The sequence below is a fragment of the Streptomyces sp. NPDC001668 genome (assembly GCF_042893155.1).
Lineage (GTDB): Bacteria > Actinomycetota > Actinomycetes > Streptomycetales > Streptomycetaceae > Streptomyces.
The window spans coordinates 227118-681035 of record NZ_JBIAUQ010000004.1 but is presented as its reverse complement, the minus strand read 5'-3'; the positions used below and the strand labels follow the sequence as shown (position 1 = coordinate 681035).

General features: G+C 71.3%; 386 protein-coding genes, 12 pseudogenes and 1 riboswitch (1 of these 399 cut by a window edge). Of the genes and pseudogenes, 192 read left to right on the top strand and 206 right to left on the bottom strand.

Annotation, left to right across the window (positions count from 1 at the left end; all coding sequences use genetic code 11):
- Positions 1–114 precede the first annotated feature (114 nt).
- From ACFYZ8_RS16400 to ACFYZ8_RS16390, 3 genes are all read left to right on the top strand, one after another.
- A complete protein-coding gene (locus ACFYZ8_RS16400) occupies positions 115–477 on the top strand; it encodes a nuclear transport factor 2 family protein (RefSeq protein WP_359029234.1) in 363 nt (120 codons plus the stop codon).
- 124 nt (positions 478–601) lie between these two features.
- Positions 602–684: riboswitch (ZMP/ZTP riboswitch) on the top strand.
- Between the two features lie 21 nt (positions 685–705).
- A complete protein-coding gene (locus ACFYZ8_RS16395; RefSeq protein ID WP_388533146.1) occupies positions 706–1566 on the top strand; it encodes a bifunctional 5,10-methylenetetrahydrofolate dehydrogenase/5,10-methenyltetrahydrofolate cyclohydrolase in 861 nt (286 codons plus the stop codon).
- Positions 1567–1660: 94 nt separating this feature from the next.
- Complete coding sequence (locus tag ACFYZ8_RS16390) at positions 1661–2890, top strand: glycosyltransferase (RefSeq protein WP_388533144.1); 1230 nt, start codon at positions 1661–1663, stop codon at positions 2888–2890.
- Positions 2891–2911: 21 nt separating this feature from the next.
- Here the strand turns inward: ACFYZ8_RS16390 and ACFYZ8_RS16385 are convergent, their stop codons facing one another.
- Complete coding sequence (locus tag ACFYZ8_RS16385; protein ID WP_359029237.1) at positions 2912–3574, bottom strand: TetR/AcrR family transcriptional regulator; 663 nt, start codon at positions 3572–3574, stop codon at positions 2912–2914.
- Between the two features lie 184 nt (positions 3575–3758).
- Here ACFYZ8_RS16385 and ACFYZ8_RS16380 point away from each other — a divergent pair, with 184 nt between their 5' ends.
- Entirely contained in the window at positions 3759–5003 is a 1245-nt protein-coding gene (locus tag ACFYZ8_RS16380) for a YncE family protein (protein ID WP_359029238.1), read from the top strand.
- A gap of 93 nt (positions 5004–5096) precedes the next feature.
- On the opposite strand, the gene ACFYZ8_RS16375 is transcribed toward ACFYZ8_RS16380, so the two are convergent.
- Together ACFYZ8_RS16375 and ACFYZ8_RS16370 are read right to left on the bottom strand one after the other, a co-directional pair.
- A complete protein-coding gene (locus tag ACFYZ8_RS16375; protein ID WP_388533141.1) occupies positions 5097–6950 on the bottom strand; it encodes an endoglycosylceramidase in 1854 nt (617 codons plus the stop codon).
- Positions 6951–7009: 59 nt separating this feature from the next.
- Positions 7010–8926, bottom strand: a complete 1917-nt coding sequence (locus ACFYZ8_RS16370) for a GTP-binding protein (protein ID WP_388533139.1) — start codon at positions 8924–8926, stop codon at positions 7010–7012.
- 211 nt (positions 8927–9137) lie between these two features.
- Here ACFYZ8_RS16370 and ACFYZ8_RS16365 point away from each other — a divergent pair.
- Positions 9138–9756: pseudogene (locus ACFYZ8_RS16365) on the top strand (VWA domain-containing protein).
- Positions 9749–10849 carry an XdhC family protein gene (locus ACFYZ8_RS16360; protein WP_388533136.1) on the top strand — a complete coding sequence of 367 codons (1101 nt, stop codon included), beginning with the start codon at positions 9749–9751 and terminating at the stop codon, positions 10847–10849. The pseudogene ACFYZ8_RS16365 and the gene ACFYZ8_RS16360 overlap by 8 nt, the downstream one beginning before the upstream one ends.
- Before the next feature lie 25 nt (positions 10850–10874).
- On the opposite strand, the gene ACFYZ8_RS16355 is transcribed toward ACFYZ8_RS16360, so the two are convergent.
- From ACFYZ8_RS16355 to ACFYZ8_RS16345, 3 genes are read right to left on the bottom strand one after another with little or no spacing between them, the layout of a single operon-like run.
- Positions 10875–12017: an MFS transporter gene (locus ACFYZ8_RS16355; RefSeq protein ID WP_388533135.1), complete on the bottom strand. Its 1143-nt coding sequence runs from the start codon at positions 12015–12017 to the stop codon at positions 10875–10877.
- Between the two features lie 31 nt (positions 12018–12048).
- The gene (locus ACFYZ8_RS16350; protein ID WP_359029244.1) at positions 12049–12561 is read right to left on the bottom strand and encodes a metallophosphoesterase; all 513 of its coding nucleotides are present in this window, start codon (positions 12559–12561) and stop codon (positions 12049–12051) included.
- Between the two features lie 9 nt (positions 12562–12570).
- Entirely contained in the window at positions 12571–13383 is an 813-nt protein-coding gene (locus tag ACFYZ8_RS16345; RefSeq protein ID WP_388533132.1) for an SAM-dependent methyltransferase, read from the bottom strand.
- 204 nt (positions 13384–13587) lie between these two features.
- Between ACFYZ8_RS16345 and ACFYZ8_RS16340 the strand changes: the two genes are divergently transcribed.
- Positions 13588–15540, top strand: a complete 1953-nt coding sequence (locus ACFYZ8_RS16340) for a glycosyltransferase (protein WP_388533129.1) — start codon at positions 13588–13590, stop codon at positions 15538–15540.
- Between the two features lie 54 nt (positions 15541–15594).
- Here ACFYZ8_RS16340 and ACFYZ8_RS16335 read toward each other — a convergent pair whose 3' ends face one another.
- The 4 genes from ACFYZ8_RS16335 to ACFYZ8_RS16320 form a co-directional block, all read right to left on the bottom strand.
- Complete coding sequence (locus tag ACFYZ8_RS16335; RefSeq protein ID WP_359029247.1) at positions 15595–16398, bottom strand: class I SAM-dependent methyltransferase; 804 nt, start codon at positions 16396–16398, stop codon at positions 15595–15597.
- A 774-nt stretch (positions 16399–17172) separates the two neighbouring features.
- The gene (locus ACFYZ8_RS16330; RefSeq protein ID WP_388533127.1) at positions 17173–17349 is read right to left on the bottom strand and encodes a hypothetical protein; all 177 of its coding nucleotides are present in this window, start codon (positions 17347–17349) and stop codon (positions 17173–17175) included.
- 149 nt (positions 17350–17498) lie between these two features.
- Positions 17499–17918: a CBS domain-containing protein gene (locus ACFYZ8_RS16325; protein ID WP_388533125.1), complete on the bottom strand. Its 420-nt coding sequence runs from the start codon at positions 17916–17918 to the stop codon at positions 17499–17501.
- A gap of 46 nt (positions 17919–17964) precedes the next feature.
- Complete coding sequence (locus ACFYZ8_RS16320; protein ID WP_388533776.1) at positions 17965–20412, bottom strand: SpoIIE family protein phosphatase; 2448 nt, start codon at positions 20410–20412, stop codon at positions 17965–17967.
- A 195-nt stretch (positions 20413–20607) separates the two neighbouring features.
- Between ACFYZ8_RS16320 and lanKC the strand changes: the two genes are divergently transcribed.
- The 4 genes from lanKC (at position 20608) to ACFYZ8_RS16300 (ending at position 27599) form a co-directional block, all read left to right on the top strand.
- Complete coding sequence (lanKC, locus tag ACFYZ8_RS16315) at positions 20608–23232, top strand: class III lanthionine synthetase LanKC (protein WP_388533122.1); 2625 nt, start codon at positions 20608–20610, stop codon at positions 23230–23232.
- Between the two features lie 59 nt (positions 23233–23291).
- Positions 23292–23405: a SapB/AmfS family lanthipeptide gene (locus tag ACFYZ8_RS16310; RefSeq protein WP_057612996.1), complete on the top strand. Its 114-nt coding sequence runs from the start codon at positions 23292–23294 to the stop codon at positions 23403–23405.
- 88 nt (positions 23406–23493) lie between these two features.
- Complete coding sequence (locus ACFYZ8_RS16305; RefSeq protein ID WP_388533119.1) at positions 23494–25239, top strand: ABC transporter ATP-binding protein; 1746 nt, start codon at positions 23494–23496, stop codon at positions 25237–25239.
- Entirely contained in the window at positions 25236–27599 is a 2364-nt protein-coding gene (locus ACFYZ8_RS16300) for an ATP-binding cassette domain-containing protein (RefSeq protein WP_388533117.1), read from the top strand. The genes ACFYZ8_RS16305 and ACFYZ8_RS16300 overlap by 4 nt, the downstream gene beginning before the upstream one ends.
- Here the strand turns inward: ACFYZ8_RS16300 and ACFYZ8_RS16295 are convergent.
- A pseudogene (locus ACFYZ8_RS16295) lies at positions 27522–27806 on the bottom strand (LuxR C-terminal-related transcriptional regulator); the annotation flags it as partial. The gene ACFYZ8_RS16300 and the pseudogene ACFYZ8_RS16295 overlap by 78 nt on opposite strands.
- Before the next feature lie 578 nt (positions 27807–28384).
- Here ACFYZ8_RS16295 and ACFYZ8_RS16290 point away from each other — a divergent pair.
- Positions 28385–30532: a SpoIIE family protein phosphatase gene (locus ACFYZ8_RS16290; RefSeq protein WP_359029253.1), complete on the top strand. Its 2148-nt coding sequence runs from the start codon at positions 28385–28387 to the stop codon at positions 30530–30532.
- Between the two features lie 234 nt (positions 30533–30766).
- Here the strand turns inward: ACFYZ8_RS16290 and ACFYZ8_RS16285 are convergent, their stop codons facing one another.
- Positions 30767–32185 (bottom strand): S1 family peptidase, encoded by a 1419-nt coding sequence (locus tag ACFYZ8_RS16285; protein WP_388533115.1) that lies wholly within the window; start codon positions 32183–32185, stop codon positions 30767–30769.
- A gap of 204 nt (positions 32186–32389) precedes the next feature.
- Here ACFYZ8_RS16285 and ACFYZ8_RS16280 point away from each other — a divergent pair, with 204 nt between their 5' ends.
- From ACFYZ8_RS16280 to ACFYZ8_RS16225, 12 genes are all read left to right on the top strand, one after another.
- Complete coding sequence (locus ACFYZ8_RS16280) at positions 32390–32803, top strand: PaaI family thioesterase (RefSeq protein ID WP_388533114.1); 414 nt, start codon at positions 32390–32392, stop codon at positions 32801–32803.
- Positions 32804–33253: 450 nt separating this feature from the next.
- Positions 33254–33469, top strand: a complete 216-nt coding sequence (locus ACFYZ8_RS16275) for a type A2 lantipeptide (protein ID WP_359029256.1) — start codon at positions 33254–33256, stop codon at positions 33467–33469.
- A gap of 116 nt (positions 33470–33585) precedes the next feature.
- Positions 33586–34392 carry an HlyD family efflux transporter periplasmic adaptor subunit gene (locus ACFYZ8_RS16270; protein WP_388533112.1) on the top strand — a complete coding sequence of 269 codons (807 nt, stop codon included), beginning with the start codon at positions 33586–33588 and terminating at the stop codon, positions 34390–34392.
- Complete coding sequence (locus tag ACFYZ8_RS16265; protein WP_359029258.1) at positions 34389–36611, top strand: NHLP family bacteriocin export ABC transporter peptidase/permease/ATPase subunit; 2223 nt, start codon at positions 34389–34391, stop codon at positions 36609–36611. The genes ACFYZ8_RS16270 and ACFYZ8_RS16265 overlap by 4 nt, the downstream gene beginning before the upstream one ends.
- Before the next feature lies 1 nt (position 36612).
- Positions 36613–39426: an NHLP bacteriocin export ABC transporter permease/ATPase subunit gene (locus tag ACFYZ8_RS16260; RefSeq protein WP_359029259.1), complete on the top strand. Its 2814-nt coding sequence runs from the start codon at positions 36613–36615 to the stop codon at positions 39424–39426.
- Positions 39427–39620: 194 nt separating this feature from the next.
- Positions 39621–41123: an MFS transporter gene (locus tag ACFYZ8_RS16255; protein ID WP_359029260.1), complete on the top strand. Its 1503-nt coding sequence runs from the start codon at positions 39621–39623 to the stop codon at positions 41121–41123.
- 175 nt (positions 41124–41298) lie between these two features.
- Positions 41299–42309, top strand: a complete 1011-nt coding sequence (locus ACFYZ8_RS16250; RefSeq protein WP_359029261.1) for a Ppx/GppA family phosphatase — start codon at positions 41299–41301, stop codon at positions 42307–42309.
- A 23-nt stretch (positions 42310–42332) separates the two neighbouring features.
- A complete protein-coding gene (locus tag ACFYZ8_RS16245) occupies positions 42333–42503 on the top strand; it encodes a hypothetical protein (RefSeq protein WP_388533110.1) in 171 nt (56 codons plus the stop codon).
- Positions 42504–42559: 56 nt separating this feature from the next.
- Positions 42560–43573 (top strand): iron-containing redox enzyme family protein, encoded by a 1014-nt coding sequence (locus tag ACFYZ8_RS16240; RefSeq protein WP_388533107.1) that lies wholly within the window; start codon positions 42560–42562, stop codon positions 43571–43573.
- Entirely contained in the window at positions 43574–44260 is a 687-nt protein-coding gene (locus ACFYZ8_RS16235) for a HemK2/MTQ2 family protein methyltransferase (RefSeq protein ID WP_388533105.1), read from the top strand. It abuts the gene before it with no gap.
- The gene (locus tag ACFYZ8_RS16230; protein ID WP_359029265.1) at positions 44241–44450 is read left to right on the top strand and encodes a CDGSH iron-sulfur domain-containing protein; all 210 of its coding nucleotides are present in this window, start codon (positions 44241–44243) and stop codon (positions 44448–44450) included. The genes ACFYZ8_RS16235 and ACFYZ8_RS16230 overlap by 20 nt, the downstream gene beginning before the upstream one ends.
- A gap of 137 nt (positions 44451–44587) precedes the next feature.
- Entirely contained in the window at positions 44588–44968 is a 381-nt protein-coding gene (locus ACFYZ8_RS16225; RefSeq protein ID WP_388533102.1) for an STAS domain-containing protein, read from the top strand.
- 134 nt (positions 44969–45102) lie between these two features.
- Here the strand turns inward: ACFYZ8_RS16225 and ACFYZ8_RS16220 are convergent, their stop codons facing one another.
- Positions 45103–45531 (bottom strand): protease inhibitor, encoded by a 429-nt coding sequence (locus ACFYZ8_RS16220; protein ID WP_388533099.1) that lies wholly within the window; start codon positions 45529–45531, stop codon positions 45103–45105.
- A gap of 322 nt (positions 45532–45853) precedes the next feature.
- Between ACFYZ8_RS16220 and ACFYZ8_RS16215 the strand changes: the two genes are divergently transcribed.
- From ACFYZ8_RS16215 to ACFYZ8_RS16205, 3 genes are all read left to right on the top strand, one after another.
- Positions 45854–46417 carry a hypothetical protein gene (locus ACFYZ8_RS16215; protein WP_359029268.1) on the top strand — a complete coding sequence of 188 codons (564 nt, stop codon included), beginning with the start codon at positions 45854–45856 and terminating at the stop codon, positions 46415–46417.
- 189 nt (positions 46418–46606) lie between these two features.
- On the top strand, positions 46607–47314 hold the full coding sequence (locus tag ACFYZ8_RS16210; RefSeq protein WP_388533098.1) for an alpha/beta fold hydrolase: 708 nt from the start codon (positions 46607–46609) through the stop codon (positions 47312–47314).
- Between the two features lie 58 nt (positions 47315–47372).
- Complete coding sequence (locus ACFYZ8_RS16205; RefSeq protein WP_388533095.1) at positions 47373–48578, top strand: lactate 2-monooxygenase; 1206 nt, start codon at positions 47373–47375, stop codon at positions 48576–48578.
- Here the strand turns inward: ACFYZ8_RS16205 and ACFYZ8_RS16200 are convergent.
- The 3 genes from ACFYZ8_RS16200 to ACFYZ8_RS16190 all read right to left on the bottom strand — a co-directional run bounded on the left by ACFYZ8_RS16200 (position 48575) and on the right by ACFYZ8_RS16190 (position 51426).
- A complete protein-coding gene (locus tag ACFYZ8_RS16200) occupies positions 48575–50191 on the bottom strand; it encodes an RICIN domain-containing protein (RefSeq protein WP_359029271.1) in 1617 nt (538 codons plus the stop codon). The two genes, ACFYZ8_RS16205 and ACFYZ8_RS16200, sit on opposite strands and share 4 nt — an antisense overlap.
- A gap of 605 nt (positions 50192–50796) precedes the next feature.
- Entirely contained in the window at positions 50797–51174 is a 378-nt protein-coding gene (locus ACFYZ8_RS16195; protein ID WP_359029272.1) for a toxin Doc, read from the bottom strand.
- Between the two features lie 3 nt (positions 51175–51177).
- Complete coding sequence (locus tag ACFYZ8_RS16190) at positions 51178–51426, bottom strand: hypothetical protein (RefSeq protein ID WP_359029273.1); 249 nt, start codon at positions 51424–51426, stop codon at positions 51178–51180.
- 218 nt (positions 51427–51644) lie between these two features.
- On the opposite strand from ACFYZ8_RS16190, the gene sigJ reads away from it, so the two are divergent.
- Both sigJ and ACFYZ8_RS16180 read left to right on the top strand, forming a co-directional pair.
- Positions 51645–52553, top strand: a complete 909-nt coding sequence (gene sigJ / locus ACFYZ8_RS16185) for an RNA polymerase sigma factor SigJ (protein WP_388533091.1) — start codon at positions 51645–51647, stop codon at positions 52551–52553.
- On the top strand, positions 52550–54079 hold the full coding sequence (locus ACFYZ8_RS16180; RefSeq protein ID WP_388533090.1) for a cytochrome bc complex cytochrome b subunit: 1530 nt from the start codon (positions 52550–52552) through the stop codon (positions 54077–54079). The genes sigJ and ACFYZ8_RS16180 overlap by 4 nt, the downstream gene beginning before the upstream one ends.
- On the opposite strand, the gene ACFYZ8_RS16175 is transcribed toward ACFYZ8_RS16180, so the two are convergent.
- Positions 54024–56267, bottom strand: a complete 2244-nt coding sequence (locus ACFYZ8_RS16175) for a glycoside hydrolase family 9 protein (RefSeq protein ID WP_388533087.1) — start codon at positions 56265–56267, stop codon at positions 54024–54026. The genes ACFYZ8_RS16180 and ACFYZ8_RS16175 overlap by 56 nt on opposite strands.
- A 163-nt stretch (positions 56268–56430) precedes the next feature.
- Positions 56431–59529: a glycoside hydrolase family 2 TIM barrel-domain containing protein gene (locus ACFYZ8_RS16170; protein ID WP_388533085.1), complete on the bottom strand. Its 3099-nt coding sequence runs from the start codon at positions 59527–59529 to the stop codon at positions 56431–56433.
- Positions 59530–59797: 268 nt separating this feature from the next.
- On the opposite strand from ACFYZ8_RS16170, the gene ACFYZ8_RS16165 reads away from it, so the two are divergent.
- The 3 genes from ACFYZ8_RS16165 to ACFYZ8_RS16155 all read left to right on the top strand — a co-directional run bounded on the left by ACFYZ8_RS16165 (position 59798) and on the right by ACFYZ8_RS16155 (position 64361).
- On the top strand, positions 59798–62179 hold the full coding sequence (locus tag ACFYZ8_RS16165) for a SpoIIE family protein phosphatase (RefSeq protein ID WP_388533082.1): 2382 nt from the start codon (positions 59798–59800) through the stop codon (positions 62177–62179).
- Between the two features lie 128 nt (positions 62180–62307).
- Positions 62308–62985: a DUF4232 domain-containing protein gene (locus tag ACFYZ8_RS16160; protein ID WP_388533079.1), complete on the top strand. Its 678-nt coding sequence runs from the start codon at positions 62308–62310 to the stop codon at positions 62983–62985.
- A 119-nt stretch (positions 62986–63104) separates the two neighbouring features.
- On the top strand, positions 63105–64361 hold the full coding sequence (locus ACFYZ8_RS16155) for an SLC13 family permease (protein ID WP_388533773.1): 1257 nt from the start codon (positions 63105–63107) through the stop codon (positions 64359–64361).
- A 41-nt stretch (positions 64362–64402) separates the two neighbouring features.
- Here ACFYZ8_RS16155 and ACFYZ8_RS16150 read toward each other — a convergent pair whose 3' ends face one another.
- Positions 64403–66337, bottom strand: coding sequence for an RICIN domain-containing protein (locus ACFYZ8_RS16150; RefSeq protein WP_388533076.1), 1935 nt, complete (start codon positions 66335–66337; stop codon positions 64403–64405).
- A 369-nt stretch (positions 66338–66706) separates the two neighbouring features.
- A complete protein-coding gene (locus tag ACFYZ8_RS16145; protein ID WP_388533074.1) occupies positions 66707–67639 on the bottom strand; it encodes a helix-turn-helix domain-containing protein in 933 nt (310 codons plus the stop codon).
- Positions 67640–67713: 74 nt separating this feature from the next.
- Between ACFYZ8_RS16145 and ACFYZ8_RS16140 the strand changes: the two genes are divergently transcribed.
- The gene (locus ACFYZ8_RS16140; RefSeq protein WP_388533071.1) at positions 67714–68514 is read left to right on the top strand and encodes a phytanoyl-CoA dioxygenase family protein; all 801 of its coding nucleotides are present in this window, start codon (positions 67714–67716) and stop codon (positions 68512–68514) included.
- Here ACFYZ8_RS16140 and ACFYZ8_RS16135 read toward each other — a convergent pair whose 3' ends face one another.
- The 3 genes from ACFYZ8_RS16135 to ACFYZ8_RS16125 form a co-directional block, all read right to left on the bottom strand.
- Positions 68515–69486, bottom strand: a complete 972-nt coding sequence (locus ACFYZ8_RS16135; RefSeq protein ID WP_359029283.1) for an aldo/keto reductase — start codon at positions 69484–69486, stop codon at positions 68515–68517. It abuts the gene before it with no gap.
- 112 nt (positions 69487–69598) lie between these two features.
- Entirely contained in the window at positions 69599–70123 is a 525-nt protein-coding gene (locus ACFYZ8_RS16130) for a flavoprotein (protein ID WP_359029284.1), read from the bottom strand.
- A gap of 9 nt (positions 70124–70132) precedes the next feature.
- Complete coding sequence (locus ACFYZ8_RS16125; RefSeq protein ID WP_359029285.1) at positions 70133–70591, bottom strand: nuclear transport factor 2 family protein; 459 nt, start codon at positions 70589–70591, stop codon at positions 70133–70135.
- A 95-nt stretch (positions 70592–70686) separates the two neighbouring features.
- On the opposite strand from ACFYZ8_RS16125, the gene ACFYZ8_RS16120 reads away from it, so the two are divergent.
- Complete coding sequence (locus tag ACFYZ8_RS16120) at positions 70687–71238, top strand: TetR/AcrR family transcriptional regulator (RefSeq protein ID WP_388533067.1); 552 nt, start codon at positions 70687–70689, stop codon at positions 71236–71238.
- Between the two features lie 399 nt (positions 71239–71637).
- Here the strand turns inward: ACFYZ8_RS16120 and ACFYZ8_RS16115 are convergent, their stop codons facing one another.
- Together ACFYZ8_RS16115 and ACFYZ8_RS16110 are read right to left on the bottom strand one after the other, a co-directional pair.
- Complete coding sequence (locus ACFYZ8_RS16115; protein WP_359029387.1) at positions 71638–71838, bottom strand: ferredoxin; 201 nt, start codon at positions 71836–71838, stop codon at positions 71638–71640.
- A 28-nt stretch (positions 71839–71866) separates the two neighbouring features.
- On the bottom strand, positions 71867–73066 hold the full coding sequence (locus tag ACFYZ8_RS16110; RefSeq protein ID WP_389049833.1) for a cytochrome P450: 1200 nt from the start codon (positions 73064–73066) through the stop codon (positions 71867–71869).
- Between the two features lie 397 nt (positions 73067–73463).
- Between ACFYZ8_RS16110 and ACFYZ8_RS16105 the strand changes: the two genes are divergently transcribed.
- Positions 73464–73913, top strand: coding sequence for a nitroreductase family deazaflavin-dependent oxidoreductase (locus ACFYZ8_RS16105; RefSeq protein WP_359029288.1), 450 nt, complete (start codon positions 73464–73466; stop codon positions 73911–73913).
- Between the two features lie 63 nt (positions 73914–73976).
- On the opposite strand, the gene ACFYZ8_RS16100 is transcribed toward ACFYZ8_RS16105, so the two are convergent.
- Positions 73977–74951 (bottom strand): cation diffusion facilitator family transporter, encoded by a 975-nt coding sequence (locus ACFYZ8_RS16100; RefSeq protein WP_388533062.1) that lies wholly within the window; start codon positions 74949–74951, stop codon positions 73977–73979.
- Positions 74952–75043: 92 nt separating this feature from the next.
- On the opposite strand from ACFYZ8_RS16100, the gene ACFYZ8_RS16095 reads away from it, so the two are divergent.
- Together ACFYZ8_RS16095 and ACFYZ8_RS16090 are read left to right on the top strand one after the other, a co-directional pair.
- On the top strand, positions 75044–76081 hold the full coding sequence (locus ACFYZ8_RS16095) for a glutathione S-transferase C-terminal domain-containing protein (RefSeq protein WP_359029290.1): 1038 nt from the start codon (positions 75044–75046) through the stop codon (positions 76079–76081).
- A 2-nt stretch (positions 76082–76083) separates the two neighbouring features.
- Positions 76084–76380 (top strand): DUF4235 domain-containing protein, encoded by a 297-nt coding sequence (locus ACFYZ8_RS16090; RefSeq protein WP_356596027.1) that lies wholly within the window; start codon positions 76084–76086, stop codon positions 76378–76380.
- Between the two features lies 1 nt (position 76381).
- Here ACFYZ8_RS16090 and ACFYZ8_RS16085 read toward each other — a convergent pair whose 3' ends face one another.
- Both ACFYZ8_RS16085 and ACFYZ8_RS16080 read right to left on the bottom strand, forming a co-directional pair.
- Positions 76382–76774 (bottom strand): VOC family protein, encoded by a 393-nt coding sequence (locus tag ACFYZ8_RS16085; RefSeq protein ID WP_359029291.1) that lies wholly within the window; start codon positions 76772–76774, stop codon positions 76382–76384.
- A gap of 78 nt (positions 76775–76852) precedes the next feature.
- Entirely contained in the window at positions 76853–77326 is a 474-nt protein-coding gene (locus tag ACFYZ8_RS16080) for a pyridoxamine 5'-phosphate oxidase family protein (protein ID WP_388533057.1), read from the bottom strand.
- A gap of 166 nt (positions 77327–77492) precedes the next feature.
- Here ACFYZ8_RS16080 and ACFYZ8_RS16075 point away from each other — a divergent pair, with 166 nt between their 5' ends.
- Together ACFYZ8_RS16075 and ACFYZ8_RS16070 are read left to right on the top strand one after the other, a co-directional pair.
- Positions 77493–77855, top strand: a complete 363-nt coding sequence (locus tag ACFYZ8_RS16075) for a DUF1304 domain-containing protein (RefSeq protein WP_359029293.1) — start codon at positions 77493–77495, stop codon at positions 77853–77855.
- Positions 77852–78415, top strand: coding sequence for a TetR/AcrR family transcriptional regulator (locus ACFYZ8_RS16070; RefSeq protein ID WP_388533055.1), 564 nt, complete (start codon positions 77852–77854; stop codon positions 78413–78415). Before ACFYZ8_RS16075 ends, ACFYZ8_RS16070 begins: the two co-directional genes overlap by 4 nt.
- 7 nt (positions 78416–78422) lie before the next feature.
- Here the strand turns inward: ACFYZ8_RS16070 and ACFYZ8_RS16065 are convergent, their stop codons facing one another.
- Complete coding sequence (locus ACFYZ8_RS16065; protein ID WP_388533053.1) at positions 78423–79259, bottom strand: hypothetical protein; 837 nt, start codon at positions 79257–79259, stop codon at positions 78423–78425.
- 61 nt (positions 79260–79320) lie between these two features.
- The gene (locus ACFYZ8_RS16060) at positions 79321–80289 is read right to left on the bottom strand and encodes a GlxA family transcriptional regulator (protein ID WP_388533051.1); all 969 of its coding nucleotides are present in this window, start codon (positions 80287–80289) and stop codon (positions 79321–79323) included.
- Positions 80290–80360: 71 nt separating this feature from the next.
- On the opposite strand from ACFYZ8_RS16060, the gene ACFYZ8_RS16055 reads away from it, so the two are divergent.
- Positions 80361–81311 (top strand): NADP-dependent oxidoreductase, encoded by a 951-nt coding sequence (locus ACFYZ8_RS16055; RefSeq protein WP_388533049.1) that lies wholly within the window; start codon positions 80361–80363, stop codon positions 81309–81311.
- Between the two features lie 4 nt (positions 81312–81315).
- Here the strand turns inward: ACFYZ8_RS16055 and ACFYZ8_RS16050 are convergent, their stop codons facing one another.
- Together ACFYZ8_RS16050 and ACFYZ8_RS16045 are read right to left on the bottom strand one after the other, a co-directional pair.
- Positions 81316–82422, bottom strand: a complete 1107-nt coding sequence (locus ACFYZ8_RS16050) for an NAD(P)-dependent alcohol dehydrogenase (RefSeq protein WP_359029298.1) — start codon at positions 82420–82422, stop codon at positions 81316–81318.
- A gap of 23 nt (positions 82423–82445) precedes the next feature.
- Positions 82446–83900, bottom strand: coding sequence for an aldehyde dehydrogenase family protein (locus ACFYZ8_RS16045; protein ID WP_388533046.1), 1455 nt, complete (start codon positions 83898–83900; stop codon positions 82446–82448).
- A gap of 103 nt (positions 83901–84003) precedes the next feature.
- Here ACFYZ8_RS16045 and ACFYZ8_RS16040 point away from each other — a divergent pair, with 103 nt between their 5' ends.
- Entirely contained in the window at positions 84004–84441 is a 438-nt protein-coding gene (locus tag ACFYZ8_RS16040) for a MarR family winged helix-turn-helix transcriptional regulator (RefSeq protein WP_388533043.1), read from the top strand.
- A gap of 169 nt (positions 84442–84610) precedes the next feature.
- Complete coding sequence (locus ACFYZ8_RS16035) at positions 84611–84991, top strand: anti-sigma factor antagonist (protein WP_359029301.1); 381 nt, start codon at positions 84611–84613, stop codon at positions 84989–84991.
- On the opposite strand, the gene ACFYZ8_RS16030 is transcribed toward ACFYZ8_RS16035, so the two are convergent.
- A complete protein-coding gene (locus ACFYZ8_RS16030; RefSeq protein ID WP_388533041.1) occupies positions 84986–85945 on the bottom strand; it encodes a ribose-phosphate diphosphokinase in 960 nt (319 codons plus the stop codon). The genes ACFYZ8_RS16035 and ACFYZ8_RS16030 overlap by 6 nt on opposite strands.
- 219 nt (positions 85946–86164) lie before the next feature.
- Here ACFYZ8_RS16030 and otr(A) point away from each other — a divergent pair, with 219 nt between their 5' ends.
- Positions 86165–88009, top strand: a complete 1845-nt coding sequence (gene otr(A), locus ACFYZ8_RS16025; RefSeq protein ID WP_388533039.1) for a tetracycline resistance ribosomal protection protein Otr(A) — start codon at positions 86165–86167, stop codon at positions 88007–88009.
- Between the two features lie 6 nt (positions 88010–88015).
- On the opposite strand, the gene ACFYZ8_RS16020 is transcribed toward otr(A), so the two are convergent.
- Positions 88016–89209 (bottom strand): cytochrome P450, encoded by a 1194-nt coding sequence (locus tag ACFYZ8_RS16020; RefSeq protein WP_388533036.1) that lies wholly within the window; start codon positions 89207–89209, stop codon positions 88016–88018.
- Between the two features lie 152 nt (positions 89210–89361).
- On the opposite strand from ACFYZ8_RS16020, the gene ACFYZ8_RS16015 reads away from it, so the two are divergent.
- Positions 89362–90024 carry a DUF4230 domain-containing protein gene (locus ACFYZ8_RS16015; RefSeq protein WP_388533034.1) on the top strand — a complete coding sequence of 221 codons (663 nt, stop codon included), beginning with the start codon at positions 89362–89364 and terminating at the stop codon, positions 90022–90024.
- Here the strand turns inward: ACFYZ8_RS16015 and ACFYZ8_RS16010 are convergent, their stop codons facing one another.
- Genes ACFYZ8_RS16010 through ACFYZ8_RS15985 form a run of 6 tightly spaced genes read right to left on the bottom strand, consistent with a single transcriptional unit; the run spans position 90025 to position 93753 of the window.
- The gene (locus tag ACFYZ8_RS16010; RefSeq protein WP_388533031.1) at positions 90025–91785 is read right to left on the bottom strand and encodes a complex I subunit 5 family protein; all 1761 of its coding nucleotides are present in this window, start codon (positions 91783–91785) and stop codon (positions 90025–90027) included.
- Positions 91785–92132 carry a sodium:proton antiporter gene (locus tag ACFYZ8_RS16005; RefSeq protein WP_359029388.1) on the bottom strand — a complete coding sequence of 116 codons (348 nt, stop codon included), beginning with the start codon at positions 92130–92132 and terminating at the stop codon, positions 91785–91787. Before ACFYZ8_RS16005 ends, ACFYZ8_RS16010 begins: the two co-directional genes overlap by 1 nt.
- Positions 92132–92872, bottom strand: a complete 741-nt coding sequence (locus ACFYZ8_RS16000) for an MnhB domain-containing protein (protein ID WP_388533028.1) — start codon at positions 92870–92872, stop codon at positions 92132–92134. The genes ACFYZ8_RS16005 and ACFYZ8_RS16000 overlap by 1 nt, the downstream gene beginning before the upstream one ends.
- On the bottom strand, positions 92869–93129 hold the full coding sequence (locus ACFYZ8_RS15995) for a hydrogenase subunit MbhD domain-containing protein (protein ID WP_359029308.1): 261 nt from the start codon (positions 93127–93129) through the stop codon (positions 92869–92871). Before ACFYZ8_RS15995 ends, ACFYZ8_RS16000 begins: the two co-directional genes overlap by 4 nt.
- Positions 93122–93574, bottom strand: a complete 453-nt coding sequence (locus ACFYZ8_RS15990; RefSeq protein ID WP_388533025.1) for a monovalent cation/H+ antiporter complex subunit F — start codon at positions 93572–93574, stop codon at positions 93122–93124. The genes ACFYZ8_RS15995 and ACFYZ8_RS15990 overlap by 8 nt, the downstream gene beginning before the upstream one ends.
- A complete protein-coding gene (locus tag ACFYZ8_RS15985) occupies positions 93571–93753 on the bottom strand; it encodes a hypothetical protein (protein ID WP_359029310.1) in 183 nt (60 codons plus the stop codon). Before ACFYZ8_RS15985 ends, ACFYZ8_RS15990 begins: the two co-directional genes overlap by 4 nt.
- Before the next feature lie 217 nt (positions 93754–93970).
- Here ACFYZ8_RS15985 and ACFYZ8_RS15980 point away from each other — a divergent pair, with 217 nt between their 5' ends.
- Both ACFYZ8_RS15980 and ACFYZ8_RS15975 read left to right on the top strand, forming a co-directional pair.
- The gene (locus ACFYZ8_RS15980) at positions 93971–94519 is read left to right on the top strand and encodes a VanZ family protein (protein ID WP_359029311.1); all 549 of its coding nucleotides are present in this window, start codon (positions 93971–93973) and stop codon (positions 94517–94519) included.
- 53 nt (positions 94520–94572) lie between these two features.
- A pseudogene (locus ACFYZ8_RS15975) lies at positions 94573–95022 on the top strand (ricin-type beta-trefoil lectin domain protein); the annotation flags it as partial.
- Here ACFYZ8_RS15975 and ACFYZ8_RS15970 read toward each other — a convergent pair.
- Positions 95003–95239 carry a hypothetical protein gene (locus ACFYZ8_RS15970; protein WP_030323045.1) on the bottom strand — a complete coding sequence of 79 codons (237 nt, stop codon included), beginning with the start codon at positions 95237–95239 and terminating at the stop codon, positions 95003–95005. The pseudogene ACFYZ8_RS15975 and the gene ACFYZ8_RS15970 sit on opposite strands and share 20 nt — an antisense overlap.
- A 76-nt stretch (positions 95240–95315) precedes the next feature.
- Positions 95316–96125 (bottom strand): SDR family oxidoreductase, encoded by an 810-nt coding sequence (locus ACFYZ8_RS15965; RefSeq protein ID WP_359029312.1) that lies wholly within the window; start codon positions 96123–96125, stop codon positions 95316–95318.
- Positions 96126–96290: 165 nt separating this feature from the next.
- Between ACFYZ8_RS15965 and ACFYZ8_RS15960 the strand changes: the two genes are divergently transcribed.
- The 4 genes from ACFYZ8_RS15960 to ACFYZ8_RS15945 all read left to right on the top strand — a co-directional run bounded on the left by ACFYZ8_RS15960 (position 96291) and on the right by ACFYZ8_RS15945 (position 100477).
- Positions 96291–97328, top strand: coding sequence for a PHP domain-containing protein (locus ACFYZ8_RS15960; RefSeq protein WP_388533022.1), 1038 nt, complete (start codon positions 96291–96293; stop codon positions 97326–97328).
- A 38-nt stretch (positions 97329–97366) separates the two neighbouring features.
- The gene (locus ACFYZ8_RS15955; RefSeq protein WP_388533020.1) at positions 97367–98023 is read left to right on the top strand and encodes an HAD family hydrolase; all 657 of its coding nucleotides are present in this window, start codon (positions 97367–97369) and stop codon (positions 98021–98023) included.
- 29 nt (positions 98024–98052) lie between these two features.
- Positions 98053–99222, top strand: coding sequence for an aromatic acid exporter family protein (locus ACFYZ8_RS15950; protein WP_388533768.1), 1170 nt, complete (start codon positions 98053–98055; stop codon positions 99220–99222).
- Between the two features lie 295 nt (positions 99223–99517).
- Positions 99518–100477, top strand: a complete 960-nt coding sequence (locus tag ACFYZ8_RS15945; protein WP_388533017.1) for an SDR family NAD(P)-dependent oxidoreductase — start codon at positions 99518–99520, stop codon at positions 100475–100477.
- Here ACFYZ8_RS15945 and ACFYZ8_RS15940 read toward each other — a convergent pair.
- Positions 100392–101090, bottom strand: a complete 699-nt coding sequence (locus tag ACFYZ8_RS15940; RefSeq protein WP_388533765.1) for a M15 family metallopeptidase — start codon at positions 101088–101090, stop codon at positions 100392–100394. The two genes, ACFYZ8_RS15945 and ACFYZ8_RS15940, sit on opposite strands and share 86 nt — an antisense overlap.
- Positions 101091–101109: 19 nt before the next feature.
- Here ACFYZ8_RS15940 and ACFYZ8_RS15935 point away from each other — a divergent pair, with 19 nt between their 5' ends.
- A complete protein-coding gene (locus tag ACFYZ8_RS15935) occupies positions 101110–102138 on the top strand; it encodes an SDR family oxidoreductase (RefSeq protein ID WP_388533014.1) in 1029 nt (342 codons plus the stop codon).
- A 19-nt stretch (positions 102139–102157) separates the two neighbouring features.
- On the opposite strand, the gene ACFYZ8_RS15930 is transcribed toward ACFYZ8_RS15935, so the two are convergent.
- The 5 genes from ACFYZ8_RS15930 to ACFYZ8_RS15910 form a co-directional block, all read right to left on the bottom strand.
- A complete protein-coding gene (locus ACFYZ8_RS15930; RefSeq protein WP_359029317.1) occupies positions 102158–102400 on the bottom strand; it encodes a hypothetical protein in 243 nt (80 codons plus the stop codon).
- A 61-nt stretch (positions 102401–102461) separates the two neighbouring features.
- Positions 102462–103742 carry an ROK family protein gene (locus tag ACFYZ8_RS15925; protein ID WP_388533011.1) on the bottom strand — a complete coding sequence of 427 codons (1281 nt, stop codon included), beginning with the start codon at positions 103740–103742 and terminating at the stop codon, positions 102462–102464.
- 6 nt (positions 103743–103748) lie between these two features.
- Positions 103749–104741: a phosphotransferase family protein gene (locus ACFYZ8_RS15920; RefSeq protein WP_388533008.1), complete on the bottom strand. Its 993-nt coding sequence runs from the start codon at positions 104739–104741 to the stop codon at positions 103749–103751.
- Positions 104742–104896: 155 nt separating this feature from the next.
- Complete coding sequence (locus ACFYZ8_RS15915) at positions 104897–105778, bottom strand: DUF3626 domain-containing protein (RefSeq protein WP_388533006.1); 882 nt, start codon at positions 105776–105778, stop codon at positions 104897–104899.
- Positions 105779–105869: 91 nt separating this feature from the next.
- A complete protein-coding gene (locus ACFYZ8_RS15910; RefSeq protein ID WP_388533003.1) occupies positions 105870–106877 on the bottom strand; it encodes a zinc-binding alcohol dehydrogenase family protein in 1008 nt (335 codons plus the stop codon).
- Between the two features lie 139 nt (positions 106878–107016).
- Here ACFYZ8_RS15910 and ACFYZ8_RS15905 point away from each other — a divergent pair, with 139 nt between their 5' ends.
- From ACFYZ8_RS15905 to ACFYZ8_RS15890, 4 genes are all read left to right on the top strand, one after another.
- Entirely contained in the window at positions 107017–107604 is a 588-nt protein-coding gene (locus ACFYZ8_RS15905; RefSeq protein ID WP_388533001.1) for a CGNR zinc finger domain-containing protein, read from the top strand.
- Positions 107605–107773: 169 nt separating this feature from the next.
- Complete coding sequence (locus ACFYZ8_RS15900) at positions 107774–109051, top strand: aromatic acid exporter family protein (RefSeq protein ID WP_359029323.1); 1278 nt, start codon at positions 107774–107776, stop codon at positions 109049–109051.
- A gap of 35 nt (positions 109052–109086) precedes the next feature.
- The gene (locus tag ACFYZ8_RS15895; RefSeq protein WP_388532998.1) at positions 109087–110109 is read left to right on the top strand and encodes a hypothetical protein; all 1023 of its coding nucleotides are present in this window, start codon (positions 109087–109089) and stop codon (positions 110107–110109) included.
- A 93-nt stretch (positions 110110–110202) separates the two neighbouring features.
- On the top strand, positions 110203–111429 hold the full coding sequence (locus ACFYZ8_RS15890; RefSeq protein ID WP_388532996.1) for a lactonase family protein: 1227 nt from the start codon (positions 110203–110205) through the stop codon (positions 111427–111429).
- Here the strand turns inward: ACFYZ8_RS15890 and ACFYZ8_RS15885 are convergent.
- On the bottom strand, positions 111397–112122 hold the full coding sequence (locus ACFYZ8_RS15885) for a DUF2470 domain-containing protein (RefSeq protein WP_388532994.1): 726 nt from the start codon (positions 112120–112122) through the stop codon (positions 111397–111399). The two genes, ACFYZ8_RS15890 and ACFYZ8_RS15885, sit on opposite strands and share 33 nt — an antisense overlap.
- An 88-nt stretch (positions 112123–112210) precedes the next feature.
- Positions 112211–112816, bottom strand: coding sequence for a TetR/AcrR family transcriptional regulator (locus ACFYZ8_RS15880; protein ID WP_388532992.1), 606 nt, complete (start codon positions 112814–112816; stop codon positions 112211–112213).
- Positions 112817–112923: 107 nt separating this feature from the next.
- Between ACFYZ8_RS15880 and ACFYZ8_RS15875 the strand changes: the two genes are divergently transcribed.
- Positions 112924–114441, top strand: a complete 1518-nt coding sequence (locus ACFYZ8_RS15875) for a cytochrome P450 (protein ID WP_388532990.1) — start codon at positions 112924–112926, stop codon at positions 114439–114441.
- On the opposite strand, the gene ACFYZ8_RS15870 is transcribed toward ACFYZ8_RS15875, so the two are convergent.
- Positions 114409–115218, bottom strand: a complete 810-nt coding sequence (locus tag ACFYZ8_RS15870; RefSeq protein WP_388533762.1) for a pentapeptide repeat-containing protein — start codon at positions 115216–115218, stop codon at positions 114409–114411. The genes ACFYZ8_RS15875 and ACFYZ8_RS15870 overlap by 33 nt on opposite strands.
- Before the next feature lie 171 nt (positions 115219–115389).
- Here ACFYZ8_RS15870 and ACFYZ8_RS15865 point away from each other — a divergent pair, with 171 nt between their 5' ends.
- Positions 115390–115590 carry a DUF5999 family protein gene (locus ACFYZ8_RS15865; RefSeq protein ID WP_359029330.1) on the top strand — a complete coding sequence of 67 codons (201 nt, stop codon included), beginning with the start codon at positions 115390–115392 and terminating at the stop codon, positions 115588–115590.
- A 57-nt stretch (positions 115591–115647) separates the two neighbouring features.
- Here the strand turns inward: ACFYZ8_RS15865 and ACFYZ8_RS15860 are convergent, their stop codons facing one another.
- From ACFYZ8_RS15860 to ACFYZ8_RS15820, 9 genes are all read right to left on the bottom strand, one after another.
- Positions 115648–116256 carry an FxLYD domain-containing protein gene (locus tag ACFYZ8_RS15860; RefSeq protein ID WP_388532988.1) on the bottom strand — a complete coding sequence of 203 codons (609 nt, stop codon included), beginning with the start codon at positions 116254–116256 and terminating at the stop codon, positions 115648–115650.
- Positions 116257–116385: 129 nt separating this feature from the next.
- Positions 116386–117687: an alpha/beta fold hydrolase gene (locus tag ACFYZ8_RS15855; RefSeq protein ID WP_388532986.1), complete on the bottom strand. Its 1302-nt coding sequence runs from the start codon at positions 117685–117687 to the stop codon at positions 116386–116388.
- Between the two features lie 103 nt (positions 117688–117790).
- Positions 117791–118816 (bottom strand): LacI family DNA-binding transcriptional regulator, encoded by a 1026-nt coding sequence (locus tag ACFYZ8_RS15850; RefSeq protein WP_388532984.1) that lies wholly within the window; start codon positions 118814–118816, stop codon positions 117791–117793.
- A 79-nt stretch (positions 118817–118895) separates the two neighbouring features.
- Positions 118896–120320, bottom strand: a complete 1425-nt coding sequence (locus ACFYZ8_RS15845) for a BNR repeat-containing protein (RefSeq protein ID WP_388532982.1) — start codon at positions 120318–120320, stop codon at positions 118896–118898.
- Between the two features lie 42 nt (positions 120321–120362).
- The gene (locus ACFYZ8_RS15840; RefSeq protein WP_359029335.1) at positions 120363–120683 is read right to left on the bottom strand and encodes an L-rhamnose mutarotase; all 321 of its coding nucleotides are present in this window, start codon (positions 120681–120683) and stop codon (positions 120363–120365) included.
- Between the two features lie 25 nt (positions 120684–120708).
- Positions 120709–121788 carry a rhamnose ABC transporter substrate-binding protein gene (gene rhaS, locus ACFYZ8_RS15835; protein ID WP_359029336.1) on the bottom strand — a complete coding sequence of 360 codons (1080 nt, stop codon included), beginning with the start codon at positions 121786–121788 and terminating at the stop codon, positions 120709–120711.
- Positions 121789–121843: 55 nt separating this feature from the next.
- Positions 121844–122854, bottom strand: a complete 1011-nt coding sequence (locus tag ACFYZ8_RS15830) for an ABC transporter permease (protein WP_388532978.1) — start codon at positions 122852–122854, stop codon at positions 121844–121846.
- The gene (locus ACFYZ8_RS15825) at positions 122847–123887 is read right to left on the bottom strand and encodes an ABC transporter permease (RefSeq protein WP_359029338.1); all 1041 of its coding nucleotides are present in this window, start codon (positions 123885–123887) and stop codon (positions 122847–122849) included. The genes ACFYZ8_RS15830 and ACFYZ8_RS15825 overlap by 8 nt, the downstream gene beginning before the upstream one ends.
- Complete coding sequence (locus tag ACFYZ8_RS15820; protein WP_359029339.1) at positions 123884–125401, bottom strand: sugar ABC transporter ATP-binding protein; 1518 nt, start codon at positions 125399–125401, stop codon at positions 123884–123886. The genes ACFYZ8_RS15825 and ACFYZ8_RS15820 overlap by 4 nt, the downstream gene beginning before the upstream one ends.
- 273 nt (positions 125402–125674) lie before the next feature.
- Between ACFYZ8_RS15820 and rhaI the strand changes: the two genes are divergently transcribed.
- The 6 genes from rhaI to ACFYZ8_RS15790 all read left to right on the top strand — a co-directional run bounded on the left by rhaI (position 125675) and on the right by ACFYZ8_RS15790 (position 133403).
- On the top strand, positions 125675–126835 hold the full coding sequence (rhaI, locus tag ACFYZ8_RS15815; protein ID WP_359029340.1) for an L-rhamnose isomerase: 1161 nt from the start codon (positions 125675–125677) through the stop codon (positions 126833–126835).
- 140 nt (positions 126836–126975) lie between these two features.
- Positions 126976–129015, top strand: coding sequence for a bifunctional aldolase/short-chain dehydrogenase (locus tag ACFYZ8_RS15810; protein ID WP_388532975.1), 2040 nt, complete (start codon positions 126976–126978; stop codon positions 129013–129015).
- On the top strand, positions 129012–130448 hold the full coding sequence (locus ACFYZ8_RS15805) for a rhamnulokinase family protein (protein WP_388532972.1): 1437 nt from the start codon (positions 129012–129014) through the stop codon (positions 130446–130448). The genes ACFYZ8_RS15810 and ACFYZ8_RS15805 overlap by 4 nt, the downstream gene beginning before the upstream one ends.
- A gap of 71 nt (positions 130449–130519) precedes the next feature.
- A complete protein-coding gene (locus ACFYZ8_RS15800; RefSeq protein ID WP_359029343.1) occupies positions 130520–131275 on the top strand; it encodes a (Fe-S)-binding protein in 756 nt (251 codons plus the stop codon).
- Entirely contained in the window at positions 131272–132750 is a 1479-nt protein-coding gene (locus tag ACFYZ8_RS15795) for a LutB/LldF family L-lactate oxidation iron-sulfur protein (RefSeq protein WP_359029344.1), read from the top strand. The genes ACFYZ8_RS15800 and ACFYZ8_RS15795 overlap by 4 nt, the downstream gene beginning before the upstream one ends.
- On the top strand, positions 132747–133403 hold the full coding sequence (locus ACFYZ8_RS15790) for an LUD domain-containing protein (protein ID WP_359029345.1): 657 nt from the start codon (positions 132747–132749) through the stop codon (positions 133401–133403). Before ACFYZ8_RS15795 ends, ACFYZ8_RS15790 begins: the two co-directional genes overlap by 4 nt.
- On the opposite strand, the gene ACFYZ8_RS15785 is transcribed toward ACFYZ8_RS15790, so the two are convergent.
- The 3 genes from ACFYZ8_RS15785 to ACFYZ8_RS15775 form a co-directional block, all read right to left on the bottom strand.
- On the bottom strand, positions 133376–136366 hold the full coding sequence (locus tag ACFYZ8_RS15785) for a family 78 glycoside hydrolase catalytic domain (RefSeq protein WP_388532967.1): 2991 nt from the start codon (positions 136364–136366) through the stop codon (positions 133376–133378). The genes ACFYZ8_RS15790 and ACFYZ8_RS15785 overlap by 28 nt on opposite strands.
- A 141-nt stretch (positions 136367–136507) precedes the next feature.
- Positions 136508–137125 carry a hypothetical protein gene (locus ACFYZ8_RS15780; RefSeq protein WP_388532964.1) on the bottom strand — a complete coding sequence of 206 codons (618 nt, stop codon included), beginning with the start codon at positions 137123–137125 and terminating at the stop codon, positions 136508–136510.
- A gap of 59 nt (positions 137126–137184) precedes the next feature.
- Entirely contained in the window at positions 137185–137829 is a 645-nt protein-coding gene (locus tag ACFYZ8_RS15775) for a hypothetical protein (RefSeq protein ID WP_359029348.1), read from the bottom strand.
- 141 nt (positions 137830–137970) lie between these two features.
- On the opposite strand from ACFYZ8_RS15775, the gene ACFYZ8_RS15770 reads away from it, so the two are divergent.
- The 4 genes from ACFYZ8_RS15770 to ACFYZ8_RS15755 all read left to right on the top strand — a co-directional run bounded on the left by ACFYZ8_RS15770 (position 137971) and on the right by ACFYZ8_RS15755 (position 142413).
- Complete coding sequence (locus tag ACFYZ8_RS15770; RefSeq protein ID WP_359029349.1) at positions 137971–138756, top strand: ABC transporter ATP-binding protein; 786 nt, start codon at positions 137971–137973, stop codon at positions 138754–138756.
- 3 nt (positions 138757–138759) lie between these two features.
- Positions 138760–140070, top strand: a complete 1311-nt coding sequence (locus tag ACFYZ8_RS15765) for an FtsX-like permease family protein (protein WP_388532961.1) — start codon at positions 138760–138762, stop codon at positions 140068–140070.
- Between the two features lie 142 nt (positions 140071–140212).
- Positions 140213–141070: an AAA family ATPase gene (locus tag ACFYZ8_RS15760; RefSeq protein WP_388533759.1), complete on the top strand. Its 858-nt coding sequence runs from the start codon at positions 140213–140215 to the stop codon at positions 141068–141070.
- Positions 141067–142413: a VWA domain-containing protein gene (locus tag ACFYZ8_RS15755; protein ID WP_388532958.1), complete on the top strand. Its 1347-nt coding sequence runs from the start codon at positions 141067–141069 to the stop codon at positions 142411–142413. The genes ACFYZ8_RS15760 and ACFYZ8_RS15755 overlap by 4 nt, the downstream gene beginning before the upstream one ends.
- Positions 142414–142553: 140 nt before the next feature.
- On the opposite strand, the gene ACFYZ8_RS15750 is transcribed toward ACFYZ8_RS15755, so the two are convergent.
- From ACFYZ8_RS15750 to ACFYZ8_RS15740, 3 genes are all read right to left on the bottom strand, one after another.
- Positions 142554–143450 (bottom strand): RNA polymerase sigma-70 factor, encoded by an 897-nt coding sequence (locus tag ACFYZ8_RS15750; protein WP_388532956.1) that lies wholly within the window; start codon positions 143448–143450, stop codon positions 142554–142556.
- A gap of 146 nt (positions 143451–143596) precedes the next feature.
- The gene (locus tag ACFYZ8_RS15745; RefSeq protein WP_388532954.1) at positions 143597–144784 is read right to left on the bottom strand and encodes an NAD(P)/FAD-dependent oxidoreductase; all 1188 of its coding nucleotides are present in this window, start codon (positions 144782–144784) and stop codon (positions 143597–143599) included.
- Between the two features lie 518 nt (positions 144785–145302).
- Complete coding sequence (locus ACFYZ8_RS15740; protein WP_388532951.1) at positions 145303–146004, bottom strand: SDR family oxidoreductase; 702 nt, start codon at positions 146002–146004, stop codon at positions 145303–145305.
- Positions 146005–146126: 122 nt separating this feature from the next.
- Here ACFYZ8_RS15740 and ACFYZ8_RS15735 point away from each other — a divergent pair, with 122 nt between their 5' ends.
- Positions 146127–147101 (top strand): NAD(P)-dependent alcohol dehydrogenase, encoded by a 975-nt coding sequence (locus ACFYZ8_RS15735; RefSeq protein WP_388532949.1) that lies wholly within the window; start codon positions 146127–146129, stop codon positions 147099–147101.
- A gap of 29 nt (positions 147102–147130) precedes the next feature.
- Here the strand turns inward: ACFYZ8_RS15735 and ACFYZ8_RS15730 are convergent, their stop codons facing one another.
- From ACFYZ8_RS15730 to ACFYZ8_RS15720, 3 genes are all read right to left on the bottom strand, one after another.
- Positions 147131–147490: a cupin domain-containing protein gene (locus ACFYZ8_RS15730; protein WP_359029356.1), complete on the bottom strand. Its 360-nt coding sequence runs from the start codon at positions 147488–147490 to the stop codon at positions 147131–147133.
- Positions 147491–147665: 175 nt separating this feature from the next.
- Positions 147666–148643, bottom strand: coding sequence for a threo-3-hydroxy-L-aspartate ammonia-lyase (locus ACFYZ8_RS15725; RefSeq protein WP_388532946.1), 978 nt, complete (start codon positions 148641–148643; stop codon positions 147666–147668).
- Entirely contained in the window at positions 148640–149293 is a 654-nt protein-coding gene (locus ACFYZ8_RS15720) for a transcriptional regulator (RefSeq protein ID WP_388532944.1), read from the bottom strand. The genes ACFYZ8_RS15725 and ACFYZ8_RS15720 overlap by 4 nt, the downstream gene beginning before the upstream one ends.
- 136 nt (positions 149294–149429) lie before the next feature.
- Here ACFYZ8_RS15720 and ACFYZ8_RS15715 point away from each other — a divergent pair, with 136 nt between their 5' ends.
- From ACFYZ8_RS15715 to ACFYZ8_RS15700, 4 genes are all read left to right on the top strand, one after another.
- Positions 149430–150596 (top strand): MFS transporter, encoded by a 1167-nt coding sequence (locus ACFYZ8_RS15715; protein WP_388532941.1) that lies wholly within the window; start codon positions 149430–149432, stop codon positions 150594–150596.
- A 37-nt stretch (positions 150597–150633) separates the two neighbouring features.
- A complete protein-coding gene (locus ACFYZ8_RS15710) occupies positions 150634–152391 on the top strand; it encodes a beta-galactosidase (RefSeq protein WP_388532938.1) in 1758 nt (585 codons plus the stop codon).
- Positions 152391–154820, top strand: a complete 2430-nt coding sequence (locus ACFYZ8_RS15705) for a beta-galactosidase (protein WP_388532935.1) — start codon at positions 152391–152393, stop codon at positions 154818–154820. The genes ACFYZ8_RS15710 and ACFYZ8_RS15705 overlap by 1 nt, the downstream gene beginning before the upstream one ends.
- 118 nt (positions 154821–154938) lie before the next feature.
- Positions 154939–156006: a LacI family DNA-binding transcriptional regulator gene (locus tag ACFYZ8_RS15700; protein ID WP_359029362.1), complete on the top strand. Its 1068-nt coding sequence runs from the start codon at positions 154939–154941 to the stop codon at positions 156004–156006.
- A 268-nt stretch (positions 156007–156274) separates the two neighbouring features.
- Here ACFYZ8_RS15700 and ACFYZ8_RS15695 read toward each other — a convergent pair whose 3' ends face one another.
- Both ACFYZ8_RS15695 and ACFYZ8_RS15690 read right to left on the bottom strand, forming a co-directional pair.
- Positions 156275–156520 carry a hypothetical protein gene (locus ACFYZ8_RS15695; protein ID WP_388532932.1) on the bottom strand — a complete coding sequence of 82 codons (246 nt, stop codon included), beginning with the start codon at positions 156518–156520 and terminating at the stop codon, positions 156275–156277.
- 241 nt (positions 156521–156761) lie between these two features.
- Entirely contained in the window at positions 156762–157127 is a 366-nt protein-coding gene (locus ACFYZ8_RS15690) for a hypothetical protein (protein WP_388532930.1), read from the bottom strand.
- A gap of 129 nt (positions 157128–157256) precedes the next feature.
- On the opposite strand from ACFYZ8_RS15690, the gene ACFYZ8_RS15685 reads away from it, so the two are divergent.
- Entirely contained in the window at positions 157257–157955 is a 699-nt protein-coding gene (locus tag ACFYZ8_RS15685) for an SDR family oxidoreductase (RefSeq protein ID WP_388532928.1), read from the top strand.
- Between the two features lie 468 nt (positions 157956–158423).
- A complete protein-coding gene (locus tag ACFYZ8_RS15680; RefSeq protein WP_388532926.1) occupies positions 158424–159254 on the top strand; it encodes an enoyl-CoA hydratase/isomerase family protein in 831 nt (276 codons plus the stop codon).
- Between the two features lie 418 nt (positions 159255–159672).
- Here the strand turns inward: ACFYZ8_RS15680 and ACFYZ8_RS15675 are convergent, their stop codons facing one another.
- Positions 159673–160287, bottom strand: coding sequence for a TetR/AcrR family transcriptional regulator (locus ACFYZ8_RS15675; RefSeq protein WP_388532923.1), 615 nt, complete (start codon positions 160285–160287; stop codon positions 159673–159675).
- 131 nt (positions 160288–160418) lie between these two features.
- Between ACFYZ8_RS15675 and ACFYZ8_RS15670 the strand changes: the two genes are divergently transcribed.
- Positions 160419–161258, top strand: a complete 840-nt coding sequence (locus ACFYZ8_RS15670; protein ID WP_388532920.1) for an alpha/beta fold hydrolase — start codon at positions 160419–160421, stop codon at positions 161256–161258.
- Between the two features lie 194 nt (positions 161259–161452).
- On the top strand, positions 161453–162520 hold the full coding sequence (locus ACFYZ8_RS15665) for an alkene reductase (protein ID WP_388532917.1): 1068 nt from the start codon (positions 161453–161455) through the stop codon (positions 162518–162520).
- A 598-nt stretch (positions 162521–163118) separates the two neighbouring features.
- Here ACFYZ8_RS15665 and ACFYZ8_RS15660 read toward each other — a convergent pair.
- The gene (locus tag ACFYZ8_RS15660; RefSeq protein WP_388532914.1) at positions 163119–164684 is read right to left on the bottom strand and encodes a long-chain fatty acid--CoA ligase; all 1566 of its coding nucleotides are present in this window, start codon (positions 164682–164684) and stop codon (positions 163119–163121) included.
- Positions 164685–164850: 166 nt separating this feature from the next.
- On the opposite strand from ACFYZ8_RS15660, the gene ACFYZ8_RS15655 reads away from it, so the two are divergent.
- On the top strand, positions 164851–165444 hold the full coding sequence (locus ACFYZ8_RS15655; protein ID WP_359029375.1) for a TetR/AcrR family transcriptional regulator: 594 nt from the start codon (positions 164851–164853) through the stop codon (positions 165442–165444).
- A gap of 370 nt (positions 165445–165814) precedes the next feature.
- Here ACFYZ8_RS15655 and ACFYZ8_RS15650 read toward each other — a convergent pair whose 3' ends face one another.
- Entirely contained in the window at positions 165815–166681 is an 867-nt protein-coding gene (locus ACFYZ8_RS15650) for an alpha/beta fold hydrolase (protein WP_388532911.1), read from the bottom strand.
- A 240-nt stretch (positions 166682–166921) separates the two neighbouring features.
- Between ACFYZ8_RS15650 and ACFYZ8_RS15645 the strand changes: the two genes are divergently transcribed.
- Positions 166922–167626: a family 78 glycoside hydrolase catalytic domain gene (locus ACFYZ8_RS15645; RefSeq protein WP_388532908.1), complete on the top strand. Its 705-nt coding sequence runs from the start codon at positions 166922–166924 to the stop codon at positions 167624–167626.
- Positions 167604–168188 carry a glycoside hydrolase family 3 C-terminal domain-containing protein gene (locus ACFYZ8_RS15640; RefSeq protein ID WP_388533757.1) on the top strand — a complete coding sequence of 195 codons (585 nt, stop codon included), beginning with the start codon at positions 167604–167606 and terminating at the stop codon, positions 168186–168188. The genes ACFYZ8_RS15645 and ACFYZ8_RS15640 overlap by 23 nt, the downstream gene beginning before the upstream one ends.
- Here ACFYZ8_RS15640 and ACFYZ8_RS15635 read toward each other — a convergent pair.
- Positions 168154–169005, bottom strand: a complete 852-nt coding sequence (locus ACFYZ8_RS15635) for an alpha/beta hydrolase (RefSeq protein ID WP_359031277.1) — start codon at positions 169003–169005, stop codon at positions 168154–168156. The two genes, ACFYZ8_RS15640 and ACFYZ8_RS15635, sit on opposite strands and share 35 nt — an antisense overlap.
- A gap of 503 nt (positions 169006–169508) precedes the next feature.
- Here ACFYZ8_RS15635 and ACFYZ8_RS15630 point away from each other — a divergent pair.
- On the top strand, positions 169509–170117 hold the full coding sequence (locus tag ACFYZ8_RS15630; RefSeq protein WP_388532906.1) for a TetR/AcrR family transcriptional regulator: 609 nt from the start codon (positions 169509–169511) through the stop codon (positions 170115–170117).
- A gap of 362 nt (positions 170118–170479) precedes the next feature.
- On the opposite strand, the gene ACFYZ8_RS15625 is transcribed toward ACFYZ8_RS15630, so the two are convergent.
- Positions 170480–171514 carry a LacI family DNA-binding transcriptional regulator gene (locus ACFYZ8_RS15625; RefSeq protein ID WP_388532904.1) on the bottom strand — a complete coding sequence of 345 codons (1035 nt, stop codon included), beginning with the start codon at positions 171512–171514 and terminating at the stop codon, positions 170480–170482.
- 181 nt (positions 171515–171695) lie between these two features.
- Here ACFYZ8_RS15625 and ACFYZ8_RS15620 point away from each other — a divergent pair, with 181 nt between their 5' ends.
- From ACFYZ8_RS15620 to ACFYZ8_RS15605, 4 genes are all read left to right on the top strand, one after another.
- Positions 171696–172478: a TIM barrel protein gene (locus tag ACFYZ8_RS15620; RefSeq protein ID WP_388532901.1), complete on the top strand. Its 783-nt coding sequence runs from the start codon at positions 171696–171698 to the stop codon at positions 172476–172478.
- Between the two features lie 135 nt (positions 172479–172613).
- Positions 172614–173636 carry a sugar ABC transporter substrate-binding protein gene (locus ACFYZ8_RS15615; RefSeq protein WP_388532898.1) on the top strand — a complete coding sequence of 341 codons (1023 nt, stop codon included), beginning with the start codon at positions 172614–172616 and terminating at the stop codon, positions 173634–173636.
- 101 nt (positions 173637–173737) lie between these two features.
- Positions 173738–174757, top strand: a complete 1020-nt coding sequence (locus ACFYZ8_RS15610; protein ID WP_388532897.1) for a Gfo/Idh/MocA family protein — start codon at positions 173738–173740, stop codon at positions 174755–174757.
- A 75-nt stretch (positions 174758–174832) separates the two neighbouring features.
- On the top strand, positions 174833–175795 hold the full coding sequence (locus ACFYZ8_RS15605) for a sugar phosphate isomerase/epimerase family protein (RefSeq protein WP_388532895.1): 963 nt from the start codon (positions 174833–174835) through the stop codon (positions 175793–175795).
- 179 nt (positions 175796–175974) lie between these two features.
- Here the strand turns inward: ACFYZ8_RS15605 and ACFYZ8_RS15600 are convergent, their stop codons facing one another.
- The 12 genes from ACFYZ8_RS15600 to ACFYZ8_RS15545 form a co-directional block, all read right to left on the bottom strand.
- On the bottom strand, positions 175975–179736 hold the full coding sequence (locus tag ACFYZ8_RS15600; RefSeq protein ID WP_388533754.1) for a helix-turn-helix domain-containing protein: 3762 nt from the start codon (positions 179734–179736) through the stop codon (positions 175975–175977).
- 283 nt (positions 179737–180019) lie between these two features.
- The gene (locus tag ACFYZ8_RS15595) at positions 180020–180397 is read right to left on the bottom strand and encodes a hypothetical protein (protein ID WP_359031269.1); all 378 of its coding nucleotides are present in this window, start codon (positions 180395–180397) and stop codon (positions 180020–180022) included.
- Positions 180398–180653: 256 nt separating this feature from the next.
- Positions 180654–183557, bottom strand: coding sequence for an aminotransferase (locus tag ACFYZ8_RS15590; RefSeq protein ID WP_388532893.1), 2904 nt, complete (start codon positions 183555–183557; stop codon positions 180654–180656).
- Positions 183558–183915: 358 nt separating this feature from the next.
- Positions 183916–184464: a phosphatase PAP2 family protein gene (locus tag ACFYZ8_RS15585; protein ID WP_388532890.1), complete on the bottom strand. Its 549-nt coding sequence runs from the start codon at positions 184462–184464 to the stop codon at positions 183916–183918.
- A 55-nt stretch (positions 184465–184519) separates the two neighbouring features.
- Entirely contained in the window at positions 184520–185623 is a 1104-nt protein-coding gene (locus ACFYZ8_RS15580; RefSeq protein WP_388532888.1) for a YihY/virulence factor BrkB family protein, read from the bottom strand.
- A 54-nt stretch (positions 185624–185677) separates the two neighbouring features.
- The gene (locus ACFYZ8_RS15575; RefSeq protein ID WP_388532885.1) at positions 185678–185971 is read right to left on the bottom strand and encodes a Dabb family protein; all 294 of its coding nucleotides are present in this window, start codon (positions 185969–185971) and stop codon (positions 185678–185680) included.
- Positions 185968–186270 carry a chorismate mutase gene (locus ACFYZ8_RS15570; RefSeq protein ID WP_388532882.1) on the bottom strand — a complete coding sequence of 101 codons (303 nt, stop codon included), beginning with the start codon at positions 186268–186270 and terminating at the stop codon, positions 185968–185970. Before ACFYZ8_RS15570 ends, ACFYZ8_RS15575 begins: the two co-directional genes overlap by 4 nt.
- Complete coding sequence (locus tag ACFYZ8_RS15565) at positions 186267–187538, bottom strand: aminotransferase class I/II-fold pyridoxal phosphate-dependent enzyme (protein ID WP_388532880.1); 1272 nt, start codon at positions 187536–187538, stop codon at positions 186267–186269. The genes ACFYZ8_RS15570 and ACFYZ8_RS15565 overlap by 4 nt, the downstream gene beginning before the upstream one ends.
- A complete protein-coding gene (locus ACFYZ8_RS15560) occupies positions 187535–188818 on the bottom strand; it encodes an MFS transporter (RefSeq protein ID WP_388532877.1) in 1284 nt (427 codons plus the stop codon). The genes ACFYZ8_RS15565 and ACFYZ8_RS15560 overlap by 4 nt, the downstream gene beginning before the upstream one ends.
- A gap of 56 nt (positions 188819–188874) precedes the next feature.
- Complete coding sequence (locus tag ACFYZ8_RS15555) at positions 188875–189624, bottom strand: SDR family oxidoreductase (protein ID WP_388533751.1); 750 nt, start codon at positions 189622–189624, stop codon at positions 188875–188877.
- Positions 189625–189659: 35 nt separating this feature from the next.
- The gene (locus ACFYZ8_RS15550; protein WP_388532875.1) at positions 189660–190391 is read right to left on the bottom strand and encodes a cupin domain-containing protein; all 732 of its coding nucleotides are present in this window, start codon (positions 190389–190391) and stop codon (positions 189660–189662) included.
- A 1-nt stretch (position 190392) separates the two neighbouring features.
- A complete protein-coding gene (locus ACFYZ8_RS15545) occupies positions 190393–190884 on the bottom strand; it encodes a hypothetical protein (RefSeq protein ID WP_388532873.1) in 492 nt (163 codons plus the stop codon).
- A 639-nt stretch (positions 190885–191523) separates the two neighbouring features.
- Between ACFYZ8_RS15545 and ACFYZ8_RS15540 the strand changes: the two genes are divergently transcribed.
- Complete coding sequence (locus tag ACFYZ8_RS15540) at positions 191524–192285, top strand: SDR family oxidoreductase (RefSeq protein ID WP_359031259.1); 762 nt, start codon at positions 191524–191526, stop codon at positions 192283–192285.
- Positions 192286–192325: 40 nt separating this feature from the next.
- Positions 192326–193006 carry a TetR/AcrR family transcriptional regulator gene (locus tag ACFYZ8_RS15535; RefSeq protein ID WP_388532870.1) on the top strand — a complete coding sequence of 227 codons (681 nt, stop codon included), beginning with the start codon at positions 192326–192328 and terminating at the stop codon, positions 193004–193006.
- A 23-nt stretch (positions 193007–193029) separates the two neighbouring features.
- Here the strand turns inward: ACFYZ8_RS15535 and ACFYZ8_RS15530 are convergent, their stop codons facing one another.
- Positions 193030–194094 (bottom strand): prolyl oligopeptidase family serine peptidase, encoded by a 1065-nt coding sequence (locus ACFYZ8_RS15530; RefSeq protein ID WP_388532867.1) that lies wholly within the window; start codon positions 194092–194094, stop codon positions 193030–193032.
- Positions 194095–194172: 78 nt separating this feature from the next.
- The gene (locus ACFYZ8_RS15525) at positions 194173–195537 is read right to left on the bottom strand and encodes an MFS transporter (protein WP_388532865.1); all 1365 of its coding nucleotides are present in this window, start codon (positions 195535–195537) and stop codon (positions 194173–194175) included.
- 246 nt (positions 195538–195783) lie between these two features.
- Between ACFYZ8_RS15525 and ACFYZ8_RS15520 the strand changes: the two genes are divergently transcribed.
- The gene (locus tag ACFYZ8_RS15520; protein ID WP_388532863.1) at positions 195784–197304 is read left to right on the top strand and encodes a carboxylesterase/lipase family protein; all 1521 of its coding nucleotides are present in this window, start codon (positions 195784–195786) and stop codon (positions 197302–197304) included.
- Positions 197305–197335: 31 nt separating this feature from the next.
- On the opposite strand, the gene ACFYZ8_RS15515 is transcribed toward ACFYZ8_RS15520, so the two are convergent.
- Complete coding sequence (locus ACFYZ8_RS15515) at positions 197336–198301, bottom strand: pirin family protein (RefSeq protein WP_359031254.1); 966 nt, start codon at positions 198299–198301, stop codon at positions 197336–197338.
- A gap of 135 nt (positions 198302–198436) precedes the next feature.
- Between ACFYZ8_RS15515 and ACFYZ8_RS15510 the strand changes: the two genes are divergently transcribed.
- From ACFYZ8_RS15510 to ACFYZ8_RS15500, 3 genes are all read left to right on the top strand, one after another.
- A complete protein-coding gene (locus ACFYZ8_RS15510) occupies positions 198437–198919 on the top strand; it encodes a MarR family winged helix-turn-helix transcriptional regulator (protein WP_388532861.1) in 483 nt (160 codons plus the stop codon).
- Positions 198916–199398 (top strand): MarR family transcriptional regulator, encoded by a 483-nt coding sequence (locus ACFYZ8_RS15505; RefSeq protein WP_388532860.1) that lies wholly within the window; start codon positions 198916–198918, stop codon positions 199396–199398. The genes ACFYZ8_RS15510 and ACFYZ8_RS15505 overlap by 4 nt, the downstream gene beginning before the upstream one ends.
- An 87-nt stretch (positions 199399–199485) precedes the next feature.
- Entirely contained in the window at positions 199486–199827 is a 342-nt protein-coding gene (locus tag ACFYZ8_RS15500) for a tetratricopeptide repeat protein (protein WP_123993704.1), read from the top strand.
- A gap of 55 nt (positions 199828–199882) precedes the next feature.
- Here the strand turns inward: ACFYZ8_RS15500 and ACFYZ8_RS15495 are convergent, their stop codons facing one another.
- A complete protein-coding gene (locus ACFYZ8_RS15495; RefSeq protein WP_359031251.1) occupies positions 199883–201280 on the bottom strand; it encodes a PepSY domain-containing protein in 1398 nt (465 codons plus the stop codon).
- A gap of 121 nt (positions 201281–201401) precedes the next feature.
- Here ACFYZ8_RS15495 and ACFYZ8_RS15490 point away from each other — a divergent pair, with 121 nt between their 5' ends.
- On the top strand, positions 201402–202049 hold the full coding sequence (locus ACFYZ8_RS15490; RefSeq protein ID WP_388532856.1) for a peptide deformylase: 648 nt from the start codon (positions 201402–201404) through the stop codon (positions 202047–202049).
- Here ACFYZ8_RS15490 and ACFYZ8_RS15485 read toward each other — a convergent pair.
- Complete coding sequence (locus ACFYZ8_RS15485; RefSeq protein ID WP_359031249.1) at positions 202046–203485, bottom strand: NAD(P)/FAD-dependent oxidoreductase; 1440 nt, start codon at positions 203483–203485, stop codon at positions 202046–202048. The two genes, ACFYZ8_RS15490 and ACFYZ8_RS15485, sit on opposite strands and share 4 nt — an antisense overlap.
- Positions 203486–203629: 144 nt before the next feature.
- Here ACFYZ8_RS15485 and trxA point away from each other — a divergent pair, with 144 nt between their 5' ends.
- On the top strand, positions 203630–204016 hold the full coding sequence (trxA, locus tag ACFYZ8_RS15480; protein WP_053847702.1) for a thioredoxin: 387 nt from the start codon (positions 203630–203632) through the stop codon (positions 204014–204016).
- Between the two features lie 3 nt (positions 204017–204019).
- On the opposite strand, the gene ACFYZ8_RS15475 is transcribed toward trxA, so the two are convergent.
- The 4 genes from ACFYZ8_RS15475 to ACFYZ8_RS15460 are packed head-to-tail and all read right to left on the bottom strand — an operon-like array spanning position 204020 to position 208438.
- Positions 204020–205456, bottom strand: a complete 1437-nt coding sequence (locus ACFYZ8_RS15475; RefSeq protein ID WP_388532853.1) for a benzaldehyde dehydrogenase — start codon at positions 205454–205456, stop codon at positions 204020–204022.
- A gap of 30 nt (positions 205457–205486) precedes the next feature.
- Positions 205487–206665, bottom strand: a complete 1179-nt coding sequence (locus ACFYZ8_RS15470; RefSeq protein ID WP_388532851.1) for a 4-hydroxybenzoate 3-monooxygenase — start codon at positions 206663–206665, stop codon at positions 205487–205489.
- Positions 206666–206681: 16 nt separating this feature from the next.
- Positions 206682–207716 (bottom strand): LacI family DNA-binding transcriptional regulator, encoded by a 1035-nt coding sequence (locus ACFYZ8_RS15465; RefSeq protein ID WP_389049830.1) that lies wholly within the window; start codon positions 207714–207716, stop codon positions 206682–206684.
- 59 nt (positions 207717–207775) lie between these two features.
- A complete protein-coding gene (locus ACFYZ8_RS15460) occupies positions 207776–208438 on the bottom strand; it encodes a helix-turn-helix domain-containing protein (protein ID WP_359031245.1) in 663 nt (220 codons plus the stop codon).
- A 119-nt stretch (positions 208439–208557) separates the two neighbouring features.
- Here ACFYZ8_RS15460 and ACFYZ8_RS15455 point away from each other — a divergent pair, with 119 nt between their 5' ends.
- Positions 208558–209121 (top strand): NADPH-dependent FMN reductase, encoded by a 564-nt coding sequence (locus tag ACFYZ8_RS15455; protein ID WP_359031244.1) that lies wholly within the window; start codon positions 208558–208560, stop codon positions 209119–209121.
- Positions 209122–209214: 93 nt separating this feature from the next.
- Here the strand turns inward: ACFYZ8_RS15455 and ACFYZ8_RS15450 are convergent, their stop codons facing one another.
- Positions 209215–210120 carry a LysR family transcriptional regulator gene (locus ACFYZ8_RS15450; protein ID WP_388532846.1) on the bottom strand — a complete coding sequence of 302 codons (906 nt, stop codon included), beginning with the start codon at positions 210118–210120 and terminating at the stop codon, positions 209215–209217.
- A gap of 119 nt (positions 210121–210239) precedes the next feature.
- On the opposite strand from ACFYZ8_RS15450, the gene ACFYZ8_RS15445 reads away from it, so the two are divergent.
- The 3 genes from ACFYZ8_RS15445 (at position 210240) to ACFYZ8_RS15435 (ending at position 212562) form a co-directional block, all read left to right on the top strand.
- On the top strand, positions 210240–210446 hold the full coding sequence (locus ACFYZ8_RS15445) for a hypothetical protein (RefSeq protein WP_388532845.1): 207 nt from the start codon (positions 210240–210242) through the stop codon (positions 210444–210446).
- Positions 210447–211210: 764 nt separating this feature from the next.
- Positions 211211–211645 (top strand): hypothetical protein, encoded by a 435-nt coding sequence (locus ACFYZ8_RS15440; RefSeq protein WP_359031241.1) that lies wholly within the window; start codon positions 211211–211213, stop codon positions 211643–211645.
- Between the two features lie 5 nt (positions 211646–211650).
- Positions 211651–212562 (top strand): hypothetical protein, encoded by a 912-nt coding sequence (locus tag ACFYZ8_RS15435; RefSeq protein WP_388532842.1) that lies wholly within the window; start codon positions 211651–211653, stop codon positions 212560–212562.
- 11 nt (positions 212563–212573) lie between these two features.
- On the opposite strand, the gene ACFYZ8_RS15430 is transcribed toward ACFYZ8_RS15435, so the two are convergent.
- The gene (locus ACFYZ8_RS15430) at positions 212574–213446 is read right to left on the bottom strand and encodes an LLM class F420-dependent oxidoreductase (protein WP_388532840.1); all 873 of its coding nucleotides are present in this window, start codon (positions 213444–213446) and stop codon (positions 212574–212576) included.
- A gap of 903 nt (positions 213447–214349) precedes the next feature.
- Positions 214350–215317 (bottom strand): annotated as a pseudogene (locus ACFYZ8_RS15425) (TerC family protein).
- Positions 215318–215563: 246 nt separating this feature from the next.
- On the opposite strand from ACFYZ8_RS15425, the gene ACFYZ8_RS15420 reads away from it, so the two are divergent.
- Positions 215564–216541 carry an alpha/beta hydrolase gene (locus tag ACFYZ8_RS15420; RefSeq protein ID WP_388532835.1) on the top strand — a complete coding sequence of 326 codons (978 nt, stop codon included), beginning with the start codon at positions 215564–215566 and terminating at the stop codon, positions 216539–216541.
- Positions 216542–216683: 142 nt separating this feature from the next.
- Positions 216684–217673 (top strand): helix-turn-helix domain-containing protein, encoded by a 990-nt coding sequence (locus ACFYZ8_RS15415; protein ID WP_388532834.1) that lies wholly within the window; start codon positions 216684–216686, stop codon positions 217671–217673.
- A gap of 15 nt (positions 217674–217688) precedes the next feature.
- Here the strand turns inward: ACFYZ8_RS15415 and ACFYZ8_RS15410 are convergent, their stop codons facing one another.
- Complete coding sequence (locus ACFYZ8_RS15410) at positions 217689–218042, bottom strand: hypothetical protein (protein WP_359031235.1); 354 nt, start codon at positions 218040–218042, stop codon at positions 217689–217691.
- Between the two features lie 135 nt (positions 218043–218177).
- Here ACFYZ8_RS15410 and ACFYZ8_RS15405 point away from each other — a divergent pair, with 135 nt between their 5' ends.
- From ACFYZ8_RS15405 to ACFYZ8_RS15395, 3 genes are all read left to right on the top strand, one after another.
- Positions 218178–218636 carry a MarR family winged helix-turn-helix transcriptional regulator gene (locus ACFYZ8_RS15405; RefSeq protein ID WP_388532832.1) on the top strand — a complete coding sequence of 153 codons (459 nt, stop codon included), beginning with the start codon at positions 218178–218180 and terminating at the stop codon, positions 218634–218636.
- Between the two features lie 99 nt (positions 218637–218735).
- Positions 218736–219002 (top strand): hypothetical protein, encoded by a 267-nt coding sequence (locus ACFYZ8_RS15400; RefSeq protein WP_359031233.1) that lies wholly within the window; start codon positions 218736–218738, stop codon positions 219000–219002.
- A 136-nt stretch (positions 219003–219138) separates the two neighbouring features.
- Entirely contained in the window at positions 219139–220332 is a 1194-nt protein-coding gene (locus ACFYZ8_RS15395; protein WP_388532831.1) for a CaiB/BaiF CoA transferase family protein, read from the top strand.
- 66 nt (positions 220333–220398) lie between these two features.
- Here ACFYZ8_RS15395 and ACFYZ8_RS15390 read toward each other — a convergent pair whose 3' ends face one another.
- Positions 220399–221106, bottom strand: coding sequence for an SDR family NAD(P)-dependent oxidoreductase (locus tag ACFYZ8_RS15390; protein WP_388532830.1), 708 nt, complete (start codon positions 221104–221106; stop codon positions 220399–220401).
- A 103-nt stretch (positions 221107–221209) separates the two neighbouring features.
- Between ACFYZ8_RS15390 and ACFYZ8_RS15385 the strand changes: the two genes are divergently transcribed.
- Positions 221210–222055 (top strand): helix-turn-helix transcriptional regulator, encoded by an 846-nt coding sequence (locus ACFYZ8_RS15385; RefSeq protein ID WP_359031230.1) that lies wholly within the window; start codon positions 221210–221212, stop codon positions 222053–222055.
- 51 nt (positions 222056–222106) lie between these two features.
- Here ACFYZ8_RS15385 and ACFYZ8_RS15380 read toward each other — a convergent pair whose 3' ends face one another.
- Positions 222107–222958, bottom strand: coding sequence for a hypothetical protein (locus tag ACFYZ8_RS15380; protein ID WP_388532829.1), 852 nt, complete (start codon positions 222956–222958; stop codon positions 222107–222109).
- Between the two features lie 223 nt (positions 222959–223181).
- On the opposite strand from ACFYZ8_RS15380, the gene ACFYZ8_RS15375 reads away from it, so the two are divergent.
- Positions 223182–223859: a LuxR C-terminal-related transcriptional regulator gene (locus ACFYZ8_RS15375; protein ID WP_388532827.1), complete on the top strand. Its 678-nt coding sequence runs from the start codon at positions 223182–223184 to the stop codon at positions 223857–223859.
- 48 nt (positions 223860–223907) lie between these two features.
- On the opposite strand, the gene ACFYZ8_RS15370 is transcribed toward ACFYZ8_RS15375, so the two are convergent.
- From ACFYZ8_RS15370 to ACFYZ8_RS15355, 4 genes are all read right to left on the bottom strand, one after another.
- The gene (locus tag ACFYZ8_RS15370; RefSeq protein ID WP_359031227.1) at positions 223908–225014 is read right to left on the bottom strand and encodes an FAD-dependent oxidoreductase; all 1107 of its coding nucleotides are present in this window, start codon (positions 225012–225014) and stop codon (positions 223908–223910) included.
- Between the two features lie 220 nt (positions 225015–225234).
- On the bottom strand, positions 225235–225642 hold the full coding sequence (locus ACFYZ8_RS15365) for a DUF3224 domain-containing protein (RefSeq protein WP_359031226.1): 408 nt from the start codon (positions 225640–225642) through the stop codon (positions 225235–225237).
- Between the two features lie 52 nt (positions 225643–225694).
- Positions 225695–226762 carry a maleylacetate reductase gene (locus ACFYZ8_RS15360; RefSeq protein ID WP_388532825.1) on the bottom strand — a complete coding sequence of 356 codons (1068 nt, stop codon included), beginning with the start codon at positions 226760–226762 and terminating at the stop codon, positions 225695–225697.
- Positions 226759–227628: an intradiol ring-cleavage dioxygenase gene (locus ACFYZ8_RS15355; protein ID WP_388532823.1), complete on the bottom strand. Its 870-nt coding sequence runs from the start codon at positions 227626–227628 to the stop codon at positions 226759–226761. Before ACFYZ8_RS15355 ends, ACFYZ8_RS15360 begins: the two co-directional genes overlap by 4 nt.
- 221 nt (positions 227629–227849) lie before the next feature.
- Between ACFYZ8_RS15355 and ACFYZ8_RS15350 the strand changes: the two genes are divergently transcribed.
- Together ACFYZ8_RS15350 and ACFYZ8_RS15345 are read left to right on the top strand one after the other, a co-directional pair.
- On the top strand, positions 227850–228971 hold the full coding sequence (locus ACFYZ8_RS15350; protein ID WP_389049828.1) for a PP2C family protein-serine/threonine phosphatase: 1122 nt from the start codon (positions 227850–227852) through the stop codon (positions 228969–228971).
- Positions 228972–229017: 46 nt separating this feature from the next.
- Entirely contained in the window at positions 229018–229947 is a 930-nt protein-coding gene (locus ACFYZ8_RS15345; protein WP_388532819.1) for an RNA polymerase sigma-70 factor, read from the top strand.
- A gap of 279 nt (positions 229948–230226) precedes the next feature.
- Here the strand turns inward: ACFYZ8_RS15345 and ACFYZ8_RS15340 are convergent, their stop codons facing one another.
- The gene (locus ACFYZ8_RS15340; RefSeq protein WP_388532817.1) at positions 230227–230967 is read right to left on the bottom strand and encodes an SDR family oxidoreductase; all 741 of its coding nucleotides are present in this window, start codon (positions 230965–230967) and stop codon (positions 230227–230229) included.
- Positions 230968–231239: 272 nt separating this feature from the next.
- Here ACFYZ8_RS15340 and ACFYZ8_RS15335 point away from each other — a divergent pair, with 272 nt between their 5' ends.
- The 8 genes from ACFYZ8_RS15335 (at position 231240) to ACFYZ8_RS15300 (ending at position 238451) form a co-directional block, all read left to right on the top strand.
- Complete coding sequence (locus ACFYZ8_RS15335; protein ID WP_388532815.1) at positions 231240–233348, top strand: nitrate- and nitrite sensing domain-containing protein; 2109 nt, start codon at positions 231240–231242, stop codon at positions 233346–233348.
- A 90-nt stretch (positions 233349–233438) separates the two neighbouring features.
- Complete coding sequence (locus ACFYZ8_RS15330) at positions 233439–234551, top strand: MFS transporter (protein WP_388532813.1); 1113 nt, start codon at positions 233439–233441, stop codon at positions 234549–234551.
- Between the two features lie 80 nt (positions 234552–234631).
- Complete coding sequence (locus tag ACFYZ8_RS15325; RefSeq protein WP_359031217.1) at positions 234632–235435, top strand: MBL fold metallo-hydrolase; 804 nt, start codon at positions 234632–234634, stop codon at positions 235433–235435.
- Between the two features lie 80 nt (positions 235436–235515).
- Positions 235516–236019: a MarR family transcriptional regulator gene (locus ACFYZ8_RS15320; RefSeq protein ID WP_359031215.1), complete on the top strand. Its 504-nt coding sequence runs from the start codon at positions 235516–235518 to the stop codon at positions 236017–236019.
- Between the two features lie 123 nt (positions 236020–236142).
- A complete protein-coding gene (locus tag ACFYZ8_RS15315) occupies positions 236143–236754 on the top strand; it encodes a DsbA family protein (RefSeq protein WP_388532810.1) in 612 nt (203 codons plus the stop codon).
- A 35-nt stretch (positions 236755–236789) separates the two neighbouring features.
- Entirely contained in the window at positions 236790–237599 is an 810-nt protein-coding gene (locus ACFYZ8_RS15310) for an MBL fold metallo-hydrolase (RefSeq protein ID WP_359031213.1), read from the top strand.
- A gap of 2 nt (positions 237600–237601) precedes the next feature.
- Entirely contained in the window at positions 237602–238012 is a 411-nt protein-coding gene (locus ACFYZ8_RS15305) for a nuclear transport factor 2 family protein (RefSeq protein ID WP_388532808.1), read from the top strand.
- A gap of 85 nt (positions 238013–238097) precedes the next feature.
- Entirely contained in the window at positions 238098–238451 is a 354-nt protein-coding gene (locus ACFYZ8_RS15300) for a VOC family protein (protein ID WP_359031211.1), read from the top strand.
- 19 nt (positions 238452–238470) lie between these two features.
- Here the strand turns inward: ACFYZ8_RS15300 and ACFYZ8_RS15295 are convergent.
- A pseudogene (locus tag ACFYZ8_RS15295) lies at positions 238471–239356 on the bottom strand (ABC transporter substrate-binding protein).
- Between the two features lie 82 nt (positions 239357–239438).
- On the bottom strand, positions 239439–240872 hold the full coding sequence (locus tag ACFYZ8_RS15290) for a GH1 family beta-glucosidase (protein WP_388532806.1): 1434 nt from the start codon (positions 240870–240872) through the stop codon (positions 239439–239441).
- 183 nt (positions 240873–241055) lie between these two features.
- Between ACFYZ8_RS15290 and ACFYZ8_RS15285 the strand changes: the two genes are divergently transcribed.
- On the top strand, positions 241056–242618 hold the full coding sequence (locus tag ACFYZ8_RS15285) for a glycoside hydrolase family 43 protein (RefSeq protein WP_388532804.1): 1563 nt from the start codon (positions 241056–241058) through the stop codon (positions 242616–242618).
- On the opposite strand, the gene ACFYZ8_RS15280 is transcribed toward ACFYZ8_RS15285, so the two are convergent.
- The 5 genes from ACFYZ8_RS15280 to ACFYZ8_RS15260 form a co-directional block, all read right to left on the bottom strand.
- Positions 242609–243580 (bottom strand): aldo/keto reductase, encoded by a 972-nt coding sequence (locus ACFYZ8_RS15280; RefSeq protein ID WP_359031208.1) that lies wholly within the window; start codon positions 243578–243580, stop codon positions 242609–242611. The two genes, ACFYZ8_RS15285 and ACFYZ8_RS15280, sit on opposite strands and share 10 nt — an antisense overlap.
- A 69-nt stretch (positions 243581–243649) precedes the next feature.
- Positions 243650–244666 carry a LacI family DNA-binding transcriptional regulator gene (locus tag ACFYZ8_RS15275; RefSeq protein WP_388532802.1) on the bottom strand — a complete coding sequence of 339 codons (1017 nt, stop codon included), beginning with the start codon at positions 244664–244666 and terminating at the stop codon, positions 243650–243652.
- Between the two features lie 131 nt (positions 244667–244797).
- Entirely contained in the window at positions 244798–246456 is a 1659-nt protein-coding gene (locus tag ACFYZ8_RS15270; RefSeq protein WP_388532800.1) for an NAD-dependent malic enzyme, read from the bottom strand.
- Between the two features lie 116 nt (positions 246457–246572).
- Positions 246573–248225: an amidohydrolase gene (locus ACFYZ8_RS15265; RefSeq protein ID WP_388532797.1), complete on the bottom strand. Its 1653-nt coding sequence runs from the start codon at positions 248223–248225 to the stop codon at positions 246573–246575.
- Between the two features lie 22 nt (positions 248226–248247).
- On the bottom strand, positions 248248–249756 hold the full coding sequence (locus tag ACFYZ8_RS15260; protein ID WP_388532795.1) for an APC family permease: 1509 nt from the start codon (positions 249754–249756) through the stop codon (positions 248248–248250).
- A 142-nt stretch (positions 249757–249898) separates the two neighbouring features.
- Here ACFYZ8_RS15260 and ACFYZ8_RS15255 point away from each other — a divergent pair, with 142 nt between their 5' ends.
- Positions 249899–250603: a TetR/AcrR family transcriptional regulator gene (locus tag ACFYZ8_RS15255; protein WP_388532792.1), complete on the top strand. Its 705-nt coding sequence runs from the start codon at positions 249899–249901 to the stop codon at positions 250601–250603.
- 343 nt (positions 250604–250946) lie between these two features.
- Entirely contained in the window at positions 250947–251873 is a 927-nt protein-coding gene (locus tag ACFYZ8_RS15250) for a hypothetical protein (RefSeq protein WP_359031202.1), read from the top strand.
- A gap of 22 nt (positions 251874–251895) precedes the next feature.
- Here ACFYZ8_RS15250 and ACFYZ8_RS15245 read toward each other — a convergent pair whose 3' ends face one another.
- From ACFYZ8_RS15245 to ACFYZ8_RS15225, 5 genes are all read right to left on the bottom strand, one after another.
- Entirely contained in the window at positions 251896–253020 is a 1125-nt protein-coding gene (locus tag ACFYZ8_RS15245; RefSeq protein WP_388532790.1) for an SGNH/GDSL hydrolase family protein, read from the bottom strand.
- A 317-nt stretch (positions 253021–253337) separates the two neighbouring features.
- On the bottom strand, positions 253338–253778 hold the full coding sequence (locus ACFYZ8_RS15240) for a VOC family protein (protein ID WP_359031200.1): 441 nt from the start codon (positions 253776–253778) through the stop codon (positions 253338–253340).
- 30 nt (positions 253779–253808) lie between these two features.
- A complete protein-coding gene (locus tag ACFYZ8_RS15235; RefSeq protein ID WP_388532788.1) occupies positions 253809–254708 on the bottom strand; it encodes an amidohydrolase family protein in 900 nt (299 codons plus the stop codon).
- Between the two features lie 143 nt (positions 254709–254851).
- A complete protein-coding gene (gene pgm, locus ACFYZ8_RS15230; protein ID WP_388532786.1) occupies positions 254852–256492 on the bottom strand; it encodes a phosphoglucomutase (alpha-D-glucose-1,6-bisphosphate-dependent) in 1641 nt (546 codons plus the stop codon).
- A gap of 196 nt (positions 256493–256688) precedes the next feature.
- Positions 256689–257999: a glucuronoxylanase gene (locus ACFYZ8_RS15225; RefSeq protein WP_389049825.1), complete on the bottom strand. Its 1311-nt coding sequence runs from the start codon at positions 257997–257999 to the stop codon at positions 256689–256691.
- Between the two features lie 473 nt (positions 258000–258472).
- Here ACFYZ8_RS15225 and ACFYZ8_RS15220 point away from each other — a divergent pair.
- Positions 258473–258601, top strand: a pseudogene (locus ACFYZ8_RS15220) (TetR/AcrR family transcriptional regulator); the annotation flags it as partial.
- Between the two features lie 281 nt (positions 258602–258882).
- Here ACFYZ8_RS15220 and ACFYZ8_RS15215 read toward each other — a convergent pair.
- From ACFYZ8_RS15215 to ACFYZ8_RS15195, 5 genes and pseudogenes are all read right to left on the bottom strand, one after another.
- A pseudogene (locus ACFYZ8_RS15215) lies at positions 258883–259203 on the bottom strand (LLM class flavin-dependent oxidoreductase); the annotation flags it as partial.
- Positions 259182–259361: an LLM class flavin-dependent oxidoreductase gene (locus ACFYZ8_RS15210; protein ID WP_388532779.1), complete on the bottom strand. Its 180-nt coding sequence runs from the start codon at positions 259359–259361 to the stop codon at positions 259182–259184. The pseudogene ACFYZ8_RS15215 and the gene ACFYZ8_RS15210, both read right to left, overlap by 22 nt.
- Before the next feature lie 31 nt (positions 259362–259392).
- Positions 259393–259917: a MerR family transcriptional regulator gene (locus ACFYZ8_RS15205; RefSeq protein ID WP_388532776.1), complete on the bottom strand. Its 525-nt coding sequence runs from the start codon at positions 259915–259917 to the stop codon at positions 259393–259395.
- A gap of 31 nt (positions 259918–259948) precedes the next feature.
- Positions 259949–260974 carry an MDR family NADP-dependent oxidoreductase gene (locus tag ACFYZ8_RS15200; protein ID WP_388532774.1) on the bottom strand — a complete coding sequence of 342 codons (1026 nt, stop codon included), beginning with the start codon at positions 260972–260974 and terminating at the stop codon, positions 259949–259951.
- A 145-nt stretch (positions 260975–261119) separates the two neighbouring features.
- The gene (locus tag ACFYZ8_RS15195; RefSeq protein ID WP_388532771.1) at positions 261120–262772 is read right to left on the bottom strand and encodes a rhamnogalacturonan lyase B N-terminal domain-containing protein; all 1653 of its coding nucleotides are present in this window, start codon (positions 262770–262772) and stop codon (positions 261120–261122) included.
- A gap of 423 nt (positions 262773–263195) precedes the next feature.
- Between ACFYZ8_RS15195 and ACFYZ8_RS15190 the strand changes: the two genes are divergently transcribed.
- Positions 263196–265151, top strand: a complete 1956-nt coding sequence (locus tag ACFYZ8_RS15190; protein ID WP_388533748.1) for an amino acid transporter — start codon at positions 263196–263198, stop codon at positions 265149–265151.
- 163 nt (positions 265152–265314) lie between these two features.
- Here the strand turns inward: ACFYZ8_RS15190 and ACFYZ8_RS15185 are convergent, their stop codons facing one another.
- The 5 genes from ACFYZ8_RS15185 to ACFYZ8_RS15165 all read right to left on the bottom strand — a co-directional run bounded on the left by ACFYZ8_RS15185 (position 265315) and on the right by ACFYZ8_RS15165 (position 273489).
- Entirely contained in the window at positions 265315–265932 is a 618-nt protein-coding gene (locus ACFYZ8_RS15185; RefSeq protein WP_388532768.1) for a TetR family transcriptional regulator, read from the bottom strand.
- A gap of 121 nt (positions 265933–266053) precedes the next feature.
- On the bottom strand, positions 266054–268351 hold the full coding sequence (locus ACFYZ8_RS15180; protein ID WP_388532765.1) for a LamG domain-containing protein: 2298 nt from the start codon (positions 268349–268351) through the stop codon (positions 266054–266056).
- A gap of 101 nt (positions 268352–268452) precedes the next feature.
- A complete protein-coding gene (locus tag ACFYZ8_RS15175; RefSeq protein WP_388532763.1) occupies positions 268453–269388 on the bottom strand; it encodes a hypothetical protein in 936 nt (311 codons plus the stop codon).
- Between the two features lie 202 nt (positions 269389–269590).
- Positions 269591–271870 (bottom strand): ATP-binding protein, encoded by a 2280-nt coding sequence (locus ACFYZ8_RS15170; RefSeq protein ID WP_388532761.1) that lies wholly within the window; start codon positions 271868–271870, stop codon positions 269591–269593.
- Positions 271871–272100: 230 nt separating this feature from the next.
- The gene (locus tag ACFYZ8_RS15165; RefSeq protein WP_388532758.1) at positions 272101–273489 is read right to left on the bottom strand and encodes a glycoside hydrolase family 43 protein; all 1389 of its coding nucleotides are present in this window, start codon (positions 273487–273489) and stop codon (positions 272101–272103) included.
- Positions 273490–273753: 264 nt separating this feature from the next.
- Between ACFYZ8_RS15165 and ACFYZ8_RS15160 the strand changes: the two genes are divergently transcribed.
- From ACFYZ8_RS15160 to ACFYZ8_RS15150, 3 genes are all read left to right on the top strand, one after another.
- Positions 273754–275178 (top strand): amidase, encoded by a 1425-nt coding sequence (locus ACFYZ8_RS15160; RefSeq protein WP_388532756.1) that lies wholly within the window; start codon positions 273754–273756, stop codon positions 275176–275178.
- A gap of 26 nt (positions 275179–275204) precedes the next feature.
- On the top strand, positions 275205–275423 hold the full coding sequence (locus ACFYZ8_RS15155; RefSeq protein ID WP_359031185.1) for a hypothetical protein: 219 nt from the start codon (positions 275205–275207) through the stop codon (positions 275421–275423).
- Between the two features lie 133 nt (positions 275424–275556).
- Positions 275557–277032: a flotillin family protein gene (locus ACFYZ8_RS15150; protein ID WP_388532752.1), complete on the top strand. Its 1476-nt coding sequence runs from the start codon at positions 275557–275559 to the stop codon at positions 277030–277032.
- 51 nt (positions 277033–277083) lie between these two features.
- On the opposite strand, the gene ACFYZ8_RS15145 is transcribed toward ACFYZ8_RS15150, so the two are convergent.
- The gene (locus tag ACFYZ8_RS15145; RefSeq protein ID WP_359031183.1) at positions 277084–277512 is read right to left on the bottom strand and encodes a hypothetical protein; all 429 of its coding nucleotides are present in this window, start codon (positions 277510–277512) and stop codon (positions 277084–277086) included.
- Between the two features lie 50 nt (positions 277513–277562).
- Between ACFYZ8_RS15145 and ACFYZ8_RS15140 the strand changes: the two genes are divergently transcribed.
- Positions 277563–278018: a type II toxin-antitoxin system PemK/MazF family toxin gene (locus tag ACFYZ8_RS15140; protein ID WP_359031182.1), complete on the top strand. Its 456-nt coding sequence runs from the start codon at positions 277563–277565 to the stop codon at positions 278016–278018.
- Between the two features lie 187 nt (positions 278019–278205).
- Here the strand turns inward: ACFYZ8_RS15140 and ACFYZ8_RS15135 are convergent, their stop codons facing one another.
- Positions 278206–279039: a TIGR02452 family protein gene (locus ACFYZ8_RS15135; protein ID WP_388532748.1), complete on the bottom strand. Its 834-nt coding sequence runs from the start codon at positions 279037–279039 to the stop codon at positions 278206–278208.
- Between the two features lie 289 nt (positions 279040–279328).
- Here ACFYZ8_RS15135 and egtA point away from each other — a divergent pair, with 289 nt between their 5' ends.
- From egtA to egtD, 4 genes are read left to right on the top strand one after another with little or no spacing between them, the layout of a single operon-like run.
- A complete protein-coding gene (gene egtA, locus ACFYZ8_RS15130) occupies positions 279329–280618 on the top strand; it encodes an ergothioneine biosynthesis glutamate--cysteine ligase EgtA (protein ID WP_388532746.1) in 1290 nt (429 codons plus the stop codon).
- Positions 280615–281958: an ergothioneine biosynthesis protein EgtB gene (gene egtB, locus ACFYZ8_RS15125; RefSeq protein ID WP_388532743.1), complete on the top strand. Its 1344-nt coding sequence runs from the start codon at positions 280615–280617 to the stop codon at positions 281956–281958. Before egtA ends, egtB begins: the two co-directional genes overlap by 4 nt.
- On the top strand, positions 281958–282731 hold the full coding sequence (egtC, locus tag ACFYZ8_RS15120; RefSeq protein ID WP_388532740.1) for an ergothioneine biosynthesis protein EgtC: 774 nt from the start codon (positions 281958–281960) through the stop codon (positions 282729–282731). Before egtB ends, egtC begins: the two co-directional genes overlap by 1 nt.
- Positions 282728–283690, top strand: a complete 963-nt coding sequence (gene egtD, locus ACFYZ8_RS15115) for an L-histidine N(alpha)-methyltransferase (protein WP_388532738.1) — start codon at positions 282728–282730, stop codon at positions 283688–283690. Before egtC ends, egtD begins: the two co-directional genes overlap by 4 nt.
- Positions 283691–283723: 33 nt before the next feature.
- Here egtD and ACFYZ8_RS15110 read toward each other — a convergent pair whose 3' ends face one another.
- A complete protein-coding gene (locus ACFYZ8_RS15110) occupies positions 283724–284914 on the bottom strand; it encodes a MalY/PatB family protein (protein WP_389049823.1) in 1191 nt (396 codons plus the stop codon).
- Positions 284915–284996: 82 nt separating this feature from the next.
- Between ACFYZ8_RS15110 and ACFYZ8_RS15105 the strand changes: the two genes are divergently transcribed.
- Positions 284997–285212: a dodecin gene (locus ACFYZ8_RS15105; RefSeq protein ID WP_355733603.1), complete on the top strand. Its 216-nt coding sequence runs from the start codon at positions 284997–284999 to the stop codon at positions 285210–285212.
- A 43-nt stretch (positions 285213–285255) separates the two neighbouring features.
- Here the strand turns inward: ACFYZ8_RS15105 and ACFYZ8_RS15100 are convergent, their stop codons facing one another.
- A complete protein-coding gene (locus ACFYZ8_RS15100; RefSeq protein WP_388532734.1) occupies positions 285256–285747 on the bottom strand; it encodes an HAD family acid phosphatase in 492 nt (163 codons plus the stop codon).
- Positions 285748–285831: 84 nt separating this feature from the next.
- Between ACFYZ8_RS15100 and ACFYZ8_RS15095 the strand changes: the two genes are divergently transcribed.
- The 4 genes from ACFYZ8_RS15095 to ACFYZ8_RS15080 all read left to right on the top strand — a co-directional run bounded on the left by ACFYZ8_RS15095 (position 285832) and on the right by ACFYZ8_RS15080 (position 288932).
- A complete protein-coding gene (locus tag ACFYZ8_RS15095; protein ID WP_359031175.1) occupies positions 285832–287031 on the top strand; it encodes a right-handed parallel beta-helix repeat-containing protein in 1200 nt (399 codons plus the stop codon).
- A gap of 55 nt (positions 287032–287086) precedes the next feature.
- Positions 287087–287497, top strand: coding sequence for a (2Fe-2S) ferredoxin domain-containing protein (locus ACFYZ8_RS15090; RefSeq protein WP_388532732.1), 411 nt, complete (start codon positions 287087–287089; stop codon positions 287495–287497).
- 67 nt (positions 287498–287564) lie between these two features.
- A complete protein-coding gene (gene rpmF, locus ACFYZ8_RS15085) occupies positions 287565–287735 on the top strand; it encodes a 50S ribosomal protein L32 (RefSeq protein ID WP_388532730.1) in 171 nt (56 codons plus the stop codon).
- A gap of 12 nt (positions 287736–287747) precedes the next feature.
- Positions 287748–288932 (top strand): GTP-binding protein, encoded by a 1185-nt coding sequence (locus tag ACFYZ8_RS15080; protein ID WP_388532728.1) that lies wholly within the window; start codon positions 287748–287750, stop codon positions 288930–288932.
- Here ACFYZ8_RS15080 and ACFYZ8_RS15075 read toward each other — a convergent pair.
- Positions 288914–289621, bottom strand: a complete 708-nt coding sequence (locus ACFYZ8_RS15075; RefSeq protein WP_388532726.1) for a DNA polymerase beta superfamily protein — start codon at positions 289619–289621, stop codon at positions 288914–288916. The two genes, ACFYZ8_RS15080 and ACFYZ8_RS15075, sit on opposite strands and share 19 nt — an antisense overlap.
- 49 nt (positions 289622–289670) lie before the next feature.
- On the opposite strand from ACFYZ8_RS15075, the gene ACFYZ8_RS15070 reads away from it, so the two are divergent.
- A complete protein-coding gene (locus ACFYZ8_RS15070) occupies positions 289671–290669 on the top strand; it encodes an LLM class flavin-dependent oxidoreductase (RefSeq protein WP_388532724.1) in 999 nt (332 codons plus the stop codon).
- A gap of 10 nt (positions 290670–290679) precedes the next feature.
- Complete coding sequence (locus ACFYZ8_RS15065) at positions 290680–293028, top strand: ATP-binding cassette domain-containing protein (RefSeq protein WP_388532722.1); 2349 nt, start codon at positions 290680–290682, stop codon at positions 293026–293028.
- 14 nt (positions 293029–293042) lie between these two features.
- Here ACFYZ8_RS15065 and ACFYZ8_RS15060 read toward each other — a convergent pair whose 3' ends face one another.
- The 5 genes from ACFYZ8_RS15060 to ACFYZ8_RS15040 form a co-directional block, all read right to left on the bottom strand.
- Positions 293043–293846 carry a lysophospholipid acyltransferase family protein gene (locus ACFYZ8_RS15060; RefSeq protein ID WP_388532720.1) on the bottom strand — a complete coding sequence of 268 codons (804 nt, stop codon included), beginning with the start codon at positions 293844–293846 and terminating at the stop codon, positions 293043–293045.
- On the bottom strand, positions 293846–294616 hold the full coding sequence (locus ACFYZ8_RS15055) for a GNAT family N-acetyltransferase (protein ID WP_388532718.1): 771 nt from the start codon (positions 294614–294616) through the stop codon (positions 293846–293848). Before ACFYZ8_RS15055 ends, ACFYZ8_RS15060 begins: the two co-directional genes overlap by 1 nt.
- Positions 294617–294873: 257 nt before the next feature.
- Complete coding sequence (locus tag ACFYZ8_RS15050; RefSeq protein ID WP_359031166.1) at positions 294874–295623, bottom strand: succinate dehydrogenase/fumarate reductase iron-sulfur subunit; 750 nt, start codon at positions 295621–295623, stop codon at positions 294874–294876.
- Positions 295620–297566 (bottom strand): fumarate reductase/succinate dehydrogenase flavoprotein subunit, encoded by a 1947-nt coding sequence (locus tag ACFYZ8_RS15045; protein ID WP_359031165.1) that lies wholly within the window; start codon positions 297564–297566, stop codon positions 295620–295622. Before ACFYZ8_RS15045 ends, ACFYZ8_RS15050 begins: the two co-directional genes overlap by 4 nt.
- Positions 297567–297568: 2 nt before the next feature.
- Entirely contained in the window at positions 297569–298240 is a 672-nt protein-coding gene (locus ACFYZ8_RS15040) for a succinate dehydrogenase (protein WP_359031164.1), read from the bottom strand.
- Between the two features lie 120 nt (positions 298241–298360).
- Here ACFYZ8_RS15040 and ACFYZ8_RS15035 point away from each other — a divergent pair, with 120 nt between their 5' ends.
- Positions 298361–299248, top strand: coding sequence for a LysR substrate-binding domain-containing protein (locus tag ACFYZ8_RS15035; protein WP_359031163.1), 888 nt, complete (start codon positions 298361–298363; stop codon positions 299246–299248).
- A gap of 103 nt (positions 299249–299351) precedes the next feature.
- Positions 299352–300575, top strand: a complete 1224-nt coding sequence (locus ACFYZ8_RS15030; protein ID WP_388532714.1) for a PQQ-binding-like beta-propeller repeat protein — start codon at positions 299352–299354, stop codon at positions 300573–300575.
- A 14-nt stretch (positions 300576–300589) separates the two neighbouring features.
- Here ACFYZ8_RS15030 and ACFYZ8_RS15025 read toward each other — a convergent pair whose 3' ends face one another.
- The 3 genes from ACFYZ8_RS15025 to ACFYZ8_RS15015 all read right to left on the bottom strand — a co-directional run bounded on the left by ACFYZ8_RS15025 (position 300590) and on the right by ACFYZ8_RS15015 (position 304804).
- Positions 300590–302734, bottom strand: coding sequence for an EAL domain-containing protein (locus ACFYZ8_RS15025; protein WP_359031161.1), 2145 nt, complete (start codon positions 302732–302734; stop codon positions 300590–300592).
- Complete coding sequence (locus tag ACFYZ8_RS15020; RefSeq protein WP_359031160.1) at positions 302731–303552, bottom strand: SAM-dependent methyltransferase; 822 nt, start codon at positions 303550–303552, stop codon at positions 302731–302733. The genes ACFYZ8_RS15025 and ACFYZ8_RS15020 overlap by 4 nt, the downstream gene beginning before the upstream one ends.
- 283 nt (positions 303553–303835) lie before the next feature.
- Entirely contained in the window at positions 303836–304804 is a 969-nt protein-coding gene (locus ACFYZ8_RS15015; RefSeq protein ID WP_359031159.1) for an SCO0930 family lipoprotein, read from the bottom strand.
- Between the two features lie 798 nt (positions 304805–305602).
- On the opposite strand from ACFYZ8_RS15015, the gene ACFYZ8_RS15010 reads away from it, so the two are divergent.
- The 3 genes from ACFYZ8_RS15010 to ACFYZ8_RS15000 all read left to right on the top strand — a co-directional run bounded on the left by ACFYZ8_RS15010 (position 305603) and on the right by ACFYZ8_RS15000 (position 307257).
- Complete coding sequence (locus ACFYZ8_RS15010) at positions 305603–305734, top strand: hypothetical protein (RefSeq protein ID WP_359031158.1); 132 nt, start codon at positions 305603–305605, stop codon at positions 305732–305734.
- 21 nt (positions 305735–305755) lie between these two features.
- Entirely contained in the window at positions 305756–306520 is a 765-nt protein-coding gene (locus ACFYZ8_RS15005) for a DUF4239 domain-containing protein (RefSeq protein WP_359031157.1), read from the top strand.
- 206 nt (positions 306521–306726) lie between these two features.
- Positions 306727–307257, top strand: coding sequence for a hypothetical protein (locus ACFYZ8_RS15000; protein ID WP_388532711.1), 531 nt, complete (start codon positions 306727–306729; stop codon positions 307255–307257).
- Positions 307258–307354: 97 nt separating this feature from the next.
- On the opposite strand, the gene ACFYZ8_RS14995 is transcribed toward ACFYZ8_RS15000, so the two are convergent.
- Positions 307355–307846 carry a hypothetical protein gene (locus ACFYZ8_RS14995; RefSeq protein ID WP_388532709.1) on the bottom strand — a complete coding sequence of 164 codons (492 nt, stop codon included), beginning with the start codon at positions 307844–307846 and terminating at the stop codon, positions 307355–307357.
- 333 nt (positions 307847–308179) lie between these two features.
- On the opposite strand from ACFYZ8_RS14995, the gene ACFYZ8_RS14990 reads away from it, so the two are divergent.
- Positions 308180–308851 (top strand): class F sortase, encoded by a 672-nt coding sequence (locus tag ACFYZ8_RS14990; RefSeq protein ID WP_388532707.1) that lies wholly within the window; start codon positions 308180–308182, stop codon positions 308849–308851.
- Between the two features lie 30 nt (positions 308852–308881).
- Here the strand turns inward: ACFYZ8_RS14990 and ACFYZ8_RS14985 are convergent, their stop codons facing one another.
- A complete protein-coding gene (locus ACFYZ8_RS14985) occupies positions 308882–309751 on the bottom strand; it encodes a polysaccharide deacetylase family protein (RefSeq protein WP_359031153.1) in 870 nt (289 codons plus the stop codon).
- A gap of 381 nt (positions 309752–310132) precedes the next feature.
- On the opposite strand from ACFYZ8_RS14985, the gene ACFYZ8_RS14980 reads away from it, so the two are divergent.
- The gene (locus tag ACFYZ8_RS14980) at positions 310133–310594 is read left to right on the top strand and encodes a universal stress protein (protein ID WP_359031152.1); all 462 of its coding nucleotides are present in this window, start codon (positions 310133–310135) and stop codon (positions 310592–310594) included.
- 160 nt (positions 310595–310754) lie between these two features.
- Positions 310755–311762, top strand: a pseudogene (locus tag ACFYZ8_RS14975) (amino acid permease); the annotation flags it as partial.
- Here the strand turns inward: ACFYZ8_RS14975 and ACFYZ8_RS14970 are convergent.
- Positions 311726–312583: an alpha/beta fold hydrolase gene (locus ACFYZ8_RS14970; RefSeq protein ID WP_388532705.1), complete on the bottom strand. Its 858-nt coding sequence runs from the start codon at positions 312581–312583 to the stop codon at positions 311726–311728. The pseudogene ACFYZ8_RS14975 and the gene ACFYZ8_RS14970 overlap by 37 nt on opposite strands.
- A gap of 72 nt (positions 312584–312655) precedes the next feature.
- Here ACFYZ8_RS14970 and ACFYZ8_RS14965 point away from each other — a divergent pair, with 72 nt between their 5' ends.
- A complete protein-coding gene (locus ACFYZ8_RS14965) occupies positions 312656–313132 on the top strand; it encodes a MarR family transcriptional regulator (RefSeq protein ID WP_359031149.1) in 477 nt (158 codons plus the stop codon).
- Between the two features lies 1 nt (position 313133).
- Here ACFYZ8_RS14965 and ACFYZ8_RS14960 read toward each other — a convergent pair whose 3' ends face one another.
- Positions 313134–314279 carry a CapA family protein gene (locus ACFYZ8_RS14960; protein ID WP_359031148.1) on the bottom strand — a complete coding sequence of 382 codons (1146 nt, stop codon included), beginning with the start codon at positions 314277–314279 and terminating at the stop codon, positions 313134–313136.
- A gap of 222 nt (positions 314280–314501) precedes the next feature.
- On the opposite strand from ACFYZ8_RS14960, the gene ACFYZ8_RS14955 reads away from it, so the two are divergent.
- The 3 genes from ACFYZ8_RS14955 (at position 314502) to ACFYZ8_RS14945 (ending at position 316507) form a co-directional block, all read left to right on the top strand.
- A complete protein-coding gene (locus ACFYZ8_RS14955; RefSeq protein ID WP_028807581.1) occupies positions 314502–315047 on the top strand; it encodes a sigma-70 family RNA polymerase sigma factor in 546 nt (181 codons plus the stop codon).
- 142 nt (positions 315048–315189) lie between these two features.
- Positions 315190–315705, top strand: a complete 516-nt coding sequence (locus ACFYZ8_RS14950) for a hypothetical protein (RefSeq protein ID WP_359031145.1) — start codon at positions 315190–315192, stop codon at positions 315703–315705.
- Between the two features lie 151 nt (positions 315706–315856).
- Positions 315857–316507: a zf-HC2 domain-containing protein gene (locus ACFYZ8_RS14945; RefSeq protein WP_359031144.1), complete on the top strand. Its 651-nt coding sequence runs from the start codon at positions 315857–315859 to the stop codon at positions 316505–316507.
- Between the two features lie 10 nt (positions 316508–316517).
- Here ACFYZ8_RS14945 and ACFYZ8_RS14940 read toward each other — a convergent pair whose 3' ends face one another.
- Both ACFYZ8_RS14940 and ACFYZ8_RS14935 read right to left on the bottom strand, forming a co-directional pair.
- Complete coding sequence (locus ACFYZ8_RS14940) at positions 316518–317381, bottom strand: Fpg/Nei family DNA glycosylase (RefSeq protein WP_388532702.1); 864 nt, start codon at positions 317379–317381, stop codon at positions 316518–316520.
- A gap of 51 nt (positions 317382–317432) precedes the next feature.
- Positions 317433–319520: a SpoIIE family protein phosphatase gene (locus ACFYZ8_RS14935; protein ID WP_359031141.1), complete on the bottom strand. Its 2088-nt coding sequence runs from the start codon at positions 319518–319520 to the stop codon at positions 317433–317435.
- Between the two features lie 231 nt (positions 319521–319751).
- On the opposite strand from ACFYZ8_RS14935, the gene ACFYZ8_RS14930 reads away from it, so the two are divergent.
- On the top strand, positions 319752–321170 hold the full coding sequence (locus tag ACFYZ8_RS14930; protein WP_388532700.1) for a lipase maturation factor family protein: 1419 nt from the start codon (positions 319752–319754) through the stop codon (positions 321168–321170).
- Here the strand turns inward: ACFYZ8_RS14930 and ACFYZ8_RS14925 are convergent.
- The 9 genes from ACFYZ8_RS14925 to ACFYZ8_RS14885 form a co-directional block, all read right to left on the bottom strand.
- Positions 321167–322216 carry a hypothetical protein gene (locus ACFYZ8_RS14925; protein ID WP_388533746.1) on the bottom strand — a complete coding sequence of 350 codons (1050 nt, stop codon included), beginning with the start codon at positions 322214–322216 and terminating at the stop codon, positions 321167–321169. The genes ACFYZ8_RS14930 and ACFYZ8_RS14925 overlap by 4 nt on opposite strands.
- A gap of 79 nt (positions 322217–322295) precedes the next feature.
- Complete coding sequence (locus tag ACFYZ8_RS14920; protein ID WP_388532698.1) at positions 322296–323138, bottom strand: amidohydrolase family protein; 843 nt, start codon at positions 323136–323138, stop codon at positions 322296–322298.
- Positions 323135–323449, bottom strand: coding sequence for an L-rhamnose mutarotase (locus tag ACFYZ8_RS14915; protein WP_359031137.1), 315 nt, complete (start codon positions 323447–323449; stop codon positions 323135–323137). The genes ACFYZ8_RS14920 and ACFYZ8_RS14915 overlap by 4 nt, the downstream gene beginning before the upstream one ends.
- A complete protein-coding gene (locus tag ACFYZ8_RS14910) occupies positions 323446–324414 on the bottom strand; it encodes an aldo/keto reductase (protein WP_388532696.1) in 969 nt (322 codons plus the stop codon). The genes ACFYZ8_RS14915 and ACFYZ8_RS14910 overlap by 4 nt, the downstream gene beginning before the upstream one ends.
- Positions 324411–325166, bottom strand: coding sequence for an SDR family oxidoreductase (locus tag ACFYZ8_RS14905; RefSeq protein ID WP_359031135.1), 756 nt, complete (start codon positions 325164–325166; stop codon positions 324411–324413). The genes ACFYZ8_RS14910 and ACFYZ8_RS14905 overlap by 4 nt, the downstream gene beginning before the upstream one ends.
- Positions 325163–326512, bottom strand: a complete 1350-nt coding sequence (locus ACFYZ8_RS14900; RefSeq protein WP_388532694.1) for an L-fuconate dehydratase — start codon at positions 326510–326512, stop codon at positions 325163–325165. The genes ACFYZ8_RS14905 and ACFYZ8_RS14900 overlap by 4 nt, the downstream gene beginning before the upstream one ends.
- A gap of 35 nt (positions 326513–326547) precedes the next feature.
- Positions 326548–327573 (bottom strand): ABC transporter permease, encoded by a 1026-nt coding sequence (locus ACFYZ8_RS14895; protein ID WP_388532692.1) that lies wholly within the window; start codon positions 327571–327573, stop codon positions 326548–326550.
- Positions 327566–329059, bottom strand: coding sequence for a sugar ABC transporter ATP-binding protein (locus ACFYZ8_RS14890; RefSeq protein ID WP_388532690.1), 1494 nt, complete (start codon positions 329057–329059; stop codon positions 327566–327568). The genes ACFYZ8_RS14895 and ACFYZ8_RS14890 overlap by 8 nt, the downstream gene beginning before the upstream one ends.
- Positions 329056–330129 (bottom strand): sugar ABC transporter substrate-binding protein, encoded by a 1074-nt coding sequence (locus tag ACFYZ8_RS14885; RefSeq protein WP_388532688.1) that lies wholly within the window; start codon positions 330127–330129, stop codon positions 329056–329058. Before ACFYZ8_RS14885 ends, ACFYZ8_RS14890 begins: the two co-directional genes overlap by 4 nt.
- Before the next feature lie 203 nt (positions 330130–330332).
- On the opposite strand from ACFYZ8_RS14885, the gene ACFYZ8_RS14880 reads away from it, so the two are divergent.
- Positions 330333–331034, top strand: a complete 702-nt coding sequence (locus ACFYZ8_RS14880; protein ID WP_388532686.1) for a FadR/GntR family transcriptional regulator — start codon at positions 330333–330335, stop codon at positions 331032–331034.
- A gap of 87 nt (positions 331035–331121) precedes the next feature.
- Here the strand turns inward: ACFYZ8_RS14880 and ACFYZ8_RS14875 are convergent, their stop codons facing one another.
- Entirely contained in the window at positions 331122–332654 is a 1533-nt protein-coding gene (locus tag ACFYZ8_RS14875) for an alpha-L-fucosidase (protein WP_388532684.1), read from the bottom strand.
- 9 nt (positions 332655–332663) lie between these two features.
- Entirely contained in the window at positions 332664–334484 is a 1821-nt protein-coding gene (locus ACFYZ8_RS14870) for a family 20 glycosylhydrolase (protein WP_388532682.1), read from the bottom strand.
- Positions 334485–334733: 249 nt separating this feature from the next.
- Between ACFYZ8_RS14870 and ACFYZ8_RS14865 the strand changes: the two genes are divergently transcribed.
- A complete protein-coding gene (locus ACFYZ8_RS14865) occupies positions 334734–336077 on the top strand; it encodes an amidase (RefSeq protein WP_388532680.1) in 1344 nt (447 codons plus the stop codon).
- Positions 336078–336087: 10 nt separating this feature from the next.
- On the opposite strand, the gene ACFYZ8_RS14860 is transcribed toward ACFYZ8_RS14865, so the two are convergent.
- Together ACFYZ8_RS14860 and ACFYZ8_RS14855 are read right to left on the bottom strand one after the other, a co-directional pair.
- Positions 336088–336570, bottom strand: a complete 483-nt coding sequence (locus ACFYZ8_RS14860; protein ID WP_388532678.1) for a GNAT family N-acetyltransferase — start codon at positions 336568–336570, stop codon at positions 336088–336090.
- Between the two features lie 51 nt (positions 336571–336621).
- Complete coding sequence (locus tag ACFYZ8_RS14855; protein ID WP_388533806.1) at positions 336622–336822, bottom strand: hypothetical protein; 201 nt, start codon at positions 336820–336822, stop codon at positions 336622–336624.
- A gap of 440 nt (positions 336823–337262) precedes the next feature.
- Here ACFYZ8_RS14855 and ACFYZ8_RS14850 point away from each other — a divergent pair, with 440 nt between their 5' ends.
- Both ACFYZ8_RS14850 and ACFYZ8_RS14845 read left to right on the top strand, forming a co-directional pair.
- A complete protein-coding gene (locus ACFYZ8_RS14850) occupies positions 337263–337613 on the top strand; it encodes a hypothetical protein (RefSeq protein WP_388532676.1) in 351 nt (116 codons plus the stop codon).
- A gap of 25 nt (positions 337614–337638) precedes the next feature.
- Positions 337639–338315, top strand: a pseudogene (locus ACFYZ8_RS14845) (SDR family oxidoreductase).
- A gap of 5 nt (positions 338316–338320) precedes the next feature.
- On the opposite strand, the gene ACFYZ8_RS14840 reads toward ACFYZ8_RS14845, so the two are convergent.
- The 4 genes from ACFYZ8_RS14840 to ACFYZ8_RS14825 form a co-directional block, all read right to left on the bottom strand.
- Positions 338321–338551: a hypothetical protein gene (locus ACFYZ8_RS14840; protein WP_359031124.1), complete on the bottom strand. Its 231-nt coding sequence runs from the start codon at positions 338549–338551 to the stop codon at positions 338321–338323.
- A gap of 97 nt (positions 338552–338648) precedes the next feature.
- A complete protein-coding gene (locus ACFYZ8_RS14835; protein WP_388532674.1) occupies positions 338649–340169 on the bottom strand; it encodes an SDR family NAD(P)-dependent oxidoreductase in 1521 nt (506 codons plus the stop codon).
- A gap of 103 nt (positions 340170–340272) precedes the next feature.
- Complete coding sequence (locus ACFYZ8_RS14830; RefSeq protein WP_359031122.1) at positions 340273–341601, bottom strand: wax ester/triacylglycerol synthase family O-acyltransferase; 1329 nt, start codon at positions 341599–341601, stop codon at positions 340273–340275.
- A 167-nt stretch (positions 341602–341768) separates the two neighbouring features.
- Entirely contained in the window at positions 341769–344387 is a 2619-nt protein-coding gene (locus tag ACFYZ8_RS14825; RefSeq protein WP_388532671.1) for a PA14 domain-containing protein, read from the bottom strand.
- A gap of 177 nt (positions 344388–344564) precedes the next feature.
- Between ACFYZ8_RS14825 and ACFYZ8_RS14820 the strand changes: the two genes are divergently transcribed.
- Entirely contained in the window at positions 344565–344957 is a 393-nt protein-coding gene (locus ACFYZ8_RS14820) for a hypothetical protein (protein WP_359031120.1), read from the top strand.
- On the opposite strand, the gene glgC is transcribed toward ACFYZ8_RS14820, so the two are convergent.
- From glgC to ACFYZ8_RS14805, 3 genes are read right to left on the bottom strand one after another with little or no spacing between them, the layout of a single operon-like run.
- Positions 344954–346174 (bottom strand): glucose-1-phosphate adenylyltransferase, encoded by a 1221-nt coding sequence (gene glgC / locus ACFYZ8_RS14815; protein WP_359031119.1) that lies wholly within the window; start codon positions 346172–346174, stop codon positions 344954–344956. The genes ACFYZ8_RS14820 and glgC overlap by 4 nt on opposite strands.
- Before the next feature lie 54 nt (positions 346175–346228).
- The gene (gene glgA / locus ACFYZ8_RS14810) at positions 346229–347380 is read right to left on the bottom strand and encodes a glycogen synthase (RefSeq protein ID WP_388532669.1); all 1152 of its coding nucleotides are present in this window, start codon (positions 347378–347380) and stop codon (positions 346229–346231) included.
- Positions 347381–347418: 38 nt separating this feature from the next.
- On the bottom strand, positions 347419–348147 hold the full coding sequence (locus ACFYZ8_RS14805; RefSeq protein ID WP_388532668.1) for a (2Fe-2S)-binding protein: 729 nt from the start codon (positions 348145–348147) through the stop codon (positions 347419–347421).
- A gap of 210 nt (positions 348148–348357) precedes the next feature.
- On the opposite strand from ACFYZ8_RS14805, the gene ACFYZ8_RS14800 reads away from it, so the two are divergent.
- A complete protein-coding gene (locus ACFYZ8_RS14800; protein WP_388532666.1) occupies positions 348358–349533 on the top strand; it encodes a DMT family transporter in 1176 nt (391 codons plus the stop codon).
- Here ACFYZ8_RS14800 and ACFYZ8_RS14795 read toward each other — a convergent pair.
- Positions 349523–350692 (bottom strand): transglycosylase family protein, encoded by a 1170-nt coding sequence (locus tag ACFYZ8_RS14795; RefSeq protein ID WP_388532664.1) that lies wholly within the window; start codon positions 350690–350692, stop codon positions 349523–349525. The genes ACFYZ8_RS14800 and ACFYZ8_RS14795 overlap by 11 nt on opposite strands.
- 268 nt (positions 350693–350960) lie before the next feature.
- Here ACFYZ8_RS14795 and gndA point away from each other — a divergent pair, with 268 nt between their 5' ends.
- On the top strand, positions 350961–352400 hold the full coding sequence (gndA, locus tag ACFYZ8_RS14790; RefSeq protein WP_388532662.1) for an NADP-dependent phosphogluconate dehydrogenase: 1440 nt from the start codon (positions 350961–350963) through the stop codon (positions 352398–352400).
- Positions 352401–352878: 478 nt separating this feature from the next.
- Here the strand turns inward: gndA and ACFYZ8_RS14785 are convergent, their stop codons facing one another.
- From ACFYZ8_RS14785 to ACFYZ8_RS14760, 6 genes are all read right to left on the bottom strand, one after another.
- Positions 352879–353229 carry a GNAT family N-acetyltransferase gene (locus ACFYZ8_RS14785; protein WP_359031111.1) on the bottom strand — a complete coding sequence of 117 codons (351 nt, stop codon included), beginning with the start codon at positions 353227–353229 and terminating at the stop codon, positions 352879–352881.
- A gap of 38 nt (positions 353230–353267) precedes the next feature.
- Positions 353268–353687, bottom strand: coding sequence for an aspartate 1-decarboxylase (gene panD, locus ACFYZ8_RS14780; protein ID WP_388532660.1), 420 nt, complete (start codon positions 353685–353687; stop codon positions 353268–353270).
- Positions 353688–354111: 424 nt separating this feature from the next.
- On the bottom strand, positions 354112–355203 hold the full coding sequence (locus ACFYZ8_RS14775; RefSeq protein ID WP_388532658.1) for a DNA helicase: 1092 nt from the start codon (positions 355201–355203) through the stop codon (positions 354112–354114).
- A complete protein-coding gene (drmB, locus tag ACFYZ8_RS14770; RefSeq protein WP_388532656.1) occupies positions 355200–357053 on the bottom strand; it encodes a DrmB family protein in 1854 nt (617 codons plus the stop codon). Before drmB ends, ACFYZ8_RS14775 begins: the two co-directional genes overlap by 4 nt.
- Complete coding sequence (locus tag ACFYZ8_RS14765; protein WP_388532654.1) at positions 357050–360196, bottom strand: helicase-related protein; 3147 nt, start codon at positions 360194–360196, stop codon at positions 357050–357052. The genes drmB and ACFYZ8_RS14765 overlap by 4 nt, the downstream gene beginning before the upstream one ends.
- Positions 360197–360266: 70 nt before the next feature.
- Entirely contained in the window at positions 360267–363806 is a 3540-nt protein-coding gene (locus ACFYZ8_RS14760) for a sigma-70 family RNA polymerase sigma factor (RefSeq protein ID WP_389049819.1), read from the bottom strand.
- A gap of 601 nt (positions 363807–364407) precedes the next feature.
- Between ACFYZ8_RS14760 and ACFYZ8_RS14755 the strand changes: the two genes are divergently transcribed.
- The 6 genes from ACFYZ8_RS14755 (at position 364408) to ACFYZ8_RS14730 (ending at position 381959) form a co-directional block, all read left to right on the top strand.
- Positions 364408–370737 (top strand): protein kinase, encoded by a 6330-nt coding sequence (locus ACFYZ8_RS14755; protein ID WP_388532650.1) that lies wholly within the window; start codon positions 364408–364410, stop codon positions 370735–370737.
- Positions 370738–370766: 29 nt separating this feature from the next.
- The gene (locus ACFYZ8_RS14750) at positions 370767–373724 is read left to right on the top strand and encodes a helicase-related protein (RefSeq protein ID WP_388532648.1); all 2958 of its coding nucleotides are present in this window, start codon (positions 370767–370769) and stop codon (positions 373722–373724) included.
- Complete coding sequence (locus ACFYZ8_RS14745; protein WP_388532646.1) at positions 373724–377800, top strand: Eco57I restriction-modification methylase domain-containing protein; 4077 nt, start codon at positions 373724–373726, stop codon at positions 377798–377800. The genes ACFYZ8_RS14750 and ACFYZ8_RS14745 overlap by 1 nt, the downstream gene beginning before the upstream one ends.
- 35 nt (positions 377801–377835) lie before the next feature.
- A complete protein-coding gene (locus ACFYZ8_RS14740; protein WP_388532644.1) occupies positions 377836–378957 on the top strand; it encodes an EcsC family protein in 1122 nt (373 codons plus the stop codon).
- A gap of 249 nt (positions 378958–379206) precedes the next feature.
- On the top strand, positions 379207–381543 hold the full coding sequence (locus ACFYZ8_RS14735; protein ID WP_388532642.1) for a competence protein CoiA family protein: 2337 nt from the start codon (positions 379207–379209) through the stop codon (positions 381541–381543).
- On the top strand, positions 381540–381959 hold the full coding sequence (locus tag ACFYZ8_RS14730; RefSeq protein WP_388532640.1) for a hypothetical protein: 420 nt from the start codon (positions 381540–381542) through the stop codon (positions 381957–381959). Before ACFYZ8_RS14735 ends, ACFYZ8_RS14730 begins: the two co-directional genes overlap by 4 nt.
- Positions 381960–381983: 24 nt before the next feature.
- Here ACFYZ8_RS14730 and ACFYZ8_RS14725 read toward each other — a convergent pair whose 3' ends face one another.
- Both ACFYZ8_RS14725 and ACFYZ8_RS14720 read right to left on the bottom strand, forming a co-directional pair.
- Entirely contained in the window at positions 381984–382169 is a 186-nt protein-coding gene (locus ACFYZ8_RS14725) for a DUF397 domain-containing protein (RefSeq protein ID WP_388532638.1), read from the bottom strand.
- Positions 382166–383017, bottom strand: a complete 852-nt coding sequence (locus tag ACFYZ8_RS14720; protein ID WP_388532636.1) for a Scr1 family TA system antitoxin-like transcriptional regulator — start codon at positions 383015–383017, stop codon at positions 382166–382168. Before ACFYZ8_RS14720 ends, ACFYZ8_RS14725 begins: the two co-directional genes overlap by 4 nt.
- A 167-nt stretch (positions 383018–383184) precedes the next feature.
- On the opposite strand from ACFYZ8_RS14720, the gene ACFYZ8_RS14715 reads away from it, so the two are divergent.
- Positions 383185–383646, top strand: coding sequence for an ATP-binding protein (locus ACFYZ8_RS14715; protein WP_388532634.1), 462 nt, complete (start codon positions 383185–383187; stop codon positions 383644–383646).
- Positions 383647–383655: 9 nt separating this feature from the next.
- On the opposite strand, the gene ACFYZ8_RS14710 is transcribed toward ACFYZ8_RS14715, so the two are convergent.
- Together ACFYZ8_RS14710 and ACFYZ8_RS14705 are read right to left on the bottom strand one after the other, a co-directional pair.
- On the bottom strand, positions 383656–384711 hold the full coding sequence (locus ACFYZ8_RS14710) for an ADP-ribosylglycohydrolase family protein (protein WP_389049816.1): 1056 nt from the start codon (positions 384709–384711) through the stop codon (positions 383656–383658).
- Positions 384712–384795: 84 nt separating this feature from the next.
- Entirely contained in the window at positions 384796–386637 is a 1842-nt protein-coding gene (locus ACFYZ8_RS14705) for a DUF262 domain-containing protein (RefSeq protein WP_388532630.1), read from the bottom strand.
- Positions 386638–387444: 807 nt separating this feature from the next.
- On the opposite strand from ACFYZ8_RS14705, the gene ACFYZ8_RS14700 reads away from it, so the two are divergent.
- The 5 genes from ACFYZ8_RS14700 (at position 387445) to ACFYZ8_RS14680 (ending at position 391444) form a co-directional block, all read left to right on the top strand.
- On the top strand, positions 387445–387933 hold the full coding sequence (locus ACFYZ8_RS14700; protein WP_389049814.1) for an AAA family ATPase: 489 nt from the start codon (positions 387445–387447) through the stop codon (positions 387931–387933).
- A gap of 24 nt (positions 387934–387957) precedes the next feature.
- Positions 387958–389850: a chromosome segregation protein SMC gene (locus ACFYZ8_RS14695; protein ID WP_389049812.1), complete on the top strand. Its 1893-nt coding sequence runs from the start codon at positions 387958–387960 to the stop codon at positions 389848–389850.
- Positions 389847–390245, top strand: a complete 399-nt coding sequence (locus ACFYZ8_RS14690) for a hypothetical protein (protein ID WP_388532626.1) — start codon at positions 389847–389849, stop codon at positions 390243–390245. Before ACFYZ8_RS14695 ends, ACFYZ8_RS14690 begins: the two co-directional genes overlap by 4 nt.
- A gap of 466 nt (positions 390246–390711) precedes the next feature.
- Entirely contained in the window at positions 390712–390999 is a 288-nt protein-coding gene (locus ACFYZ8_RS14685; protein ID WP_388532624.1) for a type II toxin-antitoxin system Phd/YefM family antitoxin, read from the top strand.
- A complete protein-coding gene (locus tag ACFYZ8_RS14680; RefSeq protein ID WP_388532622.1) occupies positions 390992–391444 on the top strand; it encodes a PIN domain-containing protein in 453 nt (150 codons plus the stop codon). Before ACFYZ8_RS14685 ends, ACFYZ8_RS14680 begins: the two co-directional genes overlap by 8 nt.
- An 87-nt stretch (positions 391445–391531) precedes the next feature.
- Here the strand turns inward: ACFYZ8_RS14680 and ACFYZ8_RS14675 are convergent, their stop codons facing one another.
- Positions 391532–393820, bottom strand: coding sequence for a DUF2786 domain-containing protein (locus ACFYZ8_RS14675; protein WP_388532620.1), 2289 nt, complete (start codon positions 393818–393820; stop codon positions 391532–391534).
- 124 nt (positions 393821–393944) lie between these two features.
- Between ACFYZ8_RS14675 and ACFYZ8_RS14670 the strand changes: the two genes are divergently transcribed.
- The 3 genes from ACFYZ8_RS14670 to ACFYZ8_RS14660 are packed head-to-tail and all read left to right on the top strand — an operon-like array spanning position 393945 to position 399161.
- On the top strand, positions 393945–395747 hold the full coding sequence (locus ACFYZ8_RS14670) for a DUF4357 domain-containing protein (protein WP_388532618.1): 1803 nt from the start codon (positions 393945–393947) through the stop codon (positions 395745–395747).
- The gene (locus ACFYZ8_RS14665; RefSeq protein WP_388532616.1) at positions 395744–396994 is read left to right on the top strand and encodes an McrC family protein; all 1251 of its coding nucleotides are present in this window, start codon (positions 395744–395746) and stop codon (positions 396992–396994) included. The genes ACFYZ8_RS14670 and ACFYZ8_RS14665 overlap by 4 nt, the downstream gene beginning before the upstream one ends.
- A 40-nt stretch (positions 396995–397034) precedes the next feature.
- Positions 397035–399161, top strand: a complete 2127-nt coding sequence (locus ACFYZ8_RS14660; protein ID WP_388532614.1) for a UvrD-helicase domain-containing protein — start codon at positions 397035–397037, stop codon at positions 399159–399161.
- Between the two features lie 41 nt (positions 399162–399202).
- Here the strand turns inward: ACFYZ8_RS14660 and ACFYZ8_RS14655 are convergent, their stop codons facing one another.
- The 3 genes and pseudogenes from ACFYZ8_RS14655 to ACFYZ8_RS14645 form a co-directional block, all read right to left on the bottom strand.
- Positions 399203–400855, bottom strand: a complete 1653-nt coding sequence (locus ACFYZ8_RS14655) for an N-6 DNA methylase (protein ID WP_388532612.1) — start codon at positions 400853–400855, stop codon at positions 399203–399205.
- A 123-nt stretch (positions 400856–400978) separates the two neighbouring features.
- Positions 400979–401164, bottom strand: a complete 186-nt coding sequence (locus ACFYZ8_RS14650) for a DUF2399 domain-containing protein (protein WP_388532610.1) — start codon at positions 401162–401164, stop codon at positions 400979–400981.
- Positions 401165–401249: 85 nt separating this feature from the next.
- Positions 401250–401498, bottom strand: a pseudogene (locus tag ACFYZ8_RS14645) (hypothetical protein); the annotation flags it as partial.
- Positions 401499–401857: 359 nt separating this feature from the next.
- Between ACFYZ8_RS14645 and ACFYZ8_RS14640 the strand changes: the two are divergent.
- On the top strand, positions 401858–402847 hold the full coding sequence (locus tag ACFYZ8_RS14640; protein WP_388532608.1) for an SDR family oxidoreductase: 990 nt from the start codon (positions 401858–401860) through the stop codon (positions 402845–402847).
- 85 nt (positions 402848–402932) lie between these two features.
- Here the strand turns inward: ACFYZ8_RS14640 and ACFYZ8_RS14635 are convergent, their stop codons facing one another.
- Positions 402933–404183 carry a cytochrome P450 gene (locus ACFYZ8_RS14635; protein ID WP_388532606.1) on the bottom strand — a complete coding sequence of 417 codons (1251 nt, stop codon included), beginning with the start codon at positions 404181–404183 and terminating at the stop codon, positions 402933–402935.
- 127 nt (positions 404184–404310) lie between these two features.
- Between ACFYZ8_RS14635 and ACFYZ8_RS14630 the strand changes: the two genes are divergently transcribed.
- From ACFYZ8_RS14630 to ACFYZ8_RS14615, 4 genes and pseudogenes are all read left to right on the top strand, one after another.
- Positions 404311–405021, top strand: a complete 711-nt coding sequence (locus ACFYZ8_RS14630; protein WP_388533744.1) for a YqjF family protein — start codon at positions 404311–404313, stop codon at positions 405019–405021.
- Positions 405018–405644: a hypothetical protein gene (locus ACFYZ8_RS14625; RefSeq protein ID WP_388532605.1), complete on the top strand. Its 627-nt coding sequence runs from the start codon at positions 405018–405020 to the stop codon at positions 405642–405644. The genes ACFYZ8_RS14630 and ACFYZ8_RS14625 overlap by 4 nt, the downstream gene beginning before the upstream one ends.
- Before the next feature lie 316 nt (positions 405645–405960).
- Complete coding sequence (locus ACFYZ8_RS14620; protein ID WP_388532604.1) at positions 405961–406527, top strand: hypothetical protein; 567 nt, start codon at positions 405961–405963, stop codon at positions 406525–406527.
- A gap of 178 nt (positions 406528–406705) precedes the next feature.
- Positions 406706–407160 (top strand): annotated as a pseudogene (locus ACFYZ8_RS14615) (PP2C family protein-serine/threonine phosphatase); the annotation flags it as partial.
- A 20-nt stretch (positions 407161–407180) separates the two neighbouring features.
- On the opposite strand, the gene ACFYZ8_RS14610 reads toward ACFYZ8_RS14615, so the two are convergent.
- Positions 407181–409067 (bottom strand): ABC transporter ATP-binding protein, encoded by a 1887-nt coding sequence (locus ACFYZ8_RS14610; protein ID WP_388533742.1) that lies wholly within the window; start codon positions 409065–409067, stop codon positions 407181–407183.
- Positions 409068–409217: 150 nt separating this feature from the next.
- On the opposite strand from ACFYZ8_RS14610, the gene ACFYZ8_RS14605 reads away from it, so the two are divergent.
- Both ACFYZ8_RS14605 and ACFYZ8_RS14600 read left to right on the top strand, forming a co-directional pair.
- The gene (locus tag ACFYZ8_RS14605; RefSeq protein WP_388532602.1) at positions 409218–410192 is read left to right on the top strand and encodes a YbhN family protein; all 975 of its coding nucleotides are present in this window, start codon (positions 409218–409220) and stop codon (positions 410190–410192) included.
- 182 nt (positions 410193–410374) lie between these two features.
- Positions 410375–411460, top strand: coding sequence for a mechanosensitive ion channel family protein (locus ACFYZ8_RS14600; RefSeq protein WP_388533740.1), 1086 nt, complete (start codon positions 410375–410377; stop codon positions 411458–411460).
- Between the two features lie 765 nt (positions 411461–412225).
- Here ACFYZ8_RS14600 and ACFYZ8_RS14595 read toward each other — a convergent pair.
- Complete coding sequence (locus ACFYZ8_RS14595; protein WP_388532601.1) at positions 412226–413791, bottom strand: M1 family metallopeptidase; 1566 nt, start codon at positions 413789–413791, stop codon at positions 412226–412228.
- A 206-nt stretch (positions 413792–413997) separates the two neighbouring features.
- On the opposite strand from ACFYZ8_RS14595, the gene ACFYZ8_RS14590 reads away from it, so the two are divergent.
- Both ACFYZ8_RS14590 and ACFYZ8_RS14585 read left to right on the top strand, forming a co-directional pair.
- Positions 413998–416217 carry an NADP-dependent isocitrate dehydrogenase gene (locus ACFYZ8_RS14590; protein ID WP_388532599.1) on the top strand — a complete coding sequence of 740 codons (2220 nt, stop codon included), beginning with the start codon at positions 413998–414000 and terminating at the stop codon, positions 416215–416217.
- Positions 416218–416406: 189 nt separating this feature from the next.
- Entirely contained in the window at positions 416407–417183 is a 777-nt protein-coding gene (locus ACFYZ8_RS14585; protein ID WP_359031102.1) for an N-formylglutamate amidohydrolase, read from the top strand.
- Positions 417184–417225: 42 nt separating this feature from the next.
- On the opposite strand, the gene ACFYZ8_RS14580 is transcribed toward ACFYZ8_RS14585, so the two are convergent.
- From ACFYZ8_RS14580 to ACFYZ8_RS14570, 3 genes are read right to left on the bottom strand one after another with little or no spacing between them, the layout of a single operon-like run.
- Positions 417226–417720, bottom strand: coding sequence for a hypothetical protein (locus ACFYZ8_RS14580; protein WP_388533739.1), 495 nt, complete (start codon positions 417718–417720; stop codon positions 417226–417228).
- 5 nt (positions 417721–417725) lie between these two features.
- Positions 417726–418301 carry a sigma-70 family RNA polymerase sigma factor gene (locus tag ACFYZ8_RS14575; RefSeq protein ID WP_359031101.1) on the bottom strand — a complete coding sequence of 192 codons (576 nt, stop codon included), beginning with the start codon at positions 418299–418301 and terminating at the stop codon, positions 417726–417728.
- Positions 418302–418360: 59 nt separating this feature from the next.
- Entirely contained in the window at positions 418361–419788 is a 1428-nt protein-coding gene (locus tag ACFYZ8_RS14570; protein WP_388532597.1) for a S8/S53 family peptidase, read from the bottom strand.
- Between the two features lie 148 nt (positions 419789–419936).
- Between ACFYZ8_RS14570 and ACFYZ8_RS14565 the strand changes: the two genes are divergently transcribed.
- On the top strand, positions 419937–422504 hold the full coding sequence (locus ACFYZ8_RS14565) for a CHAT domain-containing protein (protein ID WP_388533737.1): 2568 nt from the start codon (positions 419937–419939) through the stop codon (positions 422502–422504).
- A gap of 92 nt (positions 422505–422596) precedes the next feature.
- Here the strand turns inward: ACFYZ8_RS14565 and ACFYZ8_RS14560 are convergent, their stop codons facing one another.
- Complete coding sequence (locus ACFYZ8_RS14560) at positions 422597–424387, bottom strand: LuxR C-terminal-related transcriptional regulator (protein ID WP_388532595.1); 1791 nt, start codon at positions 424385–424387, stop codon at positions 422597–422599.
- A gap of 99 nt (positions 424388–424486) precedes the next feature.
- Between ACFYZ8_RS14560 and ACFYZ8_RS14555 the strand changes: the two genes are divergently transcribed.
- The 3 genes and pseudogenes from ACFYZ8_RS14555 (at position 424487) to ACFYZ8_RS14545 (ending at position 426589) form a co-directional block, all read left to right on the top strand.
- Positions 424487–425572: a M12 family metallopeptidase gene (locus tag ACFYZ8_RS14555; protein ID WP_388532593.1), complete on the top strand. Its 1086-nt coding sequence runs from the start codon at positions 424487–424489 to the stop codon at positions 425570–425572.
- A gap of 143 nt (positions 425573–425715) precedes the next feature.
- Positions 425716–426122 (top strand): annotated as a pseudogene (locus tag ACFYZ8_RS14550) (AAA family ATPase).
- A gap of 98 nt (positions 426123–426220) precedes the next feature.
- The gene (locus tag ACFYZ8_RS14545) at positions 426221–426589 is read left to right on the top strand and encodes a hypothetical protein (protein WP_388532591.1); all 369 of its coding nucleotides are present in this window, start codon (positions 426221–426223) and stop codon (positions 426587–426589) included.
- Between the two features lie 16 nt (positions 426590–426605).
- On the opposite strand, the gene ACFYZ8_RS14540 is transcribed toward ACFYZ8_RS14545, so the two are convergent.
- The 11 genes from ACFYZ8_RS14540 to ACFYZ8_RS14490 all read right to left on the bottom strand — a co-directional run bounded on the left by ACFYZ8_RS14540 (position 426606) and on the right by ACFYZ8_RS14490 (position 436463).
- Entirely contained in the window at positions 426606–427982 is a 1377-nt protein-coding gene (locus ACFYZ8_RS14540; protein WP_359031096.1) for an NtaA/DmoA family FMN-dependent monooxygenase, read from the bottom strand.
- A 25-nt stretch (positions 427983–428007) separates the two neighbouring features.
- Complete coding sequence (locus ACFYZ8_RS14535) at positions 428008–429216, bottom strand: LLM class flavin-dependent oxidoreductase (protein WP_388532589.1); 1209 nt, start codon at positions 429214–429216, stop codon at positions 428008–428010.
- 80 nt (positions 429217–429296) lie between these two features.
- Positions 429297–429383: a putative leader peptide gene (locus ACFYZ8_RS14530; RefSeq protein WP_342364948.1), complete on the bottom strand. Its 87-nt coding sequence runs from the start codon at positions 429381–429383 to the stop codon at positions 429297–429299.
- A gap of 56 nt (positions 429384–429439) precedes the next feature.
- Positions 429440–430237 carry a GNAT family N-acetyltransferase gene (locus ACFYZ8_RS14525; protein ID WP_388532588.1) on the bottom strand — a complete coding sequence of 266 codons (798 nt, stop codon included), beginning with the start codon at positions 430235–430237 and terminating at the stop codon, positions 429440–429442.
- Positions 430238–430295: 58 nt separating this feature from the next.
- Positions 430296–431318 (bottom strand): transporter substrate-binding domain-containing protein, encoded by a 1023-nt coding sequence (locus ACFYZ8_RS14520; protein ID WP_388532586.1) that lies wholly within the window; start codon positions 431316–431318, stop codon positions 430296–430298.
- 46 nt (positions 431319–431364) lie between these two features.
- Positions 431365–432129, bottom strand: coding sequence for an amino acid ABC transporter ATP-binding protein (locus ACFYZ8_RS14515; RefSeq protein WP_359031093.1), 765 nt, complete (start codon positions 432127–432129; stop codon positions 431365–431367).
- Positions 432126–433112, bottom strand: coding sequence for an amino acid ABC transporter permease (locus ACFYZ8_RS14510; protein ID WP_359031092.1), 987 nt, complete (start codon positions 433110–433112; stop codon positions 432126–432128). Before ACFYZ8_RS14510 ends, ACFYZ8_RS14515 begins: the two co-directional genes overlap by 4 nt.
- A gap of 157 nt (positions 433113–433269) precedes the next feature.
- A complete protein-coding gene (locus ACFYZ8_RS14505; protein WP_280848005.1) occupies positions 433270–433419 on the bottom strand; it encodes a hypothetical protein in 150 nt (49 codons plus the stop codon).
- 106 nt (positions 433420–433525) lie between these two features.
- Positions 433526–434392 carry a glutathione S-transferase C-terminal domain-containing protein gene (locus ACFYZ8_RS14500; RefSeq protein ID WP_359031091.1) on the bottom strand — a complete coding sequence of 289 codons (867 nt, stop codon included), beginning with the start codon at positions 434390–434392 and terminating at the stop codon, positions 433526–433528.
- A gap of 95 nt (positions 434393–434487) precedes the next feature.
- Positions 434488–434634, bottom strand: coding sequence for a putative leader peptide (locus ACFYZ8_RS14495; protein ID WP_359031090.1), 147 nt, complete (start codon positions 434632–434634; stop codon positions 434488–434490).
- Between the two features lie 116 nt (positions 434635–434750).
- Positions 434751–436463 (bottom strand): IlvD/Edd family dehydratase, encoded by a 1713-nt coding sequence (locus ACFYZ8_RS14490; protein WP_388532582.1) that lies wholly within the window; start codon positions 436461–436463, stop codon positions 434751–434753.
- Between the two features lie 316 nt (positions 436464–436779).
- Here ACFYZ8_RS14490 and ACFYZ8_RS14485 point away from each other — a divergent pair, with 316 nt between their 5' ends.
- From ACFYZ8_RS14485 to ACFYZ8_RS14440, 10 genes are all read left to right on the top strand, one after another.
- Complete coding sequence (locus tag ACFYZ8_RS14485; RefSeq protein ID WP_388533735.1) at positions 436780–437856, top strand: zinc-binding dehydrogenase; 1077 nt, start codon at positions 436780–436782, stop codon at positions 437854–437856.
- Positions 437857–437932: 76 nt separating this feature from the next.
- Entirely contained in the window at positions 437933–438532 is a 600-nt protein-coding gene (locus ACFYZ8_RS14480; protein WP_359031088.1) for an acyltransferase, read from the top strand.
- 254 nt (positions 438533–438786) lie between these two features.
- Entirely contained in the window at positions 438787–439947 is a 1161-nt protein-coding gene (locus ACFYZ8_RS14475) for a hypothetical protein (RefSeq protein WP_388532580.1), read from the top strand.
- Positions 439944–440714: a WecB/TagA/CpsF family glycosyltransferase gene (locus tag ACFYZ8_RS14470; protein WP_359031086.1), complete on the top strand. Its 771-nt coding sequence runs from the start codon at positions 439944–439946 to the stop codon at positions 440712–440714. Before ACFYZ8_RS14475 ends, ACFYZ8_RS14470 begins: the two co-directional genes overlap by 4 nt.
- The gene (locus tag ACFYZ8_RS14465; protein WP_388532579.1) at positions 440714–441973 is read left to right on the top strand and encodes a nucleotide sugar dehydrogenase; all 1260 of its coding nucleotides are present in this window, start codon (positions 440714–440716) and stop codon (positions 441971–441973) included. Before ACFYZ8_RS14470 ends, ACFYZ8_RS14465 begins: the two co-directional genes overlap by 1 nt.
- Before the next feature lie 3 nt (positions 441974–441976).
- Positions 441977–443092 (top strand): non-hydrolyzing UDP-N-acetylglucosamine 2-epimerase, encoded by a 1116-nt coding sequence (wecB, locus tag ACFYZ8_RS14460; RefSeq protein WP_359031084.1) that lies wholly within the window; start codon positions 441977–441979, stop codon positions 443090–443092.
- A gap of 51 nt (positions 443093–443143) precedes the next feature.
- On the top strand, positions 443144–443995 hold the full coding sequence (locus ACFYZ8_RS14455; RefSeq protein WP_388532578.1) for a Wzz/FepE/Etk N-terminal domain-containing protein: 852 nt from the start codon (positions 443144–443146) through the stop codon (positions 443993–443995).
- A complete protein-coding gene (locus tag ACFYZ8_RS14450; RefSeq protein WP_388532577.1) occupies positions 443958–445454 on the top strand; it encodes an oligosaccharide flippase family protein in 1497 nt (498 codons plus the stop codon). Before ACFYZ8_RS14455 ends, ACFYZ8_RS14450 begins: the two co-directional genes overlap by 38 nt.
- 374 nt (positions 445455–445828) lie before the next feature.
- Positions 445829–446884 (top strand): hypothetical protein, encoded by a 1056-nt coding sequence (locus tag ACFYZ8_RS14445; protein WP_388532576.1) that lies wholly within the window; start codon positions 445829–445831, stop codon positions 446882–446884.
- Between the two features lie 11 nt (positions 446885–446895).
- On the top strand, positions 446896–447687 hold the full coding sequence (locus ACFYZ8_RS14440; RefSeq protein ID WP_359031080.1) for a glycosyltransferase family 2 protein: 792 nt from the start codon (positions 446896–446898) through the stop codon (positions 447685–447687).
- On the opposite strand, the gene ACFYZ8_RS14435 is transcribed toward ACFYZ8_RS14440, so the two are convergent.
- Both ACFYZ8_RS14435 and ACFYZ8_RS14430 read right to left on the bottom strand, forming a co-directional pair.
- Complete coding sequence (locus ACFYZ8_RS14435) at positions 447680–448564, bottom strand: glycosyltransferase family 2 protein (RefSeq protein ID WP_359031079.1); 885 nt, start codon at positions 448562–448564, stop codon at positions 447680–447682. The genes ACFYZ8_RS14440 and ACFYZ8_RS14435 overlap by 8 nt on opposite strands.
- 30 nt (positions 448565–448594) lie before the next feature.
- Complete coding sequence (locus ACFYZ8_RS14430; RefSeq protein WP_388532573.1) at positions 448595–450532, bottom strand: O-antigen ligase family protein; 1938 nt, start codon at positions 450530–450532, stop codon at positions 448595–448597.
- 119 nt (positions 450533–450651) lie between these two features.
- Between ACFYZ8_RS14430 and ACFYZ8_RS14425 the strand changes: the two genes are divergently transcribed.
- Entirely contained in the window at positions 450652–451314 is a 663-nt protein-coding gene (locus ACFYZ8_RS14425; RefSeq protein WP_359031077.1) for a hypothetical protein, read from the top strand.
- A 17-nt stretch (positions 451315–451331) separates the two neighbouring features.
- Here ACFYZ8_RS14425 and ACFYZ8_RS14420 read toward each other — a convergent pair whose 3' ends face one another.
- Positions 451332–452378, bottom strand: coding sequence for a glycosyltransferase family 2 protein (locus ACFYZ8_RS14420; RefSeq protein ID WP_388532571.1), 1047 nt, complete (start codon positions 452376–452378; stop codon positions 451332–451334).
- A 74-nt stretch (positions 452379–452452) separates the two neighbouring features.
- Positions 452453–453918: the final stretch of a DUF4082 domain-containing protein gene (locus ACFYZ8_RS14415; protein ID WP_388532569.1), read on the bottom strand. 2137 nt of this gene lie beyond the right edge of the window; 1466 of the gene's 3603 nt are visible here — the last part of the coding sequence; the start codon falls outside the window, past its right edge; the stop codon is at positions 452453–452455.

Genomic DNA, 453918 nt, shown 5'->3' with positions numbered 1-453918 from the left:
AGGCGGAGCGCGCGGCCTGCGCTTGCCGTGGCCGCCGGGTCGGAGGAGTCTCGAAGAAACAGGCCCTGCGCGGCCCGCTCCCCCTCGGGCCGCGCGCCCTCGAAGGAGGTCACCATGGGCACCATGGCAAGCTCCGGCTTCCCCACCGATACCCTCCGCAGCGGCATCGAAGGAAACTCCGCGGCTCTTCTGTCGCTCTACGCGGACGACGCCGAGATACGCGTCGTGGACCGCAACACCCAGCCCAGCCACCCCATGGTGCTGCACGGCAGGGACGAGATCAGCGCGATGCTCGAGGACGTCTACAGCCGCGACATGACGCACAAGCTGGAACAGTGCGTCGTCGACGGCGACCACGCCGCCTTCAGCGAGTCCTGCCTGTACTCCGACGGGGTACGCGTCCTCTCCGAGTCGATGCTGACGCTCCGGGACGGCAAGATCGTCGAACAGACCATCATCCAGGCCTGGGACGAGTAGCGGGAAGAGAGCCGAAGGTCCAGATCACGCCGCGGCCGACCTGGACCTTTCCGGCGCGGGCGCCGACACGGTGAGCGCCGGGAGCCGGCCGGCGCAGAGCGCCGTAACGGGTCGGTTAGTCTGATGTCCGGACCGTGACTGGCGCTGAGGTGGAGCACCACCGGGGAGCGGTCCGCGGACTCGATGCCGTGCGCCTGGGCGATTTCCCGATCGGCTCAGGAGTGGATCATGTCTCAGGCACGGCTCATGGACGGCACCGCGCTCGCGCAGCGCATCGTCGAGAAGACCGCCGAGCGGGCCGCCGGCCTCACCGCGCGCACCGGACGGGCGCCCTGTCTCGCGACGGTCCTGGTCGGCGCGGACCCCGCCTCCGTCACCTACGTCCGGATGAAGCGCAACCGCTGCCGCAGGGCCGGCATCGAGTCGCGGCACGTGGAGCTGCCCGCGGCCACGACCACCGAGGAACTCGTCGGCACCCTGCGGGAGTTGTCGGCCGACCCCACCGTGCACGGCATCCTGCTCCAGCACCCGACGGGCCCGCACATCGACGAGCGGGCGGCGTTCGAGGCGATCGCGCCGGAGAAGGACGTCGACGGGGTCACCTTCGCCTCCTTCGCGACGATGAGTTTCGGCCTGCCGGGCTTCGTGTCGTGCACGCCCGGCGGGATCATGCGGCTGCTCGACGCGTACGACGTGGACCCGGCCGGAAAGCGGGCCGTGGTCGTGGGCCGCAGCGCGATCCTCGGCAAGCCGGCCGGCATGCTGCTGCTCGCCCGGGACGCCACGGTGACCTACTGCCACTCCCGTACGGCGGATCTGTCGGCGGCGGTACGGGAGGCGGACATCGTGGTCGCAGCGGTGGGCCGGCCCCGCCTCGTCCGGGGCCAGGACATCAAGCCCGGCGCGGTCGTGATCGACGCCGGGTACAACGAGGGCAACGTCGGTGACGTCGACTTCGACTCCGCGGTGGAGCGGGCCGCGCTGATCACGCCGGTGCCGGGCGGGGTGGGTCCGATGACCATCGCGACGCTGCTGGAGCAGACGGTGACGGCGGCCGCCCGGCAGATTGGGTCCGGCGTCCCCTCCTGATCGGATCTGCCGGGCGGAACTGGCCGATGTCAGCGGTTCGTTCGCGTGGGACGGGGCGTCCGGCGCCATACTGTCGGTCGTGCGGGTGGCGATCATGACAGCGGGTTCCCGAGGCGACGTGGCCCCGTTCACGGGACTGGGCCACGGTCTGGCGCGGGCCGGACACGAGGTCACCCTGGTGACCCACGGCCGTTTCGAGCCGCTCGCGGCGCGGGCCGGCCTCGGCTTCCACGCCCTGCCGGTCGACCCCCGGGCCGAGCTGGAGTCCTCGCGCGGACGGGCCCTGCACCGCAGCACGACCGGCGTGGGCAAGCTGGCGCGGGTGGTCGCGATGGCGCGGGCGCTGGCCGTGGAGATGGCCGACGACCTGGTGGCCGCCGCCCGGGTGAGCGACGCGTTGCTCCTGTCCGGGTCGGTGGCCCCGCTGGGTCACGCCATCGCCGAGGGGCTGCGCCTGCCCAGCCTGGGTCTCAACCTGCAACCCCTCGCGGCCACAAGGGAGTTCGCCCCGCCCATGCTGGGCGTCGGTTCCTGGGGCCCGCTGGGCAACCGGGTCGCCGGGCTCGGCCTGAATCTGGCGGTGGAGCAGGTCTTCGCCGCGGCCCTGCCGGCGGTCCGGTCCCGGCTGGGCCTGCCCCGGACGGGCTCGGCCGCGGCACTGCGCACCCGCGAACGGCAGGGCTGGCCGGTGCTGCACGGCTTCAGCCCACGGGTGGTCGCCCGGCCCCGCGACTGGCGGCGCGGGCTCGATGTGGCGGGCTACTGGTGGCCGTACGACGGCGGCACACCGCTCCCCGAGGAGCTGCGGGCGTTCATCGAGGCCGGCCCCGCTCCGGTCTTCGTGGGCCTGGGCAGTGCGACCGTGCCCGATCCCGCGCGGATCAGCGCCGAGATCGTACGGGCCCTGCGCCGGGCCGGGCTGCGCGGTGTGATCCAGCGCGGCTGGGCGGGCCTGGCGGCGACCGGTGACGACATGCTGACCGTCGACGAGGTGCCGCACTCCGCGCTCTTCCCCCGGATGGCGGCGGTGGTCCACCACGCGGGCGCGGGGACGACCGCGGCGGGCCTGCGGGCGGGGGTGCCGGCGGTCCCGGTGCCGATCCAGTTCGACGAGGGCTTCTGGGCGGCGAGGCTGGTGGCACTGGGCGTGGCACCGGGCGCACTGCCCCTGCGGCGGCTGACCGCCGACACCCTGGGGGCGGCACTGGTCCGGGTCACGCGGGATGCCGGGCACCGGGAGCGGGCGCGGGCGCTGGGGGCGCGTATCCGTGCGGAGGACGGTGTGACGCCGGTGCTGGCGGCGGTGGACCGGATGCGGGGGTGAGGGACACGCCCGCCGAGCCGCTCATGCTCCGGCCGGCTCCCAGCCGGGCGGCTGCAGGATCCCCACCAACTGGCGGACCAGTTCCTCCACCACCTCGTCGAGCGTGGCGTCCACCCAGCCCGCGTTCCAGTCGTGCAGCAGGCCGTTGACACAGCCGATGAACGCCGTCGCCGCGATCCGGAAGTCGCGGGGGGCGGCTTCTCCCCGGGCCACCGCGCGCTCCGCCTCGGCGCACACGAGGTCGACCCAGTGCGCCCGACGGGCCAGCCGCTGCTCCTCCAGCCGCGGGCTCACGCCGATGATCTCCACGAACGTGATCCGCACCCGGCGCGGATCGGAGGTGACGTTCGCCGCGTAGGCGCGGAAGATCGCCGCCGCGCGCTCGGCGAGCGGCAGGTGGTCGGTGTCGGCCACCGCGGTGACCACGGCCGCCGTCGCCCAGTCGTTGACCTCCAGGTGGAGTGCGGCGAGGACGTCCTCGAGGGTGCGGAACTCCTCGTAGAACTGGCGGGTGGACAGGCCCGCGGCCTCGCTGAGGGCCGCGACGGTCGTGGCGCGGTAGCCGGGAGCGTCCCCGAACAGCTGGAGTGCCGCGTCCAGGAAACGGCGGCGCCGCTCGGCCTGCCGCTCCGCGGCCGTCTTGCCGCCGTAACGACCGGTCGGGGCCCTGAGCCTGCCCGTCACCGCACCTCCCACCCGGGCCGGAACGTCCGGCCTCCCGTATGAGCGCCAATTTTGTCGTGCACGCAGTCTTGTGGAGAAGGGCGCCCCTTCCTTACTTTGCAGTAAGTTCACTCTGAAAGCACGCATCTTCAGTTTTGCCGCATTGGCATGCCCCCGTCATGAGCCGCCCTGAGGGAGACCCGTCATGCCTGTTCGAGGAACCAGACACCTGTGGGCCATGGCCGCCGCCGTCGTCCTGACCGTCACCGCCCCCGCCACCACCGCCTCCGCCGCGGACACCGCCGCCCTGCGCGAGGTGCTGTTCGTGGGCAACAACTGGGACGGCACCGCCGACGTCCTCAAGTCCTCCGGCGACCTGGCGAAGATCGGCCGGATCAACGTCATCCCCGACAAGGACGCGCGGATGGCGGAGATCAACGCCAACCCGATCAAGTGGATCTACTTCATGGCGATCCGCAACAGCGTCGGCGAGGGCCACGACCAGTTCGCCGACGACATGTACTCCACGCCGGACGGCAAGTCGGTGGTCGTCTCCCGGCCCAGCTTCGCGGACGTGGTGTCGATCGACCTGGCCACCGGGAAGATCAACTGGCGTTTCCCGGTGTCGGGCTACCGCGCGGACCACATGGCGGTCTCCCCCGACGGCACCCGGGTCGCGGTCTCCGCCTCGACCGCGAACACCGTGCACGTGCTGAACATCAACACCGGTCAGCAGCTGGGTTCGTTCGCCACCGGCGACAAGCCGCACGAGAACATCTTCACCAAGGACGGCAAGTACATCTGGAACATGGCGATCGGTGACGTGAACACCGACTCCGACGCCCCCTGGCAGGACTTCACCAAGGGCGACCGGCACATCACGGTGGTCGATGCGACGACCTACAAGCAGGTCAAGATCATCGACATGCGGGACAAGCTGAACGCGATCGGCCTCACGGACTACTCCGACGCCGTCCGGCCCGCCGTGTTCTCGCCGGACGAGTCCAAGCTGTACTTCCAGGTGTCGTTCTTCAACGGCTTCTTCGAGTACGACGTCGCCACCGACAAGATCACCCGCACCAAGACCCTGCCGAAGAACCCGGCGACCAGCGACGACCGCACCACCATGGTCAACGACTCGCGCCACCATGGCCTCTCGATGAGCCCCGACGGCAGCAAGCTGTGCGTCGCCGGCACGATGGACGACTACGCGACCGTCGTGAACCGCGCCACCCTCCAGGAGGGCCCGCTGGTCCCCGCCTCGAAGCCCTACTGGGCGACCGTCAGCGGCGACGGCAAGAGCTGTGTGGTCTCCGAGAGCGGTGCCGACCAGGTCACCGCGATCGACTTCGCGACCGGGCAGAAGACGGTGTCCGTGCCGGTGGGCGACCACCCGCAGCGGGTGCGCCTCGGACATGTGGCCGCCGACTGGACGAGCCCTTCCTCGTAACGGGCCGGCCGGCTCGGGCGGATGCCACAGCCGGGCCGGTACCACCCCCTCCTGAGGGGTGGTACCGGCCCGGCTTTCCGCTGTACCCAGGGGTCAGCCGAACTTCTGCGCCGTCCAGGCCGCGAGCTCGGACCTGGCCGCGCTCAGCACGGACCCGGAGGGCGCGGAGGCCCCGTTGGTCACCAGCGCGTAGTGCAGGACGCCGGAGTCGGAGTCGCCGAGCAGCAGCCGCCGGCTGCCCGTGCCGCCCGGTTCGGCAGCCGCGCCGACCGGGGTGGACGAGGTGTACGACGGCGGGCCGTACACCGTGGCCAGGTCGGAGACGACGGTGGTGGTCGCGGTCGGGAAGGAGGCGGGCAGGTGCAGTTCGGTGGGCGCCGAGCCGCTCGACGAGCGCCACACCAGCACCGCGTACTGGCCGGACCCGACCAGCGACGCCACGTTCGGGAGGCTGCTCGGCACCGGGTTCCAGGTCAGGGTCGTGGAGCCGTCGCGAGAGCGGTCCTCGTAGGTGAAGGCGACGGTCGTACCGGAGGTGGCGCTCGGGTAGATCCGGTCCAGGAGCCGGGCGTCCTGGCGGAGTACCGCGGTGCCCGAGTCGTCGAGCCTGACCGCGGAGAGGTCCTCGTCGTTCCAGGCGTCGCCGGAGGTCTGCACCTTGTCGGGGTTGTCGTTCATCAGCTCGTGGTGGCGGCCGTTGTAGATGTCCCACTGCCACTGCGTTCCGGACAGGACCGGTCCCGAACCCGCGGGCGCGGCCCACCAGTTGGCGCCCTTCACTCGGGAGTCCAGGGCCTGGTACATGGCCTTGAGGACGGTCGGCGCCTTGCCCGCGGTCGAGCCGTTCAGCGGGTGCCCGAACTCGCTGACGACGGCCGTGGTGCCGAGCGCCGAGGCCCGGTCGCGGACCGTGCCGAAGTCGCCCACGTACTGGCCGTCGGAGGCGTTGCCCCACATCAGAATGCCGGAGATGGCCTTCTGGTCGTAGAAGTGGGTGTTGAAGACGTACCGGGAGCCGATCGTGCCCGCGTCGAGGAGACCGCCCTCCTCCTTGCTGACGTTGCCGTTCCAGAAGAGGTTCGGCTCGACCATGGCGGGCTTGTCGGTCCAGCCCGCCGCGTCCATCCGGGCCCGGAACTTCACATAGAAGGGCCACAGCACGTCGCGTTCCCAAGTGCGGCTGTTCTGGCCGGAGTCGTAGGTGCCGGCGTAGGGCTCGTTGTAGGGGTCGAAGCCGGCAACGCCGGCGAACTCCTCGGCGCTGAGGTTCGCCTTGAGGTACGCCATGGTCTTCTGGGCGGTGGCCAGGAAGTAGTCCTGGAGACCGTAGTTGTTGTGCCAGAAGTCGTACTGGCCGGCCTTCACCGCACCGTTCGAGGTGATGTTCTGGCCCCACATGAGGCAGATCCCGCAGGACTCCGCGAGGTAGTTGCCGAGCGCGACCGCCCAGGCGGGGGCGCCGTCGCCGGTGTACCAGCTGCCCGAGTTGAACAGCCAGCGGGAGTACAGGTCCTGGTGGAAGTCCGGGTAGACCCGGATGCCCGCGTCGAGGAAGGCGCGCAGCTGCGCGGTGGCGTTCGCCAGGTAGGCGGTGTCGACCTGACCCTTCACCGGTTCCGCGTAGGCCCACGAGAGCAGGAAGCGGACGGAGTTGCCGCCGCCGAGTGCTCTCAGGGCGGTCGCCGACTTCTTGGCGTCGGCGACCGAGGCGAAGGGCAGGCCCTTGTTCTCGGCGAGCTTGGTCTCGCCGGAGACGTTGTAGCCGCGCAGCACGACCTCGCGGCCGTTGCCGTCGACGAAGCGGCCGTTCGCCACGGTGAGGGCGGTGCCGTCGAAGGGCAGGGAGTCGGCGATGGTGGCGGCGGAGGCGGACGGGGTACCCGCCACCGTCAGGAATCCACAGAGGACAACCAGAACAACGAGCAGACGCGCGCGCATATTCGGCATGTCCCTTACAGTCCGACTCATCCGGCACACCGTCAACACTTATGACTGATGAGTAAGTTTCAGCTTTTCCGGGTAGGGGCCGGGCGAATCGGGACATCGCCGTGGGTGATCCGCGCGTAGTGGTCGAAGGTGCTCTCCAGTTCGCCCTCGCCCCTGGTGAGTCCTGGCAGCCGTTGCTCCAGTTCGTGGAGCCGGGCCGCCGGTACGGTGCCCTCCACCGTGCCGGTCTCTCCCCGGGTCCCGGTGGTCTCCGGAACGGCTCGCAGCGCGGTCAGCGCCGGCAGCAGGGCGCCGAGGGTGTCGGCCGGGGCCTCCGCGCGGAACCGGTGCACGGGCTCGTAGACCCGGGTGCCCGCCCGGCGCAGGGCCTCGACCAGGACCGGCGGGGTCACGCCACGGAAGTCGGCGCCCGTGCTGGACATGCTCTTGTTGAACCGCTGATGGGCGTGGCTCTGGCGGGGCGAGTAGCCGCAGTGGGTCAGGGTTACCGTGCAGTCGGTGACCCGCCAGCCGTACAGGCCCTGGCCGAGGGTCTCGTGCACGGTGTCCTCGACGGCCTTGAAGAAGGCGTAGGGCATGGCGCCCAGCTCCACCTCCCGCCGGAACTCGACGCCCGAGCCGGTGGGTCCCGGGTCGACCCGCAGACCGACGGTGGCGAGGAACGGGTTGCCGTCCTTCTTGTTGAACCGCACGGCCGCACCCGTGCCGGCGGGCCGTTCGACGCACAGCGGCGTGCTCTCCCGGAAGGTGACGTCGAGCCCGAACTCCTCGGCGAGCGTGGCCTGGACGACCTCCTTCTGGACCTCGCCGTAGAGGGAGACGGAGGTCTCCTGGCGCGCCTCGTCGTGGCGCAGGCCGATCAGCGGGTCCTGCTCGGCGAGCCGGGTCAGGGCGAGGTGCAGGGCCGTGCTGTCGGTGCCGGGGCCCGGGACGACGACGGTTTCGAGGGAGGGCGGGGCGAAGAAGCGGCCGGGGGCCTTGCGGGGTTCGCCGAGGGTGTCGCCGACGCGGATGCCGGTCAGGCCCCAGAGCCTGGCGATCCGGCCCGCCGCGACCGCGTCCCGGCGGCTCTCGGTGCCGCCGTCGAAGACGCTGATCGCGGTGACACGGCCCTCGGCGCCCGCCTCGCCGCACGGCACCCGGTCGCGGATGCCGAGGGTGCCGGAGAACAGGCGGGCGTAAGCGACCTTCTCCCCGGCCGGACCCCGCTCGACCTTGAACACCGTGCCGGAGACGGGCCCTTCCGGGTCGCCGTCGGCCGCGGGCAGCAACTCCCTGATCCCGGTGATCAGTTCGGGCACTCCCGCGCCCGTGACGGCCGAGCCGAAGTACACCGGGTGCACCAGGGCCCGCCGTGTCTGCGCGACCAGTGCCCCACGCAGCAGGTCCTCGCCGGCCCGTCCCTCGACGACGGCGGACAGCAGGTCGTCGTCGTGGTCCGCGAGGACGTCGTAGGCAGGGATCCCCGGGGTGAAACGGGCCTGACGGGTGCCGAGTCCGGCGACCGTGCCCATCGGTACGGCCGCCTCGGTCAGGCGCTCGGCGACGGCCCTCAAGACCCCGTCGTACCGGGCACCCCGCCGGTCGATCTTGTTGACGAAGAGGAGGGTCGGGATGCGCAGCCGCTGGAGAGTGCGCATCAGGACCCGGGTCTGGGCCTGGACGCCCTCGACGGCGGAGACGACCAGTACGACGCCGTCGAGCACGCCGAGGACCCGCTCCACCTCCGCGATGAAGTCCGGGTGGCCGGGGGTGTCGATGAGGTTGACGGTCACGTCGTCGACCGCGAAGGAGACGACGGCGGACTTGATGGTGATACCGCGACGCCGCTCGAGGGCGAGGGTGTCGGTCTGTGTGCTGCCGGCGTCGACGCTGCCGAGCTCGTCGATGACTCCGACGGAGTGCAGCAGCCGCTCGGTCAGGCTGGTCTTACCGGCGTCGACGTGGGCGAGGATCCCGAGGTTGAGCACGTGCACGAAGCGTCATGTCCTTTGGAGAGAGGGAGATTCCTTCCGGGATGGACATGGACGCAGTGCGCATGACGGCTCCTGGATCGCGCGACGGCAAGGACACCCCAAGTGCAGCAGGTGCCCGCCGACGACGGCAACGGATTAACGCTCAACCAGTCGGGTCCGGTCTGGACCCCGCCGCACGCGCGGCCCTGCGCCGCCGCTCGCGGCGTTCGCGCTGCACGGCCAGGCACGGCGTACGGCCCGTCGCCGGCCGGCGGGACGCGGCACGGCCGATCCCCGCCGGGCCGTGCGGGAGCTGTTGCGGCAGGGGTTGCGGCAGGCCGGGGAACCGACCCGGCTGCGGCACCGCACCCGGTCCGAGCGACCCCGCCGGGTGGTGCTGCTCGTGGACGTCAGCGGCTCGATGGCGCCGTACGCCGGCGCGCTGCCGCGCTTCGCCCACGCGGCGGCCCATGGCGGCCGCGGCACCCGCACCGAGGTGTTCACGATCGCCGCCAGGCCGGCCCGTGTCACCCGCGAGCTCTCGCACCGCGACCCGGACCTGTCGACGGCCGCGCTCGCCGCCGCCGTGCCCGACTGGCGCGGGGGTACCCGGCTCGGTGAGCTGCTGGGAGCGTGGCGATCCGGAGCTGCTCGCGGCCCAGATGCGACGCTTGCACCGGCTGGCGCACCGGGTGATCTGGGCCAATCCGCGCGAGGCGCGCCCCGGTTACGCGCCCCTCGCCGCCGGGATGGCGGCCGCGCTGCCGAGCGCGGACGCGTTCGTCGAGGGGCACAGCCTGGCCGCGCCGGAGCGTCTGGCGGCGGTGGTGAAAGGAGCCGACGATGCGTGACATCCTCCCGGTGCTGAACGGCTGGTACACGGCAGGAGTGCCGTTCGGCCTGGCCACGGTCGTCTCGACGAGCCGCAGCGCGCCGCGGGATCCGGGTGCCGCGATGGCGGTCGGGCCGGACGACGAGGTCGTCGGCAGTGTGTCCGGCGGCTGCGTCGAGGGGGCGGTGTTCGAGCTGGCCCAGGAGGTCGTGGCGAGCGGCGAGGCCCGTCTGGAGACGTTCGGGTACAGCGACGAGGACGCGTTCGCGGTGGGCCTCACCTGCGGCGGTGAGATCACCCTTCTCGTACGGCCCGTGACGGCCGTCCTCGACCCCGCGTTCGGCGAGCTCGCGGAGTCGGTCGCCGCGGGCCGCCCGGTGACCGTGGCGACCGTGACCGACGGCCCCGCACCCCGTGGTGCCACGCTCGCCGTGTGGCCGGACCGGGTCGCGGGCACCCTCGGCACCACCGGCCTTGACGTCGCGGTCACCGCCGACGCGCGCGGCGAACTCGCCCTGGGTGCCACGGGGTTGAGGCACTACGGCCCGCACGGCGAGCGGCGCGAGGACGCGGTCGGCGTCTTCCTGCACTCCTTCGCCCCACCGCCCCGCATGCTGGTGTTCGGCGCGATCGACTACGCGGCCGCGGTCGCCCGGATCGGTGACTTCCTCGGCTACCGGGTCACCGTCTGCGACGCCCGCCCGGTCTTCGCCACACCGAAGCGCTTCCCCGAGGGCGTGGAGGTCGTCGTGGACTGGCCGCACCGCTACCTCGGCGGCACCGGCACCGACGAGCGCACCGTGATCTGCGTCCTGACCCACGACCCGAAGTTCGACGTACCCCTGCTGGAGGAGGCGCTGCGCCGGCCGGCCGCGTACATCGGGGCGATGGGCAGCCGCCGCACCCACGACGACCGGATGAAGCGGCTCGCCGAATCGGGGCTGACCGAGGCCGAGCTGTCCCGGCTGCGCTCGCCGGTCGGACTCGACCTCGGGGCCCGTACGCCGGAGGAGGTCGCCGTGTCCGTGGCCGCCGAGATCGTCGCGCTGCGCTGGGGCGGCACCGGCACCCCGCTGACGGCGACGGCCGGGGCGATCCACCCGTCCTCCTGAAGCCCGTCTGGAGGGAGACATGGAACTACAGGGGGACCGCAGTCTTCGAGGAGCGGGACGAGACCGCGCACCGCATGGTGCTGATCGCCGGCGGCCGGGAGATGCGCGGCCAGGGCACACCGCGCGGGCCGCGGTGACCGGCACGCTCACCGGGCAGGACGGCGGTGCGGCCGTGTCGGTGCGGACGGATGTGGCGGTGACCGGGCGGCCCGCTCAGTTCGGGCGGGGTGTGCCGGCCGAGGTGGGCGACCGGCTGACCGGCCAGTTCGCCCGGTGTCCGGCTGAGCGGCTGAGCGGCTGAGCGGCTGAGCGGCTGAGCGGCTGAGCGGCTGAGCGAGAACGAGGAGACCCCCGGGGCGACCGGGACGACCGGAGATGCCGGGGCGAGCGGGGAGGCCGGAGATGCCGGGGCGAGCGGGGAGGCCGACGACGAGCCGCTCGACCCAGTGCGCGCGATCGGCGTCCCGGGGCCAAGCGGGCCGCCGTCGTGGTGCTCGCGCTCACGCGGATACGACGGCGGCGGAATCGACGGGTGTGAGACGCGCCCCAAGGGGTACGCGCCGACGTATGGAGAGGGCGTCCGAGCCCTCGCCTCACCTCCGAAAGGGAAGGAGGTCCGTGAACAGCGCATACTCGCAGCATCCGGGCCGCTCCCCTGTACGCGGAGCGGCCCGGACCTCATGAGTGCCGCGGGGGCCACGTAGAAGCAGGGCGAGCCGAGCGCGACGGCATGGAAACCCCGTAGGAAACGTGCCTGGTCGCCGGGCCCTCCCACGACGGCACCCGCCACCGCGATGCCGATCGCGCCGCCCGTCTGCCGCGCCGTGTTCGGCCTCCCGAACGCCACGACCGGCACGTTGATCAGGAAGACGGACCGTCGGCCGAGTCCGTCGACCAGCGCGCCGCCCAGCAGGGGCCCGGCGGGCAGGGCGAGACTTCCGATGCCCGCCCACACGCCGATCGCCCGGGCCCGGGCCGCCTCGTCGGGGAAGGCCCGGCCGATGAGGGCGAGCGTGCCCAGCAGCAGGGCCGGGCCCACGCCCTGGACCACCCGCGCCGCCACCAGCACGCCGACATTCTGGACGAGACCGCAGGCGGGGGATCCGGCACCGAAGACCCCGAGGCTCGAGCCGATCGCGGGCAGGGCGACGGTGACGTCGAGCAGCACCAGAAGGCATTCGTCCCGGTGCCCGTGGCCCCTAGGGCGAGACGGTCCGTGGCGGCAGGCGGTGCAGCTCCACGTCCGTGAGGCGGCCGTCGGCGACGGTCGCCGTCATGTAGGTGCAGTGGGGCCGGCGGCGGCGGTCGGTCGGCGAGCCCGGGTTGAGCAGCCGCAGTCCGCCGGGGGCGGTGGTGTCCCAGGGGATGTGGCTGTGGCCGAAGACCAGGACGTCGGTGTCGGGGTAGCGGGCGGCGCAGCGGGCCTCGCGGCCCTGGGCGGCGCCGGTCTCGTGGACGACGGCGAAGCGCAGGCCGCCCAGTTCGGCGTACGCCACCTCGGGCAGCCTGGCGCGCAGCTCGGGCCCGTCGTTGTTGCCGTACACCCCGATGAGCCGTGCGCTGCGGCTCTCCAGGAGGTCCAGTGTGGCGGTGTCCACCCAGTCGCCGGCGTGGAACACCACGTCGGCACGCGGGAGTTCGTCGAGCAGCGGGGCCGGGAGCTGCTTGGCGCGCTTGGGGAGGTGGGTGTCGGACATGAGGAGCAGGCGCACGGGATCACCCTAGAGGGGCTTGCGGCCGACCCCGCACCACATGGGCAGCGCGCCGGGGTCGGAGTCGTCCTCGGGGCGCCACGCGGGGAGCTGGACGACGCCGGGGTCGAGGAGTTCGGTGCCGTCGAAGAAGCGAATGACGTCGGCGTGGGTGCGGGGTGTGGCGCCCGCGTGTCCGGCGGCGCGGTCGTTGTAGACGCGCATGGAGGCGGCGACCTCCTCGGCCCCGATGTCGGCGGCCGGGTGGGAGAGCACGAGGTGGCTGCCGGGGGCGAGGGCGTCGAGGAGGCGGTGGGTGATGCCGTGGGGGTCGTCGGCGTCCGGGACGTACTGGAGCACCGCGACCAGCATGAGGCCGACGGGCCGGGACAGGTCCAGGGTCTCCTGGGCGGCCGTGAGGATGCGGTCGGTCTCGCGCAGGTCGGCCTGGAGATAGTCGGTGGCGCCCTCGGGGGTGCTGATCAGCAGTGCCCTGGCGTGGGCGAGGACGATCGGGTCGTTGTCGACGTAGACGACCCGGGCACCGGGATCGACCCCCTGGGCGACCTCGTGGGTGTTGGCGGCGGTCGGGATGCCGGTGCCGATGTCGAGGAACTGGCGGATGCCCGCCTTCCCTGCCAGTTCGCGCACGGCCCGCCCGAGGAAGGCCCGGTTGGCCCGGACGGCGGGGACGATCCGCGGGTTGGCCGCGACGGCCAGTTCGGCGGCCTCCTGGTCGGCGGGGTAGTTGTCGCGGCCGCCCAGCCAGGCGTTGTAGACGCGCGCGGGGTGGGCCACCGAGGAGTTGACCGCCGCCATCCCGCCCGTCGGGTGCTCCTGCATCGACCACCGCTCCCCTCGCCGCCGTCCGTCCGCCGAGGAGCCCACGCTATGCCCGAACGCCCGCGTTATCAGCGGGAAATCCGGCCGGGAGCCGCTCGCCAAGACGGCCTGCCGACACGGCACTTACCGAACGGCGTTAACATCGGCCGACAAAGCGTCGATCCGTGACGCAAGCCACAAGCCACCCAAGGAGTCCGGACACCGATGCCGGTCAAGGTCAGCGTCGTCATCCCCGTCTACAACCCGGGGACCTACATCGAGGACTGCATCGCCTCGCTGCGCAGGCAGTCCCTGCCCCCGGAGGAGTTCGAGGCGATCTTCGTCGACGACGGTTCGACCGACGACACCCCGGCGCGGCTGGACGCGGTGGCCGCCGAGACGGCGAACTTCAAGGTCATCCACCAGGAGGCCTCCGGCTGGTCGGGCAAGCCGCGCAACGTCGGGATCGCCGCCTCCGAGGGCGAGTTCGTCATGTTCGTCGACAACGACGACTACCTCGGCGACGAGGCCCTGGAGCGGATGTACGACAACGCGGTCGCCAACGGCGCCGACGTGGTCGTGGGCAAGATGGCCGGCAAGGGGCGCGGCGTCCCGGTGGAGCTGTTCCGCCGCAACCACCCCCGCGCGACCGTCGACAACGCCCCGCTGATCGACAGCCTGACGCCGCACAAGATGTTCCGGCGGGCCTTCCTCGACCGGATCGGCCTGCGCTTCCCCGAGGGCAGGCGACGGCTGGAGGACCACGTCTTCGTCACGGAGGCGTATCTGCGCGCGGACAACGTCTCCGTGCTCAGCGACTACGTCTGCTACTACCACCTCAAGCGCGACGACGCCTCCAACGCGGGTTTCCAGCGCTTCGACCCGGTGGGCTACTTCGCGAACCTGCGCGAGGCGCTCGACGTCGTCGAGAAGTACACCGAGCCGGGGCCCACCCGCGACCGGCTGTTCCGTCGCTGGCTGCGCAACGAGATGGTCGAGCGGATGCGCGGGAAGCGTCTGCTCGCCGCGCCGGAGGACTACCGCAAGGAGCTCTTCACCGAGATCCGCGGGGTGGTCGTCGAGCGCTTCGGGCCGGGCGTCTCGGCCGGTCTGCAGCCCACCCAGCAGGTCGTCGCCGCGCTGATCGCCGACGGCCGGCTCGACGACCTGGTCGCGTTCGCCGAGTGGGAGGTCTCCGTCACCTCCAAGGTCGAGCCGGACGGTGTCGAGTGGGAGGGCGGTGTGCTGCGGATCGGGCTGTCCGCCGAGCTCGCGTCCGACGGCACGCCGATGACGTTCCCCGCCGAGGGCAGCAAGGAGCCGCTGGCCGGACCGCCGGCCTCCGTGCGGGAGGCGGTGGACTGGGTCGGCGCCCACAGCGTCGCCGGCTTCGGCCGGGCCACCGTCGAAGTGCTGCTGACCGAACGCACCAGCTCCGCCCAGTTCTTCCAGCCGGTGGAGTTCACCCGCGAGACCGTCCCGGCGGAGGGGGACGGCCGGGTGCGGCTCGTGCTGCGGGGCACGGCGACCGTGGACCCGGCCACCGCTGCGGACGGCGGTCCGCTCGACGCCGGGCGGTACGACGTGTTCGTGCGCGTCAAGCTCGGTGGCTGGACCAAGCAGAGCCGCCTGGGTCCGGTCACCCTCAAGGGCCGTACCGCCGCGGACGCCGGGGTCGCCGACGGCCGGGTGGCGCTGCCGTACTGGACCGCGAAGCAGGGCACCCTCGCCCTGGACGTGGACACCGCGACCAAGCTTCTGGAGCTCGGCCGTCTGACACCGGGCGAGGTCACCGTCTCCGGTGACCGGGTCGAGGTGCCGGTGCCGTTCCACGTGCCCGGCGACACGCCGGTGCTGCTGGAGCTCACCCGTGGCGCAGGCGCACCGTCCAAGAAGGTCCCGGGCACGCTGCGTCCGAAGGGCTCCGCGGCCCTCCTGGAGGCGGTGCTGCCGGTCGGCGACCTGGCCGGAGCCGCCTGGCGGGTCGCGCTGAGCCCGGCGCCGGACGCCGATCAGCCGCGCTTTCATCCGCTGCCGTTCGCGCTGCGGGTGAAGGGGGGCCGGGTCGAGGTCGTAGCCGTGCGCGCGCCCCGGCCCGCCGTGGGCCGGCCGCTGGTGCGCAGGGCGCGACGGCTGGCCGGGAAGCTGGTCCGCCGGCTCAGGGCACGCGGCAGGTAGGAACAGAACCGGGGAGGACGCCGACGCGTCCTCCCCGGTTTCACCGCGCGGGGCTCAGCCCGCGTCGCTGAGCTGCTTCAGGCTGGTGCGCAGGTGCTCCCAGCTGCGGGACCGCTTGCTGCCCCGGTTGCGGGCGTTGACCAGCGCCTTCCAGAAGGGGGCCTCGATCAGCGTCTCCGGCTTGATCGCCACGGTCCGGTCCAGGACCGTCTCGGGCACCTTCTGCGGGTCGGGGACCACGTACTCCGCGATGATCTCGTCGTACTTGTCCTTGAGCACCGTGTTGGTCGGGTCCGCGCCGAAGACCACGAGCTGCCCGGTGGGCTCGGTGTCGACCAGGACCGTCACCAGGTCGGGCCGGTAGCGGTTGAGGACCTCGATCACCTTGTAGACGTCACCGGTCCAGGCGTTGGTGTGGCGGTCGCGGGCCGCCTCGTCCACGTTGCGCGGGAGCATGTCGTCGAAGACGATCACGCTGGCCCAGTCCGAGTACTTCTCCACGTTGATGAAGTCGCGCAGCGCGTACTCGAAGAGGTGCATGCCGTCGATGAACGACAGGTCGAGCGTGACGTCCTGCCAGTAGCCGAAGGGGCTGCGGTTGCGGACGATGTTGCGCAGCGGGTGGCGGCCGCCCTTGAGGTGCTGCAGCGGGTTGTCGCGCGCGAAGAAGTCGTCGCTGGTGGCCTTCGCCAGATGGACGTCGCAGCGGATCTCCGAGACCACCTTGAACGCCGGGTCGATCGCGATGCTCGGAACCCGGGAGAACGTCAGGCTGCGGCCGTCGTTGACGCCGATCTCCAGGTAGTTGCGGTTCGCGCTGGCTTTGTGGAGCCCCCGCAGGAACTCGTGACGTTTCACTGGGAAATCTCCTTGCGGATGTGTGGCAGTGCTTCGTGCAGGGCGGGCCGCCGGTCCCGGTGCGAGGCCGGCGCGACCTCCGTCCACCGGTCGTGCCCGAGGGCGCTGTGGGCGGGACGTGGTGCGGGCCCGTGGAAGGCCCGGCTGCTGGTGGGGCCGACCCGGCCGGGGTCGACCGAGGTGCCGGAACGCTCCCGGCACCGGTCCGTACCGGCTGCCCGGGTCGGAACCGGTTCCGTGGAACATACCTGCTGTGAGCTCCCCATGACAGGACTTCGCGCCGAGGAGCATGATCCTGAGGGAAAAGGCGTGCAAAGTGCGGAAAGACGGAGGGTGGCGCTCCGGGTGCGGGTCGCGTGCCCGGTTCGTCGGCACGGGCGCGCTGGGCGGCGCGGAGACCTGAGGGCGAGCCGGCTCCCGCGCGGCAGGCCGATCACCCGGCCGTCCGGGCCGGGTTCGGCGATCACGAGGGGACGCGGGACCGGCACGCGGCTGAACGCGCGAGGGGCGCCGGGACGGCGGCCGCGGAACGCGGCGAAGAAGTCGGTCCGCACCACGAGCGCGGACCCGAACCGGCGTTCATCGCGGATGCGCGGGACGGTCTTGCCGACGACGGGCACCGGATGTCCGGCCGAGACGCGCGTGCTCGGCCGCGACCGGGTACCGGCCCCGCCGGGCAGCACGAGAGCCTTCATCTGCGTCACCATAGCCCGGAACCGGAGGAACCGGCCAAGGCAGGGGGGTGACTTGGGGGTTACCCGACGTGGACGACGCTCAGTCCTCGCCGCGGAAGATGTTGCCCTCCCCCGTGCCTGCCGTGGTGCTCACGCCCCGGTCCTCTACCGCGGGCAGGCACGTCCGCAGGTCTCCCTTGCCGTGCAGGCGGCGGGCCCTGGACCAGCCCGTCTCGGGCCGGCGTATGAGGGGTTTCGCAACGGTCTGCGGGGTCACGGCGGTTCACCGTCCTTCCATGCTGGGCTCCGGGTCCCCAGGCGGGCGGGGGGCAAACGGACCGCCCGGCCCGTCAGCCCGCCGCCACGCACACACTTTCACCGAGGCTCCGGCACACCGGAGGTTGACGGCCGACCGGCATACGCGGCTCAGGTGTTGGGCCGTGCCACGCTGATGTCGCCCAGGGCCGATCCCGGGTCGCGTTCCATGGCCGTGTCGCCGAGGGAGACGATGCCGACGGCGTGGCCGTGGTCGACGACCGGGATCCGGCGCACGGCGTGCTCGCGCATGAGCTCGATCGCGTGGTCCAGGTCGTCCTCGGGCGTGACGGTCACCAGGTCGTCGCTGCACGCGCCGGCCACGGTGGTCTGCTCGGGGTCGCCGCCCTCGGCGAGGGAGCGCACGACGAGGTCCCGGTCGGTGACCAGGCCGCGCAGTTCGTCGCCGTCGGTGACCAGGACGGCGCCGAGGTCCTGGTCGCGCATGATCCTCGCGACGGCCGTCACGGAGGTCTGCGGCTCCACGGTGACCGGGGCGCTGGTCATGATGTCGCTGACGTGCTGAGTCATGACGTACCTCTCTGCTGCGGGGATGGTCCGCTCCGGGTACCCCTCCTCAGGCGTCCAGTGCGATTTCGCTCCACACCTGTTTGCCGCCGCTGACGGGCACGCTGCCCCAGGCCGCCGACACGGCCTCGACGAGGAGGATGCCGCGGCCCCCGGTGGCCTCCCAGCCGATGCTGGTGGGTTTGGCGGGGGTGCGGGGCGAGACGTCGGCGACGGAGACGCGCAGCCGCCTGCCGAGAAGGGTGAGATCGAGGCGGACCTGGCCGCCGGTGTGCACGAGGGCGTTGGTGACCAGCTCGGAGACCACGAGCAGGGCGGTGTCCATGGCGTCCTCGGGGACGCCCCACAGGCGCAGGGTGCGCCGGGTGAAGCGGCGGGCGTGCCGGGCGGCCTCGGGGACCCGCCAGACGGTCCAGCCCTCCCGGAGCGGCTGGGTGGCCATGCCGTCGTAGCGCAGCAGGAGCAGGGCGACGTCGTCGCTGCGGCGGGCACCGCCGAGCAGGACATCGGCGACGAGGCCGAGGTGGGAGGGGTCGGAGCGGGCAAGGCCGTGGGCGAGGCGGTCCATGCCCGCGTCGATGTCGGCCTCGGTGGACTCGACGAGGCCGTCGGTGGTCAGGGCGACCAGGGTGCCGGGCCGCAGCCGGAGCGGGGTCATCGGGAAGTCGGCCTGGGCCACCACGCCGAGCGGGGGCCCGCCGTCGCTCTCGACGATCTCCGTGGTGGCGTCGGGGTGGCGCAGCACCGGTGGCAGATGCCCGGCGCGCACGCACCAGGCGGTGCCCTCCTCCATGTCGAGGTCCACATAGGTACAGGTGACGAAGAGGTCGGTCTCCAGGTCCATGAGGAGGCGGTTGGCGTGGGCGACGACGACGTCCGGGGGGTGGCCCTCGACGGCGTAGGCGCGCAGGGCGGTGCGCATCTGGCCCATGAGGGTGGCGGCGGCGGCGCTGTGGCCCTGGACGTCGCCGATGACCAGGGCGACGTGGTTGTCGGGCAGCGGGATCACGTCGTACCAGTCGCCGCCGAGTTCCAGGCCCGCGGTGCTGGGCAGATAGCGGGCCACCGCGACGGCGCCGGGGAGCTTGGGCAGGCGGCGGGGCAGGAGCTGGCGCTGGAGCATGCCGACGAGTTCGTGTTCGGCGTCGAGGGCGTGGGCGCGCATCAGGGCCTGCCCAGCGAGTCCCGCGGAGGCGGTGAGCAGGGCGCGTTCGTCGGGGTCGAAGTGGTGGGGGGCGTCCCAGCCGATGAGGCAGGCGCCGGCCATGCGGCCCGCGGCGGGCAGCGGCAGGACGGCGAGGCCGCCGGGGCCGACGTCGGCGAGGGCGGGTTCGAGGACGGTGCCGGCGGGCCAGATCTGGGCGCGGCCCTCGCGCAGGGCGGTGGCCAGGGTCGGCATCGCCCGCACGGGTGCCTCGGGCCACTCGCTGCGCCACTCCAGGCGCCACAGCTCGGGCCAGGACTCCGGCTCGGGCGGGTCGAGGACGGTGACGACGAGCCGGTCGTTCTCCAGTTCGGCGAGGGCGATGCGGTCGGCCCTGAGCGGGACGCGGAGGGCGGAGACGACGGCCTGGCTGACGTCGCGGACGGTGCCGGCCATGGCGAGGGCGGCGGCCAGGCGCTGGACGCGGGCCACGTCGGTGACGTCGGAGCGCAGGGTGGAGGCGTCGGCGACGGTGCCCACGAGCCGGGCGGGCCGGCCCTCACCGCCCGCCAGCATGCGGCCGCGCAGCCTGAGCCACTTGGGCGGGCCCGAGGGCTGGAGGATGCGGAACTCCAGCTCACGGTCGCCGATGGACATGTGACCGGCCTCGAACAGCGACATCAGCGAGGGCAGGTCCTCGGGGACGGTCAGGCCGAGCAGGGTCTCGATCTTGCCGTCGAAGGCGGCCCGGCTCATGCCGAACAGCTCCAGGATCTTGTCGCCGACCTCGACATGGCCGGTGTCGATGGCGAGGCTGAACGCGTTGGCGCGCGGTTCCGCGCCGTCCGGGGGCATCGCGGGGACGGGGCAGACGATCGCGTCGGCGATCAGTTCGAGGCACTTGCGGTTCTCGTCGTCGAAGCCGTGCGGGCCCTCGCTGACGGCGACCAGACAGGCCCGCGCGTCCTCGCCGTGCGCGGGCAGCACGGCCAGGTGGAAGTCCCTTCGGGCCACCCTGCGGGTCTCGGCGCAGGCGGCGAGTTCCTCCGGGCCGAGGAAGACCGGCCGGCCCGAGCGCTGCGCCTCGGCGGGCAGGGAGCCGCCGGCGGCCGGATAGCTGTCGCGCAGCCCGTACACCGTCCGGGGGACGCCCACCGACTCGACGAGGCACAGCACGTCCCCGTCCTCACCGGGTGTGTACACGGCCGCGAGGGCCGCCCCGGCGAAGACGAGCGCCTGTTCGAGGACTCGGCGCAGTCTGTCCTGCGATGCGGGACCGTCCGTGAGCGAGGTCAGAGCGCTTTCCGCACGCAGCGTTCTCGCTCCGCGTCCCGCAGCGCCCTCACTCACCACGTTCGCCATTACAGCGCTAATACGGCACGTGCGCAGCCCCTGTGTGCGTTCCGTGGAGCAACCGCGGTGGCCGCGCTCGAAACCCGTCGAACAATTCTTGACGCATGCGTTTCGCACGGTGCTCTCATGACAGCCGTGACTGTCCGTGGCCGCCGCCCCGCTGGAAGGGTCTGTGGTGGGCCAAGGAGGGGACGCATGGACAAGCGCTACGAGGTGTACGCGCTCGCCGACAGACACTTCTACGAGACGCCCGACCGGATCTCCGCCGGCGAGGCGCCCGTCTACGAGACGGCGCGCCGCGCGGTGCCGGACGGCTGGGACGCGGCACGCATCGGCGACTGGCTGACGCTGACGCCGCTCGGCGAGGACGGGAGGCCGGCGCCGGGCCCGTCGCAGGGCTGGAAGATCCATGCCTCGGCCACCCGGGAGAACGCGGAGCGGATCGCCGCGATCGTGTGGGACTACTGCGTGCCCCGGCGGATCTCGTTCAAGTTCGTGCCGGGTCCGCATCTGCTGCACCTGCGCAACACCAAGTACGCGGCCCGTGACACCAGCGGCAAGTTCGTCACGATCTACCCGGCGGACGAGGAGCAGCTGCACGAGGTGCTCCGGGAGCTGGGCAAGCTCCTGGAGGGCTTCGAGGGGCCGTACATCCTCACCGATCTGCGCTGGTACGAGGGCCCGCTCTACGTCCGCTACGGCGCGTTCGCGCGCACCTTCGTCGTGGACGAGCGGGGCTCGCTGGTGCCGGCGGTGCGGGACGGCGAGGGCAAGCTGGTGCCGGACCGGCGGGCGCCGTCCTTCCAGGTGCCGGACTGGGTGACGCTCCCGGAGTTCCTGGAGCCGCATCTGGAGGCGCGCAACACCACGACGGTCGGTGAGCTGCCGTACAAGATCGAGAAGGCGCTGCACTTCTCCAACGGCGGCGGGGTCTACACGGGCACCGACACCCGCGACGGCCGCAAGGTCGTGCTCAAGGAAGGCCGGCCGTACGCGGGACTCGCCGCCGACGGGGCGGACGCCATCACCCGCCTGGAGCGGGAGAAGGACGCCCTGGAGCGGGTGGCCGGCACGGGTGTGGTGCCCGAGGTGCGGGACTGGTTCACGCTCGGCGACCACCGCTTCCTCGTCATGGACTTCCTGGAAGGGCGCCCGCTGAACTCGTTCTTCGCCGAGCGGCACCCGCTGCTCGGTCCGGACCCCGATCCGCGGGCCGTGGCCGACTACACGGCCTGGGCGGTGCGCATCCACGGCGCGGTGGAGCGGGCGGTCGAGGCGGTGCACGCGCGCGGGATCGTCTTCAACGACCTGCACGTCTTCAACATCATGGTCGGCCCCGACGAGGAGTCGGTGTCCCTGCTCGACTTCGAGGCGGCGGCGCCGGTCGAGGAGAACGGCCGCCAGGTGGTCGCCCACCCCGGCTTCTTCGCGCCCCCGGACCGCAAGGGCGTCGACGTCGACCGCTACGCCCTGGCCTGTCTGCGGATCGCCCTGTTCCTGCCGGTGACCACGCTGTTCGTGGTGGACCGGGGGAAGGCGGCCCATCTGGCCGAGGTGATCCTGCGTCAGTTCCCGGACGTGCCGAAGGAGTTCCTGGAGGAGGCGGTCGCGGAGATCACCCGGGACATCGCCACGGACACCGGCGGCGGACGCGCGGTCCCGAAGCCGGCGCCGTCCTTCGTCGAACCCGGCGACTGGCCCTACAGCCGCGACTCCATGGTCAAGGCGCTCCTCGCCTCGGCGACTCCGGAGCGCGAGGACCGGCTCTTCCCCGGTGACATCACGCAGTTCAACGACGGCGGCGGCCTCGGGATCGCGCACGGCGCGGCCGGGGTGCTGTACGCGCTGGACGCGGTCGGCGCGGAGCGCTACGAGGAGGGCGAGCGCTGGCTCCTGGCCCGCACCGCACCGCCGCCCACGGGCACACCGCTCGGCCTCTACGACGGTCTCGCGGGCGTCGCCCACGTCCTGGACCGGCTCGGTCACCGGCAGCGCGCCCTCGACCTGGTGGAGCGGGTCCTCGCCGAACGCTGGCAGAACCTCTCCTCCGACCTGCACGGCGGCCTGGCCGGACTCGGCCTGGTCCTCGGTGAACTGGCCCGCACGACCGGCGAGCCGGAGCTGCGGGAGCGTGCCGCCGAGGCCGCCGACGTCCTCGTACGACGGCTCGCGCAGCCCCCCGCGGACACCAAGCGGCGCCGGGCAGGGCTGCTGAAGGGGTGGACCGGGCCCGCGCTGTTCCTGCTGCGGCAGTACGAACACACCGGTGAGCCCCTGCTGTTGAGGGCGGCCGAGGTGGCGTTGCGCAGGGATCTGGAGTGCTGCGTGACGCATCCGAGCGGCTCGCTGGAGGTCGACGAGGGCTGGCGGACGCTGCCCTACCTCGGGGAGGGAAGCGCCGGCATCGGGATGGTCCTGGACGACTATCTGGCCCAAGGCGCCGACACGGAAGGCGAGTTCGAGCGGGCGCGCGCCGGGGTGCTGACCGCCGCCACCAGCCGCTTCTACGTCCAGCCCGGTCTCTTCCAGGGCCGTGCCGGGATGATCCTGCACCTCGCGCGCACCGACACGCCCGGCGCGACCCGCGAGCGGCTCGCCGAACAGATCGACGGGCTCGGCTGGTTCTCGATGGACTACCAGGGCCAACTGGCCTTCCCCGGCCACCAGATGATGCGGCTGTCGATGGACCTGGGCACCGGAACGGCAGGGTGCCTGCTCGCGCTCGGCGCGGCCCACGCGGCCCCCGGCGACCCGGCCACCGCGCACCTGCCGTTCCTGCCGCCGCTCCGGCGGCCCCCCATACGCGGTTCCGCGATCTGACGGAGCCGTGACCCAACCCCGTCCCCACGGGTGGACGACACCGAGGAAAGGAAACCGAGATGGCACTTCTCGACCTGCAGACGATGGAGTCCGACGAGCACACCGGCGGCGGCAACAGCACCCTGAGCCTGCTGTCGTGCGTCAGCGCCGCGAGCGTCACGCTCTGTCTCTGACAGGCACCGTGCGCCCATGACTCCGGGCGGTCCACTCCCGCGAGGGAGGGACCGCCCGGGGTTCTGCACACCTCGGGAAGGCCGCCGTATGACGACTCGCACCTCGCCGCCGGCCACGCACGGCCTCCTGGGCCCGGCCCCCGCCCGCTGTCTGGCCCTGTGCCTGGTGAGCACGGCGGCGACCGGCGCCGGACTGCTGCTGCCCGCGGCCCTCGGCCGCACCCTGGACCTGCTGCTCGCGCAGGCACCAGCGGCCCGCTGGGTCCTGTACTGCGCCGCCCTGGTCCTGCTGATCGCCCTGCTCGACGCTGCCGAGACCATCCTCGGCGGCACCGTCGACGCCCGCACCACCGCCTGGCTGCGCCGCCGCCTCACCCGGCACCTCCTGGCCGTCGGCCCGCGCGCCACCGCCCGCTTCGGGCCCGGCGACCTCGTCGCCCGCCTCGTCGGCAACGCCGCGCAGGCCGGCACCGCGCCGACCGCCCGCGCCGCCCTGCTCGCCGCGCTCGCCGGACCGGTCGGCGCGGTGGTGGCCCTCGGCCTCGTCTCCCCCTGGCTCGCGGCGGTGTTCCTGGCCGGAGCACCGGTACTCGCCCTGCTGCTGCGCGCCTTCGCCCGGGACACCCGGGAGTGCGTGACGCGCTACCAGGAGGTGCAGGGCCGGATCGCGCAGGCCCTCTCCGAGGCCGTCGGCGGACACCGCACCATCCGCGCCGCGGGCACCGAGGACCGGGAGACGGCCCGCGTCCTGCGCCCGCTGCCCGAGCTGTCCGAGGCCGGTCACCGCATGTGGCGGGTGCAGGGCCGGGCCTCGGGCCAGTCCGTCGCCGTGGCCCCGCTGCTCCAGCTCGGCGTCGTCGCCGTGGCCGGAGTCCTGCTCGCCCGGCACCGGGTCACGGTGGGCGAGGTCCTCGCCGCCTCCCGCTACGCGGTCCTCGCGGCCGGCGTCGGCGTCCTGGTGGGACAGCTCTCCGGACTGGCCCGGGCCCGCGCGGCGACCGCACGTCTGGACGAGGTCCTCGCGGAGCCCGCCGTCTCCCACGGGGCACGCCGGCTGCCGCCCGGGCCGGGACGGCTGGAACTGCGCGGCGTCACCGCCCTGCGCGGCGCCCGTGCCGTCCTCGACGGGGTCGACCTCGTCGTACCGGGCGGGACGACGCTCGCGGTGGTGGGCCGGTCGGGGGCGGGCAAGTCCCTGCTCGCCGCGGTCGCCGGGCGGCTCGCCGACCCGGACGCCGGTCAGGTCCTGCTCGACGGGGTGCCGCTGCGCGACCTCACCCACGACGAACTGCGCCGGGCGATCGGCTACGCCTTCGAACGCCCCGCCCTGCTCGGCGGCACCGTCGAGGAGGAGATCGGCCTGGCCCTCCCCTCCCCCTCCCCGGCCCGCGTCCGGGAGGCCGCCCGCACGGCCCACGCGGACGACTTCGTGCGCCGGCTGCCCAACGGCTACGACACCCTCGTCGCCGACGCCCCACGCTCCGGCGGCGAGTCCCAACGGCTGGGCCTCGCCCGCGCGTTCGCCCACGGCGGCCGCCTGCTCATCCTCGACGACGCCCTCTCCAGCCTCGACACGGTTACGGAGGCCCGCATCGCCGAGGCCCTGGTGGGCGGCGGGACGGGCGGCACCCGCCTGCTCGTCGCCCACCGCGCCGCGACGGCGGCCCGCGCGGACGCGGTGGCCTGGCTGGACGGGGGGCGGGTGCGGGCGGTGGGGCCGCACGAGGAGCTGTGGCGGCTGGCGGAGTACCGGGCGGTGTTCGGGGGCGAGGGGGCGGAGGCCTCGGACGGGGGGGCTGTCATGAGCGACGGCTCGGACGGGGGGCTGTCATGAGCGACGGCTCGGCATGGCGGCGCGGGACGTACGGACGCGGTCTGCGGTTCCTGCGGGCCCGGTGGCGGGTTCTCGTCCGGCTCGGCGGGTGGTCCGTGCTGGAGACCGGGCAGACCTTCCTCACCGGGTACGCGCCCGCGCGCGCCCTGGACGAGGGGTTTCTGGCCGGCCGGCCGGGCGTCGGACTCGGGTGGCTCGGGGTGGCCGGGATCGGGGTGCTCGTCGGCGCGTGGGGGACGGTGCGGGTGTACGCCGCCGTCGCCGCGCTGGTCGAGCCGCTGAGGGACGCCCTGGTCGCGCGGGTGGTGGAGCGCGGGGTGCGGGAGGCGGACCCGGGGGCGCTGTCCGGGCTGACCCAGCAGGTGGAGATCGCGCGGGACACGTTCGCCGGGCTGGTGATGGTGTCGCGTTCGTTCGTGTTCACGGCCGTCGGCGCCGCCGTCGGACTGGCCTCCCTCGACCCGCTGCTCCTGCTGGTCGTGGGACCGCCGCTGGCCGCCGGACTGGGCCTGTTCGCGGCCACGCTGCGTCCGCTGGCCCGCCGCCAGGAGAAGTTCCTGGTCGCCGACGAGTCACTGGCCGACGGGCTCGGCAGGGTGTGCCCCGGGCTGCGGGACATCACGGCGGCCGGTGCGGAGGGGCGGGTAGCCGCCGACACGGGCCGACTTGTCGACACCGAGCAGCGGGCCGCGTACGCCCTCGCCCGCTGGTCCGTCCTGCGCGTGGCCGCCCTCGCGATCGGCGGCCAGCTCCCGATCGTCCTCCTCCTCGCCTGCGCCCCCTGGCTCCTGGCCCGCGGCGTCACCACGGGCGCCCTGGTCGGCGCCCTCGCCTACGTCACCCAGTCCCTGCTCCCGGCCCTGCGCAACCTGGTCCACGGTCTGGGCACGAGCGGCTCCCGGCTGGTGGTGGTCCTGCGCCGGCTGGTCCGCGAGCCCGCCGAGGAGCGGGACGCCTCGGGTCCGGCCCCCCGGGCAGGGTCCGACACGGCGGATCCGCCGTCCCGCCGTACCCTCGGCCCTGGCGACGGGAGGCACCCAGGGGGCCACGACAACGCCGGAACCGCAGGGGCCACCGCGGAGGCGGACACCTCCGACGACGCGACCGACGAGTGCCCCGCCGGCGCACGGCCTGCGCCTGCGCGCACCGCACCGTCGCCCCGCACCAGCCCCACCGAGACCGAAGCCCCTCGCGACGCCACACCGCACACGACCGACGACGCGACCAGCGAGCCCCCCGCCGGCGCACGGCCTGCGCCTGCGCGCACCGCACCGTCGCCCCGCACCAGCCCCACCGAGACCGAAGCCCCTCGCGACACCACACCGCACACGACCGACGACGCGACCGACGAGACCCCCGCCGGCGCACGGCCTGCGCCTGCGCGCACCGCACCGTCGCCCCGCACCAGCCCCACCGAGGCCGAAGCCCCTCGCGACACCACACCGCACACGACGGACCGCGCCCTCACCCGCCGCCCCGCCCCCGTCCTCTCCCTCACCGACCTCTCCTTCGCCTACGGCCCCACCGCCACCCCCGTCGTCGACCGCCTCGACCTCGACCTCCCGCCCGGCGCCCACCTCGCCGTCGTAGGCCCCAGTGGGATCGGGAAGTCCACGCTCACCGCCCTGGTCGCCGGGCTCCTGCGCCCCACCGGCGGGAGCGTCCGGCTCTGCGGACACCCCGTCCCCTCGCCCGGGGCGGCCGCACTGCGCGTGCTCATCCCGCAGGAGGCGTACGTCCACACCGGCACCCTCGCCGAGAACCTCGGCCATCTGCGCGCGGACGAGGTGCCCGAGCCGGAGCTGCTCGCGGCGGCCGAGGCGGTCGGTCTCGCCCCGCTCCTCGAAGCGCTCGGGGGGCCGCTGGCGCCCGTGGACCCGGCCGCGCTGTCCGCCGGTGAGCGGCAGCTCGTCGCGCTGACCCGGGCCTATCTGTCGTACGCCCCCCTCGTCCTGCTCGACGAGGCCACCTGTCATCTCGACCCACAGGCCGAGGCGCGCGCCGAGCAGGCCTTCGCGGACCGGCCCGGCACCACGCTGGTCGTCGTCGCCCACCGGATCAGCTCGGCCCGGCGCGCCGATCGTGTGCTGCTGATGGACGGTCCGCGCACGGCGTACGGCACCCACGACGAGCTGGTGCGCGACTCACCGGCGTACCGCGAACTGGTGGGCGGCTGGACGGCCGTGGCCCCACGTCGTTCACAGCCAGCCCTGTCCCTGGGAGATGCGGATCGCGTCGATGCGGTTGCGGGCCCCGGTCTTGCGGGTGATCGCGGCCATGTAGTTGCGCACGGTCCCGTGGGACAGGCACAGGTTCCCGGCGATCTCCGCGATGGAGGCCCCCTCGGCCGCGAGGGATAACACGCTCAGCTCCCGTCTGGTCAGCGGCATCTCCGCGGCCTGGAGGAAGCCGAAGCCCAGCGAGTCATCGACGAAACGTTTCCCCTCGGCGATGCTGCGGATTCCGCGCACGAGCCTGTCCGGCGCCGCGCCCTCCTTGTCGACGTAGCCGAGCGCTCCCGCCTCGACCGCGCGCTTGAGCAGCCCCGGCCGGTTGGCGCTGGCCATCACCAGTAAGCGCGGCGGCCTCCGGTCCGGCTCGCGCGGGGACAACTCCCCCAGCGGCGGGATGCCGTACGCGTCCGAGCATTCGAGGTCGGCCGCGCAGACGTCGGGACGTACGGATCGCAGACGGCCGGCCGCGCTGTGCCACGGGGTGTCGAACACCTCGAGGTCGGGTTCCCGGCGGAGCAACTCCGCCAGGGCCGATCTCACCAGACACGCGTCGTGCACCAGAAGCACCCGGATCACTGCTCGTCCCCCTCGACTCGCCTCTTTGTTTCCGTGGCATGAACGCGTGCCCCATTGTTCGGGGCCTGGACCGACCTTGGGCGCGAAGAATTGGCCATCAGGGTGCGCGGGGGCGCACATAGGGCGCCCGTGTGCCGTCGCGCGCTTCCACTGTGGGGGCATGGTCCGGCGCCGAGGGGGTACGCGGCCGTCCTCGCCGTCGCGCGGGCACCCGTGTGCCCGCGCGAGGCGACGCTCGCCGTGCGGGGCCCGCCATGTGGGAGGAGATTTGATCCCTGGGGACCCGGCATGCGACAGCGGCCCGCCCTTTTTCCGGGACGCGCCCGTGCGAGGAGGTGGTCGGCGTGTCCGACGGGCATATGTCCGCGGCGTCGGCGAGCGCCCGGACCCGGGTGGGACGGCCGCTGCTCTCCCTCGCGCTGGCGTCGATGATGGACGAGGTGCACGCCCACTCCGGCGCGGTCTACCTCATGGCCGCCGACGAACCGGTGCTGGAGATGGCGGTGATGGCGGGCCTGCCGCGGGCCTTCGCGGCGCCCTGGGAGCGGGTGGGGCTGAGCGCGCCGATCCCGGTGGCGGAGGCGGTGCGGACGCGGCGGCTGGTGTGGGTGGGCGGCGAGCACGAGATGGCGCGCCGCTTTCCGCGGATCGCCGTGGTGCTGCCGTATCCCTTCGCGCTGGCCGCGGTGCCGGTGGCGACCGCCTCCAAGGTGTACGGCGCGGTCTTCGTGACCTGGCCCGGTGCGCACCCGCCGGACCTGTCCGACCGGGAGCGAGATCATCTGACCGCGGCCTGCGGGCGGCTCGCGGTGCGGCTGGAGCGGGCGGTGGAGGACAGTGTGTCGTCGCCGCACGCGGAACCGGATCTGCTGGCCGCCGCCCAGGTCGGAGGCGCGGCCGGGACGCTGGGCACCGTGGAGGCGGCGCGGATGGTGGCGCGGCTGCCGTACGGGCTGTGCTCGCTCGATCTGCACGGGCGGATCTCCTTCGCCAACGCGGCGGCCGCCGAACTGATCGGCGTGCCGGTCTCCCAGCTGCTGGGCTCGCAGCTGTGGGCGGCGGTGCCCTGGCTCAACGACCCGGTCTACGAGGACCGTTACCGGGCCGCGCTGCTCAGCCAGCACAGCACGTCGTTCGTGGCGCTGCGGCCGCCCGGGGACTGGCTGTCGTTCCGGCTGTACCCGAGCACGACCGGGCTGAGCGTCCGGGTCAGCCGGGCCCGCAGGGTCGCGGAGCTGAACCGGACCGGTCCGCGGCCCGGGGACTCCCCGTCCCGGCTGGTCACGATCTCGCAGGTGCTGAGTCTGGCCGGGGCCCTGACCGAGGCGGTGGGCGTGCAGGACGTGGTGCAGCTGGTGGCGGACGAGGTCGCCCCGGCCGTCGGGAGCCAGGCACTGGTGGTGCTCGGATCACGGGCGGGACGGCTGCACGTGCTCGGACATCGCGGGTATTCGGACGCGCGGGTCGTGGAACGGTTCGACGGGCTGCCGCTGACCGAACCGACGCCCGGCACCCAGGCCCTGACCACCGGAGTGCCCGCGTTCTTCGAGTCCCGCGAGGAGTTGGAGCGTCTGTATCCGCGGCGGCACGAGACCCCCGACGGGTTCGCGGCCTGGGCCTATCTTCCGCTCATCGCCTCCGGGCGCCCGGTGGGCACCTGTGTGCTGGCCTACTCCGAGCGGCATCCCTTCCCCGCGGACGAGCGGGCGGTGCTGACGAGTCTGGGCGGGCTGATCGCGCAGGCCCTGGAGCGGGCGGTCCTCTACGACGCCAAGCACCAGTTGGCGCACGGACTGCAGGCGGCCCTGCTGCCGCACACCCTTCCCTCGCTGCCCGGCATCGACGCGGCGGCCCGCTATCTGCCGGCCACCCAGGGCATGGACATCGGCGGCGACTTCTACGACCTGGTGCCGGTGGGCGGGCCGGCGGCCGCCGTGATCGGAGACGTACAGGGCCACAACGTGACCGCGGCCGGGCTGATGGGACAGCTGCGGACGGCGGTACGGGCGTACACGACCGTCGGCCAGGCGCCGGAGGAGGTCATGCGCTCGACCAACCGGCTGCTGATCGACCTCGGCGCCGACCTGTTCGCCAGCTGCCTGTATCTGCGGCTCGACCCTGCGCGCGGGCGGGCGGTCATGGCCCGGGCGGGGCATCCACCGCCGCTGCTGCGGCGGCCGGACGGCCGGGTGCGGGTGCTGGACCTGGCCGGGGGCCCGCTGCTGGGGATCGACGGCTCGGCGGTCTACCCGACGACACAGGTGGATCTCACGCCCGGTTGCGTCCTCGCCCTCTACACCGACGGTCTGATCGAATGCCCGGGCGTCGACATCGAGGACGCGCTCGCGGAGCTGGGCCGGCAACTCGCCGAGGCCGGTGACCGTCCGCTCGAGGAGCTGGCCGACGAACTCGTCCGCCGCAGCGCGGCCGCGCGGGAGCGGATCGACGACGTGGCGCTGCTGTTGCTGCGGGCGGCCGGCTGACCTGCCGGACGGTCCTGATCACAGCCCGTCCTGAGAACACGCCGGTCCGGCCCTCCCGCCGGAGGGCCGGACCGTGGCACCTCCCGGGCCGGAACCGCGGTGTGGCCGGGAGGTGGTCCTGCGGACCGACGTCGGCAGCGGAGGGTGTGCGTGGGGGGAAGCCGCTGCCGACGCGGCCGGTTCAAGGTGTGGTGCGGGACCGTGGTGCCGGACCGAAGTGCCGGACCGACGGGGTCAGTTGTGCGACTGGTCCGCGGCGTCGCCCGCGCCGTTGCCGACGTCCTGGCCGTTGCCGACGTCCTGGCTGTTGCCCGCGTCCTGGCCGCCGATCACGTCACCGCCGGCCTCCTCGCCGCCGACTTCCTGACCGGCGCCGGCCTCCTCACCGGGGCTCGCACTGGCGTCACCGCCCGCGCCGGCCTCCTGGCCCGCGCCGGCTTCCTCGCCGGCACCGGCGCCCGCGTCACCCGCACCCGCACCCGCACCGGCCTCCTCGCCGCCGGCCTGGTCGCCCGCGCCGCCGGCCGCGTCACCCGCGCCGAGCGTGGCGCCGACCGCCTGGAGGGCGGTGGTGACCGGCTGGAAGAAGGTCTCGCCGCCGACGGTGCAGTCGCCGCTGCCGCCCGAGGTCAGACCGATCGCCGAGCCGTCCTGGGTGAACAGCGAGCCGCCGCTGTCGCCGGGCTCGGCGCAGACGTCGGTCTGGATGAGCCCGGTGACGGTGCCCTCGGGGTAGTTCACCGTGGCGTCGAGTCCGAGGACCTGGCCGTCGGCGAGGCCCGTGGTGCTGCCCATCCGGAAGACCTGGAGGCCGACCTCGGCGTCCGCGGCCTGGTTGATCGCGACGGTCTGGCCGCCGCCGACGTTGACCTCGCTGGGCGCCTGGGTCGCCGGGTCGTCGTACTTGACGAGGGCGAAGTCGCCGTCGCCGGGGAAGGTGGCCTGGTCGACGGTGGCGATCGGCTGGCCGTCCTGGGTGTCCGACCACTGCTCGGCCGCGACCCCGCAGTGTCCGGCGGTCAGGAAGGCGGGGCTGCCGTCGCCCGCGGTGACGTTGAAGCCGAGCGAGCAGCGGGCGCCGCCGCCGAAGATGGCGTCACCGCCGGAGACGAAGGTCTTGAAGGTGCCGGCCGACTTCTTGACGGTCGCCATGTCGGAGCCGAGGCTCTTCACGGTCGACTCGAGGGTGTTCCACTTGGCGCCGGTGACCGTGCTGTCGGCGGTCACCAGGATCTTGTTGGTGCGCGGGTCGACGGCCCAGGCGGTGCCCGGGATGGTCGCCTCCTCCTTGAGGGTCTTCGCGCCGGCCGCCAGCTCGGGGAGGCTGTTCTCGACCTCGCGGACCTTGGCGCCGGCCTTCTTCGCCTGCACGACGACGTTGTTGTCGCCGGATATGACGTTCACGACCAGCTGGCCGCTGTCGGAGTCGTAGTAGGACCCGGCGAAGTCGTCGCCCAGCAACTTCTCGAGCTGCGAGGCGAGATCCGAGGCGTCCGACGCCTTCAGAGTCTTCGGCGCGATGGCCGCCGCGTCGTTCGACGAGCCGTCCTGGGACGCGTTGGCGTTGGGCAGCAGAATCGCGGCCGCTCCGAGCGCCACCACGGTGCCTGCCGCAAACGCGGCCTTGCGCTTCGGAATTCGCTTGTGACTCAAACTTCTCGACCTCCTGGGGGGACCGGAGTCTTGTGACCGCCGTGCGGCAGTCGGTTGTTCTGGGCGCCTGGATGGTCATGGGTACGCACGGTGTGCGCGGGGCGTTCAATGCCGTTTCTTTGCACGCCGATTGCCAGGCCGATTGCCGGGCCGATTCGGCCACGGGCCGTGCCGGGCGTGCCGCGGGCGGGAACAATCCCCCATATGACGATGACGCCCGCCGAAGCCGACAAGATCCTCGCCGACAACTTCGCCCCTTGGGTCCTCGACCTCGCGCTGCGCGTCGAGTCGCTCGGCGACGACCACGCGGTCCTGCGTCTGCCCTGGTCACAGCGGTTGGCCCGGGAGGGCGGCGCGCTTTCGGGCCAGGCCCTGATGGCGGCCGCGGACACCGCCACGGTGATCGCCGTCGCCGCGGCCCGGGGCGCCTACGTGCCGATGACGACGGTGCAGCAGTCCACCGCGTTCCAGCGGGCGGTGACCGGTTCGGATGTCCTGATCAGGGCGGTCGTCACCAAGCTGGGCCGCCGCATGGCGTTCGCGGACATCACGATGACCGACTCCGCGACGGGTGACCTGGCGGCCCGCGCGAGCACCGTCTACGCACTTCTGGGCTGACACGCTCAGCAAAGGGTCAGCGACGGTCTGTTGTGAACCGTGCTCCGAATCCTCTCTCCAGCAAACCTGCACATCGAATGCGCAACCAGGTCACGGAGAGCGGAAGTTCTGCACAAGCGCGGACCGCCGGCCGTGTCATTGGCGAGGTGTGTCGCATTCGCCGCGGCAACGGCAGGGGCCTCTTCACCTCGCCGCAACACCACCTGTGAAGAAGTCGGCACCAAGGCGTGCGCAAGCCTGCACGGATGAAGCTTTCTGTGACTCAAGTTCCCTGGTGAGAGGGGTGGTTGATTGGAAGGGCGGAGCGGCGGCGTGCTTTGATCCATCGCACCGCAAGGCCGTCGGGGTTCCCGGAAACGGGATCCGGCGCCATGCGATCGCGGCCGTCGTCTGTCCCCAGAGGGGGCCGCTCCCCCCTTGTGAAATACCCATACGAAGGGAAGTTCCATCATGAACTCCACCCCCCAGGTTGAGACCGTCGAGATCTCGGACGCCGACCTCGACAACGTCTCCGGCGGCCTGCAGCTGAACGCCCTCGGCACCGTCACCGACCTGGTGGACGGCGTTGCCCCGGTTTCCGGCCTGGTCAACACGGCCGTCGGTACGGTCGAGGGTGTCACCGGCCTGAACACCGCCCCGGTCACCGGCCTGGTCGCCGGTCTCTGATCACATTCTCTGTGATCTGATCACTTTCTTGTGGTCGACCCGTCCCGGAGCCGCAAACCGGCGGTTCCGGGACTCTTGGGTGCCCTAGAACATCTCTCCAGGTGAGGGAAAGTCCCGTGCAGTTCCGCCAACAGGCCCTCGCCAAGCTCCAGTCGCCGGAGGAACTCGACCTTCCGGTGCGCTTCGCCCGTCCTCAGGGCTGGCTGGTGATGTCCGTGACGGTGGTCGTGATGGCCGCCGCCTCCGTGTGGGCGGTGACCGGTTCGGTGGCCTCCACGGTGAGCGCGCCCGCCATCCTCACGCACGGACAGGGCAGTTACATCCTGCAGAGCCCGGTCGCGGGGCAGGTCACGCAGGTGATCGCCAAGGAGGGCACCCAGCTGCCCGCCAACTCCCCGGTACTGAAGGTCCGTACCTCCGAGGGCGACACCGTCGTCCGCACGGTCGCCGCGGGCCGGGTCACCGCGCTCGCCGCCACCATCGGGCAGATCATCTCCACCGGCGCGAACGTCGCCGCCGTGGAGAAGGTCGCCCACGCCACCGATCCGCTGTACGCCACGGTGTACGTGCCCGCCGAGAACGCGGCCTCCATTCCCGAGAACGCCGCCGTGGACCTGACCGTCTCCTCGGTGCCCACCCAGGAGTACGGCGTGCTGCGCGGCCATGTGAAGTCGGTGGACCGCACGGCCCAGTCGGCCCAGCAGATCGCCGCGTTCCTCGGGGACAGCCAGCTCGGCGAGCAGTTCACCAAGGACGGCCGCCCGGTCGCCGTCCTGGTGAGGCTGGACAAGTCGAAGGGCACGAAGAGCGGTTACCAGTGGTCCTCCGCGGACGGCCCGCCCTTCGCCCTGACCTCCATGACCGTGGCCTCGGGTTCCATCCGGCTGGCCGATCAGCGTCCCGTCGATTGGCTGCTGCCGTGAGCACCGCACAGGACACCCGGAGCAGACGCCGCTCCGCCCCGCCCAAGCGCCCGGTCCCCAAGGGCAGGGCGAAGACGGTCCGTACGCCGACCGTCCTCCAGATGGAGGCCGTGGAGTGCGGCGCCGCCTCCCTCGCGATGGTCCTCGGCCACTACGGCAAGCACGTCCCGCTGGAGGAGCTGCGGATCGCCTGCGGTGTCTCGCGGGACGGCTCGCGCGCCAGCAACCTCCTGAAGGCGGCCCGCAGTTACGGTCTGACGGCCAAGGGCATGCAGATGGACACGGCCGCGCTCGCCGAGGTGAAGACCCCGGCCGTGCTGTTCTGGGAGTTCAACCACTACGTCGTCTACGACGGCATGGGCCGCCGCTTCGGCCGCCGCGGGGTCTACATCAACGACCCCGGCAAGGGCCGCCGTTTCGTCCCGATGGAGGACTTCGACGGCAGCTTCACCGGTGTCGTGCTGGTGATGGAGCCCGGCGAGGGCTTCACCCGGGGCGGCCGCAAGCCGGGTGTCCTCGGGGCGATGCCGGCCCGGCTGCGCGGCACCGCGGGGACCATGCCGACGGCGGTCCTGGCGAGCCTGCTGCTGGTGCTGGTCGGCGCCGCCACGCCCGCGCTGAGCCGCACCTACATCGACATGTTCCTGATCGGCGGCCAGACCTCGCTGCTCGGCGTGCTGTTCGCGTCGATGGGCGCCTGCGTGGCCCTCACCCTGGCCCTGACCTGGCTCCAGCAGGCGAACCTGCTGCACGGCCGGATCATCTCCTCGACCCTGTCCAGCGCCCGCTTCCTGCGCCACCTGCTGCGGCTGCCGGTGACCTTCTTCTCCCAGCGCAGCCCGGCCGACCTGGTGCAGCGCCTGCAGTCCAACGACCAGGTGGCCGAGACCCTGGCCCGCGACCTCGCGGCGGCGGGCGTCGACGCGGTGGTCGTCGTCCTGTACGCGATCCTCCTCTACACCTACGACCCGCAACTCACCTATGTCGGCATCGGGGTGGCCCTGCTCAACGTGGTGGCCATGCGGGTCGTCATCCGGTTGCGCGCCACCCGTACGGCGAAACTCCGCGCGGACAGCGCCCGGCTCACCAACACCGCCTACACCGGTCTCCAGTTGATCGAGACGATGAAGGCGACCGGCGGCGAGGACGGCTACTTCCGCAAATGGGCCGGCCAGCACGCCACCACACTGGAGGAGCAGCAGCGGCTCGGGGTGCCGAGCGCGTGGCTGGGTGTGGTCGCCCCGATGCTGGCCACCTTCAACAGTGCGCTCATCCTGTGGATCGGCGGCATGCGGGCGATCGAGGGCGGCATCTCGGTCGGCCTGCTGGTCGCCTTCCAGGCCCTGGTCACCCGCTTCACCGCGCCGATCACCCGCCTCAACGGCGTGGCAGGGCGCATCCAGGACTTCGCGGCCGACGTGGCCCGCCTCAAGGACGTGGAGAACTTCAAGGCCGACCCGCTCTACGGCCGCCCCGGCGCCGGCGACTCCACGCGCCGACTGCACGGGCATGTCGAGCTGCAGAACATCACCTTCGGCTACAACCCGCTCGACAAGCCGCTGCTCACGGGCTTCGACCTGACCGTCGGTCCGGGTCAGCAGGTGGCGCTGGTCGGCGGCTCCGGCAGCGGCAAGTCGACCGTGTCCCGGCTCATCTCGGGCCTGTACGCGCCCTGGGAGGGCGTGATCCGCATCGACGGGCAGCGCCTGGACGACATCCCGCGCGGCGCGCTCGCCTCCTCGGTGTCCTTCGTCGACCAGGACGTCTTCCTCTTCGAGGGCTCGGTGCGCGACAACGTGGCGCTGTGGGACCCGTCCATCCCGGACGACGCCGTGGTGGACGCCCTGCGGGACGCGGCCCTGTACGACGTGGTCATGCGCCGGCCGGGCGGCATCCACAGCAGGGTCGAGCAGGACGGCCGCAACTTCTCCGGCGGCCAGCGCCAACGCCTGGAGATCGCACGGGCGTTGGTGCGCCGGCCCAGCATCCTGGTCCTCGACGAGGTGACCAGCGCCCTGGACGCGGAGACCGAGCAGGTCGTCATGGACAACCTGCGCAAACGCGGCTGCGCCTGTGTGGTGATCGCGCACCGGCTCAGCACCGTGCGCGACAGCGACGAGATCGTCGTACTCCAGCACGGCACGATCGTGGAGCGCGGGCGGCACGAGGAGCTGGTGGCGCTCGGCGGCGCGTACGCGGCGCTGGTCAAGGAACGGTGAGATGACTACCGCACACGAAGGGGACGTGGTCCTGGGCGCCCTCGGCCAGATGGGCACCCGGATCGACTGCACCGGTTTCAGCCGGCTGGACCTCGAGGGTCCGCAGGTGCTGTGGCTGGTCGCCTCCGGTGCCGTGGACCTGTTCGCGGTCGACGCCGAGCAGCAGGGCCACTGGCACCATCTGGGCCGACTGGAGCCCGGCGCGCTGCTCCTCGGGCCGGTCGCGGGGCCCCAGCACACCCTGGTGGCACGGCCGTTGCGGGACTGCGTGGTGCACCGCATCGGCCTGCGCGAACTGTACGAGCCCGCGCACACCCAGACCTGGTCGTACGACGAGTACGGCAACCCCCAATACGTGCCGCCGACGACGAGCCCGCTCGAGTACGCCCTCGCGCTCGGCGTGGGCCGGAGCCTGTCCATCCTCTTCCAGGCGCCGATGGCCGACGAGCGGGCCGCCGCGCCGACCGACGACGACGTGTTCTGGATGCAGGTGCCGCCGGGCAGCGTGCAGTACGGCTCGCTGTACGGCGCCGAGGCGGCCGCCGACCTGCTGATGGACCCCGGGGTCTGGCAGTCCATGGTGGACCAGCAGTACCGGCTGCTGACCACCCTCGACCGCTGGATCGAGCAGCTGGAGCGCACCCATGAGACCCGGACGGCCGCCGGCATCAAGGCCGGTGAGGCCGTCCGCGCCCAGGCCGACCGGACCCTGCTGGCGTCCATCGGCAGGTCGAAGCAGCGCGCGACGACGGCCGACGCCGACGCGAGCTACGCGGCCTGCAAGCTGGTCGCCGACGCGGCCGGGATCCCGCTCGCCGAGAACGCGCACAGCGGCACCGAGAGCGACCGCCTGGACCCGGTCGAGCGGATCGCCCTCGCCTCCCGGGTGCGCATCAGATCGGTGCGCCTGGACGGTCGCTGGTGGCGGGACAACGTAGGGCCGCTGGTAGGCCACCGTGCCCTGTCGGGTGCGCCGGTCGCGCTGCTGTGGCGGCGGGGCGGCTACGTGGCCGTACACCCGGCGACCGGCCGCGAGACGCCGATCGAGAAGGACAACGCGGAGGAGTTCGAGCCGCGCGCGGTGATGTTCTACCGCCCGCTGCCGGACCGGAAGCTGAGCCCGCTGGGGCTGGTCCGGTTCAGCATGCGCGGCACCGGCGGCGATGTGACGAACCTGCTGCTCAGCGGTCTGGTGACGGTGGCGATCGGTGCTCTGGTCCCCATCGCGACCGGCAAGGTGCTCGGCGAGTTCGTGCCCAGGGCGCAGACCGGTCTCATCGTGCAGGTGTGTCTAGCCGTGATGGTCAGCGGTGTGGTGACGGCGGCGTTCATGCTGCTGCAGAACCTCACCATGCTGCGCCTGGAGGGCCGTATCGAGGCGACCCTCCAGCCGGCCGTGTGGGACCGGCTGCTGAGGCTGCCGACGAAGTTCTTCACCGAGCGCTCGACCGGTGAACTGGCCAGCCAGGCCATGGGCATCAGCTCGATCCGCCGGATGATGGCGGGCATCGGCCCGACGGTCGCCCAGTCGGTGACCGTCGGCGCGATGAACCTGGGCCTGCTGTTCTGGTACAGCGTCCCGATGGCCATGGCGGCGATCGGCATGCTCGTCGTCATCGCCGCCGGCTTCCTCGGCCTCGGGCTCTGGCAGGTGCGCTGGCAGCGGCGGCTTGTCGTGCTCAGCAACAAGCTGAACAACCAGGCCTTCCAGACCCTGCGCGGGCTGCCCAAGCTGAGGGTGGCGGCGGCGGAGAACTACGCGTACGCGGCCTGGGCCTCGGAGTTCGCCCGCAGCCGTGAGCTCCAGCAGAAGGTCGGCCGGATCAAGAACCTCACCTCGGTGATGGGATCGGTCTATCTCCCGCTGTGCACCCTGCTGATGTTCATGCTGCTCGCGGGTCCGGCGCGCGGGTCGATGTCGGCGGCGGAGTTCCTCACCTTCAACACCTCGGTGACCATGCTGCTGACGGCGGTCACCCAGCTCACCGGCGCCTTCGTCTCGGCGGTCGCCGCACTCCCCCTCTTCGAGGAGATCAAGCCGGTCCTGGAGGCCCAGCCGGAGGTGCGGACCGCGAGCACCCGGCCTGGACCGCTCACCGGGGCGATGGAGGCCCGCAGGCTCTCCTTCCGCTACTCCGACGACGGTCCCCTGATCCTCGACGACGTGTCCTTCGAGATCCGGCCGGGCGAGTTCGTGGCGATCGTCGGCCCGAGCGGCTGCGGAAAGTCGACCCTGCTCAGGCTGCTGATCGGCTTCGACCGCCCGGTGTCCGGGAGCGTCCTGTACGACGGCCAGGACCTGGCCGCGCTCGACCAGTCGGCGGTGCGCCGGCAGTGCGGTGTCGTCCTCCAGCACGCCCAGCCCTTCACCGGCTCCATCCTGGACGTCATCTGCGGCACCGAGCCCTACACGCCCGAGGAGGCGATGGCGGCGGCCGCGATGGCGGGGCTCGCGGAGGACATCCAGCGGATGCCGATGGGGCTGCACACCATCGTCTCCGGCAGCGGGGCGATCTCCGGCGGCCAGCGCCAACGGCTCATGATCGCCCAGGCGTTGATCCGGCGGCCCCGGATCCTCTTCTTCGACGAGGCGACCAGCGCCCTGGACAACGACACCCAGCGCACGGTCATCGAGTCCACCAAGGCCCTCAACGCCACCCGGATCGTCATCGCCCACCGCCTGTCCACGGTGCTGGACGCCGACCGCGTGATCGTGATGGAGAACGGCAAGGTGGCCCAGCAGGGGCCGCCCGCGCAGCTCCTCGCGGACACCGGCGGCCGGCTGCACGAGCTGGTGCGACGGCAGATGGCGTGAAAGGTCGGTCCATGCCGGGAACCGGCGCCCCGGAGGAGATCCCGGCGCCGACGTACGCCTGGTAGAGCTCCCGCCGCGATCGCCCCCCCCCCATCGAAACGTTGCCGTTTCGCTCGAAGTGCTCTAGCCTCTACGTGTACGAAACGGTTTCGTTTAAGGACCGGACGAGTACCCGACTTTCCCTGGAGTTGTCCATGTCCCAGAAGACTCTGACCGAGAGCGGGCCGGAGGGCCTCACCGAGGCGCCGGCCGCTGCATCGGGCAAGCGGTGGTGGATTCTCGCCGTCGTCGCCCTCGCCCAGCTGATGGTGGTCCTCGACGCCACCATCGTGAACATCGCCCTGCCCTCGGCCCAGGCCGACCTCGGCTTCTCCGACGGCAACCGGCAGTGGATCGTCACGGCCTACGCGCTGGCGTTCGCCTCCCTGCTGCTGCTCGGCGGCCGGATCGCCGACCTCTTCGGCCGCAAGACGGCCTTCCTCATCGGTGTCGCCGGCTTCGCGGCCGTCTCCGCGCTCGGCGGTGCCGCCACCAACTTCGAGATGCTGGTCACCGCCCGTGCCCTCCAGGGCGCCTTCGGCGCGCTTCTCGCTCCGGCCGCGCTCTCCCTGCTCAACACGACGTTCACCGACGCCCGCGAGCGGGCCAGGGCGTTCAGCGTGTACGGGGCGATAGCCGGCGCGGGTGGCGCGGTGGGCCTGCTGCTCGGCGGCTTGCTGACCGACGCCTTCGACTGGCGCTGGACGCTGTACGTCAACGTCGTCATCGCCGTCGTCGCCTTCGCGGGCGGCTGGCTGCTCCTGCACAACCACCGTGACGCCGCGAACTCCAAGCTGGACGTGCCCGGCACCCTGCTGGTCGCCGCCGGTCTCTTCTCCCTGGTGTACGGCTTCTCCAACGCCGAGACGCACGACTGGGGCTCCCCCGAGACCTGGGGCTTCCTGATCGCGGGCGGCCTGCTGCTCACCGCGTTCGCCTGGTGGCAGACCCGCGCCGCACACCCGCTGCTGCCGCTGCGCATCCTGCTGGACCGCAACCGGGGGGCCTCCCTGCTGGCCGTGCTGATCTCCGGCGGCGGCATGTTCGGCGTCTTCCTCTTCCTCACCTACTACCTCCAGCTCAACCTGGGCTTCAGCCCGACCAGGACGGGTGTGGCGTTCCTCCCCATGGTGGCCGCGCTGATGGTCGCGGCCCAGGTCAGCACCACGATGCTGGTTCCCCGGATCGGGCCGAAGGTGGTCATCCCGCTGGGCTTCGCGGTCGCCGCGCTCGGTATGGCCTGGCTGACCGGGATCGGCGTGGACTCCGGCTACATGTCCCACGTGCTGCCGCAGCTGATCGTGACCGGCTTCGGCCTCGGCCTGGTCATGCCGCCGGCCATGCAGCTGGCCACCGGCGGCGTCGTGGCCGAGGACGCGGGAGTCGCCTCCGCCACCGTCAACGCCATGCAGCAGGTGGGCGGTTCGATCGGTACGGCGCTGCTGAACACGCTGGCCGCGAGCGCCGCCACCGACTACCTGGCCGGCAAGGACCCCACGAACAAGCTGGTCCAGGCCCAGGCGACGATCGAGAGCTACACCACCGCCTTCTGGTGGTCGGCGGGCCTCTTCGCCGCCGGCGCGGTGATCGCCCTCCTGCTCTTCCGGCGCGGGGTGCCGGAGCAGGACGCGGACGCCGCACCCGTCGTACACATGTAGCCGCCGCAGCCGGAGCCGCCGGTACCGAAGGGCCGCCGTCAGCAGGGAGACGGCGGCCCTTCCACGTCACCCCCGGGCGCGATGCCGACCGGTGGTGTCCGGCCGGTGGCCGAGAGCGACGCTCCTGCGCCATCGCCGACGTTGGAAGGGGTTCTGCGCGGGTACCCACAGGGCCATGCGGATAAGCGTGGTGGATGTGGGCTCGAACACGGTCCGTCTCGTGGTGGCGGACGCCGAGGACGGGGTGCCACTGCCGGTGCACACGGCGAAGTGGCGGCTGAGACTCTCCGATCATGTGCGGCCGGGCGGCCCGGTCCCCGAGGAGGCCGTGGAACGCCTGGTGGAGGCGGTGGAAGGGGCCGGCAGGACCGCCGCCCGGTGGGGGGCGGCAGGACCGCTGGCCTTCGCCACCGCCGTCGTGCGCTCCGCGCCGAACCGTCAGGAGGTGCTCCGCGCCGTCCGCACCCGCACCGGCATCGGGCTGTACACCCTGCCGGGCGAGGTGGAGGCGGAACTCACGTTCCTCGGGGCGCGGCGCTGGATGGGCTGGCGCGCGGGGCCGCTCGCCCTGTTCGACATCGGCGGCGGATCACTCGAAGTCGCCTTCGGCCGCGGCCGGTTGCCGGACTACGTGGCCTCGCTGCCGCTGGGCGCGGGCCGGCTGACCCACGAGTTCTTCGAGGGGCAGGACCCGCCGCCCCCGGAGGCGGTGCGGGCACTGCGCCGCAAGGTCCGTCACCAACTGCGGGACGTCGCCTCACGCATCCGCTGGGAGGGACCGCGCACCGCGGTGGCCACCTCGCGCACCTTCGAGCAGCTGGGGCGGCTGTGCGGGACCCCGCCCGGGCGGCGCGGCCCGTTCGTGGAACGCCGGATGCACCGCGCCGACCTGCGCGAGGCCATCGAGTGCCTGGCCGCTCTCCCGGCCGCGCGGCGGTCCGAACTGCCCGGCATCTCCGCTCCGCGGGCCGCGCAGAGCCTGGCCGGCGCGGTGGTCGGGCACACGGCGATGAAACTCACCGGGATCAGGACCGTCACCATCTGCCCCTGGGCGATCCGCGAGGGGGTCCTGCTGCGGCACATCGAGGACGGGCCCGCCTGGTGGGCCGAGATCGGCCGCCGCAACGAGGAGAACACCGCTCCCTCCGAGACGGTGCCCCTGCGCATCGCGGCCGCCGCCACCTGAACGAGGAACGAGAGGAGACAGCCGTGCCGGAGAAGAAGCAGAAGCCGGACACCGCCCTGGACGAGGTCCTGCACGAGTTCGAGGACGCCGAGAAGCGCGTCCGGGACTCCGACGACGAGCGGGCGCACCGGGGCGAGGCCGGGGACGCGACCACCCCCAACGAGCGTGCCCAGGAGGAAGCCGCAGGCGAGTGACCTGGCCGGCCCCGGGCGGCGTGGGTGACCCGCCGCCGCCCGGGTACCCGGGGCCCATGCCTCAGGACCCTCGAGAACCACAGCTGCCGCCGGCCCGGGGCCCCGTCTCCGCCGCCGTCCAGGAATATCTCCTCGGCGCCGGACCGCTGCCGACCCACGAGTCCGTCGCCCGGGCCGACGTGTACGGCGACGACCTCCAGCTGGCCCTCTACATCTGCTACGAACTGCACTACCGCGGCTTCGCGGGCGTCACCTCCGACCACGAGTGGGACCCCGACCTGCTGCGCACCAGGGCCGCAATGGAACACCGCTTCCTGTCCGCCCTGCGCACGGACACCCCGGCGCACGACAGCGTCGAGGACGCGCTGGCCGAACTTCTCGTGGAACCGGTGGACGGCACCGGAGTCAGTCACTTCCTGAGCAAGGAGGGCGAGCTGTGGCAGGTGCGCGAGTACGCGGTCCAGCGCTCGCTCTACCACCTCAAGGAGGCCGACCCGCACGCGTGGGTGCTGCCGCGGCTGTGGGGGCGCGCCAAGGCGGGCATGGCGGCGGTGGAGTTCGACGAGTTCGGCGGCGGCCGCCCCGAGCGCGTGCACGCCCTCCTGTTCGCGAACCTGATGACGGACCTGGGCCTGGACACGACCTACGGGCACTACCTGGACGCGGCCTGCGCCGAGATGCTCGCGACGGTGAACCTCATGTCCCTGCTGGGCCTGCACCGCAGCCTGCGCGGAGCCCTCGTGGGCCACTTCGCTGCGGTCGAGATCACCTCCTCGCCCGGTTCCCGGCGACTCGCCGAGGCGATGCGCCGCACCGGCGCGGGACCGGCCGCCGAGCACTTCTACGACGAGCACGTCGAGGCCGACGCCGTCCACGAACAGGTCGTACGCCATGAGGTGATCGGCGGTCTGCTGGCCGAGGAACCGCATCTCGCCGCCGACGTCGCCTTCGGGATCGACGTCACCGGACATGTCGAGGACCGGCTCGCCGAGCGCCTGTTGCGTGACTGGGCGGACGGGCGCTCGTCCCTGCGCACTCCCGCCCTCTCCGAAATCCACCATATTTCCTGAATGTCGGGGTACTTGGCCGAGGTGAGATCACTGAACCCCCCTCTGGTCCTCCCCGGTGTCTACCGCCCGCAGGAGGACACGGCGCTGCTGGCCGGAGCCCTGTCCGAAGAACCGCTGCCGCCCGGCGCGGACGTCCTGGACGTGGGGACCGGGACCGGTGCCCTCGCTCTCCAGGCGGCACGCCGGGGCAGCCGGGTGACCGCGGTCGACGTGTCCTGGCGGGCGGTGTGCACGACCCGGGCCAACGCCTGGCTGGCCGGCGCGCCGGTCCGGGTCCGGCGTGGCAACCTCTTCACCCCCGTGCGGGGCCAGTCCTTCGACCTCATCCTGACGAACCCGCCGTACGTACCGGCACCGACAGGCGCCCGGCCTCCCCGCGGAAGGGCCCGGGCCTGGGACGCGGGCCACGACGGACGGTTCGTGCTGGACCGCGTCTGCCGGGAGGCCCCGGCCCTGCTGCGACCCGGCGGGGTGCTGCTGATCGTGCACTCCGAACTCAGCGACTCCGGACAGACGGTCGGGCATCTGCGCGCGGCCGGCCTCAAGGCCGCCGTGACCCGCCGCCACCGCATCTCGTTCGGACCCGTGCTGCGTACGCGGCAGCACTGGCTGCGTGAGCGCGGCCTGCTGTCCGCCGCCGACAAGAAGGAAGAGCTGGTGGTCGTCCGTGCCGAACTCCCCCTCTGACGCCGACCGGCCGTGCCGCATCCGGATGCAGCAGCGCGGCCCGCTGCTCGTGGAAGGTCCCGTGGAAGTGGAACTGGAGGACGGCAGCACGGTCGCCTCCGACCGCTTCCGGGTCGCCCTGTGCACCTGTCGGCGCAGCCGTCGCTATCCGTGGTGCGACACCAGTCACCGGGAGCGGACGCGCTCATAGACAGGACGTCAATGTAATTGACAAAAATTCACTGGGTCGAGTGAACCAGATCTTGCGGACCTCGCTGGATGGATGGTCCGGGCCCCCGCGGGGTAGCTACCGAGACCGAATGCGTCCCTCGCCGAGGTGGAGCGGCCATGACGCCGGAGTCCGACGACCTCACCCCCGGAACGCCCGCGGCGAATCCGTACGCCCGCACCCTGACGCACGGCCGCTTCACGGTGGTCGAGGCCGCCGGCGAGATCGACCTCGCGACGGCTGCCTTCCTCGCCGCGCATCTGGACGCGGCGACCGCGACCGACCTGCCGGACGTACTGGTCGACCTCCGGCACGTCGAGTTCTTCGACTGCTCGGGCCTGCGGGTGCTGTGCCGCGCCGAGTCCCGGGCCCAGCAGCGCGGCGGACGGCTGCGCGTGGTCAGCGACCGTCCGCGGCTGCACCGGCTGTTGCGCGCCTGCGGTCTGTGGCACCGGTTCCCGCCGCTTCCGGAGCTTCCGCGGGCTCCTGACGGCGAGTGACCCGAGGGTCCGGCAGACGGCCCCACTCCGTCCGCCGGACCTCGGTGCGGGATCACGGGGTTCCGTGAGAGGGGCGGCACTCCCCAACTGCGGGCCCCTCGGACAGGTCACGGGAACCGCGCGACCCCGGTCTCTCAGAACGCGAAGACGGTCCCGGAGGAACTCTTCACGCACTCGTTGGCGAAGGTGCGTTCGTAGGAGACGCGCTGCCCCCGCCACACGCCCTCGACCGTGACCACCACGGGGGCGTACTCCTTGGTGCACATGGCGTCGGATCCGGCCCCGAGGGCCTCGAAGTCCCCCTGTACGGCGCGCAGTTCGGCGCAGGCCGCGCTCGCGGCCGGATGGGTGCCCGAGGAGGTCGGGGCGCAGGTCAGGGTCACGGCACGTTCCGGGGTGACGGAGGCGGCGTTCTCGCCGTGGCCGAGGGTGAGCACGAGGGCCGAGGGAGCGTAGAGGCCCGAGGCGGCGGCCGGTTCGGCGAGGGCGGCCCCGGTCAGGGGTCCGCAGACGGCGGTGGCCGTGAGGCCGAGGGTCGCTGCCCAGCGCGCGGTGTTCCGCATTGTGTGCATCCTTCCGCTGGATTCGAGGGTGTGCCCTCCGACTCGGTCGGTGCCGGAGCGGCGAGCGCGAGTCTGCCGAGTCCTGGCCCGAACTTCACATCGACCCCACAGCTTTCAGTAACCTTGCGTGTTGAATCAGTGGCGCGAAGTCACATCATCCGAACAGGCGAGCCCCTCAACCGGGCGGTTGTCGATCTCCCGATCCGGCCGGATGGCTTGATCACCCCGCCTCGGCAATAGGCCTGAAACATTCCGCTTCAGCTGTCGGCGCACACCGTCACGACCCCTTGCGTTCATGGAACAGGGGAGTAATCGTCATTACATGATTACTGACGAGCAACGAGAGAAGCTGCGCGGCTGGTTCACCGGCCGCTTGCCGGACGACCTCTTCGAGGCCCTGGTCGAGGTGGTCGTCGACCGCGAGGAGATCACCGTGATCGGCCGCATCCCCGGCCCCCGGCTCACCGAGGACGCCTCGGCCGCGGAGCGGGAGGCGGCCGTACAGGGCCGGATCCAGGAGTTCCGTGAGCGCACCCGCGAGGACCGCGTCGAGGTCGCCCGCGAGGCCGAGCACAAGTTCCGCCGGAAGGTGTCCTGGGGAGTGGAGTGCGACGGCGAGCGCGCCCTGTTCACGCATGTGGCCGCGCCCGTGATGACCCGGCTGCGCCAGCCCGAGCGCCAGGTCCTGGACACCCTGATCGCCGGCGGGGTCGCCCGCAGCCGCAGCGACGCGCTCGCCTGGTGCGTCCGGCTGGTCCAGCGGCACACCGACGACTGGCTCGCCGAACTGCGGGAGTCCCTGGAACACGTGCAACGGGTGCGGGAGCGGGGGCCGGACGCCGACGGGGTGGGCGACTCCTCCGGCGGGGACCCGCAGGACGGATGACCGGGGCGCCCGGGTGGGCCGTACCGCCGACGCGCCCCGGCAGGAGGGCATCGGTGCACGCGGCGCACCCCGTGGCGGCCCCGGGCCGTCGGCAGTGGGCCGCGTCCCCGGGGCGGACCGCCCCGGGGAGCCCGCTCGACCGGTCGCCGGGCCCGGAGCGGCGTCGGTGGCCTCGGCTACATTGCGGCCATGACCAACTTCGTACTGGTGGCGGGCGCGAGGCTCGGAGCGTCGGCGTGGGACGCGGTCGCGGCCGAGCTGCGGGCGGCCGGGCACCAGCCCCGTCCGCTGACCTTGTCGGGGCTCGCGGAGAAGCGGGGCGTCCCGGCGGGACAGCAAACTCATGTGCGGGACATCGTGGACGAGGTCGAGCGGCTGAACCTGCGCGAGGTGGTGCTGGTCGGGCACAGCTACTCGGGCATACCCGTAGGGCAGGCGGCCGAGCGGATCGGTGACCGCCTCGCGAGGGTGGTGTTCGTCGACGCCAGTGTGCCCGTCGACGGGGAGTCGTTCCTGTCCGGCTGGCCGAGCGACCACGTGCGCGTGCAGATCGCGAAGAACGACGGCTTCTGGCCGCCGGCGGGCCCCGAGCACTACGCGGGCCAGGGGCTGACGGGCGAGCAGATCGCCCGGATCATCGACCACTCGTCTCCCCACCCGGGCGCCACGCTCACCGAACCGGCCGTCCTCGACCGCCCCCTGGGCGAACTCCCGGCGACCTACATCAAGTGCCTGCTCGACGACGAGGAACCGATGCCCGTCGTGGCCGAGCTGCTGAAGAGCGAGCTGTGGGAACTGGTCGAGATGGACACCGGCCACTGGCCGATGTTCTCGCGGCCCCGCGAACTGGCCCGGATCCTCACGGAATCCGCCGCGACCACGACCACGCCCTCCTGACCGGCGCCCGCCCGCCGATATCGTCGGCGCACTCGACGACGAGAGGCGGCTGGGACGCATGGCCAAGCACTGGGCGGACTTCCAGTACGAGATCTATCTGAACGGCATGTCCGGCGCCGTGCCCCGGCTGCCCACCGACCTGACCCGGCTGGAGGAGCTCACCGAACAGCGCCTCGGGCCGGGGCCGGTGGGCTATGTGGCGGGCAGCGCGGGTGACGGAAGTACGGCGCGGGCGAACCGGGCGGCGCTGGAGCGGCGCCGGATCGTGCCGCGGATGCTGCGGGACGTCCACGAACGCGACCTGTCCGTCGAGGTGTTGGGCCGCGCCCTGCCCGCACCGCTGGCGCTGGCTCCGGTGGGCGTCCTGTCGATCATGCATCCGGACGCGGAGCCGGCGGCGGCCCGGGCAGCGGCGGCGCAGGGCGTGCCGTACATCCTGTCGTCGGCCTCCAGCACGCCGATGGAACAGGTCGCCGAGGCCATGGGAGACGCGGAGCGCTGGTTCCAGCTGTACTGGCCGAAGGACCCGCAGGTGGCGCTGAGCTTCCTGAACCGGGCCAGGGCGGCCGGGTTCACCGCTCTGGTCGTCACCCTGGACACCCCGCTGCTGTCCTGGCGGCCCCGCGATCTGGACCAGGCGTATCTGCCGTTCCTGCACGGCGTGGGCACCGCCAACTACTTCTCCGACCCGGCCTTCCAGGCGGGCCTGGCCAAGCCGGTGCACGAGGACCCGAACGCGGCCGTGCTGCACTTCGTCGGCATGTTCGCGGACCCCGGCAAGAGCTGGCCCGACCTGGCGTTGCTCAGGGAGCACTGGGACGGGCCGATCGTCCTCAAGGGCGTCCTGCACCCGGACGACGCCCGCCTGGCCGCCGACGCCGGGATGGACGGGGTCGTGGTCTCCAACCACGGCGGCCGTCAGGTGGCCGGCGCCGTCGCGGCGGCCGACGCCCTGCCGCGTGTGGTGGAGGCGGTCGGCGACCGGCTGACCGTGCTCTTCGACAGCGGTGTCCGCACCGGCGACGACGTCTTCAAGGCGCTCGCGCTGGGCGCCCGCGCGGTGCTCCTGGGACGGCCGTACGTCTATGGCCTCGGCCTCGACGGACAGGCGGGCGTCGAGCACGTGATCCGCTGTCTGCTCGCCGAACTGGACCTCACCCTCGCCCTCTCCGGGCACGCGAGCCCGGCCACGGTCGGCCCCGCCGACCTCGTCGAGGACCTCACGTGGGAGGCCTCCACGAGGCCGGCGGGGGACCGTCCCTAGACCGGGTCCCTGAGGTCCGCGGGCCGGGCCTGCGGGGCCCCGTTCCCGGTGACCGACAGCGAACCGGGACTCGCGGTCGAGGCCGCGTCGGTCAGCCAGCGCTGCTGGTCCGAGCCGTCGCGGACCTTGACGACGACGTCGGCTCCCGGGTCCTCGGTGGTGACGGCGAGGGCGAGCCGCTCGTCCCAGCGGGGCAGTAACTCCCCCTGCACGGTGAGGTCGTAGCGCACGTCGTCGGCGCGCTTCGTCCGCTCCCCCGCACAGCCGCCGAGGATGACCACGCCCGCGTCCGCGTGCGAGTCCAGGCACAGTTCGGGATCCGCCTCGCTGCGCAGCAGCCCGTCCTTCTCGTACGACCACTGCTGGGTCCGCTCCGTCGAGCAGGCCGCGAGTTCGGTGCCGGCGCCCTCCTTCACCGTGCCCCGGATGTCGAGGCAGAGGTCGGCGGCGGCGTCGCGCAGCCGGGTGACCGCGGGCGCGGTGGGCAGCTGGGCGGTGCCCGGCGTCCGGGTTCCGGCGCCCGGGGCCGTGTTGCCGCCGGTGGCACTGGTGGAGGCGGCCGGGTCGGCGCCGCCGTCGTGCGACCACAGGCCGGCGGCGAGCATGGCCGCGAGGAGGCCGGCGGAGGTGAGGCCCACTCCGGTGAGCAGGGTGCGTGAGGACCGCAGGCCGCCGCCCTCGCCGAGCACTCGGCGGCCGGGAGCCGGGATGCGGTCGAGGATGCCGCGGCGTGCCGCGCCGTGCCGGCCGGTGCCCCGGCCGCGGGTCACCGTCTGGGGCGTACGCCCGGCGCGCAGTTCGAGGTAGCGGCGGGCACCCCAGCCCAGTACCGCCTCGGCGATCAGTGCGCCCAGGCCGCCCTCGAAATGGCTCAGTTGTTCCGCGGCGGAACGGCAGTAGGGGCACTCGGCGAGATGCTGCTGGACATCCGGCAGCAGGGCTCCGCCGCGGCGAATCGGAACGTCGAGGAGACGGTTGTAGAAGCGGCAATCCTTGCTCGGCGCGAGTTCCCGATGGGCATGTACACATCCTTCTCTGAATTTTTCACGCGCCTGTTCGAGTGCCGCCGACGCGGTGTCGGTACCCATGCCGAGGAGTGCGGCGGGCACGGCTATCGAGTCCCCCTCCACCTCGGTGTGCCACAGCAGACAGCGGGCGAGTCCGGGTAGGGACTGGAATGACCGCTCGGCGAGCTTGCGGTTTTCGGGCGTCATGGACTTCGCGGCCCGCATACCGCGGCCGCCGTTCGGTTTCACCAGGTCCGGCAGAACACCGGTCGTCCGGTCCTCGGCGGCCCACTCCTTGACCGTGTCCCGCACGGCCACGAGGGTTCTGGGACGCAGCGCGAGAGCCGGCTCGCCGAGCGCGAGCCGGTCCAGGACCTGGTGGAAGGCGGCCGCGGCCACCATGGATGCGGTCTCGGACGGGGAGGCGAGGCAGATCACCGCGTATTCGTGCGCCGGTTTCCAGTGGCGGGCCATGAGCAGCGCGACGGCCTGGGCGGCCTCGCCGTCGGGACGGCCCCTGAGCCGGGCGGCGAGATCCTCGTCGGATTCTCCGGAGGCACCGCCGGGCGGCGGGTAAGGAGGGAGCGGTGGGTGGGGGGTTGGCACTGAGCGGTTTCCTTCCCACTGACATGGGACTCACAGAAGTTCTCCTTGCCGAAAAGAAGTGCCGTAACGGGCATCCCTTTTGGGCGCGGGCGCGGGAGGCACGAATTCGCCGACGCCCCTCCGCCCCGGTTCCCCACGGGACGAATACGACCCGGCCTTGCCCCCCACACAGGTGGTTCACCCTTGCACAAGTCACTCTCGCCCAACAAGGCGCCTGGGCAACATCCGTGCCTTTTGAAAGACGGTCGGACCGGGCCGCAACTGCGTACACTCGCACCGGCTTTCGACATTTCATGCGCCCCGTGTGAAACCGGCGCACGCGCCGGAGCGCCACGCACGCTCCCCCCACGGGGCGACCGGTGGTCCAGTGGAGACGGCCCTTCTCGGAGGCCCCGCGTGGGACGGCGGCTCTCCCGCGCGAAACCCCGGCCGCCGACCCCGTTCCTCCCGCCCTCGGTCGGCGGCCCCGGGGCGGGACGGTCGGCGTCCGGCCGGGGCGCCGTACCCCCGCCTGGTGGGGGTGGCCGGGGCGGCCTCAGATCCGCCCTGGGCCGCCCGGATCCGTCCGCGTCTGCTTCGGTCCGCTCAGATCCGCTCAGATCCGCTCAGATCTGCCAGGACCGCAGCCGGTCGGCCGCGCCGTACACGTCGGCCTTGCCGGAGATCAGGTCGCGGGCTAGGTCGACGAGGGCTCCGTAGGGCGGGTCGATGCCGACGCCGCTGACGAACATGTAGGCCACGGCGGTGGCACAGGCGAAGCGGGCGTTGGCCGACGGTAAGGGCTTGAGCAGGGCCAGGGTGTGCAGGAGGGCGGCGGCGCGCCAGGCCGGGTCGGAGTCGACGCCCAGGCGGGGCGGGTCGACGCGGTGCCGGGCGACGGCGGCGACGAGGGCCGAGAAGTCGTTGATCGTGGGCTGGTCGGGCAGAACCTCTTCGTGCCGCTGGAGCAGCCAGGGCACGTCGATGTGAACGACGGAAGCCATCGGTCAGCCGACCCGCCCCGCACCCTTGGCGGCGGCCGGTTCGTCCTCGGGGAAGGCGGCGGCGAACTCGTCGGCGTGGGCGGAGAAGAACCGCCGGAACGCTTCCGCGCCCTCCTGCAGAGCCCGGTGCCGGGCGATGTCGGCCGCGGCGGCCTCCCGGACGAGGGCCTTCATCGAGGTACCGCGCTCCTTGGCGATCTGCCGCAGGTCCTCTAGCTCGCGGTCGCTGAACTCCACGTTGAGAGCTGGCATGCCTTCACGGTACCGCTCGGGTACTCGACCGTAAATATTCGCAGGTCAAGGAGGCCGTGATGCGGTACCGGGCGGTGGGCGAAGTCCCGCACTCGAAGAGCAGCGTCCCCGAGCGCAGTCCCTGGGTGAGGCGTGGGTCACATTCCAGCCGCCGGATGTCACATTCGGGAGCCGCAAGGCCTCGCAGTAGTGAGCGCACTACTGGGAGGTCACACGCGATGTCCGAGATCCCCGTCCCCGACGCCGAGGTGGCGACCGGTGTCTTCGTCGAGCACCGGGAGCTGTTGTTCGGGGTCGTCTACAACATGCTGGGCAGCGTCGCCGACACCGAGGACGTGCTCCAGGACACCTGGCTGTCGTGGACGCACCGGGGCGTGGGCGGAATCGACAACCCCCGCGCCTATCTGGTCCGCATAGCCGTCAACCACGCGCTGCGGCGGCGGGCCCTGGTCAGCCGCCGCCGGGAGACCTACGTCGGCCCGTGGCTGCCCGAGCCCCTGGTCGCCGACGAGGACGGCGCCGAGGACCCGGCGCTGCGGACCGAGTCCGTGTCGCTGGCGATGCTGGTGGTCCTGGAGGCGCTGTCCCCGCTGGAACGCGCGGTGTTCGTGCTGCACGAGGTGTTCGGGTACGCCCACACCGAGGTCGCGGAGATCCTCGACCGCACCCCGGCCGCCGTACGGCAGGTGGCACACCGTGCCCGAGCCCATGTGCACGCCCGCCGCCCGCAGTACGAGGCGCATCCCCGGGTCCGCCGGGAGGCGACCGAACGGTTCGTGCGGGCGGCCCTCGGCGGGGACATCAGGGAGCTGATGGAGATCCTCGCGCCGGACGTGACGGTGTGGACGGACGGCGGCGGTAAGCGCAAGCAGGCGCTGCGGCCGGTGCACGGCCGGGACAAGGCCGCCCGGCTCCTCAGCGGATACGCGGAGCGGGGCGCGGCCCAGCTGGATCTGGACCTGCGCTACCGGCGCGTCAACGGCGACGACGCGGCCGTGCTGTTCGCACACGACGCGCCGTACGCGGTGATCGTCCTGGACCTCACCCCGGAGGGCGACCGGGTCGCCGGCCTCTTCGTCGTCACCAATCCCGACAAACTCACGCATGTGCAGAAGGAGGAGGCGTGACCGCCACCGATCGCCGGGCCGAACCGGTGAAGGGCGAGCGGCTGTCCGGCTGGCTCGACGGACGGCTCGGCACCCGCACGCTGGGCGCGAAGTACCTGCGCAAGGTCTTCCCGGACCACTGGTCCTTCCTGCTCGGCGAGATCTGTCTGTACAGCTTCGTCGTGCTCATCCTGACCGGGGTGTGGCTCACCCTGTTCTTCCATCCGTCGATGAACGAGGTGACGTACCACGGCAGTTACACGCCCCTGAACGGGGTGCGCATGTCGGAGGCGTACGCCTCGACGCTGGACATCAGCTTCGACGTGCGCGGCGGACTGCTGATCCGGCAGCTGCACCACTGGTCGGCCCTGATCTTCGTGGCCGGGATGCTCACGCACATGATGCGGCACTTCTTCACGGGCTCGTTCCGCAAGCCGCGCGAGGTCAACTGGCTGTTCGGCTGGGCGCTGCTGTTCCTCGGTCTGTTCGAGGGCCTCTTCGGCTACTCGCTGCCGGACGACCTGCTGTCGGGCACGGGCCTCAGGTTCGTCTACGGCGCCACCCTGTCGGTGCCGGTCGTGGGGACGTATCTCGCGCTGTTCCTGTTCGGCGGCGAGTTCCCGGGGCACGACATCGTGGCCCGCTTCTACTCGCTGCACATCCTGGTGATCCCCGGCATCATGGCGGCGCTCGTGGTGGCCCACCTGATCCTGGTCGTGTACCACAAGCACACCCAGTTCGCGGGCCCCGGAAAGACCGAACGCAACGTGGTCGGCACGCCGTTCTTCCCGGTGTACCTGGCGAAGGCGGGCGGCTTCTTCTTCCTGGTGTTCGGGACGCTCACCCTCATCGCGGCGGTGGCGAGCATCAACCCGGTCTGGTCGTACGGCCCCTACCGCGCCGACCAGGTCTCCACGGGCGCCCAGCCGGACTGGTACCTGGGGTTCGCGGAGGGTCTGGTGCGGGTGATGCCGGGCTGGGAGGTGACCCTGTGGGGCCACACGCTGATCCTGGGGGTCCTGATCCCGGTCGTGGTCTTCCCGCTCCTGCTGGTCTTCATCGGGGTGTATCCGTTCCTGGAAGCCCGGTTCACCAAGGACAGGAGCGAGCACCACCTCCTGGACCGCCCGCGCAACCGCCCGGTCCGTACGGCGATCGGCGCGTCCTGGATCAGCCTGTACCTGATCCTGCTGGCCGGCGGCGGCAACGACATCGTGGCGACCCGGCTCCATCTGTCGATCAACACCGTGACCTGGGCCGTGCGGATCGGGGTGTTGGTGGTCCCGACGGTCGTCCTCGTCGCCACCCGGCGCATCTGTCTGGGTCTTCAACTCCGGGACCGGGAGCTGGTGTTGCACGGCCGGGAGACCGGTGTGATCAAGCGGCTGCCGCACGGTGAGTACGTCGAGGTGCACCAGCCGCTCGATCAGGCCCGGCTCCACACGCTCACCGCGCACGAGCGGCCCGGTGAGCTGGTGGAGCATGCTCGGGTCAGCCTTGATCCGCCACGAAGGACGCCATCCGGGTCAGGGCCGAGTTCCAGTTGATGGTGTGCTCGTTGGTCGACCAGGACTGGATGTCGTCGATGTAGCAGAACTGGCCGACGCAGCCCTGGAGTTTGCTCTGCGCGTAGGGGTCCTGGATGCCCGAGTTCGGCCCGCCGGCCAGGGTCCCCTTCGGCGGGTTCGGCATGTTCGGGTCGAGCTGGTGGGCGTACCAACGGGCGTGCTGGTTGTGGGAGTTGACCTCGCCGTAGCCGGTCACGTACGAGATGTTCAGGGCGTTGCGGCCGAAGATGTAGTCGATGCCCTGGAGCGCCCCGTCCCGGTATTTCGAGGCGCCGGTGATGTCGTAGGCGGTGGCGATGACGATGCCGTTGTGCAGGATCTGGTGGTTGGATCCCCAGTCGTAGAGGTTGCCCTCCGGGGCGTACGGCATGCCGTACGGGTGGGCGTTCAGCGTGGCCAGGTAGCGGTCGGCGCCCTTGACGACGGACTGGCGGACCTTGTCCCGGCCGGGGAGCTTGCTCGGCACGGTCGCCAGGTCCAGGCGGGCCGCGGCGGCGGTTCGGGCCCAGTCGTAGCCGACGGGAGTGAAGATGTCGGCGGTGTGGACGGGCGAGGCGAGGACGTGGTCCTGGAACGCCTTCTCCCCCGTGGTGAGGTACAGCTCGGCCGCCGCCCAGTAGAACTCGTCGGTGACGTTGTTGTCGGCGTAGGTGCCGCCGCCGACGCCGTCGCTCTCCGAGGCGTACAGGTCGGGGTGGGCGAGCGCCGCCGTCCAGGCCTTGCGGGCGGCCGCCAGGGCCTTCGCCGCGAACGCCTTGTCGTACGGCTTGTACAGGCGGGCGGCCTGCGCGGCGGTCGCGGCCAGGTTCAGGGTCGCCGCGGTGGACGCCGGGTGCAGTTCGCGCTTCTGCGGGTCGTCGCTCGGCAGCAGCGGCAGACCGGTCCACTGCTCGTCGTGGACCTTGTGGTGGGCCATCCCGGCCAACGGCTGCCCGTCCGGCACCTGCATCTTCAGCAGGAACTCCAGCTCCCAGCGGGCCTCGTCGAGGATGTCGGGCACCTTGTTCCCGCTCTCGGGGATGGCGAGGGTGCCGTCGCCGAGCTTCGCGGGCTGCCCGGTGCGGGCCAGCAGTTCGCGTTCGTAGGTGCTCAGCACCTCCCAGGTGGAGATGCCGCCGTTGACGACGTACTTGCCGTGGTCGCCGGCGTCGTACCAGCCGCCGGTCACGTCGAGGGTGTAGTCGCAGACGCCGGGCTGGCAGGGCACGTTCTTGTCACCCTGGTTGGGGGCCACGTTCACATGGCCGGCGGCGCGGCCGTACCCCGGGCGCAGGTCGTCGCGGATCGCGATGCCGCTGCGCTGGGTGTAGTAGTACTTCGCCGCGTCGAGGCGGAGCTGTTCGTAGGCGCGGGTGCCGATGTCGAAGGGCCGGCTGGTCTGCCCGTCGGCGACCAGGGTGAGGCCCTCGCCGCGCTTCTTGTAGGCGCCGAAGTCGATCGAGTGGACGTTCTGCCCGGAGGAGGCGTCGGTGCCACGCGGCAGGGTCCAGCCGTGGGCGACGACGGCACCGGAGGCGCTCTTCAGCTGCCAGGGCAGCTTCGTCGTGGCGTCGGTGACCAGGGTGGCGTTCTTCGGCCCGGCGGGCAGGTAGGCGACCTGGTTGACCCGCACCCGCGGTCCGGTGTCCGGCTCGTACACCTCGGGCGGGACCCCGCCCAGCAGGGAGGCGTCGTCCATGCAGAAGCGGAAGGGGTCGGCGCTGCCGCCGAGCTGGAAGCCGACCTGGGCCTGGGCGGTGTCGACGGGCGAGGTGAACGTGTACGAGTAGGAGTTCCCGGAGACGCTCAGCTGCGGGCTCACCTCGAAGTAGGTGTCGTAGGGCGCCACTTGGAGCCCCACGATCGCCCGCACGACATGCCCTTCGGGCGAACCGTTCGCGGTGAAGGAGAACTTGTACGACTCGCCCTTGGCCAGCGTGACGTCGTTCTGGCCGACGGCGGCGTCCCAGCGGTTGGCGGTGCCGCCCGGCACGTCCGCGCAGAGCTGTCCGCCGGACAGTCCCGCGGTGACGTTGCTGCTCGTCCACCAGGGCGCGGTGGTGGTGTCGAAGGTGCCGTTCTTGAGCTGCTCGACCTCGTCGGCGGCGGCCGGGGACACCGGCGAGGCCACAAGTGCCGCTCCCAGCAGGGCGGTCAGGGACAACAGTGCGGTGGTGCGTCTGTTCACGTCCGGGCTCCTCGGGGGAGGTACGGTCGGCGCTCACCATGGGAGCGCTCCCAGCTGACGGTCGCAGGCCATGTTTGTTGCAGGCATGACACCGAGTCAACGGTCCGGACGGGACCAACCGCTTCGCCGACGCCGAAACCGTCCGTCCGGACCGACCCGTGACTCAGGTGGCGGGTACCTCCAGTGCGCTGATCCGTATCGCTCCGCGGGTCTCCCCGGGGTGGGCGCTGGTGAAGGTGAGCCGGATCCGGGAGCCGCGCACGGCGTCGAAGGTGAGGACCGTCGGCGCGTCCGACGCACCGGCCCACGCGACGGCCGCCCCGGTGACCGGCACGTACCGCCGCCCGTCCCACACCGCGGCCTCGACCGCCGCGGGCAGGCTGTGGGCCGCGCTCGACGTGAAGGAGATCTCCGCCCGGTCGAAGGTCCTGGTCCGTCCGAAGTCCACGGAGACCCAGTCCGTCACCCTCGCCCCGCTGAAGGCCGGCAGCAGGGCGGTGGCGGCCTTGCTGAAGGCGTTGGACCAGCCGGTGGCCGGGTCTCCGTCCAGCATGGCGGCCGGGAGGCTGTCCGGCCGGCCGGAGTAACTGGCGTCCACCTGGGGAAAGTTCGGGGGCACCGGCAGATCCGGGGAGAAGGGAGCCGGTTCGGTGGCCGCGACCGACCGCGCCGGGGTGGTGCGCACCTTCACGGTGCCGCTGCGCAGCCCCTCAGCCCTCGCCGAGACCTTCAGCACGCCCGCCTCGGTGCCGGAGCGCACGATCGCGAGGGCCTTGCCGTGGAAGGCGGTCCGGGTGGAGGCCTGGTAGCGCTCGGCGCTCTCCTGGCGGCCGTTGTCGAGACCGGCGAGCGAGCCGCCGGTGACCGCGAAGGAGATCAGGTGCTCGGCGTCCGGCACCACCACGCCCCGGGCGTCGACGACGTCCGCGGTGACGAACACCAGTGAACGGCCGTCCGCGGCGAGGGAGGTGCGGTCGGCGGTGAGGCGCACGGCGTGGGGCTCACCGGCCGTCCGCAGCACGTCGGTGGCGACGGCCTTGCCCTTCCTGCGGGCCACCGCCTTCAGCTCGCCCGGCGCGTAGGGCACCTTCCACGTCAGATGGAGCTTGCCTGCGCTGCCGTTCGGGCTGGTGTAGCTGCCGGGATAGGGGCCGTCCGTGAAGGTCTTGTCGTCACCGGTGGCTTCCGTGGTCTCCAGGTACGCCCGGCCGTCGGTGGTCGACTTGGCGTCGAAGCTCCGGGTGCCGAGGGACCTGCCGTTGAGGAACAGCTCGACCTCGGGGACGTTGGCGTACGCCCAGACCTCGACCGTGTCGCCCTTCTCGTGGTTCCACGTCATCGGCAGCAGGTGGACCATCGGTTCGTCGGTCCACTGGCTGCGGAAGAGGTGGTACATGTCCTTCGGGAAGCCGGCCGTGTCGACCGCGCCGAAGAAGGACGCCTTCACCGGGAAGACGTCGTACGGCGTGGGCTCCCCGATGTAGTCGATGCCGGACCACAGGAACTGTCCCGCGAACCACTTGCGGTCCCGGTCCTTCTTGTGTCCGTACTCGCCGCTCATGGTCCAGGAGGCGAGGTTGTTGTCGTACGACGAGGTCTCCCGTCTGCCGGGGGTGTGGTTCTCGCCGGTGTTGAGGTGCTCGGGCTCCTGGTAGGCGCCCCGCGTCGAGGTCTCGGAGGAGGACTCGGACTCGAAGAGGAAGAGGTGCGGGTAGGCGGCGTGCAGCTGGTCCACCGACTTGGCCGTGTTGTAGTTCAGGCCGAGGCCGTCCAGCTTGGCCAGCATCAGGTCGGCCGCCGACCCCTTGGCGGGCAGGCGGCGGTACTTGTCGGAGCCGATGATCAGCGGACGGGTGTCGTCGGCGGCCTTGATCGCGGCGATGATCCGGTCGGCCATGGCGAGTCCGGCGGTGGACGTGGAGTCGGGGATCTCGTTGCCGATCGACCACATCAGCACTGCGGGCGAGTTGCGGGCCGCGAGGACCATCTCGGTGGCGTCCCGCTCGCACCACTCGTCGAAGAAACGGCCGTAGTCGTAGCGGGTCTTGGGTGTCTTCCAGCAGTCGAAGGCCTCCACCAGCATCACGATCCCGAGCTCCTCGCAGACCTGGATCATCTGGGGCGAGGGCGGGTTGTGGGAGGTGCGGAAGGCGTTGACGCCCATCGACTTCATGAGGGTCATCTGTCTGCGGATCGCGTCGATGCTGACGGCCGCGCCGAGGGCGCCCAGGTCGTGGTGGAGGTCGACGCCCTTGATCTTGTGGTGGGTTCCGTTGAGGTGGAAGCCCTCGTCGGGGTCGAAGCGGAAGGTGCGGAAGCCGAAGGGGGTGGTGTACGTGTCCGTGGTGGTGCCGCCGACCCGCAGGTCGGTCCGCACGGTGTAGCGGTGGTGCGGTGTCGCGAAGTCCCACAACTTCGGTTCGCGGACCGTCAGTTCGTGGGTCACGGTGGTCCGGTCGGTGACGGCGACCGTGGAGGACGTACGGGCGACGGTACGGCCGCGGGGGTCGAGGATCCGGGTGACGACCTCGACGTCGGTTCCGGTGCCGGACGCGTTCGCGACGGACGTCGCCACCCGGACCAGGCCCCGCTCGCCGGTGATCTCCGGGGTCGTGACGCGGGTGCCCCAGCGCTCCACGTGCACCGGGTCGGTGACGACCAGGCGGGCCTCGCGGTAGATGCCGCTGCCCGAGTACCAGCGGCTGCTGGGAAGCTGGTTCCGCACCTTGACCGCGATCACGTTCTCGGTGGTGCCGTCGGTGTGGAGCAGGCCGGTGAGGTCGAGGGCGAAGCCGGTGTAGCCGTAGGGGTGGTGGCCGGCCTCGGTGCCGTTGCAGTAGACGGAGGAGTCCATGTAGACGCCGTCGAACTCCACCGAGATCCGCTTGCCGGCGAGGGCGGGCGGCAGGGTGAAGGCGAGCCGGTACCAGCCCAGGCCGCCGGGGAAGAACCCGGTGCCGCTCGTGGTGCCGTTCCGGGTGGTCGGGGCGAGTTCGATGCTCCAGTCGTGCGGGACGGCGGTCTCGCGCCACCCCGAGTCGTCGTAGCCGGGAGCGGCGGCGTTGGCGTACTCCCCCGTCGGGTCGCTGATCCCGCCCGGGTCGACCAGCGCGAAGCGCCAGCCGTCGCGCAGAGCGACCGTACGGCGGCCGGACGCGCCCCCGGCGGACTCGGCGGCCCGGGCCGCCGGCGTGGCCAGGAGCACCCCCGCGGCCGGTGCGGCCGTGGAAGCGAGCAAAACCGATCTGCGCGTGACCGTCATGGCGGCTCTCCCTCATCAGGGCCCACAAGTACTCACAACTGATCGTGAACAAACACAATCTGACGGTGAGCCACTTGCGGCCGTCAAGGGTCCGGAGAGCTGCTTGTGTCCCGTGCGTCACCTCGGCCGGAATTCCCCCTTGACGACGGTCCGGTCGCGAGGTCTCGCGTGCACAGGGGTTCGCCGTTCGCGTGCGAGCGCGACGCACTAGGCTGGAACCCAAGTGACCTGTTTGTTCACTGAGAGTGCGCGCAATGGAGTGGCGACGATGACCCTCGTGTACCCGTTCGACGACGCCGCGACGGCCCGGGCCGTCGTCGGTGAGGACGGCACGCTGGTCGCGTGGAACGCCGGCGCGCAGCGGCTGCTGGGCTGGTCGCCCGCCGAGGTCGTGGGCAGACCGGCGGCGCACCTCCTGGTCGGCGAGGGCGAGGAGGTACCCGACGGGCCCGTGGGCGCCCGCTGGGACGGCACCCTCACCCTGTGCCACCGCGACGGCACGGCCGTGTCGGTGTGGCTGCTCGCCCATCACCAGGACTCGGCGGACGGCGGCCCCGGACACTGGCTCGTGGTCACCCCGCTGGACCCCGGCGGCCCCCGCTCCCCCGACGACCCGCTGAGCACGGCCGTCCTGGCGCAGTCGCCCTGTGCCGTCGCCGTGTACGACGAACAGCTGCGGCTGCGCCGGGTCAACGACGCCATGGCCGACGTGATCGGGCTGCCCGAGAAGCGCATCCAGGGTCTCAGGCTGTCCGAGATCGGCGGCAAGCAGCAGAGCGAGGAGCTGGAGGCGCATCTGCTGCACGTGCTCAGCACCGGCCGGTCGAAGGACGTGCAGACGTACATGCGGACCGGCGGCGAGCCCGTCGCGCACGCCTGGCTGGCGCGGATGGCGCCGGTCACCGACGCGGCGGGCCGGGTGCGGGGCGTGTGCCTGGCCGCTCACGACTTCACCGACAACTTCCTCGCCCGGGAGCGGCTCCAGCTGGTCAACGAGGCGAGTGTGCGCATCGGCACCACCCTCGACGTCACGCGCACGGCCCAGGAACTGGCGGACGTGTGCATCCCGGCGCTCGCCGACTTCGTCAGCGTCGACCTGCTGGACCCGCCGGAGAACGGCGAGGCCCCGGCGACGCTCACCGCGCCGATCGAGCTGCGCCGCGCCGCCCACCAGTCGGTGGACCCCGGCAACCCGCTGGCGGTGATGAAGCCGGGGCACAGCGAGCTGTATCCCGCCACCTCCCCACAGGCCGACTCCCTGGTGGCGGGCCGCACCATCTCCGCCACGGTCGCCTCCGGTCGCCTCGACCAGTGGCTCAACTGGAACAGGACCCGCGGCGAGCGCGTCAAGGAGTACGGCATCCACGCCACGATGTCCGTGCCCATCCAGGCCCGCGGCCGGACCCTCGGGGTGGCGGTCCTCACCCGGTACCGGCGCCCCGACCCGTTCACCGCGGACGACGTGCTGCTGGCCGAGGAGATCACCGCACGCGCCGCGGTCTGCATCGACAACGCCCGCCGCTTCTCCCGCGAGCGCGAGACCGCCCTCGCCCTCCAGCGCAGTCTGCTGCCCCGCTCCCTGCCCCGGACGGCCGCCGTGGAGGCGGCCTCCCGCTATCTCCCGGCGGCGCGGGCCGGGGTGGGCGGCGACTGGTTCGACGTGATCCCCCTGTCCGGGATGCGGGTCGCGATGGTCGTCGGGGACGTGGTGGGGCACGGCATCCAGGCCTCGGCGACGATGGGCCGCCTGCGGACCGCCGTGCGCACCCTCGCCGACATCGACCTGGCCCCGGACGAACTCCTCACCCACCTCGACGACCTCGTCGTACGGCTGTCCGCGGAGGCGGGCGGTGAGGGCAGCCCCGGCGAGGTCGGGGCCACCTGTCTCTACGCGGTCTACGACCCGGTGTCCCGGCACTGCACGCTGGCCAGGGCCGGGCATCCGGCGCCCGTGATGCTGACGCCGCGAGGAGTGGCGAGCCACGTGGACCTGCCCGCGGGGCCGCCGCTGGGCGTGGGCGGGCTGCCCTTCGAGTCCGCCGAGCTGGATCTGCCCGAGGGGACCGTGCTGGCCCTGTTCACGGACGGTCTGACCGAGTCCGGGGAGCGGGACGTGGACACCGCTCGCGCCCTGCTGTGCGAGGCCCTGGCCGTTCCCGCCGACTCCCTGGAGGAGAGCTGCGACCGGGTCCTGCACGCGCTGCTCCCGCCCGGCGGCTCCACGGACGACGTGGCCCTGCTGCTCGCGCGCACCCTGGGCCTGCCCGCCTCCCAGGTGGCGACCTGGGACATCCCGGCCGACCCGGCGCTGGTGGCGCCCGTCCGCAAGCAGGTCGTCCAGCAGCTGGACCGCTGGGACCTGAGCGAGGCGTCGTTCACCGCGGAGCTCGTGACGAGCGAGCTGGTGACGAACGCGATCCGGTACGGCGCCCACCCCATCAGGCTGCGGCTCATCCATGACGCGACCACACTGATCTGCGAGGTCTCCGACACCAGCCACACCGCCCCGCACCTGCGGCGCGCCAAGACCTGGGACGAGGGCGGCCGGGGCCTGCTCCTGGTCGCGCAGCTCACCCAGCGCTGGGGCAGCCGGCACACCGCCGAGGGCAAGACGATCTGGGCGGAGATCGGACTCCTCGACGAGGAGTGAGCCTGTCCGGAAATCCGTGGAAGTCTTCGGGCGAGCGAACTTTTCCGGGCCGTGCCGCATCGGAACCTGGTGACGGGGCACAAGGCGCCGTACGCGCGCGTGCGTGGAATCTCCGGGAGTGTGGAGACATGACGAACAGGTCCCTGGGTGTGCGGCGGGCGGCCCTGCTCGCCGGTGCGGTCGCGATGCTCGGCCTGCTGGCCGGCTGCGGCAGCGGCGACGGCACGGCGAGCTCCCCGCGCACGGAGTCGGGCAGCACATCACCGTCGGCCCCCGGCACGGGGAGCACGCCAGGCGGTGACGGCACCGGCAGCGCGCCCAGCGGGGTGCCGACCGACGCCGTGAGCAACTCCCTCACGCCGTCCGCACCGAGGTCCCCGGCCGCCGGGACGCGCTGCCACACCTCCGAGCTGAGCGCCTCCGTGGGCCGGAACAACCCGGGCGCCGGGCAGGAGAACTTTCCGGTCGTCCTGACGAACGAGTCGAGCCGCACCTGCACCCTGTACGGCTATCCGGGCGCCGCCTTCGTCGACGCGTCCGGCAAGCAGCTGGGCCCTGACCCCAAGCGCTCCTCCGGGGATCCGGAGACCGTGCGGCTGGCCCCGGGCCAGAGCGCCTGGGCCGGGCTGTCCTTCGCGAACCCCGAGGTCAGCGGCGCGAGCACGGCCACCCCCGCCGCCCTTGTGGTGACCCCGCCGGACGAGGAGGACCCGCTGAAGGTCACCTGGAAGTCCGGTGAGGTCCCGGTGTCCGGCAACGAGTCGTCGGTACGGCTGATCCCGTTCAGCCCCGGTACCGGGGGCTGAACGGTCGCCATCGGGGCACTGGCGGGCTGAGGGGCCCCGGCCGGGGTCACTCGCGGGTTTCTTACCCTGGCCTGGTTTCATGACCTGGCACGATCTGCTCGCGTCCCGAAGGATTCGCCCTGAACACCCCGCTCGCCGAAGCCCTGTCCGTCGCCCTGCTCGTCGCCGTACTCGTGTGGGCGGTCCTACGCCCCTTCGGCCGGCCGGAGGCCGTGGTCGCGGTCCCGGCGGCGGGGCTCGCGGTCGTGACCGGCGCGATCTCCCCGGCGCACGCGTGGGCGGAGGCCGAGCGGCTGGGGCCGGTGGTCGGGTTCCTGGCCGCGGTGCTGGTACTCGCCCACTTCTGTGACGTCGAGGGACTGTTCCATGCCTGCGGGGCCTGGCTGGCCCGGCGGTCGGCGGGCTCGCCGGGGCGGCTGCTGACCGGTGTGTTCGGGCTGGCGTCGGCGATCACGGCGGTGCTCAGCCTGGACGCCACCGTGGTGCTGCTGACGCCGGTGGTGCTGGTCACCGCCTCCCGGATGGGCGCCCGCGCGAAGCCGCACGTCTACGCGTGCGCGCATCTGTCGAACACCGCCTCGCTGCTGCTGCCCGTGTCGAACCTCACCAACCTGCTGGCCTTCGAGGCGAGCGGCGTGAGCTTCACCCGCTTCGCCCTGCTGATGGCGCTGCCCTGGCTGGCGGCGATCGCCGTCGAGTACGCGGTGTTCCGGCGCTTCTTCGAGACCGACCTGACCGTCGTCGACCACTCCCCCGAGCCGTCCGAGGAGCCCGCGCTGCCGCTGTTCGCGCTGGTCACCGTCGGCTGCACACTGGCCGGGTTCGTGGTGGCCTCCGCGTTCGGCGTCGATCCCGCGTGGGTCGCCTGCGCGGGCGCGCTCGTCCTGGCGGGCCGCGCTCTCATCCGCCGGAAGGCCACCCCGGTCACGGTGGTGCGGGCGGCGGCACCGGCCTTCCTGGCGTTCGTGCTCGCGCTCGGCATCGTGGTGCGCGCGGTCGTCGACAACGGCCTCGCCGACGCCCTGCGCCACGTCCTGCCCGACGGGACGGGGATCGTCGCCCTGCTGGGGATCGCCGCACTGGCCGCCGTACTGGCGAACCTGATCAACAATCTGCCCGCGGTCCTGGTCCTGCTGCCGCTGACCGCCGCGGCCGGGCCCGGCGCGGTCCTCGCGGTGCTGCTCGGGGTGAACATCGGCCCGAACCTCACCTACGCCGGGTCCCTGGCCACCCTGCTGTGGCGGCGCATCCTGCACCGGGACGACCACGAGGTCGGGCTCGGCGAGTTCACCCGGCTCGGCCTGCTGACCGTGCCGGCCGCGCTCGCCGCCTCGGTGGTGGCGCTGTGGGGCTCGGTCCAACTCGTGGGAGTCTGAGGCGCGTCAAGCTCGCAGGGCTTGTCGAGCCTGCGCCGGGGTCAGCGTCCGTAGCCGCTGCCGGGCCCGTAACCGCCGCCATAGCCGCCGTACCCGTACCCGTACCCGCCGCCGTATCCGCCGCCGCTCTGGCCGCCCCAGGTGCAGTAGTACGGGTTGGTGGCGCAGTTGCCGCTCGTGGCGGGGCTGCTCGGCATGGCCGGCGGGGCCGGAGGCGTGAACGTGGGCTCGGGGGTGGAAGACGCCTTCGGGGTCGGTGTCGGCGTCTTCGAGGGGGCGGGGGCGGACTTCGTCGTCGGTGTGGGGCTGCTCTCCGCGTCCCAGTTGACCGCCTGCATCTGGGGGTCGGTCTTCGAGGTGTCGAACACCCAGCGCTGGGCGGGGCTGTCGTCGCGGTTCTTCAGGACGAGCGCGCCGGACCCGTCGGTGGCGGCGGGGGCCAGGGCAAGGTCCTGGTCCCAGCGCGGGACGAGGGTGCCCTGAAGGGTGAAGTCGTAGCGGATGTTCTTGGCGCCCGGCGAGCCGGCGCCCGTGCAGGGCGCGAGCCGTACCGAGAAGCCGAGGTGGGAGTCCAGGCACAGGTCGGGGTCGGTGGCGCTGCGCAGCAGTCCGTCGGTCTCGTACGTCCACTGCTGGCCCTCGGCGGCGGAGCACTCGGCGAGCTGGGTCTCGACGCCCTGGGCGATCTTCTTGCCGACGACGCCGACGCACAGCCCGGACTCGACGTTGTGCAGACGGCCGTGCAGGTCGCCCTCTCGCGCCTCGCTCGCGCCGGCCCACGACGGGTCGCTGGTCGAGGAGGCCGTGTCGGAGCCGGGCGCCTCGGAGGGGGTGGCGTCGGCCGGGCCGCCTCCGTCCGAGCGGAACGAGGACCACATGACCAGGGGCAGGACGACGAGCCCGCTCACCGTCAGCACGGCCACGGTGAGGTTGCGCCGGGAGGCGCGGCGGGCGGCCTTGTGGGCCGAGCGGCGGGAGCCGGAGCGCGCACGGGCGCGGGGGCCGGGGACGGCGGGCGCCGGGTCGGCGGGGCCGGCGGGCGCGCCCTGGTCCGGGGCGGCGAACGGCATCGGCGTACCGAAGGCCTCACCCACGAACGGCCTTGCCGGGGCGTGCCGTTGGGCCTCCTCGGCCGCACCCGTGTCGTCGACGCTGAGCCGCGATTCCACGTAGGCGGCGGCGCCCCAGCCGAGCACGGCCTCGGCCAGCGCGAGACCGAGCTGCCCGTTGAACTGGTGCAGTTGGTCGGCGGTGTGCATGCAGTGCCTGCACCGCTCCAGGTGCTCGCGCAGATCGGGATCGACATCGGCACCGCCGCGCCGGTAGGTCACGTCGAGCAGCCGCAGGTAGTGCCGGCACTCCTGCTCGGGGGCGAGTTCGCGGTGGACCTGGAGGCACTCCTCGCGCAACCGCTCGCGGGCCCGGCGGAGTTCGACGCGGGCGTCCTCCACGTCCAGGCCGAGAAGGCCCGCGGGGACGGCGATCGGCTCGGCCTCGACCTCGGTGTGCCACAGCAGGCAGCGGGCGGACTGCTGCAACCGCTGGAAGGCGCCGGACAGCAGTCGCCGCTCGGCGGGGGGCAGCAGTCGGGCCGCGGCCCGGTCGCCGCCCGCCTCGCTTCTCAGCGCGGGGTGGAGCATCTCGCGCCGGCCGTCGGCGTCCCATTCGGCCGCTATGCGGCGCACGGTGACCAGGAGATGGGGCCGCCAGGCTGCGGTCGGCCCGATGTGGCGCAGGGACTCGCCGAACAGGCGGGTGAAGGCGGACGTGGTGAGCATGCCCGCGGGGCGGGGACCGTCGGTGCACAGCCGCGCGTAGGCGAAGGCGGCTTCCCAGTGCCGGTCGAGGAGTTCGCCGACGGGCTGCAGGGCCGGCGTCGTGCCGCTCCACTTCTTGAGCTCGGCGCTCAGCTGCTCGTCCGTGACGTCGTACGGGCGAACCGGAGACGGGGAATTCGACAGGCCTGCGTCATTCACGGCGGCATTTCCTCCCGAGGGCATGCTGCGTTGCATAAGTCCATACCAATGGGTACGTCCGCCTGGGGCAGCTCTTTTGAAGCGTGAAGGGCGTACGGGGGAGTCAAGAGCACACAGGTCTGAAATGTGCATTGTCTGTGTGCTGACAACGCACACCTTTACACAGGTCAGGGACGCCCAACAAGTGATCCCCTCGGTTTTGCACATCCCGCCCACCCGGCACAGATAGACAATTCGTCAACACTGACGCCTGCCGGATTGCCGGTCCCCTGATTCCGTAATTGGAAACAGGATTCAGTTAACTCCGCGAGGAGATCCAGGCAACCATTGAAGGTCCACTACACAGTGGATCCGCGTGGCCCCGTGATGTCATGCCCCAACCATTGGGCCGGCCGCCCGGTAGGCCCCGGGCGGTGTCCCGTACCGGTCGCGGAAGACGCGGTTGAAATGGAAGGGGCTGGCGAAACCGGAGGCGGCGGCGACGCGTTCCACGGACAGGTCGGTGCTCTCCAGCAGCCGGGCGGCGTGATGCAACCGTGCCTCGCGCAGTGCCCGCATGGGCGAGCGGCCCAGCTGCCGGGTGAAGAGGTGGGCGAACCGGGAGGGCGACAGCGCCACTTCGGCGGCGAGCGACCGCACGGTGTGCGGGGCCGCGGGGTCGGCCGTGATCAGCTCCTGGGCGCGCCGCACCCGGGGGTCGAGGCCGTTCCCGGTCCGTGTCCCGAGCACGGCGCCCGCGGTGAGCAGCACGACCTCCTCCAGTGCGCCCAGGGCGAGTTCACGGGCCGTGGTGCCGTGGGCCACGGCGACGGCGACCCGGTCATCGGGCGGGGCGGCCGCGGGCGGGGTGCCGGTGCCGGTCCAGCGGGCGTCGGCGAGCATCCGGCGAAAGGCCGCCTCGACGCGGGTGTGCGGACCGTCGTCAGAGGGGTCCGGGGTGACCGCGTACAGGCCGTCACCCCTGCCGTACGGACCCAGCCAGGTGGTCCAGGACGCTCTGGCTGCGCAGTGCGCCCACCAGAACTCCCAGTGTTCGGCACCCTGTTGGACGCCGTAGCGGTGCGGGGCGCCGGGGGCGAGCACCACCAGGTCCCCGGCGCCCGCCGCGGTCTCGGTCCGTCCCTGGCGCAGGGTGCCGCGGCCGCTCACCGTCCAGGTGAACAGCCAGCTGTCGGCGCCGCGCGGGCGCTGGACGGCGTAGCCCGGGAGTTCGTCGTAGCGGCCGACGACCACGAGGCCCGGCGGCGGGCCCGGGTCGCCGGGTGCAGCACTCTCGGGCAATCCGTCGGCGGTCACGGGCATCCTCCTCGCACGGGCTGCGGCCTAGCGTGACGAGTGGAACACATCCGACCGAGGACGACCAGGGAGTGGCCTGCATGACCGTCACGGGCATCGAGATGGGCGTCCGGCAGTTCGAGGAGGACGGCTTCACGGTCGTCCGCGGGCTGTTCGGGCGCGAGGAGATCGACCGGCTGTGTGGCGAGTTCTCGGCACTGCACGCGGGCGGCGCCGTGCCGGGGCACTTCGAGCCGAGTGCGCCGGGTGAGTCGGCGGATCCGCTGCGCAGGTACCCGCGGGTGATGCAGCCGCACGAGATCAACGACCTCGCGCTGCGGGTCCTGCTGGACGCCCGACTGCGCGAGGTGCTGGAGACGCTGCTCGGGGAGGAGGTGCTGGCCGCGCAGAGCATGTTCTACTTCAAGCCGCCCGGGGCAAGGGGGCAGGCGCTGCACCAGGACAACTTCTATCTGCGGGTCGAGCCGGGCACCTGTGTCGCGGCCTGGGTGGCCTGCGATGTGATCGACCGGGACAACGGAGGTCTCGAGGTGGTCCCGGGCACGCACCGCATGGACCTGTTCTGCCCGGAACTCGCGGACTCCGAGGTGTCGTTCGCGCGGGAGTACGTGGCACCGCCGCCGGGGCTCGCCGCGGTTCCCGTCGACATGGCGCCGGGCGACGTCCTGTTCTTCAACGGCAGCCTGGTGCACGGCTCGCAGCCGAACCGTACGGCCGACCGGTTCCGGCGGTCGTTCATCGGGCACTACGTGGGAGCGTCCACCGAGCGGATCGGGCACTACTACCGGACCCTGTCGATGAGCGGCGCGCGGGTGCCGTTGCCGGAGAGCGAGGGGGCCGGTCCGTGCGGCACGGAGTTCGCACCGCACGGACCGCACTAGTCAGCTGTGACCGACGACGGGGCGGGCCGTGTACGGCCCCTCCAGTTCCTCGATCTCCTTGTCGCTGAGCTCCAGTTCGACCGCCGCCACCGCGTCCTCGATGTGGTGCGGCTTGCCCGCGCCGACGATCGGGGCCGCCACGGTGTCCTTCGCCAGCAGCCAGGCCAGGGCCACCTGGGCGCGCGGGACGCCCCGCTCGCCGGCGATGCGGGTGACGGCCTCGACGATGCTCCGGTCGCCCTCCTGGTACAGGCGGCTGCCGAAGTCGTCGGTGGCGCTGCGGTCGGTGACCGTGCCCCAGTCCCGGGTGAGGCGGCCGCGGGCCAGCGGGCTCCACGGCAGGGCGCTGACGCCCTGGTCGGCGCAGAGCGGCAGCATCTCGCGCTCCTCCTCGCGGTAGAGGAGGTTGTAGTGGTTCTGCATGGACACGAACTTGGTCCAGCCGTGCCGCTCGGCGGTGTACTGCATCTTGGAGAACTGCCAGGCGTACATCGAACTCGCCCCGAGATAGCGGACCTTGCCCGCCTTCACCAGGTCGTGCAGCGCCTCCATCGTCTCCTCGACCGGGGTGTGGGGGTCGAAGCGGTGGATCTGGTAGAGGTCGACGTAGTCGGTGCCGAGGCGCCTGAGGCTGTGGTCGATCTCCGTCATGATCGCCTTGCGGGACAGCCCGGCGGCGTTCTGGCCGGACCGCATCCGGCCGTGCACCTTGGTCGCGAGCACGATCTCGTCGCGGTTCGCGAAGTCCGCGAGGGCCTTGCCGACGATCTCCTCGCTGGTGCCGTCGGAGTAGACGTTGGCGGTGTCGAAGAAGGTGACACCGGCGTCCAGCGCCTGCCGGATCAGGGGCCGCGACGCCTCCTCGTCGAGGGTCCACTCGTGCACGCCGCGGTCCGGCAGGCCGTAGGACATGCAGCCCAGACAGATCCGAGAGACGTCCAGGCCCGTCGAACCGAGCTTCACGTACTGCATCGTTGCTGCTCCTGCCTTCGAGAGGGGTCCGAAGGGGAGCGTACGACTTCGCGTGCGCTCGATGTCCAACTCGACGTGGACCGGCTACGGCGAGGCAGGAGACCGGCTGGCGTCATCTCCCCGGCTCGACCAGGTCCAGTGCCCGCTCCCACCCGAACTCCTCGCCGTCGGCGCCCTGGTAGGGGTGTCCGAACCGAACTCCCATGGCCCGCAGCCGGATCAGGCTGTCCTGGTAGGCGGGATGCGCGGCGAGGTCGTCGGAGACGCAGGTCAGGACGCCGATCGGAATGCCCCGTCCGGCGGCCTCGCACAGCGTGCCGACGGCGAGGGTGTCGGCGATTCCGGCCGCCCACTTGTTGATGGTGTTGAAGGTGGCAGGGGCGACGACGACCGCGTCCGGGTCCGGGAAGGGCCGCGCGTCCCCCGGGCGGCGCCACGCGGAACGGATCGGGTAGCCGGTCCGCGCCTCGACGGCGGCCGTGTCGAAGAAGCCGTTCATGGCGGTGGGGGTGGCGATGACGCCGACGTGCCACTCCCGCTCCCGCGCGGCGGTGATCAGCTTGCCGACGTCCGCCGCGATGCCGGCGGCGCAGACGACGACGTACAAGAAGGGCGGTATCTCGGCCTGTTCGCTCACGCCGGAACCCTACTGAAGCGGGAAGGACCGTCCCCGCTCGGACTCGGGGCGCGGTCCGCGGATGCGGCGCTCCTCCTCCTCGATGGGCACGTCGTTGATGCTCGCCTCGCGCCGGGTCATCAGCCCGTGCTCGTCGAACTCCCACAGTTCGTTGCCGTACGACCGCCACCACTGCCCTTCGGCGTCCCGGCACTCGTACTGGAACCGGACCGCGATGCGGTTGCCGTCGTAGGCCCACAGGTCCTTGCGCAGCGCGTACTCCCGCTCGCGCGCCCACTTGGCGGTGAGGAACCCGATGATCTCGGCGCGGCCGGTGACGAAGGTGCCGCGGTTGCGCCACACGGAGTCCTCGGAGTACGCGAGCGCCACGCGCTGCGGATCGCGGGTGTTCCAGGCGTCCTCGGCGGCCTGCACCTTCTGGGCCGCGCTCTCGCGGGTGAAGGGCGGCAGGGGTGGGCGGTCGGTCATGGCGTCCTCCGGGAGCGGCGACCGGAGAACGTGCGTTCTCCCTGGCGCTGCTACCGTAGGAGAACGCTCGTTCTCGCGTCAAGGAAAGGTCGGCCATGGACAGCGCACTGGCCCGCGACCGGGTGCTGGACGCCGCCGAGGAGCTGTTCTACGGCCGGGGCATCCAGTCCGTCGGCATGGACGACATACGCGGCGCGTCCGGCGTCTCGCTCAAGCGGCTCTACCAGCTCTTCCCGGCCAAGGAACAGCTGGTGGAGGCATATCTGGAGCGCCGGGACGGACGGTGGCGGGGCCGGCTGGCCGAGTACGTGGCACGTCGTACGGCTCCCGTCGAACGCGTCCTCGCGGTCTACGACTGGCTGGAGGAATGGTTCGGCGAGGACGGCTTCCGCGGGTGCGCGTGGATCAACTCGTACGGCGAACTGGGCGCGACCTCGGACCGGGTGGCGGCCCAGGTCCGGGCGCACAAGAGGGCGTTCGCGGACTACCTCGCCGCCCTCGTGGCCGACGCGGGCCGCCCCCCGGCGCTGGCCGGGCCGCTCTTCCTGCTCGCCGAGGGTGCCATGGTGACGGCGGGCATCACGGGCAGCACCCGCCCGGCCGCCGAGGCGCGGGAGGCGGCGCGGCTGCTGCTGGACTCGCGCTGAGGCGAGGGACGGCGGTGGGCGGCATGATTCCGTCACGGGTTGTCGCGAGGGGGCCGCTCGCGGCCTCACCCGGAACCGCCAGGGGCGGAAGCAGACCGGCCGGAGTGCGCTCGGCGGGCCGGCGTCGGCAGGTGGCGGGGTCTCCCCGGGCGCCGCGCGGGGCGTGATCCGGGCGGCGCACCGGCCGCAGCACCGGCACCGGAGGACGCGCTGCCCGCCGGACCCGGCCACCCTGCCGCCCGGGCCGTCGCCGAGGCGACCGTGGTGCTGCGCCCACGTCCCCACGCCCCGGTCCACGGGGACGTCGGCCTCGTCGTCGCCCCGGGCGAACGGCTGCTGTTCGCGCTCACCGTCACGGTGGAGTGCCGGCGGATCACCGCGTACGGCGTGGCAGCCGGGTCAGCTCACGGGCTCCGACACGGTGATGGCGGCGACGGGGCAGGCCCTGGCGGCCTCCCTGACCATGGGATCGCCGCCGCCGTCCTCCCTGCCGGGCAGGAGCGTGCTGAAGCCGTCGTCGTCCTGGGTGAAGACGCCCGGGGCGGCCAGGGCACACTGGCCCGCCCCGATGCAGACGTCCTTGTCGATGTCGATGTGCAGCTGCTGCGTGTCCATCGTCGGATGCCTCTTACCAGGTCACGGGGAGTTCCAGCATCCCCTGGATGGTGTCGCCGGGTTTGAAGGGGATCTTGTCGGCGGGGGCGGCGAGGCGGAGGGTGGGCAGCCGGTCGAAGAGGGTGCCCAGGGCGATCTCCAGCTCGGCGCGGGCGAGATTCTGACCGAGGCACTGGTGGATGCCGAAGCCGAACGCGATGTGGTGCCGGGCGGGGCGGTGCCAGTCGAGGGTGTCGGGCGCGTCGTAGACGTCCTCGTCGCGGTTGACGACGGAGGTCGAGAAGACGACTCCCTCGCCCGCGCGGATCGTCGTCCCGGCCACGTCGATGTCCTCCAGGGCCGTCCGGAGCAGTCCGTCGGCGATCGACAGCATCCGCATGAGTTCCTCGACTGCGCCGGGGAGCAGTGCGGGGTCGGTGCGCAACTCGGCCAGCCGGTCGGGGTGTTGGAGGAGGGTGAAGGTGCCGAGCGAGATCATGTTGGCGGTCGTCTCGTGACCGGCGACCAGCAGGATGATCGCCAGGGCGATCAGTTCCTCGCGGGTCAGCTCCCCGTCGCGCAGCTGCCGGTGGACGAGTTCGTCGAGCACGCCGTCGCCCGGCTCCGGCTGTTTCTGTTTGTGGCCGATCAACTCGTCGAAGTACGCCTCCAGTTGGTCGCGGGCGTCCGTGACGTCGTCGGCCGCGGGACCGCGCAGCAGTCGCCGGGACTGCCCTTCGAAGAAGTCGTGGTCGGTGTACGGCACGCCGAGCAGGGCGCAGATCACGGTCGAGGGGAAGGGCAGCGCGAAGGCGGTCACCAGCTCGGCGGGCGGGCCCTGGGCGACCATCGCGTCGATGCGTTCGTCCACGATCCGCTGGATCCGCGGGCGGAGTTCGGCGGCCCTGCGGAGCGTGAAGCTGGGGACCATCATGCGCCGCTGGACGCGGTGCTCGGGGTCGTCGACGCCCAGCAGCGCCGTTCTGCGGTTCTTGATCGCCGCGAACCGCGCGGTGGGCGCGGGGAAGCCGTCGCGGGTGCGGTCGGTGGACAGCCGGGGGTCGGCGAGCAGGGCGCGCGCGGTGCCGTGTCCGGTGACCAGCCAGGCCGGACGCCCGTCGAAGAGGGTGATCCGGGACAGCGGTCGGTCGGCGCGCAGGGGTTCGTAGCCGGCGGGCGGGTGGTAGGGGCAGGTCCGGTCCTGGGGGAAGGCGACGGGTTGCGTTTCCGTCATGGAAGACCTCGCAGACGAAGGGTGCGTCGTGCAGATCTTCATTAGATGCTCGGGGCATCTATACGGCGACGAGATGTTCGGCCAGATCGGTGGCGGCGGCAATCTGGCCGGAGACCGTCGCCGTAGGGCGGAAAAGCGGAGGGCGTCCGTCACGGCTGGTCGGCCTGAGCTCGCCGTCTCGGCTGCGGCGCTCGGTCGGCCCACCTCGGTATCCGGCCATGCCGGGCTCGGACGGTGTACGCCCCGATGGCCGGGCTGTGCCCGAAGAGCATGCAGGGGGCGTCACCCGACTGGTAATGCTCAGCGGCCCCCTGGGGAACCCGAGGGGGATGATTCCCGTGCGGGTCGGTGTTGTCCCGTGCGAGACCGCCGTAGCACAGACGAGGAGACGGAAACCATGCCTCTTGAGGGCGAGTACGAGCCCAGCCCGACGCAGTGGGTGCGTGAGCAGGTGGAGCTGTACGAGAGCTCCGGCGGAGCCGAGGGCAACACGCTGCTGGACACGGGGATGCCGGTCATCGTGCTGACGACCCGGGGCGCGAAGAGCGGCCGTATCCGCAAGACGCCGTTGATGCGTGTCGAGCACGAGGGGCGTTACGCGGTGGTCGCCTCGCTGGGCGGGGCGCCCAAGCACCCGGTCTGGTACCACAACGTCAAGGCCGACCCGCATGTCGAGCTCCAGGACGGCCCGGTCAAGCGGGACTTCACGGCCCGCGAGATCACCGGCGCGGAGAAGGACGAGTGGTGGGAGCGGGCGGTCGCGGCGTACCCGCCGTACGCCGACTACCAGAAGAAGACCGACCGGGTCATACCGGTCTTCGTTCTGGAGCCCGTCGACGGGGACTGACCGCTCTCCGGAAAAATTTTCAACCAAGGATGCATGACGCGGGTACCGCCGGGCACCCGAGCGTCAGGCCCCGCCGCGTTCCCCCGTCGCGGCGGGGCTTTCCCTTGCCTCCTCGGCCGGCCGGTCGGTCACGTCGAGGAAGATCTGGTCCGCTTCGGACACGGTCCGGGCGACGGACCGCTTGATGCGTACGGCGACCTCCTCGACCCGCTCGCTGTCCAGGCCCGGCACCAGGTCCACGCGGGCGGCCACCAGGACCGAGTCCAGCCCCATCTTCATGGTGAACAGCGCCTCCACGCTGTCGATCTCGGGCTGCGCGTCCAGCAGTGCCCGGATCCGGGCACTGGCCTCCGGGTCCGCGGCCTCGCCGATCAGCTGCCCCTTGGCCTCGTGCCCCAGCCGGAAGGCCACGTAGACGAGCAGCGCGCCGATGGCCATGGAGGCGGACGCCTCCCAGACGACCTGCCCGGTGACCATGTGCAGCGCCATGCCGATCATGGCCAGGGTGACCCCGAGGACCGCGGTGCCGTCCTCGGCGACGACCGTGCGCAGGGCGGGGTCGCGCATGCCCTGGGCGACCCCGCCCTGCTTGCGTACCTGGTGCAGCGCCCGTACCAGCGAGATCCCCTCGGCGACGAAGGCCACGCCGAGCACGATCAGGCCGGCCACATAGCCGCTGAGTTTCTCCTCCGCGCCGTTGCGGAGCGCCTCGATACCCTGGAAGAAGGAGAAGCAGCCGCCCATCACGAAGATCCCGACGGCCGCGATCAGTGACCAGAAGAACCGCTCCTTGCCGTAGCCGAAGGGATGGCGCCGGTCGGCGGGGCGGCGGCTGCGCCGCAGCGCGGCCAGCAGGAAGACCTCATTGAGGCTGTCCGCGACGGAGTGCGCCGCTTCCGACAGCAGTGCGGGCGAGCCCGCGAGGAGGCCGCCGACGGCCTTGGCGACCGCGATCACCAGGTTGGCCGCGAGCGCCACCAGCACGGTGACGCGTGTTTTCCGGTCCGCTTTGTCGTTCGTCGATGTCCCGCTCACCATCGCCGACTGCCCGCCTCCGGGGTACTCACACCGTGCCGACTCGCGAAAACGGGGAACGCGTCCACCAGGACAGGCGTCAGACAGGAGGAAGCATGGGCAGCGCCGACGACGGCAACAGCGCGTACGGCCACAAGGCGTTCAAGCGGTCCAAGAGCCATTTCGCGGACCGGGTCACCGCCGACGGCCGGGACGGCTGGCCGGTGGAGGCCGGCCGCTACCGCCTGGTCGTCAGCCGCGCGTGCCCCTGGGCCAGCCGGGCGGTGATCTCGCGCCGGCTGCTCGGCCTGGAGGGCGCGCTGTCGATGGCGGTCGCCGACCCGATCCAGGACGACCGCAGCTGGCGGTTCACCCTGGATCCGGACGGCCGCGACCCGGTGCTCGGCATCCGCTACCTGAGCGAGGCCTACGACAAGCGGGAGAGCGACTGTCCGGGCGGGGTGAGCGTGCCCGCGCTCGTGGACGTTCCGAGCGGGAAGCTGGTGACCAACGACTACCAGCAGCTCACCCTGGACCTGGCCACCGAGTGGACGGCCCTGCACCGGGAGGGGGCGCCCGACCTGTATCCGCGGGCGCTGCGCGACGAGATCGACACGGTGATGGCGGAGGTCTACGAGGACGTCAACAACGGTGTGTACCGGGCGGGTTTCGCCACCGGCCAGGAGGAGTACGAGCAGGCGTGCGCGGGCGTGTTCCGCCGGCTCGAGCTGCTGACACCGCGGCTGGCGAGGCAGCGGTATCTCGTCGGGGACACGATCACCGAGGCGGACATCCGCCTGTTCACCACATTGGTGCGTTTCGACGCCGTCTACCACGGTCACTTCAAGTGCAACCGCTGGAAGCTGGCGGAGAACGAGGTGCTGTGGGCGTACGCCCGCGATCTCTACCAGACGCCGGGCTTCGGTGACACGGTCGACTTCGACCACATCAAGCGGCACTACCACCAGGTGCACACCGGCATCAACCCGACCGGCATCGTCCCGCTCGGGCCGGACCTGGCGGGCTGGCTGACGCCGCATCACCGCGAGGAGCTCGGCGGCCGTCCGTTCGGCGACGGAACCGCGCCGGGCCCGGTGCCGACGGCCGAGGCGGTCCCGGCGCACCACCGACCCACCACTGAGCAAGGAGATTGATCGTGGCAAAGAAGAAGAAGCTGCCCCTCGCCTACAAGCCCCTCGGTTTCGTACTGGGCTGGACGAGCGGAACGCTGGCGGGACTGGCCTTCCAGAAGACCTGGAAGGCCATCCGGCACGAGGACGACGCCCCCGACGCCCTGGACCGTGACCGCGGCTGGGGAGAGATCCTGCTGGCTGCGGCGGTCCAGGGCGCCATCTTCGCCGTGGTGCGCAGCGCGGTGGACCGCGCGGGCGCCACAGCCATCGAACGCTCCACCGGAGTCTGGCCGGCCGACGACAAGGGCGGCCGCGACTGACTCAGCCCTGCTTCGGCGCGGTCGAGGCGACCATGCGCAGGGTGAAGGAGTGTCCGGCGGGGTCGGCGTATCCGCGTTCCTCGAACGGCCCCGCCGCGTCCTTCGTCTCCAGTGGACGCCCGCCGAGCTCCACCACCTTGCGCTCGACCTCGTCCAGGTCCTCCACCACGAAGTCGATGTGGGCCTGGAGGGAGTTCTCGGGGCGGGGCCAGCTGGGCGGTGTGGCGTTCACATCACGCCGGAACGCCAGCCGGAAGCCGTCCGCTCCCCTGATCTCCACGCGGTTCGCGGACGCGTCGGTCTCCTCGGCCTCCAGCAACTCCTTGTAGAACACGGCGAGTTTCTCGGGCTCGGCACAGTCGAGCACCACGACCCCCGCTTTCACCAGTGCCATGTCTCCTCCGAAGGATCCGGCCAAGGGGTCCCTGCGCCCCGCGGCCCTGTACCTTGCGGATATCCCGGCACAGCCGATTCAGTCGGCGACCGACCACTCCCCGTCCCGCATCAGCTCACGCCCGGTGAGCTCGTTGACCTCCCGCCAGGCCTGCACGCGCCGGGGGCGGACGCGGAAGTACAGGTAGGGCGTGGCGAGTTGCCGGGGGTCGAAGCCGGTCACCGAGGCGAACCGGTCCCCGTCCTCCTGGCTCAACTCGGCCCGGGTGATGGTCTCGACGGTCCCGTCGATCATCACGACGTCCCGGGTGGGCCCGAGTCCGAGGCGGACGCGGCCGGTCGCCTTCAGGTTGCGGCCGGTGGGGCTGGCGGCCGGAGTGGCGAGCAGAAGGGTGGAGCCGTCCCAGAAGAACGACAGCGGGACGAGATACGGCGTCCCCGAGTCGTCGTCGGGGGCCGTGGCGACCCAGATGTCGTCGTCGTGCTCCAGGCGGTGCAGAGTGTCCTGCTTGCGCTGCTGGGCGGTGCGGGGCGGGGGCGGCTGCGGGGTCATCGGGGTGCGTCCTCCTGCTGGATCTTCGACTGACGCGATCAGTCTGGCCGTTCCTCCCCGGGTTCCACCTCCGCCTTTCGTCCTAGGGCCGCCACCCACCCCCGGACTTCCTGGACGAATGTCCAGCTATAGTGGACACACGTCCAAGAACTGAGGGAAGCAGCTGATGGAGATCCTGGCGAACGTGCTGGTCGGCCTCGTGGCGGCGCTGCACGTGTACATCCTGGTGATGGAGATGTTCCTGTGGCAGAAGAAGCCGGGGATGTCCTTCCACGGCTTCGACCGGGACATGGCCCGGGCCACCGCCGCGATGGCCGCCAATCAGGGGCTGTACAACGGCTTCCTCGCCGCGGGCCTGGTGTGGGGGCTGGTGGCCGGGGACCCGACCGGGTTCCGGGCGCAGGTGTTCTTCCTGGTGTGCGTGATCGTCGCCGGCGTGTACGGCGCCGTCACCGCCAACGTCCGGATCCTCGCCGCACAGGCGCTGCCCGGCGCGCTCGCCCTGGCCGCCGTCCTCGTGGCGCAGTGACCCGCCCCGCCCCGGAGGATCCGCGGGCGGCCCGCACCCGGGCGCGGCTGCGGGAGGCCCTGCTCGCGGAGTGTGCCGAGCGGCCGCTGGAGGAGGTCGGCGTGGCCGCGCTGGTGCGGCGCGCCGGGGTCGGCCGGGCCACGTTCTACGTGCACTACGACGGCCTGGAGGCGCTCGCCGTCGACGCCTGCGCGGACGTCGTACGGGACGCCGTGGAGGCGCTGCACGCCTGGCGCGGGCGGCCCGACCCGGTGCACGCGCCGCCCGCGCTCGCGGAGTTCTTCGCCTCGCTCACCCCGCACACCGCCCTGTACCGGTCACTGCTCGCCCCGGGCGGCGGCGGTCCCCTCGGCAGGGTGCTGCACCGGGACCTGCGGGCCTACAGCCTGCGGGAGCGCGAGCTGGCGGGTGCCTCCGACGCCCCCCTGGTCGCCTCCGCGGTCGCCGCCACCTTCGCCGGTGTCCTCGCCGACTGGCTGCACGGCCTGCTCGAGGCGACCGCGGCCGACATCGCCGACCAGGTCTGGCAGTTGCTCGTCGCCCTGCATGCCAGCCGGTGAACTCACCTCACTTGCAGGCCACATGCGCCTTGAGCAGGGGCCAGGCCTGTACGCCGTCGGGTGTGCGGACGTACGCGGTGCGCCGGTCGCCGCTCAGCCACAACTCCCGCTTCTCGTAGCGGTATCCGGTGTCGTGGGAGTTCGCAGGCAGGGTGACCGAGTCGTCGTGGGCCGCGGTGAGCATGCCGGGTTCGAGCAGGCCCTCCGGGTCACGGGCGTACGTGTCCCCGCCGAGGTCGAGGAAGTGCACCTTCCGCCAGCCGCAGTGATCGTCCCCCGCCCTGCTGCTCACCTCGGTGGTCGCGACCCGCTCGCCCGTACGGTCGGTCCAGATCTCGTAGCCGTGGGAGGCGGTCCAGTCGGCCGGGAGTTCGGACGGGTCGCAGGAGGCGCTGGTCTCCGGACCCCAACCGGGCCTGTCCCGCTGGTCCTTGGCGACCACCACCGCCACCTTGGTCCGGCCGCCGACGTCGTAGGAGTACAGCACGCGGTCCCCCTCCCGGCGCTCCACGCGGTAGCCGGAGCGGGGCTCGCCCGGGTCGAACAGGTCGAAGTACAGCTTCAGTCCCTCCTCGGGGCTGTCCCCGCCGTCGCCCCTGCTCCAGCCGTCGGGGCCGTTGCCGTTCGAGATCTCCCCCGCACACTCCAGGGCGCGGCCCGCGGCACCCGAGGCGAGCCGCAGCGCCCGCGGTGTGTGCTCGTCCAGTTCCTTCGTGGGGACCTTCAGCGGCCCGTCGTAGACAGTGGCCGGTGCGGTGCCCTCGACCACCACGCCCTCCCCTGACTCGCACCCCACGGCCGCCATGGCCATGACGGCCGGCACCACCCACAGCGCTCTGCGCATTCCCGCCCCCTGTACACCGTCCGCCTGCATGATCCTTCGACGCGGCGGGGGCCCGGAACGTTCAGCGCGCCGCCGTCTGGAACGTGCGCCGGTACACCTGCGGCGACACCCCGATCGCCGCGTGCAGGTGCTGGCGCAGGGACGCGCCGGTGGCGAAGCCGACGCGGCCCGCGATCTGGTCGACCGACAGGTCGCTGGACTCCAGGAGGTGCCGGGCCCGGACCACCCGCTGCTGGATCAGCCAGCGGCCGGGGCTCATGCCCACCTCGTCGTTGAAGCGGCGGGCGAAGGTGCGCAGGCTCATCCGGGCGTGGGCGGCCAGATCGCCGAGGGTCAGGGGCTCGTCGAGGCGTTCCAGCGCCCAGGCGCGGGTCCCGGCCGTGCTCGCGGCGCCGTTCTCGGGGACCGGCTGCTCGATGTACTGGGCCTGGCCGCCGTCCCGGAACGGCGGGACCACACAGCGGCGGGCGACGGTGTTGGCGAGTTCGGCGCCGTGGTCCTTGCGGACCAGGTGCAGGCAGACGTCCACCCCGGAGGCGGCCCCGGCCGAGGTGAGGATGCGGCCGTCGTCGACGAAGAGGACGTCGGGGTCGAGGTCGATGTGCGGGAACAGGCGCCTGAAGTGGTCGGCGAGCTGCCAGTGGGTGGTGGCCCGGCGGCCGTCCAGGAGGCCGGCCATGGCGAGGACGAACGCGCCGGTGCAGATGGAGACGATCCGGGCGTCGGGGCGGATGCGCGCGAGCGCCCGGCGGACCTCCTCCGGCAGTTCGGCGGGCATCCGGTCCGCCGAGACGGGGGTGATCACCACGGTGTCGGCCGTGGCGAGGATCTCGGGGCCGTGCTCGACGCCGATGGTGAAGTCGGCGTTGCTGCGCACCGGTCGGCCGTCGGCCGAGCAGGTCAGCACCTCGTACCGGCCGTCCGCCGCGCCGAGGATCCGGCTGGGGATGCCCAGTTCGAAGGGGTACACGCCGTCCAGGGCCAGCACCACGACCCGCTCGGTCCGCTCGGTCTCGTCCGCATGTCGCATGGCACGATCCTATCGAAGCTTGGCAATCGTGCCATTTCCCGGACGGGCGGAGACGGGCAGGCTGGACGACCATGAGCACTGTGAACACCATGCGAGCCATCAGCCAGGACACCCTCGGCGGTCCCGAGGTCCTCAAGGAGATCGAGGTCGAACGCCCCGCGCCGCGAGCGAACGAGGTGCTGGTCCGGGTGCGGGCGGCCGGCCTGAACCCGACCGACTGGAAGCACCGCGCCACCGGCGGCTTCCTCGGCGAACCGCCGTTCGTCCTCGGCTGGGACGTCTCCGGCGTGGTCGAGGCGGTCGGCATCGGGGTCGCCACCTTCGAGCCCGGTGACGAGGTGTTCGGCATGCTGCCGTACCCCTGGGGCCACGGTTCGCACGCCGAGTACGTGATCGCACCGGTGCGGGCCCTCGCGCACAAGCCGGCGTCGATCGACCACACGCAGGCGGGCGCGCTGCCCCTCGTGTCGCTGACCGCCTGGCAGGCGCTGGTCGAGAACGCCGAACTGCGGCCGGGACAGCGGGTGTTGATCCACGCGGCGGCCGGCGGGGTGGGTCATGTGGCCGTGCAGATCGCCAAGGCGCGCGGCGCGTACGTGATCGGTACCGCGAGCGCGGGCAAGCACGACTTCCTGCGCGAGCTGGGCGTGGACGAGGTGATCGACTACCGGGAGACCGACTTCACAGAGGCGGTGAAGGACGTCGACGTGGTGCTGGACACGCTCGGCGGCGAGACGTCCGTGGCCTCGCTGCGGGTGCTGCGGCCGGGCGGGATCGTGGTGTCGATCCTGCCGGTCGGCTCGGACGAGTTCGCCACGGAGGCCGAGCGGCTCGGGGTGCGGGCCCTGCGGATGCTGGTGGACGCCGACCGCGCCGGGATGGACGCGATCGCGGACCTGGTGGAGAAGGGCGAGCTGCGGCCCACGATCGCGGGGACGTTCCCGCTGGCCGGTGCCGCCGAGGCGCACGAGCTCGGCGACACCGGCCGTACGACCGGGAAGCTGGTCCTGGTGGTCGACTGACCGCTCAGAACGTCAGCACGGGCTTGATCGCCTTGCCCGCGCCCATGTCCCGCACCGCCTGGTCGATGTCCGCGAACGGATAGGTACTGATCAGGCGGTGCAGCGGGAGCCGTCCCTCCTTCACCAGACGGACCAGGGCGGGGATGAAGCTCTGCGTCTCCGCGTCACCGAGGGTCAGCCCGACGACCCGCTTGCCGCCGAGAAGGCCGTTGACGTCGAGGGAGACCTCGGTGCCGAACGGCGGGGCTCCGACGACGACCAGCGTGCCGCGGGCGCCGAGCGCGTCGACGCCCTGGCGCAGCACACCCACGTTGCCCGTGGTCTCCACGATGCCGTCCGCGCCCTGCCCGCCGGTGATCCCGGCGAGCGCCTCCCCGAGGTCCTCCTCGCCGGCGTTCACCGTGTGGGTGGCGCCCAACTCCTTGGCCAGGGCGAGGCGTTCGCCGACCCGGTCGACGGCGACGATCGTCGTGGCCGGGGTGAGGGCGGCGGCCATGACCGCGGACAGGCCCACGGCTCCGGCGCCGAGGACGACGACCGTGGCACCGGTGACGGGCTTCAGTACGTTCCACACGGCGCCGACGCCGGTCTGCACACCGCAGCCGAGCGGGGCGATCGACTCCAGCGGCACGTCGGGGTCGACCTTGACGAGGCTGCGTTCGTCGACCAGGGCGTGCTCGGCGAAGGAGGACTGGCCGAAGAAGTGCCCGCCGAGCGGCTCGCCGTCCCGGCTGATGGTGCTGGTGCCGTCGGCCCGGCGGCCGCCGAGGAGGTTCAGCGGCAGCCAGGTGGCGCAGTAGGCGGGGTGGCCGCCGTCGCAGTTGCGGCAGTCGCCGCAGGAGGTGAAGGACAGCACGACATGGTCGCCGGGAGCCACTCCGGTGACGGCCGAGCCGACCGCCTCGACGACTCCCGCGCCCTCGTGGCCGAGGACGCCGGGCAGCGGGAAGGGCAGGCCGCCGCTCGCCACACCGAGGTCGGTGTGGCACAGGCCGGTGGCGACCATGCGGACGAGCGCCTCGCGGGGGCCCGGCTCGTCGAGGGTGACGTCGGAGAGGGTGAAGGGTGCGCCGCCGGACTCGACGACCGCGGCACGGGTGGTGAGGGACATCGCAGGGACTCCTTGGAAGGTGCTCAGTCGAGCGAGACGACGACGGACTTGACCTTGGTGTAGGCGTCGAGCGCCTCGGGGCCGTACTCGCGGCCGTAGCCGGAGTCCTTGACCCCGCCGAAGGGCATCGCGGGGTCGAGCATCGCCCAGTCGTTGATCCAGACGACGCCGGCCTGGAGGCGGTCGGCGATCCGGTGGGCGCGGGCGAGGTTGGTCGTCTGGACACCCGAAGCCAGGCCGTAGGGCGTGGAGTTGGCGAGGGCGACGGCCTCGTCCTCGGTGTCGAAGGGCTGCACGGTCAGGACCGGTCCGAAGACCTCCTCCTGCACGACCCGGGAGTCGTTGGAGAGGTCGGCGATCACCGTGGGCTTGTAGTAGAAGCCGCCGTCCAGGTCGAGGCGCTCACCGCCGCAGACGATGCGGCCGCCCTCCTTGCGGGCCAGGTCGACGTACTCCTCGACCTTCTTCAGGTGCTTGTCCCCCGCCATCGGGCCGACGACGGTCCCGGGGTCGCGCGGGTCGCCGACCGGCACGCCGGGCACGGCGTCGGCGAGGATGCCGAGCAGGGTGCTGTAGACCGAGCGGGCCACGAGCAGGCGGGGGCCGCCCATGCAGAACTGGCCGGTGTTGAAGACGAACGCCTTGATGATCGCGCCGACCGCCTTCTCCAGGTCGGCGTCCTCGAAGACGATGTTGGCCGCGTTGCCGCCGAGTTCCATGGTGACGGGCTTGAGGGCCTCGCCGGCGGTGGCGGCCACGTGCCGGCCGGTCGCGGTGGAGCCGGTGAAGGCGACCTTGTCGATGCCGCGGTGGCGCAGCAGGGCCTCGCCGGCCACCGGCCCGGTGCCGGTGACGACGTTGACCACGCCGTCCGGGACGCCTGCCTTCTGGAACAGCGCGGCCATGTAGAGGGCGCTGAGCGGGGTCTCGTCGGCCGGCTTGTGCACGACCGTGTTCCCGGCGGCCAGCGCGGGGCCGATCTTGGAACCGGCGAGGATCAGCGGGAAGTTGAAGGGGCTGATCGCGGCGACCACGCCGAGCGGCTCGCGCTTGGTGTAGGCGAGGGCGTTCATGGGCGTGTTCCGGACGGAGCCGTCCAGCGAGTGGGCCCGGGCCGCGAAGTACTCGTAGTCGTTGGCCGCGTTGGTCACGTCCACCGCGTGGCACAGCGAGATCGGCTTGCCGACGTCGAGACTCTCCAGCTGGGCGAGTTCGTCGGCGTTCTCGCGGATCAGCTCGGCGACCCGGTGCAGGATCCGGCCCCGCTCGCGCCCGCTGAGCCCGGACCAGGTGCCGCCGTCGAAGGCCTCCCGGGCGGCGCGGACGGCCGCGTCCACGTCGGCCGCGCCGGCCTCGGCGACGGTGGTGACGACCACACCCCGGGACGGGTCGACCACCTCGGTGCGCGTGCCGTCGGCGGCCTCACGCCACTGGCCGCCCACAAACAGCCGTCCGGGTTCGATCTCGATGGGGGACATCGCCGCTCCTCAGCTTCGTCGCCAAGATTTCAACCAACAGGATTCCTGTTGGTTCGCAGTCTCTTTACAGACAGGTTTCCTGTCAATGCTCTAGCCTGAACCCATGCTCGACACACAGGTGACCAAGGCGCCCCCGTCGCTCCTCTACATGGTGAAACAGGTGGAGCTCGTCGTCCGTTCCCATCTGGACGAGCTGGTCAAGCCGTCCGGGATCACCGCGCTGCAGTACACGGCCCTCACCGTGCTGGAGCGGCACGACGGACTGTCGGCGGCGCAGCTGGCCCGGGACTCGTTCGTCACCGCCCAGTCGATCGCCGATCTCGTGCGCTCCCTGGAGACCCGCGGGCTGGTGCGGCGGGAGCGCAATCCGAAGAACCGCCGCGAGCTGCTGATCCTGCTGACCGAGGAGGGCCGCGAGCTGCTCGCGCGGCACGAGGGTCCCGTGCGGGAGCTGGAGGAGCGGATGGTCAGGGACCTCACCGCGCACCAGACCGAGCAGTTCCGTCAAGCGCTGACCACGGCCTGGCACGCCTTGTCATGAGCCGGGCGCGAGCCCCGCGCGAACCGGTTGCGAACCGGCGGTCGCAATTCGGAGACATATGTCAATCGAACATGCTCAAATTCACTCCATCGAGGGTAACTTGCAGGGCGGGGAAAGGAATTGCGCGCATCCCACGCCCCCCAAGGAGCTGGTTGGAGGCGACGTCGTCGTGCAGCAGGAACCCGCGCCGCCGTCCCGGCATCTGCGCGTCCGCGAGGACCGCGGTCACACGGTCCTGGAGTTCCGCGGGGAGATCGACATCGCCGCGGCCGAGGAGCTCCTCCCCCATCTGGACCGCGTCACGCGACGTCCCGGCGCGCGGCTGGTCATCGATCTCAGTGGCGTGGAGTTCTTCGACTGCTCCGGTCTGCGCCTGCTGTACCGGGCCCGCTCGCGCGTCCTGGACAACAACGGCAGCCTGCTCCTGGTCTGCACGCACCCGCTCACCCTGCGCATCATCCGGGTGACCGGGCTGGCCCGGCTGCTGCCCCCGCTGCCGTCGCTGGAAGCGGCCCTGGGCCAGCCGGAGACCACGTCCGAGACGTTATGACACATCACCCGGGGCCGCGTCGAACAGGGCGCTGACGGACTCACCGTTGTGAATGCGCCGCACCGCCTCGGCGAGCGCGGGGGCGATGGACAGGATCCGCAGCTTGTCGGTGCGTTCCTCGTCGGGGACCGGCACGGTGTTGGTGCACACGATCTCCAGCACGTCGGGCTGCTCGCCGATCCGCTTCAGCGCCCCGTCCGCGAACAACCCGTGCGTGCACGCGACCCGGATGGAGCGCGGGCCCAGATCCCGCAGTCGGTCGAGGAGTTCCAGAACCGTACTGCCCTTGGCGATCTCGTCGTCCAGCACGATGACATCCCGGTCGGCGACCTCGCCGATGACATCGCTGATGCTGACCCGGTCGTCGGCGAACCGCTGCTTGGCGCCCGCGGCCACCTGCGCGCCTATCAGCCGGGCGAAGGCGGCCGCCTCCTTGGCGTTGCCGAGGTCCGGGGAGACGACGGTGGTGCGGGTCAGGTCGTACTGCCGGAAGTGCGCGGCCAGCTCACGCAGCGCGTGCAGATGGTCGACGGGCACCGAGAAGAACCCGTGGACCTGCGGGGAGTGCAGGGTCATGGCGAGGACGCGGCTCGCGCCCGCCGACACCATCAGGTCGGCGACGAGGCGGCCGCCCAGGGAGATGCGGGGCGCGTCCTTCTTGTCGGAGCGCGCGTAGGAGTAGTGCGGCATGACGACGCTGATCCGGCGCGCCGAGGCACCGCGGGCCGCGTCGCACATCAGCAGCAGCTCCACCAGGTGCTCCTGGACCGGCCTGACCAGCGGCTGGATGAGGAAGACGTCCCGCTCCCGGCAGTTCGCCTGGAGCTGCACCTCCAGGCAGTCGTTGGCGAACCGGCTGACCCGGGTGGGGCTGAGCGGCACCCCCAGTTGCGCGCAGACCTCCGCCGCCAGCTCGGGGTGGGCGCTACCGCTGAACACGGCGATGTCTCGCACGGGCCTGCTCCTCAGATGATCATCTCGGGCTGCCGGGCTCATGCTACTGGTCCACGCACCGGCCGCCCGGCCGCCGATATTCGGTTGCGGTCCCCCTGAGGAGGGGCGACATCATGGCGATGTCCGAGCCCTCTCACGTCAGGATCCCTCGCATGCGCCGACTCCTCGAATCGACCCAGCGCCCCCTTCGGCCCACGGTTCTCGAGGACTCGACCCCGTATGCACACCCTGAACATCGGAATTCTGGCCCACGTCGACGCCGGTAAGACCAGCCTCACCGAGCGTCTGCTGTTCGACCACGGCGCGATCGACCGGCTCGGCGGCGTCGACACGGGTGACACCCGCACGGACGACGGCGCGATCGAACGGCAGCGCGGTATCACCATCCGCTCCGCGGTCGCCTCGTTCACCGTCGGTGACACCCGGATCAACCTCATCGACACCCCCGGGCACTCCGACTTCATCGCCGAGGTCGAGCGCGCCCTGGAGGTCCTCGACGGTGCGGTGCTGCTGCTGTCCGCCGTGGAGGGTGTCCAGGCGCAGACCCGTGTGCTGATGCGGACCCTGCGCGGGCTGCGGCTGCCCACGCTGGTCTTCGTCAACAAGATCGACCGGGCGGGCGCCCGCGACACGGGCCTGCTGGCGGACATCCGGCGCAGGCTCACGCCGTCCATGGCCCCGCTCACGGAGGTGACGGGCATCGGCACGTCCGGTGCCGCGGTGGCCGCCCTGCCCGAGGACAGCCGGCTTGCCGAGGCTCTCGCCGAGGTCGACCACGACATCCTGGCGGCGGTCGTGGACGGTCCCGGGCCCACCCCGGACGACCTCCACAAGGCCCTGGCCGCCCGCACGGCGGACGGCTCCTTCCACCCGGTGTTCTTCGGCTCCGCCCTCGGCGGCCAGGGCATCCCCGACCTCGTGAACGGGATGGTCCGGCTGCTCCCCCGCCCTGCCGTGACGCCCACGGGTGCTCCGCGCGGGACGGTCTTCGCGGTCCGGCCCGGGTCCGGCGGCGAGCGCACCGCATATCTGCGGCTGTACGGCGGTGAGGTGACGGAACGTCAGCGCCTCACCTTTCTCAGGCGTGAGGCGGACGGCGCGACCAGCAGGGTGTCCGGGCGGGTCACCCACCTCGGCGAGCCGCTCACCGCGGGGGGCATCGCCGCGTTGACGTTCTCCCGCGCCCTGCGCGTGGGCGACCGCCTCGGCGAACTCACCGACAGCGCACCGCGGTTCGCTCCCCCGACCCTGGAGACCCTGGTCACCGCCCGTCATCAGGGACAGGCGGCCCGGCTGCGCTCGGCGCTGCTCGCCCTCGCCGACCGGGATCCCCTGATCCACGCCCGCCCCACGACCGGAGGCGCCACCACCCTCCTCCTCTACGGCGAGGTCCAGATGGAGGTGCTCGCGGCGACCCTCGTCCAGGAGTTCGGCGTTGAGGCGGACTTCGAACCGGCCCGGGTCCGGTATCTGGAGCGTCCGCGCGGTACCGGGGAAGCCGGCGAAGGGAATCCGTGGCATCTCGGGACCCGTTACTGGGCGACGGTCGGGCTGCGCGTCGAGCCGGGCGAGCGTGGTTCCGGCGGGGTGTTCGCGTACGAGACCGAACTCGGCGCGCTCCCCCGGGCGTTCCATCAGGCCATCGAGGAGACGGTCCGTGCGAGCATGCGTTCCGGACTGACCGGCGCGACCGTGACGGACTACCGGGTCACTCTGATCCGCTCCGGTTTCGCGGCACCGCTCAGCACCGCCGCCGACTTCCGGGGACTCACGCCGATCGTGCTGCGCCGGGCCCTGGTGCGGGCCGGAACACGGCTGTTCGAGCCGTGCCACGCGTTCGAGGCGGAGATCCCCCTCGACGCGCTGGCTCCGGTGACCGCGCAACTGGCTTCAGCGGGGGCGGAGTTCACGGGCACGACCGGAGGCACCACCGCATGGCTGATCACCGGGGAACTCCCGGCCCGGCGGGTGCGCGAGGTCGAACTGCGGCTGCCCGGGCTCACACACGGTGAGGGGGTGTGGTGGTCCAGGCCCTCGGGCGACCGGGAACTCAAGCCCCACTAGGAGTGCTCACCAGGACACCGGCAGCCGCCGCGGCCCCCGGGTCATCTGTCCCTCCCGCCACGCGATCGTCTCCGGCGTGAACTCGGCCCGCAGGCCCGGGAACCGGACCGCCAGCCGGTGCAGGGCCAGGCCCAGTTCCAGGCGGGCCAGCCACGCGCCCAGGCAGTGGTGGGGGCCGGCGCCGAAGACCACGCTCGGTGTCGTCAGCGGGGCGAACAGGTCGGTCTCCTCGGGCCGCGGGAAGACGTCCGGGTCCCTGTTCGCCGCGTTGGTCTGGACGGCGACCACCGCCCCGGCCGGAATCGTCACTCCGCCGACCTCGGCCTCCTCGACCGCCCGGCGGATCAGGCCGGGCAGCACCCGGCCCTCGCTCAGCGGGATCGTCCGCAGCAGCTGTTCGACGGCGGTCTCGGCGGCCTCCTGGCTCTCGGCGAGACCGGGCCAGGCGTGGCGCCCGTCGGTGAGGAGGTGAACGACGATGTTGCCGAGGGCCGTCATCGTCGTCTCGTGTCCGGCGACGACCAGGCCGAGGACCAGGACGACCAGGCGCGGCTCCTCGATCCCGAGGCCGTCGCCCGCGACGACCAGGGCGCTCACCAGGTCCTCGCCCGGCTCCTTGCGCCGCTCGGCGACCAGTTCCGCGCAGAACTGGCCGAACTCCCGCATGGCCGTGCCGACCTCCTCGGCGGTGTGGGCGCCGCCGGACAGGGCGTGGTCGGCCCAGTCGCGGATGCGCTCCCAGTCGGCGTGTTCCAGCCCCATCAGCCGGGAGATCACCGAGACCGGCAGGCGGCGGGTGAACGCCTCGACGATGTCGGCGGGCTGCGGCTGCCGGGCCAGGTCGTCGAGGAGGGTCTCCACCACGGAGGCGGTCCAGGGCCGCCAGCGGGCGACGGCGCGCGGGGTGAAGGCCCGCTGGACCGTGCCCCGCAGCAGTTGGTGAGGCGGTCCGTCCTGGTTGAGGAGGCCGTCCGGGGAGTCCAGCAGGTTCGGCACCAGGAGCAGCGGCGGGGCGTCCTCGTCCCGGAGCGACTTCCTGTCGAAGCGGGGGTCCATGAGCACCTGGCGCACGTCGGAGTAGCGGGTGACGAGCCAGACCGGGGTGCCGGTGGCCAGGCTGGTGAGCCGTGGCGGGCCGTTCTCGGGCAGGGGGATGCGGTGCATGGGACGAAGGGTCCGGGCCGTACTGTCTGTGCTCATCCGGGTCTCCAGACACGCCGGTACGCAGAGTTCTCCACGCTAGTGCGCCCCGCTGTGTCCCGGCAGTGTCCCAATCGGCCAACAAGACGGCACGGCAGGGCTTTTGGGGGTCATCCCTGGGCATCCGTGCATCTAGGAAGGAGGGCCGTCGCATGACGACTCCCATCAGGCGCGTGTCCAGGCGCATGCCCGGCTGGGCGAAGGTACTGACCGCCGTCGTGGTGGTGCTCGTGGTGTTCTTCGCCGGGATCCGGTTCAGTGTGCTCCCCGGCCTCAAGGACCTGTTCGGCACCGAGACCCACGACCGTTCGGGTCCCGCACTTCTGGAGTCCATCCAGGACATCAGCCGTTACGACGCGGCCTCCGGCAATTTCCAGGTCGTCGTGGACCTGGAGAAGGACACCAAGTTCCTGCCCGACGCGATCCGCGGCTCCCGCACCCTGTACGTGGGGGCGGGCGCCGTCGACGCCTATGTCGACCTCGGCAAGGTCGCCAAGAACGACGTGACGGTCAACGAGGACCGCACGGCCGCCACGCTCCATCTGCCGCACGCCCGGCTGGGCAAGGCCACGCTGGACGCCGACCGCTCCTACGCCGTCTCCAAGCAGCGCGGTCTGCTCGACCGGCTCGGCGACTTCTTCTCCGACAACCCCAACAGCGAACAGGCCGTGCAGAAGCTCGCGGTGAAGCACATCACCGAGGCGGCGAAGGAGAGCGAGCTGACCAAGCGGGCCGAGACCAACACCACCACCATGCTCAAGGGGTTGCTGGGTTCGCTCGGCTTCAAGAAGGTCGAGGTCACCTACGGCAGCTGATCAGCCGCCGAGCATGCCCGGCAGGGTGAGGGCACCGAGCACGGTGGTGCCGACCAGGATCCACGCCACGTAGTCGCCGACGTGCCCGGACTGCAGGCGCCGCAGCGGCAGCGCCCGGTCCGGTGCGGCGAAGGGCTGCGGGCGGGTGACGGCGAGGAGGGCGAGGGCCCCGGCCAGCAGGGTCGAGACCAGGCCCAGCAGGATGCCGGCCGGGGTCCAGTGGACGGAGGTGAACACGCCCGCCGATCCGGTCTCGTTGACCGAGCGGGCGACCACCTTCGCGAAACCGGGGGCCACGCCGACGGTGAGGGATGCGGCGAGCAGCAGGGCGGGCACCGCGGTCATGGTGTCCGGGATCCGGCTGAGCCGGTGCCGGGTCTCGGGCCGCTCCCCGGAGCCGGTGGTCTCATATCCGGAACCGCTCTCGGGTCTGGGGCCGAGACCCAGGAACACCCGGGCGGCGACCCGCAGCACCGCAGCCGCGGTGACCGCGCTCGCCGCCACATAGAGCACGGTGAGCGGGCCGCCCACGGCCTCCTCGGTGACGGACTTGCCGAGTGCCGTGCCGAAGGGCGGCAGACCCGCGAGACCGAGCGCGCCGAGGACGAACAGCACGGCGACACCCTTCAGTTCCCGTGCCCTGCCGTGCAGGGCGTGCTCGTCGACGCTGCCGTAGCGGTCGAGGAGGATGCCGGTGCAGGCGAACAGGGCCGCCTTCACTCCCGCGTGGCCGAGGACGTACAGGGCGATCCCGTCGTCGGCCTCGGGCTTCAGGACGCCGATGCCGATGAGGAAGAGCCCGGTGTGGGCGACCGTCGAGTAGGCGAGGAGCCGTTTGATGTGCCGCTGGTACCAGCACATCACCGTGCCGATCACGGCCGTCAGCGCGCCCAGCGCCACGAGGGCCCGCTGGAACTCCGGGGCCGGGACGCCTCCGGGTCCGGAGAAGACGGTGCCGTAGACGCGCCAGACGCCGAAGGTGCCGAGTTCGACCATGACGCCCGACAGCAGCATGCACACGGGGGTGGGGGCGACGGCGTGCGCGTCGGGCAGCCAGAAGTGGAAGGGGACGGCGGCCGCCTTGATCAGCAGTCCGGTCATGATCAGGACGAACGCGGCGAGGACCAGGGCGTCGGGGCGGCCGTGCGCGTCGAGGCCGCGCCCGATCCGGTGCATGCCCAGCTCAGCGGTGCGCGCGTACAGCAGTCCGATGCCCATGAGCATGGCGTAGGCGCCGAGCGAGGTGACGACCGCGAAGGTCAGCGCGCCCTGGACGGCCCTGGCCTCCTCGACCCGGTGGCCGGTGAGGGCGTACGCCACGACGCTCATCAGCTCGAACCACACGAACGCGTTGAACAGGTCGCCCGCGATCGCGAACCCGCACATGCCGCCCTGGAACAGCAGCAGAAGCGCGGGGAAGGACCCGGCGTGGCCGCTGGGCGGCTCGTCGAAGTAGTGCCAGGAGTACGCCAGTGCCGACAGGGTGAGCAGGGAGGCGAGCGCCGCCATGCCGAGGCCGGGTCCGTCGCCGAGCAGGACGATGCCCACGCTCCGTCCGTCCACGGGCGTCCAGCCGCCGGCCCATTCCAGGTAGGGCGGGGAGGAGTGCAGCAGGAGGACGAGCGCGAGGGCGGCCGTGCCCGCCGAGACCGCGCAGCCGACGGTCTCGGCGACGGGCCGGGGCACCAGGCGGCCGCCCGCGACCAGCAGGGCGGCGCCGAGCAGCGGTACGGCCACCAGCAGGGGCAGCAGGTCGCCCATCAGCCGCGCAGCTCGGAGAGTTCGTCGGGGTCGACGGTGCCGTGCCGTTTGGAGATCTGCACGACGAGGGCGAGCAGCAGGGCGGTGACGGTGGCGCCGACCACGACGTCGGTCAGCGTCAGGGCCTGCACGACCGGGTCGACGACCGGGCGCGAGCCGGGCTTCAGGTCGGAGAAGACGGGGGCCGTGGCGCCGTCGCGGTAGCCGACGGCCAGCAGCAGGACGTAGGTGCCGGCCTGGCACACGGACAGGCAGCCGACGGCGTGGATCAGGTCGCGGCTGGTGGCGAGGCCGTAGCAGCCGGCCAGGAAGACCCAGCCGGCGACCAGATAGGGAAAGACATCCATCACTTCCCGTTCCCCTCCTCGATCTCGACGGTCTGGTCCAGGAAGCGGGCGAGCAGGACGACGACCGCGCAGGCGACCTCCATGCCGACGGCCGCGTTCAGCAGGGGCACGGTGCCCGCGGAGGACAGGGTGTTGAAGGTGCCGTACGGCAGCACGGTGTTGGCGAGGAAGGCCGTACCGCCGATCAGTCCCGCGAGGCCGGTGACGACGTAGGCGGAGGTGGCGATCGCGTCGCCGGTCTCGTACAGGGCGACCGGCCGGACGCGTTCCAGGGCCCGGTAGTCGGCGCCCAGGTAGAGCAGGTGCAGGGAGGTCGCGGCGACGACCCCGCCCTGGAAGCCGCCGCCGGGGCTGAGCTGGCCGTGGGCGATCACGTAGAGGCCGGTGAGCAGGGCGACGGGGAGGACGAGGAGGGCGTAGCGGCGGACCGGGCGGGCCACCTTCTCGGCGGCCGCGTGGTCGCGGTGTTCCTCGCGGGTCTGCCGCAGCAGGATCAGGCAGCCGATGACGGCGGCGAAGAGGATGGTCATCTCGCCGAGGGTGTCGAAGGCCCGCTGGTCGAAGTTGACGGAGGCGATGGTGTTGGCGGTGCGCCGGGCCAGGGAGGCGTGGACGGCGCGGTCGCCGTAGGGGTGGTGGTCGCCGCCGAAGGCGGGCAGGTCGAGGGCGGCCGCCACGAAGAGCGCGGCGAGGCCCGCGCCGCCCACCGCCAGGAGCCACAACCGGGCGCGCCTGCTCACCGGCGGTGCCCTTCCTTCTTCCCGCGCCGCCTGACCTTGTGGACGGCGAGCAGCAGCAACAGCGGGGTGAGGGCGGAGCCCACGGCCAGCTGGGAGAGGGCGACGTCCGGTGCCTGGAGCACGGTGAACAGGACGGCGAGGACCACACCGAGCACGGACAGGACCAGGGCCTGGCGGACGGGGTCACGGGTGGCCACCGCCGCTGTCGCGGAGAGGGCGACCAGGAGCAGGGCGACGACGATCACCGCGTCAGCCACGGCCGGCCTCCGGGAATCCGCCGGACAGGGCGCGTGAGGCGATGATGTTCCCGCCGATCAGCAGGGCTCCGACGACCAGGAGCTTGGCCATCGCCCTGCCCGGTCCGGTGGCCACGCACAGCGCGGGGACGACCACCGCGCCCACGGCGGCGGCCGCGTAGGTCAGGCCCCAGGCGCGCGGCGGGTCCTTTGCCACTTCGTCGGCGAGCAGACGGGCGAAGACGAGTGTGCCGACCGGGCCCAGCAGGGCGAGCACCAGGGCGAGATCGACGTAGGACGGACGGTCGTAGCCCTGGGCGAGCAGCAGGAGGGCGGGGCAGGCGAACGCGGTGCACAGGTTCTGTGCCACGACCCGGCGCCTGAGCGGGCCGGTGGCGACGCCCCACACGGTGGCGCCCACTCCCCCGCCGAGGACGAGGGTGGCCACCAGGATCCAGCCGTTCACCGTCCGGTCACCGCCCGTCGGGCGGCCCGGGCGGCGAGTGCGCCGAGGGCGGCGACGGCCGCGCCGACCACGAGTTCCAGGGTGTCCACGGTGCTGATGAGCACGAGCCAGAGCAGGGCGAGCGCGGTCCACCAGGCGAGGAGTTCGGCCGCGGCGAGGAGCGGCGGACGCCCGTCCATGCGCGACCTCCTCGGGGCCTCGACCGGCTGACATGTGCGTCGCGCGCCATCCAAACACCGTCGCGGGGGCGTGCGGTGGCGACGCGCGCGGTCCTCAGCCCGGAGTGCCCCGACCGTACGAAGGGAAACCGGGGGCCTGTCGGGGCGCGCGGGCATTCTCGGGTCGTTCAGGGGTAATCGCCTTTCGACACGGGGAAGTTGCAGAGTGGAGGATCTGATGGCCTGGGCGCCCTCACGTTCGCGAGCGGGGTCAGACACCGGCACCGCCAAGACCGAGCGCGCGGTGAAGCCCGCCCGCCCGCGGCGCGATCCGGTCTCGCTCGTCGTCCGTTTCGTGGCGATGGTGTTCGCCTTCGCGTTCATGGTGGCGTTCGCCGTGGTCCTGGCCCGGCTCACCCTCGAACCGTCGCCCGCGTCGGTGGACCTGACCCACACCAACCTGCACCCCGGCGCTTCCCTCAAGGCCTATCTGGACCAGCCCGAGATGCGGGACGCGGTCAAGCAGATCGGCGGGAACATCCTGCTGGGCGTGCCGTTCGGGATCCTGGTGCCGATCGTGGCGCCCAGGACCCGCGGCCTGCTGCGGATCCTGCTGCTGACGGCCGTCGTGATGCTGCTGGTCGAGTTCGCGCAGGGCGCCCTGGTGGAGGGTCGGGCCTTCGACATCGACGACGTCATCCTGAACACGTCCGGCGCCCTGATCGGCTATCTGCTGCTGGGGCGGCGGCTGAGCCGGGCCGTGCACAAGCCCAGGAACAAGTCGTAGGGAGTCAGGACCGCCCTCGCGGAGCCGCCCGCCGTCACCGCTGCCGCAGCGGCGGTGAGGGCATGTGGCCCGCGTTCTGGATGCTCGGCACGCCCGTCAACTGGCCGGACTCGGGCGAGATCGACGTCATGGAGAACGTCGGCTTCGAGCCCTCGACCGTGCGCGGCACGATCCACGTTGGCCCGGCGACCCGGACGGGCAAGTGCGTGGACGTCGCCGGGGCGAATTCCGCGAACGGGACGTCAAGTGCCTGGACGTGACGGGCGGGCGGCACCGCGGACGGAACGGCGGTCCAGCTCTACGACTGCAACGGCTCCGGGGCCCAGCGGTGGACCGTCACCGGCGCACGCGACATCGTCAACCCGCAGGCCGGCAAGTGCCTCGACGCGACCGGCAACAGCTCCGCCGACGGCACCCGGCTGCGGCTGTGGACCTGCGCGGGCGGTGCCGGCCAGAAGGGGACGGCCGGCTGGGCCGGGCGGGTCAGTGCCGGGTCCAGGTGAACTTGTCGCCGCCCACCCAGCGGACCACGTCCGGGTCGTCCAGGTCGTGGACCGTGATGCCGAAGGCGGCGGCCGCCTCCAGCACGTCGGTGACGGTCCTCGCCTCGCCGACCACCTCTCCGTCGATCTCCACGATCCGGAACGGCGGTGTGGTCGGCTGGACCCCGAGCACGATGATCCGCGGGTTGGCGATGTGCGGGCTGGCGATTTCGGTCATGGAACGAGCGTAGAACGCATCCCCCGGGACGGAGAGGCGGGCGTGTCCACGCCGTCGCCGGAACGGGTGCGCAGGCTCAGGGGCGGCGCCACTCGTCGTCGCCGAGGTGCGAGCCGGCCTGCGGGCCCATGCGGAGCATCCCGCCGTCGACGCTCCACGACGCGCCGGTGACGTAGGTGGCCTCGGGGCCGGCGAGGAAGGCGATCACGGCGGCGACCTCGCGGGCGTCACCCGGGCGGCCGAGCGGGACGCCGGGACGCTCCTCGGTGTGCACGTCGGTGTCCTCCTGGCCCGTCATCGGGGTGGCGATCTCGCCGGGCGCGACCGCGTTGACGGTGATGCCGTGCTCGGCGAGTTCCAGGGCCATGACCTGGGTCAGCAGTCCGAGGCCGCCCTTGGCCGCGCAGTAGGGGGCCGCGCCGACCCGGGGCTGGTGCTCGTGCACGGAGGTCACGTTGACGATCCGGCCGCCGGAGCCCTGCCGGATCATGTGCCGGGCGGCCCGCTGACCGCACAGGAAGGGGCCGAGCAGGTCGACGTCCAGGACCTCGCGGACGGTGTCGAGCTCCAGGTCGAGGAAGGGTGTCATGGTGCCGGTGCCCGCGTTGTTGACCAGGACGTCGAGGCGGCCGAGCCGGTCGCACAGCTCGTCGACGGTGTCGGCGGCGGCGGGCAGCCGGGTGAGGTCCGTCCGAGCCACGGCCGCCCGCTGCCCGAGGGCACGGACCTCCTCGGCGGTCCCCTCGGCGCCCTTCAGGTCGCTGTGCCAGGTGATGCCGATGTCCATGCCCGCCCGGGCCAGCCGGACGGCGGTGGCCCTGCCGATGCCGGAGTCGGCTCCGGTGATCACGGCCACCTTGGTGCGGGGTGCGGTGGGGGCGGACATCCGGGCCTCCTCGGGGGCGTGGGGTCGTCGGGGGCGGGGGTCGTCGGGGGGCGTGGGGTTGTCGGGGACGACGAGGCATCGCAGTACCCGGCGGGGTACGGCACAAACCGCCCGCCCGTCGTGCGGGCCCCGTGGGCGTGGGGAACTCTGGAGGAGGAGGTGGCCATGGATCCCGTCGAGGCCCTGGAACGGATCGCCTTCCTGCTGGAGCGCTCCCTGGCACCGACGTACCGCGTCCGTGCCTTCCGTACGGCGGCCCGGGTGCTGTCCGGACTGCCGTCGGACGAGGTGCGCGAGCGGGCGGAGGCCGGATCGCTGGAGTCGCTCAAGGGGGTCGGCCCGAAGACGGCCCAGGTGGTGCGCGAGGCGCTGGCCGGAGGGGTGCCCGGCTATCTGGACAAGCTGGAGGCGGAGTCCACGGCGCCGCGGACCGGGGGCGGTCAGAAGCTGCGGGCGCTGCTGCGCGGCGACTGCCATCTGCACTCCGACTGGTCGGACGGCGGCAGCCCGATCGAGGAGATGGGCCGGACCGCGGCGGAGCTCGGCCACGAGTGGGCGGTGCTGACCGACCACTCGCCGCGGCTGACCGTGGCCCGGGGTCTTTCCCCTGAGCGGCTGCGGGAGCAGCTGGACGTGGTGGCGGCCCTCAACGAGACCTGGGCGCCGTTCCGGCTGCTCACCGGTATCGAGTGCGACATCCTCGACGACGGCTCACTGGACCAGGAACCCGAACTCCTGGAACGCCTCGACGTGGTGGTCGTGTCCGTGCACTCCAAGCTGCGCATGGACGCCCGCTCGATGACCCGGCGCATGGTGGCGGCCGTACGGAATCCGCACGCGGACGTCCTCGGGCACTGCACGGGGCGGCTGGTGACCGGGCGCGGACGGCCGGAGTCGGAGTTCGACGCGGACGAGGTGTTCGCCGCGTGCGCCGAATCGGGCACGGCCGTGGAGATCAACAGCCGCCCCGAGCGCCTGGACCCGCCGCGCCGGCTGCTGCGCAAGGCGGTCGAGGCGGGTGCGCTGTTCTCGGTCGACACCGACGCGCACGCTCCCGGCCAGCTCGACTGGCAGGTCCTCGGGTGCGCGCGGGCCGAGGAGTGCGGGGTGCCGGCCGAGCGGATCGTGACCACGTGGGGCCTCGAGGAGTTGCTGGCCTGGTCCCGGGAAGGGCGGGTACCGGCCCGAGTGGCGGGCGCCTGAGGTGGTACTCGTGCGATCCGACAGGAAAGGAGCGGTTCATGGAACGGGCGGCAGTGTTCGACGTCGACGGCACCCTCGTCGACACCAACCACCTGCATGTGACGACCTGGTGGGAGGCGCTGCGGCAGGCGGGCCACCGGGTGCCGATGCACGCCGTCCACCGGGCCATCGGACTCGGCTCCGACGACCTCGTCGCCCATCTGCTGGGCGACGACCGCGACAAGGACCAGGACGCCGAACTCAGCGCCGCTCACAAGGCCCTGTACGGGCAGTACTTCGACCGGCTGCCCGCCCTCCAGGACGCGGGCCGGCTGCTGCGGCACCTCGACCACGCGGGCTGGCGGGTCGTGCTCGCCACCTCCGCGGGCGGGGCGGAACTGTCCGCGCTGCGCCGGGCCATCGACGCGGACGACGCGATCATGGCCACCGCGAGCGCCGACGACGTCGAGGAGGGCAAGCCCGCCCCCGAGCCCGTCGAGCACGCGCTGGAGCTGGCCGGGGTGCCCGCCGAGCGCGCGGTCCTCGTCGGCGACACCGTTTGGGACATGCAGGCCGGCAGCCGGGCGGGCGTGCGCTGCGTCGGTGTCCTGTGCGGCGGCATCCCCCGCGCCGACCTGGAGAAGGCGGGCGCGCAGGCGATCTACGACGATCCGGCCCATCTGCTGGCCTCCCTTGCGGACAGTCCCCTGGCATGACGTGCCGGACGGCACGGAACCCACAGATGATGACTGGAGTGACAGAAACGCTGCGCCGACAGCCCCGCCCGACGCACGCCCTGCGACAGGAGGCCAGCGCCGTCGGCCGGGCCGTCCGCGCCGCCTGGCGTGGGCCGGGGCGGGAGCGCGACCTGCTCGTGCAGTCGCTCAAGGCCTCGGCCGCGGCGATCCTGGCCTGGCTCGTGGCGGGCGTGTGGATGGGCGATCCGATGGCCCTGATGGCGCCGTGGGTGGCGGTGGTGCTGGTGCAGGCCACCGTGTACAGCTCGCTGATGCAGGCCGCGCGGCAGCTGGCGGCGATCTGCTGCGGGGCCGTGCTCGCGTCGCTGGCACTGGCCGCCACCGGGAGCACGCTGGGCGCCGTCGCCCTGTCCGTGCCGCTGCTGGTGCTCCTGGCGAACTGGCCGCGCTTCGGCGACCAGGGCATCTACGGCGCCACCACCGCGCTGTTCACCCTCGCCACCAGCTCCGCCGAGGCGTCCGCCGTGGGCCACCGGGTGGGCCAGGCGGCGCTCGGCGCGGTGATCGGGCTCGCGGTGAACGCGTTCGTGTTCCCGCCGATCCATCTGCGGGACGTACGGGAGAACCTCGCGGCGCTGGCCCGGGAGGCGGGCGACACCCTGCACACCGTGGCCGGTGACCTGCGGGACGGCGAGTGGGACACCCATGGCTGGTCGCGTGCCTCGGCCCGGCTGGAGCGGCGGCTCGAGGCGCTGCGCTCCGCCCGCGGCTGGAGCCGGGAGAGCCTGCGGCTGACCGCCGCCCCGTTGCGTGCCGTACGACGGCCTCCCGGGGGGCTTCCGCCGGAACAGGACGACGAGCGCTGGAGCCGGGTCACCGGGCACATCCGCGCGCTCACCCGGACCCTGGCCGTGGCCGCCGACGACGACCGCGCCCCCGCCCCGCCCGCCGGGGCCGTCCTCGACTCGTACGCCGATCTCCTCCAGCTGATCGGCGACGCCTGCCACGCGGAGAGCGAGCGGCTGCTCGCGGTCGGCGGGGAGGGCCGCCCGGACGACCACGCCGAGTCGGCTATGCGGGAGCTGCGCGGGCAGCTCCAGGACGGGCTGCGGGAGCACGCCGGGCAGGGCGCCGACGGCACGACCGTGCTGGGGACCCTGCTGCTGCAGGCCGAGAACCTGTGGAGCGAGACCGTTCCGGCAGGTCGGCACGGGTGACGCAGCTCACCTCCGATGGGCCCCGCTGACGGAACACCACAGCGTGGTTGCCCGTTGAACAGACCGTGGGTATGGATGGGACAGTGTCCCCGGGCCTCACCTTTTGCCCACAGGGACGATCGTTCGGCTGAAGCCCTGTGGAGCCTTTCGCCGAGAGGCGACCGCCATCCATACCCACCGCTTGACCGCCCCGACCGTGATTCCCCCGTCCGGTCGGGGCTTCCTCTTGTCCGGGCCCGGCGCGTCGCCGACGCGGCTTGACTTCGAGAGCACTCCAATTCGTAGCGTTCCCGTCATGAGCACTGCACAGCACAAGATCGGTTCGGGGTTCGGCGCCCACAGCACGGCCGACGACGTCCTCGCGGGCGTCGACCTCTCCGGCAAGCTCGCGATCGTCACCGGCGGCTACTCGGGGCTCGGTCTGGAGACCACCCGGGCCCTCACGAAGGCGGGCGCCCAGGTGGTCGTCCCGGCCCGGCGTCCCGACACCGCCTGGAAGGCCCTGGCCGGCCTGGAGGGCGTGGAGCTGGACGAGCTCGACCTCGGGGACCTGGACAGCGTGCGCGCCTTCGCCGAGCGGTTCCTGGAGTCGGGCCGCACGGTCGACTTCGTCATCGACAGCGCCGGGATCATGGCCTGCCCGGAGACCCGGGTCGGGCCGGGCTGGGAGGCGCAGTTCGCGACGAACCACCTCGGGCACTTCGCACTGGTCAACCGCTTGTGGCCGGCCATCGAGCCGGGCGGCGCCCGGGTGGTCTCGGTGTCCTCGCGCGCCCACCACTTCTCCGGGATGCGCTGGGACGACGTCCACTGGCGGACCGGCTACGACAAGTGGCAGGCCTACGGCCAGGCGAAGACCGCGAACGTCCTGTTCGCCGTCCACCTCGACAAGCTCGGCGCCGACCGCGGTGTGCGGGCCTTCTCGCTCCACCCGGGCGGCATCCTCACCCCGCTGCAGCGCCACCTCCCCAAGGCGGAGATGGTCGAGCGCGGCTGGATCGACGAGCAGGGCAACGCCCTCAACCCCTCCGGTTTCAAGAGCCCGGAGCAGGGCGCGGCCACGCAGGTGTGGGCGGCGACCTCGCCCCAGCTGGCCGGCCTGGGCGGCGTCTACCTGGAGGACTGCGACATCGCCGAGCCCGCGGTCGACGGCGACCAGAGCGGCGGCGTCAGGGCCTGGGCGACCGACCCGGAGCAGGCGGAGCGGCTGTGGACGCTGTCGGCGGAGCTGACGGGCGTGAACGCGTTCGCGTGAGCCGGCGGCTCCAGCGGCCCTGGAGCTCCTTCGAGCCGTACAGCGCGGCCGGTGCCCCCGTCTGCAGAGCCCAGTACCGGTCGCCGTAGGACCAGTGCCACCACTCGGTCGGGTAGTTGACCAGGCCCGCCGTGCTGAGCGCGTCGCCCAGCACGGCCCGGTTGGCCTTCGCCTCCTCGGTGATGTCGGCGGCGCCCGTGTAGCAGGCGCCGTCGCTCTCCTCCGGGTTGGCGTTCATCGCGGTGCCCAGGTCCAGTTCGCGGCCGTCGGCGTCGGCGAGGGTCAGGTCGACGGCCGCGCCGCGGGGAGACGTGGCGTCCGGCACCGGTGCGGATCCGTTCGGCGACCAGTCGGGGTGGAGGGCGCGCAGTTCGTCGGCGTACTTCACGGAACAGTGCCGCTGGAGCGCGGGCGGCCGGTATGCCTCCACGAAGAGCAGGCGCAGGCCGTCGGGCAGCAGGTCCTGTGCCCGCAGCAGCCGGTCGAGGACGCCCTGGCGCAGATAACCTCGGCGCCCGTGCTTGCGGTCGTCGACGAGTACCCGGCCGCGGACCCTGCCCCGCACCGCGTGCGCGGCCCGAGGCCGGGTACTCGGGGGGTTCCCCCGCCCCAGCGGCCCGAAGGAGCCGAAGGTGAGCACTTCAACCGGCAGCAGGATCGTGGTCACGGGCGCCACCGGCAACGTGGGAACCAGCGTGGTGCGCCTTCTCTCGGAGGATCCGGAGGTCGGCTCCGTACGGGGCCTGGCCCGGCGGATCCCGGACTGGTCGCCCGCGAAGACGGAGTGGTCCGCGGTCGACCTGGCGTCGGAGCGGTCCGATCTCGCCGAGGAGTTCGCGGGCGCCGACGCGGTGATCCATCTGGCCTGGGCGTTCCAGCCGACGCACGACCCGGCGACGACCTGGCGCACCAACGTGCTCGGCTCGATCCGGGTGTTCGAGGCGGTGGCGGCGGCCAAGGTGCCGACGCTGGTGCACGCCTCGTCCGTGGGCGCCTACTCCCCCGGCCCCAAGGAGCACGCGGTGGACGAGTCGTGGCCGACGCACGGCTGGCCGGACGCCGCGTACTGCCGGGAGAAGGCGTATCTGGAGCGCGCCCTGGACACCTTCGAGCGCGACCACCCCGCCGTCCGGGTCGTACGGATGCGTCCGGCGTTCCTGTTCAAGCGGGAGTCGGCGAGCGAGCAGCGCCGTATCTTCGGCGGGCGGTTCCTGCCGGGCCAGCTGGCCCGGCCCGAGCTGCTGCCCTTCCTGCCCGACGTCCCCGGACTGCGGGTGCAGGCGCTGCACACCGACGACGCCGCCCGGGCCTACCGGCTCGCCGTCCACTCGGACGTGCGGGGCGCCTTCAATCTGGCGGGCGAGCCGCCGGTGGACGCCGAGCTGCTGGCCGGGATGCTCGACGCCCGGCCGGTACGGCTGCCGCGCACCGCGGCCCGCTCGGCGATCGCGGCCGCGTGGGGCCTGCATCTGCTGCCCGCGTCCCCGCATCTGTTCGACGCGGTTCTGCGGCTTCCCCTGATGGACTGCACCCGTGCGCGTACGGAACTCGGCTGGCACCCGGAGCACACGGCGGCCGAGGTCCTGGAGGAGTTCCTGCGCGGGATGCAGCAGGGCGCGGGGGCGCGGACGGAGCCGATGAAGGGCCGCAAGGTGGGCTGACCGGCCCTGGCCCCAGGCGTCAGCCGGAGGACTCCTCGGCTCCCGGGTGCTCGGGGTGCACGGTGTCCGACCGCTCCGCCCCCTGCCGTCCGGTGCCCGCCTCGTCGGTGTCGGGCACGTCCTCGGGTGCGTCGGTACCGGGCTCCTCGTCCGGGACGGTGGCGACCTCCCAGGGGTCCTCGCCCTCGCCCGCCTGCTGGTCCGGCAGATCCCGGGGCACGGGGTCACCGTTCTCGCCCGGTCCTTCGTTGCGGTGGTCCACGGCGTCCTCCCTTCGTGTGGATGGCGGGAGCGCGAGTACCTCCGCGCAGATCGGCGAAACGTCAGTGCGGGGCGCGCTCCTCCAGGGCCGTCCGCCAGGCCGGGGCCGGCCCCTCGGGCGCGGGTTCGGGGCGTCGGCCGCCGCGGGCGAAGAAGTCGGCGAGCGGGAGGATGGCCGCGCCGACGGTGACCGCGTCGGGTCCGAGGCGCCCGAGGTCGACGGTGACCTTCTGGGCCGGGTACCTGAGCGCGTATGCCGTCGCGTGGCGCCGTACGGCGGGCAGGAACCGTGCGCCGAGCTGGAGCCCGGCCCAGCCGCCGATGAGGATCCGTTCGGGCTGGAAGAGGTTGATCAGGTCGGACAGGCCGGCGCCGAGGTACTCGGCGGTCTCCTCCAGAAGAGCGAGCGCCACCGGGTCGGCCGTGTTGCCCTCGGCCGGATGGGCGGCGGCGAGCAGGGCGGCCAGCGCGCTCTCCTCGTCCACGCCCTCGGGCGGCCGCCCGCCCTCCTCCCGCCAGCGCTCCAGCAGCGACTCGGCGCCCGCGTAGGCCTCCAGGCAGCCGAGGGCTCCGCAGCGGCAGCGGCGCCCCCTGACCCGTACGGTCAGATGCCCCCACTCGACGGCCCGGCCGTGCTCCACCTCGGGCGTCACCAGACAGGCGCCGACGCCGGAGCCGAAGAGGACGACGACGGCGCTGCGGGCACCGCGGCCGCCGCCGAACCACATCTCGGCCTGGCCGAGGGTCTTGGCTCCGTTGTCGATGAAGTACCGGACGCCGCCCGGCAGCGGGGAGCCGGTGCGCAGCAGTGCCTCCAGCGGGACGCCGTCCCAGCCGATGGTCTGTCCGTGCACGACGGCCCCGCTCCCGGGGGTGTGCGCGACGATGCCGGGTACGCCGATGCCGACGCCGAGCAGCGCCTCGGGGTCGACCCCGGAACCGGTGAGTACTTCGGCGATGCCGTCGCGGATGTGTCCGACGATGACGTCGACGTCGTAGCGGCGCTGGGCCAACGGCCGTTCGGCGCGGGCGAGTTCGGTGAGGGTCAGGTCGAACAGCTCGACGCGCACCCGGGTTTCGCCGACGTCGACACCGATCATGTGCCCGCTGCCGGGCGCCACCCGCAGCAGGGTGCGGGGGCGTCCGCCGTCGGAGTCGACACTGCCGGCCTCCTCCAGCAGGCCGTCGGCCACCAGGTCGGCGACGACATTGCTGACCGAGCCGGAGCTCAGCCCGGTGACCGGGCCCAGTTCGAAGCGGCTGAGGGGTCCGTCGAAGTAGAGGCGCTGCAGTACGGCCGTGCGGTTGGCGCGTCTGAGATCGCGTACGGTGCGTCCGTTCAAGGGTGTTCAGGCTCCCGTGACCCTGGCGAGGGCCTCGATCTCGTCCAGGGCGGCGACGAGTTCGGGTGCCACCGCCGACTGGACCCAGCGTTCCTTCTCGTCGTCGACGGCCCTCGGGACCGTCTCCGTGAGCATGATCAGGTAGAGGTAGGCGCGGTAGAGGGCCAGGCGCACCCGGGCCGGGACGTCGAACTCGGCCCGGCCTCCGGCCTCACGGTAGCCCGCGAGGAACGCCTCGTCCTTCTTGATGTCCCCGAGCAGGGCCAGGGAGACGAAGTCGGCGAGGGGGTCGCCCCAGAACATCCGCTCCCCGTCGATGAGTCCGCCGACGCAGAGCCCCCCGTCGGCCGTGCGGTCCAGCAGGATGTTGCCGTCCCACAGGTCGAAGTGGACCAGGGCGGGCACGGTGACCTCGTCGAGCGCGGGGAAACCGGCCCGGAGCGTGTCCGCCACCTGGTCCACGGACCGGGGCAGCCGCGCCCCGTAGTCCCGGGCGTCGTCCAGGACCGCGTCGATCATGGTGGTGAACGCGGTCCGCCACGTCGGGGCGAGCGGGCCGAGAGCGCCCGAGGGATAACCGAAGCCGGGCCCGGTCACCGTGTGCAGCCGAGCCGTCTGGCGGCCCAACTCCCTTCGCAGCGGTACCCGTTCGGCCTCGGTGACGGACTCGTCCCAGGGTTCGCCGGGACACGCCGTCATCAGCAGATACGGTACGGCGGGGTCCTCGCCGAGGGCCACGACGCGCGGTGCCGCGACCTCGGCCACGGCCGCCGCACGGTAGAACTCCGCCTCGGAGAGCAGGAGTTCACGCTCGTGGCGCAGGCCGGGGACGGTGGAGGCGGGTGGGACCTTGAGGACGTAACGGGTGCCGTCGGTGAGAGCGAGTTCCTCGACGGAGTTGTACGTGCCGCCGCTCAGCGGCCGCAGCCCGGCCAGCAGGCCGGGGTCCAGGCCCGCGCCCTCCAGCACCCGCCGGGCCCATTCCCAGGAGTCCACCAAGGTCCCGCCCCTTCTCTCACCCCGCGGCCCACCAGCCCGAGGGCCGTCACGCAGGCGTCGCGCATGTGTTCCCGGAACAGAGTACGGAACGCTTCCCACGCGCCGGGGGCCATTCGTGATCCGTCTCGGCGGACAGGCACGGGGCGAGCGCGCGCCTACCCGTACGGGGTGCTCACCGCCGGCGCCCGGCCCGCCGCACCGGCCGTCCCCGCCGGAGCCCCGAAGCGGGCCAGTGTGTGCCAGACCATCTTCAGGTCCTGGAGTTCGTAGCGGCCCGTCCTGGCCGCGTCGCCGATGATGCGCGGGTCGACCAGTCCGTCCTCGGCGATGCTCGCGCCCAGGTCGGCGTACTCCGGCCCCCGGTAGTCGGCGTGGCGCCGCAGTTCGTCGACGGTGATCCGGTAGCCGGGGTGCCACTCGACCGGGACGGGCAGCCGGTGCGCCGCCGCCTCGACCGGCGTGCCGCGGTAGCTCGCGTCGAGGACGAGGGCCTCCACATCGCGGGCCAGGTCGACGCCGCCGTGCACCTGGGCCTCGATGTAGTCGTTGAGGGCGTCCTGCTCGTCCGCCTCCGCGAGGGCGATCAGGGACATGCCGGTGGCGACGCCGAAGTGGACCGGCTCGGCGGCGCTGTCGGGGTAGCAGAAGGTGGCGCGGGCGAGCGGTTCGCCGGTCAGCCGGAAGTGCGAGGACCCGAACCGCGGGGCGGCGCCCACCACTTGACGGCGGAAGTTCAACGCGCCGTACACCGGCCGGTCGTGCGGGTCCGCGTCGTCGTAGGCGCCGCCGAAGATCCGGCTCTCCCAGCGCCACCGGTCGCCGCGGGGGTGGGCGGTCAGGCCGCCGTTACTGGTGCCGGTGACGAACTGCGAGTGGTAGGCGCCGTCCTGGGCCAGCGCCTCCAGGAGGGGCAGGCCGCGCGCCACGCGGTCCGGGTGGAAGTTCAGCGTGATGCGCACCTCCGGGTCGACGGCGGGTCCCTCGGACACGGCCGCCACATGGTTCAGCGCCGCCCGCACCGACCCGACTGGATTCACCGATGCCTCCTCACGGTCCACGACTTGCCGTCCACGAACCTACCGGCCATGACTTACCGGATGATCACCCGCCGAGGAGGCCGCCCGCACCTCATTTGACGATGTCCGGACCAACGGCGAGCACGATCTTGCCCCGGTTGTCACGCCGTTCCAGCTGCTCGTGCGCCGCCCGCGCCTCCTCCAGGGGTACGACGGTCTCGATCGGCACGCGATAGACGCCGGCGGCGACCCGCGCGGCCAGTTCCCGCAGGTCGGGGCGCGGGTCGTAGCCGTGGATCTGGAGGTTGGTGAGCTGGAAGCCGAGGATCGAGGCGTTCTTGGGATAGAAGTCGCGGGTGTCGACGGTGCTCGGCTGCAGGGCGACGTTGGCCAGGGCCACGACCCGGCCGCCGTGGCCCACTTCACGCAGGCTGCGCCCGAAGGCGGGGCCGCCGACGGTGTCGAGGACAACGTCGGCGCCGCGGCCGTCGGTGAGCCGCAGGATCTCCTCGACCTCGGCGTCGTCGGGGTGGGCCGAGGTGTCAACGGTGATGTCGGCGCCGAACTCCCCCGCCCAGGCGGCCTTCTCGGCCGAACCCGCGAGGGCGAGGACCCGCGCCCCTGCCTCGGCGGCGATCTGCACGGCCGCCGTGCCGACGCCGCTCGCCGCAGCCTTCACCACCACGGTGTCGTCCTTGGTGACGCGGGCCAGGTGGCGCAGGCAGTACCAGGCGCTGAGCCAGGCGATCGGCAGGGTGGCTGCCCGGGTCAGGTCCAGGCCGTCCGGGAGCGCGACCAGATGGGTGGCGGGTACCACCGCCAACTCCGCGTAGAAGCCGGACGACCTGCCGCCGCCCAGGGCCATGACCCGCTGCCCGGCCGCGAAGTCGGTCACTCCCTCCCCCACCTCGACGACGACACCCGCAGCCTCGCCGCCCGGGATCAGCGGCGGGCGTCCGGCCCGGTGGTAGACGCCGGCGCGGAGCAGGGCGTCCGACCGGTTCACCCCCGCCGCGACGATCCGCATCAGCACCTCTCCGGGGCCCGGCACCGGGTCGGGGACGTCGACCGGCACCAGTACCTCCGGTCCGCCGAAACTGTCGATCCGCACCGCACGCATTCCGCACCTGCTCTCCGGGTCGGCCACCCACGCGCCCGACACCTGTTGAAGTGGTGTCAGCCTCCGACACCCCATCAACCGGTGTCAAGAGGTCCGCACTCCGATCCGACACCGCATCAACCGGTGTACGCTCGATGCCATGACCGGCAGCTCCGCCCCCGCCGACCCGGCCCTCGCGTTCCCGTTCATCGGCGGCCGCCCCTGCCTGGACTTCGCGGCCACCCTCGGCAAACGGCACGCCACCCCGCTCGAACGGCTCCCCGACACCGCCGCGCTCGCCCGCTGGTTCACGGAGGCGGAGCTGGCCACCGGTGCGGACCCGGTGCGGGTCACCGCGCGCGACCTGGCGGAGGCCCGTCTCCTGCGCGAGGCCCTGTACGGCCTGATCCGCGCCGCGATGGCCGGGCGGGAGCCCGACGCGGACGACGTCGCACGCGTCAACGCCGTCGCCGCCCAGCCCGACCTCGCGCCCCAACTGGGCCCGGCCCGCTGGACGGCCCGCAGTCCGGCGCGCGCGGCCCTCGCGACGGTGGCGCGGGACGCCGTACTCCTGGTGCGCGGGCCGCTGCTGGAGCGGGTCAAGGAGTGTGAGAACGCGGACTGTTCCCTGCTGTTCCTGGACGACTCCCAGGCCCGCCGCCGCCGCTGGTGCTCGATGGACCGCTGCGGCAACCTCGCGAAGATCGCCGGTTACCGGTCCCGCAGCCGGGCCGCCGCCACCCGCTGAAGGCGGGCCGCGCGCCGGTATCGCGCGAGGTCACCCCGGGTGTCCGCCGTCACTGCTCCCGGTCCTTTGCCGTCAACCGGCCGCACCCCACAATGTGGGCACGCTCGCGGACGGTTACGGTCCGCAAAGAGTGCACCGGACGCTTGTGGGGAAGAGGAACACACTGAGGATGCGAGATGTACGGGAGTGGACGGCGTCCCTGGTGCGGTTTGTGAAACGGCGCCGGGACCCCGTGGTCGTGCAGACACTGCGCTCGGCGGCCGCGGCGACGATCGCCTACGTCATCGCGCTGCGGCTCAGCCCCGAGGCGGCCCCGCTCACCGCGCCCCTGACCGCACTGCTCGTCGTCCAGGTCACCCTCTACTCCACGCTCACCACCGGCGTCCGCCGCGTGAACTCCGTGGTGACCGGCGTGCTCGTCGCCATCGCCTTCAGTCTGCTGGTGGGTCTGACCTGGTGGAGCCTCGGCCTGCTGATCGTGGCGTCGCTGGTGGTCGGGCGGCTGGTGCGGGTCGAGGAGTTCGTGCCCGAGGTGGCGATCAGCGCGATGCTGGTCCTCGGGGTGACGACCGTCGGGGACACCGCCTGGGCACGCGTGGTGGAGACGCTGATCGGCGCGGTCGTCGGCCTCGCCTGCAATCTGCTGCTCGCTCCCCCGGTCTGGGTGGACGAGGCGGGCGAGTCGATCGAGGGACTGGCCCGTCGGCTGCGCAAGCTGATGCTGCGGATGGGCGAGGAGGCCGCGGGCCGTACGCCCGTGGAGCTGGCGACGGCCCGGCTGTACGAGGCCCGCGAGCTCGACCACGACATCGTCGAGGTGGACGCGGCCCTGCGGCAGGCCGAGGACAGTCTCAAGCTCAACCCCAGGGTGAAGGAAGGCCTGCTGCACCGGGTGGTACTGCGCACCGGCCTGGACACCCTGGAGATCTGCACCGTCGTGCTGCGGGTTCTCGCCCGCACCCTCACCGACCTGGCCAAGCAACGCGACCCCTTCGCCGAGGAACCCGACCTGCTCGACGAGCACCAGGACCCCGAGCCGCTGTTCGGGCCGGAGACCGGCCGGACCGTCGAGCAGCTGCTGTCCGAGATCGGCGACGCCGTGGTCAGCTTCGCCGTCCTGGTCACCACGCACGTCAGCGTGAGCGCCGAGTCCGCGGAGTCCCGGCTCACCGCCGAGCTGCGCCAGGCCTCGGCGACCCGCGACAAGCTGGCCCAGCTGCTGCTGGAGGAGATCCAGCGCGACTTCCGGCACTGGCAGCTGCACGGGGCCGTGCTCACCGAGGTCAACCGCATCCTCGACGAGCTGGACACCGAGCACCGCTCGCGCCGTCTGCTGGAGGAGCTGGACCGCGCCTCGCGGGAGCAGCGCGAGCGGATGCCGCATCTGACCCGGCTGCAGGAGCGCTGGCGCGGGAACCGACCGGTCCTCTCCCGTCGTTCCAGGTGAGGCAGGCACACCGAACGGACACAGGGGGCGGGCCGATGACCGGCGCGAGCGTGCGGATCGACGGGAACACACTGCGGCTGCCGGGCGGTGTGGCGGTGCGGTTCGTGCGCACCCTGCGACTGCCCGAGACGGGCACGCATCCGCTGCCGCCGGGGCTCGGCGAGTTCCCGGTGCGCCGCGTCTCGGACTACCCGGACACCGTGCCGGAGCAGTGGCGGGCCCGCGGCGGGGTGATGCTGCCGGTGTATCTGCGGGAGGCGATGTGGCTCAGCTTCGGCGGCAGCACCGAGCCCGCCGCCCTCCAGGTCGGGGTGGGCAAGGTGTGCGCGGTCTCCGGGAAGCCGTGGAGCGACCGGCTCACCCGTGACCCGCAGAACTACCTGGTCCTGCCCCGCCAGCCCTGGCTGGACGGCATCAACTCCGGCAAGGGCACGGTCCGCCAGTTCGTGGCGGTGCCGCTCGGGCTGGGCGCGACCGTCGAGGGGCAGGTGACGGGCGAGGAGGTCTGGGGCGGCGTCCAGTTGCAGTCGTTCCCACTGGTCGAGGAGCGGCTGGCCGAATGGCGGGAGGCGCAGCGGCGGCTTCGGTCGGCCAGCGGGCCCGCCCTGGGATACGGGGCTGCCGCGCCGATGGCGATGGCCGCGCCCGCGGCTCCTGCGGGGGCGCCCCGCGGCGCACCGGCGATGGGACTGGGCGTCGGCGGTTCGATGCGCCAGGAGGTCTACCGGGACGACCGCCCGCTGTCGGACTGGGCGGACACGCCGGCCGGGCGGGTCTTCGTGCACCTGGTGACACCGCCCGAGTGGCGCCGCATCACGGGCGAGGCTCCCCCGGCCTCCCCCGTGGACCGCGCCGCGTACACCAGGGCGGGGCTGCCCTGGTACGACTACTACGACCAGGACGCCGAGGACCTCGCCCCGACGGACACGCTGGAGGGCGTGAAGCCGGTGGGCGACTGGCTCGGCGACGATCACGAGCCCTGGCAGCAGCCCACGTCACAGCAGGTCAAGCCGTTGGGGGACGTGCCGGGCAAGCCGGTCGAGGACGGCGACTGGTAGCGGGCGGCGGCGCCCGGTTTGCGCGCGCCGGGTGATCCGGGTGAAGGTGGCTGTCCAGGTCCGAGACGATCGAACACCCGGGGTGCGCGAGCAATGGGCAGTGCGAACGGCGGCTGGGGCAGGCGCCGGTTCGTGGGCGTTCTCGGCGTTCTCGCGGGAGCGGCCTCGGGAGGCGTCGGGTGCTCGACGTCGTCCGGGTCGTCACCGGAGGCGGCGCCCTCAAGAGCCCCGGGCTCCCCCGGGACCGCGTCACCGAGCCCGGCGAAGTCCCCGTCCGCTCCGGCTCCGACCGGCCCCCGCCCCCTCTACCTGGGCACCTACACCTCCGCCGAGGGCGGTGGCACCGGCATCGGTGTCGCCACCTACGACACCGCGAGCGGCCGGATCACCGGCACGGGCACGATCACCGGCGTCACCAACCCCTCGTATCTCGCGCCGCACCCCGACGGCCGCACGCTGTACGCGGTCGCCGAGCAGGACGCCGGCGCGGTGACCGCCGTACGCCTGTCCGACCGCAAGGTCCTGGGGAGCCGGAGCACCGGCGGGGCGGGGCCGTGTCATCTGTCGGTGCATCCGGGCGGGCGCTGGCTGCTCAGCGCGAACTACGGCTCCGGAAGCGTGGCCGTGCATCCGATCGGTTCCTCGGGGGCGCTCGGTGAGCGCACGGACGTGGTCACGCACTCCAGTCCGGCGCCGGGGCCCGGCCAGGAGGGGCCGCACGCCCACCAGTTCCTCACCACTCCCGACGGCGGCCATGTGCTCGCCGTCGACCTGGGCACGGACACCGTCTACAGCTACCGCCTGAACGAACGGACGGGCACGCTCACGGAGGTCTCGCGGGCGCACACCCGGGCGGGCGCCGGACCGCGCCACCTCACCTTCCATCCCGGCGGCCGGTACGCCTATCTGGCCAACGAGGTCGACAACACGGTGGCGGTCTGCGCCTACGACCCGAGAACCGGCCGCCTCTCCGTCGGGGCGCCGCAGTCCACGGGGACGGGCTCGGGCACGAACTACCCGGCGCAGCTGCTGGTCACCGCGAACGGCTCGTACGCCTACCTCGCCAACCGGGGGCACAACAGCCTCACGCGTTACGCGGTGGAGGCGGACGGTGCCCGGCTGCGGCTGCTCGACACCGTGCCGGTGGACGGTGACTTCCCGCGGCAGATCGCCTTCTCCCCGGACGGCGGGCTGCTCTTCACGGCGAATCAGCGGTCCGGCACCGTCAGCGTGTTCCACGTGGACACGAGGAGCGGTGCCCTGCGGCTCGCAGGCAGGCCGTTCGCCTCACCCGTCGCCGTCTGTGCGCTGCCGCTGTAGGGCACGCGGACAGGACGCGGCGCTCGCCTGGGTCAGCAGCACGTGCATGCGCTCCGTCAGGCGCGCCACGTCGTCGGCGGGCGCGTGGAAGGGCAGGCGTACGTCGCCGTGGGTGCGGGCGCGCTCGATGCGCAGGGTCAGCCCGTGCCGGTCGACGGCGAGGGGCTGGACGCGGACCGCGCCGTGCAGGCTGCCGGGGTCGACGAGCCGGGTGAGCCGTTCGACCGCGTCGGGGTGGCAGTCGGCGAGGTGGGTGAGCAGCCGGGCCTCGGCGGTGGCGAGCGGGTCGGGCGCGGCGGCGGCGAACTCGTCGAGGCCGACGACGACCGCGCCGGACGGCCGGCGCAGCACCACACGCGTGGCCTTGAAGTCCAGCCGTCCGTCCCCGGGGACGAACCAGCCCGCGATCCACAGCCGGGCGCGGATACGGCTGCGCATGGGGACGGGTGCCGCGTCGGCGAACTCCAGGACGGCGGACGGCTCGCCGCGGGGCGCGCAGATCGCGGCCGCGACCAGGGTGCTGTCCTCGGGCACGGCCAGCGTCATCCGCCCGTCGTCGGTGACGGTGTGCGCGCCGACGAACTCCTCGCGGCCGCCCTCGGCGGTCACCGCGCAGGACCACGAGGCGGCGAGCACCGACCGGGCGTGTTCCGCCGCGGACGGCGCGGCGGTCCAGGTGTGGCTGTCACCCATCCGTTCCTCCTAAGGTAAGGCTTGCCTAACCTACCGAAGATCGGTGGTGAAGCCAACCTCGGAAGGAGGGACCGTGGCGTGGATCCGGTCAGGGCCCGAGGACGCCGAGCAGCGCCCGGGCGCACAGGTCGCGCACCTGTTCCCGGGACAGGTCCGAGCCTCTCAGCCACTCCAGGCAGACGGCCGTGGTGAAGGCCAGCCAGCCGCGGACGGCCAGCGCAAGGTCGGCGCGCTCCCGCACCTGTGCGCCGAACTCCGGATCCGCGGCCAGCGCCGCCAGGATCTGCCGCTCCTGCGCGGCCAGCGCCCGCTGGTAGACCCTGCGGACGGTCTGGTCCCCGGCGGCGTCCGCGCGGTGGAAGGCGCGGTACCCGTGCGCGTGCGCCCGGACGTACTCCAGATAGGCGTCAAGGCCCGCCGGGAGCTGCTCGCGCACCGGGGTGCCGGGCACCGCTGCGGTCATGGCCAGCATCCGCTCGCTCTCGCGCTCGACGACCGCCGCGAAGAAGTCCCGCTTCGTCGGGAAGTAGTGGTAGAGCAGCCCGCGCGAGACGCCGGCGATCTCGGCGACCTGCTCGATCCACACGTCGTCGTACGGGCTCTCCGAGAACAGCCTCGCCCCCACCGACAGGAGCTGCTCCCGGCGCTCCTCGGTGCTGAGCCTGCGACGCGTGCGCTCGCCCTTCCCGGCCATGCCCGCACTTTACTTGACGCCGGTTCAACAACGGGACCAGACTGAGGCGCGCTGTTGAACCCACGTACAACACTCTCAACTGCCGCTGGATCAAGGGAGATCTCGTCATGGCGGAGACGACGACACGGGGCGCGCGGCCGACGGGTTTCCGCAGTGCCGAGCTGGGCTGGCCGGAGCTGCACCGCATCCCGCACCCGCCCCGCCGGCTCCCCCTCCTCGGCGACGTGCTGGGCGTCAACCGGGCCACCCCGCTCCAGGACTCCCTGCGCTTCGCACGCCGGTTGGGGCCGATCTACCGGCGCAGGGCCTTCAACCGCGAGTTCGTGTTCACCTGGGGCGCCGACCTGGTGGCGGACCTGGCGGACGAGTCCCGGTTCGCCAAGCACGTGGGCCTCGGGGTGGCCAACCTGCGGCCGGTCGCCGGCGACGGGCTGTTCACCGCGTACAACCACGAGCCGAACTGGCAGCTGGCCCACGACGTGCTGGCTCCGGGCTTCAGCCGCGAGGCGATGGCGGCCTACCACCCGATGATGCTGGCCGTGGCCGGCCGGCTGACGGACCACTGGGACCGGGAGCAGGCGGCGGGCCGGTCGGTCGACGTGCCGGGGGACATGACCAAGCTGACCCTGGAGACCATCGCGCGGACCGGCTTCGGCCATGACTTCGGCTCCTTCGAACGGGACCGGCCGCACCCTTTCGTGACGGCGATGGTGGGCACCCTGACCTACGCGCAGCGCCTCAACTCCGTCCCGTTTCCCGCTCTTCTACGGCGGGCCGCGCAGCGCAACGCGGACGACATCGCGTACCTGAACCGCATGGTCGACGACCTGGTCAGGGCCCGGCGCGCGGCGGCCGGGAACGGCGACCTGCTCGACCGGATGCTGGAGACGGCCCACCCGGAGACCGGCGAGCGGCTGTCCCCCGAGAACGTCCGCCGGCAGGTCATCACCTTCCTGGTGGCCGGCCATGAGACCACCTCCGGCGCGCTCTCCTTCGCCCTGCACTACCTCTCCCGCCACCCCGAGGTCGCGGCACGCGCGCGTGCCGAGGTGGACCGCGTCTGGGGCTCCACCGACATGCCGGCGTACGACCAGGTGGCGAAGCTGCGGTACGTACGCCGGGTGCTCGACGAGTCGCTGCGACTGTGGCCGACGGCGCCCGCGTTCGCCCGGGAGGCCGTCGAGGACACCGTGCTGGCCGGGCGGCATCCGATGCGCCGCGGTGCCTGGACGCTGGTGCTCACACCGATGCTCCAACGCGACCCCGAGGTGTGGGGCGCCGACGCCGAACGCTTCGACCCGGACCGCTTCGACCCCCAGGCCGTACGGGCCCGTCCCCCGCACGTGTTCAAGCCGTTCGGCACCGGGGCACGGGCCTGCATCGGGCGCCAGTTCGCCCTGCACGAGGCCACCCTGGTGCTCGGCCTGCTGCTGCGCCGCTACGGCCTGCGGGCCGACCCCGGCTACCGGCTCAGCGTGACCGAACGGCTGACGCTGATGCCGGAAGGACTGCGGCTGCACCTGGAGCGGCGCACCGGCGGTCCTGCGGCCACGCCTCCTTCGGCGAAGGCCGACTCGCTCCCGGCCTCGGAGTCACGCTGCCCAGTGCACCGGGCGGGTGACTGAGCCCGGCAGCCGGGTGCCGGCACTGCCCCTGGCCGCGTTCAGCTGGGGCTGGGTGAGGAAGAACGCGCCGGTCAGGTCCGCGTCCGTCAGATCGGCGTCGCGCAGGTCGGCGCCGATCAGATCCGCGCCGCGCAGGTCCGCGCCGGTGAGGTCGGCCGCGATGAGATAGGCGCCGCGGAGCGAGGCACCGCGCAGGTCGGCGCCCTTGAGACGGGCACCCATCAGGTCGGCGCCCCGGCGGTTCTTCTTCTTGCTGCCGCCTCCGAACCCGGCCCGTACCAGGTCACTGGTCCTGAGCAGAAGGACGTTGACCTCCTGGCGGTGAGCGCCGACGTCCAGAGCGGTGAGCTCCTCGGCGGTACCCCGGGTCAGCGCCTCGGTCCGCTCCAGCAGGCGGCGCAGGTCGTCATGGACCGGCCGGGCGGCGGGGAGGGTGAGCGCCTCGTTGAGGTACCAGAGCAGTTCGTGGAGCTGTCGTACGACCGGGAAGACGTCGAACATGCGGCGGGCGTCCGCACGGGGCCCGGTACGCCAGTCCCGGCCGCCGAAGGTGACCTGCGAGACCTTCTGCCCGGCGCCGAAGCAGTCGTAGACCGTGCACCCGGTGAAACCCTCGTCCCGCAGCTTCGCGTGGATGCCGCAGCGGTGGTCGTCCCGGAGGTTGGGGCAGGGTGTGCCGGCCGGCTTGTCGAGCGCGAAGTCGGCGGAGGCGGCGAAGGGCAGGGCGACACAGCACAGGCCGAAGCACCGCGCGCAGTCGCCACTGAGGTCGATCATCTGTTCTTGCATCACGGCCAGCCTAACGGCCTCGTGGACGGGCCGGTCCGGCAGGAACTCACCGACGAGTTTCCGGGGATGTGGGGGTCTCCTCACACAACGGAAAACAAGCTCGGCTACCACAGATACAGCGGCCGACCGAGGCAGGGCCGAACGCATCGAGGAGACGTCATGTGCAGTCACCAGCCCCCGTGCCCCACCGTCGACAGCCCCGACCACCACACCGCGGTCATCGTCTCGGCCCATCCCGAACAGGGCTGGAGTCTGCTGTGCAACGGCACCGTCGTCTTCGACGACACCGGTGAACTCCTCCCGGACGGACGGGTCGTGACCCCGCACCGCGCGCTCGGTGCACCGGCCGTGGCCGCCTGAGCCGGCGTCATGGGGCACGTCGCTCATGTCGCGCAGGACGCATGTGCACGGCGAGGCTCAGTAACGTTGCGCCTTCGCCAGCTTGGGCGTCAGCACCGGCTCGGCGGGCTTGCGGCTGACGGCGACGGGCTGCGCCTTCTCCCCCGGCTTCAGGTCCTCGGCGCCGACGTACCGGGTCTCCACCACCTTGCCCGACGAGTCGAGGAAGTCGACCTGGACGGCGTACGAGGCCGCCTTGTCGGTCTTGTTGGTGATGGTGACGACGACGGCGAGCAGGCCGCCGGTCTCCGAGCGCGGCTTGCCGGTCATGGTGACCTGGGACATCGCGTTGCCCTGCCCGTCGACCTTGGCGAGTTCGGTCCGCGCGGCCTTGTTGGCGCGCTCCGTCTCGGCGGAGACGGAGGCCTCGAACGAGGAGGCGGCCGCCGAGGCGGACGCGGCCCGTTCGGACGCCTTCGCCCGCACCGAGGCCTCGACGGACTCGAGCGCGGAGGCCGCGTTGCCGGAAAAGGAGGCCGTGTCGGGGGCCGTGGGTGTCGCGGAAGGGGTCGACGAGTCGCCGGAGTCGTCACCTCCGCACGCCGTCAGGGTGAGCGAGCTCGCCGCGGCCAGGGCCACGGCGAGTGCGGCGACACGGGACCGTCCGTGGGGTGACGGTGTGCTCATCGGCTGACGTCCTCTCGGCTCCGGCGTCGACGCGTGACCGAAATGAACCCTATGCCGGATTCAGGCGCGCGGCATGTCGTCGATCACCGGCCCGCTTGTCGATCACCGGCCCCGCGGAGTCCGCCGACGTCAGGCCTCGTCGCGCGCCAGGGCGAGCAAGCGGTCCAGCACCCGGGGGCCGCCCGCACGGACGCCGTCGTGTTCGAACTCGTCCGTCACCCAGGTGCGCAGGCCGCGGATCGCGCGGGCGGTCGCGAGGGAGTGGGCCGTGTCGACGTACATGTCGTCGTGGTAGACGGCGGCGGCGACCGGGACCTCGTTGGCGGCGAGGCGGGCCGGGTCGTACAGGGGCTGCCAGTCGGTGCGGGCGGCGAGGAGCTCGGCGGTCTCGCGCAGCGGCCGCAGGGCCGGGTCGCAGTCGAACATCCAGGGGTGGACGGACTCCCCCGTGAACAGCAGGGGCTCGTCGCCGGCGAGGGACTTGGCCGCGTCGAACTGCGGGAACTCGGCGCGCACCCGTTCGGCCGACCAGGCGGTGGGCCGCTCGTCCTGGCCGTAGATGGCCTCGTGGACGAGGGCGTACAGCGGGTGGGACGCGTACGAGAGGAGGCCCTGGACCTCTTCCTGGAAGGCGTCGGAGAGCTCGGAGCCCTGGGGGGTGCGGACGAAGGCGTGCTCCAGGAGGAAGTGCAGGCGGTGGCTGCCCTCGCTGCCGCCGAGGAGGATGCCGAGGGACTGGAAGGCCTCGACGGTCAGCCGGTAGCCGTTCGGCAGCCTCACCTCGTGGGTGAGCAGGTGGTCGGCGATACGGCGGGCCCGCTCGACGTCCTGCGGGTAGCGGGCGTAGTGCGCGGTGACCTTGCGCTCCACGCGCGGGTGGGCGGCCCGGTAGACGTCGTCGGCGTGGGCGTCGAGGGACGGCAGGCCGCCGGTGATGAGGGCGGCGGCGAGACCCTCGGGGGCGAAGGACAGATAGGTCGTCGCGCAGAAGCCGCCGAAGCTCTGGCCGAGGACGGTCCAGGGAGCACCGCCGGTGACCTGGGCGCGGATCGCCTCGCAGTCGCGGACGATGGAGTCGGCGCGGAAGCGGGCCAGGTAGTCGGCCTGTGCTGCGGGGCCGCCGCGCAGCGGAAGCGTCTGGCGGTTGGCGGGACTGGAGTGGCCGGTGCCGCGCTGGTCGAGCAGGAGGACGCGGAACTCCTTCAGGGCGCGGCCGAACCAGGCACCCTTGCCGACGAAACGGTTCGCCCCGAAGCCGGGTCCGCCCTGGAGGTAGACCAGCCACGGCAGGTTCTGGCCCGCCTTGTCGCTCGCCACGGCCTCGCGGGCGTAGAGCTCGATCGTCTCCCCGGCCGGGTCGTCGTGGTCGAGGGGGACGGTGAAGCGGCGGTCGGCGAGGACGAGGCCGGGCTGGCGGTAGGTCGCGGTCAACAGGGCTCCTGGGACGGACGGATTCTTCAGGGCGCGTCCCAGTTCAGCACATGTTCGTCCGCCGCCGGGCCCCTTCGATCATGAAATCTTACTGACTCCCGGGTCAGCGGGCCGCCAGGCTGGAGCGCCGTACGACCAGTTCGGGCTGGAGCACCACCCGGCGGTGCTCGTGCCGCTTGCCGGTGGTCTCCGCCTCCGTCTCCTCCAGGAGCAGCTCGGCGGCCAGCGCGCCCATGGTCACGGCGGGCTGGCGGACCGAGGTGAGCGGGACGGCCGCGGCGGCGGCGAACTCGATGTCGTCGTAGCCGACGATGGCGAGGTCGTCGGGGACCGTGATGCCGGCCGCGTACATGGCCTGCAGGACGCCGAGGGCGAGCAGGTCGTTGGCGCAGAACACGGCGGTCGGGCGGTCGGCGAGGCCGAGCAGGCGGGCGCCGGCGTCCCGGCCGGCGGCCACGTCGAGCCGTTCGGTGGGCAGCTCGCGCAGGTGGTCGGGGCCGAGGCCCGCCTCGGCGAGGGCGCTGAGGGCGCCGGTGCGGCGGTCGCGGACCTGGTTGAGGCCGGGCGGTCCGCTGACGTAGGCGATGGAGCGGTGCCCGGCGTCCACGAGGTGGCGCACGGCGAGCGCGCCCCCCGCGACGTCGTCGACGGAGACCGAGCACTCGGTGGTGCCCTCGGCGACCCGGTCGACGAGCACGAAGGGGATGCCGTGGCGGCGGAAGGACTCGATGCTGCGCCCTGAGGCGTCGGTCGGGGTGAGCAGGACGCCGCGCACCCGCTGCTCGGCGAAGAGCGACAGGTACTCCGCCTCCTCGCTCGCGCTCTGGGCGCTGTTGCAGACCATCACGCCGAGGCCGTCCTCGCGGGCGGCCCGCTCGGCGCCGCGCGCGACGTCGACGAAGAAGGGGTTGCCCATGTCGAGCACGAGCAGGCCCATGATCCGGCTGCGGCCCGCGCGCAGCTGGCGCGCGGACTCGCTGCGGACATAGCCGAGCCGGTCTATCGCGGACAGGACGCGCGCCCGGGTCTCGGTGGCGACGGAGTCCGGACGATTGATGACGTTCGAGACCGTGCCGACGGAGACTCCGGCGGCGCGGGCGACGTCCTTGATTCCCACCGACTGGGCCATCGGGCAGGGACCTCCAGGGAGAGGGGGGCGGCAGGACGACCTTCACATTATCGTCGAGCCGCCCCCACACCGGTCACGATCAGGCGGGCAACGCGAAGTCGACGACATGGAGCGCCGAAGGGGTCGTACCGCTGGACTTCTCCTGGTACATGAACGACAGCACGTTGTCCTGGGCGATCCGCATCTCGTCGATCACGACCTCGCCGAAGGCGTTGAGGCCGCTGCCGTCGAAGAGGATCTTCCAGTCGGTGTACCCGGACGCCTTCGAGGCGGCGGCGATCCGGCCGAAGGGGAAGACCGCGTAGGCGTTGTCGTACTTGTCCAGGAGCAGCTTGGTGCGCTGGCTGGAGCCGAGCACGACCGGGATCTCGGTCTTCTGCCAGGTGCCCGAGGAGTTCTTGCGGACGTGGAAGGCGCGGCCGTTGGCGGTGCGGTCCGCGACGTAGTTCGTGGTGCACTGCCCGAAGCGGCCGGGCACGTAACTGATGATCGCGTGCGGCAGGCCGGCGGAGTCGGTGAACTGGCTCTCCTGGTTCATCAGGGAGTGGTCCGGGTTGAGCGCGTCGATCACCAGGCCGGAGTCGGTGACGGCGACCTTGTCGGAGCCGCCGGTGGTGCCGACGACGGTGCCTGCGTTGTTGCGCCAGGTGCGGCCGCGGTCGTCGGAGTAGACGTAGCCGGTGTCGTGGTTGGTGATGCCGCCGCTGTTGCACATCACGGCGCCGTTCTGCTCGCGCCAGGTGAAGAAGGAGTGCAGCCGGCCGTTGCGGTCGTAGTCGATGCCGTGCAGGTACATGTTGCGGGCCGTGGAGGAGCCGTGCTCGCTGGTGTAGGTGCCGGTGGAGGCGGACCACTCGCCGAGGTCGGTCCAGGTCGAACCGTCGTACTCCGCGAGGGCGTTGCGGCCGTTGCCCGATATCCCGGCGCGGTAGCTCAACTGGAGTTTGCCGTCGGGGGTGCTGACGAACTGCGGGTAGGTGAACTGCGACGTGAGGGCGAGGCCGTCCAGGGTGGACTGGGGTGCGCCGAAGCGGGCGGCGGTCCAGCTCACTCCTGCCGGGTTGTCCATGAGGCCCGCGACCGACTTGACGTAGGTGAAGCCGTCGCTGTGCGAGTCCATGTTGAGGTGGAGGCGGCCGTCCACCTTGGAGACACCCATGGAGATGACGTTGTGGGAGTCGCTGGTCTTGAGGGTGTGGCCGACCTGGACGGTGGACCAGGTGCTGCCGCCGAGGACACGGCGGCCGACGACGGCGTTCTTGTCGGCGGTGTACCAGACGGCGTACTGGTAGCCCTTGTACGTCAACAGGCCGTTCTTCTGGAACGAGTTGTTGTTGACGAGGCCGTCGTAGGAGACGAAGAAGACGGCCTGGCCGTCGAGCGTGGTGGTGCCGGTCCGGGTGACGGAGGGACCGGGGTCGGCGGCGCGGGCGGTGCCGCCGGTGAGCGCGGAGGTGGACATGGCGGACACGATGGCACCTGCGAGCAGCGTGCGTCTTTTCATGGTGCGGCTCCTGCGGTCCTGAGGGGGCCTTGCGGGGAGGGGTCAGGCGAGGTGGAACACCTCGGTGAGCGGTTTCATCGCCTCGTCGGGGCGGGCTCCGTCGAGGGACTCGAAGAACTCGCCCATCTCGGCCTGCCAGCGGGCGTTGACCGCGGTGGCTTCCATACCGGCCTTGGCGGCCTCGAAGTCCTCGGTCTCCAGGTAGCCGACGAGCAGGCCGTCGTCACGCAGGAAGAGCGAGTAGTTGTGCCAGCCGGTGGCCGAGAGCGCTTCGAGCATCTCGGGCCACACGGCGGCGTGGCGTTCGCGGTACTCGGCGATCCGGTCCTCACGGACCTTGAGGAGGAAACAGACGCGCTGCATGAAGTACCGCTCCTTCAGGGGGAGATCAGAAGTTGAACTGGTCGATGTTCTTGGCGTCGAACACGGTCGGCTTGCCGAGGTTGATCACGCCGTCCTTGCCGATGGTGTACGTGGTGCCGCCGGCCTTGAAGGTCTCGCCCTCCTTGCCGGTGATCTGACCGGAGGACAGGGCGACGGCGGTCTGCGCGGCCAGGGCGCCGAGCTTCGCCGGGTCCCACAGCTCGAACGCCTCGACGGTGCCGTTCTTGACGTACTTGCGCATGTCGTTGGGGGTGCCGAGGCCGGTCAGCTTGACCTTGCCCTTGTACTTGGAGCCGGAGAGGTACTGGGCGGCGGCCTTGATGCCGACGGTGGTCGGGGAGATGATCCCCTTCAGGTTCGGGTACTGCTGGAGCAGGCCCTGGGTCTGCTGGAAGGACTGCTGGGCGTCGTCGTTGCCGTACGCGACCTTGACGAGCTTGATGTTCTTGTACTTGTCGCCCTTCAGCTCGTCCTTCATGAAGTCGATCCAGGTGTTCTGGTTCGTCGCCGTCTGGGCGGCGGACAGGATCGCGATCTCGCCCTTGTAGCCGATCTGCTCGGCGAGCAGCTGCACCTCGGTGCGGCCCAGGTCCTCGGCGGAGGCCTGCGAGACGAAGGCGTTGCGGCACTCCGGCTTGGTGTCGGAGTCGTAGGTGACGACCTTGATGTCGTTCGACATGGCCTGCTTGAGGGCGGTGCACAGGGCGCCCGGGTCCTGCGCGGACACGGCCATCGCGTTCACCTGCTGCTGGGTGAGCGTGTTGACGTAGGAGACCTGGCCCGCGGTGTCGGTGGCGCTGGAGGGACCGACCTCCTTGTACTTGCTGCCCAGTTCGGTCAGCGCCTTCTCGCCGCCCTTGTCCGCGGAGGTGAAGTACGGGTTGTTGACCTGCTTGGGCAGGAACCCGACGGTCAGGCCCTTCTTGGTGGCCGCGTTCGGGTCGGCCTTGGCCGTGGAGGCCGCCGAGGCGCCCTCGTCCTGCACGTCCTTCTTGGTGGTGCCGCCGCACGCGGTGAGCGCGAGGGCGAGGGAGGTTCCGGCGGCGAGGGCCGCGCAGGAACGGCGGAGGGATGACTTGCGCATGACGGATCTTCCTTACGAGGGTGAGCGGATACGAGGTTTCCTTGGGCGCCCGGATCTAGGAGGCCGGTGTGGGCGCCTTGGACGCCGGTGTCGAGGCGGCTCGGCGGCCGGCCCTCGCAACCGAGATCTGCCGTGCGACCCGGGGGCCCAGCACGGAGAGGACGAGGAGAACGCCGGTGACGACGATCTGGGACTGGGCGGAGACGTCCTGGAGGCTCATCACGTTCTGCAGCGTGCCGAGGAGGAAGACTCCCGCGATGGCCCCGCCGAGCGTGCCCTTGCCGCCGTCGAAGTCGATGCCGCCCAGCAACACGGCCGCCACGACGGAGAGTTCGAGCCCTGTGGCGTTGTCGTAGCGGGCGCTGGCGTAGTGCAGGGCCCAGAAGACGCCGGTGAGGGAGGCCATCAGGCCCGTCACCGTGAACAGGATGAGCTTCTGGCGCTTGACGCGGATGCCGGCGAACCGTGCCGCCTCCTCGCTCGCACCGGTCGCGAACACCGACCGCCCGAACGGCGTGGCGTGCAGGACGACCACGGCGATCGCGAACAGCACGAGGAAGGGCAGGAAGGCCTGCGGGATGAACGTGTCCCCGATCCGCCCGGCCGCGAAGTCCAGGTACTGCGTGGGGAAGTCGGTGACCGCGTCGGAGCCGAGCACGATCTGTGCGATGCCCCGGTAGGCGGCGAGGGTGCCGATGGTGACGGCGAGGGAGGGCAGGCCGAGCCTGGTGACGAGCAGGCCGTTGACCAGCCCGCACACCACGCCGAGGACCAGGCAGATCGGGATGATCACCTCGATCGTCAGGCCCTGGTTCCACAGGGCGCCCATCACCGCGCCGGACAGACCGGCGGTGGAGGCGACCGAGAGGTCGATCTCACCGGAGACGACCAGCAGGGTCATCGGCAGGGCGATCAGCGCGATCGGCAGGGTGTTGCCGATCAGGAACGACAGGTTCAGCGCGTTGCCGAAGCCGTCGACGGTGCCGAAGGACAGCAGCAGGACCACGATCAGGAGGGCGCCGACGACCGTGTCCCAGCGGACTGCGCGCGTCAGGGAGTCAGGCATGGCGGGCGTTCCTCTTCTTCAGGGCGGAGGCCACGCGCAGCGCGACGACCCGGTCGACCGCGATGGCGAGGATGAGCAGGATGCCGTTGATGGCGAGCACCCAGACCGAGCTGACGCCGAGGGCGGGCAGCACGCTGTTGATGGAGGTCAGCAGCAGGGCGCCGAGGGCCGCGCCGTAGACGCTGCCGGAGCCGCCGGTGAAGACGACACCGCCGACCACGACCGCGCTGACGACGGTCAGTTCGTAGCCGGTGCCGGTCCCGGAGTCGACGTTGCCGAACCGGGCCAGGTACATCGCCCCGGCGAGTCCTGCGAGGCCGCCGCAGAAGGTGTACGCGGCCAGGATCCGCTTGCGCACCGGAATGCCGGCGAGCCGTGCGGCCTCGGGGTTGGAGCCGAGCGCGTACAGCTCTCGTCCGCTGCCGAAGTGCTTGAGGTAGTAGGCGGTGGCGACGAGTACCGCCAGCGCGATCAGGGCCAGCCACGGCACCGCGGAGATACCGCCGGAGCCGAAGTTCACGAAGCCGTCCGGGAGATCGGCCGCGGTGATCTGGCGGGAGCCGACCCAGATGGAGTCGATGCCCCGGATGATGTAGAGGGTGCCCAGGGTGACCACGAGGGCGGGCACCTGGCCGAGGCTGACGAGGAGGCCGTTGAGCAGGCCGAAGCCGATGCCGAGCAGGACCGCGAGGACGATCGCCACGACGGGGTTGCCGCCGCCCTGGAGGTAGGTGCCGGCGGCGAAGGCGCTGATGCCGAGGGTGGAGCCGACCGAGAGGTCGACGTTCCTCGTGATGACGACCAGCGACTGGCCGGTGGCGACCAGCACCAGGATCGTGGCGTTCAGCAGCAGGTCCTTGATGCCCTGCTCGGTGAGGAAGTCGCTGTTCCCGATCTGGGTGACGACGATCATCACCAGGAAGACCACCAGGATGGCGAGCTCGCGCATCTTGAAGACGCGGTCGACCAGGCGGGTGCCGCTGGACTTGGGTACGTCGTTCACGGGGGCCTGGTGGGGAGTCGTCACCGTCATGCGGCGGCCCTCCCGGTGGCTGCGGCCATCACGGTTTCCTCGGTGGCGTCGGAGCGCGGGATCTCGGCGGTGAGGCGGCCCTCGTGCATCACGAGCACGCGGTCGGCCATGCCGAGGATCTCGGGCAGGTCGGAGGAGATCATCAAGATGGCCACCCCGTCGGCGGCCAGCTCGCTCAGCAGCCGGTGCACCTCGGCCTTGGTGCCGACGTCGATGCCGCGGGTCGGCTCGTCGACGATGAGCACCTTGGGGCCGGTGGCCAGCCACTTGGCGAGGACGACCTTCTGCTGGTTGCCGCCCGACAGGGTGTTCACCGTGTCGGCGATCCGGGCGTACTTCACCTGGAGCTTGACGGCCCAGTCGAGGGAGCGGCTGCGTTCGGCGCCCCGGTCCATGAGCCCTGCCTTGACGGTCGTCCGCAGACCCGTGAGGCCGATGTTGCGCTCGATGGACATGTCCATCACGAGGCCCTGGGCCCGCCGGTCCTCGGGGACCAGGGCGAGGCCCGCGGCCATCGCGGTGGAGGGCGCGCCGTTGACGAGTGCCTTCCCTCCCACGGTGACCTCGCCGGCGTCCCAGCGGTCGATGCCGAACACGGCCCGGGCGACTTCGGTACGGCCCGCTCCGACGAGCCCCGCCAGACCGACGATCTCGCCTCGCCTGACCTCGAACGAGACGTCGGTGAAGACGCCTTCCCGGGTCAGCCGGCTCACCGTGAGCGCGACCTCGCCGGGGCGTACGTCCTGCTTGGGGTAGAGCTCGTCGAGGTCGCGGCCGACCATGCGGCGGACCAGGTCGTCCTCGGTCATGCCCTCGATCGGCTCGCTGGAGATCCAGGCGCCGTCGCGCAGGGTGGTGACCGTCTGGCAGATCTGGAAGATCTCCTCCAGGCGGTGCGAGATGAACAGCACGGCGGCGCCCTGCTCGCGGAGCGTCTTGACGACGCCGAAGAGGCGGGCCACCTCGCTGCCGGTCAGGGCGGCCGTGGGCTCGTCCATGATCAGGACGCGGGCCTCGAAGGACAGCGCCTTGGCGATCTCCACGATCTGCTGGTCGGCGATGGACAGGCCGCGCGCCGGGCGGTCGGGGTCGAGCTCGACCCCGAGGCGCTGCATCAGGGCCAGGGTCGCGGTGTGTGTGGCCTTGTGGTCGATCCGGCCGAGGGCGCGCCGGGGCTGGCGGCCCATGAAGATGTTCTCGGCGATCGACAGGTCGGGGAAGAGTGTGGGCTCCTGGTAGATCACGGCGATGCCCGCGTCGCGAGCGTCACCGGGACCGTGGAAGACGACCGGCTCACCGTCGAGCAGTACCTGGCCGGTGTCCGGCCGGTGCACTCCGGCGAGGGTCTTGATGAGGGTCGACTTGCCCGCGCCGTTCTCGCCGGCGAGGGCGTGCACCTCCCCGGGAAACAGCTCCAGGGAGACGTCCCGCAGGGCGCGAACCGCGCCGAAGGACTTCGAGATGTCCCTGAGCGCGAGAACCGGGGCCGGACCCGTGGTGGACGGGTGGGTCATTGGAGGCTCCTCGACGACGCCGGCGGGACGGCCCTCACGGCGTCGTGAAAGGTTTCAACTTGGTTGCCGGGACGTTAGACATGCAGCGCATGTCACGTCAATGGGTTCGTGTCGAAAAAGTTTCGATGAACTCAGGTCACAGCGGGGTCACGGGCAACAGCCTTGGTCGCAGGGGTTGACACCCCTGCGAGGTCGCCATACTTTCCCGTCTTGAATCGTTTCACAGTGAAGCTGTTCGAAAGTCCTTGGACCCGACGTCACAGGAGCCCTCAAGTGACCGAGCTCGCCGCGGTGAAGGCCGCTCTCAAGACCCAGGCCGTCGAGACGCCGTCGTGGGCGTACGGGAACTCGGGAACCCGCTTCAAGGTGTTCGCCCAGCAGGGCGTACCGCGCACCCCGCAGGAGAAGCTGGAGGACGCCGCGCAGGTGCACGCGTTCACCGGGGTGGCCCCGACCGTCGCCCTGCACATCCCGTGGGACAAGGTCGAGGACTACGCCGCGCTGGCGAAGTTCGCCGAGGAGCGGGGCGTGAGGCTGGGCGCCATCAACTCCAACACCTTCCAGGACGACGACTACAAGCTGGGCAGCATCTGCCACCCGGACGCGGGCGTACGGCGGAAGGCTCTCGATCACCTGCTGGAGTGCGTCGACATCATGGACGCCACGGGGTCCACGGACCTCAAGCTGTGGTTCGCCGACGGCACGAACTACCCCGGCCAGGACGACCTGCGGGCCCGGCAGGACCGGCTCGCCGAAGGCCTCGCCGAGGTGTACGACCGTCTGGGTGACGGCCAGCGGATGCTCCTTGAGTACAAGTTCTTCGAGCCGGCGTTCTACTCGACGGACGTGCCGGACTGGGGGACGGCGTACGCGCACTGCCTCAAGCTCGGGGAGAAGGCCCAGGTCGTCGTCGACACCGGGCACCACGCTCCCGGCACCAACATCGAGTTCATCGTGACCACGCTGCTGCGGGAGGGGAAGCTCGGCGGGTTCGACTTCAACTCGCGCTTCTACGCCGACGACGACCTGATGGTGGGGGCGGCTGATCCCTTCCAGCTGTTCCGGATCATGTACGAGGTGGTGCGCGGGGGTGGGTTCACCTCCGACGTGGCGTTCATGCTCGACCAGTGCCACAACATCGAGGCGAAGATTCCGGCGATCATCCGGTCGGTGATGAACGTGCAGGAGGCGACAGCCAAGGCGCTGCTGGTCGACCGCGTCGCTCTGGCCGATGCGCAGGCTTCCGGCGACGTTCTTGAGGCGAACGCGGTGTTGATGGACGCGTACAACACGGATGTGCGGCCGCTGCTTGCGGAGGTGCGCGAGGAGATGGGGCTGGACGCGAACCCGATCGCTGCGTACAAGCGGTCCGGGTGGGCCGAGAAGATCGTGGCTGAGCGGGTTGGCGGGGAGCAGGCCGGGTGGGGGGCGTAAGCGTCTGCCGGGATCTGTCGTATGCGGGGTGCGGGCCGGTTGTGGCTGGTCGCGCCCGCGCGGCGGTAGCCGCAAATTGATGGGGCCCCGCGCCCCTAGGGAAGAACAATCACCCTCTTTTCAGTAAGGACTGGAAGTTCATGGCAACCCATCCCGAAGCCGCCGCTCTCCTCGCCCGTTCCCGTCGGCTTGGCTCCGATCCCCGTAACACCAACTACGCCGGTGGCAACGCGTCCGCCAAGGGCACCGACACCGATCCCGTCACCGGGGGTGATGTGGAGCTGATGTGGGTCAAGGGGTCCGGGGGTGACCTCGGGACGCTGACCGAGGCCGGGCTCGCCGTGCTGCGGCTGGACCGGATGCGGGCGCTCGTCGACGTGTACCCGGGTGTGGAGCGCGAGGACGAGATGGTCGCCGCGTTCGACTACTGCCTGCACGGCAAGGGCGGCGCCGCTCCCTCCATCGACACCGCCATGCACGGGCTCGTGGAGGCCGCTCATGTCGATCATCTGCACCCCGACTCCGGGATCGCGCTCGCCTGTGCCGCCGACGGGGAGAAGCTGACCGCCGAGTGCTTCGGGGACACCGTCGCCTGGGTGCCGTGGCGGCGGCCCGGGTTCCAGCTGGGGCTGGACATCGCGGCCATCAAGGCGGCCAACCCGCAGGCGATCGGAGTCGTGCTGGGTGGGCACGGGATCACCGCCTGGGGCGACACCGCCGAGGAGTGCGAGAAGAACTCGCTGCACATCATCCGGACGGCCGAGAAGTTCCTGGAGGAGCGCGGCAGGGCCGAGCCCTTCGGGCCCGTCGTCGAGGGGTACGGCGCCCTGTCCGAGAGTGAGCGCAGGGAGCGGGCCGCCGCCCTCGCGCCGTACGTCCGCGCGATCGCCTCCCAGGACAAGCCGCAGGTGGGGCACTTCAACGACTCGGAGCCGGTGCTGGAGTTCCTGGCCCGCGCCGAGCACCCGCGCCTCGCCGCCCTCGGCACCTCCTGCCCCGACCACTTCCTGCGGACCAAGGTGCGGCCGCTCGTCCTCGATCTGCCGCCGACCGCTCCGCTGGAGGAGGCCATCGCGCGGCTCGGCGAGCTGCACGCCGAGTACCGCGAGGAGTACGCCGCCTACTACCAGCGGCACGCGCTGCCCGACTCCCCGGCGATGCGCGGCGCCGACCCGGCGATCGTGCTGATCCCGGGTGTCGGCATGTTCTCCTTCGGCAAGGACAAGCAGACCGCCCGGGTCGCGGGTGAGTTCTACGTCAACGCGATCAACGTGATGCGGGGCGCCGAGGCCGTCTCGTCGTACGCGCCGATCGAGGAGTCCGAGAAGTTCCGCATCGAGTACTGGGCGCTCGAGGAAGCGAAGCTTCAGCGGATGCCGAAGGCCAAGCCGCTCGCGACCCGGGTCGCGCTCGTGACGGGGGCCGGCAGCGGAATCGGGAAGGCCATCGCGCAGCGGCTGGTCGCCGAGGGCGCGTGTGTCGTCGTCGCCGATCTCAACACCGAGAACGCGGCCGCGGTCGCCGAGGAGCTCGGCGGGGCCGACAAGGCCGTCGCCGTGACCGTGGACGTGACGGACGAGGAGCAGATCGCCTCGGCCTTCAAGGCGGCCCTGCTGGCCTTCGGCGGCGTGGACCTCGTCGTCAACAACGCCGGTATCTCCATCTCCAAGCCGCTCCTGGAGACCTCCGCCAAGGACTGGGACCTCCAGCACGACATCATGGCGCGCGGTTCCTTCCTGGTGTCGCGGGAGGCGGCCCGGGTGATGATCGCGCAGAAGCTGGGCGGCGACGTCGTCTACATCGCTTCCAAGAACGCCGTGTTCGCCGGGCCCAACAACATCGCCTACTCCGCCACCAAGGCCGACCAGGCCCACCAAGTCCGGCTGCTGGCAGCCGAGTTGGGTGAGCACGGCATCCGCGTCAACGGCGTCAACCCCGATGGTGTGGTGCGCGGGTCCGGCATCTTCGCCGGGGGCTGGGGCGCCAAGCGGGCCGCCGTGTACGGCGTGGAGGAGGAGAAGCTGGGCGAGTTCTACGCCCAGCGGACCATCCTCAAGCGCGAGGTGCTCCCCGAGCATGTCGCCAACGCCGTCTTCGCGCTGACCGGTGGGGAGTTGACCCACACCACCGGACTGCACGTCCCCGTCGACGCCGGCGTCGCGGCCGCCTTCCTGCGATGAGCGCGTCCGTGAAGTCGTACGCCGCGGTCGACCTCGGCGCGTCCAGTGGACGTGTCATGGTCGGCCGCGTCGGCCCCGACAGCCTGGCGCTGTCCGAGGCCCACCGGTTCGCCAACCGGCCGGTGCGCGTGCCCGAGGGCCTGCGCTGGGACATCCTCTCCCTCTACGGCGGTGTCCTGGACGGGCTCAAGGCGGCCGGCCAGGTCGACTCCGTCGGCATCGACAGCTGGGCCGTGGACTACGGACTGCTGGACGCCGACGGGGCCCTGCTGGGCAACCCGGTGCACTACCGGGACTCCCGGACCGAGGGCATCGCGCAGAAGGTGTGGGCCACCGTGCCCGCACCGGAGCTCTACGCGGCGACCGGGCTCCAGTACGCGCCCTTCAACACGCTGTACCAGCTCGTCGCCGACCGACTCGGCGGTGCGCGGCGGTTGTTGATGATCCCCGACCTGCTCACCTACTGGCTCACCGGCGAACAGGGCACCGAACTGACCAACGCCTCGACCACCCAGCTGATCGATCCCCGGACGCGGACGTGGGCCCACGGCATCGCCGAACGGCTGGGCATCGACCTTCAGTTGTTCGCTCCGCTGCGGCAACCGGGCGATCCGGCGGGTCTGTTGCGGCCCGAGGTGCTGGAGGAGACCGGACTGCGCGGGCCCGTGCCGGTGACGGCCGTCGGGTCGCACGACACCGCCTCCGCGGTGGCCGCCGTGCCCGCGTCCGGTGAGCGGTTCGCCTACATCTGCACCGGCACCTGGTCTCTCGCGGGGCTCGAGCTGGACGCGCCGGTGCTGACGGAGGAGAGCCGGGCCGCCAACTTCACCAACGAGCTGGGGCTCGACGGCACGGTCCGGTATCTGCGGAACATCATGGGGCTGTGGCTGCTCCAGGAGTGCGTAAGGGCCTGGGGCGACCCGGATCTGGGCGAGCTGCTCCTGGACGCGGCCAAGGTGCCGGCGCTGCGGTCGGTCGTGGACGCGGGGGACGCCATGTTCCTCGCGCCGGGCCGGATGCCGGAGCGGATCGCCGAGGCGTGCCGTGCCTCCGGGCAGCCGGTGCCCGCCTCCCCCGCCGAGGTCACCCGGTGCATCCTCGACTCGCTGGCGCTGGCCCACCGCAAGGCCGTCCAGGAGGCGCAGCGGCTGGCAGACCACCCCGTGGACGTCGTGTACGTCGTCGGGGGCGGGACGCGCAACGCCCTGCTGTGCCAGCTGACCGCCGACGCCTGCGGGCTGCCGGTGGTGGCGGGGCCGACCGAGGCGGCGGCCCTGGGGAACGTGCTGGTCCAGGCGCGGGCCCACGGGCTCGTGGGTGACCTCGCGGGCGGGCGGGCGCTGCTCACCCGGACCCAGCCGCTCACGCGGTACGAGCCGCAGGGCGACACCGCGCGCTGGCGCGAGGCACAGGCCCGGCCGGCCGGGGCCTGACCAGGGTCTCCCCCAGAGGTCGCCCCCCGACTACGCTTCACTCATCCGATGACCGACCACAAGGAGCCGCGATGCGTGTCGCCCTGTTCCTGACCTGTGTCAACGACACGCTGTATCCGGACACCGGGCGCGCTGTGGTGAAACTGCTGACCAGGCTGGGCGTGGACGTCGACTTCCCGATGTCCCAGACCTGCTGCGGGCAGGCCCACTACAACACCGGCTACCGGCATGAGGCGGAACCGCTGGCCCGGCATTTCTCCGATGTCTTCCGGGACTACGAGGCGATCGTGACGCCGTCCGGCTCCTGCGGGGCGATGGTGCGGGAGCTGTATCCACGGATGGGTGAGCGGGCCCGGGCCGAGGGTCGCGGGGAGAGCCTCGCCGCGACCCTCGCGCCCGTGGTGCCGAAGACGTACGAGCTCACGGAGTTCCTGGTGGACGTGCTGGGGGTGACGGACGTCGGGGCGTACTACCCGCACACGGTGACCTACCACCCGACCTGTCACGGACTGCGCGGCCTCGGGCTCGGTGACCGGCCGCGGCGGCTGCTCCAGGCGGTCAAGGGGCTTGAGCTGAAGGAGCTTCCGGGCGCCGACGAGTGCTGCGGCTTCGGTGGCACCTTCGCGCTGAAGAACTCCGATGTCTCGGCGGCGATGGGGACGGACAAGGTGCGCAACGCGGAGTCGACGGGCGCCGAGGTGCTGTGCGCCGCCGACAACTCCTGCCTGATGCACATCGGCGGCACGATGAGCCGGCTGGAGTCGGACATGCGGCCGGTGCACATCGCGGAGATCCTGGCGAGCACGGAAGAGGAGCCGACCGTATGAGCGGGACGTTCGTAGGGATGCCGGCCTTCCCCGAGGCCGCGCACGAGGCCGTCAACAACAAGACGCTGCGCGGGAATCTGCGTCACGCCACGCACACGATCCGCGCCAAGCGGGCCAAGGCCGTCGCCGAGGTCTCCGACTGGGCGGAGCTGCGCGAGGCGGGCAAGCGGATCAAGGATCACACGCTGCGTCATCTCGACCGTTATCTCGTGCAGTTGGAGGAGTCGGTCGTGGCGGCGGGCGGCACCGTCCACTGGGCGGCCGACGCCGACGAGGCCAACGAGATCGTCACCCGGCTCGTCAAGATGACCGGCGAGTCGGAGGTCGTCAAGGTCAAGTCGATGGCCACACAGGAGATCGGGCTCAACGAGGCCCTTCTCGAGGAGGGCATTCACGCCTACGAGACCGATCTCGCCGAGCTGATCGTGCAGTTGGGCAAGGACCGGCCCTCCCACATCCTCGTCCCGGCGATCCACCGCAACCGGGGCGAGATCCGGGACATCTTCGAGCGCGAGATGAGCGAGTGGGGCCGCCCGGCCCCCGAGGGCCTCACCGACACGCCCGCCGAACTGGCGGAGGCGGCCCGGCTGCACCTGCGGGAGAAGTTCCTGCGCGCCAAGGTCGGCGTCTCCGGCGCCAACTTCATGGTCGCCGAGACCGGCACCCTGGTGGTCGTGGAGTCCGAGGGCAACGGACGGATGTGCCTGACCCTGCCCGAGACGCTGATCTCGGTCGTCGGCATCGAGAAGATCGTGCCGACCTGGCAGGACCTGGAGGTCTTCCTCCAGACCCTCCCGCGCTCCTCGACGGCCGAGCGCATGAACCCGTACACCTCGACGTGGACCGGCACGACGGACGAGGACGGCCCGCAGAACTTCCATCTGGTGCTGCTCGACAACGGCCGCTCCGACACCCTCGCCGACGAGGTCGGCCGCCAGGCCCTGCGCTGCATCCGCTGCTCGGCGTGCCTGAACGTCTGCCCGGTGTACGAGCGGGCCGGCGGACACGCCTACGGCTCGGTCTACCCGGGCCCGATCGGCGCCATCCTCAGTCCCCAACTCCGGGGTACCGCAAGCGAGATCGACGCCTCGCTGCCGTACGCCTCCTCGTTGTGCGGGGCCTGCTACGACGTCTGCCCCGTCGCCATCGACATCCCCGAGGTGCTGGTGCATCTGCGGGAGCGGATCGTGGAAGGCGGGCCGGTCGTCCGCGAGGGCAACAAGGTGGTGCTCAAACCCGCCAAGGGGCACGCGGCCGAGCGGGCGGCGATGCGGGCCGCGCGCTGGACGTTCGCCCACCCCGGCGCCCTGCGCACCGGGCAGCGGCTGGCCTCGCGCACCCGGCGCATCCATCCTCGCTCCCTTCCCGGTCCCGGGAAGGCGTGGAGCGGGACCCGGGATCTGCCCGCCGTGCCCGCGGAGCCGTTCCGCGACTGGTGGCAGCGCACCAACGGTGGCAAGGAGGGCGGCAAGTGAGCAGCAGGGAAAGGATCCTGGGCCGGGTGCGGCGCGCGCTGGCCGACGCCCCCGGCGAGGACATCCCGATCGAGCGCGGGTATCTGCGGGAGCACGGCGAGCGGAGTGTCGAGCAGACCGTGGAGCTGCTCGCCGAGAACCTCGCGGACTACCGGGCGATCGTGCACCGCTGCACGTCGGCCGACCTCCCGGCGACGCTCGCCGGCATGCTGGCGGCCCGCGGTTCGAAGACGGTTCTCGTGCCCCCCGGTCTGGAGGAGGTCTGGCTGGCGGAGGCCGACGCCGAGCAGATCCCGGACCGGGCCGAGAGCACCCCGTACGAACTGGACCGGATCGACAGTGTGGTCACGGCGTGCGCGGTGGCCGTCGCCGAGACCGGAACCATCGTGCTGGACGGCGGCCCGGACCAGGGCCGTCGCCGGATCACCCTGGTCCCGGACCACCACATCTGCGTCGTACGGGTCCCGGACCAGGTGGTCTCGTCGGTGCCGCAGGCCCTCGAACGCCTCGACCCGCTACGCCCGTTGACGTGGATCTCCGGCCCTTCGGCGACCAGTGACATCGAGCTGGACCGGGTCGAGGGGGTGCACGGTCCGCGCACCCTGGAGGTGGTGCTGGTGGACACTCAGGCGAGCGCTGAGGTCAACTCGTAGTGTCCTGAGGGGAGTTCGTACGAGGCGACACCGTCCTCGAAGCCCAGGTACGTCACTCCCCCGACCTGTGACAGGGGTGTGCGTCCCTCGCGCACGGAGTCGGGGTCGGCCGTGGGGACGCGCAGGGTCGCGGTGCTGTTGGCGGGGACCGCGACCCGGTGGGTGAACTCGCTCTCCCGCACCGCCCATTCGCTGACGATCTCCCCGTACGGCGACCGGTGGGAGCCCTTCACCCGGGTGATCCTCCCCGTGGGGTCGAGGTGCGGGCGCAGGAAGAAGTGCTTGAAGCCCGGGTGGGCCGGGTCCTTGGCGATGCCGGCCATGCTCTCGTACATCCACTCCATGATCGCCCCGTAGGCGTAGTGGTTGAACGAGTTCATCTCGACCGGTCCGAAGCCGTCCTCCTTCGAGTACGAGTTCCAGCGCTCCCAGACCGTCGTCGCGCCGTTCTTCACCGAGTACAGCCAGGACGGCATCGCGTCCTGGTGCAACACCTTGTACGCCAGCTCTACTTGACCCTCCTCGGTGAGCACGGGGGCCAGCACGTTCACCCCGAGGAAGCCGACGGAGAGGGTGTTCTCGGCGTATCCGACGCGGGTGCTGTCGGGGTGGGCGGCCTTGTAGGCGGCGGAGTTGCCGATGTTCTCGACGAGGAGTCGGACGATTGCGCGCCGCTGGACCTCGGTGTCGTACAGGCCGAGTTTGAGGACCCAGAGCAGGGCGGTCTGGCTGTCGTCCTCGGTCCGGGTGGGACTGCCTCCCGGGGTCCAGGGCGGCGGGGAGCCGAGGCTGGAACGCACGGTGAGGCGGCCGTCCTCGGTGCTGCCGTCCTCGGCGCTGAGGTACTTGGTGACGAACGCCCGCTTGATGTGGGAGAAGAGGTCGTCGTAGGCGTGGGCCTCGGCGGTGCGCCCGGTGGCGCGGGCCATGTCCGCCATGAGGCGGGCGCTGTGGGCGTAGTAGGCGTCGCTGACGAGCTGGGTGCTGGTGACCTGGAAGGCGAGCCAGTCGCCGAAGATCGCGCCCTGTCCGGCGTAGCTGTCGCCGGTGCGCGCCCGGATCCAGTCCATGTAGGCCGTCATCGCGTCCCAGCTGCGGTCCACGATGGTGGTGTCCCCGCTCATCTGCCACACGGTCCAGGGCAGGACGACCCCGCAGTCCGCCCAACCGCTCGCCGGTTCCGGCTCGTTGTAGCGGGCGCCGGGCGCGATCCAGGTGAACTGGGCGCCGTCCGCGCCGTAGGTGCGCTGGGAGTCGATCAGGATGTCCTGGAAGTGGCTCAGGAAGGCGACGGCGTCGGTGTTGTAGAGGCCGGTCTGGGAGAAGAGCTGGGTGTCGCCGGTCCAGCCGCAGCGTTCGTCGCGTTGCGGGCAGTCGGTGGGCACCCAGAGGTAGTTGCCGCGCTGGCCCCAACGGACGTTGCTGATCAGTTGGTTGACGTCGGGGTCGTCGGTGGTGATGTGGCCGATGTCGCGGAGGGCGGAGGTGGCGACCTTCCCGGTCAGGTCGGTGAGGGTGACGGTGGCGGTCGTCGTGACGGAGAGGTAGCGGAAGCCGTAGAAGGTCAGGGAGTCCTGATGGGTCTCGCCCTCCGGGTCGCCCTTGAGGATGTATGTGCTGGTGGCCCCGGCGGTGCGGAGGTTGGCCCGGTAGACGGAGCCCGCGGGGCCGTCGGCGCCCGCGCTCGTGTCGTTGAGCATCTCCCCCGGGGCGAAGGCCACTTCGGCTCCGGCGGGGCCGCGCAGGGTGTAGCGGGGGACGCCGACGAGGTTCTGGCCGAGGTCGATCACGGCGGTGTCGCCGGGGTGCAGGGTGAGGGGGGCGGTGGCGGCCTCGGTGGGGTCGGTGACCGTGCGGGCGGGGTCGGGGACGAAATCGCCGCCGCCGGTGTAGACGGTGATCGACCGCGGCCTGCGGTCCCACTCGGGCATCAGCCGGGCCGATTCGCCCGGGTGGGCGACCAGTCGGGAGTCGGGGAACCGGGTGGTGAAGTCGTGTTCCTCGGTTCCGGACCAGGCGGAGGCGTCGAAGCCGTTCGTGGTCCAGCCGGGCAGTTCCCTGCGGGCGTCGTAGGTCTGGCCGTCGTAGATGTCGTCGGCGCGGTAGGGACCGGTGTCCGTGGCCCGCCAGTCGTCGCCGGGCGTGGTGACGACGGTCTGGGTCGAGCCGTCCTCGTAGCGGATCAGGAGCTTGGCCTTGAGGGCGAGGCGGTTGCCGGCCGCGGAGTAGTACACGCTGTTGTCGGAGACACGGCCGTTGTACCAGCCGTTGCCCAGCACCGCCCCGAGGGTGACCTGCGGCTTCCCCGCCACCAGGGCCGTCACGTCGTAGGTGAAGTAGTTGACGGTGGTGTCGTAGTCGGTCCAGCCCGGAGTGAGGAGTTCGTATGTGGTGGCGCCGTCCTGGAGTACGGCGACTCGGCGACCGTTGACGTAGGCGTCGTACACGCCGAGCGCGGAGATGTAGAGGCGGGCGTCGCGCACCCGGCCGGCTTTGAGGGCCGTCTGCCTTCTCAGGAGCGGCGAACCCGCGCTGTTCGGCACCTTGCCGGCCATGCTGATCCACTGGGCGCCGTCCCAGCCGGTCACGCCGTCGGTGCCGAGCAGGCCGGTCTCGAAGTGCGCGGGCGGGGCCTCGGGGAGCTGCCTGCGGCCGTTCTCGTCCCAGACCTGGACCGTCCAGTGGTAGCGGGTCGAGGGGTGCAGGTCGGGGCCCGCGTAGCGCACGGCCACCGAGTCCGCCGAGTCGGTCCGACCGCTGTCCCAGACGTCCGCGAGGCCGTCGGCCAGACGGTCCGGGACGGACGCGACCAGGATGCGGTACGCCGTCTGACGCCGGCCGCGAACCCGGGACGCGGTGCGCCAGCCGAAGCGCGGGCGGGCCGCGTCCACGCCGAGCGGATCCGTGCGGTGCTCCACCGTGAGGCCCTCGACGCCGTTCGTGCTGTCGGCTCCGTCGGTCATGCCGTGGTCCCTTCGACTGCTCCCAGTTGTATCGATTCAGCTGGGTGGGCGGTTGAAGGTAACGGCAGATGCGAGGGGTGTCCACCGCCCGCGCCGCGAGGTGAAACCGTTCAGGACCGCGGGACCCGCCTCGCCGTCGCGTCAGCTGTAGACGATCGGGCAACCGCGCCGCAGGGAGTGCTGGGCGGCGCGCAGGTACAGGGCCACGTAGAACGCCGCGTCCAGGTCCTCGCTCCACGGCCCCGGGCGTGCGGCGGCGACGTCCTTCACCGGGCCGTCCAGGAACCACGTGGTCAGGTCGAGGTTGTCGCAGGCCGCCGGTATCTCGTCGACCGGCAGGCCGACGGCTCCCGCCAGCCGTTCGGCGAGGGCGAGGACCTGAGGGGCGCCGGCGACCATCGTCGTGTCGGCGTAGGAGTTCTCCACCGGCAGCCAGATCTCCTCGTCGAGCCCGAACGGCACCAGCAGCGACCAGCCGCAGAGCATCTCGTACTCCTCCTGCGACAGCTGCGCCCGGCACAGCGCCGCGAACCCGTCCATGGGAGGCACCAGCTTCTCCTCGAACGAGAGCCCCGCCCCGCGCACCACCCGCTCCGGCTCCTCGGGCACGGACCCGTACGGCGGCATCCCCCGGCGGCTCAGCTCCACGCCGAGCGCCGCGGCGAGGGCGCCCCGGCCGCCCTCGTCCTCGTCCTCGTCCTCGTCCTCGTCCTCGTCGAACCACTCCTGCGCGCCCACGCTCACCAGATAGATCCCCATGCGCCGAAACGTACAGCGCCCCACTGACAACGCCCCCGCCTCCTGAAACGGCCGCAGGGTCACGGGCCGGTCAGCAGGAGGGTGGGCAAGGTGTCCTCCAGGATCCGCTCGCGGGGCAGGGTGAGGCCGAAGTGCTGCTGGAGCACCTCCAGGCAGGCCCGGTGCACGGTACGGCGGTCCAGATCCTCGTCCGGCAGTCCGGCGGCGGTGAGCCGCTCCTGGACGGCGGAGGCCAGGACCGGATCACCCCCGGGGCTGCCCTGCGCCCAGCTGCCGTCCAGATACAGGTTGAACTCGCACATCAGGTTCTGGTCGTGGCGGTAGGCGAAGTACGGGGGTACCGGCCTGGAGTTCTCCTCGTCGTACTCCAGGTGGTAGACGTGCAGCCCGCCCCGGTCGACCGGCCGGCTGCCGGTGCCGAACTCGCCCTGCCAGCCGCCGTACTTGATGACGTACGACCACTCGTCGAGCTCGCCGTGGCGCAGCGCGATGCCCTGGAAGACGTCTCCGTACAGGCCTTCGAGCAGGTCCTGCACCTGGCGGCCGGTGAGTTCGCCGATGGGGCGAGGGGTGGTCGGCCGGTGAGCGGTCTCGGCGATCCGCCTCGCCAGGGATTCCGACTCCAGGTCTGGGGCGATCACCACGCTGTAGCCGCCGTGGGCGATGGACTGCGGCTCGGCGAGCCAGGCTATTCCGTCGGTCATGGCGATCAACCCTGCCGTATCCGCGGAACGGTGTCACTGAGTACACCTCCGAAGACGGGTTCTACGGCCAATGTCCCCCGGCCCGCGGCTCCGTAGTTTCTTCAGCGAGGCACACGGCGTGCCGGACGAAGGGGGACGACGATGTTTCGCACAGGTACACGGCGTACGCACGACACGGGACCCGCCGCCGAGGCACTGCGGCTGGTGAAGGTCAGCAGGACCTACGGCGCGGACGACAGCGCGGTGACCGCCCTGGACGGGGTCACGCTGAGCCTCGGCCGGGGCACCTTCACCGCGGTGATGGGGCCGTCGGGGTCCGGCAAGTCCACGCTGCTGCAGTGCGCGGCCGGTCTCGACCGGCCGGACAGCGGGATCGTGCGGGTGGACGGCACGGAGCTGACGGGCGGTGGCGAGGCGGAGCTGACGAGGTTCCGGCGCGGGCGGGTCGGGTTCGTGTTCCAGCAGTACAACCTGCTGGAGACGCTGACGGTCGCCCAGAACACCGTCCTGCCGCTGAAGCTCGCCGGCCGGAAGGTCGACCGCAGTCGGGCCAGGGAGATCCTGACGGCCGTCGGTCTGGGCGACCGGCTCGGGCACCGCCCCGACCAGCTCTCCGGCGGTCAGCGGCAGCGGGTCGCCATCGCACGGGCGCTGGTCGCCGACCCGCGCGTGATCTTCGCGGACGAGCCGACCGGTGCCCTGGACACCCGTAGCGCGCGGGACGTGCTGCTGCTGCTCCAGGAGGCGGTGCGGGTGCACGGCCGGACCGTGGTGATGGTGACCCACGACCCGGTCGCCGCCTCCTACGCCGACTCGGTGCTGTTCCTCGCGGACGGCCGGCTCGTGGGCCGCCTGGACGCGCCGACTCCGGACGCGGTGGCCGAGCGGCTCGCGCACCTGGGCGACGACGTGACGGCGGGGGTGTGAGCGATGTTCATGCTGGCGATGCGGTCGATACGGCAACGGCCCGGAAGCTTCCTCGCGACCCTGCTGGCCGCCTTCCTGGGCGCGGGGATCATCATGACGTTCAACTCGCTGTACGACACGGCGGGCCGGCCGGGCGTCGACCCGGTGAGCTCGGAGACCCTGACCACCTCGGCGAGCGTCGTCGGCGGCTACGGCACCCTTCTGGTGTTCTTCGCCGTGGCCTCGACCCTGACGGTGAACGTCCGCCGGCGGGCGGGTGAGTTGGAGCTGCTGCGCTGCTCGGGGGCGACACCGGGGCAGATCAGGCGGATGGTCGTGGGTGAGGCCCTTGCGGTCGCCCTGATCGGTGCCGTGCTGGCGATCGGTCCGGCGATGCTCGGCGGCCAGGCGCTGCTCGACGTCTTCCAGGACAGCGGACAGGTCGCGGGGAACGTCGACCACTCCTTCGGTCCCGTCGCGCTGCTGTCGGGCGTCGACATCACCCTGGTCGCGGCGGCCGGCGCCGCCTTCCTCGCCGTACGACGGGCCACGCGCGAGGCTCGGCAGCGGGGCCGGGCACGGACGTTTCTGGCCTACGCGGCTCTGGGTCTCGGTGCCCTGTCGGTGACGTCCACCTTCGTCTTCGCGGCGACGGACGAGGCGCTGATGGCGACGCCGGCGTACGGGGCGATCCTGCTGTCCGTGGGGTTCGCGCTGCTCGCGCCGCGCCTGCTGAAGGGTGTCCTGGAGCGGTTGCCGCTGACCGGGGCGAGCGGCTGGCTGGCCGTGCGCAATCTGCGCCGACGGGTGGACCATCTCTCCGGGATCCTGATGTCGCTGATCCTGTTCACGGCGGTGTCCGTCGCCACGCTGTACATGCAGGGCGTGGAGAGCGACGCGACGAAGGCCTCCGGCGCGGTCAGGACGGTCGATGCGAAGAACCTCCAGACGCTGAACCTCACGGTCGTCGGCATCATCGTGGTGTTCGTGTGCGTGATGCTGGTCAACTCGCTGTACGCGGCGACCACTTACCGCGGCCGGGAGTTCGGGCAGCAGCGCCTCGCGGGGGCGAGCCCGGGGCAGGTGCTGGGCACGGTGGCCGTGGAGGGGGTGATCCTCACGGCGGTCGGGCTGTTCTTCGGCACGGTGGCGGCGCTGGCGGGGATCGTTCCGTTCACGGTCGTCCGCGCCGACTCGGTGCTGCCCCACCAGGGCCTCGGGATCTGGCTGGCGGTGGTCTCGGTCGCGGCGGCCGCGACCATCGGGACGAGCCTGGTCACGGCCCGCAGGGTGCTGCGCGCTCCGGCGGTGGAGGCGGTGGGACTGGCGGCGTGAAGGGCAGCGGTCGGTCGGGGCGCCACTTCGGTGGCGCCCCTTCTTGCCGCCCGTCGGCCGCGTCCACCGCGTGACAGAAGAGGTGAACAAGCGCTTAGATAGTTGGCGGAAACGAGTTCGCGCCGCGCTGGAGGCCCCGTTGCTGTTCACATCCGTCGACGACGTCTCCGCACGCCTGGCCGAGACCGGCTACCTCGCCTCGCCCGCGGTCGCCACGACCGTCTTCCTCGCCGACCGGCTCGGCAAGCCGCTCCTGGTCGAGGGCCCCGCCGGGGTCGGCAAGACGGAGCTGGCCAAGGCGGTGGCCGAGGTCGCAGACGCACGGCTGGTGCGGCTCCAGTGCTACGAGGGCGTGGACGAGTCCCGGGCGCTGTACGAGTGGAACCACGCCAAACAGCTGCTGCGGATCAGCGCGGGGCGGGACGAGACCTGGGACGAGGCGCGCACCGACATCTTCAGCGAGGAGTTCCTGCTCTCCCGGCCGCTGCTCACGGCGATCCGCGGCGACGAGCACAAGGTGCTCCTGATCGACGAGACCGACAAGGCGGACGTCGAGGTCGAGGGCCTGCTCCTGGAGGTGCTCAGCGACTTCCAGGTCACGGTCCCCGAGCTGGGCACGATCACCGCGTCCCGCCGCCCCTTCGTCGTCCTCACCTCCAACGCCAGCCGCGAGCTGTCGGAGGCCCTGCGCCGCCGCTGCCTGTTCCTGCACATCGGGTTCCCGGAGGAGAAGCTGGAGCGGCGGATCGTCCGGCTGAAGGTGCCGGGCCTCGACGAGACGCTGGCGAAGTCCGTGGTGCGGGTCGTGGGGGCGCTCCGGGCCATGGACCTGCGCAAGGTGCCCTCGGTCGCGGAGACCATCGACTGGGCGCGCACCCTGCTCGCGCTCGGCGCGGACCACCTCGACGAGACGGTCGTACGGGACAGCCTGGGCGTGCTCCTCAAGCACCAGGACGACATCCTCAAGGCCGGGGCGAAGCTCGACCTGGACGCGGTGTGAGCACCGCCGAGCGGCTCACCTCTCTGGTCGGCGCCCTGCGCGCGCACGGCGTGCGCATCGGGACGGGCGAGACGGTGGACGCGGCGCAGGCGGTCGAGGCCCTCGGTTTCACCGACCGCGAGCGGCTGCGGGAGGGCCTGGCGGCGACCCTGCTGCACAGCACGGCCCAACGGCCGGTGTTCGACCCGGTCTTCGACCTGTACTTCCCGCGGAGCGTCGGCGCGCCCGAGACCGGCCCCGCGGACCGGGAGGAGCTGCGCGAGCGTCTCGCCGCCGCCCTCGCCGCGAACGACGAGGCGATGATGGCGCGTCTCGCGGCGGAGGCCGTCGACGGGTTCGGCGGATACGGCAACTCCCCCTCCTCGGACGGCTGGTCGTCGTACCAGGCCCTCGACCGGCTGCGCCCGCAGACGCTGCTCGCGCGGGTCCGGGACGACGTGCGGGGGCGGCAGGGCATGTCCGGGTTCACCGACCGGCTCCTCGAGGACGAGATTCGGCGGCGCATCGAGGCGTTCCGCGCGCTGGTGGCGGCGGAAGCCCGGCGGCGGGTGGCGGAACGGCGGGACCGGGACGAGATCGCGCGGCGGGCGGTGGCTCCGACGGCCGACCGGGTCGACTTCCTGTTCGCCGGGAAGGACCGGCTCGCCGAACTGCGGCGCACGGTCCAGCCGTTGGCCCGCAAGCTCGCCACCCGGCTGGCGGCCCGCCGCCGCCGTGCCGCGCGGGGCAGTATCGATCTACGGCGGACCCTGCGCGGTTCGCTGTCGACGGGCGGGGTGCCGATGAAGCCGGTGCTGCGCAGGCGCCGGCCCGCCCGGCCCGAACTGGTGCTGCTGTGCGATGTGTCGGGCTCGGTGTCGGGGTTCTCGGACTTCACGATGCTGCTGGTGCAGGCGCTGCACGACCAGTTCAGCAAGGTGCGGGTGTTCGCCTTCGTCAACCGCGTCGACGAGGTGACCCGGCTCCTGCAACACGGCGCGGCCGACGCGGAGGGGCTGAGCGCCCGCATCCGCGCCGAGGCCACGCTCACCGGATGGCACGGCAGCAGCGACTACGGCGTGGCGCTGGGCGAGTTCGCGTCGCTGTACGGGGATGCGCTGAGCCCGCGCACCACGGTGTTCGTGCTCGGCGACGCCCGCACCAACCTGAGCGACCCGAACCTGCCCGCCGTGCGGGAGATCGCCGAACGGGCCCGCCGCGTCTACTGGTTGAACCCGGAGGCGCGCGCCCAGTGGGGCACGGGCGACTCGGCGGCGTACGAGTACGCCGAGCTCGTGGAGATGCACGAGTGCCGCAACGTCCGGCAACTCAGCTCGTTGGTGGGGCGGTTGCTGCCGATCTGACCGACCGCCCGCCGCGATGAGGCGGGACTCTTGACGTCGATCGAGCGGACGCGCATGAGTTGCATCTCTCGCCGTACCCGATCGAGTGCAGGTCACGGTGATGGGCCGCTCCTGCACGCACCGCGGTCAGCGGACCGTGTTCATCGCAAGGTGAGCGGGGTCTCGGATGCGACGTGGTTCAGCTTCTCCGGATTGCGGACGTAGTACAGGCCGGTGATGCGGGCGTCCTCGACGCGGGCCGCCATAACGCCGTCGATCTCGCCGTCCAGGCGGAAGACGAGTCCTGGGCTGCCGTTGACCACGGCCGGACCGACGGTGATCGTGGCATCGGTCTTGCCGAGGCCGCCGACCCAGAAGCGGACCACCTTCTCGGCGCCGATGATGGGCCGCAGTGCGGCCTGCTTGATGCCGCCGCCGTCGCTGATGACGACGACCTCGGGCGCGAGCACGTCGAGCAGCCCCTGCAGGTCCCTGGTTTCCAGCGCCCGCTGGAACGACTCCAGGGCCGCCCGGGTCTCGCTCACGGAGACCACCGAGCGGGGCCGACGGGCGTCGATGTGCCGGCGTGCGCGGTGGGCGATCTGACGGACGGCCGCGGGGCTCTTGTCGACGGCGGCCGCGATCTCGTCGTAGTCGACGTCGAAGACCTCGCGCAGCACGAAGACGGCGCGTTCGGTCGGCGACAGTGTCTCCAGGACGAGCATGAGCGCCATCGACACGCTCTCGGCGAGCTCGACGTTCTCGGCCACGTCCGGCGCGGTGAGCAGCGGCTCGGGCAGCCAGGGGCCGACGTACGCCTCCTTGCGGCGCTTCATGGTGCGCAGCCGGTTGAGCGCCTGCCGGGTCGTGATCCGCACCAGGTACGCCCGCTGGTCGCTCACTTGTCTCAGGTCGACCTTCACCCATCGCATCCAGGTCTCCTGGAGGACGTCTTCGGCGTCGGCCGCCGATCCGAGCATCTCGTAGGCGACGGTGAACAGCAGATTGCGGTGGGCGACGAACGTCTCGGTCGCCGCGTTGGTGGCGTGGTCGCTCATCTCTCGATCTCTCTCCTTCGCGGCGGTCCCTGGTTTCCGACGACGACCGAGTTCAGCATCACGAGCTTGTACTGACCGAGGCGGCCGTGAGTGATCATCGCATCGGCCATGAGCACAACGCAGCACACCGAGGTGCTGATGTCGGTTCAGCGGTGGACAACTGCCTCGGCACGCTTGGCTCGCAGCAGCTGTCGGCGCTTGTCGTCCTTGAACCCCCAGGCGAACGAGCCGGGCTTGCGTGCCTCGTCCACCAGTTCTTTGACGACTCCCGTGCAAGCGCGCTCCTTGATCCCTGCGCCAAGGCGGCCGCCGATGTAGTACCTGTTCGCGGTGTCGTCCTTGGAGGCCATCTGTACGGTGGCGGCGCGACGGCCCAGGGCGATGCACTGGCCGAAGAAACCCACGTTGATGGCCTCGGGCTGCGCCCCCGTGATCCGGGCCAGCACCGTGTCGGCAGCGTGCGCTCCCAGCGGACGGGCGGTCTGGCAGCTCATTCGCAGCGGCATGTCCGACGGTGCCGCCGAATCCCCGGCCGCGACGATGCGCTCGTCGTCCACGCTCGTCAACGTCTCGTCGGTGAGCAGGCGGCCCAGGGTGTCGGTGCTCAGCCCGCTGTGCGCAGCCAGGTCCGGCACGCCGAACCCGGCGGTCCAGATGGTCACCGTGCTCGGCAGCGCTCGGCCGTCACCGAGTCGCACGGTGTCGCGGGTCACCGCCGTCACCTTCGCGTCGGGACCTTCGAGTACGGTCACCCCGAGCTTGGACAGGCGCTTGGCAACCGAGCGCCGTACCCGCGGATGCAGATACGGGCCGAGGACCCCGCCGCACACCAGAGTCACCCGGCGACCCTGCTCCGCCAGCTCGGCAGCGGTCTCGATACCGGTCGCACCAGCGCCCACAACCGTCACCGAGGCCGTCGCGGGCGCGCCCTCGATCACCGTCCGCAGCCGCTGCGCGTCCTCCAGGGTGGCGATCGGGTAGGCGAACTCGGCCGCCCCGGGGACGCGCGGGTCGGCGCTGCCACTCCCCACCGCGTAGATCAGATAGTCATATCCGACCGTGCCGCCGCTCGCCAATGCCACGCTGCGCCCGGCCGCGTCGATCCGTGCCACGGTGTCGACCACCAGCCGGACGCGCTCGCCCAGGACCTCCCGGTAGTCGACGACCGCCGCGTGGGATCCGCCCACCACCTGGTGCAGGCGAACCCTTTCGACAAAGGTCGAACGCGGGTTGATCAGCGTCACTGTGACGTCGTTGCGCTGCGTCAGACGATTCGCGGCCAAGACGCCCGCGTATCCGCCGCCGATCACGATCACATCGGTGTTCCCAGTCACGGTGTCTCCTTTGTTTCAAGGGGTTCGGGCACAAGACACCGCATGGCCGGTCACTGTGACAGCGTGTGAGGTAGATCACTCCGTGGGGGCTAAGACGTGCGCACCGCACAACTGGAGAGGCGGTCCACCACCAACCCCTCGACCGCACCCCGCGGTCCCGGTCCAGGGCAAGGCCGGCCGCGAATACGGAACCGCGTCGACACACTTCCGGCTGCCAACCCACGTCGAGCGGACGGAGCACCACACCCCGCCGAGGTCAAGCGCTGGCGGCTCTGGGCTCACCTCGGCGCCACCCCGTACCCGACCGGCGTGAGCGAGCCGGCCGCGACGGGCGGACGGGGCCGCCGGTTGCGGCTGCAGCGCCGACACTCCCTGGCGAGCCCCGCCTTCGCCCGGCGGGTCAGAGCATCGGCGCACACCTCGAAGGCACCGAGCTCGATACGGCACCCGGCCGGCGGTCCCGGCCCGGACGTGCGGCGGGGAGTCGCCGACAGGCCGTGCCGCGCGCCCGGGGCAGCTCAGGCCGCGAGCTGCGGGTACAGCGCCGAGAGATCCGCGGCGAGCCCCGCCTTCACCTGGCGGGACAGGTCGTCGGCGAGCACCTCGAAGGCGCCGGACTCGATGCCGTCGAGGGCCTGCGCGGCCACGCTCTCGGGCGTGACCTTCGGGGCGTCGATCTTCGCGGTCATGTCGGTGTCGACGTATCCGACATGCAGCCCGGTGACCTCGATGCCGCGCGGCTTCAGGTCCAGGCGCAGGGAGTTGGTCTGGGACCACAGGGCGGCCTTGGAGGCGCTGTAGGAGCCGGCGACGCCGAGCCAGGACAGCACCGAGTGGACGTTCAGGATGTGGCCGCCGCCGTTGCGCTCGATGACCGGGACGAAGGCGCGGGTGACGAGGAGCGGTCCGTAGAAGTTGGTCTCGAACTCGCGGCGGACCTCCTCGACGGGGGCGTCCAGGAAGTTGGCGTTCACGGACGCACCGGCGTTGTTGATCAACAGGGTGACGTCCTGGGCCTGTTCGGCGGCGGCCGCGACGGAGGCGGGGTCGCTCACCTCCAGGGCCAGCGGCACCGCGTCCGGGTGGCTGACGGTCCGCGGGTCGCGGGCGGTGGCGTACACCTTCGTGGCGCCGCGCTCGTACAGGGCGGTCACCAGCGCCCGGCCGATGCCGCGGCTGCCGCCGGTGACGAGGGCGACGGAACCTTCGATGGTGGTCATGTAGTCTCCAGTAAGCGTCGGTAAACTGATCGGTTTAAATACGTCCCCCACAGTAAACCGATCGGTTTCCGATGGCAAGCCGAGGGCTCTTCCCTACGCTCCGGAGCGACGGAGGGGGTCCCATGAAGGCAGTCGTCCAGGACCGGTACAGCTCGGCGGACACGCTGGAGCTGAGGGAGGTCGAGCAGCCGGTGCCGGCCGCCGACGAGGTGCTCGTGCGCGTGCACGCGGCCTCGGTCAACGCCTACGACTGGCACTACCTGCACGGCGATCCGAAGATCGCCCGGCTGGCGTTCGGGCTGCGCGCGCCGAAGGTGCGGATCCGCGGCCGGGACTTCGCGGGCCGCGTCGAGGCGGTCGGCGCCGAGGTCGAGGGGCTGCGTGCGGGCGACGAGGTGTACGGCGAGGCGGACGGGACGTTCGCCGAGTACGTGTGCGCCAAGGACAGCGCGACGGACCTCAAGCCCGCCGGCCTCTCCTTCGAGCAGGCGGCCGCGATGCCGCTGGCCGCGAACACCGCCCTCATCGGACTGCGGGACGTGGCCGGACTCAGGGCCGGGCAGTCCGTCCTGGTCAACGGCGCGTCGGGCGGTGTGGGCACCTTCGCCGTACAGCTCGCGAAGGCGTACGGCGCCGAGGTGACCGGTGTGTGCGGCGCCCGCAACGTCGAGCTCGTCGGATCGCTCGGGGCGGACCGGATCGTTGACTACACCCGGGAGGACTTCGCCCGCGCCGGGCGCCGCTACGACGTCGTACTGGATCTGGTGGGCAATCGCTCACTGCGCGATCTGCGGCGCGCGACGGCCCCGGCCGGGACCGTCGTCCTGTCCGGCGGTGGCGTGTACGAGGGCGGCAGCGTGCTCGGTCCGGTGCGGCTCACGCTCCGGGGACTGCTCCTGTCCCCCTTCGTCCGGCAGCGGGTGCGCCAACTCCCGGCGAGAGCCGGCAAGGACAACCTGGGCGTCCTGCGGGAACTCGCCGAGGCGGGCAGGATCGCCCCGGCCGTCGAGCGGATGTACCCGCTGAGCGAGGCGGCCGAGGCCATCCGGCATCTGGAGGTGGAGCACGCGCGCGCGAAGATCGTCGTCACGGTGTGAACGGTGACGGCGCGGGACCGTCGTGAGCCTCACTTGCCCTTCGCGTAGTCCCTCGCCATGCCACCGGCGAAGTCGTAGACCACGCACTGCTCGTCGCCGACGACCCAGGCGTCGTGCCCGGGTGGCAGCACGAAGATGTCGCCGGGGCCCACTTCGCCCTCGCCGCCCCCGTCCATGACGAAGTGCATGCGGCCCGAGACCACATAGCCGTTGTGGTGGACCTCGCAGCTCTCGGTGCCCGCGATGGGTCCCACCGACTCGGACCAGCGCCAGCCCGGTTCGAAGGTGCCCACGGCGAAGTCCAGTCCGCTCATGTGGACCGCTTCGAGGTGGCCACGGGGGAAATCGCGGCGCTCATCCGGCTTGTCGAGCGTCTTCACCTCAAACATGACGGCACTCCCTTCCGGCCGTGTTGCGGTACGGCCGGGGCCGGTCTCCGTCCCGCGCCCCTTCGGGGCAGCATCGGCGGGGGCCGCGCCCCATCACTCCATGGTCCGCCTGTCCAGCCGGACCTGCCATTCGAGTGACGGTGTCAGTCCCCGCCCGCGTCAGTCCCCGCCCGCGTCAGTCCCCGCCCGCGCAGAGCCGGGCGAACCGCTCCGCGTCGACATTGCCACCGGAGACGATCACCCCGACCCGCTCCGGCAGTCCGCTCACCCGCCCGCTGAGCAGTGCGGCCAGCGGGCTCGCACCGCTCGGTTCGACGACGATCTTCAGCCGCTCGAACGCGAACCGCATGGCGTCGCGGATCTCGTCGTCGGAGACCAGCGCGATCTCGTCGACCAGCCGCCGGTTCACCGAGAAGGTCAGCTCGCCGGGCGTGTGCAGGGCCTGTCCGTCGGCGATGGTCTTCGGCACCGGGATGCTGACGCGCCGCCCCGCCTCCAGGGACCGCCTGGTGTCGTCGCCGGCCTCCGGTTCCACGCCGACCATGCGGATGCCCGAGTGCAGGCCCTTGGCGGCGGTCGCGCTGCCCGCCATCAGGCCGCCGCCGCCGACCGGTGTGAGCAGCGCGCCCAACTCACCGGTTTCCTCCAGGAGTTCGAGGGCCGCCGTGCCCTGTCCCGCCATCACGTGCGGGTGTTCGTAGGGCGGGATGAGCGCCAGGCCCCGTTCGGCGGCCAGGGCCTCGGCGATGGCCTCGCGGTCGCCGCCGTAGCGGTCGTAGGTGACGATCTCGGCGCCGTAGCCCTCGGTGGCCGCCCGCTTGGAGCGCGGGGCGTCCTCGGGCATGACGATCACCGCGGTGGTGCCGAGTTCGCGGGCGGCGAGGGCGACGGCCTGGGCGTGGTTCCCGGAGGAGTAGGCGGCGATGCCCCGGGCCAGCTGCTCCGGGGTCAGCCGGGAGGCCGCGTTGTAGGCGCCGCGGAACTTGAAGGCGCCGACCCGCTGGAAGTTCTCGCACTTGAGGAAGACCTCGGCGCCGACCCGGGCGTCGAGGGTCCGGGAGCGCAGGACCGGGGTGCGGTGGGCGACGCCCCTGAGCCGGGCGGCCGCGTCCCGGACGTCGTCCAGGGTGACCGGCGGGGTGGTGGTCGTCACGAGTGCCCTCCAGAGGTCGTCCGTTTGCGGGACTGGGACAGATAGCTGTAGGCGGAGGCGCGGGAGATGCCGAGCCGTCCGGCCACCTGCTCGATCGCCCGCCGGACCGCGAACACGCCCCGTTCGTCCAGGCTGCGGAACAGGTCCAGGCGCCCGGCGCGGTCGAGCAGCGCCCACGACTGGTGCCGGTGCGCGTCGAGCATGACGTCGACGACGGAGTCGATGTCGTCGCCGAAGGTGGTGACGGGCGGCTCCTCGGGGGCACCGCCGATCCCGGCGAGGGCTCCCAGCAGGGCGTGCACCTCGCTCGCCGCGGTGACGTCGACGTTGACGCACAGCGCGCCGAAGACCGCGCCCGAGGAGTCCCGCAGCAGCATCGTGGACGACTTGACCAGCCTGCCGGTGTCGGTCCTGGTGACGTAGTTCAACTCGTCGGCCGCCTCGTCGCCACGGGCCACCATGCGCATACCGATCTCGCTCATCGCCCCGCCCACCGTGCGCCCGGTGACCGCGCCGGCGAGGGCCACCACCGAGTTCTCCGGTCGCCGGTAGTCGTGCAGCACCACCTCGCACACCGGCCCGAAGGTCGCCGCGATCCCGTCGACGACCGATGTGAGCGCGCCGATGACGGCGTCCCGCTCGGACTCCATGCCACCCTCCCGGCTCCACCAGTTCTCTTAGACTACCAATCCAGAGACTGGACCACCAGTCCAATACGTCGGGCCCACCTCCACTCCTCGTCCTGGGATCTTGACGGCCCGGATGTTACCGGTAACATCAGTCTTCATGTCCTCGGCACTGGCGCCCGCGCGCACTCCGGTCTTCAGCCCGGCCGCAGTGGTCGCCTCCTGCGTCGGCTTCGTGCTCATCGGCGCGCTGCAAGCGCTGTACGGGCCCGCGATCCCCGCGTTCCGCGAGGAGTTCGGCCTGTCTCCCTCCGGGGCCGGGCTCGGGCTGAGCGCCCATTTCGTGGGCGGGGTGGCCGGAGTGCTGCTGTTCGACCGGCTCTTCGGCCGGATCGGCAACCGGCGGATCCTGGGCGCCTCCTACCTGCTGATGGCGGTCGGCGCGGCGGGTTTCGCGCTCGCGCCGAACTGGCCTGCCGCCCTGACCGCCGCACTGCTCGCGGGGCTCGGTTTCGGCGGCATCGACTACGGCCTGAACCAGTTGTTCGCGGTCGGCTTCGGCCACCGTTCCACCGCCATGCTCAACATCCTCAACGCGCACTTCGGCGTCGGCGCGATCCTCGGTCCGGCGCTGATCGGCGTGGTGGGCGCCGGGCACTATCCGGCGGTCTTCCTCGGTTTCGCGCTCGCCAACCTGCCGTTGCTGCTGTGCCTGAAGGGCGTACGGGACCAGGCACAGCAGCCGTCCGGCACGGCCGGCGACTCCCCCGGTGTGCTCGGCCGCAGCCTGGCCTCGGTGCTCTCCGTGTTCGTCGCGCTCTACGTCCTGCATGTGGGCGTGGAGGCGGGCGTCGGAGGCTGGGAGCCCACGCATCTGGAGACCGTGGGATACGGCGCCGGGGTGGCCGCGACCGCCACCTCCGTCTACTGGCTGATGATGACCGTGGGCCGTTTCCTGGTCGCGCCGATCGCGCTGCGGTTCTCGGCGCAGGCCATCGTCACCGTGTCCTGCGCGGGCATGACGATCTGTCTGCTCCTCGCGTCCGTAGGGGAGTTGGCGCCCTACGCGTACGCGGGTGTCGGTCTGTTCATCGCGCCCGTCTTCCCCACCGGCCTGCCGTGGCTGCACCGCGCCGCCCCGGGCGCACGGCGGGCCGGTGCCCTGGTCATCGCCGCCTCGATGATCGGCGGCGTGGCGGCGGGACCTGCGCTGGGCAAGGCCATCGAATGGTCCGGGATCCGGGCCGTCCCGCTGGTGCTGAGCGCTGTCTCGGCACTGTGTCTCCTCGCCACGCTCCGGCTCGTCCGCACCACCCGAACCCGCTGACCACCCCACGTTCCGCCGACTCGAAGGGATGCCCCGCATGCCCGCTCTGACGACGTCCTCCGACGGTTTCCTCCTGCACGGTGAGCCGTTCCGGATCATCTCCGGGGCCATGCACTACTTCCGGATCCATCCCGACCAGTGGGCCGACCGGCTGCGCAAGGCCCGGCTGATGGGTCTCAACACGGTCGAGACATATCTGCCGTGGAACCTCCACGAGCCCGAACCGGGCACCCTCGTCCTGGACGGCTTCCTCGATCTGCCCCGCTGGCTGCGCCTGGCCCAGGACGAGGGCCTGCACGTCCTGCTGCGCCCGGGACCGTTCATCTGCGCCGAGTGGGACGACGGCGGTCTGCCCGCCTGGCTGCTCGCGGAACCCGACATCCGGCTGCGCAGCAGCGACCCCCGGTTCACAGCCGCGTTCGACGGCTATCTCGACCGACTCCTGCCCGCCCTGCGGCCGTTCATGGCGGCACACGGCGGCCCGGTGATCGCCGTACAGGTGGAGAACGAGTACGGGGCGTACGGCGACGACACCGCCTATCTCAAGCACGTCCAACAGGCACTGCGCGAGCGTGGTGTCGAGGAGCTGCTGTACACCTGCGACCAGGCCAACGCCGAGCACCTGGCCGCCGGCACCCTCCCGGGCACGCTGGCCACGGCCACCTTCGGCAGCCGCGTCGAGGAGAACCTGGCGGCCCTGCGCGCCCATCAGCCCCAGGGTCCGCTGATGTGCTCGGAGTTCTGGGTCGGCTGGTTCGACCACTGGGGCGGTCCGCACCACGTACGGTCCGCCGCCGACGCCGCGGCCGACCTGGACCGCCTGCTGTCGGCCGGCGCCTCGGTGAACATCTACATGTTCCACGGCGGCACCAACTTCGGCTTCACCAACGGCGCCAACCACAAGCACGCCTACGAGCCCACCATCACGTCCTACGACTACGACGCCCCCCTCACCGAGAGCGGCGACCCGGGCCCCAAGTACCACGCGTTCCGTGAGGTGATCGCCCGCCACACGGCCGCCCTCGCCGAACCGGCCCCGGCGCCCGCGCCCAAACTCCCGGTCACCGACGTCGAGTTGACCCACCGGGCGCCGCTGCTGCCGTACCTCCGCGGGCTGCCCTCGACGGACACCGAGACCCCGGTGACGATGAACGAACTGGGCGTGCACACGGGTTACGTGCTCTACCGCACCACGCTCCCCGCCGCGGGTGACGGCCTGCTGCACTTCCCCGGCGGGGTCGGGGACCGCGCGCAGGTCTTCGTGGACGGCGCGAGCGTCGGCGTCCTGGAGCGGGAGCGGCACGACGAGACCCTGTCCGTGCGGGTGCCGCACGCCGGTGCCGTCCTCGAAGTCCTCGTGGAGAACATGGGCGGGGTCAACTACGGGCCGCGCATCGGGGCGCCCAAGGGGCTGCTCGGCCCGGTGTCCTTCCGGGGCACGGAGCTGCGCGGCTGGGAGTGCCGGGCCGTGCCCCTGGACGACCTGGCCGACGTGCCGTTCGGCCCGTCCGAGGCGACCACGGACGCCGTACCCGCCTTCCACCGGGGCACCTTCGAGGTGGACAGCCCGGCCGACACCTTCCTCTCCCTGCCCGGCTGGACCAAGGGCCAGGCCTGGGTCAACGGCTTCCACCTCGGCCGCTACTGGAACCGGGGCCCGCAGCACACCCTGTACGTCCCCGCCCCCGTCCTGCGTCCCGGCACCAACGAACTGGTGCTCCTCGAGCTGCACGCCACCACGCGCACCCGCGCCCGGCTCACCGACACGCCCGACCTCGGACCGGAGAGCGACTGATGACGCACCCGCACCGTCTGCGTGTCCCCTCCCCCGCCGGACCCCCGCTGACCGGGCACCTGCCCTTCGCGGACGCCCCCGGAGTGCCCGACCCGATCGAGGTCACCAGCCGCTGGCTGACCCGCGGCGGCCGTGCCTGGTTCCCGGTCTCCGGTGAGTTCCACTACTCCCGCTACCCCGCCGGGGAGTGGGAGGAGGAGCTGCTGAAGATGAAGGCGGGCGGGGTCACGGCCGTCGCCAGTTACGTCATCTGGATCCACCACGAGGAGATCGAGGGCCGCGTCCGCTTCGACGGCGACCGCGACCTGCGCCGCTTCGCCGAGCTGTGCGCCCGGCACGGCCTGGACTTCATCCCCCGCGTCGGCCCCTGGTCCCACGCGGAGGTCCGGGGCGGCGGTCTGCCCGACTGGGTCCTGGCCCGCGACTGCACACCCCGCACCGACGACCCGCTGTACCTGGCCGCCGTACGCCCCTGGTTCGCGGCGATCGCCGAACAGCTGAACGGCCTCGACCGGGCCCACGGCGGCCCGATCGTGGCCATCCAGATCGAGAACGAGCTCTACGACCAGCCCGGCCATCTGCTGACCCTGAAGCGGATGGCCCAGGAGGCCGGCCTGAGCGCGCCCCTGTGGACGTCGACCGCCTGGGGCGGGGTCCGACTCCCGCCGGATGAACTGCTCCCGCTGTACGGCGGCTACACCGAGGCCTTCTGGACCGAGGCCGACGGCGGCTGGCCCGACACCTGCCGCAAGCACTTCTTCTTCACCCACCAGCGCGACGACGAGGGCATCGGATCCGACCTGCGCCCCGTGCGCGTGCGCGGCAGCGAACCCGACGCCTTCGCCGACCGATTCCCGTGGGCGACCTGCGAGTTGGGCGGCGGCATGGCGGTCTCGTACCACCGCCGGCCGTACGTCGACCCCGACGACATCGGCGCGCTCGGCCTCACCAAGATCGGTTGCGGCTCGGTCTGGCAGGGCTACTACATGTTCCACGGCGGCACCAACCCGGCCGGTGAGCTGAGCACACTCCAGGAGTCGCACGCCACCGGCTATCCGAACGACCTGCCCGTCCTGACGTACGACTTCCAGGCGCCGCTCGGCGAGTACGGCCAGTACCGGCGGACCTACCACGAACTGCGCCTCCAGCACCTGCTGCTGGCGGACTTCGGGCACCTGATCGCCCCCATGGAGTCCGCCCTGCCCGAGCAGGGGCCGGACGGGCAGTTCGACCGTGAGACCCTGCGCTGGGCGGTGCGCGGTGACGGCACCTCGGGCTTCCTGTTCGTCAACAACCACCAACCGCACGAACAGCTGCCGGAGCATCCGGAGACGTCGTTCACGGTCGAATTCGCTGCCGCTGGTGGCGAGTTGAGGCTCCCCAGCGCTCCCGTCACGGTGCCGAGCGGCGCGTACTTCTGCTGGCCGCTGCGTCTCGACGTGGCGGGTCTGCGGCTGGAGTGGGCCACCGCCCAGCCGGTCTGCACGGTCGACGTCGACGGCCGTACGGTCCTCGTGCTGGCCGCGACGGACGGCATCGCGCCCGAACTCGCCCTGGACGCGGCCACGGTGGCGACCGTGCGCACGCCCGGCGGTGCCGTCACCCCGGTCGGTGACCGGCTGCTGGTGACCGGGCTGCGACCCGGGACCGACGCGCTCGTGGAGGTGGACACCGCCGGGGGCGGGCGGGTCGGCCTGCTGGTGCTGGACGCGGCGACGGCCCGTACCGCCTACCGGGGCGAGGCCTGGGGTGCCGAGCGGCTGGTGCTGAGTGGCGACGGTGTGGTCTTCGACCGGGACGAGGTCCGTCTGCACGGTTCGGGGGCGGCGACGTCGTTCGCCGTGCTGCCCGCGCCTGAGCGCGCGCCGGTGGTGGACGGGGTGACGGCGGAGGCGGTCGCGGACGGCGTGTTCACCCGTTACGCGGTCCCGGGGGCGTCGCCTGTCGAGGTCTCCGCGCCCGAGGTCACCCTCGTGCGGGCGGCCGGACCGGCCCCCGAGACCGTCACCGGTGTCCTCGGCAGGGCGAGCGCGCCGGCCGACAAGCACTTCGACACCGTGGCCGCCGAGTACCGCGTCGAGGTGCCGGACGGCTTGCCGCCGGGGACGCTGCTGCGACTGCGCTGGAGCGGGGACGTGGGGCGGGCGTACGTGGGCGAGACGCTGGTCGCCGACCAGTTCTGCTCGGGGCGGGTGTGGGACATCGGCCTGGACCGGCTGCCCGCGGACGCGCCGCGGGCGGAGGAGCTGCGGGCGGAGGGGCTGCGGGCGGAGGGGCTGCGGGCGGAGGGGCTGCGACTACAGGTGCTGCCGCTGCATGCGCAGGCGCAGGTGCATCTGCCCGAGCAGGCGCGTGGCGCGCGGGAGACGGCCGCCGTCACGCACGCCGAGTGGATCACCAGGCGCACCTGGTCGATCCGGGCGGGCTGACCTGCCCGGAGCCTCACGCCGTCGCCGGATCCCCGGAACCGGCCCGCCTATGCTGTGCTCCCCGGGCGGGCCGGCGCCGCCGTACCACCGCCCCCACCATGTCGAGGAAAGCGCCACCATGACCCCAAGCGCCGCCGAGGGATCCGTGCCGAAGGGGCGCAGCCGACGCAACTTCGCCGGCTCGCGCCCGGTGATGGACGACGTGGCCCGGCTGGCCGGTGTCTCCAAGCAGACGGTCTCCCGGGTCCTCAACGAGCATCCGTCGGTCCGCCCCGAGACCCGCGAGGCGGTCCTGACGGCCATGCGCACCCTCGGTTACCGGCCCAGCCGCAGCGCCCGTTCGCTGGCGAGCGGCCGGACCCGGATGCTCGGGGTCATCACCTTCGACGCGGCCCGCTACGGACCGGCCGCGATCCTGACCGCGATCAACACGGCCGCCCAGGAGGCCGGTTATCTGCTCAGCTCGATCTCCCTGGACACGGCCGAGCACGACACGGTCGTCGAGGCCGTCGACCGGCTGTCGGCCGAGGGCGCGGACGGGGTGATCGCCATCGCCCCGCAACTGTGGGTGGGCCACGCCCTGGCGGACACCCGGTTCGACACCCCGCTGGTGGTGCTGGAGAACGGCTTCGACCGGGAGACCGAGCGGCTCACCGGTGACTCCCGGGAAGGCGCGCGCAAAGCCACCGAGCATCTGCTGGGGCTCGGCCATTCCACCGTCTGGCACATCGCGGGCCCGAGCGGCTGGACCTCCGCCGACCTCCGCACGGCGAGCTGGCGCGCCACGCTGGAGGCGGCCGGAGCGCCGGTCCCCGAGCCGCTGTTCGGCGACTGGAGCGCCGACTCCGGTTACCACCTGGGGCGGCGGCTGGCCCGGCGCACGGACGTCACCGCGGTGTTCGTGTCGAACGACCAGATGGCCCTCGGCGCCCTGCACGCCTTCCACGAGGCGGGCCGCTCGGTGCCGGGCGAGATCAGCGTGGTGGGGTACGACGACATCCCCGAGGCCGCGCATCTGCTGCCGCCGCTGACCACCGTGCGCACCGACTTCGCGGAGATCGGCACCCGGTCGCTGCGGCTCCTGCTGAGCCGGATCGACGACTCGGCCGACCCGCCGCATCCCGATTCGCTGGTCCCCGTCGACCTCGTGATCCGCGCCAGCAGCGGGGCGGCGCCGGGGCGTTGACGCCGAGGTGGTCTCAGCCGTCAGGCGGACGTGGAGGCCCGTACGACCAGGTCGATGGGCAGGGTGCGGGTGGTGCCGGCGGCCACCGCGGCGGAAGGCAGCTCGCAGAGCAACGGGGCGCATTCCGGCATTCCGGCATTCCGCGCCCATGTGACGGGCTCTCAGGTCGATGGCGGTGATCGGCGGTTCCGCTGCGCGGCCGCGAGGGTGACCTGGCCCGTGCAGACCGCGGTGTGCAGCTTCGTCTCCACCGGGTCCTTCCTGTTGTTCACCCGGCACCCTCCTTGTGGCCCCGGTCGGCCGGTTCCACCCACGGGTTGCGCGGATCGTTCGGGTCACCGCCCAACCGCAGGCTGAGCAGCCGGTCGTACTCGGCATCGCCCGCGCGGCCGGTGCAGCCGTGGGAACCGGCGTTGAACCTCTTCTCCTTGCCCGTCACACAGGCGGAGGGACGGACGCCGGAGGTGTAGCCGCCCTTGCGGCGGATTGTCGACGTCGGGTTCGCCTGCGTCACCGCGGGAGAGATCGCGCCCGGCGTGCACTTTGGCCCTCGATGGGCTCGCCGTGCGCCGTGCGGTAGTGGCACGGGCCGGCGGCCGGTGCCCTTGGGGTGAGGGTCCCGGCCGTGTCCGTCAGGAAGGGCGGCTTGGTCCCGGCGCGGATTCAGATCCAGACGGGAGCGTAGTCCTCGGAGTGGCGGGCGCTGAAGCCGCCGTGTGGTGGAATCTCGTCGATCGTGGCGGGGTCACTCCTGGTCAGAGGGACATCGACGGCGCTGGCGGGCCAATCGCCGAGCTGTCCCCACGGCCAGGACGTTCTCCTCGACGTGCCGTGCTGCCGGCGGGGTCGACATGGCGCATGTCGGGTACGTCGCGTTCGTCGGCGGGTGGGGCTGTGCCGGTGATGAAGCCGCGGCCGAGAGATGAGTAGGCGACAAAGCCGACGCTCAGTTCGCCGAGGACCGGGAAGTACTCCTGGACGTCCTGCCCGGAGACCGGCCGCACCGCCTGCGCCCCGAGGATGACCTGCGGGCCGGTCTCGCTCAGGCCGAAGCACTTGGCCTTGCCCGCATCGATCAGCTCCTTGACAGTGCTCCGGCAAGAGGCCCGGCTCAGCGTCATTCACCAGCCGGATCGCTTGCGATCACCGACTCCGCCTGCTTATTATTACGATCGTAATTTAATGAACCCGGGCCGCGTCAGACCACGCCCTCAGCGCCCTGATCCCCCTCCACTTCACCGGGAACCTTCATGGACCTCTCCGCCAGCACCGCCCTTGTCACCGGAGCGAACCGCGGCTTCGGCCGGGCCCTCGCCGCCGAACTGCTCAGCCGCGGCGCCACCGTCTACGCCGGCGCCCGCAACCCCGACCAGGTCGACCTGCCCGGCGCCAAGCCGATCGCGCTCGACATCACCGACCCCGCCTCCGTCGCGGCCGCCGCCAAGGCCACCGGCGACGTGACCATCCTGGTCAACAACGCGGGCTCCTCCACCGGCGCCGACCTGCTCACCGCCGACCTGGACGACATCCGCCTGGAGATGAACACCCACTACCTCGGCACCCTGACGGTGGCCCGCGCCTTCGCACCCCAGATCGCGGCCAACGGCGGCGGGGCCATGCTGAACGTCCTGTCCGGCCTGTCCTGGGTCAGCTTCCCGGAGTTCGGCGCCTACTGCGCCGCCAAATCCGCGGAGTGGTCGCTCACCAACACCCTGCGCATACAGCTCGCCGACCAGGGCATCCGCGTGGCCGGTCTGCACGTCGGTTACATGGACACCGACATGGTCCGAACCGTCGACGCGGACAAGTCCGACCCGGCCGACATCGCGCGCATCGCCGTGGACGGCATCGCCGCCGGCGCCTACGAGATCCTCGCCGACAACGCGGCCCGCCAGGCACAGGCAGCACTGTCCGGGGGCGTCTCGGCGCTCTACCCGCAGCTCCCCTGAAGAGGGCCGGCCCTCACCGGCCACCTCGCCGGCCAACCGCCAGGCGCGTCCGCCAGGCGCGTCCGCCAGGCGCGTCCGCCAAGGGAACGTCCTGACGCAGCATCACAAGCAACCGGTTCGGGAGGCAGTGCCGTCGGGGCCGCGCTCAGCACCAGCGCAGTTGGCTCATCACCGACCTTTCCCCCTCCTCTACGCCGCCGGACGGTCTCGATCTGTTATATTACGCTCGTAATGCAAAAGGCTCCGAGCGGTGGCTCACCATCAGCCCGAACGAACGGAGCCCACACCATGCCGCGCCGGTGCAGGCGCGGGACCGGCCCAGCCGACGCGGCTCCGAGCGACAAGCCGGCGACAACACGCACCCCACCCGGCAGCGCAACAGCTCCGTGGTCGCCGCACGCGATCACGGCCACGCAAGCCCAAGCCAAAGCCCAAGCCCCCTACGAAACACGAAACGGAAAGCACGCCATGAGCCAGCCCAGCACGATCCGCCTTGAGCGGACGACCCCGCGGACCGCGAGGATCACGTTCTCGAATCCTCCCGTGAACCTGGTGGTTCCCGAGTCGATCGTGACGTTGCACAAGATCGTCTCGGAGCTGGAGAACGACCCGGACATCCAGGTCGTCGTCTTCGCCAGCGAACTCCCCGACTTCTTCATCAACCACTTCGACGCCGCCGCGGCCGCCGACCTCCCCACGCCTGAGCACGAGGACGACAACCCGTTGTGGACCGACATGGTCCTGCGGCTGACCAAAGCTCCGTTCGTCAGCATCGCGGCCATCCGGGGCCGTACCCGCGGCGCCGGCAACGAGCTGGCCCTCGCCTGCGACCTGCGCTACGCCAGCCGCGAGAAGGCGTTCTTCGGCCAGCCCGAGGTCGGCATCGGCCTTGTCCCCGGCGGAGGGGGAGCCGAGCGACTGCCCCGTTCGATCGGCCGCGACCGGGCGCTCGAGGCCATCCTCGGAAGTGCCGACTACGACGCCGACACTGCTGAGCGCTGGGGCTGGGTCACCCGCACCCTGCCCGACGCCGAACTCGACGCCTTCGTCGACGCGACCGTCGCCCGTCTCGCCTCCTTCGACCGGCAGGCACTGGCGACCGCCAAGTCCCAGGTCAACCGGGCGACCCTGCCGCCGGACGCCCACCTGGTCGCCTCCTTCGGCGAGTTCGCCGGCACCCTGACGCAGCCGGGATTCGCCGCGCGGGCGGTCGGACTCGGCACCCTGGCCGCCGAGAAGGGCCTCGACGTCGAGTACCAGCTGGGCGAGTACATCGGCCGGGTCAACGAAGCCCTCTGATCGCCCCGGCCGCGCCCACGACCGACCGCAGCGCCCCACAGGGCGCCGGTGGGCGCGCCGACACCACGGGCGGGATCCGTCCCCGGCCTACCAGGGTCCCCAGGGCGGCCGGGCACGCTTCCACGGCGGCCCGGCCACCTCGGCTCCCGACTGGAGGGCCCCGCCGCACCCGCCGGGGTCCGAAAACGGAAAACGCGACGGGCCACACGGAAAACGCGACGGGCAATCCCCCACCGCGCACCGGTCGTCACGTGCAGGTCGACCGTTCTCACATCCGGTGCCGTGGTTTCGTCGACGGCACGAACAGCTCTCGGCAGCGGCGCAGACCATCCTTGGAGAAAGCACCCGTGTGCCGCACCAACGGCTCAAAATCGCAGGCTCGTCAGCGTCTGACCACCCGGTGGTCGGTCGACCGCGGTCAGGCTTCCGGGCTCCGTGCCGCCGACTGATCGCCACTGCCGTGTGCCAGTGAGGCGAGGATTTCCTTGCGGCAGACATCGAGGATTTCGTCCGCCAGCGGAGAACCGTCCGGGCATGCCCGCGACAGCATGACCGCGCCGACCGAATGCGCAAGCATGTCGATCACCATGCCGCGGGCCGCACGCTGGTCCTGGTCCGCATCCCCCGACGTGCCACTCGGGGCCTGAAGGGCCGCCAGCAGGTTCTCGATCCCGGCCGCGAACTCCGTTTTGATGTCCGCCGACTGACGTGCGGCATCGCCGCTGAGGGCCGCGAGGGTGCAGCCGTCGCCGCGCCCGTCGCGATGCTCACGGGAAACGTAGCTCTCGACGAACTCCGCGGGGCCAACACCTTCTGTCCGTGCCGCGATCTGCGAGAGCCCGCTCGCGGACGCTTCTGCCATCAGGTCGGCCTTGGAGCGGAAGTGCTTGTAGAAGCCGCCATGAGTGAACCCGGCGGCCGCCATCAGCTCCGCCACGCCGACACCGTCATAGCCACGCTCGCGGAACAGCCTGGCGGCTGTCGCGACGATGTGCGCGCGGTTCTGCTCCGCCTGCGCCTTGGTCACTCGCATGTCCAGCCACTCCTTCCACGGTCGACGCTCGACGGTCAAGCATACATAGATGTCAATCGACATCTAAGAGCTTGACTTTTTATATTACGAACGTCATCGTATTGCTCATCCCCTTCAGAAAGCCGCAGCTCATGAGCGACACGCATGTGACCGCATCCACCCAGTACATCGAGGTCGACGGCGACCGCTTCGCCTACCGCCGCTGGGGCAAGCCCACCGGCGTCCCGATCTTCCTCGTCCAGCACTTCCGCGGAGGCATGGACAACTGGGACCCCTACCTCACCGACGGCCTGGCCGAAGGCCGTGAGGTCATCCTGTTCAACGGGCGCGGCATCGCCTCCTCCTCCGGCACGCCGCGCAACCGGGTCGAGGACATGGCCGACGACATCGCCGCGGTCATCCAGGCGCTGGGGCTGGAGCAGGTCGATCTGCTCGGCTTCTCTCTCGGCGGCTACCAGGCACAGGAAGTCGCGCTGCGCCACCCCCAGCTGGTGCGCAAGCTCCTTCTGCTCGGCACCGGTCTGCGCGGCGGGGACCCGACGATGGACCCCAAGGTGCCCGAGGTGGCCCTGAATCCGGTCCCCGGCCTGGAGGACTTCCTCTTCCTGTTCTTCGGCCGCTCCGAGGCCGCGGTCGAAGCCGGCCGGGCCTTCTGGGAGCGGCGCCACCAGCGGGCCGACCAGGACCCGCCGAGCTCGCCCGCAGTCGGGCAGGCGCAGTTCGAGGCGTCCATGGCCTATGCGGAGCCGCTGCCGGGCGAAAACCCTTACGCCTACCTGAACGCGATCACCCAGCCGACGCTGGTCCTCAACGGCGAGAACGACGTGATGATCGCCTCGATCAACTCCTGGCACCTCGCCCAGAACATTCCCAACGCCCAACTGCTGATCTACCCCCACGCCGGGCACGGAGCGCAGTTCCAGTACCCCGAGCGGTTCCTGAAGCACGCCCTTCAGTTCCTCGACGAGTAGAGAGCTCCGCGCGCAAGGCGAACGGCACGCCCTCGGCCGACGGCCGTCCCATCCGTCTTGCGCCGCCCACCACCCACCAAAACATTACGAACGTAATATAATTTATTCACGCTCATGGCGAATGCCTCATCGGCTTCACAGCCCGCAACGCGGGTCTGCCGGGTGTCCGCCACCGACAACCTGAGGAAGCACGCATGCTCGACAGCCTGTGGACCCCCACCGTCGCCGGAAAGATCTCCCTGCCGCACCGTCTGGCGATGTCCCCCCTGACCCGCAGCAGGGCCACCCCGGAAGGTGTGCCGACCGAGCTGAACGCCGAGTACTACGCCCAGCGCGCCTCGCACGCCCTGATCATCACCGAGGGCACCCAGCCCTCCGCCGACGGCCAGGGCTACCCGGTGACCCCGGGCATCTACACCGACGAGCACATCGCCGGCTGGCGCAAGGTCACCGACGCCGTCCACAAGGCCGACGGACGCATCGTCATCCAGCTCATGCACGCCGGACGCATCTCCCACCCCGACAACACCCCCCACCACCGTCAGCCGGTCGCGCCCTCCGCCATCAGGCCGGCAGGTCAGACGTTCACCGGCTCCGGGATGCAGGAGATGCCGGAGCCGCGCGCACTGACCACCGACGAGGTCGCCGCGACGGTCGACGACTTCCGCCGCGCCGCCGCGGCCGCCATCGCGGCAGGCGCCGACGGCGTCGAGATCCACGGCGCCAACGGCTACCTGGTCCACCAGTTCCTCTTCCTCAGCACCAACCAGCGCACCGACCAGTACGGCGGCTCCCTCGACAACCGCATCCGCTTCGCGGTCGAGGTCGCCACCGCCGTGGCCGACGAGATCGGAGCCGGCCGCACCGGCATCCGGCTCTCCCCCGGCAACCCCTTCCAGCTCGGCGACCTCGCGGAGCACGACACCCACGAGCTCTACCCGCACCTCGTACGCGCCCTCGCCCCCCTCGACCTCGCCTACCTGCACCTCGCCCACGGCGGCGACGAGGAACTCCTGGGCACACTGCGCGAGCTGTGGCCCAACACACTGCTCCTCAACCGCGCCGGCACCGACATCGCCACCCGCGCCAAGGACATCGAGAACGGCATCGCCGACGTCATCACCGTGGGCTCGATGGCACTGGCCAATCCCGACCTGGTCGAGCGCATACGCGCCGGAGCGCCCCTGAACACCCCCGACCCCGCCACCTTCTACGTAGGCGGCGCGGCCGGCTACACCGACTACCCCACCTACGCCGCCTGACGAAGCATGACCCGGCGCCCGAGGAAGTGGTCTTCCTCGGGCGCTTCGGCGTACGCACGGTTGGCGAACCGTAGTCGACGGGGCCGAGTGCATGTCTGGTGCGGCGAGTTCGGATTCGGAGCCGCGTAGCGGGACCTCGCCCTCAAAGCGCGGCCGGGGTGGTGACATATGCGGCTCCGCCACGTGGGCGCGACCAGCCACAGCGGCGCCACAGGCGGACGACGACACCACACGGCACCACACGGCAGGGCCCTGGCCTCCTCGGCGTCGAGGCGGACGACCCGGCCGCCGCGCTCGCGGCCCGGGAACGCGAGCTGAGCGCGCGCCTGCTGCCGCCGACGGTGGTGTGCTGGAGCGGCAACCCGCCCGCCTTCGTCGCCGGCCTGCCCGCGGGCACCCCCAACACAGCACTTCAAGCGGAGCGCTTCGCGGCGGTCGCGCGAACACCAGGGCTATGGCCGCCCTCTGAGACATGACCACGGAAAGTGCGTCGGTAGGCCGGTGGGGCGTGATGCCGTCGCATCCGGCCCCGCCGCAGGTTCGGCCGCCTGATCATGCTGTCCGGCCTCTGCCGCCCGGGCCGAGACAGCCGGCCCGCTCAGGAGAGTTGGCGCTTGAGGATCTTGCCGGTCGGGGTCAGGGGCAGTTCGTCGGCGAACTGGACGACGCGTGGGTACTTGTACGCGGCGAGCCGCTCCTTCGCCCAGGCCCTGAGCTCGTCCTCGGTCGTGCCGCTTCCCGCCTTCTTGACCACGACGGCCTTGATCTCCTCGCCGTGGGACTCGTGCGGTACGCCGATCACGGCGACCAGCGAGACCGCGGGGTGCTCCATGAGCACTTCCTCGATCTCGCGCGGGTAGACGTTGAAGCCACCCCGGATGATCATGTCCTTGGACCGGTCGACGATGTAGTAGAAGCCGTCCTCGTCCCTGCGCGCCAGGTCGCCGGAGCGGAACCAGCCCTCCTTGATCGCCTCGGCCGTCGCTTCGGGCCGCTTGTAGTAGCCCTTCATGACGTTGTGTCCCCTGATCGCGATCTCCCCCATCTCCTCGGGGCCGCCCTCCACATCCGACCAGTCGTCGCGGATGAGCTTCATCTCCACGCCCGGAATGGGCACCCCGATCGAGCCGACGCGGGGTTCCTCGCCGAAGCGGGAGAAGGACGCGATCGGCGAGGTCTCGGACAGCCCGTAGCCCTCGAGGATCGTCACACCGAAGCGGTCCTTGAACTCCTTGTGGATCTCGACGGGCAGTGCTGAACCGCCGGCCGCGGCCACCCGAAGGTTGGCCGCCAGGCGGGCGACGTCGACCGTCTCGTCGAGTGCCGCGAGCAGCCCCCAGTACATCGTCGGGACCCCGGCGAAGAACGTCACGTCATGGGCGAGCATGAGGCGAAGGGCCGCCCGCGCCTCGAACCTCGGCTGCATCACGATCGTGCCGCCGAACGCGAAGGCGCCGTTCTGGATGACGGTCTGGCCGAAGGCGTGGAACAGCGGCAGCACACACAGGTAGGTGTCGGGGCGCCCGGGATCGGCGTCGAACAGGTCGCGGCCGATGAGCGCGTTGTCGTACACGTTGCGGTGCCGAAGCTCGGCGCCCTTGGGACGGCCGGTCGTGCCGGAGGTGTAGAGGACCACCGCGGTGTCGTCATCGTCGCGCTCGACCGTCCGGAACGTCACGGGCTGCTCGGCGACGGCCGCCTGGTACGACTCCGGCGTCCCTCCCCCGGCCGGCGCGGCGGCACCGCTCTCGATGAGGAAGAACTCGGTGCAGCCCTCGGCCGCCCGGAACCCCTCCCACGCGGCCTGCCCGATCGGCAGTTCCGGTGTGCCCTCGAACGCGAAGTACGCCTTCGCGTCGGAGTCGGCGAGGTGATAGGTGACCTCCCCAGCCCTCAGCAGCACGTTCAACGGCACGACGGCGGCGCCGGCTTTGAGGATGCCGAAGTAGACGGCGGAGAAATGCGGGAGGTTGGGACAGGACAGTGCGACCTTGTCGCCCGGCTGGATCCCGCGTGAGACGAGCAGGTTCGCGACACGGTTGGCTGCGGCGTCGAGGGCGGCGTACGTGATGTGGTCTTCACCGAAGACGATCGCGGTGCGCTCGGGGTGTCGGGACGCGGTATCCGTCAGCAGTCGTGACGCGTTGCGACTCGGGCTGAGCATCATTGCTCTCCTGGTTCTGCGGGCGGGGGCGGTCGAGCCGGGCCTGCCGTCTGCTGGGCGACAGATCAGCCACACAATCACCTGTCGACCGTAATATTACGTACGTCAGACCATAGAATAGGATGAGATACAAGGCAACGGTCCGGCAGAGTTGGGGAGGAACCCTGTGGCGCGCTACACCAAGGAGCATAAGCAGGTGACGCGGCAGCGGATCATCGAGCGGGCCGGTCACCGGTTCAAGCAGGACGGCATCGACGGCTCCGGCATCTCCACGCTGATGTCGGACGCCGGGCTCACCAACGGGGCCTTCTACGCCCACTTCGAGTCCAAGGACGATCTGGTCGCCCATGTCGTGGCCGAGCAGCTGCGCGCGCAGGTGGAGCAGTTCGGCACACTGCGGCCCGGCCGCGAGGGCCTCGAGGATCTCATCCGCTCATATCTGTCGCCCGAGCACCGGGACAACCCCGGCGAGGGTTGTCCGAACGCCGCCCTGCTGGACGAGATCGGCCGCTGCGGTGACGGAACCAAGGACGCCTACACCAACGGCGCCAAAGCCATCGTGGACGAGTTCGCCGCCCGCCTGGCACCCGAGGATCCGCAGTCCGCCCGCGGTCAGGCCGTCGGGCTCTTCACCCTGGCGGTGGGAACGTTGCAGCTGTCCCGCGCCGTCTCCGACCGGAAGTTCTCCGACGAGGTCCTCGAGCAGGGAATCGAGAACGCCCTCGCCATCGCGCGACGCACGTCGACACCGGCTGGATGACCTGGCACGGGCCGGGACACCGGCGCCGCTGAGCGGGCGGCCCCCGGGACAACCGCGATCTCGGGAGCGGCCGGCGCGGGGGTCCTTCGCTCGTACGGCGGCCGACTCCGCGCCCGTTCGAAATACGCCGTAGCGGCAGTGCAGGTCCTGGGCCTGGCCCCTGGTGCGCGAACGGGACGTCGACCGGTCCCCGCCTCGCCCCCCCTGCACGACAGCCGCCCCCGCACGACAGCCGCCTCGGCGCCGCAGTGCCGAGAAGCGAGCGGGAGGGTCAGGTCGGACAGACACATGACGAGAGCCGTGACGCCCGGGCGGGCGTCACGGCTCTGAGTCAGCGTCCTTGGCCCCGTACGCAGACCGCACTACGGCCCTACGGCCGGCCGAAGAACTCGAGCGCCGTCGGCACGAACTGCTCGTGGTACTGGAAGATGCCGCCGTGGCCGCCGTCGGGGTAGATCACCAGCTCGGAGTTGGGCAGCCGCCGGGCCAGGTCGTGCGAGTTCGGCGTCGGCACCATGCGGTCGTCGTCACCGTTGGCGACGAGCACGGGAATCTTGATGACGGACAGATCCTGCGGCTGGGCCAGTCCCCAGCGGTGGATGGCCTTGAGCTGGGAGAAGTAGGACTTGAGGCGGATCGCCTTGTCCCGGTCCTGGGTGCGCTCCTTCAGGCGGGCCAGGAACTCCTTGCCGGCCCGGATCCCGTTCGGGGTGCGGGTGAAGAAGAGGAACTGCTTCACGTCCTGGAAGGTGAGCAGCGACCGGACGGTGTCGTAGTGCGAGATCCGGGTGACGTTCTTGATGCCCTCGCCTCCGGCCGGACCGGTGCCCGCGAGGATCAGCCTGCGGATGAGCTGCGGCTCGGTCTGGGCGATCACCTGGGCGATCATGGCGCCCATCGAGAAGCTGAGGACGTCCACCTGCTCGAAGCCCAGCGCCCGGATGAAGGTGACGGCGTCCTTGGCCATCTCCTCGATGGTCTTCGGCGTCTCACCGGTGGAGGCGCCCACACCCCTGTTGTCGAACGTGATGACCCGGTGCTTGGCGGCGATGCCATCGACGACCCGGGGGTCCCAGTTGTCCAGGACCGCGGCGAGGTGCGTGATGAAGATGACCGGCATGCCGGTCCGGGGGCCGAGGTCACGGTAGGCGAAGGTCACTCCGTCGGCGGTGACGGTGCGGGTCTGCGCGTTCTTGTACGACGTCACCACGTCACCATGGGTTTCGCGTGCGTTCATGGTCGTGCCCTTCGATGTGTGGGTTACCGCCAGTGTGTGACAGCCCCTGCTTCCTCGCAGGTGGGCGTAGAGCGGGCGGTGCTCCTGTGTCTCCCGGCCGCGGCAGCGGTCCGGAGTCGACGGTCGGGGGAGGCCAGTGGGAAACCCCTGGATCAGGTCTCTGAACAACCCGTCGACCATTGAAGTATGACCATAATTTCATCAGGGCGCAAGTAGGCGGGCCGAACGAGATGCACCGTAGTGGAATCACGGGTTCCGCCGGGCTTCGCGGCGCACGGCACAGCGCACCACCAGGGCAGGAGGGGCTCAGCTGCGCCGACGGCCAGGAGGGCTGGTCGTCCCGGACCGGTGACAGCCGACGATCTGTACAACGGTCAGGACATCGACGCCCTGCGTGAGGATCACGCGCCTGGCCGCACCCCGGATTCCAGGACGAGGCCGGACCGGAGCCCGCACCGTCGCCACCATGCCAACGCCCGCATCAGCCCGACCCCGCGCCGCCGGTACTGCGCATCGCCCACTTGTACGCGCAGCGGACCTGGTGCAGCGCTTCCGGTGCCCTTCACCTCGACTTCGGACAGAACCACCTGCTCGACTTCGGACCGAACCACCTGGGCCGGCACAAGCTCCGCGCGCGGAGTGGCCGGGGCAGTCATCACAGGGCGGCACGCTGAGGCCATCGAAGGCGGTGAGCTGTGCGTACGGCCGCTGCGTTCGGCTCTGGCGGCCGACCACTTCATCTTGAGCGGCCGCGAAGACGCCTTCGAACCGGCCATGGCCTTCCACGGGTTCCACTGCGTCGAGCTCACGGGCCGGCCCAAAGGCACCCCGGCCGGTGATGCGGTGAGCGCCGACGTCATCGACGTCCGCCCCGTCCTCGAACTGTCGTGGTGTTCACTCATGCTCCTGCGCAACACCGTCGCTGTGCGCGGATCGGCCGGCTGATCCCCGATCCGGTAGGCCCTGCCCGTCGAGGTCGGCGAGGCCGAACCCGGCTGAGGCGACGGCGGTCGCGTCCCAGGCCGCTGACCCTCTTGTCTCGTCCACCCAGGGCAAGCTTTCGACACTGCCCGCCTCGGAACTCTGCGCGGACGCCATCGAGCGGACCTTCGCCCCGAGGATGCAGGGCGGTCGGGCCATCGCCGAGCTCCTGCTCGGGCGCATCGAGCCGAGCGGGCGGCTGCCGCTCAGCGTTCCCCGCCCTGCCGGACAACTTCCGGTCTACGACGGCCAAGTCCGGGGGCATCACGTCCGCCCTTCGGCGAGGGCCTCAGCTACACGTCGGCGCACTACTCGGAACCGACAACCCAGAATTGTCACGTCGCCGGTGCGCACCCCACTGCCCGGCCGCGATGGCGACGCCGGTCAACCATCGTGCAAGCGCCGCCTCACGGCTGTGAGGCGGCGCTTGCACGACTGTCAGCCGGCCGCCGCCGGGATCGGGACCGGGATCGGCGGCACGGTCGGCGTGCTCAGGCGGCGAGGAAGTCGGCCACCTGCTTGGTGAAGGCCCTGGCGTGCTGGAAGAGGAAGGCGTGGCCGGCGTCGCCGTAGAGCAGGAGGGTGGCGTCGGCCAGGTGCTGGACGGCGACGTAGGACGCGTGGGCGGGGACCATCACGTCGTGCAGGCCGTTGGCGTACAGGACGGGGTGCTTGATGGACTCCAGTTCGGCCCGTACCTCGTCGAAGGGGGCTGCCAGGAGCTGGCCGATCGCGGCGAGCATGCCCTGCGCCGTCGCCTCGGTGACCGCGGGGCCGCCGGCGGCGAGCCGGGGCGCGACATGGGCGAAGTGCTCGCGCCCCGAGGCGCGGGCCGCGTCCGTCTCCGGGTAGAACAGGAACAGCATGTCGTCCTGGTCGGCGTCGGGCTTGGCCATGATGCCCAGGACCTTCTCGCTCGCCTCCGGCGCACCGGGCACCCAGCCGGTCGGGCCGCTGCCCGCCACGATGATCTTGCGCACCAGCTCCGGGCGACGCGCGGCCAGGCGCTGCGCCACGAAGCCGCCCAGCGACCAGCCGAGCACGTCGGCCTGCGTGAGGCCGAGGGCCTCGATGAACTCGGCGGCACCCTCGGCGAATCCGTCGAGGGAGTCGCGCGGCTCGCCGGTGGTGTAACCGACGCCGACGTTGTCGAACACGATCACGTCGTGGTCGGCGGCCAGGTAGTCCAGGAACTCCGGGTCCCACCAGTCGATGGTCGCCCGGAACCGCTGCAGCAGGACGAGTGGGACACCGCCCTGCGGTCCCATGCGCCGGTAGGTGAAGGTCGCGGAGGGCCCCTCCACGGTGAGGTTCTCGGCCTTGTCTGCCAGATACGTACTCATGACGTCCTTCTCTTGTTGGCGGGTATCCGTCCGTTCTCGCGGGTCTGCTCACGCAGCACACGCGAGACATGCTGGGCCTGTGGGGCCGCTGCCCTTGGCCGGCGCTGCGACGAGGCAGGCCGGAGAAGTGGGCCAGGCCGACGATCCGCTCGGATCGGTCGATCACTCGCCCCCTGGGGCGACCAGGCGGCTTCCGGCTCGCTCCGATCACCTCGGAATCCACCACGCCGAGCCGCGAGCCATTAAATTATGGTCATAATACTAAGCAGGTACGCCCCGGGTGCGCAAGGGGGCTCCGGTGGCGGGCGAAGCTCGCGGCGACCTCGGAGCCGCATGCGGGTTGGCAGCGCAAGCGGTCCAGCACAGCGGAGACCGAGGGGCCGCAACCCCAGCCCGGCCGCGAGCGCGCCGGGAATTCGGGACTATTGAATTACGTTCACAATACAATACATTGGAGGAGCCGCTGGAGGGCGAGCCGGCCCTCCCGGCGCGTAGAGGAGTGCGTGGTGCGATACAGAAAAGAGCACAAGCAGGCGACCAGGCAGAGGATCATCGAGACGGCGGGCCGCCGCTTCAAGGAGGACGGCATCGACGGCTCGGGCATCACGGCGCTCATGAAGGACGCCGGGCTGACCAACGGCGCCTTCTACACCCACTTCACGTCCAAGGACGACCTCGTGGCCACCACGATCGCCGACCAGTTGCAGGCCCAGAACGCGACCATCGTCGCGCACGCGGAACCGGGCCGCGCCGGCCTCGAACAGATCGTGCGCTGGTACCTGTCCCCCTGGCACCGCGACAGCCGTGACGTCGGCTGCCCCTCCGCCGCCCTGCTCGACGAGATAGGGCGCTGCACCCACCCCACCAAGCAGGCCTACACCGAAGGCGTACTGGTGGTCGCCGACGGCATCGCCGCCCGCCTTGCGCCCCACGACCCGCTCTCGGTGCGCCCCATGGCACTGAGCGCGTACGCCATGATGGCCGGCACCCTCCAGCTCTCACGGGCCCTCGCCGACCCGCACCTCGCCGACCAAGTCCTCGAACAGGGCATCCACAACGCCCTCGCCCTCCTGGGCATCGAGCACGAAGAGGCCACAAGGACGGCACCCTGACCGGCGGGAAAGCAGACCCCGCGGAGCGCGCGCCGCGCCAACACCTCACGCGCGGCGCGACACCCGTACGGAAGAAGCGCCCCCCTGCTCATGGCAGGCACACCGACCCGGAGGTGAGGGCGGTGTTGCGGCAGGCCGGCGGTTGGCAGTCGACCGGGGCGGGTTGATCGGCGGGACCTAGACGACGGCGGCACAGTGCCCGAGCGGGGTTGCAGACGCAGGTGGCAAAGGGCCCCGGGTACACGGGTGTCGTGACGGGCCAGGACGCGGTCCAGGGCGTAACGGAAGCCGCCGGCGGGCCTTCCGAGCGGACAAGGTACCTGTGACGGCCCCTGGCTCGGCGCCCCGCAGAACCGCGCCGGTCAGGACCGGGAGGGCGCGGTCGTCGTGCTGCGGATGACGAGGCGTGGTGTGACGACGATCTCCCGGTCGCCATCGGCCGCCTCCCCTTCCAGTCGGGCGACGGCCCGTTCCACGGCCAGCCGCGCAAGCTCGGGAACTTCCTGGCCGACGGTGGTGAGATCGACGTGGGCCAGACGGGCGAGGTGGCTGTCGTCGAAGCCGACGACCGAGATCTCTTCGGGCACCGCCACCCCGGCACGCAGGAAGCTGTCGAGGACGCCGATGGCGCAGTGGTCGTTGAAGGCGAGGACGGCGGTGGGGCGGGAGGTCGCGGCCAGAAGCGTACGGGCGGCCGCGGCGCCGTGGTCCTCGGTCAGCCCGCCCGGCACCAGGCGGGCACGGTCGGCCAGGCCGTGGCGGTTCATGGCCGCCTTGTAGCCGCGGCGCCGGTCGGCCGCGCCGGGCGCCCTGCCCCCGTCGATGTGGACGATGTCCCGGTGGCCCAGTGCCACCAGGTGGTCGACCGCCTGGCGGGCGCCCTCGTCGTCGGCCGCGCGGACGACGTCCACGTCCTCGGCTCGCGGGCGCAGCCGCCGGGCCACGGAGACGACCGGCAACTGCGCCGCGAGTCGTGTCAGTTGGGCCACCGGGACGTGGGGGCTGAGCAGGATCAGCGCCTCGCAGCGGTCGGCGAGCAGGGTCTCCACGGCGTGCTGTTCGCTGCGGCTGGGTGCGACGGCACTGAGGGCGATCTGGTATCCGGCGGACTCCGCCGCGGTGTAGAGGGCCTCCACCATGTCGGCGTGGAAGGGCTGTTGCAGGTCGAACTGCACCCCGAGCAGGTGCGAGCGGCTGCTGCGCAGCAAGCGTGCCCTGCTGTCCGGCCGATAGCCGATCTCCCGCGCGGCCTCCAGCACCCGCTCGCGGGTTGCCGTGCCGGCCCCCTTGGCGCCGCGCATGACGATGGAGGCGAGCGAGACGGACACGCCGGCCCGTGCCGCGAGATCGGTGAGCGTCGGCCGCTTTCCGTCCGGGACCGCAGGTAGCGAGGGCACCGCCGGCCTTCCTGATCGATGGTCCTCTTCAGGGTGATCGTAGACGGAGCCGAGCGAGTGACGCACCGGTCAAGGGGACTGCAACGTTCTAGCTCAAATGTCCGCACAAACCCTTGACAGGCCGCTCGGTGGCTGGCGTACTGCTCCTGTTCCTCTGCAACGTTCTAGTCCTGGAGCGGTCATGCACACGTTGGCGGTCTGTGCCGAGATGGTCTTCCGCGACCTGCCCGTCGAGGAGCGGGCGCGGCGTATCCACGAGGCCGGCTTCCAGGTGGAGATCTGGGACTGGACCCGACACGACCTCGACGCTCTCGCCCGTACGCCTGCCACGTTCTCCTCGATGACCGGCTACATCCGCGGCAGCCTGACCGACCCGGAGGGGGCCGCCGAACTGCTGCGCACCGCCGAGGAGTCCGTCAAGGCCGCCGAGCATCTGGGCTGTCCCCGGCTCAACGTGCACGGCACCGGGCTGGACAGCGAGGGCCTGCCCGTGGTGCCGGTGAACGGCGAGGCCACCGGTGAGATGTGGATCGCCGCGCACCGCACCCTCACCCGCCTCGCCGAACTGGGCGAGAGCGCGGGGGTCACCTTCACCCTGGAAAACCTCAACACCGCCGTCGATCACCCCGGCGTCCCCTTCGCCACGGCCGCCGACACGTTCGCCCTGGTCGCGGCGGTGGACCGGCCCGGCCTGAGGATGAACCTGGACCTGTACCACGCCCAGATCGGCGAGGGAAACCTCATCGAACTGATCCGCCGGGCCCACGGCGCGGGTCTCATCGGCGAGATCCAGGTGGCCGACGTACCCGGCCGCTGCGAACCCGGCACCGGTGAGATCAACTACCCGGCCGTCGCCCGGGCCCTCGCGGACCTCGGCTACGACGGCACGGTCGCGATGGAGGCATGGGCGTCCGGCGACAGCGACGCCGCCCTGGAACGGTTCCGCGCCGCCTTCAGCCTCTGACCCTCCGCACCGACCCGCCCAGCAAGCCGCACCGCCTGCCGGTGAGCGGCTCCTTCACCCGACGCACGGAGGGATGTCATGCCTGCCTCCGTGCGCGTCGCCCCATCCCCGCCATCAGCACAGTGAGGTGCCGACATGACGAACCGCCCGCCTTCCCTCCGCTCCCGCAGACTCACCCTTGCCGTGGCCGTGGCCGCCGGTGCGGCTCTCACCCTCGCCGGCTGCTCCAGCGGCTCGGGCGGCAAGAAGTCCGAGGAGAGCGCGGACGGCGCCCTCGCGGGCAAGGCGACCACGCCCCGTATGACGGTCGCGATGGTCACCCACGCGGTCCCCGGTGACACGTTCTGGGACACCATCCGCAAGGGCGCCGAGGCCGCCGCCGCGAAGGACAACATCAAGTTGATCTACTCCTCCGACCCCAGCGGCGGCACCCAGGCGAACCTGGTGCAGAACGCGATCGACCAGAAGGTCGACGGCATCGCGGTCACCCTCGCCAAGCCGGACGCGATGAAGGACGTCGTCGCCAAGGCGCGGAAGGCAGGCATCCCCGTGGTCGCCTTCAACTCCGGTGTGGACGACTGGAAGAGTCAGGGGCTGCTCGAGTACTTCGGCCAGGATGAGACCGTCGCCGGCGAGGCGGTCGGCCGGAAGCTGAACACCCTTGGTGTCAAGCACACCGTCTGCGTCATCCAGGAGCAGGGCCAGGTCGCCCTGGAGGCACGCTGTGCGGGCGTGAAGAAGGGGTTCGCGGGCAAGACGGACATCCTCTACGTCAACGGCGCCGACATGCCGTCACTGAAGTCGACGATCACCGCCAAGCTCCGGCAGGACAGCTCCATCGACGAGGTGGTCACCCTCGGCGCCCCCTACGCGCTGGGCGCGGTGGGAGCCGTGTCCGACGCGGACAGCAAGGCCAAGGTCGCCACCTTCGACCTCAACAAGGACCTCGTGAAGGCCGTCCAGGACGGCAGCATCCAGTTCGCCGTCGACCAGCAGCCCTATCTGCAGGGCTACCTGGCGGTCGACGGTCTGTGGCTCTACAAGAACAACGGCAACTACAGCGGCGGCGGTGAGCAGCCGGTCCTGACCGGCCCGGCTTTCGTCGACAAGTCCAACGTCGAGACCGTCGCCGGGTTCGCCGCGAAGGGCACGCGCTGAGGGCCCTGACCCGGCAAGAAACGTCCCGTCAGTTGTCGTATGCCGGCTCGGTCTCTCCGGGCTGAGGCATCACCACATCGCCCCTGCCTCGAAAGGACTTCATGTTCCCCCACGACTCCCTCGGTGTCGCCGTCATCGGCGCCGGCCGCATGGGCGCCGACCATGTACGGCGGATCAGCGAGGTGACCAGCGGCGCCCATGTGGCCGCGGTCGTCGACCTGGACGCCGACCGGGCCAAGGCGATCGCCGCCGGTGTCGAAGGATGCGCGGCCTTCGACGACGTGGCGGAGGCGATGGCCTCCCCGGCCGTCGACGCGGTGCTGCTCGCCTCCCCCGGCGTCGCCCACGAGGCCGCGCTGCTCACCGCGTTCGACCACGACCTGCCCGTCCTGTGCGAGAAGCCCCTCACTCCCGACGCCGCCTCCGCGCTGCGCGTGCTGGAGGCCGAGCAGCTGCTCGGTCACCGTCGGGTGCAGGTGGGCTTCATGCGCCGCTACGACCACGAGTACCTCAAGCTCAAGGCCCTGCTGGACAGCGGGGAACTCGGCCGGCCGCTGATGCTGCACAACCGGCACCGCAACCCCTCGTCCCCGCCGGAGTTCACGACCGCCATGCTCATCAACGACTCGGTGACGCACGAGATGGACATCATCCGCTGGCTGCTCGGCCAGGAGATCACCTCTGTCACGGTGATGCGCCCGAAGTCCTCCGGCAACGCTCCGGAAGGGCTGGTCGATCCGCAGTTCGTCGTCTTCGAGACCGATGGCGGGGTTCTGGCCGACGTGGAGATCTACGTCAACGCCCGCTACGGCTATCAGGTCCAGGCCGAGGCGGTGTGCGAGAACGGCACGGCCCGGATCGGCGACCGGCACGACATGCTCGTCAACTCCCGTGGCAGGTGGGGCGGAACGGTCACTCCCGGCTTCGTCGAGCGGTTCGAGGAGGCGTACGACCGCGAGGTCCAGGCATGGGTCGACGCCACCCGGCGCGGAGAGGTCACCGGGCCCAGCGCCTGGGACGGCTACGCCGTGGCCGCGGTCTGCGAGGCGGGCGTCCGCGCGCAGACCGAGGACCGGCGCATCGAGGTGGAACTCGCCGACCGGCCCGCCCTCTACCGCTGACCCGGATCGCCACCGCACGGGACCACCGGCGGACAACCGCGCCCCCAACGACGACACCGGAGACAGGGAAACATCATGAAGATCGGCCTGAACACCGACAGCGTCGGGCAACTCACGCTCGACGAGACGCTCGACCTGGCCGCCGAACTCGGCCTGGACTACGTCGAGTTCGCCACAGGCGCCTGGTCCACAGCCCCGCACGTCGACGTCGACCAACTGCTCGGCAGCGAGCGCGCACGCCGCGAACTGCTGGCCAAGGTCACCGACCGGGGGCTCGCGATCAGCGCCCTCACCTGCTCGGGCAACCCCCTCCACCCCGGGCCCAGCGGCCGCGAACACGACCAGGTCACCCGCAGGACGATCGCCCTCGCGCCACTTCTCGGCGTGGACCGTGTGGTGATGATGTCCGGCCTGCCGGGAGGCCCGGGCGACGCCAACCCCAACTGGATCACCGTCTCCTGGCCGCCGGAGACGACCCAGATCCTCGAATGGCAGTGGAGCGAGGCCGTGCTCCCGTACTGGCGGGACCTCGTGGCCCACGCCCGAGACCGGGGCGTACGCAAGCTCTGCCTCGAAATGCACGCCCACCAGGCCGTCTACAACGTTCCCACCCTGCTGCGCCTGCGCGAGGAGGTCGGACCGGTCGTCGGAGCCAACTTCGACCCCAGTCACCTGATGTGGATGGGAGCCGACCCGCTCGCCGCCATCGAGGCCCTGGGCGAGGCGATCTACCATGTGCACGCCAAGGACACCCGCCTGGAGCCCCTCCGCCAGTCCCTGACCAGCAGGCTGGAGACCCTCCCGGTCATGGCCGCGAAAGACCGCTCCTGGAACTACGTCACCCTCGGCTACGGCCACGACGACGCCTTCTGGCGAGCCTTCTGCCTCGCCCTGCGCCGCGCCGGCTACGACGACGTCCTGAGCATCGAGCACGAGGACGTCCTGATGAGCCCGGTCGAGGGCGTGACCAAGTCCGTCGACCTTCTGCGTCGTGTCGCCCTGCGTGACCCCAGTTCCTACAAACCCCAGGAGATCTGACAGTCGCCCACGCCGGCGGGTGGAACAGGCAGCCGGACACGACACGCTGCGTGCGGTCCCGGACCGCACGCCGATCATCCCAGATCCGGCCGACTTCGCGGACGTCGACCGTGCGCTGCAGGACTGCATCTGTCCGACCCGACGTTCGCGCAGCACCGATGGGTCGCCGACAACCTCCCTCAGGGCCGTGTGCACGCGGACGTGAGGGTCGCGGGCAGGCCCGGCATCAGTGCCCTGCGCTCCCGCGGGCCGATCGTCCTGCGCAGTCGGCAGATCCGGGTGAGCTGGGCACCGAGGTCCAGGTTCCACAGACGTACGGTCCCGTCGTTGCTGCTGCTGGCCACGGTCCGCCCGTCCGGGGCGAACGCGACGCCCCACACCGCGTTCGTGTGCCCGGTGAGCGTGGCCCAGGGGCGCCGCCCGGGCACGTCCCAGAGCCGAACGGTGCGGTCGCTGCCGCTGCCGGCGAGGAGCCGGCCGTCCGGTGAGAAGGCGATCCCGCGCACCGATCCGGTGTGCCCGGTCAGGGAGGCCGCCGGGCGGCGGTGCCGGACGTCCCACAGGCGGACCGTACCGTCGTTGCCGCTGCTCGCGAGCGTGCGCCCGTCGGGGCTGAAGGCCACGCCCCGCACGGCACCTGTGTGTCCGGTGAGGGTGGCGAGCAGGCGATGACCGGCGGTGTCCCACAGCCGTACCGTCAGATCGTCGCCCGCGCTGGCCAGGGTACGGCCGTCCGGGCTGAACGCGACATCGTTGGCGTAGTCCGTGTGGCCGGTCAGCACGGCGAGTTGACGACGGGTCGCGATGTCCCACAGGCGGACCGTCCGGTCGGCGCCCGCGGAGGCGAGGGTGCGGCCGTCGGGCGAGAAGGCCACCGAGAACACGTCCCCGGTGTGGCCGGTGAGCGTCACCAGGGCGCGGTGCGAGGGGATGTCCCACAGCCGGACCGTGCCGTCCGAGCCCGCCGACGCGAGGGTGCGGCCGTCCGGTGCGAACGCCACCGAGAACACGCTCTCCCGGTGGCCCGTGAACGTCGCCACGGGTCGGCGCCGGGCCACGTCCCACACCCGTACGGTGTGGTCCGCGTCGGCGGTGGCCAGGAGTTTCCCGTCGGGGCTGTACGCGGCCTGCGAGACCTCGGTGAACGGACGCGCCGTCAGCACCGGGCCGCGCAGGTCCCAGAGCACCACGGACTGGTCGAACCCTCCGGTGGCCAGCGTCGTCCCGGTCGAGTTCACGGCCACGGACATCACGTAGTCGGTGTGGCCGGCGAGGATCGCGGCCGGCCTGCCGGTGCGCACGTCCCACAGCCGGGTCGTGCCGTCGCCGCCCGCGCTCACGACCGTGGTGCCGTCGGGTGTGTAGGTGACCGCGTTGACGTCGTCGCTGTGGCCGGTGAGCGTCGCCTCGGGTCGGTGCCGGGCCACGTCCCACAGCCGTACGGTCCGGTCGACGCCCCCGGAGGCCACGCTCCGTCCGTCGGGGGCGAAGGCCACTCCGAGCACTTCGTCGGTGTGCCCCTTGAGCACGGCCAGCCGGCGGGCCGTGTCGGTGTCCCACAGCCGTACGGTACGGTCGGAGCCGCCCGAGGCCAGGGTCCGCCCGTCGGGGGCGTAGGCGAGTGAGTTGACGCGGCCGGTGTGCCCGAGGAGCCGCACCTCGGAGGGGTGGCCGCCGCCGGTGTCCCACAGCTGTACCGACCCGTCGTCGGCGGCGACGGCGAGGGTACGGCCGCGGGGGTCGAAGGCGAGCGCGTGGGCCCCGTCGGTGGCCGCGGGCAGCACGGTCCGCAGCCGGTGGTCGGCGGTGTCCCAGATCCGTACCGGCCCGTCCGTGGACGTCGCCGCGAGGGTGCGCCCGCCGGGGCTGAAGGCGACGGAGCGGACCCGCCCGGGAACGGCGAGGGTGGCGGTGGTCCGGTGGTCGGTGGTCCGGCGCAGTTGCACGGTGCCGTACGAGCCGGCCGTCGCCAGCAGCCGGCCGTCGGGTGCGAAAGCGACCGCGTTGACGGGTCCGTGGCGGCCTGCGAGGCGGGCGGAGAACGCCTGCGCCTGGGTGCTCAGCAGGGCCCCGCGGGCCTCGGGGGTGGGGTCGGCCCGGTAGGCCTCCTCGGCGAGCAGCATGGACGCCTCGGGCTGACCGCCGGCCAGAGAGGTGGACTGCACGGCCAGGGCCTGGGAGCGGGCGACGCGTTCCTGGTCGAGCGCGGCGGAGCGCTGCTGGTACGCGAGGCCGCCGGCGGTCACGGCGAGCACCAGCAGGACGGCGACGATGACGAACAGGGCTTGCCGGAACCGCGTTTGACGCCTCGCCAGGAGCCTTCGGCTGTCCTCCTCCGCCTGGCTGGCCCGCAGGAAGGCCTCTTCGCGGGGGCCGAGACGGCTGCGGCCGTCGAGTTCGTCGGCCCAGGAGCGGACGGTTTCGAGGCGGGTGCCGCGGTAGAGGGCGGACGGGTCGCGCTCCTCTCGCTCCCATTCGGCGGCGGCGTGGGCGAGTTGCTGGTGGATGAGGAGCCCGGCCCGGTCGGCGTGGATCCAGTCGCGCAATCGGGGCCACGCGTGCAGCAGGGCCTCGTGGGTGATCTCGACGGTGTCCCGGTCCAGGGTGACCAAGCGGGCCCGGACGAACGCGTCGAGGGCGGCGGAGGCGGCGTCCGCGTCCCCGAGCTGTTCCATGAGGGCGCCGCGGCCGGTGCGGCGCCGGGTCGCGACGGCTCCGTCGTCGGACACGTGGACGAGACGGGACAGCACGCGCCGGATGGAGTTCTGTTCGGCGGGGTACAGCTGGGCGAACACGGTCTCGGCGGTGCGGGCGATGGCGCCCTGGATGCCGCCGGTGCGCTCGTAGCCGGCCACGGTGAGGGTGGTGTCCTCGCGTTGCTGCCAGGTGGCGAGGAGGGCGTGCGAGATGAGGGGCAGCGCGCCGGAGGGGGTCTCGTCGGAGGCGGTGGCGCGGACGGCGCCCGCCGGTTCCTCGCGCAGGCCCGCGTCGCGCAGGCCCGCGTCGCGCAGGAGGAGGGGGACCAGGCCGGCTTCCAGGGTGACGCCGGCGAGTTCGGCGGGGCGGGTGATCGCTTCCCGTAGTTCCGCGACGGACATGGGGAGCAGGACGAACAGTCCCTCGGTGAACAGGCGGGCCAGACCAGGGAGTTCGAGGCATCGTCCGGAGAAGTCGGCGCGGACGCCGAGCACGACGACCGCCGGGTCCGCGCCGGTGGACAGTGCCTGCAGGACCCGTACGAACGTCCGTCTCTCGTCCTCGTCGGAGCAGAGGGTGAACAGCTCCTCGAACTGGTCGACGAGCAGCACGAGCCGCGCCGGTGGCGGGCGGCGGTCGCCGGGGCCGGGAGGGGCGCTGTCGGAACGAACGCGGACGACGTCCAGCAGCACCTCGGGGCGCTCGGCCAACTCGGTCCCGGTGAGGTCGAGATCGCTGCCGAGGGCCTTCGCCGTTCGTTCGAGGAGTTCGTCGAGCGGATGGGCGGTGGGCGTGAGGGCGACCACGGGCCAGCGGTCGGCGCCGGGCATGGGAAAGCCTCCGGGGCGCCGCAGCGCCGGGACCAGACCGGCGTTCAGCAGGGAGGACTTGCCGGCGCCGGACGGGGCGACCAGCAACAGCGGTCCGCTGCCGAGGCGTTGGAAGACCCGCTCGACCAGCGCGGCCGTGGCCCGCTCCCGGCCGAAGAACCAGGCCGCTTCCTGCGGGGTGAACGCCGCGAGGCCCCGGTACGGACACGCGGGCTCACCGGGGTCGGCGGCCGGTCCTTGGCCGCGCTCGGCCGGGGCGGTGTCCCGCACCATCCGGAGCAACTCGCCCCCGGCGCCCAGGATGTGGTCACACTGACGGGCGACGTCGACGGTCGCCCGCTTGACGCCGGTCTCGATCTTGCTGAGATAGCCCTTGCTGTAGTGCGTCCGGCGCGCGAGGTCGGCCAGCGACATCCCGCGCTCCCGGCGCAGCCGTCTCAGCTGCGCCGGAAAGGACGGTGTGGTCTGTGCGGGGCTTTCCGGCTGGTCGGTCCGGTCCACGCCCGCGTGTACGTGTTCCTGCTCCCCCAAGGCGTCCCCCCTGGCACTGGCCTGCCCGGATCGTGAGACGGCGGATGCCCAGGCTACTGCGGGGGTCGGACAGGGAGCCAAGCTTTCACGCGGTGTGGCGGAAAACGGGACGGCCGGGACCGGCGTGGACCGGTCCCGGCCGTTGCTCCCCCGTGGCGACGGCGCGCTACGGCCGGTTGAGCTTGATGGAGTTGATGGGGGTGAGGTCGATGTAGGTCCACTCGTCCTGCGCGAGGTGCTCGCTGCAGTTGGTGCCGCCGTAGTTGTTGCACAGGTCCGCGGTGGCCCCGCCGTACTGGTTGTTGAGGACCCAGTGGTACCCGAACTGGTTGCTCAGGTTGTGGGCGCCGTAGCTGGCGTACTGGTTGGTGGGGTGCGGGTTTTCCTGCGGCCAGACGTTCTCGGGCCAGATGCACACGTTGCCGGAGAGGCATCCGTACACCGTGCTGTTGCCCGCCGGCGCGGCCTGCGCCGCCCCGCTCATCGCCACCACTGCCGTGGCCGCGGTCGCGAACGCGGCGGCGGCGCTCATCACCTTGCGCATGTTTCCCCCTAGCGGGTGGCCTGCGTCGTCGCAGACCGAGCTTCGACTTGACGGGATCAGCCTGTTCCGGGGGGACTGTCGGGGTCGACGGGTTTCCTGTTGCCCGCTTGGAGACCGGCCGGGAAACCCGGTGTGAACTGGGGTTTCGCGGACGGTGGTCAACCGGCGGGCCGGACGGGGCGCAATCGTGGACTGCGCATGCGGTCCTCCCCCGTGATGACGGCACGTGCCTGGCTGGTTGTGGCAGGACTTCGGCTCACCAGCCGTTGGTCAGCACGTCGTCCAGCGCGGCGACGAACACGTCGGCGCTCCGCCGGGTCAGGCACAGCGGTGGCTTGATCTTCAGTACGCATTGCCGGTCCGAGGTCGGCTGCACGATCACGCCGAGCTCGCGCAGCCGGTCGCAGATCGCGGCGGTCTCCTCGGTCGCCGGCTCCAGGGTCTCGCGGTCGCGGACGAACTCGACGCCCAGATACAGCCCCGAGCCGTGCACCGCGCCGATCAGCGGATGCCGGACGGCGAGTTCCTCCAGCCGCTGCTTCAAGTACCCGCCCACATCGAGGGCGTTGTCCTGGAGCCGCTCGTCCCGCAGCACGTCCAGCACGGTCAGCCCGACCACGCTGCTGACCGGGCTGCCGCCGGCCGAGGAGAAGAAGTAGCCCTGGGTGCGGTAGGCGTCGGCGATCTCCCTCCGGGTGATCACAGCGCCCAGCGGATGCCCGTTGCCCATCCCCTTGGCCACGGTGACGATGTCCGGCACGACACCCTGCTGCTCGAACCCCCAGAAGTGGGTGCCGAGTCGGCCGTAGCCGACCTGCACCTCGTCCGCGACGCACAGACCGCCGACGGCGCGTGTCGCCTCGTAGACCTCCTGGAGGTAGCCGTCCGGAAGCGGGATGCCGCCCGCGTTGCCGTAGAAGGGCTCGCAGATGAAGGCGGCGGGCGGGCGGCCCTGTGCGGCGAGTTCGGTGATCCGCGCGGCGGCCTCGGGGCCGTACCGTCCTGCCTCGGCGCCGCGGTGGCGGCCGCGGTAGGAGTTGGGGGCGGCCACGGTGTGGATCCAACTCGGGCGTGAGGACAGGGCGTTCGGGTTGTCCGCGATCGACGTGGAGACCGCGTCGCTCGCGTATGTCCATCCGTGGTACGCCTCCTCGACCGCGACCGTGTCCTGCCGTCCGGTCGCCGCCCAGGCCAGGCGCAGGGCGAGGTCCACTGCCTCGGAGCCGCTGTTGACGAGGAAGACGGTGTCCAGGCCGGCGGGCAGGAGTGCGGTGAGCCGCTCGGAGAGTTCGACCACCGAGCCGTAGTGGAAGCGGGAGTTGGTGTTCAGGCGCCGCCACTGCCGGTGCACGGCGTCGCTCAGGGCGGGGTGGCCGTGGCCGAGGATGGTCACGTTGTTGAGCATGTCCAGGTAGCCGCGGCCCTGGGTGTCGACGAGGTGGTGCCGCCAGCCGCGTTCGATGCGGGGCGGCTCGTCGTAGTAGTGCTCCTGGACGGTGGCGAAGGCGCGGTCGCGGCGGTCGAGGAGGTCCTGGTCGGCGAGCGGCTCCTGGGGGTCGTGGCCGGTGATCAGTGCCGTCGGATCCGGGCTCACCGCCAACCGGCCCGCGGCCAGGTCAGGGGTGGCGAAACGGGGTGGGCGCCGGTCGGCCAGGGTCGAGAGCTGGAGTCCGAGGGTGTGCCTGCCGCTCCGCCCGGCGACGGTACCGAGGGGGTCCCCGGCGGCGACCGGACCGGACGCGGCCGGGCTGTCGACTCCGTACAGCCACAGGACCGGACCCTCGCCGCGCAGGTCGAGCGTGCCGTCCGCGTGCCGGGTGAGTGTGCCCGACCAGGGTGCGCGCACCTCCAGCGGATCCGCGAGATGCAGATCCACTCCGAGGGCGCAGGTCGCCGGGGCGTCCGTGGTGTCGATCGTGGTCCGGGTCAGGCGGAACTCGCCGTGCCGGGTGCGGACCGCCGGCCGGGCGGCGGCCAGAGCGGCTTCGGCGTCCGCCTCCAGCCATCGGCCCGTGTGCAGGTCGTCGCTCTGCGCGGAGAGGTCGAGCACCGGTACCGCGTCGGGCAGGCCCGGCAGCATGCGGTGCGCGGGCGGGACGGAGATCCGCGGGAGGGGGCGGCCGAGTGCCTCCCGCAGCTGGGCGGTCATCACCTCCGCCGGGACGGCGACGGCCGACTCGAACATGGCCCACTCCCGGTCCAGGGCGGCGGACGCGTAGCCGTTGTCCGGGTCCTGGAGGACGTCGTACTGCCCGCTGACCACCATGACGGCCGCCCGCAGCACGACGAGGGGCCACAGCACGGCCGCCTCCGCGTCGGAGAGCGGGCGTACGGCGTCGAAGGCGCGGACGGCGGGCAGGACGGAGGCGGGACGGGCACCGTGGTGGTGCAGGACGGAGGTGCAGGTGACCGCCAGTTCCGCCACGGTCCAGCCGGTTCCGAGGTCCCCGAAGTCGATCACTCCGACCGGCATCCGCCGGCCGTTCTCCGCCGTCTCGCAGACGACGTTGTTGTCGGTGATGTCGCCGTGGACGAACTGGACCGGCAGCTCCTTCGCGTGCGGCTCCACGAGGGAGTACGCGGTGCGGGCGGCGCTCAGCACCTGGCCGGCGCGGGCCCGGTCGGGCCAGTGCGGGGCGAGGGCCTCGATCACTTCGAGGGCGTTGCGCAGGTCCCACGGCCGGAAGCGGTCGGTTTCCGGTGCGGCGAAGCCGGCGAGGGCCGCGGCGATCTGTCCGGCGAGTCCGCCGAGGCGGGCGACGACCGCGGGGGCGAGGTAGCGGCTGTCCATGATCGGCTCACCCGGCACGAAGTCCAGCAGCCGGCAGGCGAGTTCGGCTCCGTCCACGGTGAAGGGCTGCACCACGTCGCCGTCGGTGCCGGGGCGTGCCCTGGGCAGGCGGAGACCGGGCAGGGCGCGGGCCAGGTGGTCCACGGCGTCGCACTGGGCCCTCAGCTCGGGCGTCCCGGTGGCGGGGTTGGCGACCTTGAGGACGTACTCTCCCGCGTCGCCGCGGACCCGGTAGTTGCGGTCCTGCTGGCTGCCCAGGTCCCGCACGGTGCCCCGTACCCCGAACCGGGCCGCCAGCACGGCCGACGCGGCCGTCTCGTCGATCGGCGCCACGGGTCGCACCAGCCAGTCCGTGGATGACAGGCCCATGCGTCGCTCCGCTTCCGCGACGAGGTGCCGCCGCTGTCCTGCCGGAACGTTCCGGCACTTTCGTGCGACGACGGTAGGACGGACGTGTTCCTTGGTCAACGAGCGGGGTGAACGAGCGAGGCGAACGAGCGAGGCGAACCTCACTCCCCCGTCTCACACGGCACGGGTTCATCAGGATTACCTCGTGGGATACGGGTTACCTGCACGATGGGTCTCTGGGGAGCCGCGGCGGCGGCCCACGGTGGCTTGTCCCATGTGTGCCCGCGGTGTGGGGCTGTGGGCACACAGCGGCGTCGGCCCGCTCAGCGGGTTCGAGCGGGCCGACGCGCGATATCACGGACGCCTCGGACGTCCTCTCTTACGCCCAGTACCGCAGGAACAGCGCCGGAGCGCGGCGCGTGAGCCAGGCCGCGGCCAGGCCGATGGCGGCGCCGGCCGCCACATCACTGGGGTAGTGGGCACCCGACTGCACCCGTTCCACGGCCACCATGGCGGCAGGCACCGCGCACAGCGCGCCCGCGGCCGGCCAGGTGGGGGCGACGGCGGCGGTGAAGGCGACCGCGGCCGCCGTGTGCCCGGAGGGGAACGAGGACGAGTCGGGGCGGTCGTCGACCTCGTCGTGCGGGATCCACTCCGCGGGCGGCCGGGGGCGGTCGGCCAGCTGTTTGCACAGTCCGTTGGACACCAGTTGCGCCACCACCAGAGCCGCCATGCCGGCGGCCGCGGCCCTGCGCCCCCGCCACCCGCCCTTCCACGCCATCACGGCGGCGGCGCCGCACCAGAGCTTCGTGCTCTCCGCGGACTCCTCCACCGCCGACAGCGCCTTCGCCACGCCTGGCGGTATCCGGGAAGCCGCATGCCGTGTCAGAGCCCCGTCGACCTGGTACAAGTCCGTCAGCAACCTCATGACCTGCGGATATCCCAAGCTCCCCGAGATAAGCAGCCCGAATCCGATCAGTCCGTCAGTCGTTGCGCGTCGGTCCTGAGTCGTCCAGCCGACGAAGGTCCTGCTCGTCCCACGTCCTGGTGTCGCGCGGCTCCGTGTAGGGCTCCTTGTCGGGCGGCAGGCCTCCGGCGATCGCCCGCTGCCGGGCGGTCTCGGCGTCGAATTCGAGGCCCAGGAGAATCGCCAGGTTGCTGATCCACAGCCAGACCAGGAAGACGATGACACCGGCCATGGTGCCGTAGGTCTTGTTGTAGGAGGCGAAGTTGGCGACGTAGAACGCGAATCCGGCGGACGCGACCAGCCAGATGACGAGGGCGAGGAAACTGCCCGGGGTGATCCACCTGAACCCCTTGAGGCGGGCGTTCGGGGTGCCCCAGTACAGCAGCGCGATCATGACCGTGACCAGGACCACCAGGACGGGCCACTTGGCGATCGCCCACACCGTCAGGGCGGTGTCGCCGACTCCGAGCGCGGAGCCCGCCTTCCGGGCCAGGGTGCCCGTGAAGACGACGATCAGGGCGCTGATGACGGCGAGCACCATCAGGACGACCGTCAGGCCGACCCGCACCGGGAGGATCTTCCAGATCGGGCGGCCCTCCGGCATGTCGTAGACCCGGTTGGCCGAGCGGATGAACGCGGCCACGTACCCGGACGCCGACCACACCGCGAGGACGATGCCGACGATCGCCATGACGGACCCGACGCCGGCGTTGTTCTGCAGCTGCTCGACGGCGCCGGTGATGATGTCGCGGGCCGAGCCCGGGGTGAACTGTTTGAGATTCTTCAGCACCGTGTCCGTCGCCGACTTGCCGGTCAGGCCGAGCATCGACACCAGGACCAGCAGGGCCGGGAAGAGGGACAACAGTCCGTAATAGGTCAGCGCCGCGGCCCGGTCGGTGAGCTCGTCGTCCTTGAACTCGCGAAGGCTGCCGCGCAGCACGGCCCCCCACGCCGTTTTCGGCAGCTGCGTCGGCGTGTCCGGCGCACGCTCCTCCACGGCGGGCCCGGGGCCCATCTCTTCGGCCGGCGGGACCTGGCGTTCCTCACGTTCCGGAGCCTCGCGTGGAGGAGCCTCGTCGCTGCCGTGGTGCTCTTTGTGTCCAGGAAGATGCAGCTTCATGCCGCCCGAGTACCCCCGGACACCCTCCCAATCAGGACACCGACCACCCGGCCCTCACTCTTCGATGTCGACCACGACCCACTCGCTGATCTCCTTCCACTGGCGGATCGCCTGCTGATGAAAGGGGTGGACCAGGTAGCGGTCGACCGCCTGCATGTCGTCCAGGAGGCCGTCGACCAGGAAGTCGTAGGCGATGTCCCGGGTGGATACGTTGCGTCCGTAGCGCCACTCGCGCAGTTCCGGCACGTTGCTGCCGACCTGGGCGGCGGTGTGCTCGGCTCCGGTGGCCCGCGGATCGCCCCAGTCGACCCCGGGCTTGAACTTGAACAGGACGACGTGCCGGATCACGACGTAACTCCTCCGGTGCGCGCGGCCACGGGCTGTAAGGTGCCGGCCCCTCGGCACAGTTTGAGGACGTTCATCGCGATCTGTGCGCCGCACTCTCCGAGACCGTCGCGGTAGCGGGCGAGGATCTCCATCTCCCGGGTGAACACCGTGCGCGGTCCGCCGGCGTCGGTTCGCATCTTCTGGATGCCCGAGGACACCTGGGCACGCTGGGCGAGCAGTTCGATGATGCGGGCGTCGAGTGTGTCGATCGCCTTGCGCTCCTGGTCGATGCGGGAGGCGCTGTCGGCCGTCTCGGTCATGACAGGGTGCCTTTCGTCGAGTGGTTCGGTGAGTGGTGCGGGTCGTGCTGTGGTGTGTGGTGCGGGTCGTGCTGTGGTGCGTGGTGCGGTGTGGTCGTTGCGGGGATCGGGAGGTCGGCCATGCGCCGCGCGGCCTCAGCCAGCCGATCTTCCGGAGCGAGGAGGCTGACGCGGACGTATCCCTCGCCGTGCTCCCCGAACCAGCGGCCGGGTGCCACCGCCACGTGGGCCCGGCTCAGCAGTTCGTCGGCGAATGCGACGGACCCCCCGCGGCCGGGCGGAATCGGCAGCCAGGCGAAGACCGAGCGGGGTGTGTCGAGGGACCATGCGGAGCCTTCCAGCCCGTCCAGCAGGACGTCCCGGCGCCGTTCGTACGTCTTGGCCAGCTGCCGTACGGCGTCCTGGGGTCCGGTCAGCGCGGCGATCGCCGCGCGCTGGATGAACGGGGGGAGGGAGACGTAGTAGTGCTCCTGGAGGAGATTGATCGCGGCGATGACGTCCCGGTGTCCGACCACCGCGCCGATCCGCCATCCGGCCATGTTGAAGGTCTTGGACAGGGAGATGAACTCGACGCCCACCTCCTTGGCGCCCTCGGTCTCCAGGAAGGAGACGGGCAGCTGTCCGTCGAGGTCCAGGGCCCCGTAGGCGAAGTCGGACGCCACGATCACGTTGTGCCGCGCGGCGAAGCGGACGGTGTCCTCGTAGAACTCGCGCGGGGCCGTCGCGGAGGTCGGGTTGTTGGGGTAGTTGAGGAACATCAGCTTGGCCCGCTCGCACACGGCGCGGTCGAGACAGTCGTACTCGGGCAGGAAACCGTTGCTCCGCCGCAGCGGCAAGGGGTGCATGCGGGCCCGGGCCAGAATCACTCCCGCCCAGTAGTCGGGGAACGCGGGATCCGGCATCAGACAGACGTCGCCGGGGTTCAGGAAGCACTGGCTGATCTCGACGAGACCGGCCTTCGCGCCGAAGAGGATGGCCACCTCCGTCTCCGGGTCCAGCCGCACCCCGTGGTGCCGCGCGTACCAGGCGCTGATGGCGTTCTTGAGTTCGAGCAGCCCGGAGAAGGGCGGGTAGCGGTGGGTGACCGGATCGAGCACCTCCGTTCGGAGCGCCTCGACGATGTGCGCCGGCGTCGGCAGGTCGGGATTTCCCTGGCACAGGTTGATGACGTCCTCGCCCGACCTGAGCAGGTCGTCGACCCTGGCTCCGGTCGCGGCGAACGAACTCCTCGGCAGGCTCTGCAGCAGGCCCGCCCACTCGGTCCTCACGTGTCCTTCCCTTCGTTTCCTCCCCGCGTCCGGGACACGGCCACGGGCTCGGGGCCGCCCGTGGCCGTGCTCGCCGCCCATCGGCTCAGGCCGACGGCGAGCGCGGTGATGGCGGCGCAGGCCCATCCCACGGCCAGGAAGCCGTGCGCCGTGAACAACGGAGCCAGGGCGGCGGCGCCCACGGCCACGGCGAGGTTGGTCGCAAGGCTGTAGAACGCCAGGACGGTACCCCGCTGGTGCGGTGAGCTTTCGCTGAGCAGCGTGCTGAGCAGGGTGACGACCAGACTCTGGAGGATGCCCCAGCCGAAGAGGCACACCGCGAGCGGCGCCGTCCAGTGGATGAGCAGCGGCACGCCCACCAGCGCGGGCACCAGAGCGGCCAGTGAAGCGGTCAGCACGCGTTCCTTGCCCAGCCGGTCCGCGAACCTGCCCGTGACGGAACTCGAGGCGAACCCGAGCCCGTACAGCAGGATCATCACGCCGGTCAGGGAGCTCGCGGAGCCGTAACGGTATTCCAGCGCGGTGCCCAGGAACGTGTACATGCCGTACCAGCCCAGCATCACCAGGAAGGTCGTCAGCACATACGCCGGGACCCGCGGCGTCAGCAGGGCACGGGCCGCCGACCGCGCCCACCCTCCCGCCGACGGCCCCGGGGTTTCCCGCTGCGGCTCGGTGCGAGCCTCAGGACCTGGTCGCCGCTCGCCGCGGGCGCGGAGCATCGCCGACAGGACGAGACAGCCCAGCAGCGACAGCAGGCCGAAGGTCCACCGCCAGCCCGCCCACTGCCCGACGAACGATCCCATCGGCACGCCCAGCACCAGCGAGAGCGACCAGCTCGATACCAGGATCCCCATGGCCTTGGCCCGGTGCTCGTAGGGGATCTGGTCCCCGACGAAGGCGTAGGCGGTGGGCACGAACGCGCCCGCCGCCAGGCCCGCCAGCGCCCGGCCGGTGAAGAACAGGCCGGTCCCCGTGGCGCACGCGCACAGCACCGTGCCCACGACGAACACCGCCATCCCGGCCGACAGGCTGAGCTTGCGCGACACCCGGTCGCCCAGGGGCGCGAAGACCAGCGCGCCCAGGGCGGTCGCGGCGCCGTAGACGCTGACCGAGAGCGCCATGACACCGACCGTCGTGTCGAACGACGTGGCCATGCGCACCAACAGCGGTGAGACGACCAGTTCCTCCGAACCGACGGTGAAGATTCCCGCCATCAGCCCGAGGACCGTCAGCACGGGAAAGCCGGCCCGGTTCCCGCCGTTGTCCTGTGGGTGCGACACTCCAGCCAAGCCCTTCCCTCGCCTGTACGCGGTCCGTCAGCGGATCGAGTCCGCTCTCACAGGCAGGTCAACTGCCCGCCGTCGACCGAGATCTGCTGTCCGGTCAGATAGGAGGCCTCGTCCGAGGCCAGGAACCCGATGACGGCGGCGACCTCGTGAGCCTCGCCGGGGCGGTCCATCGGGATGGTGTGTCTCAGCCTGGCCTCCGCCTCCGCCCGGGGAAGGCCGGCGGACCTGCTCAGGTGGTGCAGGGCGCGGTCGTAGCGCCCGGTCCGGACGGTGCCGGGGTGGACGCTGTTCACGGTCACGCCGTGCGGGGCGTACTGGCTCGCCAGGTACTTGCCGGCGTTCGCCACCGCGGCGTTCACCAGACCGGACAGGAACAGGCCGGGGGCGGGTTCCTTTCCGGCGTTGCCGACGATGTTGACGATCCGCCCGAACCCGTTTCTGACCATGACCGGCGCGACGGCTTTGACGGTGGCCAGGTAGGGCACGAGTTTCTGCCGCATCGCAGCGCTCACGTCATCGGCTCGTATGTCGTCGAACGATCCGGGTGGGGGCCCGGGGGCGTTGTTGACGAGTACGTCGATCCTGCCGTACCGACGGTCGACCTCACCCGCCAGTTCCTCGCAGAACGACGGCTCGGTGACGTCACCGGGAATGAGATGAGCGGTCTTTCCGGCGCCCGACTCCTCGAGGACCTCTTCCAGCGCCCCGCGCCCTCGTGCACACAAGACCGTCACAAATCCTTTCCCGCTGAGATGCAATGCGGTGGCCCGCCCGATACCGTGACTGGCTCCCAGCACGATCGCCACCCGGGCCCCCGCGTTTTCCGGTCGCGTCACCGGTTTTTCCGCTCGTTTTCCTGCCGACCGCCCTTCTGGACTTTCTGTCCGGGCACCCGATGGTAACGAGGCGGGATGAAAATGTTGACGGAGCGTGCCACATCGGCATGGGGATTCACGGCGCCGTGTCCCTCCTGGCTCGCACAGAAGTACGTGCCCCCGAACCGTAACTCGTGACTGGACTCCTCGACGGTCATGTCGTAGCGCCCCTCGAGGCAGATCCCGATCTGTTCATGGGAATGCCGGTGATAAGGCATCTCACCACCGCCGGGAATATCGGCGATCATGAACTCGATCCAGTCGGCGACGAAGAACGTGACGTCCATCCCGACGAACTTGCGTGACTCGAACGCTTCGAGGAAGTAGCTGCCCGGCGCCGGGTAGGACTCCCCCGGCTTGTTGCGGCGCAGCTCCAGCAGGACGGCTTCGGAGTCGGTGGGGTTCACGGCCGAGAAGCCGACGCCCGGAGGGGCCACACAGACCTGGCGCTCGGGTTCCATCAGTCGGGTGACCTCCCCGACCGTGGCCGAGAGCCGGCCCTGCACGACCATCCCGACCTGCGCCTGGCCACGGGGACGGTCCGGCACCTGGGCGCCGGGCGGGACGGCGGAGAGCCTGACCTCCGTGTCGTCGCGCCAGTAGGACTCCACCCGCACGCCGTTGTCGTGGAGGGCCACGTCGGCGGCCGGGAAGTAGCTCCGGGCCTGTGCCTGTGCCTCAGTAGTCATGTCAGTCGTTCCTCCTCGCGAAGACAGTCCACGTCATGGGAATCCGGGAGAACTTGTGGACGAACTTGAGGTGGTGCTGTTTGGCCGCCTCCTCGTTGGTGATGGCGACGTTGTACCGGCCGTCGGCCACGTCACAGGCGGCCTGGCTGGTGGAGTCCACGGTCGCCATCTGCAGGGGCCGGCCCAGGTGGTACCGCAGCAGCGGGATGGGGGCGGGGTGCGACACGACGGTCTCGCTGTCGAGCAGTTCCTCGCGGTACGCGTAGTCGTCCCGGATGGCCAGGCCGTACTCGGGGGTGCTCCCGCGGAAGACGATCGCCGGTTCCAGCCCGGGGTGCATGTAGAAGGCGTTGATGCCGGGATAGGCGTGCGCGACGAGCACCAGATCGAGCCTGCTCTCGGTGAGCGCGTCCACGCACCTCTCGTACGTGTCCTCCAGGACTATCCGTAATCGCGCGCCGTCCGCGACGCTGCGCGACATCATCTGGGCCACGTACTCACTGCTCGTCCCGGCCGGTCCCAGTGTTCCCAACGTCAAGGGCCGGCGTTCGTCACCGGGAATGCGTGAGATCAGCTCTTGTCTTTCGACGTCCGGAATCCGGAATATTTCCACAGTCCACTCTCCTTTGAGTGCCGGAAAGTCGCAGCCCGCATGTTCGGAGCCGGACACCTTCACGGTAACCATCGGTCTTGTGGAACCGTCAAAGGTCACCGTCTCTTTCGGGCCGCCTCCGGTCATGTCCGCCATCCGTGTCACACAAGGCGACGCAGGGGCGAGAGGTTTCGCTGAGCTGGCATCTTCGGGAGCGGAACAGCGACATAGAGTGAAACTGATGGGCGGCTGTTTGACGCTGAATGGCACGGGTACTCAACGCCGTCGGAGACGTCGCGTGCCCGTGCCATTTATATGTGTTCGACAAGCCGGGGGCAGCACGCGTGGTTGGCCAAAGAAGTTCCCCCTCCCCGACTCCGGCGCCAGGTCACCTGTTCGCGGTGGACGCACCGCCCGGTGCCGTCGAGCCGCTCCGGACGCCAAGGTAAGTGGACCGACTTGCCTTAGGCGGGACGCGAGGGCTACCTTCGAGTGGTGAGTCCACCGACTCACCTTACGACTCGGCAAGGAACAATCACCATGACTCGTCTTGCGGGCAAGCGCGCCCTCATCACCGGCGGCACGAGCGGCATCGGCCTGGAGACCGCGCGGCGTTTCGTCGCGGAGGGCGCCGAGGTGCTGGTCACGGGCGTCACCCCGGCCAGCATCGACAGGGCGCGGGAGATCCTCGGGGACAAGGTGCCTGTGGTGCAGGCCGACGCCCGCGATCTCGACGCGCAGCGCGGCCTGGCCAAGCAGGTGCGTGAGCACTTCGGGGAGCTGGACGTGGTGTTCCTGAACGCCGGAGTCTCGGACTGGCGGCCGTTCGAGAACCACACGGAGGACAGCTACGACCGGCTCTTCGACATCAACGTCAAGAGCGTCTTCTTCCTCACGCAGGCCCTGGTGCCCGTGCTGGCCAACCCGTCCTCGGTCATCCTCAACTCGTCCGCCAGCGCGCACGGCGGCTACGGTCGCTCGAACGCCTACGCCGCGACGAAGGCGGCTGTCTCCTCCCTGATGCGGTCGTGGAACGCGGACCTGCTCAAGTCGCACGGCATCCGGTTCAACTCGGTCAGCCCCGGCCCGGTGGACACCCCGCTGTACTCCGCCTCCAAGCTCGGGATCGAGGACCCCGCGGTGCAGGCGGCGGTCGTGGAGGGCATCAGCTCCGGCATCCCGCTCGGCCGCATGGGTCTGCCCGAGGAGGTGGCGGAAGCCGTCGTCTACCTGGCCTCCGACGCCTCCGCCTTCGCGGTGGGCCAGGACCTTATCCTGGACGGCGGCCAGACCGTTCTCTGACAGCGAGGACGCGGCCGCAAGACGGGCGAGAGGCGTGGGCATGTCGGTGGCGGACCGAGCACAGACCGGTGGCGATGTGTGCCGGCCCGGTTATCATGCGCAGATCAAAGAAGAGAACCGTGCGCGCATCATCCGCGCCGCCCGCGACCTCTTCCTCGCCCGGGGATACGACAAGGCCTCCCTGGCCCAGATCGCCAAGGAGGCCGGCGTCTCCACCGGCACCCTCTTCAAGCGGTACCCCACCAAGGCCGCGTTGTTCGCGGCCGTCACCTCCGAACAGTGGCAGCTGGACGTGGCGTGGGCCGAACCGCCCCCGCCCGGTGATCCCCGGTACGGCCTGGACCACATCGGCCGCGACTACGCCTGCCTGGTCGCGCGGCCCGGCACGGCGGCGCTGTGCCGCCTCATCATCACCGAACTCCCCCAGATGCCGGAACTCGCCGACATCGTCGGCACCGGTTTCGCCATCGACCGCGGCCCCTTCTTCGACCGTCTCCGCGACTACCTGGACGCCGAAGCGCAGGCGGGAACACTCGACTTCCGCTCGGCCGACGGACAGCCACAGTCGGCGTCCGAGGTCGCCGAACAGTTCCTCGGCATGATCTGCAGCCAGTTCCTGTGGCCCCAGCTCGTCCGGACCGACTTCGTCCCGCCCAACCCCACCGACGCCGCGATCGTGGACGAAGCCGTCGCCCTCATGCTCAGCCGCTACGGCACCTGATCCCCTGAGAAGGTGAGTGAATCTCAGTGCGACCCGGCGGACAGGCTCTGATCCAGGAAGGAGATGACGGTCTGCCAGGTGGGTGTCACCGGACGCGGTGACGTGGCCTGCCCATTGCGTGCGGTCTCCTCATAGGCGCCCTCGCGGGTCGCGTCGTCGCTCAGCATGGCGAAGTCCGTGCCGTGTCCGGCCTTCGGGAAGGAGATCAGGCGAACGTCGTTGCCCGAGGTCGCGAGCTTGTCGTACAGCAGACGGCTCTGGTGGTACGGAACGATGGTGTCCTGCTCGCCGTGCAGGACCAGGAAGGGCGGGGTGGGCCGATTCCCTGTGTAGGTGAGCGGGTTGGCGGCGGCGACCTTGGCGGGGCAGGCCGTGATGGTGCAGCCGAGCAGTCGTGACTCGGGGGATCGGGCGTCGGAGTGGCAGTTCGTCAGTCCGAAGGCCGCGTTGAACGCTTTGCAGTCGTCCGGCATGTGCGCGTCCATCTGGAGGAAGTCCGTCGGCGGGTAGAACGGCACGGCCGCCTGGACGGCACTGGACGGGCCGAGCGGCCCGACGTCGCCCTCCAGGGCCGGGACGTCCCCGGTGACGGCGGCCATCGCCGTGGTCCAGCCACCCGACGAGTCACCCATGATCGCGACGCGGTCGGGGTCGAGGCGGTACGTCGTCGCGTGCGCACGCAGCCAGCGGATGGCGCCCTTGATGTCGTACAACTGGGCCGGGAATCGAGCTTGCCCGCTGGAGCGGATCGCGACGCCGGCGACGGCGTACCCATGCGGGTTGAGCTGGGCGGCGACCTTGTCGGCGCCCGTGCGGCCGCTGTCGGCCAGCCAGCCCGAGCCGCTGGTGAAGATCACCAGGGGAAGCGGGCGGTCGGAGCGGGGGACGTACAGGTCGAGCAGGTGGCCCTGGGTGCCGGACGGCTGGGCGGGGGCGTAGGCGAGGTTCTTGGTGACCTCGACATCCGTGGTGGCCCGCGCGGGGGCGGTACTGGTGGCCGCCGTGGCCGTGAGCAGGGCCACGGCGGCGGCAGCCGCCGCCAAGGCTCGGGGCAGGTGTCCCAGGGGCCTCCGAATGCGCAACTGCATGCCGACTCCTCTTCGCGAGTGGGGGTGGGAGTGAGGCGGTGCTGGAAGGGAGAGGTGCTGAAAGGGGAGAGCCGAGCGTCAGCTGTCCGCGGTACCTGCGGCGGCCGTGGCCACCGTGGGGGAAGCCGGGACGGAGGCGTCGCCCCTGCCGGCCCGTTGTGCCAGGGGTACGAGGGAGATCGCGACGGCGCCGATCAGCCCGGCCAACGCGAAGGCGGTGAAGCCCCAGCTCTGGTTGCCGCTGGTGGCGAGATGGCCGATCAGCCAGGGGCCGACGACCGCGCCGGTGCGGCCGATGCCGGTGACCCAGCCGAGGCCGGCGGCGCGTTCGCTGTCGCGGTAGACGGTCTTGGTGGCCGCGTAGACCATGACCTGTGCGCTGAACAGCCACACGCCAGTGAGGGCGACGACGAGGTAGGTGACTCCCAGCGGGAGATGGGACTTGAGGAGCAGAGCGCCGGCGGCGGTCAGCACGAACCAGATGGCCGACACACGCACCGTGCCGAACCTGTCGGCGGTGCGGCCGGCGATCAGCAGGCCGACGATGCCTCCGGCGTTGATGACGAGAAGGAAGCTCACGGACGAGGAGAGGCCGTAGCCTTCGGCGCGCATCATCTGCGGCAGCCAGGTGCTCACGCCGTAGACGAGGAGCAGTCCGCTGAAGGAGGCCAGCCACAGCAGCGGGGTGGCCCAGCGGGACCGTGGCCGGAACAGTTCCCGCACGGCGGCGAGGCGGCCCGCCGCACCGGCCGCCGGGGCGGCGACGACGGTGGGGCGGGGGATTCCGTAGCGGTCCGCGACCGCGTCGGCCTCATCGCGCTGACCGCGTGCCAGCAGTACACCCGGTGATTCCGGCAGCAGCTTGAGCAGCAGTGGTACGGCGATCACGGCCGGGAGCACGCCCGCCCAGAACACCCAGCGCCAGCCCGCGGCCGGGGCCAGGGTCAGGCCCAGGCCGGTCGCCGCCATCCCTCCGAAGTGGTACGAGGTCATCAGCAGGGCGGTGGTGAGGGCGGCCCGGCGTGGTGGTGCGAACTCCATCACCATGGCCAGGCACAGCGGCATGAGCCCGCCCAGGCCGAGACCGGACACGAACCGCCCGGCGCCGAACAGACCGACGGCGGGGGCCAGGGCGCAGAGGGCCGAGCCGACGGAGAACAGCGTCACGCTGGCGACGAGCATCAGGCGTCGGCCGAGCCAGTCGGTGAGATTGCCGGCGGTGAGCGCGCCGATGAGCATGCCGAACGTGGTCCAGCTCCCGATGGTTCCGGCGGTGGCCGGGGTCAGCCCGAGCTGTGGGTCGTCGAGCATGTGGGGCATGACGGCGCCGTAGATGTTGACGTCCATGCCGTCGAAGAACACGGCCAGCCAGCAGAGGGACAGCACGGGGAAGACCGTGCGGAACGTGTGCCGAGGGGGACGGGACAGAGCGGAGCTACGCATCTTCGTCCTTGGAGATGGGGTGGGGCCCGGAACAAGAGCAGCGCGTTCGCCTGGTGAAATATGGTTCACTGCGAGCTGGCTATGAGTTTCGGCTCGGGTCGGGTGCGTGTCAATGGCGTTGCGTCCGGCATTCTCCGGGACTCGTGTTCTCGCATCAGTTGATTGATCTTTCAAGAACCCTGGGGCAGGATGGCCGCCCTTCCCCCTGCGGACCGGCAGCCGAATGGCGGTCGAATGAGGAGACACATGAGCATCGACGGACATCCCGAGGTCACGACCGCGGCGGGCGCGGTGCGCGGCCACCACGTGGACGGGCTCGCGGTCTTCCGCGGCATCCCGTTCGCCCAGCCGCCGGTGGGTGCGCTGCGCTTCGGTGCGCCGCGAGTGGTGGACCGCTGGGACGGCGTCAGGGATGCCTTGACGTTCGGTCCGCCGCCCCCGCAGGAGCCGTTGGGCCCCGGCGCGGCTCCCTCCGGAACCGCGCCGGCAGGGGATGACTGGCTGACCGTCAACGTGTGGACACCGGACCCGGATCCGGCCGCACGACGCCCCGTCATGGTGTGGCTCTACGGCGGTGCCTACAAGTTCGGCTCCGCCGACGACCCGGCCTACGATGCCGGCCGCCTCGCCCGGGAGGGCGGCTTGGTCGTGGTCACGTTGAACTACCGCGTCGGAATCGAAGGGTTCCTGCGCATCGAGGGCGCACCCGCCAACCGTGGCCTGCTCGACCAGGTCGCCGGCCTGGAGTGGGTGCGCCAGAACATCGCTGCCTTCGGAGGCGATCCGGACCAGGTCACCGTCTTCGGCGAGTCGGCCGGCGCCGGGTCCGTCGCCGCCCTCATGGCGATGGACCGGGCGCGAGGGCTGTTCCAGCGGGCCATCGCACAGAGCGTGCCGGGCACGTTCTTCTCCGACGCGCTGGCGGCGGACATCGCCGAGGTCATGACCGGCGCACTCGGCCTGCACCCGACGGTGGACGACCTCTCGGCTGTCGACCCTCGCAAGCTGACCGAGGCCGGGGCCGCACTCGCACCCAGGATGCGTGAGTACGCGCACCGCTGGGGCCCCGTGGCCTTCACTCCCACCCCGTTCTCACCCGTCGTCGACGGCGACGTCCTGGCCGCCACGCCGTGGGAGGCGCTGGCGAGCGGTGCCGCGCGGGACGTGGACCTGATCGTGGGACACAACCGGGACGAGTTCCGGCTCTTTCTCCTGCTGAGCGGGCTGCTGGGCCGAGTGGACGACCAGCTCGCCTCGCTGACCCTCGGTCTGTTCGGCCCGACAGCGGACGCCGAGCAGGCGTACCGCGCCGCGTTCCCGGATGCCTCACCGGAGTACCTGTTCGAACTCGTCCAGTCCGACTGGCTGTTCCGCATGCCCTCCCTGCATCTGGCGGAGGCGCACGTGGCCGGGGGAGGTCGGGCACACGTGTACGAGCTCACCTGGTCCGCTCCCGCGAACGGCGGAGCCCTCGGAGCCTGCCACGGCCTGGACGTGCCCCTGACCTTCGGCATCTACGGCGGCCTCGGCGAGATGCTGATCGGCCCCACGCCGTCACCCGAGACCGAGGCCCTCTCCACTCGCTTCCGCTCCGCCTGGGCCGCCTTCGCCACGACAGGAGACCCGGGCTGGACCGCCTACGACACCGAGGAGCGCCTCGTGCAGATCCTCGACGCCACCCCGAAGGTCGCCGCATATCCCGAGGAGGCCTCGCGGCAGCTGTGGGAGCGGCACACCTTCGCCCCGTTGCCCTTGGTGAACCGGTAGCGACCTCCGGCGGCGCATCGGCCCCGCAAGGTCAGCGCACCCTCCCCCGCGGCTTCAACGGCAGCGGCGGCAGCTCCGGCGCGGGCAGCGGAGCACCGTCGTACCCCTTCACCTCCCCGAAGCGGGACCCCGTCATCCAGTCGGCACGCGCCTGCTCGATCTCCTCCTGGGACCGTCCGATCCAGTTCCAGAACATGACCAGCTCCTCCTCGAACGGCTCGCCGCCCAGGAGCATCAGGGCCGCGTCCGACTCGGCGCGCAGCGGGAGTTCGGTGCGTCCGCAGCCCAGGTAGAGCATCGAGCCGGGCAGCACGGGCACCCCGTCCACCTGGGCCTCGCCGGACATGGACAGGACGGCGTACTCGAAGTCCGGTTCCAGCGGCAGGCGTACGTCCGTGCCGTGGGCGAGGGCCAGGTCGGCGCCGACGATGGGCGTGTACGCCGTTCCGGGTGAGCGGGCGCCGTCGAGGTCGCCCAGGATGAGCGTGGCCGTCAGGCCCGGGGCCGTGATCCGCGGCAGCTCGGTGTGGTGCTCGAAGTGCGGGTCGGTGTGGCGGTGCCCGTCCGGGAGGGCGACCCAGAGCTGGGCGCCGTGCAGGTAGCGGGCGTGGGACTTCGGGCTCTCCTCGGAGTGGCTGATCGCGCGGCCGGAGGTCATCAGGCCCAGCTCACGGGGGCGGATGGTCTGGAGGCTGCCGGTGGAGTCGCGGTGCAGGACCTCGCCCTGGTGCAGCCAGCTCACCGTCTGCAGGCCCATGTGCGGGTGCGGGGGCACCTGCATACCGGGCTCGTCGGCGATGTCGTCGGGGCCGTAGTGATCGACGAAGCACCAGGCGCCGACCATGCGGCGGCCCAGGTTGGGCAGCAGCCGGCGCACCTCGCTGGACTCGCCCAGCTTCACGTGGCGGGGGCTGAGGAGTTCGCGCACGGGTTCCGCCACCACGAAGCCGCGGCCGCCGCACAGGGCGGGAACCGCCTGGCGATCAAGATTGCTCATGGCGCCCAACCTAGTCCTGTGAGGCGTTTCCCGTCAGGCCGTCCTCCGGGGTCCGCGCGGGGCTGCCGCGCGCCCCCTCAGCGGGCCGCTCGAAAATAGTAGCCATGGATATAGTAGCCATGTACGGTATCGAGCATGAGTACGGCATCCGAGGGCGCGACGCCCGGCTTCCTGGTCTGGCGACTGTCGATGAAATGGCGGGTGGCGGTCGACCGCGCGGTGGCACCGCTCGGCCTGACGCACGCCCAGTACTCGCTGGTGGCCTCGCTGTACGGCATGCGGCGCGGCGGCGAACGCCCCAGCCAGCGACGCCTCGCCGACCACACCGGCCTCGAACCGCTCTACGTCTCCAAGCTGGCGCGCTCCTTGGAGAGCGCCGGGCTCCTGGAGCGCACCCGCGACCCGCGCGACCCGCGCGCGGTGCAACTGGAGCTCACCGAGGAGGGCCGCGAGCGGACCCGGCAGGCCATCGAGGTGGTCCAGGGACTCCTGGGAAAGCTCCTCGCACCGCTCGGAGGCCTGGACAGCGCGCGAACGAAGGAGTTCGAGCGTGCGCTGACGACCCTGCTCGACGTACCTCTCGACCCGACGAACGAGAACCTCAAGGAGCAGCCATGACCACCGCCACCCCCGTCCTCAATCCCCGCGTCATAGCCCTGGCCCACTACGCGGCCCGCGCGGTTCTGGAGACCGTCCTGGCCCGCCACGGCGCGACCTTCCAGCAGTCCGTCACGCTACGGCTGGCCGCCGTCGCGGAAGGAGCGGTCGAACGCGGCCGTATCGTCGAGGACCTCGCCGGCTCACTCAAGATCGACACGGCCGAGGCGCACTCCGTGGTCGACGAGCTGATCTCGGCGGGCCTGCTGACGCCCCACGAGCCGACCCACGAGCCGACCCGCGAGTCGGCCCACGAGCCGTCCCGGCTGCGGATCACGGACGCCGGACGGGAGCTGTTCGAGACGACCTCCGCCGAGACCGCCCCCATCACCGCCCGGGTCTACGCCGGCATCCCCGCGGAGGATCTCGCGGTCGCCGGACGCGTCCTGAGCCTCATCACCGAGCGGGCCGACGAGGAGCTCGCCGCCCTGAAGGGGTAGGGCGACAGGGACAGGGCGACACACAAGTAGTGGAATTTTGAACCACCTCGGCCTGTTGTCGGCATCGAAGTCGAAGGAGGGCACGAGGTGGAGACGACGTACTACGACCACGGGACTCCGGCGGAGCGCTGGGAGCGCGCGCGGATGTTCTTCGACGCCAAGGAGTACGACACGGCGGCGCGGGTCCTGGACGGGCTGGTCGAGGAGGTCCCCGAGCAGACCGGACCGCGGCTGCTGCTGGCGCGCGCCTACTACCACTCGGCCCAACTGCGTCGCGCGGAGAGCGAGTTGCGGGTGATCGTCGAGCGAGACCCGGTCGAGCAGTACGCCCGGCTGATGCTCGGTCGCACGCTCCAGCGGCAGGGCCGCCACACCGAGGCCGAGCCGCACCTGCGCCTGGCCTCCGCGCTGGCGGGCGACTTCGAGTGACCCTTGCCGTCATGCGTGGGCCCGGTTCCCGAACGGAACCGGGCCCACGCGTGTCTCAGGCCGTCGCGGCCTTCCTCTTTTCCCGCCGGTGCGCGATCTCGCCGAGGATCACGTCGGCGACCACGAAGCCGGCCAGTGGAATGCCGAGCAGCGGTACGAAGTAGCCGAGGACGGCGACGGCCACCACACCCGGCACCAGGATCTGCGGCGGGACCTGCTGCCAGGCGCCGCGCGGGATCGGCCGGCCGAAGGCGGAACCCCGGCCGCGCTGCCACCACATGCGGTAGCCCCACACGATCAGCAGGACCAGCGACAGCGCGAGGAGCATCAGGGCGATCTGGTTGACCAGCCCGAACAGGACACCGGTGTGCAGGTCGATGCCCCAGCGGGTCAGCTTGGCGAGCAGCGGGTAGTCCGCGAACCGCAGCGTGTCGGTGACCTTGCCGCTGGTGGGGTCGACCGCGACCGAGTCCTGCTTCTCGGGCCAGCTGCGCTGCACCTGCCGTACGACATAGGCCGACGACTCGTCGGCGGGCGGCACGATCTCGACGGGGTCGCCGAGCCCTTCGGCGCGGGCCGCGGCCAGCACCTTGTCGAGGCCGACGCCGTGCTCGGCGCCGCCTGCCGCGGTGGACGCCCCGTGGCCCGCGTGGTCGCCGCCGGCGGCCGAGGAGACCGAGGGCGTGGACTGGCCCAGCGAGGTGCGCAGTTCGTCGATGTTGGCGCCGGCGTAGGTCGACCAGGTCAGTCCGGTCGCCGACAGGAAGAAGAACCCGGCCGCGGCCCACACGCCGACGGTGCCGTGCAGGCCGAGGGTGCGGCGGCGCCCGCTGGTGCCGCGGACCTTGCGCAGGGCGCGGCGGCGGGAGAACCACAGCACGATGCCGCCACCCGCGATCACCCACAGCCAGCTGGCGGCGAACTCGCTGTAGAGGCGGCCGTTCTCGCCGAGGTGGAGGTCGCGGTGGAACTCGTCGATCCAGGTGCGCAGCGGCAGCGCGCCGGTGGAGCCGTACTGCTCCAGCGCGCCGCGGACCTTGCCGGTGTACGGGTCCACGAACACGGCGAGGGTGCGGGCCGGGTCGACTCCCTTGACGCCCGCCAGCATCACCCGGGTGGTCGCGTCGGCCTCGGGAGAGGGCCGTACGGCCGAGACGGTCCCCTCGGGGTGGGCCTTGCGGGCGGCGGCGACCTGTTCGGAGATGGGCAGCTTGTGGTCGCCGACGGCGGGGACGGTCATCTCGTCGCGGTAGGCGATCTTCTCGGCCTGGAAGGAGCCGGCGTACAGGAAGCCGGTGACGGCGGCCACCAGCAGGAAGGGGGCGACCAGTACACCGGCGTAGAAGTGCAGTCGCAGGACGAGCGGGCGCAGCGGGGCCCATCTGCTGGGTGCCGGCGCCTGGACGGCCGGCCCGGGGGCCTCGTCCGTGGTGGTCGAGGGGGCGAGGGACATCGGCGGCTTCTCCGGGGGCTGGGGACGGTGGCGGTCCAGTAGTCGGAGGCGGGGGATGCCGAGTTCCCGGCAGTTCCAGTGACCTGCGTCACACGGGTGGTTCTCGTGGCATCCTGGCGCGATGGCAACTCCGAGTCCCCGCAAGCCCCTTGCCGAACTGGTCGAGGAACTCCTCACCACGGACGGCCCGCTCCCGATCGTCGCGGCCGGCGATCCGGTGCTGCGGCAGGGCATCGAGCCTTACGACGGCCACCTGGACGCCGCTCTCCTTTCCCGCTTCGTCGAGGCCCTCCGCATCACGATGCACGCCGCGCCCGGCGTCGGTCTCGCCGCTCCTCAGGTCGGGGTCCCCTTGCGGATCGCGGTGATCGAGGACCCCGCGCCGGTACCGGAGGAGGTACGGCTGGCGCGCGGACGCGTCCCGCAACCGTTCCGGGTGCTGGTCAACCCGTCGTACGAACCGGTCGGCACCGGGCGGGTGGCGTTCTTCGAGGGCTGTCTGAGCGTGCCGGGGTGGCAGGCCGTGGTGGCGCGGCCCGCCGAGGTGCGGCTGAGGTGCGAGGACGAGCACGGCCGCCCGGTCGACGAGGTGTTCACCGGCTGGCCCGCGCGGATCGTCCAGCACGAGACGGACCACCTCGACGGCATGCTCTACCTCGACCGTGCCGAGCCGCGCTCGCTGTCCTCGAACCAGGCGATGGCCGAGCGCTGGACGCAGCCGACGCCGGAGCGGGCGGCCGCGTCCCTCGGCTTCGAGCTGCCCTCCTAGTTGTCCCGGTACGCCTCGAGGAGCCGCAGCCACACCTCGCTGATCGTCGGGTACGACGGGACCGCGTGCCACAGCCTGCTGATCGGGACCTGGCCCGCGACCGCGATCGTCGCGGAGTGGATCAGTTCACCGACGCCGGGGCCGACGAAGGTGACGCCGAGGAGGATCTCGCGTTCCAGGTCGACGACCATGCGGGCGCGGCCGCGGTAGCCGTCGCCGTAGAGGCCGGCGCCCGACACCGAGGCGAGGTCGTAGTCGACCGCACGGACGCGGTGGCCCGCCTGTTCGGCCTCGGCCAGGGACAGGCCGACGGAGGCCGCCTCCGGGTCGGTGAAGACGACCTGGGGCACGGCGTCATGGTCGGCGGTCGCGGTGTGGGCGCCCCACGGGTCTTCCTGGACCGGGGCTCCGGCGGCGCGGGCGGCGATGGCGGCACCCGCGATACGGGCCTGGTACTTGCCCTGGTGGGTGAGGAGCGCGCGGTGGTTGACGTCGCCGACGGCGTAGAGCCAGTCGCTGCCGGTGACGCGGAGGCTGTCGTCGACCTCCAGCCAGCTGCCGGGCTTCCGGCCGATGGTGTCGAGGCCGATGTCGTCCGTGTGCGGGGCGCGGCCGGTGGCGAAGAGGATCTCGTCGGCCTCGATGCGGTCGCCGGTTCCGGTGACGACCACGACCGTGCCGTTCTCGCGGGTGACGGACTCGACCGAGGTACCGGTGCGGACGTCGACGCCCGCCTCGGTGAGCGCCTCGGCGACCAGCTCGCCTGCGAAGGGCTCCATGCGGTTGAGCAGGCCCTTGCCGCGTACGAGGAGCGTGACCCGGGAGCCGAGGGCCTGCCAGGCGGTGGCCATCTCGGTGGCGACCACTCCCCCGCCGACCACGACGAGCCGTCCGGGCGCCGCCTTCGCGCTGGTCGCCTCGCGGCTGGTCCAGGGCTTGACCGCGTCGAGACCGGGCAGGTCGGGCAGGACGGCCCGGGTGCCGGTGCAGACGGCCACGGCGTGCCGGGCGGTCAGCACTTTCCGTGTGCCGTCGGGGGCGGTGACCGTGACCGTGCGCTCCCCGCTGAGACGGCCGTGGCCGCGGTGGATCTCGGCGCCGATGCTCTCCAGCCAGCCGACCTGGCCGTCGTCCTTCCAGTCGGAGGCCCAGTAGTCCCGGCGTGCGAGGACCGCGGCCGCGTCGAGGGGGCCCTGGACCGCGGCGCTCAGGCCGGGCAGGCGGCGCGCGTCCGCCTGGGCGATCACCGGCCGCAGCAGGGCCTTGCTGGGCATACAGGCCCAGTACGAGCACTCTCCGCCGATCAGCTCGCTCTCCACGACCGCGGTGGACAGGCCGGCCGCGCGGGTGCGGTCGGCCACGTTCTCCCCCACGGGCCCGGCACCGAGCACCACGACGTCGTAGGTGCTGTTCGCGATGTTTTCCGTTTCCGTCATGGGCCCAGTCTGGTGGGTGGTGTGCGCTCGGGCCACCAGGGGTACGCGCGCCGGACACCGCGTGGTGACAGCTGTGGAATACCCGGCCGGGCGGCCGTGTTGTGCCGACGGCTTCGCTTCGACACCAGGAAGAGGGATCACGTCATGAGCAGCACCGTGGAGCTCACCAAGGAGAACTTCGACCAGATGGTCACGGACAACGAGTTTGTCCTGATCGACTTCTGGGCGTCCTGGTGCGGTCCTTGCCGCCAGTTCGCGCCGGTCTACGAGAAGGCCGCCGAGGACAACCCCGACCTGGTCTTCGGCAAGGTGGACACCGAGGCGCAGCCGGAGCTGGCCGCGGCCTTCGGTATCCAGTCGATCCCGACGCTGATGATCGTCCGCGACCAGGTCGCGGTGTTCGCCCAGCCGGGCGCGCTGCCCGAATCGGCCCTGACGGACGTCATCGGGCAGGCCCGCAAGCTGGACATGGACGAGGTCCGCAAGTCCGTGGCCGCGCAGCAGGCCCAGGCCGAGCAGAACGGCGAGTAGCCCCTAGAAGGGGTACGTCGCCACGTCCGCGCGCACCGTCGTCCAGCGCACGTCGGTGAAGGCCTCCACATTGGCCTCGCCGCCGAAGCGGGCGCCGGTGCCGGACGCGGCGATACCGCCGAAGGGCGCGACCGCCTCGTCGTTCACGGTCTGGTCGTTGATGTGCACGATGCCGGTAGGGATCCGCTCCGCCAGGTCGAGACCGCGGGCCGCGTCCCCGGTGACGATGCCGAGCGAGAGGCCGTACGGCCCCGCGGCGGCCAGCGCGGCCGCCTCGTCGACGGTGCTGAAGGACCGTACGGGCGCGACGGGCCCGAAGACCTCCTCCGCGTAGGCGGGCGTGTTGTCGTCGAGGCCCGCGAGGACCGTCGGGCGGTAGAAGAGCTTGTCGTGCGTGCCTCCGGCGGCCAGCTTGGCGCCCTGGGCGGTGCTGGCCTCGACCAGGCCGCGCACCTTGGCGAGCTGGTTGTCGTCGATGATCGGCCCGAGGTGGACCTGCTCCTTGTTGGGGTCGCCGACGGCGAGCGAGTCGGCCTTGGCGGCCAGCCGCTCGACGTACTCCGCGTACAGCGATTCGTGGACCAGGTGGCGGCCCGTCGTCATGCAGATCTGGCCCTGGTGGAAGAAGGATCCCCAGGCCGCCGTGGAGATCACGGCCTCGATGTCGGCGTCCTCCAGGACGATCATCGCGGAGTTGCCGCCGAGCTCCAGGTGGGCGCGCTTGAGGTGGCGTCCGGCCGCCTCCCCCACCGCGCGGCCCGCCGCGGTCGAGCCGGTGAAGGAGATGACGGGGACGCGCGGGTCGGCGACCAGGGCCTGGCCGACGTCGGGGCCGCCGGGCAGGACATGGAACAGACCCTCGGGCAGCCCGGCCTCGGCGAAGACCGCGGCGAGGGAGAGCCCGCCGCAGACCGCGGTGCGCGGGTCCGGCTTGAGGATCACCGCGTTGCCGAGGGCGAGGGCCGGGGCGACGGAGCGGATGGAGAGGATCAGCGGGGCGTTGAAGGGCGAGATGACGCCCACCACGCCGACCGGGACCCGGCGCGTGTAGGACAGCCGGGGCGCCTCGCTGGGCAGCACCTGTCCCGCGGGGCGGGAGGCGAGGGCGGCGGCCTCGTAGCACTCCTGGGCGGCCACGTGCAGTTCGAAGTCGGCCTTGCCGGGGATGGACCCGGACTCGCGGACGAGCCATCCGCGCAGTTCGTCGGCGTGCGCGGCGAACAGGTCGCCGGCCTTGCGCAGCACGCCGGCCCGGACGAAGTGCGGGAGCCGGGCCCACTCGGTCTGGGCGGCGCGGGCGGCCTCGGCGGAGCGTGCCACGTCCTCGCCGCCGGCGAGGGTGACGGTGGCGAGGGTGTCGCCGGTGGCGGGCTCGGTGACCGCGTACTCAGGTCCCGACAGGGGGTGGGGCTGCCAGCTCTTGGGGTCGAGCAACGACATGACGGCTCTCCGTTCGATCACCGGTGGGACTCACACGGGGAGCGGTAGTCCCGTGTAGTTCGCGGCCAGTTCGGCGGCCGCATGGCGGGATGCGGTGATGCGGCGCAGCCGTGCGAGCTGCAGTCCGTTCTCGAACGCATCCCCGTTTGGTTGAGCGTGCAACATCCTAGTCATGTCGTACGAGAACCGCGTGGCCTGCCACACACGAGAAAGACACAACGCAGAATATCTGTCGATCAATTGTGTCGATCCCGTGCGGTACAGACCGGTCAGCGCACGGGCGAGGACGGACACGTCCGACACGGCGAGGTTGAGCCCCTTGGCCCCGGTCGGCGGCACGATGTGCGCGGCGTCGCCGGCGAGCAGGAGGCGGCCGTGCCGCATCGGTTCGTGGACGTGACTCCGCATGGGCGTCACCGACTTGGCGGTGATGGGGCCGCGGGCGAGGGTCCAGTCGGCGTCGATCGCGAAGCGTGCGGCGAGCTCGTCCCAGATCCGCTCGTCGGACCATTCGCCGGCCTCGGTGCCGTTGGGGACCTGGAGGTAGAGCCGGGAGACGGAGGGTGAGCGCATGCTGTGCAGGGCGAAACCGCGCTCCCCGCGCGCGTAGATCAACTCCTCGCAGGACGGGGCCACGTCGGCGAGGATCCCGAGCCAGGAGTACGGGTAGTCGTGCGCGTACGTCCGGCTCGTCGCCGTCGGGAAGGCTCCGCGCGAGATGCCGTGGAAGCCGTCGCAGCCCGCGACCCAGTCGCAGGTCAGCGTCTGTTCGCGGCCCTCGTGCAGGAACCGCACGACAGGGGTGTCGCTCTCCGGCTTCTCGACCGCCAGGGCCTCCGCCTCGAACAACAGCGGTGGCCCCTCGGCCAGTTGGAGCGCGACGAGGTCCTTCACGATCTCGGTCTGGGCGTAGATGGTGACCGTGCGGCCACCCGTGAGGACCGGGAAGTCGAGGTGGTGCTGCTCCCCCGCGAACCGCAGCTCGATGCCCTGGTGGACGAGCCCCTCGGCGTCCAGACGTCCGGCGGCGCCGCACGCGCGCAGGGCGTCGACCGTGCCCTGCTCCAGCATGCCCGCGCGCTGGCGGTGCTCGACGTACTCCCGGGTCCTGCTCTCCAGGACCACGCAGTCGATGCCGGCACGGTGCAGGAGGCGGGCGAGGAGCAGTCCGGCGGGGCCGCCGCCGATGATCCCGACCGTGGTGCGCATGGCAGGCCTCCCTGCGTCAGCTGGAGTCGCGCTCTACCACTGTGGCACCCAGCACCGTGTGCGTCTCGGGCGCGGTGCCCGGTTCGCGCACCGCTCGGTCGACCAGTTCGGCGAGGTCACGGCCGGACGGGAGCTCGAGGTGGACCGTGCTCAGCCGGGGCCGCAGCAGCCGGCCCAGGAGCAGGTCGTCGGCGCCGATCACCGCCGTGTCCTGGGGGATGCGGAGGCCCTCGTCCTGGAGAGCGCGCATTAACAGCATCGCGTACTCGTCGTTGTACGCGAACACGGCGTCCAGGTCGAGCTCCCGCCAGCGGGCGGCGAGCTTGGCCGCGGACCGCTCCTCGAAGGCGAGGGACAGCTCCGTCAAGGTGGCGTCCGTTCCGTGCAGGGCCCTGCGCACGCCTGCCAGTCGGGGCAGTGAGAAGGGCTCCAGGCCGGGCTCCTCGGGGACCACGACACCGATGCGGCGCCGGCCGCGGGCGTACAGGTGGGCGGCGGCACTGTGGCCGACGCCCGCGTGGTCCATGAGCAGGGCGTGGGCTCCCTCGACCGCCTCGGGGCCGAGGGTGACCACCGCCCGGGCTCCGGAGCGCCGGAGCAGGGCCACCCCCTGCGGGCCGAGTCCCGTGCCGGGCACCAGGACGGCGACCGGACGCAGCTCCGCCCAGGCGCGGGCGGCCTCGTCGCCCTGGAGGCCGACACTGCCGTACTGCACGACGGTGTAGTCCAACCGGCCCAGGGCCCACTGGAGTTCGCTGATGAACTGGCTGTACAGCGGGCCGACCGGGATGGAGGGGGCGGGCATCAGGACCATCCGACTGTGACCGGCGCGCAGGCTGCGGGCGGCCGCGTGCGGGACGTATCCGAGTTCCTTGGCGGCCTTGTGGACGCGGCGGCGCGTGGGCTCGCTGATCCGGACGGCGCTGGTGTTGTTGAGGACGTAGGAGACGGTCGCTCGCGAGACGCCGGCCAGGCGGGCCACGTCGGCGCTCGTGGGAACCGGGCGCGTCGCCGGGGAAACGGGCGCGGGCGTTTTCGGTATCTGCACCATGACGGTCGTCATCTTTGCAGAAGCTGTGACGGTGTTTCAGGCCGGGGCGCGGCCCGATCTCACGTCGGCGGATCGGTGCAGGTGAGCCGGGCGACGAGGTCGTCCCAGCCCTTCTCCAGGCGCTCCAGCGGCATCTGGCGCCTCCGGGTGAGGTGATGGATGGCGGCGGGATCGAGGTAGCCCATGAGGGCCTGGGCGAGGAGTTCGCAGTCCGCTTCCGGGACGGCCTGGCGCAGCAGCAGGGTCACATGGCTCTGGTGCACCCGGCGGGGCGCGGGGGTGAACCGGCGCTCCGGGCTCGGCTCGGCGGCCAGCTGCAGGTCCATTTCGTCGACGGACCGGCGCAGGGTGGCGCGGCCGAACGCGCGCAGCCGGTCGACGGGCGGCGCACCGGGGCCGAGCGGGGCGGGGCCGCTGAGGAAGGCCGCCTGGAAGTTCCGCTCGGAGTGGTCGAGCAGTGCCGTCAGCAGGCCGGTGCGGTCACCGAAGCGGCGGAAGACGGTGCCCTTGCCGACCGACGCGGCCGCGGCCACCGCCTCCATCGTGACCCCGGCCGCGCCGTGCTCCGCGACCAGGCGCGCCGCGGCCTCCAGGAGCCGGGCCCGGTTGCGGGCGGCGTCGGCGCGCAGGCAGGGCTCGTCCTCGGGGGCGCCGAGCTGAAGCAGCTCGGGCTCCCCGGTGGGATCCGGGGGAGTCGGCAGGGGGGGCAGGACGGCGGACATGAAATAAGCGTAAAGCAGCGGGAAGAAAACTGGACCGGGGTCCGCTTAAGGAGGTACAACATTAAGCGGACCCCGGTCCGCATCATTACGGCAATGTTTCAGCTCCCTTGGAGATTCGCATGTCTGTTCGCATTCTCGCGCTCGTCGGAAGCCTCCGCGCCGGTTCGCACAACCGTCAGCTCGCCGAGGCGGCCGTCAAGCACGCCCCCGAGGGCGCGGAGGTCGTGCTCTACGAGGGCCTGGCCGAGATCCCCTTCTACAACGAGGACATCGACGTGGAGGGCGACGTCCCCGCGGCCGCCGCCAAGCTGCGCGAGGCCGCGCAGGCCTCCGACGCGTTCCTGTTCTTCTCCCCCGAGTACAACGGCACCATCCCGGCCGTCCTGAAGAACGCCATCGACTGGCTGTCGCGCCCGTACGGCGCCGGCGCCTTCGGCGGCAAGCCCGTCGCCGTGGTCGGTACCGCGTTCGGTCAGTTCGGCGGCGTGTGGGCGCAGGACGAGACCCGCAAGGCCGTGGGCATCGCCGGCGGCAAGGTGCTCGAGGACGTCAAGCTGTCCATCCCGGGTTCGGTCGTGCGCTTCGCCGAGACGCACCCGGCCGACGACGCCGAGGTCGCCGCGCAGCTGACCGAGGTCGTCGCGCAGCTGCACAGCAACGCGGGTGAGGTCGCCGCGGCCTGACGCCTGCGGCAGCTCAACGGGGTCGGGGTTTTCTGCTCCGGCCCCTTTTGTGCGTCCGCTTCACCTCACAGGGGTGACCGCCCCCGCCGCCTCTCAGGCCACTGCCGTGGGCGCCAGATCCCGGAGCACCCTCAACGCCGCCGCGATCGCCGGGCGTTCCTGTGCTCCGGCGCGCGTGCAGGTCAGCAGCTTTCTGTGGGGGTTGCCCTCGCAGCGGACCCTCGTGACCGGCAGGTGCGGGGTCAGCCGGGCCAGGCGGGGGATCAGGGCCACGCCCAGGCGGTGGGCGACCAGGTGGGCGGTGACGTTCCACTCCACCGCGTGGTGGACCACGCTCGGGCTGAAACCGGCCGCCCCGCAGGCCGACATGACGTGCGTACGGCAGGGGCTGTCCGCGACGGGGGCGATCCAGTCCTCGTAGGCCGCTTCCGCGAGGTGCACGCGGTCACGCTCGGCCAACGGATGGTCCGCGGGTACGACCAGGTCGAACGGGTCGTCCAGCAGGGGCTGTTGGTCGAAGCGGGGGTCGCTCATGGGCGGGTTGTGCGGGGTCGCCTCCACGACGGCCAGGTCGATCTCCCCCTCGAAGAGCAGGTCGAAGCTCTCCGGCACGCCCGACTCCTGGATGCTGACGGTCAGTCGGCGATGCCGCTCGCGCAGTCGGCAGGCCATGGGGGCGAGCAGCACCGAGACGGCCGCGGCCAGGCCGCCCACCCGCAGCGGTCCCGCGGGCTCCACCCGGTCGGCGCGCAGATCGAGTTCGGCCTGTTCCCAGCGGGCCTGGATGGCGTCGGCGTGTGCCAGCAGGCTTCTGGCGGCCGGGGTGAGACGCACCCCGCGGCCCTGGGGTTCGAGGAGGTCCACGTCCAGGTCGCGGGCGAGCTGCCGGATCTGCTGGGAGGCCGCGGACGGCGTGAAGTGCAGGGCGCGGGCGGCCGCGGTGACCGTGCCGTAGTGGGCGACCGCCCTCAGGACGTGGAGCCGGCGCAGGTCAATCATGAAGCCCACGCTTCAAGGTCGGGTCCGGAAAGTCAACCTGGACGTGAACGAAGACGCCGCCGCATCCTGGGCTGTCTCGCGACGGCCGCCCAACAGCCCACGAGGTACGAGGAGTCACCATGAGCAGCACGACCCGCGCCGTCTGCCCGCACTGCGGCTGGCCGGACGACGCCGAGCCCTTCCAGGTGGTGTCCCGGCACGGCACAGCGACGGGTGGGACGGCGTGGACCCGTTGCGCGTGCGGCTCGTTGCAGGTCCGCGTGACCGACGGCCGCGGGACACGGGTCGTCTCCCGCAGCCGGCCGACCGCCGCGCGGGCGGGTTAGATACGCGACGGGGAGCGCGGAGAGCCCGCGAAGGAGACGAGTAGGCCGCCGTTCCAGCCGCTCAGGCCGCTCGGCGAGGCGGATGCCGGGGAACCGGGCCAGCACCGCGCGCAGGACGATCTCCGCCGCGGCCGAAGCCGAGATGACCGGTGGCACACGGGCCAGGTCGAGCAGGTCCGCCGAGGGGAAGCGCAGGGGGCGCGGTTGGCCGCGCCGACGGCCACCAGCACCGGGGCGTCGTCCAGACTGTCGCCGGGGCCCCGGCGCTTGGCGGCGACCAGGCCTGTCATGTAGTCGGCCAGGGCGTACGAGGCCGCGTCGATGACGTCGGACCTGCGCCATGAACGGCCGCAGCCGCGCCACCGCCGTGTCCCTTGACAGCCGGGGATCACCAAGGGCCGCTCTCGCTTCCGCGTAGCCGGTGATCAGGTAACCGGGGCGCCCGCCCGACTGCGAGGGTCCTGGGTCGGATCGGGTCAGGTCGGATCGGGTCGGATCGGGTCGGTCATGCTTTCGGGCTCCCCGGCCTCCGGCTCCCCGTCATCGCCGACCCGCCCAACGCGGGGCGCCCACGGGGCAGTTGCCGGGGACCGCCCACAACACGGATATCAGTCGACATAGCCCCTGATGTCCCCGGTCAGCATGTGCCACAGCAGCAATTCCCAATGCCCCAACGGATCAGAGGTTGTTACGATCATCCGGCTCACGCGGCGAGGAATTATGGCGCCGGTCCAATCGTGTATGACCAACACGGGAGATTTGCCATGCGTTTGAGCAGAACCTTCGCTTCCCTCGGTGTGACCGCCACCGCCACTGCGGGGCTGGTACTCGGAGTGGCTCCGCAGTCGAATGCCGATGCGGGACTCACCTGTCCCGATTCCCAGACCTACTGCATGCGGTTCTACTACAACACCGGTTATGCCGGTTCCCGTACCGTGTTCCGCGGCTTCGACCACTACAGCCTGAACGGCTACACGTTCCTCGGCGAGGGCGCCGGAAAGGGCCTGGCCGTCAAGAACAACTCCGCCTCCGCGGTCAACATGGCCCCGTACAACCTGGTGATCTACTTCAACAGCAACCTCCAGGGCGCCTGCGACGCCCTCCCGGAGTTCGGGTCGGCGTACAAGCTGAAGAACACGTACAACAACAACGCCTCCTTCGGGTACGGCCGCGCCGACAACACCTGCTACAAGTTCTGATCCGCGTGCGACGCCTGGCACCCATGTGCCTGGCCCTGGCCGCCGCCCTGCTCGGCTGCTCCTCCGGGAGCGGTCCGGGCACGGGCGGCGCCCCGGCCGGGTCCACCGAGTCCCCTGTCCCATCGGGCACTTCTGCGGCAAAACCGCAGGTCACCTTTGTCGAACGGCTGCCCATTGCCCGTTACAGCTACACCCCTGACGAGGCCGCCGTCATCGAGTCCGCGCAGCAGGTCCTGACCAAGCGCTGTCTGCGCACCTTTGGCATCACGTACGAGCCGGCCGAGCGGGAGGCCGAGACCTCCCCGTCCGCCGATCGCCGCTACGGACTGTCCAGCGCGAGCGAGGCGGCACGCCTCGGCTACCACCCCGACATCGGCCCCCTGCCGGCCGGCCCCGACCTTCCCGAGGACGCCCTGCGGGTGTTCTACGGAAACCGGGGCGCGGAACCGGGCAGCGCCGAAAAGGTCGTCTACAAAGGCAGGGAAGTGCCGAGGAACGGCTGCTTCGGCCAGGCGGTGGCGGAACTGGCGAAGAAGTACGACGCCCCGGGAGCGGTGGAGATCGCCCGTGACATCTCCACGCGAAGCTATACGGATTCGCTGACCGAGCCACTGGTGAAGGAGGCATTCCGGAACTGGTCCGCCTGCATGCGGAGTTCAGGATTCCGATATACGTCTCCGCTCGAACCGGCGAACAACAAGGAGTTCCAAGGCGAGGACATCTCCATGAGAGAGAAAGAGACCGCGCGTGCGGATGTGCGCTGCAAGGAGAAGACCGATCTGCTCGACATCTGGTTCAAGGCCGAATCAGCCCTGCAGAAGGCGGAGATAAACAAGAACTCCGAATCCCTGCAGAGCCTCCTCACGGCCCACCGGAAGAAGACGGAGGCGGCCCGCCGGATCGTCGCGGAGGGCTAGTCCAGGTCGGGTCAGTCGAGATCCGCGAGCCGCTGTACGGCGGGTGCCGTGAAGCGTTCGATCCACTCGGCGGGGGCGCCGGTGCGCGGGGCGAGGATGACCGTGTCGATGCCGAGCTTGGCGTAGCCGGTGATGTCCCGGGTGAAGGCGTCCAGGTCGCCGCCGTCGGCCGTGTAGGTCATCGTCTTGCGGATCTCGGCGTAGTCCCGGCCCTCGGTGTCGCAGTGGCGGCGCAGCACGTCGAGCTTGTGCGTGACCTCCTCCGGGGAGGTGGCGAACAGGTTGCAGGCGTCGCCGTAGCGGGCGACCAGGCGCAGGGTCTTCTTCTCGCCGCTTCCGCCGATCATGATCTCGGGGCGCGGGCTGCTGACCGGGGCCGGTACGCACAGGGTCTCCGCGAGCCGGTAGTGCGCGCCCTCGAAGGGGCCGTTCGTCGCCGGGTCCCACATCTGCAGACAGATCCGCAGGGTCTCCTCCAGCCGCTCGAAGCGCTCCGCGAGCGTCGGGAACGGCACGCCGAGCCCTTCGTGCTCCCGGTCGTACCAGGCGGCTCCGATGCCGAGGGTGGCCCGGCCGCCGGAGAGCACGTCGAGCGTGGTCGCGATCTTGGCGAGCAGTCCGGGGTGGCGGTACGTCACCCCGGTCACCAGCGCGCCGAGCTGGACCGTCTCGGTGTGGGCCGCGAGGAAGCCGAGGGTTGTGTAGGCCTCCAGCATGGCGTCCTCGGCGCCGCCGTTGAACTCCATCTGGAAGTAGTGGTCCATCACCGACAGCCAACTCACCCCGGCCGCCTCCGCCGCGGCACCCGCGGCGGCGAGCTCGGCCCCGAGAGCGGGTGCGCCCTCGGGATGGTTGAACCGGTTGATGTGCACGCCCACACGCATGTCCGTCTCCGTCCACGTGACCCTGCAACGACCTTGCCGACGCTAGAGCTTGGAGCGCTCTCGAAGTCAAGGGGGACGCGGTGCGGGGGGCGGTTTACGGTGCGGGGCTCGGGGTGAGCGTTGGCCGGGTGGGAGCAGCTTCGCGGCCCGGCGTCGGTGGCGTGCCCCCCGTCGGCCCTCGCCAGAAGCCGACGATGGGCGACGGCCTGGTGTGCGTGCCGGCCAGATGGGAGCAGCTTCCCGGCCTGCCGCCGATCCCGCAAAGGGCGCTCGACCGCGCCAGAGCCTGGCATGAGCGCCAACCCGGCCGGAGCGAGCTACCTCCCGGCCCGGCGTCGGTGGCGTGACCGCCGTCGGCCCTCGCCAGAAGCCGACGATGGGCGCGGCCTGGTGTGCACGGGCCAGGTGGGAGCAGCTTCCGAGGGCCCTGCGTCGGTGGGCGACAGCCGCCGGGCCTCGGCAGAAGCCGCAAGAGGCACACCACCGCGCGAGAGCCTGACGTGAGCGCCAACGGCTCCCCGCCCCGGCGTCGATCACGTGACACCCCTCAGCCGTCGGCCTTGGCGGCGGCCGACCTTGGGGACAGTCAGGTGTGCGTGCCCGCCGAGTCGGGACCGCTTCCCGGCCTGCCCTTGGTCGCATGACAGCCGTCGAGCCTCGACGGGAGCCGCACAGGGCGCGCAACCGCACGGGAGCCTGACGTGAGCGAGTGTCCGGTCTGGGCGGGAGGGGACGGACGCGAAGGCCGTCACACCGCGACCGTGCCGATGCCCCCCGGCAGCCGGCGGCGCGGAATACACGGTGGACGTCACCGGACCCGCACCCGCGCCCGGATCCCGAGCGAGGTCGGTGACTACAGGTGTTAGTCGGCGCCGCCCATGCGGCCTCCTACGCGGGGCGCTCTCACGCCACCCCTTCCGCCTCCGCCGGCTCCTGCCTCTTCGCCGCCCGCAGGCTCGTCAGCGTGGTGATCGTCAGGACGAGGACGATGAAGCCCAGCGAGAAGGGGATGCTGATCTCGGGGACGTGGACGCCGGATTCGTGGAGGGCGTGCAGGACGAGTTTGACGCCGATGAAGCCCAGGATGATCGAGAGGCCGTAGCTGAGGTGGACCAGCTTCTTCAGCAGGCCGCCGATGAGGAAGTACAGCTGGCGCAGGCCCATCAGGGCGAAGGCGTTGGCGGTGAAGACGATGTACGGGTCCTGGGTGAGGCCGTAGATCGCGGGGATGGAGTCCAGGGCGAAGAGCACGTCGGTGGAGCCGATCGCGAGCATCACGACGAGCATCGGGGTCATGACCCGCTTGCCGTTCTGCTCGATCCACAGCTTGGTGCCGTGGTAGCGGTCGGCCACGCCGAAGCGCCGCTCCACCATCTTCAGCAGCTTGTTCTCCTCGTACTCCTCGTCATGCCCGCCCTTGCGGGCGTCCTGGACGAGCTTCCACGCGGTCCAGATCAGGAACGCGCCGAAGAGGTAGAACACCCAGGAGAACGCGGAGATGATCGCCGCTCCGGCCGCGATGAACCCGGCGCGCAGCACGAGCGCCATCACGACGCCGACCATCAGCACCCGCTGCTGGTACTGCGAGGGCACCGCGAACTTGCCCATGATCAGGACGAACACGAAGAGGTTGTCGACGCTCAGGGACTTCTCGGTGATGTACCCGGCGAAGAACTCGCCCATGGGTTTCCCGCCGCCGAACAGGAGCAGTCCGAGACCGAAGAGACAGGCCAGCACGACCCAGACGACGGTCCAGACGCCGGCTTCCTTGACGGACACGTCGTGGGGCTTGCGGCCGATGAGGAAGTCGGCGCCGACCAGGACGCACAGGGCGACGACGTCAGCAGCCAGACGGTGACAGAGACGTTCACTGGTTCTCCTGGTGCATGGGGGTATCGACAGCGTTGTCACCGCCCGGGAGCCCTTCCACCTGCAAAAGGTGAACAACAGGTGACGCGATGGCAAGGAACCGCAGGTCGCGAGGGAACGTGGCGGAATCCCACCTCCCGTCACCCGCCGTACGGCGGGCAGGTTCCGCCGTACGGCGGCGCCCCGGACGGACGCCGTTGCCCCGATCATGACGCCACGAGCCGCCGCGCCCCGCGTGAGGAGAAGCCATGACACATGTGCCGCCCCCGTTCGACCCCGAGCTCGGTGCCGCCCTGGACGTGATCAAGGACGTGATCCCGCCCGGTTTCACCCTGGACGAGATCGACGCCATGCGACAGGGGCCGGGCATCGAGATGCTGGCCGACCTGGATCTGACCCTGGACGGGTTCTTCGAGGTCGAGGACCGGTCGGTGCCGGGACCTGAGGGTGCCCCCGAGATCTCGCTGCTGATCTGCCGGCCCACCGCTCCGGCGCCCGCCGGCACCGGGCGTCCGGTGATCTACCACGTCCACGGCGGGGGCATGGTCCTCGGCAACAACCGTGTCGGCGTGGACGGTCCGCTGGCCTGGGCGAAGGAGCTGGACGCGGTCGTGGTGTCGGTGGAGTACCGGCTGGCGCCCGAACATCCGCATCCGGCGCCGGTCGAGGACGTCTACGCCGGGTACGTGTGGACGTCCGAGCACGCCGGGGAGCTCGGTGGCGACCCCGAGCGGATCGTGATCGCCGGTGCGAGCGCCGGTGGCGGGCTCTCGGCGGCGCTGGCGCTGCTCGCCCGGGACCGCAAGGGGCCCCGGGCGATGGGCCAGTTGCTGATGTGCCCGATGCTGGACGACCGCAACGACAGTCCCTCGTCGTACCAGATGGCGGGGCTCGGGGTCTGGGACCGTACGGCCAACGAGACGGGCTGGACCGCGTTGCTGGGTGAGCTGCGGGGTGGCCCGGACGTTCCGGCGTACGCGGCGCCGGGCCGGGCCGAGGACCTGTCGGGGCTGCCGCCCGCCTTCCTCGACGTGGGATCGGCGGAGACGTTCCGGGACGAGGTCGTCGCGTACGCGTCCCGGATCTGGCAGGCGGGTGGGGTCGCGGAGCTGCATGTGTGGCCGGGCGGCTTCCACGGGTTCGACGGTTTCGCGCCGCAGGCGGCCTTGTCCCAGGCGGCGCGGGCGGCGCACCTGGCCTGGCTGCGGAGGCTGCTGGGCTGCTGAGGGCGCTGCGGGAGGAGCAAGGAAGGAACCGGCTGTGTCACGCGGCGAAGGCGGCCGGCGCTGCCCCGCCACGTGACGAACCGGCACATCTCACAGCTCCGCGCGGGGGCGCCCCGCGGCCCCCATGCCGCACCATGGGCCTATGAAAGAGCTGGCCGGGCGCCTGACCGCGCTGGATCCCGATGCCGGTGCCGCGGTCCGGGTCATCGCCTACTTCGACCGGCTGTCCGAGGCCCGCGCGGGGCTGGAGGCGCTGGTGCGCGGCGCGGCCGTACTGGCCGGGGTGCCCGCGCGGCTGGTCGATGCCGAGCGGCGGGTGCAGGTCCGGGTCGAGGCCGACGGGACCCGCCGGGACTCCGGGGCGCCGCCGGAACCCGGCTGGCCTTCCGCCGCGCTCGCGCCCGGCGGAGCGGCCACGCTGTGGCTGGAGCGGGCCGAGGCGGCGCCCAGTGTGGTCGACGCGGTGATTCTGGAGCGGGCCGCGGGGGCCGTACGGCTCGTTCTGGACCGTACGCGGGGACGCGCGCCTGTCGATGATCCGGCGCTGGTCGAGACCGTGCTGGACGCGACGGCGCCCGAAGCCGCCCGGTTGCACGCGGTGCGTGGGCTCGGACTGGATCCCGCGGTGTCCGCGCGTGCGCTGGCCCCGCTCGGCGGGCGGCCCCGGATCGTGGCCGGGCGGGCGGACGCCGAATGGCCGGCGGGGCGGATCGGGGTGGGGCCCGCCGTGCCCGTGCTCGATCTGCCGCGGTCCTGGGCGGACGCCCGCACGGCACTGCGCTTCACCGCGGAGGGCACGGCTCAGGATCCTGGACCGAAGGTCGTGTACGCGGACGAGCTGGGCGGCGTCGCGCTGCTGGCCGACCTCGTCGCGCCCGGCGCGGAGCCGCCGCCCGACGTCCGGGCGCTGGAGGCGGCGGGGGCGAGCACGCCCTGGCTGCTCGCCACGCTGCACGCCGTGGTCTCGACGGCGAGCCTGCGCGCGGCCGCCGCCGAGATCAGCGTCCACCACTCCACGCTCCAGGACCGGCTGTCCCACGCCGAGCACGTGCTGGGCTGGCCGCTGCGCACGCCTCAGGGTCGACTGCGGCTGCAACTGGCCCTGGCGATGCGGCACTTGGCACGGCCGTAGCGGGAGCCCAGCGGCTCAGCGGAACTCGTGCACGACCTCGATCCGGCCGACGATGTGCGCGTTGAACTCGTCGAGCTCCTCGGCCGGGACCCACAGTTCGAGGATCGTTCGGCCGCCCGCCTGCCGGACGGGATAGCGGCCCAGGAAGTCCGACTCGACGTCGAAGCGAGTCACGAAGCCGGCGCCGTCGTGCTTGACGTTCCAGTCCCGGGCGATGCGGATCGCGTAGTCCTCGTTGAGGACCGGGTAGAAGATGGGCTGCTCGGGCAGCCGCGGCGGCCAGGCACGCCAGTCGAGCTCCCGGACCAGGTCCAGCTCCTTGGGGCCGGTCGGGCGCCAGAGGGTCGTGGTGGAGGGCCGGGTCGTCATCGGAGGTCGCTCTCTGCGGGTGCGGGTTCTGACAGCCGCGCGATAGTTGCGCGCGCACTATAGAAGCAGACGCTGAAAGTTTCAGCGATGCAATATCCTGGAGGTACCCGTACCGGGACGGAGGAAGCAGGCCCCATGACCGCGACAGACCCCTCGATGACCGCCCTCGCCCAGGGCTGGTGCGCGCTCTCCCTGCTGCACGGACGCATCGAGGCCCACATCGAGAAGGCCCTGCAGTCCGGACACGACCTCAGTGTGCGCGAGTACTCCCTGCTCGACGTCCTGGGCCGCCAGCACGACGGCGAGGGCGGACACCTGCAGATGAAGCAGGTCGCCGACGCCGTCGTGCTCAGCCAGAGCGCCACCACCCGCCTGGTCACCCGCCTCGAGGACCGCGGCCTGCTCGCCCGCTACCTGTGCCCCACCGACCGCCGCGGCATCTACACCGACGTCACCGACGCCGGCCGCACCCTCCTCGAACAGGCCCGCCCCACCAACGAGAAGGCCCTGCGCGAAGCCCTCGACCAGGCCGCCCGGAACCCCGAACTCGCCCCCCTGGTACGAGCCCTGGAAGCCCTCGGCACACCGGTCTGACGTTCCGGAGGAATTTCCGCCGACCCTCACGGGCAAGGTGCTGAAGGACCACCTGTGAAGGAACGCGGCGCATTCCGCGCAGACGAACGGAGTTCCAGCGTGACGACGAACCAGGCCACCGCCGCCGGGCAAGACATGTCACCGACCCGGATAGAGCGTCTCGACGAGGAGATCATCGCGCTGCTGGCGCGCCGCCGCGAGATGGCCCGGGAACTCCCCGTCCCGGCCCGGGCCCGCGCCTCCGACCCAGGTTTCGTGGAGACGGTGAGGGAGACCACGGACCGCTACCGCCAGGAACTCGGCGGGGCCGGAGAACTCGTCGCGCGCGCGGTCATGGTCCTGTGCCATCCGGGCCGCCAGAACTGAGCGGCGGCCACCGAAAGGCCGCACGAACCAGTCGGTGAAAGTGACCTCGACGGCAGTGACGGGGTGGCGAAGTGCACAGGTCACAGGGGTGCGGCGTCGTTGACACCCTTTCGGATCGGGCCGTACAAAGGGCCGCATGAGCCTGCCTCAGCATCCCCTGTCCGGGGTCACGGTGGTCAGCCTGGAGCAGGCCGTGGCCGCGCCCTACGCCACCCGCCAGCTCGCCGACCTCGGCGCCCGGGTGATCAAGGTGGAGCGGCCGGGCGAGGGTGACTTCGCCCGCCGCTACGACACCACCGTGCACGGCCACTCCAGCTACTTCGTGTGGCTCAACCGGTCCAAGGAGTCGCTCACCCTGGACCTGAAGGATCCGCGCGGCCTGGAGATCCTGCACCAACTCCTCGACGGCGCCGACGTGTTCGTCCAGAACCTCGCTCCGGGCGCCGCCGACCGGCTGGGCCTGGGCGTGGACGTCCTCGCCGAGCACCGGCCCCGGCTGATCCCGTGCACGATCTCCGGATACGGCACCGACGGGCCGTGGGCGGACCGCAAGTCGTACGACCTGCTGGTGCAGTGCCAGACGGGCCTGGTGTCGCTGACCGGGACCGCCGAGGAGACCGCGCGGGTGGGGATCTCCATCGCCGACATCGCGGCCGGGATGTACGCCTACAGCGGCATCCTGACCGCCCTGTACACCCGCGCCACCACCGGCACCGCGCACCCGGTGGAGGTGTCCCTGTTCGAGGCACTGGCCGAGTGGATGAGCCAGCCGGCCAACTACACCCGCTACGGGGGCAGTCAGCCGCCGCGGCTGGGCACCCAGCACGCCACCATCGCCCCGTACGGCGCCTTCACCGCCGCCGACGGCAAGGACGTCCTCTTCTCCATCCAGAACGAACGCGAGTGGCTCGCCCTCTGCACCCGTTTCCTACGACGGCCCGAGCTGGCCGAGGATCCGCGCTTCGCCACCGGCTCGGCCCGGGTCGCCCACCGCGAGGAGATCAACGCCGTGGTCGCCGAGCGGATCGCGCGCTCCGACGCCGCCGAGGTCCTGAAGGATCTGGAGGGCATCGGTATCGCCTGCGCCGGGGTCAACGACGTCGCCGCGTTCCTCGACCACCCGGTCCTGGCCGCCCGCGGCCGCTGGCAGGAGGTCACCCTCCCCGGCGGCGCCACGATGGAGGCGCTGCTGCCCCCGGCCGACCTCGCCGGACTGCCCGCGCGCATGGACCCGGTCCCGGCGGTGGGTGAGCACACCGAGGCGATCCTCACGGAACTCGGCCGCACCGGCGACGACATCGCGGCGCTGCGTGCCGACGCGGTCGTCTGAGCCCCGGACCGGATCGCGCGAGTTCGCCGACAGGGACGTCCAGCCCGTCGTCCCCGGACCGGTGGGTCACCAGGGCAACGGGCCCTTGGTGTCGAAGTACCCGCCGGTCGGGCCGTCCGGGGCGACCTGTGCCATGCGCACGATGATCTCGGCGCCCTCCGCCACGGTCTGCGTGCCCGTGTTGCCGTTCAGGTCGGTCTTGGTGAAGCCGGGCTCCACGGAGTTGATCCGCATGGCCGGGAACGCCTTCGCGAACTGCACGGTGAGCAGGTTGACCGCGGCCTTGGACGTCGGGTAGGCGATGCCCGGGTAGAAGTGCGCCGGGTGGTCCGGGTCGGAGAGTTGGGTCAGCGAGCCCAGGCCGCTGCTGACGTTGACCACCACGGGGGCGGCCGAGCGCTGGAGCAGCGGAAGGAAGGCGTGCAGGACGCGGACCACACCGAAGACGTTCGTCTCGAAGGTGGTGCGCATCTGATCGGCGGTCACGGTCGCCGCGACCGGCACGCTGTTGTCCTCGGTGCGGGTCTCGATGGCGGCGTTGTTGATCAGGACGTCGAGGCCGCCCGCCGCCTCAACGGCCTTGACCGCGGCCTCGACGGAGGCGTCGTCGGTGACGTCGAGCTGGACGAACCGCGCGCCGAGCTCGTCGGCGGCACGGCGGCCGCGATCGGCGTCACGGGCGCCGACGTACACGGTGTGCCCCGCGGCGACGAGGCGGCGGGCGGTCTCGAAGCCGAGGCCCTTGTTTGCTCCGGTGATGAGTGTTGTCGTCATGCCACCCAGAGTGCTGCGCCGGGGCCCGGTCAGCCAGAAGACCCTTCTTCCTGGGACTGGCGGTACCAGGCACATCCGCGGCCGACGGTGTTCACTGAGGACCATGGCGGCGACAGAACTGGGACAGGCGCTGCGGCGCTGGCGCGACCGGGTCCCCCCGGACGCGGCCGGGCTGCCCTCGGGCGGGCACCGGCGCGCGGCCGGGCTGCGCCGCGAGGAACTGGCCCTGCTGGCGGGCATCTCGGTCGACTACGTCACCCGTCTCGAACAGGGCCGTGCGGCCAACCCCTCCGTGCAGGTCGTGGAGGCGCTGGCCCGGGCCCTGCGGCTCTCGGGGGACGAGCGCACGTACCTCTTCGGTCTGGCGGGACTGGTGCCGCCGGGCCCTGATGTCGTGCCCGCGTTCATCACGCCCAGTGTGCAGCGGCTGCTGGGCCGGCTGGTCGACACTCCCGTCGCGGTCTCCGACGCGGCGATGACGCTGCTGCTGGCCAACCCGATGTACGCGGCGCTGATGGGCGATCCGTCGGTGCTGCGCGGCTTCGAACGCAACAGCGTGTGGCGCAACTTCACGGGCATGCCGAGCCGGGTGCGGCACACCCCTGAGGAACGGCGGGACTTCGAGGCGGGCATGGTCGCCGAACTGCGCGCGAGCGCCGCCCGCTATCCCGCCGACCGCCAACTCGCCCTGTTGGTAGCGGAGTTGCACAGCCGGAGCGAGCGGTTCGCCGAACTGTGGGACGCCGGGGTGGTGGGCCGTCTCGCCGGCTCGCGCAAGACGATCGAGCATCCACAGGTCGGCCCGCTCACACTCGACTGCGACCTGCTCCGGGTGGAGGAGAACGACCTGCACATCCTCGTGTACTCGGCCGAGCCGGGCACCGAGGCAGCCGAGAAGCTGCGGCTGATCTCGGTGCTGGGCACGCAGAGCCTGGCCGAGCGAAGCTAGCGGAGCTCGCCGGGGTCCTCCGTGAGGATACTGACGTGGCCGCCCGTGCGGTCAGTAGCCGTACCTATTCTTCAGGTGGCGCCAGAAGTCGCGCAGCATCCACTTGTCGAACTCGGTGATCTGGGTCGCGCTGCCCGCGTTCATCAGGAAGCAGCACTGGCCGGTGGGGGTCCAGTCGTAGAAGTCGTCGAGGCCGAAGGTGTGGCCGACTTCGTGGAGATAGATGTGGATGTTCTCCTGGGCGAGGGCTCCGGTGAAGTACTCCTGTCCGACGCGCTGGCCCCAGTCACCTCCCGCGCCGCCCTGGAAGCCCTTGGTCAGCCAGAGCGACTGGTCGTAGTGGCGGGCCACACCGCCGGGGCACTTCGCGTAGTTGCCGTCCTGATGGAAGAAGCGGCCGCAGTCCGGGGCACACTGCGGGGCTCCGCCCTCGTCCAGGTTTCCGGCGTAGATGTCGACCGAGTTGTCGGTCCACTGGAGGGTCGAGCGGTTCTTCACCGCCCAGCCGACGACGTTGACGGGCACGGTTTTGTACGGCCAGGCGTTGGTGCCGGTGCCGTTGTCGAGCATGGCGGCCATCCACTTGCCGAACTGCTTCTTCAGGGCGGCGTGGACCTGGTCGCGCAGGGCGGCGCTGACCGGGGCGTCGGACTCCCAGCGGACGCAGTAGTTGACGCTGCCCTTGTTGGCCATGACCTGGTCCCAGCCGTAGTTGCGGAAGCCGTAGAGGTCGGGGTAGGTCGACTCGACGTGGTTCCACACCTCACCCAGGGGCTGGACGAGGTTGGCGGGCGGGTTCCAGTTGTCCGCCGCCTGTGCCGGGGTCGCCGTGACGGCGGGTGAGGTCAGTACCGCGAGGAGGGCGGCGAGGACGGTGACGAGACGCACGATGCGGGTGCGCATGGGGTGAACTCCCTTCGTGGGGGCTGGGATTCACCGTGGAGTCGCCACCGGTCCGGGCCGGGTTGCCCCCCGCTCCAAACTTCTGGGCCGACAACCGGAATGTGAGCCACCCCACAATCGATACGCTCCCGTTTCGATAGCCGTGGAGTTACGCTGAAACCCACGAGAACGAAACCGTTTCGTTCAGCAAGCGTGTCCGCTGGACGAGAATGGAGAACGCGACATGACCAGCGTCCTCATCGCCACCGGCCAGTCACTTCAGCGTGTCGGCCTCCGCATGCTCCTCGAGGCCCAGCCGGATCTGACCGTCGTCGGCGAGGCCGCGCACGGGCCCGAGGCGGTCCGGCTGAGCGCCCTGCTGCGGCCGGACGTCGTCCTGCTGGACGGCCGCACCCCCGACACGGACACCGTCGAGACCGTCCGCCGACTGACCCGAACGCCGGACGGGCGCGCCCCGCACGTCCTGCTGCTGACCGCGGCCGACGACACCCATCCCTACGCCGCCCTGCGCTCCGGTGCCGCCGGGCACCTCCCCGAGGGGGCCACCGCCGAGGAACTGGTCGCGGCCGTCCGGGTCGTGGCCGCCGGTGACGTGGTCGTCTCCCCCGGGCTGACCCGCGCCCTCATCGACGCCGTCCGCAGCGGGCGCGCCGTGGAGAACTCCGTGCCGGGCAGCCGGCTGGGCGCCCTCACCGGACGCGAACGGGACGTGCTCACCGCGGTCGCCTCCGGCGACTCCAACGCCGAGATCGCCGACCGGCTCTGCATCGCCCCGACCACCGTGAAGTCCCACGTCAGCAACATCCTCACCAAGATCGGCGCGCGCGGCCGGGTCCAGGCGGTCGTCTTCGCCTACGAGTCGGGACTGGTCCGGCCCACCCAGCACGTACTGCACGCGTGAGGGCAGCGCGTCGTCGCGCACCGGAGAACCGGCACTGCACCGCCTGGGTCAGGCCGCCGTGTAGCCGAGTTGGCGTCTCATGTAGGGCGTCATGAGGGTCTTCGCCTTGGCCAGGGTGCTGGTGCGGCTGCCGAGCACCGCCGTCTCGCCGCCCAGGACGGGCACCATGGTCACCCCGTCGGCCGGGCCGAAGGGCACGATCAGCGGGGTGCGGTGGATGGGCCGGTAGAAGCGGGGCTTCTTGCGGTGCCGGCCCGAACTGTGCAGGTGGGCGCGGATGTTCCACGCGGCGAGGTCGGCCTGGGCGAGTGCCGCCGGGGTGATCTTGAGCTCCGTGGCGTCGTTGACGTCGCCGACCGCGAAGACGTCCACCTGCCCCTCGGCCCGCAGCGAGCGGTCGACCTTCACATGCCCCGAGGGGGTGAGCCAGTCGCCGTGTCCGGCCAGGCGCAGCCAGAGGGTGTTGGGGGTGGTGCCGGTCGCCCAGAAGGAGAGGTCCGCGGAGATGACGTCGCCGTTCGCGTCGCGGTAGGTGCCGAAGTCGTTGCCGGGGGCCATGAAGGAGTCGAGCCGTACCTCCACGTCGTGGGCCTCCAGCCACTCGAGCGCCTTGCGGCCGGCCCGTTCGCTGCCCGTGCTGCCCAGCAGCGCGGGACCGGCGTGCGCGAGCGTGACCCGGGCGTCCGGCCGGGCCAGCCGGATCTCGGCGCTGAGTTCGACACCGGAGGGGCCGCCACCGACGACCAGGACGTGCTCGGCGAAGGCGATCTTCTGCTGGTGCTCGGCGAAGGACTTCATCGCCTCCTCGGTGGTGGTCCCGGTGAAGCGGGCCGGTTCCGGGTAGTCGGCGCCGGTCGCGATCACCACCACGTCGTAGCGCAGCCGGGTGCCGTCGGCCATCACCACGCACCGCTCGGCGGTGTCGAGACGGACCACCTTGCCCACGACCAGCCGGCCGTGGTGCAGCAGCCGGTCGTAGGGGATGAAGGGGGTCGCGCTCCATTCCCTGCGAACTCCCGCCCGCAGGGAGGAAATCCGGTGGAAGAAGACATCCTTGCGATCCACCAGGGTGACCCGGGCTGTCGCGTCCAGCCGTTTCGCCAGCCGCACGCCCGCATAGCCGCCGCCGATCACCACTACGTCGCCGTCACTCACGCCGAGTCTCCTGAACCGTGGGGGGAGGAGAGTGCCATGACGGACGAGCCGCTCCCCCGGGCACTCGGATGACGGTGAGCGTAACGCTTGAAACCTAAAGTTGCGATTGGGTGCTGTGAGTTTTCCGTGAAGCTGTCGGGCGCCGCGGTGGGCGATGCGGCTTGCGGAAGCTGGGAGTTGGGAGTTGGGACGGTCGCGGCCCCGCCGTCCCACGCCCCCGTCAGCCGAGCTCGTACTCGAGCCAGATCCGGTGGGTGCCGTCGGCGTCGACCGCCAGGCCCCCGGTGCCGGAGATCCCCGCCAGGTCCCCGGTGCCGCTGGAAGGGACGATGGTGAAGAACTCCGCAGTGCGGTCGCTGCCGGAGGTCGTCGCCGAGTGCGCGAAGTTGAAGGCGCCGGACCGGTCGTGCAGCGAGCCCTCGAAGGACTCCATGGCCACATAGGTGCCGACCCCGGACTCCTGGTCGTACGCGGCGGTGAACAGGGTCGCCGAGCGCCCCGCGACCTCGCCCTCGAAATGCTTCTCGATCGTCGCGACCCCGACCGGGAGCCCGGTGGCCACGGCGGGCTCCGGCGTCAGCTCGGTCGGGACGAACGCTTTCACGCTGAATGTTCCGTCGGCTCTCATGTGCCGACGGTACCGGCCGGGTCTGACAACGACCTCTGTAATGCTGCCGCGCTCATGGCCGACGTCCCTCGTGGGCCGCCCGGAGTACCGCCCGCACACCCTCCGCCGTCACGCGACGCGGGTTGGCGTACGGCTGCCCCGCCACCTGTACGGCCGCCTCCGCCAAGTCCGTCTCCTTGAGCCCGAGTTCGGCGAGGGAACGCGGTGCTCCGAGGCGCCCGGCCAGTTCCCAGAGGGCGCGTGGCGGGTCGTCGGTGCCGAGTGCCCTGCTCAGCACGGCCAACGCCGCCGGGATCTCGGGGGCGTTGTGGGCGAGGGCGTACGGCAGGACGACGGTGTGGGTCTCGGCGTGCGGGAGACCGTAGGTGCCGCCGAGCGTGTGGCACAGCTTGTGGTGCAGGCCCATGGTGGTGGACCCGAGGCAGGAGCCGCACAGCCAGGCCGCGTAGAGCGCCTGTCCGCGTGCCTCCAGGTCCGCCGGGTCACCGGCCAGTCGGGGCAGCGCCTCGGTCATCGCCCGGACGCCTTCCTCCGCCATCAGGGTGATCAGCGGCGAGGTGTCCGGGGCGTACAGCGCCTCGACCGCGTGCGCGAGGGCGTTGATACCGCTGGTCACGGTGAGCGGCACAGGCAGGGAGAGGGTCAGCTCGGGGTCGTAGACGACACTGCGGGGCTGGACCCGCGGGTCGCGGCCGGTGCGCTTGGCCCCGGCCTCGGTCAGGCCCCAGACGGGGGTCATCTCGGAGCCCGAGTAGGTCGACGGCACCGCGATCAACGGCAGGCCGGTGCGCAGGGCGATCGCCTTGCCCAGGCCGATGGACGAGCCGCCGCCCACCGCGACGACCCCGTCGGCCCCGGTCTCGCGCGCCACCGCCACGGCCCGGTCGGCGTCCTCGGCGGGTACGTGCATCCGGGCCTCGGCGTGCAGTCCGGCGCAGGAGTCGCCGAGCGCGTCCGCGACCGCCCGTGCGACGGGTTCGCCCCTGCTGCCGCAGACCACCAACGCCCGCCGCAGCCCGAGGTGTTCGGCCTCGCCCGGGGTCGCGGTGACGGCGGCGCCGGGCCGGAACACGACCCGGCCCGGACGGCTCTCGTAGGTGAAGTCGCCCGAGTACATCATGCGTTGGGCTCCAGTACGAGGTCGAAGCGGGCGTGCCGGAAGGGGTTCGGGATGCCGAACTCCGCGGCCAGGGACGGGTCGTCGGTCGTCGCGAAGTCCTTCACCAGGCTCTGTTTCACGGCGAAGACGGCGTCGGAGCCGAGGTAGTCGCTGCCCGCGACGAAGATGTGGGTGGTGACGGGGGTGTGGCCCTCGGCGGCGGCGATGAAGTGGATGTGAGCGGGCCGGTAGGGGTGCCGGCCGGTCGCGCGGAGCAGGTCGCCGACCGGGCCGTCGGTGGGGATCGGGTACGGCGCCGGCACGCAGGTGCGGAACCAGAAGCGGCCCTCGGCGTCAGTGGTGAACAGTCCGCGTCCGTTGCCCGCGGGCTGCACGTCGGGCTGCTGGACGTCGTAGAAGCCCTGGTCGTCGGCCTGCCAGACGTCGAGGACGGCGCCGGGCAGCGGGGTGCCGTCGGCGGACAGCACCCGACCGCTGACCACGCACGGCTCGCTGCCGCCCACCAGGTCGATGTCGTCACCGAGTTCCCGGACGGGCGACTCGGTCATGTGGAAGGGCCCCAGCACGGTGGACTCGGTGGCGCCCTGCACGCGGTCGCCGTTGATGGTCTCGACGAGCATGGAGAGGCCGAGGACGTCCGACAGGAGGATGAACTCCTGCCGGGTGTCGGTGCACTTCTGTCCGGTCACGGTCAGGAAGGCGATCGCCTTCTCCCACTCCTCCCGGGTGAGGCGGGTCTCGCGCACGAAGTCGTGCAGGTGGCCGATGAGGCCCGCGAGCAGTTCGCGCAGGCGTGGGTCGGCGGTCGCGTGGAGGCCGGCCACGGCCTCCTCGGTGACGCCGGCTCCGATCGCGTCGGTGGTCATCCCTGCTCCTCGTTCTCGACGGCGTTCCGCTTGTGCCATGGTCGCGCGTTCTCGGCGTGACCGAGGATCCGCCGCAGCGCGTCCGTGAACAGGGTTTCGGCGCGTCCGGGGCCGGCACCTGGCGCCCGCACCTCTCAGGGCCCGGACCGGCGGGGCGCCGCTCCCGGCCCGAGCGTGCCTGCTTACCGTAGGAGGAGATCACCACCTGCCCGGGAGCGCTCATGACCGGTAGCCGCCGCAAGAGACCCGGCGACACCTTCGACACCATCGAGCCTCCGGGCAACGCAGAGCTGGTCGCCGCGGTGGTGAGCGTGACGGTCCTCGTCGAGGCCCTCGGGGCGCTGTCCGGGTCCGAGGTGTGGCTCCTCGGGCTCCTGGTGTTCCTGCCGGGCGCCGCCTCGGCGCTGGGCACGGTCCGGCAGACGACGTTCGTCGCCGTGTGGACCACGCTCGTCGTCACCGCCAGCGTGCTGGTGCGGGACCGCGAGGCGGGCCACTGGTTCGACCGGCTGCTGCTGATCCTTTTCACGCTGGTCCTGGCGGCGACCTCCGTCTACGGCTGCCACCGCCGGATCAGGCGCGAGGACGCGATGCTGCGGCTGCGGTCCACCGCCGCGGCCATGCAGCGACACATCCTGCATCCCCTCCCCCTGGTGACCGACGACGTCCTGGTCAACGGCGTGTACGAGCCGCTCCAGGAGGAACGGCTGGTCGGCGGGGACATCTACGACGTCGTCGACTCCCCCTTCGGGACGCGGGTGCTGATCGGGGACGTGCAGGGCAAGGGCCTCGCCGCCGTGGGCTCCGCGTTCGCCGTCATCGGCGCCTTCCGGGAGGCCGCCCACCGCGAGCCCACCCTCACCGCGCTGGTGGACGCCCTGGACGCGGCCGTGGTGCGGCACAACTCCTACGCCACGCACACGGGCGACGACGAACGCTTCGTGACCGCCCTCATCGTCGGCGTCGACGCGGACACCGAGGTGCAGGCCGTCAACTGCGGACATGTCCTGCCGCATGTGCTGTACGAGGGGACGGTCAGCACTCCCGACCTGGAACCCGGTGTCCCGCTGGGCCTGGCCGAGCTCGCCCACGAGCCCACGACCGTCGGCTGGTTCGAGTTCCCCCAGGGCGCGACACTGCTGCTGAGCACCGACGGCCTGACGGAGACGCGCTCCGCGGACGGCACGTTCTACCCGGTCGACGAGCGTCTGACGAAGTACGTCGGGCTCTCCCCCACCGAGCTGCCGCAGGCCCTGCACGACGACGCCCGCGCGTTCGCCGGGGACGGCGGCCCGCACGACGACGTGGCCGTGCTGACGGTCCGCCGCTCGCTGCGTCCCTGAGAGCGGCGGGCCCGTACGGCGCGCGGGCCGCCGTAGCATCGGCTCCATGGACAAGCTTCCGCCGCTGACCGACGGCTCGCTCGACGGCTCGCTCGACGAGGAGGCGGACGCGTTCCAGCGGCTGCGTCCACGGCTGTTCGGAATCGCCTACCGGATCCTGGGCAGTGTGTCCGAGGCCGAGGACGTGGTGCAGGACGTGTGGCTGCGCTGGCAGGACACCGACCGGAGCCCGGTGCTGAATCCCGGGGCGTTCCTGGCGAAGATCACCACCCGGCTGGCGATCAACGTGGCCCAGTCCGCGCGGGTGCGCCGGGAGGCGTACGTCGGGCCGTGGCTGCCGGAGCCCGTGGACACCAGTGTGGATCCGCAGGTGGGCGCGGAGCGCGGCGAGGCTCTGGAGCTGGCCGTGCTGCTGGTCCTGGAGAAGCTGAATCCGGTGGAGCGGGCGGCGTATGTGCTGCGGGAGGCGTTCGACTACCCGTACGACGAGATCGCGGGCATCGTCCAGCTGACCCAGGCCAATGTGCGGCAGATCGTCAGCCGGGCCCGCAAGCGACTGTCCGCCGGGCGCCGCGACCCGGTCGACACGGCGGAGCACCGGCGGCTGCTGGACGCCTTTGTCGCGGCGGCCCAGCACGGTGACGTGGCCGCCCTGGAGAGCGTGCTGTCGGCCGACGTGGTCGCCTACGCGGACGGCAACGGTCTGCGGGGCGTGGCGCGTCTGGAGGTGGTGGGCGCGGGCCGGGTGGCCAGGATCAGCGCCTTCCTCAAGAAGTTCATCCCGGGCGCCGAGTTCGCCATGGCCGAGGCCAACGGTCTGCCCAGCCTGCTCATCCGCAAGGACGGGGAGACCGTCGGCCTGGTGAGCGCCACGATCGGCGCGGACGGCATCGACGGGCTGTACTGGGTCCTGGCCCCGGAGAAGCTCCGGGCGTATGAGCGGTCGTCGGACCGGCTCGTACACCAGGGGCCCTGAGGGCTGTTCGGCGCGGCAGGGCGCACGGCCCGGCCCACGCCAGACCGCGGGACCCGGCACGCCGGCCGACGGCGGCCGACATCGAACCGGCCCACCGCGACCGTGCCGAAGAGCACCCCCGTCATCAGCAGCCAGCGGGCCGGCGGGGGCCCGGGACGTACAGGACGTGCCACCCCGCCGTCCTCCCTGCGGACCCCGCCCCCGTACCGCGGCACCCCCACGCCCGCCCCCTCCGGCGAGAAGCAGCGACTCGGGACCGGTCCGGTCCCCCGGTCGGGCTCAGTTCTGCTTGAGCCACTCCTCGTAGCGGGTGGCCGCCGTCTCGACGGTGGCGTCGCCGGTGAGGACGCCGTCCGGGATGCCCGCGAACATGCCGGCGTTCTCGTCGGTGACGACGGTGCGGCCGTCCGGCTTCGCCGCCAGGGTGATCTCCGCGAGCCGGTCGAGGCGGTGGATCTCGGGGCCCGCCTTGAGGCGCAGGCCGTTCACGGGGTCGCCCAGGGCCGTCTCCGCGACGACGGCGGCGACGTCCGCGGCGGCGATCGGGCGCAGCTGGGTGGACGGCAGGTGCACTTCCTGGCCCTGGGTGGTCAGGTCCATCACCGGCGCGATGAACTCGAAGAACTGTCCGACCCGCACGATGGAGAAGGGGATGCCGCTCGCGCGCACGGCCTCCTCCTGGGCGACCTTGGCCAGGTAGTACCCGAGCCCGGGCACCTCGTCGACGCCGATGATGGACAGTGCCACGTGGTGGCCGACCCCGGCCTCCCGCTCCGCCGCCGTGAGATTCCGCATGGCGCGTGTGAAGAAGTCGATGGCGGCCTCCTTTTCGAAGGACGGGGAGTTCGCCACGTCCACGACCACGTCCGCCCCCTTGAGCACCTCCGCCAGGCCCTCACCCGTGAGGGTGTCCACGCCCGTGCCGGGCGCGGCCGCCACGGCCTCGTGGCCGCGGTCCTGGAGCAGGTTCACCACCTGCGTCCCGATCCGGCCCGTACCTCCGATGACGACGATCTTCATCTCTGTCTCCCTCTCCTGTTAGGGGTTTCGTCAGCAGGACAGGACAGCGACGGGATCTGTGACACCGGGCCCACCCACTTCCGCGCAAGAGCCGACACCACTTCCCCAAAAGACCGGTCAGAAGTGAAGACGCGGTGCTAGGAATTGGCCAGAACCGTTCATCGTGCGCACCCCTCCCCGAATCGCCCGGCGGGCCGATCTGAACAACCACCCCTGTGCGCCGCGTTCTTAGAAGTGCAGGACGCGAGGCGAACCAGAACCGTGAGGCCATCTTGTCGAACACACCGATCGCCACCCGCCGGCGCTGGGGGACCCGCAACTGGCGCGTGGCCAGAAAGCTCCAGGCCATCCTCCTCATCCCGGTCATCGTGGCCCTCGTCCTCGGCGGCATACGCGTCAAGCGCTCCGTGGACACCTGGCAGGACGCCGACGACGCGGTCCGCGTGGCCGAACTGGTCCAGGCGGCCAACAAGTACGCCAGCGACGCCATCAACGAACGCGACGTGTCGGTCATCCCCCTGGTCAAGGGCGACCGCACGTCGAGCGCGGTCGCCAAGGCCCGGGCGATCACCGACGCGGACGCGCAGAAGTTCAACGAGGCGGTGCGGCGGATGCCGCAGACCGCCGGGCTGCAGCGCCGCGTCGAACTGGTCCGCATCGGCGAGAAGCAGCTCGCGTCCGTGCGCGCGAACGCCTTCACGTCCCGGCTGACCGGCGTGCAGACCGAGGAGAGCTACCACGCCGTCCAGCACCCGCTGATGGAGATCTCCAACGAGCTCGGCTTCGGCAGCAGCAACCAGGCGAGCTTCGGCCGCACCCTCTACGCCGGCTCCCTCACCCAGGCCGCCGAGTCCCTCATCCGGGCCATCGGCACCCACCTGCTCGTCGAGGACCGCGCCAAGCTCGCCAAGGGCGAACTCCAGTCCCAGCTCGGCTCGTTCAGTTCCTACGTCTATCTCGAACAGGTCGCGCTCCAGGAGTACGCCGGCGCGGGCACCGACAAGGACATGACCCGGTTGCGCAAGGCGCTGTCCGACGCGGAGCAGCAGGGCAAGGAACAGGCCGAGCAGGCTCAGACACAGGCGGAGGCGGCCGGGAAGACCTTCGTGGCCCCACCGGGCCTGCAGAAGATGACCAGCGAGATCGCGTCGGGCAAGTCGGCCGCACAGCTCGCCGCAGAGGGCATCACACCCGAGACGTTCTTCGCCGCCTCCACCCTCAGCTTCGACGCGTACCGCAGCGTCGAGGTGTACCTCACCGACTCCGCGCTCGCGGACGCCCACGACATCGCCGACAACGCCCGCAACGACGCCGTCATCAACGCCGCGCTGGTGCTCACCGCGGTCCTGGTCGCCTTCCTGCTCGCCGCCTGGGTGGCCCGCACGATGAGCACCAGCATGCGCCGGCTCAGCGCCTCGGCCCACGAGATCGCCGGGCAGCGTCTGCCCGCGCTGCTCACCCAGCTCACCCGGGCCATCCCCGGCCGGGTCGACGCCCAGCTGGCCCCGATCCCCATCACCACCACGGACGAGATCGGCGAGGTCGCCCGCGCCTTCGACCACGTGCACCGCGAGGCGGTCCGGCTCGCCGCCGAACAGGCCCTGCTGCGCGCCAACATCAACACGATCTTCAGCAACCTGGCGCGCCGCAACCAGTCGCTGATCGAGCGTCAACTCGCCCTGATCACCGACCTCGAGGGCAAGGAGGCCGACCCCGACCAGCTGGAGAACCTCTTCAGGCTCGACCACCTCGCCACCCGCGTGCGCCGCAACGGAGAGAACCTCCTGGTGCTGGGCGGCGAGACCCCCGCCCAGCAGTGGGACCAGCCGCTGCCCCTGGTCGACGTGATCCGCGCCGCGGCCTCGGAGGTCGAGCAGTACGAGCGGGTCGAGCTGTCGGGTGTCCCGGAGGCCGAGATCCACGGCCGCGCCGTGACCGACCTGGTGCACCTGCTGGCCGAACTCCTGGAGAACGCGACGACGTTCTCGTCCCCGCAGTCCCGGGTCCTGGTCACCGCGGCGCGGCTGCCCGACGGGCGCATCATGGTCGAGATCCACGACCAGGGCATCGGGCTGCCACCGGAGGAGCTGGCCGACATCAACCACCACCTGGCCGACCCGCCCACCGTGGACGTGGCGATCTCCCAGCGCATGGGCCTGTACGTGGTCGGCCGGCTCGCGGACCGGCACGGCATCCGCGTCCAGCTGCGCCCGTCCGAGGCGGGACAGGGCACGACGGCCCTCGCGATGCTCCCGGACACGATCACCTATCGGGGAACGGCAGCGCAGTCCGACATCGACACCATGGCCCTGGCCGCCTTCCCCGACCCCGGCTTCCCGCAGGCCCCCACCCGCGGTTACGAGTCCTGGAACGACAGGTAGGCGCCCGGACCAGGACGACGTATCCGCAAGGGAGTTGCGGCGGGAGGGAGCCCCGCGCCGGACGACGGGGGCGCGGTCATCGCCGTCGTCATGGTCGTCGAGGCCCACGGCGGGTCCGGCACCGCGGCCGGGCTGCTCGGCGCGTGCCTCACCGCCCCGCATCTGGTCGGTCCGTTCACCGCCCGGCGCATCGACCTGGCCTCCGACGGACGCCGGACCATCGCCGGCGCCTGTCTGCTGTTCGCGGCCGTGTTCACGCTCGGCGTCCTGACGTACCCTCATGTGCCGTTGCCCGTCACCGGGTTGCTCCTGGCGGCCGCGGGTGCGTGCGGCCCGCTGCTCACCGGGGGTATCAGCAGCCGCCTGCCGGCTCTGACCGGGCCGGGTCCGCGCAGCCTGCGGCGAGCACAGGGCTGGGACGTGGCCACCTACAGCATCGGCGGCACCGCGGGGCCGTCCCTCGTAGCCGCCGTGTCCGGCCGGACCTCCCCTGCTGTGGCGGCCCTCGCGCCGACGGGCTGCGTGGTCGTGGCGGCCGGAGCGGTCCTCCTCATCCCCTACGCCCCGCCGGCCCACGGCGGTCGTGCCGCGGCGGTGCCCGGGCCCGGACCGACTCTCGCCCTCATGGTGCGCGTCGGCCCGCTGCGACGCACCCTCTACCCGACGACCGTCGTCGCCCTCGTCCTCGCCGTCCTGCCGGTCACCGCCATCCACATGACTCCCGGCCTCGGCGTGGGGCACTCCATGGCCGCCGTGCTCACCGCCGCCTACGGCCTGGGCGGACTCGCCGGCTCGCTCGGTGTCATGGCCAGCCCCCTCACCGGCTCACCCGACCGTCTGCAGCCCCGGCTCGCCGTCGTCGTCGCGGCCGGTCTCATGGCGGCAGCCGTCAGCCCCACGTTCGGCAGCGCCGTGGCCGCGTACGCCCTCACCGGTGTGGTCAACGCGTACTTCTTCGCCGCGACACTCGCCGCCCGCACCGAGTACGCGCCGCCCGAGGCGCGGGGGCAGGTGTTCATCTGGGTGGCCGCGCTGAAGATCACTTCGGCGCCCGCGGGCACGGCACTCGCGGGTGCCCTCGCCGGTGCGAACGCGCGCCTGCCGCTGTTCCTCGCCCTGGGCGCGGTCACCGCCGCCGTGACGTCCGCCGCCCTCGAGAGCCGCGGGGAGGCCAAGCAGCGACCCCGCGGCGGATCCTCGTGAGCCGGTCGCCCTTTCGCGGCAGCCCCGACGATCACTAACCTCGGCGGTGTCAGCGAAACGATCACCCCGTGGAGGTTGCGATGAGCGCCGGACTGCCCCGCCAGAAGTGCGCCGTCACCGTGCTGGGCGGCCCCACGGCCGTCATCGACCTCGGCGGACTGCGCATCGTCAGCGACCCGACCTTCGACGATCCCGGCCCCCAGGGGTACCTGACCAAGACGGCAGGTCCGGCCGTCGACGAGGACGCGGTGGGGCCCGTCGATCTCGTCCTGGTCAGCCATGACACGCACCCCGACAACCTCGACGCGCGCGGCCGCGCCTTCGCCGAGGCGGCTCCGCTGGTCCTCGCCGGCCCCGTGACCGCCGGACGCCTCGGTTCGCCGGCCGTCGGCCTCGCCCCCTGGGCCGGCCACTCGCTGTCCCGCCCGGACGGCGGCGGTGACCTCACCGTGCTGGCGGTGCCCGCCGTCCATGGTCCCGAGGACGCCGAGCGCGACCCCGACGGGAACGTCAACTGCGAGGTCATCGGCTTCGTCCTGTCCGGCCAGGGCCTGCCCACGGTGTACGTCAGCGGCGACAACGCCTCCATCCGCACGGTCACGGAGATCTCCCGCCGGGTACCCGACATCGACGTGGCCCTCCTGCACGCCGGCTCCGCGCGCGTACCGGCGAAGTTCGAGGGCCGGCCCCTGTCCCTGGACGGCCACCGGGCCGCCGCCGCGGCGGCCGTCCTGGACGCGGACACGGTGATCCCGGCCCACTACGACGGCTGGGCCCACTTCTCCGAAGGACTGCCCGAGCTCGAACTGGCCTTCCACGAGGCGGGCCTCTCCTCCGTGCTGCGGATCGCGCCCCACGGGACGTGGATCCGGCTGCGCCCCTGATCCGCCGCCGTGGGCACACCGGGCCGCCCCGGCCCGATCAGGCGCGATAGGTTCCGCCTCTAGGAACATACGGAGGTGCCGTGGGCGAGCAGCACGCACACAGGGAGATCACGAGCGCCAAGGAGGCGGCCGACGACGCCCTGGTCCTGGCGTTCGGGCGCCTGCAGGGCGCGGCGAACCGGCTGGAGTACATCCTGGGCCGGCGGATCGAGGAGGAGTGCGGGATCAGCCACCTGATGTACGAGGTGCTGCTGATCCTGGGCCGGGCGGGCGAGCCGGGTCTGTCGATGGGGGCGATCGGTCAGGAGCAGGTGCTCAGCTCGGGCGGGGTGACGCGACTGGTGGACCGCATGGAGGCGGCGGGCCTGGTGCGGCGCGTCACGGACCCGAACGACCGGCGAGGGCGTCTGGTGTGCCTGACGCCCCTGGGCGAGGAGACCGCCGTACGGGCGTCCCGGCTGCACGTGGAGAACATCAAGCGGTACTTCCTGGACCCCCTGCCGGCCGCCCACCGGGAACGTTTCGCGGAGGATCTGCGCATCCTCAGCCACGCGGCCCGGGAAGCCCTGCCGCTGCTTCCCTGAGCGGGCACTGAGACGCGCGTCACTTGAGCGGGCCTCTCCACCTTGAAATATCTGACGCGTCAGATAATGTTCCCAGGGGTGAGCGCCCGCACCAGGTGGGCGCCACGTCCCCCGAGGTCCTCGATGAAGCTCGTCCACGTCTTCGATGCCTACTGCGGCTGGTCCCACGGTTTCTCCGCGACTCTGCGGGAGGTCGTCTCGCGCCACCCCGACCTGCCCGTCGAGGTGGTCTCCGGCGGACTGTTCACCGGCGGCCGACGGGTCCCGATCCGCGAGTTCGGTTACGTCCAGGGGGCCCACGCGCAGATCGCCGAGCTGACCGGCGCCCGGTTCGGCGCGGGATACGAACGGCTGATCGCCGACGGCTCGTTCGTGATGGACTCCGAGGCCGCCGCCCGCGGTGTCGCGGCCCTGCGTCAGGCCGCTCCCGAGCGCGCGGCGGAACTGGCCGTCGCCCTCCAGAGGGCGTTCTACGTCGACGGCCTGAGCCTGTCCGACCCGGCGACCTACCGGAAGCTCGCCGCGACCGCCGGGCTCGACGCCGAGACCGTGGTCGCCGCCTTCGAGTCCCCCGAGGCGCACACGGAGGCCGCGGCGGACTTCCGGCGCGCCGCCGAACTGGGTGTCACCGGCTTCCCCACCCTGCTCGCCGTCGACGGCGAGCGAGTCGTCCCCCTGGCCCGCGGCCACGCCACCGCCGACGAGATCGGCCAGCGGCTCGCCGTCCTCTCCTGACCCCGCACGCCTCCCCCCTGCAAGGAGCCCTGACCATGAGCACCCTGTCCTTCAAGATCCTGGACCTGGACTTCCCGGCCGGATCCCAGAACAAGACGGCCACCCTCGTCACCGGCGAGAGCGAAGCCCTGCTGGTGGACGCCGCGTTCACCCGCGCCGACGGCCACCGCCTGGCCGCCGAGATCCTCGACTCCGGCAAGCGGCTCACCACCGTCTTCGTCTCCCACGCCGACCCCGACTTCTACTTCGGCGCCGAAGTCATCGCCGACGCCTTCCCCGACGCACGCTTCCTCGCCACCCCGCTCGTCATCGAACACATCCAGCACTCCTACGAAGGCAAGCTCAAGGCCTGGGCCGCCCTGGGCGCGAACCTGCCCACCCGCCTGGTGGACATCCAGCCGCTGACCGGCGACCACCTGACCCTGGAGGGGCACCGCTTCGAGCTCAGGGGCGGACCGGCCGCCCTCCCCGACCGCCACTACCTGTGGCAGGCCGAGCACCGCGCCCTGCTCGGCGGGGTCCTGCTCTTCCAGCAGGAGCACGTCTGGGTCGCCGACACCCCCACCCCCGCCGACCGGGCCGCCTGGATCACCCTGCTCGACGACATGGCCGCCCTCGACCCCGAGCTGGTCGTCCCCGGCCACCGCCTGCCCCACACCCCGGCCGACGCGTCCGCCATCACCGCCACCCGCGACTACCTCCTCGCCTTCGAGGAAGAGCTCGCCAAGGCCACCGACGGCGCCGCGCTCACCGAGGCCCTCGTCGCGCGCTACCCCGACCACGGCATGCTGATCGCCGCCCAGATCGGGGCGAAGGTCGCCAAGGGCGAGATGAAGTGGGGCTGACCATGAGCGAGTTCGCGACTTCTCCCGCCCCGGCCGACGTCGTTCGGCGCCAGTACCTGGCCTCCGCCGCCGGCGACCTGGAGGCCCTGCGCGCCACCCTGGCCCCCGACGTGGAGTGGACCGAGATGGCCGGTTTCCCGCTGGCCGGCACCTACCGCACCCCCGACGGCGTCACCGCCAACGTGATGGAACAGCTCGGCAAGGACTGGGACGGCTGGACCGCCCACGACGACACCTACGTCGTCGACGACGAGAACGTCGTCGTCCTGGCCCGCTACACCGCCGTCAACAAGGCCACCAGCAAACCGGTCGACGTCCGCGTCGCCCACCACTTCGTCGTACGCGGCGGACTCATCGTCCGCTTCGAACAGTTCGTCGACACCGCCCTCGTCCGCGACGCCATGACGGCCTGAGGCGGGTCACGGCGGCACGTCACCCTTGCAGGCACTTCGGTGACGTGCCGCGCCGCCCGGCCGCCCTCCTGGCAGGATGGCCGGCATGGAACGTGTGCTTGGAATCGGCGGGTACTTCCTCAGGGCCGCCGACCCCGCGGCCCTGACCGCGTGGTACCGGGACTGCCTGGGCCTGGACGCCGACGAGAACGGCTTGTGGCGTCAGGAGGACGGGCCCACGGTCTTCGCGACGTTCGAGTCCGGGACCGACTACTTCGGGTCCCGCGCCCAGCAGACCATGCTCAACTTCCGGGTCCGCGACCTGGACGCCATGCTCGCGCAACTGCGTGCCCGCGGAGCGGACGTGGCCGAGGAGACACAGGACATGGAGGGTGTCGGCCGGTTCGGCTGGGTCACCGACCCGGAGGGCAACCGCGTCGAACTGTGGCAGCCCGCCTGACCGGCAGATGCCGTGGCTCTCAACCGGTGTGCCGGATCCGGAAGCTCTCGAGCCGAGCCGGATCCCGGTCGACGACCTGGACCGGCGCCCGATCCCACTGCCAGACGCCGGCGCCGGGCGTGCGGGAGAACCGGATCCGCCCGCGGGTGCCGTCGACGGCCACGCTCGGCCAGGCCGCGGCGATGGCCGCGCGGTCCGTGCCGCGAGAACGCGGCAGCTCGGCGAGGACGGCGATCGTGTCGTAGCCCTCGAAGGACACGAAGGAGGGCGCTGCGGCCAGCCGCTCGCGGAGGGCCGTCTCGACCCGTGCGCCGAGGGGGCCGAGGCGCTCGGGCAGATAGCGCGGGAACGGGATCCCGGCACCGTCCCCGCCCGGCGCCGACGCCCATTCGGCGAACTCGGGCCGCCCGGCCGGAGCGCCGATCATGAACTCGGGGAGCCGCCGGTCGCGGCGGACGGCCTGGACGATCGACACGGCCGGCTCGGGGAAGCCGGCCAGCAGCGGAAGGGCCGTCGCCCGACGGTCGGCGAGTTCGTGGCACACGGCCGTGGGGGTGAGCGCCCGTGCGTCGAGTTCGACGACGGTGCCGCCGCGGGGAGCGAGGTGGTCCCGCAGAACGCGGGCCCCCGACGCCCAGTGGACGCTCGGTTCCGTCGCTACGGCGATACGGCTGTGGCCCGCTCCGAGAAGGAAGTCCGCGTAGACGCGCCGGCCCTGGGACTGCGGCGGGGGGAGCCGCGCGACCCATGGCGTCGGCTGTTCGGTCAGCGCGTCGAGAACCGCTGACGAACACGGGAACGGCAGGCCGAGGGCGTCGGCCCTGGCCCAGCAGTTCGAGTGGCCGTCCGCCGATCCCCGCGGCGTCGTTGGCCCCTTCCACGGCCAGTTCGAGTCCGGCGAGCAGGTGTCGGCCCCACCTGGGTGATCATGCCGGACATTGCATCCACGACTCTCACCGCCAGGCAAGCCCATTGACCGTCGTGGGTCTACTCGTCGGTTCCCGGGGCCGGGATGGTGCCCGTCGTCGCCAGTCGCCGGTACCACAGGGCGCTGTCCTTGAGGGTGCGGCGCTGGGTGTCGTAGTCGACGTGGACGATGCCGAAGCGCTTCGAATAGCCGTATCCCCACTCGAAGTTGTCCATCAGCGACCACACGAAGTACCCGCGCAGATCGACGCCCGCGGTGAGTGCGCGGTGGGCGGCGGTGAGGTGGCGCTGGAGGTAGTCGACGCGCTCGGGGTCGTGGACGGCACGGCTGCCGTCGGGGCCCGTGGTGACGTGGTCCTCGAAGGCCGCCCCGTTCTCGGTGATCACCAAGGGCTGGTCCGGGTACCGGCGGTGCAGGTCCAGGAGGAGCTCTTCGAGTCCGTCGGGGTCGATGTTCCAGCCCATGGCGGTGTGCGGGCCGTCCTGCGCGACGAACTCGACCTGGGGCGATCCGGGCCAGGCCGAGCCGCCCATGTCCTTGTGGCCGTCGTTGTTCTGACGTGCCGTCACCCCGTCCCACAGGCGGACCGTGGTGGTGGCGTAGTAGTTGACACCGAGCAGGTCCAGGGGCTGCCGGATCTGGGCGAGGTCGCCGTCCTCGACGAACGACCAGTCCGTGACGGCCGCGGTGTCCTCCATGAGGTCCTGCGGGTAGTGGCCGCGCAACAGGGGTTCGGTGAAGGCCCGGTTGGCCAGCGCGTCGATGCGGCGTACGGCTTCCTCGGCGCCCTCGCCCCGGCCGCGCAGGACATGGAAGTTGAGGGTGACGGAGTACTGCGGGTCGTTGGTGGTGACCTGCCTGAGCTGCTGAACCGCCAGCCCGTGGGCGAGGTTGAGGTGGTGGACCGCGGTCAGCGCCGCGGCGCCGTCCTGGCGGCCGGGGGCGTGGGCTCCGGCGCCGTAGCCGAGGTAGGCGGAGCACCACGGCTCGTTGAGCGTGGTCCAGATCGCGACGCGGTCACCGAGAGCTTCACCGACGAGACGGGCGTAGTCGGCGAAGGCGTACGCGGTGGCGCGGTTCGTCCAGCCGCCCTCGTCCTCCAGCGCCTGGGGCAGGTCCCAGTGGTAGAGGGTCGCGACCGGAGCGATGTCCCGCTGGAGCAGGCCGTCGACCAGGCGGCTGTAGAAGTCCAGTCCCTTCGGGTTGGCCGGGCCGCGGCCGGTGGGCTGGATGCGGGGCCAGGCGAGGGAGAACCGGTAGGCCTTAAGGCCCAGGGACGCCATGAGGTCCAGGTCCTCGTCCAGGCGGTGGTAGTGGTCGGCGGCCACGTCACCGGTGTCGCCGTTCCACGTCTTGCCCGGGGTGTGGGAGAACGTGTCCCAGATCGAGGGGCCGCGCCCGTCCTCGTCCGCGGCGCCTTCGATCTGGTAGGCGGCGGTCGCGGAGCCGAGCAGGAAGTGCGCGGGGAAGGACCGGGGCTGGGATGTCGACATGCGGTCGCTTTCTGCTGGATGCCGGTACGGGCGGGACGGCCGAGCCCATGACGTCCAGGAAGGGAGGCCGGTGTCCGGGAACCACGGTGATGTTAACGTTAACAAGCTGTCAAGCCCTCGCCCCGAAGAACCCGTGCCCGCCCCTCCCCCTCCTCCCGCCCCCGCCCGTCTCGGAGTGCGCCCGTGCCGACCTTCTCCAACCCCGTTCTCGCCGGCAGCCATCCCGACCCGTCGATCTGCCGGGTCGGGGAGGATTACTACCTGGTCACGTCGTCGTTCGCGTTCCATCCCGGGATCCCCGTCCTGCACAGCCGCGACCTGGTGGACTGGCGGCCGCTCGGACACGTGGTGGACCGCCCGGCACAGGTGTCGTTGGCCGGGCTCGACGTCTCGGAGGGTCTGTGGGCCGCGACGATCCGCCATCACGAGGGCACCTTCTACGTGGTCGTGGCCCTGGCGCGAGGCCGCCTGCGCAGCACCACGTACCTCTTCACGGCCTCCGACCCCGCGGGGCCCTGGTCGGACCCGGTCGTCCTGGACGCGGAGGGCATCGACCCTTCACTGTTCTTCGACGACGACGGCCGGTGCTGGTTCACCGCCTGCCGCGACGCCGCCGAGCCGGAGGTGACGGGCCCCGGTGAGCTGTGGATGCGTGAACTCGACCTGTCCACGCTGGAGTTGACGGGTCCGACGTATGCCCTGTGGTACGGCGCGATGCGCGGCGCCTGGGTGGAGGCACCGCACCTGTACAAGCGGGACGGGGTGTACTGGCTGATCGGCGCGGAGGGCGGGACCGAGCACCACCACGCCGTGACCGCGGCCCGCGCCGAGGCCGTCACCGGCCCGTACACCACCGACCCGAGGAGCCCCTTGCTCACCCACCGCCACCGCGGGGCGGCGGAGCCGATCCACAACGTCGGCCATGTCGACCTCGTCGACACACCCGCCGGGGAGACCTGGGCCGTGGCCCTCGGGACCCGCCCGGTCGACGGCACGCACACACTGGGCCGCGAGGTCTTCCTCGTCCCGGTCGAGTGGACCGACCGGGGTCCCGTCTTCGCTCCGGACACGGGGCGGGTGAACCTGTCGGAGCGGCTGCCCGCGGGGACCGCCCCGGCACCCTCGGTTCCGCCGGGTCCGGTACGGGACCGCTTCGACGGCCCCTCGCTCGGCCCGGAGTGGTACAGCCTGCGCGGCCCGGTCGACGACCTCGTCTCCCCCACGCCCGGAGACGGCGGTCTGACCATTCGCCTCGCTCCCGGGCCCCTCACCTCGACCGGCACCCAGGCGTTCGTCGCACGCCGTCAGCGGCATCTGCGGATGCGCGCCGCCGCCCGTATCCGCTTCAGGGCCGCCACGCCGGCGCAGGAGGCGGGGCTGGTCGTCTTCCAGAACCACCGCACGCACGCCACCCTGGCCCTCACCACCGACGCCGACGGCACCCGGCAGGTGGTCCTCACCGCCGTGGAGGCGGGCACCGCCACCCGCCTCGCCGCCGTCCCCGTGTCCGACGGCGAGGTCGTCCTCGCCGTGGAGAGCGACGAGTCCGGCTACACCTTCCGCGCGGGGGACGACCCCGTCGGCAGCGTCGAGCGGGCGTTCTTCAGCACCGAGCGCGCCGGCGGGTTCGTCGGCGTCCACATCGGCCTGTACGGCGTCGGCGACAACGGGTCCGGGTCGGGCGAGGCCCGTGTGCGGTGGTTCGAGTACGGGCCCCGCCCGGACACGGGCGCGGTTCAGCTGTAGTAGTTCTTCTCCCAGCGGTGCTTGGCCAGCAGCGACAGCTCGTGCGGGGTGAGCGGCGGGGCGTCCGCGATCGCCGCGTTGCGCTCGACGTTCCGCAGGGACCTCATGCCGACGATGACCGTGGAGACGGCCTGGCCGGCGAGAGCGAACCGCAGGGCGGTGGAAGGGAGTTCCTCGGCGCCGATGCCGAGATCGGTGAGGATCGCGTCGACGCGCCGCTCGACCTGGGCGGGCCGGTCGTCCCTGAAGTACCAGTTGCGCCAGTCGCCCTCGGGGAAGGTGACGCCCGAGCGGATCGAGCCGGTGAGCGCGCCTTCGTCGAGGGCGACACGGACGATCACGCCGACGCCGTACTCCTCGCAGGCCGGCAACAGGGCGTCGGACGGGGCCTGTTCGAAGATGTTGTAGATGACCTGGACCGTGTCGAGGACGCCGGTGCGCAGCACGGTGAGCACGTTGTCGGGCTGGTGGTCCTTGACCGAGATCCCGAAGAACCTGATCTTGCCCTCCTGCTTGAGGGCGTCCACCGTCTCCAGCAGGTCACCGTGGCCGGTCCACTCGTCCTCCCAGGTGTGCAGCTGGAGGAGGTCGACGTGGTCGCGGCCGAGTTCGCGCAGGCTGGTCTCCAGGCTCTCGCGCAGATGCGAGCCCGGGAACACCTCCATCGGGTCCAGGCCGCTGGGCGCCAGGGAGACCGGCACCTTGGGCCCGGCCTTCGTCGCGACGTGAACGCCGTCGCCGCCTCCCGGGAGTTCCCTGAGCGCACGGCCGACGATGTGCTCGCTGCGGTCGTAGGCGCGGGCGGTGTCGATGAAGGTGACGCCCAGGTCGAGGGCGCGGTGCAGGGCGCGTACGCCGGAGTCGTCGTCGGCGCCGACCCAGGCGCCCTGGCCCAGTCCCCAGGCGCCGTAGCCGATGTCCGACACGGTCAGTCCGGTGCGGCCGAGTTCTCGATATCGCATGTGCTGTCGTACTCCCTGGGTGAGGGCCCTGTGCGTGGCCAGGCGGTCGAACTGTAGTCGGAGAGGGCCTCAGGAATCGGCGCGGGGTACGGCGGTGCTGTGCCGTACGACGAGTCGCGGCGCGATCTTCTGCCGCTCCGACGGCTCGCCGCCCACCATGCGGACCAGCAGGTCGATGGCGCTGCTGCCGAGGTGGACGAAGTCCTGCCGGACCGTGGTCAGGGCGGGCACCAGGTACCCGGCGCCCTTCATGTCGTCGAAGCCGACGACCGACACGTCCCGCGGCACCTGCACGCCCCGCTCGGCGAAGGCCGCGAGCACGCCCATGGCCATCTGGTCGTTGCCCGCGAAGACCGCGGTGGGCGGGCCTGCGTCGGCGTCGCAGAGCGCGTGGGCGAGGCGGAAGCCGCTCTCCGCGCTGAAGTCGCCCTCCAGCAGGGCTCCTTCGGCGGACGCGGCGGTGAGTTCGGCCTGCCAGCCTTCGACGCGGGCCCGGGCGTCGAAGGTGCGCAGCGCACCCGTGAGGTGGGCGATGTGGCGGTGTCCGAGGCCGAGGAGGTGCCGGACGGCGAGACGGGCGCCGAGTTCCTGGTCGACCTCGACGAAGCTCACGGCGGGGTCGGGCACGCCGCCGGACATCACCACGGCCACCGGCACCCCCAGGGAGAGGCCGGACAGCGTCTCCACGACGCCGGGCCGGTCGGCGACGACGGCGATCGCCTCCACCGACTGGTCGGTGAGCCGTTGCAGTGTCTCCATGAGGTCGCCTGCGGTGCTCTCGCCCTGTCTGCTGGCCAGGCTCACCCAGTAGCCGGCCTGCTTGGCGGCCGTCTCGACGCCCAGGAGGATGCGCGGCAGCTCGAACAGTTCCGAACCGACGATCACCACGCCGATCGTCGAGGAGCGCCGGCTCTTGAGGGCCCTGGCGACGCTGTTGCGGCGGTATCCCAGCTTCTGGATGGCCGCCTCGACGCGGGTGCGGGTCTCCGGCCGGACCGACGGATGGCCGTTGATGACACGGGAGACGGTGATGTGCGAGACGCCGGCCTCCCGGGCCACGTCCATCATGCCTGGCGGCCGGTCCATGTCACCCGTCCCTCTGCACCCTCTGCGTCAACCCCGGCAGGCTGCCCCGCGCCCACCGCCGATACTGTCACAGCCTCCGGGCCGGACCGGCGTCCCGGAGGCGTGCGGCGCAGTGGTGATCGGGCGGCAGGTCAGGACAGGTACCGCGGTGTCCACTGGGTCTTCTCGACCGCTTCGCGCAGTTCGTCCTCGGTGGCCTCGGGGGCGACGCCGTCCTCGACGGCGGCCTTGGCCACGGCCAGGGCGATCTCGCGGGCCGCGTCCCGCATGCTCGACAGCGGGGGCAGCAGCGGGGTCGCCCCGTCGCTGCCCGCCCGTACCGCGCAGTCGCCCACGGCCCGGGCCGCCGCGACCATCATGCGGTCGGTCACCCGGGTGGCCCGGCAGGCGGTGACCGCGAGGCCGACGGCGGGGAAGACGTAGACGTTGTTGGCCTGGGCGACCGGCACCTCACGGCCGTCCACCTTCAGCGGCGGGAAGGGCGAGCCGGCGGCGATCAGCGCCCGGCCGTCGGTCCAGCGGGCCAGATCGGCCGGCTCAGCCTCGGCGTTCGAGGTCGGGTTCGACAGCGGCAGGATCACCGGCCGGTCGCAGGCTCCGGCCATCGTCCGCACGATCTCCTCGGTGAACGCGCCGTGCGCCGTGGACAGTCCGATCAGCACCGTCGGCTTCACCTCGCCGACGACTTGGGCCAGATCGGGGGTGTCCCCGCCCCACTGCCGTACCTCCGCGTCGTCGCGCGCGTAGACCCGCTGTTCGGGTGTGAGGTCGGTGCGCGAGCGCACCAGCAGGCCGTCGATGTCGACGAACCAGAAGCGGTCGGCCGCCTCCTGCTCGGACAGGCCCTCCTCCACGAGCGCGGTACGGATCATGTCGGCGACCCCGACCGCGGCCGACCCCGCGCCGAGGACCACGATGCGGTGGTCGGTCAGGGCGGATCCGGCGACCTTCGTGGCGGTGGACAGCGCGCCCAGTGCCACGGCCGCGGTGCCCTGGATGTCGTCGTTGAAGGTGAGCAGCCGGTCCTGGTACCGGCTGAGGATGGGGCGGGCGTGGGCGGTGGCGAAGTCCTCCCACTGCAGCAGGGTGCCGGGCAGTTCCGCCTCCACGGCCGAGACGAACGCCTCGATCATCTCGTCGTAGGCCTCCCCGGTGACGCGGTGCTGCCTGCGGCCCAGATAGTGCTCGCCCGCCAGCAGGTCCTCGTTGTCGGTGCCCACGTCGAGCAGGATCGGCAGGGTGCGGGCGGGGTGGATGCCGCCGATCGCGGTGTACAGGCTCAGCTTCCCGATCGGGATGCCCATACCGCCGACGCCCTGGTCGCCCAGGCCCAGGATGCGCTGGCCGTCGGTGACGACGATGACGTCGACCTCGCCGCCCGGCCGGTTGCGCAGGATCTCCCGGAAGCGGTGCCGGTCCTCGTAGGTGAGGAACAGACCGCGCGGCCTGCGGTAGATCTCGCTGAAGCGCTGGCAGGCCTCGCCGACCGTCGGCGTGTAGACGACCGGCAGCATCTCCTCCATGTGCCGGGTGAGCAGGCCGTAGAAGAGCACCTCGTTGGTGTCCTGGAGCTGGCGCAGGTAGATGTGCCGGTTGAGCGGCTTGTCGTACCCGAGGAACGCCTCGTACGCCCGGTCCGCCTGCTCTTCGAGGGTCTCCGTCGCCGGTGGGAGCAGCCCGTCCAGGCCGAGTGCGGCGCGCTCCTCGGGGCTGAAGGCGGTTCCCTTGTTGAGCAGGGGGTCGGCGAGGAGGGCGGTTCCTCGCACACGGTCGGGGCTGGGTGTTGCCATGGCGTTCCTCGGGTCGACGGGCATGAGGGACGGTCAGCGTGCACAGCTGTCCCATCAGCATCCCTACTGCCCCGTCTCCCGATACCGCATTCACCGGCGCCGCCGGGACGGCTCACTCAGGCGTCCGGCGCCGTGTGGACCCGCCGGCCTTCGACGAAGGTCTGCAGGACGCGGGTGGCGGCGATCTCCTCGCGCGGGCCCGCGAACGGGTCACGGTCCAGGACGACGAGATCGGCCGCCTTGCCCACGGCGATGGTGCCGGTGATGTCGTCGAGGTGGTTCACATGGGCGCTGCCCGCCGTGTACGCGGCGAGGGCGGTGCCCAGGTCCAGGCGCTGGTCCGGGAGGAAGGCCGGGGTGCCCTCGGGGGCGTCGGGGGTGATCCGGTTGACGGCGACATGGATGGCCTGGAGCGGGTCGGGGCTGCTGACCGGCCAGTCGCTTCCGGCGGCCAGGGTGGCGCCCGCGCGCAGCAGATCCGCGAAGGGGTACTGGCGCGCGCCGCGTTCGTCGCCGAGGAAGGGCAGGGTCAGTTCGTCCATCTGCGGTTCGTGGGCGGCCCACAGCATCTGCAGGTTGGCGCTTGCGCCGAGGGCGCGGAACCGGGGGATGTCGTGGGGGTGCACGACCTGGAGGTGGGCCAGGTGGTGCCGGGTGTCGCGCCATCCGTTGGCCGTGCGGGCGGCCTCCACGGCGTCGAGGGCCTCACGCACCGCGCGGTCGCCGAGCGCGTGGAAGTGGACCTGGAAGCCGCAGGCGTCCAGGTCGGTGACGTACTTGTTCAGGTCGTCGGGCGCGACGAAGCTGATGCCGCTGTTGTCCGAGGAGCAGCCGCAGCCGGTCAGGTAGGGGTCGAGCATCGCGGCGGTGTGGTTCTCCGCGATGCCGTCCTGCATGACCTTCACGGTGGTCGCGCGGAACCGGCCCCGGTTCAACTCCTCGCGGCGGGCGAGGAGTTCGGGGATCTGTTCGGCGCCGCGCTCGCGGTCCCACCACAGGGCTCCGACGACCCGGGCGGTGAGCAGGCCCCGGTCGAGTGCCGTGAGGTAGGAGGGTGCCGGGTCGGTCATGTTGGCGTACGCGCCGACGATGGCGTCCTGCCAGGCGGTGACGCCGTGGGAGTGCAGTACGGCCTGCGCCCGGAGCAGGGCCGTGAGCTGCTCCTCGGGGGTGGGGTCCGGCACCAGTTTGCCCACCAGGTGGACGGCGCCCTCCTGGAGCATGCCGGTGGGGTTGCCGTCGGCGTCGCGTTCGATGCGGCCGTCGGCGGGGTCCGGCGTACGGGCGTCGATGCCGGCGCGTTCCAGGGCCCGGCTGTTGACCCAGGCGCCGTGGTGGTCGCGGTTGGGCAGGAAGACGGGCCGGTCGGGGACGACCGCGTCGAGAGCGGCGGCCGTGGGGGCGCCGCCGGGGAACGCCTCCAGGGACCAGCCGCCCCCGGTGATCCACTCGGCGTCCGGGTGCTGGTCGGCGTAGGTCCTGATCCTGCGCAGGTACTCGGCCGGGTCGACGGTGTCGGCGAGGTGGCACAGGCCGAGTTCGAGGCCCGCGCCCTGCGGGTGGACGTGGGCGTCCTGGAAGCCGGGGAGCAGCAGCTTCCCGGCCAGGTCGACGACTTCGGTGCGCGGGCCGATCAGCTCGTGCACCTCGTCGTGGCCCACGGCGGCGATCCGCCCGTCGCGCACGGCCACGGCGGTGGCGCGGCTGCGGGCGGGATCGACGGTGTGCACGGGACCGCCGGTGAGGACGAGGTCCGCGGTGTGTGACATGGGGGTGGGCTCCAGAGGGGGGTCAGACCGCCGTACGGTCCATCGGCAGGGTCAGGGACTCGGCGTCGGTGCCGCGGCCCGTGGTGAAGTAGGGCGAGTGCCGCACGTACTTGGCGACGGCGGCCATGCCGAGGCCGGCGAGGACGATGGCGGCGGGCAGCGAGAACATGAACCAGCCGTTGTCCGGGCTCAGTTCGAAGTGGTCGCTCATGGTCAGGTACGAGTATCCGAGGTAGCCGCCGAGGCCGAGCAGGATCAGGCCGGACACGGCGGGCACGCCGATGGCCAGCAGCGCCTCCCGTGGTCCCTCGTGGCGCGCGGAGCGGAAGCGTGCGGCGCAGGCGAGCGCGGTGAGGCCGTAGTAGAGGGCGACGATGAGGCCGATGGCGTTGACGGCGGCCAGCAGCATGTCGCTCAGCTTGGGAATCGCGACGGCGAGCACGGCGATCACGGCGGCGATGGACATCACGACGACCGTGCCGGCGGCGGGGGTGCCGTAGCGGGGGTGGACGCGGGTCCACACCGGTCCCATCGTGCGGTCGCGGCTCATGGCGAACAGGCCGCGTGCCGTGGGGATCAGGGTGGCCTGCACGGAGGCGACCGCGGAGAACATCAGCGCGACCAGGGGCAGGGTGGCCCAGGGCTCGGCGGCCAGTTTCTCGCCGAGGTACGGGAGGGCCTGGGGGCCGTTTCTGACGAGTTCGGCCAGGCTCATCTCCCGTTGGAAGGCGATCGAGGCGAAGAGGAACAGGCCGAGCATCGCGAAGAGGGCGATGAGGCCGCCGCGGGCCGCGTCGCCCGGGCTCTTCGTCTCCTCGTTGACGCTGAAGGCCGCGTCCCAGCCCCAGAAGAAGAACACCGCGAGGACCATGCCCTGGGCGAAGGCGGTGCCGCTGGAGATCTCGAAGGGGTTGAACCAGGACAGCGAGACAGCGTGGTCGCCGGTGATCAGGGCCCAGCCGCAGAAGGCCAGCAGCACGGCGTACTCGAAGACCAGGAGGGCGAACTGGAAGCGGGTGGCGGCCCGCACCCCGGTGACGGCGAGCGCGGTGAGCGCGAGGAGGACCACCAGTCCGACCCCGGTGGTGACCCCGGTGGACGTCGGATCGAGGGCGATCCCGGCGACGCTGTGCAGTCCTGCCTTGTTGGCGAAGGCCAGGACGACCGAGCCCATGATCGCGCTGGTGTAGGCGCAGAAGATGACCGAGCCGACCAGGGTGACCCAGCCGGTCAGGAAGCCGGGCCAGGGGCCGAGGGACCTGCCGACCCAGACGTAGCCGTTGCCGCAGTTCGGCTCGGAGCGGTTCAGGCGGGCGTAGGCGGTGGCGATGCCGAGGACCGGCAGGAAGGCCAGGAGCAGCAGGGCCGGGGCGTGGAGGCCGACGATGGTCGCGATCGTGCCCATGCCGATGGCGATGCTGGTGGTGGCCGCGGTGCTGGACGCGGCGATGGCCACGCCGTCGACCACGCCGAGGGAACGGCGCAGATCCGGGCCCGGTGCGGAGGAGGAGGGCGGTGGTGTGGCGGACATGGAGGGCTCCTCGGGGACGGGAGACGGGGAAGAGCCGCGCGGTGAGCTGATGGAACAGCCGATGTCCACATTGGGTCAACCCTGTTGACGTAAGGCCGCCGGGGGTCGTTCACTGAGGAACCCCGGCGAGAGGAACCCGGTCATGTCCAGCCGCGTCCCGCAGGAGCGCCGACGCCGGCGGCCCACCCGCTCCGGAGTCCTGCTGTCCGAGGACCTGATCGTCGAGACCGCTCTCCGGCTGATCGGCGAACACGGGCCCGAGGCACTGAGCGTGCGCCGGCTCGGGGCGGCGCTGGGCTGCGATCCGACGGCCCTCTACCGCTACTTCCACGACACCGACGACCTGGTGCTCGCCATCGCGGACCGGATCATCGGCGACGCGATGGCGGGGTTCGTCCCCGGGGACGACTGGGTGGCCTCGCTGCGCGAGATGGCCCTGCGGGTCCGCGCCGGATACCTCGCCCATCCGCGGGCCGCTGCCCTGGCCGCGCACCGGGTGACGCGGCGCAGGAGCGAGATCCGGGCGGTGGACACGGGGATCGGCCTGCTGCTGTCGGCGGGCTTCGAGCCGGCCGCCGCCGCACGCCTGTACCTGGCCTTCATCGACACCGTGCTCAGCCACGCGGCCACGGACGCGGCGTTCCTGGCGCTCCCCCGGCAGCAGCGCGAGGCCGACCAGCGGGCGTGGCGGGACGTCTACCAGGACCTGGACCCGCGCACCTACCTGGCGCTGACGGCCGTACGCCGCGAGCTGCCGGGGATGGCGGACGGTTCGTTCGAGGAGGCGGTCGAACTCCTGCTGGAGGCGTTGGCGGCGCGGGCACCGGAGCGCAGGACCGCTACGTGATCGGTGATTCCGGCGCGGCTGTTCTTCGCGGGGTTTCCTGAGAGCGGCCGATAAGCATCGCAGGCCGCGGACCGCGCCGTGGGCCAGGCCACGGCCAACTCGCCGTGACCAGGCCCACGTTGAACGGCGTGCCGCCGGATCGGGCCGGAACCCGGGGTCGCACGACGGACAGTACGGCGGACAAGTGGCGCGAATACGACGTACGCCCCTCGCGCGCACCGCACCCCTCGGACATCTGCGCAGGAGCATCACACAGGCTGCACACCGCCTTTCGAAAGCCTCGCTACTTTTGCCTCCGGCTCGATCCCCCGTACGAACGAGACCGGCCACGGCCATCGGGCCGATGGTGCAGTCGACTCAGGAAGACCAGATGGACTACTGCTCCTCGTGCCGTCGGCATCTCAACGGCGCCCTGGCGTGTCCCGGATGCGGCGCCTACGCCCCGGACATCGCTCCCCCCGCCCACATCTACGCGACGACGGGCGCGGCGGCAGCGGCCTGGGACGAAGCGCCCACGTGGCACGACGCGGGCCTCCCCGAGGAGCCGGCCGCGGGGGCGACCGACCCCGCTCTCCCGTCCGAGGACGTGGCGGACGCGCCGGTGACGACCGAGGGGCGGGCCGCACGGCGCCGTCAGCGGGCCCGCTGGAAGAAGAACCAGCGCAAGGCCGTCGTCGCGACCGCCGTCGCGCTCGTCGGCGGCGGTCTGACCGTCTCGGCGATGAACCAGCAGACCGGCGCCAAGGCCCAGGCGGCCACCTCGCCGGACAACCGGTCCATGGGCGTGTCGGAGTTGCCCACCTCGGGCGACGACCTCCAGGCGTCGACGCCCGGCACGGCACGGCAGGCGTCCACGACCGCGCCCACCACGACGCCCGCCTCGCACCGGCGGACGTCCGGCTCGGCGTCCACCACGACCGGTTCGTCGGTCCACATGGACTCCGCCGCCTCCCCCGCGCCCACGGCGACGGCCGCGTCACGGTCGCAGTCCCGGACGACGCTGTCGACGTCCGTCGCGGCGGGCGTCAACACCGGGGGTACGACGGGGACCACGACTGCGACCGGCTCCACCGGTTCCACCGGCACGTCGGCGTCGACGGAGCAGAGCACTTCGTCGTCCACGGACACGGGCAGCTCGGCGAACACGGGTACCAGCACGAACTCGGGTACGAGCACCGGCACGAGCAGTGGCAGCTCGCAGACGACCTCGTCGTCGTCCGCGACCGATCCGTCCGGGCTGTGTGTGCTCAACCTGCTCTGCATCAACTGACACCGGGCCTGCGTCCGGTCGGCTACCAGCACAGGGGAAGCGTGGCGAGGCGGTCGTCGAGCAGTCCGGAGATGAGGCGGTGGTCCCTCGCGGAGGGATGCCAGTCGCAGCCGAGGTGGTCCAGGGCGGGGTCGTCGTAGTACCAGTAGCCGACCCGTTCGTCGCCCCGGGTGTTGCGGGTCCGGGCGATCCCTTCGACGGTCTCGGCGAAGGGACTGGCGCCCAGGGCGGTGGCGCTGACGAGGAGGAAGGTCTGCGGGCCGTAGCGGGCGCGCAGTGTGTCGAGGAAGCCGTGGTAGGCCGACTCGTAGGCGGCGACCAGTTCGGCCTGCGTGCTCCAGCGCTCGCCCGGATTCAGGGGTGTGGAGAAGTCGTTGAGCCCCAGTCCGATGACGACGACCTGCGGCCGCCAGTCGGCCGGCTTGTGCCAGACGTCGCCCTCCACGCCGAGCAGGGCGCGGTCGTAGTAGGTGCGGAAGTCGGTGCCGGGGCTGCTGCCGTTGTAGTTGCGGACCATGCCGCGGCCGGAGAACGCGTTGATCTGGTAGTCGGCGCCGAGCCCCCGGGCGGTGAGGGCGCCGAAGGAGATGTCGGAGTTGGTGTTCCGGTCCACTCCGCCGTTGCCCGAGCAGTCACGGGTGCCGGAGACGTCGCCGTAGCCCGCGGTGTTGGAGTCTCCGATGAACTCGATCTGCCTGCGCCGGGCCGGGGGCGCGGCGAGGATCGCACCGCCCGCGGCGGCGACGAATCCGCCGAACCGGCCCTCGCTCCAAGCGCTTTCGGTGCGCTTGACGAGCCGTACGCGATGCTCGGCGTCGGGGAGGCCGTCGATCCAGGCGGTGGTCCGGCCCGGGGTCACGAGGGTGGTCGTGGTCCTGCCGTCCACCTGGACGTCGTAGTCGTTGACGGAGTCGTCGAGGACGATGCCGACGCCGGTTCCGCGGAAACGGGCCTCGAAGTAGATGCCGGGCCAGCTGTAGCGCACGAACCCGTCGGCGGCCGCCTTGACCCGGCCGGCCGTGTGGAACCTGGTCGAGGCGGTGCCGGACGCCCGCGAGGGGGCGGCGACGGCGGCGACCAGGCCGGCGGCGGTCGCGGTCACCAGAGTTCTGCGGGATAAGCGACGGGGCGGAGGGGTCTGATGCATGGGGCCATCCTCGGGTCGTGGGGGACGGTCGGGGCCTGGTGCGGTGGACCCCGCGATCCCCGGTAGGGCCCGTCCGGCCCGTGGGTCACGGGAGCGCTCCCACACCCCTGGCGCTGTTCAAGGTGACCGCCCCGGGCGTGCCCGTCAACCCTCCCGGCAGCATCTGGCCGCGGTCGCCGCGACCGGGGATGAACAGCCGGGCATGAGTACGGATCTTCCGGGTAGCAGGACGATGCTTGCCCGGGAAGGGCCGTCGCACCTGGGGAGGTCGAGGCGGCCCTTCCCGCATCCCCTCCGAGAGCGGTCGCCGGCGGTCCTCAGCCCAGTTCCTCGGCCAGTCCGACGACGATGCCCTCGGGGCCACGGACGTAGCAGAGCCGGTAGATGTCCTCGTACCGCACGATCTCGCCGACGAGTTCGGCGCCGTGCGTGCGCAGCCGGGCGACGACGTCGTCGATGTCGTCGACGGCGAACATGATGCGGCGGATGCCCAGCGTGTTGGTCGGCGCGTCCGGCGGTGCCCCCTCGACCGCCTTCGGTGTGTGGAACCTCGCCAGTTCGACGCGGCCGTGGCCGCCCGGGACGCGCAGCATGGCGACGTCCTGGCGGACGCCGTCGAGCCCGATGATCCGTTCCACCCAGCGGCCTTCGACGGGCGAGGTGCCCTCCAGTTCCATGCCGAGTTCGACGAAGAACGCGACGACGGCGTCGAGGTCGTCGACGACGATGAGGACGTTGTCCATCCGGCGGATCGTCATGCTGGGTCTCCCTGATGTGGCGGGACGGTGTCATACGCCGAACAGGCTTCTCGCGTTGTCGTGGCACACGGCCCGCAGCCACTCCGGTCCGAGATCCAGCCGTTCCAGCGCGTGGAGCTGGTGCAGGTAGGGGTAGGGGATGCTGGGGAAGTCGGAGCCGAGCAGGATGCGGTCCCCGAGCGCGGCCAGCCGGGGCAGGGCCTGGCGCGGGAACGGCATGAAGCCCTCGGTGAAGTCGGTGAACGCCATCGTCGTGTCCAGGCGCACCTGGTCGTACCGCTCGGCGAGGTCGAGGAACTCCTCGTACTCGGGCATGCCCATGTGCGCGACGATCAGCCGCAGCCTCGGGTGCCGGGCCAGTACCCGCGCGATGGGTTCCGGGCCCGTGTGCTTGCCGGGTGCGGGCCCGGAGCCGCAGTGGATCACCACGGGGACGCCCGCCTCGGCCAGCAGCCCCCAGGCCCCCTGGAGGAGCTCGTCGGCCGGGTCGTATCCGCCCACCTGGACGTGTGCCTTGAACACCCGCGCGCCCGCTTCGACGGCCTCACCGACGTAGGTCTCGACGTCCGGCTCGGGGTGGAGGGTGGCGGTGTGCAGACAGTCGGGGGTGCGGCGGGCGAAGTCGGCCGCCCAGTCGTTCAGCCACCTGGCCATGCCGGGCTTGTGGGGGTAGAGCATCGCGGTGAAGGCCCTGACCCCGAACCCCCGCAGCAGGGCCGTTCTCTCCGCCTCCTCCTTCCGGTAGGTGATCGGCCATCCCCGTCCGCCGAGCAGCGGCCCGTTGGTGTCGAAGTAGTCCCAGACCTTGCGCAGGACCCGCTCGGGCATGAAGTGGGTGTGGACGTCGATCAGGCCAGGCAGCCCCAGTCGGCCCCAGAAACGACGGACCTCACCGGCCTCCTCGTTCGTCGCCACGTCGCGATCGCTCATGTCGCCCACGATCGTCCCCGGTGAGGGGCGCGGCGACCCTTTCCGCAGGGGGCGCGCTGAGGGATCCGTCACACGGGAAGGCCCGCGGCCGTGAACTGTCACGACCGCGGGCCGGAGACGCTGCCCGGTGCCCGGTGCCCGGCTCAGGCTCCCAGCGCTGTCAGCACCACGGACCTGGCCTCCTCCTGGACCCGGGCCAGATGGTCCGCTCCGAGGAACGACTCGCCGTAGATCTTGTACACGTCCTCGGTGCCCGAGGGGCGGGCCGCGAACCAGGCGTTGGCGGTGGCCACCTTGATGCCGCCGAGGGCGGCGCCGTTGCCGGGTGCCTCGGTGAGCACGGTGGTGACCGGCTCTCCCGCGAGGGTGTCGGCGGTGACCTGGCGCGGGGACAGCTTGGCGAGCAGGGCCTTCTCCTCGCGGGAGGCCGGGGCGTCGACGCGGGCGTAGGCGGGGGAACCGAAGCGCTCCGTGAGCGCCGCGTAGTGCTGCGAGGGGCTCTTGCCGGTGACCGCCGTGATCTCGGAGGCGAGCAGGGCCAGGATGATGCCGTCCTTGTCGGTGGTCCACACCGAGCCGTCGCGGCGCAGGAAGGACGCGCCGGCCGACTCCTCGCCGCCGAAGCCGATGGTGCCGTCGGACAGGCCGTCCACGAACCACTTGAAGCCGACGGGGACCTCGACCAGCGTCCGGCCGAGGTCAGCGGCGACCCGGTCGATCATGCTGGACGACACCAGGGTCTTTCCGACGCCGGCCTTGGCGGGCCACTGCTCCCGGTGCGAGAACAGGTACGAGATGGCGACGGCCAGGTAGTGGTTGGGGTTCATCAGGCCCGCGTCCGGCGTGACGATGCCGTGCCGGTCGGCGTCGGCGTCGTTGCCGGTGGCGATGTCGAACCGGTCGCGCTGCTCGATGAGCGAGGCCATGGCGTACGGCGACGAGCAGTCCATGCGGATCTTGCCGTCCCAGTCGAGCGTCATGAAGCGCCAGGTGGGATCGGTGAGCGGATTGACCACGGTCAGGTCGAGCCGGTGCTGTTCGGCGATACGGCCCCAGTACGCGACCGAGGCGCCGCCGAGCGGGTCGGCGCCGATGCGCACTCCGGCGGACCGGATCGCCTCCAGGTCCAGCACGTTCGGCAGGTCGGCGACGTAGGCGCCGAGGAAGTCGTGGCGGCCGGTGCCGGGCGCGGCCAGGGCGCGGGCGTACGGGATGCGCCGTACGTCCTTCAGACCGCCGGTGATGATCTCGTTGGCGCGGTCCTGGATCCAGGAGGTCGCCTCGGAACCGGCGGGGCCGCCGCTGGGCGGGTTGTACTTGAAGCCGCCGTCGGCGGGCGGGTTGTGGGACGGGGTGACGACGACTCCGTCGGCGAGCGCCGAGGTCCGCCGCTGGTTGTGGGTGAGGATGGCGTGCGAGACCGCGGGGGTGGGCGTGTAGCCGTCGGCCTGGTCGATGAGGACGGTCACGTCGTTGGCCGCGAACACCTCCAGCGCCGTGATCCGGGCGGGCTCGGACAGGGCGTGGGTGTCGGCGCCGAGGAAGAGCGGGCCGTCGGTGCCCTGGGCGGCCCGGTACTCGCAGATGGCCTGGCTGGTGGCCGCGATGTGGTCCTCGTTGAACGCCGCCGCGAGGGACGAACCGCGGTGCCCCGAGGTGCCGAAGGCCACCCGCTGTCCGGGTTCGGCCGGGTCGGGGTGCAGCGTGTAGTACGCCGTGACCAGACGGGCCACGTCGATGAGGTCATCGGGCCCGGCGACCTGCCCCGCTCGCGCGTTCTGCATTTACCCGCTCCTCCGCAAGGGTCGACCGTTGGGTACGGGGCTCATTCTCCCCCGTCGGGGCGGTGAGGACGCGCACGGGGGCGCGGTCGCCGGGCGGGTGCCGTTCCGGCACCGCTTCACCTTCACCCGGGCCTGGGCACTGCTCGCCTGCCTGCCTGGCCCCCTCCCGCAGTCGGCTCCCCGCCCGGCGTCCGGGTCAGCGGATCACGAAGGTCATCGCGCTCCGAGCGGGCAGCGTGACGGTGAAGGAGCCGTTCGACACGCCGGCCGTGCCCTGGGAGGCGACGTTCCGGCTCGCGTCGGTCAGCCAGGACGCGACGGTGGACCCGGCCCTGTTCGCCAGCGTGAACTGCTGACTCACCGCGGTGGCCCCCTTGTTGACGGCGACGACTACCGTGGAGCCGCCGCCTCGGTACGCGGAGACGTAGACGTTCGTCGCGGGGTTCGCGGTCGCCGAGATCCGCACGTACCCGGGCCGGACGAACCTGGCGAAGTGGGCCATGGCGGCGCCCCGCTTGCTGATCGCGCCGTCCTCGCGCATGGGGCCGTAGCCGCGCCGGATGTACCACCAGATGTAGGCCTGGAACTCGGCGTCCACCATGGCGCGGTGGATGTGCTCCCCCACGTCGAGCGCCTGGGGCCACAGGTCCGCCGAGTCCGAGCTGTTGGGGTAGTAGACCTCCGTCATCCACAGTTCCTTGCCCGCCCCCTTCTGCTTGAAGAGGGGGTACGGGAAGTTCGCGAACGGTGTGCCGTAGAGGTGGGCCCCGATGATGTCCACGTTGGCGAGGGCCACCGGGTCGTTGAGGATCGGGTCCGACATGTTCTTCAGGTACTGGAAGGACTCCGGCGCGATGACCCTGGTACTGATCGAGCCCGCGTTCTCCCGCAGGAACCGGACCATTTCGGCGGGAGTCCACCACGTCCAGTCCTGCGCGTAGTCGGGCTCGTTCTGCACCGAGATGCCGTACAGGTTCACCCCGTTGTTCCGCAGGTACGTGGTGAAGTCGTTGAGGTGCTGGGCGTAGGCGCCGTACATGTCGTACCGGAGGCGGCGCGCGTCGGTCTGGCTGCCGCGGACGAAGGTCTCGACCATGGCGGCGGGAGGGTTCCACGGTGACGCGATGACGGCGGCCCCGAGTTCGGCCGCGCGCTTCGCCGTCGCCAGATCGCGGTTCCAGGCCGCCCGGTCCTCGGGCACGGGGATCCTCAGCAGGGTGAACCCCAGCTGTCCGTCGCCGGTCCCGAACGCCATGTCGCGCTGGGCCGGCGTGAGGTCGCCGATCCAGGCCGCGTGACTCATGCCGCCGAAGCCGCGGATCGTCTGCCGCGTCGCCGACGGGTCGATGACGGCCGTGGCGGCGGCGGTCGCGGCCCCGGCGTCCGACGCCGTCGCGACCGGTGCCGTGGCGGTGAGGACGGGCAGCGCTCCCATCGTGGCCAGGAGGGTCCTCCGGCTCGGCGATCTCCGCTCCCCGCCCAGGGACTCGTGCCGACTCTGTGTCATGTCTCCTCCTCTTGGCTGCTGGCCTGACATCGATGGGAGCGCTCCCATCAATCAGGGGTGACCGCACGTACGTGCCGTTTCCGGCGGGAGATGCTCGGGAGGTGCTGGAAGGTGCTGGAAGGACCAACGTTGTTCGACATCATGAACGGTGTCCAAGTGGCGGACCTGACGAAAGGTAACGACGCCACTTGGCACGGTCAAGCCTTCCGGCGCCTACATGTCCATGGCAGGCCCCGTCTTCGAACTCCGCCATGGTGACCGTGACTTCGCCATCGTCACCGCCGCTCGTGCAGGTGACGAACACGGCCGGCTGTCGAGCGCGTCGAGCCCGTCGATCAGCGCCTTGGTCACGTCCTCCGTCGTGGCCGTGCCGCCGACCTCGCGGGTGAGGATGCCCGCACCGGTCGTGCCTCGATGGCCTTGTTGAGGCGGGCCGCCTGGCCGCCGACCGCGGCTTCGCCGACGTCCTGACCATGACCTTCCCCGCCGCCGAGGCGCTGGAGGCCCGGCGCGCCGAGGCGTACAACCGGCTGCTCGAAATCATCACCCGCGCCAAGAACACCGGGCACCTGCGCCAGGACTTCACCCACCAGGACGTCGTCATCCTGCTCATCGCCAACGCCGGAGTCGTCACCGCCACCGGTGACGCCGCCCCCGACACCTGGCGCCGCCTGATCAGGTCGGAACGGCTCTGCGAGCCCTCCAGCTTCGGCCTCGCCAGGATGAACTCCGGTAGCCGCTGGTCGAGTTCGAAGGCCGACGGCTCGGTCTCGAACACGGCGGCCAGCCGGCGCAGCCCGTACTCCGGGACCCGCAGCTCGTCGAACTGCCGCGCAAGCGCCCGCGTTTCCTCCTCGGTCGACCCGATGTACGCGACGATGCCCGGCAGGACGATGACGCCGTCCGGGTCGCGCCCCGCGGCCCTGGTCCGCGCCTTGATGTCCGCGTGGAAGGCGGTCGCGCGCTCGTACGTCGTGTGGGCGGTGAAGATCGCCTCGGCGTGGCGGGCCGCGAAGTCCTTGCCGTCCTCGGAGGACCCGGCCTGGACGAGCAGCGGGTAACCCTGCGGCGGACGCTCGACGTTGAGCGGCCCGGCGACCTTGAAGTACCTGCCCTGGTGGCCGAGTGGGTGCAGCCGTGCGGGTCGGCGTAACGCCCGGTGCCCCGGTCGGCGACGACGGCCTAGGACTCCCAGCTGTCCCACAGTGCTTTGGCGACCTTCAGGAACTCGTCGGCCCGGGCGTAGCGTTCGGCGTGGTCGGGGCGGTTGTCGAGGCCGAAGTCGGCGGCCTCGTCGGCCCCGGCCGAGGTGACGATGTTCCAGCCGGCGCGGCGACGGGTGAGAGGCTCCAGCGGAGGCATGACGAGATGCAAGCACGTGGTACGGAACGTGTCAACGGGCCTGCCGCGCAGGGTGGTTGGGGCCGCCGCAACGCGTGACAGTCGGTTCGCTGTTCCGCGTCCGCCCCACCGGGTGGCCCGCTGCCAGGGCCGACGCCGACCCCCTCGGGGCCAGGCCGACGAGTTCGCCTACCAAGGCGCTGAACCGCTCGTCGAGGTGGTCGGCGAGACGGTCACGCAGCTCCGTCAACCGGCTGATACGGGCGTCCAGTTCGGCCAGTCGCCGGATGGCCACCTGAGGGACGACACAGTCGACCGCGCCGGGGCCCGTGCGAGGCGGAGTCGCCTTCGGGCGGTCGGGCACCGCGTCGAGGATGTCGATGAGGAGACGCACATCGCCGATGGTGAGACCGGACTCCAGCAGTTCACGGACGGCGTGCAGTCGGCGTACGTCCTCCTCGCTGTACTTCCGCTGTCCCGACGACGTACGCCGTGCCGTGATCAGGCCGCGCTGCTCGTAGTAGCGCAGGGTACGTGTGGTGACGCCCACGGCTGCCGCCACGTCGCCGATGCGCATTCCGTCCTCCAGGAGTCGGGGGGTCCAGCGACTACAGGTCCACGACCACCGTGCCGATGTGGCGTCCTTCGAGCAGTTCCATGAGGGCGCGGGGTGCCTGGTCGATTCCCGACAGGCGCGTGTGCGGGACGGTGATCGTGCCGTCGCGGAGTGAACGGCCGAACGCCTCCCGGTATTCCGCCAGCGCGTCCCGGTGGTGCGTGCCGTTGATGCCGCGCAGCTGGATGCCCCGCAGTATGAGCGAGTAGGCGTCGATCTCGACGGGCGCCGCGATCTCGCCCCCCACCTGTGCGGAGAGCATGCCGATCAGGCCCACCCGGGCACCGGGGCGGGCGAGGGCGAGGGCAGCCCGGAGTTGTTCCCCGCCGACGTTGTCGACGACCGCGTCGAGGCCCTCGGGGGCCGCTTTGCGCAGCTGTTCCTCGAAGGGAGCGGCTCCGCGCAGCACCACCGCGTCGTACCCCAGCACCTCGACCAGGTAGTCGGCCTTGTGCTGTGAGCTGGTGCTGCCGATGACCCGGCCGGCCCCGCGAAGACGGGCGAACTGCCCGGCCAGGGTGCCGAGTCCGCCTGCCGCCCCCGAGACGAAGACCGTGTCCCCCTCGCGCACCTCGGCCCCCCGGACGACACCGATCCAAGCGGACGGCCCCTGCGAGAGATGCGCCACCAGGTCCGGCAGGACCGTCAGGTCGACGGGCTGCACGGCGCTCGTGTCCACGACCGCGTACTCACGGAACCCCGCCCAGTGCGACACGAGGTCACCAGGGCGCAGTTCCCCGCCGTCGGGGGCCGTCACCACCTCGCCGACGGCGGGGGCCGACAGTGGCCGGCCCACCTCGAACGACGGCATCGGCATTCCGGCGTCGCCCCTCATCAGCGTGCGCAGTGAGGCGGCGACACTCATCAGGCGGTTGCGCACCAGCGCCTGCCCGGGCCCCGGCTCCGGGACGGGGGCCTCTGTCACGGTGAAGTGGTCGGGGCTGAGGGCGCCTTCGGGACGGGAGGCGAGACGGACCTCGCGATGAGTGGCGGGCACGGTCGACGGGGACAGGGACATCTGCGGCCTCCTGAGTGGTCGTGTCGGGGCCGCACACCAGGTGCGGCGCCCACCGACGTTAGGAGTTGACGCACGCGTCAAGGTCAAGCGGAACGGGCCCCCTTGCCGGTAGGGGATGCGGGCGCGGTCCACAGTCCGTTGCGGATCAGGCCAGCAGATCGATCGCGTCGAACGACAGGCTGGGGCTGAGGTAGCCCCCGCCGCCGGCCGACCCGCTGTTCACATCGACGCGCACCGTGTTGGTCCCGCTGACCAGTGCGGAGGACGGGACGACGTATTCGTACGTGTGATTGTTGCCCCGGTAGCTGCCGACGGTGAGCGTGCGCGTGCTCGGCTCGGTCGCGGCGGACGGGAGCGTGGACGTCCAGGTGCCGTTGACGGTGATCTGGGGCCGGCCGCCCGCCTTCGCGGAGGTGGTGCCGATGCGCAGGGTGCGGTCGGCCGCGGCCTGGGCGGCGGTCAGGGGGAAGGAGATCAGCAGGCCGTTGTTGATCTCCTTGAACTGGTAGGCGGGCCAGTCCGCGGCCGTGGACGTGCCGACGACATACGTGCCCGTCGCCCAGGCGCCGGCGCGCGAGTCGGAGGGGTGTGCGTGGGTGACGAGGGAGGCGTTGCGGAATCCGGAGGGGGTGCCGTTCCAGTCGCCGATGCGCCAGATGGCGGCGTCGGTGCTCGGGTCGGCCGTGATCGTGCGGGTGTGGACGGTGGTGGCCGTGCCCGCCGTCACGGTCACGCTCTCGGTGTGGACGGCGAGTTCGCCCTTGTAGACGGTGAGGGTGTACGTGCCGGGCAGCACGCCCGCTATGCCGTACTTCCCGGTGGCGGCGTCCACCGTGGTCCAGTACTGGGCGTCGGTGTTGGACAGTCCGACGACGTACGGGTAGGCGGTGTCGCGTCCCGCCACACCGTTGCCGACGACGCGGCCCCGGCCGCTCGTGGCCGTCCAGCCGGTGAGGCCGAGGGCGTCGACCCAGGCGGTGTTGTTCCGCCCGGCCACGGCGGTGGTCGGCGCCGAGCCGTCGGTGAAGGCGAGGACGTACGGTCCGTGCAGGCCGTAGCGCTGAGCCTCGGTCTGCGTCTCGGCGTAGTAGAGGTGCTCGTACAGGCCGTACCCGCTCTCGTTGCCGTGGCGCAGCAACTGGCGGAGGAACGGACCGCCGGAGTCCTTCTCCTTGTTGGAGCGGACGACCCAGATGCCGAGCGAGGTGGCGGTGAAGCCGACGTAGTCGTAGTCGATGGTCCGCAGGTTCGAGTAGTGCTTGGCGCGGGTGGTGCCGTCGGTCTTCCGGAAGATGTCGGCGGACTCGATGACCGTGTCGGAGTTGGACCAGGTGTCGGACGAAGTCAGCGGGAACAGGCCGGGGTTGAGGCGCGCGATGTAGCGGCTGGCGGTGACGGAGTCGTCGGCCTTGTAGGTGAAGAGGTAGATGTTGTCCTCCCCGCTGCGGGCCGCGTAGTAGTGGATGAGCGTGCCGTGGGCGACGGTGATGAGCACGACCCCGGACGACGGCTGGGAGATCGTTACGGTCGAGGCGCCGAGGCCGGTCTCGACCTGGGAGTTCTTGCCGTCGTAGCCCTGGTGCTCGGTGCCCTTGTAGACGAAGGAGACGAGGTCGCCGTTGGTGTGGTTGACCTTGAAGACGAGGTTCGCGCCGGTGTTCACGACGTAGTTGGTGCCGTCGTCGCTCCAGCCGAAACCTGACGCGGCCCGGGACGTGCCGGGGGCCGCGAGCGCGAGGGCGGCTCCCGCGGTGCCGACGATGAAGGCGCGGCGGGGCAGACCACTGACGTGCGACATGGGATGGCTCCTGGGGGGTGATGCGAGTGATGATCACCAGCGTGCGGGGAACGGGAGGGCGTGCGCGACGGGCGGCGGCGGATCGCCACGTGGATGTCATATGGCGTCACATTCCGTCTCACATGGCGGGATTCGACGACGCGTCCGACCGTATGGGAACTGTTCCTGCCCGTCACATGGCATTTGTTGGTCACGATCGACAGCATCGGCTGGGCGTCATGGGCAGCTGAGCCGATCGCACCTGACCAGATCGGTAGTGGCATGTCCCGCCGTCCTCGGCCTACTCAGATACCTCAGTGCCGGATGAGGTATCCGGTGCCGCATACGCGATGATCGCTGGTGCCATGGGCGGCTCCGGCCGCCGTTTCAATGATCAAGCAGCGGAAGGACAACGGGGACATGAGTGAGGCGAGTCGGCCGGTGATGCCGGAGACGGTGGACAGTCCCGCCCTGCGGGCCGAGCCGACAGGCAGGGCGGCGCGGTGGATGCTGCGTCACCGGGTGCAGCCGGTGGGACCCGCGGCCGGTGAGAGTCATGCCGAGCCGCATGCCTGGTGGAAGGTCATGTGCCTGACCGGCGTCGACTACTTCTCCAGTCTGGCCTACGTACCGGCGATCGCCGCCGTGGCCGCGGGAGCCGTCTCCCCCTTGGCGACACTGCTGATCGTGGCGTTGACGCTGCTGGGGATGCTGCCGATGTACCGCAGGGTGGCCAAGGAAAGCCCGCACGGTGCGGGGTCGGTGGCGATGCTGGAGGACCTGCTGCCCTTCTGGTGGGGCAAGCTGTTCGTACTGGTTCTGCTCGGCTTCGTCGCCACCTCGTGGATCATCACCATCACGCTGTCCACGGCGGACGCCTCGGTGCACGTGGTGGAGAACCCCTTCTTCCCCGCAGTACTGCACGGCCATGAGGTCGCCATGACGGTAGCGCTGCTGCTGATTCTTGGCGGAGTGTTCCTGCTGGGCTTCAGCGAGGCCGTCAAGGTGGCCATCCCCTTGGTCGTTGTCTTCCTCGCCCTGAACGCCATCGTCATCGGCGTGGGCGTGGCGCATGTGCTCACCGATCCCGACGCCTGGTCGGCCTGGACCGGCTCCCTCACCGACCTGGGCGGCTTCGGTGATCTGGCCCGCCCCGCCCTGCTGGCCTTCCCCCTGCTGGTACTGGGCCTGTCCGGCTTCGAAACCGGAGTGAGCATGATGCCGCTGGTGGCCGCCGACGGCGCCGATGCCGAACAGCGGCTCAAGGCACGCATCCGCAACACCCGCAAGCTCCTCACCACCGCCGCGCTCATCATGAGCGTCTACCTGCTCGCCGCCAGCTTCGTCACCACCGTTCTCATTCCCAAGGCGGAGTTCGAGCCCGGTGGCGCCGCCAACGGCCGCGCCCTGGCCTGGCTGGCCCACGAGCATGTCGGTGAGGCGTTCGGCACCGTCTACGACATCAGCACCATCCTGATCCTGTGGTTCGCCGGCGCTTCCGCCATGGCAGGACTGATCAACATCGTGCCCCGCTACCTGCCCGACTACGGCATGGCCCCCGAATGGGGACGCGCGGTACGCCCGGTCGTCCTCGTCTACACCGCCCTGTGCATCATCATCACCATCGCGTTCGACGCCGACGTCGACAAACAGGCCGGCGCCTACGCCACCGGCATCCTGGCGATGATGGTCTCCGGCGCCTTCGCCGTCACCGTCTTCGTCGCCCGCCACCGGCGGCGCGCAGCCACCACCGGATTCGCCGCGCTCACCGCGGTCCTGTTCTACGCGCTGATCGCCAACATCGTCGACAAGCCGGACGGCATCGCCATTTCCGGTTTCTTCATCCTCGGCATCATCGCCGTGTCACTGGTCTCCCGCGTCTCGCGCACCACCGAGCTGCGCGCCGACCGCCTCGTCTTCGACGAGACCGCCCGCCAGTTCATCGCCGACACCCTCGCCCACGACCAGTCCATCAACATCATCGCCAACCGCCGCCAGACCGGCGACGCCGCCGAGTACAGCGCCAAGGAACGCGAACAGCGCGGCACCAACCCGGTACCGGGCCCAGCCGACGTGCTCTTCCTTGAGATCGACGTCGTCGACCCGTCCGACTTCAGCGAGACCCTCACCGTCCACGGCATCGAAGTCGACGGCTATCGCATCCTGCGCGCCGAGGCCCCGGCCGCGCCCAACGCCATAGCCGCCATCCTGCTGGCCCTGCGGGACGGTACCGGTGTGCGGCCACACTGCTACTTCGCCTGGGCCGAAGGCAGCCCCCTGGTGCACATGATCCGCTACGTCCTCCTCGGCCGCGGCGACACCGCCCCCGTCACCCGGGAGATCATCCGCAGCAACGAACCCGACCCCGACCGCCGCCCCGGCATCCACGTCGGCGACTGAGCCCGTTCCTCCGTAGCCACGCACCGCCTTCTCCCCGGCGCGACGCCAAACCGCGGGTGCGGCACGCGACCAAGAAGTCACGCACTACGGCTCCAGATCGTTCCTGCCGTAGCCCGAGCCCGGATCCGCATCCCTGAGGTTGTGGTGGCCGGTCGCGTCCGCGTCACGGCTCGACGTCCGGTGAACCCCCCGTCGGTGCCTCGCCGTCGTCCGGGAATGGCAGTGCCAGCCGGCGGATGTTGCGGCGCAGCTGGCTCGCGTACTGCTCCTCGAAGGCCGGGGCGGAGACGTCCGTGCCGAAGATCCGGCGGACCAGTTGGGGCATGGTGACCGGCGCCGCCACCGCGCCGATGAGCAGCAGCACCACGGACGCCGGGTCGATGTCCGCCGCCAGTTCCCGGCGGTCGCGCCGGGCGTAGGTGTGCGAAAGGTCCTCGCGCTCCTCGGGCTCGTCCGGCGTCAGGTCCGAGGGGTTGGTCAGCCCGCGCCACAGACCGAGCCGCAAGGGCCGGGGGTGGGCCAGCGCGTCGTGCAGACGACGTACGACAGCCTCTTCCAGGGGGAGGTCGAGGCCGCTGAGCCCGGTCTCACTTTCCTGCCAGGCCTTCTGCAACTCGCGGTACAGGCCGAGCTTCCCGCCGAAGTAGTAGCTGATCAGCTGCTTGTTGACTCCGGCCCGGTCGGCGATTTCCTGGACCCGCGCACCGTCGAAGCCCTTGGCGGAGAACACGTCGAGGGCCGCCTCCAACAGCTGCCGACGACTGCGCTCGGCGTCGAGCACCCGATCCTCGGGGCGCGGCGCCCGCCGCCCCGCAACCTCGCCACCTCACCGCGACCGCATGGGGGGGGAGGGGCCTGGTGACCCTGGCCCCTCCCTGGATTCAGCTGGTCCCGGTCGCCTGTCAGGCCGGGGGTGCCTCCAGGAGGATCTTGCCCGGGTAGGCACTCATCAGCGGGTCGGTGACCGAGGCCGGGGCGTTGGTGACCACCATCATCTTGTCGGTCGGCCCGTTGTAGGTGACCACCAGTCCGTATGTCGTGTCGCCGTCGGGTTGGATCGCCTGGTAGACCGCCTCGGTGACCTTCTTGATCTCGGCGGCGGTGAACTGCTGGCTCTTCGCGATGGAGAGCTGGGGCCAGCTCGTCGGTGTCTGCCCGGAGGAGTCGGTCCAGTCGGTCGGCGTCTGCACGGTGAGGTCTCCGGTGTAGTCCGACGGGTAGGTGATCACCGGCCCTACGTCGGGGTCGTCGAAGTACGAGATCGCGCAGTTGTAGTCGGCCAGCTCCTGCAGCTGCTCCATGTGCTTCGCGGGCTCGTCGGCCCTGTCGTGGACCTGGGACGGGGTCAGGGCGTGGTCGTAGACGCGGAAGTCGCGCATCCGGCCCTTGAAGTACTTGTCGTTGGCGTAGAGGGACCGGCCGAGGTAGTTCGCGGTGGTCGTTCCGTTTCCGATCGAGCCCGGGGTGATGGTGACGTTGGTGTTGCGGGCCTTCTCCACGCCGTTCTCATAGAGGATGCCGGTGGTGCCGGTCTGGGTATACGTCACGTGCTCCCACGCGCCGTGCGGCAGTGTGTAGCCACCCGAGGGCTGGATGTCCTTCTTGGCCGTGTAGTCGGTGAGGGAGGCCGAGGTCCGGAAGGTGTCGCCGGTGGTGAACAGGTAGCCGTTGCCGTTGCCGTTGGTGACGTCGGTGTTGCCGAGCCCGTAGAAGAAGTACGGGCTGGTCAGGGTGTTGTCGACCCATACGTCGAAGTCGACGCTGATCGAGTTCAGTCCCTTCATGATGTTGTCCGGCATCTTGACGTAGGTGTCGGAGCCGTTGAAGCCCAGTCCCTCGTCACCACCCAGGTCGGCGGCGCCGTTGATCCAGCCGTCGCGGCCGTGGCCCGAGGAGTCGTGGGCGATCTCGCCGACGGGTTCGTCCAGCTTGTAGTCCAGCAGCAGTCCCTGGGTGGTGCCGGCTTGCGCCGGCTGGCACGCGGGCAGCGCGGAAGGGACGTCCGTGGACCTGTCGATCACGAGTTGGCCGTCGTACTGGGTGGTCAGGGGATCGGTGACCGAGGCCGGAGCGTTGGTCTGCACGATCACCCGGTCGCTCATCCCGTCGTAGTAGACGGCCAAGGTGTACGTCGTGTCGCCGTCGGGCTGTACCGCGGCGTAGACCGCTTCCTCCAGAACGCTGATCTGATCGGCCGTGAACAGTGGGCTCTTCGCGGTGGTGGGAATGGGCCAGAGCGTCGGTGTCCGGCCGGAGGAGTCGGTCCAGTCCGGCGGCCGCTGAACGTTGTCGATGTCCCCGGTGTAGTCGGACGGGAAGATGAGGACCGGGCCGATGTTGGGGTCCTCGAACGCCGCGAGCGCGTTGTTGTAGGTGGCCAGGGCCTGCAGTTCCTCCGACTGCAGCCCTGTGTCGTTGGCTCTGTCCTCCACCTCGGCCGGGGACAGTGCCTTGTTGTAGAGGCGGAAGTCGCGCATCCGGCCCTTGAAGTACTTGTCGTTGGCGTAGAGGGACCGGCCGAGGTAGTTCGCGGTGGTCGTTCCGTTGCCGATCGAGCCGGGGGTGATGGTGACGTTGGTGTTGCGGGCCTTTTCGACGCCGTTCTCGTAGAGGATGCCGGTGGTGCCGGTCTGGGTGTAGGTGACGTGTTCCCACGCGCCGTGCGGCAGCGTGTAGGTGCCGCCCAAGGGCTCGATGTGCTGTTCGGTGTTGAAGTCGCCCAGGGAGACCCCGGTCCGGAAGGTGTCGCCGGTGCTGAACAGGTAGCCGTTGCCCCTGGTGCCGCTGGTGTTGCCGAGCCCGTACATGAAGTACGGCTTGGTCAGGGTGTTGTCGACCCACACGTCGAAGTCGACGCTGATCGAGTTCAGCCCGGCCATGACATTGTTCGGCATCTTGACGTAGGTGTCGGAGCCGTTGAAGCCCAGTCCCTCGGCACCACCCAGGTCGGCGGTGCCGTTGACCGTGCCGTCAAGGCCGTGGCCCGAGGAGTCATGGGCGACCGTGCCGGCGGATTCGTCCAGCTTGTACCGCAGCAGCAGGCCGTCAGTGATGTCGGCCTGTGCCGGGGGAGCGGTCGTCAGCAGCCCGCCGGTGGCGACCAGCACGAGGGAGCAGGTGGCGACGAGACCGGTCCGCATCCGTCGGATGGGCGAGGTGACCGTCCGGGTTCTCACCCCCGGCTCGTTGTTCTTCAGCATGTGTTGCCTTTCGTGTCGGGGTGAGCCCATGGCTTCGCCGGCGGATTATTGCCGGGGTGAACCGGATGCCGCCGAAACGGAATTCTTGCGGAATTCCAGGGTCAGCGTCGGCAGAAGGTTATCGTCGAACAGCCGCGGGTGTACGGGTTCGCGGGCAGGTCGGGGACGTTCAGGTTCGAATTGAACCCGAAGTGGGAGTCCGGATCGCTCTCCGGATTGTAGAGGATCTGCGCCTGCGCGTGGAAAGGATTCCCGACAAAACGATCGAATGCGAAGGTGACGGTCCGAGGATTTACCTCGCGGTTGTCGGCATGCCCCGTCATTCGGTAGATGCGGACGCCAGTGATCGCCTCTCGCGGAATCCGGTGAACGTAGGCCCATTCGTCCTGGTAGTCGTACCGGTGAAGCTCCGCATTGCCTCGGACCTGATCGGGGACGTACAGCGCGTTCCTCGCCCACGTGGGATCGATGACGTAGACGAAGGCCTCCGCGGTAACCTGGCCGTGTTCACAGCTTTCCAGCAGGCCACGCCATGGAATGAGTCCGTATATCCAGAGCCGCCCATTGGAACAGCGTGGTTGCGCCGCCATGGAATTCAGCCGGAGCAGTCCACCATTGCGCGCGAACGTCTCCGCAATGGATCGTGTGCCAGTCGTCGGGATGTAGTTGCTGTTGCGCTCTCTGTCGCCTCGGACGTGCGAGACTATGTCGTCATTGCTCCCCCATGAGGTGAAGCCGTGGCGGAAGATGTCGTTCGGCAGGCGGGCGTCTCCGCGATACAGCTGAGTTGGGAAGCGCCTCTGGGTGACAAGATCGCTGTTTTCCAGGTTGGGGCAGGAAGACGACCCCTCTCCCGAACTGGAACCTCCAGGGCATTCGGTGATCGATACGGCCTGTGCCGGTGAGGCCGATGTCATCGACAGGAGACCTTGGAGCAGCGCTATCGCGAGGGCAACGGCGAAGAAAGCAGCGAAGGCACGCTTCCCTTTTCTGGATCTCGTCTTTCCGCGTACATGCACTGCGGTTCGCTTGAACATATGTCCTCCGGACTGAATGAGGAGCGTACGAGGGCATACCGGCCCGAGGTCGGCTTTTACTGAGGCGGGTATGCGTGTACCGGATGGAGTCACGATCGGACCGCCGGTGCGTTCAGCAGCCTCGCGTCACCCGTTTGTCATGTCCGCCGTACAGGCGTCCACGACGAGAAGGATCACAGCGGGGGGCACCCCGGCGCATGCGTCATTCGGACGGGTCGGGTACCTGGTTCTCCGCCCACCAGGTCGCGATCTGGGCGCGGCGGCCGTAGCCGAGCTTGGCCAGGATGTGGTCGACGTGGCCGCCGATCGTACGTGGGGAGAGCACAAGAGTGGCGGCGATCTGGCGGTTGGTCATGCCCTTGGCCACCAACGAGGCCACCTGCCGCTCCCGCTGGGTCAGCGGACTGCGGGCCGTGGCCGTGGCCGGGGTGGCCGGTTCGGTATCGTCGGCCAGCGCGAAGGCGATGCCCCGGCCGGGGCGGTCGTGGCGGCCGCCCTCAGCGAGAGCCCTCTCGTACGCTGCCGGGCCCAGAGCCCCGGCGACCGCCTCCTCGCAGCGCGCATGGTGCTCGGTCAGATCAGGACCGAACACGGAGAGACCGGTGCCGGTGTCCCGCCACAGGGTGCGCACCGCGCCCAGCAGCCGCCCCGCCCGCTCGTGGTCGTCGCCGGCGGCGCTGATCCAGGCGTGCAGCTCCAGCAGCAGCGCCGCCCCGACGTAGTCGTTGAAGTCCCGCTGGATCTCCAGCCCGGCGCGGGTCAGTGCCATGGCCGCCGCCAGGTCGCCGCGTACCAGGGCGTCAAGGCCCAGCGCCCACAGCGCGTACGAGCGGCTCAGGCCCTCACCGTGGGCCCGCGAGACGGCGACCGCCCGCGTGGCGGTCTCCGCCGCGCGCGGATCACCGAGGTGGGCCTGGGTTCTGGCGAGCTGGAACAGCCAGAAGACCGTCGTCGCCTCCTCTCCCAGTGCCGTGTGAGCGGCCACCGCGCCCTCGAAGAGGGGCACGGCCTCCTCGAGGTGTCCGCGGAACAATGCCAGCGTTCCCCGGAACCCAAGGACGTTCGCTCGTACCGAAGGATCGTCGAGCCGGTCGCCCAGCTCCCCTGCTTCGGTCAGCCACCCGTCCGCCGCGGCGGGATCGCCCTGCACCAACGCCACCCAGGCGGCGGCCCACAGTGCCCGGGCCCGGGCCGAGGTGGGTTCGGGCGAGCTCGCGAGGGCGTGTTCGAGCCGACGGCGACCCTCGCCGAGGAACCTGTCGGCGCACCAGTGGTATCGCAGCGCCGCGGCCAGTGCCAGCTCGGCCTGCGGATCGCCGTCGTGGTCCAGTGCCGCCAGCAGATCGTTGTGTTCGGCGCGCAACCGGGCCAGGGTCTGCTGCTGTCCGGGGCCGTACCACGTGACGGCGGTGCGCTCGGCGAGGGCCAGGAAGAAGTCGCGGTGCTTCGTCAGCAACCGCTGTTCCTCGTCGGACTCGGCGAGCCGCAGTCTTCCGTAGCGGCGGATGGTCTCCAGCATGCGGTAGCGCGGCAGACCCTCCTGCTCGGTCGCCAGGACGATGGACTGCCCGACCAGCCGGTCCAGGAGGTCCACCACCTCGTGCGGGGCGATGCCCTCTCCCACGCAGACACTCTCGACCGCGTCCAGGGCGAAACCACCGACGAAGACGGACAGCCGGTTCCACAGCAGCCGCTCGGCCGGACCGCACAGCTCATAGCTCCAGTCGACCAGCGCCCGCAGCGTGCGCTGACGGGGCCGCGCTGTCCGGCTGCCGCTCGTGAGCAGGGTGAAACGGTCCTCCAGCCGGTCCACCGCCTGGTCCACGGTGAGCGTCCGCAGGCGGGACGCGGCCAGCTCGATGGCCAGCGGCAGCCCGTCCAGGTCGGCACAGAGCCGGGAGGCGCCGGCCCGGTTCAGGTCGGTGATCCGGAACTCCGGCCGGACGGCGGTGGCGCGGTCCCGCAGGAGTTCGACCGCCTCCTCCGGCACCGACAGCGGCGGTACGACGAGGACGTGCTCGCCCGCGATGCCCAGCGTCTGCCGGCTCGTCGCCAGAATGCGTACCTCTGGAGCGGCCGACAGCAGCGCCTGGGCCAGCTCGGCGCAGGCGTCGATCAGGTGCTCGCAGTTGTCCAGCACGATCAGCGCCCGGCGCCCGGCCAGATACCCCGCGAGCTGGTCCAGGGCGGGCCTCGCGCCCAGTTCCGGCACCCCGAGCGCCGCCGCGGCGGCGTCCGCCACGGACAACGGTTCCCGCACCGGAGCCAGGTCGACCAGCCACACCCCGTCCGCGAAGGCCTTTCTCGACGCGGCGGCCGCCTCGATCGCCAGCCGTGTCTTGCCCACGCCACCCATTCCGGTGAGCGTCAGCAGCCGCGCCGGCCCCAGGACACGGCGGATCTCGGCGAGGAGGTGCCGTCGGCCCACGAAGCTGGTGAAGGCCACGGGCAGATTGCCCGCCTCCGAGATCATGCTGGTCATGCCGCGCCCTCACCTTCTTCCTTTCGCGCCGCACGCCGTACGCGCACGCACGTCGGTCACCACGGTCGTCAGTCGCACGAGGGTGCCGTACGCGCGCGTGAACGGTACGACAGCGCCACCGTAATCCACAGCCTGCGCACAGGTCGCAGTGCCGCTGGTCACACGAACGGACACGGAAGGCTTTGGGCGTCGCCACCTCGGCGCCGAGACCGAATCAGAGGGTGTGCAGGTCAGGCCCAGGCAGTCACCGGCACGAAGGAGCTGTCCTGCCGGAACAGATCCGTCCCCGCCGTCCGCTCCACCCGGAGCTGGTAGTCGTAGTGGCGCAGGTAGTACCCGGGATAGTTGTACGACTCCCAGCGGATCGCGCCCGAGGACGAACCCGTGCGGGCGATGAAGGTGGCGTCCTTGGCGAAGGTCGACGTGCCGTCGTCGGCGTCGAAGCGGCCGCGGAAGTCCCAGTGGCGCAGATAGTTGCCAGAGGAGTCGCGGAAGGAGTAGCCGTTGGCGTCGGCGAGGCCCGCGACGACCGTGAAGGTGGACGCCGACTTCTCCGCGGCCGTGCTGGAGCCGGTCACCACCGGGAGGTTGAGCAGCGCGGACTGCTCCTGCCAGTAGCGGGTCGAGTAGTTGGCCGAGCGGAAGGACCGCGTGGCGTTCTTCGCGAGTGCAGGGCCGCCGGACACCGTCTCCTTGATGACCGTGAAGTGGCGGGCGGTGCCGGAGACGCCCGGGAGCGCGGTCGGGGCGGACCAGGTGGCGAACGTGTCGTAGCTGTCGCTGTAGTAGTAGGTGCCGTCGCCGTAGCCGTCGAAGAAGATCCGCCAGCCGCCGTTGTCGAGCCGGATCACGGACGGGCCCTCGCGATAGCTGCCCCAGCCCGCCCAGTCACCCGTCCGGGAGATCGTGTAGGGCCCGGTCAGGGACGTCGCGGTCGCGTACTCGATGTACTTCGTCGTCTCGTTCTTCGTGAAGGCGTGGTAGGTCGAGCCGGCCTTCACGATGTACGTGTCGATGTGGTTCGAGCCGATGCCGGCCAGGGCCACGGGTGCACTCCAGGCAGTCAGTGCGGAGTTCGCGGCCTTCAGGCGGTACGGCGTGAAGATCCACTCGTCGCTGGTGAGCGAGCAGGACACGATGACGTTCACGCTGCCGTCGCTGTCGACGAACCACTCCGGCGCCCACGCACGGGAGAGGTTGGCGATCGGGACCGTGTAGTCGTACAGGAACGTCCAGTTGGCCCGGTCGGAGCTGCGGGCGAAGCCGATCGTGGTGCTGACGTCCTGCCAGGTGTGGGTCGTGTAGGTGAGGTAGTAGTAGCCGTCGGTGTGCTTGAAGACGCTCGCGTCGCGGATTCTGTTGCTGGGCGGGGTGTAGGCGGAGGACTTGAGGAGCCGGAAGTCCGTGGCGTCGTCGGACTGGTAGACGTTCACGGTGCCGTCGTTGCTGTTGAGGAAGGGCACGATCGTGTAGCGGGTGGCCGAGCCGCTGGGCGGGGCGGCGGCCAGGGCCGTGCCGGTGAGACCGGGCAGTTCGCCGAGCAGGACGGCGGAGGCGGGCAGGGCCGCCATCGCGCGCAGCAGGGTGCGGCGGGACGGTGTGGGGGGATGTGTGCTCACGGCGGCTCTCCTGGGGGCAAGGACACAACGCGGCTCTGAATGTCCGACATTCCGAACAAGGTTCGGAAAGTCGATCAGAAGGTAGGTCCGTGTCCCGGACACGTCAATGGTTTGCGCATGACCTGGTGAGCGCCGCGTGGCCGCCGTGCCAGGTCCATTTCACGCCGCCTCGCCCGCCGACGCCGTTCCGGCGAAGCGCTTTCCCACGTTACCGTTCGGTAGGCAACGTCGTCCCGGATTCCCGGAGTCCCGGAGGTACACCGCATGACGTACGACCGTTCCGCCGGCCTGGTGGAGACCGCCCGCGCGCTGGCCGACGGCACGTGCACCTCCCGGGCGCTCGTCGAGCAGACCCTGGCGCGGATCCACGGCAGCCAGGGCACCCTCAACGCCTTCCGGATCGTACGCGCGGACTCCGCCCTCGCCGAGGCGGAGGCCGCCGACGCCCAACTGGCCGCCGGGGTGCGGAAACCGCTGCTCGGAGTGCCCGTCGCCGTCAAGGACGACATGGACGTGGCCGGTGAACCCACCGCGTTCGGCTGCCAGGGCGAGTTCCCGGCGGTCGTCAGGGACGGTGAGGCGGTACGGCGGCTGCGGGCGGCCGGGGCCGTGATCGTCGGCAAGACGAACACCTGCGAGTTCGGGCAGTGGCCGTTCACCGAGGGGCCGGCCTTCGGCGCGACCCGCAATCCCTGGAGCCCCGAGCACACCCCGGGCGGCTCGTCCGGTGGGTCCGCCGCGGCCGTCGCCGCCGGTCTCGTGCCCGCGGCCCTCGGCTCCGACGGGGCCGGTTCGGTCAGGATCCCCGCCTCCTGGACCCACCTCGTCGGCATCAAGCCGCAGCGCGGCCGTATCTCCACCTGGCCGCGGGGCGAGTCCTTCCAGGGCATCACCGTCAACGGCACGCTCGCCCGCACGGTCGCCGACGCGGCCCTGCTCCTCGACGCGGCGAGCGGCAACCACGCCCTGGACCCGCATCGCCCGCCCGCCGTCGACGCCTCGGCTGCGGTCGGCCGCGACCCCGGCCGGCTGCGCGTCGCGCTCGCCCTGAAGCCGCCGTTCACCGCGCTGCCCGCGCGGCTCCAGCCGGAGGTGCGGGCGCGTGTCGTCGAACTCGCGGAGAAACTGGCCGACTTGGGGCACACCGTCGAGGAGGCCGATCCGCCGTACGGGCAGATCGGGCTCACCTTCATCCCGCGCGCCACAGCCGGTATCGCCGAGCGGGTCCGCGAGGCGCCCTTCCCCGCGCTCCTCGACCGCCGCACCCGGGACGCGGCCCGGCTCGGCGGACTGCTCGGCGGGGTCCCGCTCAGGGCGGCGCGGCGCGCGGAGGCGGTCCTGCACCGCCGTATCGGCGGGTTCTTCACCTCGTACGACGTCGTCCTCGCCCCGACCACGGCCGCTCCCCCGCCGCGCATCGGGGCGATGCTGGAGCTGGGCGGGCTGGCCACCGACCGCGCGATGATCGCGGCCTGTCCGTACGCCTGGCCGTGGAACGTGCTGGGGTGGCCCGGGGTCAGTGTGCCCGCCGGGTTCGTCGACGGGGGGCTGCCCGTCGGGGCGCAGCTGCTCGGACCCGCGAACAGTGAACCGCTTCTGCTGTCGCTGGCGGCGCAGTTGGAGGCGGAGCTGCGCTGGGACGAGGTCTGGCCGCCCGAGCGGGCCGCCGTGGATTCCCCCGCCGCCTGACGGGCTTCCGCCCGTACCCTGTGACCATGGACGATGCGTCGATGGTCGGGCTCATGGGGCGGGTCACGGGGACGGTCGGGCCGGGGCTCGTCGGCGAGGTGATCGTCCGGGTGCGGGGCGGTGCCGAGCACTTCCTCGCCTACCCCGCCACCGGCACGGACCGGATCGAGCGCGGCACGGTGGTGATGGTGGTGGAGCACCTGCCGCCCAGGACGGTCTACGTCCAGCCCGCGTACGACAGTTGAGCCTGCCAACGCGCAGGTGAGAGCCTTTGTATCAAGGTTTCGACAAGGATTCGCCGGCGTCTTCAACCCCGGCCTCCGGCAGGCGCACACTCCCTTCGTTCGGTGCCGAAAGGGCACCATCCAAAGGGGGCGTATGCCGATGGTTGTCGGCGTCGTTGCGGGGGTGGCCGTAGCTGCCATCGCCGTTGTGATCGGTCTGTTCAAGCTGATGTGGCGTGTCGCGGAACCCAACGAGGCACTGATCATCTCCGGCTCCAACCACAAGACCGAGGGGCTCGAGGCGGGCATGGGATTCCGCATCGTCACCGGGCGCGGCACCTTGGTGCTGCCCGGTGTGCAGGCGGTGCGCAAGCTCTCGCTCGACCTGAACGAGACCGAACTGCATGTGGACTGCGTGACCCACCAGGGCATTCCGCTCAAGGTGCGGGGCGTGGTCATCTTCAAGGTAGGCGACGACTTCGTGTCGATCGCCAACGCGGGGCGCCGTTTCCTGGATCAGCAGAAGCTGATGTCGGAGCGGGTGCACAACGTGTTCGCCGGTCATCTCCGGTCCATCGTCGGCGGGTTGACCGTCGAGGACATGATCCGCGACCGGGAGAAGCTCACCGGGCAGACCCGGGCCGCCTGCGGGACGGAGATGGAGAAGCTGGGGCTCATCGTCGACTCCCTGCAGATCCACGAGATCGAGGACCCGACCGGGTACATCCAGAACCTGGCGATGCCGCACGCGGCGGCCGTCCAGCGGGACGCGCGGATCGCGCAGGCGGAGGCGAACCGGCTGGCCACCGAGGCCGAGCAGGCGTCGTTCGCGCGGATGGCGGAGGCCACCCGGGACAGCGAGATCCTCCAGGCCGGCTACCAGGCCGAGCGGGACAAGGCGGCCGCGAAGGCGCGTCAGGCCGGTCCGCTCGCGGACGCCGGGGCCCGGCAGGAGGTCGTGGTCCAGGAGACCCGGGTCGCCGAACTCGAGGCGCACCGGCGCGAACAGCAGCTCCAGGCGGACGTCCGCAAGCCGGCGGACGCCAAGGCCTACGAGAAGCGCACGCTCGCCGAGGCCGAGCGTGACGCGCGGATCTCGGCCGCCGAGGCCAAGGCGAAGGAGACCGAGCTGGCCGCGGCCGCCGAGGCCACCCGGGTCAAGGCGGCCGCGGGTGCCGAGGCCGAGGCGACCAAGGCCCGCGGCACGGCCATGGCGGCCTCGACCCGGGCCACCGGTGAGGCCGAGGCCGCGGCGGCTCAGGCCAGGGGTCTCGCGGAGGCCGAGGCGGCCAGGGCGAAGGGTCTCGCGGAGGCGGAGGCCATCAAGGCCCGCGCCGCCGCCCTCGCCGAGAACCAGGAGGCGGTCGTCGCCCAGCAACTCGCCGAGAACTGGCCGGAGATCGTCAAGGCCGGCGCGTCCGCGTTCGGCAACGTCGACAACATGGTGGTGCTCAACGGCGCCGACGGCATGGCCGACATGCTCGCCAAGGCGCTCACCATGGGCGGCACGGGGCTGGGCCTGGCCCGTCAGCTGCTGGCGTCGATGAACCAGAACGGGCAGACACCGAACGGGACTTCCCTCAACGGGGTCGCGACGCCGCCCGTGCAGAAGGTGCCGGTCCAGGAGTAAGGGACGGACCGTCCGGGGCCCTTGAGGAAAGACGCCCCGGACGGTCCGCCTTCACTGTGCGAGCAGCGTGACGCCCAGGCCGAGCAGGGCGACGACCTTCGCCGCCTCGAAGGCGACGTAGAAGAGGTGACCGCGGGAACGGGGCAGGTCCTCGCCGGCCAGGACGCGGTCGGAGCGGCGGTTCAACCGGGGGCGGATCACGGCCAGTTGGCCGACGAGCAGGGTCAGCAGGGCCACGGTCCACACGACGACCCGGACCGGCGGGTCACCGACGGCGACGGCCACCAGCACCCCGGCGGCCAGGACACACTCCACGGTGTTCAGGGCCCGGAAGACGAGTCGCCCGATTCCCAGGCCGATCCGCACGCTCACGTCCGGGGCGCGGAACTTCAGCGGCGCCTCCAGGAAGGAGATCGCCAGCACCATCCCGAGCCACACGAAGGTGAGCGCGCCGGCCGTCGCGGCCGATGAGGTGTTCATCCGACCGACCGTACCGCTCGCCCGGTTCGGGGAAGCCTTAAGGTGCCCTCGTGACTGCGTTTACCCGTGACACCGATGAGAACGTCCCCGGCCGCTTCGGCGCCACCGCCACCACCGAGGCCGACCCGCGCGAGGTCGGCAGGGTGCGCACCGAGTACTCCCCCGCGCACGACGGCGACCCCGACCCCGGCGAGATCGTGTGGACCTGGGTGCCCTTCGAGGAGAACGACGGACGCGGCAAGGACCGCCCGGTGCTCGTGGTCGCCCGGGAGGCGGCCGGCACCTTCCTGGCCGTACAGCTGTCGAGCAAGCGGCACGACGGGGACCGGGAGTGGGTGCCGATCGGCAGCGGACCCTGGGACCGCACCGGCCGGGACTCCTGGGTGGACGTCGACCGCGTCCTGCGCCTCCACGAGGACGGCATGCGCCGGGAGGCGTGCGCACTGGACCGGGGCCGGTTCAACCTGGTCAGGCAGCGGCTGCACGAGCGGTACGGCTGGACCTGACGGCCGGAGTCCGTTGCAGAAGTGGCCCCAAGGGCGGCCGCGCGGCGTCCGGTGCGTGCTCCCGCCGTGCGGCCCGGAAACCCTCGTACCGGGCGGGCACGGGCCTTCGGGCGGCGGGCGAGGGGGAGTGCTCCCGCTGGGGCAGCGTGCGGGGCATCCGCGGCAACCGCCACTGCCGCAGCGGACTCTAGCCCGGCTGCGGCACAGGCTCCGCGAAGGCGAACGCCCGTACGAACGCCGCCCGCACCACCGCGCCCCGTGTCCGGTCCAGCACCCCGAACGTCACGTGCTCGAAGGCCCCGGCGAACCGTCCGCCCGGCTCGAGCAGCGCCCGGAACGCCCCCGCCACCTGTGCGGGGTCGTTCTGGAAGACCCCGCAGCCCCAGGCGCCCAGCACCAGCCGCCGGTACCCCTCGGCGACGGCGACCGACAGCACCTGCCCCGCGCGCGCCGCGAGGGCCCGCGGCAGCTCGGCGACCCGCTCGGGCGCCGTCCGCCGCACCACCCCGGCGTTCGGCGCGGCCGCGGTCAGGAAGCCCACGAGGTGCGCCGAGTCCAGCAGCCGGCCGTGATCGTCCCGGAAGACCGGTACGGCCGGTGAGTGGATGACCCGGTCGGTGTAGAACGGGTCGCGGTGAGCCCGGTGGTGGTCGTAGAACTCACGGGCCCCCAGCTGGCAGGTGTACAGCGCGGAGGCGCGGCACAGGGCCTCTTCCTGGGCCTGTGCGCCATTCAGGTAGCCGCCGCCCGGGTTGCGCGCCGAGGCGAAGTCCAGCACGGCCACGCGCCCGCCGAGCCGGAGTGCCGCCTCCAGGCTGCTCTCCCCCGTGACCTCGACGAACGTGTCCACGACGGCGAAGGCGGGGACGTCCACCGGGCTCGGTCCGTACATGCGCGTCCCCGCCCGCGCCGCCTCGATCTCGGCGCCCAGAACCACCTCGTGGCCGTCCGGCGCCCGATAGCGTCCCGCCGCCACGATCTGTTCCGTCTCCTGCGCGATCCCGCGCAGACGTGCGCTCATGGCGCCACCCCCGTGAGCGCCATGGCCGCACGCCGCGCGGTCTCCCCCGTCGTGCTCATGCAGGAATCGTCGGCGATCCTGGTGCCGCGGTGCAACAGAGTTTCCGGCGCCCGGCACAGCCGGAAAACACCTCGAAAACCCTGGGGAAACGGAGGTCCACGGCCCCTAATGCGCGGATGTGCCCCCTTGTGCGGAACGGGAAGAAGGTCTTGGGTGGGACGAGCGTTGCCGGTCCGACCCACCTGATCCCCGGACCGGTGGCATGGTGGAATCTCAGGAGGATCCCGACATGTCCGACTCACTGGGCGACTGTACGAAGCCTCGTACGTCGCTACCGGAAGCAGAGCTCGAGGCCCTGGTCCGAGGCATCTGCTTCAAGACCGGCCCGCCCCGCCGCATCGGGGTGGAAGTGGAATGGCTCGTCCACGAGCTGCGCAGTCCGCGGCTCCCCGTCACATCCGAACGACTCGCGGCGGCCTACGCCGCACTGCGGACCGTGCCCCTGACGTCGGCGCTCACCGTCGAACCGGGCGGCCAGCTGGAGCTGAGCTCGCAGCCCGCCGGCTCCCTGATGGAGTGCATCGGTACCGTCTCCGCCGACCTCGCCGCCGTCCGGGCGGCACTCGCCGAGCACGGTCTCGGCCTCGTCGGCATCGGCCACGACCCCTGGCATCCCCCGCGCAGATACCTGCGGGAGCCGCGCTACGACGCCATGGAGGCCTGTCTCGACCGCACCGGACCGGCAGGGCGCGCCATGATGTGCACCTCGGCCTCCGTCCAGGTGTGCGTGGACGCCGGCCACGAGGAGCCAGGCCCGCTGGGCCTCGGACGCCGGTGGTGGCTCGCGCACCAGCTGGGCCCGGTCCTGGTGGCCGCGTTCGCCAACTCCCCGCTGGCCGGGTCCGAGCCCACCGGCTGGCTCTCCACGCGTCAGCTGCGGTGGACGGAGATCGGCAAGGGCCGGGCGGGCGGCCCGTCCCTGGACACCGACCCCCGCACCGCCTGGGCCCGGCACGTCCTGGACGCGCCGGTGATGTGCATACGGCGCGACAGCGGCCCCTGGGACGTCCCGGAGGGGCTCACCTTCCGGGAGTGGGCCAGGTCGGGGGTGCCCCGGCAGCCGACCCGGGAGGATCTCGACTACCACGTCTCGACCCTGTTCCCGCCGGTCAGGCCGCGCGGCCACCTCGAACTGCGCATGATCGACGCCCAGCCCGGCGAGGACGGCTGGATCGTCCCGCTCGCCGTGACGGCGGCCCTCTTCGACGACCCGGAGACCGCCGAGACCGCCTACCGGGTGGTGAAGCCGCTGGCCGAGCGCACCCTGTCGATGCCCGCCCCGCACAATCCGCTGTGGATCGACGCGGCCCGGCACGGCCTGGCCGACCCCGAGCTGCACGAGGCGGCCATCGCGTGCTTCGCGGCGGCCCTGGAGGCCCTGCCCCGGCTGGGCGCCACCCCGGAGGTCACGAACGCCGTCGAAACGTATCTGCACCGCTATGTGATCCGGGGCCGCTGCCCCGCCGACGATCTGCTGGACCGCACGCACGGTTCGCTCGGGAAGGAAATCCGCACATGACCGACCCCATCGCCGAGCCCTCGGAGACCCTTACCGCGGACCCCGAGGCCTTTCGCGAGCGGGCGGTGGCCACCCTGGTCACCGCCCGGGACCGTACGACGCTCCTGACCAGCTGCGTGGAGGACCCCGACCTCACCGCCCAGCACTCGCCGCTGATGTCGCCGCTCGTGTGGGACCTCGCCCACATCGGCAACCAGGAGGAGCAGTGGCTGCTGCGGACCGTCGCCGGACAGGAGGCGATACGGCCGGACATCGACGGCATCTACGACGCCTTCGAGCACCCGCGCTCCGAGCGCCCCACGCTGCCCCTGCTCTCGCCCGCCGAGTCCCGGCGCTACGCGGCGGAGGTACGCGGCCGGGTCCTGGACGTCCTGGAGGGCACCGCCCTGCACGGAACCCGGCTCACCGAAGCCGGGTTCGCCTTCGGGATGATCGCGCAGCACGAACAGCAGCACGACGAGACGATGCTGATCACCCATCAGCTCCGCAAGGGCCCCCAGGCGCTGACCGCCCCGGACCCGGAACCGGCCCCGCTGTTCACCGGCCCGGCCGAAGTCCTCGTCCCCGGCGGCCCGTTCACCATGGGCACCTCCGACGAGCCGTGGGCGCTGGACAACGAACGCCCCGCGCACCGGCGCGAGGTGGACGCCTTCTACATCGACACCACTCCCGTGACGAACGCCGAGTACCAGGCGTTCATCGAGGACGGCGGCTACGATGACGAACGCTGGTGGGCGCCGGCGGGCTGGTCGCACATCCGCCGGAACTCCATCCACGCCCCGCTGTTCTGGCGCCGTGACGGCAAGCAGTGGCTGCGGCGCCGCTTCGGCGTCACCGAGGTCGTGCCGACCGACGAGCCGGTCGTGCACGTCTGCTGGTACGAGGCCGACGCCTACGCCCGCTGGGCCGGGCGCCGGCTGCCCACCGAGGCGGAGTGGGAGAAGGCGGCCCGCCACGACCCGGCGGGCAACCGCTCGACGCGCTACCCGTGGGGTGACGCCGACCCGGCGCCGGAGCACGCGAACCTGGGTCAGCGCCATCTGCGCCCCGCCCCCGCAGGAAGCTACCCGGAGGGCGAATCACCGCTCGGCGTGCGCCAGTTGATCGGTGACGTGTGGGAGTGGACGGCGAGCGACTTCGAGCCCTACCCCGGTTTCCAGGCGTTCCCGTACAAGGAGTACTCGGAGGTGTTCTTCGGCCCCGACCACAAGGTGCTGCGCGGCGGTTCGTTCGCCGTGGACGCGGTGGCCTGCCGGGGCACGTTCCGCAACTGGGACTACCCGATCCGGCGGCAGATCTTCTCCGGCTTCCGCACGGCGCGTTCCTCGGGGGCCGTCTGATGTGCCGTCACCTGGCCTATCTGGGGCCCGAGGAGCCGCTCGGGCGGCTCCTGGTGGAGCCCCCGCACAGCCTGTACCGCCAGTCGTGGGCACCGCGTCGGCAGCGGTACGGCACCGTCAACGCCGATGGATTCGGCGTCGGTTGGTACGCCGAGGGCGATCCGGTTCCGGCGCGGTACCGGCGGGCCGGGCCCATCTGGGCGGACCTGTCCTTCGCGGACCTGGCACGGGTCGTGAAGAGCGGTGCGGCCCTGGCCGCCGTACGGGACGCGACCCTGGCGGGAGCCGACGCCGAGGCCGCCGCGGCGCCGTACGCCTCGGGTCCCTGGCTGTTCAGCCACAACGGCGCGGTCAAGGGCTGGCCGCGTTCGCTCGCCCCCCTGACCACCACGCTGCCGTCGGCGGAGCTGCTGTCGATGGAGGCCCGCAACGACTCGGCGTTCGTGTGGGCCCTGGTCCTGAACCGGCTGCGCGGCGGCGACGAGGAGGGCCAGGCACTGGCCGACACGGTCCTGGAGGTCGCCGAGGCGGCTCCCGGCTCCCGGCTCAACCTCCTGCTCACCAACGGGGAGTCCATCGCCGCCACCGCCTGGGGCGACACCCTCTGGTACCTCCAACGCCCCGGAAACGGCACGGTCGTGGCCTCCGAGCCGTACGACGACGACCCGCACTGGCAGGAGGTCCCCGACCGGACGCTGCTCACGGCGAGCCGCACCGACGTCCTGCTGACGCCCCTCAAGTCCCTGGAACCACTCAAGGAGCCCCGCACGTGAGTCCGTTCCTGCTGACCCGCACCCTGCCCGAGGACGCCACCGAGGCCGCCCTGCGCGCCGACGTCCTCAAGGGCCTGACGCACACGCCCAAGACACTCCCGCCGAAGTGGTTCTACGACGCCCACGGCAGCGAACTCTTCGAGCAGATCACCGAGTTGCCCGAGTATTACCCGACCCGCGCCGAACGGGAGATCCTCGTAGCGCGCTCCGGCGAGATCGCGGCGGCGACCGGCGCCCGCACCCTGGTCGAACTGGGCTCCGGCTCCTCGGAGAAGACCCGGTACCTGCTGGACGCGCTGACCGGGCTGCACACGTACGTGCCGGTCGACGTGAGCGAGAGTGCCCTCACCCAGGCGGGGCACGCGCTGATCGCCCAGCGTCCGGAGCTGAGCGTGCACGCGCTGATCGCCGACTTCACCGGCGGTCTGACCCTGCCGGGGACACCGGGCCCGCGGCTGGTGGCCTTCCTCGGCGGCACGATCGGCAACCTGCTGCCGGTCGAGCGCGCCGCGTTCATGACCTCGGTCCGCTCCCTGCTCTCCCCGGGTGACGCGCTGCTGCTCGGCACGGACCTGGTCAAGGACGAGTCCGTGCTGGTCAGGGCGTACGACGACGCGGCCGGGGTGACGGCCGCGTTCAACAAGAACGTCCTGACCGTCGTCAACCGCGAGCTGGGTGCCGACTTCGATCCCGGTGCCTTCGACCACGTCGCCCTGTGGGACGCCGAGAACGAGTGGATCGAGATGCGGCTGCGCTCGCGCACGGAGCAGACCGTGAAGGTCCCGGCGCTCGACCTGGCCGTCGACTTCGCGGCCGGCGAGGAGCTGTACACCGAGATCTCGGCGAAGTTCCGCAAGGAGGGAGTCCGTAGTGAACTCTCCGCCGCCGGGCTGGAGTTGGCCCACTGGTGGACGGACACCGAGGGACGGTTCGCGCTCTCACTGAGCATCGTGAAGTGAGCGAAGGGGGGCCGGTTCGTCCCGGCCCCTCTTTCACCGCCGGTCGAGGGCGGCGGCCATCCGCCGTACCGCCTCGGTGATCAGTTCCGGTGAGGTGGCGAGGTTCAGCCGGACGAAGCCCGCACCGCCCGTACCGAACGGGATGCCGGAGTTGAGGGCGACCCGGCCGCGCTCCAGGAAGACCGCCGCCGGATCGTCGCCCAGCTCCAGCGCACGGCAGTCCAGCCAGGCCAGGAAGGTGGCCTCGGCCGGTTCGTAGCGGACGGCGGGCAGGGTGCCGGCGAGGAGGTCGGCCAGCAGCCGGCGGTTGTCGTCGAGGCCGCTGAGCAGGGCGTCGAGCCAGGGGCCGCCGTCCCGCAGCGCGGCGGTGTGGGCGAGGACACCGACGTGGCTGGGGCCATGGCCGACCTCCTCGGGAAGGCGCGCGAGGTCGTCGGCCGCGTCGGGCCCGGCAACGGCCACGGCGGCCTTGAGTCCGGGCAGGTTCCACCCCTTGGACGCCGACATCAGCGACAGCCCGTCCTGCCCGCCGGGAACACTCAGGTAGGGGACGAAGGTCGCGCCCGACGCCACGAGCGGGGCGTGGATCTCGTCGGCCACGACCCGCACCCCGTACGTCCGCGCCAGCGCCGCCACGTCGGCCAGCTCCTGGGCGGTGTGCACGGTCCCGGTCGGGTTGTGCGGGCTGCACAGCAGATACGCGGGCCGGCCCGTGCCCTTGCGGACCCGCCCGAAGACGTCCTCCAGGACCGCGAGGTCGATCCGGCCGTCGGCACCGAGCGGGGCCTCGACCACCCTCCGGTCCATGTTCCCGACGAACTGGTAAAAGGGCGGGTACACGGGCGAGTTGACGACCACCGGGTCACCCGGCCCGGAGACCAGCTTGAGCATCTCGACGACGCCCAGCATCACGTCCGGCACGATCGCCGTCCGCTCCACCGCGAGCCCGTCCCAGCCCCACCGCTCGCTCGCGAAGCCGGCCAGGGCCTCGGCGTACGCGGTCCCGGCGGGATACCCGGTGTCCCCCAGCTCCACCGCGTCCCGGACGGCCCGCACGACCGGTTCGGCCAGCGGGACGTCCATCTCGGCGACCCACAGCGGCAGCACGTCCTGCGGGTACGTCCGCCACTTCATGCTGGTGCGCCGCCGGAGCTGCTCCAGGGTGAGCCGGCGCAGCGGATTGCCGGTGGCGGGGGCTGAGATGTCGCGCGGCATACCGTCCATGGGCCCAAGATAGGCGGGGTTCGCCCCTCCATGAACGGTCGGACCACTCGCGCTCCGCCGCCGCCTGGGGCACGGTGGAACCATGACGAACCACACCTACCGGGTGACCGAGATCGTCGGCACCTCGCCCGACGGCGTCGACCAGGCGATCCGCAACGGCATCTCCCGCGCCTCGCAGACCCTCCGCAATCTCGACTGGTTCGAGGTGACCCAGGTACGGGGGCAGATCGAGGACGGACAGATCGAGCACTGGCAGGTGGGGCTGAAGGTGGGCTTCCGCCTCGACGAGTCCGACTGACCGGCTGACGGCCCGCCGGGGCGCCTGAGGGCCCCTCAGCCGCTCAGGTCCGCCCCTCCCGCTCCTGCGCCACCTCGAGCGCGGCGGAAGGGGCGGTCCAGTGCGCCCGTACGACGGTGAATCCGGCCCGTCGGGCGTCCTCGCACACCAGCTCGTCGTCGTCCACCAGGACACGGATCTCCCGGGTGCGGGCGAGCCGCTCGAGGATCTCCAGTTTGGTGCGCCGGGCGGGCCGCCGGTCGTCGTTGCGCCGCATGTGCACGCGCCCCTCGGGCAGCCCCTGCGCGGTGAGCCACGCCAGCGTGTCGCGCCGGCTGCGCTCGGGGCGTCCGGTGAGGTAGACGATCTCGCACTCCTCGGCACTCTCCAGCACCAGCGCGATGCCCTCCGGGATCGGCGGGTCCTCGGGCGCGGCCGCGAAGAAGCCGTCCCAGTCGCGCGGCTTGCGTTCCAGGAACCGCTGCCGGTGGGCCGTGTCGGCCAGGGTGTTGTCCAGGTCGAACACGGCGAGCGGGCGCTTGTCGCTGTCGGTCACATCCCCACCCTAGACCCGGCAACCTTCCCGCCCCGGGCGACCACTGACCGGCGACACAGCAGTCAGGTCGAAGCGGGAGACTCCATGCGTGTGAACACGGCGATCTTGACGGCGGCGCTGGTGGGCGCGGCCCTGGCCTTACCGGCGCCTCAGGCGTCGGCGGCCCCGGCCACCCTGGTGGTGGCGACGAACGGCAGCGACTCCGCCCCGGGCACGCTCGCCCAGCCGCTGCGCACCGTCCAGCGGGCCGTGGACCTCGCGAGGCCCGGCGACACCATCGCGGTGCGCGCGGGGACGTACGCCCTGACCGACAACATCACCATCGCCACCTCGGGCACCGCGTCCCAGCCCATCAGCCTGGGCTCCTACCAGGGCGAGCGGGTCGTGATCGACGGCGAGCAGCTGGCCGCGAGCCACACCCCGGTCGGCGGCAGCATCCCGCGGGCCGAGCGCGGGGCGATCCACCAGGAGGCCTCCTACTGGCGGATCTCGGACCTGGAGATCGTCAACGGCCCGTACGGGGTCTACTGCGACGGCTGCAACGGCAACGTCTTCTCCCGTCTGAAGACCCACGACAACTACGAGTCGGGCTTCCAGCTCCAGGGCGCCTCCGGCGACAACCAGATCCTGAACCTGGACAGTTACGCCAACCGCGACCCGCGCAAGAACGGCGAGAGCGCGGACGGCCTCGCCATCAAGGAGGGTTCGGGCACCGGCAACGTCGTGCGGGGCGCGCGACTGTGGAACAACGTCGACGACGGCTTCGACGCCTGGAAGTTCACCTCGCCGGTCCTCATCGAGAACACGATCGCGTACGGCAACGGCTTCAACCGCTGGAACTTCCCCGACTTCGCGGGCGACGGGAACGGCTTCAAGCTCGGCGGGGGCACCCCGGCACCGGCGGTGGCGCACACCGTGCGCAACTCGGCCGCCTTCAAGAACGCCGCCCACGGCCTCACGGACAACGGCAACACCGGCGCCCTCGCCCTGAGCCGCGACACGACGTGGGCCAACGGCGGCACCGGCTTCGACGCCGACATCTCGGGCGGTACGGCCCGGCTGACCGCGAACCTGTCGGTGGCCGACGGGAAAGCTGCGGCCGTCGGTGCGGGCACCGTCTCCAGCGGCAATTCCTGGAATCTGGGCGGGACTTGGAACGCGTCCTCGGTGCTGAGCACGGACCCGGCGGCCATCACCGGGCCGCGCGCGGCCGACGGTTCGCTGCCGTCGGCGCCGTCCTTCCTGGTTCCCCGGAGCGGGGCGGCCATCGGAGCGCGCTTCTGACCCCAGGGGCACCCCGCCCGTACTCCGCGATCAGTGCAGGCCGCATGCTTCTCCCATGTCCTCGACGCCCCGCACGTTCCTGACCGGCTCCGGCTCCTGCACCCTCGTCGTCTGCCGGGGCTGCTGCTGCGGCGACGCCCGCAAGCACCCCGGCACCGACCACGCCTGGCAGCTGGAGCTGCTGCGGGCCGGCGCCGCCGAGCACGGCTTCCAGGTCCGTACGACCGACTGTCTGGGCCCGTGCGACCAGGCCAATGTCATCGTCGTACGGCCTTCGGCGGCCGGACGCCGCGCGGGCGGCAAGGCCGCGTGGATCGGCTTCGTCATGGACGACGAGGGCACCGAGGAGGTCGTGCAGTGGGCGGCGGCGGGCGGCCCGGGGGTCGCCGAGCCGCCGCTCACGCTGGAGCTGCAGTTCATCGAGCCACCGCGGGAGGCCCGGGTGCGGTCCCGGCGCCGCCGTTGATTGTTAATGGGATCCATTTTCATGTAGCGTCCTCGGTGCTCACCCCGCCACCGAGGAGGATCCCGCCATGGCTGTCCCCAAGCGGAAGATGTCCCGCAGTAACACCCGCCACCGCCGCTCGCAGTGGAAGGCCACCACCAGCCAGCTCGTGCCGGTCACCCTCGACGGTGTCGCGCATCTCGTCCCGCAGAACCTGGTCAAGGCGTACGAGCGCGGCCTGCTGCGCCCCGAGGGCTGAGGACCGTCTCCGATGCCGTACGACCGCCTCCTGCCCGTCACCGTCCTGTCCGGCTTCCTCGGGGCGGGCAAGACGACCCTCCTCAACCATGTCCTCGCCAACCGCGAGGGCCTCAGGGTCGCCGTCATCGTCAACGACATGAGCGAGGTCAACATCGACGCGGCGCTGGTGCGCGGCGGCGAGGCCGCGCTGTCGCGGACCGAGGAACGCCTGGTCGAGATGACCAACGGCTGCATCTGCTGCACCCTGCGCGACGACCTCCTGGAGGAGGTGGACCGGCTGGCCCGCGACGGACGCTTCGACCACCTGCTCATCGAGTCGTCCGGCATCTCCGAGCCCATGCCGGTCGCCGCCACCTTCGCCTTCGCCCGCGACGACGGCGCCACCCTCGGGGACGTGGCCCGACTGGACACCATGGTCACGGTGGTCGACGCGGCCAACTTCCTGCCCGAGCTGGAGAGGGGCGACGAGCTGGCCGAGCGCGGCCTCGCGCCCTTCGAGGACGACGAACGCACCGTCAGCGATCTCCTCGTCGACCAGATCGAGTTCGCGGACGTCCTCGTCCTCAACAAGCTCGACCTCGTGGACGCCGAGACCGCGGCCCGCCTGCGAGCGGCTCTCGTACGGCTGAACCCGGTCGCCCGGATCGTCGGGGCCGAGCACGCCCGCGTCGACCTGCAACAGGTGCTGGGCACCGGCCTGTTCGACCTGGAGCGCGCCCAGCGGGCACCGGGCTGGGTCCAGGAACTCAACGGCGAACACGTGCCCGAGACCGAGGAGTACGGCGTCTCCTCCACCGTCTTCCGCTCCGGACTCCCCTTCCACCCCGGCCGGTTGTGGGACTTCGTCACCGAGGATCTGGACGGCGGGGGGTACGGGCGGATCCTGCGCTCGAAGGGGTTCTTCACCCTGGCCAGCCGCCCGCACGTGACGGGACTGTGGTCACAGGCCGGTTCGGTGGCCCGCTTCGAGCCGTCCGCCGCACGGGACACCGAGGCACCGTACGCGCAGGAACTCGTCTTCATCGGCACGCAATTGAAGGCCGACGGGCTCCACCGCGCCCTCGCCGCCTGTCTCCTCTCCCCGGACGAGGACCGCGCCCTGGTGGACCCCTTCCCCGCCTGGGAGACGTACGGCGTCGACGACACCTGCGACCACGAGAGCGCCGCGCCCCACGCTCACGCCGCCGTGTCGTAGAACTCCGCGCGGACGCGGCGCAGCCACGCCTCGGCCGGTCCCTCGTCGGGCCGGTCCGGCAGCACACTGCGGGACTCGGCGAACGCGGTCTCGTAGTGGGCCAGCAGAGACCGGGCCGAGGCAGGGTCGGCGGCGACGGCATCGCCGAAGCGGTGGTACTCCTCGGGGTCCTCGACCCGTACCGCGAGCGTTCCGGTGGTGTACAGCTCCAGACCCTGGTGGCAGAGCCGCTTCAGGTGCCGGGCGTGCTTGGCGGTGCGGTGGTCGCCGGCGCGGCTCTCCAGTTTCCTGAACTGCTGGGTGGCGTACCCGAGATAGGCGTCCCGGACCCGCAGGGCGCTCAGGAACGATCCGCGGATGGCGATGAGTTCGTCGCCCAGCGGGGTGCGGACCTCGTACAGCTCGTCCGGCAGCCACACCAGTTCCATGACGGTCGGATTGCCGCCGAGGGCGAGCCGGCACCACTTCGCCGCCTCGTGCAGGGTGCGGTCCGGCGCCGTGGTGACGTGGGACTCCTTCGGCGTGCGCAGCCCGAGCAGGGTCTCGGTGGGCGCGGCGAACATGCCGAGCCGGTCCACGTCGGAGCCCTCACGGGCGAGGCCGTAGGCGGTCGAGCCGACGACGCCGGAGAGCAGGATGTTCTGGAGGGTCACGCGACCATTGTGCTGACCTGCGGCGATCGAGGTCATCTGGTTTTCGTGGCGGGAATACCGCGTCCAGTCACGCGTTGACCTCTGTGTGAGTTCCCTGACCGCCACCGTCCGCTTCTCCGTCCTCGACCGCTCCCGCACCCGCGAGGGTGGCACCAACGCGCAGGCGCTCCAGGACACGGTACGGCTGGCACGGGAGCTGGAGGGGCTCGGCTACCACCGCTTCTGGGTCTCGGAGCACCACGGCGTACCGGGAGTCGCGGGCTCCGCGCCGACCGTGCTGGCGGCCGCCGTGGCCTCGGCCACGGACACGATCCGGGTCGGCACCGGCGGTGTGATGCTGCCGAACCACCAACCCCTGGTCGTCGCCGAGCAGTTCGGGGTGCTGGAGTCGCTGTTCCCCGGCCGGATCGACATGGGCCTGGGCCGCTCGGTCGGCTTCACCGACGGCGTGCGCAGGGCGCTGGGCCGCGGCAAGGACGACGCCGACGACTTCGCCGTACAGCTGGAGGAGCTGCTGGGCTGGTTCCGCGGCACCTCCCCGACGGGCGTGCACGCGCGTCCCGCCGAGGGCCTGACCGTGCCGCCGTTCGTCCTGGCCATGGGCGAGGGTGCCACGATCGCGGCCCGCGCGGGCCTGCCGATGGTCATCGGCGACCTCAGGAACCGGGAGAAGATGCAGCGGGGCATCGAGCACTATCGCGCCCACTTCCGCCCCTCCCCCTGGGCGTCCGAGCCCTACGTCGTCATCTCGGGCACGATCGCGGTCGCCGCCACGCCCGAGGAGGCCCGCCGTCTGCTGGTCCCGGAGGCCTGGTCGATGGCGTACTCCCGGACCCACGGCACCTTCCCGCCGCTGCCGCCCGCCGAGCGGGTCGAGGCCCTCGCGATGACGGCCAAGGAACGCGGCTTCTACGAGTCCGGGCTCGCCGGCCACCTCGCGGGCACCGAGGAGCAGGTCGCCCACGAGCTGGAGACGGTCCTGAAGGAGACCGGAGCCCAGGAGGTCCTGGTCACGACCAGCACATACGACCGCGCGGCCCTGCTGGACTCCTACCGGCGGCTGGCGGCGATCACCTCCGGTTAGAGTCGTTCACATGCACGACCCGAACGGCTCCCACGACCCTTACGTCCGCGTCCGCGGTGCCCGTGAGCACAACCTCAAGGGTGTGGATGTCGATGTCCCCCGCGATGTGCTGGCCGTGTTCACGGGGGTCTCCGGGTCGGGGAAGTCGTCACTGGCCTTCGGGACGATCTACGCCGAGGCTCAGAGGCGGTACTTCGAGTCGGTGGCCCCGTACGCGCGCCGGCTGATCCACCAGGTGGGGGCGCCGAAGGTCGGGGAGATCACCGGTCTGCCGCCCGCGGTCTCGCTGGAGCAGCGGCGCTCGGCGCCGACGTCCCGTTCGTCGGTCGGCACGGTCACCAACCTCTCGAACTCGCTGCGCATGCTGTTCTCCCGGGCCGGTGACTATCCGCCGGGCGCCGAACGGCTCGACTCCGACTCCTTCTCCCCCAACACGGCGGTCGGCGCCTGCCCGGAGTGCCACGGCCTGGGCCGCGTCCACCGTACGACCGAGCAGTCGCTGGTGCCCGACCCCTCGCTGTCAATCCGGGAGGGCGCCATCGCCGCCTGGCCCGGCGCCTGGCAGGGCAAGAACCTGCGGGACATCCTCGACGCCCTCGGCCACGACGTGGACCGGCCCTGGCGTGAACTTCCCGCCGCAGAGCGGGAGTGGATCCTCTTCACCGACGAGCAGCCGGTGGTCACCGTGCACCCGGTACGGGACGCGGACCGCATCCAACGCCCGTACCAGGGCACGTACATGAGCGCCCGCCGTTATGTCATGAAGACGTTCGCGGACTCCAAGAGCCAGACACTCAGGGCGAAGGCGGAGCGGTTCCTGGTCTCCGCCCCCTGCGCTCTCTGCGGCGGCAGCAGGCTGCGTCCGGAGGCGATGGCGGTGACCTTCGCGGGCCGCACGATCGCCGACCTTGCGGCCCTGTCGCTGACCGAACTGGCCGCCTCGCTGGTCGCCCACGGCGAGACCGCGCGATTCCTCACCGACGACCTCAAGTCCCGTATCGCGCCCATCGTCGAGCTCGGCCTCGGCTATCTGAGCCTGGACCGCGCGACCCCCACCCTGTCCGCGGGCGAGCTCCAAAGGCTGCGCCTCGCGACCCAGTTGAGGTCCGGACTGTTCGGCGTGGTGTACGTCCTCGACGAGCCGTCCGCCGGACTGCACCCGGCGGACACCGAGGCCCTTCTGACCGTGCTGGCGCGGTTGAAGGCGGCCGGGAACTCGGTGTTCGTGGTGGAGCACCACCTGGACGTCATGCGGGGCGCGGACTGGCTGGTGGACGTCGGGCCGAAGGCGGGTGAGCACGGCGGGCGGGTGCTGCACAGCGGCCCGGTGGAGGGGCTGGCGACGGTAGAGGAGTCCGCCACCGCCCGGTACCTGTTCGATCGCTCCCCCGCGGTGAGGCGTGAAGTGCGGTCACCTCGCGGCCGGTTGAAGGTCGGGCCGGTCAACCGGCACAACCTGCGCGGGGTGACGGCCGAGTTCCCGCTCGGTGTGTTCACCGCGGTCACCGGGGTGTCGGGCTCGGGCAAGTCCACGCTGGTCGGCGAGATCACGGAGGAGCTGGAGGGGGTGGGCCGTCTGGTGTCCGTCGACCAGAAGCCGATCGGCCGGACCCCGCGCTCCAACCTGGCGACCTACACAGGGCTGTTCGACGTCGTGCGCAAGGTCTTCGCCGCCACCGACGCGGCCCGTGAACGCCGCTACGGCGTGGGCCGGTTCTCCTTCAACGTGGCGGGAGGACGCTGCGAGACCTGCCAGGGCGAGGGGTTCGTGAGCGTCGAGCTGCTCTTCCTGCCGAGCACCTACGCGCCGTGCCCGGACTGCGGCGGGGCCCGCTACAACCCCGCGACGCTCGAAGTGACGTACCGCGGACGGAACATCGCCGAAGTCCTCGACCTGACGGTGGAGTCGGCGGCGGACTTCTTCGCGGACACCCCGCTGGTGGCCCGCAGCCTCGCCACCCTCCTCGACGTCGGCCTCGGCTACCTCCGCCTCGGCCAGCCCGCCACCGAACTCTCCGGCGGCGAGGCCCAGCGCATCAAGCTCGCGAGCGAACTCCAGCGCGCCCGCCGCGCCCACACCCTCTACCTCCTCGACGAACCCACGACCGGCCTCCACCCGGCCGACGTCGAGGTCCTCATGCGCCAGCTCCACGGCCTCGTCGACTCCGGCCACACGGTGATCGTCGTCGAGCACGACATGTCGGTCGTGGCGGGCGCGGACTGGGTGATCGACCTGGGACCCGGCGGCGGGGACGAGGGCGGCCGGATCGTGGCGACGGGCGTGCCGCGGGAGGTGGCCGGGGTGGCGGGGAGCGCTACGGCACCGTATCTGGCACGGGCGCTGGGCCCGGACACCTGACCCCGGCCGGGGTGTCAGCCCCCCGTGTGCTCCCCCGTCCTCCCGTGGCACGCGCACGACTGTGCCGCTCGGGCCAGTGTGCGGCGGTCGGGGTGGCTGCCCGGGGGGACCGGGGCCGGGACCTCCACCTCCGCCAGCAGCCCCCGCGCCGACACCACCCGCCACACCGAGGCGAGCAGGGAGTCGTCGCCGATGAAGGCGGGGGCCGTACTGGAGCCGCCGTCGGCGAGGCGGTAGCGCAGGCTCACCGGCTGGACGGGCACGCCGGCGTCCAGGGCGGCCTGGAACACTGCGCGGCGGAAGTGGCCCTGGGCGCGGCCGCACCAGGTGCTGCCCTCGGGGAAGACGGCGACCGCGGCGCCCCCGCGCAGCGCGTCGGCGATCCGGGCGACCGTGTCCGGCAGGGCCCGCAGGCGGTCCCGCTCGATGAACAGCGCGCCGCTGCGGGCCGTCAGCCACCCGGCCACGGGCCACCGCCGGATCTCGGACTTGGCGAGCATCCGGGCGGGCCGGACGGCGGCGAGCAGCGGGATGTCGAGCCAGGAGATGTGGTTGGCGACCAGGAGCACCCCGCCCGTGGGCGTGGTGGCGCCGGACAGGCGGACCCGGACCCCCGAGGCTCTTACGACCGCCCGGCACCACCACCTGACCGCGCCGGCCGGTATCCACCGGCCGACGGGCAGCAGCGTGATCCCGGCGAGCAGGACCGCCGTGACCGTGAGGAGCCGCAGCACGGCACGGGGTACGGCCGTGACGGACCCGCTCCGCTCCACACATGCCCCGGGGGTGCAGGGCGCGCTGGGCAGCCAGACGCTCATCAGGCCGGGACGAGTGAGAGGAAGTGCCGCAGATAGCGGGCGTTGACCCGGCGCATCGACAGCAGCACGTACATGTCGGCGACCCCGAAGTCCGGGTCGTGGGCGGGCTGTCCGCAGACCCAGGCGCCGAGGCGGAGGTAGCCGCGCAGCAGCGGGGGCAGTTCGGTGTGGGCGGCGGGCGTCCCCTCGGCGGGCTCCCAGGGCAGCAGGGGCCGTACCCGGAACTCCTCGGGAGCCAGGTACTTGGTGCGCACCCGGTCCCAGGTGCCCGCCGCGAGAGCGCCGCCGTCGGCGAGCGGGATGGAGCAGCAGCCGGCCAGCCAGTCGTGGCCGCGGTCCACCATGTAGCGGGCGATCCCGGCCCAGATGAGGCCGATGACGGCGCCGTCGCGGTGGTCGGGGTGGACGCAGGAGCGGCCGACCTCGACGAGGCCGGGACGGATCGCGTCCAGCGGCGCGAGGTCGAACTCGCTCTCCGAGTACAGGCGTCCGGCGACCGCGGCCCGCTCCGGGGGCAGCAGCCGGTAGGTGCCGACGACCTGGCCGGTCACGGTGTCGCGGACGAGCAGGTGGTCGCAGTAGGCGTCGAAGCCGTCGATGTCCAGCCCGGGTTCCGGGGTGGCCAGGAGGGCGCCCATCTCCCCGGCGAACACGTCGTGCCGCAGCCGCTGCGCGGCCCGTACGTCGTCCTCGTCGCGGGCCAGGGTGACGGTGTAGCGGGTGGGGGCGACGCTCTGCGGGGGACGGTCCAGGGTGGAAACGCCGGTCATGGCACTCTCCAGGTCACAGGCGGAGGCGGCGAGCGGTGCCGCTGTCCCTGTTCTCCCGACGCCGGTTGGCGCGTACGTGACCGCTTCCAAGAGCCCGGATGTGCGGTGGCTGAACGGCTCGGGCAAGGTGTCCGGGGCCTCCGACTCCGCCGACCGGGCGGTGTCGGGCCGGTGGCCGGAGAGCACTCAGGCGTGGTGGGGCCGGGCATGAGCACCACGTCCGGCCCCACCCGTCCGCACTGATCGGCGAACGTCTCTCAGCGCTTGGCGGCCTTCCGGGTCGCCCGCAGCCACTCCTTGTTCATGCTGGTGATGGAGACCAGCGGGATGCCCTTGGGGCAGGCCGTCGCGCACTCGCCCGTCAGGGTGCAGCCGCCGAAGCCCTCCGCGTCCATCTGCTCCACCATGTCGAGGACCCTGGTCTCGCGCTCGGGCGCCCCCTGCGGCAGCACGTTCAGGTGATTGACCTTGGCCGAGGTGAACAGCATCGCCGCCCCGTTGGGACAGGCGGCCACACAGGCTCCGCATCCGATGCACTCCGCGTGCTCGAAGGCGAAGTCGGCGTCGGGCTTGGGTACCGGCGTCGCGTGGGCCTCGGGAGCCGCACCCGTGGGCGCCGTGATGTAACCGCCGGCCTGGATGATCCGGTCGAAGGCCGACCGGTCCACGACCAGGTCCTTGATCACCGGGAAAGCGGACGCCCGCCACGGCTCGATGTCGATCGTGTCGCCGTCCGAGAAGGACCGCATGTGCAGCTGACAGGTGGTCGTGCGCTCGGGTCCGTGCGCGTCGCCGTTGATGACGAGCGAGCACGCGCCGCAGATGCCCTCACGGCAGTCGTGGTCGAAGGCCACCGGATCCTCACCGCGCAGGATGAGCTCCTCGTTGAGGGTGTCCAGCATCTCCAGGAAGGACATGTCGGACGAGATGCCGTCCACCTCGTACGTGGACATGGCGCCGTCGGCGTCGGCGTTCTTCTGCCGCCAGACGCGCAGGGTGAGCTTCATGCGTAGCTCCGCTGAGTGGGGTGGACGTACTCGAAGACCAGGTCTTCCTTGTGCAGGACGGGAGCCTCGCCGGTGCCGGTGAACTCCCAGGCCGCCGCGTAGGCGAACTCCTCGTCCCGCCGGGCGGCTTCACCGTCGGGCGTCTGGGACTCCTCCCGGAAGTGGCCGCCGCAGGACTCGGCGCGGTGCAGCGCGTCGAGGCACATCAGCTCGGCGAGCTCCAGGTAGTCGACGACGCGGTTGGCCTTCTCCAGGGACTGGTTGAACTCCTCGCCGGTGCCCGGGACCTTGATGCGCCGCCAGAACTCCTCACGGATCTGCGGGATGCGCTCCAGTGCCTTGCGCAGTCCGGAGTCGGTGCGGGCCATCCCGCAGAACTCCCACATGAGTTCACCGACCTCGCGGTGGAAGGAGTCGGGCGTACGGTCGCCGTCGACGGCGAGGAGCAGGTTGATCCGGTCCTCGGTCTCCGCCAACACCTCCTGGACTGCGGGGTGTTCGCCGGTCACCGCGTCCTGGTGGGGATTGCGGGCGAGGTAGTCGTTGATGGTCGCCGGCAGCACGAAGTAGCCGTCGGCCAGGCCCTGCATCAGCGCGGAGGCGCCGAGCCGGTTGGCGCCGTGGTCGGAGAAGTTGGCCTCGCCGATCGCGAACAGGCCGGGGACGGTGGTCTGGAGGTCGTAGTCGACCCACAGTCCGCCCATCGTGTAGTGCACGGCGGGATAGATCCGCATCGGCACCTCGTACGGATCCTCGTCGGTGATCCGCTGGTACATGTCGAAGAGGTTGCCGTACTTCGCCTCGACGGCCTTGCGGCCCATCCGCTTGATCGCGTCGGCGAAGTCCAGGTAGACGCCCTGTCCACCGGGCCCCACTCCCCTGCCCTCGTCGCAGACGTTCTTCGCGGCGCGGGATGCGATGTCGCGCGGGACCAGGTTGCCGAAGGACGGGTAGATGCGCTCCAGGTAGTAGTCGCGCTCGTCCTCGGGGATCCGGTTCGGCGGACGGGTGTCGCCCTTGGCCTTCGGCACCCAGATCCGGCCGTCGTTGCGCAGCGACTCGCTCATCAGGGTCAGCTTGGACTGGTGGTCGCCGGTGCGCGGGATGCAGGTCGGATGGATCTGGGTGAAGCAGGGGTTGGCGAAGAGGGCTCCGCGGCGATGGGCCCGCCAGATCGCCGTCGCGTTGGAGTTCATGGCGTTCGTCGACAGGTAGAAGACGTTGCCGTAGCCGCCGGAGGCCAGCACCACCGCGTCCGCGAAGTACGTGTCGATGCGCCCGGTGACGAGATCGCGGGCCACGATCCCGCGCGCCCGCCCGTCGACGACGATCAGGTCGAGCATCTCGGTGCGCGCGTGCAGCTCGATGTTCCCGGCGGCGATCTGCCTGCTGAGGGCCTGGTAGGCACCGAGCAGGAGCTGCTGGCCCGTCTGGCCGCGGGCGTAGAAGGTCCGGGAGACCTGCACCCCGCCGAAGGACCGGGTGTCGAGCAGGCCGCCGTACTCCCGCGCGAAGGGCACACCCTGTGCCACGCACTGGTCGATGATCTCCACCGAGATCTGCGCCAGGCGGTGGACGTTGGACTCGCGCGCCCGGAAGTCGCCGCCCTTGACGGTGTCGTAGAAGAGCCGGTGGATCGAGTCGCCGTCGTTGCGGTAGTTCTTGGCCGCGTTGATGCCACCCTGCGCGGCGATGGAATGGGCGCGGCGCGGGGAGTCCTGGTAGCAGAACTGGACGACGTGGTAGCCCTGTTCGGCCAGCGTGGCGCCCGCCGAGCCGCCCGCGAGGCCGGTGCCCACCACGATCACCGTGTGCTTGCGCCGGTTGGCGGGGTTGACCAGCTTGGCCTCGAAACGGCGTTTGTCCCAGCGCTCGTTGACGGGACCTCGCGGGGCCTTGGTGTCGACGACCGGTTCGCCGGTCTGGTAGTCGGTGTACGTCATGTTCAGCTCACCACTCCGGTCATGACACCCACGGGTACGGCGATGAAGCCGGCCGTGAGCAGCAGTGCGAGGACATTGGCCACGGCCTTGAGGGCGCGGTCGCGGGTGCGGCTGCCCACGCCGAGGGTCTGGGCGGCACTCCAGAAGCCGTGCCGGACATGCAGGCCGAGGGCGAGCATCGCGACGATGTAGATCACGTTGCCGTACCAGGTGGAGAAGGTGTCCACGACGTTCTGGTACGGGTGGCCCTCCTGGAAGCCGCCGGAGTGCACGGTGCCGGTCGTCAGGTCGAGGACGTGCCAGACGATGAACAGGCCGAGGATGATCCCGCCCCAGCGCATGGTGCGCGTGGCGTAGCTCGACCGGGGCTTCTTGTGGACGTACTTGCTGGGCCGCGCCCTGATGTCCCGGCGGCTGAGCTGGTACGCCGAGACGGCGTGCGCGACGACGGCGGCCACCAGCACGATCCGGATGAGCCAGAGCGTCCACTCGTAGTGCATGAACGGTTCGCCGACCGTGCGCAGCCAGTGCGCGTAGTGGTTGAACTCGCCCGCCCCGAAGAAGATCTTCAGGTTGCCGATCATGTGGACGACCAGGTACAGCAGCATGATCAGGCCGCTGACGGCCATCACGGTCTTCTTGCCGACGGAGCTGTCCCACACGGTGCGTGCCATGGACGGCCGTCGGTCCGTCCGCGTTGCCAGAGCCATGGGTCAAGACGCTAGGGCCGAACGGCCCCATCGGTCCAAGACATGGTCCGGCTTGATTCCATAGGGAGCAGCTATCGTACGAGGATGCAGTTCCAGCAGCTCCAGTACTTCGTGGCGGTCGCCGAGACCCGGCACTTCACCCGCGCCGCCGAGGCGGTCCATGTCGCCCAGCCGTCGCTGTCGCAGCAGATCAAGGCGCTGGAGCGGGAGCTCGGGGCGGACCTCTTCCTGCGGGCGCGCGGGAACATCTCGCTCACCGACGCCGGCGAGGCCCTGCTGCCGCTGGCCCGTCGCATCCTGGCCGACGCGGACACCGCCCGGCACGAGGTGCAGGAACTGGTGCAGCTGCGCAGCGGCCGGGTCCGGCTCGGCGCGACCCCCAGCCTGTGCACCGGTCTGCTGCCGGACGTGCTGCGCGCCTTCCACGACCGCTACCCCGGGATCCGGCTGATGATCGAGGAGGGCGGCTCCCACGATCTCGTACGGCTGCTCGCGCGCGGCGCGCTGGATCTGGCCCTGGTGGTCCTCCCGCTGCCCACGCCGTCCCCGGCGCTGACGACGGTGGAGCTGCTGCGCGAGGACCTGGTCGTCGTCTCCTCTCCGGAGGCTCCGGCCCCGGGTGGCGCGGGCCGCCGTTCCGTGCGCGTCGCCGACCTGGAGAGCGAGCCGCTTGTGATGTTCCGGCACGGCTACGACCTGCGCGAACTGACCGTGGCCGCGTGCCGTGCGGAGGGGTTCGAGCCGGACTTCGCGGTGGAGGGCGGGGAGATGGACGCGGTGCTGGGGTTCGTCCGGGCGGGCCTGGGCGTGGCCGTCGTACCGCGCATGGTCGCCACCCGCTCCGGTCGGGGTCTGCGGGTCACCCCGCTGGCGCGGCCCGGCCTGCACCGGACGATCGCGCTGGCCCACCGCAGCGATGTGGCTCCGCCGCGGGCGGCACGGGAGTTGCAGCGGATGCTGCTGGAGCGGTGAGCGCCCGTAGCATGGGGACTTCTCGCACGGGGGTGGGCGGATGACACGGCGCATGCTGGCCGTTGGCGCGGCCGTTGATGGATCTCGACGAAGGCGGGCGGGGATGAGACCTCGGATCGTGGCCGTGGGCGCGGCACTGCTGGTGCTCGCGGGGTGCGCGGGGAACACCGCGTCCGGCGGGCCGGGGAGCCCGGCGGTCTCCTCGCCGTCCCACGCCTCCGGAGCGACGGTGGAGACGGCCTCGATGTCCGTCTCCGGCCCGTGGCGCGCGTGGACGGCGGCCCTCTCCCGCCAGGAGGCCCGCGGCAGTTGCGGCGCGACGGCGCACCAGGTGGTGTGCGCGACCGACTCCGGTGGTTTCGTGGGGCGTTCGCGGGCCGACGGCCGTGTCACCTGGACCGTGCCCGCCGCCGACCGCGGCAAGAACGCCGGACTGGTCCTCGACGCGGCCGACGTACGGGCCGTGACCGGGGTCGCCGGTGTGCTGCGCGCGGCCGACCTGCGGACGGGTGCGCGGGCGTGGACCCATCGGTCGCCCGCCGGGAGCTCCTACGTCACCCTCGCCGCGGCGGACGGTGTCGTCTACGCCCTCGCGGCGACGGGCCCCACGTCAAGTACCGCCGTGCTGGAGGCCGTTCGCGCGTCCGACGGCAGGCCCCTGTGGCACCGGTCCGTCGCCCGGAGCGCGGGTGAACCCCTCGCCGCCTTCCGGGGCCGCGTCTACCACTCCGACGGCAGCCGGGTCACCGCCCGCGACGCCCGCACCGGAAACACGGTGGCGACCAGCTCCGCGTGCCCGCACCTGGTCACCGGCGGCCACTACCTGGTCTGCACCGGCAGTCCGCTCTCCGCCGGGGACACCTTCCCGCCCATGCGGCGCCTGGACCCGGCGACGCTCAGGCCGCTGCCGACCCCGAGGAACACCATCGACAAACCCGTACGTGGGGTGATCTCCGACGACGGGGTCCTGGTGCTCTACGAGGCCGGCGCCGAGGACACGAGCGCGGGCAACTGGAACGCGTACGACCTCGAGAACGACCGCAAGCTGTGGAGCACGTACGCCACCGAGGCGGACGCCGCCGTGGCGAACGGCCGGTTCGTGACCTTCACCCCCGTCAACGACCCCGTCACCCGGGGACGCCTGATCACGATCGACCTGCACGCCGGTCCGCGGGGAACCGGAAGCGCCGCGCCCCGCATGTCCGCGGCGTACGCACAGACCCGGGACGGCGAACACCCCCTGATCGTCGTGCCGGGCGGGGACACGGGCCACGTCGTCGTCATGGCCCGCACCCACGGCTCCCTGCGGTCACTGCCGCTGCCCTAGGACCGGGGCGGGGCTCAGCCCGTCGCGTCCACCAGCGCCAGCTCGTGCAGCCGCTCCGGCGGGCCCGGGCGGGCGTAGTACCAGCCCTGGGCCGTGTCGCAGCCGAGTATCCGCAACTGCTCGGCCTGGGCGCCGGTTTCGACGCCCTCGACCGTGACCGCGAGGTCCAGGCCGTGGGCGAGCGAGACGATCCCCTCGACGATCTTGAGGTCGACGGGGTCGGCGGGGAACTGCTGCATGCTCTGGGTGAAGGAGCGGTCCAGTTTGAGGACGCTGACCGGCAGACGGCGCAGGTTCGCCAGGTTCGAGTAGCCGGTGCCGAAGTCGTCCAGGGCGATGTCGACGCCCATCTCGGCGAGTCGGCGCAGCGGCTTGAGCAGGTCGTCGTCGGCGCCGATGAGGGCCGACTCGGTGACTTCGAGGCACAGGGCGTTCGGCTCGACGCCGGCGCGTTCCAGGATGTCGACGGTGTCCTGGACCAGGCCGGGGTGGGTGAGCTGGCAGGGCGAGAGGTTGACGTTGATGCGGAGCGGGCCGCCCGCGGTGTCCTCGCCGTACCGTTCTCGCCACTCGCGGGCCTGCCGCACCGACTGCTCCAGGACCCAGCGGCCGAGCGGCACGATCAGCCCGGTGTGCTCGGCGAGCGGGATGAACCGGTCGGGGCCGAGGACGCCGTGCTGCGGGTGCAGCCAGCGCACCAGCGCCTCGGCACCCCGCACACTGCCGTCGCCGAGGTGCACCAGCGGCTGGTACTCGATGAAGAACTCGCCCCGCTCCAGGGCCGCGGGCAGCTGCGTGGTGAGCCCGTGCCGGGTGATGGCGCGGGCGTCGGCCTCCGGGTCGGCCAGCTCGAAGCGGTTGCCGCCCGCCGACTTGGCCCGGTACATGGTGATGTCGGCGCTGCGCAGCACCTCCGCGGGGCCCCGCTCACCCGTCGGGCCCTCGACGATGCCGATGCTGCCGCGCACGGTCAGCTCCCGGCCGTCGATACGGACCGGGGCGAGCAGCACGTTCATGATGCGCGCCGCGAGGTCGTCGACCTCGCTCTCGGTGTCCGGACCGGTGGTCAGCGCCACGAACTCGTCACCGCCGAGGCGGGCGACCATCTCGCCCGGCGCGGTCGCGCAGGACTGGAGCCGGTCGGCGACCTCGACGAGCAGCCGGTCGCCGGCCGCGTGGCCGAGGCTGTCGTTGATGGTCTTGAAGCCGTCGAGGTCGAGGTAGCACAGGCCGAACCGCTGACCCTCGCCGGCGTTGAGCGCCTTCTCCAGGCGCTCGAAGAACAGGGTGCGGTTGGGCAGCCCGGTGAGGGCGTCGTGGGTGGCCTCGTACCGCAGCCGGAGGTTGAGCAGCCGGCGCTCGGTGGTGTCCTCCATGAGGGCGAGCTGGTACTGCGGGACGCCGTCCGCGTCGCGCAGCAGGGAGACCGTCAGGTTGGTCCACAGGACCGTTCCGTCCGGGCGGTAGAAGGCCTTTTCGAGGTGGTAGTGCTCGCGCTCGCCGCGGACGAGTTCGTCGTAGAGCGTCCAGGTCTGGGGCGCGTCCTCGGGGTGCGTCCACTCCTGGACCTTGCGGCCGCGCATCGTCTGGTCGGTGAGGCCGAACATGCGCAGCAGCGCGCCGTTGACCTGGAGGACGTTGCCGTCCAGGTCGGCGATGCCGATCCCTATGGCCGCGCCCTCGAACACCGCGCGGAACCGTGCCTCGGTGGCGTGCAGCGCCTGCGCCACCACCCCTTGCGCCTCCAGGGCGGCCCGCGCGATGGCCTCCTGCTCGGCCAGTGTCCGTTCGCGCAGTGCCTGCGCGAACCCGGCGGCCATGGCGTGCTGGAGGCGTGCGGACCGGGACCGCAGGTCCTCGCGGTCGCCGTCACCGCCGCAGTAGAGCACCAGGTAGGCGTCGACGCAGTCCAGGGAGCGGGTCAGCGCCTCCGGGTCCGTGCAGTGCACGGCGACGAGGGCGGCGCCGACCGCCCGGCCCTGCTCCGTGTCGACGGTCCTGGCCGCGAGCGCCTCGCTCAACCGGCGGGCCAGCGGCAGCAGCTGTTCCTCGAACTCCGGCCGGGTCAAGGACGTCGACGTCACCGGGAACACCGCCCGGCTCCAGATCGTCGCGAACCGGCGCAGTCTGTCCTCCGGGCCGTCCGGCTCCGCGCTCACGCCGTCCGCCCCACGCCGCCGAACTGGGAGAAGGCCCACGGGTCCTCGTCGTCGGGGTCCCAGTTCTCCGACTCCGGCCGCCACCGCGGCATCGGCACCAGTCCGGGTTCCACCATGTCGTACCCCTCGAAGAACCGTGCGATCTCGTCGTGCGAGCGCATGATCAGCGGGTTGCGGATGTCCTCGTACACGTCCATCGCACCCTGAACCTGCTCCTGCGACAGCGGGATTCCCTCGTACGCGGCATGCGTCAGCACCAGCATGCTGCCGGGCGCGAGCGCGTCGCGCAGCTGCGCCACCGCACCATAGGGGTCGTCCGCGTCTTCCACGAAGTGCAGTATGGCAACGAGGAGCAGCGCCACCGGCCGCTTCGGGTCGATCAGCCGCCGGACTTCGGGGCTGTCCAGGATCTCCTGGGGCTTGAGGAGGTCGGCCGCGACGACGCCCGCGTCCGGGTTGTCCGCGATGACCGCCTGGCTGTGCGCGACCGCCACCGGGTCGTGGTCGACGTAGACGACCCGGGCGCCGGGGCGGGCGCTCTGGGCGACCTCGTGGACGTTGCCGAAGGTGGGAATGCCGGAGCCGATGTCCAGGAACTGGGTGATGCCCTCGTCGACGGCGAACCGCACCGCCCGCCGCATGAACGCCCGGTTCGCCTGCATGATCTTCGGCAGTCCCGGGACGTGCTCCATGGCCTTGCGGGCCGCCTCCCGGTCGGCCTCGAAGTTGTGCGAACCGCCCAGGTAGAAGTCGTAGATACGCGCGACGCTCGGCACCGAGATGTCGATGCTCCGAGGAGCCCAGGCGGGACGCTCCATGTATCTCTCCAAGGCGTAGGCGATCCGGTGTTCGAGCTGAGGCTACTGATCGCCCGCCAATGGAGCGAGCGGAAACGGAAATTGACCGTCCGTTCCCGGTCACTGCCTGCGGCACGTGCCGCCCGGAGGTGGCCGCGGATGCGCTACGAAACGTAGGCGCCACACTCCGGAGAGTTCCGAAGTGGGCGCCGAATCGCGGGGAGTTGGGGGGAATGACGGCAAACCGGCCCGACCCCTCCGTGCGGCGCGGAGAGGTCGGACCGGTGGATCGGTGGAGCCGGTGTCACTTGTCGGAAACGCCGACCATGTCCCCGTTGGGGCGGACGGCGTACCAAGTGCCGCCGACACCCTGGCCGTTGGTGTCCCCGGCCTTCTTGTCGCCCGCGAAGGTGTAGATCGGCGAGCAGTTGACCGTCTGCTGCTTGACACCGTCGGAACGGGTGAAGCTCATCAGGCCCTTCTTCTGGACGTCCTTGGTGTCGTTCGCCGACACCGGGCCCACGACCGGCCACTTCTCCAGGCAGGCGCCGTTGCAGTTGGAGACGGGCTCGGGCCAGGCCTTGTCCTTGGCGAAGCGGTAGACCGTCATGCCGTTCTTGTCGACGACGATCTCGCCCAGGTTGGGGTCGTTGCGGGTGGACAGTCCGGGAAGGCTGGCGACCGACGCCTTCTTGCCGGTGGGAGCCAGCGCGTACCACTTGCCGCCCACGCCCTGGCCGGTCAGATCGCCGGCCTTGGTGTCCTTGGCGTAGCGGTAGGCGGGCCAGCCGCCGATGGTCAGCTGCTTGCTGCCGTCGGCCCGGGTCACCTCGCCGAGCAGTGCCTTGTCGATGCCGGCACCGGCCGAGGCGTCGTCCGCGGGCACCGGCGGCCAGGCCGTCGCGCAGTCGCCGTTGCAGTTCGACTTCGGCGGCTCGGCGGTGTCCTCGTCGAAGCGGTAGAGGCTGAGGCCGGCGCTGTCGGTCAGCACGTCCCCGAGCTCGGGGTTCGCGGACACCTCGAGCTTGCCGGCGGAGGCCGACTGGGCTCCCAGGTTCCCCTGGCCGCCACCCACGGTCGGGCTGGCGCTCGGGCTGGTCTCCGTCCCGAGACCGGAGCCGACGCCGCCGTAACCGCCCGCCGCCGCCGTGGCACCGACGTTCTGACTGCCCACCGACGAGGTGGCGCCACTTTCCTGACCGCACGCCGTCGTCAGAGCCAGCACCGCCGCGGCGCTTGCCACGAGTGAGGCGTTCCGCCAGGAGGTCTTCATCGTCAACTCCCCATAATTCAAAAGGGTGTTGCAGCGCCCTGCTGCGCCGCCGCACGACCATGAGTACGCGCCGGAGCAGGGGTTGTGTTCAACCGTCCCGCACATTTCTTTTCGGACGCTGTGACCACACCCGCCCCGGAGCGCACAGATGTACGCCTCATCGGACGGACGAGCGCCCCGGATTCAAACATCGGGCGACCTTTTATCCCTCCTTCGGAGCAATCTCTTCGCGCCCGCGCGTGGGACGGCGTGACAGGCCTCATGATCTCCGTCGTGCATCGACCCGAATCACCCCAATCCGCCTCCGCCATACGGGTTTTGGCCGTGCTGGCCTTGACGTGGGCGCTCAGCGGCCCCACCGCCGGGGCGGCCGAGGCGGATGCCTGGGCCTGCGCCTCGGTCGGCCCCGGCGGCGCCGAGGTGGTGGCGGTCGCCGGAAGCCTCACCTGGCCCACGCTCCCGCCCTGCCCGAAGCCCGAGCCCCCACCCCCGCCGACACCCACTCCCCCACCCCCCGAGCCTCCGTGTACGCCGACTCCCCCTCCCGAACCCACGCCGACGCCGAAGCCGCCCAAGCCCACGCCCACGCCCACCCCTGCACCCACGCCGAAGCCGACCCCCAAGCCGCCGGCTCCGCCACCCCCACCACCCGCGCCGGCACCACAACCGGCCGCACCACGGCCACGCCCCACACCGCCCCCCGAACCCGCCCCGACGCCACCCCCCGCTCCCACTCCGACCCCGGCCCCGACGCGGAAGCCACCGTCCCCACCGGCCCCGGGCCCCTCCGCGAGCCCGGTGACCTTCCCGGCCTACCACCACGCGAAGGCCCCCGACCGGCCCACGCACAGCACCACCTCGCCCGTGATCTACGTCCTGCTCATCACCGCGCCCGCGGTGGTCGCCGTGGCCGCCCTGCGGCCCCGCTAGTGCCGACCCTGGAGGCATCCCTTGCCGGAATGGCTTGTTCTCATCCTCGCGATGCTGGCCGCGTGCGCCGTGGTGGTCGCCATCACGCTCATCCGCCACAAGGCGGCGCCCGTGGACGAGGATCCCAGCGAGACCCCGGACGTCATCGAGTACATGACGATGTGGATCGGGGTGGTGTACGCCATCGTCCTGGGTCTGGCCATCGCGGGCGTGTGGGAGGCCCGCAGCTCCGCACAGGACCACGTCCAGGCGGAGGCCCAGGCGCTGCACGAGATCTCGGAGCGGGTCCAGGTCTATCCGGCCGACGTCCGTGACCGCATTCGGGGCGATGTCAACGCCTATGTCGGACACGTCGTCACCACCGAGTGGAAGGAGATGGCCGACCACCGCCGCATGACCGAGCGCGGCACCGAGCTCCTGGACCGGATCCGCACGGACGTCACCGGCTACGAGCCGAAGACCGACTTCGAGGCCCAGGCCTACCAGCCGCTCGTCGACCAGGTGGCCGCCGTGGACCAGGCCCGCAACGCGCGCGCGGACTCGGTCGAGCCGACCATGCCCGGGGTGGTCTGGTTCGGTCTGCTGGGCGGCGGGGTGGTCACCATCGGGATGGTCTTCGCGCTGCAGATCCGGCGTACGACCCGCGAGCTGATCCTGGCGGGGCTGTTCTCCGCGCTGATCGCCTTCCTGCTGTTCCTGATCTGGGACTTCGACGCCCCCTACAGCCGGGGCATCACGGCGTCGGCGGAGCCGTTCCTCGCTCTCTTCCCGGACATCAAGGGCTGACAGCGCCTCACCGCGAGGGCCTTCGGGGGGCGTCCGGCGTCCGACACGCCGCCGGTGTCCCCCGAGCGGCCCACACGCGTGCCCCGTTCGGAGCGACAGCGATCGCGCAGACGTACACCTGTTCCTAGCGTTTCGGTCATCGAGGTGCATTTCTGACGTAGGCGGAACAGGTCCGCAGCTGCTCCTCGGGGACCGGAGGAACCACCATGCGCGCGATACGCGTCGCTTCGGCCGCACTGCTGGGCATGACCGCCCTGACCTTCTCCGCACCGGCCGCCGTGGCCAAGAGCGACACCATCACGCCCTTCGGCTTCAGCGTCCTGCCCTCGACCATCGCGGCGGGCGGACAGGTGACGCTGCTGCTGGAACGCGACCACGGTGGCTGCAAGGGCTCGGCGACCGTCACCTCCGCGGTGTTCGACACCATCACCATCCCGTCGCACAAGAGCCAGGCGGTGGCCGTGGTCGACTGGGACGCCAGACCCGGGGCGGTCTACCGGGTGACGTTCACCTGCGACGGCGTGAGCGGCTCCACCGGACTGACCATCGCGGGCGGCCGCCCGGTCGGCCCCACCCCGGTCCCGCTCAACCCCGACCGCGGTGTGCACGCCGGTGAGGGCGGCAGTTTCGCCGGGCTCGACCTCAAGGAACTCGGCATGGGCGCCCTGCTGATCGTGGGCTCGGTCGGGGCGGCGTACCACCTCGCCCGTCGCCGCACCGGCGAGGACGGCACCTGACCGCTCCACCGGCGCGCGGACCTCCGCCCCGGATCCTGTCGGAATCCGGGGCGGAGACCTGTGTCACGTGCGGTCAGAATCTCCGAAGGGGCGGAGATCAGATGTGCTTCTCGGTCCGCCGGCGCATCCAGAACACCCCGCCGCCGATGACGGCCAGGGCCACCAGACCGCCCCCGATGGCCATGTCGGTCGGGGTGGCCCCGGTGGAGCTGCTGCCGCCGAGACCGCCGCGGACCCCGCCGATGACGGTGAAGGCCGTGGGGTTGATCACGGTGCCGTTGCGGCAGACGACGCTGATGCTGTGCGATCCCGTGGCCGCGTTCCGGTTGACCGTGGCACGCCCCGTCGCCAGGTTGTTGGGCCCCGTCGTCAGCCTGATCGTCGGGAACGCGTCCGAGCTCGCGGTGGCGGGGGCGGTGCAGTTGTTGACGGTGATCGTCAGCTGCCCGCCCCGGGCGATGACGTTGGGCAGGGCGACGACATTGCTCGGGTTCAGGTTCATGCCGTCCCGCGCGACGGCCGCCGGGGCGGCGAGTCCGAGGACGGCGACCGCGGCGCCTGCGGCCGCCAGAGCACGAGTAGTACGCATGTGAATCCTCCGCGGGAGACGCCCCGGGAACGGTCCCCGGTGGATCGGCGAGAAAACGCCTCCCAGAAAGACCCTCAGATGCCGTGCGCCAGCCCGCATTTCGACAATGGTCCGTCCTGGTGAGGGGACACGCCGAGCGAAAAGCGCACAATCAGATATCTCCGCAGGTCACACACCGTCAGAAAATTCCTGTTCACGGCAACTCGTATGGCGCACCACCCGCGTTCGGGGGCCACCCGTTCGCCGCCGACCCGTCGCCGGTTTCGCGCGCGGGACTTAGCGTTCTCGTATGCGCGAATGACGCGGCGACGGCCGCGTCGAGAGGGGAAGTCAATGTCTGCGTCCGAGCTGGCCGAACTGGCCGAAGAGGCGGAGCAGCGGAAGAAGCGCGCTCCCTGGGGCGTGATAGCGCTTGTTCTGCTGACCGGTCTCGCGCTCATTCGGAACGGTTCGGGGGAGTTCGACGTCGGCCCGCCACAGCCCGCGTCGGCGGCCGCGGCGGACAGCCGGGTGCACACCACCACCTTCGGAAACGCCCCCGCCCCCCTGCCGTTCGCCGTGCCCGACCGGGTCTCCATCCCCGCGATCCGGGTCGACGCGCCGCTGACACCGGTCGGCCTGGACCCGGACGGCTGGGTCGGCGCACCGCCGCCGGAGGACCCGAACCTGGCCGGCTGGTTCACCGGCGCGGTGTCCCCCGGCGAAAAGGGCACCGCGGTCGTCGTCGGCCATGTCGACAACAAACAGGGCCCCGCCGTGTTCTACGGACTCGGGGCCCTGAAGAAGGGAAATCGCGTCGAGATCAGGCGCAAGGACGGAAAGACGGCGATCTTCGAGATCTACGGCATCGAGGTCTTCGAGAAGAACAATTTCCCCGGCGACCGCGTCTACGGTTCCAAGGGGACCGCCGAATTGCGGGTCATCACCTGCGGGGGCGGTTTCTCCAAGCAGAACGGCTACGCGGGCAACGTGGTGGCCTTTGCCCGCCTGGTCGAGGTCCGCTGAGCGGGCCCCGACCGGGCGGGCGTGTTCCGGCTATACGTACTGCCGTCGCGGGACGGTGATGTGATAGCCGGAATCGATGAGCTGCGGCAGATAGTCGCGCAGCGCCCGGACACTCTGGGAGCGGTCGCCCCCGGCGTCGTGCGAGAGCACCACGACGCCGGGGGCGGCGCCGTTCTCCACCCGGCCGACGATGCGGCGGGTGCCCGGCCTCGTCCAGTCGAGGGTGTCGACGGTCCAGGCGAGGGGGTCCATGCCGAGTTCGGCGCCGAGCTGGAAGGCGGCCCGGTTCCAGGCGCCGTAGGGGGCGCGGAACCACTCGGGACGCTCGCCGTAGGCGTCCTCGATGACATCGCTGGTGCGTTCCATCTCGGAGCGGATGCGGGAGCGGGTGAGCCGGGTGAGCAGCGGGTGGGACCAGGTGTGGTTTCCGACGACGTGTCCCTCGTCGGCCATCCGGGCCAGCAGGTCCTTGTTGTCGACGGCCATCTCCCCGCACACGAAGAACATCGCGCGGACGTCGTACTCGGCCAGGGTGTCCAGGATGTGCGGGGTGTAGCGGGGGTCGGGTCCGTCGTCGAAGGTCAACACCATGGTCCGGCCGCGTCCGGAGACCTTCAGCAACGGCTCGTGGCGCACCAGCGTCTTCCTGGGGGCGGTGTGCGGCGGGCCGTATCCGGTCAGGGGCTGGAGGCGGTAGGCCGAGGCCTTGACCGCTTGACGGGCCGGGGGGCCGGCGGCGGGGAGCGCCGGCCGGACCGGCTCCTCGCCGGGGAGGGCCGCGAGCACTCCGGCCGTGCCGGCGGCCCCGACCGCGGCGGCGCCGGCCAGCAGGGCCCGGCGCCGGGTGAGCAGCGCCGCCGTCCTCGACGACAGCCGTGTGAGCAACTGATCCTTCGTCATGACTCATCAGTCGCCCGGCGGAGTGCCGACGCACCTCAGCAACACCGGGGCGGCGGCACGAATCCACCCGCACGGCCCAGCGAAAGCGCTCCGCGCGGCACCTGTCCCGACCTGGGCGCGCCGGCGCGTGTCGCTGGGCGACCAGTCGGCCCCGCCGAAGAGCATGGCGGGACGTCAGGACGACGTCGTACGAGGGGGATCGGCTTCGGCACCCGGCCTCGTCCCCTCCGTCGGGGCCGGGTGCCGAGGGCGGCGGCGGGTCCAGCGGGCGGCCCGCTCGCGGCCCGCCCTCCGGGTGCCCTGATTCCGTGAACCTTGCGCACCGTCGTCGGCCGGTCCCGAGTGCCGCCCGGACCTGCGGATTCCGATAGCCTCACAGCCGTGACGGAACAGCATGCGCACCAGTTCGAGCGGGGCACGGACGGGCCCAAGGTCATCGTCGTCGGCGTGGACGGCTCCGATTCCTCGCTCCGCGCCGCGGCGTACGCCGGAGGTCTGGCCCGGCGGCAGCACGCGCTGCTCGCCGTGGTGTACGTCCAGCCGGTGATGGCCTCGGGCGCCGCGCTCGGCGCTCCGGTCGCCGAGACCACGGACGAGATCGCCGAGGACCTGGTCGCCCAGATCCGGCACGCGACCGAGCAGAACAAGGGGATATTCGATGTGCGCTGGGAGTTCCACACCTTCCGCGGCGACCCCTACAGCGGGCTGACGAAGGCCGCGGACGAGCTCAAGGCCGACGCGGTGGTCGTCGGCGCCTCGGAGCAGGCCGGGCACCGGATCGTCGGTTCCGTCGCGGTACGGCTGGTCAAGGCGGGGCGGTGGCCGGTGACGGTGGTGCCGTAGGCCCGGGGGTTCATGCCAGGGCTCCGGGTAGCAGCGCATGAACATCCGGGTGAAGTGGGTGCCGTAGTGGATGTACTCGGTGGAGTCCGGGGCGTCCAGGGGGCGGGCCACCGCTCATGATCTGCCGTCAGCGTTTGCCGGACGCGAAGAGGTGAGGCGCATGGCCCGGCTCCGTATGGGCGAGGGGATTCTCCGGCGCAAACCCATCGAACGCATCGAGGAGACGGAGGCAGGCGCGGACACCGGCCTCGAACGGTCGCTCGGCCTGTGACAGCTGACCGCGATAGGCGTAGGCGGCATCTTCGGGGCGGGCATCTTCACCCTGGCCGGGACCGTGGCCACCGGTACGGCGGGGCCCGCAGTCCTCGTCTCCTTCCTCGTGGCCGCTGTCGCGAGCGCCGCGGCCGCGCTGTCGTACGCCGAGTTCGCGGGCTGGTTCATCGGCTGGGACCTGCTGCTGGAGTACGCGGCGATCGTGGCGGTGGTGGCGATCGGCATCTCCGGCTGCTTCAGCTTCCTGGTCGGGGAGATGGGCGCCGATCTGCCGCACTGGATGCTGGGCGCGCCCGGTACCGGCGACGGGCACCGGGGGGACCTGTTCGCCGCGGTGCTGTGTCTGCTGAACCTCGGCATCCGCGACGCGGCCCGCTTCGAGATGGCCGTCATGGTCCTCAAGGTGCTGGTCCGGTGCGGCGAGGGTGTTCTTCGCGGTCTTCGGGTACGACGCGACTACCAGGACATCGACAAGGAGAGCGGGTTCTCCACGGCGTTCAAGTCGGTGGGCCTCGGCGGGCTCGCGGACGTGATCGCGGTGGGCGCGATCATCGGCATCCTCACGGTGATGTTCACGTTCATGCTCGGGGTGACCCGGGTGTGGTTCTCGATGCCCCGGGACGGGCTGCTGCCCCGCTGGTTCGCGAAGACGCACCCGACGCGGCACGGGCCCACGCGCGTGACGCGGATCGTCGGCTTCGCGTCGGCCGCCATCGCCGGGTTCCTGCCGATCGGCGAGGCGGCCGAACTGACCAACATCGGGATCCTGCCGGCCTTCGTGGTGGTGTGCACGGCGGTGATCGTGCAGTGGCAGACCTGGGTGCGGTTCGCCGTGTGGTTCGCGATCGGGTGCGTGATCTATTGCGGGTACTCGTACAAGCGGTCGGCGCCGGCGGAGAGTTGGAGCGAACGCAGGAAGTCCAACACGATCGCGTTGAACTCCTCGGGCTTCTCCAGGTTCGGGAAGTGCGAGGTGCCCTCCACCAGGACCGAGCGGCCGTTCTGCGCGGTGGCGGCGTAGCGTTCGGCGTCGGCGAGCAGGTCCGGCGAGTCGAGCGTGCCGTTGACGGTGAGGACCGGGACGTCGATCTTCGGGACGCGGGCCCAGGTGTCGGTCATGGGGACGTGCCAGTTCTTCTCGCCCACCGTGTGTTTGGCGACGGTGTGCAGGGCCATCTCGCGCAGGTGGTCCAGGATGCGCGGGTCGACCTCGCCGGTCCCGCGGAACGGACCCGCGACGGCCCCGAGGAACACCTTCAGCCAGCCCTCGATGTCGCCCGAGTACAGCATCCGCTGGGATTCGGCCACAGACTTCCGCGTCACCTCATCGGTGTACTCGAAGTCGCTGACGGAGGCCCCGCTCAGGACGATCCCGCGGACCAGTTCCGGATACTCGATCGCCGTGTCACCGGCGACGGCCCCGCCCATCGAGACCCCGACCAGCACCGCGGGGCCCACGTCCAGATGACGCAGCAGGTCGGCGAGGTCGTCGGCCCAGCGGAACGGCTTGCTGGCGTTGGCGGTCCAGCCGTGGCCGCGGATGTCCACGGCGAGGACGCGGTGACCGGCCGCCAGGGCCGGGATCTGGGCCTCGAAGAGGCGGTGGTCGACGTAGCCGGAGTGCAGGAGGACGACGGGGTCGCCGGTGCCGGTGTCGAGGTAGGCGATGTTCCCGTCGGCGGATGCGAAGAAGCTCAGTTCCGAAGCAGCTATCATGACAACCAAGGTGTCATCTCCGGCGGACTTTGACAACCCGGTTGTCATGATGAACCGGTGCATGATGAACGGGTGAACGACATCGACGAGCCACTGCCACCCGACGATCTCGGCCACCGGGTCAGCGAGGTGTTCGATCTGGTCGGCGCGCTCTACCGGCGCGGCCTGCGCACACTGGAGCAGGACGAGGCGGACCGGGGGATGTCCGTCGGCGTGCGCTCCGTCCTCGTCCTGCTGCACAGGTACGGGCCCATGACGGTTCCTCAGATGGCCCGGATCATGGCGCTGACCCGGCAGTTCGTGCAGCGCATGACCAACGACGCGCTGGACCGGGGCTGGGTGGAGGCCACGCCCAACCCCGCCCACCAGCGGTCCTCGCTGATCCGGATCACGGACGAGGGCACGGCCGCCATCACCGCGGCCCTGGCGCGCGAGCACGCCCTGAACCGGCAGGTCGGCGGCGGCGAGCTGACCGACGCCGAACTGCGGGCGTGCGTACGCGTGTTGAAGGAGATGCTGCGGACCTTCGACCACGCGGACGTGGACTGACCTACTGCCCCATCGTGAGCCCGTCCTTCGCCGCGCCCCGGCTCAGCACCACCTCGCGGATCCGGTCGCGGACGCCCTCGACGTCGGCGCCCTGCGCGATCGCCTGGTTGAGGTTCACCACCCGGCCGGCGTCCACGTCGAACATCTGTGGCACGAACTCCGCCTTCGCCACCCGCCAGCGCTCACCCGGCCTGGCGGGCGGGGCGAAGGTGAAGCGGCCGAGGGTGGACTGGTTGCCCCGCGGGTCCTGGGCGCCCTCGTGGTTGAACATCTCACCGGCGATCTGGTCGCCCATGCCGTAGACCACCCAGGTGCCGTTGACCTTCTCGTACGCCTGCGGGACATGCGCGTGGGTGCCGAGGATCAGGTCGACGTCGGGGCGGGTGCCGGTGCGGGCGGCGGTCAGGTCGCGGGCGAGGGCCAGCTGCTGCTCGTCGGGCGCGTCCTGCCATTCGGTGCCCCAGTGCAGGGATACGACGACCACGTCGGCGCCCGCCTTCCGGGCGGCCCGGGCGTCCGCCAGGATCTTGTTCTCGTCCATCAGGTTCACCGCCCAGGGCTGTCCCTGGGGCAGCGGGAAGCCGTTGGTGTCATAGGTGTAGGCGAGGTGGGCGACCTTCGCCGGCCCCGCGCGCAGGACGGTGACCGTGCGCGCCTCGGCCTCGGTACGGGCCGATCCGGCGTGCCGTACGCCCGCCCGGTCCAGGGCGTCGAGGGTGCGGCGGATACCGTCGGCACCGTCGTCGAGGCTGTGGTTGGAGGCGGTGGAGCAGCCGTCGTAACCGGTGACGGCCAGCGCCTTGGCCACCTCGGGCGGGGACTTGAAGGTCGGGTAGCCGGTGTAGTCGCCGTTCGCGCCGTAGACGGTCTCCATGTGACACAGCGCCAGATCGGCGCGGGAGACGACGGAACGGATTCCGGCCAGCATCGGGCGGAAGTCGTAGCCGTCGCCGCCGGCGTCGAAGCGGGCCCGGTCGATGATCGAGCTGTGCGGCAGGACGTCACCGGAGGCGACGAGCGTGAAACCGCGCGGTGCGGCGGACGGGGCCGGGTGCCCGGGTGTCCCGTGGCCGTGCGCCTGGCAGGCGGCTCCTGCGGCGAGCAGGGCCGTGAGGGCCAGGGCAACCTGCCTTCTGCGTGCAATCATCAGCTCACCCCACTGAGGTCATATTTACTGACGAATAGGTATGAGCTTGTCCGTGTCCGCAAACGGCCCGGCCGCCTTCTTGACCCGTCCGGGGCGGACGGAACACCGATCGGGACGCGGAAGGGACCGTTCACCGAACCGTTCGTCGACGCGATCGACCGTCCGCCGCAGATCCTTGTGCGTGCCCTGTCCCCCGGACCCGTGCTGCGGTGCCATACGGCCATGACGGCCGGAACCACCCTCACGAACGGGACGACCGCCGAGCACGAGCTCGCCGCACTGCAGCGGGAGCACGGCCGGCCCCTCTTCGCGCTCCTGCTCCGGCTCAGCGACGGTGACCGGCAACGCGCCGAGGACCTGGTGCAGGAGACCCTCGTGCGCGCCTGGCAGCATCCCGAGGCGTTGCGCGCCGACGACTTCGAGTCCGTACGGCCATGGCTGCTGACCGTGGGGCGGCGGCTCGCGATCGACGCGCGGCGGGCCCGGCAGGCGCGTCCCGCCGAGGTCGGCGACGCGGTCCTGGAGAACGCGCGGGTGTGCGCCGATCACGCCGAACGGGCCGCCGCCGCCCTCGACGTACGCGAGGCTGTGAAGACACTCACTCCCGAGCACCGTGAAGTCCTGGTGCTGGTGTATTTCCAGGGGGCGAGTGTGGCGGAGGCCGCCGAGATCCTGGGGATTCCGCCCGGTACCGTGAAGTCCCGCGCGTACTACGCGCTGCGCGCCCTGCGCCGGGTGCTTCCCGGATACGCGGCCGACCTGCGGTGAAACCAATGGGAAAGTCAAACCTCCGTAAAGCGCCTTGCTGAGGACCCCGGTTGAGTAATCGGCTGTCCTCATCCGTGTTCCGGATGGGGTCCTCAGGCCCGGGGTCGGGCGACGCGCACGCACCGGAGGAAGGCAGGAAGGGATGCTGCACAGAGGTCAAGAGAGCACGGACGGCACCGGCGGCGGGGAACTCGTCGTCCCCATGGCCTGGTTGTACGCCGAGTACATCGCCGACGAGCTGCTGCGCTCCGGCGATCTGATGCCGCCGACGTCCTTCGAGTTCCGGGCCGGGCGGGACGCGCTGGCGCTGACCGTCTTCCTCGCCGACACCGAGGGAGAGCTCTCGGGCATCCAGGTCGTCTCCCAGCTGGAGAACTGGCTGTCCCTGACGGCGTACGACCAGCCCTGGCAGGACTGGGTGTGCGAGCGGATGGCCGCTTTGACCGCCAAGGCGGTCGCCACCGGTGAGCCCGCCGCGGACCTGGAACTCGCGGCGGCGGCCTGGCGCTGGCTGGAGGAGACGGAGCTGCTCGCGCCCGATCTGAACGCCGTGCCGGGCGGCGGTTCCGGGGTCGGTGAGGACGAGGGTCCGAAGGTGTGGACACCCGCGTGGCAGCTCGGTCTGCCGCTCGGGCACCTCGCCATCCACCTTTTCTAGATTCTTTTCGATTCGGACCAATCCGCGGGGCCGACCGCTCCGAATCCCTTGGTCACGATTCTGTGCATGCCTTGAGTGATTCGGCGGGCTGGTGCGTACCGGTGGGAGCAAGGAGTAACCCCACCCACACTCAACGGCACGAGGTTTCCGCATGAGGTCCTTGGAGAGGCATCGCGACGTCGGCGCGTACGCGCTCGGCGTGCTGGACGAGGCGGAGGCCTTCCGCTTCGAGGACCACCTCATGGAGTGCCCCAAGTGCGCGGCACACGTGACCGAGTTCGGTCCTGTGACCCGCCAGATGATGTTGTACCGCCGGGCGACCCCGCGGGCCGTGCACCCCATGGCCCAGCCCGGCCCCCAGCTGCTCAACCGCCTCCTCGGCGAGGTCGCCAGCCGCCACCGGGCGCGCCGCAGGCGGCTGTTGTACGCGGTGGCCGCCTCCGTGGTCCTGACCGTGGGCGGTTCCACCCTCGCGATGACCGCGGCCGGCGACACGGAGCGGACGGCCAGCGTCGAGGCCACCGACGCCCGGTCCGGCGTGTGGGCCCAGGTCACCACCGAGGACGAGGACTGGGGCACCCAGGTGGAGCTCAAGGTCAAGGACGAGTCCGGCCCCCGCGCCTGCCACCTCGTCGCGATCAGCCGCGACGGCAAGGAGGAGACCGTCACCGGCTGGAACGCCGGGCACGCCACCGGCGACGACACCATGATGGGCAGCTCCACCTTCCACGCCGACCAGATCGACCGCTACGAGGTCAGGACGACGGGCGGGGAGCATCTGGTGACACTGGATCCCGGCTGACGGGGTCCGGTCACTTGAGCAGGCGCGACAGCCTCCGGTCCGCCAGCGGCCTGCCGCCCGTCTGGCAGGTGGGGCAGTACTGGAGCGAGGAGTCGCTGAAGGAGACCTCGCGGATGGTGTCCCCGCAGACCGGGCAGGGATCGCCGGTGTGGCCGTGCACCCGCAGGCCGGACTTCTTCTCCGACTTCAGGCGGCCCGCCGCCACCCCCCTCGATCGTTCCACCGCTTCGGTGAGGGTCGTGCGCAGGGCCCGGTAGAGGGTTTCCGTCTCCTCGGGGGTCAGCGATGCCGCCAGTTTGAACGGGGACATGCGTGCCGCGTGCAGGATCTCGTCGCTGTAGGCGTTGCCCACGCCGGCGATGAGACTCTGGTCGCGCAGGGCGCCCTTCAGCTGCCGCCGCTCCCCCTTCAGGAGGGCCGCGAGGCTCGCCCCGTCGAAGTCCTCCGCGAGAGGATCGGGACCCAGCCGGGCGACGCCGGGAACGTCCTGGGGGTCGGCCACCACGTACACCGCGAGGCGCTTCTGCGTGCCCGCCTCCGTGAGGTCGAAGCCCGCGCCGGTCTCCAGCGCCACGCGCAGGGCCAGGGGGCCCTTGCCGGGGCGGGGCGGCCCGTCGGGCAGGCGGTCCTTCCAGTGCAGCCAGCCCGCGCGGGCCAGATGGGTGACGAAGTGCGGGCCGCCGTCCGTCGTGAGGTCGAGGAACTTGCCGTGCCGGTGCACGGCGACCACCTCGCGGCCCTCCAGGGCGGTGAGCGGAGGGTCGTACGTCTTCAGGACGCTGATGGCCACCGGCAGCACGCGCACGATCTCGTGGCCGACCAGGTTCTCGGTGAGGAAGTCCTTGAGCGCTTCCACCTCGGGGAGTTCCGGCATACGTCCAGAGTGCCACCGGGGGCCGCTGTGGTCAGCTCAGGTCCGGTCGGCTCAGGTCCGGTCCCCCACGACGAACTCGCACCACACGCACTTCCCGCCGCCCCGCGCCTCGACCCCCCACACGTCGCTCAGCAGGTCGACCAGGAGCAGACCGCGCCCGGAGACCCCCGACTCGCCCGCCTCCCGGCGCCGGGGCAGGGCGCTGGAGGAGTCCTCGACCTCGACGCGCATCCGCCGGTCGGAGCCGGTCAGGACCCGCAGGGTGACGATCGCGGAGCCCTCGGTGTGCATCAGGGCGTTGGTGATCAGCTCGTCGGCGACCAGTTCGATGTCGTCGGAGCGCTCCCGCGCGCCCCAGGCGCCGACCGCGGCCCGGATCATGTGCCGGGCCTGGGTGAGGGCCTCGGGGTCCCCCGGCGCCACATGCTGCTGGAGGCGGCCGCCGGACTGCGGGGTGTCCAGGTTGCGGCGGCGCAGCAGGAGCAGCGCCACGTCGTCGTCGCCGCGGCGCTCCTCGGCCACGTCGATGAGCCGGTCGGCGAGCTCCCACACGTCGGCGGGGCCGACGGCGATGAGGCTGGTGAGGGTCCGCATGCCGTCGTCGAGGTCGGCGCCGGGCTGTTCGACCAGCCCGTCGGTGCACAGCAGCAGGGTGCCCCCGGGGTCGAGTTCGAGGGTGGAGACCGGGTAGTCGAGCTGCCCGAACTCGGCGGACAGCCCGAGCGGCAGCCCCCCGTCCACGGTCACCCGCCGGCAGCTGCCGTCCGCGAGCCGGACCAGCGGGTCGATGTGGCCCGCCCGGACGACCTGGACGACTCCGGTGGCGAGGTCGGCCTCGGCGTACAGGCAGGTCGCGAAGCGGTCGGTGTCGAGCTCGTGGAGGAACACGGAGGCCCGGGCCATCACCGTGGCCGGGGTGTGGCCCTCGGCGGCGTAGGCCCGCAGCACGATCCGCAGCTGGCCCATGACGGCGGCGGCGTGGGTGTCATGGCCCTGGACGTCACCGATGACGGCACCGACCCGGCCGCCGGGCAGCGGGATCAGGTCGTACCAGTCGCCGCCGATGTCCCGGGCCAGCGCGCCCTCGCCGCTGGCGGCCCGGTAGCGGACGGCGACGTCGGCGCCGGGGACGCTGGGGATGGTGCGCGGCAGCATGGCCTGCTGGAGACCGGTGGCGAGGTCCTTCTCCTGCTCGTAGAGCATGGCCCGCTGGAGGCTCTGGGCGATGCTGCTGCCGAGGGCGATGAGGACGTTGCGGTCCTCGGGGGTGAAGCCGTGGCGGTCGCTGTAGAGCAGGCCCATGGCGCCGATCGGGCGGGCCTCGGCGATCAGCGGGAGGTAGGCGGCGGAGGTGATGTGGAGGCCGGTGATGTGCGGCCACAGGATCGGGTAGCGGTCCGCGAACTCCTCCGGCGACTCGATGAACCGGGGGCTGAGCGTGCGCACGGCCTCGCTCATCGGGTACGGCTCGTCGATCCGGGTGATGTCGGTGCCGGGCACGAAGCTTCCCTCCGGGCCCTCGGCGATCAGCCGGATGCGGCCCGCCTCGACCAGGCCCATGACCAGGCTGGTGGCGCCGAGGTGGGTGAGGCCGTGGGTGTCCTTGAGGACGTCGATGACGTCCTGGACGGTCCGGGCGTGCGCGAGGGCGGCCGTGGTGAGCTGGACGACGTTGGTCTGCCGGCGCCGGGCCTCGTCCAGGGCGGCCTGCTCCCGGCGGGCCTCCAGCTCGCCCATCTCCTGGGTGGCGTCACGGAGGATCCCGATGATCCGGCGCGGGCGTCCGGTCTCGTCCCGGCGGATGTAGCCCTGGGTGTGGGTCCAGCGCAGGGTGCCGTCGCGGCAGCGGATGCGGAAGTAGGTGCCGTAGTTCTCGCTGCCGTCCTTGATCGCCTGGGCGACCAGGGCGTCGAGCCGGTGCGCCTCTGCCGTCGGCACCCGGACGGCGAGGCTCACGGGGTTGCCGTCGTACTCCTCGGGGCGCAGGTCGAAGACCTCGTGGGCCTGGGCGTCCATGTGGAACAGACTGTTGTCCAGGTCCCAGTCGAAGCTGCCCATACGGTTGAGCGCCAGGATCGGATCCGGGTGGGCGGGCCAGTCGTCCGGGAGTGACAGGGCGCTCGCTCCCCGATCAACCATGGGGCCACCTTGCCAGGATTTGCCCGATTCTTCGACCGGGGGGCGGTGCCGGTGCCGGTGGGGCCGGGGGCCCGGCGGGGACCAGTCCCCGTCGTCCTCGGGACGGTCGTACGGGTGCCACCCGGGTCACCGTTGTCCGATCCCCTCCCTTCTGTTACGCAAGCGCGTGGGTAGGTACACGGAGCGTCACGCAGAGGTTCGGGGGACAATGGGAGGCAGGAGAGAACGGCCGTGGACTGGTTCACCGCACCCGACTACTGGCTGAGCCGGCTGGTCTTCCAGCGGGCTCTGGCAGGGCTGTACTTCGTCGCGTTCCTGGCGGCGGCCCTGCAGTTCCGGGCGCTGCTCGGGGAGCGCGGGATGCTGCCGGTCCCCCGTTTCGTGGCGCGGGTGCCGTTCCGGCGGGCGCCGAGCGTCTTCCAACTCCATTACTCGGACCGGTTCTTCGCGCTCTGCGCGTGGACGGGCTGCGCGGTGGCGGTCGCACTGGCGGCGGGCCTCGACTCCCTGCTGCCGCTGTGGGGCGGGATGCTGCTGTGGCTGGTGCCGTGGCTGCTGTATCTGTCGATCGTCAACGTGGGCCAGACCTGGTACGGCTTCGGCTGGGAGTCCCTGCTGCTGGAGGTCGGCTTCCTCGCGGTGTTCCTCGGCAACGACGAAGTGGCCCCGCCCGTCCTGGTGTTGTTCCTGCTGCGCTGGATCCTGTTCCGGGTCGAGTTCGGCGCCGGACTGATCAAGATGCGCGGCGACGCCTGCTGGCGCAAGCTCACCTGCCTGGACCACCATCACGAGACACAGCCGATGCCCGGGCCGCTGAGCTGGTACTTCCACCATCTGCCGAAGCCGCTGCACCGGGTCGAGGTGGCCGCGAACCATGTCACCCAACTAGCTGTGCCCTTCCTCCTGTTCACCCCGCAGCCGATCGCGACGGCCGCCGCGTCCCTGATGATCGTGACCCAGCTGTGGCTGGTGCTCTCCGGCAACTTCGCCTGGCTGAACTGGATCACGATCGTGCTGGCGTCGTCGGCGCTGGAACTCCCGGGAGACGCGCCCGACCTGCCCGCCACCCCGCTCTGGTACGAGGTCGTGGTCCTCGCCGTCGCCGCGCTGCTCCTCGGCCTGAGCTACCACCCGGTCCGCAACATGCTCTCGCGCCGCCAGATCATGAACCGCTCCTTCGACCCGCTCCATCTCGTCAACACCTACGGCGCGTTCGGCAGCGTCAGCCGGATCCGCTACGAGGTGGTGGTCGAGGGCACGGCGGCCGACGTTCCGCGCAGGGACTCCGAGTGGAGGGAGTACGAGTTCAAGGGCAAGCCGGGCGATCCACGGCGCTGGCCGCGCCAGTTCGCGCCCTACCACCTGCGTCTGGACTGGATGATGTGGTTCGCCGCGCTGTCCCCGGCGTACGCCGAGTCGTGGTTCGGCACCCTGGTCGAACGGCTCCTGGAGAACGACCCCGCCACACTGCGGCTGTTGCGCCGCTCCCCGTTCCCGGCGGACGCCCCGCCCCGCTACGTCCGCGCCCGGCTGTTCCGGTACCGGTACACGACGTGGCGCGAGCTGCGGGAGACGGGGGCGTGCTGGGAGCGGACATATGTGCGGGAATTCCTGCCACCGACACGGCTGGCGGAAGCCGTGCGGCGTTAGAACGGGTCGGCGTACGGACGGTTCCGCACCCGCTCGTGGATCTCACGCAGCCACTCCTCGCGTACCGCGGGCAGCCGGGCCAGGGTGCGGAGGAACACCCCCCAGTCGGGCCGGAACAGGCTGTGGGGGCGCGGCGGCAGCGGATCGTCACGCAAGACTCCGCCGGGCATTCGCCCTGCCACGGGCATGGACAACAAGTGCCGGTCCGGGTAAGCCAGTTGCACCCAGATGTCCGCGGCCACCGGTACGGCGACGGTGCCGGGCGACGGCCAGGTTCTGCCCGTCCGCGGGTGCGTGGGCACCAGCGCGATGTCGGCGGTGGGGGCGGGCAGGGACGGGCCGGCGAGCGCCGCCGTCCTGGCCGGCCGCCGCGCCGGAAGCAGGGTGTCGAGCGCGTGGCGGAAGACGTCCGCGACAGGTCCGTCGGGTACCGCCACGGAGGCGCCGTCCGAGGCGGCCAGCAGGTGGGCCAGTGAGACTCCGGCCGCCGCCGCCCAGCGCGGACTCCAGCCTCCGGCCTGGTCGACCGGCGGCTCCGTCTCCCGCCGCTCCGCCCAGTCCTGCCAGGACTCCGCCTCCGGAGCGCTGTCCTCGGCGCGGACACCGCGCACGGCGTCGGGATCGAACCGGACCGACTGCCAGTACGAGCAGTCGTCGATACGCGTGGCCACCGCCTGCCCGCACCTCCCGCACGCCAGGTTCGGGCCGTCCCTGCCGTCCAGTCCGCAGCAGAACCCGCCGGACCGCTCCGGGATCACAACCGTGCCTCGTGTGTCGCCCGGCGCGACGAAGACCGCCCCGGGTGCCCCGTAGGACAGTGCGAAGACCGGCGCGTACACGCCTCGCTTCTCCGCCTCGGCCGCCCCGGTCTCGTCCCAGCGCCGCCACGGCGGCCCCGAGGGTTCCGGGTCCACGGCGTAGGTGCCGGCGTCCATGAGCACCGGGAGCAGGGTCCCGTTCCCCCATGTCTGGTGGACCTCGGCGGGCAGCGCGACCCGCGACACCTCTGCGGTCAGCACGGCGTCGCAGCCCGCGCACACGAACACGGCCAAGCATCCTCCCACCCCTGGACCTCACGGGATTGTCCCGGCCGGGGGGTCGGCGGCCAACTGCTTTTCCGTGCGGCTACGCCCCGGGTGCGGTGAGCCCGTAGACCCGGTCGGCGGTGGCCCCGAAGACCTGGGCGTGGACGGACACGGGTACCAGCCGGCGTGCGGTGTCGAGTACTTCCTCGTAGGTCGCGGCGAGCGTGCACACCGGCCAGTCCGAGCCGAACATCAGGCGGTCCGGCCCGAAGGCGTCGAGGACCGTGTCCGCGTAGGGGCGCAGGTCGTCGATGGTCCAGGACACGGGGTCGGCCTCGGTGACCATGCCGGAGAGTTTGCAGACGGTGTTGGGGAGGCCGGCGAGGGCACGGACATCGGTCGCCCAGGGTTCCAGGGTGCCGGAGGCGATGGGGGGCTTGCCCAGGTGGTCGAGGACGAAGGTGAGGTGCGGGAGCGACTCGGCCGCCTTCACGCAGGCGGGAAGTTGGTGCGGGAGGACCACCAGGTCGTGGACCAGGCCGGCGTCCGCCACCGCGGCCAGGCCCCGGCGTACGTCAGGGCGCAGCAGCCACTCGGGATCGGGCTCGCCCTGGACCTGGTGGCGGATGCCCTTGAGGTAGGTACCGCCGGGGAGTTGCCGCAGCCGACCCAGCTCGTCGGCGATGTCGGGACGGGTCAGGTCGGTCCAGCCGACGACGCCCGCGATCAGCTCGTGCGCGGCCGCGAGGGCGAGGAACTCCGGGGTCTCCTCGGGAACGGTGACCGTCTGGACCAGGACCGTGCGGTGGACGCCGGCCGCGCGGGCCTCGGGTGCGAGGTCCGCCACGGAGAAGTTCCGCCGCAGCGGGCTGCCCGGGGCGATCCAGTCCTGGTCCCGCACCGACAGGTCCCACACGTGGTGGTGCGCGTCGACCACCGTCACGGCAGCTCCCACACGACGGGCAGGCCGGCGTCGGCGCCCTCGTCGGAGTAGTCGTGCACCACGTCGAGGAGTTCGGCCATGCGGGCCTGCCAGGTGACGTTCACCGGGAGTTTCTCCAGTTCGGCGAGGAGGCGGCCGTAGTCCTCGCACTCCAGGACGTGGAAGAGGTCGGTGCCGCTGCGCCAGATCGTCCAGGAGGTGGCCCCGGCGGCGCGGATCGCGTCGGTGAGTTCGACGGGGACCTCGCGGTGGGCGGCCTCGTACGCGTCGACGCGGTCCGCGCGGACCTTGGTGTGCAGGGCCACTCTCATGACGGCTCCTCGGTGGTCAGCAGACCGGTGTCGCGCAGCTCCTGCCAGAACGCCGGGGGCACCGGCGTCGCGAACTGCTCGGCGGCGTCCCGGACTTCGGCCGCCGAGCGCGCTCCCACCAGGACACTGGCCACTGCGGGGTGGGCCGCGCAGAAGGCCAGGGCGGCGGCCCGCAGGGTGATGCCGTGCCGCTCGGCGATCTCCTTCATGCGCAGGGCCCGGTCGAGCAGGTCGCCCGGGGCCTGCGCGTAGTTGTACGTCGATCCCGGCCCCGGGTCCGCCAGCAGACCGGAGTTGAAGGCGCCGCCGATGACCACGGAGACGCCCCGCTCCACGGCGGCGGGCAGCAGTTCGGTGAGGGCGCTCTGGTCGAGCAGGGTGTAGCGCCCGGCGCACAGCACCACGTCGACGTCGGTCTCCCGGACGAAGCGGGTGAGCATCCCGGCCTGGTTCATGCCGGCGCCGATCGCCCCCACGACTCCCTCCGCGCGGAGCTTCTCCAGGGCCGGATAGCCCTCGCGGAAGGCCTCTTCGGCGTGGTCGTCGGGGTCGTGCAGGTAGACGACGTCCACGCGGTCGAGGCCGAGCCGTTCGAGGCTCGCCTCCAGGGTGCGGCGTACGCCGTCCGCGCTGAAGTCCCAGACGCGGCGCCGGGTGGCGGGGACGGCGAAGCCGTTCGCGAGGTCGTCGCCACCGTCCGTGGACGGCTCCAGGCGTCGGCCGACCTTCGTGGAGAGCGTGAACTCCGAGCGCGGAAACGTACGCAGAGCCTCCCCCAGCCTGCGCTCCGCGAGGCCCAGTCCGTAGTGCGGGGCGGTGTCGAAGTAGCGGATGCCGCTCTGCCAGGCGGCATCGACCGCTTCGTGCGCCTGCTCGTCGCTCACCTCGTGGAAGAGGTTGCCGATGACGGCGCCGCCGAAGGCCAGCCGGCTGACCGGGACCCCGCTGCGGCCCAGGGTGTTCACTGGCCCACCGGCCTCAGGCGCAGGCCCTGCATGCCGCCGTCGACGGCGAGGGAGGTGCCGGTCGTGGCGCCGGAGAGCGGGCTCGCCAGGTAGGCGATGGCACCGGCGACCTCGTCCGCGGAGACGAGTCGGCCCGTGGGCTGGCGGGCTTCCAGCGCGGCGCGTTCGGCGGCCGGGTCGGGGGCCTTGGCGAGGAGGCGCCCGATCCACGGCGTGTCCGCGGTACCGGGGTTGACGCAGTTCACGCGGATGCCCTCGCGGACGTGGTCGGCGGCCATGGCGAGGGTCAGGGAGTACACGGCCCCCTTGGTCGCGCTGTACAGGGCCCGCTGCGGGAGCCCCGCGGTGGCGGCGATGGAGGAGGTGTTCACGATCGCCGCGTGGGCGGACTCGCGCAGATGGGGCAGGGCGGCGCGGGCCACCCGGACCATGCCGACGACGTTGACGTCCAGGACGCGGTGCCATTCGTCGTCGTCGTTGTCCGCGACGGTGCCCTGGGCGCCGATGCCCGCGTTGTTGACCACGATGTCGAGTCCGCCGAGGTCGGCGGCGGCAGCGGCGACGGCCTCGCGGACGGAGGCGTCGTCGGTGACGTCGGCGCGGTAGGCGAGCAGGGGCTTCTCGACCGAGGAGGGGTCCAGGTCGAGGACGGCGACCTGGGCCCCGCGCGAGACTAGGAGTTCGGCGGTGGCCCGGCCGATGCCGGAGGCGCCGCCGGTCACCAGAGCCTTGAGTCCCTCGAAGTCGCTCATGCCGCCTGCCCCTTCTTCTGTGCGTCGTCGGCGAGGTCTTCTGCCCAGAAGGCCCCGTCCGGGAACGTGTACCGCGCGATCGACTCCGGGCGCATCGCCGCCGAGAATCCCGGCGCGGTGGGTGCCGTGTAGTGGCCCTCGCGGATCACCACGGGATCCAGGAAGTGGTCGTGCAGATGGTCGACGTACTCGATGACCCGGTCCTCGGTGGTGCCGGTGACGGCCACGTAGTCGAACATCGACAGGTGCTGGACGAGTTCGCACAGGCCCACCCCGCCCGCGTGCGGGCAGACCGGCACACCGAACTTGGCGGCGAGCAGGAGGATGGCGAGGTTCTCGTTGACCCCGCCGACGCGGGCCGCGTCGATCTGCACCACGTCCAGGGCGCCCGCCTGGAGGAGCTGCTTGAAGACGACCCGGTTCTGGACGTGCTCGCCGGTGGCCACCTTCACCGGGGCGACCGCCTCGCGGATCGCGGCGTGGCCGAGGATGTCGTCGGGGCTGGTGGGCTCCTCGATCCAGTACGGGTCGAACTCGGCGAGCGCCTTGGTCCAGCGGATCGCCTCCTCGACGTCCCAGCGCTGGTTGGCGTCGATCGCCATGCGGATGCCGGGGCCGACGACCCGGCGGGCGACGCGGCAGCGCCGTATGTCGTCCTCCAGGTCGGCGCCGACCTTGAGCTTGATCTGCCGGAAGCCGTCGGCGACGGCCTCGGCGGCGAGCCGGGTGAGCTTCTCGTCGTCGTAGCCGAGCCAGCCGGCGGAGGTGGTGTAGGCGGGGTAGCCGCGCTCCTGGAGCCGCTCGGCGCGCTCCCGCGAGCCCGCACGGCCGCGCCGCAGGATCTCCAGTGCCTCCTCGGGGGTCAGCGCGTCCGTGAGGTAGCGGAAGTCGATCTGGCCTACCAGCCACTCGGGGTCGCCCTCGGCCAGCAGCCGCCACAGCGGCTTGTCCGCGCGCTTGGCGGCCAGGTCCCACACGGCGTTGACGACCGCGCCGATCGCCATGTGCATCACGCCCTTCTCGGGGCCGAGCCAGCGCAGCTGGCTGTCGCCGATCAGGTCGCGGTTCAACGTCCCCGGGTCCGCGCACAGTTCGTCGACGGACCGCCCCACCACATGCCCGCGCAGCGCCTCGATCGCGGCGACCTGGACCTCGTTGCCCCGCCCGATGGTGAAGGTGAATCCGTGCCCCTCGTGCCCGTCGGCCGCGTCCGTGCGCAGCACGACATAGGCAGCCGAGTAGTCGGGGTCCGGGTTCATCGCGTCGGAGCCGTCGAGCTCGCGCGAGGTGGGGAAGCGGATGTCGTAGGTGTCGACCGCGGTGACGCGGGCGGGGGTCGAGGACACGGAAGGCCTTTCGGTAGGGGACGGGACGGGCGGACTCAGTCCTGGGCACGTCCCGTCGTCACACGGGCGATCATGAGGGCGACCAGGATGATTCCGCCGTAGATGGCCTGGATCCAGAAGGACGGCACCTGGGCGAGCGTGAGCAGGTTCTGTACGACTCCCAGCAGGAGTACGCCGGTCAGGGCGCCGAACATGGTGCCCTTGCCGCCGTCGAGGCTGATGCCGCCGATGACCGCGGCCGCGAACACCGTGAAGATCATGTTCTGGCCCTGGTTGGCGCTGATCGCGCCGACGTAGCCGGTCTGCATGATGCCGCCGACGGAGGCGAGGACACCGGCCACGACGAACACCCCGAGCATGACGCGCTCGACGCGGATGCCTGCGGCGCGGGCCGCGTCGGGGTTGCCGCCGATGGCGTACAGGGAGCGGCCGACGCGGTGGTACTTCAGGACGAACCCGGTGACGGCGAAGGCGACGGCGGCGAGCCAGACGGACATCGGGATGTTCAGGGAGGTGGTCGTGGCCAGGGAGTAGAAGCTGTCCGGCATGCCGAAGAGGGTCTTGCCCTTGGTGGCGCCGACGAGCAGTCCGCGCAGCACGATCAGCATCGCGAGCGTCACGATGAACGCGTTCAGTTTGAACTTGACGACCAGGATGCCGTTGAAGGCGCCGACCGCCGCGCCGACCACGAGGATCGCCAGCATGGCGAGGACGGCCGGGAACTCGGTCCCCCAGCCGGACTGCGCGGCGGGCAGGACGAGAAGGGCTCCCACGGCGGGGGCGATGCCGACGACCGACTCCAGGGAGAGGTCGAACTTGCCGGTGATGAGGACCAGCGACTCGGCCAGCACGACCATCGCGAGGGCGGCCGAGGCGCCGAGGATGGAGATCAGGTTGCGCTCGGTGAGGAACGAGTCGTTGACGAACGCGCCGAGCACCATGAGCAGCAACAGGGCGGGCACGAGGGCGAGTTCGCGGGCGCGGCGCAGCAGGACCGTCCGGGCCGCCCGCGCCTCGGGCACCCGCACCTGCTTCACGGGCGGAGCCTGGGTGTCAGCCATGGTGGTCCACTCCTTCGATGGAGGCGATCAGCTCGTGGTCGCGCCAGCCGGCCGGGTGCTCGGCGACCACGCGGCCGTGGAAGAGGACGAGGACGCGGTCGCAGCGGCGCAGGTCGTCGAGTTCGTCGGAGACGACGAGGACCGCGGTGCCGTCCTCGCGGGCGGTGTCCACGCGGGAGAGCAGGGATTCCTTGGACTTCACGTCGACGCCCGCGGTGGGGTTGATGAGGACGAGCAGACGGGGGTCGGAGGCGAGGGCGCGCGCCATGACGACCTTCTGCGCGTTGCCTCCGGACAGATCGGAGACGGGCTGGTCGGGGCCCTCGGTGTGGATGTCGAGGCGGTCGATCAGCTCGGTGGCGAAACCGCGCTTGCGGTCGGTGCCGACGAACCCGTACCGGCCGAGCCGGTCGAGGACGCTGAGGGTGGCGTTGTCGCCGATGGTCATGCCGAGGACCAGGCCCTGGGCGTGCCGGTCGCGCGGCACGAAGCCGACGCCGGCCGCCAACGAGGCTTTCACGTCGCCGAACGGCAGGGGCGTGCCGTCGAGTCGGGCCGTTCCGCCGGTCGGGGTGTGCAGTCCCGTGAACGTCTCGGCGAGCTCGATCTTGCCGCTGCCGCTGATGCCGGCGAGTCCGACGACCTCCCCGCGGCGCACGGTGAGGTCGATGTCCTCGTAGGCGCCGGAGGTGAGACCGCGGGCGTCGAGGAGGACCGGGGCGCCGTCCTCGACACCCCTGATGTCCACGGCCTGTTCGGTGACGGTCTCGCCCGCCATGGCCTCGATCAGGGCCGCCCGGGGCATGTCGGCGACCGGGGCGGTGGTGATCCAGCGGGCGTCCCTGAGGACCGTCACCGTCTGGCAGACCTCGTACACCTCCTGGAGGTGGTGGGAGATGAACAGGAAGGTGACACCGGAGTCCTGGAGCGCCCGCATCCGGCCGAAGAGCCGCTCGATCTCCCGCTTGTCGAGCTGCGCCGTCGGCTCGTCGAGGACGATGAAGCGGGCGCCGAAGCTCAACGCCCGTGCGATCTCCACCATTTGGCGGTCCTCGACCTTGAGGTCGGCGGTGCGCGCCTCCGGGTCGACGCGCACGTCCCAGGTGTCGAGGAGTTCGGCGGCCTCCTTCCTCAGCCTGCGCCAGCTGATGAAGCCCTTCTCCAACGGCTGCCGGTTGATGAAGAGGTTCTCGGCGACCGTCAGCTCGGGTACGACGGTGGGCTTCTGGTAGACGCAGGCGACCTTGCGGCGCCAGGCGTCCCGGTCGGTGAGCGGGGGCGCGGGCTCGCCGTCGAAGCGGACGGTGCCCTCGTCGGGGGCCTGGAGGCCGGTGAGGATCGTGACGAGGGTGGACTTGCCCGCGCCGTTGCGGCCGACGAGCGCGTGGGACTCGCCGGACAGGACGGTGAGCCGCCCGTCGGCGAGGGCGGTCGTGGGGCCGTACCGCTTGACGACCCCGTGGGCTTCGACGAGTGGGGTGCTCATTTGACCGTGTTGCCCCACAGCTTGGGGTCGTCGACGTTGTCCTTGGTGACCAGGGGCGCGGGCAGCTGGTCCTCCAGGATCCCGCTGGACAGCTTGACGATCGTGGAGTCGTGGTCGGTCGGGCCGGGCTTGAAGGTCTTCCCCTCCATGGCGGCCTTGATGTAGTACATGCCGTACTTGGCGTACAGGTCGGCGGGCTGGGAGACGGTGGCGTCGATCTCGCCCTTGCGGATGGCGTCGTACTCCTGCGGGATGCCGTCGTTGGAGACGATGGCGATGTGGCCCGCGGTGCCCGCCTTCTTCAGCATCCCCTTGGACTTGAGGGTCTGCAGGGTCGGGGCGAGGTAGACGCCGCCGGCCTGCATGTAGATGCCCTTGATGTCGGGGTTGGCGTTCAGGAGGGTGCCCAGCTGGGAGGCGGCCGTGTCGGACTCCCACTTGGCGGGGATCTCCAGGACCTTCAGCTTCGGGAAGTTCTTCTTCACGCAGGCCCGGAACGCCTCGGAGCGGTCGCGGCCGTTGACGGAGGCGAGGTCGCCCATGATCTGCACGACCTTGCCGGAGGTGATGTGCTCCCCGAGGTACTGGCAGGCCTTCTCGCCGTACGAGACGTTGTCGGCCCGTACGACCATGGCGACCTTGCCCTTGTCGGGGGCCACGTCGACGGCGACGACCGGGACGCCCTTGCGTTCGGCCTGGTCGAGGCCGGCCTCGATGGCGGCGCTGTCGAGGGGGGCGACGACCAGGCCCTTCACACCCTGGTTCAGCTCGTTGTTGATGTCGGTGATCTGCTGGGAGGGATCGCTGTTGGAGTTGACCGTCTTCAGCGTGTCCACCCCCTCGGACTTGGCCATCTTGGGCACGTAGTCGTTGTACGACTGCCAGAACGGCGAGGTCAGCAGCGGCAGGATCACACCCACCTTGCCGGTCCCGTCGCCTCCCGCACTGCCGGCGCTGCCGGTGTCCTTGGTGCTGCCGCACGCGGCGAGCACGAGCGAGGCGCTCGCGGCCGCGGCCACCGCGCCGATGATCCTTCTGTTCCGCTTCCCCACTGCTGTCCTGCCGGGCATCTGGCGGCTCCTCGTTGAGCGTGCTTCGCGTGGTCGAACATGAGCGTGTTCGAGCAGATGACGGCATACTTATCAGACCACTCGCCCTTGGCAATACCCTTCGGCGGCATATTTTCTCGACTTCCGGCCATAGTGGTCCGACCACATCGGCGGCTAGACTTCGGCGCACCTGGTGGGTGGCACCCGGTGAGCGGAGGAGTGGCGTGGACCAGACAGCCCCGCAGAAGGGCACCGTGACGCAGCGCGCCATCGAGCAGATCAAGGCGATGATCGGCGAGGGCCGCCTGGAGCCGGGCCAGCGGCTGCCGACCGAGCGTGATCTGGCGGTGCAGCTGGGCATCTCCCGCAGTTCGATGCGGGAGGCGATCCGCGCGCTGACGGTGCTGGGCGTGCTGGAGGCGCGGCACGGCTCCGGGATCTACGTCACCCAGCTGGACGCCGGCGACCTGCTGGAGACCTTCGGTGTGGTGGCCGACCTGTCCCGGGGCCCGCAGCTGGTGGAACTCCTGGAGGTACGCCGCATCCTGGAGTCGACGGCGACCGCGCTGGCCGCCGCCCGGATCACGCCGGACCAGCTGGCCGAGGTCGAGAAACACCTCACGGCGATGAACGCCACCGACGACCCGGAGGAGATCCTCGCCCACGACCTGGCCTTCCACCGCGAGATCGCTGTGGCGGCCGGGAACGACACGATGGCGGCGATCCTGGAGGGCCTGTCGTCCCGCACCTTCCGGGCCCGGGTCTGGCGCGGCTACCAGGAGGAGGGCGCGTTCGAACGAACGCGGCGCGAACACGCCGCGATCCACCGGGCCCTGGTCGCCCACGACCCGGAGGCGGCCCGGGCCGCGGCGGCCGCGCATGTCGGCGAGGTGGAGGAGTGGCTGCGGGCACAGCTCGGGGCCTGAACGAGGGGGAGGTCCGGGTGGAGCTGTGCAGGCCGGTGGCTGCCGAGCGGCCACCAGATCGACGACGTCCTGGTGGCCACCCGCTCCTCAGACCTCGGAGCGGTACAGCCCGAACTCCCCCACCCGTACCGCGCTTCGGGACCGTGTCACCCGCAACCGCCATCTCCGCGCCCGTACCGGCGCCGACAGCAGCAGGATGCGGCTCGCGCCGATGGTGCCGGCGCCCGTGACCTCGGTCCAGGCGCCGTCGCGGAAGGCCTCGACGACGAAGCTCTCCACCTGCTGACCGTGCCGGATGTCCTCGGCGAGGCGGATGCGGTCCACCTCCCGCTCGCGGCCCAGGTCCAGCGTGACGCGGTCCGATGCCGTGGTCCTGCGCGCGCCCTGTGCCAGATCGCGGGGCAGCTCGCGCTCGATCCGCTCACGGAACTCGCGCAGCCGGACGACGTCCGTGCCGTGCAGCAGACCGTCGGTGTCCGGCGGAACGTTCAGGAGCAGCACCGCGTTGCGGCCCACGGAACCGAAGAAGATCTCCGTCAGGTAGTCGACGGACTTGGGCTGTTGGTCCGCGTGGTAGAACCAGCCGTCGCGGAGGGAGACATCGCACTCGGCGGGCCACCACTGGAGGTAGTCCGTGACCGGCTGCGCCTTCACCAGGGCCGCCCGGCTGCCCTCGTCCGGGGTGTCGTAGGACAGCGCCCAGTCGGTGCGGCCGTACTGGTTCTCCTTGACCGGGACGACGCTCCACTCGTCCTCGCGCGCGATGCCGCTCTCGTTGCCGACCCAGCGCAGGTCGGGGCCGGTGACGGCGATCGCGGCGGCCGGGGCGAGGGCGCGGACCAGGGTGTACCAGCTGTCCCAGTCGTAGCTCTCCACCTTGTCGGGCGGGATGTGCCCCTGGGCGCCGTCGAACCACACCTCGTCCACGGGCCCGTACTCGGTGAGCACCTCGTACAGCGTGTTGAGCATGTGGGCGCCGTAGTCGGTCGCGGGGAGGGTGTAGAAGCGGTCCGGGGAGCGGTCGTCGCCCTCGACCAGGGTGGGCACGGTGCGCTCGGAGCGGGCGCTGCCGTTGGCGTAGACGCCGTGCAGGTACTGGTTCTCGTCGGCGGGTGAGAGGTAGACGCCGACCTTGAGGCCGTGCCGGCGCATGGAGTCGGCGAAGGAGCGCAGTACGTCGCCCTGTCCGTCGCGCCAACTGCTGGACGCCACGGTGTGGCCGGTGTAGCGGGAGGGGTAGAGGACGAAGCCGTCGTGGTGCTTGACGGTGAGGATGGCCAGTTTGAAGCCGCCGTCCTTCAGGGCGGCCGCCCACTGGTCGGTGTCGAGGCGGGCCGGCTGGAAGACATTCGGGTCCTCGTCGCCGGTGCCCCACTCCAGGCCGGTGAAGGTGTTGACGCCGAAGTGCAGGAAGGCGGTGCGTTCCAGGCTCTGCCAGGCGATCTGCCGTGCGGTGGGCCGGACTTGGGACGCCTTGCGGACGAGGGCGGCCTCGGTGTCGTCCGGTGAGACGGGGATGCGGTAGCGGGGGTCACCGCCCGAGGCCGCCGCCGGCCCCGGAATGCCGGTCACGGCGAGGCCGGCGGCCGCGGTGACGAAGAGGCGTCTGGAGACAGTCATGGGGGCTCCTCAGCTCACGTGCCAGACCGTGGGGGTGTGCTGGTCGGCCGGGTACTGCACGATCCGGCCGTCGTCCGTGACGGTGAGCGCCATCCGCGTGATCGCGTTGACGAGCCGGTAGCCGCGCCCCGCGGGCTCCAGCACCCAGCGCTGCAAGGTGCTCGTCGCGTCGCAGGTGTCCCAGCTCGCCTCGACTCCGGGCTGAAGCGGCACGTTGAGGGTGAGCTTGCCGCCGCTGACCGCGAGGCAGCCCGCCGCCGACCGGAGGGTCGCGTAACCGTCCGGCGTGCGCTGCACCGAGGCCGTGAAGGACCGCCCGAAGGTGTACGTGCCGTCCGCGACCGGCACCCGGGTCAGGTCACGCCATCCGGGTGCGTGCCCGACTGCCGTACCGCGTGCCACGAACTGCGCGTAGGTGGCGTCGGGGTGCGGGTCGCCCCAGGTGGCCTGGGCGACGTGGCGCAGCGCGGGCCAGAGGCGGACGGCGACCTCGTTCTCGGTCTCCCCGCGTCCGTTGTCCGGCCACAGGCTGATCTTGGCGCCGGTGACGCCCTTCGGGGAGGTCAGCTTCTCGCCCTCGAAGCTGCGCGGGTCCCAGCTCTGGTCGTAGAGCGACTCGGTGTCGCTGTGGAAGCCGCCGCGGATCAGGTAGAGCGAATAGGCGGCGTTCATCACCGAGTAGCCCTGTGCGATGAGCTGACTGGGCTTGACCGCCACGTCCAGCCAGTGCTCGACCGTGGTGTCCTTCTCGACCGGCACGGTGTTGGCCCCGGTCAGCCCGTCGTTCCAGATGCGCAGCCGCACGCCCTTGCCCGCCGCGTAGTCGTGCACGCGGTTGACGAAGTCGACGAAGGCGTCCTGCGGGGCCGCGCCCGAACCGTACTTCTCCTGGGCGTACTTCAGGATCTGCGGGTACTTCGCGAAGTCGGAGCCGAGCATGTACTCGTCGGCGCCCATGTGCCAGGACGTCGAGGTGAAGACCTGGGCGTACTCGTCCATCAGGCTCTTGTAGTAGTCGAAGGAGGCCTGCTGGGTGATGTCGAGCCGGGAGGGCTGCCTGGTGCCGTCGGAGTCGGTGAGCTGGAGGTCCGGGCGGTTCTCGATCCAGGGGTCGATGTGTCCTGGGGAGTTGATCTCGGGGATGATCTCGACGTGGTACTTGTCGCCGAGGGCGACGAGCTGCCGTATCTCGTCCTTGGTGTAGTAGCCCCAGGTGTTGGCCTCGGGGTGGGCGTCGCTCTTGACCTTCAGCTCCACGAGCAGCTGGTTGAGCTTGTTGTAGGCCATCTCGCGGACGAGGTTCTCCAGCCACGGCAGCGAGATGTGGATGTAGCAGGCGCACACGCCGACACCCCGCTCCTTGTAGCGGGGCACGTCGACCGTGCGTCCGGCGGGGATCCGGTCGCCCTGCGCGAGGAGCTGGAGCAGGGTCCGGGTGCCGTAGAAGGCGCCGGTCTCGGTCGCTCCGGTGATCGACAGGCTGCCGCCGGAACGGAGTTCGTAGCCCTCGGCGCCGAGGGAGGTCCGGGACGGCTCGACGTTGATAACGATGTCACCGGTCCTGGCTCCTCCCCGTACGACAGGGACCGAGCCGTGGCCGGATGTGCGCAGATCACCGGCCAGCGTGTCGGCGACCCGGCGTTCGGCCGCGCCGTCCGCGACCAGGCGGGCCCCGGGCCGGTAGACGTAGGCCCCCGGCGCGGGGGTCCACCGGGTCAGGGCAGGCACCGTGACCGGCGCCCCCTCCTCGGACCGGGCGACCGCCGGGACGGGTGCCAGGAGCAGCGTCAGCAGCGTCACGACGGCGGCGAATCTCAGCCGTTTCCTCATGAGCGACTCCCTATTCATCGGGTGGCTGATAATTGAGGCCACCAGAAGAGCTGTCAACGGGGCTGAATCGGCCCTGAGTTGAGCCAGAGATCGGATGACCTGCTGGTCGGCGCTCCTCACCCGGCCTCATCCGCCGCGAAAAGTCCAAGAGGACCGGCCCGAATGTCCAAGCGCGAGCGCTCTCGACGTGACGTCCGCCTCCGGGCAGAGTTCTCCTTACGTACTCGCGAGTAGCCCCGAGGAGCGCATGTGACCAGCTGGGTCGGCCGTACGGCCGCCGAGATCGCCGCCGCCGTCCGCGAGAAGCGGGCCACGCCCCGTGAGGTGGTGGCCGAGCACCTGGCCAGGATCGAGAAGCTGGACAGGCGTGTCGGGGCGTTCCGGCTGGTGCGGGCCGAGGCGGCACTGGCGGAGGCCGACGAGGTGGGCTCCCGGGGCGACCTCGGCGAACTCCCCCTGGCCGGTGTGCCCGTGGCGGTCAAGGACAACCTCGCCGTGCGCGGTGAGACCAACCGTGTCGGCTCCGCCGCGACCCCGGACACTCCCGCCGCGGCCGACCATGAGGTAGTGGCCCGGCTGCGGGCCGCGGGCGCGGTGGTCGTGGGGCTGACGAACGTTCCGGAGCTGTGCGTCTTCGGCACCACGGAGGGCGTGCACGGCACCTCCCGCAACCCCTGGGACACCTCGCGCACCGCGGGCGGCTCGTCCGGTGGCAGCGCGGCCGCGGTCGCCGCGGGCCTGGTCCCGGTCGCCCTCGGCAACGACGGCATGGGCTCCCTGCGCATCCCCGCCGCCAACTGCGGGCTGGTCACGCTGAAGCCCGGGTCGGGGGTGGTGCCGGCCGGCATCAGCGACGGCGACTGGTTCGGCATGTCCGAGAACGGCCCCCTCGCGACCACGGTGGAGGACGCCCGCCTGCTGCTTTCGGTCATCGCCGGCACCGAGTTCGTACGACGGGACGCGCCCGCCACGCTCGACGTCGCCGTGTCCCTGCGCAGCCCCCTCGCCGGGGTCTCCGTCAGCGCGCCGTACACCAACGCGGTCCGGGAGGCGGCCGGGCTGCTGATCAAGGCGGGGCATCAGGTGCGGCGCGCCGATCCGCCGTACCCGCTCTCGCTGGGCATGACCTCGCTGGCCACCTGGACGGCGGGGACGTCCGTGGACGCCCAGGGGCTCGACCCGCGGCTGCTGGCCCGGCGCACCCGGGTGCACGCGGCGATCGGCCGGCGCTTCGTCAAGGGTGTGCGGAAGGGCAGGGCCCGGCAGGAACTGCGTGCACGCCTGGAGCCGTTCTTCGCCGAGCACGACGTGCTGCTGATGCCGGCCCTGGCCCGGCGATCCCCCAAGGCCGAGGCCTGGCACGAGCGGGGCTGGCTGCGCAACGTCCTGGTCAACACCGCCTACTCGCCGCTGACCCCGCCGTGGAACCTCACCGGCTGGCCGGCCATGTCGGTCCCGCTCGGCACTCTGCCCTCGGGCGCCCCCACCGCCGTTCAGCTGGTGGCACGGCCCGGTTCGGAGACGGTGCTGCTGGAGGTCGCGGAGGAACTGGAGCGACGGCAGCCGTGGCGGCGGACGGCGCCGCTCGACTGAGCGCCTGTGATCACAGGGCCTTGTACATGATGTGCAGCCCGACCAGTCCGTGCCGGGGGTGTTCGAAGGCCTCCGGCACGGTGCCGAGGATCGTGAAGCCGAGGGAAGTCCACAGTTTCACGGCCGGGTTGGTCTCGACGACGGCGTTGAACACCATGCCCCGGTAGCCGTCGGCCGCGGCGCCGGCCAGGATGTGCTCGGCGAGGGCGCGGCCGATGCCGCGGCCGGCCTGGTCGGGGTCGACCATGAAGCCGGCGTTGGCGATCCGGGCGGCGGGGCCACCGTAATTGGGGGTGACGTAGGCCGAGGCGACGAGGGCGCCGCTCTCGTCCTCGACGACGTGGACGCGTTTGGCCGGGTTCATCCACAGGGCGCGGGCGGCCTTTTCGGAGGTGTCGGGGTCCCAGGCGTAGGTCTCTCCCGCGGCCACGATCCGGTGCCAGAACGGCCAGATCCGTGGCCAGTCGTCGGCCACGGCTTCTCTGATCAGCATGGGCGTGAGTCTCGCACGCCCATGCCGTCGGCGATCGCGAAGGTCCCGCCGTCAGTCCACGCTGGGCAGGATGTGGGGCTCGGCGAGGTCGTCCTCGTAACCCGCGAGACGGATGGGGGCGGACCGCGCCCACACGTCGAGGCTGCCGATGTCTCCGGGCCGTCGGCCCGCGCGCTCCGGGCGTTCCTTGGGGCGCTGTTCGCGATTCGTCTTCTCCGGTGTCACCGCGCACTCCTTATGTGTCGGGCTCACCCTCGGGTCGTACCTGTCCAACCTACGGTCGGTGCCTGGACGTCCGCTCGGGAATGGGTCGAGATCGGTTCGGACGCGGTGGCGCCGTGCAACTCAGGTGAGAGCAGGCCGTGGTGACCGGCTTGTCCCGGGACGGACTGTGGGTGTGGGTGGGACCCCGTACTGCCGTCCGTCGGCTACAGATTAACCAGATGAGCAGGGGTGCGCTCGATAGGGGCTGAAAACAAGGTGTAACCATTGCAATTCACCTTGGCTTTTCCCGCCATGTTCCGCCTGTTTTGTCAGTTGATATGCCTTTCCGGAGTCACTCGTTCGGCCTACGTCCCGACCGGCTCTCCGAGCCGTCGGGGTCACGCAGTTCAAGTCCCGTTGGCCGCGTCGCAAGCCACCCATGATCTGCTGACCCATGACAGCGGCCGGCCCGGCGGGAGGTCTGACGTATGGAACTGCGCAGTGTCGACGAGCTGATGGATCTGCTGCACGCCTGCGGCAGCGAACACGCCCTGCGGACCGCCGCGCTGCTGCGCCGCAGCCGCCCCGCCGACAAGGAACTCCAGGTGGCGGGTCTGCTGCTGGGCACCGGACAGGCGGCCGAGGTCTTCCGCACCCTGCTCGGCGAACGGGTCCACCGCCTGATGCGCCACCACGGCGCCGGCGCGGACGACGACCTGCTGCGCCTGGCCGGCGAGGAGAGCCTGACGTCCCGCTTCGACGCCGGCGTCCTGGAGGACTGGCGTGCCGTCCTGGAGCTGGTCGCGGCACGCAACTCCCGTCTGGAGACTGTCGACTGACGATCCGTCACGAGACGGTACGGCGATGACGTCGCCGTACGGACTGCACGGCAGGGCTGCCCTCGTGACCGGCGGCACCCGGGGGATCGGGCGCGAGGTCGCCCGGCAACTGGCCGATGCCGGCGCGCTGGTGTGCGTCACGGCCCGGGACCGGGAGGAGGTGCGGCGGGCCGCCGCCGAACTCTGCGGCGTCGGGCTCGCGGGCAGCGTCGCCGACCCCGCCTCGCGCCATACGTCCGGATCGACCTCCATGAGGGGGCCGAGGCCTTCACCGTGAACGTCGAGGCACCGCTGCGACTGGTGCAGGCGGCGTGGCACGGGTGGATGCGGGAGCACGGCGGGTCGGTGGTCGACATCTGCACGGAGGGCGCCGGGCACGTGGGGCCGAACGTCGGCGCGTACGGCACCAGCAGGGCGGCGCTGCTTCACCTGACTCAGCAGCCGGCGGGCGAGCTGCGCCGAGGGTGCGGGTCAACTCCGTCTCCCCCGGGCTCGTGCGCACGGAGATGGCGCGGTTCGTGTGGGAGAAGGGGCCCGTCGAGCTGCCGCTGGGACGGACAGGGGAGCCCGGGGACGTCGCGCGGGCCGTGGATCACCGGGGCGGATCTGCTGGTGGACGGGGGCACGCGGGTGCGGGCGGCGCACCCGGGCGGGTACGCCGTCCATGACCGGCTGCGGTCCGGTGCGCCGCCGCACTCATGACCGCGTCAGGGGGCCAGGGCGACGCCCATGAGGACGATCAGACACGCGAAGACCACGAAGGCGATCATGCCCCAGCCCCAGGGGTGCCTGATCGGGTCGGAGGGGCCGCCGCGGGGCCGGTCCTCCGGGAGCACGTGCTGAAGCGGACGGTCGCTCGCGTAGAACTCCTCGTCGGTGGGGTAGCGGTTGCGCGGATCGTCGAAGGCGCGCGGATCGATGCTGTGGGAAGGTGCCATGACAACTCCTGGCGCCGGGAGACACTCCGGCCTCCGGGTTCCCCGTCGTCGGCGGCCCACACGTCAGGGCCGCCGACGAGCGGTCAGGGCCGCCGGCTCACCACTTCCCGGGCGCGTAGTCCTTCAGGAAGACCCCGTACACGTCCTCGCCGTCCTCGCCGCGCACGATCGGGTCGTACACGCGGGCCGCGCCGTCGACCAGGTCGAGGGGGGCGTGGAAGCCCTCCTCGGCGAGGCGGAGCTTGTCGAAGTGGGGGCGCTCGTCGGTGATCCAGCCGGTGTCGACGGAGGTCATGAGGATGCCGTCGGTCTGGAACATCTCCTGGGCGCTGGTCCGCGTGACCATGTTCATGGCGGCCTTGGCGGCGTTGGTGTTGGGGTGGCCCGCGCCCTTGTAACCGCGGCCGAAGACGCCCTCCATCGCCGAGACGTTCACCACGTAGGAGCGGCCGCTCCTGGCCTTCTTCGCGGCATCGGCCATGGCCGGGCGCAGCGCGCTGATCAGGATGAAGGGTGCCGTGTAGTTGCACAGCTGGGTCTCGAGGAGCTCCACCGGGGAGATCTGCTCGATGGTCTGGACCCAGGTGTTGCTGTCGACGACGTCGGGGACCAGGCCGCCCGCGTCGATGGCGGTGCCGTCGAGGTGCCGGGCCACGCTGGCGTTGCCCGCGACCAGGGCGAGGTCGGCGACCTGCTGGGCGTCCATGCCGGAGATCCCGGCGGGCAGCGAGGCCAGTCCGTCGACCGAACCGGAGCCGAAGGCGCCGATGACGTGGTGGGCGGGGAGTTCACCGGCGGGCAGCGGGGCGCTCTCGCCCTCGACCAGGGCGGCGTAGGCGGACGGCAGCCGTCGTACGGTCTGGGTCGCGTTGTTGACGAGGATGTCGAGCGGTCCCGCCGCGGCGACCTGCTCGGCGAGGGCGACGGCCTGCGCCGGGTCGCGCAGGTCGATGCCCACGACCTCCAGGCGGTGCAGCCAGTCCCCGGAGTCGTCCATGGCCTTGAAGCGGCGGATGGCGTCCTTCGGGAAGCGGGTGGTGATGGTGGTGTGCGCGCCGTCGCGCAGCAGCCTGAGTGCGATGTACATGCCGATCTTGGCGCGGCCGCCGGTGAGCAGGGCGCGCTTGCCGGTGAGGTCGGCGCGGACGTCGCGCTTGGCCCGGTTCAGGGCGGCGCAGTCAGGACAGAGCTGGTGGTAGAAGTAGTCGACCTCGACGTAGCGGGTCTTGCAGGTGTAGCAGGAGCGCGGGCGCTGGAGTATCCCCGCGATCCTGCCCTCCTCGGTCCGCGACTGCGGCAGGATGCCCTCGGTCTCGTCGTCGATGCGCTGGGCGGAGCCGGTCGCCGTGGCCTCGGTGACCGCCCTGTCGTGGGCGGTCTTGGCGGCCCGGCGCTCCTGCCGGCGGCGCTGCTTCACGGAGCGGTAGATCCCGGCGGTGGCCCGGCGCACGGCGATCGCGTCCGGGTGGTCGACGTCCAGCTTGTCGAGCTCGTCGAGCACGCCGAGGCAGACGGCCAGCCGCTCCGGGTCGATGCCGGGGCCGTACGCGACCTCGTCACCGGGCTCGCGCACGACCTCGTCCGTGGTCGTCGCCGAGCCGTCCTCTGTCACCGTCATCGCGCTGCCGTTTCCCTGGTCACCCGTGCGGCCGTGGCCGCGTCCGCTGGTCGAACGCGGAATTTTACTTCAGCGCCGGGCCCGGCCCGCAATCCGGAGACGATCAAGCCCCGCAGGCGGCCAGCAGCTCCTTCACCTCCTCCGACAGCGCCGCGGCGAAGCGATCCAGGTCAGGCACCGCTTCCGCGTCGGCGACCAGGCCGTAGTGGACCTGTCCCCGGTACGTCGAGATGGCCACCGCGAGGGACTGGCCGCGGGCCAGCGGGGCGAAGGGGTAGACCTCGGTGACCGGGTTGCCGCCGAGCTTCAGGCCGATGCCGGGCAGGGGGACGCTGGTGACGAGGAGGTCGAACCAGAACCGGGCGCCCTGACCCGCCAGGGGCCCGCCGAGGCGGTGGCCGAGGGCCGGGACGTGGTCGGCGAGCAGGGCGACGGCGCCCGCGCCGCGGTGGGGGCCGGCGTCCTTCTTGCGGTCCATGGCCGTACGGACCGTGTCCAGCCGGCCCAGCGGGTCGGGGTCGTCGACCGGCAGCCGCACCAGGTACCCGGAGAGCCGGTTGCCCTGGGGGTGTGCGGTGCGGGGACGGCGCCGGGAGACCGGGATGAGGGCGCGGGGCGTCACCCCCTCGCTGCCGTCGCCGCGCTCGTCCAGCCAGCGGCGCAGGGCGCCCGCGACGACGGCGATCAGGACGTCGTTGACGGTGCCGCCCCGGCTCTTGCGGACGCGGTGGACGTCGTCGAGGTCGACGACGACTCCGGCGGTACGGCGGGTGCCGCTCGGCTCGGCGGTGAGGGCGGCCGAGGAGCGCACGCCCACGGAGGACAGGGCGACGGAGGCGCCGATGTCGAGGGCGCGGCCCAGGTCGGAGACGGCGCCCCGGACGAGCTCGGGCAGCTTGCGCACGTCCGGGAGCAAGCCCTTCGCGGGCTCCTCGGGGCGCGGCCCGCGCGCCGGCAGGTCCATCGGGTCCAGGATGGCGGCGGCGAGCGTCAGCGCCCGCAGTCCGTCGGCCAGGGCGTGGTGGAACTTGAAGAGCACGGCGAAGGAGACGCCGTCCTCCCCCGGCAGCACATGCGCCTCCCACGGCGGCCGGTCGCGGTCCAGCGGCCGCTGCATGAGCCGGCCGGCCTCGGCGTGGAAGTCCGCGGTCGGCGCGTGCAGCAGGACGTGCCGGAGCGGGTCGAAGTCGGGATCGGGGACGCGGGCGGCTCCCCCGAAGGCGAACGGGAAGCCGAGCGGCCACACGTCCCGGATCCGCATCCGCAGTCCGGGTACGGCGGCCGCCCGGCCCGCGAGCAGGTCGGCCGCGTGGGCGCCCGCGGTGGGCGAGTGCGCCGTGAAGACGCCGAGCGCTCCCAGGTGCATCGGGTGCTCGGCGGATTCCATGTTCCAGAACGCCAGGTCGAGAGGGGCCAGCAGGTCAGAAGTCAATGGCTTGCCTCGCGTCGACAACGGGTGGGCCAGCAGTCAATCGCCCTCCGGCGATTACGGTCAAGTACGATCAAGCTACGCACAGTTAACATCAGATTAAGTCCCGCCCCTCGTGAAAGGGGCGGGACACATGGTGCGGAAGTGCTCACTCGTCGGTCGGTCGCCGGTCAGTCACCGGTCGTCGCGCACCCCGTCGGAGTCGCCCGGGAGGCGTCCCGGATCAGGGCCAGATGCGCGGCCTTCACCCGTCCGGAGTCCGGCTTCAGGACCTCGCGGTCGTACGTGAGCAGCCCGTTCAGCTCCCCCTCCACGTCCGAGATCTGCGTGTAGACGGCCCCGTTGCTCCCCCTGCACACCAACGACCGCACCTCGTCGAGCTTGGCCAGGTAGTCGTCGGTGTAGGTCGCCGGATCGACGTCGACGTACGACTGCTGCACCGGCCACGCGTGTCCGGGCACCGCCAGGCCGAGACCCCCGTACTCCCCGCTGACCAGGGCACGCCTGCCGTCCGGGTGAGGCGGCAGGGCGGGACTCGGATAGCCGTGTTCGTCCATGATGTCGCCCGCGTCGCCGTCGGCTCCGAGGTTGAGGCCCGACTGGTTGTCGACCAGGCGGGTCGGGTCCCAGGCCTTGGCCTGCTCGGCCACCCGGCCGATGTCGTACTGGCCCCAGCCCTCGTTGAAGGTCACCCACATGACGACCGAGGGACTGCTGATGTGCTCGTCGATCATCTGCTTCATCTCGCGCTCGTACTCGGCGCGTGCGGCGGGACCGGGGTTCACCCCGGCGGTCATGGCGGGCATGTCCTGCCACACCATCAGACCCAGCCGGTCGGCCCAGTAGAACCAGCGGTCGGGCTCGACCTTGATGTGCTTGCGCACCGCGTTGAAGCCGAGCTGCTTGTGCACCCTCAGGTCGTACGCGAGGGCCTCGTCGGTGGGTGCGGTGTGCAGGCCGTCCGGCCAGAAGCCCTGGTCGAGGGTGGCCATCATGAAGACCGGCTCCCCGTTGAGGACCGTGCGCGGGGTGCCGTTCACCTTCTCGACGGCGATGGAGCGCATCCCGAAGTAGCTGCCGACGCGGTCGGCCCCGACGGTCACCTTCAGGCCGTAGAGGAACGGGTCGTCGGGCGACCACAGGCGCGGGTTGTCGATGGTCAGGGTCAGGGGTTCGCCGGTCCGGCCGTGCACGGTGGCGACCTTCCGCTTCCCGTCGTACGCCGTCGCCGTGACCGGTACGCCGTCGCGGACGCCCTGTGCCGCCACGGTCAGCCGGCTGTTCGACACGTCGGGGGTCAGCTTGAGGGAGTCGACGTGGTCCGGGGCGACCGGTTCCATCCAGACGGTCTGCCAGATGCCGGAGGACGGGGTGTACCAGATGCCGCTCGGGTCCAGGCGCTGCTTGCCGAGGGGCGGGTTCTCGCCGTCGGCCGCGTCGGTGGGGTCGTACACGCCGACGATGAGTTCCTGGGTGCGGCCGGGTTTCAGCGCGTCGGTGATGTCGGCGCCGAACTTGTCGTAGCCGCCGGTGTGTTCGGCGACCCTGGTGCCGTTGACGTACACCACGGACCGCCAGTCGACCGCGCCGAAGTTGAGTTGGAGGCGCTTGCCGGCACCGATGTTCCAGTCCGCCGGGACGGTGAAGGTGCGGCGGTACCACATGCGGTCCTCGTGCCGTTCGAGCCCGGAGAGCTGGGACTCCACGGGGTAGGGCACGAGGATGCGCTCGGCCAGGTTCCGGCCCACGGGCGGCTGTTCACCGGCCTCGGCGGCGGCGAACTGCCAGCGGCCGTTCAGGTTGCGCCACTCCTGGCGGGTCAACTGCGGGCGCGGGTACTCGGGATGGGCGTTGCCGGGGCCCACCTCGTCGGCCCACCGCGTCCGCAGTTCGTACGTCGAGTGGTTGGGGCCGCTGCTCCAGAAGGAGTGGACAACGTTGCCGTCGGCGCCGGCGAGTCCGCCCTCGCCGTCGTAGCGGAGGTCGGCGGTGCCGCGGGCGGTGCCGGTCCTGTTGCCCACGACGGGCTCGGCGAGGGTGACGAGAAGGGCGCGGGGGTCTCGCGGATCCTGTTTCGCCTCGCTCAAGGGCCACTTGGCGCCTCCGATCACCGCCTGGAGGTGACCCGTGAGGCCGGCCGGGGGCGCCGCGAGGGGGTGGGCGAAGCCGAGTTTCAGGGTGCGGCCGGTACCGAGGACGGTGGTCGCGATCGGTCCGTCGTAGTCGTAGCCGTCGGGGAGCCGGAACGCCGACTGCGGTACGGCCTCCTCGGCACCGCCGGGCTGGACCCAGCGCAGGTGGAGGTTGGAGCCGCCGTAGTGCTCGAAGTACTCGACCTTGATGTCGTAGGACTCCCCCGCGGTCAACTCGACGGGCTGCGCGCTCTGTTCGCGGTCCCAGTCGTCGACCCAGTGGTCGATGAGGAGCCGGCCGCCGATCCACAGGCGGAAGCCGTTGTCGGCGATGACCGAGAAGGTGTGGGGGCCGGACCTCTCCGGTACGACCTTTCCGGTCCAGCGGACACTGACGTCGTCCGAGCGGCCGGTCGCCGCGGCGAGCCGGGGCTCCAGGGTGTCGAAGTCGAGGTTCGGGTCGAAGGTGGTCGCCTTGAGCTCGTGGAAGTCGAAGGCGCCGGGGGCGGACTGGGTCCAGTACTCGCCCTTGAGACCGCGGGCCCCGACCGGGTCGTCGGCGAGGGCGGGAGCCGCGGTCAGGCCGGCGAAGCCGAGGAGGGCGGCGAACAGTAACGCCAGTCGGCTTCTGAGGCGGGTGAGGGGCCTGCTGTGCATGGAAGCCTCCATAACAACGTTGTCATGGACAGGAATTGGCATGACAACACGGATTCCGGCTTCCGTCCAGGGACATGACAAGCACCCGTGGTGGGTCCCGTCCGCGCATGCCGTCGGCGCGTCGCACGCGGACAATGGGAAGGAGAACCACTCCCCTGCCGGAAGAAGGCGACGGAGATGCCGAAGGTTTCCCGCGACACGGCCACCCAGGGCGGCGACTACGGGGCGGTCGTCGACCGCGCCGAGGAGTTCGGCGACTACACGGTCGACTTCGTGACGTTCCGCGAGGACATCGACCACGGGCCCCTGCTCAAGGGGCTGCCCGACGACCGGTGCCAGTGCCCGCACTGGGGCTACGTCTTCCGGGGCGAACTCACCTTCCACTACGCGGACCACGACGAGGTGTACCACGAGGGCGACGCGTTCTACGCCCCCGCGGGACATGTCCCGATCCACACCGAGCCGGGCAGCGAGTACCTGCAGATCAGCCCCTCGGACGAGCTGCGCCGGACCAGCGAGGTGATCATGAAGAACTTCGCGTCCCTGCGGGGGCCCGAGAACAGGACCTAGGACACGAGCTGGCCCTTCCCGAGCGCGATCACCCCGCCCTTGGACACCGTGTACAGCTCCGCGTCCCGCTCCGGGTTCACACCGATCGTGGCGCCCGGCGGGACCTCGACATTCTTGTCGAGGACGGCACCGCGGACCACCGCGCCCCGGCCGATCTTGACGCCGTCGTGCAGCACCGAGCCCTGGACCACGGCCCCCGGGTCGACCAGGACGCCCGGCGACAGCACGGACCGCGTGACCTGGCCCCGGATCAGGCAGCCCGCGCTGATGATGGACTCGCTGGCGATGCCGCCCGCGTTGAAGCGGGCCGGGGAGAGCTGGCCGGAGTGGGTGTAGATGGGCCACTGCCGGTTGTAGAGGTTGAAGGCGGGGCGCTCGGCGATCAGGTCCATGTGGGCGTCGTAGTAGGCGTCCAGGGTTCCCACGTCCCGCCAGTAGCCGCGGTCGCGGGTGGTCTCGCCGGGGACGTGGTTGGCGCTGAAGTCGTAGAGCTGGGCCTCGCCGCGGTCGGTGAGCTGCGGGAGGATCGATCCGCCCATGTCGTGGACGGAGTGTTCGTCCTCGGAGTCCCGTTGCAGGGCTTCGATCAGGGCCTTGGTGGTGAAGATGTAGTTGCCCATCGAGGCGAACACGGTCTCCGGGTCGTCCGCGAGCCCGGGCGGGTCGGCGGGCTTCTCCAGGAAGCGTTCCACCGTGAGGCCGTCCGAGGCCGGTGAGATCACCCCGAACGACGGGGACTCCGAGCGCGGGACGCGGATCCCGGCCACCGTGACGCCCGCACCGGACTCGATGTGCTGCGTGAGCATCTGGCGCGGGTCCATGCGGTACACGTGATCGGCGCCGAAGACCGCCACGTACTCGGGGCGCTCGTCGTAGATCAGGTTCAGGGACTGCAGGATCGCGTCCGCGCTGCCCAGGTACCAGCGCGGGCCGAGGCGCTGCTGGGCGGGCACCGGAGTGATGTAGTTGCCGAGCAGGCTCGACATCCGCCAGGTGGTGGTGATGTGCCGGTCCAGCGAGTGCGACTTGTACTGCGTGAGCACGCAGATGCGCAGGATGTCGCCGTTGACGAGGTTGGACAGCACGAAGTCGACCAGGCGATACGTTCCGCCGAAGGTGACCGCTGGTTTGGCGCGGTCCGTGGTCAGGGGCATCAGGCGCTTGCCCTCTCCGCCCGCGAGTACGATGCCGAGCACCGAAGGTCCGCCACGACGCATGGTCGCTCCCCTCACCCTGGTATGTGACCCATGCTTGCCCTTGCCCGGGGCTCGCTACGCCTGTTTGAGGATCTCCTCGTAGAGCCGGACCGTGCGCCGCGCGACCGCGTCCCAGCCGAACTCGCCCACCGCGCGCTCCCGTCCCGCCTCGCCCATCCGGCGTGCCGTCGCCGGATCGCCGATCACGGAGTCGAGTGCCCGCGCGAGGCCCGTTTCGAACGCGTCGTCCACGGTCACCAGCAGTCCGGTCCTCCCGTCGTCCACGACCTCAGGGATGCCGCCGACCCGGGAGGCCACCACGGGAGTGCCGCAGGCCATCGCCTCCAGGTTGACGATACCGAGGGGTTCGTACACCGACGGGCAGACGAACACCGCCGCGTGGGTCAGCAGCTGGATGACCTCGGGGCGCGGCAGCATCTGCGGGATCCAGAACACGCCCTCACGGACCCGGCTCAGCTCCTCGAACAGCTCGCGGAACTCCTGGTCGATCTCGGGTGTGTCCGGGGCGCCCGCGCACAGCACGACCTGCGCGGCCGGGTCGATGTCCCGGACCGCCCGCAGCAGGTGCGGCACGCCCTTCTGGCGGGTGATGCGGCCGACGAACAGCACGAACGGCCGGTCCCGGTCCAGCCCGACGCGGTCCAGTACGTCGGTGCTGTGGTCGGGGCGGTACAGGGCGGTGTCGATGCCGTTGTGCACGATGTGGACCTTGGCCGGATCCAGCGCCGGGTAGCAGCCGAGGATGTCCTCGCGCATCGCCCCGGAGACGGCGATCACGGCGTCGGCGGACTCGATCGCGGTGCGTTCGGCCCAGCTGGAGAGGGCGTAGCCGCCGCCGAGCTGTTCGGCCTTCCAGGGGCGCAGGGGCTCCAGGGAGTGGGCGGTCATCACGTGCGGGATGCCGTGCAGCAGCTTGCCGAGGTGGCCTGCGAGGTTGGCGTACCAGGTGTGGGAGTGGACCAGCTCGCGGCCTTCGAGCCCCGCGGCCATGGAGAGGTCCACGGAGAAGGTGCGCAGCGCGTCGTTGGCGGTGTCCAGCGCGGACCAGGGCCGGTGCCGGACGACGCCCTCGGTGCGGCCCTCGCCCCAGCAGTGCACATCCAGGTCGACGAGGGACCTCAACTCCCGGGCCAGGAACTCGACATGGACACCCGCGCCGCCGTACACGTCCGGCGGGTACTCCCGGGTCAGCAGGCCCACACGCACCCGGTACCCCCTGTCTCACGACTGATCGGCTTTCATGGTCACCCAGATGCGCCGCGCGGGGAAGAGCGCGGGGCTCGTGTGAAACAACAGTCACCGCACACGCCACCCCCCGGCAACCGGTAGTACAGACAGCAGCTGCGGCGGCGGAGCGTGGTGCTGTCGAGGGTGCCCGCGAGCAGGGGGTGCGCGAGGAGTTCCGCCGCGAGGGCGCGGGCGTCGGGGTGGCCCAGTTGACGGACGGCTCCCATGAGCGCCGAGCCGGCGTTGCCCCACAGCAGTCCGCCGGCCAGCCGGTACTCGGTGTGCAGCAGCGCCGCCAGGGGCTCGAGATGGCCGTGCAGCACGACCCGGGCGATCGTCCCGGCGTCGGCCGGAAGCGGCGTCACCGCGTCCAGCCACAGATCGTCGGGGGCGCTCGCCTCAGGGTCCCAGTGCAGCCGGTGCGGGGCCAGGTCGGGGATGTGCCCGTACCGGACGGCGCAGCCGAGGGCCACCGACCACAGGCGGGCGGCGAGGCCCTGGTGGGCGATCGAGGCCGCGATCCGGGGCTCGGGGGCGCGCAGGGCCGCGGCGACCTTCTGGACACGAAAAGTCAGGGTATTTCCGTAAACATCCGACACCTGGTTCTCGTAGACTTGTGCGAGGGTCGGCAGCGCCGGGCGTGATGCCCCGGGAGGGCCGCCGATCGTGCGCAGTACGAAGAAGGCGCCGAGCGGTCGCAGCGCCGCGAGATCAGGGTCGAGGTCCACGACCAGCAGTAGTACCAAGGCCCGTAGGGGAACCCACCAGGGGGCCTCCACCCCGTGTCACCCGCCTTGGGGAGGACACGGACCCTTTTGTACTCCATCGGCAGTAGGACCCATTGCCTGCTCAGGTACGACGACGGGAAGAACTTTTCCCGGCATCGTGTTCTGCATGGAAGACGACCGTTCGTCGCGCCGGGCAGCCAGCCCCCGCCTCACGCAGAGGAGCAGCTCATGAGTGCCCTCGCGTTGTCCGTGCTCCTCTCCCTCGTCTCCGCCGTCGCCTACGCGGGCGGAGCGATCGTGCAGGAGCAGGTCGCGGTGTCGCACCCGGACGAGCAGTACGCGCCGCTGCGCCGGCCGAGCTGGTGGGCGGCGGTCGCGCTGAACGGCCTCGGTGGGCTGCTGCACGTGGTGGCGCTCGCCTACGGCCCCCTCAGCCTGGTCCAGCCGCTGGGCGCCCTGACGATCGTGTTCGCGCTGCCGATGGCCGCGCTGTTCGTGGGCCGCAAGGCCGGGGCCACCGCCTGGCGGGGCGCGATCATGGCCACGGTGGGTCTGGCCGGTCTGCTCTCCCTGGTCGGCGCGTCCGACGCGCAGTCGCTGAGCACGGCCCAGCGGCTGTTCGCCGGGCTGGTGACGGCCGCCGCGGTGGTCGCGCTGATGATCGCGGGGCGGGCCGCGCACCGGCACCCGGCGGTGCGCAGCGTGCTGCTCGCGACCGCGTCCGGCATAGCGTTCGGTATGTCCTCGGTGTTCACCAAGACCGTCGCCGTCGACTGGAGCGGCGGTGTGACGGCCTCGGACCTGCCCTCGCTGGCCGCGATCGGCGTCCTGGCCACGGCCGGTCTGATGCTGTCGCAGGCCTCCTACCGCGGCGCCGGTCTCGCGGCCCCGCTGGCCACGCTGACGGTCGTGAACCCGGTGGTGGCGGCGGCGGTCGGCATCACGATGTTCGGCGAAACCTTCCGCTACGGCACCACGGGCACCGCGCTCGCCCTGAGCTGCGGTGTGGTGGCGGCGGGCGGGCTGATCCTGCTGACCACGGAGCGCATCCAGCGCACCGGGTCCCAGCCCGTGCCTGCCTCGTCCGAGGACCTGGAGGTACTGGCGGACCCGTTCGTGCCGGCGCCCGCCGAGGAGCCGGCCGACGCGCTCCTGCGCGAGGAGGTGCTCGTCGAGAAGGTGCTTGGCGAGAAGGTGCTTGCCGAGAAGGTCGCCGCCCTGCGTGAGGAACTGCTCGTGCCGTCCCCCGCCGCACCCGAGGCGGTGGCGGGGGCGTCGGACGGCCCGTCCGCCGGGCTTCCGGGCCCGGGCGACGAACCCCCGGCGTACTACGGCCCCTTCTACGGCGCCGGGTACATCCCGATGCCGGTCCTCGACCGGCACCGGACCCGCGTCAAATCCTGATGCCGCCGGCCCGGAGATACGCCACCGGGTCGACGTCGGAACCGAAGCCGGGCCCCGTCCGCACCTCGAAGTGCAGATGCGGGCCCGAGCTGTTGCCGGTGGTGCCGGAGCGGCCGATGCGCTGCCCGCCGCCCACCGACTGTCCTGCCTTCACGGAGATCGCGGACAGGTGGGCGTACTGCGTGTAGCGGCCGTCGGCGTGCCGGATCACCACCTGGTAGCCGAAGGAGCCGCCCCATCCCGAGGTGACGACCTTCCCGGCCGCGACCGCCTTCACGGACGTCCCGGTGGGCACCGGGAAGTCGACGCCGGTGTGGTAGCCCTTCGACCAGGCGGAGCCCGCCTTGCGGTACGGGGTGCCGAGGGAGGCGTTCACGGGGGCGACGAGGCCCGTCTCCGCGGACCGCTCGGTCTTCTCGGTCCTGCGGGTCCTCTCCTCGGTGCCGGAGGAGGTGTTCTTCGTCGAGGTGTGCTCGGTGGTGGTGGTCGTGCCGGAGGTGGTCGTGCCGGAGGTGGTCGTGCCGGTGGTGGCGCGCAGCCTGAGCCGCTGTCCGGGCAGGATCAGGTCGGGGTCGGCCCCGACGGTCTCGCGGTTGGCGGCGTACAGCCCCCGCCAGCCGCCCCGGACCTTGTGCGCGTCGGCGATCCCGGACAGCGAGTCGCCGCGGACCACGGTGTACAGCCGGGCGGACCCGGCCCGCGACTGCGGGGTGGTCTGCGGCTGCACGTCCCGCACGGAGGCCGTCTTCTCGGTGTGGGGCTGGAGGTCCGGGGTCGAGCCCCCGCGCGTCAGCCCGGCCCGCACCGAGCACGCCGGCCAGGCGCCGGGTCCCTGTCCGTCCAGCACCTTCTCGGCCACGGCGATCTGCTGGTCCCTGGTGGCCAGATCCGCGCGCGCCGCGTACCGGGTGCCGCCGTACGCCTCCCAGGTGGACTGGGTGAACTGGAGCCCGCCGTAATAGCCGTTTCCGGTGTTGACACTCCAGTTGTTGCTGGACTCGCACGCGGCGACCTTGTTCCAGGTGTCCACGTCGGCGGCGTGGGCGGTGCCGGTGCCGATGAGCGGGACCGCGATGCCGACGCCGCCCGCCGTGACGGTGAGCGAGGCGCGGTTGATCCTGTTCGGCTGATACCGGCGATGCCGGCCGCGTACGGCCATGACGGGCCTCCCCCTAGACATGCGTCCTGCGCCAGGAGGGGCAAAAGTAAGCGCCACGAACAGGCCATGACAAGACGGCAACCAGCCGCTTGGGGTCACGCGCCCAACCGGCGCTCCCCGCTGAACGCAACGAGGCGCCCGAACCGTATTGCTGGTGTGCGGAGAGTCCCCCCGACAAGCCAGGATGACCGGTGGACGATACTGACAAGCACGACCGGCAGCGAGAGACGACCTACGCGATCCACAGGATCTTTTGGGAGCAGGCGGTATGAGCAACACAGCGCAGATCGGTGTCACGGGCCTCGCGGTCATGGGCCGCAACCTCGCCCGTAACTTCGCCCGCAACGGCTATACGGTCGCCCTCCACAACCGGACCGCGTCGCGTACGCACGCCCTGGTCGAGGAGTTCGGGGGCGAGGGCGACTTCATCGCGGCCGAGACCGCCAAGGAGTTCGTGGCGGCCCTGGAGCGGCCGCGCCGTCTGGTCATCATGGTGAAGGCCGGTGAGCCGACCGACGCGGTGATCCAGGAGTTCGCGCCGCTCCTGGAGCCCGGTGACATGATCATCGACGGTGGCAACGCGCACTTCGCGGACACCCGGCGCCGGGAGCGCGAACTGCGCGAGCAGGGCATCCACTTCGTGGGCATGGGCGTCTCCGGCGGTGAGGAGGGCGCGCTCAACGGCCCGAGCATCATGCCGGGCGGCCCGAAGGAGTCGTACGACTCTCTGGGCCCGATGCTGGAGAAGATCTCCGCGAAGGCCAAGGACGGCGCTCCCTGTGTGACCCACGTGGGTCCCGACGGGGCCGGGCACTTCGTGAAGATGGTCCACAACGGCATCGAGTACGCCGACATGCAGCTCATCGGCGAGGCGTACCAGTTGCTGCGGGACGTGGCCGGGTACTCCCCCGCGCAGATCGCCGACATCTTCCGCACCTGGAACACCGGCCGCCTGGACTCGTACCTGATCGAGATCACGGCCGAGGTGCTGTCCCACGTGGACGCGGCCACGGGCAAGCCGTTCGTGGACGTGGTGGTGGACCAGGCCGAGCAGAAGGGCACGGGCCGCTGGACGGTGCAGATCGCCCTCGACCTGGGTGTCCCGGTCTCGGGCATCGCGGAGGCGGTGTTCGCACGGTCGCTGTCGGGCCACGCGGAGCTGCGGGAGGCGTCCCGCGGTCTGGCCGGGCCCAAGGCGTCCCCGCTGTCGGAGTCCGAGGCGGGTGCCTTCGCGGACCGCGTCGAGCAGGCGCTGTACGCCTCGAAGATCGTGTCGTACACGCAGGGCTTCCACGAGATCGCGGCCGCCCGTGAGGAGTACGACTGGGACATCGACCTCGGTGCCGTCTCCGCGATCTGGCGCGGCGGCTGCATCATCCGCGCGGCCTTCCTGGACCGCATCCGGTCCGCCTACGACACCCGCGCGGACCTGCCCAGCCTGCTCTCCGACGACACCTTCGCCCAGGAGATCGCCGACGCGCAGGACGACTGGCGCGAGGTCATCGTCGCGGCGACCCGGCAGGGTGTGCCGACGCCGGGCTTCGCGGCGGCGCTGGCCTACTACGACGCGCTGCGCGCCGAGCGGCTGCCCGCCGCGCTCACGCAGGGGCAGCGGGACTTCTTCGGGGCGCACACCTACCGGCGCACGGACCGCGAGGGCTCGTTCCACACGCTGTGGGGCGGGGACCGGTCCGAGGTGACGGGCTGAGCGTCGCCCTGACAAAGGGAAGGAGGGCCACCGCTCGGTGGCCCTCCTTCCCTTTGTCACCTGCCGTCAACTGAGCGGCGGCCCCGGCTCCGGATTCGGAACCGGCTCGGGGCCCGGCGGCACCGGGGACGGCGACGGGTCGGGGCCGGGGGCCGGCGGGACCGGATCGGGTCCCGGACCGGGGCCGGGGCCCGGAGGCGGGGTCGGGTTCGGGGGTGACGGCGGCTCCGGGGCCGGCCCCGGAGTGGGAACCGGCCCGGGGCCGGGCGTGGGGCTCGGCGGGACGGGGTCGGGGTACGGATCGGTCATCAGGTCCTCCAGCCAGTCGGTCAACATCGGCTCTGGACTACTCCCCCGCGTACCCGTGGCCCCCTCCGCCAGTCACCCGTGTGCGTGACGAAGGGGCCGCGTGGGACAGCGCACGGCCCGCCCCGTCAGGAAGTCGGGGCGGGCCGGGGCGATCCGGTACGGCGTCCGTTCAGAAGCCCTCGGGGTGGGCCGCCAGCCACTCCTTCGCCGCGCGGAGCAGCTCCGGGGCGGCCGCCGGGGCCTCGTCGGGGTGGCGTTCGGCCCACTTGACGACGTACGGGCAGAGAGGGGCTACGGCCATGCCCTCGCGGGCCGCGATGCCGTAGAGCTCGCGGGCCAGGGAGCCCGCGATGCCCTGCCCCTCGTGCGCCGGTTCCACGATGGTGTGGACCGGGACCAGGGCGCGCTCGGGGTTTTCGAGGACGAAGTACTGGATGTGGCCGACGACTTCGCCTCCCCCGGAACCGAACGCCTCCAGGCGCCCCGCCTGTCGGTCGTCGCGGATCTCTATGTCGCTCATGGGCACGCTCCTGGTCCGAATATCGTCGGGCGGCAGGGTCAGGCCGGTACCGCCTGCGGGCTGCGCTCCTGGTCGGAACCCGGCACCGGCTCGGACGGATCGGCCCCCAGGGCGAGAATGCGGTTGTCGAGGTCCACGTGCACGACCCGGGGTTCGAGCGCCCGCGCCTCGGCGTCGGTCACCTGAGCGTAACTGATGATGATCACCAGATCTCCGGGGTGGACGAGATGGGCGGCGGCACCGTTGATCCCGATCACCCCCGAACCGCGCTCGCCCTCGATGACGTACGTCTCCAGCCGGGCGCCGTTGGTGATGTCGACGATGTGGACGAGCTCACCGGGCAGCAGGTCGGCGGCGTCGAGAAGATCCGCGTCGATGGTCACCGATCCCACGTAGTGCAGGTCGGCCTGGGTGACGGTGGCTCGGTGGATCTTGGACTTGAACATGGTCCGAAGCATGAGGAAACTCCTGGTTTGTCGGCTCCCTGCCCGCTCTTTGCAGGTCAAGGGCGTTTCGCCGGAGGGTACAACTATTCGCATTTTCGGTCAGCGGTCCCCGGGTGTTCCAGGGCTCACACTGACTCATTGCTGACTTCCCTGATGGACCATCAGCCCCCCACGATGAGTCGTCAGCCGACCGTAGCCGCCAGTGGGCGATACGGCTGCACCAAAGGTGCAACCGCACGGTCATGACCAACGCCGCTCAGGCGCCCAACACCGGTGGCGATACGGTAGTCACCCGTTCGACAACCCGTGCGGACGCTCCCGACCGGCAGCCCGTCGCACGCAGGGCGTTCGGCGATGCGGGTGACTTCAGCGGATGGCCAGGCCGGCTAGCGGAGAATGAGCAGGGCGCCGATCGTCGGCGGCCGGACCGCGTTCGTCATCCGCGCAGCAGGTCACCTGGTCCCACCTGCGCGCACAGAGGCGGCTCCGTTTCCCCCTCGTACGCGAGATGGAGTTCACATCGGGCCCGGGTCGCCAGTACGTAGTACGTCATGCGCAGGGCGGCCGAGGTGGGATCGATCGCCGCGTCCGTGTGAGTATCGGGGATGACGACAGTGTCGAAGCCCAGTCCTTTGGCGCTCGCCCGGTGGACGAGCACGATCCCCGGGCGGCCGAGATCCAGCGTGCGATAGCGGCCTTGTCCCGCACGGGCCCGGGAGGTGTACAGCTGTGGTTTCAGCCTCGGTGCTCTGCGCTCCAGACTGCCGAGCAGGGAGAACTGCGTGTGGGTGGAGTTCACGATCACACCGATGCTCTGCTGCGGGTGCCGCTGCGCCAGCAGGATCAGCAGATCGGTCGCGCCGTGGGGCGGCAGACGGTGCAGTCGCGGTGGTGGCCCTTCGTGTTCGGGGAGGGCAGGCAGACCGGTGCCCGTGTGGAAGTGGGCGGCGAAGGTCGCGATCTGGCGGGTGTTGCGATGGTTGCCGTCAAGTTCGATACGTGTGCACCGGCCCAGCCGCTCGGCGATCTCGGTGAGTGTGGAGTTGGTGTCGGTCAGCCGCTGACACTCGTCCGCGAACACCGTTGTGCGCGCTCCAAGCAGCCGACAGAGACGATAGAACTCCGGGGGCAGGTCCTGGCCCTCGTCGACGACCAGGGCGAGTCCGGGTACCGGTCCGGTCTCCGCGGCGCGTGCGTAGAAGGCGGGCCAGTCGAACCAGCCGTCGGCATCGCGTGGGGGCGGTCCGCCGTACCACTCGGTGAGCCACGCGTGCGCGGTCGCCACGCGCACACTGCGGTCCGCGGGGCCGAGCGCGTGTACGGTCGCGGCCAGTGACTGGCGGAGCAGATTGGACCGCGTCAGCAGCACTGCCGGGGTTCCGGTGAGGGCGAGCATGATGGCCCGCTGGGCCGCAAGGAGGCTTTTGCCGCTGCCGGGCGGGCCGCTGATCAGGTGATTGCCGTCGAAGGGGAGGTTTTCGAGGCAGCCGCGCTGTTCCGGTACGAGGTCGAGGTAGGTGAGGGTCACATCTCCTCCAGGGCGTGCGCCGCGGCGCTCCGGGCGGCCGTGACGATCGACTCGAGGTAGCCGGGTACCTGTTCACCGCCGATGACGAGAGCCCGGTCGAGGAGGGTGTTGCCGGTCTCGCAGCTCGTCTCGGGCAGCAGGGCGCAGGCATGGCAGGCCGCGCGGTTGAGGTTGCCGAAACCCTGGCCGGTGTGTTCGGCGCAGAGCGGGTCCGCGGAGCACCAGGCGGCGGCTTCGGTCATCCGCAGCAGGGTCTCTGCGAGGCGCGGCGGCTCACCCTGCTGCACAAGCCCGCCGAGCGTGCCTTCGGCGTCTCCCGCGGCGGTGTAGACGAGGATGCCGTACTGGTCCTGTTCGGGACGGGCGTAGACGCGTTCGCGCAGGCTGGCCGTCGTGTAGCCGGATTCGAAGGAGAGCTGGCGGATCAGCAGATGGGCGAGGGTGTGCAGGAGGACGAAGCGCGGGGAAAGTTCCTCGCCGGTGAGAGCCTGGAGCCGGTCCTTCTGGAAGGACCGGTCGAAGTCCGCGCGCATGCCGTCGACGCGCCGCCGCACGTCTTCGTCCCCTTCCCACGCGGTGAGGTCGTTCTTGTCGAGGGTGAGAAGGATGCCTTCGCCGAAGACTTCGACGGCAGGGAGCCATTTGAGGCGCCGGGAGGTGTCGGCGGGGACCAGGGTCGCGTCCGGGGAGACCCTGCTGAAGCCGGACAGGGCGCGTACCTCGCGCAGCCGGTCGACGAGGACGACACGTCCGATGCGGCGGTGCAGGCCCGCCCACGGTTCGGCGGTCTCCTGTCCGAGTCCGAGGCTGGTCTCGCGCAGTGCGAAGTCGCGGGTGGCGGGCATGGCGGGCGCGGTGAAAGCGGTCCATTCCTCGCGGCTGAGGTCGGGACGGGCCGGAGCCGTCGCCGGATCGGATGATGTGGCTGGCAGGGGCTGCCCGGTCTCCTCCGCGAGCATGGCGTCGAGGAGGCGGTCGTCGGCGCCGGTGTCCTCCTGGATCATCGTGCGGAAGACGTCGGCGCGCGGGGTGCCGGCGACCCGGCAGAGCGACACCCACAGGTCGTGCTCCCGGACGCGCCCGGCGAGTTCTTCGTCGTCGTGCGACGCGGGGGTGTCCGACTCGGGGATGTCGAGTGCCGAGTGCACGACCGGGTAGTACAGGTTGCCCGCCGTGCGCTGAACGACCTGTACGGGCATCGCACACTCCACGGCTTCGTTGGCCCGCTGCCAAGGGTTGCGTCCCGAGCAGCGCATGCCGTGGGTGCCGAGGATGTCGAGCAGGTCGCGGGAGGCCCCGCACCCCTGGGCCGTGCAGGTTACGGAGAGCGCTTCGAGGCCGGAGGCGCGCTCGGACACGAGGAACCGGAGTTTCTCGCGTTCGCCGCACTGGCGCCGTTCGCCGGCCTCTTGCCGCGAGTGTGCCCAGAACCACCAGTCGATGTCGCCCAGGTGCCCGGCCGCGCAGATCTGCACGAACCGCATGGGGGCGAGGGTCCGGCCGGGTGAGCAGGACGGGCAGCGGGGCGGCTGTCCCGGCTTTTCGTCGGCGATGCGCCACCGCTTCATGCGGCGGCAGGACCCGCAGAACAGCCAAGAGGGGAAGCGGATGTAGGGGGCTCCGGGGGCATCGGGGGTGTCGAAGCGGTCGTTGGCCGTGGAGGGCGCGGCGTAGAAGCCGGTGACGCCGAGCCGGCCCGCGAGCCGGGGCGACTCGACACGCTGTCTGCCCTTCTGCGGCCAGTCGCCGATGCCGGTGGCGACGAACGACTCGCCCTGGATGTCGAAGACGGCTCCGACTCCGAACGGCAGAACGGTCTGCGACTGACGTACGCGGAGTGTGCGGTTCACAGGTCGGCTCCCTTCACCGTCACCTGGCATTCCCGGTCGACGTTGCGCATGGAGTTCGGTGTCTCCCAGAGGCCGTAGCGTTGCTCGAAGCTCTTGATCAGGTTGGACTGCCCCTTCCCCTGGCTGCGGTAGTACAGCTCGCGGCCGTCCTTGCGGGCCTCGCGCGCGGCTTCCTCCCAGTCGGCCAGGAGCTCGGTGAGTTCCTTGCGCACGGCGTCGGCGGCATGGGGCTCACCGGCAGCGGCTCGCCCGGCCAACTCGCTGACCATGGCTTCCGCTTCGGGCAACCGGTCGAGGATGTGCCCGGCGCGGTTCTCGGCGGCGAGGCCGAGGCGGTGGCGTACGAGGATGACGAGCGCCGCGTGCAGGGCGCGCCGACGTGAGGGGACGGACCAGGGGGTGACGCTGGTCGGTTCGACGTGGCGGTACAGGGAGCGGTGGTAGACGTCGAAGGTCTCGTAGTGCGAACGGTCCCTGGGGCGGGTGGCGTTGAAGAAGGTGACGACGAGACCGGGTACGGTGTGCCGGCCCACCCGGCTGGTGGCCTGGATGTATTCGGCCGTCGTCTTGGGCTGTCCCTGCATGAGCATCAGCGCGAGCCGCTTCACGTCGATACCCACGGACAGCATGTTGGTGCAGGGCAGGAACGACACCGACTGCGGATCGTCCCACGGCTTTTCCAACCGGTCGAGGAGCACGGGCTGTTCGGCGCGCGGCAGGTTGCTTGTGAGCTCCTGCACCTGATGGTCCGGCAGTTCCCTGACTCCCGAACCCGAGTCCAATGACGTGAGCTGTGCGGGGATGTCGTCGGCCGCCGCCGTGACCGTTCGGCCGAGTTCGCGCAGGCTGTGGTGGTAGGCGACCAGCGTCCAGTAGGCGTCCCGGTGCTCCTCGGGCAGTTCGTAGGCGCCCTGGAGCATTGCGGCGGCGGTGGCGACCGCTGCGCGGCCGGCCGTGTGTCCCTGGGCCATGACGCCGAGGTAGCGGCGGCCGGGCCGGGACGTGTCGGGTTCGGCGAAGTAGGAGTGGCGGGCGTCGAGCCCGGCGGGTGGAAAGAGCTGGGCGCCGCTGCCGTAGAGGGCGCGGATCTGCTCGCCGGAGCGGCGGATCGTGGCCGTGGACGCCACGACCTTGGGTCCGATGCCTTCGCGGTCGGTGCACAGTCCGAGCACGGCCGCCTCGTACAGGCCGACGGTGGTGCCGAGCGGACCGGTGAGCAGGTGCAGCTCGTCCTGGATGACGAGGGACGGCGGGGGGTTCCCGGTGTCCGCGCCGAACAGCCGTCCCGAGCGCGGTTCCCAGGCGAGCCGGGCGAATTTGTCCACCGTGCCGAGAACGAACGTGGGCGGCCGGTCGTACAGCTGTTCGTCGACGACGGCGACGGGCAGCTCATCGTGGAAGGCGCACTGGTCGCGTGGGCAGAAGAACGCGAAGGAGCCGGCGGTGGCGCGCACTCCGTAGTCCCCGATGTCGGGCGACTTGTGGGCGGGCATGATGCGTGTGCCGCACCAGGGGCAGCGGTCGAGGATGAAGACGTCGTCGGGCCGGGCCGCGCCCCGCACATCGTCGAAGACGGCGCGAGCCTTCTCGTACGAGTTCGGGGAGGTGGCCTCACCCACCCACAGGCCGATGGAGAAAGGCTCGTCCCCGTAGGGAGCGGGGTCGGCGCGGCGCAACGTCTCCAGTGCGCAGATGGTGGTGGCCGCGCGCTGGAACTGCTGGGTGGTGAGCAGGCTCAAGGTGTAGCGGCTCAGCACCGCCGTGCCCCCGCCGTCCGCCTCACGCCGACGAAGCACCATGGCGAAGGCGGCCAGCAGCAGATAGGCCTCCGTCTTGCCGCCGCCGGTCGGGAACCAGATCAGGTCGGTGGTCTCCCGGTGAGGGTGCTTGGGGTCGGCCACACCGTCCAGGGAGAGCAGGAAGAACGCGAGCTGGAAGGGCCGCCACACGGTATCCGGGCTGGGTTCCGGGTCGAGGAGCACCGGGTCACGGCGGGCGCGGCGTTCGCCTGCCTGGTCCCGGGCAGAGTGGCGCATCTGAAGGGCCATCGCTCGGTTCGCTGTGCGGAAGGCGTGCAGCAGTTCAGGGCGCGCCGGATCGCAGAGGGTACGGACGCCGGACTCGATCCGGGTGACGGCCGCGCTGATACGGGCCAGGACGCGGTTGGCGGCGTCACGGCCCCACGCGGGGACCTCGGTGTTCAGCTGTCCCACGTACCAGGCTCGGTAGTCGGCGGCGAACTCGGCGAGCTCCTCGTGGAGTTGGGCAAGCGGTACCGCCGGATCGGCGAGGTGGAGCACGTTCAGGACGGGGGAGCCGGTGAAGCCGGCCGCCCGGACACCGCTGACCTCTGCCTCGGGCATGACGGCGACCCTGAGAGCCACGACCGCCCGCTCACCGATCTCGCCGTTTTCGCCGCTCTCGGCGTACCGTTCCTCGACCGCGCATCCGTGGCCCACGGCGTGTGTACGGACGTGCCGGTACTGAAGACGCAGCTCCTGTTCCTCCAGGTCACGGCTGGCTAGCCGCACGCTCGGGTAGGGCAGGACATTGCCGTCGGCAGGCCTCGCCTCCAGCTCCACTTGGAAGAGCATCCGGTCCCATTGCGCGGCCTTGCCGAGCGCCTGTTCGTGGTGGGCGGTGTTGACGAGAGCCACGGTGACGAGCTGCCCGGAGCCGAAGGCGCGCCTGCGGACACGGATCTCGGCACGTCCGTCGAGCACAGGCACATGGTTCCGGTCGGGTCCGAGCGCGTGGGTCTCCTCGGGCAGGGGGACGCGTTGCCAGCGACGGCCCCGCTCCCCGGTTGCGGCAAGGGTCTTGTAGCAGGCTCCGGCGCAGCGGACGTCGATGGTCGTGGCGTCGGTGTAGAAGCTGAGGCCGAGTGAGGACGGCAGCCAGGAATTGGCTTCGGGCACGGGGTCCCCCGCGGGTGTCGTGTCCTCGGCACCGCCCTCCGTGCCGGCGCCCTCCAGCTCTTCGGCGGCGAGGTCCAACTGCCGTTGCAGGTCGGCCTCCTGCGGATACAGGGTGCCCATGAGGTATTCGCGGTCGGGCGGGGCCTCGAGCAGCTCGTGCTCCCCCAAGGCCGGGCCGACAAGTCGGCGGTGCAGGGAGGAGACGAGTTCGTGTCTGGGGTCCATGGCCGTGCTCCTGAAGCGGTACGAGTGGGCAGGGTGCTGGGTGTGGGGCGGGGATGCCGGGAGTGCGGTGTCAGGACCTTCGCCAGCGGTTGCGGAGTGTGGAGCGGTCGGCGGCGGCTTCAGTTTCGGCGGCGAGCTGTTGCTGCAGCTCGGTGATGCGGGCCCAGGCGTCGTGCTCGATCTGCGCGATCCGTGCCGCGGCCAGCTGTTCGGCTGCCGCCACCTGGGCCGAGGCCTGCTGCTGTGCGGCCTGTAGAGCCGCGTCGCGCTCGGCAAGCAGGATCTCGGCCTGGCGCAGTCGCTGCTCCAGGCCCGCGATACGGGCCTCCCCTTCCTCCCGGTAGCGCCGCAGCCACTGGGCAGTTTCTTCCGCCCGCCGCTGGGCCTCGTTCGCCCGCTGGTACAGCACCGCTGCCCGTTCCTCGGACGTGCTCGCCCTGTGCTCCGCATCGTTCGCGCGCTGTTCGGCCGTACGGGCGACTTGCTCGGCCTCCTTGGCGCGCTGCTCCGCCCGGGTGCCGCGCTCACCGGCTGCGGCCAGGGCTGTCCGTGCCGCGCGCTCCCTCTGCTCGGCGTGTTCGGCTCGGTCGGCCAAGGCCTGCTGCGCCTCGCGATGCCCGTCCTCGAGGCGCGCGATCCGTTCCTCCGTCTGAGCGCGCAGGTGCTGCTCCTTGCGGAGGAGAGATCTGTCCGTGCGATGCAGCAGCGTCTCCTCCAGGGCGTCGAGCCGGCGTGCTGCGTCTGCTTGGGCAGCAGCGACCCTGGCGTCGCCGGCCGACCGTTCCTCGGCCAGTTGCCGTCGGTGTTCGTCCCGTGCGCGCGTCAGTTCTGCCTCATGCTCACGGTGTGTGTCAGCGAGGTGCTGCTCGGCTTCGGCACAGAGTCTTGCCCGCTCTTCCTCGGCCTCCGTGAGCGCCTGGGCGAGCTGCCGGTCCGCCTTCGCCTGAAGTTGGACGAGTTGCCGCACGGTGTCCGCGCGGGTGGGCATCGGGCCTCGCCCAGCAGCCGTGGCGACGGGACCCGACTGCCTTTCGGCCTCCTCGCGGGCAGACTCAGGCACTGGCCGCCGTCCTGCCTTGACCAGCGACATAGGCTTTTGGGCGGTGGCCGCGATATCTCGCCGCTGCGGGTCGTCGGTCGAGGGGTGGTCTGGGACGAGCGGCAACTGCGGTTGCTCTTCACCTTGGAGTCCTGCGCTCAGCGGCATGGTTGCGGTCTGCACCCAGTCGCTGTCCGTCTGCACGTACGGCGGACCGGCGGCGACAGGCAACGTGTTCTGCTGCGGCAACCCGAGACGGGTGTCAGCACGCTCCCCCGGCTGACCGAGCGCGTCCGTCCCGAGGTCGTGCGGCGAAGCCACCGCATCCTCCCCCGGTGCGTTGCTTACGCTCGTCGACACGCGATCGGGCCCTGAATACGGCTGTGCCGTGGGGCCGCCCGGTGCAGCGTCGGCGGGCACCAATTCAGGGGCAGGCCGAGAGGACAGCTCAGCGACGAACTCCCGCAGGGCCGCACGGACCGCCAGGCGCGGCTCACTGTGCACCAGCGGCCGCTCAGCCAGATAAGTTCGAGGGGACACCCCACGCAGTTCCGCGGACGGGCGCTCGAAGAAGTCCTCGGGCGTCAGCCCAGCCTTCTTCACGGCGTCGCAGACGTTGCGCAACACCTCCAGGGCCTTGACCACCGACCGGTCGAGCACCCCTCGTTCCCGCACGGCCCGCACGACGGCGTCGGCGGGGTACGGACCGAGCAACACGGTGAGCTGCACATGCCCCATCGCGAGCAGCGCGTATTCGGCGAGCCAGGCCACTCCCCCGCCGAACTCGGTCGGCATCCGCAGCGCCTTCCGCCAGTCCGCCGTGTACCGCGCGGATGTGGGAGGCTCGGTTGCCGACGGCCCGCTCGCCTCGATGGCAGCCGGTGTTGCGGGTGAATGCCGCGGGGCCGGCTCCGCCGCTGCCGTGAGCCGTTTCGCCGATTCGTTTCCCGTCCCAGGGCCGTCTGCGGTGACCGACCCGGCCCTCTGCTGCGGCAGCGGCCGGCGATCATCCGGGCATTCCTGGGAGCGCCGTTCCGCCTGTTCCTCCGGTTCAGCCATGAGAGCCCCCGCCGGTATGTCACCAGGTGTGGCGGGGTCTGTTGCGGTCTCCGCCGCCGCGGTCTCCGCTCCCCGGCGTTCGGCGGCGGTCGTCTGCGCCGTTTCTGCCGTCTGCTCCGGTACTTCCCGCGTGGCGTCGTGTAGTGCGGCAGGGCGCAGCTTGTCAGGTGCCCGCCTCTTCCCGGAGTTCTGCCCGCGTGCCCTTGTCCTCGCGCCGACTTCACCACTCGAAGCCTGTCTGCCGACGGGGTCACGAGCCTCAGGGTCCGACTCCTCGTCGTACCCGTACGCGGTGGTGAGGCCGGCCGTCCGAAGCCGCTGCTTCAAGAGGGGCAGCGTCTTGACTTCGATCTGCCGGATGCGCTCCCGGGTCACCCCGAACTCCCGCCCCAGCTCGTCCAGGGTCAGGGTCTCGTCCCCGTCCAGGCCGAGGCGCCGGACGAGAATGCGGGCCTCGCGTTCGGAGAACGTGGCAACCACATCCATGATCTGCTCCAGCAGCATCGCGTCGAGCACGACCTTCTCCACCGGCGGCAGTGGATTCGTCCACCCGATCAGGTCGCCGAGAGTGACCCCGTCCCCGATGACACGGTCGAGGGAGTCGGTGCGACGGCTCAGCTTCCGGGCTTCCTCGACCTTCTGCATGGTCATGTCGCAGTACACGGCGACGTCGGCGACTCCGGCGGGCAGCCCCCGCACCGCGAGGGTGCGCTCCGCCAGCGCCACCTTGCGAATCTGCTCGTGCATATGGACCGGGATACGGATGACGGCGCCCTCGTCCGCGATGGCCCGGCTGATCGACTGTCGGATCCACCAGGTGGCATACGTCGAGAACTTGAAGCCCTTGGAGGGGTCGAACTTCCGCGCCGCCCGCATCAGGCCCAGCGCGCCGTGCTGGAACAGGTCGTCGTAGTCCAGCCCCTGTTCCAGATACCGGGGCGCCATCTTGTGCACGAGTCGCTGGTTGTGCAGGACGAGACAGTCGCGGGCGCGGATCCGAAGGTCGTCGTGCGGCAGGCCGCTCAGGGTGGCGTCGTCGGGTTCCTCGCCCACGTGGTCGGATCCGCCCCTTACCAGCACGGCGAGTCCGACTTCCGCCTCTGCGCTCAGCAGGCGCGTGTCCGGCCGCCGCCGGAAGCGGTCGTTCTCCAGGACGGTGAGCGCGGCGGCTACTGCGGCCGTGAGGTCGCCGAGGTCGCCTCCGGTTGTCGTCTGCGGCAGGGGAAGGGGCTCGTCTTCCGGAACGTCCACCAGTTCGTGCGCCTCGGCGTCGGTGAGGTCGTCATCGGCCACCGAGGCTGCTGCCTCACTTCTGACCGTCTCCCTCTCGGCCACCCCACCCGCGACCGCCGCCTCGGCGGTCATGACGGCCTCACCCCGGATCCGCGCCCCGGCCCGCAGGGCCGCCGCGTCCCGAGCGTCGAGTCCGGCCAGCCGGGCCACGCCGTCCAGGGCGCGCGGAGTCACATATCCCTCGGCGTCGGCATAACGGTCCAACAGGGCCCGAACCACGTCACCGGAAGGTAAGGCGGGAGTGGACACAAATTCTTCACGAATCCGTGCAACCTTTTCCGCATTCGAGCCGTCACCGTCTGCATGCGCCACCGCCCTCAGGACGGGCAGCCCCAGCCCGGCCAGCTCCTCTCGAAGCCGCTCCCGCTCGACGCCACCGAGCCCCAGCGTGCGGACCTGCTCCATGAACACGGATTCTGGTACTCCGCCGTCCACAGCCGCATGGCGCAGCCGGGTCAGCAATCCGGCCAGAGCGGCCTTGAGTCCGACCCCGTCAGCCGTCCGACCACCTTGGGTTCCACCCGCAGCACGGCCGGATTCCCGCCCCGGCGTAGCGCCTGGCGCCCCGGACCCTCCTGCCGACTGGTGTCCCACACCACCCACCCCCCTCCCCGATGACACAACACAGCGTATGGTGACGTGTTGACGATGTCAACGGACTGAAAGCGTTCCACGGGCCACCCACTTCGTGTACGGTTGCGGACACCGGACTCCCGCTCTGCCACGATGAGCAGTGCGCGACGAATGTAGGGGGCACGTTCCGTTTTCCCGCCTTGAGCGCGAGGCAGGAACGGGACGACAGAGGACGAGGGGAGCGGCAGTGAGCCAGGAGCTGCTGGACGGCAGGTTCCGCATCGGGCATGTCATCGGCAAGGGCAACATGGGTGAGGTTCACCGGGCCGAGGACCTCCAGGCAGCTGAGGGCACCGCTGAGCGCACGGTCGCCGTCAAGACCATCCTGCGCCGCCGCACGGGCACCCGGATCGACACCGGCGCCGATCCCAAGGCCACCGAACGTTTCGCCCGCGAGGTGCGCATCATGCGTCGCCTCGACGACCCCAACCTCACGCGCATCGTCGCCGGTGGGGTAACCGGGGACCAGGACGGTCTGCCCTACCTCGCGATGGAGTTCCTGGAGGGCGAGACGCTGCGCGACCTCATCGAGGAGGAACGACAGCTCCCCGTCACCTGGGCCGCGGCCATCGGCGCCCAGATCGCGTCCGGTCTCGCCGCAGCGCACGCCGCCGACGTGGTCCACCGCGACCTCAAGCCCGCCAACGTCATGCTCACCCAGGGCGGCACGGTCAAGGTCCTCGACTTCGGCATGGGGCGCATCGTCGACGACCCGGACGAGGCCCGGCTGACCAGCACCGGCGTCACTGTGGGCACCGCCCGCTACATGGCTCCGGAGCAGTTCGAGGCCAAGCAGGTCACGCAGGCCGCCGATCTGTACGCCCTCGGATGTGTGATCTACGAGATGCTGGTGGGCGTACCGCCGTTCACCAGCGAGTCGCCCTTCGAGCTCGCCGCCAAGCACACGCGCGAAGAGCCGACGCCCATCACCCTCATCCGCAGCGAGATCCCTGCGGAACTCGCCCGGCTCGTCGACCGGTTGCTCGCCAAGGACCCGGCGGCACGTCCCGCGGACGCCGTGGCCGTACGCGACGCGCTGCTTCCGCTGGCCAGGCAGGACGGGGACAATCCCCGGCTGCCGCACTGGAGCGCCCTGGACCCGACCCGCCCGCTGCGTGATCCCGCGGCCCAGGCCCCCGCAGGGCAAGCCACCGCCGCGAACCCGGAGCCGATGCCGGTCGCCGCCTCAGGCGGGGACATGGACGTCTTCGGCGTCCACCGCACGCTCATCAGGGACTACCGCTCCTTCACCGAGGGCGGCACCGTCATCCGCGACGACCGCATCGCCGCGTTCGTCGAGGACGACCTCAACAGCAAGTCGCAGTGGCCCGACCCGTGGCTGTCCCTGAACCCGTTCTTCCAGGGCGGCGGCACGGTGGTCGAACTCGCCGGGCAGAAGGTGCTGCACGACGAGTGCGCCCGTATCTTCCAGGCGAGGAAGACCGAGGGCGGCACGGTCCCCGACGGCCGTCCGCTGACGCTCCATCAGCACCAGCGCGAGGCCATCGACGCCGCCGCGTCCGGTGCGTCGTACGTCCTGACGACGGGCACCGGGTCCGGCAAGTCCCTCGCGTACATCGTCCCCATCGTGAACAAGGTGCTCCACCAGCGGGACGCCGAGGGACCGAAGGCTCCCAAGCGGGTGCGGGCGATCATCGTCTACCCGATGAACGCCCTCGCCAACAGCCAGCTCAAGGAGCTGGAGAAGTACCTGCGCGACGGCTACGGCGCCGGCCGCGAGCCCGTCACCTTCGCCCGGTACACGGGCCAGGAGGACGACGAGAAGCGCAAGGAGATCCGCGACAACCCGCCGGACATCCTGCTCACCAACTACGTGATGCTGGAACTGATGCTGACCCGCCCGGCCGACCGGGCGAGCCTCATCAAGATGGCGCGGGGCCTGGAGTTCCTGGTCTTCGACGAGCTGCACACCTACCGCGGTCGGCAGGGCGCCGACGTGGCGCTGCTGATCCGCCGCGTCCGCGAGGCCTGCCAGGCGCAGGACCTGCAGTGCATCGGCACGTCGGCCACCATGTCGACGGAGGGCACGCTCGACGACCAGAAGAAGGTCGTCGCAGGAGTGGCGAGCACGCTGTTCGGTACGACTGTGCGCCCGGAGCACGTCATCGGCGAGACCCTGGTCCGCGCCACTCACGACACACCCGACGTCGTTCCCGCCGAGCGTCTGAGCTCCCCCGCCGCGCCGCGCGCTTACGACGATCTCGTGCGCGACCCGCTGGCCCGCTGGATCGAGACCCGCTTCGGCCTGGCCACCGACGACGCCACCGGGCGGCTCATCCGCCAGCAGCCCACGAAGATCGAGGTCGCGGCGAAGGAGCTGCACGAGCAGTCCGGAGTGGCCGAGGAGCAGTGCGTCGCCGCGATCCGCGCCACACTGGAGGCCGGTTCGCAGGCGCGGCACCCGGTGACCGAGCGGCCGCTGTTCGCGTTCCGGCTGCACCAGTTCCTCTCCAAGGGTGACACCGTGTACGTCACCCTGGAGGACAAGCTCTCGCGCCACCTCACCCGCTCGTACCAGCTCGAACAGCCGGGCAGTGACGGCAAGTTGCTGATGCCGCTGGCGTTCTGCCGGGAGTGCGGCCAGGAGTACCTGACGGTGTGGCGGACCGAGAAGGACGGCGAGGTCCGGTACGAGGCGCGCCGGGACACCTCCGCGACGGGCGGCCGGCAGGGCGACGGCTATCTGTACGTCGACCACGAGCGGGCGTGGCCGTCCAACGTCCAGTACGCCGTGGACGACCGCCGACTGCCCGAGTCCTGGCTGGAGCTGGACGACAAGGGCCAGGAGGTCGTGAAGAAGTCGTATCGCGACCGGGTGCCGCGTGCTGTCACCGTCGACCCCCGCGGCCGCGAAGGGAGCGGCGAACTCCACGCGGCGTTCGTCCCTTCCCCCTTCCTCTTCTGCCTGCACTGCGGGGTCGCGTACGAACAGACACGCGGCCGGGACTTCGCGAAGCTGGCGACACTCGACCAGGAGGGCCGGTCCTCCGCGACCTCGCTGATCTCCGCGTCGGTGGTGCGCTCGCTGAAGTCGGTGCCGGAGGAAACCCTGGACAAGGAGGCGCGCAAGCTCCTCACGTTCGTCGACAACCGGCAGGACGCGTCCCTCCAGGCGGGTCACTTCAACGACTTCGTGCAGATCACGCAGCTACGCGGGGCCCTGTACCGGGCGGCTTTGGACGCGGGCGAGGACGGCATCCACCACGAGGAACTGGCCTCGTCGGTGACAAACGCGCTCGCCATCGAACCGGCCGACTACACCGGCGAGAGCGATCTGCCGCCCTCCCTCGCCCGCAACGCCGCCAAGACCCTCCGTGACGTGATCGCCTTCCGGCTCTACCTGGATCTGGAGCGCGGCTGGCGCATCACGATGCCGAACCTGGAGCAGACCGGCCTGCTGGAGATCGCCTACGAGGACCTGGACTGGGTTGCGGCCAAGCAGGACCGGTGGGCGGGCACGCACGAGGCGCTGCGCGACGCCGACCCGGCGCTGCGGGCCGAGGTCATGAAGGCGCTGCTCAACGAGATGCGCCGGTCCCTCGCCATCGACGTCTCGTACTTCCGTGACGACTTCGACTCGCTCCAGCGGGCGAGCGAGGAGCGGCTAATCGACCCGTGGGTGCTGTCCGCCGCCGACAAGCCGAAGGTCGGCACGGCCTATCCGCACCCCTCCCGCCCCGGCATGGACCGCTCGGCTCTCTTCCTGTCGGCGCGCGGCAAGTTCGGCAAGTACCTGCGCCGCGCTGACACGTCGTTCAAAACGCTCGATCCGGCCGATCTCCAGCTGGTCATCGAGGAGTTGCTGAAGGTGCTGGCCAAGGCGGGCCTGGTGAAGGAGGTGACGGAGGCCCCGCAGCGCGCCGGCCGCTACCGCAGGTCCTCCGCCCCGGCCGCGACCGGCTACCGCGTGGCCGCCCAGTCCCTCGTCTGGCGTGCGGGCAGGGGCGAGCGGGGCACGCACGACCCGCTGACCCGCACCTACCAGAGCGGCGACGGCCCACGCGTCAACACCTTCTTCCGCGACCTGTACAAGGACGCGGCAGGCACCCTGTCCGGCCTGTTCGCGCGCGAACACACCGCGCAGGTCTCGCCGGAGGAGCGGGAGAAGCGTGAAGAGGCCTTCCGCAAGGCGGAGTTGAAGCTGCTGTACTGCTCCCCGACGATGGAGCTGGGCGTCGACATCTCCCAGCTCAACGCGGTGATGATGCGCAACGTGCCGCCCACGCCCGCGAACTACGCGCAGCGCTCGGGCCGCGCGGGCCGCAGCGGCCAGCCCGCCCTCGTGACCACATACTGCGCGACGGGAAACAGCCACGACCAGTACTACTTCCGCCGCTCGGAGCGCATGGTCGCGGGTGCCGTCGCCCCGCCGCGACTGGACCTCGCCAACGAGGACCTGGTGCTCTCCCACCTCCAGGGCATCTGGATCGCGGAGGCCGGCCTGAAGCTGGGCCGTGCCGTCCCCGAGGTGCTCGACGTGTCGTATCCGGACACGGGTGACCGTCCGAACCCCGCGCTGGAGCTGCTGCCGGACATCCTCGCGGCCTCCCTCGACGACAGCGCCCGGCGCCGCACCGTCGACGCCGCCCTGCGCGTCCTCGGCCCGCTCCTGCCCGACTTCGCCGACACCACGTGGTGGCACGACGACTGGATCCAGGACCGGGTGCGGACGGTGGCGACCCGCTTCGACCGGGCCTTCGACCGCTGGCGGCAGCTGTTCCGCTCCGCGCTCGACGACCAGTACATCCAGAACAGGCGCCGCCTCGACTACAGCCTCACCGAGGGCGACCGCGTCCGCGCCAACGCCCGCCGCCGCGAGGCCGAGACGCAGCTCAACCTCCTGATGAACGAGAGCGCCGACAGCAAGTCGGTCCTCTCCGACTTCAACCCGTACCGCTATCTCGCGTCCGAGGGCTTCCTGCCCGGATACAGCTTCCCGCGGCTCCCGCTCGCCGCGTACATTCCGACCGTCGGTCGCCGCCGCGGAGACGGCGACTACCTCCAGCGGCCGCGCTTCCTCGCGATCCGCGAGTTCGGCCCGGGTGCGCTGATCTACCACGAGGGCGCCCGCTACCAGGTGACCCGCATCCAGCTGCCGCCGGACTCCTCGGGCGAGCTGGCGACCAGCGAGGCCCGCCGCTGTGCGCAGTGCGGCTACCACCACGATCCGGAGCAACTGGAGGACCGCTGCGCCATGTGCCACGAGCCGCTGGGCGCGGCGACGTACGGTCTGCTGCACCTGCACACCGTGTATACGACGCGCCGTGAGCGGATCTCGTCCGACGAGGAGGAGCGGCGCCGCGCCGGCTTCAAGCTGGAGACGTCGTACCGCTTCCAGGACCACGGCACCCGCAAGGGCCGGCTGAACGCGGCGATCACTGACGCCTCGGGCGCGCCGCTCGCCGACGTGGCGTACGGCGACTCGGCGACCGTCCGGATCACCAACACCGGCCGGGTGCGCGCCAAGAGCGACGAGCCGGCCGGGTACTGGCTGGACCTCGCGGACGGCCGCTGGATGAACGACAAGGACGCGTCCGAGGCGTCCGGCGACTCCAGCGAGCTGCCCGTGATCGACGCGGACGGCAACGAGCGACGCCGCAAGAAGCGGGTCATCCCGTACGTGGAGGACCGCCGCAACATCCTCGTCGTCACCCTCGACGAGGCGCTGCCGGAGCCGGTCGCGCTCTCCCTGATGTACGCCCTGGAGCGGGGCATCGAGGCCGCGTTCGAGCTGGAGGACGCCGAGCTGTCCAGCGAGCTGCTGCCGCCGGACGACGGTCCCCGGGGCCGCATCCTGTTCACGGAGGCCGCCGAGGGCGGCGCGGGTGTGCTGCGCCGCCTCCAGGCGGAGGAGGACGCCCTGGGGAAGGCGGCCGTACGCGCCCTGGACATCTGCCACTTCGACGCGGACGGCACCGACCTGGGCGGCCCGCACCCGGACCGGCCGTGCGCGCTCGGCTGCTACGAGTGCCTCCTGACGTACGGCAACCAGCTCAACCACGCTCTCATCAACCGGCACTCGGTGCGGGACCTGCTGGTGCGGCTCGCGACGGCGAAGGCCCGGCGCGAGTCGCGCGGCGAGTCGCGCTCGGAGCAGTACCGGCGGCTGCTCGACCAGACCTCCCCCGCCGCCGAGCCGACGCCGGTCGAAGCGGCGGTCGAGGCGTCGGTAGAGGCGGCTTCGGCGGCCGAGTTGGCGGCTCAGGGTGACTTCCTGGGCTGGGCGAAGGCGCGCGGCCTGCGGCTGCCGGACGAACCGGGCTCGTTCCTCACCGAGGCGATGGCGACCCCCGACTACGTGTACCGCCTGCCCGGCGTGAACGTGGCGGTCTTCGTGGACCTGCCGGACATGGAGCAGGACACCTTCCGGGACGAGGACGCCGAGGACCGCCTGTTCAACGCCCGCTGGGACGTCATCCGTTTCGCACACGACGCCGACTGGGACGCCGTCGCCGCCGCCAACGCCCGCTACTTCGGCTCTCCGGCCGCCAACTGATCTCCCACCACGAGGACTTGAAGACAGACATGGCACTCACGTACTCGGCCGGTTCTCTGGTGAAGGCCCGCGGCCGCGAATGGGTCGTGCTCCCCGAGAGCAAGCCCGATCTGCTCGTCCTGCGCCCGCTGGGCGGCTCGGACGACGACATCGCCGCGGTGTTCCCGGCGTTCGAGACGGTCGACGAGGCGAAGTTCGCGCCGCCGGAGCCGAGCGACCTTGGCGACCAGCGCGCGGCCGGCCTGCTGCGCACCGCCCTGCGCGTCGGCTTCCGCTCCGGCGCGGGCCCGTTCCGCTCGCTGGCCGGGATCGCGGTGGAGCCGCGCGCGTACCAGCTCGTCCCGCTCCTGATGGCGCTGCGCCAGAAGACGGTCCGGATGCTGATCTCCGACGACGTCGGCATCGGCAAGACGATCGAGGCGGGCCTGGTCGCGAGCGAACTCCTCGCGCAGGGCGAGGCGACCGGCCTGGCCGTGCTCTGCTCCCCCGCGCTCGCCGAGCAGTGGCAGCAGGAGCTGCGCACGAAGTTCGGCATCGACGCGGAGCTGGTCCTCTCCTCGACGGTCTCACGTCTCGAACGGGGCCTGGACCTGGGCCAGTCCCTGTTCGACAAGTACCCGTACGTGATCGTCTCCACGGACTTCATCAAGTCCCCGCGCCACCGCGACGACTTCGTCCGCCACTGCCCCGACCTGGTGATCGTCGACGAGGCTCACACCTGCGTGGTCGCCGACGACACCTCCACGGCTTCGCAGAACCAGCTCCGTTACGAGCTTCTGCGCCGCGTCTCGGCGGACGAGAACCGGCACCTGCTCCTGGTGACGGCGACCCCGCACAGCGGCAAGGAGTCCGCGTTCCGCAACCTGCTGGGCCTGGTCAAGCCCGAACTGGCCGACGTGAGCCTGGATTCGGAAGCAGGCAGGAAGCTTCTCGCTCAGCACTTCGTGGCGCGCAAGCGGGCGGACGTACGCCAGTACCTCACCAAGGAGGACGGCCTCACCGACGACTCCCTCGCGGAACGGACGGCGTTCCCCTCGGACCGCTACTTCAAGGACGAGACGTACAAGCTGTCGCCGGAGTACCGGGCCCTGCTCGACGACGCGATCGCGTACGCGAGTGAGCGCGTCGAGCAGGCGGGCAGCCAGGGCAAGCGGGAGGCGCGCATCGCCTGGTGGTCGGCGATCGCGCTGCTCCGCTCCCTGGTGTCGTCCCCGCGCGCCGCCGCGCAGACGCTGCGGACCCGCTCGGCAGCGGCGATCGCGGCATCGGCGGAGGAGGCCGACAAGCTCGGTGCCCCCCTCAACAGCGACGCCGCCGACAGCGACGCGATGGAGGGCATGGACGTCGCACCGGGAGCGGAGACGACCGAGGACCCGCGCTCCTACCTCGCCGAACTCGCCGACATCGCCGCGGAGTTGGAAGGCCCGGCCAAGGACCTGAAGCTCAAGGCGCTCATCAAGCACCTCAAGGCGCTCCTCGCGGACGGTCACAACCCGATCGTGTTCTGCCGCTACATCCCGACGGCCGAGTACCTCGCCGAGCAGCTGGAGAACGACAAGGAGTCCGGCAGGCGCGGCCCGCTCGGCGCCAAGACCGTCGTCAAGGCGGTCACCGGCACGCTCTCCCCGCAGCAGCGCCTAGAGCGCATCGAGAAGCTCGCCGAGGAGGCCGGCGAGGAGGCCGCGGCCCGCCGTGTCCTGATCGCGACGGACTGTCTGTCGGAGGGCGTGAACCTCCAGCACCACTTCGACGCCGTCGTCCACTACGACCTGGCCTGGAACCCGACCCGCCACGACCAGCGCGAGGGCCGCGTCGACCGCTACGGTCAGCGCAAGGACCAGGTCCGCGTCATCACGCTCTACGGCGACGACAACGGCATCGACGGCAAGGTTCTCGAAGTCCTCATCAAGAAGCACCGCCAGATCAAGAAGGACCTCGGCATCTCCGTCTCCGTACCCGACGAACTGTCGACGGGCGTCACGGACGCGATCGTGGAGTGGCTGCTGATGCGTGGCCGCGAGGACCAGGACGCCCTGTTCAGCGCGGACGCGTTCAAGGTGAGCACGGCGAAGCTGGACAGCGACTGGAACTCGGCGGCCGAGCGCGAGAAGGCGTCGCGCTCGCGGTTCGCGCAGCGGTCCGTGCGTCCGCAGGAAGTGGCGCGCGAGGTCGCGGCGGTCCGCGAGGCACTGGGCGGCGCGGGCGAGATCGACACGTTCGTACGGGAGTCGCTGGGCGCCCTCGGTGCCGTGCTCCGCGGGGAGGGTGAGGACTTCACGGCCCAGGTGGGCGGCACGCCCATCGGCCTGCGTGACGCGCTCGCGCCGACCGTCGGCGCGGAGGTGATCGAGAAGGACCGCCCGATCCCGTTCCGCGCGGACCCGGCGGTGGCGCGGGGTGAGGCGGCCTTGGTGCGGACGGACCCGGTCGTGGGCGCCATCGCGTCCCACGTCCTCAACGCAGCCCTGGACACCCAGGCGGACAGTGCCCGGCCGGCCCGCCGCTGCGGTGTGGTGACGACAGACGCGGTAGGCACTCTCACCACCCTCCTCCTCGTCCGTTACCGCTTCCACCTCACGCTGCCCTCCCGCAGCGGCGAGAAGCAGCTGGTGGCGGAGGACGCCCGGCTGATCGCCTTCGAGGGCTCGGCCAGGAAGGCGGAGTGGCTGCCGCCGGAGCGGGCGCGGGGCCTTCTCGACGCGACGGCGTCGGAAAGCACGGACCGGCACTACGCGGAGCGCACGATGAGCCGCCTGCTCACCCACCTCCCGGATGTGTACGGCCATCTGGAGACGTACGGCGAGGAGCTGGCCGCCGAGCTGGACGCCTCGCACCGCCGGGTACGCCAGGCATCCGGCGAGATCGTCCGAGGCCTGTCCGTCACCGTGCAGAAGCCCGCCGACATCCTCGGCGCGTACGTGTACCTGCCCGCCGCCCCTGCCGCCGCCCCGGCCGTCGCCCCTGCTGCTCCTGGAGTGTCCGCCTGATGTCCGCAGTCACCCGTAACCAGGTGTTCACCGCCGTCCACACGGTCGGGGGGCTGCTGCCTGCCGACATGCTGGTCCGGATCTCCGAGGGCAAGGACGTCCCCGGCTCGAAGCCGGCCGACTACGGCCTGCCGTCCTCCCGTTCGGTCCGTGACGAGGCCGAGCGAAGCTGGGAGTACCTGAAGCCGCTCTGGCGCGAGCTGCGCAAGCACCTTCCCGAGGACCGGGAGACGGGCGATCCGGCCGCCGACCCGACCGGCCGCGCCGGCAGCGACTGGCTGGCCCCGCTCTGGCGGGAGTTGGGTTTCGGCCCGCTGACGCAGGTCGGTCCCTCGGGCATCACCGCCGACTCGGACGCGGAGAAGAAGTTCCCGGTCTCCCACCGCTGGCGGCACGCGCTGATCCACCAGACGGCCTGGAACGCCAACCTCGACAAGCGCCCCGGCGGCGTGGGCACGGTCCCGCCGCAGTCGATGCTCCAGGAGTGCCTGAACCGCACGGAGGCCCACCTGTGGGGCGTCCTGACGAACGGTCGCCAGGTCCGCCTGCTGCGCGACTCCAGCGCACTGGCCACGGCCTCGTACGTCGAGTTCGACCTCGAAGCGATCTTCGACGGCGAGCTGTTCAGCGAGTTCGTGCTGCTGTACCGGGTGCTGCATGTGTCGCGGTTCGAGGTGGCGGAGGACGCTCCGCCGTCCGCGTGCCGCCTGGAGAAGTGGCGCACGGAGGCCATCGCGTCGGGGACGCGGGCACTGGACCAGCTCCGCAAGGGCGTCCAGGATGCGATCACCGCGCTGGGTACGGGTTTCTTGCGGCACCCGGAGAACACGGCCCTGCGCGAGGACGTCCGCCCTAAGGCCCTCCAGGCCGCGCTGCTGCGGCTCGTGTACCGGCTGCTGTTCGTCTTCGTGGCCGAGGACCGCGACGCGCTGCTGTCACCGAAGGCGGACCCGCAGGCACGCGAGCGGTACGAGGCGTACTTCTCGTCGGCACGGCTGCGCGCGCACGCGAGGAAGCGGCGGGGTACGGCACACGGTGACCTGTACGAGGCCCTGTGCATCGTCCTCGACGCGCTGGGCGACGAGGCGGGCCGCCCCGAGCTGGGCCTGCCCGGCCTTGGCGGTCTGTTCAACAACACGGAGGCGGACGCCCCGCTGCGTGGGCTGAAGCTGTCCAACGAGGCTCTGTTGACGGCCGTACGGCACTTGTCGCAGGTGCGGGACGGCAGTTCGGGGCGTTGGCGGGCGGTGGACTACCGGCACCTGGACGCGGAAGAGCTGGGCTCCGTGTACGAGTCCCTGCTGGAGCTGGAGCCCAAGCACAGCACCGCCGACCGTACGTTCACGCTGGTCGAGGTCGCAGGCAACACCCGTAAGACGACGGGCAGTTACTACACCCCGTCCTCGCTCATCGAGTGCTTGTTGGACTCGACCCTGGACCCGGTGATACGGGATGCGGTGAAGCGGGGCGAGGAGGCGGCGTCGAAGTCGGGGGCGGCTGACCCGGCGGACGCGATCGTGAACGAGCTGCTGTCCCTGACGGTGTGCGACCCGGCGTGCGGCTCCGGGCACTTCCTGGTGGCGTCGGCACGGCGCATCGCCAAGCAGGTGGCGGCGGTACGGGAACGCAACCCCGAGCCCACGCTGGATGCGGTGAGGCATGCCCTGCACGAGGTCGTCGCCCGCTGCATCTACGGCGTGGACCTCAACCCGATGGCTGTTGAGCTGGCCAAGGTGTCGCTGTGGCTGGAGGCGTTGGAGCCGGGGAAGCCGCTCGGGTTCCTTGACGCGCACGTGAAGCATGGGAACGGATTGATCGGTGCGACGCCGAAGCTGCTGCGGGACGGGATTCCCGACGACGCCTTCATCGCCACCGAGGGCGACGACAAGAAGCACGCGAAGGCGCTTGAGAAGATCAACCAGCAGGAACGGGTCGGACAGGGCAGCCTCTTCGATCTCGGCGATGAGGGAGTCCGGGTCGCTAACACCGCCTTCGCCAGTGGGCTTCGGTCCATCACGCTGGCTCAGGCGGAGGAGTTGACGGATGTGCGCCGCCAGGAGGAGGCATACGAGGAGTGGGCTGGCTCCTCGGCGTACCAGCGCGCCCGGCGGGTTGCCGACGCCTGGTGCGCGGCGTTCGTATGGCTCAAGACGCCGGAGGCTCCGCGCGCGGTGACGCACTCGGTATTCAAGGCGCTGGAGGACCCGAGTGGCGGTGGCGTCGCTGCGGAGACCCGCACCGAGATTGAGCGTCTGCGCGACCAGTACAACTTCTTCCACTGGCACCTGGAGTTCCCTGAGGTCTTCTCCGTTCCGGAGAACGGTCAGGGGGTGTCCCCTGCGACGGGCTGGGCAGGCGGTTTCGACTCCGTGGTGGGTAACCCGCCGTGGGACAGCGTGGACTTTCGCGAGCAGGAGTTCTTCGCGCAGCGGGCGCCGGAAATCGCTGAGGCGTCCCGCACCGCTGTGCGCAAGAAGATGATCGAAGCACTCAAGGACTCTCCAGACACGCTTCCGCTGTACGAGGAGTTCGAGGCGGGTAAGCGGAAGGTGTATGCAGAGAGCCACTTCCTGCGACGGTCGGGGCGGGTTCCGTTGACTGGGCAAGGGAACCTGAACACATACTCCGTTTTCACGGAGACGGACCGTATCCTGCTCGGGCCGAAGGGGCGGGCGGGCGTGATCGTGCCGACGGGGATCGTCACGGATGCGCGAACACAGTACTTCTCGCAGGACCTCGTGAAAAGCAGGTCGATGGCCGCACTGTACGACTTCGAGAATGCCGCTCCCCTTTTCCCAGGCGTGCATCGTTCGTTCAAGTTCAGCATTCTTTCCCTAACCGGAGAGTCTCTGCACGAACCCGCGGCGAAGTTCGCGTTCTTCCTTCACGATCCGGCCGAACTGGACAATGTGGAGAAGACGTTCGCACTGACGCCAGAGGAGATCGCGCTTCTCAACCCAAACACCGGGACCCTCCCGATTTTTAGGTCGCGTCGGGATGCCGAAATCACACTTCGGATGCACCGGCGGCTGCCCGTGTTCTGGAAGGAGGGCCAGACCGGTGGTAATGCCTGGGCCACAACGTTCCTCCGGATGTACGACATGGGCCACGACTCCGCTCTTCTCAACCCCTGCGAGGATCTCGAAGCTTCTGGCTGGACGCTTGAGGGCAACGTCTTCACCAAGGACGGGAAGCGGATGCTCGCCCTGTACGAGGCAAAGATGCTCCACCACTACGACCACCGGTGGGCCACGTACCGCGTCGAGGGTGACACACGGCCACTCGCACTGGAAGAGAAAGACGACAACCAAGCCTTGGTCCTGCCCCGATACTGGGTGTCGGAAGAGGACACGCCATCCGGCAAGTTCGACAAGAATGGCGAGGAGATTGCCACTCCCGGGGTCCGCAAGCGCCTCGCTGAAAAGGGATGGTCACACAGTTTCCTCCTTGGCTGGCGGGACATCTGCCGCTCCACCGACGAGAGGAGCATGATCAGCGCCCTAATGCCGGTGGCGGGCGTGGGTCACAAGTACCTCCTGGCCCTGTCCCTGACACCGGAACTCCTCGGAGCCGTCTGGTCGTCATTCGCCTTCGATTATGCGGCGCGGCAGAGTATCGGCGGCACCTCCATGAGCTTTTTCATTGTCAAGCAGCTCCCCGTCCCCACCCCTAAACAACTCTCCGTCCACGCTCCCTGGATCACCCCTCGGGTCCTCGAACTCTCCTACACGGCAATTGACATGGAAGGACTCGCTGCTGACATCGGCGACACCGGCACCCCCTTCCACTGGGACGAAGGCCGCCGCCAGGTAATCCGCGCCGAACTCGACGCCCTCTTCTTCCACCTCTACGGCATCTCCCGCGAAGACGCCGACTACATCCTCGACACCTTCCCCATCGTCCGCCGCAAGGACGAGGCCAAGTACGGCTCGTACCGCACCAAGGAACTGATCCTCGCCGAGTACGACCGCATGGGCGCCGCCGGTCTCACCCTGGAGACCCCGCTCGTCGAAGGCGAGAACTACACCTCCACCCTCACCCCACCCCCGGGCCACGGCCCCCGCCACCCCGCCTGATCCCACACGCCCCGGAGACAGGAACGCCACGGACTATGAGCAACCCGCAGCAGCCTTCGGAGTACGAACTCAACGCATGGCGTGCCATCCAGCAGTTCAAGAGCCGCCCACTGTCACAAGCGATGCAAAACGCCGGCGAGCACGTGGCCAACGGCGTTACACAACTCGGCAAGCGTGCCGCGAAGCAACTGGAGAACCACCCACGGGCCGCATCGGCGGTTTCGCGTGGCCAGGAATTCGTCGCCAAGGGCGCTTCCAAGGTGGGCGCAACCGCTCGCGGAGCCGCCGACGCCATGCCGGACTGGAGCGGCACCGCCGTTCAGTCCGTACGGCGGACGGTGGGACGAGTATCGCGAGCGGGACTCTCCCGCAAGCGGGTGGTGGCGCTCCACAACAAACGCGGGCATGACGTCGCATCGCTGTCCGACCTGCGCCGCCTCGACCTCGAAAAGGTCGAGGCGGTCCGCGGCCGGGCGGCGAGCTGGTACTTTCCTGCCGCCGCAGCGCTCTCGGGAGCAGGCGCTGCATTCGCGATCTCCGGGGGACAGCTCGCGATCGCCGCCTCCGCCGGCGCCGCGGCGGCGCCTTCGGGAGGTGCGATCACCGGTGCCTTCATCGCCGATGCCGCATTCGTCCTCGGGCTCGCGTCCCGAGCCGTCGGCCAGGTCTCGCTGTTCTACGGTTACGACCCCGAAGAGCCTGCCGAGAAGCTTTTTGTGATGTCTGTGATCAACGTGGGTACGGCAAGTTCGGCCACCGCCAAGAATGCCGCGATGGCGGACCTCTCGAAGCTCACCCAAGCGCTTTTCAGAGGAAAGACCTGGAAGGTACTGAACGAGACGTTTGTCGGCAAGGTCTCCTCTCAGTTCGCGAAGGCACTCCACTTCCGCCTCACCAAGAAGGGACTCGGCAAGGCCGTACCCGCCCTCGGGGTCGTCATGGGCAGCACACTGAACTGGGCCACTCTGGAGGGGATCGTCGACGCCGCCGAGATGGCGTACCGGCGACGGTTCCTCCTGGAGAAGTACCCGCATCTCGCTGACGAGGAAGCATCAGGATCGTTTCCCGACACCGGCCCGGACGTCCCGGACGACGCCGACGAAGCGATCAGCTTGCTCGACGAGATAGTCGAGGCGGGTGGACCCGACCTCCGCTGACATGGTGTCCCGGCGGTGGACGTCCCCACACGACCGCCGGGACGAACACGGCTCAGGCCCCCACCACGAACCCCACGAACCGCGACCACTCCTCCCGCATGAGGGCGAAGTGAGATCGCGTCACGTCCTTGGATTCGCTTACGGGCGCGGCCTGTTCGGGTATATCTCCACTCTCACCCCACCACCAGGCCAAGCCCCCCGCCGCCCTGCCTGACCCAACCGCCGCCGCTGCCCGAGCCAGGAGCCAGGATGGTCTCGCCCACCTCCGAAGAAGACACCCGCAAGGTTCAGACGGCGGTCATCGGTCAGGCCGAGTCGGACTGGCCGGTGTTCCTGCCGTACGACCACGACGACTTCGACGGGTTCATGCGAGGCCGGACCCGCGACGACTTCTACTGCGGCGTCCTGCTCGGCGGCTGCGGCAAGAAGCTGACTCCGAAGCGGTACACGGAGAAGAAGTGCCACTTCGCGCACCGGCCGCCCGTTCACTGCCGCCGCACGGAGACCGGTGAGGCCAGCGCCGACCACCTCTACATCGGGCAGGCGCTGCGGCGCTGGCTGCTGCGGCAGGGATACCAGGACGCCGAGGTCACGTACCTGGCCCCCGGTTCGGTCCACGGTGGGGCCGTCGAGGTCCGGTTCGGTCACGGCCGGTCCCGGCTCATCCGGGTCCAGTTGGCCCGTCTCTCCCTCCGCGAGTGGCAGGAGACCCGCGAACGCCTCGCCGACCGGCACACGCACGTCCACTGGGCGTACGGACCCTACTGCGGGCTCTCGCACAACGAGGTGGACGCCGCCGGACATGCCATCCGCATCTCCTGCCGCACCCAGGGCGATACCCGCGAGGTGTACGTCGGCACGCAGTACCCGGACAACAGCCTCGCGTGGTCGGCCCTCACCGAGTGCCGCCTGTCGAAAGAGGGGATCATCACGCCCCGCCTCGACGCCGAACCGCCCGCGAGCAGCACGCCCGCTCCCGCCCCTACGCCCGTGTCCTTCCCGCTGGCTCCAGGCACCATCGCCTTCACCGCAGCGACCGAACTCCCGGCACCGCACCCTGACCCGGACGGCACCGCCGTACGCCTCTACGAGGCCGACGTCCAGCCGCTCGGCTCGGCCGTCGTCCGGGCCCGGATCACCCTGCCGCACGGCCACCCCGCCCCTCCTCCTCACCAACTGCACGTCATCTACTCCTCAGCCCACCTGCTGCCGCTCACCGAAGCGGCCCCCTCCGAGCCCGCCTGGCTCATACGCGCCGACGGTGCCTCGCCCCTACCCCAGCAGACCGACTCCCGCTGGCCGGACCTGCGCCCCGCATCGCCGCCACCCGAGCCACCCCCACCAACGCCCACGACGATCGAACCGGCGGCCGCCTCAACACCCCGTCCCCTCCCCCTCGATGAGGCCGAGACGATCCGGGCCGTCCGCTCAAGGCTGGAGCTCGTCGCCCGCGCCCGGGGCCTCGTCAACTGGGAGACGCTCGTCAGCCACGCGGGAGCGGCACCCGGCGACATCACTCCGGAGGAACGCGTCCGCCTGCTCATCGCCGTCGACTACCCCCGAGCCGACGGCAAGCCCGTGCTCTCGGCGCTCGTCAAACCAGCCCTCGCCCCGGACGCACCCGCCCCGTACTTCGCCGACGTCCTCGCCGGCCTCGGCTGGAGATCCGACCTGTCCGAAGCGAAGGTCGCGGAGATCTGGGAACGCGAGCGGAGAACTGCCTACGCCCTCGCCCACAACGAGGCAGTACCGGCACTTCAGCTGCCCCCGACCGTCTCGGGCGGGAACGGCACCACCCTCAAGTTGAACGAGGATCAGATCGTGGCTCGTTTCCGCGAGCATCTGAAACTCGTCGCCAACGGACGCAGCGTCATCAAGTGGAAGACACTGCTCAGGAAGCAGGGCATCCCGTGCTCCGCACTGTCAGCGAGGGACCAGGTCAGACTCCTGGCCGCAGTGGACAGACCCTACGTCCCCGGCCGCGGCCTGCTATCGGCCTTGGTGAAGGATGAAGGTCGGCTAACCGGACCCGCACCATTTTTCGGCGAAGTGCTGGCCGAACTGGGCTGGGTACCTGACGCCAGCACCCCCACGGTGGAGGCCGCCTGGTGGGCCGCGAGCGGCCGTGCTTACGCCCAGCACACTGGTACGCCCCAAAGCGTTCCCGCCGCTCGCCCCGCTGAGGAGGACCGGACGCATTGGTCCAAGCTGGGGACCACCAGAGCAAAGGTGGTGGACGCCGCACGAGCGTCGCTGATCGATGCCGCCCGACGCCAGGTCTGCATCGGCTGGCACACGCTCGCCGCTGCCGCCGGGCTCAAGTCGACGGACCTTTCCGACAAGGCCAGGGAATCGATCCTCGTCGCCGTGGACAGCCCCACCTCGCCCCACGGGGTTCTGCTCTCCTCCCTCGTGATCGCCTCCGAGCACACACCAGTGCCGTACTTCGACTCGATCCTCAAGCGCCTCGGACGGCCGCACGGCTTGCGACCCATCGAACTGGGGCAAATCCGGAAGCGGGAACAGTCCCTCGCTTTTGCGGCCTACAGCCCCACAACCACCACTGCACCGGGGGAAAGATCATGAGAGCGAACCATCGTCGCGTCGCAATCGGCATAGCCGCCACCGCAGTCGTCGTCACCCTGTCGGGCACGGCGGGAGCGGTGGCCGGCGCCTACTTCGTCGCGACCGGCGCGCGGGGCCCGGCGGGGCCGGAAGGGGCACGGGGACCGCAGGGCCTTCAGGGCGAACAGGGGCCACAAGGCGAACGCGGCGCCAAGGGCGAAGAGGGAGAGCCCGGCGCCTCGGCCGAACCAGCCACCCTCGGCATACCGGACGCCAGCACAACGGGCCCCGATCTCTCCGGCGGCCTGCTCATCAGTTCCGGCACGTGGCCGGTCGGAACCTCGCAGTGGGACACCATCTACGTGGGCCGCAGCTCCGTCCTCGGGTCACCGGGCGATGTCGACATGCGTGCGATGACGCTCTGCAAGATCTTCTGAGCGCCACCGCGCACGCCGCTCCGCTCAGGCCTCCGCCACGAACCCCACGAACCGCGACCACTCCTCACGCCCGACGGCGAAGTGAGGTCGCGTCACGTCCTTGGAGTCCCGTACGTGGATGGCCAGCTCAGTGACGGCGACCTCTACACAGCTGTCGCCCTGGCTGCCGCTGTAGCTGGACTTGCACCAGGCGAGTTCGGTCGTGCTCATAGCTCTCCTCGCAGTCGCTCCAACAGGCCCCGCGAGTCTTCGGGGTTCAGGGCCTGCGAGCGCAGTTTGTCATAGCGCTGGTAGAGGAGACTTACCTCTTTCGGGTCGGCAATCAGGCGTCCGTTCTGCTGCCCCTCCGAGTAGGCGAGCCGACGCCGCTCCGGTGTCTCCAGAAGTTGCACGGGCCCATCAAGACACGCATGCAACCCCGCTTCCAACGGAACGATCTGAAGCGTCACGTTGCGCGGCGCGCTGTGTTCCAGCACATGGTCCAGCATGGCCCGCATCTGCTCCACGTTCCCGAAGCGCCGCCAGAACACGTGCTCCTCGACAATGAAGCTGAACGGCACGGTCGGCCGCTCGTGCAGCATCCGCTGCCTCTCCATCCGGACGGCGAGCAGGGTCTCCAGCTCCTCGTCCGTGACCACCGGAATCGTGCCCTCGAACACCGCCCGCGCATACCCCTCCGACTGCAACAACCCCGGCACCAGCCTGCACTCGTACGTGTACAGGCTCACCGCGACCTTCTCCAGCCGGGCCCACCGCCGGAACCAGGCCGCCAGCCCCGCCTCGCCCCGCGTCAGATGCCCGGCCGCCTTCCGCAGCGCTCCAGTGTTGCCCAGCGCCTCCTCCGCACGCTCGACGAACGACTCGTCGGGCATCCGCCGCCCCAACTCCACTGACTCCACAGTGTGTTTGGAGAACCTGACCCGCGCCCCGAAGTCCACCCGGCTGAGTCCGGCGTGCTCCCGCAGGGCCTGGACGACGGCCCCGAAGGTCCGCAGACTGTCGGAGGGGTCGGGCTCGCGCTCCCAGTCGCAAGCCGTCACGTCGCTGCTGTCCGTCATACGCGGCCACCTCCAGGTGCGTACGTCCTCTGCGGCATCCCCGCGATCGACAGCACCCACAGTGACGGCAAGATCCCCGTACCGTCCACAGAACGTGCCCGTACGCTGACGCACCGTACGGGCCGAGTCGCTGGCGCACACCCCCGCCCCACCGCCACCGTGGCCCCATGAACGCGACTACATCGCAACTCGCCCCCACCGTATACATGTTCGCGCAGCGCCTGTCCTCCACCCGCCGCGGAGCCCGCCTCGCCCGACTGCTCGCCGTCGAAGAACTCCGCACCTGGGCCGTATCACCGGCTGTCACCGAACGCGTCGAGCAGGTCGTCGCCGAGCTCGCCGCCAACGCCGCGCTGCATGGGCGAGTACAGGGCCGGGACTTCAGGCTCACCCTCACGCTCGGCGAGGCGACGGGCTTCGTACACATCGAGGCCACCGACACCCGCGGCGAGAGGCTGCCCGCACTCCCTCCGGAACCGGGGCCGGACGACGAGTCCGGCCGCGGCCTGCTCGTGGTCGCCGCGCTGGCCGACTGCTGGGCCATCGAGCCGTACCCGCCCGGCGGCAAGGCCGTCTGGGCCGAGGTCTCTCCCGGCCCGGGGCGAACCGGGCTGCGCTCCTCTCCGTGAGGCGGCGAGTCACCAACCGGGGTAGCGGTCCCACCAGTACGGGTCCCAGCCTGGGACGTACTCACTGCCGCTGGGCGAGTCGACGATCTCGCTCAGCATGTCGCGCGCCAGAGTGTCGAGCACCCAGGCCAGTTCATGACGGCTCACCAGGTCCACGGGCAGTGCCTCGACACCGTGTACGGCACCGAGCAGGGCCCCGGTGACGCAGGCGACTGAGGCACCGTCCGGTGCACCCGCCGCGAACTCCAACGCGGCTCTGAGCTGGGCACGGCCGGGAAACGATGCCGCCGTGTAGATCCCGCCGAGCAGGGCCGAGGGCGCCGTGGCGTCCGGTGCGAGGCGAGCGAGCAGTGCCGCCTCCGCAGGCTGGTCGACGGCGTGCTGGAATGCCGCCAGGAGGCGCCCGTGTTCGTCGGTGGCCGTTCGTTCGCCATAGGAGGGGAGCCCGGCGATCCCTGCCTCCATCGCCTCCTGCACGGGGCGGTCCGAGAGACCCCTGTGATCGTGCTCCGGCGGGGCGTTGGTGAGGCAGTGGTGAAGCAGTACGGCTGCCTGGGCGGTGGCGGACTGCGCGGCCGAGTCGCCGTGAGTGAGTGCGGCGAACTCGCCGGCCTGCGTGGCCCAGCCGATTCCGGCAACCGCGATCGGGAGCGACCGGGTCAGCGCATGACAGCCCCGGCTCGTGGTGGCCGACGGCTCGTCGTTGCCCTCGATCCGGGACAGGGCCGTCACCGTCGCCGGAGCGCTGCCACGCCGCTCGGCCAGGACGGGCACGCCCGCGAGCCAGCCGTCCGGCCACTCCCCATCGCCGTTGCCGGAAGCCCACCGGCGCCGCATCCTTTCCACTTCGATGCCCTGGAGGGCCGCCCACCGGCAGTAGGCGTGCAGGACGACCCCCGGCGGATGGCAGATCCCCTTGTGGCCGCCGCGCACCATCGCGCGGATGACGCCCTCGGCGGTGAAGCAGGCCAGCTGCGTGCTGACGCCGGCCCGCAGCGGACCGCTCGCCGGCAAGTTGCCCCGAGCTGCTCCCAGAGTGTCACCGACGGCCAGCCCGAGCATCATTCCCCGCACCCGGGATTCCGTTCTTAGTGCCTTGCTCCGCAGGTCCTTTTCGTCGACCAAGTCAGCCTGCCTTCTTCTCCAGGGCTACAGCCCCTCGTTCCCGGGATCGGGCTCGTCGTCCGGCACGGTTTGCGCGGCCTCCTGCGTGACGACGGTCGGCTCCTCGTCCGCGCGGGGGTGCACTTCTAGGAGGCTCGCGAGGCGCTGCCGCATACGCTCCCGGCGTGCGTCGTAGAACTCCAGGAACCCTGTCAGATCTTCAGGCAGACCTGTGGCGTCGTACTCCCGCAACCAGCTCTCGCGCTCGGCAACCGACTTGAAGTGCCTTTGAAGCCAGACGGTCGGCAGAGCGTCCTGCTTCGAGTTGTTCTCGGGCCCTCTGAGCAGTTGCAGGTTGGCCGCTCTGTCCGCACGGTCCTCGACCAGAGACAGCGCATCCTCGGGCAGGCCGGCTGCGCGCAGCTTGACCCGAGACCGCAGTACGCTGCGCGGGAAGATGTGGTCTTCCTGGAAGTGATCGCGGGTGTCGACGCCCGGGTACAGCATGGCGAGCATCGGGAACAGGCGTTTCGATCCGTACCTGAGGTCCAGGAGGTCGTCGATTTCCGTGGCCTCAAAACGAAGTGACTTGCCCTGCCGTGCCATTTCACGTTCGATGGCCTCGGTCGGCCAGCCCTGTGCGCCCTCCTTCTCCAGAGTCGCTCGCAGGCCGGTGAGCAGCCGGTCCAGCCCGCTGCCCCACACACCGGACTTCATGAGCGAGCGCTGGAGCCATCGGCGGATCGCCGCGCGGTCGTCCCTGAATGCGTCCGAGGTGCGGTAGTTGTCCGCCAGGTTGCGGCGATGGAGGTAGTAAGCCAGAGGAATGACCACGCTGTTGGCCGTGAGGGTGACACCGGAGAACCCGAAGTCGGCGAGTAGTGCCACGCTGAGGCGAAGAGTCCCCTCGATGTCGGCCCAGTGCTTCTCCAGGTTGGTCATGGTCTCGCGGTCGAAATTGTCCACCTTGAAGCGGATGTCACCCTTGCCCAGCAACACCAGCCCCGTCTTGAGGACGAGGTCCTTACTGAAGGCGAAGCCCTGCCCGATCCCGTTGAGTTCGTCGACAAGCCGGTGGATGGTCTCGCGGGCGTCCCGCTCGGCCCACTGCGCGGTGGCCACTGAAAGCAGGAGGTCGGAGTAGGAGAGGACGGCGCCTCCCGAATTGACCCGGATGAAGATGTTGAGGACCTTGTCGAGTTCCTGCGCTTCCTCGAGGAAGAAGGTCACCGTCGGGGTGACGTGTATGACTTCGTGGAGGCGGGTCAACACGTCGCCGGCGGTGTCGTTGTCCGCGACTCCGTGGCGCCGAAGCGCGCGGATGAGGTCCCCGGCGGTGCGCAGTTCGCGCACATCCTGAACGCGGTACCAGTGGACGTCGCCGGCTTCGGTCCCCGCTGCGGCTTCCTCCTGCGTGAGGAACCGGAAATCGTACTCGACGCCCAGGTCGTCGTCCTGACCACGGTGCAGGAGATTCAGGTAGAGGATCTTCTTCGGGTAGGCGAGTGGGTTGTTCGCCCACATGCGCGGGAGCTTTCCCGTGAACGACCCGCAGAGACCGATGTTCAGAGCCGTCAGTCGTTGCTGACCGTCGAGGATCGCCGTGACGGCCCGGCTGCCGAGCGGACCCGTCGGCGCGCAGTGGGCGTTGTCGCGCTCGTGGTAGTCGCGCATGAAGTCGTAGAAGGCGAAGCGGCCGGCGTTGCCCTCGTGGACCTGCCACATGAGGAACGAGCCGATCGGATATCCACGCATCAGGCTGTCGAACAGCCGCGTGATCTTGTCGCGCGACCAGACGAACTCACGCTGAATAGCCGGCAACACGTACTCTCGGCGATGGATCCTCTCCAGCGCGCTGGCAATCGTGATCGGCGTCTGGAATGACATGCGTCCCCCCACCGGACTCAGGCTTCGCCCACACCGTATCGCCCCGGTCGGAGCCAAGCAGCGAGCAGTGACGATCAGACTTGTTCGGGCGCAACAACGGGTCCAACTCCGTACGCACGAGTTCGGCGTCAGCAGGCGGCAGCGTCAGCGACGCCCTCCTCATGCGAACGGAGTGGATGTGCGCCCGGCCGCGGCCGCGTTCGACCGGACCGCCGCGGCGGAGGTGGAGTCGGCTGCCGATAGCGATCGCAACAAGGTGCTGTCCCAGTTCCCGTTGACGGAGTGGGCGGAGCTGCGCTGAAGCGCCACGGCGTGAGCGCGGCCGCCATCCGCCAACTCCACACCTACAGCAGCGGTTACGCACCCGCCGCCGCCCCGATGGCCGTCATCGTCCATCCATAGCCGGGCAGTCACGCCCAGCGAACCCTGCAAGTACATGGCCCCAAAGGCCTGTTGGCCACGATCCACGTCCTCGGCGTAGATAACCGCACCACGCCCGAGCAGGCGACGGCGTGGATGGGCTCATCACTGCGCTGACCATCACACGCTGCCCAGTCGGCGACGACAGTTCTGGGCAGTGAGGCGGTGCGGAGGCCGGCTCGGTTAATCGTTAACCGAACACACGTCCGTCCCGGGCGTGCGTGTCGAACGCACGTACACACGCACGACCGTCGTGAATTCACATAAGCCTGTTGACATCGCTAACACGCTTCCGTCATGCTCGGATCGACCACGGCTCACCGTCCCCTCGCGTCACCTTGGGCACGCCCGCCGCAGCCACCCAGAGCAACCCGAGGAAGTCGAGCCATGACCGACACCACCAGCCTCCGTGACCTGCTCCTCGCCCGTCTGCCCGGATCAGGGCTCTCCGCCGAGGAGCAGGCCCTGCTGCGCGATCTGCTGCCTGCCGCTCAGCCCCGGAACGGTCGCCGTTCCGGGGCCGTGTACCTGCGGTCCATCACGGCCTCCGGCTGGCGCGGCATTGGGCCTGCCGCCACCGTCCGGCTGAATCCCGGCCCCGGTCTGACGCTGGTGGCGGGCCGCAACGGCTCCGGCAAGTCGAGCTTCGCCGAGGCAGCGGAGATGGCCCTGACGGGCGACAACTTCCGCTGGCAGGGGCGCACTCAGGTATGGAAGAAGGGCTGGCGCAACCTCCACGAGCACTCCGCCCCCGAGGTCGCTGTGGAGCTCTGCTTCGACGCCGGCAGTGACGGGGAGGGCGCCAAGGAGCCCGTGACCGTACGCCGGATCTGGCACGGCGAAGGGCTTGAGGAGTCTCGTACCGTCGTGGAGTAAGCCGGACAGTCCACCGGCGAAGACGTGCACGACGTGATCGACGCCGAGCAACTGTCGCTGTACCGGCCGTTCCTCCCGTACACCCAGCTCGGTGCGGTGATCAACGGGCCGCTGACCACCCTGCACGACGAGATCTCCCGGATCCTCGGCCTCGAACTGCTCAGTGACACCGACGCGGCGGCACGGGCTCGGGCCAAGACCCTCACCGACACCGAGAACGCCGCGAAAGCCCTCACCGCCACCGTGATCCTGGAGTTGTCGGAGGTGGACGACCCGCGGGCCAAGGAGGCGATCACAGCCCTCTCCGGCAGGAGCCCCGACCTGGACGCCGTCCGGGCCCTGTTGAAGGGCCACGGCGCCGCCGACGAGGCGCACCTCGCCCGACTGCGTCGGCTGGCCGATCTGGAGCGCCCGGACCGGCCGTTGATCGCGAAGGCCGTGACCCGGCTGCGCTCGGCGGACGCCGCGGCCGACGACGCACGCCACGGGTCCGCCGAGGATGCCCGGCAGTTGATCAAACTGCTCGACACCGCGCTGGAACACCGCCGCCGCCACCCCGAGGTCTCCGACTGCCCCGTATGCGGCAGCACCGACCTCTTGGACCGCTCCTGGGCGGAACGAACGCGCGCGCAGGTCGAAAGGCTCCAGTCGGAGGCCTCCGAGGCCGAGGCGGCACACCGCGAACTCGTGAACGCGGTGCGGGAGGTGCACGATCTGATGCGTCCGGCCCCTGTGTGGCTCCAGGCCGACGAGCCATCCCTCGCCGCGCTCTGGCGGGATCTGGTCGCCTGCCGCACGGTTCGTGACCCGCGCGAGCTGGCCGACCGTGCGGAACGCGCCGAGGCGGTCCTCGGTGACGCCTGTGATCAGGTCCGTGAAGACGCCCGCCGACGCGTCACGGCGCAGGACGGCCGCTGGCAGCCCGTGGCCGTACGCCTGTCCGCATGGCTGGGGCAGGCGGAGGCCGCGCAGGCGGCGAAGCCCGCCCGCAAGCAGGTCAAGGCCGTACGTGACTGGGTGCGGGCGCTCACCGACGAGTTGCGGGACGCCCGGTTCAAGCCGTTCGCCGACCAGTCCGGGCAGATCTGGCGGCTGTTGTGCGAACGCAGCAGCGTCTCGCTGGGTGCGATCGGGCTCACGGGTGTCGGTCCGCAGCGGCAGGTCAGCCTCCCCGTCTCCGTGGACGATGCCGACGCGCCCGCCTTCGGCGTGATGAGCCAGGGCGAACTGCACTCACTCGCCCTCTCCCTGTTCATTCCGCGCGCCACCCACCAGGACAGCCCCTTCGGCTTCCTGGTCATCGACGACCCGGTGCAGTCCATGGACCCGGAGAAGGTCGACGGCCTGGCCAAGGTCCTCGACCTGTACGCGCAGCACCGGCAGGTCGTCGTCTTCACCCACGACACCCGGCTCGAAGAGGCCGTCCAACGCCTCGGGCTGAGGGCGACGGTCATGCGGGTATCCCGGCAGACCGACTCGGTCGTTCACGTCTCCTCCGTCAGCGACCCGGTGAGCCAGGCCCTGGCGGAGGCACGGGCCATCGCGCTCGATCCGCACCTGCCGCCGGAAGTCGCCGACCGGGTGCTCCCCTCGATGTGCCGTCTGGCGCTGGAGGCCGCCTACCAGAACACCGCGCGGCGGGCCCTGCGCGAGGCCGGCGTCGGCCAGCGCGACGTCCAGGAGCGGGTCACCCGGCCAGGGCCCCTCACCGGCCTCGCGGCCCTCGCAATGGGCATGCGGGGCAAGGAGGGGCGCGACGTGCTGGACGCCGTCGCCCGTGACCACGGCCCGTGGGCCCGGGAGTTGATCCAGGGGTTGAACCAGGCGTCACACCAGGCACCGACCACGCCCGTCGGTGACCGACTGGCCCTGGTCGACCGTACGAAGCGCCTCGCCAAGGAGGTGCTGGCCCGATGACGACTCCCGGGCGCTCCACCCGCGTTCTCCCCACGAACGAACTCCTGGCGGCCGCAGACCAATTGCTCAATCCCCCGGACGACACCACGCTCTCCCCCGGTGTCCGGGCGCGCGCCGCGGCCACCCTGCTCCGGCTGGCCCTCGACGAGACCCTCGACGCGTTTTGGCGGTCGGTAAGCCCTCGCATGACCCGCAGCACCGGCCGCACCCGCATGCTCTGCCTGCAGTGGTACGCCAGTCCCTCGGTCGCGCGCCAGTGGTACACCGTCTGGTCCGGCCTGAGCGCCGCCTGTCACTACCACACGTACGACCTGCCCCCTACGCCCGCCGAGGTACGGGCCTGGCACCTGGACGTGAGTGAACTGCTTCGCGTCCTGGCCGCCGCCACCGCCTGAACCACGCCGCCGTCTCCCGTACACGTGAGGAGCAGCACGATGGACACCCGCCGCTACCGCATGGTGGTCACCAGCCGGACCGACTGCGTGCGGACCTGTGCACTCGTCGACGAGCAGCTGCGCCACTGGCTCGCCCAACCGCTACAACGTCGACGCCTTCGCCGAGGGCCGCAACGAGATAGCGCGCGGAGGTCAGCGGTCCCGGCTCCGACGGCCGCAGCCGCTGGCGCTCCTCCTGCCCCCGGACGAACCCGGAACTCCACAGCCGGTTGGTCCGGCGCACTCCACACCGGGGAGCCCCATGCCGCACGCGAAGGAAGACACCTGCGAGGTCCAGACGGCGTCTCCGGCGGAGCAGGGGCGCTGGTCAATGACCTGACGGAGGAGGACCCGCGTATTCCCCCACCCCGGTGCCGAACAGTGGCCGCGCACTGCAGCCATGTAGAACGAGTAGTACATTGGACGAATGAGTGACAGCGCGGAGGTCCCGCTCAGGGAGCTCAACCAGCAGACATCGCGTGTCCTGGCCCGAGTCGCCGCAGGGGAGACGGTGACCATCACCAAGGACGGCGTCCCCATAGGAGACATCGTGCCCCGCGGTGCACTGATGGGCCGGCCCGCGTACCCGTTCCGCACCGACCCCATGGGCGACCTGGACATCCCGGACCTGGGCGGGCCCGTGCTCGACGACGAGGAGATCGAGGCGACGCTACGGGGTATGGGCGAAAATCTGGGCGAGGGGACCGATGACTGACATCCCAGTCGCGATCGCCGACACGAACGCCCTGTACCGGCTGTTCACGCCTAAGGACCCCCGCCACTCCGCTCACCGGGAAGCTCTCGCACGAACGGGGCACCTCGTGGTCTCACCCATGGTGCTCACCGAACTGGACTACCTGTTGACCTCACGAGTCGGCACCAAGGCCGCCATGAACGCGCTGGACTTCATCACCGGCCAGGCGGAGGCCCGCCGGTTCGAGATCCCCGACATCGCACCGCATCTGAGAAGTGCCATGGCGGTGATGCGCGGGTACGTCGACGCGAACGGGGGTGCGGGAGTGGGTCTGGCGGACGCGATGAACGTCGCCCTGGCTGCGGCCTTCCAGACGGCCGATATCTTCACGACGGACGGCCACTTTCGCATAATGCGACCACTGACCGGGCAGCCCTCCTTCCGGCTGCTCCCCGACGACGTCTGACGGCCGATTGAGCGGCGAGACTGTGGGCCGGGTGTCTCCCCCGGCCCACACCCCTCTTGGTCACCGCTCAACACGTGGATGGATTCATTACGCGAGTTGCGCGGCCTGGCCCTCTTCGTCGAAGGCCGGACCACCGATGTCGGCATCCCGCCCGTCGGCGACCCCTTGCCAGTAGCCGGTGCCCTTGAACTTCGTCGGACGGGTCTTGTTCAGCTTCGGGTACTGGGCGGCGAGGCGTGCCTCGACCACCGTCGTCCGGTCGGCCAGAACCAGGGCCACGCTGCGGCCGCCCGCTCCCTTGCCGTCCATTTCGCCTCCCTGCTCGGCGGCTGCCCTCGCGGCCTTCTGGGCGGCACCGATCCGTGCGGTCACCTCCCGGATGAAGCCGAGCATCCAGGAACGCTTGTAGGCGCGCGCGTCCTCACCCAGCGGACGGTGCAGACGGTCCGCGCGGTCCGCCCCGTCGAGCATCTGCAGACGCAGGCTCGCGAACAGCACCTCGGTTGCCTGTATGTCGGCCTCGAAACCGAAGAGGTGCACTCGGTGCCGGTTGTCCTTGCCCCCCGGGTACACGGACCGGCAGCGCATCTCATAGCCGATCCGGCTGAGAAGTCGCCTCGCCTCCTTGACATAGGGAGGATGCAGATCGACGATCCGGTCCACCGGTCGGCCCGGTTCGGAGACGTCGTCGAGCATGGCCTGCTCGATGCCGTACTTGGCCATGAGTTCGGTGGCCTTGTCGAGGTAGACGCGGGCCTCCTCCTCGGTGGCGGCCTCGTTCTCCGCCTTCCTCAGCAACGCCTTGACCTTGCTGAGGAGCGCGGCCGGCAGCCCTTCACCCGCGGCTCGGGTAGAGGGGTCGGGCGAGGGGCGGTCTTGGGACCTCGAACGGGCGTCCGCCGCGTCGCTGCCGTCCGTGCTGTCGTCATCCTCACGGGCCATCATGTCGGCCAGGTCTTCCGGATCGGGGACCAATTCCGACAGTGCAGCGAGCGCCCAGCGGCGCCAGGCGCCGGTGTCGTCCGCACGAAGGCGCGCGCGCACCGATCGAAGCCGCTGGAAACTCCCGTCGGCCCTCGGGACGATGAACTCCAGTCGAGCGTGGCCGAGTTGGGCAACCGCCAGCAGAGCGCACAGGTCGAACACGCTGTCCGCGTCATAGCGGATCTCGACGCCGGGCTCCGGGTACCACTCCTCCGACTCGGCCCACAGGTCGTCGAAGAGGCCGAAGGCCTCACCCGGTTCCTCCACGCCGGTCCTGACTCGGACCACGGATGCCGACGGTTGCCCGGAGTAGGCCAGGGCTGCCGCCCTCTCCTCCCTGGAGCCGATGACGTGGTACCAGACCGGGACCGAGCCCGCCATGCCGTGCCAGGTCGCATCGCCCCGTTCATGGCGTTCGCCTGCCTGCCGCTCGACGTCCGTACTCAGCCGCTCGTCGCACCAGGCTTCCTCGCCGGGCTGCACCTGCGCGTCCAGGAAAGCGTCCAGGTAGTCGGCGGCGGAACGTCGTGCCCCGTTCCTGCTGTCGCTCAGAAGGGCTCGCTCGCACGGGGAGAGAGCGTCGATCACCGGCTGCAGCACGAGCGACATGTACCGCTTGACCGCCTCCGACAACTCCGCGAGGAAGGCCCGCGTCGACTCGGAGCCCGCGGTCTGGTGCCTACGACGCCACGCTTCGAGATGCTCGACGCGCGCCTGCTGCTCGGCCAGCCACCCCAGGTGCCCGGCACCCTGTAATTGCTCCTCGCGCAGCAGCACGGCGTCCTGGACTGCGGCGGCCGTGGCGGGCGCCATGAGAACGGCCTGTGTTAGGAGCGCCAGCGGTTCGGGCTCGCGGGCGAAGAACTCGGCCGGTGTGACGAGCGCGCGGCCGTGTCTGCGTGGCGCACTCTCGGGACGGTCGATGTCACCGTTCCACGGAACATCCGCCGACCAGCGCGACCGCCACTCCGCGAAGTCGCGTTCCGGGTCACCGGTGCGAGGCTGACTCCGCCTCCACCACCAGAGCAGCATCTCCTCCCACCCCTCGGCGTTCCACGACCAGAGCGCGGGCTCGCCGCTCGACGCGAGACGCGACCGGAGTTCGCGTACCGCTCCCGCCAAGTCGTGAAGATGCCCGCCAGGGACAAGCCGCTCCAGCCAGCTGACACTCTCGGCCACAGACTGGGCCCGCGCCTCGTCCGCCGCCACCCTCGCCAGCGTCACCGCCGCGACCAAGCGCTGATCTCCGAGGTCGGAGGGAAGCACCTTGCACAGGCGGGCCCCGGCCTCCTCCATCACATCGGCGAGGTCCCCGACCCTCGTCTCCAGCCATTCCGCGCGCCCCCGCCGAAAACCACTCTCCGACGCCCCTTCCCTGCTGTTGTCCGTCATGTGATCCCCTCCCTTGGTCGAATGCACATCCTAGGAAGCGGGGAACCACTGTCCGCAGACGGTCTGTCAGTGGCTCGCGCTACGCTGCAGGCAAGATCGGACCAGTGGTGTGAGGTGCAGGTTCATGGCCGACGAGTACCCGGAGTTCCTGCTGACCCTGCCCAACGGGGGGCCGCAGGCCCGGGGGCGGGTGTTGCCCGAGAAGGGGATGAACGGAAGTCTGAAGTTCCTCGTCCTCGCCGGCTCACCCGTGCAACCCGAGGAGACCCCCGGCATCCCGCCGTACCCCGCGGCCCAACGGGAGCGGCTGGTGGCGGACGGCGGTATCCGCAGGGAGTCGGGCCGGTGGCCGGATCACTGGGAGACGACACGGGACATCGAGTGCAACTCCCCCTCCGCTGCCGCCTCCGTGGTGGCAGGGCGCAGCACGGACGGCTTGGCGCAATGGCGCACGGAGGAAGGTTTCCCGCTCGTCGACTACCTCGGGAGCTCGTGGCGCACCGCGCACAAGACCTGGCTGGTGCGCGGCTCGAACGTGTCCGGGCGCGACCTGGTGAAGCGACTGTGGGTACCCGAGGGGTGGGTGACGCTCTCGGCCACGCATCTGCCGCAGGTGGACGAGGCGGACCCCACCAAGAGCATGCTGCGGCAGTACGTACAGGAGGGGTACGACGCCACCACCTCGTACAGCCAGAAGCAGGCCATGGTCGACGAGCTGCACTGCTTCCTGACCCAGATGCGGCTGGGTGACACCCTCTGCGCCATCTCCGACGGGCAGTTGTACGTGGGCACGGTCACCGGTGAGGCCGAGCAGGTCGAGTCCGAGGGTGGGCTGTCCAATCTGCGCCGGAGGGCCAGGTGGAGGTCCGCCGGAGTCCCGTACGACGAGTTGCCGGAGGCCCTCCAGCAGAAGCTTTCGATCCAGCACGACGTCGTCGACCTGACCCCCGTCCAGGCCCTCGTCGAAGGGCTGGGCCGGAGCGACGAAGAGCTGACGGAGGAAGCCGCGGCCATAGACCGGGACCCGAGCGTCGAGATCCCGGCCATCGTCGCCCGTCGTGAGCTCGAGCTACCCGATCCTACGGACGAACTGGCGGACGAGCTCCTCGTGCACGACGCCTCATGGCTGCGGGAGGTGCGTGATCTGCTCGCGGACGAGCGGCAGTTGGTGCTGTACGGACCCCCCGGCACGGGAAAGACCTTTCTCGCGCTGAAACTGGCCGAGTTCCTGGGCGGCGGGCCGGAGCAGGTCAAGCTTGTCCAGTTCCACCCTTCGTACGCCTACGAGGACTTCTTCGAGGGATTCCGGCCCCAAGAGGACCCGCAGACCAGGGAAGTCGCCTTCCGGCTCACCGCGGGTCCGCTGCGCGAACTCGCTGATCTGGCCTCGCGCGAAGGCAACCGGCACATCCCGCACTTTCTGATCATCGACGAGATCAACCGGGCCAACCTGGCGAAGGTCTTCGGCGAGTTGTACTTCCTGCTGGAGTACCGCAACAAGTCGGTGCGGCTCACCTACTCCGGCGACGACTTCGCGCTGCCGCCGAACCTGTTCGTGATCGGCACGATGAACACCGCCGATCGGTCCATCGCCCTCGTGGACGCTGCGATGCGCCGCCGCTTCGCCTTCGTCGAACTGTCGCCGCGTACGGAGCCCACACGTGGTCTGCTGCGCCGCTGGCTGGCCAGGGAGGGCAAGAACGCGGAGCCCGCGGACCTGCTCGATGCGCTCAACTCGCGCATCGACGAAGCCGACTTCCGCATCGGGCCCTCGTACCTGATGAAGAAGGGCGTCTACCGGGAGGGCGGCCTGGAGCGGACCTGGCGGACGAAGATCCTGCCCCTGCTGGAGGAACATCACTACGGCGAGGGCCTGGACATCGAGAAGCGGTACGGGCTGGCCGCGCTGCGGGAGTCGCAGGGGTGACGTCCGCAGAGGACGCCGTGCGGTCCGTCGAACTGGTCGAGCACGCGAAGGCGACGCGTCTCGCCCTGCCAGACGCCGTCGGCCGTGCCCTCGCCGCCTCAGGCGTCGTGGACGCGGCCCCCGACCCGTACACGCCCGGGTTCTGGTCGCTGAGGGCCGGCAGCAGGGTCGGGGCCGTGGCCGTCACGGCACCGGGCTGCAGCACACCGGTCACCGTACGCGTCACACCCAAGGTGCCCATCGTCCGGCTCTTCTTCCTGCTCGGCTACAGCCTCGATCCGACGAGGAGTTGGCGAGACCGCGAGGTCGACGTCGCCGAGCACCGGGACCTGCTGCCCGCGCTCGCCCACGCCGTGGAGCGGCAGGTGGACCGGGCCCTGCAACAGGGCCTGTTGCAGGGGTACCGGGCGACCGAGGAGTCCGCCCTCGTCATCCGCGGCCGGATCAGGGAGGCCGAACAGATCAGGCGGCGCTTCGGGGCCATGCTGCCGATCGAGGTGGCGTATGACGAGTTCACCACCGACATCGCGGAGAACCGCATCCTGGGCACCGCGGTCGAGCGGCTCCTGCGCCTTCCCGGCGTGCCGCGCGACGTGCGCCGCCGGCTGCTGCACCAGCGCGCCCGACTGACCGACGTCACGGCGATCGTGCGGGGACAGCCGATCCCCGAATGGCGTCCGACCCGCCTCAACTCCCGCTACCACCAGGCCCTGCGACTCGCATGCGTCGTCCTGGACGGCGCCTCCGCCGAGCACGCCCCCGGCGATCTGCGCATCGACGGCTTCCTCTTCGACATGAACAAGCTCTTCGAGGACTTCGTGACGATCGCCCTGCGCGAGACCTTCCGGGAGCGGGGCCGGGGCCGGATCCCGGGTGGCCACACCGTCCGCCTTCAGGACCCGCACCACCTGGACGAGGCCGCGGCGATCCGTATGAGACCGGACTTCGTGCTGTACGGGCCAGACGGCGTCCCGTGCGCGGTCGTGGACGCCAAGTACAAGGCCGAGCGGCCGGGCGGCTATCCGGGCGCCGACGTCTACCAGATGCTGGCATACTGCACGGCCCTCGGCCTGCGCGAGGGCCATCTCGTGTACGCCAAGGGGAATGCCCCGCACGCCGCGCACCAGGTGCGCCACGCAGGCGTCGTCATCCATCAGCACGCCCTCGACCTGGATCAGGAACCCGCAGGACTGCTCACAGCCGTCGAGGGACTGGCCCAGCGGCTGGTGAACACCGCGCGCGTATGATCGACTGCGGAGTGTCCGTCCAGGGTGGGGAGTTCACCTCGTGCCGCAGCTCGCGTTCGCCAACAGTTTCTGGGAGAGCTACGACTCCCTTGAGAAGCCCGTCAAGGCCGGCGTACGCAAGGCGATGCAGAAGTTCCAGCTCCTCTCCGTACCCGAACTGCACGCGGACAAAGGGCTCCACCTGGAGTCGGTGCACAACGCGCAGGACACCCGTATGCGGACCATCCGCATCAACGACTTCTGGCGCGGTGTCGTCCTCGCCCCGGACGACGGCAGTGACGTGTTCCTGCTCGTCAACGTCGTACGGCATGACGACGCGTACAGTTGGGCGGCCAAACGGCTGTACACGACGAACTCCGCGACGCGCGCGCTCGAAGTCCGCAACGTGGTCGCCCTCGAGCAGCTGACTCCGGCGCTGGAGAAGGCGGCTGCCGCCGCCGATTCCCTGCTCTTCGCGAAGTATTCGGACAGTGTTCTGCGCCATCTCGGCATCGACGACCAGGTGTTGCGTGCGGTGAGGACCATCGTCGACAAGGCGCAGCTCAAGGCCTTTGAAACCCTGCTGCCGGAGGACCAGTGTGAGGTGCTCCAGTACCTCGCCGAGGGATTCGGCCCCGACGAGGTGTACCGGGACGTGGTCGCCGTCCGCCGTCCGGTCGACGCGGGCCCCGACCCCGACGAGAGCCTCGCCGTCGCCATCGCCAACACCAAAAGCCGCATCACCCTGGTCAGGGGCCCCGAAGAGCTTGCGGAGGTCCTGGAGAAGCCGTTCACTGCCTGGCGGGTGTTCCTTCATCCTTCGCAGCGCCGGGTCGCCTACCGGGTGTCCTTCGGCGGCCCGGTTCAGATCACGGGCGGTCCCGGCACCGGTAAGACGGTCGCGGCCCTGCACCGCGTCAAGCATCTCCTCACCCGCGCGGCCGACACCCGGATCCTGCTGACCACCTACACCAACGCGCTGGCCGGCTCACTGCGCGAGGACCTCTCCCTGCTCCTCGACGGTGACGACTCACTGCTCGGCCGCGTCGATGTGACGACGGTCAACGCCTACGCACACGGCGTCGTGACGCGCCTCGACAGCAAGTCCCCCTCCCCCGTCAATGACCGGGAGGAACGACAGCTGTGGCAGCGTGTGGTCAAACAGCTGGGCCTGCCGTGGACGGAGCAGTTCCTGGCTCAGGAGTACCGCCATGTCATCCTCGCCCAGGACCTGCGCACCGCCGACGCCTACCGCACCGCCCTGCGACGCGGGCGCGGAAGCGCGCTGCCGTCGGCGCGACGCGACCAGCTGTGGGCGGGCGTCGAGCTGTTCGAGTCGATGCTGAGCACCCAGAAGGCCACCACGCATCTGAAGGTGTGCGCACGTGCGGCCGATCTCCTGGCCGGATCGGCGCCCACGCACGACCACGTCGTGGTCGACGAGGCACAGGATCTGCACCCCGCCCAGTGGCGTGTGCTGCGCGGCGCGGTCGCACCCGGCAGTGACGACCTGTTCATCACGGGGGACCCGCATCAGCGCATCTACGACTCGAAGGTGTCGCTCGGCTCCCTGGGCATCTCGGTGACCGGTCGCACCCACCGTCTCCGCATCAACTACCGGTCGACGGAGGAGATCCTGATCTGGTCGACCGGTCTCCTCAGCCCGGTGTCGGTCGACGACCTGGGCGGCGAGGGCTACGACAACCTCACCGGTTACCGCTCACTGCTGCACGGCCGGCAGCCTCATGTCGCCGGGTACGGCTCCGAGCAGGCGGAGGTGGCAGCTCTCGTCGAACGTGTCGAGGACTGGATCGCACAGGGCATCCGGCCGTCGGAGATAGGCGTGTGCGCCCGCTTCAACGTGCTGCTCGACAAGGCGTACGACAAGCTGGTGGCGGCCGGGATCCCGGTGGTCCGGGTCAGGGACAACCCGGGGCCCGGCATGGACGGGGTGCGGCTTGCCACCATGCACGCGATGAAGGGACTGGAGTTCCGCTGCGTCACCGTCCTGGGCGTGACGGCGAGCGCGGTTCCGTTCGCCCGCGAGGTGACACCCGCCTCCGTGGACGCGCTGCAGCATGAGTCGGATCTGCTGCGGGAGCGGTGCCTGCTGTTCGTCGCGTGCACGCGTGCTCGGGAGGCGTTGGCCGTGACGTGGAGCGGCTCGGCCAGTTCGTTCGTGCCGTAACCACTTCGGCGTGACCGGGCCCGGCGAGGTGACGCTCCCCGTCAGTTCTCCGGGGCGAGTGCGCCGTTGCCGAGACCGTCCCTGGCCAGAATCGCCGCCTCCCGGCTCAGTTCCGCCACTCTGCGCGCTCGCTCCTCGAACTCCTGAAGCGCGCGGAACGCCGCCCCGTACCGCCGTTGTTCGGTGATGTCCATCTGCGGGATGCGGGCACCCTTGCCGTCAAGGCGGAAGGTGCCGCTGGTGCTCGTGGAGCGCCGGGTGTTGGCCATGCTGCGCAGGAATCCCTGGAGGTAGTCGGTGTCGAGCTGGTCGCTGATCGAGACCGGTTCCGGATCGCCGTACTCGACGAGCCCTGCGCGCGCGAGATCGGCGACGCTGACGGTGGGCCCGTCGAGCGAGCTGGGGCCGTCGCCCGCGACCAACGCCGGCAGCAACTCCGCCAGGAGCCTCACCTGTTCGGTCAACTGCCCTCGCAGACTCTGATATTCGACTGCGTAGTCGCGATTCGAATCATCGACATGACGGCCGGGTGTGAGGTCCACAGCATCGTCAAGCAGGTCGATCAGGGGAACTTCCGCCATCTGCTCGGGGGCCGGTTCCAGTGAACCGTCCGGATCGCCCGCCGCCAGATCGACCATGCGGACGCTGGTGACGGCATCCTTCGGGGTCAGCGGGCGACGCAACTGCCAGAGGTGGACGGGAAGGGCATGCGAGGCCGCGGTACCGGACGGCAGGGCGGTGATCTGGGTGAGGACGCCCCGTCGTACGAGCTCGGCGCGGATACGGCGGCCCGCCTTGCGATAGGCGACCGAGGCGGGCAGAACCATGAGAACTCGACCGCCTGGCGCGGTGTGCGCATAGGCGTGCTGGAGCCAGGCGAGTTCGCCTTCGGCCCGGGACGGCGTGCCGAACTCCCAGCGTGAGTCGAGCAGCAGATCCTCACGCCCCCAGTCGGATTCTCCGACCGGGGGATCACAGACGACCAGGTCGGCCTTGAGGTCCGTCCAGTGGTCGTCACGCAGGGAGTCCCCCCTGACGATGTCGACACCGGTGTGCCCAGTAAGGTCGGCTCTCAGTTGGGCGAGCGTGGCGCTGCGGGGGTCGGACTCCTGCCCGCGGCGCCTGGGGCCTTGCTGCGGACCAATGGCGAGCAGGAGTGAGCCGATACCGCAGGCCGGGTCGAAGAGGGTCGCGTCAGGTGCCACCTCACCGGCGAAGTAGCGTACGGCACGGATGACCCGCGACGAGGTCACCTGGTCCGATCCGCTCCGGCGTACGGAGTCGGTGAAGCGCTCCGCGAGGATGCTCACCACCTCTGCCGCACCATCGCTCTCCGCCAGGTTCCGCACGAGCCGAGCGATGTCCACCGGAAGCTCCTGAGGTGCCTCCTTCTCGGTGAGAAGGAGGGCGACGTGGACGAGCCCACCGAGCATGTCGTCCCCGTAGACTCCGCGCAGCGCCTGCCACAGCTGCACCTCTACGGAGACTTCCTGCCCCTTGCGCTGCTTGTCCAGCCAGGTCCGGACCTCCGACAGGTCGAACAGCGGACTGTTGGCACCCCCGCCGCGAGGCGTGGGGAAGTCGTCGTAACGCCGCCGCCAGTTCGAGACGGCGGCACGGGTGACGCCCGCCAGTCTGGCGATCTCAGAGCCGGTCACCAGCGAGCCGGCCTGCGGGGCGGGAGTGTCCGTCATACGGGCAACCGTACACAGGGTCCACGCCGCTATCAACGTTGCATTTGTTGACGCCGCTAACGAAGCATGGCGGGACGAACCACGTATACCCGCAGCAGCCGGTCCGTCGTCCAGCGGAGCCTTTCACCCGAGGGCACCCAGGAGAAGATCCAGCGCCGCCTCCTCATGCAGGGCGATGCCCAGGGCGTTCATGGCAGGGGCCGGCTCCGCCTCCCACACTGCCTCGGCCGGCGGTCCGGCGAGGGCGATCTGTGGTGTGCCGTGAACCTCCGTGCGGGTCGCGAGGTACTCGTAGTCGGCCGCTTGCATCCGCCAAAGTTCGGCACCGTACGCTGCGTGATCCGGTTGGCCAGGCGATGCCGGGCCAGTGGAAGTCGCCGTGGTAGGCGAATGTGCTGCCGGTCGCCGGCAGTGCGTCCAGGAGCGTGAGGACGACCGTCGTGGCGCGCCACTGCCGATCAGGCGTTCGCTGGCGAGAACGAAGTCGAGGTCCAGGTCCACCAGGATGCGGCCGAGGCCTTGCGGGCGCCGTTCTTGCCGCGCAGCAGCAAGCCCCCTCGCCGACGGCCGCTCGCGCGGTGCGTCGCAAGAACTGGCTCGTCTCTCTTCCAGTCCCTCCCGGTGGCGGCAAAAGCCGCTTCACCGTCGCGGATCCCAGTACTGACGCTGACTAAATGCTGACCGAAACGCGACCGCCACCCGCCCGACCTGGGTATATGGCCAGACGTTAGATCTTGGACTTGAACATGGTCCGCAACATGAGGAAACTCCCGATTCGTCAGCTCCCTGCCCGCTTGGCGCGGGTCAAGGGCGATCCGGAGACTACAACGATCCGCCTGCCCGGTCAGCCGCCGTCGGGTGTTCCGGGGCTCACACGACGTGTCCACCGGCGGGCCGCGTCGACCGGCTCGGCCGTGGCTCGCTCGGTTCGGTGGCAGGCGGGTACCCGGGCCGCCACGGAGGCGGGCGCGGGCCCGGCTCGGCAGAGCTGAGGAGGCAGGTATGGGACTGCGCGATCACGTGGTCGTGGTGACCGGAGCGTCCAGCGGCATCGGGCGGGCCACCGCCGAGGCCTTCGCCCGCAAGGGCTGCGCCGTGGTGCTGGCCGCGCGGCGCGAGGAGGCGCTGGAGGCGGCGGCACGGGAGTGCGAGAAGCATCGCGGGGCACGGACGCTGGTCGTGCCGACGGACATGACGAACGCGGGGGCGGTCGAGGACCTCGCGCGGCGGGCGGTGGCGGAGTTCGGCCGGATCGACGTCTGGGTGAACAACGCGGCCGTCAACGCCTTCGGCCGCTTCGAGGACGTACCGCTGGAGGACTTCCGCAAGGTCCTCGACGTCAACGTGATGGGTTACGTGCACGGGGCACGGTCCGCGCTGCCGGTCATGCGGGAGCAGGGGGCGGGCACGCTGATCAACATCTCGTCCATCGTGGGTGCCGTGTCCCAGCCGTACAGCCACCCTTACAGCATGTCCAAGCACGCCGTGCAAGGGCTCGGTTCGAGCCTGCGGCAGCAGCTGCGGGTGGAGGGGGTGAAGGGCGTCCACGTGTGCACGGTGATGCCCGCGACCATCGACACCCCGCACTTCCAGCAGGCGGCCAACTACACCGGCCTCAAGATCGTGGCCATGCCTCCGGTCTACACCCCGGAACGGGTCGCCCGGGCGGTCGTGGACCTCGTCCGTCATCCCCGTCGCGAGGTGGTGGTCGGTCCGGCCGGCCGTGCTCTGGTACGCCAGTCCCGGATGGCGCCCGGGCTCGCGGAGCGGGCCATGGCCCGGCAGACGGACAAGGGGCACCTCGATCACGGCCAGGAGGCCCCGGCCACCCACGGAGCGCTGCACGTACCGGCCTCCGGGGAGGGTGCCGTGCACGGCGGCTGGCACGGGCGGCGACGCACCGCACTGCGCAGGACCGCCGTCGCCGCCGCGCTTGCCGGAGCGGCCGTGACCGCCGGGCGCGGGATCATTCGTGGCGCGGCGGCCGCCTGACGGGTGCCCCCGGGTACCGCGGCTGCCCGCCCGGTGCGACACCGGGCGGGCAGCCGGCGTCGGACCGGGTCGGTGACTCGCTGGCTCAGTGGGCCGCCGCAGGTACCCGCGCCGGGACGGCGTGGATGACGAACCCGCTGCGCACACGCGTCGGCATGCGGTTCAGGGGGATGCGCAGGTCCTGTTCGGGCACGTCGTACTCCAGGCGGGCCAGCCGCGGGCCGAGGGCCGCGATCAGCGCGACGGTGATGTCCTCGCCGGGGCAGCGGTGGCCGGTGGTCCGGTCCGCGCCGCCCTGCGGAACGAGTTCGTCGCGCTGCGGTGGCTGCCCCACGAAGCGCTGCGGGGCGAAGGCGTACGGCTCGTCCCACAGGTCGGGGTCGTGGTTCTGCCCGTACAGGTCGAGCAGGATCAGGGTGCCGGACGGGATCGGCTCCCCCCGCCAGTCCAGGTCGGTCACGGCCCGGCCGCCGAGGAAGGGCGCGAAGGGGTAGAAGCGCCGCAGTTCGTGGGCGAACGCCACGGCGTAGGCGGGGTCGTCCTCGCGCAGCCGGTCCTTGACACCGGGGGTGCGCAGGGCGTGACCGGCGTAGGAGACGAACCAGCACACGGCGACGGTGGGGCGGATGACGTTGAGCAGTTCGACCGCGGCTGTGTGCGGGTCCAGGAGCCGGCCGTCGACGTCCCGGTGGCGGACGATCACGTCCAGAGCCGATCCGGTCGGCGCCGTGGCGCCGCCCGCGCGGACCTCCTCGACCAGACCTGCCAGCCAGGCCTCACTGCGCGCCCGTGCCCGGCGGGCCCGCCAGTGGCGCGGTCCCGGCGTGGCGAAGCCGTCGACCATGGCGACCATGTCCCGGGCCGTGGCGTCCGCGTCGTCCAGGGGGACGCCGGCCCATCGGCAGACCCCCCGGGTGAGGATCCGGCTCGCCTCGTCGAACAGGACGACCGGGCGCTCGAACCACGACTGCACCGCCTCGTCCCACACCGCGGTGACGGAGTCGACCAACTCGGCCACCGCCTTCGGTCCGGTGAGCAGGGAGACGAACATCTCCTTGCGCCCGCGGTGGGCCTGTCCGTCCAGGGTGTGCACGGCTCCGTGGCCGAAGAGCGTGCTCAGCACCGGACCGGGGAGCGCCGTGCCGCGTTCCACGTGCCGTTCGTCGTAGAAGAAGCGCACCGCCTCCGGGCCGTGCAGGGCGACGGCGTGCTGTCCCATCAGCCGGGTGCGCACGAGCGGGGCGCCGGTACGGCCCCGGCGGTCGGGCAGCCAGGTGTATCCCTTGGCGAGGAGGGCGAGCGAGCTGTCGGCAAGGGGCGGACGACTCTGATTCATGGCGCCGCGAGTGCCCGCCACCCCCCTGCGGAAACGCCGCCCGGCCGTCCGTCAAGGAGCGGCCCGGCCCGACTGCCACGGTCCGCCCGGCGCGTTTCCGCCGTCCTCCGAGGGGGACCCGGCGATCGTGGTGGCCTACGGCGCGGAGCAGCGGGTTCGGGTGCCCGCCGTGCGGGCGCGCTGGCTCAGGCAGACGTTCGTCCACTGGCCGTTCCCGCCTGAGGCGGTGCAGGCCCTGCTGCCCCGGGAACTGGTCGTGGACGAGTACGACGGGGCCGCGTGGGTGGGTTTCACGCCGTTCGTGATGGCGGACGTGCGCCCCGGGGGCCTCCCGGCCGCGATACCCGGGCTCCCGACGTTCGCGGAGACCAACCTGCGCACCTATGTACGGCGCGAGGACGGCCGGGACGGGATCTGGTTCCTGTCCCTGGAGGTGGCCAGCCCGCTGATGCTGGCGGCTCGTGCCATCGGGGCGCCGTACAGCCTGGGCACCCTGCGCGTGACGACGAGCGGCGACACCGTGTCCTACGCGGGCTCGCGAGGGGCCGGCCGTGTCTCGTACCGCCTGAACGTCCGTCCCGGCGATCCCGTCCAGCCGACCGAGCGGGACGTGTGGCTGACCTCGCGCTGGCGTGCGTACACCCGGCGGCTGGGGCTCATCTGGGAGACGCCCGTGGAACACGAACCCTGGCCGCTGGCCGGTGCCGCCGTCGACGTGCTGGAGGAGACGCTGACGACCGCGGTGGGCCTGCCCGGGCCGCTCGACGAGCCCGTCGTGCACTACTCCCCCGGCGTCGAGCACGTCCGGCTGGGGCCCTCCCGGCCCCTCTTCGCATGACCGGGCGGGCGAGTGGCGGGCGGCTGCGCTTCGACGGCTGGATCGCCGGCCTCGGCACGGCCTCCGGGATCCGCGTCGTGCTGGGGCACTGGCCGCGGTCGCCGTTCGGACCGTTCAGCGACGTGATGCTGGAACGGCCCGACGGGGAACGGCTGTTGCTCGCTCCCACCGCGCGAACGGCGGATTTTGTCGGCGGCACCTACGTCTTCGACACCGTGCGCGTCGTGCCGGTCGGCGTGCGCGTCGCCGACGGGGCCTGGAGCGTCACGGCGGGGCCGCTGGAGCTGCGCTTCACCGCGGGCCGTCGGCGGCCCCTCGGACTGCTGCTGTGCGCGGTGCCCGGCGTACTGGCCCGGCAGCCGGCCTGGTGCACGTTCCTGTCCGTGCCCGCCCGGGTGCTGCTGCCCGGGGTGCGCACCCGTGGCAGCGCGCGAGCGGGCCGGCGTGAGTGGTACGGCGCCCGGGACCTGCGGCCGGTCCACGCCGTGTCGGGGGTCTTCGAGGGCGAGGCCCTCGGTGCGGCGGCCCCGGTCGTCCCGCCGGTGCGGTTCGGGTTCGGGTCCGTGCCGAGGCGGCCCTCGCTGACCAGGGTGACGACGACGGTGGCTGTGGAGCCCGGGTGAGGACGCGCGGCCTGGGGTGCCCGGCCGCCCGGACGAAGACAACGTCGTGGGTGGACCGCAGGGGCCTGCCCAGGCCCGCCGGATCGGATTGGGCGCCGGACATCCCCGGCACCACGAGCCCAGAAGCCGCGGGCGAGCGGAGTGCGCGGCGCCGGCCCGGACGCTCTCCTCCCGACCGCCGCCGACCTGTACCAAGGGGCCCAGTGGACGTACTACGGCGGCGACCTCGTGGAGGCGGGTCCGGCCGTGCTGATGTGGACCGGCCCGGCCGGGGAACTCGGAGGCCGTCACCGGACTCCGGCAGCCGGAGGGGATCATGAACACGACGGCACGGACCTCGCACGACGGCCCGACGCGCCACGAACGGCTGGTGATCTACCTCAACGACCACCTCGCCGGTGCGACGGCGGGCGTCGAGCTCGCCCGCCGCACGGCTGAGGAGCACCGCGGCTCGGCGTACGGCGAGACCCTGGAGAACCTGCGCAAGGAGATCACACAGGACCGGCTGGCCCTGGTGCGTCTCCTCGCCGACCTCGACGTCCCCGTCCGGCGCTACAAGGCGTACGGGGCGTGGCTGGGCGAGAAGGCGGCGCGGATGAAGCCCAACGGCCGTCTGCTGCGCCGCTCCGGGCTCTCCCTGCTGGTCGAGATCGAGGCGCTGCGGCTGGGAGCGCAGGGCAAGGCCTCGCTGTGGCGCGGGCTGCTCGCCGCGTCGGCCCAGGACTCCCGGCTGGACGCCGACCGGCTGGAGGAGCTGCTGCGCAGGGCGAGTCAGCAGATCAAGACCTTGGACGCCCTGCACGCGAGGGCCGCCACGGCACTGCTGTTCCCCATGGCGGAACCGGCGCCGGGAGCCTCGGCGGAGACGAACTCCTCGGCCTGACCTCGTCGGCCGCGGCCCGGTGCGGACGGGAGGCGGACGGGAGTGCGACAGGGGGCGCAGTGACGCCTGCCCGGGTGGCGGAGACGGCCCTCGTCAGTCTGGCGGATTCGGTCCCACCACAGTCTTCACCGTTCGGTTGCACTCTCAGCAAGCGGTCCCTCAGTGACTCCTTCGCCCGAAGATGGGCGGCGACGCCTTCGACCACGCCCTCAGCGGCAACCTCCTGCACCTGTCCGTGTTCGACGCGATGGGCCATGACACCACTTCGGGACCAGCCGGTACGTCACCGGCATCCTCGCCGACCTCGATCTCGACACGGGGCGCCTGAGCTGGATCAACCGCGGCCATCCGCTGCCGGTCGTCGTCAGCCGTCAGTAGCTGGAGCCGGGCGACCGGCTGCTGCTGTACACCGACGGGATCGTCGACGCCCGCAACGCCGAGGGGCAGTGGTTCGGCCGTGACCGGTTCGTCGACTTCGTCGTCCGCCACCGCTCCGGCCGCCGGACGCTGCACGAGACCCTGCGCCGGCTGATGCACGCGGTCCTCGACCACCACTGCGGCCGTCTCGAGGACGACGCCGCCGTCCTGCTCACCGAATGGCGGGCCGGCCACCAGGACCGGCTCGTCCCCTGACCCGGCGCCGCTTCCGGTTTCTACGCCACGGCGGTCTCCGTCGTCTCGCCGTCGTGTGCGGTGAACTGGGTGCGGTAGAGCTCCGCGTACCGGCCGTCGAGCGCGAGGAGTTCCTCGTGCGTGCCCCGTTCCACGATCCGCCCGTCCTCGACCACGAGGATCTGGTCGGCCGAACGGATCGTCGACAGGCGGTGGGCGATCACGATCGCCGTCCGGCCCTCCAGCGCCTCGGTGAGCGCCTCCTGGACGGCGGCCTCCGAGGTGTTGTCCAGGTGGGCGGTGGCCTCGTCGAGGATGACGACGCGCTGGCGGGCCAGGAGCAGGCGGGCGATGGTCATGCGCTGGCGTTCGCCGCCGGAGAGCCGGTAGCCGCGCTCGCCGACCACGGTGTCGAGGCCGTCGGGCAGGGACCGGACGAGAGCGTCGAGGCGGGAGCGGCGCAGGGCGTCCCACAGTTCGGTCTCGGTCGCCTCCGGGCGGGCCAGCAGCAGGTTCGCGCGGACGGTGTCGTGGAAGAGGTGGCCGTCCTGGGTGACCATGCCGAGGGTGGCCCGCAGGGAACCGGCGGTCAGATCGCGGACGTCGACGCCGCCGACGCGGACGGCGCCCTCGTCGACGTCGTAGAGCCGCGGCAGCAGTTGCGCGACGGTCGACTTGCCGGCGCCGGAGGAGCCGACGAGGGCGATCGTCTGGCCGGGTTCGGCGCGGAAGGAGACGCCGTGCAGGACCTCGGCGCCGCCGCGGGTGTCGAGGGAGGCGACCTCTTCCAGGGAGGCCAGGGAGACCTTGTCGGCGGAGGGGTAGCCGAAGCGGACGTCCGCGAACTCGACGGCGACCGGTCCCTCGGGGACCTCGCGGGCGTCCGGCTTGTCCTCGATCAGCGGCTTCAGGTCCAGTACCTCGAAGACCCGTTCGAAGCTGACCAGCGCGCTCATCACCTCGACGCGGGCGCCGGCCAGGGCGGTGAGCGGGGCGTACATGCGGGTCAGGAGCAGGGCGAGGGAGACCACGGCGCCCGGTTCCAGGCTGCCACGCAGGGCGAACCAGCCGCCGAGGCCGTAGACCAGGGCGAGGGCGAGCGCGGAGACCAGGGTCAGGGCGGTGATGAACACCGACTGGGCGGTGGCGGTCCGGACACCGATGTCGGCCACGCGGCGGGCCCGGGCCGCGAACTCCACGGACTCCTGTTCGGGGCGGCCGAAGAGCTTGACCAGGGTCGCGCCCGGCGCGGAGAAGCGTTCGGTCATCCGGGTGCCCATGGCCGCGTTGAGGGTGGCCGCCTCCCGCTGCATCCGGGCCATTCTGCTGCCCATCCGGCGGGCCGGGATCACGAACAGCGGGAGCAGCGCGAGCGCGAGCAGGGTGATCTGCCAGGACAGGGTGAGCATCACCACAAGGGTCAGCAGCAGGGTGACCAGGTTGCTGACCACGCCCGACAGGGTGTTGCTGAAGGCGCGCTGGGCGCCGATGACGTCGTTGTTGAGACGGGAGACGAGCGCTCCCGTACGAGTGCGTGTGAAGAACGCGACCGGCATGCGCTGCACATGATCGAACACAGCCGTGCGCAGATCGAGGATGAGTCCCTCCCCGAGCGTGGCCGACAGGCGCCGGGCGAGGATGCCGAGCGCGGCCTCCACGACCGCGATGAGGGCGATGAGCAGGGCGAGCCGTACGACCTTGCCCTCGTCGTCGCCCGACACGATCGCGTCGACGACCTTGCCGGCCAGCACGGGCGTGGCCACGGCGAGGAGCGCGGTCGCCACCCCGAGCACGACGAAACGGGCGATTCGGGTACGGTGCGGGCGGGCGAAGGCGCCGATGCGGCGCAGCGTCGCGCGGGCGAACGGGCGGCGCTCCTGCTCGGCGTTCATGACACTGTGCAGCTGTGTCCAGGCTGTGGTCTCCATGCTCATGGGAGAGAACTTAGAACCTCAAGCGTTGTCGAGGTCAACGCCCGGACCTCGACCGCTCGACCGAAGGACTCGATGACCGTACGTAAGACCCTGGTCCCGCTCCCGCAACACGCCGTTGGCGCGGCGGGGAAAACCTCTCCGGGTGTGACAGCGGTAGAACTCCCCCAGGGACGCCCTCCCCAGCGCCTCCCCGTCCGCCGTATCCGCCAGATCCTGTGTCTGGTCCCGCTCCTGCTGGTCACCGTGATCGCGGTGCGGCACCGGTCCGTGCTCGCCGAGGGCTTCGGACATCTCCGGCACGCCCAGTGGCCGTGGCTGCTGGCCGCGGTCGGTGCCACCTGTCTGACCTGGGTGGCCGCCTCCTTCACCCGGCAGGGCGCCGTGGTGGAACGGCTGCCCCGGCGGCGGCTGCTGGCCACGCAGTTCGCGGCGGGCGCCGCCAACCACCTGCTGCCGACGGGTCTCGGTGCGGGGGCGGTGAACCTGCGTTTCATGACCGTGTGCGGGATCCCGCTCGCCCGCTCCTCGGCCGCGCTCGCCCTGTACATGCTGGCGGAGTCGGTCGGCCGGCTCGCCCTGCTGGCCACGCTCCTCGTCGTCTTCCCGGACGCGCTGCGACTCGGCACGCTGCTGCCGGACACCGCGGTCGGCCCGCTGCTGCTGGGTCTGGGCGCGGTGCTGGTGCTCGCGGTGGCCGTCCTCACCGGCGTCCGCCGGGTGCGCACGGCGGTGGCCTCCTTCCTGCGGACCGCGCTGTGCGAGGCCCGCTCGGTGCACACCCGGCCGTCCCGGGCGCTGGCCCTGTGGGGCGGCTCACTCGCCTTCCCGGCGCTCCAGGCGGCGGGACTGGCGGCGGTGGGGCAGGCGCTCGGGCTGCCAGTGCCGCCCGTCCACATGGCGCTCGCGTATCTGGCGGCGACCTGCGCGGTGGCCCTGGTCCCCACGCCGGGCGGGGTCGGCTCGGTCGAGGCGGCCCTGGTGGTGGCGCTGGTCGCGGCAGGCGGCCCGGCGGCCGTGGCCACGGCGGTGGTGCTCGCCTACCGGATCATCACGGTCTGGGTGCCGCTGGTGCCGGGCGCGCTGACGCTGGGCGCGCTGGTGCGGCTGAAGGTCATCTGACCTCGCGCCGAGGGCATCGTCCGAAACTCGGCGATCCGGCACCCGGCGGGTACGAACTCCCGTAGCGGATACGGCAGGATGAGCGGTCGCGTCGGCCACGGAACCTTCACGCGGTGGACGCGATCGCACATCCCGCAATTCGAACAGGTGGCAATGTGACGGCATTTCAACGGGATCTCACCATGGACGACCTGGTCGGCGCCGGCATCGCCGGGGTGGCGGGCCTCGTGGCGGCGTTCCTGCTGCGCATGCTGCTCAAGTGGCTGGGCAAGCACGCGGATCGCACCAAGTGGGGCGGTGACGACGTCATCGTGGCCGCGCTGCGGACCGTGGTGCCCTCGGCGGCGATCGCGGGCGGTGTCGCCGTCGCCGCGGCGGCGCTGCCGCTCACGAAGGGGGTTCAGCGGACCGTCAACCAGGTGCTGACCGTGCTGCTGATCTTCGTCGTGACGGTGGCGGCGGCCCGGCTGGTCGCGGGGCTCGTGCGCACGGTCACCACGTCCCGCTCCGGGGTCGCCGGGTCCGCCACGATCTTCGTCAACATCACGAGGGTGCTGGTCCTGGCGATCGGCTTCCTGGTCGTGCTCCAGACCCTCGGCATCTCCATAGCGCCCATGCTCACCGCCCTGGGTGTCGGCGGTCTCGCGGTCGCGCTGGCCCTCCAGGACACGCTCGCCAACCTCTTCGCGGGCATCCACATCCTCGCCTCCAAGACGGTCCAGCCCGGCGACTACATCCGGCTGGCCAGCGGCGAGGAGGGCTACGTCGAGGACATCAACTGGCGCCAGACGACAGTCCGCGCGCTCTCCAACAACCTGATCGTCGTCCCCAACGGCGAGCTCGCCAAGACGAACATGACCAACTTCATGCGTCCCGAGCAGCAGTTGACGATCCTGGTGCAGGTCGGGGTGGCGTACGACAGCGATCTGGAGCACGTCGAGCGGGTCACCTGCGAGGTCGTCACCGAGGTCATGACGCGGGTCGAGGGCGCGGTCCCCGACCACGAACCGCTGGTCCGCTTCCACACCTTCGGCGACTCCCGGATCGGCTTCACGGTCATCCTGGGCGTGGGCGAGTTCAGCGACCAGTTCCGCATCAAGCACGAGTTCATCAAGCAGCTGCACAAGCGGTACCGCGAGGAGGGCATCCGGATCCCGGCGCCGACGCGAACCGTGGCGCTCCAGCAGGGCTCGGTGTCGATCCCGCACCAGCGGGGCGCGCAGACGGCGATCGAGCCGGGTGAGGTGTCCTCCGCCCGACTCGACTAGGTCATGCCTTACGGCCCGGCCCGGCGACGAGCCAGGCCCGGGCCGGGCTCACACGGGGGCGTCTGCCGGGTGCCTCGTATGGGGGCGCCTGTCGGGTGCCTCGCACGGGGCACCTGTCGGCCGCCCCGCACGACCGGGGCGGGGCCCGCGACCGGGACACAGCTCGAACAGCTCTGGCCGGACCCGCCGCCGAAGCACGACCCGAACGACCGGAGCACGCCGAGCACCCGGCACGACCGGCACCCGGCACCCGGCAACGCATGGGAACCCGATCGCCCACCCCACCCAGCCCGCGGCCTAGACACAGCCCGAACGGCGGGATCCGGACCCGCGGCCGAAGCACGCCCCATGCAGCCGGCCCACGCCGGACGTCTGACACAACGACGCCCAGCGACATACGGCTGCCCGCTCACGCGCCGCGCCCAACCAGAGCCGGACCCGTGGCCACGACAGCCCGGCGGGACGGGGCCCGGCCAGCCGCCGGGACACGGCTCGAACGGCCCGCGTGCCCCGAGCGTCCGGGACGGCGGCACCCGGCAACGCACGGGGGCCCGATCGCCTACCCCGGACCCTCCGCCGAAGTACGCCCGGTGCAGTCGGCCTGCGCCAGACGTCAGGACCATCGGCGCCCGGCGACAACGGCGACCCCACTCACCTACCGTGCCCGGCCAATGGCCACGACCCAGCCCGAACGGCCGGCGTGGGCCGAGTGTCCGGCACGTGGCCGCCCGGGCGGACCAGGAACCTCGGCCCCGCCGCGGTCGGCTACAGGGTGGCCGAGTTGTCGTGCGGGGCGCTCGGACGGTTCTGCGGCTGGCGCAGGGCCGAACTCGCCGGCGTCACCGTCCAGTCCGGGTGACCGGGCATCCTCGGGGTCTTGGTGCCGTAGAGCCAGTCCCGCAGAAAGCCGGACTGGTCCGTGCCCGAGACCTCCGAGGCTACGGCGATGTAGTCGGCGGTCGATGCCGAGGCGTTGCGGAAGCGCTCCAGGAAGGTGGACTCGATCACGGCGAAGACCGACTCGCCGACCTGCTGGCGCAGCGCGTACAGGACGAGGACGCCGCCGAGGTAGCGCTGGCTGTCGAAGAGGTTGGCCTCGTTCGGGGCGGCGACCGGGCCGGAGGTCTTGCGCCACTGGTCGCCGCGCGCGTACGTGTCCTTCATGCGGGCTTCCATGGTGGTGAGGCCGAGGGAGTCGGTCCAGCCGCGCTCGTACCGGTACAGCAGCCCGTAGAAGTCGGCGTGCCCCTCGTTGAGCCACAGGTCGGACCAGGTCGCCGGGCTCACGCTGTTGCCGAAGTAGGAGTGGACCAGCTCGTGCATCATGTGCGAGCCGATGCTCTTCTCCGCCTGCAGCAGGAAGTTCGGCTTGTACAGGGTGAGGGTCTGGGTCTCCAGGCCCGTGAAGTCGAAGGCGTTCGAGGCGTCGTTGTTGCACGGCAGCAGGCCGTACGTCTCGAACGGGAAGGCCCCGAGCCGCTGCTCGAGCCAGCTCACCAGGTTCGGGGTGAGGGCGAGGGCGGGCTCCAGGGCGGCGGCCCGGGCGGTCGGGACGACGTCCCGGAGCGGGAGTCCGTGCGGGCCCTGCCGGTCCTTGATGACGTAGTCGCCGACCGTGATCTGCACGATCTCGGTGGCGATGGGCTCCCGGGACCGGTAGCAGTACGCGGTCCGGCCGTCGCCGAGATCCTCGGTGCTGACCAGGTGACCGCCGGCGACGCCCTTGAGCCCGGCCGGGACGGTGATGCGGAAGGTGAAGTCCGCCTTGTCCGAGGGGTGGTCGTTGCAGGGGAAGACGGTGTGCGCCGCGTTGGGCTGGGGGCAGATCGCGAAGCCGTCCGGGGTGGGCACCCAGGCGGTGGGCGTGAGGGCGGCGCGCGGGTCCGCCGTGTACGTCACGGTGACGGTCGCCGTGGTCTGTGCGGCCAGCGGGGTCGCCGGGGTGATCCGCAGCTTCTCCCCGGCCTGCTCCCGGGCGGCCGGGACGCCGTCCAGCAGCACCTCGTGCACGTCGAGGCCCAGCGCGTCCAGGGAGAGGCGGCTCAGCTCCTGGGTGGTGGTGACCGTCAGGGTCGCCGTCGCGTCGACGAGCCGGGTCGTGGCGTCGTACGCGAGGTCGAGGTGGTAGGCGGAGACGCGGTAGCCGTCGTTGCCGAGGCCCGGGAAGACGGGATCCCCGAGAGTCTCCGGGCCAGGAGCGGCGGTCTCCGGGGTGGCGGTCTCCGGGCCGGTGGCGGCCTTCGGGGCCGCGTGCGCCGGGGCGGCGACGGACAGGGCCGCCACGGAGCCGAGCAGCGCTGCCGGGGCCGTCACTCTGGTGCGATATCTCATGGTCTGCTTTCCCTCGGGCGGCCGGTCGGTCGGCTCCGGCCGTCGGATGACTGCGATCAACGTGCATGACCACAAGATCGGAGGGTTCGGTTGCCTCGGGGGATGCGCGGGATCTTCGGAAGCAGTCGAGGACCGCTGTCGAGCCCGGCTCGATCACGAGATATCTTGATGTCGAGCAATGTTGCAGACGTGGAGCGGAGCACCCGGTGACTGACTCGACCATCATCTATACGCACACTGACGAGGCCCCGGCCCTGGCGACGTATTCCTTCCTGCCGGTGGTCCAGGCGTACGCCTCGCAGGCGGGTGTCTCCGTGGAGACGCGGGACATCTCGCTGGCCGGGCGGATCATCGCCGTGTTCCCGGAGTACCTGACCGAGGACCAGCGGATCCCGGACGCCCTGCACGAGCTGGGCGAGCTGGCGAAGACGCCCGAGGCCAACATCATCAAGCTGCCGAACATCTCGGCGTCGATCCCGCAGCTCAAGGCCGCCGTCGCCGAGCTGCAGGCCCAGGGTTACGCGCTGCCGGACTACCCGGACGACCCGAAGACCGACGAGGAGCGGGACATCCAGGCCCGCTACGACAAGGTCAAGGGCTCCGCCGTGAACCCGGTCCTGCGTGAGGGCAACTCCGACCGCCGCGCCCCCGCCTCGGTCAAGAACTACGCCAAGAACCACCCGCACCGCATGGGCGCCTGGTCCTCGGACTCGAAGACCAACGTGGCGACCATGGGCGTGGACGACTTCCGCTCCACCGAGAAGTCCGTCGTGATCTCCGAGGCCGGCTCGCTGCGGATCGAACTGGTCGGCGACGACGGCTCCACCACCGTGCTGCGCGAGTCCGTACCGGTCCTCGAGGGCGAGGTCGTCGACGCGTCGGTGCTGCACGTGGCCCCGCTGCGGGAGTTCCTCACCGCGCAGATCGCCCGCGCCAAGGCGGAGGACGTGCTGTTCTCCGTGCACCTCAAGGCCACGATGATGAAGGTCTCGGACCCGATCATCTTCGGTCACGTGGTGCGCGCGTTCTTCCCGAAGACCTTCGCGCAGTACGGCCCCACGCTCGCCGCGGCCGGCCTGACCCCGAACGACGGTCTGGGCGGCATCTACAAGGGCCTGGAGTCCCTGCCCGAGGGCGCCGAGATCAAGGCGTCCTTCGACGCCGAGCTCGCCGAGGGCCCGGCCCTCGCGATGGTCGACTCCGACAAGGGCATCACCAACCTGCACGTGCCGTCCGACGTGATCGTGGACGCCTCGATGCCGGCCATGATCCGCACCTCGGGTCACATGTGGGGCCCGGACGGCCAGGAGGCCGACACCCTCGCGGTCCTGCCGGACTCGTCGTACGCCGGTGTCTACCAGGCCGTGATCGAGGACTGCCGTGCCAACGGCGCCTACGACCCCTCGACCATGGGCTCGGTGCCGAACGTCGGCCTGATGGCGCAGAAGGCTGAGGAGTACGGCTCCCACGACAAGACCTTCGAGATCCAGACCACCGGCACGGTCCGCCTCGTCGACCAGAACGGCAACGCCGTCATCGAGCAGACGGTCTCCGCCGGCGACATCTTCCGCGCCTGCCAGACCAAGGACGCCCCGATCCGCGACTGGGTGAAGCTGGCCGTCACCCGCGCCCGCGCCACCGGGAACCCGGCCGTGTTCTGGCTGGACGAGACCCGCGCGCACGACGCCAACCTGATCGCCAAGGTCAACGCGTACCTGCTGGAGCACGACACCGAGGGCCTGGACATCCGGATCCTCAACCCGGTCGAGGCGACCAAGCTGTCGGTGGAGCGCATCCGGCGCGGCGAGGACACCATCTCGGTGACCGGCAACGTCCTGCGTGACTACCTCACCGACCTCTTCCCGATCCTGGAGCTGGGCACCAGCGCCAAGATGCTGTCGGTGGTCCCGCTGATGGCGGGCGGCGGTCTGTTCGAGACGGGCGCCGGCGGTTCCGCGCCGAAGCACGTCCAGCAGCTGGTCAAGGAGGACTACCTGCGCTGGGACTCCCTCGGTGAGTTCTTCGCGCTGGTCCCCTCCCTGGAGCAGTACGCCGACTTCACGGGCAACTCCCGCGCGAAGGTCCTGGCCGACACCCTGGACCGCGCCACGGCGACCTTCCTCAACGAGGACAAGTCCCCCACCCGTCGCGTCGGCGGCATCGACAACCGCGGCAGCCACTTCTACCTGTCCCTGTACTGGGCCCAGGAGCTGGCCGCGCAGACCGACGACGCGGACCTGGCCAAGGCCTTCGCCCCGCTCGCCGAGACGCTCGCCGCGAACGAGCAGAAGATCGTCGGCGAGCTGAACGCCGTCCAGGGCAAGCCGGCCGACATCGGCGGCTACTACCAGCCCGACCCGGCCAAGGCCGCGAAGGTCATGCGCCCGTCGACGACCTGGAACGAGCTTCTGGCGTCCCTGAGCTGACGCAGACCCGCTTCGTCATCCCGCCCCGGTCGGCTTCTGCCCGGCCGGGGCGGTGTCGTGTCCGGAGGGTGTCCGGGCCCCCTGAGGCCGCCGGGACCGGGACGGCTCACCGGGAGCTCACCCGCCGGTTGCTGATGTTCATGCTGAGATGGTGCACCACGCCACTGACAACGCCCCGGGAGCAGCCGTATGCCCTCGTTCGACCTCCTGCCCGGCGCCGGGGAATCACCCGTGATCCTCCATGTGCCGCACTCCTCCCGGGAGATACCGGACGACGTACGAGCCGGGATCGTGCTGGACGATTCCGCGCTGGAGCGGGAGCTCGATCACCTCGTGGACGCGCACACCGCGGAGCTCGCCGAGGAGGCGGCCCGGCTGGCCCGAACGGCACCGTGGCGGTTCGTGAACCGGCTCTCGCGGCTGGTCGTCGATCCCGAGCGGTTCCCGGACGAGCGGGAGGAGATGCTCGCCGTCGGGATGGGGGCCGTCTACACGAAGACCACGGGGCGGGAGGAGCTGCGGCCCGCGGACACCGACCCCGAGCCGCTCATCGCACGCTACTTCCGGCCGTACGCCCGGGCGATGACCGAGGCCGTCGCCGAGCGGCTGGACGCCGTCGGGCGGGTCGTCGTCATCGACGTGCACTCCTATCCCAGCGCACCGCTGCCCTACGAGTTGCACGGCGCGGGGGCGCGGCCGCCGGTCTGTCTCGGTACCGATTCCTTCCACACGCCACCCGAACTGCTCGCCGCGGCGCGGGAGGCGTTCGGGGAGGTCGGGCTGGACAGTCCGTTCAGTGGGACGTACGTGCCGCTGGAGTTCTACGGCCGCGATCCCCGGGTGAGCGCCCTGATGGTGGAGATCCGGCGGGACACGTACATGACGGAGCCGGGCGGTCCCGCCGGGCCGGGGATCCGCAAGCTGGCGCGGGCACTCGCCGCTCTGGTGGACGCCCTGGTCGGGTAGACCACCACCCGCCTCGCGGTTCCGACGCGGTGACCGCGCGGTTCAAACCGTCAGCCAGTCGGTGACGATCACCCCTTCGCCGGTCCGCAGCCGTAGCGCGAACGGGCCGGCCGGGGACGCCTCGTAGGTGAAGCGGCCCATGTCGTCGGTCGTGAGCGGCGAGCCCGCCTGCGGACCGCTGAGCACCTCGATCCGGGCCGTCTGGGGTGGCAGCACCTGTCCCATGAGGCCCTGCGGGGTGAGTTCGACGTCGACCGTCACCTCGCCCGCGTGGAAGGTCAGCATCCGCGGCGCCCCCGTCGCTCCCCTGACCGGGAGGGCGTCCACCACCGAGTCGAAGGTCAGCTCGGCGATCCGGCTGTCCAGGTCGTGCAGCGCGAACGCCTCGACGGCGGTCTGCCGCAGGGCGGGCGGTACCGGGTCCAGGATGGCCGTGGCCCGCCGGAGCTCCTCCTCCAGCAGTTCCAGGGCGAACTCCTCGTCGGGCAGCGCCTCTTCGCCGAAGTCGAGGAGGTCGTCGCCGAGGTCGTCGTTCATGTCGCTCATACCGCACCCCGTGCTTCGAGCCGTGCCCGCAGCCGCCTCAGGCAGCGCTGGCGCAGTGGTCCGATACTGCCCACCGCGATCCCGAGGGCGGCGGACACCTCCTGGTAGCCCGGCTTCGGCGAGGCCATCAGTATGCGCAGCAACTGCCGGCAGCGGTCGCCGAGTTCCTCGAACTCCTGCCACAGGTACCGCACGCGCTCGCTCTGGGCCGCGGCCTCCTCCGAGTCGATGAACGACTGCTCGGGCGTACGGTCCTCGCTGATCCGGTCCAGGAGCTGCGGATCGTCCGTGACGGTCAGCCGCCTCAGGCTCTTGAGCACCTTCAGGCACTCGTGGCGCGCGGTGCTCGCCAGCCAGGACTTGGCCTTGTCGGGTTCGCGGATCCGCCCGAGGTGCTGGGCGAAGCGGAACCACACGGTCTGGTACACCTCGTGCGCGTCGGCGTCGGAGAGCCGGTGCGCGCGCACCACCGCCCATACCAGTGGGCTCAGCCCTTCCACGAGCGCTTTCCAGGCCGCCGCGTCACCGTCGACGGCGGACTGGACCAGCACACCGACATCTGCTCGGTCCACGGTCCCACCCCTCGTGTACGGCAAGTCATCGTACGCCGTGGAGGGGACCGTTCCGGCCCTCATGTGCCGACCGGGCGCTGCACGACCGGCACCGGGCGCCAGCCGGCCGGCTTCAGCGCCGGTACGTGCGCCCCGCGCACTTCGGCGAACCGGGTGTTCCCGGCGAGCAGTTGCCGGCGGGCGGCACGCGGGTCGGTCTCCTTGTCCGCGGTCATGTGGGCGGCGACCAGACCGGCGACGACCGGGGTGGCGAAGGAGGTGCCGCTCCAGTGCGCGTATCCCTCGAACATCACCTGGTCCGGCTTGGCGATGGTGCCGGCCTCGCTCAACACGCCGACGTGGGACGGGGACTGGCAGGTGCACACGTAGGTGAAGCCGTACCGGCAGGCCTCGTACGTGGAGTGCTGGTAGAGGTAGGGCACCGGCGCGTCGAAGCCGGTGAGGGTGCTGGTGAGGCGCTCTCCGGGGGCGTACACCTTCACCCAGGAGCCGTGGTTGCTGAAGCAGGCGCCGAACTCGCCGTCGCCGCGCAGCGCGCCGACCGACAGGACGGAGTCCCGGTGGTCGGGCAGGTCGGCGTAGGCGGCGGGCCAGAAGGGGGTGGCGCTGGCGTTGTTGCCGGCCGCGGCGACCAACAGGGTGTCGTGGGCGCGCAGTTCCTCCATGAACGCGTCCATGCCGAGCAGTCCGTCGGTGCGGCCGTTGGAGGTGCCCGCGGAGAGGCTGATGATGTCGGGCCAGCCGTCGGCGACGGCCTCGAAGAGTTTGTCGCCGAGCTCGGACTCCAGGATGGCGCCCGCGTCGTTGAGGGTGCTGCGCACGGTGATGTCGGTGTTGGGCGCGACGGCCGCGAGGACGCCCGCGATGAACGTGCCGTGGCCGACGTACTGGAGGAGGTTGCCGGACCCGTCGGTCTCGGTGCCGTGCAGGTCGCCCTCGACGTGGGCGAGCAGCGGGACGAGCGCGTGGTCGTGGGTGAGGCCGTTGTCGACGACGAGGACGCCGACGGCGGTGTCGGCGTCGTAACCCGCCTCTGCGGGGGCTGGGTTGGTGCCCTGGCTGAGCGAGGCGGGTACGGGCTCGTCGCCGGGGCAGGAGTTGACCGCGATCGACACCACGTGGTTGCGGCTGACCAGGCGGTGTCCTGCGCGTCCCTCGCGTTCGCTCATGGCGCGCAGGGCGTGGGTGACCGCACGGTCGCCGCGGTGGTCGCCGTGGCCCGGGTCGCCGACCCTGATCCGGGTGATGCCCGAGCGGTTGGTCTCGGGGCTGTCCCGCTGTACGTAGTCGCCGGTCAGACCGGTCGCCTCGGTGAAGTGGGTGCGGACGGTCTCCTCGACGAGCGCCGCGTCGCGGCCGTCGCGGGCGAGGACCACACCCTTCTCGTAGATGAACTCCGAGGCGTCGTCCGGTCCCAGGGCCAGCGGGACATCGGGCATGGAGCGCTGGATCTGGTCGAACTGCTCGTGGAATCGCTGAGGTGCCATGGCGTGTCCTCCCACTGGGCCGGCGGTCGTCAGTCAGAGCCGCGGGACCGTTGATTGATACAGCGTCAAACCGGTGTGGCCTGCCACCCGGGCCACTACCATCCTTTGAGTGACAGCGGGAAGCGACCAGGTTCTCGAACTGCTGCCGATGGTGTTCGCCGCCCCCAACCAGGCGCTGGCGAGGGCAGAGGAAGTACTCGGCGCGGATCCCTCACCACTGCACGCCTCCGTCGCCCACCAGGTCATCGGCATCTGGCAGCGGGACTGGGGCGACATGCGGATCGCCCTGGACCATCTGCGCCGGGCCCGCGATCTCGGCGCGCGCTCGGAGTCGGCCGACCGGGAGGCGGACGCGTTGGCCGCGCTCGGGGTGGCCCTGGTGCACGCGGGGCGCACCCGGCAGGGACTGGAGTCGCTGGAGCGGGGCGTCGCGGTCAGCAGCGGGCACACCAGGGCGCAGGTCCTGTTCCGGCGGGCGTACGCCTCGTGGGTGCTGGGGCGCCACCGGGCGGCGCTGGAGGACGTACGGCGGGCGGTTCCGGTGCTGCGGCAGGCGGACGACGTGATCTGGACCGCGCGGGCGCTGACCCTGCGGGCCACCGTGCATCTGGCGCTCGGGGCGGTGGAGCGGGCGGACGCCGACTTCACGGCGGCGGAGGCGCTGTGGGACACCACGGGCCAGGAGCACGACAAGGCCGACGCGGTGGAGAGCCGGGGGCTGGCCGCCTACCGGTCGGGGGACGTTCCCGCCGCGCTGCGGCTGCTCGACGAGGCACAGGAGCGGTACGCCAAGCTCGGCACGCCGACGTACATGCTCACGATCCGGCGCTGCGAGGTACTGATGGCCGCGGGGCTGGCCCGGGAGGCGCTCGCGGAGGCGGACGCGGCGATCAAGGTGCTCGACGGGCTCGGCGGACAGTCCACCCTCAAGGCGGAACTGCTGCTCGCCGCCGCGCGGGCGGCCCGGCTGGAGGGGGACGCGCACACCGCGATCGCGCGCGCCGACATGGCCGTACGGCTGTTCGCGGGGCAGCGGCGCACCTGGTGGGAGACGCATGCCCGGCTGGTGCTGATCGAGGCGCGGGTCGCCGCCGGGCGCGGCTCGGGGCGGCTGGTCGCGGACGCGGCCGCGGTCGCCGACCGGCTGGCCTCCTTCGGCGCCCCGGCCGCCCCGGAGGCCTCGCTGCTGGCGGGCCGGATCGCGCTCGGCCTGGGGTGGCGGGAGGACGCCCGGCGGCATCTGGAGGTGTCCGCCCGCAGCCGGCACAGCGGGCCGCCGCTGGCGCGGATGACGGGATGGGCGGCGCGGGCGCTGTGGGCGCGGGCGATGGGGTCCGACCGAGGCGTGCTGGAAGCCTGCCGTCGTGGTCTGGACGTGCTCGACGAGCACCGTACGACCCTCGGCGCCTCGGAACTGCGGGCCCGGGCCACCGCGCAGGGCGCCGAACTCGCCGGTCTCGCCGCGCGGGCCTCGCTCGCCTCGGGCGGGCCGCGGCGGCTGCTGGTGTGGAGCGAGCGCTGGCGGGCCACCGTGCTGTCCGCGCCGCCGACCCGCCCGCCGGCCGACCCCGCGCTGCTCAGCGACCTCACCGCCTTCAGGGAGATAGCGGCCCGCGCGGAGGCGGCACAGAGGGAGGGCCGTCCGGTGCCCACGCTGGAGCGTGAACAGCGGCGCCTGGAACGGGAGATCCGCTCCCGGACCCTCCACATGCGCGGCGACGCTCCCGGTGACGGCTACCGGTTCGACCCGGCGCGGCTGCTCGAACGGCTCGGTGACGAGGTACGGCTGGTCGAACTCGCCGTGCTCGACGGGCGGGTCCAGGTGCTGCTGTGCGCGCAGGGGCGGGTGCGGCGGTTCGAGGGCGGGCTGCTGGCCGACGCCGAGCGCGAGGCCGAGCATGTCCAGGCGGGTCTCCGGCGACTGGCCCACCCGGGGGCGGAGGCCCGGCTTCCGGTGGTGGCGGCGGCCGGGCGGCGGCTGGAGGAGCTGCTGCTCGGTCCGGCCGCTGCGCAGCTCGGCTCCGGACCGCTCGTGGTGGTGCCGCCGGGGCGGCTGCACCGGGTGCCGTGGGCGTTGCTGCCCTCGCTGCGGGAGCGGGTGTTCAGCGTGTCGCCGTCGGCGAGCAGCTGGCTGCGCGCGCGGGAGACGGCGCCACCGCCGGGGGGCCGTCAGGTGCTCGTCCGCGGGCCCGGCCTCGCGACCGGGGGCGCCGAGGTGCCCGAACTGGCCGGACGCCATGGCTCCGCGACCGTCCTGGAGCACGACGAGGCGCGCGTGGAGCGGGTGTTGGAGGAACTGGACGGGGCGGCGCTGGCGCACATCGCCGCGCACGGCACCTTCCGTGCGGACAGCCCGCTGTTCTCGTCGTTGCGGATGGCCGACGGGCCGCTGATCGTCCATGACTTCGAGCGCCTGGACCGCAGCCCGTACCGGATCATCCTGTCCTGCTGCGACACGGCGAGGTTCGCCTCGGTCGGCGCGGACGAACTGCTCGGCCTGGTCACCGCGCTGCTGCCCCTCGGCACCGCGGGGGTGGTGGCATGCAGTGCGCCCGTCAACGACGAGGCCGTGGTGCCGTTGATGCTCGCGCTGCACAAGGGGCTCAGTGCGGGGGCGTCGATGGCGGAGGCGCTGCGGGACGCGCGGGGTTCGCTGCCGGGGGACTCGGTGCATCAGGCGACGGGGTGGGCGTTCTCGGCGTTCGGGGCGGCGTGAGAGGTGCCTCCCGGTGGTGCGGGTGAGGTGTGGAGCGGCCTGACCCCTCCCCCGAATACTGGGGGTCAGACCGCCCCGGTCCGGTGTCCGGCTCAGGCCGGCTGGGCCTCGGGCAGCTCCACCAGGCACGGCAGCGCGTCGCGGTCGCTCGCGCCGAGGCGGGCGTACGCGCTGTAGAGGTGGTTTCCGACCGTACGGATGGACAGGGTGAGCCTCTCCGCGATCTGGCGGTTGCTCAGGCCGGTGGCCGCGAGGGTGACGACCTGCCGCTGGCGGGCCGTGAGTTCGCCGAGGACAAGCCCTGACAGGGCCGGGGTGCGGGCGCCCTGACAGCGGCGGGCCAGGGCGACGGCCCGGGTGCGTGCGGTACGGGCCGCGCTCGGGTCGCGGTGCGCCCGTACGGCCTGGGCGTACGCCTCGGCCGCGAAGAGCAGGAAACCGCGCTCCTCCAGCGCGTGCGCCGCGCGGTCCAGGGCGGGACCGTCACCCCGGGCGAGCGCGTCGGCGTGGGCGGCGAAGACACCGGTCAGACGGCCGGCGGCCCGCTCGGGCGTGCCGAGGCGGACGGCGTCGTACGGCTCCTCCCCGACCGTGTCGACGGCCGTGTCGAGATCACCGCGGGCGGCGGCCGACCAGGTGGCGGCGGGGCCGTTCGGGCGTGCCGTGGGCTCCGGGTGCCCCGACTGCGCCGCGGCCAGGGTGAGTTCGAGGCGGCAGGCCGGGTCGTCGGCAGCGGTCCGCAGGCCTTCCCGTGCCCAGGCCGCGGCCTCTCGCAGCTCCCCCCGCAGCCGGGCGAACCGGGCTCGGACGGCTGCGTGGCGGGGCGGGATGCCGGCGCCCTCGGCCACGAGCCACTCCCCCACCGGGGCCGGGAGGGCCCGTACGTCCGTCGCGGCGATCGCCCGGGTCAGGGCGGCCGTCTCGGCGTCCAGGGCGGCCGCGCAGCTGCCCGGGGTGCGGGCCAGGCGTCGGGCCCTGAGGCGTCCGGCGGCCGCTCGCAGCACCGGGCCGTGGAGGGGGTGGGCGAGGCGGGCGGCGCCTTGTTCGTCGACGTGGACCAGGCCCTCGGCCTCCAGGTGTTCGAGGGCGTCGAGGTCGAGCGTGCCGGTGTCCGTCGGGAGCGGCTCGCCGAAGGCCAGGCGGTTCAGGGTCTCCCGCTCGCCGGGACCGGTGCGGTCGAGGAGGTGCGCCGTGCGTTCGCGCACGCCCGCCGTGATCGGCACCGGCCCGCGCCATTCCCACTCGGCCGAGTCCGGGACCCGGTGCACCAGCCCCCGCTCGCGCACCGCGTCCACCAGCTCGCGCAGCAGGCGCAGATCGCCCTGGCAGAGGCGGTACAGCCGGTTGACGGTGAGGGCGTCGGGGCCGCCGGCGCCGGCCGCGAGCAGGTGCGCGGTCTCCTCACGGGGCAGCGGTTCCAGGGCGAGCCGAGGCAGGAGTTCCCCGGTCCACAGACGGGAGATCGCGTCCGGTGCCGGTGCGCCGTCGGTGGCGACCACCAGGAGTCGGGTGCGGCCGTGCACCGCGAGCTGGTGGATCAGGGCCGCCGAGGCGTCGTCCAGCAGATGGGCGTCGTCGACGAGCAGCAGCCGTACGCCTGCGAGGAGTTGGACCGCGCGGTGCAGGGACTCCGTCTCGGGCAGCAGGTGGGCGAAGGCGGCGAACGGGAGTCCGCTGGTCCCGGGGGTGCCCGCGACCCTGGCGCAGTCGGTGCCGCGCACGGCCTCGGTGACGAGCCGGCTCTTGCCCCGGCCCGCGGGACCGGTCACCGCGATGCCGTGCCGTCCCCCGGCGACCGACCTGCGGATCAGCTCGAGTTCGTCCTGGCGCCCGGTGAACGGCCAGGGCAGCTCCAGGGTCTTCGCGTCCCGTTCGAAAGTCATCACGGAAGCAAGAGCACCGCTACTCAGTCCTGATACAGGGGGACTTGAGTAGCCCCCGACTCAGGCGCCCCCGGGTGGCCCGACGGCACGCTGAACCCCATGACCGCACGCTACTGCTCCCTGGCGCAGCAGTCGGCTCCGGCGTTCGCGCCGGGGCTGGCCGCCGAGCGGCTGGGTGCGCTCATCGGCGGCAGCCGGATGTGGGTCGACAACACGGTCCTGCACTACTGCTTCTTCGCCGGCGACACCGACGGGTCGGTCATTCCGGTTCCGGGGACGGGGCAGTCCCGTCGGGTGTCGTGGGGCGGCGCCGAGGAGCAGCGGGACGTGGTGCGCGAGTGCTTCCAGGAGTGGCAGGACCTCGGGATCGGGGTGCGGTTCGCCGAGGTCGGCGACCGTTCGGAGGCCGAGCTGCGCATCGGGTTCCAGATCGGCGACGGCTCCTGGTCGACGGTGGGCAGGGACGCGCTCCTGGTCGGTCTGAACGAGCGCACCATGAACTTCGGCTGGGACCTGACCGCGCCCGGGGAGCGCGGGACGGCCCTGCACGAGATCGGGCACGCGCTCGGCATGCTGCACGAGCACCAGAGTCCGTTCGCCGGGATCCACTGGGACGAGGAGGCCGTGTACGCCGATCTGGCGGGCCCGCCGAACTTCTGGAGCCGGGACCGGACGTTCTTCAACATCCTGCGCAAGCTGGATCCGGACGAGGCCAACGGCTCCGTCTGGGACCCGCAGTCGATCATGGAGTACCCCTTCGAGGCGGGGCTGATCCTGGAGCCGGAGCAGTTCCGCGCGGGGCTCGACCCGCCCGGCACCCTGTCGGCCGCCGACAAGGAGTACGCCCTGCGCTGGTACCCGCCGACCGAGCAGGGCCGGCCGCCGGGGCTGGAGCCCTTCCGGTCCGTACCGCTCGGGCTCGGTCCGGGTGAGCAGGCCGACTTCACCGTGGAGCCGCCGGAGACCCGCGAGTACACCGTGGGCACCTTCGGTGACGGGGACACCGTCGTCGTGGTCTTCGAGGAACGGGACGGAGAAGCCCGCTACCTCGCCGGCCGCGACGACGGCGGCACTCCGCACAACGCCACGCTCAAGGCCCGTCTCGTGAAGGGCCGCCGCTACTTCGTCCGGGTGCGCCTGTACTCCGCGTGGGGGTCGGGGGAAACCGCGGTCATGTGCTGGTGACAGCACAGCCGGGCCGCACACGGACGAGGCTGGACCATCTGTCCGGCGCCGGGGGAATGGCCGGTGCTCGCCGCCTTCGGGGGAGGGAGACGAGCGCCGGCCACGCGGCGTTCAGCGGCAGAGGTGAGGGTGAGACCGGGCGCATGCTGATCGTCATCGGTGGTCTTCCGGCCACCGGCAAAACCACTCTCGCAAGGCTCCTGGCGTCTCGCACGGGCGCGGTTCATCTGCGGGTCGACACCATCGAGCAGGCGATCGTCCGCTCCGGACTCACCCGGCATCCCGTGGGGCCGGTGGGCTACGTCGTGGGGTACGCCCTCGCCGAGGAGCAGCTGAGGCAGGGACTCACGGTCGTCGCCGAGTCGGTCGGCGTCGGGTCACCTCACGCTCGGTCGACATCCCCGACCTGCCGCTGCCCACCTGGCGCCAGATCGTCGACCGGGAGTACGAGCCGTGGGATCGGTACCGCTTGGTGGTCGACACCGCGGGGCGGGAGCCCGAGGATTCGTTGGGGCCGTTGATCGAGGCAATGGCCACCGAACTCCCTTAGCGGTGCCGTGAGATGAGAGGGCGCGAGCGGCGAGTTGGCGGCCGGTCGGACGGCCGTAGCATCATCCGTGAAGCCCCCGATCAGCAGGGAGACAGCGCGTGATCACCGGATATGTCATCGGCGAGAGCCTCAGGACGGGCGCGGTGTTCGAGCCGCGTGGGCTGCGGTTGCGGAACGTCAGCAGGGTGGAGATCGGCGGGGCCGCCGACGCGCAGCCGCCGGTGTGGACGCTCGTCGAGTGGGAGAGCGACGGCGAGGATGTCGGGGCGCTCGCGGACGCGCTGGCCGACGCCCTGGATCCGGAACTCGGCTGGTACGCCGACTTCGTGGCCGGCGACGAACGCGTGGTGGTGTTCGCCGGGAAGGTGTTCCGCTATCGGCGCGGCGACGAGGCGGGCCGCGCCGAAGCGGTGGCGTACGGACGGTCGACGGGTACTCCTGAGCATCAGCTGGACTGGGCCGAGTGACCCGGTCCGGCAAGCCCTAGGCCACCCGCTCTTCGTCCTTGACGTCGTCGGGGTGGGCGAGGCCGAGGTGGTGGCGCAGGGTCGGGCCCTCGTAGTCGGTGCGGAAGACGCCCTGTTCCTGGAGGAGCGGTACGACCTTGTCGGCGAAGGCGTCCAGGCCGGTGGGGGTGATGTGCGGAACGAGGATGAAGCCGTCGCTCGCGTCGGCCTGGACGTACTCGTTGATGGTGCGGGCGATCGTCTGCGGTGAGCCGATGAAGTTCTGCCGGTTGCCGGTGTGGATGACCAAGTCGCGGATGGACCAGTTGTTGGCGGCGGCCAGTTCGCGCCACTCGCGGGCCGTGGCCAGCGGGTCCCGGTACATGCGGACCTGGGCGCGCCCCTTGGAGATGTGGTTGTCGCTGACGTCCGGGTCGATGTCGGGGAGCGGTCCGTCGGGGTCGTAGGAGGACAGGTCCCGGTTCCAGACGAACTCCAGGTGCTTGAGGGCGGTGGCCCCGCTGACCTGCTGGCGTCGGACGGTCCGCGCCAGTTCCTCGGCCTCGGCGTCGGTGTCGGCGAGGGCGAAGGAGGCGGCGGGCAGGATCAGCAACTGGTCGTGGCGGCGGCCGTACTTGGCGAGGCGGTTCTTGACGTCGGTGTAGAAGGCCCGGCCCTCGTCGAGGGTGGCGTACCGGCTGAAGATGGCGTCGGCTGAGGAGGCGGCGAACTCGCGGCCCTCCTCGGAGTCACCCGCCTGGAAGATCACCGGGCGGCCCTGCGGAGAGCGCGGCACGTTGAACTGGCCGTGGATGTCGAAGTGCCGACCGGTGTGGACGAAGGAGCCTGCCTTCGCGTCCCGCAGGAACACCCCCGAGGCCTGGTCGGCGAGGATCTCGTCGCCCTGCCAGGAGTCGAAGAGTTCGTGGGTGGTGGCGAGGAACTCCTTGGCGCGGGAGTAGCGCTCCTCCTGCGGCAGGAAGCCGCCGCGGCGGAAGTTCTCGCCGGTGAAGGCGTCCCAGGAGGTGACGACGTTCCAGGCGGAGCGCCCGCCCGAGAGGTGGTCGAGGCTGGCGAACTGGCGGGCCACCTCGTACGGCTCGTTGAAGGTGGAGTTGATGGTGCCGGTCAGCCCGAGGTGCTCGGTGACGGCGGCCAGCGCGGCCAGGACGGTGAAGGTGTCGGGGCGGCCGACCACGTCCAAGTCGTAGATCTTCCCGCCCTGTTCGCGCAGGCGCAGGCCTTCGGCGAGGAAGAGGAAGTCGAACTTGGCGCGTTCGGCGGTCTTCGCGAAGTGCGCGAAGGAGCTGAACTCGATGTGGCTGCCCGCCTGCGGGTCGCTCCACACGGTGGTGTTGTTGACGCCGGGGAAGTGCGCGGCCAGGTGGATCTGCTTCAGAGGTTTGCCGGTCATGTCGGTGCGGTCCTTCCGGGCTGGCTCAGGCGGTGGCGGCGTAGCGGTTGGCCGGGCGGGCAAGGCCCAGCAGGCCGCGCAGGGTGTCGGCCTCGTAGGCGGTGCGGAAGAGGCCCCGGCGCTGGAGTTCGGGGACCAGGCCCCGGGTGATGGCGGGCAGATCGTGGCCGAGGACGGCGGGCCGCAGCCGGAAGCCGGTGAGCCCTGCCGCCTGGAACTCGGCGAGCAGGTCGGCGAGTTGGGCCGGGGTGCCGGTGAAGACGCGGGCGTCGCTCCGGTACGGCTGGCCCGCGACCGCGTCGAGACGGTCCCGGCGGGCGGCCGCCGCTGCCGGATCGTCGTCGAGGAAGACCACCAAGTCGCCGAAGACATGGAGGAGTTCACCGGACCGGCCGGCCGCCTCCTGCTCCGCGCGGATCTCGGCGAGGATCGCGCGGGCCTGGTCGGTGTCGTGCGGGGTGACGTAGCCGACATCGGCCTGGCGGGCGATCAGCCGGTAGGGCACGGTCTGGTGACCGAGGGCGGTGACGAGCGGCTGGCCCTGCGGCGGGCGGGGGGTGATGGAGGGGCCCTTGACGCTGAAGTGCCGTCCCTCGAAGTCGATGTAGTGCAGCTTGTCCCGGTCGATGAAGCGGCCGGTGGCGGCGTCGCGGATCTCGGCGTCGTCCTCCCAGCTGTCCCAGAGCCGGCGCACGACCTCCACGTGGTCGGCGCCCTCGTCGAAGAGGTCGGTGACGAGTTCCTGGGCCTCGGGGCTGTCGTAGGCCTCGATCGGGGGGATGGTCCGGCGGCCGAAGTGCGCGGCCTCGTTGGGGCGGGCGGTGATCTGGACGCGGACGCCCGCGCGGCCGGTGCTGACGTAGTCGAGGGTGGCGATCGCCTTGGAGACGTGGAAGGGCTCGGTGTGGGTGACCACGGCGGTCGGGACGAGGCCTATGTGGCGGGTGAGCGGTGCGATGCGTGAGGCGATCAGGACGGCGTCGAGCCGGCCCCGGACCTGGTCGGTCCGCTCGTCCGGGTGGAGGAAGTGGCTGGACTGCGGGCCGAGTCCGTCCTCGATGGTGACGAAGTCGAGCAGGCCGTGCTCGGCCTCGGCGACCAGGTCGGCCCAGTATCCGGCGGTGAACAGGTCCCGGGGGCGGGCGACCTGCTCGCGCCAGGAGGCGGGGTGCCAGCCGGTGCCGTCGAGGGCGACGGCGAGATGCAGCAAGGAGGAGGAAGAAGATGGGGACACGGGTGGGTGCCTTCCTGGAGGTCCGTACGAGAGGCCGGCCCGCGGATGGGCGGACACGGCGGCTGGGGCAGCTGGACGGGTCAGGAACAACAGAGCGCGGCGGACACGCGCTGGAGATCGATGTGGGGCCGGGAGTGGAGGTGGGCGGAGCGGAGTGTGCTGATCACGCCCGTCACCTCCTCCTTCTGGGCGCGCGACGGCGCCCGGCGGATTTCGTCGTGAGTCACAACACCCCGGCCTCGCGTGCTGTTCCCGGACTGCGGACCAAGAGGACGGGTGAGCGGCGGCGCAGGGTGAAGCCGATCGACTCGTAGAGCCGGATCGCGTGCGTGTTGTCGGCTGCGGCGTGCAGGAACGGGATGTCCCCGCGCTCCCGGATACCGGCGGCGACCGCGCGGACCAGCCGGGTGGCCAGACCCCGGCCGCGGTGGTCCGGGTCGGTGCAGACCGCGCTGATCTCCGTCCAGCCGGGTGGCCGGATCCGCTCACCGGCCAGGGCGATCAGGCGTCCCCGCTCGCGGATGCCCAGGTAGGTGCCGAGTTCCGTGGTCCGCTCACGGAAGGGGCCCGGCTTGGTGCGAGCGACCAGGTCCAGGATCTCGGGCACGTCGTCGGGGCCGAGCCGTACCGCCTCGGGGGCGGGTTCGGCACGCAGCGCGGTGTCGACGAGCTGGACGCCCTCCCCCATAGCCTTAAGGGCATGGGAGGTACCCCCACCCCCGCCGACGACCTCCCAGCCTGCGGGCACCGTCTCGACGGGCTTGATCCGTACGGTCGTTCCGGGGCCGACGAGCGTGCGCAGGTCGGCCCAGGCGGCCGGATCCGCGGGATCGGCGACAGCGGCGAAGGCGTAGACGTCGTCCGGGTAGCGGGCGGCCCGGCCGACGCGTTCGGCGAGGTACGCGTGCGGGCCGTCGAGGGCGGCCCATACGGCGTTGTCGAGGACGGAGGTGTGGTGCGCGGAGTGCGTGACGGGTCTCGGGGAGGCTCCGCCTCCGCGGACTTCGATCTGCCGGGCCACGGAGGCGAAGCCCCCTTTCACGTCAACGGGTGTGTATGCCAGTGCTGTTGGACGGGTGTCAGGAGTTGTCCAGGGGCAGTCCGGGCGGGTTGACCTCCGCCTTGGAGACGGCGTCGTTGGAGAGGTTCCAGGAGGCGAGCCACTTGGCGTACTGGCCGTTGTCGATCAGGTAGTTGATGGCGTCGGCGAGAGGCTTGGCGAGCCCGCTGCCCTTCTTGGCGGTCGCGGCGATCAGGCCCTGGAGCGACTCTCCGGCACCGGAGTACTGGCCCGCGATGCGGGTCGCGTCGGGTGTCTTCGCGGTCTGGGTGACGTGGTAGGAGAGGTTGGGGCTCGGGCCGAGATAGGCGTCGATCTTTCCGCTGCCCAGGGCCAGGTAGATGCTGGGGCTGTCCTGGAAGTACTTGATGGTGAGCTGCTTGCCCTCCTTCTTCAGCCGGCTCTGCCACTCCAGCAGGATCCGCTCCTGGTTGGTGCCGGCGCCGACCGAGACGGTCTTGCCCGCGAGGGCCTCGTAGTCGCCGTCGAAGGTCCACTTGGAGGTCTTGAGCGTCTCGAAGGCGAGGTCGTCCTTGCGGTAGGAGGCGAACTCGTACTTCTGCTTGCGTTCCTCGGTGTCGGTGATGTTGGAGAAGCCGACGTCCACCTTGCCGCTGTCGATGCCGACGAAGAGGTTCTCCCAGGTGAACCGCTTGACCTCGGGTTCAAGGCCGAGGACGGCGGCGACCAGGCGGGCCAGGTCGGCCTCGGAGCCGGTGAGGGTCTTCTGGTCGCTGCCCACGAAGCCGAGCGGCGGGGCACCGGAGGGCAGGGTGCCGGAGCCGATGACCAGCTTGCCGCTCTTCTTGACGGCGTCGGGCAGTTCGGCGCTGATGGACTTCACCTCGGCGACCTTGAGGGCGGTCTCTTTGGCTGCGCCGTTGGAGAGCCGGCCCACGGTGACCGTGCCGGCGCTGTCGCCGGTCCGGGTGGCGGCGTCGCTGTCACCACCGCAGGCGGCGAGCCCGCCGGCGAGGGCGGTGACGGTGGTCGCCGCAGTGATGCCGCGTATCAGGCTGCGTCGGGAGATGCGAGTGGGCATGGCTGTCCTTGTCGTGTCGATCGGGGTACTGAGGGAGGGGGTGGGTTCAGAGGACCTTGCTGAGGAAGTCCCGGGTCCGCTCGTGCCGTGGCCGGTCGAGGACCTCGGAGGGCGGGCCCTGCTCGACGATGCGGCCGCCGTCGATGAAGACGACCCGGTCGGCGATCTCGCGGGCGAAGCCGATCTCGTGCGTCACGATGACGAGGGTGGTGCCGCTGGTCGCCAGGTCCTTGATGACGGCGAGGACCTCGCCGACGAGTTCCGGGTCGAGTGCGGAGGTCGGCTCGTCGAAGAGGATGACACCGGGGCGCAGGGCGAGGGCGCGGGCGATGGCCACGCGCTGCTGCTGACCACCCGACAACTGCCGTGGATAGGCACCCGCCTTGTCGGCCAGGCCGACCCGCCCGAGGAGTTCCCGGGCCAGCTCCTGGGCCGCGGCCTTGGCGAGCTTCCCGGTCGCCACCGGGGCGGCGGCCACGTTGTCGAGAACGGTCAGGTGCGGGAAGAGGTTGAAGTTCTGGAAGACGAACCCGATACGGCTGCGCTGGGTCAGGATGGCGCGCTCGCTGAGCTCCTTGAGCCGGTCGCCCTGCCTGCGGACGCCGATCAGTTCGCCGTTGACACTGACGTGGCCGATCTCCGGCTTCTCCAGGTGGTTGATCACCCTGAGGAGGGTGGATTTGCCGGACCCGGACGGGCCGAGGACGACGGTGACCTCGCCGGGGCGGACGGTCAGGTCGACACCGTCCAGGACGCGGTGGGCGCCGTACCACTTGTGCACGCCGTGCACTTCGAGAGCGGCGGCGGTCATACGGAGGCCTCCCTGCGGATGCGGGCCGTGAGGTCGGTGAGTGAGGCCCGCAGTTTCTGGAGCGGGGTCGGCGGCAGGGAGCGGGTGGCGCCCCGGGCGTAGTGCCGCTCGACGTAGAACTGGACGACGGACACGGCGCTGGTGAGGATCAGGTACCAGACGGTGGCGACCAGGAGCAGCGGCACGATGTCGCCGGGGTAGGTGGCGCCCATGGACTGCACGGTGCCGAACAGGTCGAGGAGGGAGACGTAGAAGACCAGCGAGGTGCTTTTGATGAGGCCGATGAGCTGGTTGACGTAGTTCGGCGTGATGGAGCGCAGCGCCTGCGGGAAGACGATCTTCCTGAACTGGTAGCTCTTCGGCAGTCCGAGTGCGGAGGCTGCCTCGTGCTGGCCCTGGTCGACGGAGAGGATGCCGCCGCGGACGACCTCGGCGGCGTAGGCCGCTTCGTTGAGGCTGAGTCCGATGACGGCGATGACCATGTCGGTGGCGAGCCGGGACTCGTCGAAGCTGAAGAAGGCCGGGCCGAAGGGGACTCCGACGCTCAACGTCCGGTACAGGGCGGAGAAGTTGTAGAGGAAGAGCAGGACCACGATCAGCGGGATCGAGCGCAGGGCCCAGACGTAGGTCCAGCTGACCGCCCGCAGCACCGGGCTCTTCGAGAGCCGGGCCAGGGCGAGCAGGATGCCGCCGAGCAGACCCAAGACCGCGCTGTACGCGGCCACTTCGAGGGTGATCAGGAGCCCGTCGAGGACCGTGGGACGCAGGAACCAGTAGCCGAAGCGGTCCCACTGGTAGAAGGGGTTGGTCGCCAGGCCGTGCACGAACTGGGCCGCCAGGACCAGGACGACGGCGGTGGCGATCCAGCGGCCCGGCCGCCTCAGCGGCAGAACTCGCTGTGCAGCGAGCGTTTTTGACGGGGCGTCGGTCTGCCGCGGCGGTGCCTCGGTGACGGACACGGCGGCACCTGGGGGTTCACTCATGAGGGGGCTCCGGCAAGGTCGGGTTGCCCCTGGGACACGGCGAACAGGGCGTACTACGGCGGTAGGACGCGACGCGCGGGCACCGGGGGCTGGGCGGACGACGGCACACCGCGCGTGCGGTGTTCGTCAGGAACGCGGGGGCTGCGGAGGCGGTACGTCAGCCCCGGCAGCGGGCACGGCCCGGTGCGGTACACAGTGCGCTGCTCACGCGGAGCAGGTCGACGGCCCGGTTGGCGACGAGCGGGTCGCCGTACGGCCGTACGCAGCCCGGAGAACGGCGTGCGGCCGTCCTGGGAGCTGCGTACATGTCGGTCACCGTCGCTGTTCTCGGGAGTCCTTGAGGAACTCGTGTGGGGCGTAGGTTAAGTCGGTTGCCGGAAGTCCTGTCAACGCCGGTCCAGCAGGTGGAACGATCAGGACGCGCGGCCGGCGTGCGCGGCCCAGTCCAGAATCTGTACGGCGGCCCCGGCGGCCTCCAGGCCCTGGCAGTGGGCGTGGTGCCTGCGGGCGATGCCGTCGAGGTCGAGGTGGGTGCCGAAGGCCGGGTGGGCGGTCAGGCGGCGGGCGTAGGCCCACAGGGTGGGGTGGCCGGCGATGGCCCGCACCGCGGACGCGTCGAGGTGGTCGCGGTGCACGGTGTCGAGTTGCACCAGCGTGACCCACAACTCGACGTCGGCGGCGGTGACGTGATCGCGGATCAGGTACGCGCGTCCGACCAGCCAGCGGTCCAACGAGCCGAGGAAGCCGAGCAGTTGGTCCAGGGCGGCGGCACGGTCCACGTCGTCGCCGCCCGCCGACCCGGCCTGCTGCGCGGCCCGCGCGATGCCCCGGCACATCCGCTCCACGGCCTCGGTCTCCGACTCCGCTCCGCACGGGTACAGCGCCGGGCGGCCGCCGCCGAAGTGGCGGGCCAGGTCGCGGGTGATGTCGGCGGTGTGGGTGCTGACGATCCGCCCCGACCAGTCGTCGCTGAGCACCGGTGCGACGGCCGCGCCGGTGTACCGGTGCGCGCTGGCCTCGTAGAGCGGGCGCAGCGCGGAATGTCCGCCGTCGGGACAGTCGGGGACGGGGTCCAGGAAGGTCACCGGACAGACGTCGTCGAGGCCGAGCAGGCTGTGCACGACGGCGATGCGCAGACCGTCCGCACAGGCGGTGGCCAGGTGGAGCCGGTAGCGGCGCGGCACGGCGTAGTGCCCGCTGCGCGGGTCCCGGCCGATGCGGCCCCGGAAGGCGGGGGCGGAGTCAGTGCTGGGGACATGGGCGAGCGGCGTGACGGACATGGGTCTCCCCGGGGTGTCGGTGCGCAGACGTACGCGCGGCGGAAGCGTCGTCGGTCCGGAAGTGAGCGTCAGGAGAGGGAGGGGGCGGCCGCGGCTCAGCCGGGGTGGCCGCGGCGGGCTCGGTCCTGGGGCCTGATCGCGCTGCAGACGCGCTGCAGATCGATGTGACGGCGGGAGGTCAGAAGGGGCGAGGGTCGCGACGTACGGCTCACTCGGCCGTCGGTCGACTCAAGGCGCCCCATGTTTCCCTACCTGTTCACTAGGATTCCCATCTGGAGTGTCGATCGGGCCGGGGCGCGCGTCAAGAGGGCGTCCACGAGGTGGGCAGGGGCTGGGCCCGCTCCGCCGCCCTCCCCGGTCAGTGCGACTCGCGGCTGACCTCCGAGCCGCTGGAGCCGACGAGGAAGTCCAGGTCGGCGCCTTTGTCGGCCTGCTGGACGTGGTCGACGTACAGCCGCTCCCAGCCGCGCCTCGGGTTGGCGAAGCCCTCGACGGTGGCCGCGTCCGGGGTGCGGGCGGCGAGTTCGGCGGCCGGCACCTCCAGGTCGATGCGGCGGGCCCCGACGTCGAGGCTGATGACGTCCCCGGTCCGTACGAGGGCGAGCGGGCCGCCCGCCGCCGCCTCGGGTGCCACGTGCAGGACGACCGTGCCGTACGCGGTGCCGCTCATCCGGCCGTCGCAGACGCGGACCATGTCCCGCACCCCCTGCTCCAGCAGCTTGGTGGGGAGCGGCATGTTGGCCACCTCGGGCATGCCGGGGTAGCCCTTGGGGCCGCAGCCGCGCAGGACCAGGACGGAGTCCGCGTCGACGTCCAGGTCCGGGTCGTCGACGCGGGCGTGGAAGTCCTCGATGCTGTCGAAGACGACCGCCCGGCCCCGGTGGCGCAGCAGGTGCGGCGAGGCGGCCGCGGGTTTGATCAGCGCCCCGTCGGGGGCGAGGCTGCCGCGCAGGACGGCGATGCCGCCCTCCTCGACCAGGGGCCGCGCGCGGGTCCTGATCACCTCGGCGTCCCAGATCGGGGCGTCGTGGAGGTGGTCCACCAGCGGCTTGCCCGTGACGGTCAGCGCGTGGGGGTCCAGGAGGTCCGCGACCTCGCGCAGCACGGCGAGCAGGCCGCCGGCCCGGTGGAAGTCCTCCATCAGGAAGCGCCCGGCGGGCTGGAGGTCCACCAGGACCGGCACCCGGGAGCCGATGCGGTCGAAGTCGTCCAGGGTCAGCTCGACACCCAGCCGGCCGGCGAGGGCGAGGAGATGGACGACCGCGTTGGTGGAGCCGCCGATCGCGGCCAGCGCCACGATCGCGTTGTGGAAGGACCCCTTGGTCAGGAAGATGCCGGGACGGCGGTCCGCGGCCACCAGCTCCACCGCGAGGCGTCCGGTGCCGTGCGCGGCCTCCAGCAGCCGGCTGTCCGGGGCGGGGGTGCCGGCCACCCCGGGGACGACCGTGCCCAGGGCCTCGGCGACCAGGGCCATGGTGGAGGCGGTTCCCATGGTGTTGCAGTGTCCGCGGCTGCGGATCATCGACGACTCGGAGCGGGTGAACTGCTCCTGGGACAGCGTGCCGGCGCGGACCTCCTCCGACAGCCGCCACACGTCCGTGCCGCAGCCCAGCGGGGTGCCGCGGAAGGTGCCGGTCAGCATCGGCCCGCCGGGCACCACCACGGCGGGCAGGTCCACCGAGGCGGCGGCCATCAGCAGGGACGGAATCGTCTTGTCGCAGCCGCCCAGCAGCACCACGCCGTCGAGGGGGTTGGCCCGCAGCATCTCCTCGGTGGCCATCGCCGCCATGTTGCGCCAGAGCATGGCCGTGGGCCGCACATTGGTCTCGCCCAGCGACACCACGGGCAGGTCGAGGGGGATGCCGCCCGCCTCGTACACCCCGTCGCGGACGGATCGGGCCACCTCGTCCAGGTGCGCGTTGCAGGGCGTGAGGTCGGAGGCGGTGTTGGCGATGGCGATCTGGGGGCGGCCGGTGAAGGCGTCGGCCGGGACGCCCCGGCGCATCCAGGCCCGGTGGATGTAGGCGTTGCGGTCCTGCCCCGCGTACCACTGCGCGCTGCGAAGGCCCATCGCTCGGCTCTTTCCGGTGATCGGTACGGCGGTCTACTATCCGGAACGCGATGCAGCATACGCAGGCGCTTCACGCTTCGACAGCCCTCGCCACGGAGGCTGCGCGGGGAGACGGCCCGGCACCCGGGCGGGGGCGACGAGTCGGCCCAGACGGTCGGCAGCCCCGACCACGTGCCGCGTCCGGCCGCTGTTGGAGCCACCGGCTGCCCGGATCGGCGACAGGCCCAGCCGGTCCGTGGTACCGCGCCGTAGCGCGCCCACAGTGAAGGAGCCCCTCCGTTTGAACACCCCCGAACCCCCGCCGACCGCCGCCGAGATGCGTGCCTTCGTGCTCACCGCGCCCGGCGAGTTCGCGGTCCGGGAAGTACCCGCGCCCGTCGCCGCGCCCGGTGAGGTCGTCGTCGATGTCGAGCGGGTCGGTGTGTGCGGCACGGACCTGGAGTTCTTCACCGGCGCCATGACCTATCTGCACCAGGGACACGCCGGCTATCCGATGCGTCTTGGCCACGAGTGGGCCGGACGGGTGCGGACGGTCGGCGCCGGGGTCGATCCCGGCTGGGTCGGGCGACGGGTCATGGGCGACACCATGCTCGGCTGCGGGACCTGCCGCCGTTGCCGGCGCGGGCGGCAGCATGTGTGCGAGAAGCGCGAGGAGGTGGGCATCCGGGGCGGCCGGGCCGGTGCCCTGGCCGAACAACTCGCCGTTCCCGCGGGGTCGTTGCACGCGCTGCCCGACTCCGTGGACCCGGTGCTCGGCGCGCTCGTCGAGCCCGGCGGCAACGCCCTGCGAGCCGCGCGGGCCACCGGTGCGGGACCCGGCGACCGGGTCCTGGTGCTGGGGCCGGGCACGATCGGTCTCCTGGTCGCGCTGTTCGCCCGGGCCGCCGGTGCGGAGGTGCACCTGATGGGCGCCACCGAGGACTCCCTCGCCTTCGCGCGTTCGCTGGGCTTCCCGCACTCCTGGCGCGAGGACACGCTGCCCGACCTGCCGTTCGACGCGGTCGTGGACGCCAGCAACGCGGTCCGTCTGCCCGCACTCGCCCAGGAGTTGGTCGAACCGGGCGGGCGGCTCGTGTACATCGGGCTGGCCGGCGAGCCCAGCAGGATCGACACCCGCGCGCTCGTGCTGAAGGACGTGACGGCCGTGGGCGTCCTGTCGGCCTCCCCCGGGCTGGACGCCACCATCAAGGCGTACGCCGAGAAGGTCGTGGACCCCAGGCCGCTCGTGGCCGCCACCGTCGCGCTGGACGCGATCGGCCCCGTACTCGCCGGCGAGCGGCCGCCCGGTGCCGGTCCGGGCCCGAAGATCCACGTCGATCCCGGCCTGGTCCGAGTCCGTCCACGCGAGGGAACGTACTCACGAACGGAGGCTGGTATTCCGTCCACGCGGTGATCAGACTCGGTCCGTCAAGGACACCGTCGACATGCTCGGCGACAGACATGCTCGACGAGACGAAGGGTTCCGACCGGTGAACTTCAAGGTGCAGCCGACCGCCCAGGTCGACGAGACGGCGGCGATCGGCGAGGGGACGACGGTCTGGGATCTGGCCCAGATCCGCGAGGACGCCCGGCTGGGGAGCGGGTGCATCGTGGGCCGGGGCGCCTATGTCGGCCCCGGGGTGCGGATCGGGGACAACGTGAAGCTCCAGAACTACGCACTGGTCTACGAGCCCGCGGTGCTCGGCGACGGGGTGTTCGTCGGCCCGGCAGCGGTCCTCACCAACGACTACTTCCCTCGGTCGGTGGACCCGCAGGGCAGGCTGAAGCGCGGCGACGACTGGGAGGCCGTGGCGGTGGAGGTGGCCGAAGGGGCGTCCCTCGGGGCGCGTTCGGTGTGTGTGGCACCGGTCCGCGTCGGCCGCTGGGCCCTGGTCGCCGCGGGCGCCGTGGTGACCCGTGACGTGCCCGACCACGCGCTCGTGGCCGGTGTTCCGGCGCGCCGCATCGGCTGGGTGGGCCGGGCGGGCGTACGACTGGTCGAGCGGGACGGCGAAACGGGCGTGTGGGAGTGCCCCGAGACGGGCGCGCTGTACGACGAGAAGGACGGCGGACTCGTCGAGCGCGCATGACTCCTGTTTCCGCCAAATCGCAAATCTTCGAACATTCACCGGCATAACATGTGTGCGAACTGTGCAGACCAAGCACAATGGGCGCACGAACCAGTAGTGCCCAGGGGGGGTTACCGGGTGGAAACACCTATGCCTGAAATCGGGATCGGCACCAGCTCCGACGCCTGACGTCCGCCTGCCTTCCACCGCCCGGCCGTCCACGCCGCGGCGCTCACAAGTCTGCGCAAAAACAGGGGGGTTGGTGTGTCCAACCGATGAGCATCACACGTCTGGCCGCGCTCGGTCGTGAGGAACCGACGCTGCTGCCACTCGCCCAACGACTCCTCACGGTCGCCGAGTCGGGGCTGCCCTCGATGCTGCTGCCCGGCGGTGAGGCCTTCGCCTTCACCATGGCCGGCCGGCAGACCGCCGCGGGTTCCTGGACCCTGGAGCGGCGCGGGACCAGCACCCGGTACGCGGCCATCACCGCGCTGGGAGTGCGGTTCCTCCCGGAGGACCGCCAGCGCGCGGTCCTCGGCGGGCGCAGTGCCGAGGAGTTCACCGGCCTGCTGATCGAGTCGCTGCCCGGCGTCACGAACCTCGGCGACGCGGCCCTCATCGCCTGGGCCGCCGCGGAGACCGGCCACCCCAAGCTGTCCGACGCCGTGGCCCGGGTCGACGACCTGGACGTGGAGGGCAGGCCGCAGTACACCGTCGAGGCGGCCTGGGTGCTGTCCGCCCTGGCGGCGGCGCGCGACACGGTCGACGTGGAGAGACGTTTCTCCGTGGCCCGGGACCGGCTGCTGCGGGCCCGTGTCGGCGACAGCCCGCTCTTCCCGCACGCCACCGGGCCCGGCCTGGTGCCCTGGTACCGGGCGCATGTGGCCTGCTTCGCCGACCAGACGTATCCGCTCCAGGCCCTGGCCCGGGCCCACGCGAGCGACGGGGCCGGCGATCCCGAGGCACTGTCCGCCTCCGAGGCCTGTGCCGCGCGCATCTGCGAACTCCAGGGCGACGGCGGGCAGTGGTGGTGGCACTACGACGCGCGCACCGGCCAGGTCATCGAGGGCTACCCGGTCTACAGCGTCCACCAGCACGCCATGGCGCCGACCGCGCTGTTCGACCTCACCGACGCCGGTGGCAGCGACTTCGGCGCGGCGATCCGCAAGGGCCTCGGCTGGATGACGGCCGTGCCCGAACTGGCCGGAAACCCCGAGCCGATGATCCTCGACGAGCTCGGCGTGACCTGGCGCAAGGTCTACCGGGGCGACCCGAAGAAGGCCGTACGCGCCGCTCGCGGGCTCTCCACCCGAGTGGCTCCGGGCCTGCGTCTGAAGACCCTGGACCGGGTGTACCGCCCGCTCTCCGTGGACCGCGAATGCCGGCCGTACGAGTTCGGCTGGATGCTCTACGCCTGGCAGGGGGGCCGGATATGAGTGAGCGCCGGACCCTCTTCGGGGTCGAGCTCGACCCGCTGACCATGGACGAGACCGTCGAGCGCTGCCTGGACGCGGTGCGGGACGGCCACCAGCTGGAGATCGGCGTGGTCAACGCCGCGAAGCTGGTGAACATGCGGCGCGACCCACGCCTGGCCGAGGCGGTGTCGGGCTGCGACCTGGTCGTCGCCGACGGGCAGGCCGTGGTCTGGGCGGGCAGGGTCCTGCGCGCCCCGCTGCCCGAACGGGTGGCCGGTATCGACCTGTTCCTGCGGCTGCTGGCCGAGGCGGAGTCGGCGGGCATCTCGGTGTACTTCCTCGGCGCCAAGGAGGAGGTGCTGGAGGAGATGCTGCGCCGGGTGGCCGACCGCTTCCCCGGTCTGAAGGTCGCCGGCAGCCGCCACGGCTACTTCGACGACTCCCAGCAGGAGGACATCGCCGCGGACATCGCCCGCAGCGGCGCCCAGATGCTCTTCCTCGGCATGACCTCGCCGAAGAAGGAGATCTTCACCGCCGCCCACGGCGCGCGGACCGGCGCCCACGTGGTGCACGGGGTGGGCGGCTCCTTCGACATCCTCGCCGGGGTCACCAAGCGGGCCCCCGCCTCCTGGCAGCGGCTAGGGGTCGAGTGGCTCTACCGCGCGCTCCAGGAGCCGCGCCGGCTGGGCAAGCGCTACGTCACCACCAACACCGCCTTCCTTCTCATGACGGCGCGGGAGTTCCTCCGCTCCACCCCGTCGACCGCTCCCGCGAACAGGAGTCACTGATGCGTGTCGTCGTGGTTGGACAGGGTTACGTGGGCCTCCCGCTGGCCATCCGGGCCGCCGAGGTCGGCCACGAGGTGATCGGGTACGACGTCGACTCCCGGCGGGTCAAGAGCCTCGCCGCCGGTGAGTCCTTCGTCGAGGACGTCACCTCCGAGCGGATCCGCGCGGCGCTGGACAGCGGCGCCTACCGGCCGAGCGAGGCGGCCCGGGACTGCGGCGGCTTCGACGTCGCCGTGGTCACCGTGCCCACCCCGCTGCACGAGGGCACCCCCGACCTGCGGTACATCCGTGAGTCGGCGGTCACCCTCGCCCGCTATCTGAGACCCGGGGCGACCGTCATCCTGGAGTCGACGACCTACCCCGGTACGACCCAGGAGATGTTCGCCCCGATCCTGGAGGACGGCTCGGGCCTGACCGCGGGCACCGACTTCCAGCTCGGCTACAGCCCCGAGCGGATCGACCCCGGGAACACCGTGTGGGGCTTCAAGGAGACCCCGAAGGTCGTCTCGGGCGTCAACGAGGCCTCACTGAAGGCCGTTCAGGACTTCTACGACGAACTCGTCGACACCACGGTGCCGGTGGGCTCGCCGAAGGAGGCCGAGCTCGCCAAGCTGCTGGAGAACACCTTCCGGCATGTGAACATCGCGCTGGTCAACGAGATCGCGATGTTCGCCCACCACCTGGACATCGACGTCTGGCAGGCCATCGACGCGGCCTCCACCAAGCCGTTCGGCTTCATGCGGTTCACGCCGGGCCCCGGCGTCGGCGGCCACTGCCTGCCGATCGACCCCTCGTACCTGTCCTGGCGGGTGCAGCGCGAACTCGGCCAGAGTTTCCGCTTCGTGGAGCTGGCCAACGACATCAACAACCACATGCCCGAGTACGTGACGCGGCGGGTCGGCGACCTGTTCAACGAGCGGCGCCGCTCGGTCAACGGCTCGCGCGTCCTGCTGCTCGGCCTGGCGTACAAGAAGAACACCGGCGACGCCCGCGAGTCGCCCGCCCTGCGCATCTCCCAGCTGCTGCTCGACATGGGAGCGCAGGTCAGGGCGGCGGACCCGCACGTCGTGGAGAGCCTGCCGGTGGACACCCGGCTGGTGCGCGTCGAACCGACGCCGGAGGAACTGGCCTCCGCCGACGTGGTGGTCCTGCTCACCGACCACGACGCCTTCGACTACGAACTCGTCGCCGAACACGCCCCCTTCGTCCTCGACTGCCGCCGCCGGCTGCCGTCGGGCCCCACCATCGAGGTGCTCTGAACCATGCCGCGCATCGTCTGCGTCGCGGGGGCCCGCCCCAACTACATGAAGATCAAACCGGTGATGGACGCCCTGGAGAGCCGGGGTGCCGAGGTGATCCTCGTCCACACCGGGCAGCACTACGACCCGGCCATGAACGACGTGTTCTTCGCCGACCTCGGCATCCGGCCGCCCGACCGCTTCCTCGGAGTCGGTTCGGGCAGCCACGCCGAGCAGACCGGACGCGTGATGACCGCGTTCGAGCCGCTGCTCGCCGAGCTCGCCCCGGACATCGTCGTCGTGGTCGGCGACATCAACTCCACCCTGGCCTGTGCCCTGGTCACCGCGAAGGCGGGGCCGCTGCTCGCGCACGTCGAGTCCGGGCTGCGCAGCCGGGACTGGAGCATGCCGGAGGAGGTCAACCGGGTCGCCACCGACCGGGTCAGCGACTATCTGCTGGCCCCCTCCCCCGACGCCGTGGAGAACCTGCGCGCCGAGGGATACCGGGACGACCAGGTCCACCTGGTCGGCAACGTCATGATCGACACGCTGCTCGCCAACCTGGAGCGGGCCAGGGCCTCGGACGTCCTCGACCGGTACGGCCTGGCCAAGGGCGAGTTCGGTCTGGTCACCCTGCACCGCCCGGCCAACGTGGACGACCCCGAGGTTCTCGCCGGGCTGCTCAAGGCGCTCGGTGAGATCGCCGGCCGGCTGCCGTTGCTGCTGCCCGTGCATCCGCGCGCGGCCGGCCGGCTGGCCGAGATCGGCGTACCCGGCGGTATCCAGCTGGTGCCGCCCGCCGGTTACCTGGACTTCATCGCCCTCCAGGACGCCGCGCGTGTCGTGCTGACCGACTCGGGCGGGATCCAGGAGGAGACCACCGCGCTGGGCGTGCCGTGTGTGACCCTGCGGGACAACACCGAGCGGCCCATCACCGTCGACCAGGGCACCAACGTGCTGGCCGGCCGGGACCCGGCCCGGATCGTGTCCGTCGTGCACCAGGTGCTGGACGCGCCTCCCTCACCGCGTCGGCCGGAACTGTGGGACGGCCACGCCAGTGACCGGATCGCCGAGGTCCTGCTGGAGGGAGGCACGGCGAACACCCGTCCGAGGCCCACCGATCGAACGTTCCCCATATGATCCGCTTGCAACATATGCTCGTCGAACATTTGGGCGCGAGGGGGGACCACCATGGATCTCGCTGAGATCTTCCGGGTGATGCGAAGGCGCTGGTACGTCCTGCTGCCGGGACTGCTGCTGACCATCGGCCTGACGGTGGCCGTGGCGCTGACGGTCCCGGTCACCTACCAGTCGCAGAGCACGGTGGTCCTGCTCAACTCCGAGAAGGCCACCAAGGCCTACGACGGCAATCCCTTCCTCAGCACCCAGACCTCGCTGACCGGCATGGCCGACAGCCTGGCCCGCAACCTCAACTCCGACGCCTCCCTCCGGGAGCTCAAGTCCCGGGGCGCCACCGGCACGTTCGAGGCCAAGCTCGCCGACAACGCGCAGGGGCCGCTCATGTGGCTCACGGTGACCGGCACGGACAAGAAGGCCGTCCTGAAGTCGGACCGCATCCTGACCGCGTACGCCGACGAGCGGCTGGTGCAGTTCCAGAAGCAGCAGTCGGTCACGACGAACGCCATGATCCGCATGACGACCATCGTGGCCCCGCAGAACCCGGCCGCGCAGACCAAGACCCGGCTGGAGTACATGGTCATGGCCGGGGGGCTCGGTCTGGTCCTCAGCCTCGTCGCCACCTTCTACGCGGAGGCGCGCCGACGGCCGCGTCCGCCGGTGCCGCGGGAGGAAGCCGCGCAGCCCGCCGCCGGGCCCGAGCCGGTTGCCGAGGCGCGGGAGTCGGTCGCCGAGCAGACGATGGCCCTGCGGACGCCGCCCAGTTGGTCGCGGTCCGCCGAGAAGAGGCGCGCCGAAGGGCCGGGGGGCGGGCGGTCCGTCATGACCGTGGCACCCGCCGACGAGGCGCTCGACGAGGAGTCGACACATGGACAGCGTTCGCACACCGGACAGCGAGAGAACTGAGACGGGCGACAGTCCGTCGTCTCCCGCTGCTGCCTCCCTGGGCAGCAAGGTCCGTTCCGCGGCCCGCTGGAGCCTGATCAACACCGTGGTCATGCGCCTCGGCAACTTCGCCACCGGCATCCTGCTGGCCCGGTTCGCCCTCGGGCCCGCGGAGTGGGGTGTCTACGGCATCGCCCAGACCGTGCTCCTGGTCCTGCTCTCCGCGAACGAACTGGGCGTGAGCCTCGCCATCATCCGCTGGGAGGGCGACCCGCGCCGCTTCGCGCCGACCGTGCTGACGCTGAGCGTGCTGTCCAGCGGCCTGCTGTATGTCGCCCTGTTCCTCTCGGCGCCGACGGTGGCCGGGCTGCTCGGCTCGCCCGACGCCTCGGGTGTGCTGAGGGTGATGTGCCTGTGCCTGGTGATCGACGCGGTGGCGCATGTGCCCGCCGGCATCCTGACCCGGGAGTTCGCCCAGGGCAGGCGGATGGTCATCGACGCGCTCAACTTCGTGCTCAGCACGGCCGTGACCCTGGCGCTGGCGTTCGCCGGCTGGGGCGCGATGAGCTTCGCCTGCGGCGCGGTGGTGGGCAACGTCGCCGCGCTCGTCGGCTGTGCCGTCGCCGTCCCCGGGACCCTGCGGTTCGGGTGGGACCGCGAACAGGCACGCGCCCTGCTGAAGTTCGGGCTCCCGCTGGCCGGCGCGAGCCTGCTCGCCCTCGCCGTGGTCAACGTGGACACCATGGTCGTGGGCTCCTCCCTCGGCCAGATCTCGCTCGGTTTCTACGTCCTGGCGTTCAACATGTCCGGCTGGCCGGTCCGCGTCATCTCCGAGGCGGCCCGCCGCGTCTCCTTCGCCGGCTTCTCCCGCCTGGCCGACTCCCCGCAGGCCCTGGCCCAGGGCTTCAGCCGCGCCCTGGGCGTCCTGGTCACGGGCACCGTGCCGCTGTGCGTCCTGCTGGGCGGCCTCGCGGCGCCGGTCATCCACCTCGTCTACGGCGGCAAGTGGCTGCCGGCCGCCGAGGCGCTGCCGTGGCTGATGGCCCTGGGCCTGATCCGCATCGTCTGCGAACTCGCCTACGACTGTCTCGTCGCGGTCGGTCAGCGCCGCTCGCTGATCCTCGTCCAGGGACTGTGGGTCTCCGCCCTCGTCCCGGTCCTCATCGTCGGAGCCCGGCACGGCGGCATCGTCGGCGTCGCCCAGGGCCATGTCCTGGTCGGGGCCGGTCTCGTCGTCCCCGTGTTCCTGTACGCCCTCGCCCGTGCCGGAATCGGCCTCGCCCCCCTCGCCAGGGCCTGCGCCTGGCCGTTTCTCGGGGGCGTGGCGATGACCCTGGTGCTGCTCGGGGCCAAGCGGCTGCTGGGCGACGGCACCCTCGCCCTGTTCGCCGTCGGCGCGACCGCCCTGGCCTGCTACGCGGTGTGCGTGCTGCCCAGCCGACGCTTCCTGCTCGGCCCCCGGACCCCGGAGACCGCATGATCACGCTCCGCCGACTCCTCGTCGGCCCGGCGCCTTTACCGACGGCCGCCTGCTCCTCCGGAGGCGAAAGGGCCCACCGCGCCGAGCCCACACCCGCACGAACACCCCGGACCGCCACCGGCCCCACACGCGTGCGCGCTGCCCAGCCGCCGCTTCCTGCTCGGCCCCCGGACTCCGGAGACCGCATGACCACGCTCCGCCGACTCCTCGTCGGCCCGGCGCCTTTACTGACGGCCCCCTGCTCCTCCGGAGGCGAAAGGGCCCACCGCACCGAGCCCACACCCACACGAACACCCCGGACCGCCACCGGCCCCACACGCGTGCGCGCTGCCCAGCCGACGCTTCCTGCTCGGCCCCCGGACCCCGGAGACCGCATGACCACGCTCCGCCGGCTCCTGGTCGGCCTGGCGCTTTTACTGACGGCCGCCTGCTCCTCGGGGGGTGAAAAGGGCGACCGTGCCGAGCCGACGCCCACACGAACGCCCTCGGCCGTCGCCGACCCCACACCGTCCGAGAGCGCCTCGGCCTCCGTGAGTCCGGGTATCTCGACGCCCACCCACAGGCCCAAGCCGTCCGCGCCTTCCCGTTCTCCTGACAGGACCCCGGCCACCACTGCCGCGCCCGCGCGAGCGGGGTTCCCGGACGCCGGCAACACCGGCCCCCGGGTCCGGCTCAAGCCGCGCGCCGCCGGGAACATGAGCGTCACGACCGACGGGGCCGTCATCAGGGGCCAGGACATCACCGGCTCGCTGGACGTCTACGCGAACAACGTGACGGTCGTCGACAGCAGGATCACCTCCACCAACTGGTGGGGCATCAACCTGCGTCCCGGCTACCGCGGGCTGAGGGTCCTGCACACCACCATCACCGCCGTGCCGGGCAAGGGCCCCGACAACGGCGGGGTGAACTACGCCGTCTCCAACATGGGCAGCAGCTCCATCGAGGTCGGCTGGTGCGACATCTCCGTGTTCGGCAACGCCCTCTCCATGGGCCAGGGCCACCTCCACGACAACTACGTCCACGGTCTGGTCCCCTTCCGCAACAACGGCGGCGAGTGGCAGCACACCGACGCGGTGATCAGCGGCGGCGGCAGCCAGGGCAAGCTGGTCATCCGGCACAACACCCTGCTCAATCCGGTCCCCGTGGACCAGGGCGCCTCGGCCGCCGTCGGCCTGTTCGCCGACACCGGCCATGTCTCCAACACCGTCATCGACGACAACCTGCTGGCCGGTGGCGCCTACGCCCTCTACGGCGGCGGCGACGGCGCCACCGGGATCACCGTCACGAACAACGTGTTCTCGACCCGGTACCACCGCAACTCCGGCGTCTACGGAGCCGTCACCGCCTGGAACGCGGGCGGCGCGGGCAACGTGTGGCGCGGCAACCGGTTCTCCGACGGCACCCCCATCACCCCCGAACCGGCAGGCTGAGGAAGAGGATCATGCGACGCATCGCCCGCGCACCCTGGGAGCTCCTCAAGCGCGCCTTCGGCTGGCTGGTCCTGTTCGAACTGCGCAACAAGGTGCTGCTGCTGCCCTCGGCGGTGCGGCTGCGTCGCCTCGAGAACGCCGAGGTCCGCCGCCTCACAGGTGTCGTCGGGCCGGTTCCCCAGGCCCTGGTCGCGACCGTCATCGCCACCCACCGCCGCCCCGACGCGCTGCGCGCGGCGGTCGCCTCGGCGCTGGCCCAGACGGTGCGCGACCAGGTCGTCATCGTCGTCGACGACGGCGCCGGGCTCCCCGAACTCCCGGACGATCCACGGCTGTTCGCCGTCTCGCTGGCGCGCAACACCGCCGTGGCGGGCATCGTGCGCAATGTGGGCATCCGCCTCACCCGCTCGCGGTACGTGGCGTTCCTGGACGACGACAACCTGTGGGAACCCGACCATCTGGAACGGGCGTTGGCCGTCCTGGAGCCCCCCGGCGGCCCCGACGGCGTCTACACGGCACTGCGCCGCCTCCTGCCGGACGGTACCGAACGGGACGTCCTGTCCGTGGAGTTCGACCGCCACCGGGCCGCCCGGGAGTCCTTCCTGGACACCAACGCCTTCGTGGCCCGGCGCGACGGTTCCCTGCACTTCAGCCGGGTGCGCCGCACGCCGGAGGTGCTGCCGCGCGAGGACTGGGAGCTCGTGTACCGCTACAGCCGCACGCACGCCGTACGCCATGTGCCGCACCCCACCGTGCGGTACCTGGTGAACCCCGGGAGCTTCTACACCACGTGGTCTAGCTGAGCGCTCCCGGTCGCAGCAGCGCGGCGGCCGCGGCCCTGCTGGCCGGTCGGCCGAGGACGGCCCGTGACGTCTCCCGCAGCAGAACGGCGGCCCGGAAGCAGGCGGTCGCGACGGCTCCGTGGCGCCGCCGGTACAACCGCACCCGGTTGACCGTGAGCAGGGACCACAGCCGGGGCGAGACCTGCGAGTCGCCGCCGAGGTGGACCGCCTCGGCCGACGGCTCCAACTGGGTGGCCCAGCCCAGGTCGCGGGCCCGCAGGCAGTACTCGGTCTCCTCCGAGTAGAGGAAGAAGGACTCGTCCCAGGGCCCGCAGGCGGCCCGGCACTCGGCCGAGATCGCCATGAGCGCGCCGGTCGCCCAGTCCGCGCGGGTGGGCCGCCGGTAGGCCCCGGGGTCGGTGACGAGTTCGCTCAGGCGCGGGAAGCGCCCGGCCCGCCGGTTGCCGATGACGGCCTCCCCGAGGGCCCGCAGCACGCTCGACTCCCGCCGCAGCGAGTGGTGGGGTGTGTCCCGGCCCTCCTCGTACAGCAGGGGTACGGCGATCCCGACGCCGTCGCCGAGACTGTCGACCAGGCGCTTGGCGCAGCCCTGGCGCATCCGGATGTCCGGGTTGCAGATCAGCGCCACCCCGTGTTCCCCGGCGGCCCTCAGCGCCGCGTTGACCCCGGCCGCGTACCCGGCGTTGCGGCCGGTCTGCACGACGGTCGCGTCGGGGGCCAGCCTGGCGAGGACCTCCACGGTGTCGTCGGCGGAGTCGTTGTCGGCGACGACCAGCCTCCAGTCGAGGCCGGCCATGCCGTCCGGGAGGGCTTCGAGGAACCCGGGGAGCACCTTGGCGCTGTTCCAGGTGACGACGATGACGGCGACGGGGCTCAACGGGACTCCACGAGTTGGGGAAGCCGGTCTTCAACGGTCTTGCGGGGGGGCGGCCGGGACCGCGGCTGCCGCCGCCTCGCGCCGGACGAATCCGAGGTAGCTGCCGCCCGCCCCCAGCACCAGGAAGAACATGCCTGCGAACATGGGGAAGCTGAGCGAGTCGAAGGTCGCGCTGCTGACCAGGGCGACCAGCGACGAGGCGAAGAACGCCTGTCCGAGTTCGCGGTCGGACTCGGTGCGGGCCAGCCGGCGGACGGCACCGCCGTGATGGATGCCGGTGACGAACAGCACGAGCAGGGCGATCAGTCCGAGCACCCCCATCTCGGCGAGCGTCAGCATGTACTGGTTGTCGGTGAAGAAGTACAGGTCGGGGGTGAAGGTGCCGAAGCCCCGCCCGAACAGCGGGTGTTCCTTCAGATAGGGCACGATCGCGCTGTACTTGACGGTTCGGGCCTGGGTGCTGCTGTCGGAGTTGGACAGGAACGACGCGAACAGGCCGGTGATCGTGCCGATGAGACCGGGGACGAGCACCTTGAAGACGGCCACCGAGGCGGTCATCACGCCGATCGCGGCCCAGCGCCGGGCCGGCTTCCAGCGCGGCACCATCACCAGGGCCACCAGCAGCAGCCCGACGATCGAGGTCCGCGACACCGACAGGGGCAGCGCGCCCCCCATGAGCAGCACCGGGCCCCAGCGGCGCAGGACGTGCAGGTGACGTCGTACCGGATCGAAGGCCTGCTGGATCGCGAAGGGCAGCAGGATCGCCAGCATGCCGGCGAACTCCAGCGGCTGGGCGGTGGTGGCCCGGGGCCGGGTGAAGGCACCTCGGTCCATGACGCTCACCTGGGCCACGCTGGTCTGCAGGCCGGGGATGTGGATGGAGTCGGCGATGTTGGTGGCCGCGAAGAAGTCGTAGAACCCGATCGCGGCGACGACGGACGCGAAGACGACCACCCGGCGCATCAGCACGTCCAGCCGGCCGCGCTCCTGCACGGCCGCCGAGGTCAGCACGACGAGCGACACCCACACCAGGTATCCGATGAGTCCGCGGTCGGCCCCGAGGACCTCCTGGTGCGAGCTCTCGCGCATCGCGTCCGCGATGTAGGCCATGAGGACGGCCGTGCCGAGCACGCACATCGACACCCGCACGAACCTGGTGCCGGGGGCGGGCAGGATGCGGCCGCCCAGCCAGGTCGCGAGGTACCACAACAGGCCCAGCAGGGCGAAGACGTTGGCCGGGGTGCCGACGCCGCCGAGCGCGGGCAGGGCCAGGTTCGAGGGGATGAACAGGGCCAGCGCGAGATAGCCGGTGAGGATCGCGGTGGCGTCGACGCGGCGGTTCAGCCAGCCCACCCGTTCACGGGTGGGGGCGCGGGCCTGACGCGGCGGGGCGGCTGCCTTGCGGCGGCGACGCACCACCGTCACGCCCTCCATCAGGATCGACAGCAGGAACGCGCTGACGACTCCCCCGATGACGACGGCCGCGATGCCCTGGTAGCGGTTCTTCGACTCGGCCACCGGCGTCTGGGGCAGGACCACGGGGGCCGTCTGCACGAGATAGGCGGGGGGCACCTTGGCGGCGGCCTGGAGGGCGTCGAGCTGCTCGCCGGCGAAGGCCGTCAGGATGTCGGTCTCCTTGAGCACCTTCTCCCGGTCGGTCCCGGTGACACTGAGCACGAGCAGCGGGCTCTCGCTGTCCGGGGCGAACCCGGTGGTGTAGGGGTCCGTGACGCCTCTGCCGTGCAACTCCTTGGCCGCGTCGCTGGATTCGAGGGTTCTGATCAGCACGTCGGCCGTGACGATCAGCGAACCGCCCGCGTTCGAGATGGGGTTGCCGAAGGTGGGCGCGAGCCGGGCCACGGCCGAGGAGTCCAGCAGCGCGACCGAGCTCTGCGACTCGTAGGAGACCGGGACGGTCTGGTAGAGGTACGCGCCACCGAGCAGGCTCAGTACGGTGAAAGGCACCATGAAGTACCACCTTCGGCACAGAATGGCCCATATCTCACCAATGCTCATGAACCATTCCTCCTTTCGGTGGCATCCGGACCCATGTCCTGCCAGTATCGGGGGCGACGGAAGGAACTCACATGTCGCCCGGGAACGTCGCCGACGCACTGCTCCGCCGCTGGTACGTCCTGGTGGTGGCGATGCTGTTGACGGCCGCCGGGGCCTACCACGTGGTGCGCCCCGCCCCCCAGTACGTCGGCTCCGCGGTGGTGGTGCTCAAACCGCCGGTGACGCAGAACCAGCCCAACCAGCTCACCAACCTCCAGCCGCCGCTCGCCGTGCTCTCCTACGGCGTCGTACGGCAGCTGGAATCCCCGGCCGGGGCCAGGGAGTTGGAGGCGGCGGGCGTGCACGGGACCTACCATCTCGTCCCCCGCAACAGCGGCACCAGTGCGACGCCCCGCTATCTGATCCCCTCCCTGCAGGTGCAGTCGCAGGCGTCCGGTGCCGAGGCCGCGGTGACGGCGGTGAGCCGCATCATCGACGTCTACACCCGGCACGTCGACGCGCTGCAGAAGGCCGAGGACGTCCCCGCCGGAGCGCGGATCACCGCGACCGTCCTGACCTCCCCGAGCGCCGCCCAGGTGCGGGGCGACAGGATGCGAGGGCTGGCCGGTACGGCCCTGCTGGGTGCGGCGGTCGGCATCGTGGGCGCGCTGTGGCTCGACCGGTATCTGCTGAGCCGCCGCAAGGACGCCCCGGGCCGCCGCCGGCGCACCGGCCCGGTGCCCGCCGTGAACTGAGGGGAACAGGTCGCTCATCAGATTCCGCGGCGCTTCCAGGACTCCCACCACAGCCACTCCCGCCCGCGCTCGGCCACGGCCGACCAGACCAGCGGCTGGAGGTAGGGCATGGCCTTCGGGCCGATCCGCCGTCTGAGCCGCAGTGCGCGGTACTCGGGCAGGGCCCGGTATCCCGGCAGGCACTCCTCGGCGAACGCGACGCACTCGTCGACCGGGACGACCTCGGTACGTCCCCGGTCGTAGGCCCGGTAGGCGCGGCGCAGGGCGAAGCGGGCGAGCCGGGTGTGCACCTGGTCGGCCAGGCGGTCGGCGTCGGGCAGCTTGTCGGCGCACTTGGTGAGCACCGAGTCGAAGGCCACCAGACGCTGGCGCAGGTCGTCGAGCTGGCCGCCGAAGTCGACGGTGGACATGTTCTTGCCGTGGACGCGGTAGAAGGCCTGGTCGGCGCCGCGGATGTAGCCGACGTCGGCGTGGGCGGCGAGCCGCATCCACATCTCGATGTCGCCGGCGTGGGGCAGCGCCGGGTCGTAGCCGCCGACCCTGCGCTGGAGGCCGGTGCGGACGACGACCTCCGGTGAGGTGATGCAGCCGGTGCCCTCCCTGAAGCGCCGGTCGAGCCACCAGTGGCCGGGGTAGACGACCGAACCGGTGCTCCGCGTACGGGCCTTGGGCAGCGGGCCGCCGTGCTGGAAGCGCAGGGGGCGCCCGTAGGCGAAGCCGGCCTCGGGGTGGGCGTCCAGGAGGGCCGCGGCCCGTACCAGGGCGCCCGGGACCAGCCGGTCGTCGGCGGACAGCAGGGCCACGTAGTCACCGTCGGCCCACTCCAGCAGGCCTTCGTTGTACGTGGAGATGTGGCCCTTGTTGGTCTCGTGGACGTGGACCTCGATCCGCGGGTCGGAGGCGGCCAGTTTCTGCGCGACCTCCGCCGAGTCGTCGGGCGAGGCGTCGTCGATGATGAGCACCCGGACGTCGACGCCGTCCTGCTCGTCCAGGACGCTGCTCACGCAGTCGGCCAGGAAATGGCCGTACTTGTAGCAGGGGATGACAACACTGACGGTGCTCATCTGTGGGGAAGCCAATCCCCGGTGGTGGCCCGCGCCTTGCCGGGCACGGGCCACCACCGGTGGGTTCTGGTCGGTCAGTTCTTCTTCTTGCGGACGGTCGTCTTGCTGGTCAGGCTCCAGGTCTGGGACTTCACCGTGTGGCCCTTCTTGTCCTGGGCCTTGACCGTGACCTTGAACCGGGTGCCGTCCGGCAGGGGCGACGACAGATGGACGGACACCTTGTGGGTGGCCCTGTCGTAGGAGGTGACGGCCGTGACGTGGAGCTTCTTGGCGGCCTTGGAGCCGCTCACGACGGTCACCGTCGCCGTGACGGACGACAGCTTGGCCGAGGCGGGCAGGGTCGTGACGAGGGGGCTCGTCGCGTCGGCGGTGTGCGCCAGGGAGGACGCGGTCACCTCCGAGGCGCTGGCCGTCGCCAGGGACGCGCTCGGGTCGTCGGCGGTGAAGACCGGGCCGACCCAGTAGTTCGCGGATCCGTAGGAGCCGTTCGGGAAGGCCGCGGAACTGCCGTACCGGTAGAGCCCGTTGTGGTGGGCGCTGGTGTCGGCCGTGGCCGTGAGCGGGTAGGACTGGTGGGCCGCCGTGAAGTAGCCGCCGTCCACCGCGTAGTTGCCGTTCGGCGCGTGGTAGGAGGCGACGTAGGCGGTGCCGGCGGTGACCGCCACCGGGGTGGCGAAGGTCATCGTCTGCCAGCCCGTGGCCGACTCGGTGGTGAAGGTGCCGGTGGCGAGGAGCGTGCCGTCGTCGGACCACAGGCTGCCGGTGTGGGTGCCCGTGTTGGTCGCGCCCTTGTAGAAGGTGACGCCGGTGATCCAGCCGTCCGCCGAGGACGTGAACCGGGTGCCGAGTTCGACCGAGTTCCCGTCACCGGTCACCGCGGCGGTGGCCGGGGTGGCTGAGGAGTTCCACAGCGTGCAGGGGCAGGTGACCGCCGGCGGCTGGGAACTGGTGGTGAAGGTCCACGTCACCGGGTCCGCCATGGCGTTGCCCCACAGGTCGGAGGCCTGGACGGACGCCGTGTACGTGGTGTGCAGCGCCAGCTCGGTCGACGGGGTGAAGGTCGCCTTGTTCGACGCGGGGAGCGTCTTGGTGCCCGGCACGGTGGTGCCGTCCGGGTCCTTCACGGTGAACGTCAGGCTGTCGGCGTCGATGGCGTGGTCGAAGACGGCGGACACCGGTGCCGTGATCGACGTACCGGTCGCGCCGGACGTCGGCGAGGTGGAGGTGACCGCCGGCGGGGTCGTGCTGGCCGTCGAGGTGTCCAGCACCACGTCGACCCAGTAGTTGCTGCCGGAGGACGCCGAGGACGGGAAGGCGCTGGTGGAGCTGTAGCGGTAGACGCCGTTGCCGCCGTCGGTGCCGGACTGGAGTCCGGTCAGCGGGGCGAGGCCCGCTGCCTTGTCGGAGAAGTAGCCGCCGTCGTAGGAGTATCCGCCGTTGGGGGCGAAGTACGAGGCGACGTAGGTGGTGTTGGCCTTGACGGTCACCGGGGTGGAGAAGTTCAGCTGCTGCCAGCCGGAGGCCGTCTCGTTGGTGAAGG

Excerpts from the sequence above, each read along its gene's own strand:
- ACFYZ8_RS16400 (WP_359029234.1), top strand. The coding sequence starts at position 115 with ATGGGCACCATGGCAAGCTCCGGCTTCCCCACCGATACCCTCCGCAGC.
- ACFYZ8_RS16395 (WP_388533146.1), top strand. The coding sequence starts at position 706 with ATGTCTCAGGCACGGCTCATGGACGGCACCGCGCTCGCGCAGCGCATC.
- ACFYZ8_RS16390 (WP_388533144.1), top strand. The coding sequence starts at position 1,661 with ATGACAGCGGGTTCCCGAGGCGACGTGGCCCCGTTCACGGGACTGGGC.
- ACFYZ8_RS16380 (WP_359029238.1), top strand. The coding sequence starts at position 3,759 with ATGCCTGTTCGAGGAACCAGACACCTGTGGGCCATGGCCGCCGCCGTC.
- ACFYZ8_RS16375 (WP_388533141.1), bottom strand. The coding sequence starts at position 6,950 with ATGCCGAATATGCGCGCGCGTCTGCTCGTTGTTCTGGTTGTCCTCTGT.
- ACFYZ8_RS16360 (WP_388533136.1), top strand. The coding sequence starts at position 9,749 with ATGCGTGACATCCTCCCGGTGCTGAACGGCTGGTACACGGCAGGAGTG.
- ACFYZ8_RS16345 (WP_388533132.1), bottom strand. The coding sequence starts at position 13,383 with ATGCAGGAGCACCCGACGGGCGGGATGGCGGCGGTCAACTCCTCGGTG.
- ACFYZ8_RS16340 (WP_388533129.1), top strand. The coding sequence starts at position 13,588 with ATGCCGGTCAAGGTCAGCGTCGTCATCCCCGTCTACAACCCGGGGACC.
- ACFYZ8_RS16325 (WP_388533125.1), bottom strand. The coding sequence starts at position 17,918 with ATGACTCAGCACGTCAGCGACATCATGACCAGCGCCCCGGTCACCGTG.
- lanKC (WP_388533122.1), top strand. The coding sequence starts at position 20,608 with ATGGACAAGCGCTACGAGGTGTACGCGCTCGCCGACAGACACTTCTAC.
- ACFYZ8_RS16310 (WP_057612996.1), top strand. The coding sequence starts at position 23,292 with ATGGCACTTCTCGACCTGCAGACGATGGAGTCCGACGAGCACACCGGC.
- ACFYZ8_RS16305 (WP_388533119.1), top strand. The coding sequence starts at position 23,494 with ATGACGACTCGCACCTCGCCGCCGGCCACGCACGGCCTCCTGGGCCCG.
- ACFYZ8_RS16300 (WP_388533117.1), top strand. The coding sequence starts at position 25,236 with ATGAGCGACGGCTCGGCATGGCGGCGCGGGACGTACGGACGCGGTCTG.
- ACFYZ8_RS16280 (WP_388533114.1), top strand. The coding sequence starts at position 32,390 with ATGACGATGACGCCCGCCGAAGCCGACAAGATCCTCGCCGACAACTTC.
- ACFYZ8_RS16275 (WP_359029256.1), top strand. The coding sequence starts at position 33,254 with ATGAACTCCACCCCCCAGGTTGAGACCGTCGAGATCTCGGACGCCGAC.
- ACFYZ8_RS16260 (WP_359029259.1), top strand. The coding sequence starts at position 36,613 with ATGACTACCGCACACGAAGGGGACGTGGTCCTGGGCGCCCTCGGCCAG.
- ACFYZ8_RS16255 (WP_359029260.1), top strand. The coding sequence starts at position 39,621 with ATGTCCCAGAAGACTCTGACCGAGAGCGGGCCGGAGGGCCTCACCGAG.
- ACFYZ8_RS16250 (WP_359029261.1), top strand. The coding sequence starts at position 41,299 with ATGCGGATAAGCGTGGTGGATGTGGGCTCGAACACGGTCCGTCTCGTG.
- ACFYZ8_RS16240 (WP_388533107.1), top strand. The coding sequence starts at position 42,560 with ATGCCTCAGGACCCTCGAGAACCACAGCTGCCGCCGGCCCGGGGCCCC.
- ACFYZ8_RS16235 (WP_388533105.1), top strand. The coding sequence starts at position 43,574 with ATGTCGGGGTACTTGGCCGAGGTGAGATCACTGAACCCCCCTCTGGTC.
- ACFYZ8_RS16225 (WP_388533102.1), top strand. The coding sequence starts at position 44,588 with ATGACGCCGGAGTCCGACGACCTCACCCCCGGAACGCCCGCGGCGAAT.
- ACFYZ8_RS16220 (WP_388533099.1), bottom strand. The coding sequence starts at position 45,531 with ATGCGGAACACCGCGCGCTGGGCAGCGACCCTCGGCCTCACGGCCACC.
- ACFYZ8_RS16215 (WP_359029268.1), top strand. The coding sequence starts at position 45,854 with ATGATTACTGACGAGCAACGAGAGAAGCTGCGCGGCTGGTTCACCGGC.
- ACFYZ8_RS16210 (WP_388533098.1), top strand. The coding sequence starts at position 46,607 with ATGACCAACTTCGTACTGGTGGCGGGCGCGAGGCTCGGAGCGTCGGCG.
- ACFYZ8_RS16205 (WP_388533095.1), top strand. The coding sequence starts at position 47,373 with ATGGCCAAGCACTGGGCGGACTTCCAGTACGAGATCTATCTGAACGGC.
- ACFYZ8_RS16195 (WP_359029272.1), bottom strand. The coding sequence starts at position 51,174 with ATGGCTTCCGTCGTTCACATCGACGTGCCCTGGCTGCTCCAGCGGCAC.
- ACFYZ8_RS16190 (WP_359029273.1), bottom strand. The coding sequence starts at position 51,426 with ATGCCAGCTCTCAACGTGGAGTTCAGCGACCGCGAGCTAGAGGACCTG.
- sigJ (WP_388533091.1), top strand. The coding sequence starts at position 51,645 with ATGTCCGAGATCCCCGTCCCCGACGCCGAGGTGGCGACCGGTGTCTTC.
- ACFYZ8_RS16170 (WP_388533085.1), bottom strand. The coding sequence starts at position 59,529 with ATGACGGTCACGCGCAGATCGGTTTTGCTCGCTTCCACGGCCGCACCG.
- ACFYZ8_RS16165 (WP_388533082.1), top strand. The coding sequence starts at position 59,798 with ATGACCCTCGTGTACCCGTTCGACGACGCCGCGACGGCCCGGGCCGTC.
- ACFYZ8_RS16160 (WP_388533079.1), top strand. The coding sequence starts at position 62,308 with ATGACGAACAGGTCCCTGGGTGTGCGGCGGGCGGCCCTGCTCGCCGGT.
- ACFYZ8_RS16145 (WP_388533074.1), bottom strand. The coding sequence starts at position 67,639 with ATGCCCGTGACCGCCGACGGATTGCCCGAGAGTGCTGCACCCGGCGAC.
- ACFYZ8_RS16140 (WP_388533071.1), top strand. The coding sequence starts at position 67,714 with ATGACCGTCACGGGCATCGAGATGGGCGTCCGGCAGTTCGAGGAGGAC.
- ACFYZ8_RS16135 (WP_359029283.1), bottom strand. The coding sequence starts at position 69,486 with ATGCAGTACGTGAAGCTCGGTTCGACGGGCCTGGACGTCTCTCGGATC.
- ACFYZ8_RS16125 (WP_359029285.1), bottom strand. The coding sequence starts at position 70,591 with ATGACCGACCGCCCACCCCTGCCGCCCTTCACCCGCGAGAGCGCGGCC.
- ACFYZ8_RS16120 (WP_388533067.1), top strand. The coding sequence starts at position 70,687 with ATGGACAGCGCACTGGCCCGCGACCGGGTGCTGGACGCCGCCGAGGAG.
- ACFYZ8_RS16110 (WP_389049833.1), bottom strand. The coding sequence starts at position 73,066 with ATGACGGAAACGCAACCCGTCGCCTTCCCCCAGGACCGGACCTGCCCC.
- ACFYZ8_RS16105 (WP_359029288.1), top strand. The coding sequence starts at position 73,464 with ATGCCTCTTGAGGGCGAGTACGAGCCCAGCCCGACGCAGTGGGTGCGT.
- ACFYZ8_RS16100 (WP_388533062.1), bottom strand. The coding sequence starts at position 74,951 with ATGGTGAGCGGGACATCGACGAACGACAAAGCGGACCGGAAAACACGC.
- ACFYZ8_RS16095 (WP_359029290.1), top strand. The coding sequence starts at position 75,044 with ATGGGCAGCGCCGACGACGGCAACAGCGCGTACGGCCACAAGGCGTTC.
- ACFYZ8_RS16085 (WP_359029291.1), bottom strand. The coding sequence starts at position 76,774 with ATGGCACTGGTGAAAGCGGGGGTCGTGGTGCTCGACTGTGCCGAGCCC.
- ACFYZ8_RS16080 (WP_388533057.1), bottom strand. The coding sequence starts at position 77,326 with ATGACCCCGCAGCCGCCCCCGCCCCGCACCGCCCAGCAGCGCAAGCAG.
- ACFYZ8_RS16075 (WP_359029293.1), top strand. The coding sequence starts at position 77,493 with ATGGAGATCCTGGCGAACGTGCTGGTCGGCCTCGTGGCGGCGCTGCAC.
- ACFYZ8_RS16065 (WP_388533053.1), bottom strand. The coding sequence starts at position 79,259 with ATGCGCAGAGCGCTGTGGGTGGTGCCGGCCGTCATGGCCATGGCGGCC.
- ACFYZ8_RS16060 (WP_388533051.1), bottom strand. The coding sequence starts at position 80,289 with ATGCGACATGCGGACGAGACCGAGCGGACCGAGCGGGTCGTGGTGCTG.
- ACFYZ8_RS16055 (WP_388533049.1), top strand. The coding sequence starts at position 80,361 with ATGAGCACTGTGAACACCATGCGAGCCATCAGCCAGGACACCCTCGGC.
- ACFYZ8_RS16050 (WP_359029298.1), bottom strand. The coding sequence starts at position 82,422 with ATGTCCCTCACCACCCGTGCCGCGGTCGTCGAGTCCGGCGGCGCACCC.
- ACFYZ8_RS16045 (WP_388533046.1), bottom strand. The coding sequence starts at position 83,900 with ATGTCCCCCATCGAGATCGAACCCGGACGGCTGTTTGTGGGCGGCCAG.
- ACFYZ8_RS16040 (WP_388533043.1), top strand. The coding sequence starts at position 84,004 with ATGCTCGACACACAGGTGACCAAGGCGCCCCCGTCGCTCCTCTACATG.
- ACFYZ8_RS16020 (WP_388533036.1), bottom strand. The coding sequence starts at position 89,209 with ATGAGCACAGACAGTACGGCCCGGACCCTTCGTCCCATGCACCGCATC.
- ACFYZ8_RS16015 (WP_388533034.1), top strand. The coding sequence starts at position 89,362 with ATGACGACTCCCATCAGGCGCGTGTCCAGGCGCATGCCCGGCTGGGCG.
- ACFYZ8_RS16010 (WP_388533031.1), bottom strand. The coding sequence starts at position 91,785 with ATGGGCGACCTGCTGCCCCTGCTGGTGGCCGTACCGCTGCTCGGCGCC.
- ACFYZ8_RS16005 (WP_359029388.1), bottom strand. The coding sequence starts at position 92,132 with ATGGATGTCTTTCCCTATCTGGTCGCCGGCTGGGTCTTCCTGGCCGGC.
- ACFYZ8_RS15985 (WP_359029310.1), bottom strand. The coding sequence starts at position 93,753 with ATGGACGGGCGTCCGCCGCTCCTCGCCGCGGCCGAACTCCTCGCCTGG.
- ACFYZ8_RS15980 (WP_359029311.1), top strand. The coding sequence starts at position 93,971 with ATGGCCTGGGCGCCCTCACGTTCGCGAGCGGGGTCAGACACCGGCACC.
- ACFYZ8_RS15970 (WP_030323045.1), bottom strand. The coding sequence starts at position 95,239 with ATGACCGAAATCGCCAGCCCGCACATCGCCAACCCGCGGATCATCGTG.
- ACFYZ8_RS15965 (WP_359029312.1), bottom strand. The coding sequence starts at position 96,125 with ATGTCCGCCCCCACCGCACCCCGCACCAAGGTGGCCGTGATCACCGGA.
- ACFYZ8_RS15960 (WP_388533022.1), top strand. The coding sequence starts at position 96,291 with ATGGATCCCGTCGAGGCCCTGGAACGGATCGCCTTCCTGCTGGAGCGC.
- ACFYZ8_RS15955 (WP_388533020.1), top strand. The coding sequence starts at position 97,367 with ATGGAACGGGCGGCAGTGTTCGACGTCGACGGCACCCTCGTCGACACC.
- ACFYZ8_RS15950 (WP_388533768.1), top strand. The coding sequence starts at position 98,053 with ATGACTGGAGTGACAGAAACGCTGCGCCGACAGCCCCGCCCGACGCAC.
- ACFYZ8_RS15945 (WP_388533017.1), top strand. The coding sequence starts at position 99,518 with ATGAGCACTGCACAGCACAAGATCGGTTCGGGGTTCGGCGCCCACAGC.
- ACFYZ8_RS15910 (WP_388533003.1), bottom strand. The coding sequence starts at position 106,877 with ATGCGTGCGGTGCGGATCGACAGTTTCGGCGGACCGGAGGTACTGGTG.
- ACFYZ8_RS15905 (WP_388533001.1), top strand. The coding sequence starts at position 107,017 with ATGACCGGCAGCTCCGCCCCCGCCGACCCGGCCCTCGCGTTCCCGTTC.
- ACFYZ8_RS15900 (WP_359029323.1), top strand. The coding sequence starts at position 107,774 with ATGCGAGATGTACGGGAGTGGACGGCGTCCCTGGTGCGGTTTGTGAAA.
- ACFYZ8_RS15895 (WP_388532998.1), top strand. The coding sequence starts at position 109,087 with ATGACCGGCGCGAGCGTGCGGATCGACGGGAACACACTGCGGCTGCCG.
- ACFYZ8_RS15890 (WP_388532996.1), top strand. The coding sequence starts at position 110,203 with ATGGGCAGTGCGAACGGCGGCTGGGGCAGGCGCCGGTTCGTGGGCGTT.
- ACFYZ8_RS15885 (WP_388532994.1), bottom strand. The coding sequence starts at position 112,122 with ATGGGTGACAGCCACACCTGGACCGCCGCGCCGTCCGCGGCGGAACAC.
- ACFYZ8_RS15880 (WP_388532992.1), bottom strand. The coding sequence starts at position 112,816 with ATGGCCGGGAAGGGCGAGCGCACGCGTCGCAGGCTCAGCACCGAGGAG.
- ACFYZ8_RS15875 (WP_388532990.1), top strand. The coding sequence starts at position 112,924 with ATGGCGGAGACGACGACACGGGGCGCGCGGCCGACGGGTTTCCGCAGT.
- ACFYZ8_RS15870 (WP_388533762.1), bottom strand. The coding sequence starts at position 115,218 with ATGATCGACCTCAGTGGCGACTGCGCGCGGTGCTTCGGCCTGTGCTGT.
- ACFYZ8_RS15865 (WP_359029330.1), top strand. The coding sequence starts at position 115,390 with ATGTGCAGTCACCAGCCCCCGTGCCCCACCGTCGACAGCCCCGACCAC.
- ACFYZ8_RS15860 (WP_388532988.1), bottom strand. The coding sequence starts at position 116,256 with ATGAGCACACCGTCACCCCACGGACGGTCCCGTGTCGCCGCACTCGCC.
- ACFYZ8_RS15850 (WP_388532984.1), bottom strand. The coding sequence starts at position 118,816 with ATGGCCCAGTCGGTGGGAATCAAGGACGTCGCCCGCGCCGCCGGAGTC.
- ACFYZ8_RS15845 (WP_388532982.1), bottom strand. The coding sequence starts at position 120,320 with ATGAAAAGACGCACGCTGCTCGCAGGTGCCATCGTGTCCGCCATGTCC.
- ACFYZ8_RS15840 (WP_359029335.1), bottom strand. The coding sequence starts at position 120,683 with ATGCAGCGCGTCTGTTTCCTCCTCAAGGTCCGTGAGGACCGGATCGCC.
- rhaS (WP_359029336.1), bottom strand. The coding sequence starts at position 121,788 with ATGCGCAAGTCATCCCTCCGCCGTTCCTGCGCGGCCCTCGCCGCCGGA.
- ACFYZ8_RS15830 (WP_388532978.1), bottom strand. The coding sequence starts at position 122,854 with ATGCCTGACTCCCTGACGCGCGCAGTCCGCTGGGACACGGTCGTCGGC.
- ACFYZ8_RS15825 (WP_359029338.1), bottom strand. The coding sequence starts at position 123,887 with ATGACGGTGACGACTCCCCACCAGGCCCCCGTGAACGACGTACCCAAG.
- ACFYZ8_RS15820 (WP_359029339.1), bottom strand. The coding sequence starts at position 125,401 with ATGACCCACCCGTCCACCACGGGTCCGGCCCCGGTTCTCGCGCTCAGG.
- ACFYZ8_RS15810 (WP_388532975.1), top strand. The coding sequence starts at position 126,976 with ATGGCAACCCATCCCGAAGCCGCCGCTCTCCTCGCCCGTTCCCGTCGG.
- ACFYZ8_RS15805 (WP_388532972.1), top strand. The coding sequence starts at position 129,012 with ATGAGCGCGTCCGTGAAGTCGTACGCCGCGGTCGACCTCGGCGCGTCC.
- ACFYZ8_RS15800 (WP_359029343.1), top strand. The coding sequence starts at position 130,520 with ATGCGTGTCGCCCTGTTCCTGACCTGTGTCAACGACACGCTGTATCCG.
- ACFYZ8_RS15795 (WP_359029344.1), top strand. The coding sequence starts at position 131,272 with ATGAGCGGGACGTTCGTAGGGATGCCGGCCTTCCCCGAGGCCGCGCAC.
- ACFYZ8_RS15785 (WP_388532967.1), bottom strand. The coding sequence starts at position 136,366 with ATGACCGACGGAGCCGACAGCACGAACGGCGTCGAGGGCCTCACGGTG.
- ACFYZ8_RS15780 (WP_388532964.1), bottom strand. The coding sequence starts at position 137,125 with ATGGGGATCTATCTGGTGAGCGTGGGCGCGCAGGAGTGGTTCGACGAG.
- ACFYZ8_RS15775 (WP_359029348.1), bottom strand. The coding sequence starts at position 137,829 with ATGACCGACGGAATAGCCTGGCTCGCCGAGCCGCAGTCCATCGCCCAC.
- ACFYZ8_RS15770 (WP_359029349.1), top strand. The coding sequence starts at position 137,971 with ATGTTTCGCACAGGTACACGGCGTACGCACGACACGGGACCCGCCGCC.
- ACFYZ8_RS15765 (WP_388532961.1), top strand. The coding sequence starts at position 138,760 with ATGTTCATGCTGGCGATGCGGTCGATACGGCAACGGCCCGGAAGCTTC.
- ACFYZ8_RS15750 (WP_388532956.1), bottom strand. The coding sequence starts at position 143,450 with ATGAGCGACCACGCCACCAACGCGGCGACCGAGACGTTCGTCGCCCAC.
- ACFYZ8_RS15740 (WP_388532951.1), bottom strand. The coding sequence starts at position 146,004 with ATGACCACCATCGAAGGTTCCGTCGCCCTCGTCACCGGCGGCAGCCGC.
- ACFYZ8_RS15735 (WP_388532949.1), top strand. The coding sequence starts at position 146,127 with ATGAAGGCAGTCGTCCAGGACCGGTACAGCTCGGCGGACACGCTGGAG.
- ACFYZ8_RS15730 (WP_359029356.1), bottom strand. The coding sequence starts at position 147,490 with ATGTTTGAGGTGAAGACGCTCGACAAGCCGGATGAGCGCCGCGATTTC.
- ACFYZ8_RS15720 (WP_388532944.1), bottom strand. The coding sequence starts at position 149,293 with ATGGAGTCCGAGCGGGACGCCGTCATCGGCGCGCTCACATCGGTCGTC.
- ACFYZ8_RS15715 (WP_388532941.1), top strand. The coding sequence starts at position 149,430 with ATGTCCTCGGCACTGGCGCCCGCGCGCACTCCGGTCTTCAGCCCGGCC.
- ACFYZ8_RS15710 (WP_388532938.1), top strand. The coding sequence starts at position 150,634 with ATGCCCGCTCTGACGACGTCCTCCGACGGTTTCCTCCTGCACGGTGAG.
- ACFYZ8_RS15705 (WP_388532935.1), top strand. The coding sequence starts at position 152,391 with ATGACGCACCCGCACCGTCTGCGTGTCCCCTCCCCCGCCGGACCCCCG.
- ACFYZ8_RS15700 (WP_359029362.1), top strand. The coding sequence starts at position 154,939 with ATGACCCCAAGCGCCGCCGAGGGATCCGTGCCGAAGGGGCGCAGCCGA.
- ACFYZ8_RS15690 (WP_388532930.1), bottom strand. The coding sequence starts at position 157,127 with ATGACGCTGAGCCGGGCCTCTTGCCGGAGCACTGTCAAGGAGCTGATC.
- ACFYZ8_RS15685 (WP_388532928.1), top strand. The coding sequence starts at position 157,257 with ATGGACCTCTCCGCCAGCACCGCCCTTGTCACCGGAGCGAACCGCGGC.
- ACFYZ8_RS15680 (WP_388532926.1), top strand. The coding sequence starts at position 158,424 with ATGAGCCAGCCCAGCACGATCCGCCTTGAGCGGACGACCCCGCGGACC.
- ACFYZ8_RS15675 (WP_388532923.1), bottom strand. The coding sequence starts at position 160,287 with ATGCGAGTGACCAAGGCGCAGGCGGAGCAGAACCGCGCGCACATCGTC.
- ACFYZ8_RS15670 (WP_388532920.1), top strand. The coding sequence starts at position 160,419 with ATGAGCGACACGCATGTGACCGCATCCACCCAGTACATCGAGGTCGAC.
- ACFYZ8_RS15665 (WP_388532917.1), top strand. The coding sequence starts at position 161,453 with ATGCTCGACAGCCTGTGGACCCCCACCGTCGCCGGAAAGATCTCCCTG.
- ACFYZ8_RS15660 (WP_388532914.1), bottom strand. The coding sequence starts at position 164,684 with ATGCTCAGCCCGAGTCGCAACGCGTCACGACTGCTGACGGATACCGCG.
- ACFYZ8_RS15650 (WP_388532911.1), bottom strand. The coding sequence starts at position 166,681 with ATGAACGCACGCGAAACCCATGGTGACGTGGTGACGTCGTACAAGAAC.
- ACFYZ8_RS15635 (WP_359031277.1), bottom strand. The coding sequence starts at position 169,005 with ATGAGTACGTATCTGGCAGACAAGGCCGAGAACCTCACCGTGGAGGGG.
- ACFYZ8_RS15620 (WP_388532901.1), top strand. The coding sequence starts at position 171,696 with ATGCACACGTTGGCGGTCTGTGCCGAGATGGTCTTCCGCGACCTGCCC.
- ACFYZ8_RS15615 (WP_388532898.1), top strand. The coding sequence starts at position 172,614 with ATGACGAACCGCCCGCCTTCCCTCCGCTCCCGCAGACTCACCCTTGCC.
- ACFYZ8_RS15610 (WP_388532897.1), top strand. The coding sequence starts at position 173,738 with ATGTTCCCCCACGACTCCCTCGGTGTCGCCGTCATCGGCGCCGGCCGC.
- ACFYZ8_RS15605 (WP_388532895.1), top strand. The coding sequence starts at position 174,833 with ATGAAGATCGGCCTGAACACCGACAGCGTCGGGCAACTCACGCTCGAC.
- ACFYZ8_RS15600 (WP_388533754.1), bottom strand. The coding sequence starts at position 179,736 with ATGTCGCTGGCCGACCTCGCGCGCCGGACGCACTACAGCAAGGGCTAT.
- ACFYZ8_RS15595 (WP_359031269.1), bottom strand. The coding sequence starts at position 180,397 with ATGCGCAAGGTGATGAGCGCCGCCGCCGCGTTCGCGACCGCGGCCACG.
- ACFYZ8_RS15590 (WP_388532893.1), bottom strand. The coding sequence starts at position 183,557 with ATGGGCCTGTCATCCACGGACTGGCTGGTGCGACCCGTGGCGCCGATC.
- ACFYZ8_RS15585 (WP_388532890.1), bottom strand. The coding sequence starts at position 184,464 with ATGAGGTTGCTGACGGACTTGTACCAGGTCGACGGGGCTCTGACACGG.
- ACFYZ8_RS15580 (WP_388532888.1), bottom strand. The coding sequence starts at position 185,623 with ATGAAGCTGCATCTTCCTGGACACAAAGAGCACCACGGCAGCGACGAG.
- ACFYZ8_RS15570 (WP_388532882.1), bottom strand. The coding sequence starts at position 186,270 with ATGACCGAGACGGCCGACAGCGCCTCCCGCATCGACCAGGAGCGCAAG.
- ACFYZ8_RS15550 (WP_388532875.1), bottom strand. The coding sequence starts at position 190,391 with ATGACTACTGAGGCACAGGCACAGGCCCGGAGCTACTTCCCGGCCGCC.
- ACFYZ8_RS15540 (WP_359031259.1), top strand. The coding sequence starts at position 191,524 with ATGACTCGTCTTGCGGGCAAGCGCGCCCTCATCACCGGCGGCACGAGC.
- ACFYZ8_RS15535 (WP_388532870.1), top strand. The coding sequence starts at position 192,326 with ATGTCGGTGGCGGACCGAGCACAGACCGGTGGCGATGTGTGCCGGCCC.
- ACFYZ8_RS15530 (WP_388532867.1), bottom strand. The coding sequence starts at position 194,094 with ATGCAGTTGCGCATTCGGAGGCCCCTGGGACACCTGCCCCGAGCCTTG.
- ACFYZ8_RS15525 (WP_388532865.1), bottom strand. The coding sequence starts at position 195,537 with ATGCGTAGCTCCGCTCTGTCCCGTCCCCCTCGGCACACGTTCCGCACG.
- ACFYZ8_RS15520 (WP_388532863.1), top strand. The coding sequence starts at position 195,784 with ATGAGCATCGACGGACATCCCGAGGTCACGACCGCGGCGGGCGCGGTG.
- ACFYZ8_RS15515 (WP_359031254.1), bottom strand. The coding sequence starts at position 198,301 with ATGAGCAATCTTGATCGCCAGGCGGTTCCCGCCCTGTGCGGCGGCCGC.
- ACFYZ8_RS15510 (WP_388532861.1), top strand. The coding sequence starts at position 198,437 with ATGAGTACGGCATCCGAGGGCGCGACGCCCGGCTTCCTGGTCTGGCGA.
- ACFYZ8_RS15505 (WP_388532860.1), top strand. The coding sequence starts at position 198,916 with ATGACCACCGCCACCCCCGTCCTCAATCCCCGCGTCATAGCCCTGGCC.
- ACFYZ8_RS15495 (WP_359031251.1), bottom strand. The coding sequence starts at position 201,280 with ATGTCCCTCGCCCCCTCGACCACCACGGACGAGGCCCCCGGGCCGGCC.
- ACFYZ8_RS15490 (WP_388532856.1), top strand. The coding sequence starts at position 201,402 with ATGGCAACTCCGAGTCCCCGCAAGCCCCTTGCCGAACTGGTCGAGGAA.
- ACFYZ8_RS15485 (WP_359031249.1), bottom strand. The coding sequence starts at position 203,485 with ATGACGGAAACGGAAAACATCGCGAACAGCACCTACGACGTCGTGGTG.
- trxA (WP_053847702.1), top strand. The coding sequence starts at position 203,630 with ATGAGCAGCACCGTGGAGCTCACCAAGGAGAACTTCGACCAGATGGTC.
- ACFYZ8_RS15475 (WP_388532853.1), bottom strand. The coding sequence starts at position 205,456 with ATGTCGTTGCTCGACCCCAAGAGCTGGCAGCCCCACCCCCTGTCGGGA.
- ACFYZ8_RS15470 (WP_388532851.1), bottom strand. The coding sequence starts at position 206,665 with ATGCGCACCACGGTCGGGATCATCGGCGGCGGCCCCGCCGGACTGCTC.
- ACFYZ8_RS15465 (WP_389049830.1), bottom strand. The coding sequence starts at position 207,716 with ATGGTGCAGATACCGAAAACGCCCGCGCCCGTTTCCCCGGCGACGCGC.
- ACFYZ8_RS15460 (WP_359031245.1), bottom strand. The coding sequence starts at position 208,438 with ATGTCCGCCGTCCTGCCCCCCCTGCCGACTCCCCCGGATCCCACCGGG.
- ACFYZ8_RS15455 (WP_359031244.1), top strand. The coding sequence starts at position 208,558 with ATGTCTGTTCGCATTCTCGCGCTCGTCGGAAGCCTCCGCGCCGGTTCG.
- ACFYZ8_RS15450 (WP_388532846.1), bottom strand. The coding sequence starts at position 210,120 with ATGATTGACCTGCGCCGGCTCCACGTCCTGAGGGCGGTCGCCCACTAC.
- ACFYZ8_RS15445 (WP_388532845.1), top strand. The coding sequence starts at position 210,240 with ATGAGCAGCACGACCCGCGCCGTCTGCCCGCACTGCGGCTGGCCGGAC.
- ACFYZ8_RS15440 (WP_359031241.1), top strand. The coding sequence starts at position 211,211 with ATGCGTTTGAGCAGAACCTTCGCTTCCCTCGGTGTGACCGCCACCGCC.
- ACFYZ8_RS15430 (WP_388532840.1), bottom strand. The coding sequence starts at position 213,446 with ATGCGTGTGGGCGTGCACATCAACCGGTTCAACCATCCCGAGGGCGCA.
- ACFYZ8_RS15420 (WP_388532835.1), top strand. The coding sequence starts at position 215,564 with ATGACACATGTGCCGCCCCCGTTCGACCCCGAGCTCGGTGCCGCCCTG.
- ACFYZ8_RS15415 (WP_388532834.1), top strand. The coding sequence starts at position 216,684 with ATGAAAGAGCTGGCCGGGCGCCTGACCGCGCTGGATCCCGATGCCGGT.
- ACFYZ8_RS15410 (WP_359031235.1), bottom strand. The coding sequence starts at position 218,042 with ATGACGACCCGGCCCTCCACCACGACCCTCTGGCGCCCGACCGGCCCC.
- ACFYZ8_RS15405 (WP_388532832.1), top strand. The coding sequence starts at position 218,178 with ATGACCGCGACAGACCCCTCGATGACCGCCCTCGCCCAGGGCTGGTGC.
- ACFYZ8_RS15395 (WP_388532831.1), top strand. The coding sequence starts at position 219,139 with ATGAGCCTGCCTCAGCATCCCCTGTCCGGGGTCACGGTGGTCAGCCTG.
- ACFYZ8_RS15390 (WP_388532830.1), bottom strand. The coding sequence starts at position 221,106 with ATGACGACAACACTCATCACCGGAGCAAACAAGGGCCTCGGCTTCGAG.
- ACFYZ8_RS15385 (WP_359031230.1), top strand. The coding sequence starts at position 221,210 with ATGGCGGCGACAGAACTGGGACAGGCGCTGCGGCGCTGGCGCGACCGG.
- ACFYZ8_RS15380 (WP_388532829.1), bottom strand. The coding sequence starts at position 222,958 with ATGCGCACCCGCATCGTGCGTCTCGTCACCGTCCTCGCCGCCCTCCTC.
- ACFYZ8_RS15375 (WP_388532827.1), top strand. The coding sequence starts at position 223,182 with ATGACCAGCGTCCTCATCGCCACCGGCCAGTCACTTCAGCGTGTCGGC.
- ACFYZ8_RS15365 (WP_359031226.1), bottom strand. The coding sequence starts at position 225,642 with ATGAGAGCCGACGGAACATTCAGCGTGAAAGCGTTCGTCCCGACCGAG.
- ACFYZ8_RS15360 (WP_388532825.1), bottom strand. The coding sequence starts at position 226,762 with ATGATGTACTCGGGCGACTTCACCTACGAGAGCCGTCCGGGCCGGGTC.
- ACFYZ8_RS15355 (WP_388532823.1), bottom strand. The coding sequence starts at position 227,628 with ATGACCACCGACGCGATCGGAGCCGGCGTCACCGAGGAGGCCGTGGCC.
- ACFYZ8_RS15350 (WP_389049828.1), top strand. The coding sequence starts at position 227,850 with ATGACCGGTAGCCGCCGCAAGAGACCCGGCGACACCTTCGACACCATC.
- ACFYZ8_RS15345 (WP_388532819.1), top strand. The coding sequence starts at position 229,018 with ATGGACAAGCTTCCGCCGCTGACCGACGGCTCGCTCGACGGCTCGCTC.
- ACFYZ8_RS15340 (WP_388532817.1), bottom strand. The coding sequence starts at position 230,967 with ATGAAGATCGTCGTCATCGGAGGTACGGGCCGGATCGGGACGCAGGTG.
- ACFYZ8_RS15330 (WP_388532813.1), top strand. The coding sequence starts at position 233,439 with ATGGTCGTCGAGGCCCACGGCGGGTCCGGCACCGCGGCCGGGCTGCTC.
- ACFYZ8_RS15325 (WP_359031217.1), top strand. The coding sequence starts at position 234,632 with ATGAGCGCCGGACTGCCCCGCCAGAAGTGCGCCGTCACCGTGCTGGGC.
- ACFYZ8_RS15315 (WP_388532810.1), top strand. The coding sequence starts at position 236,143 with ATGAAGCTCGTCCACGTCTTCGATGCCTACTGCGGCTGGTCCCACGGT.
- ACFYZ8_RS15310 (WP_359031213.1), top strand. The coding sequence starts at position 236,790 with ATGAGCACCCTGTCCTTCAAGATCCTGGACCTGGACTTCCCGGCCGGA.
- ACFYZ8_RS15305 (WP_388532808.1), top strand. The coding sequence starts at position 237,602 with ATGAGCGAGTTCGCGACTTCTCCCGCCCCGGCCGACGTCGTTCGGCGC.
- ACFYZ8_RS15300 (WP_359031211.1), top strand. The coding sequence starts at position 238,098 with ATGGAACGTGTGCTTGGAATCGGCGGGTACTTCCTCAGGGCCGCCGAC.
- ACFYZ8_RS15290 (WP_388532806.1), bottom strand. The coding sequence starts at position 240,872 with ATGTCGACATCCCAGCCCCGGTCCTTCCCCGCGCACTTCCTGCTCGGC.
- ACFYZ8_RS15280 (WP_359031208.1), bottom strand. The coding sequence starts at position 243,580 with ATGCGATATCGAGAACTCGGCCGCACCGGACTGACCGTGTCGGACATC.
- ACFYZ8_RS15275 (WP_388532802.1), bottom strand. The coding sequence starts at position 244,666 with ATGGACCGGCCGCCAGGCATGATGGACGTGGCCCGGGAGGCCGGCGTC.
- ACFYZ8_RS15270 (WP_388532800.1), bottom strand. The coding sequence starts at position 246,456 with ATGGCAACACCCAGCCCCGACCGTGTGCGAGGAACCGCCCTCCTCGCC.
- ACFYZ8_RS15265 (WP_388532797.1), bottom strand. The coding sequence starts at position 248,225 with ATGTCACACACCGCGGACCTCGTCCTCACCGGCGGTCCCGTGCACACC.
- ACFYZ8_RS15260 (WP_388532795.1), bottom strand. The coding sequence starts at position 249,756 with ATGTCCGCCACACCACCGCCCTCCTCCTCCGCACCGGGCCCGGATCTG.
- ACFYZ8_RS15255 (WP_388532792.1), top strand. The coding sequence starts at position 249,899 with ATGTCCAGCCGCGTCCCGCAGGAGCGCCGACGCCGGCGGCCCACCCGC.
- ACFYZ8_RS15250 (WP_359031202.1), top strand. The coding sequence starts at position 250,947 with ATGGTGCAGTCGACTCAGGAAGACCAGATGGACTACTGCTCCTCGTGC.
- ACFYZ8_RS15245 (WP_388532790.1), bottom strand. The coding sequence starts at position 253,020 with ATGCATCAGACCCCTCCGCCCCGTCGCTTATCCCGCAGAACTCTGGTG.
- ACFYZ8_RS15240 (WP_359031200.1), bottom strand. The coding sequence starts at position 253,778 with ATGACGATCCGCCGGATGGACAACGTCCTCATCGTCGTCGACGACCTC.
- ACFYZ8_RS15235 (WP_388532788.1), bottom strand. The coding sequence starts at position 254,708 with ATGAGCGATCGCGACGTGGCGACGAACGAGGAGGCCGGTGAGGTCCGT.
- pgm (WP_388532786.1), bottom strand. The coding sequence starts at position 256,492 with ATGCAGAACGCGCGAGCGGGGCAGGTCGCCGGGCCCGATGACCTCATC.
- ACFYZ8_RS15225 (WP_389049825.1), bottom strand. The coding sequence starts at position 257,999 with ATGACACAGAGTCGGCACGAGTCCCTGGGCGGGGAGCGGAGATCGCCG.
- ACFYZ8_RS15210 (WP_388532779.1), bottom strand. The coding sequence starts at position 259,361 with ATGCCTCCGCTGGAGCCTCTCACCCGTCGCCGCGCCGGCTGGAACATC.
- ACFYZ8_RS15205 (WP_388532776.1), bottom strand. The coding sequence starts at position 259,917 with ATGCGCATCGGCGACGTGGCGGCAGCCGTGGGCGTCACCACACGTACC.
- ACFYZ8_RS15200 (WP_388532774.1), bottom strand. The coding sequence starts at position 260,974 with ATGTCCCTGTCCCCGTCGACCGTGCCCGCCACTCATCGCGAGGTCCGT.
- ACFYZ8_RS15195 (WP_388532771.1), bottom strand. The coding sequence starts at position 262,772 with ATGTCGCACGTCAGTGGTCTGCCCCGCCGCGCCTTCATCGTCGGCACC.
- ACFYZ8_RS15190 (WP_388533748.1), top strand. The coding sequence starts at position 263,196 with ATGCCGGAGACGGTGGACAGTCCCGCCCTGCGGGCCGAGCCGACAGGC.
- ACFYZ8_RS15180 (WP_388532765.1), bottom strand. The coding sequence starts at position 268,351 with ATGCTGAAGAACAACGAGCCGGGGGTGAGAACCCGGACGGTCACCTCG.
- ACFYZ8_RS15175 (WP_388532763.1), bottom strand. The coding sequence starts at position 269,388 with ATGTTCAAGCGAACCGCAGTGCATGTACGCGGAAAGACGAGATCCAGA.
- ACFYZ8_RS15170 (WP_388532761.1), bottom strand. The coding sequence starts at position 271,870 with ATGACCAGCATGATCTCGGAGGCGGGCAATCTGCCCGTGGCCTTCACC.
- ACFYZ8_RS15160 (WP_388532756.1), top strand. The coding sequence starts at position 273,754 with ATGACGTACGACCGTTCCGCCGGCCTGGTGGAGACCGCCCGCGCGCTG.
- ACFYZ8_RS15155 (WP_359031185.1), top strand. The coding sequence starts at position 275,205 with ATGGACGATGCGTCGATGGTCGGGCTCATGGGGCGGGTCACGGGGACG.
- ACFYZ8_RS15150 (WP_388532752.1), top strand. The coding sequence starts at position 275,557 with ATGCCGATGGTTGTCGGCGTCGTTGCGGGGGTGGCCGTAGCTGCCATC.
- ACFYZ8_RS15145 (WP_359031183.1), bottom strand. The coding sequence starts at position 277,512 with ATGAACACCTCATCGGCCGCGACGGCCGGCGCGCTCACCTTCGTGTGG.
- ACFYZ8_RS15135 (WP_388532748.1), bottom strand. The coding sequence starts at position 279,039 with ATGAGCGCACGTCTGCGCGGGATCGCGCAGGAGACGGAACAGATCGTG.
- egtA (WP_388532746.1), top strand. The coding sequence starts at position 279,329 with ATGTCCGACTCACTGGGCGACTGTACGAAGCCTCGTACGTCGCTACCG.
- egtB (WP_388532743.1), top strand. The coding sequence starts at position 280,615 with ATGACCGACCCCATCGCCGAGCCCTCGGAGACCCTTACCGCGGACCCC.
- egtC (WP_388532740.1), top strand. The coding sequence starts at position 281,958 with ATGTGCCGTCACCTGGCCTATCTGGGGCCCGAGGAGCCGCTCGGGCGG.
- ACFYZ8_RS15110 (WP_389049823.1), bottom strand. The coding sequence starts at position 284,914 with ATGGACGGTATGCCGCGCGACATCTCAGCCCCCGCCACCGGCAATCCG.
- ACFYZ8_RS15105 (WP_355733603.1), top strand. The coding sequence starts at position 284,997 with ATGACGAACCACACCTACCGGGTGACCGAGATCGTCGGCACCTCGCCC.
- ACFYZ8_RS15095 (WP_359031175.1), top strand. The coding sequence starts at position 285,832 with ATGCGTGTGAACACGGCGATCTTGACGGCGGCGCTGGTGGGCGCGGCC.
- ACFYZ8_RS15090 (WP_388532732.1), top strand. The coding sequence starts at position 287,087 with ATGTCCTCGACGCCCCGCACGTTCCTGACCGGCTCCGGCTCCTGCACC.
- rpmF (WP_388532730.1), top strand. The coding sequence starts at position 287,565 with ATGGCTGTCCCCAAGCGGAAGATGTCCCGCAGTAACACCCGCCACCGC.
- ACFYZ8_RS15080 (WP_388532728.1), top strand. The coding sequence starts at position 287,748 with ATGCCGTACGACCGCCTCCTGCCCGTCACCGTCCTGTCCGGCTTCCTC.
- ACFYZ8_RS15075 (WP_388532726.1), bottom strand. The coding sequence starts at position 289,621 with ATGACCTCGATCGCCGCAGGTCAGCACAATGGTCGCGTGACCCTCCAG.
- ACFYZ8_RS15065 (WP_388532722.1), top strand. The coding sequence starts at position 290,680 with ATGCACGACCCGAACGGCTCCCACGACCCTTACGTCCGCGTCCGCGGT.
- ACFYZ8_RS15060 (WP_388532720.1), bottom strand. The coding sequence starts at position 293,846 with ATGAGCGTCTGGCTGCCCAGCGCGCCCTGCACCCCCGGGGCATGTGTG.
- ACFYZ8_RS15055 (WP_388532718.1), bottom strand. The coding sequence starts at position 294,616 with ATGACCGGCGTTTCCACCCTGGACCGTCCCCCGCAGAGCGTCGCCCCC.
- ACFYZ8_RS15050 (WP_359031166.1), bottom strand. The coding sequence starts at position 295,623 with ATGAAGCTCACCCTGCGCGTCTGGCGGCAGAAGAACGCCGACGCCGAC.
- ACFYZ8_RS15045 (WP_359031165.1), bottom strand. The coding sequence starts at position 297,566 with ATGACGTACACCGACTACCAGACCGGCGAACCGGTCGTCGACACCAAG.
- ACFYZ8_RS15040 (WP_359031164.1), bottom strand. The coding sequence starts at position 298,240 with ATGGCACGCACCGTGTGGGACAGCTCCGTCGGCAAGAAGACCGTGATG.
- ACFYZ8_RS15035 (WP_359031163.1), top strand. The coding sequence starts at position 298,361 with ATGCAGTTCCAGCAGCTCCAGTACTTCGTGGCGGTCGCCGAGACCCGG.
- ACFYZ8_RS15030 (WP_388532714.1), top strand. The coding sequence starts at position 299,352 with ATGAGACCTCGGATCGTGGCCGTGGGCGCGGCACTGCTGGTGCTCGCG.
- ACFYZ8_RS15020 (WP_359031160.1), bottom strand. The coding sequence starts at position 303,552 with ATGGAGCGTCCCGCCTGGGCTCCTCGGAGCATCGACATCTCGGTGCCG.
- ACFYZ8_RS15015 (WP_359031159.1), bottom strand. The coding sequence starts at position 304,804 with ATGAAGACCTCCTGGCGGAACGCCTCACTCGTGGCAAGCGCCGCGGCG.
- ACFYZ8_RS15000 (WP_388532711.1), top strand. The coding sequence starts at position 306,727 with ATGCGCGCGATACGCGTCGCTTCGGCCGCACTGCTGGGCATGACCGCC.
- ACFYZ8_RS14995 (WP_388532709.1), bottom strand. The coding sequence starts at position 307,846 with ATGCGTACTACTCGTGCTCTGGCGGCCGCAGGCGCCGCGGTCGCCGTC.
- ACFYZ8_RS14990 (WP_388532707.1), top strand. The coding sequence starts at position 308,180 with ATGTCTGCGTCCGAGCTGGCCGAACTGGCCGAAGAGGCGGAGCAGCGG.
- ACFYZ8_RS14985 (WP_359031153.1), bottom strand. The coding sequence starts at position 309,751 with ATGACGAAGGATCAGTTGCTCACACGGCTGTCGTCGAGGACGGCGGCG.
- ACFYZ8_RS14970 (WP_388532705.1), bottom strand. The coding sequence starts at position 312,583 with ATGATAGCTGCTTCGGAACTGAGCTTCTTCGCATCCGCCGACGGGAAC.
- ACFYZ8_RS14960 (WP_359031148.1), bottom strand. The coding sequence starts at position 314,279 with ATGATTGCACGCAGAAGGCAGGTTGCCCTGGCCCTCACGGCCCTGCTC.
- ACFYZ8_RS14955 (WP_028807581.1), top strand. The coding sequence starts at position 314,502 with ATGACGGCCGGAACCACCCTCACGAACGGGACGACCGCCGAGCACGAG.
- ACFYZ8_RS14950 (WP_359031145.1), top strand. The coding sequence starts at position 315,190 with ATGCTGCACAGAGGTCAAGAGAGCACGGACGGCACCGGCGGCGGGGAA.
- ACFYZ8_RS14945 (WP_359031144.1), top strand. The coding sequence starts at position 315,857 with ATGAGGTCCTTGGAGAGGCATCGCGACGTCGGCGCGTACGCGCTCGGC.
- ACFYZ8_RS14940 (WP_388532702.1), bottom strand. The coding sequence starts at position 317,381 with ATGCCGGAACTCCCCGAGGTGGAAGCGCTCAAGGACTTCCTCACCGAG.
- ACFYZ8_RS14935 (WP_359031141.1), bottom strand. The coding sequence starts at position 319,520 with ATGGTTGATCGGGGAGCGAGCGCCCTGTCACTCCCGGACGACTGGCCC.
- ACFYZ8_RS14915 (WP_359031137.1), bottom strand. The coding sequence starts at position 323,449 with ATGAGAGTGGCCCTGCACACCAAGGTCCGCGCGGACCGCGTCGACGCG.
- ACFYZ8_RS14905 (WP_359031135.1), bottom strand. The coding sequence starts at position 325,166 with ATGAGCGACTTCGAGGGACTCAAGGCTCTGGTGACCGGCGGCGCCTCC.
- ACFYZ8_RS14895 (WP_388532692.1), bottom strand. The coding sequence starts at position 327,573 with ATGGCTGACACCCAGGCTCCGCCCGTGAAGCAGGTGCGGGTGCCCGAG.
- ACFYZ8_RS14890 (WP_388532690.1), bottom strand. The coding sequence starts at position 329,059 with ATGAGCACCCCACTCGTCGAAGCCCACGGGGTCGTCAAGCGGTACGGC.
- ACFYZ8_RS14885 (WP_388532688.1), bottom strand. The coding sequence starts at position 330,129 with ATGCCCGGCAGGACAGCAGTGGGGAAGCGGAACAGAAGGATCATCGGC.
- ACFYZ8_RS14875 (WP_388532684.1), bottom strand. The coding sequence starts at position 332,654 with ATGACTGTCTCCAGACGCCTCTTCGTCACCGCGGCCGCCGGCCTCGCC.
- ACFYZ8_RS14870 (WP_388532682.1), bottom strand. The coding sequence starts at position 334,484 with ATGAGGAAACGGCTGAGATTCGCCGCCGTCGTGACGCTGCTGACGCTG.
- ACFYZ8_RS14860 (WP_388532678.1), bottom strand. The coding sequence starts at position 336,570 with ATGCTGATCAGAGAAGCCGTGGCCGACGACTGGCCACGGATCTGGCCG.
- ACFYZ8_RS14850 (WP_388532676.1), top strand. The coding sequence starts at position 337,263 with ATGGAACTGCGCAGTGTCGACGAGCTGATGGATCTGCTGCACGCCTGC.
- ACFYZ8_RS14840 (WP_359031124.1), bottom strand. The coding sequence starts at position 338,551 with ATGGCACCTTCCCACAGCATCGATCCGCGCGCCTTCGACGATCCGCGC.
- ACFYZ8_RS14835 (WP_388532674.1), bottom strand. The coding sequence starts at position 340,169 with ATGACGGTGACAGAGGACGGCTCGGCGACGACCACGGACGAGGTCGTG.
- ACFYZ8_RS14825 (WP_388532671.1), bottom strand. The coding sequence starts at position 344,387 with ATGCACAGCAGGCCCCTCACCCGCCTCAGAAGCCGACTGGCGTTACTG.
- ACFYZ8_RS14820 (WP_359031120.1), top strand. The coding sequence starts at position 344,565 with ATGCCGAAGGTTTCCCGCGACACGGCCACCCAGGGCGGCGACTACGGG.
- glgC (WP_359031119.1), bottom strand. The coding sequence starts at position 346,174 with ATGCGTCGTGGCGGACCTTCGGTGCTCGGCATCGTACTCGCGGGCGGA.
- ACFYZ8_RS14800 (WP_388532666.1), top strand. The coding sequence starts at position 348,358 with ATGAGTGCCCTCGCGTTGTCCGTGCTCCTCTCCCTCGTCTCCGCCGTC.
- ACFYZ8_RS14795 (WP_388532664.1), bottom strand. The coding sequence starts at position 350,692 with ATGGCCGTACGCGGCCGGCATCGCCGGTATCAGCCGAACAGGATCAAC.
- gndA (WP_388532662.1), top strand. The coding sequence starts at position 350,961 with ATGAGCAACACAGCGCAGATCGGTGTCACGGGCCTCGCGGTCATGGGC.
- ACFYZ8_RS14785 (WP_359031111.1), bottom strand. The coding sequence starts at position 353,229 with ATGAGCGACATAGAGATCCGCGACGACCGACAGGCGGGGCGCCTGGAG.
- panD (WP_388532660.1), bottom strand. The coding sequence starts at position 353,687 with ATGCTTCGGACCATGTTCAAGTCCAAGATCCACCGAGCCACCGTCACC.
- ACFYZ8_RS14765 (WP_388532654.1), bottom strand. The coding sequence starts at position 360,196 with ATGGACCCCAGACACGAACTCGTCTCCTCCCTGCACCGCCGACTTGTC.
- ACFYZ8_RS14750 (WP_388532648.1), top strand. The coding sequence starts at position 370,767 with ATGGCACTCACGTACTCGGCCGGTTCTCTGGTGAAGGCCCGCGGCCGC.
- ACFYZ8_RS14745 (WP_388532646.1), top strand. The coding sequence starts at position 373,724 with ATGTCCGCAGTCACCCGTAACCAGGTGTTCACCGCCGTCCACACGGTC.
- ACFYZ8_RS14740 (WP_388532644.1), top strand. The coding sequence starts at position 377,836 with ATGAGCAACCCGCAGCAGCCTTCGGAGTACGAACTCAACGCATGGCGT.
- ACFYZ8_RS14735 (WP_388532642.1), top strand. The coding sequence starts at position 379,207 with ATGGTCTCGCCCACCTCCGAAGAAGACACCCGCAAGGTTCAGACGGCG.
- ACFYZ8_RS14730 (WP_388532640.1), top strand. The coding sequence starts at position 381,540 with ATGAGAGCGAACCATCGTCGCGTCGCAATCGGCATAGCCGCCACCGCA.
- ACFYZ8_RS14725 (WP_388532638.1), bottom strand. The coding sequence starts at position 382,169 with ATGAGCACGACCGAACTCGCCTGGTGCAAGTCCAGCTACAGCGGCAGC.
- ACFYZ8_RS14720 (WP_388532636.1), bottom strand. The coding sequence starts at position 383,017 with ATGACGGACAGCAGCGACGTGACGGCTTGCGACTGGGAGCGCGAGCCC.
- ACFYZ8_RS14715 (WP_388532634.1), top strand. The coding sequence starts at position 383,185 with ATGAACGCGACTACATCGCAACTCGCCCCCACCGTATACATGTTCGCG.
- ACFYZ8_RS14710 (WP_389049816.1), bottom strand. The coding sequence starts at position 384,711 with ATGATGCTCGGGCTGGCCGTCGGTGACACTCTGGGAGCAGCTCGGGGC.
- ACFYZ8_RS14705 (WP_388532630.1), bottom strand. The coding sequence starts at position 386,637 with ATGTCATTCCAGACGCCGATCACGATTGCCAGCGCGCTGGAGAGGATC.
- ACFYZ8_RS14700 (WP_389049814.1), top strand. The coding sequence starts at position 387,445 with ATGACCGACACCACCAGCCTCCGTGACCTGCTCCTCGCCCGTCTGCCC.
- ACFYZ8_RS14690 (WP_388532626.1), top strand. The coding sequence starts at position 389,847 with ATGACGACTCCCGGGCGCTCCACCCGCGTTCTCCCCACGAACGAACTC.
- ACFYZ8_RS14685 (WP_388532624.1), top strand. The coding sequence starts at position 390,712 with ATGAGTGACAGCGCGGAGGTCCCGCTCAGGGAGCTCAACCAGCAGACA.
- ACFYZ8_RS14680 (WP_388532622.1), top strand. The coding sequence starts at position 390,992 with ATGACTGACATCCCAGTCGCGATCGCCGACACGAACGCCCTGTACCGG.
- ACFYZ8_RS14675 (WP_388532620.1), bottom strand. The coding sequence starts at position 393,820 with ATGACGGACAACAGCAGGGAAGGGGCGTCGGAGAGTGGTTTTCGGCGG.
- ACFYZ8_RS14670 (WP_388532618.1), top strand. The coding sequence starts at position 393,945 with ATGGCCGACGAGTACCCGGAGTTCCTGCTGACCCTGCCCAACGGGGGG.
- ACFYZ8_RS14655 (WP_388532612.1), bottom strand. The coding sequence starts at position 400,855 with ATGACGGACACTCCCGCCCCGCAGGCCGGCTCGCTGGTGACCGGCTCT.
- ACFYZ8_RS14650 (WP_388532610.1), bottom strand. The coding sequence starts at position 401,164 with ATGCAAGCGGCCGACTACGAGTACCTCGCGACCCGCACGGAGGTTCAC.
- ACFYZ8_RS14640 (WP_388532608.1), top strand. The coding sequence starts at position 401,858 with ATGGGACTGCGCGATCACGTGGTCGTGGTGACCGGAGCGTCCAGCGGC.
- ACFYZ8_RS14635 (WP_388532606.1), bottom strand. The coding sequence starts at position 404,183 with ATGAATCAGAGTCGTCCGCCCCTTGCCGACAGCTCGCTCGCCCTCCTC.
- ACFYZ8_RS14625 (WP_388532605.1), top strand. The coding sequence starts at position 405,018 with ATGACCGGGCGGGCGAGTGGCGGGCGGCTGCGCTTCGACGGCTGGATC.
- ACFYZ8_RS14620 (WP_388532604.1), top strand. The coding sequence starts at position 405,961 with ATGAACACGACGGCACGGACCTCGCACGACGGCCCGACGCGCCACGAA.
- ACFYZ8_RS14610 (WP_388533742.1), bottom strand. The coding sequence starts at position 409,067 with ATGGAGACCACAGCCTGGACACAGCTGCACAGTGTCATGAACGCCGAG.
- ACFYZ8_RS14600 (WP_388533740.1), top strand. The coding sequence starts at position 410,375 with ATGGACGACCTGGTCGGCGCCGGCATCGCCGGGGTGGCGGGCCTCGTG.
- ACFYZ8_RS14595 (WP_388532601.1), bottom strand. The coding sequence starts at position 413,791 with ATGAGATATCGCACCAGAGTGACGGCCCCGGCAGCGCTGCTCGGCTCC.
- ACFYZ8_RS14585 (WP_359031102.1), top strand. The coding sequence starts at position 416,407 with ATGCCCTCGTTCGACCTCCTGCCCGGCGCCGGGGAATCACCCGTGATC.
- ACFYZ8_RS14580 (WP_388533739.1), bottom strand. The coding sequence starts at position 417,720 with ATGAACGACGACCTCGGCGACGACCTCCTCGACTTCGGCGAAGAGGCG.
- ACFYZ8_RS14570 (WP_388532597.1), bottom strand. The coding sequence starts at position 419,788 with ATGGCACCTCAGCGATTCCACGAGCAGTTCGACCAGATCCAGCGCTCC.
- ACFYZ8_RS14565 (WP_388533737.1), top strand. The coding sequence starts at position 419,937 with ATGGTGTTCGCCGCCCCCAACCAGGCGCTGGCGAGGGCAGAGGAAGTA.
- ACFYZ8_RS14560 (WP_388532595.1), bottom strand. The coding sequence starts at position 424,387 with ATGACTTTCGAACGGGACGCGAAGACCCTGGAGCTGCCCTGGCCGTTC.
- ACFYZ8_RS14555 (WP_388532593.1), top strand. The coding sequence starts at position 424,487 with ATGACCGCACGCTACTGCTCCCTGGCGCAGCAGTCGGCTCCGGCGTTC.
- ACFYZ8_RS14540 (WP_359031096.1), bottom strand. The coding sequence starts at position 427,982 with ATGACCGGCAAACCTCTGAAGCAGATCCACCTGGCCGCGCACTTCCCC.
- ACFYZ8_RS14520 (WP_388532586.1), bottom strand. The coding sequence starts at position 431,318 with ATGCCCACTCGCATCTCCCGACGCAGCCTGATACGCGGCATCACTGCG.
- ACFYZ8_RS14515 (WP_359031093.1), bottom strand. The coding sequence starts at position 432,129 with ATGACCGCCGCCGCTCTCGAAGTGCACGGCGTGCACAAGTGGTACGGC.
- ACFYZ8_RS14510 (WP_359031092.1), bottom strand. The coding sequence starts at position 433,112 with ATGAGTGAACCCCCAGGTGCCGCCGTGTCCGTCACCGAGGCACCGCCG.
- ACFYZ8_RS14505 (WP_280848005.1), bottom strand. The coding sequence starts at position 433,419 with ATGTACGCAGCTCCCAGGACGGCCGCACGCCGTTCTCCGGGCTGCGTA.
- ACFYZ8_RS14500 (WP_359031091.1), bottom strand. The coding sequence starts at position 434,392 with ATGTCCGTCACGCCGCTCGCCCATGTCCCCAGCACTGACTCCGCCCCC.
- ACFYZ8_RS14495 (WP_359031090.1), bottom strand. The coding sequence starts at position 434,634 with ATGGGGCGCCTTGAGTCGACCGACGGCCGAGTGAGCCGTACGTCGCGA.
- ACFYZ8_RS14490 (WP_388532582.1), bottom strand. The coding sequence starts at position 436,463 with ATGGGCCTTCGCAGCGCGCAGTGGTACGCGGGGCAGGACCGCAACGCC.
- ACFYZ8_RS14485 (WP_388533735.1), top strand. The coding sequence starts at position 436,780 with ATGCGTGCCTTCGTGCTCACCGCGCCCGGCGAGTTCGCGGTCCGGGAA.
- ACFYZ8_RS14475 (WP_388532580.1), top strand. The coding sequence starts at position 438,787 with ATGAGCATCACACGTCTGGCCGCGCTCGGTCGTGAGGAACCGACGCTG.
- ACFYZ8_RS14470 (WP_359031086.1), top strand. The coding sequence starts at position 439,944 with ATGAGTGAGCGCCGGACCCTCTTCGGGGTCGAGCTCGACCCGCTGACC.
- ACFYZ8_RS14465 (WP_388532579.1), top strand. The coding sequence starts at position 440,714 with ATGCGTGTCGTCGTGGTTGGACAGGGTTACGTGGGCCTCCCGCTGGCC.
- wecB (WP_359031084.1), top strand. The coding sequence starts at position 441,977 with ATGCCGCGCATCGTCTGCGTCGCGGGGGCCCGCCCCAACTACATGAAG.
- ACFYZ8_RS14455 (WP_388532578.1), top strand. The coding sequence starts at position 443,144 with ATGGATCTCGCTGAGATCTTCCGGGTGATGCGAAGGCGCTGGTACGTC.
- ACFYZ8_RS14450 (WP_388532577.1), top strand. The coding sequence starts at position 443,958 with ATGGACAGCGTTCGCACACCGGACAGCGAGAGAACTGAGACGGGCGAC.
- ACFYZ8_RS14445 (WP_388532576.1), top strand. The coding sequence starts at position 445,829 with ATGACCACGCTCCGCCGGCTCCTGGTCGGCCTGGCGCTTTTACTGACG.
- ACFYZ8_RS14440 (WP_359031080.1), top strand. The coding sequence starts at position 446,896 with ATGCGACGCATCGCCCGCGCACCCTGGGAGCTCCTCAAGCGCGCCTTC.
- ACFYZ8_RS14430 (WP_388532573.1), bottom strand. The coding sequence starts at position 450,532 with ATGGTGCCTTTCACCGTACTGAGCCTGCTCGGTGGCGCGTACCTCTAC.
- ACFYZ8_RS14425 (WP_359031077.1), top strand. The coding sequence starts at position 450,652 with ATGTCGCCCGGGAACGTCGCCGACGCACTGCTCCGCCGCTGGTACGTC.
- ACFYZ8_RS14420 (WP_388532571.1), bottom strand. The coding sequence starts at position 452,378 with ATGAGCACCGTCAGTGTTGTCATCCCCTGCTACAAGTACGGCCATTTC.